Source organism: Allopusillimonas ginsengisoli (assembly GCF_004153455.1).
Lineage (GTDB): Bacteria > Pseudomonadota > Gammaproteobacteria > Burkholderiales > Burkholderiaceae_B > Allopusillimonas > Allopusillimonas ginsengisoli.
The window spans coordinates 1-455,858 of the sequence record NZ_SDQE01000001.1 but is presented as its reverse complement, the minus strand read 5'-3'; the positions used below and the strand labels follow the sequence as shown (position 1 = coordinate 455,858).

Here is a 455,858-nt window from a genome sequence, read left to right as displayed (position 1 = left end):
TGTATGTGGCCTACTCCCTGGTGCAGCAGTGGGGGCAAGGGGCCATGGGATTCTGGGCTGCCTTGCTGTGCGCCGCACTTGCCGTGGCTGTGCTCGGGGCTGTCGTCGAGATCCTGCTTCTGCGGCGTATCTACAGTGCGCCCGAGATGTTCCAGTTGCTGGCGACCTTTGCCTTGGTACTGGTCTTCAATGATATGGCGCTCTGGTTGTGGGGGCCGGACGACCTGCTTGGTCCCTTGGCGCCCGGCCTGGACGGCGCGGTGCAGGTGTTTGATCGCTACCTGCCTGTGTACGACCTGTTGTTGATCGGCCTGGGGCCGCTCATATTGCTGGTGCTTTGGCTGCTGCTGACCCGCTCTCGTTTGGGCATGCTGGTGCGTGCGGCCACGCAGGATCGACAAATGCTGGGGGCGCTGGGGGTGAACCAGGCCTGGCTGTTTACCGCAGTGTTCGCCTTTGGGGCGTTCTTGGCCGGGCTGGGCGGCGCCTTGCAGATTCCACGGCAGCCGGCAAGCCTGGGGCTGGATTTGAGCATCATCGGCGATGCGTTTGTGGTGGTCGTAGTGGGCGGCATGGGCTCCATTCCCGGCGCGTATCTTGCCGCGCTCATCATTGCCGAACTGAAGGCATTGTGTATCGCATTAGGGGTCGTGGAAATCGGCGGCTTGACCGTTGCCTTTCCCCGGCTGACCCTGGCGGTGGAGTTTATCTTCATGGCGCTGGTGCTGGTGTTCAGGCCCTGGGGGCTATGCGGCAAGCCTTTGTCCCTCTCTCGGCATATGGGCGCACCCGATCAGCCGCTGCGACCCGCCGGGATGCGGGCGGGAGTCCTGGCGGCGCTCGCGGCGCTTGCCGTGGCCGCTTTGCCGATGCTGGTCGATTATCTTCCCTATGCCGCTGTGCTGGCCCAGGATGTTCTGGTAGCCGTCGTGTTTGCCGTAAGTCTGCATGTCATGATGGGGTTGGGCGGCATGCCTTCGTTCGGCCACGCGGCGTATTTTGGGTTGGGGGCCTACGCGGCCGCCATGCTGTTCACCATGAGTGGCATTGGCATGCTGGGCGCCATCGTGGCCGGGCCACTGGTGGCAGGTGCGGCGGCCATGATGTTTGGCTGGTTGGGCGCGCGCCTGACCGGTGTTTATCTGGCCATGCTGACGCTGGCCTTTGCCCAGATCATCTGGTCTATTGTGTTTCAGTGGGATGACGTCACGGGCGGTTCCAATGGGATTTTCGGTGTCTGGCCGGACGACTGGCTTTCAGGCAATGCGTTCTATTACTTCACGCTGGTCATTGCCATCGTGGTCGTGCTGGGGGTGCGGCGCCTTGCGTTCTCGCCTTTTGGCATGGCTTTGCGCGCCACACGCGACTCGGCCCTGCGGGCGGACGCCATTGGGCTGAACGTGCGGCATATACAGTGGATGGCTTTCATTGTTGCCGGGCTGCTTGCGGGCCTGGCGGGAGCGCTGTACGCCTTTGCCAAGGGAGGTACATCGCCGGAGGTCATGACGGTCGGCAAATCGGTGGATGCATTGGTCATGGTGTTGCTTGGCGGCATCCAGGCGCTGGCAGGTCCGGTGGTCGGCGCTGTCGGCTTTACGGTGCTGCAGGATCTGTTCGTGGGAATCACCGAATACTGGCGGGCGCTGTTCGGCGTCGTGATTCTGCTGATAGTGCTGGTCTTTCCGCGGGGCATCGCTGGCTACGCAGGCGTCTGGCAGCGGCGGAGGCGCGCATGAGTCTATTGCAGGCCAGGCACTTGGTGCGCGATTTTGGCGGAAACCGCGCGGTTGACGGTGTCAGCTTCGACCTTGCGCCGGGCGAACTGCTGGCGCTCATCGGGCCCAATGGCGCGGGCAAGTCAACGGTGTTCAATATGCTGGGCGGGCAGTTGGGGGCGACATCCGGTTCGGTGACCCTGGATGGGCAGCCATTGCTGGGCCTGGCGTCGCACAGCATCGCACGCCTGGGCGTGGGGCGCAGCTTTCAGATTGCTGCCACATTTGCCTCGCTGACCGTGATGGAAAACGTTCAAATGGCGCTGCTCGCCAGCCGTCGCAAGGCTTGGTCTTTCTGGCGCACGGCTCGCCGGGCGTATCAGGACGAGGCAATGGATTTGCTGGAGCAGGTCGGCATGCGCGATCAGGCCGCGGCCCCCTGCAGCGAGCTGGCCTATGGCGACGTCAAGCGGGTAGAGCTGGCCATTAGCCTGGCAGGCGATCCGCGCGTGTTGCTGATGGACGAACCGACGGCGGGCATGGGCGCGACGGAGCGCAATGCCTTGATGGTCCTGATCAAGCGTTTGGTCGCAGAGCGCAATATGGCCGTACTGTTTACCGAACACAGCATGGATGTCGTGTTCGGCTATGCTGACCGTATTCTGGTGCTCGCGCGTGGGCAACTGATTGCAGAAGGGAATGCGGACGAGATACGCGAACATCCCGAGGTGCGCAAAGTCTATTTTGGCAGCGGCAAAACGTTTGGCCTGAAAGCGGCCAGCGGAGCGCGGCAGCACGAGGATGATACGGACGTGAGCGCAGAGCCAGAGCGGCCCGTGCTCCTGACCGTGCAGGCGCTGAACGCCTGGTATGGCGCCGCGCATATTCTGCGCGATGTCTCGCTGCAAGCGCGCCGCGGTGAAGTGGTGGCGCTTCTGGGGCGTAATGGCGCAGGAAAATCCACTACCTTCAAGGCCATCATGGGGCTGGCCGAGCGCCGTGCGGCCGCATTGGATTTCATGGGCCATGCGCTGGCGCATCGGCAGCCTTTCGAGATTGCGCGGTTGGGGCTGGGCTATGTGCCGGAAGATCGTCGCATTTTTACGGATCTTACAGTCACCGAAAATCTGATGGCGGGCCGGCAGGCTGTACGAACATGGCCTCAGAGCGCGGTGCCGGACGCGGGGCGCGAGGTGGGTGGCGAGACGCTGGGTTGGTCGCTGTCGCAGATTTTCGATGTGTTCCCACACCTGGCCAGCTTGCGCAATCGGCCAGCCGGCGCGATGAGTGGCGGTGAGCAACAGATGCTGGCTGTGGCGCGCACGCTGATGGGCAACCCCTTTTTGTTGCTGCTGGATGAACCGTCAGAGGGCGTGGCGCCGGTTGTGGTTGAACAAATGGCGGAGATGATCCTGGCTCTCAAGCAACGAGGTGTCAGTGTGCTGCTTTCCGAGCAGAATTTACACTTTGCCCAGTTGGTGGCCGATCGCGCCTATGTGCTGGAAAAGGGTGAGATCCGCTATCAGGGCAGCATGCGGGCACTGGCGGACGATGAAACCGTGCGCCGTGCCTACCTGGAGCTCTAACCCGCGCCTGCCGCGATGCTAGGCGGCCTCGCCCTCCAGCGCCTTGCCGTGGCGATATTGCTGCAGTAGTTCCGAGCGCCGGGCCTGCGCGGCCAGCACATTCTTGTCCTTCACATGACCGAAGCCCCGGATATCATCCGGCAGCGAGGCCAACTCCAGCGCAATGGCCAGATTCCGCTCTGACAGACTGCGACAGAACTCGTCGACCAGGGCGAAGTACTCCTGCATCAACTGCCGTTCCATGCGCCGCTCCGCCGTCCTGCCGAATACGTCCAGCGGCGTGCCGCGCAGGGCCTTCAGGCGCGCCAGCATGCCAAAGGCACGCATCATCCAGGGCCCGTAACTGCGCTTGACCAGTTCCCCTTTCTCATTCTTGCGTGCGAGCAGGGGCGGAGCCAGATGAAAGCGCAATGTGTAGTCCTTGCCCGGCTCACCCTCGAACTGCTCGCGCAGCTTGCGAGTGAACTCCGGATCGGTATACAGACGGGCTACTTCATACTCATCTTTATAGGCCATGAGTTTGGCCAGATTGTTGGCGACTGCGCGGGTGAGTCGTCCCGCCTGGCCAGACGTCAGGCTGGATTCCTTCTCGCGTATGCGTTGGATGGCATTCCGGTATTGGCGCGCATACGCCTTGTTCTGATAGTCGGCCAGGCGCTGGGCCTGGCGATCAATCAGGGTATCCAGTGCCTCGGGCATCGCGATGATACGGCGATGGGTATCGCCGCGGCTCGCTTCCTGCGCTTGAATGCTGGCGGAAGCGGGCAGCTCCGGCGCGACCGCGTCCGCGCCCAGGTGCGCGACGGCGCGGCCCCACTCGAAAGCGGCCAGGTTCTTGTCGACCATGACGCCATTCAGTTCAATGGCACGCAGCAGGCTTTCCTGCGAAAGCGGCACCCAGCCTTTTTGCCAGGCATAGCCCAGCAGCAAGGGGTTGGCGTAGATGGCATCGCCCAGCAGGTGTACAGCGAGGGCGTTGGCATCCAGAAAGGCGCAGCCTTCGCCCATCGCATCGGTCAGGCGTTGACTGGCTGCCTCTTGCGGAAAGCGCCACTTGGGGTTGTGGATGAGGTCGGCTGTCGGGATGGCCGCACTGTTGATCGCTGCCTGGGTACGCCCTTTGAGCACTTTGCCCAGCACATCGGCGGCAGAGGTCACGATGGCGTCGCAGCCAATGATGAGTTTGGCTTCGCCTGTGGCAATGCGTGTGGCGTGAAGATCAGAGGGGTGGGGCGCCAACTGCACATGGCTGAGCACTGCGCCGCCTTTTTGCGCCAGCCCTGCCATGTCCAGCACGGTGACTCCACGGTTTTCCAGATGGGCGGCCATGCCCAGCAGACCGCCTATGGTGACAACGCCGGTGCCGCCTATACCGGTAACCAGAATGCCATAGGTGCTGTCCAGATTCGGTATATGCGGCAAGGGCAGGTCGGTATTGAGGGCCTTGGGCGCGGAGGAATTCGCCTGGACCGTCGTGTCGTTCGCGGCGGCGTCGGCGCCCACAGGCTTTTTGACCTGCGCACCTTCGGCTGTGACAAAGCTTGGGCAAAAACCGTTGACACAGGAATAATCCTTGTTGCACGACGACTGGTTGATGCGCCGTTTGGTGCCCAGCGGCGTATCCAGCGGTTCCACCGACAGGCAGTTGGATTTCACCGAACAGTCGCCGCAGCCTTCACACACGGCATCGTTGATGAATACGCGGCGGGCAGGGTCTGGATAGGCGCCGCGCTTGCGTCGGCGGCGCTTCTCCGTGGCACATGTTTGGTCATACACCAGTACGGTGGTGCCTTCGATATCACGCAGTTCACGCTGTACGCGGTCAAGTTCGTCGCGATGGTAGACCGGCGCATTGCCAGCCAATGCAACGCCCTTGTATTTTTCGGGCTCATCCGTCACGACAACGACTTTGCGCGCGCCCTCGGCATGTACCTGGGCAATGACATCGGTTACTTTCAGGATGCCGTCCACCGGCTGCCCGCCAGTCATGGCGACGGCGTCGTTGTACAGGATCTTGTAGGTAATATTGGAGTTGGCGGCGATCGATGCGCGCACGGCGAGTATGCCGGAATGAAAGTAAGTGCCATCTCCCAGATTGGCGAAGATGTGGTTCTCGTCCGTGAAGTGGCGCTGGCCTATCCATGCTACACCTTCGCCGCCCATGTGGCTGAATGTTGCCGTGTCGCGATCCATCCAGATTGCCATATAGTGGCAGCCTATGCCTGCCAGGGCCCGCGAGCCCTCGGGGACACGGGTAGACGTGTTGTGCGGGCAGCCCGAACAGAACCATGGCTTGCGATCGGGCGCAGCCGTATGGTTGGTCGCTTCGCGTTCCTTGGCGTCGATGATGGCGATGCGCGTGGCAATGCGCGCACGCAGTTCGTCCGGCATGGCTACCCTTTCAAGGCGCCGCGCGATGGCCCGGGCAATGATGGCGGGTGAGAGCTCTCCGCGCGCAGGCAGTAACCATTGGCCGCGAGGAACTGACCATTCACCGCCGGCATTGTCTTTTTCGTCGAACTTGCCGTAGACGTGGGGGCGTACGTCGTCACGCCAGTTATAGAGTTCTTCCTTGAGCGCATATTCGAGAATCTGGCGTTTTTCTTCCACCACCAGAATTTCGTCCAGCCCTGTTGCAAACTCGCGCGCATCCTGGGCATTGAGCGGCCAGACGCAGCCGATTTTCATCAACCGTATACCCAACTGCGCACAGGCGGCTTCGTCCAGTCCCAGCTCGATCAACGCCTGCCGCGTGTCCAGATAGGCCTTGCCGGCTGTCATGATGCCCAGACGAGGCCTGGGCGAGTCGATCACAATGCGATTCAGCCTATTGGCCCGCGTATACGCCAAGGCTGCATACCATTTGTAGTCGATCAGGCGGGCCTCCTGATCCAGGGGCGGATCAGGCCAGCGAATGCTCAGCCCGCCAGGCGGCAAAGCGAAATCTTCGGGAATCACGATGCGAGCGCGGTCGGGATCGATATCTACCGAAGCCGTCGACTCGACGACCTCGGTGACGCATTTCATGGACACCCACAGCCCCGAATATCGGCTCATGGCCCAGCCGTGCAGGCCATAATCCAGGTATTCCTGTACGTTGGACGGATAAAGCACCGGTATCCCCGCCGAGACAAAGTCATGTTCGGACTGGTGCGCAACCGTCGAAGACTTGGCGCCGTGATCGTCGCCGGCCAGCACCAGCACGCCGCCGTGCAGGGAACTGCCGGCCGCGTTGGCATGCTTGAGGACATCCATGGAGCGGTCCACTCCCGGGCCCTTGCCGTACCACATGGCAAACACGCCATCGCGCGTCGCGTGCGGCGTCAGCGATACCTGCTGCGTGCCCCATATCGATGTTGCGGCCAAATCTTCGTTCAGGCCAGGCTGGAACACGATGTCGTTGTCGCTCAGGTGCTGCTTGGCTTTCCACAGCGCCAGGTCGAGCGCGCCCAGTGGAGAACCCCGGTAGCCGGAGATAAACCCCGCGGTGTTCAGGCCGGCTGCCTGGTCGCGCGCTTTTTGCAGCATGGGCAGCCGCACCAGCGCCTGTGTGCCGCTCATGTATGCGCGGCCTTTTTCCAGGGTGTATTTGTCGTCGAGGCTGACCTGGGCAAGTGCTGACAGCATCGCCGGATCGAGTGGGGCGTTCATGGCGGGTTGTCTCCATTCGTTCGTCGTTTGAATCCCGTTGGAATAGTGTAGGTGTTGTCTTTGATATCGTAAAATCAAATTTTCAGCTATCAGGTATAAAAAAAACCGTTGGCTGCTTCTCTTTCGGACGGAACGGGTTTTCCAGAGGATATCCATGAAAAGCGAAGTCACACTGCGGCAGTTCCGCTATTTCATTGCGGCTGCGACAACAGGGCGGTTTTCCTCCGCAGCCGTGCAGGAGCATGTATCGCAGTCGGCGGTAACCAGCGCGGTGCAGGCGCTGGAAGGCAAGCTCAAGGTGCGCCTGTTTGATCGCTTGCCACACGGCGTGGCACTGACGCCGGAAGGGCAGGTTTTTTTTCACCATGCACGCCATGTCATGGATTCAGTCAACGATGCGATGCGCCACGCCAGCCTGGTACCGCAGACGGCGCAGGGCACCATACGTATTGCCGCCACCTATACTGTTCTGGGCTACTTTCTGCCGGATCTCCTTAGCCGCTTCAAGCGCAGCTATCCGCAGGTGGAAATTGACCTTGTCGATATGGATCGCTGTGAGCTTGAGGTGTCACTTGAACAGGGCACTATCGACCTGGGCATAGGCTTGCTATCCAATATAGCGCCCGGCCGTCGCCATGGTCAGCATCTGCTGGTGCGTTCACGGCGACGGTTGTGGGCGGGGGCGGATCATCCACTGGCCAGCCAGCCTATTGTCAGCCTCGATGAAATCGCCCGGCATCCCTATATTCTGCTGACTGTAGACGACGCCGATGCCGCCGCGCTGCGGCACTGGGCGGGCCGAAAGGTTGATCTGAAGGTCGCAATGCGCACCAGCTCGCTTGAGGCGCTGCGCGGTCTGGTGGCGTATGGTTTTGGCGTGTCCATTCTTTCTGATCTCGTCTACCGGCCCTGGTCGCTGGAAGGCAAGAAAATTGTGGGTATCCCAATATCGGATGCGGTCGCTCCCATGGATGTCGGGCTATTGTGGCCTGCGCGGCGCGAGCCCACCGGCTTGCCGGACGCGTTCAGGCAATTCCTGGTGCAAGCCTGCGAAGGCTGGGGAGAAGGCGCCGCGACATCCGGCGCCTAGCAGGCGAGGGCGTGGCCGGGCAGCGGACACATGGCGCGCACCCTCGCGCGGCTGCGGTCAAGGAATCAAGGCCAGGCCAATACGGAACTGCGATCCCGTCTTGTGGTTATAGTTGAGCAGCGTATCGCCGTAGCCCTTGGTGTATTGCGCGTAAAGATAGCCATTCATGTTGATGAAGGTGCGGCGCAGCGGCCAGGCGGCCTCCACTTGTGTCGCGTAGCGGCTGCCGTCGCCATCGCGATACAGCCCGGTCAGCACCAGGCCGTTGTCCTGGGCCCAGCGCAGTTTCCAATCGACATGGCCATAGTAGTCCGCGTAATCGGGATTGTCGGCAACGCCGAAGTAGGTTTTGACTCTTGGCGAAAACGTCAGTGTGCTGCCGCCGCTCAAGCGGTAGTTGAACTCTGGCTGCACATAAAAGAAATTGAGCGAACGAGAGTCGTCTTTGGCCTTGCCGTTGGATTCATGCTCGATACCCGTCTGCAGGCCGGCAAACCATTGTTTGTCTTGGGATTGCCACAAGGCATCCTTGCGCCAGAACACGCTGGGCTTGAAGGATGTATCGACGAACGGGGAGGAGTCGGAGGACAAGTCCCACAACGCGGTTTGGGTATAGCCCAGGTAGAAGTTGTCGATAAAGTCGGGCCTGGAGGGATCTTGAGGGCGGAACAGGCGGTACTTCAGGCTGATCTGATAGCGGGCAAAGCGTCCGTCATGATTGCCCACCGCAAAATAAACGGGTTCGTAGGGCTGAAGCGAGTTGCGAAAATTCTCGAAGCCGGATGATGCTGTATTGACTGGCGCGGGTGTGGAGGCAGGCGCTGGGCCTGCGTGCAGTGGCGCACCGGCGGCAATGACGTCGCCGCTGGGCAGCGCCGGATCGGGTGCGCCGGTATCGCCAGCCTTGCCCGCGTCTACGACCGGGCCTATTGCCGGCGCCGCCGCCACCTGTCCCTGGCCCGGCTGGCTGGCATCCAGCGCCAGCAGTGTCGAGTCTCCCTCGACATTGACGGCCTGCAGGCCTTGCACTTCGCTCGGTACAGTGGCGCGCCAGCTGATCTGCACAAAATTGTTGACGGGCACGGTGAAGGGACCCTGCCCTTCGGCAAGATAGGCCATGCTGCGCGTGGCCTGGCCGTTTGGCCCGCGCCATTGGACGACAAGGGTCTTGGGCGCAGTCCAGTCCATGGCGGTATCTGTGTCATTGAAGAGCACTGCGGTAATTTTGATGATGTCACCCGGCGCGGCCTGGGTCTGAGAAAGCTTGTAGCTGATACCCGCATAGGTGGGGTCACAGGCCAGGAGCGAGCCGACAGCAAGTGCAACGCCGAGCGTCAGTCTGGCCGACAAGAGAGAGCAATGCATGAAGTTTGTGTGGTTGACGACAGTGAGAAGAAACTGTAACACTGGCTTTAAAAAAGGACGCTACGTATTGTAAAGAAATGCGCAAGTGGCGCGCGTAGGTTGTGATAAGCATTGCAAAGGGGGGCATTTGGCGTTGGGGCTGCATGTCAATATATAATCAAACGCTTTCTCGTCGCGGTAGCTCAACCGGATAGAGCACCGGCCTTCTAAGCCGGGGGTTACGGGTTCGATTCCTGTCCGCGACGCCATGTTTCTCTCGTAAAACAACTGAGTAAGCGCTTGAGCGGCACGCAATGTACTGGCTCTCAGAGTCCTTGCATCGTCCGTGACTGGGAACCAAAATTGTAATGATTATTTGAAGAGGTAGCGCCCCTTCGCATTCGCCTGGCCCCTCCATCGAGACCAATGGATAGGGAGGCCTGGGTATTTTAAGCCTTTCCACACGCGCTTCGAAACGCCGCGACGAGTTCGTGTGATTTAGCTTTATGACTACGCCATTGCAGTCTCTGTACCTGACGGAAGAATAATGGCAAAGTTGCAGGGAATCTATGCTTGTGGGCGTCATCGCAGGCGCCGCAACGTTGCTTGACCGCGTCGAGCAGTCGCCGCGCTATATGTACGGTACTTGTCTTTTGAACTATTGTCGTCGTACCAGTGGTGAGTTCCGAGTCTCTTAGATAGCGAAAGGCACATGAAGAAGATGTGATACCGCGATGATCATATCGTCGGGATCCTGCGTGAGACTGACAAGGACATCATCGTTGAGGTGGCCAGCGCCATGGGGTGAGCGAGGCGACGATTTACGCCTGGCGCAAGAAGTTCGACAGCAGGGAAACCGACGCAGTTAAATGACTCCATGACTCAATGGCTGGAGGTGGAGAACGTGCGGCTACGCTAGCTGTTGGTTGATCGTGACCTCGAAATCGATGTCATGACGGAGATCAACGCAAAACAGTAGTGAACGCGCAGCCCTGACTTGAGCATGCGCGATATGTCATTTCCCGTTCCGGTTTGTATCACACGCATGAAGATGCCCATGAAGGATGCCCCGGTAATTCAGCTGAGGCAACGCCTGTCAAGTCAGTACCCGCACTTTGGTTCGCGTCATATTCGTGTATTCCTAAGCCGTGAAGGTCTCCAGATCGGCCCAAAGCGCTGTTCACGCCTACGGCGTGAGGCAGGAGAGTACAAGTGCCTGCCAACTGGCAGAAACAGCGTGTGGTGCTATGACTTCGTGTACGAAGCCTGCGCCAATGGTCAGACACTGAAACGCCAGACGGCAGTAGGATCAGTGCGTCGTGCCTGTTCTTTGCAATGTCGAGCGCCACTAAAGCAATTGGTTTGTTACTCTGAGTTGAGTCATTCATCACCTGTCCTTCAGTGTTGTTAGTCGGTCTCGACAGTATTGACGAAAAGCGACTGACTTTTAAAGACTTACCCAGAAGGTACTATGGTCCGGAGTTCGTCAGTACCCAATTGTTGCAATGGGCAGTGAACGAGAAGCTGGAAACCATTCTGATTAAACCGTGCTAGCCCTGGCAAAACGGCACCAACGAAAGCTTCAACGGTAAGTTCCGGGATGAATGCCCGTCCATGGAATGATTCCGCAACCGCTTGAAAGCCAAAGTCATCATTGAAAACTGGTGTCGCCACTACAATGAGATCAGACCGCATTCCAGCCTGAATTACCTGACCCTACGGTCGTTCGTGGGAACATTGAACGAAGAACTAATAATCTAGGCCAGAATCTCTAGTTCTCATTAGTAGGAAATTCCCGCGCAGATCAGCCCCAATGTACCCAACAGAACTACATGATTGAACGGAACATCAGGACGTTGAAAGAGCAATGCGCGCACCGGCACCGTTTCGAATCCCAAAAACATGTCGGCCCCGTAATCGGTGCTTGGATGCGTTTCTTCAACCACTGACGATTGCACTAGGGCCCCTGCTTGCCTGTCTGATTAGGTTATTCATACAGACCATATTGTGAATAGAATAAACTACGCTAATTAGACGATGTTCTTCTTCGAACGGCCTCAGTGCTGGTCAAGATACTAGCGACATGAGGAGAATCAGGAGCATGGGCGTTTAAGGTTAAAATTAAAGTAGTCCTCGCGTCAAAAAAATATTTTGACACGGAATTATGATCCCGTTTACTTCTTTTGGTTGCACCAACCCGCTCTGACTCAAATCGCTTAACGGTACTCCAAAAGTAACTAACAATCTCATCCGGCGCCTGCTGCCGATGTGGGCCTGCCGTCGCAACTTGAACGTGTAGTTCCAAGCTCTCAACGACCCCTTCAAGCGATTCGATAATAAACCCCATTCCTATTAACTGAGACCCATCTTTAGTAATAAGGTCGACAGCAAGCATGGGCACATTGCACGATCGGTCCGTCAACATTGACTCAGACCTGATTGCATCGCTGTTTTCGCAAATGTCCGCTCGCACTATGAAATATTTTTTTTGTAGCATTCCATCGAGTCTTTTGCCCAATGGGATATTGAAGAAATCGCGCTCATTTATGGTGTCCTCTTGAGACGGTGTTTGGCTTCCAATATTGGAGTCATAATTTTTTAGGCGGGCTATACGAGCCCTATAAGTTTTTTCTAAACACGGTGCATCGTGGCATTTATCCCGTTCCATTCGAAGCCAGCGTCGCTGCTCTAACAGAACGTCATTTTTGGATCCCCGATATGCAGCAGCCTCATATTCCACAGCCATTGCTTCATCTAATGAAGACAACTCCTGATTCTGACAGATCATAATCTCTACGTCTGAGGCAGCGCGTGAACAATCAAAACTGGCTGCCATTGCCGGTCGAGAAAACGAAATACTATACGAAAATAACAGCATAGAGAGCGCTGTGGATAGCAGCTTCATAAAGTTATGCATATGAAATCCCATATAAATAAATCTGTAGCAATTGCGCAATCAAATAAATTTGTTGATTTGTTTCCGCCTCCGGCACATCATCCATAGCTGCCTGTTTCGAGAGTTGTGTCTTAGCCAGTTTCTAAACGCTGGCACCTGTTTGTCAAAAGCCGCCTCCAATCGCTTTACATGTTCGACGAGCCAAGCAATCATGCTTGGCTAACTTTCGAGGTTATGGCCGTTAAAGACAGTAGAACACTCAATAAAGGACTCCTTCTTGTTATCCATGCTGCGCCAAGATAATGGATCACCAAACAATGATTCAAGTTGCTCACGCCGCTCAAATAGATAGTTGAAGCGCACCTTATTGGCATCTATGGAGTGTGTTCCCAATGCAAAACTCGTTAGTATTTTGTCGTTATTAAAAATCATTGAATAATGGATGCGACTCGTGCGGGAGCCGGTATTTAGCAAATGTATAACATGTTCCACTGTAAGGAATAGATCATCACCGTCCTTGACTTGCCTGGTTCGAGAACACTTGACGTACACGCGATGCTTCAATAACTACAAAACGGTAGAGATCATGATGAGATCTTCCGCATCCTGGCCTCTGCTTGAGGATTTATCGAGGTGTTGTTGAAATAACTCAGCAATCTGCGGTTTTGACAGGGTTGAGCAATTAATGGCGTACTTTAAAGGTTGCCAAACGACATCCTTGCCTGAATCGTCGAGTTTTTCTTCAATAATGACAAGACTGTACTGACTCCGCAGAATATGCTCAGTGCTTGCGGCTAATGCAAATGCCTCGGTCGGGGTTTTCATAGCCAACCCCTGGTGTAGTCACTGGTGGTTGTGAAGGCGTATCCAGTCGCCAATGACACGACTGGCATGCTGTATGGAGTCGATGCGGTGCCGATGGGCATATTGCTCTTTAAGCGTTCTATCACTTGCTCGACCATGCCGTTTTGCTGCGACAGTGTGGCGTGATGAATTCCCCGCCAAGCCCATAACTACGCACCTGTGGCGTGTAGCTGCGAGATAAAAGCCAGTCCATTGTCCGACCCTTAGCAAGAACGGCGCGGGAACCCGGCCTAACGTACCGAATCGAGCGATCACCGCATGTTCGAGCGCACTGCTTGCGGTCGTTGCCTTGCGGCTGCGAGACAGGTTCCCGCCCGACAGTTCTCGGGCATGGCAATCGATCACCAGCGCTCACGTTGCCTATCCAGTACGGCCAGCCAAGATGCGGCACAGGTCGGTAGACCGCCGCTCGTTAAGTGCTGCCGCCGCCGAGGGCGTGGCGTGGATACAAGGCCTAAAGCCGATGGCTCGTTTCTTTACCTGCCAACCTTTGAGCTGGAAGATGCGCTGCAGGGTGTTTTTGCAGACCTGTTGATGCCTAGCCAATATCGGTAGTTCACCATGGAAGCTACAGCCTCTACTTATTCTGGAGACTATGGCATGGCTGATGTATTGGTAATCGGAGGGGGTAACTCTCAACACACCCGTAACCTGCACTGTATACGTGACAGCCCGCAGGACGTACTAGTCGACGCCTATTCCAAAGAAAAGCTTTGGCGGAACTTGCTTAAGGTAACAGGCGGCCTAACTAATGAAACACTCGCGTGACTCGCCATCAACGCGTCGTCCGTCTGTCGAGAGTGGATGCGCAAGTACGGCGTCAATTTTCAACCACCCCTATTTGGTGCTCAAAATGTCGCGCACGCTAATGCCTTCTTCATAAACGGTGGAAGGCACTTACTATTGCTTATTATCGCAACGCGGTATACAGGTACGCTATGACGCTCCTGTCGGCAGGATTGAAAATTGGTCTGGATGGTGTGCAATTGAGTGCTTATCAAGCCTGTGTAGAGGTTGGGTCTTCACTATTGATTATTAAGATAGTACATAGAAGTTTTGCTTGGCGAGGTAGGGTATGGACTAATCGTACCTAATATAACTGTTCGATTCCTTTCCGCGATACCATCATTTGCGCTAAGAGCTAAACTGGCTAGCTGCCACCATGTATTTTTGTAATCAATCCAAGAGCAATTGCTACTGAATCGTTTCGGATTGCACATTCCGGACGATCGATTTTTCAATCCGCTTCAGAACGCGAGAATTCGCTTGCGGGCGTCTTCGGCCACACCTACGCTCATGCCGTGTGTATAAACAGGAGCATGAGCATGAAGCAAAAACTTAATGTCGGTCGCGTCGCGGTCATTGCGTTGGTCGCTGTGGCGCTGGCCGGGTGCGCGGGGTATCAAAGCCGCAAGACCAACAACACCTTGATCGGCGCAGGGCTGGGCGGTGCCGCCGGAGCGGTGCTGTCGCATGGCGATCCTTTGACGACAGTAGGCGGCGCAGCCGCTGGCGGGCTGCTGGGCAACATTCTGACCGAAGACAAGCGCGATCGATCGCATCGTGGTCATCGCGGCCACAAGCGCGGGAGGCGTTAGATCGAAAACAACACGCCCCACTTGACGGTGGGGCGCTGAGCGACATAACAGAAAGCGGTTAGGCCGCCTGCGTCTGGGCGGCGCGTTCCACGTCCAGGCCCTGCTGCGAAAGATGGTTCAGGGAGGGCATGAGCGAGAGCAGGTGTTTGCTGTATTCATGCTGAGGATGAGAAAAAAATGATTCGGTGTCGGCAACTTCAAGTAGTTCGCCGTGCCGCATGATGCCGACGCGATCGCACATTTGGCGAATTACGGGCAAATCGTGGCTGATGAACAGTATCGTAAGATGCAGTTTCTCCTGTAAATCCTTGAGCAGATTCAGTATCTGTGCCTGGATGGAGACATCGAGTGCAGAGGTGGGTTCATCGCAGATCAGAAAGCGTGGCCGGGTGGCCAGGGCGCGGGCAATGCAGATACGCTGTCGTTGGCCGCCCGAGAATTCATGGGGGAAACGTTTGAGCGCTTGTTCCCCCAGGCCTACATAATCCAGCAAATCTCCCACTATGCTGCGGGTTTGCGCCTCATTGCGGGTCAGCTTATGAAAGCGTATGGGCTCGGCGACGATGTCGAATATCCGCATACGCGGATTCAAGGATGAATAAGGATCCTGAAACACCATCTGTATCTGCCGGCGAAACGCATTGAGCGCAGAAGGATCTTTGAGCGTCGTCAGATTGACGTCGTTGAAGAAGACTTCACCGCTGCTTGCCTTGTAAAGCCCGGCAATCAGGCGGGCAATGGTGGATTTTCCCGAACCCGACTCACCTACCAGGCCAAACACTTCGCCTTCATTGATCGAAAAGTTCACTTGCTTGACCGCATCCAGCATGCGGCGATTCTTGGCCAGCAGGGCATTTTTCAGGACGAATTGAATGCCCAGATTGCGCGTTTCCACCAACGGCGTATTCGCGCGCTTGCCAAAGTCTCGCTCCTGGCCGAGCCAGTGAGTGCTGATGTCAAACCCCTTCTTGGTGGGCGCGCGTGCGTCTTCGATGTAAGTCACCATCGGAAAGCGACGTAGCTTGACGTCGGAGCGGGGGACGGCGGAGATCAGGCTTTTTGTATAGGGATGGTCGGGGTTGCCAAGAATCTTTCGCGTGGGCCCCTGTTCGACGAGCTCGCCGCGGTAAAGCACGGCCACTCTGTCGGTAACTTCGGCAATCACGCCCATGTCATGGGTGATGATGATCATCCCGACCTGTCTTTCTTTGCAGAGCCTGCGCAGCAGATCAAGAATTTGCGCCTGTATGGATACGTCCAGCGCCGTGGTGGGTTCGTCCGCAATGATGACTTCGGGCTCGCAGCACAATGCCAGCGCAATGACGACGCGTTGGCGCATGCCGCCCGAAAACTGATGCGGGTAGTGATGCAGGCGCATGGCGGGTTCGGGTATGCCGACGCTTTCCAGCAGTTCGATGGCGCGTGCGCGTGCTTCGCTGGCTGACACATGCAGATGCACCTGCATTGTTTCGATCAACTGGGTCTCAATGGTTTGCAGAGGGTCGAGCGAGGTCAAGGGGTCTTGAAAGATCATGCCTATGCGCCGTCCACGCACTCGTCGAAACGCACTGTTGGACAGTTGGTCAATGCGGCTCCCATCCAGGCTGACGGAGCCACCCGTCATTTTTCCGGGCGGCTGAAGCAGCCCGATCACGGCATTGCCTATTGTGGATTTTCCAGCGCCTGATTCGCCCACAACGCCAAGCACTTCGCCTTTGTCGAGTGCGAGGCTGACGTCGTTGATTGCGACAAGATTGCCGTGTCGGCTGGAGAACTCAATGCGTAGTTGTTCAATATCCAGAAGTGCCATGCGCCTGTCTCAGTTTAGTTTAGGGTTTAGCGTGTCACGCAGCCAATCCCCGAGTAAGTTCACCGACAGAGCCAGCAGTATCAGGGCGATGCCAGGAAAAATCGTAATCCACCATTCGCCGGAAAAAAGATAACTGTTGCCGATGCGGATCAGTGTTCCCAGCGAAGGTGTTGTGGGTGGAATGCCCACGCCCAGGAAGGAAAGCGTAGCTTCGGTAATGATTGCCACAGCCAGATGGATGGTGGCGATGACCAGCACCGGCCCCATGACGTTGGGCAGTACATGGCGGCGCAGGACCAGGAACGGTTTCATGCCTATCAGGCGGGCGGCTTGTACATACTCTTTGTTGCGTTCGACCATCGTCGCGCCGCGTACGGTGCGTGCAAACTGCACCCAGCCCGAGATGCCAATGGAGAAGATCAGTACGTATAAGGACAGCGAGTCCTGAGCGTCACGCGGCAGCAGGCCGCGCGTAATGCCGTCTATGAGCAGCGCGATGAGTATCGCGGGAAACGACAATTGCACGTCTGCAATGCGCATGATGAAGGTATCAATGCGACCGCCCGCATAGCCGCTGATCAAACCCAGGGTTACGCCGATGGCCAGGGAAAGCAGCACCGACGCAAATCCCACCAGCAAAGAAATACGGGATCCGTAAAGGATTGCGGACAGCATGTCTCGGCCTTGATCATCGGTACCCAGGAGGAACTGACTGCTGCCTTCAGCCGTCCAGGCTGGCGGTGTGCTGGCGTCTAGCAGGTTCAATGAGGCCAGATCGAACGGGTCGTGCGGCGCAATGAATGGCGCGCCTGCTGCGCCAAGAAAAATAAGGAGGGCGATTACGGTGGAAATGATCGCGGTCGGTGAGCGACTGAAGCTGTAAAAGACATCGCTGGATAAGATGCGGGACAACGTGTTATCGGCCATGGTCTGAAACTACCTTCTAGTTATTTTGTACGCGCAGGCGGGGATCGACCGCAAAGTAAAGAAGATCCACGATAAGGTTGATGATGACAAAGAAGAGCGCGATCATCAGCAAGTAGGCGGCCATGACGGGGATGTCGACGACGCCTATCGACTGTATGAACAGCAGGCCCATGCCCGGCCACTGGAAGACGGTTTCAGTGATGATCGAAAATGCGATGATGGAACCCAGTTGCAGGCCTGTGATCGTGATCACCGGCACCAGCGTGTTCTTCAGGGCATGGCGGAAATTGATCATGCGTTCCGGCAAGCCGCGCGCCCGGGCAAACTTGATGAAGTCGGTCTGCATGACTTCGAGCATTTCGGCGCGCACCAGCCGCATGATCAAAGTCATCTGGAACAGCGCTAGCGTGAGTGCGGGCATGATGAGCGAAAGCCAGCCGCTTTTGGTAAAAAAACCCGAACTCCACCAGCCTATCTGGACGACCTCGCCGCGGCCAAAGGTGGGCAGCCATTGCAACAGCACCCCGAACACCAGAATCATCAGAATACCGGTCAGGAATGTTGGCAACGAAATGCCGATGAGCGAAATCGTCATGAACGCATGTGAAATGAGGCCACGACGCTTGAGTGCGGTGTAGACGCCCATGGGGATGCCCATCAGCAACGCAATGAATGCCGAGACGAACGAAAGCTCCAGTGTTGCGGGCATGCGGCTTTCTATCAGTTCGCTCACGGGCCGCCGCTGGCGGTAAGAGATGCCGAAGTCGCCCTGCACAGCATTTCTGATGAATCGTGCGTACTGCACGAGAAACGGGTCATCCAGGCCCAACTGTGTTTTCAGTTCGGCACGCTGCGCCAGCGTCGTATCCTGACCGACCATATTGCTGATGGGATCGCCCACGTATCTAAACAACGAAAAGGCGATGAAACTCACTGTCAGCATGACGAAGATCGATTGAAAAATTCGTCTTGCGATAAAACTCATCATAGGGAAAGCTCTTTAGTCTGAATGGGCGAGCGCAGCTTCCGGCACTCGATGGGGCGCCGAAACAACAGGGCTGGCGCCGGGGAGGCGCCAGGCTGTTGCGGCAGTTGGTTCAGGGCATCATGATGCCGCGTATATCCAGTACGCCATCGGCGCGCTGTTCGACTTCCACCCCTTTTCTTGCGCCCCAGGAAAGGGGTTGATCATGTATTGGCAAGAAGCCGTAATCGTCTCGAACCAGCGTAAAGGCTTCCTTGATCATGGCATTGCGCTTATCCTGGTCCGTTTCCACGCGGATTTTCCCGATGAGTGCATCGACCTTTTCATTGCAATAGCCGCCCCAGTTTTGCAGACCCAGCCCCGCTTTTTCGTCGCGGCACTGCACGACGCTGTCCAGCACGCGACCAGCGTCAACCGAACTCGGAGAAAAGCCCTGCATGTACAAGCTCGTTTGATTGCCTGACTGTGTTTGTGTTTTGGCGAAGAACTTTGATTTTGTCTGTGCCAATAAATCAACCTTGATGCCGATGCGTGCCAGCATGCTGGATACCGCCTGGCAGATCTTCTCGTCGTTCACGTAGCGATCGTTCGGGCAATCCATTTGCACAGAAAAACCGTTTGGATATCCTGCCTCGGCCATCAACTGTTTGGCTTTGGGAAGATCGACCTCGCGTGGTTCCCCGAATGACTCGTCATAGCCGTTAATGGAGGCGGCGATCAGTGTGCCGGTGGGCCGGGCTGCGCTCTGCATGATTTTTTTGTTGATGGCATCCACGTCAATGGTTCTTGCCATGGCTTCGCGCACACGTATGTCTTTGAATGGATTCTTTCCCTTTACATCCGAAAACAGGAGCTCGCTTCGATGCTGATCCATGCCAAAAATAATGGGCCGTGTTTCAGGGCGATGATAGATGCTGACATTGGGATACTCTTTGAGGTGCTTCCAGTCTTGCAGCGGCACTGGCAGGATAAGATCCATTTCGCCCGAGATCAGGGCGGCGGTACGCGTGGATTCCTGGGCAATGGGCTGGAACACAATCTCCGTGACGTTGGTGGCCAAATCCTTGTCCCAGTAACCATCGAAACGCTTGAATACGGTTTTGACATCGGGCTGGCGTTGAACGACCACAAAAGGACCTGTGCCGTTTTCGTGCAGGTTGGCGTAGTTGTTGGCGCCGCCTTTCACCCCGGATGCTTCAGTCGTGTGATGCTTTTCGGCCCAAGCCTTGCTCATGATGCGCATATCAATCCACTCGCGCGGCAGTACCGGATCAGGCTGGGGAGTGGTAACTTCCACTGTGTGGTCATCTATCTTTCGAACATCGGTCGCATACACGCCGAAGCTACGCATGTCCGACCCGGGAGACAAGCTGCGTTTCCACGAAAAGACCACATCATCGGCGGTAAAGGGAGTGCCGTCGTGAAACTTGACGCCCTGTCTAAGGTGGAAGACCCATTTTGTCGGTTCCGTGTTTTCCCATTTGACCGCCAGCCGCGGCATGAGCTTGAGGTCTTTGTCGAAGGTCACCAGTGATTCGTAGAACCAGTCCTGAGTTCCCATTGTGAACGTTTCATTGAGTGCCATCGGATCCAGCGACTGGATGTCACCCTGATATGACCAGCGCAGTGTCTTCGCCTGTACGGGAACAGCGGCCAGCGCGACGGCGCCGGCCAGCACACTGCATTTAACTAACGTAGCTATCATTTTGTCTCCACCCCTCGTTGGTGTTTTCGGCTTTAGTAGGAAATTCTCTTGCTATCCTACGTAGCTCAAAGGGGCGCTGTCGAATGCTATGTTTTTGCACTCGTATGCGTATCTTGCATGAAGACGTGCTGTGCTCAGTTACCATTGCCAGCAACGACGGGTTGAAGCCAATAGTCAGTGCCTTGCTATGCAAAAAGGGCATGTTGCGCTAAGCATATGGCATTATGCAAGACGAAGCCCGCCCCGTACGATATTGCACTCACTTATTACAACAGGACTGGTTTTTGATGGATATTTCCGCCTTGAACCATACTTGCCACGAAGGGCGATTTCTGGGGGTTTTGGGTGGCATGGGGCCAATGGCCGGCGCAAGTTTCATGGCTCGGCTGGTGGCCTTATCCAATGCAGATTGCGATCAGCAGCATCTGCCAGCCATCCTGTGGAGCGATCCACGCATTCCCGGCCGCTCAAAAGGGTATGCAAAGCTCGGACCAGATCCCTTACCCTGGATGATGCATGGCGTGAACCGTCTGGTCAGTATGGGCGCGGGCGCCATTGCCATTCCCTGCAACACCGCCCACTTGTGGTACGAGCAAATTTCCGCCGCTGTGCAAGTGCCTGTGTTGCATATCGTGCAAGCGGTGATCGACGATCTGCGTCGCCAGGGCATACATCAAGGATGCGTAGGTTTGATGGGTACGTCCGCAACGCTCAGGCTTGGCCTATATCAGCGGGCGCTCGAGAAGAATGGATACCGTTGGATGATGCCGACCGAAACAGAGATCGCGGATTATTGCAGCGCATCCATCACACTGGTGGGCGCCAACCGCATCGCGGAGGCGCTCAAGCCTGCCGCCGAGTGCGTTAGCATACTTAAAAGCCGTGGCGCCGATGTCGTGGTGCTGGGATGCACCGAATTGCCGCTGGCTCTGCCTCATCCGATACGGCCCGGCTTGGGCATACCTATTGTTGATTCAATCGACGCGCTGGCTCTGGCGGCCATGGATTGGTACTGATCACGCAGGCACCGAAGCATGTTGCAGCAAATGAATGCCTTACGTCTGGCCGGATCGATACCACCTCAACGCAGCGCGCGCCAGAGAATCGATGGAATCCGTCAGGACCACATCGAGGGCAGCGCGGTGATGATGCGGAAGGGCGAGCGGCAACTCGGTGCATCCCAGCACCACTGCGTTGACCTCCAGTCGGCGTAGGGCGGTGACACAGCATGTGGCCGGCTCCAGGGCGTCCGCAAAACGATTGTTCTTGACCAGCTTTATCGACGCCGCGCACGGCCCTTCGATGAGATGGTCGGGAAGCAGTACCGGTTCGTATCCGTGTGCCTGAAGCGCGTTCTGGTACAGGCCCAGCTTCAGCGTTGTCGCGGTGCCCAGCAGCCCGATGCGTCCTGTGGTTATTCCCTGGCTGCGCAGATCATCTACTACTGCCTGTACGATATGCAGGATAGGCACCTGCGTCGACGCGGCGAGCTGTTCGTACCAAAGGTGGGCGGTATTGCAGGGAATGACGAGCGCGGCTGCCCCGGCCCGTACCAGCTTGCTCACGCCGTTCTTCATCCAGGGCAGGGGGTCCGGTCCAGAGCCTGCGAAGCCGGCGGGACGGTCGGGCACGCGCGGGTCGTTCCACAGGATGGCAGGTACGTGCTGCTGATCGGATGGGCTGTCGGTGAGCGCAACCAGACGCTGCATGAAAACTGCCCCCGCCATAGGTCCCATGCCGCCCAGCACGCCCAGAAACCTGCCTTCGAATTGTGTATCGTTCATCAGTGAGAGATTATCTTGGAGAGAAACATCTGTGCGCGTTCGGATCGGGCCGGCAGGTTGCCGAAAAACTCCTCTTTGCTGCAATCTTCGACGATTTTGCCGGCATCCATGAAGATGATGCGGTCGGCAACTTTGCGCGCAAAGCCCATTTCGTGCGTGACCACCATCATGGTCATGCCTTCGCGCGCAAGATCTATCATCACATCCAGCACTTCGTTGACCATCTCAGGATCCAGTGCCGAGGTAGGCTCATCGAACAGCATTGCAATGGGATCCATGGCCAGCGCGCGCGCAATCGCCACGCGTTGCTGCTGTCCGCCGGACAACTGTCCGGGAAACTTGTCCTGATGCGCTTTGAGCCCCACGCGGTCCAGCAACGCCGACGCGCGCGAGGCGGCGTCGGCGGCAGGCCGTTTTAACACCTTTACCTGAGCCAACACCAGATTCTGCATGACGGACAGATGGGGAAACAGCTCAAAGCCCTGGAAAACCATGCCGATGCGGGCTCGCAATCGGGGAAGGTTGGTGCTTGACGCACCCACCGATATACCGTCGACCTTGATTTCCCCTTTCTGAAAGGGCTCCAGCCCATTCACGGTTTTGATCAGGGTGGACTTTCCGGAACCAGACGGGCCGCATACGACTACGACTTCTCCGCTGGCCACATTGGTCATGCAGTCGTCCAGGACCTGGGTTGATCCATACCACTTGCTGACTTGCTTGATTTCTATCACTTGGGTCTCCTGCTTTTATATAGGGTTGCTACGCCGCCATGGTGTTGCGGCGCTGGAGATACTTGACCAGCTGGGAGGCGGCATAGCTCATGACGAAATAGACGGCCGCCACGAAGATATACATCTCGACCAATCGGTTGTCTCGCTGGGCCACATTGATGCCGGCGCCGAGGAAGTCGGTCAGTGACAATACATAGACCAGCGACGTATCCTGGAACAGAACAATGGTCTGTGTCAGCAGTATGGGTGCCATATTGCGCAAGGCCTGCGGCAGCACAACATTGGCCATCATTTGCCAATAGTTCAGTCCCAGCGCATAACCGGCCGCCACTTGCCCGCGAGGGATCGATTGAATGCCTGCACGCATGATCTCGCAAAAATAGGCAGCCTCAAACAGCGTGAAGGTGATTAGTGCTGACGTGAAGCCACCCACATTCAATGGCCTGCCTTGGCCGGTGAGCCACCCGCCAATGTAGGGAACCAGAAAATAGAACCAGAAGATGACGAGGATAAGCGGCAGGGCGCGCAGAAAATTCACGTAGGCGCCGGCGGCCGACGCCAGCGGCTTGATGCCGGATAAACGGCACATGGCCAGCAGCGTGCCCAGAGTGAGCCCCATTGTTGTCGACAGAATGGTCAGCTTCAGCGTGAAAACCATGCCATCGCGAAACAGATACCCCAACGAGCGTTCGATGACATCAAAGTCAAAGCTATTCATGTTGTCACTACCTCTTTGAGTGCGCCGGTCTTCTTGGCGGCGAGGGAGGATCCGATGAAGCCAGGCACGGCGATACGCGCCTCGATGAGCAACATGCCTCGCAATACGACCAGATTGAGCAGCAGATAAAACAGCGTGGCGGCCGTGAACGCTTCAAATACCTGAAAGCTGAACTCCTGCATGGAGCGCGCCGCACCCACCAGTTCAAGCAGGCCTATGGTGAAGGCCACCGAGGTGTTCTTGATGAGGTTCAGGAGCTCGGAAATCAGCGGAGGCAGAATGATGCGAAACGACGTGGGCAACAGCACATATCGATAAACCTGATGCGGTTTCATGCCTAAGGCGGTTGCGGCCATGGATTGACCGCGCGGCAGGGATTCGATTCCTGCGCGAACCTGTTCGGCCACGCGCGACGAGGTATAAAAGCCCAGGCACAACACTGCCGGTACAAAAATTCCCCAGGGTGGGGCGATTTGTTTGATCGCGTCGCCCAATGCCGTTGGCAGTATTTCCGGTACAACGAAATACCATAGAAACATCTGAACGAGCAGCGGAATGTTGCGAAACAGCTCGACATATGCGGTGCCGACAATGCGGGCCCATTTCACGCGAGTGGTTCTGGCAACGCCGACCATCACGCCCATCGCCAGTGCCAGCATCCACGACAGTGCCGCTGTGGCAATGGTCCACGCCAAGCCTGAGAGCAGCGCCTGTAAGTAGGTTCCACCGGTTGGCGCCAGTTCAAAGAATATGGGCCAGTTCCAGTTGTAATTCATTGTTGTCTCCAGATGACGTAGCACCGGCTTGCGCACCCTGGGTGCCAGGCCGGCGCTACGTCATCGTGCGGTGAACCGGCATCCCCATCAAGGCGATGAGCTGCCGGTCAAGCGTGATAGAGGTATGCCGCGCCAGTTACTGATAGTCCGCTGGGTCGGGCGAATCGGTGGGGTTGGCGACTGCCCGGGCGAGTGCTTCGCTCATCGGCAAGTTAAGGTTGACGTTCTTAGGCGGGATAGGCATTTCGAACCATTTCTTGTACAGCGTGGCCAGCGTCCCGTCTTTCATCATGGCGGCTATCGAATCATCCACCACTTTCTTGAACTCGGGATCATTCTTTGGTTCCATGATGGCGTAGGGTTCCACGGTATAGGTGTCCTGGCTGATCATCCATTCGTCGGGTTGTCGTTCGGTGGCAACCAGACTGGCCAGAAGAATGTCGTCCATGAAAAACGCCACGGCGCGGCCGTTGGCTACGGTCAGCATGGCGGCGGGATGGTCTTTGGTCGGAATGATGCGCATTTTCCTGCCCTCGCTTTCATTGACGGCAGTCAACCACCTGATGTTGCTGGTACCGGCAGTGGAGACTACCGTTTTTCCATTCAGATCGTCCAGGCTGTTGATGTTCGACGACTTCTTCGCGGCGTATCGGGTTGCGGTGACAAATGTCGTTGGCGCAAAGCTCACCTGCTTCTGACGCTCCACCGTATTGGTGGCCGATCCGCAGACCAGGTCAACGGTGCCATTGGCAACCAGCGGGATGCGCGTGGAGGAGGTCACGGGCACGAGCTTGACGTTAAGCGTGTCCAGGCCAAGCTTCTGCTTGACGTCATCCACGACCTTGGCGCAAATGTCCATCGAGTAGCCTACGGGTGTTTGCTGATCATCCAGGTACGAGAAGGGGATGGATGCATCCCGATGGCCAATCGTAATCTCTCCAGTCGATTTGATTTTTTCCAGTCGCCCTTGTCCATAGGCGGTGCCCATTGCGGCAATAGTGGTTGCCAACAGTAGAATTTTCCAGATTTTCATTGTGTGTCTCCTCCGGGTGACGAACGCTGTGTCACCCAGGTAAAGGGATTCTGCTTGGTGAGAGGGCGGCGCGAGCGCGTGGCCCTGACAGTCGAATGTTTATGCAGCGTTGGATCCGCTGTTGGCAAATGCTGTCCGATACCCGAACAGGCCAACCGCGCCGCCGGTATGAATGAACACCACGTTTTCGCCTTTCTTGTAGTGCCCCGAGCGGATCAGGTCGATCAGCCCAGCCATACCCTTGCCCGAATAGACAGGGTCCAGCAGAATACCCTCGAGCTCAGCGGTAAGGCGTACTGCTTCGATCATGCCATCTGTTGGGATGCCATAGCCTTCGCCAACGTAATCCGAATTTGCGACGATGTCTGCGCGATCGATCGACGACACGGGCAGGCCCATGTAATCCACCGTAGCCTGAACCAGATTCCAGACATTCTCTTCCTGCTTCTGACGCGGCGCGCGCACGCTGACGCCGTAGACAGGAATGCCACTGTTGCTTGCGCGCAGGCCCACCACCAAACCGGCTTGCGTACCCGTGCTGCCGGTGGCGTGCACCACATGGTCTATGCGTACGCCGCTTTCAAATGATTGGGTAAGCAATTCCTGCGCGCAGGCGACGTAGCCGAGCGCGCCCACCGCCGTCGAGCCGCCGCCGGGAATCACGTAAGGCTTGTGGCCAGCCTGGCGTAGTTCCGCTGCCAGTGCTTCCGCGGCCTGCTGCATATTGGTGCCGGCCGGCAGGCGAGCAGCGATTTCACCGCCCATGAGCCCGTCAAGCATCACGTTGCCGGAGTGCGCATAGTCGTCTGTTGCGTTGGGAACGCGCTCCTCAAGCAGAATCTTGCATTTCATGCCCATTCGGGCGGCAGCGGCGACTGTTTGCCGTGCGTGATTCGACTGCACCGCGCCCTGGGTAATCAGGGTATCTGCGCCTTCTGCAATGGCCTGCGCCACCAGAAATTCAAGCTTGCGTGTCTTGTTTCCGCCTGTGGCCAGCCCCGTGCAATCATCACGCTTAATGTACAGGTTCGGGCCGTCAAGGTGCCGCGTCAGATTCGGCATGAATTCCAGGGGGGTTGGGAAATGGCCCAAACGTACGCGAGGGTACGCGGCAAGTTGAAGCATGGTTGACTCCTGTTTGTAAATGTTCCCCATCTTATAAATAGAGAAATCGTTTGCCCAATGCTATGTTTTTGGCGCAATATGTCGTTTTTGCATATCGTGAGGAGCGGCGGCATGAAGCAGCTATGGATAGAGGATTTTCTGGCGTTGGTGGAAACGGGTTCGTTTTCAAGTGCTGCCGCGTTGCGGCATGTAACGCAGCCAGCGTTTTCTCGCCGTATACAAATGCTGGAAAGGTGGTTGGACGTTGAACTTGTGGACCGACGCACCCAGCCGTTGCGCCTGACCACGGTGGCGCAGCGGCATGTGCCTGCCTTCCGGGTTCTTTTGCGCGATATGAGCCAGTTGCGCAGCCGTATGCAATCTGAGCATAGCGGTTCGGCGCGCATTGTATTCGCAACACAGCATTCGCTGACGATGTCGCGGCTTCCCTGTCTGCTTGAGCGTTTGATGCGGGGCCTGAATCGCAGCGTGAACTTCAGCGTGCGTTCCGAAAACCGGGATGAGTGTGTGGCGCTTTTCCTGCGCGGGGATGTCGATATGCTGTTGTGCATGGAAGAGGAGAACGATCCCTTGTACAAGTTGGTGCCGGAAACCTCACGCCTGGCGCTCGGGTGTGAGAAGCTGATTCCTTTGAGCGCGCCCGACGAGCATGGCCGCCCATTGCATGTGCCTGACGAAGATAGGCCATTGAACCTGCTGGCCTTTCCACCGGACAGCTTCCTGGGCCGCATCATGTACGAGCATGGCTTCATCACATTGCTTCAGCACTGCAACGTGGAGATCGTTCATGAGTCGGTTTTTCTGGCGGGTGTAAAGGAGATGCTGCTTGCTGGACTAGGCATGGCGTGGCTGCCGGAAAGTCTCGTCCAGCGGGAGTTAAGGTCAGGCGCGCTGCTTATGCTTGAACCCGTGGGCGACGTCCTGAAACCGCTGACGCTGCAACTGGGCTTGTATCGCAGTTCCCGGTCGCGCTATCCAGAAGCCGTGGAACGGATCTGGGCAATGCTGGGCGATTAGTTATCGCTTGCGACCGGGATGCTTGCTGGCCTGTTGAACAGTGGGTATCAGGCGCCGGTGTAAAAGCTTTCTATGTAGGCTTTCTCTTCATCCGTCATTGATGCCAGTTCTTGTCTGACCTGCGCCCGTGTTTTCGTTGAGGCAGCCTGGTCCTGTGGCCAAGAACCCGTCGCTTCACCCTGGCGCGACTCCCACGTTGGATCTGCCTTGGCTTCTTCAAGCTCTTGAAGGACCTGGGTGCGGCTCTTCATATTGGACCAGTCGTATACCTCGGTGCCGCCTTGTTCGGTATTGTCGGGGACCCAATAGGCAAAACTCGTGACGGGGGCGGTTGCCGCAAGTGCGAAAGTGGCGATAAGCATTTTGAAACGTACAGACATGAGAGATTCCTATGAAAATAGTTGTCACGCAGTGCAGTAGTGCTGCGTGATATCAGGGCCAGACGATCTGGCCAGGACTCCACTCTAGCGATCACGCGGTTACTGTCCGATGACGCCAGCGTGACAAATAAGACATGTATTTGTCGTCATCGAGCGGCTCAAGTTGCATGACAAATTTGTCACCGCAATGCCATGTCGATGACAGCGTTCAACCCCTAGGATGACGGCAGGATCAAGCTTGCCCATTCGATGGCTTTGTGCTGACCGCAGTCAATCAGCTTATCCCTACAGCACATCAAAGAAGCCTTGGGCATTCAATTTCCACCTTCTTACAGGAGTTGATATGACCTTGAGCGATCACTCGCCGACAACACATCATTTGCGTTTCACACTGACCTGTCTCGTCAGTGCGCTTGCCATGGGCCTGGGCGTAGCCAGTGTCAACGCGGCCGAGTCGAAGGATTTATTTCCGGAACCGGTATACGCGACACTGCAGACGGGCAACGCAGTTGAAAACGTGCAGGCGGGCCAGACCTGGGGTGAATATCCTGGCGCTCACTACGACGCCATCAGCCCTGATGGCCAGCGTATGCTGGTCAGCGCCAAGGATTTGCCGGAAGCCTACCTGCTGGATGTCAGCAGCGGAAAGAAACTCGCCACGTTCAATGTCGGAGAGACGCCGCAAGGCGTAGGCTTCAGCCCTGATGGCCGCTGGGGACTGGCCGTGAGCGCAGGCGCCGGCACGGTGGCTGTCATCGATATACATACGCAGAAAAAGGTCAAGTCCATCGCTGTCGGCAAGGTGCCGCACAATGTACGCTTCACTGCCGACAGCAAGCTCGTCTATGTCACGCTGCAGGGCGGCACAGGCGTTGCAGTCGTGGATATGACAGCAATGAAAAAGATTGATGAGATCGATGTGCCGGGCATCAAGGGCCCTCACAATCTGGATCTTTCCGCCGACGAAAGCACAATGTGGGTGCGCGACCTTGTGGGCAAGGTGGCGGCGGTCGACATCAAGACGCGTGAAGTGCTCGCGGTGATTCCCGTTGGCCTGAGTCATGGCGGCATCGATGTCATACCCGGTGGTCGTTATGTGGTGACTGGGGCAATTGCCGACCACGTCGTGGATGTGATCGATCCTGCCACGCTCAAGGTGGTCAAGCGGATCGATGTAGGCCAGGGACCGCATGGCGTTCGCGCAAGCCGCGACGGGCGCTGGATATACGTTGGCGTGACCGGTACGGACAAGATCGCCGTGATCGACGCCACCACGCTGGACGTCGTCAAACAGGTGCCAACGCAAGGCAAGCTGCCTTTCTGGCTCGCTGTGCAAGGCAACGACTAAGACGCTGCGCCGCTTTCCTGGAATCCCAAACGGGCAGGGCTCTCGCCCTGCTGCTATCAAGCCTTCTTATTGACGACATGAGGATCTCTCCATGACGAACACAACTTTTTCTTTGACTGCCCGCCGTAAAGCGCTGCAAAAGATAGCAGGTCTCGCCGGCGCCACAGCCGCGCTACCGCTGCTGTACTGGTCCGCGTCGGCGCGTGCGCAAGCAAACGATGCAGCCGGCAAGGCCAGCAAATCGGCGGTGCAATACCAGGATCATCCCAAGGGAAAGTCCGATTGCGCCAATTGCGCGAATTTCATTCCAGGAAAATCTGCCGATGCGGCGGGTGGCTGTACGGTGGTGGCAGGCGATATCAGTCCCAAAGGCTGGTGCCTGGCGTATGCGGGGAATGGCTGATAGGCAGATTGCAGCGTGTGCCAGGCGCTTCAGGCAAAACAATGACAACAGGATTGCATATGAAAGCAAGTTCCAGAACAGAGGTGTTCTGCGGCGCCGTCTGCGTGGTGGCCGCGGCGACCTTCCACGCCCCGGCGGGCGCACAAGAGGACGCTGTGAGCGAGCTCGCGCCTACAGTGGTGACCGGGCGCGCGCCGCTGACTGCGGACGGGCTTATTGATCTCGATACACCCATTGCCACGGGCAGCCGCCTCGGCTTGAGCGCACGCGAGACACCGGCCACGGTGACGGTCATCGACCGCAGCACCATTGAAGAGCGCGGCGCCCAGAATACCCAGGAGATATTGCGCTCGATTCCCGGTGTGACAGCACACGACGCGCCGGGCAGCGTTGGCGTAAGCTATCGTGGCTTTGCTGGCGGCTCCATCAGTCAGTTGTTCAACGGCATCAATGTTCAGTACTCCATCGCAGCGCGGCCGGTCGATAGCTGGATCTATGATCGGGTCGAAGCCATTGGCGGACCGTCCAGCTTTCTGTTTGGCGCGGGTGCCGTAGGTGGCACCATCAATTACGTGACCAAGCTTGCGGAACGCGGCGATTTCACCGAGGGGCGGTTGCGCCTGGGCAGCTATGGCTTGCGCGAAGCGTCGGTGGGCTTGAACCGTCACGTATGGGGCGACGGAACGGGTGGCAACAATCATTATTTTCGGATCGATGTGAATCATCGCGATGCGGACAGCTGGGTGGATGGCACCGATTCACGCGCCACACAGCTGGCCACCTCACTGCTCTCCGATCTGGGTGGCGGCGTGCGCCACACACTTGCCTATGAATATCAGCAAGAGGATGTGAAACGCCCCTATTGGGGTACGCCGCTGCTCAACCCTGTTGCGGGGCGCGCACGCATCGACGATGGCGTTCGATTCAAGAATTACAACAGCGAAGACGGCTACTACGGTCAGCGCGTACATTGGCTGCGCTCCATTACTGAATGGCAGGCATCTGATGCGCTGCAGCTCAGCAACACCTTCTATCTTTACAATGCGCGACGCGATTATCGCAACGTTGAAACCTACCGATACACTCAAGACAACTCCGCGGTGATACGGTCTGACGCACTATTGCAGCGACATGATCAGCGCTTGTACGGCAATCGCATTGAAGGCCAGTACAGCGGGTCGTTCTTGGGCCGGCGCAGCGATTGGTCCTTTGGCGCCGACTTCAGTATCAACAAGCAAACACGGTTTCCGACCAGCCTGTCTTCGGAAATAAGCACGGTCGATCCTTATGATTTCGATACGGAGTATTTTTATGATATCCCTGGCATGACACGGGGCTATCAGCCGGATCGCGACAACAAGGTCACTACGACAGCGCTGTATCTGGAAAATCGCACATTTCTTGTTCCTGATGTGCAGTTGGTGACGGCCTTGCGGCACGAGCGGATTCGCCTGGACCTGACCAATCGCCGCGAGGTGACCACCGCCAACCCCGCCTCGTATCGGCGCGACTACGCTCCCACTACGGGTCGCGTTGCACTGTTGTGGAACGTAACGCCCGACTTGAACGCCTATGTGCAATACGCGACCGCGGCCGATCCTCCGTCGGGCATCCTGTCCACGGCAAACTTCTCTGATGTGCGCAACAACAGCGAGCTCACGTCCGGCAGCCAGGCGGAGATCGGTGCCAAGCTGGATTTCTGGGAAGGCAAGGGTAATGCGACCCTGGCGTTCTATCACATCAAGCGCAAAAATATTGCCACGCAAGATCCAAACAATAGTGCCCTGACCGTGCAGGTGGGTGAGCAGTCATCGCGTGGCGTAGCGCTGGGCATCGGCCTACAGCCCACGCCATGGTTCTCCTTGCAAGGCAACCTATCCTATGTTGACGCGCAGTACGACGACTTTGTTCAGGGAGGCGTATCCCTGGCAGGCAAAACTCCGTCCAACACGCCTTCGGTCGTGGGCAATCTTTGGGCGTCGTACGCCTTTACGCCAGAGGTGCAGGGTAGCGTCGGCCTGCGCCATGTGGGGCGGGTGTTTGCCGACGCGGCCAACACAGTTTACTGGCCCAGCTATACCCTGGTGGATCTGGCGCTGGCCTGGCAGATCGATCCGCGCTTGCGCCTGGTCGGACGCGTGCGCAACCTCACCGACAAGGTGTACGCCGCCAACATCAATACGGGGCAGGCGTATCTGGGGGCGCCCAGAACGGTAGATCTGGCGCTGCAAATTCAATTCTGAGTACCTGATAATGGCGTTCAATGGCAAACGTTGGCTTTACCTGACGCATCGCTGGACGGGGATTGTGCTTTGTATTTTCCTGGCGATGTGGTTCCTCTCGGGTGTCGTGATGATGTATGTCGGCTACCCAAAGCTTACAGACCAGGAACGGCTTGAGCGGTTGCCGTCACTTTCCTCGACAGCGTCACTGCTCAGCCCCGCCCAGGCGTTGAGTCGCATAGGCATGGACGGGTCATTGCGTGAACTGACGCTAAGCGCGGCACGCGCGGGTGCGCCCGTCTATCAGGCTGTCTTCGCGGACGGCAGCCGGGTCGTGGTCGACGCGCAGCGCGGCGAACGCATCGCCAGCACGAGCAACGTAATCGCGCTGCGCAGCGCGCAGGCCTATGCGGGTTCACAGATCGAGCTGAGCGATGAGGGCGTTGTCGATGAGGATGCCTTCACGCATTCGCGCGCGCTTGACCGTCACCGGCCCTTGCATCGCATTATGCTTGACGACGCCGCAGGGACGAGACTGTACATCTCCAGTACAACCGGGGAGGTAGTTCGGGATGCGTCGCAGCAGGAACGAGGCTGGAACTATGTGGGTGCCTGGATACACTGGCTGTATCCCTTTCGCGGCACTTTCCTGGATCACCAATGGGCCAACATCGTGAACTGGCTGTCGATAGGAGGTCTGGCGTTGACTATCACCGGCGCGATCGTTGGGCTATTGCGATGGCGCTTTGCGCGGCCCTACCGCAGCGGGTCGCGCTCGCCTTATCCTGGCCGAATGATGCGCTGGCATCACAAGTTCGGCTTGCTGTTCGCAGCCATCACGTTGATGTGGCTGTTCAGTGGACTCATGTCCATGGTGCCGTGGGGATTTCTGCGCTCGACCGGGCCTGCTCCGAACGTCGCCGCAATGCACGGGCCGCCGCTTTCTGTGCAGCGGCTGACCGCTGCCCCGGCACTGTTTTTGAGCGATGCAACGAACGTACGCGAATTGCGCTGGAGCACAAGGCTCGGCCGTAGTGTGGTCATGATTCGCAACGCCGCCGGGTACACGCGCATGGCCGATGCCCTCAATGGCGAGGAGGTCCGTTTCGAACAGGCTGAGATCGCTCGCGCCGCCGCCGGTCTGTTTGATGCGCCGCTGTTGCGTACAGAGGTGCTGCAGCAATACGACTTCTACTACTATGACCGCGCACCGCACACCATGACGGGCGGGCATAATCGGCCGCTGCCTGTCATTCGGGCTCAGTTCGGCGATGATCAAAAGACTTGGGTGCATGTGGACGCAGCTACGGCAGAGATTCTGGGACATACAGATCGTCATGGCCGTCTGCGCCGGTGGCTGTTCCAGATGCTGCATAGCTGGGACTGGTTGCCTTTGCTGAACCGGCGGCCGCTTTGGGATGCGGTACTGCTGTGTCTGAGCGCCGGGGGACTCATGCTGAGCATTACGGGGGTCGTGGTCGGCTGCCGCCGGTTACGCCTGAAGAGCCGTGCCAAGTCTAAGCATTGATAAGCTGTTTGTTCCCGAGTGACTTCGTGGAGACGATAGGGGCGCAACTTGCACACTAGCTGCGGGAAAGCGCAGGGACTGTTGCATCTCCCCGAAAGGCGATTGCCTCGACTTCGATCAACCAGTCAGGCCGCGCGAGGGCCTGAACAACCAGAACGGTCGACGCAGGACGGTGGTTTTCCAAATACACCGCTCTGATTTCACTGACGGGCTTCAGTGCAGCTGGATCTGTGACGTAGGTGACGACCTTGCAGAGGTCCGCAATGCCCATGCCGGCTTCATGCAATAACGTCGTGATATTTTTCCACACGGCTTCAGTTTGGCCGGCCACCCCTTGGGCGAGCGCTCCATCGGGCTGAATGCCGACCTGGCCGGAGATGTGTAGCCAACAACCGTGCCCTTCAGTACGGACAGCTTGACTGTAGTGCCCCAACGGAGAAGCCATACTCTTCGGGTTTATTGCGATATTGCTCGCCATGCGTCTACTCCTTTAAGACGTTTCCGAGAAAATCAGGATACGGCGACGTGACTGTCTCGGCGAGAATCCCTCGCGCCCATGTAATAGCCGTCTCGCCGCTGCAGTATCTGCATGCCGCCAAAGTCCCATGTGCTCGTATCCTGTTCTGTAATGTGATGCCCCAGCGACCTCAAGCCTTCTACGCAGGTGTGGGAGAATCCAGGTTCCAGCGTAACCTTCAAGCCGCTCGCGATTTTGAAACGGGGGGCGTCGACGATTGCCTGGGGATTCTGGCCAAACGTCATCAGACGCACAACCAACTGGACATGACCTTGTGGCTGAAAGGCGCCACCTGTCGCACCGAATGCGACCTGCGCGTGTCCATCGTGCTGAAGAAAACCGGGCAGAATAGTATGGAAAGGCCTGTAGCCTGGCCCCAGGCGCGCCGGTGACGCTTTGTCCAGCAGGAACCCAGCCCCGCGATTCTGCAGCGCTATGCCTGTGCCTGGCACCACCACGCCGGAACCAAACCCCATATAGTTGGATTGAATAAGAGAAACCATCATGCCTGAGGCATCGCCAGCCGCCAGATACACCGTGCCAGCCAGTGCCGGAAGGCTATGCTGGAAATCCTGTGCGCGCTTGCTGTCTATCATTGAGGCAGCCAGGGCGATTCGCGCGGGATTCATGAGTTGTGCATGGCTTACCTGCATTTGTTCTGGATCGCCCAGGTAGCCCTGTACATGCGCGCAGGCGAGTTTGATGGCTTCGATTTGCAGATGAAGTGCCTGGAAGGAATCCGGTTGATAGCGTTCCAGTTCCAGGTGCTCAAGAACAGCCAGCGCGTACAGTGCAATGAGACCCTGGCCGTTGGGAGGCATCTCAAAGACCGTCGCGGATCTATAGCGTGTACTTAATAGTTCGGTCCATACTGCACGGTGCGACGCGAGATCGGAAAAGGTCAGATTAGCGTCGCATTGGGCTGCAAACGCCGCGATACGTTCCGCGGTGATGCCCGTGTAGAAGTCCCGGCCTTTGCTGCGCGCGATGCGATCCAGGGTGTCGGCCAGTTCGGTCTGCACAAAGCGCTGACCGAAGCTGGGCGCCTGTCCTCCGGGTAAAAAAGCAGCGCTGAAGTTAGGCTGATCCTTGAGATCATTGGTTTGCTCCATCCATTTGCGCGCAACGCCAGGCGAGACGAAAAACCCGTCGGCAGCATAGCGAATGGCCGGCGCCATGAGCTGCTCAAAGGGAAGCGTGCCATAGCGTTCCGACAATGCGCTCCATGCCGATACGGATCCGGGAACGGTAACGCTGTCCCATCCTCTTTCGGGCATGCAGCCATCGTACTTTTGCACCATTTGCTCAAGGCTCGCGGAACGCGGTGCACGGCCGGTGCCATTTAAGCCTTGCAGTGATTGCCCATCCCATATGGTAGCGAAGGCATCGCCCCCCACACCATTGTTGGTGGGTTCCACCACCGCGATGACGGCGGCTGCGGCGACTGCCGCGTCCACGGCATTGCCGCCGTATTCAAGCATTTGCAAGCCCGCCTGAGCGGCAAGGGGCTGCGAGGCGATCACCATGTTTTTGCCGATGACGGGCCTGAGCGTGGAGGCGTAGGGGAACTGCGGATCTCCAGTCTCGAACATCGTTCAGTTCTCCACAGCGATATCGCTTTCGTCCACTGCTGCTTTCCATTTGGCCGACTCCGCCTTCACGAACTCGCGGAAAGCCTCTGTACTGTCCATCTCAGGCTCTACCCCCAGTTGCTGCAGGCGATTCTGTATTTCGGGAAGTGACAGCGTGGTGTTGATTTCGCTGTTCAATCTGTCTGAAATGGCGTCGGGCAAATCAGCGGGACCGAACAGACCAAACCATGCCGTAACCTGGTAGTCTTCCAGCCCTTGTTCTGCCAGGGTTGGAAGTTCGGGAAAGAATTGGCTGCGTTTGCTATCTGTTGTTCCCAGAGCGATGACCGTTCCGGCCTTGATGTGGGGGGCAGCAGTCAACACCAGATCAAACATCATATCGACTTCGCCCGCAAGTAAAGCATTCATGGCAGGCGCGCTGCCGCGATAAGGTACATGCACCATTTGCGTATTGGCACGGCTGTTGAAAAGAGCGCCTGCCATGTGATTGGAGGTGCCCACGCCGGCGGAGCCGTACGTTAATGCATCGGGCTCCTTCTCCGCTAGCGCGATCAGTTCCTTCATCGACTTTACATTGAGGCCAGGCCGCACCAACAGCACAAAAGGCATGGAGGCGATGCGGGCAATGGCGGTGAAATCGGCAACAGGATCATAGCCAGCCCTTGTATTGACCGCCGGTGTCATGGCGTGCGAACTGACCGTGCCAAGCAGAAGGGTATATCCATCCGCCTGGGCGTTGACGATGCTTCGTGCGCCGACAATAGCGCCCCCGCCAGGCCGGTTTTCCACCACGATTGTTTGTTTCAGTTGGCCCTGCAGTTTTTCTCCGATCAGGCGGGCCAGTATGTCAGCCGAGCCGCCGGGCGGATACGGTACGACCATCCGCACCGGATGAGAGGGGTAGTTCGCCGCGGTCGCGGGCGTGTGCACGATACCCAATGCCAGTACAGCAAAAACGGCGCGCAAGCAGCTTTGAATCCACATCATGAGGATGCTCCTCGTTGACCGCTTTACCGTTTCGAGGGCGGGAAAGCAGTCACGCTATTTGGGAAGGAATGAGATGTTCAGTCGTACTGGCCGAACACTGACCTCAGTTGCTTACAGAACGATGGGCTGTTTATCATCGACCTCGGCAATGTGTGGGATTTCTATGCCGTACTTGCTCACGTCTTCGCGGATTTCATCCAGCGCGCGTTTGATGACATCGATTTCATCATCGGGATGCGTGGCCCCAAGACCATGTTGCGCTGCGAGTGCACGATTGCGTCCGGCTCGCCGTCGTTCATCTTCAGGAAGGTTGACGACGGCATACACGCCATTGAGCAGGCTGCCTTTGAGTTTCTTGGCGAACTGCTGCCCAAGAAGCAATTTCTCGGCAGAGGACAGCTCGCCGAAGAAGTGGCGCATGATGACGCGGCCGAATTGAATATGACGCGCTTCGTCGCGCAGAATCAGCTTGCAGGCTAGTTTGATTGAGTCAAACTGCGCATTCTCATAGCGTGCCTGCAGCAGCTCGCCGGACAACTGTTCGAACAGTGTGTTGACGGCCATGCCGCCAAAGAAAGACATGGTCTTTTCCTCATTTTCATTATGAAACTGAGGAATGATTGATTGAAAATAGTCCGCGCGGGGTGAGGGTTGGTAGCCGCCCAGCGCCTGGGCGATGTGGAACGAGGCCTCGTGGTGCCGCAACTCTTCGGCGATAAAGTTCACAACATGCTGCTTGATTTCAAACGGCAGATGACTGTAGATGGCATCGCGAAGCCGCTCCGCCCCATAGGGAATGGCGCCGTGTTCCATCCAGGCGCGCAGGCTCCACCACTCGGCGCCAGCGTCCCTGACATCGGCGGGCAGGTCGGCGTTCTCTATGTCTTGATAATCAATCGAGCGAGGGTCCCAGGCCAGATCCCTCGCCTGCGTACAGAGTGTCCAGATGTCGGGATAACTCAGTTCCGATTGAATGGGGTAGGGATTGGGAACGGGGGTAAGCTCTTCAAGCAATGAGGGCTGCATGATTGTCTCCTCTCTATGTTTGCATTACGTTTATCAGTTGCTCGCTTGTGGTGAGGAAAAGTATAGGTGGCGTTCTTTTATATTTCTAATACCATTTGTCTGGCCTTGTGATACTTTTCATGTTCGATTGGAAGATTGTCGGCAGCGGCGTTAAGCACGGCCAAGGAGCACTGCAGTGGTGGATATCAGGCAACTTCAGCAATTCATCATGGTTGCGACAGAGTTGAATTTTCGGCGGGCGGCCCAGCGGCTCCATATGTCGCAGCCGCCTTTGAGCGCGGCGATTCGCCGTTTAGAGCAGAGCATGGGTGTAAAACTGTTCGAGCGGACCCGTCAGTATGTGCGGCTGACGGCGGCGGGAGAGGTGTTCCTGACGGAGTCGCGCCGCACGCTCGCGCAGGCCAAGTTCGCAATGGAAGCGGCGCAAGGCATAGGCTCGGGCCTGTCCGGCGTGCTGAGGTTTTCGTTTGTGCCCAGCGCGGCGCTGGATGTACTGCCACAGCTCTTGCGCCGCTTCCAACAGGCCCACCCCGGGGTTCGTCTGGTGCTGACAGGCGCCAGCACGCAACAAGAGGTTGCCAGACTGCGCTCGGAGATCATCGATATTGCGATGATTGTGCCTCCCCTGGCAGACGCAAATGGCCTGGATATCACTGTATTGCGACGCGAAAAAATGGTGCTGGCGTTACCCGCGGGCCATGCTCTCGCCCAGGAACGGAAAATCAAACTGCCGATGCTGGCAGAAGAGTCTTTTATTTCGTTTTCTTATTCAGAAGGGAGTGGTTTTGCCGGGGCAGTACTGGCAGCGTGCCATGATGCAGGGTTTTCGCCACGGATAACCCAGGAGGCATCCCAGATGCAGACCATCCTTACCCTTGTTGCCAGTGATTTGGGTATTGCCCTGGTGCCGGCAGCGCTAAAGGCAATCCATATGCACAACGTTACTTATGTCGATATTGATGCGCCAAAGCGTTTGCTGGGCTACGAACTGGCGCTTGCCTATATAAAAGGCAGAAACAATGCGCTTGTTGATGCTTTCGTTAATGCAGCAAAAGAGGCTGCTTAGCTTTGCCTGCCCTGATGTTCCTGCAGGCTGTGCATAAAGCACGCGCAAAGCGCCTCCATTCCAATGCGATCATCCTCATCAAAACGTTCGGTCACGAAGCTGTCACAATCCCAGACGCCAAGCAGCGTGCCGTCGTCCTTGATCAGCGGCACGACAATTTCTGACTGCGAAGCGGCGTCGCAGGCGATGTGACCCGCAAAGGCATTGACGTCGGCAACGACCTGCGTTTGACGCGTTTGGGCAGCTGTTCCGCATACGCCCGAGCCCAGCGGGATGCGTACGCAGGCGGGCTTGCCTTGAAAGGGGCCCACGACCAGCTCTTTGCCATCAAAAAGATAGAACCCCGCCCAGTTCAGTTGCGGAAGACTGTTGAATACCAAGGCGCTGAAGTTGGCAGCGTTGGCGATCAGGTCATGTTCGTCGAGCAGCAGGCCCCGGGCCTGTTCAAGCAGGTCGGCGTAGTGCTGTTGTTTGTTGTCATAGTCCTGTGCTGTGATGTGGAACATCTGTGGATCCTGTTGCGGAGAGGGGGGGAAAGTCAATACCGATATTGTAGATTTTTATGTTCAAGCGCGTTTGTCCACGATACGTACTTTACGCAATCTGACGGGCGAGGCCTGGTCCCTGGCTTCCCAATGTGCAAGAATTCTAGCCATTGGCATGTCTGCCGAGTGGCGTCAGCGGCAGGATATGCTTTCGAGACCCTTGTTAGATTAGAGGTGTATCGGGTGATGTTTCGGAATTTCAGAAATGATTATGGTTGACGCTGAGTTGCTATGCTGGTTTCGGCATATCAGAAACAGCATAATCTGATATAGGCCTATCTATGTGTGCCTCCATTCAAAGATCCTCCGGGTCCAAACCCGCCGATATGCCCGCCCTCCATTCGGTTGCAGCGTTGCGGGACATTGGTTCCCGAATCCGTGCAGCCCGAAAAGCCCAGGGGCTCCGCATAGACGATGCCGCCAGCTTATGTGGCGTGTCGGTGGATTTGTTGTCCAGGCTAGAGAATGGCAAAGGCGGCATTGCTACGGACAAGGTTTTGCAGGTCGTCTCCAGTGTCGGGCTTGAGTTGTTTGTGGCCGTCAAAGGCCACACGGGTCTGCGTGCGTTGATACAGCAGGAGTTGATGAGATCGGTGGAATTGATGGATGGCTGACGCAGTCGCTTTGAAGGTGTGGACCGACACAGAGTGTGTTGCGACGATTACGCACGAACCAAGGCATGACGTGTGGCGTCTTGAATATTCCCAGGAATGGCGGGGCAAGTTTGACAACTTTGCGCTCTCTCCCAGCTTGCCTGTGCCAGACACGCGGGAGCCATCGCTTGTTTACGACGCGGGTGCAGTCAAACGTTTTCTGGAGAACCTGCTGCCAGAGGGCTCCGTGCTTGATGCGATTGCCGCATCTCAGTATATTTCCAGAAACTGTGTCTTTGGCCTGCTCTGCGCGATTGGCGCGGAGACGACCGGAGCGTTTAGATTTTTGCCGGTTGATGAACACGCTACGTCGCCAGCGGCGTGGCTTCCCAGACCGATCACGATGAGGGAACTGAGTGATCGCGTTGTTTCGCAGCAGACCAGGCCTTTGCTCGACTGGGATGGAAAGATCCACATGTCCATCGCCGGGACGCAACAAAAACTACCAGTTCATGTGCACGAAGGGGTAAATGGCGTAGGCGCCTATTTGTTCCTCCCGGAATATCCGCTCGCATCGACCCATATATTCAAACCGCAGCCCTCAGATCTTGAACATTTGGTTATTAACGAGCATTTTTGTATGTCATTGGCCAGGATGATGCAGTTGCCTGTAGCGGATGCTGGAGTTTTGCGCATTCCAGAATTGGTGCTGACCGTAAGGCGATTCGATCGCCAGCTTGCGTTTTCGGGAACGGATGGAACTTCTTGGAAACATATGTATGCCAACGATTATTTATGCCAAGTAAGTCGCCGGCATATTATCGACGCTTGTCAAGCCTGCGATTTCCCCCTCAGTATGAAGTATGAACGCAATTTCGGCAGAAGCCGTCATGTGGCACACATCAGGGAAGGGATGAGTCTGCCGCGCCTATTCAAAGTGGCCAGTCGGCATGCGGTGGCGCCAGCGGTAACCAAAAAGGCTTTGGTTCAGTGGGTATTGTTTCAATTGCTGATTGGAAATTATGAGGCCCACGGCAAGAATTTTTCTTTCTATATGACATCTGCAGGGCTGGCGCCAGCGCCTTGGTATGACCTGGTCAGTGTTGCGCAGTATCCGACGCGTTCTCACGAAATGGCGATGGCAATTGGCGATGCTTTCGTTATCAAAGACGTATCAGCTCTGGAACTTGCCAAGTTCGCCGCTCGGTGTGATATTGAGCCTGGCTTCCTTTCGCGTGAAGCCAGGCGACTGTGTGCCCTTGCCAGCAAGACGGCCCAGCCTTTGCTGGACGCCATGCCGTATTTGCCCGACGAGCGTGATTTCGCACAAGGCATTGTGGATCTCGTCCGACAGCAAGCGATCTGGCTAATGCGCTTGACCGAACGCATTTTTCAGGTGCCCGCTTAAAGCGCCTTACGACTTCCAGACGCTGTTTACCTAAGGATCGTCGCTGGAGAGGAGATCGTCATCGCAGATGGATCAATCCGTCGCGACTGGCGCATCCTTCTGCTGGCTCCATTCGCTCCAGGAACCTGGATAAAGCTTTGCACCATGCAGCCCCGCAATTTCCATGGCGAGCAGGTTATGGCAGGCGGTAACGCCCGAGCCGCACTGATTCACAATCGTCGCAGGATCGCGCCCGTCCAGCAGGGATGAGAACTCCGTGCGCAACTGCTCGGGCGTCTTGAACTTGCCGTCGGCATCCAGGTTTTGCATGAAAAATCGGTTGCGTGCGCCAGGGATGTGGCCCGCCTTGGCGTCCATGGTTTCGTTCTGTCCGCGAAAACGTTCGGCGTTGCGCGCGTCGATGAGCTGGTGTTGGCCCGTCTCCAGATTGGCGAGTACGGCGTTGTAATCTACGCTGGATTGCAAGGCCTCGCGCTGTGTGAAATCGCCTCGGGATACCGGCAGAGGTTCTCCCTTTTCGATATTCAGGCTTGCGGCTGTCCAGGCCGCAATGCCGCCGTCCAGTACCTGGCGGCGCCCATGGCCCATCCAGCCGAGCATCCACCACAGCCGGGCGGCATACATGCTATTGGCGTTGTCGTAGGCAATGATCAGGGTGTCGTTGTCTGCGCCGAGCTCGGCCATGCGGTTGGCAAAATCCTGCGCGGCGGGCAAGGGGTGCCGGCCATTATGGCCAGTGCGCGGCGCGCTAAGATCGTCTTCCAGATGGACGTAGACGGCGCCCGGAATATGCCCGGCTTCGTAGGCTTGGCGGCCAGCTTCAGGCTGGGCAAGGTCAAAGCTGCAGTCGCAGACAAGGATGTCCTTGCCGCGGCGTTCATCCAGCAGTTTGTTCAGGTCGGCGGGTTGTATCAGAATCTGTTCGCGCATGAGTTCCTCCTTGAGAATGCAGTGTAACGGAGTCCATGACAAGTTTCATTCCAGGGGAGAAGTTGGCGCAAGGGATAAAATCATTGGTTTTGGCGTCCAGAGGCAGGTAGAACGATGGTTGAGGAGGGCGGGTGCGTGCAAGGCGCGTCACGTGGTGCGGGCTGGGACGCGGGCGTGGTGCTTGTCCTGGATCTGGGTTCGACCTGGCTCAAAGGTGGCTTGTCAACGATTGACGGTCGCTTGTTGCATATCGAGCGGGTGGCTTCCCCGTTGCGGGCGTCAGAGCCGTTGAATGCCGAGGCTGTCTGGCTCGACGTACTCAATTTGCTGCTGCAGCTGCGGGCTCACGCTGCATCCGCGCGGATACTGGCGGTGTCGATGACTGGCGCGACGCGGTCTCATGTTTTTCTGGACCAGAATGGCCATCCGCTGGGGCGTGTAATGCTCTGGCATGACGCCAGCGGCGCGCAGCAAGGCGCGCGGGTGGCTCAGGCCTACGGGCTGCCTGGCGACATGCCGGGGTATGGGGCGTTTCATCCGCTGGCGCGAGCATTGCAGTTCGGGCACGATCATGCCGTTATGCCGCACAGGCTGGCGGAACTTAAAGACTGGCTCAACTACCGCTTGACCGGGCAATTGGTGACTGATTCCGTCGCCTTTGGTCGCCTTGACCCGGCTGCCGGCAACGGCATCACGCTTGCGCATGTGCTGGCCCGCCTTGGTCTGCCAGCATCGCTGATTCCCCCGCGGGCTTTGCCGGTGCGAATGCTGGGCGAGGCAACGCAGGAAGGCTTGAACGGCATTCCCGTGGCCGTGGGCAGTTTCGATACCTGGTCATCCTGCCTGGGGATGGGCGCCCTGCGGGACGGTGGCGTTTACGATATTTCCGGCACAACACAGGTGTTGGGCCTGTTCAGCCGGCAGCCTCGCTCCATCAAAGGCATGGTATCCATGCCGTGGACAGACACTTTGTGGCAAACGGGCGGTCCCTGCCAGACCGGAATGGGGACGCTGGCCTGGTTTGCACGGACATTCCTGGACAGTGATGAAGCAGGCCACACGCTGGTCGCAGCGCAGGCCTCGCGTGCTGTGGATCTGCCCTTGTGCCTGCCCTATCTGTCTGGCGAACGTATGCCGTTGTGGAGCGACAGTCTGTCGGCCAGTTTTCACGGGGTAAAATCGCATCACTCTCGCGCGGACATGGCGCAGGCGCTGGTCGAAGGATTGGCATTGGCGCACAGGTTTGCGCTGGATGCCATGCTGGCCCGCAAGCGCGACGTCACGCTGTATATGGGTGGCGGTGGGGCCCAGTTGCCGCAATGGGTGCAGCTGCGGGCCGATGCGTTTGATATGCCGGTGAAGGTCGGCAAGTCGACCGAATCCGCGCTCGTGGGCGCCGCCTTGGCGGCGGCGGTTGCGGCTGGCCTGTACGAGAGCATCGAGGCGGCACGGTGCGCGATTGACGCTGGCACTACCCGGATGTCCCCCCAGTCAGCGCGTGCCGCCTATTTTGAATCCAGAGCCCAGGCGTTTTCATTGATGTTGAGCAGAGATCCTTCCTTATCATGAGCACTGTAACGTTCCATGCGTGGTTGAGCCGATACGGCACCTGTATCGCCGGCCTGGCGCTCTTTGTGTTTTTTGCGCTGTGGGCGCCCAACTTTTTGTCCGTCCTCAATTTGTCGAATATCGTCAAGCAAATCAGCTTCATGGCGGTGTTGGGATTGGGGTTTTCGTTGGCGCTGTTGGTGTCGGAGCTGGATCTTTCCTTTGCCAATGTCTGTAGCCTATGCGCTGTGTGCGTGGGCTGGTTTATTCATGGCGGGCACGCGCCCGAGACTGCGGTGGCGGCGGGTCTGGCGGTGGGCTTGGGGGCCGGCGTGCTCAATGGCCTGCTCGTCACCATGCTGCGCATTCCTTCGCTGATTGCCACACTGGCGACAGCGTCGGTTGCGAATGGCCTGTCTTTCATGGTGACCGAAGGCGTTGCGTTTGTGGGCCAGTGGGACAGCCGCTTTTTATGGATAGGGCGGGGCACTCTGTTTGGCATGCCATCGCTTATCTTCTGGCTGTTGGTCGTCAATATCCTGGCCTGGTTTCTGCTCAAGCAGACGCGGCTGGGATTTCGCATGCTCGCGGTTGGCGAGGCGACCGAAGCGGCGCGTCTGGCTGGGGTGAACGTGAGGGCGATCAAGATTATCGGTCTGGCGCTCTCGGGGCTTGCGGCTGGCATTACCGCGGTGCTGATGACTTCCAGCCTGGCGTCGGCCGCGCCAAATTCCGCCGCCGATCTGATGCTGACGGCGATTGCGGCCGTTTTATTGGGCATGACCATGTTCGAACCCGGCCGCGCAAATGTGATGGGAACACTGGTCGGTGCCATGATTATTGGTATGTTGGGCAATGGCCTGGTGCTCATGGGCGTCGAGTACTATTTTCAGGATATTCTCCTGGGAGTCATTATTGTTGTGTCGGTGGCGCTTTCGTCCTCGGTACTTAAAAAAGCGGCTTTCTCGATCTAGCGGGTATCCAGCCGTGCCATTTAAGCCGTGCCATTTATTTAGATAACCACAGTTTCAAATTTGGGGGAGAGCGTCATGCGCAAATCACTTCTTCGTTGTGTCGCTATTGCGGCGCTGGCCTGGAGCTGCGCGAGTGCGGCCCAGGCCGCCAAGCTGGCCATCATTGGTTTTCAGATGTCGTCAGAGACTCACGCGCGGGTGGCTAACGCCGCGAAGGCCGCGGCTGAAGCCAAAGGATGGGATGTACAAGTGCTGAACAGCAAGGGTGATATGTCCACCCATATCAATCAGTTGGACAACCTGTTGCTGACGCAGCCCGACGGCATTATCATCGCGATGGGTAAGCCCTTGCAGGCTCAGGAGCAGTTTCGAAAGGCCAGGGAGGCAGGCATACCGCTCGTGACGGTCATGAGCGGCACCAGCCCCGATTCCCTTGCCGATATTGCTGTCAATGAGTATTCCGCAGGCGCGCAGGCTGCGCTATATCTGCTTGATCATCTCAATTATCAAGGCAATATCCTGACCCAGCGTTTCGAGGGCAATGTGGGCACGCGTATTCGCGGCAAGATATTGGATGTGGTGCTCAGCGAAAATCCCGCCGTCAAGCAAATTGGCAGCCACACCATGGCACGCACGGCATCATGGCGCGACGATGTGCAGGCTGGCATGAATGCCTTGCTGCTCAAGAATCAGGGCAAGGTGGACGGTATTTGGGCATCCTTTGACGCGCAGGCCTATATCATTGACGATATTTTGCGCCAGATGGGTGCCAAAAAAGGCAACCCGGTCCTGGTCAGCATAGACGGTGGCGCTGAAACCTACCGCCGTATTGCCGATCCTGAGTCGCTATTGATGGCAACCGTGATGATTCCGTTCGAGAAGATGGGTGCGGAGGCGGTGGATGTCGTGGACCGGATCGCGGTCAAGAAAGAAACCAGGGAATCGGTTGCGCCTGGCCCATACATTTACCTTGATGCCCAGCTGGTAGACGCTGGCAACGTCGCCGATTTTCTGAAGAACTGAGCGTGAACAAGATCCTTGAGCTGCGCCAGCTGGCCAAGCGATATGGGGCTGTGGAAGCCCTGCGCGGTGTCGATGTCGACGTGCACGAAGGCGAGGTGCTGGCGATTTGCGGCGACAACGGCGCGGGCAAAAGCACGCTGATCAAAGTGGTGTCCGGCGCGCATTCCATGAGTTCAGGGCAGATGCGGCTGTTTGGCCGTGAGGCGCGATGGTCTTCGCCGCACGATGCGCTGTCCAATGGAGTGGCCACCATTTACCAGGATCTCGCCCTGGCGCCGCGGCTCAGTATTTGGCAAAACGTGTTCCTGGGGGCGGAGTTGCGGCGCCGCGTGCTGCCTGGCTTGCATGTGCTCGACAAGCGCAGCATGCGTACCCAGACGTTATCCTATCTCCAGCGCTTGAACCAGGACATCGATGATGTCGACAGGCCTGTGTCGGATTTTTCCGGCGGCCAGCGGCAGGCGGTCGCCATTGCCCGGGCGCTGCGCTGGCAAGCCCGGATCGTGATCATGGATGAGCCTACTGCCGCGCTGGGCGTCAAGGAAACCGCCCGTGTGCTGGCATTGATTCAGCAATTGAAGAACGAAGGCGTTACGGTGTTACTGATCAGTCACAATATGGACGATGTGGTTCGGGTAGCCGACCGCGTGGTTATCCTGAAGGCCGGCAGCGTAGCAACGCAAGGCCCGGTCGAAGGCCTCCAGCCGGCAGCGCTCGCGCAGGCCATCATGACAGGGGAGTGGCCGGCCGGGCCGGTCGCCGCCGAGGGGAGTCTGAAATAATGCGATATTGCATATCCACGTACGTTACCGCCAGCGATGAATATCAGATTTCTCGATAGCCGGGTTCCTCGATATTTGCAGCTTGCCGAATTAATGCGGCAGCGCATTATCCGGGGCGACTGGCCCGAGGGGCACAGGCTTCCATCACTCGAGCAATTGCTCGCCGAATTCGGTGTCGCCCGCGTCACGGTGCGGCAAGCGATAGACATGCTTGCCCAGCAAGGACTGGTGTCAAGGCAGCAAGGGCGCGGCACATTCGTGACCAATCAGCCCCGTAATGACCGGTGGGTGAATGTCGTCACGACGCTGGAGGCGCTGGCCAATGTTTATCGCGATACACAGCCTACGATTGTCAATATCGATGAGTCCAGCCGTCTGCCGCCACTGCAGCCTGGCGAAGGGCTGGCCGCTGACAATTATGTATATATGCGCAGGGTCCATTCACGCCAGGAACGACCCTATTGCACCATCAATATTTATGTCGCAGAAGACATATTTCGCGAAAACCCGGAGCAGTTTCGCAACAGCACAGTCATTCCGTTGCTGATGGCCTCCGGAAAGATAGCGGACGCGCACCAGACGCTGACCATTGGAACGGCCGATATCGCGACTGCCCGCTATCTGGACCTTTCGATCAACGCGCCGGTGGCGGAGGTGAGACGGATATTCAAGGACGCGAACGGCGTAATTATTTATCTGGCCGAGGTTACCTATCGGGGGGACGCCATTCGTCTGGAAATGGACTTGAAGCCTTGACTCAGTGGCAGCGTCTCGCCACGGTTTCCCATTCTCCGGGCGTAGGAAGCACGCCGAGCCCAGGCTCGCTGCCAAGCTTTACCCGTCCTTGATCGGGATGTGAAAATGCGGGGCGGGAGAACGTACGCAAAGGGTTGGGGTTGGCATCTATCTCGAGAATCCCATTCGCGCCGGTGGCGGCAAGCAGGTGTGCAGAGGCCAGCAGCCCGATACCGCCTCCCAGGTAATGCGGGCAATATCGAAGCGACTTGGCCAGGATGCGGGCGATGACGGGCCAGTTGCCGGAGATTCCTCCCCATTTGGCTATATCGGGTTGAATCACACGCAATGCGCCAGACATGATCGCCTCGTCGAATGCTGGCGCGCCAATCAGGTTTTCGCCTGCGGCCAGGGGTATGTCTGTGCTGTGAGCCAGGTCTTTCCAGCAGGGCCAGCGAACATTGGCGCGTAATGGTTCTTCTATCCAGGCAATATCGCAACCCTCCAGCAATGCCGTCATGCGCATGGCGCGAGGGATATCCCACCCCTGATTCGCATCGAGCATCAGCGAGTGTTCCGATCCCAGCATGTCGCGTACGCACTCCACGTTGCGAAGGTCCTTGTCGTCATCAAAACCAACCTTGAGTTTGAAAGACGAATGGCCGGCCGAGAGCGCGCTGCGCACCGTTCCAACCGCGTCGTCGGGATTTATGCCGCTTGCATAGACGCCGATGTCGTCGCTGACACCGCCCAGGTATTTCCACAAGGGCAAACCGGCGCGCCGCGCGCTTAAATCCCATAATGCAATATCAATGCCCGAAACGGCCTGCGATAAAGGGCCTGGCTCACCGCACTGAAGTGCCAATACTTGAGTTTGCTCCATCATACGGCTGAAGGCGGAGGAAGGGCCAGAAAACGCGCGACCCACCAGTAAAGGGGCCAGTACGACGTCAATCAGCTGGGCCCGATATTCCGCGCCGCAGGCGGGAAAATTGCACCATGCCTCCCCCCAGCCTTCAACGCCGTCCGTATCGATGACTTGTACAAATACCGCCGGCCGATCATGCATCGTGCCGAACGATGTCTTGACGGGTTTCGTGATCGGCGCACGATATACATAAGTTTTGATGCTCGATATGGTCAGCGGGTCCTGGGGAAGCGGGGGGCGGTGGTGTGGAAGCAAAAGTGGCTCCATATCGTTATTGTCATAAGGGATGGTCTATAGTACGATAAGACTATAACTCTGACAAATACTCCTCAACCATTGGAGGGCGAGACACATGAAGCACTTATTGAGATATTTCGCCATAAGCCTCGCCGCAAGCGGCTTATTGGCAATGTCGCCTGCCTGGGCGGCCGGGTTCCCGAACAAGCCCTTGCGCATGGTGATTCCCTGGCCCGCGGGCGGCTTGGTCGATATCGTTGGGCGCGGTGTGGCTGAAAAAATGCAGCAGTCACTGGGCGTTCCCATTGTCGTAGAAAACAAGCCTGGTGCGGGCGGGGTGATTGGGGCGTCCGATGTGGCACGTGCGTCGCCTGATGGCTACACATTGCTGTTGACCACCAGCGCAATGAACATGAATGCGGCCATACGTTCAGAGCTCCCCTTCGATGTTGAAACGGCTTTTGACCCAGTTGCGGTTGCCGCCTACACATCGCTTATTCTGGTCACCAGCCCTCAGGGGCCAGCATCGGTGAAAATGCTCATAGAGCAGGCCAGGGCCAAGCCCGGTGAGCTCACTTATGCGTCTGCGGGCACTGGCACGCCCGGCCATTTTGCGGGTGAAATGCTTAAGGCCAGAGAGGGGCTCGACGTGGTTCACGTGCCATACAAGGGTGGCCCTCCCGCGATGATAGATCAGATCTCGGGGCGCGTGGATTATCACTTTGCCAATGCGGCTGTTGCCCTGCCACAGATAGCGGCGGGCAAGATCAAGGCTTTGGCGGTCGCCAGTGCACAGCGCATCCCTCAGCTGCCGGACGTGCCCACCATGGCGCAAGCGGGCATACAGGATTTTGACTTGGATCAGTGGATCGGCTATCTGGTGCCGGCGGGCGTTTCATCCGAGGTGCTCGGCAAGCTGAACGAGGCCATCGTCACCGCAGTGTCTGATGAAAAACTGCAGGCCTCACTTGTGACAAATGGCATGACGGCGGCTCAGCCAAGAACCGCCGCGCAATTCAAGGAATACCTGCACGACGATTACGCCAGATGGAAGACAATCGCGAAGCAGGCCAACATACAACTGGATTAACACATGCGCACCATATTCCTGCTTTTCGATTCACTTGTTCGCAATGCGCTCGAGTGCTATGGGGGGACATCTGTTTATACGCCCAATTTTCAGCGCTTTTCCGAGCGGTCTGTCACGTTCGACAATCACTTCGTGGGTAGTTTGCCGTGTATGCCGGCGCGGCGTGACATGCACACAGGGCGACTGAATTTTCTCCATCGCGGCTGGGGCCCTTTGGAACCCTTTGACCAGTCTTTTCCGGAATTGCTGCGCGACAAAGATGTATACACGCATCTGATTTCCGACCACTACCATTATTGGGAGGATGGCGGCTCCACGTACCACAATCGGTATAGGTCGTGGGAGTTCGTGCGCGGACAGGAGTGGGACAAATGGAAGGCCATGGTCGAGCCACCCCTGGATCGATTTCGTGCCATGTATCATCCCATGCAACATCCAGCCGACAAGCAGGATGGGAGGATTCAGGCCATGGTCAATCGGCATTTCATGCGTGATGAAAGCGAGTTTTGCTGTCCGCGCACATTTGCTGCGGGTTTTGAGTTCCTGGATCTGAACCGAGAAGCGGACAACTGGCTGCTGCATCTGGAGTGCTTTGATCCTCATGAACCGTTTTTTGCTCCGCCACGGTTTCGAGAGAAATATCCGACGGGCTATAACGGCCCGATCCTGGATTGGCCCCGCTACAAGCGGTTGGAGGAGGACGGCGCAGAGGTGCAGGAGCTGCGCGCCAATTACGCTGCCCTCCTCAGCATGTGCGACTTTTACCTGGGGCAGATGCTTGATTACCTCGACAGGCACGACATGTGGCGTGACACGGCCGTTATTCTGACGACAGACCATGGTTTTCTGTTGGCGGAGCACGACTGGTGGGGCAAAAACCGCATGCCCTTCTATAACGAAATCGCACATATCCCCTTGATGATTCACCATCCGGCGCATCGCAGCCAGGCGGGGAAGCGCCGCAAATCCCTGACGCAAACGATCGATATCATGCCCACGCTGCTGGCTTGTCACGGCGCGCCTGTTCCGGAAAGTGTCCAAGGCCATTCCTTGCTTCCATTGCTTGAAGAAGACAGCGCAGTGCGCGAAGCCGCCGTGTATGGCATGTTCGGGGCAGGCACCAATATTACCGACGGACGCCACACCTATTTTCGTTATCCGGAGGATATGACTCAACAGATGCTGTACGAGTACACATTGATGCCCATGCATTTAAAGAGCATGTTTCATGTGGACGAACTGCGCGCGGCACAGTTGGTGGAACCATTTGGTTTTTCGCAGGGGGTGCCTTTGCTCAAGGTGCCGGCGCGCCGGAACGTGAAGGGCCAGCCAGCTGGCCATCAAGGCCAGGGCGGTGGTTATGAGGACACCACAACGGTTCTCTATGATCTTGCAACCGATTACGAGCAGCAGCGACCTTTTCGCGACGAGGGCATAGAGGCCCGGCTGCTTGGATTGATGGCGCAGATCATGAGTGCCCACGAAGCGCCGGCCGAAGCGTTTTCCCGTTTGGCGATATCGGAACCGGATCGTGAGTGACGGTCGTTCGCAGGCAAGCATGGAGCGCGCAGGATGAATAAGGCCCCTAAAATTGAACATTATGATTACATCATTGTCGGCGCGGGATCGGCAGGGTGCGTCCTGGCCAACAGGCTGAGCGTCAATCCGGCTGTCCGCGTGTTGCTCCTGGAGGCCGGCGGGGCGCCGCGCAGCCTTTGGCTGAGGCTGCCTGTGGGGTATTTCCGTACGATTTATGACCCGCGCTTTTCGTGGCAGTTTCCCACCACCCCCCAGCCCGAAACGGCCAATCGCGAAATCATCTGGCCGCGAGGCCGTGGGCTGGGAGGATCCAGCGCGATTAATGGCTTGTTGTACATCCGCGGCCAGCATGCTGATTTCGATGATTGGGAGCAAGCGGGGGCGTATGGCTGGCGCTATCGCGATGTCTTGCCTTATTTCAAACGCTCAGAGCGTTATGAGGGAGGCGAGAGCGAATATCATGGCGGCAGTGGCGAGCTTGGAGTGTCGAACCTGCGAAACGACCATCCTTATTGCGAGGCCTGGTTGAATGCAGGAGCGCAGGCCGGCTTTGCATCAACAGGAGACTTCAATGGGGCAGACGATTCCGGCCTTGGCACGTATCAGCTGACGTTGCGGGGGCATTGGCGTTGCGACGCGGCAACTGCGTTTCTGAAGCCCGTGATGACGCGCAACAATCTCTTTGTGAAAACAGGGGCGCATGTTACGCGTGTGCTCTTCAATGGCGACGCGGCGACAGGCGTTGAGTGGCTTGCAGAGGGTGAACTGAAGAGCGCGCACGCAGATGCCGAGGTCATCATCGCGGCAGGGGCCGTACAGTCGCCCCAGATTCTGCAGCTTTCGGGCATAGGGCCTGCCGGATTGTTGAAGCAACATGATGTCCGGGTCAGAGTGGATGCCCCTGAAGTAGGAAAAAATCTGCAGGATCATTATCAGGCTCGCGTAATCGTCAAGCTCAAGAAAAAGATGTCGCTCAATGACGACGTGCGCAATCCCGTCAAGCTCATGGGCATGGGCGCGCAATGGCTTTTTCAGAAGCGGGGCCCGTTGACGGTCGGGGCAGGCCAGGTGGGCGGCCTGGTCTGCAGTGAGCATGCCAGGCAGGGGCGCCCCGATCTGCTGTTGAACGTGATGCCATTGTCGGTGGACAAACCGGGTGATCCCTTGCACGGTTTTTCGGGATTCTCAGCGTCGGCGGCGCAATGCCGGCCTGAGTCGTTGGGCGAAGTAAGAATTGCCTCCGCCGACCCACTGGTGGCGCCCGCGATTCTTCCCAATTATCTGCAGTCCGGACTGGATGTCGATGTGTTGGTGTCGGGGTTGAGGATCTTGCGCGACATCTACCAGCAGCCCGCATTCCGGGAATTGATCACGCCCGAGGAGTACCTGCCGGGCAGTCAGATTCGTAGCGGAACCGATCTGGCCACCTTCGCCCGCAGCAAAGGGGGCACGGTGTTTCATGCAGCGGGTACTTGCCGTATGGGCAGTGATCCACAGTCAGTCGTGGATGCTGAATTACGGGTTCGGGGAGCGAGAAGGCTGCGCGTGGTTGATGCCTCTGTCATGCCCCGTATTGTTTCCACCAACACAAACGCAGCATCAATCATGATAGGAGAGCGGGGCGCTGATCTCGTCTTGAACAGCTCCGCCTAGGTCTTCCCGTGCCTTTCCGGCAACAAAAAGGCAGCCAGCCCCAACAGCGGCAGGAAGGAGCACACCTTGTAGACAAACTCGATACTGGTTACATCCGCCAGGCTCCCGAGCGCTGCGGCGCCGATGCCGGCCATGCCGAAGGCCAGGCCAAAGAACAGGCCGGAAATCATGCCTGTCTTGCCCGGCACCAGCTCTTGCGCATACACCAGGATGGCCGAAAACGCAGAGGCAATGATCAGGCCGATCACGAATATCAGTGCAATCGTCCAGAATAGGTTGGCATAGGGAAGTGCCAGGGCGAAGGGGGCGGCGCCCACAATCGAACCCCAAATAACGCGCTTGCGGCCGATGCGATCACCCACTGGGCCGCCGACGACCGTCCCGACTGCTACGGCGAACAAGAACACGAACAGGCAGTACTGCGCGTTCTGAATGGATACACCGAAACGGTCGATGAGATAGAACGTCAGATAGCTGTTCAGGCCGGTCAGATAGAAATACTTGGAAAAAATCAGGACAAGCAGTATGCATAGCGCGCCGATGACCTGGGAGCGCGTCAGGCCGGTCTCCACGCGTGCGAGGCTGGCGCGCCCGCGCACGGTATTCAGGTTTGCGCCGTACCAACGGCTTACTCGCATCAGAATGAAGATGGCGGCCAATGCCGCAAGCGAAAACCAGGCGACGCTGCCTTGCCCGAACGGTACGATAATGAGCGCGGCCAACAAGGGCCCCAGAGAGGAGCCAATATTGCCGCCCACCTGGAAGATGGATTGCGCCAAGCCATGCTGGCCTGCCGAGGCCATGCGCGCCACGCGGGATGACTCAGGGTGAAACACCGAGGAACCCATGCCAATCAACGCGGCGGCGGCGACAATGCTGGGAAAGTTCCATGCTTGCGACAGCAGCAGCAGGCCGAGCAGCGTGAAACTCATGCCTATCGGCAGCGAGTACGGTTTGGGCCGCTTGTCGGTAAAGGCGCCGATCAGGGGCTGCAGCAGAGAAGATGAAAACTGAAAGGCAAGCGTGATGACGCCAATCTGGGCGAAGCTGAGCGAGAAATTGCCCTTGAGCACGGGATACAGCGCCAGCAGCACCGACTGCATCATGTCGTTGAGCAGATGCGAGACGCTGATGGCTCCGAGCACGCGGTAGGCGACGCCGGTGTCTTTGGCAGGCGCCGCACTGGTCGACGAGATGGATGCCGTAGGGGGGATTTCCTGCCCTGCAGGGGCGATGGGCGTATCCGCGCTGGTGTCGGGCGAGATCGCGGCGGTGGCTTGATTCATGATTCAGACGCTCGAAAAATGGCGTGGCAATGCAAAAACGAGGCCGACCATTCCGGTTCCGACCTTTGAATAACAAAATATAGGCGTGGGAGGGCTGTCTGTCATTAGAATAATAGACATTCATCAACGAATTTCGGCCAGCCTATGATGCTCAAAATTGATCTGCTCGAACAAACCGATCGGGATGTGGTGGTGGTGGAGTCCGAATACCCCGATGGTCACGTGGTGGCCAGCCATACCCACAAGCGGGTGCAGCTGCTGCACGCGATCAGCGGCATCATGCAGTTGGAAACGGGCCAGGGCACATGGATCGTGCCGCCAGGCTTTGCCTTGTGGATTCCCGCAGGCGTACGGCATCAACTGCGGACTTCGCGCGTCACAACTCGCAGTCTGTATTTCAGGGTGGATGCGCTGCGCCGCGTGCCGCAGGCCTGCCAGGTCATAGAGGTATCGCCTTTGCTGCGCGAGCTCATCGATGCGGCAGCCCAGGTGCCGGTGCTGTACGACATTGGGCAGCGCGATGGTGCACTGATGCATCTGTTGCTGCTCGAAGCTAGCCAGTCGCCTGCCGCGCCTTTTCATTTGCCGATGCCGCGCGATGGCGAGCTTGCCGCGATCTGCAATGCCTTTTTCAGGGCGCCGACGCAGTCGATTACGCCGGCGCAGTGGGCAAGCAGGCTGCATGTCAGCGAGCGCACGTTTTACCGGAGATTTGTGGCGGGCACGGGCCTGAACTTCATCGACTGGCGCAGTCGGGCTTGTGTGCTCGTTGCAATTTCGCGCCTGTCGCAAGGAGACAGTGTCACGAGCATTGCGATGGATATGGGCTATGAGCACCCGTCGGCATTTTCGGCGATGTTCAGAAAGGTGACGGGCAGGCCGCCCAGCGTTTACGCGCGGCGTGCTGCCGCCTGACCGCGCCTGCGTATTCCGCGTTTACGCTCTGCTACACCTGGAAAAGTTCGAAAGCACGCCCGTGTGGGCGGTATGTTACACATAAGGCAGGCAGATCAAACAAGCCGTGAACACGGTGCCTGCGCCCAGCCTGGGCGCGGCGCGCCACTGGAGTCAGGAGTGCATGCAGGTAAAACAGAAAGGATTCGGCGTGGCGATGGACACTGCGAGAGTAGTGGCCTGTTTCATGGTTGTACTGCTGCATGTGGCTGCATTGAACTTCCATGTATTCGACGAACAATGGTGGGCCAGTAATTTCTACGACTCACTGACTCGCAGTTGCGTGCCGCTTTTTCTGATGATTACCGGGGTACTGCTTCTGGGCAAGCAGGAGGCAATGCCGGTTTTTTTCAGGAAACGGTTCTTGCGTGTTTTACCGCCCCTGGTGTTCTGGTCACTGTTTTACATGATATGGAACACTTTGCAGGGTGAGCGCTACGGCGCCTGGTACGACTGGCTGGGTGAATTGCTCAATGGGCCTGTAACATTCCATCTCTGGTATCTCTACGCCATCGTCGGCATTTATCTGTTTGTGCCGTTTTTGCGCAAGATATGGAATGCCACTGGCCCTTCAGAGAAAAAAATCTATCTTGGGGTATGGGCCATGGTGTCGTGCTGGCCCACCATCAAGACGGTGCTGGGCATTGATGCCGATTTGCTTGAAGTATACGGAGTAGGCCCATTCTTTGGACTGGTCGGCTATTTGTTCCTGGGCGCCTATGTACATGAGCTTTATCTGCAGCAGGAGAACAAGCGTCAGTATGTCCTGGGCAACGCTGGCCTGTTCGCGGTGTTTTCGGCGCTGACAATGGTCGCTACCTATGCATATTCTTTACGTGCAGGCGAACCGGATCCCTTGTTCTATGATTATCTGTCTCCGTTTGTGCTGGCGTCGTCTGTGTGCGCGTTCAATATCCTGTACGGTCTGGGCTCCAAGAGTGGCGATTTTGCAGGGCCTTTGAAGCGGGCTTCAGCCTGTACGCTCGGCGTCTATTGCATCCACATTTTCATCTTGCAGCGTGTTGACGACGCGACCGATATCATGACGGGCGACAGCTCGCCGTGGTGGTCGATTCCGTTCATGGCGGTGTGCGTGTTTGCGCTGTCGATGGCGGCGATCATGGTGCTTCGCCGCTTCCGGCCGTTTACTTACGTGACCTGATCATACGGCGGCGTTACGGGTTTGGCTTGCATGCCCCGTTTATTCCCGGCTGGTCACCATGATGATCTTGGACACCAGTTCTGCCGTATTCTTGGCTGCCAGCTTTTTCATGAGCCTGCCGCGATGGACTTCGACTGTGCGGTGCGAGATGCCTAGCGCGGCTGCGGTTTCCTTGCATGTCAGGCCATTGACGATATAACCCGAGATTTCCTGCTCGCGCGGCGTGAGGTCGGCGGTTTTGGTCAGGTTGCGATGGATGCGTTCGAAACTCCATATCATGAGGTTGAATGGTTGTTGAGGCGTCAGCGTGATGCCGCGCGCCCTGGCCCAGAAGATTTCCTTGTTGCGATGCTGCATGAAGCGCTCGTCTTCGTAGCTATTCTTGTCTTGCAGTGCTTTAAGACAGCGCTCGCCGATTTCGTAGTAATCAGCGCTGCACGGATAGAGTTTGAGAATGAGTTCGCCGGTGAGCGCTTCGACGGTATAGCCGAACAGATTCGCGAAAGCATGATTGCAACGCAGAATCTTGCGATTCTGGGTGATGATCTGCGGCGCGGGCGATTCACGAAATGCAAGCGCTTCGAGTTCAGGATCGGACATGGCCTTGACGTGATCAGTCAAATGAGGATCAGCTGCGGTGTTTGCGGGCATGCTGGCGGGACGGCGGGGTTTGGGACAGCGATGGATTTTGCTACGTATACATGTACGTGCAGGCACGAATGGACCTACGTATGATATCCAGTCATTATTCAAAAAACAATCACCGGAGGGTGGACGATGCACGCGCAACCTGTTTCGGTCAGGCCCGGTGGCCATGCCGGAATCGGCCGGCCTGACGCCCTCAGCAGGCGTCCAGGCCTGTCTGGATGCTCATGAATATCGCCAATTGGCTGCATAGCCGTGCGCTGCTGGCGCCGGAGGCGCCCGCGCTGTGTTCCGGCACATCGCTCTGGGCGACGTATCGGCAGTTTGCGGTTAGAGCGAACGCGCTCGCTGCGCATTTGCAATCGGACTATCCGGAAGGCTGCCAGATAGCTGGCGTTGATACCGATGCGTTTCGCGCCCTGATGGCGAGGGCGAACGGCCTTGCCGCGCCCAGGCTCGTGGCGCCTATGTCGCATGGGGCGGGCCTGTACAATTTTGCCTTCGTGCTTTTTGGCGCGCGCCATGTGGTGCCGGTTTCGCGCGGTTTTGACAGTCGGGAGATTCTTGCGCTGGCCGAATCGAAGCGCTCGATACACTGGGTCCGCGCTTCGCGCAAATCTATGGCCAGGGCGAAAGCCCCATGACCATTACCGCCATGCGACCCGAGGCGATTGCCGATCGGCGCCAACCCCGTTGGCATGCGCGTATCGCTTCAGTGGGCAGGGCGCAGGCATGCGGCGCGCCCCATCCTGAGTGGGGTGAGCAGGTGCTGGCCAGTGTTGAGATCCTGTGGCGCACTCTCACCTCTGGGCTGACAGTGACTGCAATGTTTCACAGGCTGGCAAGCGCGCGCCCGAGATCAGCCTTGAGGTCGTCGATGTGTTCTACGCCGACAGACATTCGCACAAAATTAGGTTCTATGCCTGCCGTACTCATCTGCGCTTCGGTCATGGTGCTGGCCCACATGGCGGCGGTATGCACGACCAAGGTTTCGACACCGCCCAGGCTGACCGCATGCGTTGCCAGCTGAAGCGATGACACAAAGCGGCTGGTTGCTTCGAAACCACCTTTGAGCGAGTAGGCAATCACTGCGCCAAAACCCTTCATTTGACGAAGCGCCAGCGCATGTTGGGGATGGCTGGGCAGGCCGGGATAAAACACGTTTTCGATTTGTGGGTGTTGTTCCAGCCATTGTGCCAGCGCCAGCGCATTGGCATTGATGCGCTCCATGCGCAGGGATAGCGTGCGCAGGCCGCGCAGCAAAAGCCAGGCGTCCATCGGCGATAGAACCGAACCGAGCGTGATGTGCATGCTCCAGATTTTCTGGGCAAGTTCCTCGCTGCAACACACTGCGCCGGCGGTCAGGTCATGGTGTCCGCCGAAATATTTGGTGGCGCTGTGTACAACGATGTCGATGCCCAGCGTGTGCGGCCGTTGATTGAGCGGCGAGGCGAAGGTGTTGTCGGCCACTGTAATGATGCCGCGTGCCTTGGCCAGGTCGCCTATGGCCTGCAGGTCAGTGAGCGAGAGGGTGGGATTAACGGGAGTTTCCACCATGATCAATCGGGTGTTGGGTCGGATGGCTGCTGCGAATGCTTCGGTGTCGGTCTGGTCTACGATGGTCGATTCAATGCCGAACCTGGGCAGCACCTCTTCGAAGAGCTTGGAGGTGCTCATATAGTGCTTGCGCTGGGCAATGACATGGTCGCCTTTGGCAACCAGCGCCAGAATGGTGGTGCTGATGGCGCCCATGCCCGATGCCATGAGTAATGCGGTTTCGGTTTGCTCCAGCCCGGCGAGGATGGCTTCCACGTGCTTGTGAACGGGATTGCCATAGCGTGTATAAAAACCTGGGTGCCGAGGGGTGTTGGCCATGTCGGCAAACTGCTCGGCAGTGTCAGCGCGGTAGGTGGCGCTGTAGTGGATCGGCGGCACCACAGACCGGTCTATGGAGAGCGAGGCATCACCGTGCAATACAGTGGTTTCATCATGCCAGGACACTGAAGAGGGTTCGGGGGCGGCGACTTTCATTAGGACTCCATGGTAGGTTGAGGTGTTGCGCATCCAACAGCCTGCGCCGCTTCCGATAATACGCCGTATGCTGGCATACCCTATAGTCATCGCCATAATTATGAATTATGATGGCTGAAAATTACGCATCGCCTTGATGCAGGAAAGCGGTTCAAGCTGCTGTACATCGGGAGAGGGGCATGGCATCGCGTATCATCCAGCAAGTGTTGTATCAGCAGGTTGCCGATCAATTGCGCGCCATGATCCAGGCCGGCGAGCTGGAGGCCGGCGAATGGATAGACGAAGTTCGCCTTACCCGGGATCTCGGCATTTCACGTACACCGCTGCGCGAAGCCCTCAAGGTGCTGGTGGCCGAAGGCCTGTTGCGGCTGGAGCCCCGGCGCGGCTGTTTCGTCAATCAGCTCTCGGCGCGTGATCTCGATGAAATTTTCCCGCTCATGGCCATGCTCGAAGGGCGCTGTGCCTACGAAGCGGCCAGCAAGGTCACCGACGAAGACTTGCGCCGGCTCGAACCACTGCACCAACGCCTGAGCGAGCACGCTGCGTTGGGCGACATTGATCAATACTACGCCAGCAATGCGCTCATCCATGAGGCGGTTCAGGCGCTCGCGGACAACCGCTGGCTGTCTGACCTGATCGACAATCTGCGCAAGTTGCTCAGCCTCTCGCGGCATAAAAGCCTGGCGTGGCCGGGCCGTATCAGTGAATCCTGCGCGGAGCACCTGGCGATTTTCGCTGCGCTGAAGGCGCGCGATCCGGAGGGCGCAGAAGCCTTGACACGCAAGCACTTGTTGCGTCAGCTCGAAGCGTTGCATTGCCTCGCTGCCGAGGAAGCAGCCCAACTCACCGATCGAACGGCCCCTCTGGAAACAGGAGAAATAGATGGCATTGAAAGACAGTGACAAAGTGATCGCGACAACCCAGAGCAAGCCAATTGACGACAAACCTGAAGCGGTGCGGCCGAAAACCGCCGGCACGTCGGTTGTGTCCGTGGGCGCCGCAGCCCCTGCCATGGGCGAAGACAAGCCCGAGGATAAACTCGATAAGCCCGCGCAGGGCCTGATGGCTCGCCTGGGCCGCTGGCTGGAGCGGGATCACACACCCACCGCCAGCGAGGTGGCGCCGCTGTTCACGGCGCGCCTGACTGATGTGGCCGCCAATCGCTTGGCCAAGCAATGGAGCACCCGCTACGATGCCGCCGACGGCAAGGAACGGCGTACGCTGCTGGCGGTGCTGGCCCAGGCCAGCGGCAAGCTTGAGCCGCGCGGCGATCAAGGGCAGCGTCTATTCAAGCGCTTGTATGCGCAGGCAGAGAGCTTGCGCTTGCTGGTCGATTTGCGCGCCGATATGCTGCGCTGGCGCAATCAGGTGTCGGGGCTGAGCGTGATGGAGCGCGAGCTCGAGGGATTGCTGTCCAGCTGGTTTGATGTGGGCATGCTGGAATTGCGGCCCATCAACTGGGATTCGCCCGCATCGCTGCTCGAAAAACTCATTCAGTACGAAGCTGTCCATGAGATCCGTTCGTGGGAGGAGCTGAAGCATCGTGTCGCGGATGACCGTCGATGCTATGCGTTTTTTCATCCGCGCATGAGCGATGTGCCATTGATTTTTGTCGAGGTGGCTTTTGCCGCCCAAATGGCCGGCAACGTGCAGCTGCTGCTTGATCCGCATGTTCCGTCCGACAGCCCCGAGAAGGCGCGCTGGGCAATCTTCTATTCCATTTCCAATACACAGCCGGGGCTGCGTGGCATCAGTTTCGGGAATTTCCTGCTCAAGCGCGTGATCGATGCGCTGCTTGCCGAGTTGCCACGCTTGAAGTCATTCGCGACGCTCTCGCCTATCCCTGGTTTTGCTGACTGGCTGAGCAAGCAGGACGGCAAGGCCTTGCAGGATTTGCTGCACGATAAGGCCGACAAACAGGCAGCCGTCGATGATCCCGATGCCGGCAGCAAGTGGGTGCAGCGCTTGCAGGCGGCTGCCGCGGCGGGGCAGGGCGGCGACGGCGCGTTGCAGCGCACGGGGCTGCGGCTGGCGGTGCATTACTTGCGGAGCATGAAGGGGGGGCAGCCGTTGGATCCTGTCGCGCGGTTTCACCTGGGCAACGGTGCGCGCATTGAACGGGTCAATTGGGCGGCGGATTGCTCTGCCAAGGGCATGGCGCAATCCTGCGGCATCATGACCAATTATCTGTATGAGCTGGATCAGCTTGACGATAATCTGGCCCAGCTTGCCGAGGGCAAACCAAAAATGGGGCTGAACCTGCGATGGCGATGAATGAGTTGAACGAATCCCACATCGACAGCGCGCCGGGCGGTCACGTTAAGGTGGAGCAGCATGGCGCCATCGCGCTGGTCACATTGAGCCATCCGGGGCGGTTAAACGCCATCAGCGTGGCTATGTGGGCGTCGATCAGGCAAATCTTCACGGCACTGTCCGCGCAGGATGATCTGCGCTGCGTGGTATTGCGCGGCGACAACAAGCAGTTCGCCGCCGGCGCGGATATCAGCGAGTTTCCTCGCGAACGTGCAGACATGGCCGGCGTCTTGCGCTATCACACCGAGATACTGGCGCCGGCGTTGGTTGCCGTGGGCAACTGTCGACACCCGGTGCTGGCGCAGATAGAGGGCGTGTGCGTTGGCGGCGGGCTGGAGCTTGCCAGCCAATGCGATTTGCGTATTGCAGGTGAATCCGCTCGTTTTGGCGTGCCCATCAATCGCCTGGGCTTTCCCATGGCGCCGGACGAAATGCGCGGACTGCTGGCCCTGGCCGGGCGTGCCGTCACACTGGAGATTCTGCTTGAAGGGCGTGTGTTTGGCGCGGCAGAGGCCCAGGCAAAAGGCTTGTTGACCCGCATCGTGCCAGACAGCGATGTCGCGGCCGATGTGATGCGCGCGGCACGCCGTATAGAGCGCGGCGCGCCGCTGGCGGCCCGCATCAATAAATTGACGGCGGCGCGCTTGTGTGCGACGCCCGATCCTTTAACTGAAACCGAGCGCAAGGCCTTTTTCGGCTATGCCGAAAGCCGCGATCATCGCGAGGGGGTGGCGGCTTTTCTGGCGGGGCGCGTACCGGTATTTACGGGAGAATGACCTTGGAAGGCAATGCCAATCTGTATGCTCTGCTTTCATCGGGCTTTCCGGCGGATCGTTCGCAGATTGCGATCGAAACACCGGAGCGCAATTACAGTTGGACAGATATCGACGATATCAGCGCGCGCCTTGCTGCACTGCTGCAGGCGCTGGAATTGCCTGCGGGCGCGCGCGTGGCTGTGCAGGTGGAAAAATCGCCAGAAGCGCTTATGCTCTACCTGGCGACCCTGCGAGCGGGGCTGGTGTATTTGCCACTCAATACCGCTTATCGTGCGGCCGAAGTCGAGTATTTTCTGACGGATGCTGAGCCATCGCTGGTGGTGTGCGATAGCCGCAACCAGGATTGGATCAGTGCGCTCGCAAAGAAAACCGGCACGCCGCATGTCTATACGCTGGATGCGGATGGCAGCGGCAGCCTGCCGGTGGCAGCGGCAAGCCAGGAGGCAACCTTCGAAACAGTGCAGAACAGTCCTGATGATCTGGCGGCAATCCTGTACACCTCTGGCACCACAGGCCGGAGCAAGGGGGCCATGCTTTCGCATCGCAATCTGTCATCCAATGCCGAGGTATTGAAAGCGTATTGGGGCTGGCAGTCGGACGACGTGCTGCTGCACATGTTGCCTATTTTTCATGTACATGGCTTGTTTGTCGCTTCGCACGGCGCGTTGCTGGCAGGGGCCAAGATGATATGGCTGCCCAGGCTCAATGTGGAGCAGGCGCTGCGCTATCTGCCTCGCAGCACGATCATGATGGGTGTGCCTACCTACTATGTCCGCCTGCTGGCAGACCCGCGATTTACGCGCGAAGTGTGCGCGAACATGCGCTTGTTCATTTCAGGCTCGGCGCCGCTGCTTGCGGAAACCTTTAACGCGTTTCGGGAGCGTAGCGGTCATACGATACTGGAGCGTTATGGCATGAGCGAAACCGTCATGCTTACCTCCAACCCCTATCATCCCGCTGATGGCGAGCGTATCGGCGGCACGGTGGGCAAGCCGCTGCCCGGCGTTCAGGTGAGGGTGGTGGATGATCAGTTGTCGCCTGTCAATTCTGGCGAGATCGGCGCCGTACAGGTGCGCGGGCCAAATGTGTTTGCCGGCTATTGGCGCATGCCGGAGAAGACGCGCGAAGAGTTCACGGAAGACGGTTGGTTCAGAACGGGTGATGTAGGCCAATGGGGCGGCGGGTCGGTGCCAGCCGAGTATCTGACCATTGTCGGCCGCAGCAAAGACCTTATCATCACTGGGGGCTACAACGTTTATCCCAAGGAAATCGAGCTGGTCATCGACGCCATGCCGGGGGTGGATGAGTCGGCTGTGATTGGCGTGCCGCATCCGGATTTTGGTGAGGCGGTGGTGGCCGTTGTCGTGCCCCGCAAGGGCGAAACGCTGGATGCCGAGGCCATGCTGGCCAGCCTGAAGCAGGATCTGGCGAATTTCAAGGTACCCAAGCGTATCCATATCGCGGAGCAACTGGCCCGCAACACCATGGGCAAGGTTCAGAAGAACGTATTGAGGGAACAGTACAAAGACATATAGGCGCGCACACCGCGCAGGAGTACTGCCATAAGAAGGAGGCAGAATGCTGTAAGGCAGTTGCAGGTGAGTGGGCTGCCATTTTTATTTCTATAAAACGAGGAGACAAGCAATGCACAAGGTATTTCGATACGCGGCCCTGGCCGCGCTATGCGCCGCCGCGACCGGAACGGCACTTGCCGCCGATATGACTTTACGCGCATCACATCAGTTTCCTGGCGGGCAGGGTGATCCGCGCGACGAGATGGTGCAAATCATTGCCCGTGAAGTCGCTGCGGCCGATGTCGGGCTGAAAATCCAGGTGTTTCCGTCATCATCGCTCTACAAGGCCAATGAGCAGTGGGGCGCCATCACGCGCGGACAGTTGGATATGTCCGCGTTCCCGCTGGATTATGCTTCGGGCCGTGTTCCCCAGTTTTCGGCGACCCTCATGCCTGGGCTGGTCCGCAATTACGATCACGCGCAGCGCTTGAACGATTCTGAGTTTATGCAGGACATCAAGAAAATCGTCGAGGACAAAGGCGCGGTGGTGATTGCCGATGCGTGGTTGGCAGGCGGGTTTGCGTCCAAGAAAAATTGCATTACCAGCCCTGACACAATCAAGGGGCAGGTGATTCGCGCGGCGGGTCCGGCATTCGAGCAGATGCTGGCGGCAGCGGGCGCTTCAATATCGTCCATGCCCTCATCGGAAATCTACACGGCCATGCAGACCGGCGTACTGGATGCCACCAATACGTCCAATGACAGTTTTGTGTCGTATCGCATCTACGAGCAGGTCGAATGCCTGACGGCACCGGGCGAAAACGCACTGTGGTTCATGTACGAGCCTGTGATCATGTCCAAGAAAGTATTTGACAATCTGAAGCCTGAGCAACGGGACGCCATTCTGGCTGCCGCCAAAAAGGCTGAGGATTATTTTGTTGGCGAATCACGCAAGGGCGAGCAGAAAATGATAGATACCTTCACCAAGTCAGGAGTCAAGGTCGTTTCGATGTCGCAGGAAGACTATGACGCCTGGATGAAGGTTGCCGAGGCGTCGTCCTATAAGAACTTTGCCGAGAAGGTCAAGGGTGGCGATGAGCTGCTAAAGAAGGCATTGGCTGTGAAGTAAGCGTGCAGATAGCCTGCCGGTTTGCGCGCCGGCAGGCGATTTTTCTGTTCGCATAAGCCTGGCCGGCGCCATGCCGTGGTGCGCCGGTGTCTCGTCCAGAACAAGGATCATTACATGACCCGGACCTACGTTGATTTCATAGAGAGGCTGTCGCGCCTGTGCGGCGTGCTGTCGGCCTTGTTGCTGATTTTTGCCATGCTTGTCGTCTGCGAGATGATCGTCATACGCTATATCTTGCGAGCCGCCACGATCTGGCAGACCGAAGCCGTCGTGTTCAGTGCGACTGCCGCTATTTTCCTGGGAGCGCCGTACGTATTGATGACAAAAGGCCATGTCGGCGTGGATGTCATCCAGATGCTGGTCAAGCCGCGCACGCGACTGCGCATGGAGCGCACGGGTGCTTTGTTGGGCATGGTTTTCTGCATCACGATGGTGGTCGCCACCGCTATCCATCTATATGAGGCGCTGGAAGGCGGCTGGACAACACCCAGTGTTGCGGCCATTCCATTGTGGATGCCCTTGGCGCCGATGCTTGTGGGGCTGCTGTTGCTCAGCCTGCAGTACGTTGCTGAACTGATCAAACTGGCAGGAGAGCCCACATGACGCCAACGATCGCTGGTATTTTGCTCGTTTCAGGCCTGTGTCTGCTGCTGGGCACGGGCATGCCGATCGCGTTTGCCCTGGGGCTGGCCGCCATTGCCGGCTTGTTTCTGGATATGGGCTTCGATGTCATTTATGTCATCACCGAAACCATGTTCGCGGGCATTGCCAACCTGGCTTATGTCGCAATACCCATGTTTGTGTTGATGGGTGCGATTGTGGCCGGCACACCGGCGGGCGGCGATTTGTACAAGGCGCTGGATCGCTGGCTGTATAAGGTGCCAGGCGGGTTGGTGCTGTCCAATATTGGCGCCTGCGCGATTTTTTCGGGCATGACCGGATCAAGCCCAGCGACGTGTGCGGCCATCGGCAAGATGGGCATTCCCGAAATGGTCAAGCGCGGGTATCCGAATTCCGTGGCGACGGGTTCCATTGCTGCTGGCGGGACGCTGGGGATCCTGATTCCTCCTTCGGTCACGATGATTGTGTATGGCATCTCGACACAAACATCAATAGGCCGTCTTTTCCTTGCCGGGGTGGTGCCGGGCATTATGCTGACCGCCATGTTCATGGTCTGGGCTGTGTTCGACGCTCGCCGCAAAGGATTTCAGTTCCATGCAACCTCGTTGCACTACACGCTCAAACAGAAGCTGGCCACTTTGCCGCGCGTGCTGCCACTGATCTTTATCATCGTGGGAATGCTGTTTGTGCTGTATGGCGGCGTGGCGACGCCTTCGGAAGCGGCAGGCGCGGGGGCGCTGCTGACGTTGATTGTGGTCGTGGTCGTTTACCGTTTGTTCCGTATCCGCAACTTTACCGGGATATTTGGTTCCGCCATGCGCGAAAGCGTGATGATCATGATGATCATGGCGTCTGCGGAGCTCTTTGCCTTTGCGTTGTCGTCGCTGTACATCACGCAGTCGCTGGCCGCCACGATTGCCGCCATGGAAATCAATCGCTGGGCGCTGATGGGGCTGATCAATGTGTTTCTGTTGATCTCGGGCATGTTCCTGCCGCCTGTTGCCATTATCGTGATGTCTGCGCCGCTGCTGTTTCCCATCATTACCCAGGCGGGATTCGACCCCTACTGGTTTGCGGTGGTGCTGACCATCAACATGGAGATCGGCCTGATCACGCCGCCGGTGGGGCTGAACCTCTTTGTGCTCAATTCGATCGCGCCGGATATTCCCACCAAAGATATTCTCTGGGGCGCCTTACCCTATGTGCTGGTCATGATGCTGGCCATCCTGATTCTCTGCGTTTTTCCGGGGATTGTCACGGCCTTGCCGGAATGGTTTATGGGGCCGGCGATCTGATTCTGGCGGATCAAGGCTGGCCGGTGCGTATTCACAGATACGGACTGGCCAGCCAGATCACCCGGTTGCGCAGTCGTTTGCGAAACGGAATGGCCGCCAGCGTGTCGAGCGTCACGGCATGTGCGTCGGCGATTTGCGCATCGATCAGGCGTTCGATGTGGCCGGCGATCTCACGCCCATAGAGCTCCATGTCAAGCTCGAAATTCAGGCGCAGGCTGCGGGGATCAAGATTGGATGAGCCCACATAGGACCAGGCGCCATCGATGGTGATGAGTTTGGAGTGATTGAAGTTGCCCCGCGTGCGCCATACCCGGCAGTTGTTGCGGATGACTTGGTCGAGCTGGGCGGTCATTGCGTAGTTGACCAGGCGCAGATTATTGCGCCCTGGTATCACGATGTCCACGATGACGCCGCGTCTTGCCGCCGTGTTGATGGCGCCGAGCAACACTTGATCGGGCAGGAAGTAGGGCGATTGGATGCGAATATGCTTTTGCGCCACGGCAAAGGCGCCCAGCAGCATGTTGTGCGTGCCAACGATGTAGCGGTCCGGCCCCGATCGTATGCAGCGCGCAGGCATTCGGGGGCCGGGCGGCGGATTCCACTGATCGCACGACCACGATTCGTGTGGCAATTGCTCCTTGGTGGTGATCTCCCAGTCGTGGGCGAACACGGACATCAGTTGCAGTACGACAGGCCCCTCTACCTGGAAGTGGGTATCCATGGCGGTGTCGGCCCCCGCAACGGCCGAGACGAATCCGCCGCGGATATTCATGCCACCGGTAAACGCCGTGCAGCCATCGACCACCAAAATCTTTCGGTGGCTGCGCAGATTGGCATACGGCATGCGCATGCCCCAGGGATTGGTCATGAACAGCGCACACGGCACACCCAGGCGGCGCAGCCGGCGGATGATAGGCGGCCGTGAGTAGCGGGAACCCACGGCGTCGATGAGTACACGCACCTCTACGCCGCGCTCGTGCGCTCTGGCCAGTGCGTCAGCAATCTTCCGGCCTTCGCTGTCGTCGTCAAAGATATAGCTTTGCAATGCAATCGATCTGTCGGCATGGTCGATGCTTTCTATCATCGCAGGGTAGGTCTCGTCGCCTCCCTTGAGCAGGCGGATATGATTGCCGTCGCGCAGCGGAAAATGGCTGACACGGTCTCCCAGCACGCGCAGTGAATCGAATTGCGGCGCACACAGATCCCCGATATCCGCGACGGGCAAGGCTGGATTGCTGAAGTAGTCCTTGAGATTACGGTTCTGCTGCTCGGAGATATGCTCGTGTCGCACGCGATTGATGCCTGCGATCAAATAGAAGAAAGGCCCAAGCAGTGGAGACATGATGATGACACCCACCCAGGCAATGGCGGCCCGCACATCATTCTTGGTCATGGCTGCGTGCACGGCAGCCGTACTGCCGATGACCAGGCTTAGCAAAAACACCAGGTGCGGCCAGTACGCTTCGAACAGATACTGGAAGGTAACCCAACTCAAAACCATGACGTAGACTCTCGCGATGGTGCCGGGCCGTCAAGCCCGAACCGTCCTGCCCCGCAGTTGGAACAGGTCTGGGCAAAGTATATAGGGTTGCAAGCCAGGCATGCGGCATGCTGAGCATTGCCAAGCTGGCGAGATCCACAAAAAAGCCCTCGAGAGGAGGGCTGGTTTGCGGTGTTGCCACCTTGGCCTGTTTCCTGGTTAATGGGAAACCTGCAGAAATGCTGGGGTGACCGATGGGGCTCGAACCCACGACAACCGGAATCACAATCCGGGACTCTACCAACTGAGCTACGGTCACCATTGTGTACTTGCATGAACCCAAAAGTATATCACGTAGGGAAGCAGGCAAGCCGTCACAACTGAGAGCGGGATTCTAGCACGAAATCAGATTGATGACTGAGCTCGAAACCCGTTCCTCAGCAAAGCGGCGTTGCTGGATAAAACTGAAACTGATTGTGTCAGAGTGGAGATCAAAATCAGCCTTGTACCCGGGATAACCCTTGCTCATTCGCAGTTTGCCTTTACGCAGGTTTTGTGACGGATGGCAACGTTTAGGGTCTGGCAACCACAGGTGTTTCCTCTACGATGAAGTGTCCGCAATCGTCCAAAAGGAGTTGTTACCGTGAAGATTATGCACAAAACGCTTTTGATTACTGTTTTGTTGGCCGCCCCCCTGGCTGCTGCGCAGGCGCAAGGCGATGCGGCCAAGCACCGAGCCTGGATTGAAGCCCAGAAAATCGACGTTCAGCCGACGCTGACGGTAAAGGAAACCGAGATTCCGGCTGATTCCGGTGCTGCACAGACACAGCCAATGCCACCGTCGTACAACACGCCGGCAACCCAGGCCCCGTCGACCAATATGCCGGCGGCGCCTTCCACGCCCAGTCCGGATACTTATGCCACCCCGCCCGCGGGCGGCCAGCAGCAGCCCATGCCCAGCCATCCTGGCATGGGTGGAGGCACCGGCACTGGCATGCAATAAAGCAGGGTTCAGCGAGGCCTGAGAGGGCGCTCCCGATGTTTCGGGGGCGCCTGTTCATGCTGTCTGGAGATTTTCAAGCGGCGGGGCTGGCGGCCACGTCTAGAGCGACGTTGCGTTAAACGTGTCGCACTGGCCAGGCTCACCGGCTTCAAAACCCCGCTTGAACCAACGCACGCGCTGGGCGGAGCTCCCGTGGGTAAATGAGTCAGGCACGACATAACCCTGCGATTGTTTTTGCAGGCGGTCATCGCCGATGGCGGCCGCTGCATTCAGACCTTCTTCAATATCGCCATCCTCGAGCGTATTGCGCTGGGTGTTGGAATGTTGCGCCCAGACGCCAGCGAAGCAGTCCGCCTGCAGTTCGGTACGCACGGAGAGCTCGTTGGCACTTGCGCCATTGCGGCGCCGCGCCTGTTCGACCTGGTCGGTGATCCCCAGCAGATGCTGGACGTGGTGGGCGACCTCGTGAGCGATCACATAGGCCTGCGCGAAGTCGCCCGGCGAGTCGAGCTCTTGCGCCATTTGCTGGAAGAAGCTGACGTCCAGATACACCTTGCTGTCTCCGGGACAGTAAAACGGCCCCATGGCGGATTGGCCCATGCCGCAGGCCGTGGGTGTAGCACCGTTGAACAGAACCAGTTTGGGCGGCTGATATTGACCCCAGCCTTTCTTCTGGAAGAGGGTGTCCCAGGAATCCTCGGTATCCGCGAGCACGCGCGAGACAAAACGCGTTTCGGGCGTTTCGGGGAGGGCCTCGTCCGTCGTCGTGGTGTACGATTGCTCAGGGCCCGCTGCATTCTGGAGCACGATGTTAGGATCAATACCAAAATACATGGCGACAAGCGCAAGTACGATCGTTCCTATGCCTATTTTTCCGCGCCCGCCAAGGCGAACGCGCTGGCCGCGGCGGTCTTCTATATTGCGGCTTTCGCGAGAATTATCCAGACGCATGGCGGTTCCTTGAAGGCGTGGTCGTGACGCAGTACCGGCCATTCGATGGCCTAGTCCCAGCTGCGGGTTACATTGTATTGCCTGTGGCGATATTGAAACTTAAACTCACTCTCCTAGAGTGTTAGGATACGTTAAATGGCTCAACTATTCGTCGTTCATCCGGAAAACCCCCAGTCGCGCCTGCTCGCCCAAGCAGGCCAATTGTTGGCCAATGGCGGTCTGGTCGCCATGCCGACCGATTCCAGCTACGCGGTGGTTGCGCGGCTCGACGACGCGCAGGCCGCCCAGGCGCTGCGCCGACTGCGCGGCCTCGATGAGCGGCATCATCTCACGCTGCTGTGCCGCGACCTGGCCGAGATCAGCCATTTTGCCCGTGTCGACAACAAGCAATACCGGTTTCTCAAGATGGCCACGCCGGGGCCGTGGACGTTCATCCTCGAAGCCACGCGCGAGGTTCCTCGCCGGGTTTCCCATCCTTCCCGCAAGACCATAGGCATACGCGTGCCCGATCACCGCATTTCGCTTGCGCTGATCGAGGCGGCAGGCTCCCCGCTGATGTCCACCACGCTCATTCCCGAAGACGAAACCGACGCCATGAACGACGCCCAGGCGATTTTCGACCGTTATGGCAATCAGTTGGCTGCGGTGATCGATGGCGGGCCGTGCCTGTTGTCGCAAACGACTGTACTCGACCTCACCGGGCCCGCTCCCGAGGTCATCCGCCGGGGGCAGGGCGACCTGTCGGCGCTTGGCCTAGCCTGACCGCCGCGAGAACTTTTCCTCCTCCTACCTGCCATATCTCTACAGGCCGCCCTTTTTCCAGGCGGCTGCTTCCGGATTTTCATGGATTCGCTGATACAGACCATTACTGTTTATGCCTTGCCTGTGCTGTTTGGTATCACTTTGCACGAAGCGGCCCACGGCTACGTTGCACGAATGTTCGGCGACCCCACGGCGTGGCAGGCTGGGCGCATAACACTCAATCCGATCAGGCATATTGATCCCATCGGCACGATTGTCGTACCCCTGGTATTGCTGTTCAGCACCAAGCTGCTCGGCGGCGGCGGGCTGCTGTTCGGCTGGGCCAAGCCGGTACCCGTCGATTGGAGCCGTCTGCGCCGGCCCAAGCGCGATATGCTTTGGGTTGCGCTGGCCGGGCCGGCCTCCAATCTCGTCATGGCAGTCATCTGGGCGCTGGGCTTGCGGCTGCTGGCCGAAACCGGTGCCGCCCAGGGTGATTTCTGGGTGCAAATGACGATCGCGGGCATACAGGTGAACCTTATTCTCATGGCCCTCAATCTGGTGCCCTTGCCACCGCTCGATGGCGGCAGAATCGTGTTCAGCCTGTTGCCTTCGCGCATGGCATGGCAATACTCGCGTATCGAGCCTTATGGGCTGTTGATCGTCATCGTGCTGATGGTCACCGGCATACTCTGGACAGTTCTGCAACCTTTTCTTGCGTTCGGGCAGTCGATCGTAGGGTGGTTTTTATAAATTTCAGCCCCGAATCCGGTAAACTTGCAAGTTGATCCAGGATCAATCGGGCACGCGCCTTTCTTCATTACGCTATTACAGGCATACACTCACGCGTTGAGTTCAAGGAGATACTTCCTATCATGGCAACAAGCACGGATTCCCCAGCCACGGTGTTGGGCGGCAGCATGGTGGCAATCATCACACCCATGCATCCTGATGGCACGCTTGACTTCGACGCCTACCGAAAACTGATCGATTGGCATATCGCCGAAGGCACTGACGGGTTGGTCGTGGTCGGTACGTCGGGCGAATCCCCTACGGTCGATGTCGAAGAGCATGCCGAATTGATACGTGTGGCGGTGGAGCATTCCGCAGGCCGCATTCCGGTCATCGCCGGAACGGGTGGCAACTCCACGTCCGAGGCCATCGAGTTGTCGCGCCATGCCAAGAGCGTGGGTGCACAGGCCGGGCTGTCGGTCGTGCCTTACTACAACAAACCCACGCAAGAAGGCCTGTATCAGCATTTCCGCACCATCGCAGAAGCTGTCGATCTGCCTGTTGTGCTGTACAACGTGCCTGGCCGCACCGTCGCGGACATGTCCAACGACACCCTGCTGCGCCTGGCGCAGGTGCCAGGCATTGTCGGCGTCAAGGATGCCACCGCCGATATCGGCCGCGTCGCGCTGCTGTTGCGCGATGCGCCCAAGGATTTCCTGGTGTTCAGCGGCGACGACGCAACCGCCGTTGCGCTCATGTTGTTAGGCGGACACGGTAATATTTCCGTCACCGCCAACGTGGCGCCGCGCATCATGCACGATCTCTGTGTGGCTGCCATTACGGGCGACGGATTACGTGCGCGTGAACTCAACAAGCGCGTGGCCTTGCTCAATAAAGTGCTTTTCCTGGAAGCCAATCCCATCCCGGTCAAGTGGGCTGTTGCCGAAATGGGTCTGACCCAGCTTGGCTATCGTCTGCCCTTGACTCCCCTGCACGAACAATACCACTCTGTGGTACGAAGCGCGTTAAAAGAAGCGGGTCTGATCTAAATGATGAAATTGCGTATTACTACACGTGCTGGTGTGGCAGTGGGCCTTGGGGCCCTCCTGCTGACCGGCTGCTCCGCCGTCAACCAACTGACTGGTGCCGAAGAATCCGTCGACTACAAAAGCACGGTCCGTGGCGAACCGCTCAGCATTCCTCCCGATCTGACGCAAGCCAATCAGGATACGCGCTATCGCGCGCCCGAAGGCACGACAACGTTCAGCGAATATGCGAGCAGCCAACAGGCCCAACAAAATGCCAGTGCGCAGGACAGGGTTCTGCCTCAGGCCGAGGGCATAGAGGTTATGCGAGACGGCGACCTGCGCTGGCTGCAGATCGATCGTCCTGCCGAAGACGTCTATCCCAAAGTGGTTGAGTTCTGGGGCCAGCAGGGTTTTACACTGCGTTCGCAGGATGCCAAGGCCGGCATCATTCAAACAGACTGGGCCGAAAACCGTGCCAAAATCCCCGAGGGTTGGATACGGTCCGCCCTGGGCGCCATTCTTGATACGGTCTACGACAGCGGCGAACGCGAACGTTTCCGCACACGTCTTGAACGTGTCAACGGCAAGACCGAAGTCTATATCAGCCATGAGCACATGGAAGAAACCCAAACCCAGGATGGCAGCGGCTGGAAATGGGTTTACGGTAAAGAAGACCCGGGCCTGAATGCAGCCATGCTGGCACGCCTCATGGTCTATCTCGGCACCAATGTAGACCGCGCCCAGGAACTTGTCACCCAGGCGGAACAGGATCCTGATCAGGTTCAGATTGCCCAGCTGCAACAAGGCCAGGCAGCCGTGTCGCTCAACGAAGGTTTCGATCGCGCCTGGCGCCGTGTCGGCGTGGGCATTGATTCTGCGGGCTTCGAAGTGGCCGATCGCGATCGCTCCGCCGGTGATTATTACATTCGCTATCTCGATAGCGATACTGGCGAAAAGATCGAGCAGCAGAATATCTTCAGTCGCATGTTTGGGGGCAAGAACACTGCCGAAGCCGCGACCTACCGCATTCATGTGGCAGATCAGGGCGGCAGCTCGGTTGTCACGGTACTTGATGCCGCTGGCCAGCCTCAGGAAACCGATACCGCCAAGCGTATTCTGACGGTGCTCACCAAGCACATGAAGTAACGAACACCAGCGCAATGGCCCTCAGGGCGCCATTGCGCTGGCGATAGTGCTGGCCGATCAACGGGCGCTTAATCGGCGGGAACCAGGCTCCCGGCCTTGATGCTGGCGCCGAACCATTCCAGATCTGGCGCCAGGCCAGCCACTTCACCAACCAGCAGCAAAGAAGGCGAAGCGATGTGATTTGCCTGAGCGGATTGCGCCAGTGATTTCAAACGCCCCTGCAACACCCGCTGCTCCGGACGCGTGCCGTTTTCCACAATGACAAAAGGCGTTTCCCCGGATCGGCCATGCGTCATCAATTGCTCGGCCAGCCATTCGAGCTGGCTGACGGGCATATAAAAGGCCAGAGTCTGCTTTTCACGGGCCAGTGCGGACCAGTCTTCAAGCATGGCGCCCTCCCGGCAGTGAGCGGTGACCAGCGTGACGGATTGTGCATAATCGCGATGGGTCAGTGGCACGCCTGCATAAGCCGAGCAGGCCAATGCAGCGGTAATGCCCGGTACTACCTCGTAGGCAATGCCATGGGCGCGCAGAAACTGCAGTTCCTCGCCGCCGCGGCCAAAAATAAAGGCGTCTCCACCTTTCAGGCGGACCACCCTATGGCCCTGATTGGCATGCGCAAGCATCAAGGCGTGGATGCGTGCCTGGGTTGCATCATGATTTTCGCCCGGGCGTTTGCCCACGGCGATCTGAACGGCGTCGCGGCGCGCCAGCTCCAGGATATCTGGCGCAACCAGGCGATCATAAAGAATGACATCGGCCTCGTTCAGGGCTCGCAAAGCCTTGAGGGTCAGCAGCCCGGGGTCGCCAGGCCCTGCGCCGACCAGCAGCACCTTGCCTTGCGGTGCAGTCGTCTGACTGGCCAAGCCGTCTTCCAGCCATTTTTCGGCTTCGATAGGTTGTTGCCGCTTCAACGCGTCGGCCACCGGTCCGTCCAGCATCCAGTCGTAGAACTCCCTGCGTTGCCGCAGGTCAGGGCGAGCCTTGCGAATCGCAGGACGGTAACGGGCCGCCAATGCGCCGAGGGCGCCTATGCTGTGGTCGAACAGGCTTTCGATGCGTTCGCGCACCCGGCGTGCCAACACAGGCGCATGGCCCGCCGATGAAATGGCGATGGTCAAGGGAGAACGGTCGACAATGGAAGGGACTTGGAAAGAAGACAGTTCAGGGTCGTCCACCACATTGATGAGGAGACGGCGTTGCTCGGCAAGCTCGGCGATTTGCCGGTTCAGTGCGCGATCGTCAGTGGCGGCGATCACAAGCCAGACGCCATCCAGCCAGTTTTCCTCGAAAGTGCCGGGCAGATGTTGTATGCGGTGCTGCCTGGCGAGTTCTGCCAGCGTTTCAGTGAGCGCGGGCGCGCCGACCGTGATGTCGGCATCGGAGACCAGCAAACTTTTGATCTTGCGCTCGGCAACTGCACCGCCACCGATCACCAGCACGCGGCGTTGAGAGAGATTGGCAAACAGAGGGAATAATCTCATGGTAGTCCGGTGGAAGCGTCCGAGCCAGTGATCACGCCACCGTATCCAGCCGGATCGGAATCAAATTGGCACTTGGCGCAGGCAGTACATTGCTGCGTATGAGGTAGTCGCCGAACTTTTCGTCCGGTTCACGGTTTCTGGCATAGGCGCCGAATAGCTCATCCAGCGTTTGGAGTATGTCGGGTTCCGCGATGTTCTCGCGATACACGACGTTGAGCCGCTCACCGGTAAAGTTCGCGCCCAGGCGCAGGTCGTAACGGCCCAGGGCGCGGCCAATCAGCGCAATTTCGGCCAGGTAGGGCCGGGCGCAACCGTTGGGACAGCCCGAAATGCGCAACAGAATGGGCGCATCCAGCAGGCCATGGCTGTCCAGTATGGTCTCGAGCTTGCTGAGCAGCGCCGGTGCATATCGCTCGCTCTCGGCCATGGCCAGTCCGCAGGTCGGCAAGGCGACACAGGCAATGCTGTGACGGCGAATGCCGCTTTGCGCCTTGTAGCCATCCAGTCCAAATTGGGCAACCAGTTTGTCTATCTTTGCGCGATCCCGGGTTGCCACGTTGGAGATGACCAGATTCTGGTTACAGGTCATGCGGAACTCGCCTTTCAGGATTTTGGCGATTTCGCGTATGCCGGTCTGGAGCTTTTGATCGTCCTGATCCCACAGGCGGCCGGATTCAATGTACAGGCCCAAATGCCAGTTGCCATCTTCGCCCTGTTCCCAACCAAAGCGATCACCATTGCGTACAAAGGCATAGGGGCGGGCCGGCTCCAGCGTAAAACCGGCGCGCTCCTCGACCTTGTCCCTGAACCATTCCAGGCCATTATGATCAATGGTGTACTTGAGGCGAGCGTGCTGTCGCTCTGATCGGTTCCCGTAGTCGCGCTGTACCGTCACAACGGCTTCGGCCAACGCAATGGCTTGCTCCGGTGGCACAAAACCAATCAGGCTGCCCAGGCGCGCGTAAGTTGTATCATCGCCATGAGTGGCGCCCATGCCCCCACCGGTCGCCACGTTAAAGCCCAGCAGCTTGCCATGTTCGATGATGGCGATCAGGCCGAGATCCTGCGCAAATACGTCGATATCATTCGTTGGCGGTACTGCGATGCCAATCTTGAACTTGCGCGGCAGATAGGTATCGCCATAAATGGGCTCCTCTTCGGGCTCATCAGTGATTTTCTCGCCGTCCAGCCAGATCTCGTGATATGCGCGGGTACGGGGGATAAAGTGATCGGAGAGCTTCTTGGCCCACTCCCAGACGATGGCATGCTCGCTGGACAAATGAGGATTGACGGAGCATACGACCTGACGATTGATATCGCCACAGGCTGCGATGGTGGTGGCCATGGCGTTGTGGATGGCCTGCATGGTGGGCTTGAGATTGTGCTTGATAATGCCATGCCACTGAAACGTTTGGCGCGTGGTAATGCGCAAGCCACGCGACGCATAAGTGCGGGCGATATCGTCAAAGGCCAGCCATTGCTGGGGCTGCACCACGCCGCCAGGCAAGCGCGCGCGAATCATGAAGGCATAGGCGGGCTCAAGTTTCTGGCGGCGACGTTCGTCGCGGATGTCGCGATCATCCTGCTGATAGCTGCCATGAAACTTGAGCAGTTTGTTGTCGTCGTCGCTGATGGCGCCTGTCACCGGATCCGCCAGGCCTTCTGCAATGGTGCCGCGCAGGTGGCGGCTCTCGGCCTTGATGTGTTCGAGATGAGAAAGCGGTTTATCCGTGCCGGGAGCGTCGGCTGAGGGGGTTGTCATGCTGTCTTGATTCCTGATTGATGCATACGGTCGTAGAGGGTGGCGCGTCCGCGCCAAGCCCGGGACCACGGCTGAAAACCACATGGCAGGCCCGGGTTGTCGGGCCCGAACCTGCCATGTCGGCCTGAGTTCAATAAACGTCGCGGGCGTAGCGGCCTTGCGCGGCCAGTTCATCCAGCCATGCCCGTGCCTGGGCTTCATCCAGCCCGCCTTCCTGCTGGGCAATGTGTAGAAGCGCCTGGTGCACATCCTTGGCCATGTGGTTGGCGTCGCCGCACACATACACATGCGCGCCATCCTGGATCCAGGCATAGAGATCGCCTGCGCGCTCAAGCAATCTGTGCTGGACATACACTTTCTCGGACTGATCGCGCGAGAAGGCCAGATCCAGACGGTGCAGATCGCCGTCCTGCAGGGCGCGCTGCCATTCAGTCTGGTACAGAAAGTCTGTCGAGAAATGAGGGTTGCCAAAGAACAGCCAGTTGCGGCCGCTCGCCTGCGTGGCGGCGCGCTCTTGCACGAAGGCCCGGAAGGGGGCAATACCGGTGCCGGGACCGATCATGATGATATCGCGAGAGGTATCTTCGGGCAGGCGGAAGCGCGTGTTCTCTTCGATGAAGATGGGCAGCTTGTCGCCTTCGGCCAGGGTAGTGAGAAAATGCGATGCAACACCCCAGCGCTCCTCGCCTTCCTGCTCGTATCCTACGTGGGCCAGGGTCAAATGCACTTCTTCGTCGACGGCGGACTGGCTGGAGGCGATGGAGTACATGCGCGGCGCCAGCGGACGAAGCGCCTGCACGAATTCCTGCGGCGTCCAGCTTGCAGGCCAAGTGCGCAAGACGTCGATCAACTGACGGGTTTCCAGCAATTGGCGAAAGTCTGCAATACCGTCTGGCTGCAGCAGTGCTTTCAGCGTCTCGCTGCCTGCGCGGTCAGCGTGTGCGACCAGAAAAGGCCGCGTGATTTGGGTAAGCTCGCGGTGGCTGTGGAGCCACTCGCGCAGCGCGCGGGTGGTTCCATTGACTGTGACAGACGTTCCCCCATCCAGATCCAAGGTGTCCAGCACCCGGCTGACCAGCTCGTCCGACTGAGTAGGCCATACGCCCAGGGCATCGCCGGGTTGATAGCTGAGGGGACTGCCTTCCAGTGAGATTTCGAGATGGCGTATATCCTTGTCGCTGCCACGGCCCGTGATAGGTTGATTGAGCAGAAGTTCTGCCAGGAACGGTTGGTCGCGGGTGATGGCCGGTGTTTTCGGGCGCAACGCGGTAACGCTGGCAGTCGGCGCGACGCTCTGCTTGAGCTCTTTGCGGGCCTGCTCCAGGGCGGCGTCCTGCCACGGCGCGGCAACGGTATCGATATCAAGATCCGCGGTGCCTGCCTCTTGCAGCCGTTCGGCGCCCAGTTCCGCCAGCCGCGCATCGATGTGTTGAGAGATGCCGCAGAACAGGGGGTAACTGGAATCGCCCAGGCCGAGTACAGCATACTTGAGCTGAGGCAGCTTGGGCGCCCGCCGGCTGTTGAGGAACTCCACAAATGCAATGGAGTCGTCTGGCGGCTCTCCGTCGCCCTGCGTGCTCATCACGATATACAGCAGATCCTCGTCCTTGAGTTCGCGCGTAGCGTAGCGGTCGGCGCGCACCAGTCGCACCTGCAGGCCTTCACTGCTTACGCGCTCGGAAAGCGCTTCGGCGACGCGCTTGGCATTGCCGGTCTGGCTGCCATAGAGAATGGTAAGGCGTTTGGCCGTACTGGTTTCCGTGACGGCGCTGATGACCGGAGCCGGTGCTGGCGCGTATTGGCGGCCCTGGGCGACACCTGCAAAATACCCTGATAACCAACTGAGCGCGCTATTGTCCAGGCTGTCGGCAAGCTCAGTGATCAAAGGATGTTTGGATTCGGGCAGATAAGATGGGGCCAGCATGACGCACTCTCGCAAAGAAGGTATGTCACCATTCTAGAGAGCCAAGCGTCATGCGCGAACGAAGGGTTTTTTATTTCCATATTGCTTATAAGCTTATTTTTCGCCGGTTTGGCAGCAAAATGGAAATAAATCCCGTGCGGCTTGTCACATTTCGTGCGGATTTTTTGATTCAGGCGAAGGATCAGTCTTCAACATAATGCAGCCATCCGTCTTCCAGCCATTGCGCCAGCACACCCAGTTCAGCGTCGTTGAGCCGGCGGGCAAGAGCGGGTGTGCACAGCAGACGGCGCTCATCGGCCAGGCGACGCAAAACGGCGCTGGCTGCCACGCCCGCGACTTCGCCATTGACGAAGAGTTGCCGATTCCGATACATCATGCGTGTACAGCGGTCCAGCGCAAGCACGCCTGACGCAGGCAAGCCTTGGTCGAAAGAGGGTGCTTGGTCCGCAGGTTCAAAGTACGCGCTGGCGGGCGGCTCGGTCAGCCATATGCCAAGAAAGCGGGCAGCCAGTTGTTCGTTGAACCGTATCTTGTTGATCGCAGCAAGTGTGGCATCGACCAGGCGCTGCGGTAAAGCGGCCGGGGTTTCGGTGGCAGGTTCGCCGGCATCTTTATACGTAGCGGCCAGCGAAGGGCCGGGAATGACCGGGCTTGCATACAGGCCGCCGTTGTCGCCCAGATTGGCCATGACTTGATCATTGGCCGCTTCCAGCATGCCGCAGGCCAGCGCCGCCTGCGTGGGCGCCCGAAATCCGATGGATATTGTCATGCAGTCATCCAACGCAACCCCGTCGTGCGCGGCGTGTGGTGGCAGATACAGCATATCCCCGGGCTCAAGCACGTATTCTTCATCAGCCTGAAAATGGCGGAGAATCTTGAGTGGCAGGCCAGGCTCCAAAGACAAGTCTTTTTGCTGGCTGATGCGCCAGCGGCGGCGGCCATGGGCCTGCAGCAGGAATACGTCGTAGCTGTCGAAATGAGGGCCAACACCGCCGCCCGGAGAGGCAATGCTGATCATGGCATCATCCAGCCGAGCGTCAGCGATAAAGCGGAACTGTTGCATGAGCGCCGCCGTGCCGTCGTCATGTAGATCGACACTTTGCGCCAGCGCCGTCCAGTTCGGACGACGGGCGGCAGGGAGCCGGGCAAACGGCCCTGATTTCATGTTCCAGCCGTTCGCGTCGTGCCAGATCAGGCGCGATTCGACCTCCTCGCGTTTGACCAATTGACGTATGTCAGCAATCGACAGCGAAGGGATGAAACCAGGAATGGCCTGGCGAATCAGCAGCGGCCGCCGCTGCCAATAGCGTTGCATGAAGACACGTGGCGTGAGGCCGCCCAACAAGTCCAGGGGGTGATCAATATTCATTTGAGATAGTCTTGACGCAGTTGGTACAGCAGATCGAGTGCTGCGCGTGGTGTCAGTGAATCCGGATCCAGCTCGGCCAGTGTTTGCAGCAGGGCCTGCGCGTCGGCATCGTCTGAATGATGTCCGATGTCTGGGCCTGGAGCGGTGTGGCGTTGTTCTGCCTGCGCGCCGTCCAGATGCGCTGCCACCGGCAGGTTCGCGTCGGCCGTCGCAGATCTGGCAGATACGTCTGCGTCCTCCGCCGCGTCCGCCAGGGTCTCCGCTGACTGCGCGGCCGCCATCGTGAACAAATCCAGTTGCGGGGTAGGCGCTCCACTGGCTTCCAGACGCGCCAGTTCCCGGCTGGCATGGCGGATCACTGCCTGCGGGACGCCGGCGCGCTGCGCGACCTGAATGCCATAGCTGCGGCTGGCCGGGCCAGAGCGCACCTCATGCAGGAAAACGATGCCTGTTGCCGATTCGGCGGCAGCCAGATGCACATTGGCCGCCACCGGCGATTCGGTTGGCAGTCGCGTGATCTCGAAATAATGTGTGGCAAACAGCGTCAGCGCCTGGTTGTGCGACAGCAGCCGATGGGCAATGGCCCAGGCCAGGGCCAGGCCATCGTAGGTGGAGGTGCCTCGCCCGATCTCATCCATGAGCACCAGGCTGTTGGGTGTGCTGGCGGACAGAATGGCGGCCGCCTCGGTCATTTCCATCATGAATGTGGAACGCCCGCCGGCCAGGTCATCCGCGGCGCCGATACGCGTGAAGATACGATCTATCTTGCCGATTCGGGCTGAGCGCGCCGGCACAAAACTGCCCACGCGCGCCAGCAGCGCTATCAGCGCTACCTGACGCATATAGGTAGACTTGCCGCCCATGTTCGGCCCGGTGATCAACAGCATGCGGCGTTGCGGGCCCAGCTCGCAATCGTTGGGGGTGAACTGTTCGATACTGTGTTCCACGACGGGATGGCGTCCCGCTTCGATCTGGATTTCGCCATGCTCACCCAATTCGGGCGCAGACCAGTCGTTCAGGAAGGCGTGACTGGCCAATGCGGCAAGTGCATCAATCTCGGCCAGCGCTGCCGCGCATGCTGACAGCCCCTTGGCCTGTTCGCCCAGTAGGTCCAGCACTTGTTCGAACAGCCATTTTTCACGAGTGAGACTGCGATCCTTGGCGGACAAGACTTTGTCTTCCCAAGACTTGAGTTCTGGGGTGATATAGCGTTCGGCATTCTTCAGCGTCTGACGACGGCGATATTCGGCCGGAACCTTGTCGGCCTGAGCGCGAGACACTTCGATATAGAATCCGTGTACCCGGTTGTACTCCACCTTGAGCGTGCTGATCCCGGTGCGCTCGCGTTCCCGCGCTTCGAGTGCGATCAGAAATTCGCCGCTGTCGGTGGCCAATCGGCGCAGCTCGTCCAGCTCATCGTCGTACCCTGCGGCGATGACCCCGCCTTCGCGCACCAGCAGCGCAGGCTCGGGATCAATGGCATTGTGAAGCAGCTCGGCCAGCGATGGATCCAGCGCAATGCTTTGCGCAAAGGCCTGTACCCGAGGCTCCGCGCCAAAAGACGACAAGAGTGTTTGCGCGAGCTGTGGCAGCAGGGCCAGCGCTTCACGCAGGCTGGCCAGTTCGCGCGGACGCACAGAACGCATGGAAATGCGCGTGGCGATGCGTTCAATATCGGGATAGCGATCCAGCATGCGGCGCAGCGCATCGAGCGCAGGCTCTGCGTCCAGCGCTTCGCCTCCGGGCGGCGCAGACAGAAACGCCGCAATCACCCACTGGCGTGCCAGCGCCGGTGCGTTGTCGCGCAGAGGGTGGTGCAGCCAGCGTCTTAACAGGCGGCTGCCCATGGGTGTCTGGCAGTGATCCAGCGTCGAAAACAAGGTAGGGCTGGACTCGCCGGCAATGGTTTCGGTGAGCTCCAGGTTCTTGCGGGTAACGGGGTCCAGCACCAGGTATTCGCCAGACTGATCCACCCGGATCGCCTGTATATGAGAGAGTGACTGCGATTGCGTACGGCTGACATAACGCAGTAGCGCACCCGCCGCGCAGGTGGCAACAGGCAGGTCAGCCATGCCAAAGCTGGCCAGCGTATCCAGTTTGAAGTGGGTATGCAGCACATTGCGAGCGCTATCAATGTCAAAATGCCAGTCCGGTATGGCGCTGAGGGCCATACCGTCATGCCCGGCCAGCCTTGCGCTTTCTGCGTAGACGAGTTCGGCGGGATCCAGCCGGTGCAATTCTGTATCCAACATATCCGGCGTGCACTCACACACGCTGAATTCGCCGTTGGCCAGATTCATCCACGCCAGCCCCGTGCGCTCGGCGCGATTGACGCGCGCCGTCCACACCGCGGCAATCACCCGATCAGCCTTGGCTGGCAGCAGAGCGTCGTCGGTGAGCGTGCCAGGCGTCACGATGCGTACGATCTTGCGCTCCACTGGGCCCTTGGCGGTGGCTGGATCACCAATTTGCTCACAGATGGCAACCGATTCGCCCAGCGCCACCAGCCGCGCCAAATAGCCTTCCATCGAATGGAAGGGAACGCCCGCCATCGGAATGGGGGCGCCATTGGACGAGCCCCGTTTGGTCAAGGTGAGGTTGAGCAACCGCGCACCGCGCTCAGCATCTTCGTAGAACATCTCATAGAAGTCGCCCATGCGATAGAACAGCAGATGCGAGCCGGCCTCGGCTTTGAGGCGCAGGTATTGCTGCATCATGGGGGTGTGCGAAGATGAATCGGTTTTATTCATACAAATCAAATAGTTACTGTTTCTTCGCGGTTTTCTTGGGACAAATTTGGGACAATTTGACGCATGTTTTGCATGCTCTCCCAGATACGTTCCAGCTCGCTGGGAGACTCTGAATCTATCCAGCGCGCGTACACTTGCACGAGCATGGAGTAATCATTGTGGCCCATCTGATTGGCGATAAAGGCCAAGTTTCCGCGAGCCGTCAGATTCCAGCATGCGTAGGTGTGCCGCGTCTGATAGGGTGGGCGTGGGCGAATCTCCGCCCGTCGGACCAGGTTGCTCCATTTGGTATTCCAGGCGCTGGGCACAAAGAATTCGTTGACTTCCTTCCTGCGTGCTTGAGTTTTGGGCGACAGGAGAACGCGCACGCGGTCGGTACGCGATTCATGGCGGTTTAGCCAGACTTGCAGATCAGCGGGCTTGCGATGTTTGGCGTCCTCGATAAGCACCCGCAGTGCCTCACGGGCGGGCGGGAACAGCAAGACGGTGCGTTCCTTGTTTGTCTTGGGAACCTTGAACGTCATGGATTGGGTCACTGACCGGCGTACCGTAATCTTGCTCAGGTCGGTGGCCACGTCCTCCAAAGCCAATGCCAGCAGTTCGCCGGGGCGTAGTCCGGTATAGACCGCCAACGTGACTGCCGCCCGGTCAATCGGGTGTATGCAGCCTTTATCAATGAGCAACTGATACTCCTCGAAGCTCAACGGGTCGGGGTCTTTGTGGCTTTTGGTGAAGCGGGTGCAATGCTTGGCCAGATCCTTGCAGTATCCGTTGTCTTCGCACCAGTACAGGAAGCCGGAGAAGGTTGCGAGGTAGTGGTTGACGGTAGAGACCGCGCGGGTGGCGATCAGATCGACTCGCAACTGCTGGATGTCGGCGGGCTTGAGCGCGTCGACTTGGCGGTCGCGGCCGATCGTCTCCAGGCAGACGTTTAGCGCGTTCTCGTAGCGTGACTGTGTTTCCGGTGTGATGTCGACCGCCTTGAGCGGCTTGTAGCGGTCGCACAGGTCGACCAGGCGCTTGCTGGTTTGGGCAGTGCTTTCCGCTGGGCGCGTGTGCGGAAACATTTCTGCTTCGTTGTAGGTGCCGGTGCGCAACGCATACAGAGCCGCACTGCGCAGACGCGCGGCGTGCTTGAGGTTTGCTTTGGTGGGGTCAAGTCCAAGCGTATGCCGATGGCGCACGCCCTGGTGCATGAAGTCCACGCGGATCGATTTGCCGTGTATCCAGATGCCGGGGAAGCCGGTCTTCGCTACTGCTTCGACTGCCATCACGATGCTCCTGCTGCTTATGCTTACTCCGCCTTCGTTTGCTCGTTCAAGGGCCATTGGCCGGTCTTGAGCATGAAAAGCTCGAAAAGACCGGGAGGCATGGAACGGTCGCCCGCCTCCCAACGCTGCCATGCGCGCAGCGATACCCGCACAATTTGCGCGGCTTCCGTTTGAGTAAGGCCAGCTACGATGCGGGCATCACGAATGGTGGCGACCGGCGGGCTTTGCTGCTTCGTCGATTCAGACATAGACAAGAATGGTGGAAACCTGCGCGTTTGCAGCTAATCCCCGAATTATATACGACCATTGGTCGTATTGCAAGAATTGCCATTCCCAACAGGTGACGGATGCTTATGCCTTCTAAACGTCACTCAGAAGGATCTGGCGTGCGCTGTGCTTTCCACCCATCGTTCGAACTCTGCAAGGTTCAAAAAGATACGGCCATCCGGCGCTTTGCGCCAGATGCGACCTTCCAGCCAAATTCCGCCTTTAACCTTGTGGCGCACCGCGTTCTCGCTGTAGCCAGTGACTTCGGCAAACCGCTTGACGAGTACCCATCGGCTTGGATTGCTCACGGCGTTCTCCCTGTGTTGTCGGTGCCACAATGCAACCGAACCAGCATGGGGAAATTGTTGCCGGGGTTTGTTATTGGGGAAACTTGTGTGGGCGTAGTTGAGCGTAGGCGGGTGTGTGGGGTGGCCTCGGGGTATGTCGTCTCACCGATAGGCCTGGAGCCAGGAGCAGTCGCGTTCGCGGGGATGCGCCCGCCCGTGCTTCAAGTCATGGTTATCCGGCATGACACCTTCGGTCCGTCTGGTTGAGTCGGGTCTGCGCGTTACGTTTGCTAAAAACAAACAGTGTGTGCAGATTTTTTCATGGTTCGGATTCAAATGATTGAAAATATTCAGCGATAATTTTTAAAGACATGAAATGCCCTTCAGCAAAGCTTAAAAATTTTCGACAAATATGCTCCCAAAGGGCGTGGTGCGTCCCTGTTCTGAAGAGCATGTACTTCATAACCTTTGCTAGTCGAAGTTCCGTGTAGCCCTTGCCAAATGAGAGATATAGGCTGAGTCCGTGATTAAATACATGATCGGTGAAAATCTGCCAAGGTGTGTAGCGTGGCCATAGAGTTCTGAGATCTCCGCCAAAGGTATAGCGACTGGACAGATGAACAAAAATCAAATGGAGCAACAGCTCGGATTCCCCTTCATCTGAAAAAATTTGGCGACCGTGATTTTTTATCAGTTGGAACAGAATGAAACTAGCCAACGGATTTGGTGTTTGTGCTAGCGAATGGAGATTTTGGGCAGTGAATGCCAGTGGAAGGGCGCCAACAGAGTAAAGTAAAAAGCCGTGTCGCAGACTCTCAAAGTCGAACTCTTCTTTTGACACAGCCCGAAGAACTATAGCGGCTACATTTGCCGTAGGACTCTTGTTGGCGTGGTGTAAAGCAGAAAAAGCCCCATCCATACAAAACCAAGGAATGTTATTGGCCATGGAAAGCTGAATGGCATCGTAGACGGTAGCGTCTATCCCTTCCTTGATTGAAAAAACCTCAAGATTTGCATCATGAGCCATCGGATAGGCTACAGATGAATTGTCCAGCACTAATTGCAGCGTCTCTACTATGTGTGCGCTATTTTCGCGAATATCCGATGCCGTGGTTCGAACAAGTCTTCCACTATCCGTCACACCTAAGAGCATGAACTTTTCATCGGAGATCTCATTGATGAACTGTGTCAGCTTCTCTTTGGTGGCTGCGGATAAAATAAATGAAATGCCAGCATCTAGTACTGCGCGGACTAGGTTTGTAGTTGCTAAGTAGCCAATGCCGTAAGCGTCAAGCACAATGGCATTAGGGCTAGCCTCACCTTGATTCCATAGGGGTGATTTGGGAATCCGGACGTCAGGCCAGCAATTCAAAGCGCTTTTAAAAGCATCGTTTGGATAGAGCGCATGACCACGAATATATAACGGTAAGGCATCAACCTCTTCCAGTTGCTTGCGACGCTCAGCATCTGAATTTTGGCCGAGTTTTTTCTCTAAATAGGGTACTAACTCAGCAGGGTCAGATGGCATCTGCATCATGACGAAGCAATCGCTGCCATCGTTGTGGATATGTCGCAGTCTTAATGCAAGACGTAAACACCCCACGTAAGGGGGCAGGCGGTCTATCACCCTGTAAGTAGCCATTCCCAAATTGGCGCTTTCGCCTTTCGGCAGATCTTGCAGCAGCCTCCCCAAGTGGCTGGAGGACCTCAATGTGTATTCACCGGAGTTTTGGTCGTCCTCAACGATCAGCCGAGTCTGAATATTTCCTTCCTGCTCATACTCAATGGCAACTGCGCACTGCTCTAATGTAGCCGAGACATCTAAGTCTAAGTCGGTCATGAGGCCTGTGCCAAAGTGGAAATTTACCAAGTCGACGGCTCGGTCTCTGGGGGATTGGATGAACCAATCCACCCACAGCGGCTCTACGCGTTTGAAGTTCCCGGCTCGGGTAAGAAACCCAAGAATGGCCATGACCTCGGGAATCGGAGATTGCAGCACAGCATCAGGTATCCTCTGATGAAAAAGCTGTTGCTCGGCTAAACTCTGATGGCGCGCTCGAAGGTGGCAGCCCTGATACCATGCATATGCCATATCAGGTGCATACTCGACCATGAGATCACTAAATTTCAGTGCAGATGTGATATCCCCCATTCGCTCGGCTTTCATCGCACTGAGGTTTAAGATCATTACAGACTTTTCTGCATCTTTGATTTTGTCGATCACCTTCTCGAATGTTTCGTACTGCTCCGCTTCAAGTAAGCATCTCAGATAGGCTACGACGAACTGAGACGGCCATAACGTGTCATCGGGTATGAGACGGGAGGTGAACTCGATTGCCTTATTAGGTAGTTTGCTGGCGGATAGCTTTTCTGCCAATTCAAATACCACTTCCGGCATCAAGGTCGTTATGTCGTTCCCCCATCGCGAAATGAAACGATCCGCGTGCTGGGCCAATTCCTGTCTCTGCCGTGCACTATGGTTATCTTCATCGTGCTTAAGGGCGTGGACTAACAGTCGAACGTAAGCTTCCTCCATTTCAGAGGCGTCATTTAGTATATGCTCACGACCCACCCATTCTTCGAGCTCGGGTGGTGTTGCCAGTCGAAGGAAGGGCATTATGTCGCTGATTGGGTGACTATTCGCTGCAAGGAACTGGTTGCACCAGGCAGTGCGCTTTTGAGGATTTTCAGTTGCCGCTTTCAGCTCCCTCTGTGATTCGTTCAGCGCGGTCTCGTCACCTAAAGCAGCCTTGCACATCGCAATAGAAGCAGATCGAGTGGGATCAAGATTCGGAAGGTGCTTTTTCAGCGTTTTGAATAAGCTGAGTGGTGCGTAGCCCTGATAAGCGTTGAAAATGGAGCAGGCCAGTTCCTGGACGCGTATATCGGTGCCTTCCGATTGCTCGAATAGCTGAGCAGTGTGGTCAGCCAGATCGTCCAGCCCTTCCTTCACTGCGGGCCGGTTCAACCAAAAGTGACATTTAGCAAGATCAGGGTTGAACTTCATGCCTGTTGCGATGGTAAGAAGCACCTTGGAGTTGTAGGAGGGAAACCACGTATCCAAGTGCTTGGCCATTCGCAGCATCAGATCTGTTAGTTGCAGTCGGGCGGCACCCTCAACGATCCCAGTCAGTTCTGCCTCTGTGGGGTTTCCTTTTCCCGCTGCCTCCAGGTACTCCTTGTCTGCGTACAAACGTAGATACGTCTCTTGGGAGTACGGTCCGGGAGGCGATTTTCCTTCAAAAAGGTCTCTCGCCGCCTGTTCGCGATCAGTACCACTTGACAACTTCAGGAGCGCCGCTAAGCACATGTCCTTAACCACATGATTGCTTGCGGTCGAGATGATCTTCGCAACGGTTTTCCAGGCGTCATCGTGATCTTGAGCTTCAACCAGTCCGCTATAGATTGAAATGACCTCTACCAAGGCGGCAGCTTCAGGGTCTCGCTGGGCCATGGCTTTGAGCATGACCATCTGGGTTTTGGCCGTAGCATTATCCTTTTTTCGAAGGCTTTCGAGCACCAAATCCATTGGAGGAATCAGATCAGCCGGAGCCAGCGATTTGATCTGGACCATGATCTTATCGCCAGCCACGTTATCACCAACACCGGTGTGGCTCTGCTCAATTGTGCTCACGTATGCGGTTCCTGATTATTGATCACTGGGTGATTTTGTTGCCTGCTACATTGTCGCCACTGCCGTTGTGAGTTTGAGTGACGGTATTGATTGTGGATGGCGTAGCTATGGCAGCCTTTGCGTTGATTTCTTGAAGTAGGGTGAGTAATTGCGAGGAATTTTCTAGGCGGCGATTAATGGCTAGCTCACTTAACTCGTCGTTGATATTGAGTTTCGCAAGTTCGGTGGCCAAAGCATCAGCAACCACCTCGTCTTTAATCCAGCTACCTAAACGACTCTTTAGAATATCGCCGCTTAATTGAGCGCCGCGTTTCAATACGTCGTAAATCGTGCTTGCGATGACTCCGGTAGTAATGAAATCCATTCTAGATATTCCTTTGGTGTGAGAAAGGTGGTTTTTACGGCAGCTATCTGGGGAACATGGTGTAGGCTACAGCCGAACGAATGACTGGATGGCAATATGTGCCCGACCAGCATTGCCACTTCTTGTCGTCTCTTGCCACGAAAGGCAGTGGCGCCCCTCAAGAATGTATCAAAAATGAACAGGGCGGTGTTGTCGCTGTTGAAGTTCATCACCTAATCAAACCATAGCGTCTGCGCTTCGCGCACCACGCTGCTCCAGGTTCGCTCCCGCTCATCCCTGACGGGACTGCCTATCGCCAGCCTTCCACATCCCTGACGCCTACGGCCCGGCTTCCCCGCTTCGGGCCTGCGCGCTTCGCTTGCCTGCGGGCGACACCAAAGACCTGGCCGTTGCCTGCTCAACCATCTTTCCTGACTTCATCACCTTGTCCGCGACTGTAGCCCGTGGCCGCGTGCCGTCAAGGCGCGCCAGGCCGTGTCCTCGGCTGCGCCTGCGGGCCGCACCCTCCTGACGCTTCTTTCCTTGACGGCCCCCGTTCGTGGGCTCCTGACCGTCGCGGGCGACGAACTCAGGAAAGACGGTGGCAACGAGGCCAACCGGGTTCTTCGTGCCGACCGCACAACAACAGCTCAAAAGCGTTGGGCTTCCGAATCTTGGAATCCGGTGTGCGGTGAACAGCAAACCCTTTCTTTGTCAGGAGAAATCCCATGCTTGCATCCCGCTTCGCTCCCCATTCCCCCGTGCTTCGCAGCGACCGCCCACTATCGGACGATCAGATCAGGGCGGTGGTGCCGTCCATCTATGCCGATGCTCCACACGAAAGCCGTTCAGAACGCTACAGCTACATCCCCACGGCGGCAGTGCTGACGGAGCTACGGAAAGAAGGTTTTGAACCCTTCATGGTGACGCAGACCCGGGTACGTAACGAAGACCGGCGCGAACACACCAAACACATGATTCGCCTGCGCCATGCCAATCAGGTGAATGACAGCATTGCCAATGAAATCATTCTTTTGAACTCGCACGATGGCACGAGCAGCTATCAGATGCTGGCGGGCGCGTTCAGATTTGTTTGCGCCAATGGGCTGGTGTGCGGCGACACCGTCGCCGATGTTCGCATCCCGCATAAAGGCGACATTACCGGGCAGGTCATCGAAGGTGCTTATGAAGTGCTAGACGGTTTCGAGCGGGTACAGGAATCCCGCGAAGCCATGCAGGCGATCACGCTGGACGCGGGAGAAGCCGAGGTTCTCGCACGCGCAGCACTGGCCCTGAAGTACGACGACCCCGACAAACCTGCACCTATCACCGAAAGCCAGATTCTGATGCCGCGCCGGTATGACGACCGCCGCCCCGATCTGTGGATGACCTTCAACCGCCTGCAAGAAAACCTCACCAAAGGCGGTTTGCGTGGCCGCAGCGCCAACGGTCGCCGCCAAAGCACCCGAGCGGTGCAGGGCATTGATTCCGACATTCGCCTGAACCGTTCCCTGTGGCTGTTGGCCGAGGGTATGCGCCAGTTGAAAGCCTGATTCCCCTACGCGGCAGGGGCAGGCAGCCACCCTTGCCGCGCTTTTCATGGCTGCAATGCAAAACCTCAAGGAGTGTTCACCATGAACGCGATCAACCACACCGAAGCCCAAGCTATCGACACCGCTACGCCCGAAGCCGCCGCCCCGGCGCAAAACCTGATTCTCGTACCGCTGTCGCAGCTTCGCGTTTCAAAGCGCAACGTGCGCAAGTCCAAGACCGCAGGCCAGTCGATTGATGCGCTGGCGGAAAGCATCGCCCGCGTGGGGCTGCTGCAAAACCTCACCGTCATCGCCGCCGTCAATGGCGAGCATTACGAGGTCGTGGCCGGTGGCCGCAGGCTGGCGGCGCTCAAGCTGCTGGCGAAAAAGCGCCGCATCGCCAAGGATTGGGAGGTTCCATGCCTGCTGGTGCCGGACGCCAGCGCCCGCACCGTGAGCCTGACCGAAAACGTGCAGCGTGAGGCCATGCACCCGGCAGACCAGTTTGAAGCGTTTGCGGCACTGGTCAAGGAAGGCCGACCCATTGAAGACATTGCGGCGGATTTCAGCGTCACCCCGCTGGTGGTGCAGCGCCGCTTGAAACTGGCGAACGTCTCGCCGCGCCTGCTGGCCGATTACCGCGCCGATGCCGTGAACCTTGATCAGTTGATGGCCCTTGCCATCACAGACGATCATGCGGCACAAGACGCCGCGTTTTATGACGCGCCCGAATGGCAGCGCAGCCCCCATGCCTTGCGTGATCGGTTGACCGAGCGAGAAATTGACGCAGGCCATGCGCTGGTGCGCTTCGTCGGACTGGACGCCTACGAAGCCGCAGGCGGCGGCATTCGTCGTGATTTGTTCGCGCAGGACGATAGTGGCGTGTATGTCACCGACGCGGCACTGTTGGAAACGCTGGTGCGCCAAAAGCTGGACGACCACGCGGCCACAGTGAAGGCGGAGGGGTGGGCTTGGGTGGATGCCACGCCCTTTGCCACCTATGCCGACCTGCAAGCCTTCCAGCGAGCCCCACGTGAGCGGCGCAATCCCACCAAGCGGGAGGCCGAGCGCATGGAGCGGTTGGAAACCAAGATGCAGGCCACTGGTGCAGCGATTGATGCGGCATTGAGCGATGATGACGAGGAAAAAGCCGATGCCTTGCAGGAGCAGGGCGACAGCTTGGGCGAACAATTGCAGGCGCTGGAAGATCGCTTGCTGGATTACGCCCCGAACGTGAAAGCCGCCGCAGGGGCCATTGTTACCCTTGATCGGCAAGGGGAAATTGTGGTGTATCGCGGTCTGATGCGTGAAGCCGAAGCGAAGGCGCTGCGCACTTTGGAGCGGCTGCGCCAAGGCTTCGGCGGTGAGGATGACGTTAACGGCGAAGGCGAGGATGACGAACAGCCCAAGGCCGCTTCCATGACCGACCGGCTGGCGCAGCGCTTGAGCGCCCACCGCACCGCTGCGCTGCAAATCGAACTGGCCCGGAATCCACAAGCTGCCCTGGCCGCTGTGGTGCATGGCATGGTGCAGACGGTTTTGCAGCGTGATCGCTATCATCGCGACGGCTTGCCACTGGAAATACGCTTGACCGTGCAAGACCGGCTGGAAAGCATGGCCCCGGACTGGCCGGAATCTCCCGCCGCCGTGGCGCTGGCAGAATTGCAAAAGGTCTTGAGCGAAGGCTTGCCGCAGGACAGCGCCGACCTGTTCACCGTCTTGCTGGCAACGCCGCAAGATGCACTGGTGCGGCTGCTGGCAGTATGCGCGGCGGCAACGGTGGACATCATCACCCCCCGCGCTACCGCACAGCAACCGGGTGCGGAGCTCGCGCAGGCCGTGGGGCTGGACATGGCGGCATGGTGGCAGCCGACCGCCGAAGGCTACTTCAAGCACATTTCCAAGGCCGTGATTCTGGATGCCGTGGGCGAGTTCGCGCCTGATCAGGTGTCGCGGCTGGCGAAGCTGAAAAAGGCCGATATTGCCAGCGAAGCCGAACGGCTGGTGGCCGGTATGGGATGGATGCCCGCCATCTTCCGGGTGGCAGCCTCGCAGGACATGGCGGCAGACGAAGATGGTGAAACCGTCGAGGATGCCGATACGCTGAATGATGCGGTGAATGCCGTCGCCGCATAACCCTGACGAGCAACCAGCGCCCCGGTTTCAGCCGGGGCGCTGGCGGTTCATGGGTTTATTTCGCACCGTCCACAATGTCTCCCCGTCATTGTGGACGGTGGGCAAAATCCGGACGCGGCATCGCCGCGCCCGGTGATAACAGCCAAAGCGAAAAGCCAAATCAGCCGTTCGCCGCCCACCGGGCCAGCGGCGACCGGAGCCTATGACACAAGCGCGCCTGGGGGCGGGCGGCCATCGCTGCGCTGGACAAATAGCAGCCCATCCAGGCGCAAGGCACGGAATGACAAGGGCTGTCATAAAGTCTTCATCTCTTATGCACAGGCTTGCTCACAGAATCTGTGGATAAATCCGTGCGTGTCGGCGCACGCGCCGCCGGGCTGTCGGGCAGCGCCACATGCCGGCTTTGCCGTCACGGCCATTCGGCTTCCATCCCTCACGCCTTCGCGTCGGGGGGCGCTGCGCACTGCGCGTGCACGTTGCGCGACCCGCAACGATTAAAGTCTGGCTGCGTTGCACGCAGAGGATTCCAACGCAAAACCCAGTGACACGGTGGGGGCTGTTTTACTCCCGGTCATTGTGTCATGTCGTTCTTATTTTCAAGGGCGGCGCGTCGCCGTGGGCGCCGCTTGCGGCCGCTGGCCGTCTTTGACCCTTGAAACCTGCGCTGCGCCATGCCTTCGGGTTCCGGGCAATCCCGCCCTGAACACTGGAGAGCATCATGAACAACACCATCGCCGCACTGAGCTATGACAACATGGACGAGACATACGCTCTGTATGTACGCAGTCCCAGCGGCCGCTACAAGCTGGCCAGCGACGAGCAGATTCTGGCGGCGGGCCGCACGGCTGCGGAAAGCCTGGTTTCCCAATCGTCGCCGGTCGATCAGCCGACCAAGGTGAAGCAGTTTTTTCAGGCCAAGCTGGCCGGGCTGGGACACGAATGCGCCGCCTTCCTGTATCTAGACTCACGTTTCAAGCCGATTCGCTATATCGAGCAGGGGTCGGGCACGTTGAGTCAGGCCAGCGTCTATCCCCGCGAGATCGTTAAGACGGCGCTGCGTCTGAACGCAGCCGCGCTCATCATGGCGCATAACCATCCGTCGGGTTCAACCGAGCCAAGCATGGCGGATCTGAACCTGACCAAACATCTGAAAAACGCGCTGGCGATGGTAGACGTACGGCTTCTCGATCATGTCCTCGTGACGGCGGCAAGCACAACCTCACTGGCAGAGCGGGGGCAACTGTAAAGCTCCGACAACAGCACAGGGCGCGTTATACCCTGTGCTGTTGTCAGATAGGCAGCCTCAAGTGCTTTCGGTTTTTATATGGCGCCCCGCCAAACGGCGGCGCGGGTCACGCTACGCCTGGGCTTGCTGGCGCAGGTTGCACGCAAGCGTGCCGTCCTCGATGCTGGCGGTTGTTTGTCTGGACATCAGGAGGGGCGGTTCACCGACACGCTGCCCGGTCTGGCTTATGGAGCTTCCACACCGCGTTTTCGACGACAGCGCCGCCACTTGCGGCGGGTGCGTTTTCACCCCACATTGGGAGCCTGGTTCTTGCCCGCATCAGGGCGCTTGCCGGTCAAGCCTGTATGCGGAGAAACCGAGTTCGCCACCTCTCTTTGCAGGACGGTCGGCCTGTACGTCCTTGTCTTGTCGTGAATCCTGGCGGGGGACGGCAAGCCTTCGGGCTTATTGGTCGCAACCGTCCAGCACAAACAATTTCCCCGCCGCCGCGGGCGGCTTCCTCGCGGGACAAATTCTTTGTGCTTCCCGGCCCTTCACGTTGTTACGGCCGCTGGCGCGGTGCGGCCCGCCCACCCCCGCCGACCGGATCACAACAAGGACGCACTGGCGCGACCTTGAATTCCTGAAAGGAGAATCATCATGGCTAACATCGGCACCTTCACCGCAGACAAAGATGGCTACACCGGCACCCTGCGCACCCTGACGCTCAATGTCAAGGTCAAGCTGGTTGCCAACGACAAGGGCGAAAACGACAAAGCCCCCGACTTCCGCTTGCAGGCGGCGAGTCATGACATCGGCGCGGCGTGGAAGAAAACCAGCGAGGCCGGGCGGGAATACCTGTCCGTCACCCTGGACGACCCCACGTTCCCGGCCACGGTCTATGCCCGCCTGATCGAAGGCGAGGACGGCACGCATGATCTGCTGTGGTCGCGCAGCAAGCCGCAGGCGGCTTAAACCACCGCGCCCCGCCTTTCGGCGGGGCGCCTGTTCACCTAACAGCCCATGGCGGCACAGCCGCCCCAGACCTTTATTCTGAGACCTTGCCTTGGGCAAGCTGGGCTTCTGTCCGGGTCATGAGCACGGCCGTGCTGCATTCCAGCGCGCCGGCGATCTTGAAGATAATCGCCAGGGTGGGCGTGTGTTCGCCGCGCTCGATCTTGCCCAGATGGGAGCGTTCAACATTGGCGAGGTTCGCCAGCATTTCCTGGGCGATGCCGCGTTCCGTGCGCAGCGCACGCACCGCTGTACCGAAGGCGTGCGCCAGTTCGGCATCATAGGTAGTGGCGCCGGGTGGCCGGCCGCGCTGGATGGGACGCTTTTGCATAGACACAAGCGTCGTTTGGCGGCACAATTAAAACCACGTTATCTTTAACTCATTCATCCAGATTTCAGCTTTTTCTTGTGTAATGACGCAAACCCGTCAAGGTGGATTCCTTTTAAAGCGCAGATGCGCAAGCGTGCTTTTCAGGGCTTGCGCACAATCGGCATTACGATTGCCCGCTTTTACGGATTCGAGACAAACCGCTTTCGGGTCTTCGCACAAATGCACAAAGGCAGATCAGCGGTTTTACGTTTTGGCAGAGCACACGTGAACCTTTCACTCATCACCGACGACGAACGCGCACAACTGCTCGCTCACGGGCAGGCCCGCGCTGCGGGCCAGCGTATCGACCCGCCGCCGGTCGTGCGGCTTTTCACGCCGGACGCGCATGCGACCTGGCTGCTGACCGCACTCGATCCGGCTGATGGCGACACGGCGTATGGGCTGATCGACCTGGGGATAGGCATGCCGGCGCTGGGCACTGTGCAGCTTTCCGCCTTGGCCTCCATCGTCGGCCCACGCAAGCAGCCCGTGATGCGCGACCGCTATTTCCAGGCGGTGCGCCCGCTCTCGGAATACGTGCGCCTGGCGCAAGAAAACGGTTCGATCACGGATTAACAGGCAGTCGCAATACGAGCCGCGCAGCCCATCTCATCCAGGCGCATTGTGACTATTTCAGTCATGTTCAAGACCGTGACGGTCTGAATCATGAGTCTTGCATGAATACGCGACGGCCCAGACTTAAATAGTCATGATCTTCTGCGCGAAATGCGGCAGGGTCATGGATGCTGCTTGCTGATTCTTCAGCGGTGCCATCATCGCATTCTGATCACTGGTGCAATGGTTAAGACGCAATCGGACTTGATGTTTTTAGTTTCATTTTATGCGATTGGTAGTTAAATCTTAACGTATTGAAACTGGCTTGTGTTTATTGGCTCGTGTTTATTTTCCGATGGTGCTGCCCCGCTGAGTCAAAGGGGGTTGCGTCATGGCCGATTCGCTCGCCAAGCACTGGCATCCGGTTGCCGCGTATCTCTACATCCTGCACTTGGATGGCCCGGCGCTGGCCTGGGAATATCTGCGCCGCCATCCTGATTACCGGCAAGATTGGCTGCGCCATTCCCAGCAGCCGGAAGCCGCGCAGCCCACGGCGCAGCGCTGGGGCTTGCGCCTGCTGGAAGACCCCGCCCTGGATGCGCGTGACGCACATCCGATCTGGTTCCCTAATTCTCATGGCGTTCATCTTTACCCGGACGCCGACCCCATGCCGGGTGCCACGCTATTCACGCTCTGGCGCATCCCCGGTGACAAATCCCTGATTCACGACGGTGTACGCCTGGTGCTGCGGGTGCGTTGGCCGGGTAGCTGCCTGCGGCTGGCGGTGGCCCCTGGCCTGGCAGACGGCATGGCCTACGTCTATGCCGTGCGCGCCGGCGCCGATCTTCTTGCGCACGCGCAAGCGCTCACGCTGGAAATGAACAATCTGGCTCTGGTCAACGACGCCGTTCCCATTGCCGTGGTGCGGCCCCGGCCCGCCTTGTCGGCCTTGCAGGAACTGCACACCTTGCAAGCGCTCGACGCGACCCTGGCGGGTGCGTCCTTGCGCGACATCGCCGAAGGGCTGTTTGGCTCCAAGGCGGTGGCCCGCGACTGGCATGCCGATGGCGCTATGCGCGCTCGCATGCGCCGCCTGGTTCGGCGAGGCGATGCGCTGATGCGCGGCGGCTACCGCCGCCTGGCACAGTTGCCCGAGCCTGTACAGGGACGATCTTCATCCCCTGCAAAACGTCCCTGAGCAAGTCGCCCGGCTTTGTTGAGACTGTCTCCATCCGGCAGCACTGGCGCCGCCGGCTCTACCGACCGATGGAGGTTCATCTCATGCGACCCGCTCCCTTACGGCCCGCCGCCGCACCCATTGCCACGCCCGCGCAGCCCCAACGCTACTTGACCAACGACGAAGCCGCCCAGTACCTGCGCCTGTCGCCGCGCACGCTGGAAAAGCAGCGCGTGATCGGCGGCGGGCCGACGTTTCGTAAATTCGGCCGGCGCGTCATGTATGCGGTGGCCGATCTGGACGCCTGGGCCGATGCGCGCAGCTACGAGGCGACATCCGACCCGGAATACGCCGAGCGCCATGAGGGTGATTATCGTGACGGTCGCTGAGCGTTCGGGTGCGGGCGGCCATCGCCATGTCCAGTCCTTCGCAGTCATCACGGCTGCGACCCCCGCCGCAGCGCGAACAACTGGCGTTGTTCCGCGCACTACCGGGCGAGGACATGGCGCCGCGCGATGCTCAGGATTTGATGGCCTATCCCTTCTTCTCGTTGGCGAAGTCGCGGCGCGTTGCGCCCATCGACTTTCACAGCGGGAACGTCACCATCCGCGTGGAGGGTACACAGGAACACGGTATTGCCACGATCTGGGATGCCGACATTCTGATCTGGGCCGCCAGTCAGATCGTGCAAGCCCGCGATGCGGGCATCCGCAGCTCACGGTTGATGCAGGTGCGTCCCTACGAGATCCTGCGCTTCATTGGGCGCGGTACGTCCTTGCGCGACTACCAGCGCCTGAAAGCCGCCCTCGACCGGCTGCAATCGACCAGCGTGGCCACATCCATCCGCGAAACCACGGGGCGGCGGCTGCACCGCTTCTCGTGGATCAACGAATGGAAGGAGCTGGCCGATGCCGATGGCAAGCCGCTGGGCATCGAACTGATTTTGCCGGACTGGTTCTATGCCGGGGTGATGGATGCGGCCCTGGTGCTGACCATCGACCCGGCATACTTCCGCCTGACGGGCGGCATCGAACGCTGGCTGTACCGCCTGGTGCGCAAGCACGGCGGCAAGCAGCCGGACGGCTGGCAATTCGACTTCCGGCACCTGTACCGCAAATCGGGCAGCGTAGCGCGCTTCTACGACTTTGCCGCCGACTTGCGCGCCTTGGTTGCGCGCCAATCGCTGCCGGGCTACGTCCTGGGCATCGAACTCGTACCGGAGGACAAAACCGAACTGCTCACGTTCCGGCCCGTGCCGCCCACGGCACGGGGATAAATCTGTGGGTAAGTTGTGAATATCCTGTGGATAGTGTCGTGCTATCAGGCAACGGAACACTCGTGCTATCAGGCAACACATCCTCGTGCTATCAGGCAACAAAAATGGCCGCAACCCGGCGCCATTGCTGGCTTTGCGCGCCCCTTAACTTACCTAACTTAACTACTCTAACTTTTAATAGAGAAGCGCCATATCGGTGGGCAGCTTCCAAAAACCAACAATCGGGACGGTCTGAACAGCAAAATCAGCCGAAGCACCATGCCCGTCTGGCAAGGCAAAAACAGACAGGCATTCCAGGTGGGAGGGCTGCGCCATGATTATTGCCTTGCTCAACCAGAAAGGGGGCGCCGGCAAGACCACACTCGCCACCCACATCGCTGGAGAACTCGCGCTGCGCGGTCAGCAGGTCATCCTGCTGGACGCCGACCCGCAGGGTTCCTCACTGGACTGGACGCAGCGCAGAAGTCAGCAAGGTTTGCCAAGGCTGTTCAGCGCCGTGGGCCTTGCTCGCGAAACACTGCATCAGGAAGCGCCGGAGCTGGCCAGACGGGCCGATCATGTCGTGATCGACGGGCCGCCACGCATCGCCGCCCTGGCGCGCTCCGCGCTGCTGGCGGCCGACTACGTGCTGATTCCCGTTCAGCCCAGCCCTTACGACTTATGGGCCAGCGCCGAGATGGTGGCGCTGATTCGCGAGGCCCAGGTGTTCCGGCCCGCCTTGCAAGCGGCCTTTGTCATCAATCGACGGGTCAGCACCACCGTCATTGGGCGCGAAGCGCGCCAGGCGCTGGCCGATCTGCTGCTGCCGACGCTGCGCGCCGAGGTCCGGCAAAGAATCATCTTTGCCGACAGCGTGGCCGCCGGGCGGCTGGCACGCGAGACAGCGCCCGACAGCGCGGCGGCGCGTGAAATCACGGCCCTGGTCGATGAACTGCTGCGGTGGCCGACATGAGAGCGAGGCTGCCACCGAACAGCAAACGCCCGGCCAAGCGCGTCGGAATAGGTATGCGTCCGCCCGTGAATCCACACGCCGAGGCGTGGATTCGCCAGGGCGACGCCGGCGCACTGAACAAGGGCGACTGCTACACCGCCCGCCTGACGCTGGACATCACCCCCGCGCTGCGCGCACGCATCAAGGTGTCGGCCTTCACGCAAGGCGTGACCGTGGCCGACCTGCTGCGCGGTCTGCTGGAGCGCGAGTTTCCAGAACATCGCAAAGAGGACACGCCATGAATACATCCGCTTCGCCTGCTTTTGGCGCGGCGACGGCGGCATCGCTGCCGCTATCCGCCACGCTTGCCAACCAAGCCAACAGCGTGCCGCTGACGCGGGTGGCGCTCGCCACGATCGAACCGCATTTCAATCTCTATCTGCGTTTTGGCGAACCGGCACATATGATCCGGCTGGATCGCTGGCGGCGCTGGGCGGTGTTTATGCCGGGCGTGATGTTCTGCCGCGTCCGCTGGCAGGCCAACGATTACGGCACGGTACGCTGGCAGCTCATGGTAATGCAGGCTTGCACACCGTTGGACGCGGCGCAGCGCATTCCCGGCGTGCAGCCCGGTGCGCGTTTGCTGCTGAACGTCGAAGGTAATCATCCAGTTCGTTCTGTGCTGGAGCGCATTGACGCCATCGAGGCGCTGGGCATCGTGCCCGCCGCTACATCGCCAGCGTACTGGCGCACGCTGGGCAACCGTTTGGCGGCCCGCCTGGCGTTGCCCGAATACACCATTGAGCGGCACACTGCCTGGCTGGCTGGGAGGGCGCTGTCATGACCCCCGATTCCACCACCGCCCGCACACCCGAAGTCGCGCCGTTTCCTCGCTCACGCGTGCGCGCTCGCATCGTCCTGGCGGGCTTCGCCGCCGTTGGCCTCGCGGCGCTCGCCTGGGCGACGTTCGTGCAGCCGCTACCGCGCCTGATCTACAACCCGTCCAGCAGCGTTCCGGCCGGCTGGTATCGCGTCAAACCATTCCAACATCAGTCCGGTTCGCTGCCCCGTCGGCTGGAAGTGGGCAGTATTGTTCTGACTCGATTGCCTGCTGACGCCGCCGTACTGGCCGCGCAGCGCGGCTACCTGCCCGCACATATCCCGCTGCTCAAACGTGTGGGCGCCGTCGCGCCGCAGCACGTCTGCATTATCGACGGTCAGGTGCGTATCGACGGCGTGCCGGTGGCCGCCGCACTGCCTGCCGACCGGCTAGGCCGGCCGCTGCCCTTCTGGCCGCATTGCCGACCACTCCTTGAGAGCGAACTGTTCCTGCTGAGCGCCACACATCCGGCGTCGTTCGACAGCCGTTATTTCGGCCCGGTCAGCGCATCCGGCGTGATTGGCGTCGCGCATCCGATCTGGCTGGAGACACATCCATGATGGCCGCCGATTCGCTGCACGTTGCCGTGCATCTCATCGTGCCATCGGGCATGCTGTTCCGGCTGCTGCCGCCGTGTCGTCGCGCGTGCAGCACGGGCGCATTCGCGCCGCGCCTCGCGCAACATCCGGCGCAGCCGTCCAACGAGCAGGCGTCTTGCCTCGAACGCGCCCGGCCTGCGGCCATTGGCGCGTTCGCCGGCGGGCTGGCTGTCGGCAGCACAGCGCTGCCGGACCGCCGACGCCCGGAGCGAAAGCGACAGGCAAAGGCGGAAGGCAAGACAAAAGGGGGCGGCACACAGCCGCCCGCAAAGCCAGTCTGCACGTGGGGGTGGCGCGGCACGACGCGGCGTTGCCGTCGTGCCGCTGGGGGCGCGAGGCTCGCGCCAAGAGAGGGCTTGCCGCGTGCTTCACACGACCGGCTACGCCGCAGCTTCAGTCAGAACTTACAGAAAGCGTAGCCATGAGCGACCGCCGCGATGATGATTTCCGGGTGCGCCCCAGCGCCCCGAAGAACCGGGGCAAGGGTCAAGGCCAAGGTTTTATTTCCAAGGTGCTCAAGCAGACCGGCAAGGCCAGCGGGGGCAAGTCCTCGATGCGTCATTCCGCAGCCGGTAGCCGTGGCGCACGCACCGGTCAGCGTCCCGGCGCACGCCTGGGTCGCGGCCATACGGCGGCGCGCTTCGCAGGCGCCAATCTCACGCCATTCTCGCGGCGCGTGACCATTAAGACGCTGCTGGTCAATCAGCAACGTGCCAGCCCACAGTCGCTTGCCAAGCACCTGCGCTACGTCGAGCGTGACGGCGCGGGCCGCAATGGCGAGCCAGGCCAAGCCTATGGGCCACAGACGGACGTCGGCGATCTGGATGCCTTCAAGGAACGCTGCGCAGACGACCGGCATCATTTCCGCTTCATTGTCTCGCCCGAAGATGGCGCGGAGCTGGGTGACCTGCGCACCTACACCCGGCATCTGGTGAACCGCATGGAAGCCGACCTGGGCACGCGCCTGGATTGGGTGGCGGTGGATCACTGGAATACCGACAACCCGCACACCCACCTGATCGTGCGCGGGCGCGACGAGACCGGTCAAGACCTCATCATTGCGGGCGACTATATCGCCCAGGGCTTGCGTCATCGCGCTTCTGAGCTGGCGACCGAATGGCTGGGGCCGCGCACCGAGCTGGAAATCCAGCAGGCCATGCAGCGCGAAGTGGAGCAGGAACGGTGGACGAGCCTGGATCGCACCCTGCAACGTGAGATCGGAGAGGATGGACGGGTGCAGATCCAACGCTTCAATGAGCCGACATTGCAACGCCAGCGCCTGTTGCTGATCGGTCGCCTGCAACGCTTGCAGCGCCTAGGGCTGGCCGATGAAATACAGCCCGGCACCTGGGCCATGCACACCGACGCTGAAAAAATCTTGCGCGCCCTGAGCGAGCGGGGCGACATTATCCGCACCATGCAGCGGGCCATGAGCGGAAAACAACGCGAACTTGCCGTATTCGAGCCGGGCCAAGATGATGATGGAGGTGGACGCGTCATCGTTGGGCGCGTGGCGGCCAAGGGGCTGGATGATGAGCTGCGCGACCGGGGCTATCTGGTGATCGACGGCGTGGACGGCAAGGCCCATTACGTTGCACTCAATGCTCGCGACGAACCGGCCAACTATCCAACCGGCGCGGTGGTGGAAGTGAAGGGTTCCGCCGACATTCGAGCGGCTGACCGCAACATCGTGGAACTGGCAAGCGACGGTTTGTATCGTATCGATCACCACCTTGCTATTGAGCAAGGTCGCGCCAAAGCTGGTCGCGACCCGCAGGAAGTCGTCGCGGCGCATGTTCGCCGGCTGGAAGCCCTGCGCCGCGCCGGAATTGTGGAGCGCGTGGCTGATGGACTATGGAAAGTACCGCGTGACCTCCCCGAACGTGGCCGCCAGTATGACGCGCAGCGGCAGGGAGGTGTGGCGGTGGAACTGAAATCACCCCTTCCCATCGAGCGGCAAACTCGCGTGATTGGGGCCACCTGGCTTGATCACCAGTTGATTGGCCGCGGCAAGGGGCTGGAGGATATGGGTTTTGGTGGCGAGGCCAAACAAGCCATGCAGCAGCGCGCCGACTTCCTCGAAGAGCAAGGACTGGCCCAGCGGCGCGGGCAGCGCGTGATCCTGGCGGGCAATCTGCTGAGCACGCTGCGCAATCGGGAACTGGCGCGGGCTGCCAAGGACATTGCCGCCGAAACCGGTCTGGAGCATCGGCCCGTGGCTGATGGGCAGCGCGTGGCCGGTATCTACCGACGCTCAATCATGCTCGTCAGCGGGCGTTACGCGATGCTTGATGACGGCATGGGGTTCAGTCTGGTGCCGTGGCGACCGGTGATCGAGCAGCGGCTGGGCCAGCAGATCGCCGCAACAGTGCATGGCGGTGGGGTGTCGTGGGAGATTGGGCGACAGCGCAGCCCTTCCGTTTGAAATTTTACTTTGTGATTAGTCATCCGCCTCAGTGATTAACCACTCCCTGAATGCCGCTAGTGTGGGTAGATTGGCGCACTCGGGTCGGTAAACGATGTAATAAGAGGCATTCAACGCTAAGCTGATGTCTGGGAATAGCCTCACGAGGCGCCCGCTCGACAGATCGTCGCGGGCCATGATGCTGCGTGCGAGCGCGATGCCATGCCCCTCAATAGCTGTCTGCAGCACGGCTGCAGAGTTATTGAGGGGCATGCCGCGATGGATCGTCGCTGTGTCGCTAACGCCGGCTTTCTTCATCCATTCCTCCCAGGTCGGGAAGCCCGCATGGCCGGCCATCGTCAAGTCATGGATCAGCGTTTCGCGAATTAGATTACTTGGCTTGCGTAGTTGCCTGAACTGATGCAGCAGCTCAGGGGAGCATACGGGAAAAGCTTCTTCATCCATGAGCTTGTCGGCCTTCAGGCCTGGCCAGTCCCCCATGCCGTAGCGCACACCGATATCGATGCGCTGGGCTGCGAAGTCTACCGATTTGTGGTTGGTGTCCAAGCGTACATCGATGTCCGGACAAGCTGTCTGGAATCGATCTACCGAGATGAAGTGCAGTCCCCGGGCTTATATGCGAGAAACCGATTAGCTGGTTTGAAGGCGATTTCCAAGCGAGTTCGAAGTATGCTGATGGGTTATGGAGAGGCGGCACCAGCACTTCGTCGAGCCATATCAATGCCATTTAGTACCGCCTGGGCCGCTTCCGAACCGGCCGGGAACTGTTCTAGTAATTGTTGCCAATAGCCAATGGCCGCCTGATATTCGCCGCGCTCGAATGCAGCCCTTCCCGCCAAGGTGAGGGCGAATGGTTCGTCCGGGTCGAGGGTAAGGGCGCGGTCAAGTAGTCGCGTCGCTTCTTGGGTAAATCCGCTTGCGCTGCTGCGTGCGATCACTTCGGCATATTCCGCCAGGGAAAGCGGGTCCGCCTCGATGATGGGAGCAGCTTTGGAAAAAGCTTGGGCTGCATCTGCATATCTTCCAAAGTATCGATAAGAGCGGCCCAACATCAGCCAGCCCTCGGGATCGTCCGGATTTTCTTTCAGGCGCGCCTCTAGAGATTCCACCATCTTCTGCACATCAGCCTGAGTCATTGTGGCAGCACTGGGAGCTGGGGCGGGCCGCGTTGCGGCCGGGCTGCCAAGGTATGCGTACACCAGCAGGGCGGCCACAGGCAAGACGATGCCCACTACCGCGGCTGCTCGTCGGCTGTTATGCGCACCGGTAGCGGGAGCCGAGCCAGGTATCGCCTCATCCAGCGCGCGGCGCTGCAACTCTTGCTTGGCCACGGAAAAATCGTGCTCGGATAGTGTACGGTTTGCGACGTCTCCTTCCAATTCAGCCAATTGATCGCGCAAAACTGTTGCGTTGACCGAGTGATGCCCGATCTCATCACCTTGGCCTGGGCCGCGCCAAAGGGCGCGGCCGAGCCACAATGCCACCGTTGCGCAAAGCAACGACACAATGCCAGCGAAGAGCAAGCTCATGATGAATTACCTTTTGAATGAGTTTCGCTGGTGCTGCGCTGTAAAAGGGCGTCAGCCATGCGTTGTTCGTCATCGTCAAGCGGGTCAGGCGCGGCGTTTCTATTTCGGCGCCGCAGTGTCATGGCGAGCACCAGGAGCCCGCCCACCATCAGCAGCATGGGTCCGAGCCACAGAAAGAGCGTGGTAGCTTTCAATGGCGGCCGATAGAGTATGAAGTCGCCATACCGCGCCACCAGGAAATCCTGAATCTGAGCTTCTGACCGTCCCGCCTTGATCTGATTACGAATCAGCTCCCGTATGTCCCTCGCAAAGTCAGCGCGCGAGGCGGCAATTGATTCGTTCTGGCACACTAGGCAGCGCAACTCGGTGGCGATATCCAGCATTCGCGCCTCAATCGCGCTGCCGTTGCTCCAGACGGGATGGCAAACCGATGCGCAAAGCAGCAACAGCCATATGCGCTTCATTTTTGCAGCTCTCGAACCAGGGGCAGGATGGTGTCGCGAGCATCGCCGAAGCTGACCGCGCCGATATGCTTGTAGCGGATGACACCCTGTTTATCGATGATATATGTTTCCGGCACGCCATAAACACCATAGTCGATACCGACGACGCCTTCGGGATCTGTGATCACTGCTTCATAGGCATCGCCATGGCGCTGTAGCCAGGCGATTGCATCATCAGCCATATCCTTGTAATTCAGACCGACAATCGACAATCCGTGGGTGGTCGACAAATCGGTAATGACGGGGTGCTCTTCAAGGCAGGGCGGGCACCACGAGGCCCAGACATTCAGCAGCCACACCTTGCCGTCCATGGATTGCGGCGAGAATGTTTCGTCCGGGGCTGCCAACTTGGGCAAGCTAAAGACGGGTGCCGGTTTGCCGATAAGCGGAGAAGGCACTTCACTGGGCTTCAACGTCAAGCCGATAGCCAATAGGCCTATCAGTAACAGCAGTCCGGCCAAAGGCCAAAAAAAACGATTCATGCGTCAACTCCATGGGCAGCCGTGTCTGTTTGGCGCCGGCGGCGTTTAAGCCGGTAGCGTCGATCGCTGATGGCCAACAGCCCGCCAAGTGCCATCAAGATACAGCCGATCCAGATCCAATCGACAAACGGCTTGAAGTAGACCCGCACGCTCCACGATCCACCGCCCAGAGGTTCCCCCAAGGAGACGTACACGTGCCGCAGGCCGTTGGCGTCAATGGCCGCTTCCGTCATCGGCATGTCCGATGAAAAGTAATCGCGTTTCTCGGGATGGAGTGTGCGCAGCGCTTTGCCGTTCTTTGAGAGCAGCACGTCGCCAATTTCCGCCTCGTAGTTGGGGCCTGTTGCCTTGGTGACCCCGCGGAACGTCAAGTCATAGCTTCCCGCCTGCACCGTAGCGCCGGGTTCCATGCGTAGGTCTTGTTCGGTTTCATACCCCATGACTAGCGTGACGCCCGTGACAAACACGGCAATGCCAAAATGAGCCAGATGCATTCCCAGCCAGCTGCGCGGCTGTTTCAGCGGGCCACTGCGGGTGGCGCGCACACGTTGCATCACGCCGATGGCCACCGACGCCGCGATCCAGGCCGCTAGGCCCAGTCCCAGCGCTATCAGCACAGACCATCGCCCCAGCAAGAGCGGGGCACCGATGCCGACGATCAGCGCTATCCATGCGGGATGCAGAAGCTGCTTTGTCAAGGCCGCGATTTTCGCCGATTTCCAGTTGGCTGCGGGCCCTATGGCCATAAGCAGCAGGGCGGGAATCATCAGCGGCACGAAGATGGCATTGAAGTACGGGGGACCGACCGAAATCTTGCCTAGGTCGAAGCCGTCGAGCAGCAGCGGATACAGGGTTCCGAGGGTTACGGCGCCGGCCGCTGCAGCCAGCAGCACATTGTTCACCAGCAAGAGAGTCTCGCGCGACACCAATGAGAATTGGCCGCCTGTGCTTACTTTGGGGGCGCGCAGAGCAAAGAGCACTAATGATGCTCCCACCACAACAGCAAAAAGAATGAGCAGGAACACGCCTCTTCGGGGATCGGTGGCAAAGGCGTGCACGGACGTCAGCACACCCGAACGCACCAGAAAGGCCCCCAGCAGGGAAAATGAGAACGTACAGATGGCAAGGAGCACTGTCCAGTTCTTGAAGCTGCCGCGTTTTTCCGTCACGGCCAAGGAGTGAATCAGGGCAGTGCCGACAAGCCAGGGGATGAAGGACGAGTTTTCCACGGGATCCCAGAACCACCATCCGCCCCATCCGAGTTCGTAATAGGCCCACCAGCTACCCAGGGCGATGCCCAGTGTCAGAAACAACCAGGCAGCCGTAGCCCAGGGCCGGGACCATCGCGCCCAGGCAGAATCCAATTTTCCGGCCAGTAAGGCGGCCACGGCAAATGCGAAAGCCACCGAGAACCCGACATACCCCATATACAGTAAAGGTGGATGAAGTATCAGGCCGATATCCTGCAGTAGCGGATTCAAGTCCATCCCCTCCATGACGGGAGGCATCAGCCGCTCGAACGGATTGGAAGTTGCCAGTACAAACAGCAGAAATCCGACGGTGACCAAGCCCAGCACGCCCAGTACGCGCGCCACCATAGCCTCCGGCAGTTGTCTTGAAAAAAAGCTTACGGCAAACGCCCATCCGGTTTGCATCAGCAGCCACAACAGCAGCGACCCTTCGTGTCCACCCCACGTCGCGGCGATTCGATAGAACCAGGGAAGTTGAGAGTTGGAGTTCTGCGCCACGTAGAGAACTGAAAAGTCGTTGGCGAAGAACGACCCGCCAAGCGCGATAAAGCTGATGGACACCAAAAGAAACTGAGCGCGTGCGGCGGGACGCGCGAGGGCGATCCAGGCGGCATTGCCACGCGCGGCGCCCGCAAGGGCCAGGCTGGCCTGCGCTAGCGCCACGAACAGCGCGAGTATTAGGGAGAAATGTCCGATCTCGGGAAGCATGGCGATCATGGCCTCCCTGCATTGGTGGCTTTCTCGGCTTCGTTCAAGGCGTGCTGAGCTTCGGGAGGCATGTAGTTTTCATCATGCTTTGCCAGTACCTCCTGGGCCAGGAACCGGCCGCCAAGCTCAAGCCTGCCTTGCACCACTACGCCCTTGCCTTCGCTGAAGAGGTCAGGGAGTATGCCCGTGTAGCTGACGGGTACCGTCTTGGCGTTGTCGGTCACGACGAACTGCACGGTTAGGCCGTCACGCCGTACGCTGCCCGCTTGCACGATCCCCCCGACGCGGAAGAGGCGTTCCTGGGGAGCTTCGCCCGCATTGACCTGCGTAGGCGTAAAGAAGAACACAAGATTATTCTGGAATGCATTGAGGACGAGCGCCGTCGCAATGGCGATGGCGGCCAGCCCGCCTCCAATGAGCAAGCTGCGTTGATGGCGCTTCTTCATTGGACTGCCTTTTTTTGCATGCGCTGCTCGCGAACTGCTTGCAGCAGCGCTGATCTACGGCGCCGTCCAAGAAGCATCTGTTCGGCGCACACAGCGATGATGGACATTCCCATGGCGCCCCATACGTATGCACCATAGCCGCCCATGGCCAGGAATTCAGTTGGACTTGACCATGTCATTCTTGCATCTCCTTCAATTCGTTCAGCCACCCGGCATGGCGCTCGCGCTCCAGAATGATGCAGCGCATACGTCTTAGTGCGGTGGCGATGGTGTACGCCCATGCGGCCAGGGCCATGAGCAGCATGCCGGCCAGCATGATCGTTGCCATGGACGGAGCGCGTGTCAGCGAGACCGAGGCCCCCTGATGCAGGGTGCTCCACCACTGGACCGAGAAATAGATAATCGGAATGTTCACCACGCCGACAAGAGCCAGCACGGCAGCGGCCTTGTCGCCGCGTCGAGGGTCGTCCACGGCCGACTGGAGCGCAATGAAGGCCATGTACAAGAAGAACAGAATCAGTTCTGAGGTCAGGCGCGCATCCCACACCCACCAGGCTCCCCACATGGGCTTGCCCCACAAGGCGCCGGTCCATAGGGAGAGAAAGGTGAACATGGCGCCGGTGGGGGCCAGGGCCGATGCCATCATGGCCGACAGGCGGCTGTTGAGAACCAGCCCCACTGCGGCCCAGAAAGCCATCACCAAATAGATGAACATCGACATCCATGAGGCGGGCACATGCACGAAGATAATGCGGTATCCCTCGCCTTGCTGGGCGTCGGTGGGCGCCATGAAGAAACCTGCGTATAACCCCGCCGCAGTCAACAGGACGGAGGCTGCGCCAAACCACGGGATCAGGCGCCCAGCAAGCGGATAAAACGTTCTTGGCGATGCGTATTTGAACCAGTTGATCATCTGTTTTTCATTACTCCAGCGCAATCTTCAGCGCGGCAGCCGTCGCCCAAGGAGCAAAAAACGCGGCCAGCACCAACATCGCTCCCAGCAGCGAAATATTCGCGCCTGTGCGTGCCCCGCCGGTGGCGACGTCAACAGCGGCCGTGCCAAAAATCAACACCGGTACGTAAAGCGGCAAAATCAGCAGTGTCAGCAGCACGCTGTTGCTGCGCAAGCCCAATGTCAGGCTGGCTCCAATCGCTCCAAGCAGGCTCAGCACCGGGGTGCCGAGCAATAACGAGGCTGTCAGCGCGTATAGAGATGAAGGCGGCAAGTCGAATTGCAGTGCCAAAAATGGCGCCAGCAATGTCAGCGGCAGGCCGGTCAATAGCCAGTACGCGACGACTTTGCCCAATATCAGTACGCCCAACGGAGCGGGGGACAGGAGCAGTTGCTCCAGGGTCCCGTCCAGATAATCCCGTTCAAACAGGCGATTCAACGAGATCAAGGTGGCCAGCAATGCGGCAATCCAGAGAATGCCGGGTGCAATCTGTCTGAGTATGTCTCGTTCAGCGCCAACGCCCAATGGAATCAAGCTGACCACGATGACAAAGAACGAAAGCGAAGTCAGGACTTCGGACTTGCAACGCATGGCGACTTTTAAATCATGTTTGATCACTCCATGGAAAGAAGCCAGCCCCAGGGGCGCACTCATGTGCTTATCCGCATGTGATGTGATACGTCGCATGCTTCAGTTTCATCTCATGATGCGTCGTGACAGCGGCTATTCCGCCACGGCACAGGTGCCGGTCTATCGTTTCCGTCACCCATTGGGCGGCTTTGCTGTCCAAGGCGGCCAGAGGTTCGTCCAATACCCACAAAGGGCGTTTTTGCAGTACTAATCTAGCCAAGCTCACTCGACGCTTCTGTCCTTCAGACAAGAGCCGCGTCGGCAGATTTTCCTTGCCTTGCAATCCGACCTGATGCAATGCCGTGTGTATCGCACTTACGCTGGACGGTTCATTCGCCAGGGTCAAGGCAAACTGCAGGTTTTCCTCTGCATCTAGCTCTTCCTTCAGTCCTGGGAGGTGGCCTGCGTAAATGAGCTGACATCGGTATTCTTCATCCAGAGAGTCGATCTTGCGCCCGTGCCAGTACAGTGCGCCAGCAGCGGGGGCTGCCAGCCCCACAAGTGTGCGTAGCAGACTCGTTTTTCCACTACCGTTGTCGCCATGAATCACCAGACACTCTCCGGCCTTGAGATGAAAACTCAGGCCGTTGAACAAGCTGCGATCACCGCGTACACATTCTAGGTTGAGAGCTTTGAACAACTTCACCTCAATTTATGGGATTACTCCCAATCGGTAAAAGCGCAGGTTGCATGTGTTGATTCACTCACACTGCTCAGCGCATTCGTATGGGTAATGACCCGTTCGATTGGGCCAATCATTACACACGATACGCCAACCCGATTAAGTCAATATTAAAGGCGCAGTGGCCGTATGTAACTCCGGTTTCAACCTTTGGGTCGCGCTGATGAACAACTCCGGTCCCTCCAAGCGGTGAGCATCGCCTAGTCAATTATGGACTTCTGTAGTAGTCATCAACTGACCACCTTGCTCTAAGCAGTAATGACCACGAGCCTAAGATTGGTACGTGCAGCATGGATGGCGGCGGCCCATCCCGCAGGATCTGAACCGAGGATAATGAGTGAGCGGTGCGTGCTCACTCGATCAATCCAAGTGTTGCTTGACGAAATTGTTCAATTGCGTTTTTCCAATCGCTCCTGCCGTTCGATCCGCGAGTGAGCCGTTCTTGAATGCTAGGACTGCCGGTATGTTCTGAACCCCCGAAGCGATGTGTCAATGCCAGCGCATGATCAACGTTGATCTCACCGAAGTGGGCGTCTTTGGCCATGTCATTGGAGGTTTGCTTGACCGGGGGCGACATGGCCCGGCACGGTCCACACCATTTAGCCCAGAAGCGCACAACGTGCACGCCGGATAGGCCTATGGTGGTGTCAAAACTCTCGGAGGTTAGTTCTCTGATTATGATTAAGTTTCCGGGCGAGAGGGATGAAAGATTTGGCGGTGCTGCTTAATGAGCAGCAGCCAAGCCGTCGGACTGAAATGGACGAGCAGAATTGCCGAGGACCGTCATGCTGCTTAGAAGCATGGCGACGGCGGCCGCACCGGGGGTAACGCCGATATGCAAGAACAACGCAACGATTGCAACGTTGTAGATGATCGAGAAAAAGAGGTTTTGACGGATTCGCCGCATGATGTGGCGGGCCATTTGACGTGCCAGGACCACTTGGCTCATGCCGCCTCGCGTGATCACCACGCCTGAGGCCGTGACGGCGATGGCATTTGCACCAGTGACGGCCACACCGCAGCCGGCCGCAGCAAGGACCAGCGTGTCGTTGATGCCGTCGCCGACAAAAACAGTGTCATGCCCATGTTTCTGAAGGATTGCGACTTTGTCGTCCGGCTTGCTGGCTGCGTGAACGTGCTTCGGCGCAAAGCCAAGTTTTTCACCCACCCAGTTTGCCGCCATGGCGTGATCGCCCGTTACCAGCAGAGTTCGACAGCCTTCTTTACGCAGGAAGTTCAAGGACTTCAGCGAATCGGCCCGGATATTGTCTTGCAGTTCGATTTTGCCTTCCCATCGTCCGTTACGAGAAATGTGCGCTGTGGCGCTTGGTGCTGGGCCTGTTGCGGGATCAGCGGCTGCTTCCTCCTTCTCGGTGCAGCGCACGCCCTGCCGCTCCAGCCACTTGACGGCTCCGATCAGCCATGTCGCCCCATCGGGCGCGATATAACGTACGCCGGCCGGATGCCGCTCCACAAGGGGCGTCAGCGGCAGATCTTCGATTCCACGAGAACGAGCATGCTGGACGATGGCGTTGGCCACAGGATGGGCAACGCCTGTTTCCGCGTTCGCGACGACTCGTAGGAGATCGTCGGGCGCCAGGTGCTCGCTTGTCATGCGCGCCACTGTCAATTGCCCCGTCGTGAGCGTTCCCGTCTTGTCAAACGCAAATGTGCGGCCTCGCGCCAGGGCTTCGACACTGGCGGGATCCCTGAACAGGATGCCGGCGCGCGAAGCGCGAGCACTGCCTGCCGAGAATGCCAGCGGCAGGGCAAGCCCGACGGCGCAGGGGCAAGCCGCGACGAGTACCGAGAGCGAGGCTAGTAATGCGTGGTCGACGGCCATACCCATCCATAGGTGGCGCATGAGCGCAAGCAGCGATATCGCGCCAGCCACTGGAAGTAGCCATCGGGCAAATTGTTCGGCGAGTTTCGACATCGAGGACTTCGCGCCGAACAGCTCATGCATGCGCAGACCCAGTTTATCGGCATATCTTTCGCCTTGAGATTTTTCCACCCGCAGCACTAACGGGGCCTGCAGATTCACCATGCCGGCATGCAGGTACTCGCCGGCGCTGCGCTCCAGCGGCAGAGATTCTCCCGTCAGCAAAGACGTGTCTACCTGCGACGCGCCCTTTTCTATGAGCCCGTCGACAGGTATGCGTTCGCCAGCGAGCACGTAAACTAGTGAGCCCGTCTGGACCGACTCCAGCGCAACGATTTTTTTATTTCCGTCAGGCTGGATGATGCGTGCCGTTTCCGGCATGAGCTGGCGCAGGGCGTCGATCGCTACCATGCTGTGCTTGCGTGCCTGGATCTCGATCAGCCGCCCCACCAACAGGAATGTGATAAGCATCGTGGCGGCATCGACGTATACGGCGGGCGAATTTCGAGTGAGGTTCCATAGCGACAGCAATAAGGAGCCCCAGACGCCCAGCGATATGAGGGCATCCATGCCGGGAACTCCGGCTCGCACTGTTTTCCAGCCCGCCCGATAAAAATCGAGGCCACTGTATAGAACCACCGGCAGGCTGAAAATGGTTGCGGTCCAGCCTACCAGCAAGGCATCGATACCGGCCACGGCCTCGATGCCAAAGTAAAGCATCCAGGATCCCAGCATGCTCCACATGCCGAAGAAGGCGGCAACGATCAACTGCAGCCGTATCCGCGATGCTTGTTTTTCCAGGGATAGGTTCACCTCGTTGTCGTCCAGCAGCGGCGACATTTCGTAGCCTAGGCCCTGCACCCGATCAAAAAGCTTTTGAAAATCGAAGCGCGCCGGTTCCCACCGAACTAAGGCGGAGCCGGAGGTGAAATTTACGTTGCTCTCCAGCACTCCCGGCGCTTTATCGATGACGCGCTGCACCGCCATGGCGCAACTGGCGCAGAACATGCCGCGCACGGAAAAAATCATGCGTCCGGCGGGGCGCAGCGACTCTAGGTCCAATGTGTTGGCTGCGGCGGCCGTTGTCGTCGACTGCATGGCGTGATCAGTCCTCTTGTTCCGTACCCCCGCCGACGACCTTCCCGTTGACTGCCTTGCCGTAGAAGCTTTCCTCCCCATCATGGAATTCGACGCGCGCCTCTTCGAGGGTGCCGGTCTGACGGGGATCCTTGGGGCGTTCATGGCTGTCGACGAAAGCTGCAACGTCCCAAGCTTCCTGGTCGGTCAGCGAGAATGGCTTGCCCAGCGGCATGTTGGCCTTGATGAAGCCGGCGGCCGTATCGATACGCGCCATGCCCGCGCCCCAGTTGTAGGAGTTCGGGCCCCAGAGCGGGGGAAACACCACACCGCTGTCGGGATCTCGCTGGCCCTGGCCATCCGCGCCATGGCACAGGGCGCAGTTCTGCGCGTAGACTGTCTGTCCGCGCATCACGTCGTAGTCTTCTTCGGGTTTCTTGAGCTTGGGATAGCCTGAGCCAGGTAACTTTTCTCCCGTGGACGCACCATCGGCCATCCAATAGAAGTAGGTTGTCAAGTCGCGGTAGATATCGCTCCCGGCTGGTGGAGGCTGGCCCGATGGTGAGCCCTGTGCATTCATTGAGTACGTGAAACAGCCCTTGATGCGGTCCTCGATGGTACTGATTGACTTTGTCTTGCTTCGGTACGCTGGATAACGCACATAGGCGCCCCACATGGGAGCTGAATTTTCTCGGCGTCCGGCATCAAGGTGGCAATTGACGCAAGCGAGCGTATTGCCGACGTGCTCGGACACCATGGTCGACGTTTCCATGAAGATGGCGCGGCCTCGCTTGACGGCATCGCCGTAGGGACTGTCAGGAATACTGTTTTCCGATGGAGGTGAGTAATAGCCATCGGCACCGACTGGCATGCCGGCTGTGGGCGCAGCCCTGTCTGCTTGGTGTGTCTTGCGGTCGGACTCCATGGCTTCACGTGTGTAGACCTGGCTGCCGATCTGGGTAATGCCGCCTTTCTCGGAAGTGAAAGAGAACGACATCAGGCCGCTGTCATGAATCAGGTAGCCGGCGCCGAACAACAGGATGCCCAGTCCCGCGCTCCAGGCTAACCGCCGGGCGCCTGACATCCGCTTGCGTATGCCCGGCTCCGGCCGGTTAGAGGAATGGTTTTGTGTCATCTTGGCTCTCTATGCTTACTTGACAGTGTCGTCGCGGTCTCCCGGCAAGGACGCCGCATAATTGGATACCGCATACAGATCCTGGTAGGACAGTCGGCTCGCGATGTCGTCCATTAAGGATTGCGGTGAGTTGTGCCGGTGACCACCTTTCCAGGCGGCCAACTGGCCGAACAAGTATTCGGGCTGTTGCGCAGCCAGGGGCGGGAAGGAGACACCCACGCCTTGTCCCTGGTCTCCGTGGCAACTGACGCATGCAGGCACGTCCAGTTTCCAGTCACCTTTTTCGAACAGCAGGCGGCCTCTCTCCATGTCGGCATCGGAGTGCGGCAGCATCAACTGGGGGACGGGCAGGTTCGCATAGTAGGCCGTCACTTCCGCAATATCGTGAGCCGATAGTTCGCGCGCCACGTAGTGCATGGATTCGTTAATGCGCTCGTCGGAAGCGAAGTCGCGCAGCTGCTTGGCCAGGTATTCCTTTGAAAGGCCGGCAAGACGGGGGGTGTTGCCGGCACCCTCGCCCTGATCGCCATGGCAGGATGCGCAGCTCCACACGCTACCTCGGCCGGCATGGACCAGCTCGGGTGCATCCTGCGTCGCGATGGGAGTAGGCACTGCGGGCGTCACCGGCGCGACCGGGCCACTGGCGACCGTATCGGGCGAGCCGGAGTCCGTCCATGGAGCCAGGTCGCTTAGATAGATGCCGACGCCGGCCAGCGCCAAGGCGATGAGCACCGCCAGCAGGAAAATGGGAATCGGGCGGGGCGGCTCCCAAGGTTCGAATGTGGGATCGATGTCGTCGACACGGGGCGTTGTCGAGTGGTGATTAGTTTTCATGGCGTTCCTAACCCGCATGCCCGTCTGCCGCTGTTTCCGGACGGTGGTCATATCCGCGGTCCCTCTTCTGCAATTCCTCGTGGCTGGCCGGATAGGTGCGATCCAGGCTGAGCAGGTATTCGACGAGATCCAGCGCTTCTTTGCGAGCCACGACCACCCGGCCGCCCGGCGGCTGGAACTGGGCGGGCAGGCGCACCACGACGTCGTCCTGCGCAGCTTCATCCTTCACGTCGAACATATAGGGATATGAAGGCATGATGCTCCAATCGAAGATGGCGCGCGGCTGGTACAGGTGCGTCAGATGCCAATCGCGGCTTTTCAGGCGGGCGCCGACGTTGAGCAGGTCGGGGCCGGTACGCATGGTGCCCAGCAGGTGGGGCGTGTCGTAGAAATAGTCTCCCGGCGTCGAGGCGCGGCCCCAGCCGCGGGCGCCGTCGAATAGCGTTTGGCCTGTGGAGCGGGGCTGCTGGCTGTGGCAGTAGATACAACCGTTGGCGACGTACTGCTGGCGTCCGAACAACTGCTGCTCGGTGTAGGGCTGGAGCTGCGCCGGCGGCTGCGATGTGCGAAGCTGCCAGGCGGGCAGAATCACCAGCATCAGTGTGGCGAGCAGCAAGACGCCAATTGCGCCAATGAGAAGTGGCAAAAGTTTGTTCATGACGCTTTCACAGGAGCGAACGTATCGACGGAATTGGTGCTCGATTCTTTTTTCAGCAGCAGCAAGGCGAAATGTGCGGCAAAGACGAAGTGGCCCAAGGTCATCAACGTGCCGCCGATGGATCGGCCTTCAAGATAAGGAATCATCGATCGGGTGATTTCGGCAAAGCTCGATCCCGGATCCATCAACCCCATGCCTTGCAGGACGCCAGCGATGGTCAGGGAGACGAAGTAGATCGTGAATCCGACCACCACCAGCCAAAAATGCGTTTGCACCAGTTTCGGGTAGGGCCAGCGCCGGCCAACGATGTGCGGCATCATGTAATAGAGAGTGCCAAACAGCACAAGCGAAACGAAGCCATAGGCGCCCAGGTGTGCGTGCCCGACGGTGTAATGGGTGAAGTGAGTGATCGAGTTGACCGAACGTATTGCCTCGATTGAGCCCTGAAAGGAAGAGAGGGTGTACATCAGCGCGCCGATCCATACGAACCGGAGCGACATTGACTGCTTGAACGCCCACATGTTGGTGGCGACAGTGACGTGCTGGTTGATCGCAACGGCGATTACCGGGACAAACATCATGATGCTATGGACAACAGACAGCGTCACCGCCCAGGTCGGGATCGGTCCGCCCATCAGGTGGTGGATGCCGACCTGGCTGTAGAACAACGCCAGGCTCCAAAAACCGAGGAGCGAGACGTTGTATGAATACACCGGTTTGCCGATGATCTTGGGAATAATGTAGTAGGCCATGCCAACGCCCATGGGCGTCAGCCACAATCCCAGCACGTTATGGGCGAACCACCAATTCACTGTCGCCTGCTGAGCGCCCACGTGCAGGCCGGGTATGTTCGCCACCAGGAACAAGAAGGGAAACCACACCATGCCGGCTAAGAAATACCAGCCAGACACATAGATGTGACGTGATTTCCGCCGTGCAGCAGTCTCAATCGCAGGCCAGGCAAGGAAGAAACCGCCCAATGCAAGCACCAAGTCGATTTGCCATGGGAATTCCAGCCACTCAATGCCATCGGACCAGCCGTTAGCGACGGCGATGGTCCCACCCAGAACACCCAGCGTCCAAAGAAAGGCCCCAAGATAGGCCATATTGGGCCGTCGAAGGGGCGTGTGGAAGATTCGTGGCAACAGCCATAAAGCCACGCCGATGCCTGTGACCGAAAGCCAGCCATAGGCAACGATATTCAGATGTAGTGTGCGTGCACGGCCAAAAGTGATCTGCGCAACATCCGCGAGCCAATCTGGCCAGTGCAGCTTCAAGGATGCAATGACGCCGAATGTTGAGCCTATCAGTAGCCAGAGAATGCCAGCCGTGATCAGAACCAGAACTGGGCCCTTCCCGGCGCGATCGATGCCAGCGCGCAATACGTCGAAGTGATGTGATTCGTCCTCGTTCTGTTTACCAAAAGAGGAGCTGTCGTCGGGATGGCCGAGCTCTCCTTCCATGAAAATCGTGGAAGCCTCGGCTTTACCCACGAATATCAACTTATTGGCAACAGCCCAGACGAGAATGCCCAGCGCCACCAATGAAGCGACAAAGCTTGTCGCTAGCAAGGTTCCCAGTATAGGTGTCATAGCATACGTGTCCGCTTCCATAGGGGCTGCATCCGGTAGAGTCGTATCCGGTGCTGCCTCAGGAGATACGTGGCAATCCAGATTAAATACAGCCAAATTGGAGACACAATAAGTTGCCAGAATTAAGGCAGCATTAAGAGGTGATGCGAGGGTGAGCAAAGCTTGAAAGACTGTTAAGATTTTTGCTTGATTGAGAGTTCAGAAGGTTTCCGGCGCTTGTACGCAAGGATAATGAAATGCATATTTTGCTCGTAGAAGATGATCTCCTCGTCGCGAGCGGTATTGTGGCGGGACTGAGATTGCATGGCTTGACGATCGACCACGTGAGCACGGCTAACTTGGCGGATGCTGCATTGGCGACGTCATACTTTGATGTATGCATCCTTGATCTTGGGCTGCCAGACGAAGATGGAATGGCATTGCTGCGCCGTTGGCGCGAAGAAGGTCGTGATCTTCCCGTTCTCGTATTGACGGCACGTGACGCGCTCAGCCATCGTGTGGAGGGACTACTTGGAGGGGCTGATGATTACCTGGTCAAACCTTTCGAGTTGGATGAGTTGCAGGCACGGTTGCACGTACTGACGCGCCGGGTCGCGGGCCGCAACACCGACTGCATGAATCACGGGGAACTGAAGTTCTGTTCGTCGACAGGCCGAGTATGGCTAGCCGATGAGCCGGTAGCGCTGGCACGTCGCGAGTTGTCATTATTGCGCGCCTTGCTGCAGAATCCCCAGGCCATCCTTAGTACAGAGCAGCTTTGCGATAGCGTCTATGGTTATGAGCAGAACGTGGAAAGCAATGCGATCAACGTACATATTTATCATTTGCGCCGCAAGCTCGGAAATAATATTGTCGAAACAGTGCGTGGACTCGGTTATAGGCTTGGTTCAGCCGAGAAGGTAGTGGGAACATGAGTCTGCGCTTGCGCCTTTTGCTGTATATCGGTATTTCGCTGACTGCGCTTTGGACTTTGGTGGCGACCTGGATGTTCATTGACGCCCGTCAGTCGTTAGGCCAGGCATTGGACAACCGTCTGGCGGCGTCCGCACGAATGGTTGCCGGGCTGGTTTCCCAATTTCCCGAACCTCAAGATATTGCCGCAATGGGTGATAAGCCATTGGACGTCGTCGCCCGAGATGGGGTGGCGTGCGAAGTAAGCCTCGTGCGCGGTGAAGTCGTGATTGAAACCGTGGCACGTACGGCAGGCAGTCCGGAACTGATGCATGCTGATCCAGGCTTCAGTACCTATATATACGGTAATAAGCGATGGCGTACCTATGTACTGCGGCAGGGCGACGTTCAGATCGCTACCGCCGACAGCATCGACGTCAGAGAGGCATTGGTCAAAGAGTTGATCCTTTCGGCAGGGGTGCCGTTCGTTGTCGCTTTGTTTGGCACCCTGATCGTGCTGTGGTTGGGCATTACCCGTGGACTGGCGCCCGTGGAGCGTATTCGTAGCCTTCTGGCACGGCGCCGGCCCGGCGACGATAGTCCATTGCCTGAGGTGAAGGCCCCTGTAGAGTTACAGCCGCTCCTGCATACGATCGAGCAACTTTTGGAGAGACTACAGGACGCAATCGTGCGAGAGCGCCGATTCACCGATAGCGCGGCGCACGAATTGCGTACTCCCCTTACCGGTGTGAAAACACACATTCAAGTGGCGAAGCTTGCGTTGCAACGGCGAGATGAAAAAGCCACCATGGAAGCAGCCCTCACCAGCGCAGACCAAGGGGTACAGCAGCTGCAGAATATCCTTCAGCGTTTGCTTGATCTGGCGCGGTTAGAAGGCCATTCTGTCGCGAAGGAGGTTAGCGATCCGATTGAGGCTGCATCCATTGCAATTGAGGCATTGAAGCCAATGTACGGTGATTCTATAGGTAGGATATCGGTGCAAGGGGCTGACAACTCGCGACCGGTACGCGCCGCCCGACCACTTCTAGTTGGGGCAATTCAAAACCTAATTGATAATGCAATACGCTACGCGCCCACCGACACTCCCATTACGATTCGCTTGGAGCCGCAAAGCAATGGCACCATGCACATTAGTGTGCTGGACGAAGGCGCTGGCCTGAATGCGCAAGAGCGGGCTCAAGCAGTTAATCGGTTTTGGCGTGGAGACCCAAAAATACCCGGCTACGGACTAGGCCTATCTATTGTGAACGCGATTGCACGTCGACATGCGGGCGCATTTGAGCTTCTGGAACGGGATGGCGGCGGGCTGGAAGCACGACTTACGCTTCCAGTAGCGGGCGATACTACGCTTTCTTGAGTTTTCTGCGAAGCCTTAAGCTTCCCTTAATCCTGCAGGTGCATGATTCACCTAAGTTTACCTGCAGGAGTTCAGCTTGTCTGTCTATCGGATTGCCCGTGCGGCTCTCGTACTGTTTTGTTTTGCCGTTGGAAGTGCCTGGGCAGGCAATGGTCTGTTTTCGTCGGCCACGGAGCCCGAATTTCTTGAAGCCTCAGACGTATTCAAGGTAGAGGAGGTGAGGCAGCAAGGCGGAGAGTATATAGTCGAAGGGCAGATTGCCGACGGCTATTATGTCTACCGCCACTCGTTGAAGCTGGTCGACGACAACGAGAATGCTGTTGATCTGGCTCTCCCTGCTGGAACGCCCCGGCATGACGAGTTTTTTGGCGATACCGTCATCTACACCGGCGATACGGCCCGTCTGCGCTTCCCGGCGGCTGTAACCGGCCCACTGACACTGCATTGGCAAGGCTGTGCAGAAGACGGTATCTGCTATCCACCGCAGACGATGCATATCAGCGCGCCAGCAGCGACAGCGGTAGCTGACGGTCAGGCTGTCGAGCAACCGCCTCAGGCATCGGAACCTGAATCAGTCTCGGAGCGCGGGCCTGATTCGGCCGGCATGCCTTCGGGCGCCAGTGTTGGCGAGGATCAGGCGGCTGCTCAGCGACTTGCTGCGCTGGGGCCTATTGCCGGCACGCTGCTGTTTTTCGGATTCGGCCTATTGTTGGCTTTTACGCCCTGCACTTTGCCGATGATTCCCATCGTTTCCACCATGGTCGTTGGTAGCCAGGCCAAGCCGCGTCGGGCTTTCGTTTTGTCGTCGTCATACGTCCTGGCGATGGCGGGTACCTACGCTGCAGTGGGGGTGGCGGCTGGACTGGTGGGTGCCAATTTACAAGCCACGCTGCAGTCGCCTTGGTTGCTCAGCGCCTTCGCGGCGCTCTTTCTCATTCTGGCCAGTTCGCTATTCGGTCTGTTCGAGTTGCGCTTGCCATCCGCTGTGACGAATCGCCTCCAGGCAGCGGGGCCTGCTCGTTCGGGGGGGAGTATCACCGGTGCGGCGGTGTTGGGTTTTCTGTCGGCGCTTTTGGTTGGTCCGTGCATGACGGCTCCCTTGGCGGGTGCGCTGTTGTACATCGGGCAGACGGGCAGTGCGATCCAAGGGGGGCTGGCTTTGTTTGCGCTGGGTTTGGGTATGGGCCTGCCATTGTTGGCCATTGCTGTGTTCGGCGCCCGTGTGCTGCCCAAGCCCGGTGCGTGGATGGATCGGGTGCGCGTCGCCTTCGGCTATGTCATGGTTGGCATGGCAGTGATGATGCTGACGCGTTTTCTGACCGGAACGACGAGTCTGTTGCTCTGGGGGGCCTGGATGCTGCTGGTGGCGGTGGGGCTCGTCGCTTGGGCGCAAGCCGTTACGAATAGGCAGCGGTTGGCGTGGAGCTTGCGTTCGGCGGCGGCGTTCGTCGGTCTGTGGTCTGTCCTGATGCTCGTGGGCGCCGCTTCAGGGGGTGACGCCGCCTTGCAGCCCCTGGCGCATCTGCGCGGCGCGCCCGCTGCGGCCACGCCAACCGCCGAGGTCAGTTATATCCAGGCGAAATCGGTGGCCGACGTGGATGCTCGCCTGGCGGAAGGCGCCGCGCGCGGCCAGTGGACCTTGATTGATTTCTACGCCGACTGGTGCGTCAGCTGCCATGTAATCGAGCGCAATGTATTCGGCGATCCCGCGGTTGCGGCGCAGCTGGCGCGTATGCAGGTCGTGCGGCCAGACGTGACGCGTAATGACGCTACAGATAAGGAACTGCTCAAACACTGGGGCGTCATGGGGCCGCCCACGCTCATACTGGTGGGGCCGGATGGTACGGAACGGCGGGATCTGCGTGTGGTGGGTGAGATCGGTGCGCGCGAGTTTCAGGACCGCCTGGACGCGGCGGGGGTGTCATGAGCGGCATTGGTCCATTTCCTATACAGGTCGTCACGGTTATTGCCGCCGTACTGCTGGCTTGGCTGACAGCACGAATTGTCGGTCGGAGGACGCCTGATGTGTCTTACAAAGCCGCCGGATCAATGATTCTTGACGCCGTGTTTTGGGGGCTCTTGACGGCACGCTTGGCATACATTGCGCAGTGGTGGGAGGAGTACTCGGCCACACCCAGATCCATGATCGCCATCGGCGATGGTGGATTTGTCTGGTGGGTTGGCGTGCTGGTGGTCGTTGCTTACATCTGGCGGCGAACCCGGTCCGCTCAGATCTTGCGCGTCCCCGTGATGGCGGGCGTCATGGTCGGCGTCGCCGCATGGGCCCTCGCGGGCGGGGTGCTCGCTTTATTGCTGCGCGCCGCGCCGCCTTTGCCGGACCTGCAACTGGCGACGCTGGACGAACATCCCGTTTCGCTGAGCGAGTATGCGGGGCGCCCCATCGTGCTCAATCTTTGGGCGAGCTGGTGTCCGCCATGCCGACGCGAGATGCCGGTGTTTGAACAGGCTCAGACCGATTTTCCGGATGTGGCCTTCGTGTTGGTCAACCAAGGGGAAAGCGCGCAGCAGGCGCAGGCTTTTCTTGAAAGTGAGGGTTTGAGCTTGACGGATGTTTTACTTGACCCCGCTTCCGAGGCCATGCGCACAATGAACTCGCGTGGCTTGCCCACCACCTTGTTTTTCGATGCGCAAGGCCGTCAGGTGGACATGCATTTGGGCGAGATCACCATGCCCAGCCTCAAGGACAAGATGCTGCGTCGTTTTGACCTATCCTCCGGCTCGGGAGCCGAAAAATGATAACCAAGCTTACACCGGCTTTACGCCTGCTCATTCTTGTTGTCGTCACCCTCATGCTGATGGCGGGCTGCAATCAGGCAGACAACGCAGAAAACTCCTCAACAGCACTGGGATTGGAAGCTGACAAGCTGGCGCAGCAGGCCGCGCTGTCTTTGCCGGACTTGCAGTTAATGACGCTGGAGGAGCGTCCCGCCCACTTGAGTTCGTATGTGGGAGTGCCGGTCGTGCTCAATCTTTGGGCGACCTGGTGCCCACCATGCCGGCGCGAGATGCCGGTGCTCGAGCAGGCCCAGGCGGCATTTCCCGATGTAGCCTTCGTCTTGATCAATCAGGGGGAAAGCGCGCAACAGGCTAAAGCGTTTCTTCGTAGCGAAGGTCTGAATTTGAAGGATGTTCTGCTCGATCCATCGTCCAAGGCGATGCAGGAAATGCGGACGGGTGGCTTGCCCACTACCTTCCTTTTCGATGCACAAGGACGCATGGTGGACTTGCATTTAGGCGAGATCACGATGAGTGATCTCAAAGACAAGATATCACGCCATTTTTGACCATTCATTTAACCCAGTACGGATAAGGAACGACTATGTTTGCACCGCGGGTGCTTTTCGCTTTCATGACTGCGGCGCCTCTCATTCTGATGCCCAGCGGAGGCCTGGCCCAAGTCACGGATAAACCGCCAGTTATCGACGCGTTGGAAGACCAAGGTGTCATCTTCAAGCAGGAGTTCGAGGCCGGTAAAGGCGTGCGCGCCTTCGCCGGTGTTCTCGGCGACAGCCCCGTCGCGGTCTACGTCCTGGCCGATGGTAATGCCGTTGCGGGCACGCGCCTGAATGCCAAGGGCGAACCGATTGACCAAGCGACACTGCAGAGCCTGGTTGCCAAGCCAATCAGCGACCAGGCGTGGGCGCAGCTGGAGTCGGCCACGTGGGTGCTGGATGGCAAGGCAGACGCGCCGCGTATCGTCTATGCCTTCACCGATGCAAATTGTCCCTATTGCCATTTGTTCTGGGAGGCCGCGCGTCCGTGGGTTGATGCCGGAAAGGTCCAGTTGCGCCACCTGTTAGTCGGCGTCATCAAAGAGGACAGCCCGGCCAAAGCGGCGGCGATTCTTGGCGCAGCCGATCCTTCAGCCGCGTTGCGAGAGAATGAAGTCAAGTTCGACCAGGGCGGTATTACGCCCGCCAAGAGCGTACCGGACGATGTACAGCGGACGCTCGAAGATAATCAGATGCTCATGCTTTCGATGGGATTTCGAGGAACCCCTGGCATCATCGTTCAGGACGATAAAGGGTTGATCCAGAAGTACAACGGCATGCCGCAACAGGGCGCGTTGACCGAAGTGTTGGGTCCGCGCTGATGGATCATCTGAGTACAGACGTACGGAATTATGTGTCAAGGCAGGGGGCATGATGCTTAGTGGCGGGCTGCTTGGGCTTGTAATCGGCGCTGTCTTAGGACTCACTGGGGCTGGAGGCGGTATCTTTGCCGTACCGGCACTGGTGTTTGGCCTGGGTATGGATATGCGTGCGGCTGCTCCTATGGCACTCATGGCCGTTGGTTCCGCAGCGATGCTTGGTGCATTGCAAGGGCTGCGCCAAGGCCTTGTTCGGTACAAAGCCGCGATTGTCTTGGCGACAGCGGGTACCATTACTGCGCCACTCGGCATCAGGCTGGCTCACTGGCTTCCTTCCCGGTGGCTGAACTTGATCTTTGTCGCCGTCATGCTTGTGGTCGCCTACCGCATGTTCATGTCTTCACGCGGTGTTCAAAACGATGGCGAGTTGCCCCTGATGCAATCTGGGATTTGCAAAGTATCCAAGGAGACCGGACGCTTCATCTGGAACCCACGCACCGTCACAACGCTGGGCGGTATCGGAGTGGTCTCGGGCCTTTTTACCGGCATGTTGGGCATCGGCGGTGGATTCATCATCGTCCCCGCGCTGGGGTACTTCAGCGAACTTCGCATGCACAGCATCGTCGCAACATCTCTGTTGGTGATTGCACTGCTATCTGTAGTCACCGTCTTCATTGCGTCAGAACAAGGTCTTTCACTTACTGCTGCAACTTGGGCATTCTCGGCCGCCGCACTCGCAGGCATGGCGGGCGCTCGCTTGCTGGTGCCGAAGATTTCCTCAATGGTATTACAGCGAATTTTTGCCATCGCCTGCGTTGTGGTGGCGGCCATGATGCTCACGCGCAATATCGGCTAACGGTTCTTAGACAGGCGCGCTGTTGCGAACATGCTTCAACGCCCATTTCTTTAATTATGGATAAAGGGAGTTCAATGCCCAACCGGAAAATCGATGTCGCCATTATTGGCGCAGGCACTGCGGGAATCACAGCATTCCATGCGATAAAAGCTGCAGGCAAGCAAGTGGCTCTCATTGATCGAGGGCCACTGGGCACGACGTGTGCCCGCGTCGGATGTATGCCGTCGAAAGCTGCGTTGCATGCGGGTATGCGCTGGAAGACCGTAAAGCAATTGCCAGATGGCGCTGTGCTCTTCCCGCGAGGACGACAAGCTTTGTGGAAGCATGCTCGCGAGACACGGGACATGTTGGCCAACGGGGCAGCGGAGCGTACGCGCAATGCGGCAAAAGATAGTCTGATTCTGGCCGAAGCAAGCTTCATTGAACCTGGCGTCTTGCAGATAGGATCGGAGTGTCTCGAAGCCGATGCCTTTATTGTCGCTACCGGTTCTAGCCCTGTTGTGCCCAAAGCACTTGAAAGTGTTGCGACTAGAATCCTGACAACCGATACCCTTTTCGACCAGGAGTCTCTGCCGAAACGATTGGGAATTCTTGGCATGGGAGCGGTTGGCCTTGAGCTGGGTTTGGCGCTCGCTCGTCTAGACGTAGAAGTAATAGGAGCCGATCAGCGCCATACTATCGGTGGTATTCAAGATCCCATGGTTCAGGAGCGGGCCATTTCAGCATTCATAAGCGAGCTGCCGATGTGGCTGGGAGACTCGGTGGAAATCCACCTGGCGGGCGAAGGGGTACTCATGCGTACGAGTGAGCATAGTGCCGTTGTGGACCGCCTTCTGGTCGTCACAGGACGGGCTCCCAATACTGCTGCACTGAATCTGTCGGTTGCGGGAATTTCGCTGGATGATCAAGGTAGGCCATCTATTGACCCCGTTACCATGCAGGCCTCAGATGTGCCGATTTTCTTTGCCGGCGACGTGCAACCCGACCGAGCTTTGATGCACGAGGCAGCGGATGAAGGACTAATGGCGGCGCAGGCCGCATTGTCCTACTTGCGCGATGAGCAGCGGCCAAGTACTTCACGCCGAGTGCCGATGTCGATCTTGTTTACGGACCCGGATGTTTGCACTGTAGGGGTGTCCTACGATGCCGCGATGCAGCAGGGCGCGATCATAGGGTTGGCCGAAGGCAGTGGCAATGGTCGCTCCAAGATACTGGGTGCACAAGATAACCTGCTGCGAGTTTATGCCGAGCCGGATACGGGCATTTTGCTTGGCGCCAGCATGCTGCTGACTCGAGGTGAACATATAGCGCACCTGCTCGCATGGGCGATTCAGGCGAAGCAAACCGTCAATGAGCTACTGACCATGCCGTACTACCATCCCTCCATCGAGGAGATGTTGCAGAGCGCTTTGAAATCGGCGTCCCAGCAAATCGGTACTTAAAGTGACCCACATTCATAGGAGCCGCTTATGACTGTCCATGCCCGTTCGATTTCTAGCTTTATTCTAGGATTAGTTTTTGCAATCCATATATAGCGTGGCCCTCGAGCCGCCACTGCTCGATTTAATGTCCTAATTATGATGAACAGTATGCAGCAAGATAATGAACTGAAAGTTGTGTTTCACGCACCGACGTCTGAGGCGCTTCAGCGGGCGCGCAGCAACGCGATGAACTTGAGACGGGAGGATCCTGGAGCAGATGTGTGTATCGTCATTAATGCTGAGGCGGTTGCCGAAGCCTTGGATGAGGCGCATCCAGATGCGGATGAGTTCACATGGGTGTGTCCGAATACTCTTGCTCGAATCAATAGGGAGAATCGACAGCCGCTTCGCTTACTGGATAGAGCCGCAGTCCTTGAGCTTGTTCGCCTACAACAAAGCGGTTGGGCATACATTCGGTCGTAATAGCTTGTCCATCTGGCATAGCGTGTTCCCAAGCATAAAGTCAGCCTCTTTCCCGGTCGGGTATTTGCGTTCCGCTACGGTGTTGACCCTGTCTGGTGGCGTACACGCAATGACATTCGCGATAGGCCCGCTGCCTTCCTGGTCGTTGGCGATTGTACAGATCGCATCTTTGGCGGTGCTTGTGCGTGTCGTTGGCGATGCCAAGTCGCTTAAACAAGCTGCCATACGAGGTTGGTGGTTCGGCGCGGTGAGCTTCGGAGTCGGTTTGTACTGGCTCTTTATTAGCATGAATCACTATGGAGGTCTTTCCGCTACGCTGGCTGCTGCTGGTGTAATTGCGTTATCGGCCTTTCTGGCTTTATTTACCGGTATAGCATGTGCAATTTTTTCTTGGCTGCGGCCACCGTCTTTACGCACAGCGCCCCTAATGGGTGCTTTGGCTTGGTCGGGAGCATGGGCAAGTATGGAGTGGCTGCGCGCTGTGGCCTTTTCCGGGTTCCCATGGCTGAATATCGGCTACGCTCATGTTGATAGCCCGCTGGCAGGATGGGCGACAGTCCTGGGCGTGCATGGTACCGCGCTGTCAGCTGCGTTCGTAGCGGCTGCACTGGCCGCTCTTTGTTCGTCTCCTACTTCTTTGCGCCGGCCTGCCATTTTCACGCTGTCTGCGCTGGTAGTCGTCGTCGGCGTGGGCGAGCTTTTGACTCATGTCGAATGGGCTTCGGCCGAAGGTAAGCCATTGAATATTCGGCTAGTTCAAGGAAATATTAAGCAGTCTCAGAAGTTTGATCCGGCATTGCTTGAACTGGGCATTGCCAGGCACTTGCAGCTTGCGACGAAACCGCCTCTTCCTGACGAACCAGTTCCCGATCTAATCGTGCTGCCTGAGACCGTACTACCAGTATTCCAGGACCAGCTCGAAGCCCATGTCTGGAAAGCGTGGCGCGACGTTGCCGAGCGCCAGCACAGTACGATTGCTATGGGGGCGCCTCTTCGAATCGCACAAACGAACGGAGAGTTTCGGTATACCAATAGTGCAATTGGTTTTGACGCTAGTACGCCGGTGCAGCAGTTGATAGAAGGCACGATGCCGCAGCGATATGATAAGCGCCACTTGGTACCATGGGGCGAATATGTACCACCGGGCTTTGAGTGGTTCGTGCAGATGCTCGACATACCCATGGGCGAGTTCGACCGCGGTCCTATCCGACAGACTCCGTTCACGGTAGGCGAGCAGCAACTGGCCTTCAACATTTGCTATGAGGACGTTTTCGGGCCGGAAATTCTACCGGCGTTACTCGCGAGCTCCGGCAGCGACGAAGGTGCGAGCGTTATCGTCAACATAAGCAATCTCGGCTGGTTCGGTGATACGTGGGCACTTCGCCAGCATCTACAAATCGGCCGGTTGCGCAGCATTGAGACTGCTCGACCTATGGTGACTTCCACCAACACCGGCATTACGGCATCTATTGATCCGCATGGCCGTGTTCTGGCCGCATTGCCCCCACACCGCTCTGGCGTGCTGCCGGTCACGGTGCAAGGTATGACGGGCCTAACCCCGTATACCCGCTTCGGCGATAGCCCCGTGCTGATGTTGGTAGCGGTATTTCTGGTGATTGCTGTCCGATGTCGTTATAGCCGTCGCTTGTCGAGCATGTGGCACTCGAATGCGCTGCAGTCCAGCAGCGGAAGTAACGGAGGCATTTGAGAAACCGGTCATCGATGGTGGGGAAAACACCTCTAACGAGCTACGGCATTTGCTAAGTGCTCGTGGGATCAGGTCAAGCTAATTAATGGAGAGTGCGGTGGAACTGCGTCATCTGCGTTGCTTTCTAGCGGTTGCTGAAGAGCTCCATTTTGCACGCGCCGCGGAGCGGCTCCACATCGAGCAGTCACCCCTGTCGCGCGCTATCAAAGAACTAGAAGATGAGTTGGGTGTTGTGTTATTCGCTCGAACTACACGAAGCACTCGACTGACCCGGGCGGGCCTGCTGTTCTTGGAGCATGCACAACGAGTCTTCGTCTCCTTAGAGCAAGCCAGAGACAGTGTCAAAGCGGCGGCCAATGGCTTCTACGGTCAATTGCGCTTCGCGTTATCCGATGGCATTACTCCATTACGCTTACCGGCCTTGTTAGCGCTCTGCCGCCAGGAGGAGCCTCAAGTTGAAATCCGCCTATTCGAGGTGCCTGTGTCGCAGCAGCTCAAAGGGCTGCAAGAAGACTTGTACGATGTGGGGCTTGCACAATCCAATGAGGTTGGAGATGGCATAGTTGCCGAACCGGTATGGAGCGACCCGCTGATGGTAGCCGTGCCGGCGAGACATCCGTTGCTGAGTTATAAGCGAATTCCTTTGAGTGAAGTCCTGCGGTATCCACTTGTGCTGTGTGATCCTTTGGCATGTGAAGGGTTCTCCCGTCAAATAGACCGGGTGTTGCGGCAGGCCGAAGTAGAGCCTCTAATCGCAGAGCGAGTTGCATCTTACGACCTGATGATGGCATTGGTGTCGGCGGGTTTTGCACTTAGCCTAGCTAGCGCCCCACATATTGCTGCAAGCCGGGAGCCAGGTATAGTGGCACGGCCGCTAGCGGGCCGCCCGCCGATGTTGATGACGTACCTGCTGCGTCGGGATGATGATGTTTCTGATGAGTTGTCCCGCTTTATCAAGCGCGTGCAGGCTATTGACATACTCCGTCAGTTCAAGCCGATGTAATCTGAAGTCGACTCTAAGGAGCAGATAGAGCCATGAAACGAGTCACCCTTATTCTTCTGGTAGCCACACTAAGCGGTTGCGGCCAATCAGAAATACCCGAACAGAAACCGGATGTCGCGACTGTAGAGGAGTTGGCTGCCGACCCGACGACGTTAAAAGAGCTACGCGAGCAGTGCAAAACAGATCGTACCAATATGGGAGATCTACTGTGTGACCGGGTGGCTCAAGCAACGCGCCAGCGCTTCTACGGTGACGGCACTGTACCTTACACCCCATCGGATACGCCACCCAAGTTCTGATTTGTCGGCATTTTCTGACAAATCCCGTTTTTCTTTGCCAACACGCCGCAGCGCGCCCACGCCTGCGGCTTTTTTCTTGTATTCGCTCCTATATGAATTGATGCTTTTTTCGTCAGCATTGTCCCGATAAGAGTCTTTGACCTGCACTGGCCCGGCACCGATCCTCATATGGCAGGCACACCCACGTGCCGCCTTTTTGAGGAATCAGCGCAGGAGACATCGGAGGCCAGGCTATGCAAGGGACGAACGTGCTGTTCGGGCAGATCGCCGTCGTATTCGGCATCGTGATCGCCGGAGTGTGGAGTGCCACACAATGGACAGCCGCCGCCCTGGGCTATCAGCTACGCCTGGGTTCGCCCTGGTTCGATGTCTACGGCACGCCGATCTATCTCCCTTGGAAACTGTTCGAGTGGTGGTTCTTCTTCGACGCCTATGCCTCCGAGGTTTTCAATATCGGTGGTCTGATCGCGGGCGGCAGCGGCCTGATTGCCGTGGTGGTTGCCATCGGCATGTCGATCTGGCGCTCGCGCCAGGCACGGATGGTCACCACCTACGGTTCAGCTCGCTGGGCCGAGACGAGCGACATCCGTGAAGCCGGACTGACCCAACCCGTTGGCGTTTTCCTCGGTCAGCACGAGGGGCAGTACCTGCGCCACGAAGGACCGGAGCATGTGCTGGCCTTCGCGCCCACGCGCTCGGGCAAAGGCGTGGGCCTGGTGGTGCCCACCTTACTCGCCTGGCCGGCGTCGGCCGTCATTCACGACATCAAGGGCGAGAACTGGCAGATCACGGCCGGGTGGCGCGCGCGCTTCTCGCACTGCCTGTTGTTCAACCCCACAGATAGCCAATCCGCAGGGTACAACCCGCTGCTGGAAGTACGGCGCGGCGCGCATGAAGTGCGCGATGTGCAGAATATCGCGGACATCTTGGTCGATCCCGAAGGTGCGCTGGAGCGCCGCAACCATTGGGAGAAAACCAGTCATGCGCTGCTGGTGGGCGCCATCCTGCATGTGCTCTATGCGGGCGAAGACAAGACGCTACGCGGCGTGGCGAACTTTCTGTCCGACCCGGCCTGCCCGTTCGAGCTGACCTTGCATCGGATGATGACGACCCCGCACCTGGGCACGGATGGGGATGAAGGCAGACCGCATCCGGTGGTGGCCTCCGCCGCGCGTGAAGTGCTCAACAAGTCGGATAACGAACGCTCGGGCGTGCTGTCCACCGCGATGTCGTTCCTCGGCCTGTACCGCGACCCCACGGTGGCCGAAGTCACTTCACGCTGCGACTGGCGCATTGCCGACCTGATCGCTGCCGACCATCCCGTGTCGCTCTATCTGGTGGTGCCGCCGTCCGACATCAGCCGCACCAAGCCGCTGATTCGCCTGATTCTCAATCAGATCGGGCGGCGGCTGACGGAATCGCTGGACGGTTCCGACGGCATCGCTCGCCGCCACAAGCTGCTGCTGATGCTCGATGAGTTCCCGGCCCTGGGCCGCCTGGACTTCTTCGAGACGGCGCTGGCCTTCATGGCCGGTTACGGCATCCGCAGCTTCCTGATCTCGCAGTCGCTCAACCAGATCGACAAGGCTTACGGCCAGAACCATTCCATTCTGGATAACTGCCATGTGCGCGTGACCTTCGCCACGAACGACGAGCGTACCGCCAAGCGGATTTCCGAAACTTTGGGTACGGCCACCGAACTGCGCGCCCAGCGTAACTATGCGGGCCACCGGCTCGCACCCTGGTTGGGGCACCTGATGGTGTCGCGCCAGGAAACAGCGCGGCCGCTATTGACCCCCGGCGAAGTCATGCAGCTTCCTCCCGATGAGGCGGTGGTGATGGTTTCCAGCGTGGCGCCGATCAAGGCTAAGAAGCTGCGCTACTACCTGGATGCCAATTTCAAGCATCGCGTGCTGGCGCCGCCGGTACTTGCCGCCGGGCGCTATGCGGATGCACCGCCGGCCCGTCCCGATGATTGGAGCGGTCTGTCGATTCCGGCTGTTCCCGTTGCGCCCGCCTCGGCGGGTGGCGATGGCATGGCGGGCGTGGCCGATGACGGCGGCCCGCGCCATCGGCCCGAGCTAGACGAAGCCGCCACCTACAGCCCGCAGCCAGAGTACCCCGCCAGCGACCTGGCGCTGCTCGATGACGACGATCTGGCGCCTGTTCTTCCCAGCCAGCTTGATCCGGCCATGCAGCGCGTGGCGCGGCTGGCTGTCCTCGACCCTGATGACGGAATCCAGTTATGAGCCGATATCGCCTGAATCTCTTCATCCACCCTGAACACGCCAAGCGCCTGGACGAGCTGGCCGCCAAGAAAGGGGTGTCCAAATCGTCCATCGTCGCCGCCGCCTTGGCTTCGTGGCTCTCGCCCGATGCCGGCGACCAGCGCGAAGCGGCGATGGCCAAGCGCCTGGATCGCCTGTCACGCCAGTTCGAGCGCTTGGAGCGTGACCAGAATATCCAGATCGAAACGCTGGCGCTGTTCGTGCGCTACTACCTGACGGTCAGCACGCCGGTGCCCGAAGCCCATCAGGATGCGGCCCGTGCGCAGGGCAAGGCGCGCTTTGAGCAATTCGTCGAACAGCTTGGCCGCCACCTGCTGCGCGGTCGCAGCCTGGTGCGCGACGTGGTGGATGAGTTGCACCCCGAGCCGATACGTATGGACGACGCGCCAGCGCATTTCGAAGCGCAGGAGCGTGTCTCATGACTATCGCGCCGCAGTCCTTGCATGAACCTCGTTCGTCCGCGTCCACATCGCTGGACCGCCGCATCCAGATGCTGCGCACAGCAATGGGGCCGCTGATCGCCGCCGCGCTGGAAGACCCGGACGTGGTGGAAATCATGCTCAACCCCGACCGCAGCCTGTGGATGGATCGGCTCTCTACGGGCCGCACGCCGTTGGGCGTCGAGCTGTCCGAAGCCGATGGCGAGCGCATCATCCGGCTGGTCGCGACGCACGTTGGCGCGGAAGTGCATCGCGGCCAGCCGCTCTTGAGCGCTGAACTGCCCGAAACAGGCGAGCGCTTCGAGGGCATCTTGCCGCCCGCCGCACCCGGCCCGGCTTTTGCGCTACGCAAGCGGGCGGTGAGCATCCTCAGCCTGGATCGCTATGTGGCCGACGGCATCGTCACCGCTGATCAGGCCGGGTTTCTGCGGCTTGCGGTACGTGAGCGGCAGAACATCCTGATCGCCGGCGGCACCAGCACCGGCAAGACCACGCTTGCCAACGCCTTGTTGGCCGAGATCGCCGCCACGGGCGACCGCGTACTGGTGCTGGAAGACACCATTGAACTGCAATGCGCGGCCCGTGACCACGTGCCACTGCGCACCCGCGCCGGGGTCGTGTCGATGCAGGAGCTGGTGCGCGCCACCATGCGTCTGCGCCCCGACCGCGTGGTGGTTGGCGAAGTGCGCGGCGGCGAAGCCCTGGATCTCATCAAGGTCTGGGGCACCGGCCATCCCGGCGGTATCGCCACCATCCATGCTGGCTCCGCCTTGGGTGCGCTGCTGCGCCTGGAGCAACTGATTCTGGAAGTCGCGGTGAACCCGCCGCGTGCGCTCATCGCCGAGGCGGTCAACGTCGTGATCCACATCGCCGGACGGGGCCGTAAGCGCCGCGTCGAAAGCATTGCCCGTGTCATGGGTTTCGATGCGGCGGGCTATCGCCTGGGGGATGCGCTGGAGACGCCGCTTTCTGCACCGTCACCTATTTCCGATGCCGCACCCGCTGCGGCGATCTTCCCATCCCCTGATTCCGTTGGAGAACTGCCATGACGCCTGCTGATGTATTTCGTATTTCCGTGATTCCGCTTTCTACTATGAACCGCCTGCGTCTGCTTGTCCGGCCTGCCGCGCAAGGGTTGCTGCTGGCCATGATGTTGATGCTCCTGGCCGGCGCAGCACACGCCGCTGGTTCCTCCATGCCCTGGGAAGGGCCGCTGCAATCCATTCTGGAGTCCATTCAAGGGCCGGTGGCGCGCATTGTGGCGGTCATCATCATTATCGCCACGGGGCTGGCGCTCGCCTTTGGTGACACCAGCGGAGGCTTTCGCAAACTGATTCAAATTGTCTTTGGTCTGTCCATCGCGTTCGCCGCATCTTCGTTCTTCCTGTCGTTCTTTTCGTTCTCGGGCGGGGCCGTCGTATGAGTGTCGACACCAAAGGCGCATCGAGCTTCGCGTCCGGCTTTGAAATTCCGCTGCATCGCTCGCTGACCGAACCCATCCTGCTGGGCGGCGCACCGCGCACCGTGGCCATTGCCAACGGCACGCTGGCGGCTGCCGTGGGGCTGGGTCTGCAATTGTGGATACCGGGCGTCGTGCTGTGGATCGTCGGCCACTCTCTGGCGGTCTGGGGCGCGCGGCTGGACCCGCAGTTCATGCAGGTGTTCGCGCGCCACATTAAGCACAAATCGTTGCTGGACGTATAAGAGGATACCGTCATGCTGAACCTTGCCGAATATCGCCAGCGTCCCGCCTTGCTGGCAGACTGGCTGCCCTGGGCCGGATTGGTTGCGCCGGGCATCGTGCTGAATAAGGATGGTTCCTTTCAGCGCACGACTCGTTTTCGCGGACCTGATCTGGATAGCGCGACCCAAAGCGAGCTGATCGCCACGACGGCGCGCTTGAACAATGCACTACGGCGCCTGGGGTCGGGCTGGGCGCTTTTCATTGAGGCAGAGCGCCGCCCGGCGGCGGGCTACCCCCATTCGGACTTTCCTGAAGCCCTGTCCTGGCTGGTCGATCAGGAGCGCCGCGCCGCCTTCGAAGAGGCTGGGAATCACTTCGAGAGTGCCTATTACTTGACGTTCGTGTTCCTCCCACCCGAGGAGTCTCGCGCCCGCGCAGCGGGGCTGCTCTATGAGAACCGTCCCGCCGAAGGCGTGGACTGGCGTGAGCGGCTGGCCGCATTCGTAGCGGAAACGGATCGCGTCTTTGATCTACTTGATAGCGTGATGCCAGAAATCGGCTGGCTGGATGACAGCCAGACGCTCGCGTACCTGCATTCCACCATCTCGACACGGCGTTACGGCATCGGTGTGCCGGAAGTGCCGTTCCATCTGGATGCGCTGCTGAGCGATTGCGCACTGGTGGGTGGGCTGGCACCGACACTGGGCGACGCACATCTGCGCGTGGTATCGGTGCGGGGCTTCCCGACGTCCACCTGGCCGGGCATTTTGGATGACCTTAACCGGCTTGGTTTTGCCTATCGCTGGAGTACGCGCTTCATCTGTATGGACAAAGCCGAGGCGGAAAAGGAGCTGCGCCGCCTACGTCGTCAGTGGTTCGCCAAGCGCAAAAATGTCGTGGCGCTGCTGCGGGAAACGATTTTCCAGCAGGAGTCGCCTCTGGTCGATACCGATGCCAGCAACAAGGCCGCCGATGCAGATGCTGCCTTGCAGGAGTTGGGCAGTGATCAAGTCGCCTTTGGCTACGTCACCACTACCGTGACGATGCTGGATGCCGAACCCGCTGCGGCCGATGAAAAGCTGCGCATGATTGAACGCGTCATCCAGGGCCGGGGTTTTGTGACGATTCCTGAGACGCTGAATGCTGTGGATGCCTGGCTCTCGTCCATCCCCGGCAACGCCTACGCAAATGTACGGCAACCGATTGTGTCTACATTGAATCTGGCGCACATGATGCCGGTATCAGCAGTGTGGGCTGGACCGGAGAAAAACAACCATCTGGACGGCCCCCCGCTGATTATCACGCGCACCGAAGGCGCCACACCATTCCGGCTGGTGACGCATATCGGCGACGTGGGCCACACCCTGGTCGCAGGACCGACCGGCATGGGCAAGTCGGTGCTGCTGGCCGTCCTGGCCAAGCAGTTTCGCCGCTATCGCGGTTCACGTATTTTCGCCTTCGACATGGGCCGTTCAATGCGCGCCACCATCTTGGGCCTGGGCGGGGAGCACTATGACCTTGGCAATGATGGTGAGATTGCCTTTCAGCCGTTGGCGCGCATTGACCACGACGGCTACCGCACTTGGGCCGCAGAATGGATCGAAGGTCGCTTGCTGCACGAAGGCATGGCCGTCAGCCCCGACGATAAAGTCGCCATCTGGTCGGCGCTGGGGAGCCTCGCAGGTGCGCCGGTGGAGCAGCGCACGTTGACGGGTTTTTCCGTGCTGCTGCAATCGAACACATTGCGCCAAGCGCTTGCGCCCTATGTCCTGGGCGGCTCACACGGCAAGCTGCTGGATGCCGACCATGACCGGCTGGGCATGGCCGACGTGCAGGGCTTCGAGATGGAAGAATTGATGCACAGTCCGGCCGCCGTGCAGGCGGTGCTGCGCTATCTGTTTGCCAGGTTTGATGAACGCTTCGATGGTGCTCCCACCCTCCTGATTCTAGATGAAGCATGGTTGTTTCTCGATGAACCGTCCTTTGCCGCTCGTATCCGGCAGTGGTTGAAGACCCTGCGCAAAAAGAATGTCAGCGTCATCTTTGCCACGCAAAGCTTGGCTGATATCAAGGATTCGAGCATCGCGCCAGCCATCATCGAAAGCTGCTCCAGCCGCATCTTCCTGCCCAATCCACAGGCGACCGAACCGCAGATTCGCACGATCTACGAAGGCTTTGGCCTGAATAGCCGACAGATCGAGATTGTCGCCACCGCCCAACCCAAGCGCGACTACTACTACCAATCGCGTCTGGGCAATCGTCTGTTCGACCTTGACCTGGGACCGGCGACGCTGGCCTTTGCGGGGGTGTCCACCCCGCAAGACCAGCGCGACATCGACCGAATCCTGCTAGACGCTGGGGTCCCCGGCTTTGCGGGCGCTTGGCTGCGCCATCGCGGTCTGGGCTGGGCTGCCGATCTGCTGCCCGATTTTCCCGGTCTCTCGCCCGTTCCCGAGCTTTCCCCTTCATCCCTGGAGAACCTGCCATGAAAACCCGCGCGCTATCCGTATCGCTTGCCGTCGTGCTTTCGATGTCGTTACTCGCTGTTTCGCCCGCCTGGGCCTGGAAAACGGTCTTTGATCCGTCCAACTATACGCAAAATACGCTGACTGCCGTCCGCACGTTGGAGCAGATCAATAACCAGATTAGCCAGCTTCAGAACGAGGCGCAGATGTTGATGAATCAGGCACGTAATCTGGCGAGCCTGGATTTCAACGTCGTGAACCGTCTGCGTACCGCGCTGGCCGCCACCGACCGTTTGATCGGCCAGGCGCAGGGGCTCAGTTACGAGGTGGCGCACATGGATCAGGAATTCGCCCGCCTGTATCCCGACCAGTACGCCGCAACTGTCAGCGGCGACAGTATGGCTCAGGATGCGCGGGCGCGCTGGCAGAACACGCTTAATGGCTTGTACACGGCCATGCGGGTGCAGGCGCAAGCCTCGCAGAACCTGCGCGACGATGAAAGCGCGCTGGCAGATCTGGTGAACCAAAGCCAGTCGGCGCAAGGCGCGTTGCAGGCCATGCAGGCGACCAACCAGCTTCTGGCTTTACAGGCCAAACAGAGCATTCAGGCGCAGCAGCTTCAGATTACCCAGGATCGGGCTGCCGCCTTGGAGCTGGCCCAGCAAGCCGCCGTGACCGAGCGCGCCCGTGAAGTACGGCGGCGCTTCCAGGGCAGCGGCACGCCATACACGCCACAGGCCGTGACCTTCTACGGCAACTGACCGGAGCGCTTGAGCCATGAACGACGTGGCGGTGATCGACCGTTTTCTCGCTACCTTTGCGCAGTACATCGACTCGGGGTTCGGGCTGCTGCAAGGCGACGTGGCGTTTCTCACCGCCACCCTAGTTGTCATCGACATGACGCTGGCCGGCCTGTATTGGGCAATGGGTCACGCCAGCGGCCAGGGCGATGACGTGATCGCCAAGCTGCTGCGCAAGGTGCTTTACGTCGGCGCCTTTGCCTACATTATCGGCAATTTCAACGCGCTGGCTGGGATCCTGTTCCGCTCGTTCGCGGGATTGGGGCTGATGGCCTCGGGCTCGTCGTTGAGCATGGGTAACTTTCTGCAGCCAGGGCGGCTGGCCAAGACCGGCATTGATGCCGCCGCGCCGATTCTGGAGCAAATCGGCGACATGGCGGGCTTTCCCCAAGTATTCGCCAACATCGACCCCATCGTGGTGCTGTTCCTGGCCTGGATGGTGGTGGTGCTGAGCTTCTTCGTGCTCGCCATCCAGCTTTTTGTGACGTTGATCGAGTTTAAGCTGACCACGCTTGCCGGCTTTGTGCTGGTGCCGTTTGCCCTCTGGAACAAAACCTCGTTCCTTGCTGAGAAGGTACTGGGCAATGTGGTGTCTTCAGGGGTAAAGGTGCTGGTGCTGGCCGTGATCGTCGGCATTGGCAGCGGCTTGTTTGCCGAGTTCCAGGTGCATCCCGATGAGCCGTCCATCGACTATGCGCTGGTCATCATGCTGGCCTCGCTCTCTTTGCTGGCGCTAGGAATATTCGGGCCGGGCATCGCTACGGGGCTTGTCTCCGGCGGGCCGCAGTTGGGCGCGGGCTCCATGGCCGGTGCCGCCGTGGGTGCTGTCGGGACTGCGGTTGCCATCGGTGCGGCCGCCACAGGGGTGGGTGGTGCGGTGGCGGCAGGCGCGCGCATGGTCCCGGGTGCCGTCCGCATGACATCCGGCGCAGCGCGCTCCATCGGTTCAAGTGTGGGCAGCATCCGGTCGGCCTCTCAGACAGGTCCTACAGCGGGTAGCGGCCTTAAAGGAGCGGCGGGGGTGACTTCCGCTTCTGGCGCCGGGATAGGTGCGTCCGGTGTTGCGTCATCTGAACCAGCCGGCACCGCACAACCGGCCTGGGCCAAGCGCCTGCACCGCAGACAACAACTGACGCAAGCCGCCACGACTGCCGCCCATGCTCTACGCGGTGGGGATGGCGGCGGCACGGGCCAAGGTCCGAGCCTTCGTGATGCCGATTCATAAGGAGAACAACCATGCGTTTCAAACGACCGCAGGTGCGCTATGCCGAGACACCGCAACCTGCAACCCCATATCAATCCGCCGCCCAGGTCTGGGATGACCGGATCGGTTCGGCTCGCGTACAGGCCAAAAACTGGCGGCTTATGGCCTTCGGCTGCCTGCTGCTCGCGCTATTCATGGCCGGTGGCCTGGTGTGGCGCTCGATGCAGTCCACGATCGTTCCCTATGTAGTGGAGGTCGATAGCCTGGGGAATACGCGGGCGGTCGGCAAAGCTACAGAACCCTACAGCCCGAAGGAGGCTGAGATCGTTACGCATCTTGAACGCTTCATCAAGCTTGTTCGCTCGCTTTCTATTGACCCCGTGGTCGTGAGGGAAAGCTGGCTTGAGGCCTACCGCTACACGACGGATCGCGGTGCCGCCGTGCTGAACGAATATGCACGGCAGAACAGTCCTTTCGCAAAAGTGGGTAAGGAGTCCACAACTGTGGAGGTCTATAGCGTGGTTCGAGCCAGCGACATGACCTTCAACATTCGCTGGATTGAACGGCACTACGCCAACGGCGCTCTTGCGTCCACGCAGCGCTGGTCTGCCGTCATCACGCTTGTCCATAAGGCGCCGAAAACAGAGGGCGAACTGAGAAAGAATTCCTTGGGCCTGTATGTCCATGGATTGTCCTGGAGTCGAGATTTGAACGTGTCGGAAGGAGCACAGCCATGATTAATGTTGTCCGCATGTGGGTTGCCCCCTTAACCCTGATCATCCTCGCTGGGTGCGCTACGCACGGCAAGCCACCACCAGCCATTTCGCTCGATGAGCCGGTAGCCGCCGAGCTGCTGCCCGAACCACCCAGCCCGGTCGAAGTGATTGCCGTGCCCGAACCGCTGGCGCTGCCGGCGCAACTGAAACCCTTGCCGGACACGGATGCGGGCAAGTCCACGCCCGAACCCACCGATGAAACCGTCCGGGTGTCCCGCGCCAATGCCGAAGCGCGGATTGCGCCCACACGCGAAGGTTATGTCAATGCCATTCAGGTCTGGCCCTATAGCGATGGGGCGCTTTATCAGGTCTATACCGGCGTGGGCCGCGTAACGGTGATTGCGCTGCAGCCCGGCGAGGAGCTGGTGACGGTGGCAGCCGGCGACACCGTGCGCTGGATCGTGGGCGACACGTCCAGCGGCAGCGGCGCGGACTTGCGCGTGAATGTGCTGGTCAAGCCTATCCGCTCAGGCCTGAAAACGAACCTCGTCATTACCACCAATCGCCGAACCTATCTGCTGGAACTGACGTCCACCGAAAAGACATGGATGGCGTCGGTGTCTTGGGAGTACCCGAAGGATCGGATGCTAGCCTTGCACCGCCAGAACCGGGCCGCGCAGGCTGGCGCGTCCGTCGATACCGGGCTGGCGCTGGAGAGCCTGCGCTTTCGGTATGCAGTCAGCGGCAGCAATCCGCCCTGGAAGCCGCTGCGCGCCTTTGATGACGGACAGAAGGTCTATATCCAGTTTCCTGCAGGGATTGCTCAAGGGGAGCTGCCACCGCTCTTTGTGATCGGTGCTGAGGGCGACGGTCAACTGGTCAACTATCGCTTCCGTTCGCCGTACTACATCGTGGATCGACTCTTTGGCGCAGCCGAACTGCGCCTGGGTGGTGATCGAGGCGACGTGGTGCGCATAGAGCGTACCGATGGCGTGGCGCGGAGGAACTGAGTATGAGCGAGGAACACAGATCCGAACAAGCCACGCCACAGGCGACGGATAAGGTGGCCCCCGAAACCGTGGCGCTGCGCGCACGGCCACGGCCCGTCACGCGACTAAACCGTCGCATGCTCGCCCTCCTGGTGGCAGGGCTGTCGGCGGCGGCCTTGGGTGCCACCATCTGGTCACTGCAACCGCAGCGGCGCGGCGCGGGCGAGCACACCGAGCTGTACAACGTCGACCGGGTGTCCAAGTCGGAAGGGTTGGACATCTTGCCCGCTGACTATTCCATGCTGTCGGCCCCGGACGTGCCGTCCGATGTGCCGGAGCTCGGGCCGCCCCTGCCGGGCGATCTGGGGCCGGCCATCGTGAATAGTCAGCAGCCGGCGGTTGCCACCTATGCGCCGCCGGGGGTTGACGCGCAAGCTGCCGAACGCGAAGCGCGGCGTAAGGAAGCAGAAGCAGCAGCCGCTTCACCTGTATTCTTCCGCACCGGCCAGCCCACGGTAACGGCTGCGCAGGCGATGCCTGTCGCGCCCGGAATGGATGATTCCTTAGCTGCGTTCGACCCGTTGGCCGCAGGGCCAGCCTCGACGGAGGCGCAACCTACCGATCCCACTGCGGCACAGAACCGGCAAGACCAGAAAGAAGCCTTCCTGCAATCCGGTTCTACGCAAACCCGTAATTCTGGGGATTTGCAAATGCCGGCCTCGCCGTATCAGGTTATGGCGGGGACTGTAATCGCCGCTGCGCTGGTTACGGGCATCAAGTCTGACCTTCCGGGGGATGTGATCGGCACCGTGACTGAACCCGTCTATGATTCCGCGACCGGCAAGCACCTGTTGATTCCCCAAGGTTCGCGCATCCTGGGGCGCTACAACAGCCAAGTCAGCTATGGGCAAAGCCGGGTGCAGGTCGTATGGCATCGGGTCATCCTGCCTGATACGGCCTCATTGACGCTGGATAACCTAGTTGGTGCCGACCCGACCGGGTTCGCCGGCCTGGAAGACGATGTGGACTGGCATTGGAATCGCATCATAGGCGGTGCCGTGCTGACGACGCTCTTGGGCGTCGGAGCCGAGTTGGCCGCGCCGGAAAACCGGCAGGACGGCAACCGCGTCATCATCGCCGGACGCGACAGCGCCCAGGACAACATCAATCAGGTCGGCCAAGAGATGACCCGGCGCAACATGAACATCCAGCCGACACTGACTATCCGTGCAGGAATGCCGGTGCGCATCATCGTCAACCGCGACCTGGTGCTGCGACCGTACCAGCCGCTTTTCTTCAACAAGGGAGCGTCACACAATGACCACCACCCGAAAACTGCGGCTGGGACCGCTTCCCAAGACTGAAACTGTCAAGGTAACCTTCGTATGTCCGGCCAGCCTGAAAGCCGATCTCGACCGCTATGCAGCGTTACACACGCAGACTTACGGGAAAACCGTGAGTACAGTGACGTTGATCCCGCACATGCTGGAGGCGTTCATAGCGGGAGATCGTGGGTTTAGAAGAGGTGGCGAATGGAGCAGCAGGGAGAAAAATGGCTGATTTGATGCCTTTTGCGAGTGCAGTGCGCCAGTCACATAGAAACGTCGGAAAGCCAGGAGCGTGGTGATAAGATGCCTGGAGGCAGACGTATCTAGCCTAGCCGGCCACAGCCTTACGATTCCATGGCATACGCATCAACAGGCGGGCCATCCCGCAGAATCCAGATACACCAGCAAACACCAGGCCAGCGCCGATGGTTGCCGACAGCGCATGAAACCAGGGCGAGACTGTGGCGCCCAGCACAGCGCCCAACAGGACCAGCGAGCCTGCCGTAATCTGCACCTGGCGCTGCAACTCCATCGGCTGGGAAGTATCTGTCACCACGGGCAGCCCGGCCTTCTTCCAGGCATCGAGTCCCCCGTCCAGTACATAAGCCTCGCAGGCCGCACATGCGCTGAGTGTCTGAGCATTGATACGTGTGCGATTGCCGGAACGGCAGTGAAAGATGAGGCCCGCCGTGGCGTCGAGCGGTGCTGAGCTTTTCAGATCTTCCATGGGGACGTGGCGTGCGGCGGCGATGTGCTCGCGAGCATATTCGTTCGCTGCACGGATGTCGATCAGGATTGCGCCGTGATTCATAAGGTCTCGGGCTGCTTGGGGGGAAATAGGCTTTAAAGACATGAAAATTGACTCCGGACAGTCGGGTTCAGGGGCAGAAAATAGCCTTGAGTGTGGCAATGAGGGTGGCCACGTTTGGGTTGTCGATCCGATAATGCAGCGTTTGTGCCTCTCGGCGGAACGTCACTAGGCCCTCTTCGCGCATCTTGGCCAGATGCTGGGACAGCGCGGATTGGCTCAAGGGTACGTATTCATGCAGCGCACCTACCGTCATTTCCCCATGCTCGATCAGTAAACAGAGGGTCAACAGGCGGTGCTCATTGCCGACGGTTCGTAACATGGCAGCCGCCTGCTTCGCTCCGTCTTGTAGGAACTGCTTGTCTTTCATAGTCACAATCACAATTTATTTCGTATTTTTCTAATTTAGCATAAACTAATATATATTCAAGACTCCGTACCCCTGGATGGACAAGTTATGTTTCCTGCCGCTGACATTCAGTCCTTCTTCGATGAAGCCACCAATACGGTGAGCTATCTAGTTTCTGACCCATCCACCCGCCAAGCCGCCATCATTGATCCGGTGCTGGATTACGACCACCGCAGCGGCAAGGCTTCCACCACCTCTGCTGATCGCATGCTGGCCGCCGTCCATGCGCGTGAACTGCAGATTGCATGGATTCTTGAAACCCATGCGCATGCGGATCACCTGAGCGCAGCGCCTTACCTCAAAACTCGTACAGGTGCGCCTGTCGCTATCGGTGAGCATATTCGCGACGTACAGCGGATTTTCCGTCCAGTGTTTAACCTGGACGATGTTTTCTGCGACGGCAGCGAGTTCGACCGGCTGTTTCGCGATGGCGAAACCTTCCACATCGGTGCGCTGACCGTAGAGGTTATGCATACGCCAGGCCATACGCCCGCCTGCGTGTCGTACCGTATCGGTGACGCTGTGTTCGTGGGGGACACCTTGTTCATGCCTGATTACGGCACGGCTCGCGCTGACTTTCCAGGCGGTAGCGCATATATGCTGTACCTGTCGATTCGTCGGCTTCTGGCGTTGCCGCCAAAAACGCGTCTGTTCATGTGCCACGACTACAAGGCTCCGGGGCGCACCGAGTATGCGTGGGAATCGACCGTTGCCGAGCAGTGCCAGAGCAATGTGCATGTGCGCGATGGCGTGGGCGCCGAGGCATTCACCGAGATGCGCCAGTCTCGCGATGCCACACTTCCGGCTCCCACGCTGCTGCTGCCTTCCATTCAGGTCAACATCCGTGCGGGCCGCTTGCCGGAGTCTGAATCCAACGGCGTGCGCTACCTCAAGATCCCCGTCAGTTTGGCCGAGGCATAGGCCGGTTTGCTGCATCGGATGTGATCGAGTGAGGTAGAAAAGTGACGAGCGTGCGCGGGCACATGTAGCATAAGTCAGCGGCACTGCTATTGCAGACCTGACTTCGCCAACGGAGCAAGCTCGACCTTGACGTTAAGCTCCAATGCGTGGAGGTGCCAGTGATGTAGTCCTTCGCAACTGCTTGGGTGACCGTTTTAAGTCCAAATGCGGTCAGCCCGTCCATGACTGAGCTCGCTGCAAGGCAGACATCGCCCACAGAAACTAGAGCGATAGCAGCGGCTCGCAACATGAACATCCAACCTACGTTGACCACCCGCTCAGGGTTGCCAGTGCACATCATCGTCAACCGTGATCTGGTGCTGAGGCCTTACCAACCGCTTTTCTTCAACAAGGGGGTGTTCACAATGAGCGCGACTAAAAAAACAGCGGCTTGGGCCGCTGCCGAAGACCGAAACTGTTAAGTTAACCTTCCCGTGTCTGACTGGCCTGAAGGCCGATCTAGACCGCTACGCAGAGCTGCACGCACAAACCTATGGGGAATCGGTCGATGCCGTGACACTGATTCCACACATGCTGGAAGCGTTCATGGCGGGGACCGGGGGTTCACGAAGGGCGGAGGACGTCGTGTTGTGTTTGCATCAGAGGCATTGCCGCGAACGGCTTGGCCCCAGTTTCTGTCGGCCTTTCCGGCGTTTGCGTGAGGAGGGCTGGTTGGGTTAGAATAGTCTCAACACACCCGCCACACGTCCTATCTTCGGGTAGGGTTCTGCTAACGCAGACGTGCAAAAGGCGGGTTTTTTGCGCCCATATTACGCCCATGGCAATAAATCGCATTCCATTTAGCAAACCAGCGTCCTCGCCGGAGCAGCTTCTCCAGAAGCTGGAGCGGCAGGGGTTGGTCGTGGATGATTTTAAGCGTGGGCAAGCGCGTAATTACATGCGTTTCGTGGGCGGATATCGTCTCAAAGGGTACTGGCATCATCTGGTCGATCCAGTCACGAAAAACTTTCCCGCTGGATATCGGTTCGAACAGATTGTCAGCCGCTGCGAGTTTGATAGAGAGCTGCGAGCCCTGACCATGGCTGCCGTCGAGCGCCTGGAAATTGCGGTGCGGGTCGTGATGGCAAACCATCTGAGTCTGAAGCATTCTCCGCATTGGTTCCTGGATGGTAACTTGTTCAGGCAAGGGCGGCGGCAGGGCGCAGCTGAGCTTGTGGCGAAGATCGAGGCCGAGGTAGATCGAGCCCGCGACAAGACATTTGTGAAGCATTATTTCTCGCGGTACAGCGAACCGCATCTTCCGCCCAGTTGGTCAGTATGCGAGTGCGTAACCTTTGGGCTTTGGTCCAGAACCTATCAGTTGCTGAAGAATCCCGATGATCGCAAAGCAATCAGTCGGCGCTTCAATGTGGATGCGACTGAAGTATTTGAATCGTGGATTCATACTCTGACAGTTGTACGGAACATGGTGGCTCATAGCGGGCAACTGCTTCGCGTGACGCTTGGCGTTGCTCCCAGAGATTATCGTAAGGCAGACATTCGGTTTTCCGATTCAAAATCGTTCTATGCCGTGGCAACGGTTATCAATTACCTATTGCGACAAATAGGCCTACCGCTGGAATGGTCAGAACAGTTGAAAGCCCTGTTTGCCAAATACCCAGAGGTGCATTTGGCAGAAATAGGCTTCCCGATAGATTGGGGAAATCGACCAGGCTGGCTGTAATTAGCATCGGATTTTTCCGTTCAATAATTCTCCACTATGCGACGGATATGAGAAGCAGGCATTCCATACGGCAGGGCAATACAGCGTACCTCAGCGAAGCGCTGCAAAGTATGCCTGCATACCCTTGAATATGCTCCACGTTGATGACCAAATTCTTGGGACAAATTTGGGACAATTCAGTCGCTAAATCATGCCAATCGATGCCCATATCAAGCCAGAGACAAGTAAGGCGTAGTTTTATTAACTAATTGATTATAAAAGATAATTTCGCCTTTCTGTCCCCGACAGCAACTGCTCCTCCTCCACCATGGGAGTGTGTGCTGACACATCAACCTTTGGAAATGCAGGCCTTTCGGGCACTATGCCCCTTGTTTGCTGACTCTGCTCGGATTTTAATGGCTCGGTGTTTTGCATTCGTTATGCTATCTACGTCTATCTAAATCTATCTACACTGGTGATTCTGGCGTAGGTTTTTTCAGCAGGTTTTGTAAACCTACACCGGGACTGGGATGCAATTCGACGCGATAGCAGCCAAACTGCTGCAGCCAAAACAACACATTAACATTGATGGCCCCGGGGCTCCGGTTGTTAGCTTTCGAAACCAGGCGCACCTGGGCGTACAAATATAAAAGCCCGACGGATGGCCGGATGCGTCAAATCAAGATCGGGCATTGGCCTATCATGTCTCTTCCTGCTGCTATTGTCGCTTGGGAGTCCTTACGTACGCAACCTGATGCTGGTGAGGATCCCGCGATGGAGGCACGTACCGAACAAGCCGAAGTGGCCGTGCAGAAACAAGCGGCCAAGCAACGCAAGGGGGCGGGCGTGCGGGCGGCTCGCCAAGTCTGCAATTGTTACCTGGATGGCCATATCGACCCCAACCGGGCGCCGAAAGGTGCGAAAGAGATTCGACGCACGTTCGACACGGTGCTCGGCGGTGTAGCAGAAATGGATGTCGTTGAGGTTACTCGGTCGATCGCGTTCGGTGTGATCCAAAGCTTCGTCGACAAGCCTGTCCAGGCGGGAATTCTTCGGCGCGAATTGGGTGCGGCCTGGGATTATACGTTGGAAGCTGGCCCGCTGCCCGTAGACACGCCAAATTGGTGGCAGTTGATTCTGCGCGACAAATTGAGGTCGAGGGGGAATGACCCTGCCTCGCTTCCACGTATACCAAGTTATGCTGCTTTCAACATGGCTTCAGCAGTAACTGGGGCCTGAAACCCGTTCGAGGAATGCAGGCGTCGTCGGTTATAAAAGCCTTCTATCCAATCCACGATATCGAGCCGAGCTTGCTGGCGATCACGATAATGGACCCGATAAAGCCTCTCCACTTTCAACGTTTTAAAGAAACTAGCCATTGGCGCATTATCCCAAGCATTGGCCTTGCGGCTCATAGACATCACGAAGCCATACTGCGATACCAGCTTCTGATGCATATGGCTGGCATACTGACTGCCGCGATCCGTGTGCAGGATCAGGCCCTTTGCCGGCTTTCGTTGCCAATGGGCAGACTTCAGGGCTTAGCAGACAAGCGCGGCATCAATCCTCTCAGACATCGACCAGCCGACTATCCGACGAGTGGCAAGATCAAGTACAGCGGCCAAATACAGCCATCCCTGACCGGTGGCCACATACGTAATGTCCGCTACCCACGCCTGATTCGGATGCCAGCCATCGACGCGTCTTTAGAGCACATTTTGAGCAAGCGGCAGTTTGTGGTCCGAATCGGTTGTGACCCGGTAAGGGCGTCTGTAGACCGGATTCAAACCCTGGCGCAACAGACTGCGGCGTACCCGCTCGCTGCCAAAACGCAAGCCTTGCTGGCGCAGCGCCTGTATGATTCTGGGCCTGCCACAGCTGCCTTTGCTCTCAAGATGAATCACTGCGATTCGAGCATCGAGCGACGCGTTTTCTCTAGCTCGAGAACTCCGGGGCCGCGTTCGCCATTGGCAGTAACCGGAACGAGATACCGACAAAAGGCGACACAAACTGCTAACTGCGTAATGGCCGCGGTTTTGTTCGATCCAGGCATACTTCATCGCGAAGCCTTGGCGAAGTATGGCGTCGCTTTTTTTTAAAATTTCAACATCCAATTTGGCCTCTGCCAGCTCCTTTCTCAGTCGGCTGTTCTCGGCCTCCAGCTCTGAGACGAGGCGTTTAGACAGGCCAGGTAGAGCATCGACGTCACAGACTCTTCCTTGCGCGCCTGACGAGCCCAGTTGCCCACCGTGGCCGTAGGCACACCCAGTCTTCGGGCTGCTTCATTAACACCAACGGACTCCAGCAAGCGAACCGCTTCAACCTTGAACTCCTCGGTGTACTCCCTCTTGCCGATATTTTTCTCTTTCATCATCGCTCTGCGTACAGTAAGAATTCAAGCAATTCCTGCTGTACGTGAAACCGGAACAAGGTCACATCTTTGTTACGTCGCTTATTCGAGCTTTGCGTCGTAACAATCCTGTTTCTCTGTTGGCATTCAGCCGAATAATTCTTGGAAACTTTAAAAATCAAAAGGAAATTGACATGAAATACTATCTTGTATACAATAATGTATAACACGCTAGCAAAGGAGGCTGGAGATGGGTTTGAAAACCGGTGAACAGTACAAAGAGAGTCTTAGGGACGGGCGGAATGTTTATATTTCGGGAGAAAGGGTGTCTGACGTAACGACACACCCTGCTTTTCGTTCGATGGTTGAAAATATCGCACGTCTATACGATATGCATTTTGATGCCGAAATAGGTCAGCACCTAACCACAACATCGAATGGAGAACGTGTCAGTCGATTTCATAAATTCCCGGAGACTAGAGAAGACTTGGAGCATGTGAGGTTGGGAACTCTAGCTGCTTTAAGTGAAATCGGAGGGACTCTGGATAGGTTTGGAGATGAAACTGCGTCGGCCTTATTCACGCTTCATGACAATAAAGACATACTGCAGCAACATGATGCTCGTTACGCCGCCGCCGTCGATCATTGGTTAGGACGACTGCAGAGCACTCAAGAGTTTATGACCAGCGCCAATACAGACCCAAAGGGCGACAGAAGTAAACAACCCTTTGAGCAGGACGACTTGGATATGCATGTTCGGGTAGTTGAAGAGAATGATGATGGAATTGTGATCCGAGGTGCAAAATTTGAAACGGGAGCATCGTACGCTAACGTTGCGTTTGTCAAACCCACGGTAGGCAGTTGGGGTGACAAAAATAAAGATTTCGCAGTGGCATGCGTTGTTCCGTTAAATCATCCAAACATTACTCATATCTGTCGCAGGTCGATGGCCTCTGGAACAACATCGTTCGACCGGCCGTTAACTTATCATGCTGATGAGATTGACACACTGATTGTCATGGATAACGTATTTGTTCCTTGGCAAGATGTATTTTTCTCTCGAAATCCCGTGGTTGCCCAAGAATTGCGGGCCCATCTGCACCGATTTGGCGCGTACAGTTATTTAATTAGAGCTCTCTCAAAAGCTGATTTGCTTGTTGGCGCAGCATTGATGGTTACCGGCCATTCAAAACTGTCAAATATTCCCAGCATTCAAGAGAAGTTGTCGCAGCTGATGCTTTATCGCCAAACAATATATGGTCATGTCATCAGTGCAGAAGCAGATTGCTACGTCGGAAAAAACGGTGTCATGTATCCAGGTCAAACACAGATTTATGCTGGGCGCATGTATGCAGCACTAAATTATCATCACGCAATACATACCTTGAGAGACTTAGCGGGGGGAAGCGCTGTTCTCGTTCCCGACCGTGCAAGTTTAGAAAGCTCTGAAACTGGTGGAGTAGTTAAAAAATATTTTCGAGTCGGGAGCGTCGAAGCTGAGGATCGGTTACGCGTACTTAATCTAGTAGCCGATCTAACTTCTTCATCTTATGCTGGCCAAAAAGCAGTCTATCAAATGTTTGCGGAAAGTCCTCCGCACGTTCAGGCTGCAACATTATTTAGATCATATGATCAGTCAACCTCAATAGCTCGTGCAAAGCGAATATTGGAGCGTGCAGATGAGCTAGATCGGATTTTGGGCTGATGTAATTATAAATATTCGATCTATAAGCTAAATTTAATAAATTGGAGGTATTTATGAAGTTGATTAAGGTTGGCGAAAAAGCAAAGGAATTTTTTGAAAAAAATTTAGAAGACTACCTACAGATTTGGGAAAAAGTAGTCAACATTGACAGTGGAAGTTATGACGTTGAAGGGGTCAAAGCTGTCGGAAGTGTGTTCGCCGAAGAATTGAAGAAACGAGGCTTTGATGTGAGAGCGGAGCAAACCGATCCACAATTCGCACCTCATTTGATCGCGGAACGCCATCGGCCTGACGGCAACAAGGGCACCGTTGTATTGATTGGCCATTGCGATACGGTGTGGCCTAAAGGAACAGTGAAGGACTGGCCATTCTCGATAAAGGAAGGCATGGTTACTGGGCCGGGGTCGGGCGACATGAAAGGCCCCAACGTTATGGGGCTGGCTGCGCTCGACGCTATAGATGCTTTGAACATCAAAGGCCCTGAACATGTGAAGTTTCTGCTGATCTCAGACGAAGAAGTTGGTAGTCCCTCCAGCCGAGCATTGATCGAGCGGGAGGTGAGATCAGTTGATTGTGCATTATGTTTGGAACCAGCACGAAAAAATGGGTATTTAGTTACTAGTCGCCGAGGACTTGCTACATACATTGTTGATATCGCTGGGGTGACGGCACATGCTGGCTATGACTTCGGGGCCAGCGCTGTAGTGGAGATGGCCCATAAGATCATCGCTTATGAAAACCTCACTGCTTCGGATTTCAGCTGTCGAGTGTCGGTTGGTGTTGCAAAAGGTGGAGTGGCAAAACAAGTGGTGCCGGAGTCAGCAGTTATGCATGTAGACGTCCGAGCTCATACCATGGAGTTATTGGAGGAAGTATGTCGGAAAGTACAGGAAATTTCGGCAAAAACTTATGTTTCAGGGACGAAAACGGCTTGGCGAGGAGGAATTACACGGCCAATTTTTCCGCGCTCCAAGGGGGTGCAAGAATTGTTTCGCCGCGCCAAGGTTGTTGCTGATCATTTGAAGGTATCAAATTTTGGTGAAATGAGTACGCCTGGGGGATCGGATGGAAGTTTTGCGGCCGCATTAGGAGTTCCTACGCTAGATGGGCTCGGGCCCGTTGGAATTGACATCTGCAGTAAAAGAGAGGTGGTACCGCTACATAGTTTTTCAGAACGCGGCGCGATACTTACTGCACTTTTAGCTGAAAACGATTTAGTGAATATACCTAAAGGAACAGAGGAATGACTTTTTCTATTGTGGGTCTATGTAAAGAATCTAATCAAATTGGCATCTGCACTGTCAGTGCAAGCATTTCTCATGGAGGCCATTGCCCATTTCTCTCCTCAACCGTGGGGGCTGTAATCACGCAGGCCAGAACTAATTCTTTTCATGGTCATCATATTTTACAGTTGATGGAAAAAGGTATTCCACCAAAGGATGCGTTGGAAGCCTCGCTGCGGTGTGACAGTAATCGTGAATATAGACAGGTTGGTGCGCTCAATTGGAATGGAGAGGGCGCAGCATTTACTGGCACGTCGACACGAGACTGGAAGGGGCACGTAATTGGAAATGACTTCGTTGCATGTGGAAATTTAGTTATAGGTAAACAGGTAGTTGACGCGATTGGGGAAGCCTTCAGCAGATCTAAAAATATATCTTTAGCCCAACGTTTGATGGGGGCGATCGAGGCAGGACAATTAGCAGGAGGAGAGTTGGGAGGCCCGCATTCTGCAACTCTATTACTGGATACTAATAAACGTAATCCCATGTGGCCCGTAAGTGTCGATCTAAGAATAGACTGGGCCGAAAATGCAATAACTGCACTACGCCAAGCATATCAGGAATGGGTTGCACACGTTGGTCGTCTTAAAAATGAACCGATAACAAAGTTTTATCCCTTGACTACAGAAATAGGGATGGATGGGGCTCTTATTTATTAACAGAGTATAAATAAAATAGAGGTGCTCAATGAACGAACATTTGAAAATAGAATTTCGGGAAGCGATGAGCCGATTAGCGGGCGGAGTGGCCGTAGCTACAACGTTTATAGAGGGGCGTCCTTGGGGAGTTACGATGACTTCCTGCTGTTCCCTTTCGATGGATCCGCCGATGATATTGATTTGTGTTGCAAAGCATAATTATGCAACACAGTTTTTTATTAAATGCTCTACATTCGGCGTGAATTTTCTTGCGGACTCTCAAACTGATGTTGCAGAGTTTGCATCGAGAAAAGGAAACGCAAAATTTATGGAAAATCATAACGCCGGAGAGCCAAAAGCACTTCGTTTGAAAAACGCAGTAGCGTTTGTTGAGTGTACGTTAGATAGCGCAATCTCCGCAGGAGACCATTATATAGTTATTGGCCGCGTAGAGGAGGTCGGTCTTGGGGAGGCAGCAAAACCGTTGGTATATTACTCAAGAGATTTTTATAGTGTAGCAATTTGCACAATGTAGCAATACTGGTTCAAGGGTTTAGAACGAATATGCAAGAGCGCAAATTAATAAATACTTGCCAGCATTGAAGGCTGTTCGACGGTTAGTGGATAAGGTTTTAAATGCAGGCTTTTTCTAATTTATAAAGAATTTGTGCGTAGGGTGACAGAATAGTTGAATAAAGAATAGCATAATATGCGTTCAGCAACTATAACGGAGAGAGACAGATATGAATCACGTTGTCGGCGGGATGGCAAACTTAAATCGCTCGGCGCTCCAACTTCGAAATATCAAAAAAACATATCGTGAGCAGCCGGCAGTACGCAATCTAAATTTAGATATAAAAGAGGGAGAGTTATTCACCCTATTAGGGCCTAGTGGATGTGGTAAAAGCACCATACTACGTATGATAGCGGGTCTTGTAGAGCCTACCAGTGGTGAGATATGGATCAACGGTACCCGGGTGGACACGTTGAAAACCAACATGCGTAACGTGGCCATGCTATTCCAAAGTATCGCGCTGTTTCCTCATATGTCCGTATCCGAAAATGTAGCCTACGGATTGAAAGTGAGAGGGGTAAATAAATCAGAGATTGCCATGCGCGTTAAGGAAATGCTTTCTTTAGTATCTCTTCTGGAATATCAAGACCGTTACCCCATTGAGCTTAGCGGAGGTCAACAACAGCGTGTGGCTTTAGCACGTGCCCTGATCACCCGGCCGCAAGTATTACTATTGGATGAGCCGTTTAGCGCACTTGATCGTCAGTTGCGAGATTCATTACGGATTGCTTTTAGAAAAATACAACTTGAGTTGAAGGTTACAACCATCTTTGTTACGCACGATCAAGATGAAGCGTTACTCCTATCCGATCGCCTACTTGTAATGTCCGAGGGAGAGGTGGAGGATCTCGGAGAACCCACACGTGTTTATGATCGCCCCAGGACAGTATTTACTGCGAATTTTCTTGGAAATTGCAATATTCTAAAAGGACGAGTTATTGGAATTGGGCCAAATGATATTCAAGTAAGCTTAGGGCGGGATTGGAAAGTTTCAATATTTTGTGCAAATGGTCATACTCTTTCGGCTGTGGGGGAGGTAGCTCTAGGTATTCGGCAGGAGCTAATTGAGGTAATGAATGATGAATATGAAGGAGAATATGCCTTTTCGGGAAAGATAGTGATGACCGGTAATAGCGGTTCTCGATTGTATTACGAGATAGATGTGCCGAATGTTGGCATTCTATATACTAATACCCCGCGAAATGGAGAGCCTCATAATATAAATTCGCTCGTTAAACTGCGTATTGATCCGGCCAACATTATGCTTTTACAGGAATAAAATAAATGAGGTATCGGCAAAGAAATCTTAAAATTCTGGGCCTTCTTGTCCCTGCTATTGTGGTGATGGCTGCATATTTCATACCATTACTATCGTTTCTGTGTAGCAGTCTATGGGATTCACAAGTAACCGGCCGGCAGCAATCTCTAACTCTCGATAATTATATACGACTTCTAACGGATTCATACTATTTACAAGTGCTTTTTCGAACGCTATGGGTAGCATTAGTTCTTACAATAATCTCTCTAGTTCTTTCATATCCGGTGGCGTTGATCTACAACAGAGCGAATTCACCTTATATTAGAAAAATATTGTTATTGGCCTTGATCGTACCGTTTCTATCAGGGGTCGTGACACTAGCATATGCCTGGTTAATCTTGCTTGGAAATAATGGGCCAATTAATTATATATTAGTTATGTTGGGGCTAACTAACGCACCTTTACAGATGGTTTTCAATTGGACTGGTGTTTATGTAAGTCTGCTCCACTTCCTAGTGCCCTTTACCGCGCTTACGCTTATAAGCGGGTTTCGGGCTGCATCGAAGGTATACGAAGATGCTGCGTTTACTTTAGGAGCGAGCGTAACACAAGTGCTTCGTCAAATTACTTTGCCTCTTACGGTGCCAGCTATTATCTCATCCGCTTCATTAACATATGCGTTGGCTGTTAGTGCTTTTGTTTTTCCATTGTTGTTAGGTGGTGGAAAAGTCATGATGATGTCAAACATGATCTATGATCAGGTCCTCTCAACTTTTGATTTTCCATTCGCTGCAGCTATTTCTACGGTGTTTTTAATGGGAACGTTATTAACTATGGCTTTTTTTATATTTCTGGAGCGTTTTGTTCGGCATTTATTGAAAATAGGAGGTTGAGTAAATGGATAATAAGTGGATTTTTAGCATAACAATATTTGTCTGCTGTTTTCTCTTGACTCCTGTTTTTTTTATAATATTCTACTCATTTGTTTCAAGTGTATATTTTTCATGGCCGGCCGAATGGCCATCTTTAAAGTGGTATGTACGTTTGTATGAGAATGACGGATTCAGACAAGCGTTTCGTACCAGTATCACTATGACTGCCATAGTTACGCCGGTATCTTTATTGTTAGCAATTCCAACCAGCATTGCGTTAACAAGATTCAATTTTTTTGGCCGGGATACTATCAATAATTTATTAATGTCACCGCTACTCGTTCCTGGTGTGGTTACGGGCGTGGTTATATTGAGCTTCGGATCCGCGAGAGGCCTAACTGGCGGTTATTTCCTTCTAGTTGTCGGTATGGTTATTTTCACTTTTCCTTTTGCATTGCGTGCATTGATATCGACTTTTAGATCAATTAATTCTGATATAGAGGAGTGTGCCAGAACCTTAGGAGCTAGTGAATGGCAAATATTTTCATCAGTGACACTGCAGCAGCTTAAACCCGGTCTTTTGGCAGGTAGCATATTTGTGTTTACTCAGGCATTTGATAATTTTGCTATTACTGCCTTTTTGGCGGGGGCTGGGCATACGACTATTCCTGTGGAGACATTTCAATATATAAGAGACTTCGATGACCCAACGGTTGCTGCGCTATCCGGCGTACTTATCCTCATGACCGTGATATTAACTTATTTTATTGAAAAAACGCTTGGAATAGACAAATTTCTACGCCTTGATGGGTGAAATTATTATGGTTTTAAGATTTTCATAAAAAATTATGGAGGAACAAATGGCTAGAGTTTATAAATTTATAATTGGAGTCATCGCTGGTGTAGGAATCGGAGTTGGGTGTTTGAATAGTAATTCGTTTGCCAGTTCTCCTAGCGATGTGAAGGAAATCAGCGTTTTATTATGGGGCACTACGTGGACAATATTGGGGGAAAGTTTGGCGAAAGAATTTGAAAAAGAGACTGGTATCAAAGTTCGACCGGTTACTCAAGCCTCTTCCGGAGAAGGACTCATAAAGTTGCGTTTTATGAAGGATAAGCCGTTGGTTGATGTTTGGTTTACCACTAAATCTGTAGCTGAGCGGGCTTCCAGCGACACACAACTATTTGCTGATATTCCAGTAGCTTCTATGCAAAATCTTGACAATCTTATGGATGGGGCGCTTCGCCGTAAGTATGTTGGCCTTTATTACTATCCGTTGCTAGTTCTTTGGAGAGAAGATCTTCTTAAGGAAGATATTACATCATGGGAAGACCTGTGGACGCGCAACGATCTGAAAGGAAAGGTTGGCATCCCAGATATGAACATGTTTCAGGCACAATTTCTGTTGGTTGCCAACCGACTTGGCGATGGACAGGAGCCGGATATTATGAATGGTTTTCAGCGAATTAGAGAGCTGAAGCCGCAGATTGGTCTGATTTATGGGTCTGACTCCCAGGCTCGACAGGCTGTGGCCAGTGGTCAAATCGCTGCTTTGGTTACTAATTCAAAACGTGTGAAGGAGCTTCGGGAAGCCGGTTTTTCTATTGGCGCAGTCAGTCCCGCGCCTTCGCCAGTTGGTATGGATGTGATGATGATTATTAATGGGCCCAAACAGGAGGCTGCGGCGAAATTTGTTGATTTTCTCATGAGGGAGTCGAGCCAAAAGATAGTTGCCGAGCGCCTTTTCATGGGGCCGGTGAACAATGCGGTGCATCCCGCTCAAGAGCTTGCCGAAATTCTGCCACAAGCAGCGGATACGGTAGAGTTTGACGATGCCATGATAAACAGCAATATTGGAAAATGGATGGAACAGTTCAATAAGACGGTTAATTGATGACTCGCACTCTTTACTTGTGTTGGATGTGATGAAATATGCGAATTGGGGAGCCGGCTCATAGCAGTCAGAGCCGGTCACTTCTACTTATGGTTGAAATACTTGTCAGTGACGTGTATTGAGTTTGATGTGGTAGTTAAAGATCAAAGTCATTAATGAGTTTAAGCGTCTCCGGAGTTAATACTATGCAAGGCTTCCTGCATCACACCGAAACTGCGACGGAAGTAGCAGGCCGCGTTGGGGAAAAGCTAATTAAGAGAGATGCTTCGGTGCATGCATTTCGTGATTTTGACCTGGGACGTTTACTGGCTGGTGCAAAGGAGCTTGATCGACGACCGCATAGCCTGCGAGGCCCTTTGCATGGACTGATTATTGCAGTCAAAGAGGTTTTTGATGTGGAGCAGCTCCGGTGTACTTGGGGGTTGTCCGCGTTGCATGGCCGAGTGCCGACTGAAGATGCGAATATTGTCATCAAATTGAAACAGCTCGGCGCTTTAGTTGCTGGCACTACGATATCAACGGAGCTCGCTATTGCGCGTGCGGGACCCACGCGGAACCCTTTGAACTTTGAATTGACGCCTGGGGGCTCCTCCAGCGGTTCCGCAGCGGCAGTTGCGGCCGGGATAGTTCCCATCGCTATAGGCTCACAAACGATAGGGTCTATAGTGAGGCCCGCTGCTTTTTGCGGTGTGATCGGCTTTAAACCTACCCGACAGTTGCTTAATACTGGTGGCATGATGTCTTTGGCTCCGCCTTTGGATCATGTGGGGTTAATCGGTTCAAACATTCGAGATTTGCATTTCGTTGTTCACTATCTGGCGGATATACCCTACATTCCGCTGCCAGAAAATAACTCACGCGTATCAAAGGTATTGCTGACAACACCGGATACGCGATATCCGCTCGAGCCGGCGATGGCGGTCGCCTTGCAATCCTTCGTGCAACGTTTAACCCATATGTCAATTTGCGTTTCCCAACTTCGTCTTCCTTTAACCTTCTCGGCAGCGTTTCTTCTAGCTCAAACTATTGTTGCCTATAACATAGCTCGATCTCATTGCGACCTGTTGGAACGGCATAAAGATAGTGTTAGTTGCCAGCTACTTAGTTTGCTCAAGCGTGGACAGCAAATATCTGATATTGAATATCAAATGGCGGTAGAGAAATGCGAGGCCGTAACGCGCGAGATTGGGAGGCAGATGGACGATGAGACTATTATCGTATCGCCAGCGACAGATGGACTAATTCCCCAATGGCATCGCGATCATACAGGTTCACCACTGTATCAGGCTCTTTGGACAATTACTGGAATGCCTGTCATATCAATGCCCATCAGTAGAACGAAGGGATTGCCTCTATCCGTGCAGCTAATAGCCGCTCAGCATTGCGATCCTATCTTGCTGACTTTTGCTAATCGGATCGAAGCAATAGTTCGAGCCTGAATCTGAACTGTTGGATACCCTATTAGTTGTCTACGCATGCAGCACATGGTGCCAGCGCTACCGGCCCGGCACTGCAATCGAAGACAACGCTGCGCAGTGTTGCTTTTTAACAAGCTGAGGCTTTGCGCTAAAAATTTAATAAAAGTCGGGTATGATTCTCGGATCTTCTGATATCGACGTTGTGGCGGACATTCATGCATTGATAGTTAGACTGTTGATAGGGGATGGTCTCGGTCTTGGCTGATGAAGACGACGACAGCTTTGCTCATGAAGTCACTACATGCTAAGTGTGAATTTTCTGAAATGAGTAGAGACCGACAATAATGTGGTCGTAAGGCGTAATGATACGCTTACAACTAGGTTCAAATTAAAATGCAACGAGTGGGTAAGGGATACAGTAACGAATGTTGAGTGATGACAAAATTGGCCCGGAGCAACCGCTGGATCAGCGTGTCTACCGCTATATTTTATGGCAGCTATTAAATGGGAAAATATTTCCTGGGATGCGCTTGAATGAGCAGGAATATAGTGATTTATGTAAAGTTAGTAGGTCTCCGGTTAGAAGTGCAATAAAACAATTGGCGCAAGAAGGGCTTGTAGATACTCAAGTGAGTAAAGGAGCAATGATCCGCCGATTAAGTATTAATGAAGCGGAAGCTGTTTTCAGTTTTCGTGCGGAATTGGCTAAGCTTGCGGCTGAGTGGTGTGTTAGGAATATTACTGATATTGATATATTGGAGTTATCCACGTTAATAGAGGAAGAGAAACAATATGCAGACAAGGAAGACTTGGTTAATATTTTGAAAGTGTCTCGGGCATTTCATCTCAAAATAGCGGACGTGGCAAATAATTCGTGGCTGAAGAAATCATTGAGTGAATTATTGATTCATTCATCGATATTACATCTGTATTATGGCCCCACTATGAAATACCCAGCAAGATCCCCCATGGAGCATCAAGCTTTACTTGAATTACTTTCGGCTAGAGAGGGTGAGCAAGCAGGGGAACTGGCTCGCGAACAAGTTCTTGATCTCGGCAGGAGATATATTAAAACAAAATATTAATTGCCTCAAAAATTTAGTTTGGAAATGTTCTGCCATCGCAGATAAGCCTGTGATCTAGTTGGAATGGCAAGCCTCATAATCATAGCTTCGAAGGCAAGTTCCAAAACGAATGCGTGTCCATGGCATAGTTCTGTTACCGCCGGGAGGCGAGGATAATCTTTGGCACCGCCACTCCAATGAGATTCGAATACATTCCAGTCTGAATCACCTGACTTCACGGCAGTTCGTAGCACCCCTCGATAAAGAATTAATTCCCGCCAGAGTCTCAAATTTTTACTGGTAGGAAGTTCCCAGACGGGTCATTGGCTCTAAGCCAAGCCATCCGAATGAACTTCTTTGTTTGGAAAAACTTATACTAGCGACGCACAACAAAGAAAAAAAGATGATTTCTGGCCTGCGCTTCAACAGTTGGATACCTCTTCAGCTCATCGAGGGGCGCGGTGCATTCGGAGGGGCTTGTTATGGCTGTCGGGGGTGATGCTTTGCCGTCGCGGATGCGATCTGCGAATCGGTTTTGTCGGGGCGTGCGCTACGCCTCGGCTGGATTGCTGGTGTGATCATGAACACAGCTTCTTTTCGCATACGCGCGATGGATCGCACCGCGCTTCAGATCGGTATTGACTGGGCTGCAGCCGAGGGTTGGAACCCAGGCCTCCATGATGCCGTGTGTTTCCATGCGGCCGATCCGGAAGGTTTTCTGGTCGGATTGCTTGGCGATGAGCCGGTGGGCATGATCTCGGCAGTTCGTTACGGCGCGCACTTCGGTTTTGTCGGGCTTTATATCGTGCGACCGCGATATCGGGGCAAGGGTTTTGGCAGTGCGCTCTGGCAGGCTTGCATGCGACGCCTGGACCGATGTTCGATCGGCCTGGATGGTGTGGTTGCGCAGCAGGCCAATTACCAAAAGAGTGGTTTTGTCTTGGCTCATAATAATGTGCGGTATCAGGGCGCCGTCGGTGCGTCACGCAGCGCCTTTCCTGATGAGGATATCGTCTCCCTCGAGCGCATTCCATTTGCGGCGTTGCTGCACTATGACGCGGCCTGTTTTCCGGGGCCGCGCGGAAAGTTTTTGTGCCAATGGATTGCCCAGCCAGGCAGCCGCGCCTTTGGGTTTTTGCAGCAAGGGGTGCTCGCTGGATACGGCGTGCTCAGGCCTTGCCGAGACGGCTTCAAAATAGGACCTCTCTTTGCTGATCGGCGGGCGGTCGCGAGCCGGCTGTTGCGCGCTTTGATGGCAGACTTGCCGGCGGGCGCCCAGTTGCAGCTGGATGTGCCCGAGCCTAACCAAGAGGCTGTGGCGTTGGCCCAGGAATACCAAATGAAGCCGGTGTTCGAAACCGCGCGCATGTATAAGGGTACTCCGCCTGCATTGACCATTGGGCGGGTATTCGGGATTTCGACGTTTGAGCTGGGATGATGGCGCAGTCGATGCGGTTTTTCACTGGCTGAGGCTCGCGCAAGTTTCGATATTGAATGGCGGAGCGGTGAAGTCAGGACAATACGTTTACTTGATCGCCCACCTCGGGCTCCCTGAAGCGTGGTTTGCGCATGGCTTCGAGCGCCAGGGCGATCGTCTTCACGATATGCACGCGCGCCGCACGCTTGTCGTCGGACTGTACGGTATGCCAAGGCGCATGTTCGGTGCTGGTGCGGGTCAGCATATCGTGTCGCGCTGCCTGATAGGCCTTCCACTTGGCTCGGTTGCGCCAGTCGTCCGGCGTAATTTTGAATGTCTTGAAAGGTGATGCTTCGCGCTCGCGAAAACGGCGAAGCTGCTCCTCTTTGGACACGTCCAGCCAGAATTTCAGCAACAGGGTACCGTTGGCCGCCAATTGCAGTTCGAAGTCGTTGATTTCGTCATAGGCGCGGCGCACGGCCGGCGGTGGTGTCAGTCTTTCGACGCGCTCCACCAACACCCGACCGTACCAGGAGCGGTCGAAGATGGCGATCTTGCCATGCGCCGGCAATTTGCGCCAGAAACGCCATAGATAGGGACGAGAGGCCTCATAGGCCGAAGGCGCGGAAATGGGGTGAATGTCAAAGTTGCGAACGTCCAGTGCGGCAGTGACGCGCCGGATACTGCCGCCTTTGCCTGCGGCATCCAGGCCTTCGAATGCCAGCACCAGTGATTTGTGCGAGAAGCTTTTGTCGCGCACAGCATGTGCGAGCCTGGATTGCCAGTGCAGGAGCTCATCGTCGTACGATGATTTTCTCAGGGCAGGCGTCTTTGGCGGTCGGGCGGGCAGCGGCAGAAGGGTGGCGGGCAAGGGTTCATCCGCCTGGACGCGGCGCGCGGTACCGCGCTTCAGTGCGGACAGGATTGCCTGAGCCGCGCAGAGTGTGCGCATGTCCTCGTTTGCACTGGGAATGACGATCCATGGCGCATGGCTGCGATGCGTTTGACTGATGGTCAACTCGCCGGCGTTGCGCAGACGGTCGAACTTCTTGCGGACCTTCAGATCGGCATGGCTGACACGCCAGGCCGTTTCGGGATCCTTTAGCATTCGATTTGCGCGCTCTTTCTGGGCCTGGCGCGACAGATGAAACCATAGCTTGACGACCTGCACGCCCTCTGCGGCGAGCATGGCTTCGAAACGGTTGATCACGCGCGCATACATGGCCATCTTGGCCGGATCCGGTTTTTTGCGTGCTGCCTCCGTCAATAAAGTGCCGTACCACGAACCGAACACCACGCCGGTTTGACCCTTGCGGGGCAAGTCGCGCCAGTAGCGCCACATGGCGGGGCGCATCGCTTCCTGATGGGTGAGATCGCCATAGGCCAAGGTATGGATATGGCGAGGGTCCAGCCAGGTGTTGAGCAGGTTGATGGTCGAGCCTTTACCGGCGCCGTCGATGCCTGCAAGCACAATCAGCAGTGTCTGGTCAGCCGCCTGCAATCGTCGATATTGTTCTTGCAGCAATTCAACACGCAAGGTTGCTTCCTGCTCCCTGGCGTCGTCATGGGACATCATGGGGTCGGTTTCTGCATACTGGAACATGAGCGCCTGCCTCTGGAAAGTATCAGATAAGACCTGATTGTCGCATTGATGACGTGGACGACAACTTTGATCCGGTTCGTGGCAGGCCTCGACCTTCAGGCGGGGGGGGGATGTCAAAAGCCAGCGTCAACCGCCCCCTCGTAAACGCTCAATCAATCGCCTGTCTCGCTTGGTGGGCCGACCATCGGTGAGATCGCGGGCAGGTTCAGGCGCCAGCCTGCGCGCTTCCGCTGCCTGCTCTCTTGCGGCAATGCTTTCGGACGTTTCGGCATAAAGTTGTTGGGCAATGTGCGCCGGGCCGCGTACGGCGCTGATGGCCTTGACAATGACTGTGGTGGTCGTATCGCCGCGGCGTACTGCAATTGTGTCGCCTGGCTTGACCTCTCGCGATGCCTTGACCAATTGCTGGTTGACCTGCACCCGGCCCTTGCCAATTTCTTGGGCGCATAGGCTGCGGGTCTTGAAAAACCGGGCGGCCCACAGCCATTTATCGAGACGTATTTGTTCATGCATGCATGTGATTATGCCTCGCGTTGAGCCCGGCAGCCAGTATTAGGCGCCGGCTCAACAGTCACGCCTGCTGAGGCTGTTCGCCCACTTGGACCGCAGGGGTGCGGCGCGATAGCCACCAAAGAGGAAGCAAGCCCAGCATCACGACTGCCACACCCGCCCAGGGCGTCAGCCCGATATCGCCGCGAGCCACCATTACACCGCCCAGGCTTTCGCCCAAGGCGATGCCCAGATTGAAGGCCGAAATATTCAGGGCCGAGGCGAAGTCCTGGGCGCGGGGCGTATAGCGCTCGGCTGTGGCGAGCATGCCGGTCTGAAAGCCAGGCGACATGCCGAAGGCGATCGCTCCCCATGCAAAGAGCAGCGCAATGACCGGTATGCGGTAGGGCAGCAGGAAAGCCAGCGCGGCCAGCACGATGGCCAGCAGCACAAACATGCGGGCCAGCGCAATCTGCCAACCCAGGCTTGCTGTGACGCGTCCACCCGCCAGGTTGCCAATCAGCGTCGCTACACCAAATACCATGAGCAGGGCGCTGGCAGTCGTCGGGGTAAAGCCGGTGATATTGATCAGAATCGGCGTGATATAGGCAAAGGATGCGAAGCTCGCGCCGAAACCCATGGCAGTGATGGCCATCATGGCAAGAATAGCAGGATGGACGAGGGCGGAGAGTTGTGTGGACAGCTTCCCGGATTCAGGTGTTGAGACGCTGGGTAGCCAATACGCCGTTGCCAGCCAGGCGAGTGCGGCCAGAACGACGACTGCATAAAATGGCAGGCGCCAGCCATAGCTATTGCCCAGCATGCTGCCCAGCGGCACGCCGATTACCATTGCGAGCGTCAGCCCAGCGAACATCGCGGCGATGGCTTTGCTCGCCTGACCCTTGGGTGCGAGACTCGCTGCAACCGTCGCGCCAATGGCAAAAAAGCTGCCATGCATGATTGCGGTGACAATTCGGCCTAGCAACAGGCTATTAAAATTTGTCGATAGCGCCGACAGCAGGTTGCCGAGCAGGAATATTGCCACGAGCGTCAGCAGTACGGGCTTGCGTGGAAAGCGCGCTAGCGCCAGTACGGTGACTGGCGTCCCCACGGCAAGCGCAAGTGCGTATAAGCCGACCAGGCTGCCGGCGCGCGCCAGCGATACGCCCAGGTCGTGGGAGATCGCCGGCAATACGCCCACCACAATGAACTCCGCGACGCCGATGGCGAAGGCGGTAACGGCAAGCGCCCAGACACCTGTGTGTACGGATAGCCGTCCAGCCGCGGCACTGTTTTCGTATTTATTCATGATGTGCTCCCTGTTTGACGGAATGGCTGGGTGCCAGCACGGTCTCCAAAGGCACTGAGTCCGCCATGGCGCGGTTGCCTTTATCGCCGGGGTGTAGATGGTCCCCGGAGTCAAAGGCTGTCTGGAGACGGTTCGGATGAAGGGGATCGCGCAGTTGTCGGTCGAAATCAACGACGGCGTCAAAGACGCCGCTATGCCGTATCCAGCGGTTGAGCTGTTGACGCAAGGCGTTCTTGTCCGCGTTGTAATAGTTATTGAGCGGCGTGTTGGGCAGCGCCCCTTCAAACGGTGTCAGCGTGGCGCCGATAAGTTTTATGCCTTTTCGGTGGGCTTGTTCGGCCAACTGGCGATATCCGGCGGTCAGCTCGCTCAGCGTGGGCCTTGCATGATGCGGGGCGAACAGGGTGCCGGGCCAACTGATGTCGTTGATTCCAAGCAGTACGATCACGCTGCTGACACCGGGCAGGCTCAGGGCATCGCGCTCGAAACGAGCCACACCATTGACGCCCATGCCGTCCCTGAGCAAGCGTGCGCCGGATATGCCGGCGTTGACGACCGCCACGCCTTGCGGTGCCAGCCGCTTGGCCAGAAAGTCCGGCCATCGCGTATCGGCATCGAGGCTGGCCATATTGCCGTCTGTGATTGAATCGCCAATGATGGCCACTGCCTGGGCCGACGCAGTGGCTTCGACTTCAATGCCAGTCAGCAGCACACGCGCGGTGATGGTGTTGGCGGTATCGATGGCCTGGGCGGTGGTCTGGTTGCCCGGTGCTATCCAGGCAGTTTGCCGGCCATCCCAATGGAATGTTGTCAGTGGTGTTGTGTTGTCTGAATGAATACTGATGGCAAGGCGGGTCAGATCGGGGGTGGACAACGCGACCGGATCGCTCACCAAGGGTGCGCCTGGCGGGATGGTGGCATGGGCTTTGCCGCCAAACATCACTGTTTGCAGACTGTCGGGCTGAATCGCCGAACCGCCATCGCTTAGCGCGACGGTAACTGCATCAATGTTGAGTGGCAGATTGCCGTAAGCATTGGAGAACACCAGGCGAAGGCGGCGCCCGCCCAGGCTGATGCGGGCGATTTGACGCACGGTCTGGTTTTCCAGCGAAGGAGGAATCCCCGTGGGAAAAGCGAAGTCGGGCGTCCATACAGGTTGCGGGCTGGCTGTCCAGCTTGCAACCCAGTGTGTAGCGTGCGCCTGAGCGCCATCTGTGTTTGCTCTGGCAGAGGCACCGGTGGCCATCAGCAGGACAACGGATAAGAAACAAGCGTGCCGAAAGAACAGCACGTACGCCGCGGTAAGTTTCATGATTTGTGAATTCATAGTTGATTTACAAATAAATTATGAATTCAAAGCGGATCATGTACTAGACTATCCTGTGTTCAAACACTTATGAATTGAAGTCACAATGGCAAGACAGGAAATCAATCGTTCGCGAGAAATCGAAGTCTTTGTTCGGGTCATTGAGCTGGGCGGGTTTTCGGCAGCGGCGCGCGCCTGTGGTATGACGCCGTCGGCCGTCAGCAAGCTGGTCGCCAGGCTGGAGCAACGGTTGGGCATTCGGCTGGTCAACCGGTCCACACGGCAGTTGCAACTCACTCCCGAAGGCTGTGTGTTTTACGAGCGGGGCACCCGCATTCTGGCAGACCTGGACGAAGCGGAACGCTGCGCCAGCAAAAGCGTGCCGCGTGGCCGCCTGCGCGTGAACGCCAACGTGCCGTTTGGGCATCATTTCCTGTTGCCCCTGGTACCTGCATTTCTCGCTCAGTATCCCGATGTGGAACTGGATATCGTGCTCACTGACGAAGTGGTCGATATTCTCGAGCAACGAACCGATGTCGCGGTACGGGCCGGCCCGCTCAAGAGTTCCAGTCTGATGGCGCGAAAACTTGGCGAGACCCGTAAAAAGTTGCTTGCTTCGCCAGAATATCTGGCACGCCATGGCACTCCGGAGACGCTTGAAGACTTGCAGCGCCATAATCTGTTGAGCACCAATTACGTGCGCGCCCAGCGAGGCTGGCCGATGCGCAGCGAACAAGGCACCACCATTATTCCTGTGACCGGCAATGCGCAGGTCAGCGATGGCGAGGCCTTGCGTGGCCTAACGCTTTCTGGCCTGGGCATCGCCCGGCTGACCGCCTTTCACACTCGCGACGATATTGCAGCTGGTCGCTTGGTGGAAATACTGCCGCATCTGAACCCCGGTGATACCGAAGAAGTCCATGCAGTGTTCGTCGGGCACGGAGGTTATCTGCCACTGCGGGTTCGTGCGTTCCTGGACTTTCTCGTAGCGCACGTACATATCGATAAAGACTGAGTCACTCAGGCAAGGTATTGAGGCAGCCCGGTTCGGCATAGAATTGACACGAACCGATACCCAGGTCGCAGACAAGCATGCCGGGGCCGCCATGAGACAATGATTCTGCTGATGCAAGGCCCCGATTACAGAGGAACACCCATGACTCAACCTACAACACCGTTCACCCCCATCTTGCGGCATCTGCGCTTGTCGGCTTTGCCTCTGGCAATCATGGCGGCATTGGCTGGCGTGCCTGGCTCGGCCCTGGGGGCCACCAGCGGCAGGATACAGGCCATTACGCTTTCCTCGGGCGGGTTGGCGGAGATCTCGCGCAGTGCACAGGTAAGCGGGGGCGAATCCTTGCAGATACCTGTTCCGCTGGAGCAGGTCGACGATATCCTCAAGAGTCTGGTCGTGCGTGATCCGGCTGGCGCAGTGGGCGGGATTAACCTTGAAGGCCTGTCTCCGGTCGAGGAAACCTTCCGCCGCCTGCCGTTCTCGCCGGAGCAAATGTCGTCGTTGCCGGCGCTGGCGCAGGCGCTTCAGGGTGTGCCGGCGCGCGCAACCTCGGGCGGGCGCAGCATTGAAGGCATCATCCTGGGGGTCGCCTCCGAATCGGCCGAACAGCATGAACGCGGCGAGCCGGCGCCTCCCGCTCATGTGCTGTCGGTATTGGCCGATGGCGGGCAGATCAAGACGCTCGCACTGGGTAGCGATGCGGTGCTCGACATTCTGGACGATACGCTCAGCGCCAAGATACGCGATGCAGCGGCTGTCAGTGGTCGTGGTCGCACAGACCAGATGCGCAACGTTACCGTGACGCTGGCAGGTGAAGGAGAGCGTGCCGTGGGGCTGTCCTATGTGGTGCCTGCGCCGGTCTGGAAGACGGCTTATCGGCTCGTTACAGGCGACAAAGGGCAGGCGCGCTTGCAGGCCTGGGCGATTGTCGAAAATGCCACAGGCGAAGACTGGCAGGATGTCGACGTCACTTTGTCGTCTGGCGCACCTGTCACCTTGTCTCAACAGTTGCTCAAGCGATATTGGCACACACGCCCCGAAGTACCTGTCATGGCGCAAACCGCAGCGCCACCGCGTCCTGATGGAGAATCCGCCGTTGCGCAATCCCGGCAGAAACTAGAGCGTATGCGCGCGATGCCGGCGCACAGGCCCGCGCCCCTTGCCGCGGCGGGCAGTGCAGGCTTTATGGCCGACCAGGCCTACTCGGAAGTTTCGCCTCCGGCAAACGAAGCGCTGGCCACCGAAGGCCAAACCAGCGCAACCTACGCGTTTCCAAAACCCGTGAATCTGGCCGCCGGACAAATCTTTTCCGCGCCTTTTATCGACACGCAGGTTGAAGCGGAGCGAGTGTCCGTGTTCCGGCCAGGCAGTGGCACCCATCCCGTGGCCGCCCTTTATCTCAAGAACGACACCCAGGCCAGCCTGCCACCCGGCATTTTGACGGTGTACGACAATCAAGAAGGCTATGTTGGCGATGCGCAATTGCTCGTGGTTCCCAAAGGCGAAAGCCGAATGGCCAGCTTCGCCAGCGACAACAAGGTAACCATACGCAGCGAGCAAACCCCGAAAGAAATCATCAGCCAGGTCGCGGTTGCGGATGGCGTACTCAAGCTGACACAGATTGCCCGCCTGGATACCACCTATTCCATCACGGGAGCTGCCGATGCGCCGCGTACCGTTATCATCGAACATCCCCGCAGGGAAGGCTGGCGCTTTACCTCGGATGCCCTCGATAGCAGCACCGTTTCCAGCTATCGTTTGCGCGCCGCGCTTGCCGAAGGCGAGCAGGCTGACATCAAGGCGGCGGAGGAGCAAACTCGCAACGAAACATTTGCCTTGGTCGACGCCGACCAGGAAGACCTGTTGTACTGGTCTGGCGTCGCAGCCGATGCCAACACAGCATCACAGCTTGAGCAGCTCGCCCAGCTGCGCGCGGGCCTGGCCCAGTCGCAAGGGGCGCTCGACACACTGGCCAATGAGCGTGAGCGCGCCTCGCAGAACCAGGCCCGCATTCGTGACAATCTGACTTCTGTTCCCGAGCAGAGCGAGCTGGCGCAACGCTACCTGTCTGCCCTGGGCAAAGAAGAGGACAACATCGCCGAGCTGGACGTCAAGATAGCCCAGGCGAGGGCGGCGCTGGATAAGCAGCGTAAAGAAATGGCGGCATTCATCAAAAACATGAGTTAGCGTGGTGCGTTGCCGGGCTGTCACGCCTTATGGCTAAACCGGCGGGCCCAACTCAACCCTTTGCCGGCGCCTGGCCTTCGGGCCAGTAGTAATCGTCGTTATAAATGCGTCCGCCGAAAATAGCGGTACCGATGCGCACCTCGGTGGAACCCTCTTCGATGGCGATTTCGTAGTCGCCGCTCATCCCCATGGACAAACGCTCCATTTCAATGCCCTCGATCGCCTCTTCGCGCATGCGATCACGCAGTTCACGCAGTGTGCGAAAGCAGGCGCGCACGGCGGTCTGATCGGGCAAATTGATGGCCAGCGTCATCAGGCCTTTGATGCGCAGCGTAGGCATGTCGCGGGCAACCTGGCGCAGAAATTGAGGCAGATCTTCAGGCGCCATGCCATATTTGGTAGGCTCGGTCGAGGTCTTGATCTGGACCAGGGCATCGATGGCGCGGCCTTCCTGTTGCAGCCGGCGATCCAGCGCAATCGCCAGGTCAATGCGGTCGAGCGATTGAATCTCCGATGCCAGGCGGGCGATATCCTTGGCTTTGTTCGTTTGCAGATGACCAATCATGACCCAGTCGATGTTGCAGTCCGCCAGCGGTTCATATTTGCTGCGAATCTCCTGCGCCTTGTTCTCGCCCAGACGATGCACGCCGGCTGCCACAGCTTCGCGGATGGCATCTTCGCCAAAGGTTTTGCTGACGGGCAGCAGTGAAACCGAGCCGGCCGTTCGGCCACTGCGTTGCGCGGCGGTGTCTATGCGTTGTCGAATCAGTTGCAGGCGGGTGGCGATGGAGTCCATATTGCAGAGCGTCCAGAATAGTGAAGGCTTGGAATTGGGTAGCGTTGGATAGCGGTGGCGTTCCTACAGCGCGTCTTTCAGTTGCGCCATGATTTCGAAGGACCGCAGTCGGGCCGCATGATCGTACATATTGCAGGTGATCATGAGTTCATCGGCGCCGGTGCGGGCGATAAACGCGCGCACTTGCTCTTGTACGACGGGTGGCGAGCCGATGGCGGAACAGGCCAGTACATGATCAAGCAGGTCTTGCGCAGCGGGGCCCAGTTGTTCCAGATAGCCTTGGCGTGGTGGCGGTAGCTTGCCGGGGCGGCCGCTACGAAGATTCACAAATGATTGTTGCCACGAGGTCGCAAGATAATGCGCCTGCTCATCGCTATCCGCCGCAAATACATTGAAGCCCAGCATCACATAGGGTTTTTTCATGCGAACCGAGGGCTGGAAGGTGTTACGGTACACCTCGATGGCCTGCATCATCTGCTGCGGAGCAAAGTGTGACGCAAACGCGTAAGGCAGGCCATACGCGGCAGCCAACTGCGCGCCGAACAGGCTGGAACCGAGTATCCAGATCGGCACGTGCAGCCCTTTTCCTGGAACCGCAGTCACTTGCTGGCGAGGTGTTTCAGACATGAAATCCATCAGCTCCAGCACGTCCTGCGGAAACTCATTGGGGTCTGATGACAGGCTGCGGCGCAGCGCGCGGGCGGTCGCCTGATCCGAGCCGGGGGCACGGCCCAGGCCAAGGTCTATCCGCCCAGGATACAGGGACTCTAGCGTGCCGAACTGTTCGGCAATGACCAGGGGTGAATGATTTGGCAGCATGATTCCGCCGGCACCCACACGGATGTGGCGCGTGCCCGCCGCGACGTGGGAAATCAGTATCGACGTCGCTGCACTCGCTATACCGGGCATGCCGTGATGTTCGGCCATCCAGTATCGGTTGTAGTCCCATTTCTCGGCATGTTGCGCCAGATCCAGTGTATTGCGAAATGAGTCGGCAGCGGTGCCGTTTTCGGTGATGGGGCAAAGGTCAAGTATCGAGAAGGACGTCATGTTTGAGTTGTTGGCTTGCGGCGCTGCCTGCCGGCGTGCGCGGATAGTCTGTGCCTGCTACGGAACGCCCGTCCGGCTGCCTACACGCGCCCCGACGACCATCTCCGTAATCCAGTGTACCAGTATGGAAGTATAGGCCTGCTGCGCGGTTTTCTCCGAAAGCGCATGGTCTGCGTCGTCGACCACGCGGTGCGTCAGCGAATGCGAGTTTCGGAAAGCCGCGCGGTAGCTCATGATGGTGGCATGGGGAACCAGATGGTCATGCTGTGATTCGACAATCAACACATCCCCGGTAAACTCAGCGCAGGCTGCGAGGGCGCGATTTTCTTCCGGAGTAACCGGCGCCCCGCGATACAGGGCCAGGTCCTCGCGGTTGAGCTGGCGCTTAGGCGTGTCCCATTGATCGTCGCGGTACAACGAAGGCACACGCAATGAAAGCCACTTAACCGGGCGCAGGGTGGTCAGAATCGTGGAAAGGTAGGCCCCATAGCTGGTGCCGACTACGGCGATGGCACTGGTATCGATCGCGGGGTGTTGGGCCAGTTTGTCGTAGGCGCACACGATGTCGTGCAGATTTTCAGCGCGCGTGACCGTCTTTTGACGATCGGAGCCTCTTTCGTGGCCGCGCAAGTCGAAGGTCAGGCATACGCAACCCAGACCCGCGATGCCGCGCGCGCGATCCAGGTCGCGCTGCTGGCTGCCGCCCCAGCCGTGAACGAAGAGTACGCCGGGCACCTTGGATTCCGGCGCCAGGAACGTGCCCGCCAAGCGCTCATCTTCAATCACCAGTTCAATCTGTGTGCTGCGTGTTCCCATAAGTTATGCCATCGAGGGTGCCTTGTCGCCATTATCGGCAGGGCGTCGGCCGAGGGCAGCGTGTGCATGAATACCTGGCCTGCGATAGGGGCGGACTGTCACATATTTGCATATCGGACCGATTTCGCTGTCTGTGCCTTGATAGAGCAGTTGCGCATCTGGCGGCTGAGAAACCTCATCGCCAAACAGTTCCACCGTGGATGCGTAGACGGCCTCTTGCAAGGGGTTCTCGCGAAGGGACTCGATAGCGGCGATCTCCGCCGCGCTGGCGCCGCCGGTGCGCCAGGATTGTTCCAGGACGCCACTGCTTTGGGATCCGGCGTGATTGCGGCCGCGTGCAATATCGTAATTGCGGCGCGAAGCCAGCAGGCCTGGGTAGCAGGCGGTGGCCGCGCTGTCATACATGCGTGCCTTGGCGATGGCATCGCGACTGTTCTCATCCAGAGGCAGTGCCAGCAAGCGGTCGAAATCGCCGCGCACGACGAGCAGGCAAGATCCGCCATAGACCAGTTCTCCCTGGTTGTCCGGGGTCAGCGACTGCGTGCCAACATAAGTGATCAGATGCTCGCCCACGCGCACTCTGCCCACGCTGAACGTTTCCACGTCCTGCAGATTTTCTTCGAGCACCAACCCGTATTCCGCAAGATGTTCAGTGTCAAATCGCGCCAGGGCGTCGAGCATGGCGGATGCGTTTGCGATAACGGTTTGGCCGCGCCCGGCGGTGGCGAGCACGGGTTTGATCCGTACAGGTCCGTATTGCAGCATTTGCATCGCTGCGCGCTGTGCATCGTGGATGGAGAACGCCGTGAAACCCTGCAGTACAGCGTGCCTGGTCTGTCTTCCGAATTCGTGTGACCAACCTGAGGGAGCGGCTGCATCCGCATCGAAGACGGGGTGTGTGATGGCCTTGGTGGGGAGAAATGCATGCGGGGCGGCGCCGCCGAAGAGATCTGTTTCATCGCGCAGGCCCAGCCTGAGCGCGTGATCCGTACCGATAATCGTATCAGTGGGCAGCAGGTACACCCGACCCGCGTGCTGCGTGGCTGTTTGGTGATGACCGCCAAATTCCATGTCCAGTATTCCCGCCAGGCGGCGTGCCAGTTCGGCATGAACGGCGCTTTCGTGATCCGATTCCCGGCGGCGTGTGGAGTAGATCAGGACCGTCCCCGCGGTGCCCTGATTACGTTTTTGGGCAAGGCTCATTTTTATGCTCCTGCAACCGGTTCACTGTCGCAGCCTATGATACCGTGCGCCGGGCCGTTGGCATACCGCCCGCGGCCCGGCCCTTGCCCCATGCTGATGGGGGCGTGCTGGCGGGCTTGCTTATTTCGCGACTTCCACCTTTGGCAGCGCTTTGAGCTGATCCTTGGTGTAGCCAGGTAAAACCAGCTTGTCTTCGGTCTGGGTGATCTTGTCGTAGGGAATCGCCACATCCCGCGCGCCTACGCCCAGAAATCCGCCCGCGCCAACGATGAAATACGCAGCCTGTCCTTCTGACGACAGTACGACATCACTGATATCGCCGATTTTTTCGTCATTTTCGTTGAACACCGCCTTGCCCATGATGTTGTCTTTGACGCTCCAGCCCGAAATGGCCTCGGTTTGCTCTTCGGGCGCGGCGGGTGCAGCCTCTCCGCCAGGCATGGGCGCGGCGGCGCCAGGCGCGGCGGGCGCCCCTGTATCGGGAGCGGGCGCTGGCGCTGTGTCTGGTGCTGGGGCCGTGCCGGCTGCTGCAGGATCATTCGGCGCCGGTGCGCTCGTGGCGCCGGATGCGTCCCCCGCCGCGGCATCCGGCTGCGTCTGTGCATATAACACTGGTGCAAATATCATGGGTAACGAGCACGAGGCAACCGCGATTAATTTTTTCATTACTCTCTCCTGATGAATGACATGATGTCACCGGGAAAGTAGCAAGTACTGTGCCGCGCAGGCGATATGCATGGCGCGCCAGCACGGAATCGTCACGGCGAGCGGCAAAGCGGTGGCTGCCAGTTTGTGCGGCGCGGCGCAGCAAACCACAGAAGACGTTGACAGACACCTGACAGGCAGGCACGCTAGTTGCTGAGGTCAGTCTAACCCGGCGCGTCTTGCCGGATTCACTTGAAGCAGGGGGTTTCACATGAGAACGACTAAGCGATGCGCGACGATAGCGGTAATGGTTGTATTGATGTCCAGCTTGGCGGCCTGTAGCGGCATGTCACGCCAGGGCAAGAACACAGCCATAGGTGCGGGCGCCGGCGCGGTAGGCGGTGCTGTGCTGACAGGTGGTAGCGCACTCGGTACTGTAGGTGGCGCTGCGGTGGGTGGCGTTATCGGCCACGAAGTGAGTAAATAATACACACTAGTACACACAGGCTAGTATTTCACCTGCACGCGTCCTGGATCGAATGTTTTAACAAGAAAGCGGCAAGATGCCGATAATTCCAGAAGAGGAGTACCTATGCTTTATACCCTGGCCATCATACTGATAGTTCTTTGGCTGCTTGGTCTGGTGAGCTCGTACACCATAGGCGGGTTTATCCATATATTGATTGTTGTCGCGATTGTGCTGGTGCTGGTCCGTCTGATCAGCGGCCGCTCACCGTGATTTTAGGGCGGGAGCAGGGGTCGTGGGCCATGCTCCCGCCTATCCTGGACGATTATTGCCCCAGGACGACAAGCCATTGATGTGATTCGGTAATTTGCGGTAGTTCCCATTTTATCCGACCACTTGTCCACAGATGCGGGGGATAACCTGGCGCGTCGCTGTGTTTGACGTGTCGCTATGGGCTTGCTGGCTTGCGTACAATCTCTGTCAGTGTTTTTTTTGACGGATAATCATGCAAGACTATTTCGCCAGTGTTTCCGCGCTCATGCCATCCATAGAGCTGCTTGCTTTCAATTTGGCCGTCACCATCCTCATACTCGGTGTGGGGTGGTGGCTGTCATCTTTTGTAGGTCGCACCTTGCGCAAGGTGGCGGCGCGTTCCCCGCGGGTCGATCCCACCATTGTTCCCATGGTCTATACCGTCACGATATGGGCCATACGCGTGTTTGTCATCGTGGCCGTGCTCGCGCGCCTGGGCGTGCAGACCGCCAGCATTATCACCGTGCTTGGCGCGGCCGGGCTGGCGATTGGCCTGGCGCTTCAGGGTACGCTCCAAAACATTGCTGCAGGCATCATGTTGCTGATGCTGCGCCCCTTGCGGGCCGGTGAATATATTTCCGTGGTCGGAAAAGGCGATGGCACGGTTGCCGAAGTCGGGCTTTTTCTGACCCGTCTTATACAGTTCGATGGGGTGCATATCACCTTGCCCAACAGTGCCATATGGGGCAATCCCATCATCAACTACAGCCGCAACGCTACCCGGCGGCTTGATGTCGAAGTGGCCGTGCGTTACGACGACGATCTCGAGCTGGCATTGCGCGAGCTGGGCACGCTGGTCAATGAGCACGCCGATGTGCTGCCCGAGCCGGCGCCGCAGGTGATGGTCACGCAGTACAAAGAAAGCACCGCCATGGTCAATATGCGTGTGTGGGTATCTGCCGGAAAATACTGGGATGTGCGCTTCGACCTGTATCGTAACGGGGTACAAACGCTTGCCCGGGCGGGGCTCAAGTTGCCATTGCCGGTGCGCGAAATTCACACGCCGTCTCAGCCTGGCGCGGCCTTGGCAGGCGAAGCGCAACCTACGCAAGCAACGGACTCACCGGCTGAGAACGGCGGCACGGCCTAGCGTGCCCAGGCCTGCCGGAGGATAGGGGGCTTCACGCGGTACGATCCACCAGGCCTTTGAGTTCTGCTTGTATAAGGGCGGCGATTTCACGCTGCCGGGTTGCCGGCATGCGTTCGGTAATCGCCGTCACGCTAATGGCCAGAAACGGCTGGCCCTTGCCATCGGATAGCGCGCAGCCTACGCCCAGGGCGCCGCGAACCGCGTAGTTGCCGACGACTGAATACCCGCGCGAGCGGGTATTTTTGACTAATTGCCGCATTTGATGCGTGCCCATCCCGCCGTAGAGTTCCAGTTGGCCACTGTTTTTCGCAATGATATCGTCAATCGTTGCGTCGTCCAGGCGTGCCAGCAGCGCCATGCCGCCTGAGCCAACACCGAGCGGCTGACGCTTGCCCGCATAAGTGGCAAGGATCTGCACCGGGTAGCCGCCGATTTCACGCCAAAGGCTCAGGGACTCGTGACCATCGCGTACCACCAGGAAAACGGCATCGCCGGTTGCTGCAGCCAGCCTGCACATGGCGGGTCGGGCCAACTGGATGCGGGGATCCTGTTCGGCTTCGGCCGCCGCCGACAAGGGCTGGCAGGCGGCATAGCGTTTGGTGCCCACAATATTACGGACAAATCCGCTTTCTGTCAGTGCGGCAATAAGGCGGTAGATGGTAGGCCGCTGGAGCCCCGTGACACGCGCCAAAGAAGTGATATTCATCCCATCACCAGGGTTTTCCTGGAGCGCACGCAGCACAATTAGCCCGCGCCTGAGCGTGCGCGGTCCGGGATCACCCTGATTAGCTTCAAAATTGTCCACTGTGCGTACGTATCAGTTTGTAGTGTTCAAAATTTATCAGAAAATTCATCACGTGATTATATAACCGTCCGAACTACGGACGCTGGCCTCATAAGGGCAATAACAGGAGGAACTCGCAATGCTAATGAAGTTCAAACTCAACCCCCACGTTCAGATGTTGGCTGCATGCACAATAGCGGCTACTGCAATGATGGTGTCTTCGCCAGCGGCGGCCGCCTACCCGGACAAGCCTATCCGCATGATTGTCGGCTTTTCCGCCGGCGGCACCACTGATGTCGTGGCGCGGATTGTCGGAAAGGAAATGGGTGATGCCTTGGGTCAGCCTGTTGTGGTGGAGAACAGGCCTGGTGCGGGCAGCAATATCGCCGCTGGCGCAGTGGCGCGCGCCAATCCTGACGGCTATACGCTTTACATGATGGCGGTGACCAACACCATTAATCAAACGCTCTACAAGAACCTGGATTTCAACATCGTGGATGACTTCAGTCCTGTGGCGCTGGCTGTGCGCGTGCCTAACGTGCTGGTCGTCAATCCTAATGTGCCCGTCAAGAGTGTCAAGGAACTGGTCGACTATGCCAAGTCCAATCCGGGCAAGCTCAATTTTGCGTCATCTGGCAGCGGTACATCCATCCACATGGCCGGGGAGCTCTTCAAGCAGCTGGCAGACATCGACGTAACCCATATTCCTTACAAGGGCAGTTCACCCGCCACGACAGACCTGATCGGCGGGCAGGTTGACTACATGTTCGACAACATGCCTTCATCCTGGCCTCATGTCGAGGCGGGCAAGCTGCGTGCGTTGGCGGTTACGACAGCGGATCGCTCCAAAACAGCCCCTGATCTGCCCACCATGCAGGAATCCGGTTTTCCCGAGTTCGATGTTTCGTCCTGGTTTGGTGTGATCGCGCCCAAAGGCACACCTGATGAGGTCATAGAAAAACTCAACAAAGCCATGCGCGACGCGTTAGCCAAGCCGGACGTGCAATCCAGGCTGGAAGACCTGGGGGCTGTGCCCGCCGATACTACGCCCGCGCAATTCGGCGACTTCATCAAGTCTGAAGTCGATAGTTGGGCCAAGGTCGTCACGGCCTCTGGTGCAACGGTAGACTGATAGGGCAAAAAACGGGCAGGACGGGATTATTTGCCCGCCTTGCCCGCCGCCTTGATCATTGCCGTGCACAAGCCGCGCATCATATCGACTTCGTCATGGGTCAATGCGTTGCGTGCGAACATATGCCGCATACGCGGCATGAGTTTTTTGGGGTGCTCTGGATCCAGAAAGCCCACGTCGGTGATGGCTTGCTCCCAATGCGCCATGAAGGCGTGGATTTTCTCATTGGTGGCTGGCTCGTGTCCCGTATCGGGTCGCCCTTCTGTCGAGGGCATGAGCGGGATCTGCGCGGCAGTGGCCAGTGCATAGCGCAACTCCCATGCCGCCAGCTGTAACGCCTGCGCCACATTCAAGGAACTATATTCAGGGTTGGCAGGGATATGGCAAATGCGCTGGCATAGCGCGATGTCCTCGTTGGTGAGCCCGGACCGCTCCGTGCCGAGCACGACGGCGACGCGGGCGTCGTTTGAATGCTGCAGGTGCTCGCGAGTGATCTCTGCCGCCACGCGAATGTCGCAGGCCGGGGGGCCGAGCAGGCGGGCGCGCGCTGTCAATGCAAAGGCCAGCGTGACCGGCGCCAGCGCGGCCTCGAGCGTAGGAAAAATCCGGATTGAGGCCAGCACATCGGTTGCGCCGCTTGCCAGCGACTGCGCCTCGGGTTGTTCCAGCACGTCGGCAAAACGGGGGGCGACCAGGCACAAATCGTGAAATCCCATGGTTTTGATGGCGCGCGCCGCAGCACCCACGTTACCGGGGTGGCTGGGGTGCACCATGATGAAGCGTACTTGCTCGAAAGCCGCGGCAATGGGGGGTGTGGGGCGTGTTTCGGAGGGAATGGTCGGAGTCATTTAAAATAGGCGGTTTACAGTGTCGCGAATGGCCCTCCCAGGCCGTTCCGGCATTACAGTTCTTGCTAAATACGGAAATCTATGCACCCGATGCTCAATACCGCCATCAAGGCGGCTCGCCGTGCCGGCGCCATTATCAATCGCGCCAGTCTCGATCTCGAACGCGTGCAGGTGGCGCGTAAGGGGCCCAAGGATTATGTCACGGAAGTGGATCACGCTGCAGAAGAAGCCATTATCGATATCTTGCGTACCGCCTATCCGGATCACGGTTTTCTGGGCGAAGAGTCGGGCACGCATCTGGCCGCCGGCCAGGCAGAGGGTGGACAGCCCGAATTTCAGTGGATTATCGATCCGCTCGACGGCACGACCAATTTCATTCATGGCGTGCCCATTTATGCGGTTTCCATTGCACTGGCACAACGTGGCCAGGTGACCCAGGCCGTGATTTTTGATCCGGCTCGCAATGAATTGTTTACGGCCAGTCGCGGCGGCGGCGCGTTTCTCAATGATCGCCGTGTCAGGGTGTCCGCACGCCTGCGCTATCACGAGGCGCTGCTGGGGGCGCATCTGCCCCGCTCGGTGTCGGGCAGCACAGGCAGCCGGTTCGAAAAACTGATGTCCGAGTGTGGCGCTGCCCGGCGGCTCGGATCCACCGTGCTGGACCTTGCCTACGTCGCCACTGGCCGGCTGGACGGCTTCTGCGGGTACAACCTCAAGCCTTGGGACATGGCAGCGGGGGGCTTGCTGGTGCTCGAGGCAGGTGGTCTGATCTCCGACTTTTCGGGTGAGCAGGGCTGGATGCAAAGCGGCAGCCTGTTGGCCGCCACGCCCAAGATTTTCCCGCAGATGTTGAGCCATCTGCAAAGCTGATGGCTGCTGAGGGAGCGATTTGATGGAATGGGTGCTCGACCCGTCGGCGTGGGTGGGCTTGCTGACCCTGGTGATTCTCGAAATCGTCCTGGGGATCGATAACCTTATCTTTATCGCCATCCTGGTCGACAAGCTGCCTCCCGCTCAGCGCGATCGTGCCCGTGTTGTCGGCCTGTCGCTGGCGCTGCTGATGCGTCTTGGCTTGCTGTCGGTCATGTCATGGCTGATCAAGCTGACTGCACCGCTGTTTTCCATAGGTACGCTGTCGTTTTCCGGCCGCGATGTCATTCTTATCGTGGGCGGGTTTTTCCTGCTGCTCAAAGGCACGCTGGAATTGCATGAGCGGGTCGAGGGGCGAACCCAACATGCGTCCAACTCGCGCATACATGCCGGATTCTGGGTCATTGTGACGCAGATCGTGATTCTGGACGCGGTGTTTTCGCTGGATGCTGTCATCACCGCCGTTGGCATGGTCGATCACCTTGCCATCATGATGATGGCGGTGATCATCGCTATCGGGCTGATGCTGGTTGCCTCCAAACCGCTTACGCGTTTCGTCAATGCGCATCCTACTGTCGTCATCCTGTGCCTGGGTTTTCTGCTGACCATCGGCTTTTCGCTGGTGGCCGAGGGCTTTGGCTTTCCGGTGCCCAAGGGCTATCTGTATGCGGCGATCACCTTTTCAGTGCTGATCGAAGTTCTCAACCAGATGGCGCGCCGCAATTTGCGCAAGCTCGACGCCCGCCGTCCGTTGCGGGAGCGAACAGCGGAAGGGGTGCTGCGCATGTTGGGCAAACGTTCCGCCGGCGGGGCGCCAGCCGAAGAAGAGGCTGTGATTGCCCCGGTACAGGTGTTTGAAGACGAAGAGCGCTATATGGTGAGCGGTGTGCTGACGCTGGCCGACCGCTCCATCCACTCCATCATGACACCGCGCACCGACGTGTCCTGGATAGATCTTGACGATCCTCCCGACGCGCAGCGCGCCCAGATCGTCAAGTCTCCCCATAGCTTCTTTCCGGTCTGTCGCGGTTCGCTCGACGAAGTGGTCGGCATAGGGCGTGCCAAGGAAATGATTGCGGACCTTATCTCTTCCGGCGCCATTCGGCTGAACCGCTTGCGTGAGCCCATCGTCGTGCACGAATCGATCGGTGTGCTGCGTCTAATGGACACGCTCAAGCGCTCACGGGGCCAACTGGTATTGGTGGCAGACGAATTTGGCGAAATCGAAGGCGTGGTCACGCCTATCGATGTATTCGAGGCCATTGCAGGCGAATTTCCGGACGAAGACGAAACGCCGGACATCATCGCCGAAGGCGAAGACCGGTGGCGGGCAGACGGCGCGGCCGACCTGCACCACCTGGAATTGCTGCTCAATACAGACGGGCTGGTGAACGACGATGAAGAGTATTCGACACTGGCGGGCTATCTTCTGGAACGCCTTGGGCATCTTCCCAAACCGGGCGAATGTTGCGAAATGAAGCATAACCGGGATGTTTTCCGGTTTACAGTGTTGCGGCTTGATGGCCGACGCATCGCAACGGTACAGATCGAGCGTATGCAAACGCAAAACGAAGAACTGGACAACGAAAAAGTATGACGGAATCAGTGTGGTTTATGTTGAAGGCCCTGTTTTTGGGTTTTGTCGAAGGGTTCACCGAATTTATTCCAGTATCCAGCACAGCGCATTTGCTGCTAATCGGAGACTGGATTGATTTTTCCTCCGGCAACGACAAGGTGTTCGAAGTCGTCATTCAGTTTGGTTCCATTCTGGCTGTGATGTGGATTTTCCGCGCGCGGCTCTGGCAATTGATTGGCGGCACATTGCGAGGCGAGCGCAGCGAAGTGCTTTTCGCGCGCAATTTGCTGATCGCCTTTTTGCCGGCGGCGGTTATTGGCGCCCTGACAATCAAATACATCAAGGCCATGTTCCACAATCCTGCCATTTTTGTTGTCACGCTGGTTGTTGGCGGGATAATCATGTTGTGGGTGGAGCGCAAGCCGCAGTATGCCAAGCACACTGCCGATGCGCCGTTGCCTGCCAATACTGACGATAGCGTTGCCAGCCTGAACGCCAGGTCGCGTACGCTCGAGGAAATTACCTGGCGGCAGGCGCTGGTTGTAGGGTTTGCGCAGTGTCTGGCCATGGTGCCGGGCACTTCGCGCTCGGGCGCCACCATTATCAGTGGAATGATCGCTGGCATACAGCGCAAAACCGCAACGGAGTTTTCGTTTTTCCTGGCCATGCCCACCATGCTGGCCGCCACGGTATACGACCTGTATCGCAACGCGGGCGCTCTGAACGAAACGCAATCGATTGCGATTGTAGTGGGGTTTGCGGCTGCCTTTGTGAGTGCGCTGATTGTGGTGCGTGCGGTGCTGCGTTTTGTGTCCCGCCGTACCTATCGCCCATTTGCGTGGTATCGCATAGGCCTGGGCATGGTTGTGGCGCTCTGGCTGTTAAATCGCTGATAACACTGGGCAGTGCCTCTTGCATTTGGCCCGCGAGCGGCCTTGCGAGCCGCCCCATATCAGGTCAAGGAATGCAGTTGAGGGCCAGCGCTGTCTATGGACAGCCAGCCGCCGCGCGGCGTCGTGGCATGGTCATATTCCCAGTCCGGCAGCACAATGCGCGAGCAAGGGCGGTCTGATACCACGACGGTGTGGATCGCCGGCCTATGGGTATGGCCATGCACCATAATCTGGGCGCCGCTGCGCTCAAATGCCAAGGCAATGGCATCAGGGCTGACATCCATGATATTGGCCGACTTGTATTGATTGGAGGCCTTGCTGCGGGCGCGGGCATAATCCGCGATCCAACGGCGCGCGCTCAGGCTCAGCGCCAGAAAAACCGACTGTATTGCCGGCCGGCGAACTAGGCGGCGAAAGCGCTGGTATCCGGCATCATCCGTGCAGTATTCGTCGCCGTGCGACAGCAGGACTGGTCCGGCGGCCGTTTCAAGAATCACCGCATCGGGCAGCACCCGTGCACCGACCGCCTTCGCGAAATCAGGGCCCAGCAAAAAATCGCGATTGCCGCGTCCCAGCCACAACGGAATGCGGGACGACACATGCCTGAGCTTTTCCATTGTGGTGGACAGCCAGGCGGGAGGCGCCTTCCGCGCGAGATCATCGCCTATCCAGGCATCGAAAATATCGCCGCATAAGATCAAGGCATCTGCCCTGGCGCATGCGTCGTCCAGAAACTGGTGAAAAGCGCTGGCGGTAGCCGGTACGTCTGGCCCCAAGTGGATGTCCGAGGCGATCCATAGCGTGCCGGGCAACGCCAGGCGGTCGAACCTATTCGACAATCGTCGCCTTTTCGATGACGACATCTTCGGCTGGAACGTCTTGATGAAAGCCCTTGCTGCCAGTCTTGACGCCTTTTATCTTGTCGACGACTTCGGTGCCTTCCACCACTTTGCCGAATACGGCATAGCCCCAGCCATTGGGCGTGGGCGACGTGAAGTTGAGAAAGTCGTTATCGGCGACATTAATGAAGAACTGCGCAGTGGCCGAATGCGGGTCAGACGTACGGGCCATGGCCAGTGTATAGCGGTCGTTCTTCAGACCGTTGTTTGCTTCGTTCTCGATGGGCGCGTGCGTTTGCTTCTGTTTCATGCCGGCCTCGAACCCGCCGCCCTGGATCATGAAGTTATGAATGACGCGATGGAAAATGGTGCCGTCGTAAAAGCCTTCTTTGACATAGGTAAGAAAATTCTCAACGGACTTTGGCGCTTTTTCGGCGTCGAGTTCGATCAGAATGTCCCCTTGGCTGGTATGCAGGCTGACGCGAGGAGAGGTGCTCATAGATGTACCTTGGTTGGAGGTTGAGGAGGCTGCCTGCGCAGCGCCACCCAGGCTCATGGCCAGCGAGGCTGCACAAACAAGGCTGAAAGTGCGCAGGGGCAAAGCAAGTGCGCGAAAGGAAAAATTCAGTGAAGTCATGGTTGTGTCGTGGGAGAAAGGGACGGGGCTCAGGCGACTAGCGTTTGAGTATCTGGGCGGTGCTGCCTGCCCGGGCCTTGGCGCCGCCAGCGCCAAGCGCCGCAGCCCGGGAAAACGATTGCTCGGCCAGCATGAGTTGGACTTCGCCAAGGTTCTGCCGGGCGATGGCGTAATCGGGGGCGGCGGCCAGTGCCATATTCAGCGCGTCGTGCGCCATGTCCAGCTTGCCCTGGCTTACATACTCCGATGCCAGATTGTTCCAGGGTTCGGGCAGCTCGGGATAGAGCGTGGTCATGTTCCGGTACACGCTGATGGCTTCGTTGTGCCGGCCCAGCGCTGACAGCGCCCGCCCGTGCAGGAACATCAATTGAACATCGGTGCCGATTTCGCCGGCATCGGCCAACTGGATCTCTCGCTTTTCGATGATGTCGAGGGCCGCCTGGTTGTTACCGCTATCCAGCATTCGGCTGATGCGGTTCGTGATTTCGGAGGCGGTCAGGGGGATGCTGGTATCAATGTTGGGCGTCAGGGCTTCGAGCAGGCGAGCCAGGCCCTTCCAGCCGCCTTCTGCCTTTGGCGGGTCGGCAAAGAGCTTGCGCTCGTCGGGCTCGATATGCCTGACCGTGGCTGCCATGCCGCCCGCTTCGGCATCGAACGTCAGGCTGTCTGGACCTGCGTCGATCGAAGCGTTAAGATCGACATGCGGCACCAAACCGGGGACGGGGGTTTGGGCCAGCGCCATCCGCATCGGCAGCAGGGCTAACGCCAGTGTAATTGTTAGAACATGACAAGAAATTCGTACCACAGGATGTGCGCCTATCTGTAAGTAGGTAGAGGGCTTGCTATACTTATCGACCGCCATTTTAGCCTTGCCTGCTGTCTCGTATCGAGTTTACAGCATGCATTCCTTTTGCTGTGCCGGGTCGCCTGGCTTTTACTGACATCTTTTGATCGCGCATGCTGCACATTTATAACACCCTTTCCCGTAATAAAGAGCCGCTTCAGACCGTGGAACCGGGCAAGGTGCGCATGTATGTGTGCGGCATGACCGTCTACGACTTCTGTCATTTGGGTCACGCGCGCATGCTTGTCAGCTTCGATGTTGTCCAGCGGTGGCTCCGTATCAGTGGATATCAAGTGCGGTACGTTCGCAATATCACCGATATCGACGACAAAATCATCCGCAAGGCAGTGCAGACGCAACGCCGGTTGCAAGAAGTTACTTCTTTCTACATTGATGCCATGCACGCAGACGAGCGCGCCCTGGGCGTCCAGGCGCCTGATTTCGAGCCACGCGCGACAGAGCATGTGGGCGAAATGCTGAACATTATCGCCAAGCTCGAAGAAAAAGGGCTGGCCTACCAGTCTGATGATGGCGACGTCAACTACGCCGTGCGAGGCTTTGATGGCTACGGAAAACTGAGCGGCCGGTCGCTTGATGATCTGCGCGCGGGCGAGCGCGTCGCGGTATCGTCCAGCAAGCACGATCCCCTGGATTTCGTGCTCTGGAAAGCGGCCAAGGATGACGAGCCGCCAGAGTCCAAATGGGAGTCCTCCTATGGCGTGGGCCGCCCTGGCTGGCATATCGAGTGCTCTGCCATGAGCAAGGCGTTATTGGGCCTGCCGCTCGATATCCATGGAGGAGGGCCGGATCTCAAGTTCCCGCACCACGAAAACGAAATCGCCCAGACCGAAGGCGCGTTCGGCGGAACGCTGGCTTCGATCTGGATGCACTGCGGGCCGCTCATGGTCGATGCCGACAAAATGTCCAAGTCGCTGGGGAATTTCCGCACGATACGAGGCACGGTCGCCGTAGAAGCCAGCCCGGACGACGCGCAGGCTGACTATCAGGCCAACCCGCGCGAAGCCGAAATGCTGCGCTTCTTCATTGTGCGCAATCACTATCGCAGCCCACAGAACTACACGCCCGACAACCTGCTCGATGCCCAGAACGCGCTCGACAGGCTTTACCAGGCCTTGCAGAACGTGCCGCCGGCGCAAGTCGACATCGACTGGTCGCATCCGCAGGCACAGGCATTTCGCGCCGCGATGGACGACGACTTCAATACCTCTGGCGCGATTGCCGTGCTGTTCGAACTGGCATCCGAGGCCAACCGTGATCGGTCGGCATCGGCAGCGGGGTTGCTGCGCGCGCTCGGCGCTATCCTGGGTTTGCTGCAAATGGAGCCTGCTGTCTATCTGCAGTCTCCCAGCCGTTATCAACGTGGCGGCGCGGCTGCCGCATCGTTATCTTCCGAGCAGATCGAGGCACTGGTCGCCGAGCGCGCCGCGGCCAAGCAGTCGCGTGATTTCGGCCGCGCAGACAGCATTCGCGATACCTTGCAGGCCCAGGGCATCGAGCTCGAAGACAAGCCGGGTGGTGTCACCCAGTGGCGTCGGGCCTGAGGCGAGGGAGCGTAATGTCAGAGAGTCTTGCCATCGATCAAGAAAAGCCTGGATTCTGGGATGAAGCGTCCGCTCAGCTCATGGGCCGCGACCGCATTCTCAAGAAACTCATTCCCCACCACCGCACCGAGTGGCTGGCGCCCTCGGGTACCGCTTTCGTGACGCTGGCGCGCGCCATCGTGGGCCAGCAGATCTCCAACAAGTCAGCTGATGCCATGTGGGCGCGTTTTACCGAGGCGTGCGGCCGCACGCCCACCCCGCGCTGCGTCATCCGCCTGGCCGAGACCGACATCCGGCTGTCTGGCCTGTCCAAGCGCAAGGCCGAATACATTCTCGATCTTGCCATCCATTTTGCCGAAAAAAAGGTCAAGCCCACCGCCTGGCGGGCCATGGACGACGAGGCAGTCATTGCCGAACTGTGCGCTATCCGGGGCATAGGCCGCTGGACAGCCGAGATGTTTCTTATTTTCAATTTGCAGCGCCCGGATGTCCTTCCGCTGGACGATCTGAGTCTGCTCAAGGCAATTTCGCTACACTATTTCAGTGGCGAGCCGGTTTCGCGTTTCGAAGCGCGAGAGGTTGCACAGGCCTGGGCGCCGTGGCGAACTGTCGCCACGTGGTACCTCTGGCGCAGCCTGGATCCGGCTTGTGTGCGCTATTGACAACGCATTGCCTTAATCAGGAACCCAAGCTCTTATGCGTAATACCTATCTGGAATTTGAACAGCCACTGGCTGAGCTCGAGAACAAAATTGAGGAGTTGCGGTTCGTCCAGACCGATTCCGCCGTCGACATCTCGGAAGAGGTCGGGCGCTTGCAGCAGAAGAACCAGGCACTGGCAAAAAGCATCTACGCCAAGCTGACGCCATGGCAAACGGCACTTGTGGCGCGTCATCCGCAGCGCCCCTATACGCTCGATTACCTGCGCGAACTGTTCACGGATTTTCATGAGCTGCACGGCGACCGCATGTATGCGGACGATCAGTCCATCGTTGGCGGCCTGGCCCGATTCAATGGCATGCCCTGCATGGTCATCGGCCATCAAAAAGGCAGGGACACCAAGGAAAGGGCCATGCGCAATTTCGGCATGCCACGCCCCGAAGGCTATCGCAAGGCCTTGCGTTTGATGCGCCTGGCCGAAAAATTTCAGTTGCCTATTTTCACCTTTGTCGACACCCCGGGTGCCTACCCCGGCATTGGCGCCGAAGAGCGGGGGCAGTCCGAAGCCATTGGTCACAATCTGTACGCAATGGCCGAAATCAAGGTTCCCATCATCGTCACCATCATTGGCGAAGGCGGCTCGGGCGGCGCACTGGCCATTGCCGTCGGCGATGTGGTCATGATGCTGCAGTATTCCACCTATGCCGTTATTTCTCCCGAGGGTTGTGCATCCATACTCTGGCGCTCAGCAGACAAGGCTTCCGTTGCGGCTGAGGCGCTGGCAGTCACGGCACCACGCCTGAAGGAACTCGGGCTGATCGACCGCATCGTCAACGAACCCGTCGGCGGCGCCCATCGCGACCCAGCCATGATGGCTCGCCAGTTGGGGCGCGCGCTGTCCGATTCATTGCGCCAGTTGTCGGGCATGTCGTCCGAGCAATTGCTGGAACACCGCCTGCAGCGCCTGATGTCCTACGGTCGCTTCCAGGAAGTGCACTAATCTGCTGCCACTGAGGCGCAGATGCTCGCCCCCTCGTTCTGGCAGCAGTTTGGAGCGCCTGCCCTATTGCAGGCCATCGGGAAGGCGCTCCATGCCTTGCCGCAATCGCCTCGCCGCCTGGCGGTGGCTCTCAGCGGGGGGGCCGACTCCGCCATGCTGGCCGTACATGCGGCATTGTTGGCCCGTCAGCGGGGGCTTGAACTGCATTGCTTTCACGTGCATCACGGCCTGCAGGATCACGCCGATGCCTGGCAAGATCACGCACACCAGCTCGCCCGTTTGCTTCAACTGCCTTGCCACACGCGTTGTGTACGCATTGAGGCGAGCATGCGAGACGGCATGGAGTCAGCGGCGCGCGATGCCCGTTACGAAGCCTTTGCCGCACTGGCAGCTCAAGCTGGCCTGACGCACATACTGCTCGCCCATCATCGGGATGATCAGGCAGAAACTGTGCTATTGCGCTTGTTGCGCGGTGCAGGCCCCGCTGGGCTGGCCGCGATGGCCCCGCTGTCCTGGCGTGGCGATATTGGCTACATACGACCGTGGCTGGACATAGACCGTGCACAGATTCTGCGGGCAGCACAGGATTTTTCGCTGTTGAGCGGGTGGGCGCCTGTGCAGGATCCCACCAATGCAGATGATCGCTACACCCGCGCGGCGGTGCGGGAGCGCCTGGCGCCGCAATTGAATGAACGCTGGTCAGGCTGGCAGGGCATCTTGGCCCGCCACGCCCGGCAGAGCGCCCAGACGCGAGAGGTCCTGGACGAAGTCGCACAGAATGATTTCCTCAGTCTTGCCCCGGCGGCTAATCACAGCAGCTTTTCGCTGGCGGCCTGGCGCGGCCTGTCGGCCGGTCGGCAAGCGCTGGTGCTGCGCTACTGGCTGAGCCAATCCGGCCTTCGCATGCCCACCGATGCCCGACTGCAGGACTTGATGCGCCAGATGCGCGGCCTGCACGCGCTGGGGCATGACCGCAGCATGCGCGTCAAGCACGGAAGGGTCTGGATCGTGTGTGTGCGCGGCCGGGTGTCTATCGAAGCTGGGAACAGGCATTGTGAAACGCGTTAAAATAGTCCGTTTTGCCCATCTGCCTCATGGTTTTGACGGCATGTGCAGCGCGGATAGGTGATGTTTGTATCACGTAAAACCATTAACGCAGAGTAGACGATGTCCCTGATTGTTCATAAATATGGCGGCACCTCCATGGGCTCCATCGAGCGCATCAAGAATGTTGCGCGGCGAGTGGCCAAGTGGCATGCGGCCGGACACCAAGTAGTGGTGGTTCCGTCGGCCATGTCGGGTGAAACCAACCGCCTGCTGGGCCTGGCCAAAGAAATCACGCCGCAGCCCGATTCCCGGGAGCTCGACATGTTGGCCGCTACCGGCGAACAGGCAAGCAGCGCGCTTCTGGCCATGGCGCTTATGTCGCAGGGCGTTGCCGCCCGCAGCTATACCGGTTGGCAAGTGCCTGTCCGCACAGACTCCTCCTATACCAGGGCACGCATCCGCTCCATCGACGATGCCCGCATCCGGGCGGATCTCGACTCCGGGCGCGTTGTCATTGTCACCGGTTTCCAGGGCATCGATGACGACGGACATATCACGACACTGGGGCGGGGCGGTTCGGACACTTCCGCAGTCGCGGTTGCAGCCGCGATGAAGGCAGATGAATGCCTTATCTTTACCGATGTCGATGGCGTGTACACCACAGACCCGCGCGTCGTGCCGGAAGCCCGTCGCCTCAACGTCGTTTCGTTCGAAGAAATGCTTGAGATGGCTTCATTGGGCTCCAAGGTATTGCAGATACGCTCTGTCGAATTCGCCGGCAAATACCATGTGCCTGTGCGTGTGCTCTCATCCCTGACAGACCCCCTGATTCCGCTCGAAGAAGAAATGATTTCGGGCACCCTGATTACTTTCGAGGAAGACAAGAAAATGGAAGCAGCCGTTGTTTCGGGCATTGCCTTCAGTCGCGACGAAGCCAAGCTAACCCTGCTGGCGGTACCCGATACGCCGGGCGTGGCTTACTCTATTCTGGGCCCTGTTGCGGCCGCCAATATCGATATCGACACCATTGTGCAGAATCAGTCTGTACGCGGCACCACCGACTTCTCTTTCACCGTCAATCGCAATGATTTCGCCCGCACGCTTGAGCTGCTCCAGAATCAGGTCGGCCCTGCTGTCGGTGCCGCCGAGATCGTGCCGGACGACAAAGTCTGCAAGGTATCTATCGTAGGGATTGGGATGCGCAGCCACGTTGGCGTTGCCAGCCTGATGTTCCGCACACTGTCGGAAGAGGGCATCAACATCCAGATGATCAGCACCAGCGAAATCAAGACATCCGTCATTATTGACGACAAGTACATGGAGCTGGCCGTGCGCGCGCTGCACAAGGCATTTGGCCTGGACCAGGAACAGCCCCCCGCACATATCTAAACCGGTACCTCAGCCAAGTGAGTTTGTTTGGTTCAAACACCAAAAACTCATGCTAGAATACCGGACTTATCTGGAGACGTGGCCGAGTGGTTGAAGGTACTCCCCTGCTAAGGGAGCATACGGCTTATACCCGTATCGAGGGTTCGAATCCCTCCGTCTCCGCCATTAATGCCCATCGCTGCTTAACCGTAGCGAACCCAGCCCGCCAACAATCGTGTAAGAACATGGTTTTGGCGGGTTTTCTTTGCATCAATATCTAACGCGACACAACCGTATAGAACGGTACAGCACACAGCGCGCGTAGGCATATGGTCGGATTTAAGGTCACCCACTTTGCGGCGCTTGAATGTGGTCTGATCCGTACCTGTGTCCGGATAGGACTGCCCCCTGTCCCGATATCGGAATTCCGGCATCGGGGATTTTTGCTTTACGCGAGCGAAACAAGTAGCTTTTCCCCGAGGGCGGAAAGTGCATCTTCCACCATTTCTATCTTTGAGGAATGGCCGAGATCCAGCAGTCTATCGACTTGTGGGGGGTGAATTTCAAGTATGCGGGCAAGGTCTGCTTTGCGCACCCCTTGAGACACCATAGCGTCAGAAAGCAGCAATTTTGCGGTGGCCGACGCTTTGAGCGTAATTCCATCGCCACCAGCGTAGCGCATTTCTGGAATAGGGCGCCGTGCATCGATATATAGCTGTAGCGCGGCCTCTAACCCTTCGGCGGCCTGCTCTGGAGCGTCTTGCGCAGACTCGGCGACAGCAGCTGCCTCGGGAATATCTGGAAATTGAATGAGGAAAGTGTTGTTGTCATCTGGAGTCAAGGTGTAGTGATATATAAACATGATGTCCTCGTGATAGGGGATGCTCTACGGCGAGAGTAGGGACACGCTTTCGAGCTTCCTGCGATTTACTTCAGCCCTAGGTCTTTGCCCAGCCTCGCAACTCTTATTGCAAATAAACGAGTGTGCCGGGGTAAGTTTTACGTAAAACCTAATATATACAAGGGGTTGCGCAGCCGGACTTGAGCGGAGCAGGGCTGGGCAGACTCCGTCTCCGCCAGAACAAGAATCGCCGGGGCTCTTAGAGTCCCGGCGATTCTTTTTGGCCTTTGATTTCAATTTCAGTGGGCTTACGGTCTGTATTCGTTCCAGCGCTTGCCTGTCGGTTTCAAAGCAGGCCTAACGCCATAGGCTCTGTCCACGCGCGGATGTGCCGCTGACCTGCCTTACCTGCTTGTCAGAAGGGATGCAATATTTTCTCTGCCCTGCGGGCATAATAGGCAAAAGTCGCGTCAGTGCGGCGAGGGGTATTGACCCACCGCTGGGCCTCGTGGCCAAGCTCTGGCGCAATCGGCTGTATGGTGCCGGCCGCCATGGCCATGAGCTGCAAGCGCGCCGCACGTTCGAACATCACGCCGATGACACACGCTTCTTCAACACTGGCTCCCGCCACCAACAGCCCGTGATGCGCCAGCAGAATGGCTTTCTTGTCTGCCAGCGCCGTAGAGATGAGTTCACCTTCTTCGTTGCCCACGGGTATGCCGGGCCATTTTTCAAGAAAGGCGCATTGGCCATACAGAACGCAGGTGTCCATGTGCGCTATTTCAAGAGGCACTTCAAGCATCGAAAGGGCAGAGACATGGGGGGCATGGGAATGAACAATGCACTGCACGTCAGGCCGTGAACGATATAGCCAGGAATGAAACCGATTGGCGGGGTTCGCCATGCCTTCCCCCTGCAGCACGTTCAGGTCTTCATCAATCAACAACATGTTCTCAGTGGTGATTTCGTCGAATCCCAAGCCAAGACGTTGCGTCCAATAGGTACCGGGTTGCTCCGCCCTGGCAGTGATCTGGCCGGACAGGCCTGAATCGTGTCCGAAAGCGAACAAGGTTCTGCACGTCTGCGCGACCGCGTCGCGCGTGGACATTTTTTCAGCCCGCAGGCTGGTTTCCATGTTCTTGAGGGCGGAATTGACAATCTCAGACTTGCCAAGCCGCATGGTATCTACTGCCATTGTTTGCTCCTGTTGCGTTTCAAAATTGCGATTAGTGTTTAGCCTGTGTCTGCAGCTTGGCCATGATTTCCTCCCATTTGTCATACTCGGCGGACACGGCAGACCGGAATTCTTCAGGGGTCGAGCTTTCTGTTGCCGTTCCCTGTTCCGACAATAAGGTGATGTAGTGCTGGTTCTTCAACGCTTTTTGGGTGGCCTGATTGAGCTTGTCAACCACAGATTTCGGCAGGCCGGCCGGCCCTATCAATCCGGAGATTGAGGCAGAAAGTATATCGGGATACCCCAGTTCAGCAGTGGAGGGGAGATCAGGGGCACCATCTATCCGCTTTGAATTTGCGAGCGCCAGCGCACGCAGTTTTCCAGCTTGTACGAACGGCATGACGACAGGGGTGGCTTCGAACGTCATCTCTACCTGATGGCCAACAACGCTTGTCACCGACTCTGCGCCACTTTTGAACGGTACGTGCAGAAACTTGACGCCGGTGGATTCCTGCATAATCGTCATACCCTGATATGGGGAACTGCCAATACCCGCGGTACCAAAACTGATGCTCTCCGGTTTGCCTAGGGTCAGTTCAATCAATTCCTTCAATGATTTTGCTTTGACCGCGGGATTCACGACGATCACATGAGGGGTCGATGCCACCGTGGAGATATAGGTGAAGTCGTTGAGGCTATCGAAAGTTACCCCGGCACCGGTATGTGGATTGACAGCGAGAACGCCGATCGAGGTGAACATCAGGGTATGACCATCTGGCTTCGAGTGTTTCAGGCGTTCGGCTGCGATGTTGCCGCCTGCGCCTGGCCGATTGTCAACGATGATCGTTTCGCCTAACTGCTCTTCAAGCACCTTGGCGGTTGCTCTGGCCACAAGGTCTGTAATGCCCCCGGCTCCGAACGGAACAATCAGTGTAATGGGGCTGGATGGATAAGCAGCGAGCGCCGATGACGACCAGAGAGTACATATTGCAGCTGAGCGGGCCAATATGCGCAGCCATTGCTTGAGTATCTTCATTGGGTTTGTCTCCTGGGGATGGATTTTCTCGATACTTGCGTGAACAGTATGACACTGATGTGTCATATAGGCAATAGAATATGCTCAATGAGGGAAATGGGTGTCATTTAAGAGGGGGAGGGAATACTGTGGGCAAATCCGATGCTCTACAATGGGGAGCAAAGGATGACAACTATTTATGAGTGATTCAGTACAGACACACCTCTCACCGTCTGAGGGTCGGCCAGTCAAAGCGGCAGATAGAAGAGGCAGTAAAGTGCATGAAAATAATCTTCTCGGCGAACGGCTGTCTTCGTTTCGCAAGCTAAATGGGCTCAGCCTCGAGCAGGTGGCGGCGCGTGCGGACATCAGCAAAAGCTACCTCTCCAAGCTCGAGCGCGGCTTGTCGTCTCCTACCATTGGCACATTGCTGAAACTCGGACAGGCGCTGGGCCGAAGCGCTGAACAACTGATCGGGGAAACCGCCGAGGATGACGATATTGTTTTGGTGAAAGCGCAGGATCGTGTGCCCTTTACGCGCTCGAACGAAAGAGAGGGGTATGTATACGAGGCCATTGCGGCAACCCGAACCAGAAAAGCCATGGCACCCTTCATCATGTCGCCGCCTTCAATAGTCGACGAGAAAACGGAGCTGGCCGGGCATGCTGGCGAAGAATTGATTTTTCTGGTGTCCGGCGTTATGGAAGTGATATTTGCGGAACGTGTGGTTCGCCTTGAAGCTGGCGATTCGCTTTATTTCAATGCGTCAATTCCGCATAGGTCCAGATCGCTTGGCAAACGGCCTGCAAAGGCGCTGGTCGTTGTCAGTATTCCTGATTTAGCATTGACTGATGGATCGACTGCAGTAAAAACATCGGGCTAGGGCGGAGATCACAGAAACGTGTTCGCCTCTTGGCGGACGCAATGTTGTCAAATTTTCACGGCGGCGCCCAGTTGACGCTCGGCACATATTCTCCACCGGGGCACGCTGTTTGCTTGCCACTGCACGTAAGCCCGAATCTTTCAGCCCGGGCAATCAGGAGATGCGCCATGAGTGATCGCAGGCAGAAACCGAACAGCAAAGCCAAAGCGCCGGAGCAGGGTAGCGCATCGCGCCACGGGTCGGCAGAGCGGCCGACGCACGCTGACAAATATGATGAATCCTACAGCCATCCCCGGCAGCCGCAAGGCGACGACGCCGAAGTTGATCAGCGCAACTATGGACGAGGCAATCAGTTTGGGCGGGCGGGGGATTATGGTCAGGCGCATGAAGAGAATGACAAACGACGTGTGGCGCCAGAAAAACCAGGGGCAGAAAAGCCAGACACGAAAAAGCCAGACACAAAATAATCAGATACCAAAAAACAAAGTGACTGAAAGTGGCTACTCAGTCCGCCAGAAAGCCATGTGCCCGTTTGATAGGTGGCGGAATTTGTTTTTTGAATAACTTCTTGTTTTTCAGCGGTAATACTCTTGTTTTCCAGTGGCGGTACCTATGGCCAGGAAAGTTGGCAGCTTGTTTTTTTCCACCATTCATCGAATGGCCCGGATGCAGCGCCGGGCGCTCAAGCTTGTCAGTGTTACGACACCCAAGCAGCGCAAGCCTGCCAAACGCAAAGCCGTTAAGCAGGCATCAAATACCAAACCTAAAGCACCAGCTGCGACGCCTTCACAGCCCACTGGAAAAGGCATCTGGCAAGACTTGCTCTACGCCACGCCTGCCTCCGGCACGGAACTGTTGGGCCGAATGGCCTATTCGCTATACCGGCCTGCTAAGCAACCCGTAGCCAAGATGCCATTGATCGTCATGTTGCATGGGTGCCAGCAATCTCCCTACGAAATGGCCCTGGGTTCGCGCATGAATCAGTTGGCCGACAAGAAGGGGTTTGTCATCGTCTATCCACAACAGGCCAGGCGGGTGCAGGCGATGAGGTGCTGGCGCTGGTTTCAGCCTGACGCCGAGCACGGTTTGGCGGAAGCGGATGCCATCGCCAGCCTGGCAACCTCTATCGTGCGCAGGTATCGCCTGGACGCAACCCGTGTTTATGTCGCTGGCCTGTCAGCCGGCGCAAGCATGGCGGGCTTGGTTGTCTTGCGGCACCCTCATGTTTTTGCGGCGACGGCCATGCATTCGGGGGCAGTTCTTGGATACGCGCACGATGCCACAACGGGGTTGCGTACAATGCGCAAGGCAAGCCCGGTAGATCCCGTCGAACTGATAAACCCGTTGGCGCATGGCACAGCACCGTCCGGCAGGCCGTTGCTGATTTTGCATGGCAAGCGCGATCACCTCGTGTCGATGCAAAATGCCGGGCAGCTTGCCGCCCAGTTTGCGCACCTGAACGCAGCATCAGCGTCCAGGGAGCGAGTGCTTGCACAAGGAACGCATCGCGAATACGTCAGGCAAGACTTTCTGAATGGAAACAGCATCATGGTGCGCCTGTGTTTGCTGAAAGAAGTGGGTCATGCGTGGAGCGGCGGCAACAGCAAGCTCAAGTTCAGCAGCAAAGACGGGCCCAGCGCGTCAGTGTTGTTATGGCAGTTCTTTTCTATGCACAGCCGCTGATATTGCGCGGCCTTGTTGCAGTGTATCGACGCGCTTTAACCCGGAATGCCTGGGCGGTGTCGCTGTTTTCCTTTGGGGGCTGAGGATGCGGCCTGGGCCGGGCGGCTGGCGCAAGCAAGCGATGACGGGTGTTTCAGCTTTTTTCCCCAGCCCGTGCGTTGGCCAGTATGTCAATCAGCGTTGGCACTGTCGCATCAGGCGATCGCGCGTGCACGCCAAACTCGAATGACGCCCGCACTGCCTGCGCGGTGACGTGCGAAGCGCCCATTTCTTCCGCCATCGTGGTGTAGTAAGTCATATCCTTGACCGCATTGGCCAGCGAAAACCGCATGCCCGATTCATCTTTGCCGGTGATATAAGGCTTGAGACGATCCAGCACCACGCCACCTCCACCGCCTGTGGCGAGTATGTCCACCATCGTGTCAGGATTGATGCCGGCTTTTTGTGCGCAGGCGGCCGCTTCCGCCAGCACGGCCGAAAATCCCAGTGACACGAAATTGTGGATCAGCTTCATTTGGTGGCCTGCGCCCACCGGGCCAGCGTGCACAATGCTTTCCGCAAAACAGCGCAGCAGCGGGCTAACCGTTTCCAGTATCTGGGCGTCACCACCCACAATGAGATTCAATCGACCTTGTGCCGCTTCTTTGGGCGTGCGTGTCATGGGCGCGTCGATATATCGCCCGCCGGCGGCTTCTATCGACTGTGCAACCTTCAGTGTGGAAGACGGCAGCGCCGTTGAGCAATCGACGATCAGCAGGCCAGGATGCATGCCTTCGAGCAGGCCGCCGGCATCGCCAGCCACCGCTTCTACCTGTGGGCTGCCGGTCAGGCACAGGATGACCACGTCGGATGCCTGGGCCACGGCGGCGGGTGAACTGACAACGTTCGCGCCCGCAGCCAGCAGATCGTTGATGGGCTGGTTGCCAGCATGTTCAAGAATAATCAGGCGGTGGCCATGCCGTGCAATATTGGACGCGATGCCATGGCCCATCAGGCCCACGCCTATCATGCCGACTGTCAGTTTTTGTTGCGTCATTTGGGGCAATTTCCTTTTAGATTGCGACGCTGCGCTAGAGATTATTTTTGCAGCTTCGATATTGTGCACCGAAGCGTTCTGCCCGTTTCTGTACGCCAGCGGCCACGCGTTTCAGCCAGGGCTTGCGGTCGTAGCTGCGCTGTCGGTAGCCCGTCCAGCCTTCGTGGTAATTCAGATATTGGCCGTAGGCATCCCATTTGGAGGTGCCATTCAGGCGCTGTGCCTTGTCCATATACCAGCCCATGAAATCCAGCGCATCGCTGAAGTTATCGCGGCTGGCAAACCAGCCGCCCGCTTCGCGCTGGTAATCAGCCCAGGTTTCGTCTTTGGCCTGTGCGTAGCCATAGGCAGAACTGACGCGGCCCCAGGGAATAAACCCAAGCAGGTAGCGGCGTGGTGGCAGAGCGTCGTGCCGGAAACTGGATTCCTGATAAACGACCGCCAACGTAACCTGCGGCGGCACGCCCCATTTGCGCTGTGTTTTGGCGGCTGCCTTATGCCACCCTGATTTTTCCCGGAAAATTTCACAGATGTTTTCTGGATTACTCGGCGGGGTTGTCGCGCAACCAGCCATCAGAAAAACGGCCGCAGCGCCGGTGGCAATACGCAGCCAGGGGTGCGAGAGGCCGGTGGACGGGGCATTGCGCGGGGAGCGGACGGCTGAATTCGGCGCCTTTGACGGGAACAACTGCTGCCTGCCTGGCCAGCATGGGTATGGGTCGGCACAGTGCCGCAGTGGGGGGAGAGTCATCCGGACGTTGCAACGTGTAAACATTTAACCCTTGATGATACTGCCTGTATTATTCGACGCAAGCGTAGAAAAATGTACAATCAAACAATAATCATTATCAATCGTACTCTCATAATTCTGCCCATCCATGACCACGCCCAAACCCACCGGGAAAAAATCCAGATCCAAGCTTTGGTTTCTGGTACATAGCTGGCTTGCGCTTCCCATTTGGGTGTTCGTATTCTTCGTCTGCCTCACAGGTTCCATCGCCACGATCAGCCAGGAAATCCTCTGGCTGGCCAATCCCGCCGTTCGCGCGAATCCGCCGTCAGATAACGCGCCGCTCCTTGGCTACGACGCCATCCTCGCCAAGGTATCGCAAGAGCACCCCGGCGCCGTGGTTCGCTCCATTTCCAGGCCCGTAAAGTCTCAGTTCGCGCTCACCGTGCGAGTCAGCTATCCAGATGCACGGTCAGCGGCGCTTTATGTCAATCCCTATACCGGCCATATACAGGGAGAAGAATCGGGTTTTGATTTTCGCCAGTTCGTTCGCGCACTTCACGGGTGGCTGTTGATGCCGTTCAATAGCGGCTTCAGTATAGGTTGGTATCTGGTTTCGCTGCTCGCCATTCCCATGTTGGGGTCGCTCGTTACCGGGCTGGTGGTCTACAAGCGGTTCTGGCGCGGGTTCTTAAAACCCAGGCTGCGCGTGGGGCAGGGCGCCCGCATCTTCTGGGGCGATTTTCACCGTCTTGCCGGCATTTGGTCCATTCCATTTATCGCTATTATCGCCATCACATCCATCTGGTTTCTCACGAGGGCGATTCTGTTCGATTTCCACATTTCCTTCTCCACCGAAGGTGTGCCGCCGGTGGTCGCGCGGGCAGATGTCCCAGACATCAGGCCAGGTGAGCCTAAGCCGATCATCAGCCTCGATCGCGCTGCCGAGATCGCTCACGAAACCTTCCCCGATCTCAAGCCCTCTTTCGTGAGCCTTCCAGGCAATGCTTTCAGCCACTACGAGGTGGGGGGGCGTGGCAGCTATCCTCTGCTGTTCGAAACGCTCAGCATCAATCCTTATACCGGTGCGGTCGAAAACACTCGCCGGGTGTCCGACCGCTCAGGACTTGAACTGTTCACAGAATCCATGCGGCCACTGCATACCGGCGATTTCGCCGGCCTATGGCTCAAGCTGGTCTATTTCTTTTTCGGCGTGTTGCTCACCATGATGGTGTTTTCCGGAATGATGATATGGACCAAACGCACCATCAAAGAAACCGCTGCCGCAATCCGCGGGCCATCCCGCAGCGCGCGGGCGCGCCATTCTCCGCCTTCAGTTCATGCCCAGCCTGTCGCGGCGGATACCCTGCGCCTGGAGGGCCGTCATGAGTAAGACCATGCTCGATCAACGCCCGCATCCCGCCGCCCGCCGTTCCGCGGCAACGCGCGTGCAGGCTCCTGTCCCACGGTGGAAGCGATGGCGGTTTCACCTCAGTGCCCTGGCGCTGGTGCTGCCTGTCGTATTCATGCCTCGTTATTTCCAGGACCAAGCGTTATTCCAGGGGACGCTCGGGCTTGGGCAGCGCATTATCGGAGAGCAGCAGGTTGGTCCATGGACGCTGCGCCTGGCGGAAATGCGCGTTGAGCCGCCCCAGCTGGATGGTCCCGCCGGCTACATGAAAACTTTCTCGCTTGCGCTGTGCGACGACTGCATTGAGGAAATCCGGGCGGTCTACCTGCGTGTGGGCAAACCACGCAACCTACGTACGGCCGGCGCGCTGTTTTTTGGCAGCCCGTATCGGCAAACAGCCAGTGTTCCTATTCCCAATCGCACGACCGCCGACTCCATGCTCTGGCTGACCGCCGAGGGCTGGGATGGCTCCGTGCACCATACCAGTCTACCGCTCGAAACCGCCTCGCCCGCAACGGTTGCGTGGCTACGCAAAGGAGGTCGCTAAATGTTCATCCAGTCTACAGCGCGGGTTATTGCCGTTTGCCGGCCGCTGGCGCTGGCCAGCCTGCTGTGCTTTGCACCGCTTGCTGCCGCCCACAACCCCATGGCCAGCTGCGAGCAAGTAGCTGACGATACCATCCAGTGCAAAGGCGGGTTCTCCGACGGCAGCGGCGCGCCTGGCGTTACCCTGGACGTCATTTCCTACGACGAGGAAATCCTGGTGCCCGGCAAGCTGGATCAGAACTCCAGCATCAAGTTTCCGCGCCCGGACAAGGATTTTTACGTACTGTTCGACGCAGGGCCAGGCCATATTGTCGAGATCGATCATACTGAAATCTCCCCATGACGACACAGGTGATCAGGCCTGCTGGCGCAGGACACGAAACGCTATTGATAGGTTTGCTCTGCGCGTGCATTCTGGGCTTGGCAGGCTTGTTCATCGCATGGCGCGCAGCGCCTGAGGTTGCAAGTACGCTGGCGGCGCATCAGATCGATGCGCGCAGGTCGCTCAGCCCGGCCGAGCAGGGCATCTTCGCCGATTTGCGCGTGGCATTGTCCGAAATTCTTGACGCGGGCGGCGCAACGCTTCCGACCATTTCTCAGCTCCAGGCGCTCTACCTTCCCCCTTTCACACAGGATGCCAGTGCACTCAGGCGTGGTGCTCATCAATGGCACAGGGTCCATGACGGCGTCAACGTCGCCTATGTGGGGCTCAGCACGAGCCTGCAGGAAGCGGGCTCCATGCTGCTGCTTGTGCCGGAAAAGGGGGCTCAACTGCCCGATGCTCATCATCATGCCGCAGGCCAGGGCGCGAGCGATACCGGCGAACCCGACATCTGGCTAAGCCGTGCAGAGGCAACGCTTCCCGCAAGCCTGGAGCAGCCTGCGTTGATACGCGCAGGCTGGCAACAGCTGGTTGCGCAATTCGATGCCAGCGTCACCCGTGAGAAACGCCAGCCGTGAACCGCATACCCTTTGACGCTTCGCCGCCTTCGGGCATTCATGACAGCAAGGCCTACATGTCTTTACCCTCGTATCTTCGTTCCCTATTTGTATCCCGCCTGCGGCGCGGCGCGCTGGTCTGGCTTGCCGGTCTGCTTTGTGTGCTGGCCTATCCGTCGATGGCGCACGCCGAGCGTCTGCGCATCGGCGTAACACTGCACCCTTACTATAGTTATGTTGCCAATATTGTTGGCGACAAGGCCGATGTCGTTCCGTTGATTCCCGCGGGGTTCAACCCGCATGCCTACGAGCCTCGCGCCGAGGACATCAGGCGCATCGGCGAGCTGGATGTGGTTGTGGTCAATGGTATCGGACACGATGACTTTGCCGATCGCATGATTGCCGCCAGCGACAAACCCGACATCCCCATCATCGAAGCCAATGCGCAAGTGCCCCTGCTGGGCGCCACAGGCGCTGCGTCACGCGGTGCCGGTGACGACGGCAAGGTCGTCAACCCTCATACCTTTCTGTCGGTCACTGCGTCTATCGCGCAGGTCAACACGATAGCCAGAGCGCTGGCCGGACTTGATCCCGATCATGCCGATACCTACCGTAGCAATGCGCGCAACTATGGCCGTAAGCTGCGCAAGCTGCGAGCGGACGCCCTTGCGGGGCTGGCGCAGGCGCCCGCCGCCGACCTGCGTGTCGCCACCATTCACGGTGCTTACGACTATCTTCTGCGCGAATTCGGTCTGGAAGTCACTGCGGTCGTCGAGCCGGCTCACGGCATCGAGCCCAGCCCTGCCCAGCTCAAAACCACTATCGATCAGCTTCGTCAGTTGGACGTCAAGGTTATTTTCTCCGAAATGGATTTTCCGTCCACCTATGTGGACACCATCCAGCGCGAAACGGGCGTTCGGCTCTATCCGCTGACGCACATCTCTTACGGCGATTACACCAAAGAGAAATTCGAACGCGAAACCGCCCGCAATCTGGATACCGTCGTGCGTGCGATCCAGGACGCCGGCGCATGACCGGGCCTTCAATCGCGCTGCAGGACGTCAACCTCAGGTTGGGGCGCAGCGTCATCTTGCACGATGTCTCGTTTTCGGTGACAGCCGGTACTGTTCATGTGCTGGCGGGGCCAAATGGCGGGGGCAAGAGTTCGCTGATCAAGACCCTGTTGGGGCAAATGCCGCATTCAGGCAGCGTGAAGCTCGAATGGCCTGGCCAGCCAGGCGTTATCGGATATGTCCCTCAAGCATTGGAATTTGATCGCAGCTTGCCGCTGACCGTCGACGATTTCATGGCTGCGATGACGCAGCGGCGTCCCGCTTTTCTCGGATTATCCAAACGCCATCGCGATGCGATTGATCAGGCGCTATCGCAGGTGGGCATGCAGGGCAAGCGCTCGCGACGCATGGGCGCGCTGTCCGGTGGCGAGCGCCAGCGTGTCATGTTGGCCCAGGCCCTGGTGCCGGCGCCCTCATTGCTGGTTCTGGACGAACCCATGTCAGCCCTGGACGAAGCGGGCGCGCAGATTTTTGAGCGCTTGCTGGCCAATTGGCGTTCAGTGGGCATCACCGTTTTCTGGGTTGAGCATGATCTGGCCGCCGTGACGCGGTTGGCAGATCATGTCACTGGATTGAACCGCAGCGTTCTGTTCGATGGCCCACCCAAACGCGTACTCACTGCCGATCGTTTACTGGAACTATTCTCGACCCGGCCGCTGAACGCCAAGCCGCGGGAAGAACATCCAGCGGTCGCGGCGGAGGCGGCATGATGTCAACGATGGTGGATACGCTCAGAATCACCATACAGGCATGGGCCAACGCAGGCCATTTGCCGGCTTCACTGAGCTATGGCTTTGTGGTCAATGCATTGCTGGCCGGTTTGTTGATTGGCCCGGTATTGGGAGGGCTGGGTACGCTGGTGGTCGTCAAGCGGTTTGCATTTTTTTCAGAAGCCGTCGGGCATTCCGCGCTCACGGGCGTTGCCCTGGGCATCTTGTTGGGCGAACCCTATACCGGGCCTTATGGCAGCCTGTTCGGCTATTGCCTCTTGTTCGGCATTTTGCTCAACTACCTGCGCAACCGTACGGGGCTGGCCCCGGATACGCTGATAGGCGTTTTTCTTTCAGTATCGCTGGCGCTGGGGGCAAGCGTGTTGTTGATGCTTTCCGGGCGCATCAACGTTCACATTCTCGAAAACGTGCTGTTTGGTTCCGTGTTGACCGTCAACAGCCAGGACATCTCGGTGCTGGCCGTCGTGGCAATCGCGACAGCCGCGTTGGCCTTGCCCTTCTACAATAAGCTCATGCTGGCCAGTTTCAATCCGCAGTTGGCGGTAGTACGTAAAGTGCCGGCCAAAGCGCTGGATTATCTGTTTGTCATATTGGTCACGGTGGTCACCGTCGCATCGGTCAAGGTGATAGGCGCCATTCTTGTCGGTGCGTTGCTGGTGATTCCTGCTGCCTGCGCCAAGCTGCTCAGCACGTCGTTGCGCAGTTTTTTCTGGCTGTCGGTGGTCATCGCAACCGTCAGTACACTGGCAGGGATTTTGCTGCCCATCGAGCTGGATTTTCCCGTGCCTTCCGGTGCGGCCATCATTCTTGTGGCTGGCGCTGTCTTCATGCTGGCAGCTCTGGCGCGCAGCCTGGTACCGACTCTCAGAGGGAATCCTTCATGATGCCATTACATGCCCGTGCGCTTGGGGCGCTGGCTTGCGCAATTGTTTTCGTATTGACACCAGCACCAACACTGGCGGCCGAATCCGCAGCCGCACTACCTGTAGTGAAACAGGCGGCGCAGACGCAGGTGTTGGCAGGCCATCCCGTGGCATTTGCATTAACGAAGGCATTGACGGCCGACACTTCAGTGAGCGTTGTCCAGGCTGCGCCTGCGCGGCTACCCGCGACACGGCACGCTTCCTATTATGCGGGACGCGGTGCCCAAGCGCTGGCCCGTCTGGCCCTTGGTGCGGACGCCGTCATTGGCCTGCGTTCGATCTGGCCCGATGATGTGCTGTATCCGCTTTCCCGCCAATCGAATATTCGTATCGTAGAGATCGACGCAGCACGTCCTGTAGACCGGGCCTTGCCCGGCATCGCCTTGCAGCCAAACAGTGACGCGTCGTCCTACCCGTGGCTCAGCCCCGTCAACCTGGGTCGCATGGCGGACATTATCGCTGCGGATCTCGGACGCCTCGCGCCCGATGCACAGGCGGCATTGCAGTCCAATCTCGCCAGGATCAAACATGGCCTGGTCGAGGCTTCGGCCGCTGCGGAAGCCTCGCTCGCCGCGGTAGACAATGTGACGGTTGTTTCGCTGTCGGATCGCCTGGATTATCTCATTGCAAGCCTCAATCTGGATCTGGCGCAACGCGAGATACGTTCCGATGCCGAGTGGACCGAAGACGCCATCGGCCAACTGACCGCTGATCTCAAGGCCAATGATGTTGCGGTCGTGCTGCATCACCGAGAACCGCCGGCGGCCTTGCGAGATGCGATCGACGCCAATGGTGTGCGAGTACTGGTGCTGGATACCGACGGCGCGGATCCCGTGTCTCAATTGCACGAGACGCTCCAGACCCTGGTTAAGGCCTTTGAGGCGCATTCCCAAAAGACATAAAAGGCCGGGTGGCTTGCGTGTACCGGGGGTTGCCCGGTTCAGCGGAATATCCGCCCACAAGCCAGTTACATTGGCATGTACTAGGCCTTCTGGCCGTTCCATCCCTATAATGGCGGTTTTCATGCCGTGCCCATGTCTTCGTCAAACGCCCGTCCTCCTCATCCGCCCGCCAACACCGTCGAAACCGAACTGGTTGCGGTGCTGGTTGCCGTCAGCCAGGGCCAGCCCCGGGTCCTGACACGCGGAGGAAACCATGTCCTGCCGGCAGGCCCGTTTGAATCGTCACACCGTTCCCTGCAAGCCGGATTGAGAGCATGGGTCGAAGCGCAAACACATCATCCCTTGGGATATGTAGAGCAACTCTACACCTTTGCTGACCGTGATCGCGCCAATCGGGCAGGGCAGCGCATCATATCTGTCAGCTATCTCGGGCTGACGCGCGAAGGTCAGCCAGCCGGCGCAAGCGAGCCAGCCAGCGCGTCTCGGCCCGTATCGTCGGTTAGTCAGGGTGATGAGGTCAGGTGGCAAGACTGGTATCGATACTTTCCCTGGGAAGATTGGCGCGCCGGATGCCCTGCCATTGTGCCTGGCTTAATCGTGCCAATGCTGCGACGTTGGGCCCGACAGGGTGAAGACCTTGCCATCCGTCGTGCGCGCCGACAGCGCGTGGAAGATACCTTCGGCAGTGACGACAGCGTTTGGAACGAAGAGCTTGTTTTGCAGCGATATGAATTGCTGTTCGAGGCAGGCCTGGTGCCTGAAGCCCAGCAGCGTGGCAGGGTGTCTCCAGCCCCGTCTCCATTGGCTCCCTCGCGCAAGGGGCGTGCCCCTGCGGCGGAGCAGGGCGTTGTGGCGGGCGATGCCATGTTGCATGATCATCGCCGTATTCTGGCCACCGCGATGGCTCGGCTGCGCGCAAAGATACGATACCGCCCGGTTGTCTTCGAGCTTATGCCACCCGAGTTCACCTTGTTGCAATTGCAGCAGGCATTCGAGGCGGTTGCCGGCCGATGTCTGCACAAACAGAATTTTCGCAGATTTATCGAGCAGCAAGCCTTGGTAGAGGAAACCGGAGCCATGGCAAGAGGCACAGCCGGTCGGCCTGCCAAGCTGTTCCAGTTCCGAGGGGATATTGTGCGCGAGCGCGCCATTGCCGGCAGCAAGCTACCTCTGGCGCGATAACCGAACATCTCCCTTCCCGCATCAGCTTGACGCTGGATTATGCTCACTGTTAGCATAACTTCAGGCCATACCTGTAGGGGGTGGCCTGGTTCCCGATAGACTACTTTTAAAATACTCAAAATGAGCATAACAATCCCCCGGCAGTCCGGCCAAGGCGAGAACGCCAGCCTCACCCCTATTCCGCCGTTGCCCACCATCATGCTGGAGCCACTGGTGCGCGCCGCCTTGCTGGAAGACCTCGGCCGCGCCGGCGACCTCACCTCGGATGCAATCATTCCAGCCGATGCCAGCGCCCGTACACGGCTTGTCGCGCGCCAACACGGCGTGTTGGCAGGGCTGGATCTTGCCAGGCTGGCATTTCGCACCATGGATCCCGACGTCAAACTGAATATCAGGCTCGAGGATGGCGTTCGGCTTGCGCCTGGGGACGAAATCGCGAGCATCGAAGGCAATGCGCGAGCCATGCTGAGTGCGGAACGCGTCGCGCTGAATTTTCTTTGTCACCTCAGTGGCGTTGCATCGGCCACCGCAACGATCGCTGATGCGATACGCCCCTTTGGTACCCGTGTCAGCTGCACACGCAAGACGGCGCCGGGGCTGCGCGCCGTGCAGAAATATGCGGTACGTGTCGGCGGTGGGAGCAACCATCGCTACGGATTGGATGACGCGGTGCTGATCAAGGACAATCACATCGCCGTGGCCGGGAGTGTGACAGAGGCCGTCAAGCGGGCACGTGCATTTATCGGGCACATGGTGCGCATACAGGTCGAGGTCGATACGCTGGCTCAGCTTGAAGAGGCGATGCAGACAGGTGTAGAGGCCGTGCTGCTCGACAATATGGCGCCGGATATGTTGCGCGTAGCCGTAAGCATGGTGGACGGGCGGGCGATTACCGAGGCATCGGGGCGCATCACCGCAGAAACAGCGCCAGCGATCGCCCAGACAGGCGTTAATCTGATTGCCGTGGGGTGGATCACGCATAGCGCGTCCGTGCTGGATATCGGGCTTGATGCTGAGCCTTAGGGCGCGATCTTGGTCTGTGGGCAAGCTCAAGGGTGCGTGCGCCGCGTTATGATGCGCATAATGTGGTACCTATGCCGAAAAACCGCACAGATGCCACGAACAAAATCATCCCGCACGCAGTAAGGCGGCAACGGAGACGCTCTATGTTCAAAGTCTATGCCATCAACGGCATCACCCCGGTGATTCATCCTTCGGCTTTTGTTCACGCCACGGCTGTACTGATTGGTGATGTGATTGTCGGACCAGGTGTATATATTGGCCCCTTGGCCAGCCTGAGAGGCGATTTTGGGCGTATTGTTTTGCGCCAGGGCAGCAATGTTCAGGACTGTTGTGTAATACACGGCGTCAGCGAAAACGACACCGTCGTGGAAGAAGACGGACACATAGGCCACGGCGCCATTCTCCATGGTTGCAGGATCGGGCTGAACAGTATGGTTGGCATGAATGCGGTGGTCATGGATCAGGCGGATGTCGGCGATGCAAGCATTGTCGGCGCTATGGCATTTGTGAAGTCAGGGATGATCATTCCACCGCGCAGCCTGGTGATGGGATCGCCGGCACGTGTGATGCGTGAACTGGACGACGAATCCATCGCCCGGAAATCCTTTGGCACGCAGCAGTACAAAGACTTGGCCATACGCTCGCTGCAAACGATGCAGGCTGTTGAGCCTTTGTCGCAGCAGGAAGAAGGGCGGCAGCACATTGCAGAGGTGCTGGCTCGCAACACCGCCGACTAACGTCGATGCACAGGGCGTTGCGTTGACATGGGGCATCGTGCCTTGCGATTGGCCCCCGCCTGTGGTGCATCAATCGAATATATCGCCATTAACCAGAATGGACCGATCTATATGATGGATATCGGTATGCCCGCAGAAGGCCATCGATATATCCAGCTCATTGGCTATCATTTGAAGACAGCGCCGCACACCTGCTTCTCCCATCGCGCCCAGCGAATAAAGAAAGGCTCGGCCTATCATGGTGCCTCTGGCGCCCAGTGCGATGGCCCTGAGCACATCTTGTCCTGATCGGATGCCACCGTCCATCCAGACTTCAATCTCTTTGCCCACAGCGTGCACAATGCCGGGCAAGGCAGAAATAGAGGAGGGCGCGCCGTCCAGTTGACGCCCGCCATGGTTGGAGACGATCAGCGCATCGGCGCCGCATTCCACGGCGAGCCGGGCATCCTGTGCATCCATGATGCCTTTCAGAATGATTTTGCCGCCCCAGCGATTCTTGATCCATGCCAGATCATTCCAGTTGAGTGTTGTGTCGAACTGTTCCGCTGTCCAGGTGGAGAGGGAGCCTAGATCGTCCACCCCTTTTGCGTGACCGACGATATTGCCGAACGTGCGGCGCTTGGTGCCCAGCATCTGCATGCACCATTGGGGCTTGGTGGCCAGATTGATGAGGTTGGCCAGTGTGGGCTTGGGCGGGGTAGACAGGCCGTTCTTGAGATCTTTGTGGCGTTGGCCGAGTACCTGCAGATCGAGGGTTATGACCAGCGCGGAGCAGCGGGCCGCCTTGGCGCGATCAATGAGCTGCCCGATGAAGTCCCGGTCGCGCATGACGTAAAGCTGGAACCAAAACGGCTTGGACGTGTGTGCAGCAATATCCTCGATGGAGCACACGCTCATGGTGGATAGCGTAAAAGGGATGCCAAAGGCTTCGGCGGCTCTGGCGCCGAGAATTTCGCCGTCGGCGCGCTGCATGCCAGTAAGGCCGGTGGGGGCGATCGCCACAGGCATCGCGACATCCTGACCTATCATGGACGACCGCAGGCTGCGCTTTTCGATATTGACGGCAACGCGCTGGCGGAATTTGAGTTTCTGCAGATCGCTTTCATTGGCCCGATAAGTGCTTTCCGTCCAGGAGCCCGAGTCCGCATAATCGTAAAACATCCGGGGTACGCGGCGTTGGGCAAGCACGCGAAAATCCTCGACGCAAGTCATGTGGGATGGGGTGGGCAAAGCAGACTCCTGATCGCGGTGGGAACGAATTATTTTAATGATAAACGAGGGTCAGGCTAGCCGAAGTTCTCCGACTTCGTTGGCATAGACAAGCAGCGCCCGGCCACCGTTCCACCAGAGCACGCGTGCGAGTTTTGCGTGACGGGCAATTTCCAGCGCTTGCACGGGATCACTCTCGATGAAATGCGTATGGCAGCGTGACAGTATCGCATCAGCTTTGTGGCGGGGCGTGTCTTCGACGCCATAGTGCGATTCGTTGCGCATAATCAGCGGGCCATGAAAGCCATGCCTGGCCAGCCAGACGCGGGTGCGTTCGCGGTCCTGCTCGGGTCGTCCGGTGATGATGGTGACCGAAGCAAGATCCAGTTGCGGCAATATTTCGCTGGGCAGCAGTAAGTCGCGCTGCGCTAAGGTTTCATGCAAGGCCTGGGCGTATTGCTCTTCGGGTAAATCCATCAGCAACACCCCATCCAGGTCTATGGCCCACGACGCATAGTCGTACTCGGGCTTGTCCGGTTGGTTATCCGTGGCGTCGAAGGCGGCGGTGATGGACGTGCGTTCCCAGGGAAACCAGGCACGAAAGCCGGACGGCACTTCCACGCCGAAGTCTGGCTGGATACGGGATTCGGCATCGTAAGCCAGGGCGAATACCTGCACCTGATGGCCAAGCCCGCGCAGAAAATCCACACTGTCGAGCAGGGTGGTGCCACGTCCGGCGATATCTTCGACCAAGAGGATGCGACAGGCTTTTGGGGGTTGCGTGGTGGTGTACCAGGAAACGCGCCGATCCTTACGCGAATACGCAAGCGCATGCATTGGAAGGCTGAGCGCAGAGGAGGCCATCAGCGCCGGTATCAGGCCGCCGCGGGCGATGGCGATGATCGCGTCGAAGCCTGCTGCGTGCCAGCGCGGCACAAAGCCGGACACAATGGATTCGATACGGTCGTAGTCGTAGCAGAGCGCTTGGAGAGTCATGCGCAGAATTATCTCTGTTACCAGCGTGCTTTACAACTCGTGACATGATGTCGGCTTGAACCCGCCGACCTCGCCACTACAATGCCCCACATCCTTGCTCATACTCCCCCTGGCGTGATGACTCAACAACCTGCCAATTACCAAGCGGAAGTGGATGGCCTGCGCGCCATCGCGGTCGTCTGCGTGCTGTTGTTCCATGTTGGATTTGCCTGGATCAGCGGCGGTTTTGTCGGGGTAGACATTTTCTTTGTCATTTCCGGCTACCTCATTACCGGCATTTTGCTGCGAGATTGCAATGCAGGGCGGTTCGCCTTTCTGTCTTTCATGGAAAGGCGCATTGCCCGGCTCTACCCGGCCTTGGTCGTAACATTGCTTGGGGTCCTGGCGCTCGGTTTCCTGGTGTTTGCGGCCGTTCACTATCGGGCACTGGCCGAGTCGACTGTCGCGTCGTTCTTTTCGGTTTCCAATTTTCTGTTCTGGCAAAGCGCCGGATACTTCGATCAGTCGTCCGAACTGAACCCATTGCTTCATACCTGGTCGCTAGGCGTTGAGCAGCAGTTTTATCTGATCTGGCCGCTCATTATCTGGCTGGCTTATCGCGCCAGGCCGGCGGCAGTCCCGTATGTCCTTGGTGCGGTGGGCCTGGTATCTCTCGTGGCGTCGCAGTGGATGGCTGGCGTGGATCCCACCGCCAATTACTATCTGATGCCTTTTCGCGTGTTCGAATTTGCAGCCGGCGGGCTTATCCCCTGGCTGGAGCGCTATCGTCCTCACGCCAACGCGGGTCTCGAGGGCATGATGGCCATCGGCCTTGCATTAATCCTGTACGGCGCGCTGCGATTTGATGCCTCGACCGTATTTCCAGGAGTCAATGCCCTGTTTCCCGCAGTTGGGGCAATGCTGTGCATCGCCGGGGGGCGTGCCAAATATCTGGGTGCTCTATTGCGCAATCGATTGGTGGTCGCCACCGGCCTGATTTCCTATTCTCTTTATTTGGTGCATTGGCCGCTCATCGTATTCTATAAATACTATATCTATCGTCCCCTGGAGATCGGCGACCGCCTTGTGTTGCTAAGCCTGTCTTTTTTACTGGCCGCCCCTTTGTATAGCTATGTGGAAAATCGTTTCCGGCGTGGTCGCCTGGGGGCAAATCCTATGCGCAATGCGGCGAAATGTGCGGCCTGGGGATTGCTTTGCGTTGTGCCTGCGCTAGTTGTGGTGAAGGGGAACGGCTTGCCTTTCCGGGAAAACGACGCATACCGCCAACGATTGGCGCACGCCAAGGATTTTCACGAGCGCGAATATGGAGGCGAAGGTTATGAATTTGGTCATTACGAGATCGGCGATCACGCTGCCGCGCAACCATCTGCACTGATATTGGGTGACAGCTTGGCCCGCCAGTATGCGGGTGCGCTCGACCATTTCCTGAATACGGAAGGCCAGAAGTGGCAAACCTCCTTGCGCGATGCCTGTTATTTTCGGCCTGGATACACGGCATTGCTGGCGGGTAAGCCACGCGAGGTGTGTGTGGAACGCATGGGTGATGTGCTCGATTTCGTGGCGCAACCCGGGCGCGCCCCGCTGGTTATGTCGCTGAATTGGCCCGGCTATCGAAAAATCGTCGCTAAAGAAGATGGCACGTCGCTGCAATTCAATGACGAAGAGTACATGGCGTTTGTCCTGGACACCCTACGGGATCTTCTGAACAAGGCAGAGGGCCGTACACTGTTCTTGATCGGCACCGCACCGGGGGCGGGTTCTTCACAGGGCACGGCTGCCTGCCTGCAACGGCCGGACTATCTCCCCATGATTTGCCTCAAGCGGCTGGAAATCGAGGCAGAGCAGGGTAATGGCTATGACGTGAATGCAGCCATTGCGCAGTTCGCAGCAAAGCGTGACGATCTGGTGTTCCTGAATCCTTACGATGCCCTGTGCGATCAGGGGCGGTGCATTACCCTGAAAGGCGGCAATCTCATTTACTCCGACGGCAACCATTTATCCAAATTTGGTGCAAAGCTGGTGGTTGAACACTTCGCCGACAGGCTTCGCAGCCTGCAGTGAGAACAGCAGGGAGGGCGCGGATGGCCCCCGCACGCTCGCTAACCGCTCGTGGTGTTCCGTTGTACGCCCAGCTTGGCCAGCGTCGCCGCCATATCTTCGGCAGACGTGGCCGGATTGACATCTTTGTCGATTTTGAGCACCCGGCCGTCTTTGCCGATATAAATGGTGTGTCGCTTGGCAAAGCCCAGCACATGCAGCACACCGTAAGCCTTGGCCACTGATTTGTCTTCGTCGCTCAGCAAGGGAAAGTCCGCGCCGGTTTCCTCAGAGAAGCCCTTGTTGTCTTCCAGCGGATCGACACTGGCCATAAAGTAGGTGACATCGAACTCCCGGATAAGATGCCCATTTTCCGCCAGTGACTTGCATTCAATGGTGCAGCCACGTGTTCGGGCCTTGGGAAACCAGGCCAGCACAACAGCCTGTTTGCCGTGGTAATCCGAAAGCCGGTAGGTGGTGCCATCTGAACCAGGCAGTTCGAAATCCGGAGCCTGATCGCCGACTTCAAGCGCGCTGGCAGGCGCGGCAAATATTGCCAGCCACGCACCCAGCACCAGTGGTTTTAGGTACTTGAGCATGGGATCCTCCTTTTTTTGCACCTTAGGTGCGTACCAACTTAAAACAGAATAACAGCTTCTGGCCATATCCTGAATGGAGAGACACTTCGCGCGTTGATCAGCGGCAGAAGCGCGGTCGATCTGCCCTCACGGACAGCTCGTTTGGTGTGAGAGCGAACAGGGTTGTTGAAACTAAGTCGATGAAAGTTTCATCAGGATAATCCCGGCCACAATTAAGGAGGCGGCAATGAGTCGCATTGCGCCAGCCGGTTCATTGAGAACCATGATGCCGACCAAAAAGGCGCCTACGGCGCCAATGCCAGTCCAGATTGTGTAAGCGGTGCCTAGTGGAAGCGTTCGCATGGAAGCGGAGAGCAGAGCGAAACTTGCAATCATTGCAACAAGTGTAATGACAGTTGGCCCCAGGCGCGTAAAGCCAGCGGATTGCTTCATGTAGAACGCCCAGACGACCTCCAGCACCCCTGCCACTATCAAGAATATCCAGGCCATGAAGAGCCCTCCTAAAAAAGATCGGGCCGTCCCGGATGTTCATTTTCGCAAGAAAGGTCGTCCTTTCCGATTGAGATTATAAACGTTCATCGGCGGTAGCTGGCTGAATCACTCCGTTGGCACTTTTCATGCATTGCGTTAGAAATATTATGCTTCCTGTGTTCATAATAAAACGGCATATGTCTTAAAGAAAAATGCATTCGACGGTAATTTAAGTGATATGTATGATCAGAATGAATTTATTCATTTTCTATCAAAAAGGAGTCAACTCCTTTGAAAATAATCGGCGCCCAGGTGAGTGGTGTTTAGCTGCACAGAGACTATAAAGCGGCGAGGCCGCCTTGTCCCTAAGCTTGATGAATCCGCTGAAAGCTGCACGCCCTGTAGTGCAATTACTTCTTGGCAATTCAATGCTAATCAGGAGATTCGAATGAAGTTCTTCATGGCAAATAAACGAACGACATGGCTAGCCGCTCTGGTACTTGGTATGGGCCTGGGATGTGGCGTTCAAGCCAAGACTTTGCACTGGGCGTACCAGGGAGATGTCAACTCGCTGGATCCCATGTCGCTGAACGAGACATTTACGAAAGGATTTCAAGACGCGTTCTACGAGGCGTTGGTTGCGTATAACAAGGACCTTGAACTTGTTCCTGCGTTGGCAGTCAGGTGGGAAAATCCTGAACCTACCAAATGGATATTCTATTTGCGCGAAGGCGTCAAATTCCACGATGGCAGCCCCTTTGCGGCTGATGACGTGGTGTTTTCCTGGAAGCGCAGCCTGACAGCAGGTTCGGATTTTAAGTCGTTCGGTGGGCTGGCCTCTGAGGTCAAGAAGATCGATGACTACACCGTTGAGGTGACAACGCCCCAGCCTAATCCCATTTTGCCGCGCTACTGGGTGCACCTGTATATGATGAGCAAATCATGGGCGGAAAAAAATCACGCCACAGAGGCAGCCAGTGTAAAAGGCGGAGCCAGTAGCTACACCAATTTGCACGAGAACGGTACGGGCCCGTTCAAGGTGGTTGAGCGTCATCCGGATGTCAAAACAACCTTGAAACGTTTCGATGGCTACTGGAACAAGGATATTCCCACAAACCTCACGGAAATTGTGTTCCAGCCTATTACCCAGGAATCCACCCGCGTTGCGGCCCTTATTTCAGGTGAGTTGGATCTGGCGATGCCCATTCCGGTGCAGGATTGGTCACGCCTGGAAAAAGAGCCCGACATCCAGATGCTTAAAACGCCGGAAATTAGGGCTATTTTTATCGGCATGGACCAGCACCGCGACGAGCTGTTGTTCTCCGATGTCAAAGGAAAAAATCCGTTCAAGGATAAGCGCGTTCGCGAGGCAATCATACGCACGGTTGACACCAACGTGATCAACAAAAAAATAATGCGCAGCACGGCTCAACCATTGGGCACGCTGATCGCCGGATCAATTAACGGCTATGACGAATCTTTCGGCCAGCCTTATAAAACCGATTTTCCCAGAGCAAAGAAGCTGATGGCTGACGCTGGCTACCCCAATGGTTTTTCAGTGCAGATGGACTGCCCGAATGATCGCTATGTGAATGATGAAAAAATTTGCCAAGCCGTAGCAAGCATGTTGGCGCGCATTGGAATCAAAATCGATTTGCTTGCACAAACCAAGTCAAAGTATTTTGCAAAGGTTTTGCCGCAAGGTGGAAACAATACCAGCATGTACCTTTTGGGATGGGCGCCCGCAACCGTAGATGCCGAAAAAACGCTGATTGACCTTGTTGCATGCCGGAACGCCGCAACGGCAGCAGGGCAGTTCAATCTGGGCGGCTATTGCAACAAAGACATTGATGCTTTGATTGCAAAAATCGGTGTCGAAACGGATCAAGAAAAACGCAATGTCGCGATCAACACCGCCTTTACCCTGTTGCGCAAGGACTATGGCTATCTGCCGCTGCACCAGCAGCCGCTGTCATGGGGAGTAAAAAAGGACATTAGCGTCGAACAACGCGCTGACGACGTGCTGGATATGCGCACGGTAATCATGCCATAAAGCAATAGAGGAAAAAATATGTACGCAAAGAATATTATTGACTCAATCAAGTTATTTCATGATGAGTTAACCTCCATACGCCAAGACATTCATGCTCACCCCGAGCTGGGGTTTGAAGAGACTCGCACATCTGATCTTGTCGCAAAAAGCTTGAGTGCTTTGGGTTATGTGGTGCATCGAAATATTGGCAAAACGGGGGTGGTGGGGGTCCTGGAAGGTAAGCGCAATTCCAGTGGCCGCTGTATAGGCCTGCGTGCTGATATGGACGCTTTGCCGATTCTTGAAACCGGCAAACTCGACTACTCCTCGACGAACCATGGCGTCATGCACGCATGCGGTCACGACGGCCATACTACGGTGCTGCTGGGTGCAGCACGTTATCTGGCTGAAACACGCAATTTTGATGGCAAGCTGGTGCTTGTCTTCCAACCGGCTGAAGAAGGTCGCGGCGGGGCACAGGCCATGCTCGATGACGGCTTATTCGAGCGATTTCCGTGTGATGCCATTTACGGGCTGCATAACTGGCCTAGCCTGCCTGCGGGAGTCATTGGCGTGTGCCCGGGGCCTGCAATGGCAGCTGCAGATAGTTTCGAGATTCACGTTCAAGGGCGGGGTGGCCATGGCGCCCGGCCCAATGATACTAACGATCCTGTCGTGATCGTCGGGCAACTTATCGCAGCAATGCAAACCATTGTTTCGCGCAACCTGCCCGCGCTGGACTCGGCAGTAGTGACGATTGCGGCGGTCCAGGCTGGCAGCCTGCCAGCCATGAACGTAATACCTAAAGATGCCTATCTCACGGGCACTGTGCGGACATTCAGCCGTGCGGTGCAAGAGCAAGTCATCCGCCGCATGGAAGAAGTGACGGCGGGCATTGCGGCGGCATTCAACGCCAACATCGAACTCAAATACCATCGCTTGTTTCCAGCGACAGTCAATAATCTGGAGCATGCCGCGTTCGTGACGAGTGTGGCCACCGAATTGCTTGGTGCGGAAAATGTCGTGCCAAACCTGGCCCCCACCATGGGCTCAGAAGATTTTTCACTTATGCTTGAAAAGTGTCCGGGCACATATTTCCGTCTGGGTCAGGGTGGCGCTGAATCCGGATGCTTATTGCATACGGCAGGATTCAATTTTAATGATGCCGTCATCCCTGTTGGGAGCGCGATGTTTTGCGGTCTGGTAGAGCGTAGCATGCCTTTGTTGGACAACACATCACGGTAGCGAGCCTGGCGTAGCTGGCGTCGTCGATGCGAGGTGTAATAGTCATTGCGTGCGCACTTCAGATAGTAATTGCTCCAGTGCGGCGCCTACATTAAGGATATGACGATCCCGCAATTTCGATCCAGCGACCATCAAACCCACCGGCGCGCTGTCGTACGGATGGCAGGGAATGGACAGTGCACAGCCGTCGAGGAAATTAATCAGCGTGGGGTTGCGCAGAATTAATGCGTTTGCTTTGAAATAAGCAGTGTCATTGGTTGCCAGGGCTTTAATTGGCGGCGCGATGATGGGTACGGTTGGCATCAGCAAGGCATCAAAGTGCTTGATACGCTGTTCCACTGCGCCAATCCACTGCAATCGTGTGTGCTGCAGTTGATCAAAATCTGCTGCGCTGATTTCTTTCCCGCGCAAGATTCGAGAGGAAACACGAGGGTCATACTGGTTTGCACGCTCGATCAATAGCTCCCGATGCCAGGCCCACGCTTCCGCACAGACTATGCCTCCTTTGCTGTTGATAGAAGCCAATTCCTCAAATTCCGGAATATCGATCAATTCTACTTGCGCGCCAGCGCGCCGGATCAGATCAATAGTATCTTCGAAAATCTTACGCACATGCGTGTCGGCCTCGTCCAGCACGACGGATGATGGAATAGCAAAGCGTAACCGGGACAGCTTGGGCGCTATCGGCGCTTCATATGCCTGGCCAGCCAGAATAGCGTCTAGGATCGCGCAGCAATTTACCGACACGCCCAACGGGCCAATGGAGTCAAGGCTCAAAGATAAAGGAAGGGCGCCTGGCGAGGGAATTCGTCTGGCGGTGGGCTTGAATCCAGTCAAGCCGCAAAAGGCGGAAGGGATCCGAACGGAACCTCCGGTATCGGTACCGATCGCGGCAACACACATGCCGTCGGCAACCGAGACCCCGGCCCCGGAGGAAGATCCGCCGGGAATGCGTTCCGAGGCGCGGTCCCACGGGCTGCTGGGTGTGCCGTAATGAGGGTTCAGGCCTAATCCGGAAAACGCGAATTCAGTCATGTTGGTGCGGCCGATTATGACAGCGCCAGCGTCGATCAGGCGCTGCACAATAACCGCGTTCTGCTTGGCCTTTGGCGCGGTTCTCAGGACAACTGAACCAGCCAGTGTGGTTTCGCCGGCGACATCGAACAAATCCTTGATGGAAACAGGAAGGCCGTCAATGGGGGAACGTGACCGGCCTGCAGCACGTAACGTATCGGATGCCTTTGCCGCAGCGCGTGACTGTATAGCATAGGTTTTCGTGAAAACCGATTGGCTATCCGAAGCTTCGATGCGCTCCAACGCCGTCTCAGTTAATTCAGCCGATGTTATCTGGCCTTTTATCAGTGACTGATTGAGCTCAATAATGGTGGGCAGTTTTGCCATTCGACCGTGTTCCTTACGCTATTTCGGGCAGTACTCGGAGTGTATAGCTATGCTGCAGGGAGCGCTGGCGTTTGGGATCGACAAGCTCCATCGAAAAAACCCGCGAAGGGCCTATTCCGCCTATTGCACTCACAGTTCCGCAGCTCATGCCGCTGTGCGCGGGCGGCATGAAGCACAAGCTGAAGCAGTCCGACGCTTGGATGCGAAAGCACGGGCTGCGCTTTCCCATACGCCGTATACACTGTAAGCATGATGTCCATGTCTGCATTCTTCCTGCTGATCTGCACGGCCCGAATCATGCTGACGCGTCTACGCCAAGCAAATAAAATCGGCTCTGCCAACACAGTGGCCGAGCGGGGGGCGTGTAATGTCTAAAACCGATCAAGCCAGCCTGACGTCTTGCCAAGTCCAGAGCTTCATTGACGACGGTTTCGTGAGAATCGAAAGCGCCTTCAGCACTGACCTTGCCCAACAATGCCGGGATGAACTTTGGATCGATCTGGGGCTGTCACCAGACAAGCCCCAACACTGGACTCAACCAGTTCTCCGAGTGGGGTGGAAGTACTCAACGCCCTTCATTAGCGCTGCCAACACGCCACAACTACACCGAGCTTATGATCAGCTTTCTGGGAAGGGTCGCTGGCTTGCCCCCAAAGGCCTGGGAACCTTTCCGATCCGCTTTCCGTCATCTGAATCTTCTGGCGATGATGGCTGGCATGTGGATATGAGTTTCGGTGATACTCATCCGGATTTCATGGAATGGCGCGCCAATGTGAAAAGCAGTGGACGCGCATTGCTGATGCTCTTTCTGTTATCGGATGTAGGCCCCGACGATGCGCCCACAAAGATTCGGAAAGGCTCGCATTCCATCGTTGCGCGAGAGTTGCTGCCCTATGGCGATGCGGGTGCAACGCTCAGGCAGCTCTCTGCCAACGGTTACGCTTCTACAGTAGATTGCGAGGTTGAGCTAGCGACTGGAGCGGCTGGCACCGTCTATCTCTGCCACCCGTTTCTTGTTCATGCCGCGCAACCTCATCGAGGAGAACGGCCGCGCTTCATGGCACAACCACCATTGTTGCCGAAGGGTGAATTCGATCCGACGCTGCCGCCATCGCCGGTGCAACTGGCTATTCGCCAGGCTTGTGAGCTAAGGTTCTAGATTGGACAGCACCTGCGTGCCACCGGACTCTCGGGCCTGGCCTGCCCGCAGATGCTGGGCATTGATGAACGCTTCTTTAGTCGCAAAACCGTCAACAAAAGCGCGGGGATTGGCGCATGAGAACTGCTAGGTATTTGATATATACCCCGTATCGAGAGTTCACCATGGTTCAGATTGCTAAAATTTTTATGGACGCCGCCAAGCAGTCAGGCTGCCTCAAGACTTTCGTTTTGATGAAAGCGAAGTCTACGTAAGACGCGATCCTGCAACGGGCGATGTTATTTGTCACGTCGTCCCGATTCTTGGACTGACTTTTTCGCCCTTGATAAGACCACTGACGTACCCGCAGACTTTATGACGAAAGCAGGCCACAATCAATTGGAATCATCGAACGACCAGTTTTCCAGATCAGATGGCGAGAGTTAAATCCGACTATAAAAACGTACCTGCTTGATACGAACATTGCCAGTCATATCATTAAAGGTGATCAGTCTATCGTGCGTGAGCGATTGGTGCAGGTGCCTATGCATTCCATTTTTATCTTTGCAGCGGCCGAAGCACAGTTGTTGTAAGGGGTGGCTAAACGGCGGATTTGGGATGGTGGTTCCGCAGGGCATCGCATACGTCACTCAGCGTGTGCCCGAGCTGGTCGAGAGTTTCGGCTCGACTACCGGGCAGCCAATGCGACCGCTTAGTCGAGTCATTTCGCCGCAGTAACCGCGTTTATACGAAGGAGCACACACACCACTGATTACTCAGGCGATCAGCACGTTGATGGCTGTTAGCGCTGGTGTAATACTGATCCACCGGAGGTGCGGACAAAACCGTGGTTTACTGTGGGAGTAGTCGCGAATTGCATCCCGAACTTGATAAGACGATTGTCGGCAGCAGTTCTCCCAACGTTGGTCGTTCCAGCGCCAAGAAACAGCAGGCAGTCGTGGCGCTGAGCACACGCACGAGCTCAGCGAAGGTGGTGGGGAGCGCTGCCGGTGTGACGCGCGAGACGTTGTATAACTGGCATCATCAGCTACTTAACCACGCCCCTCTTAAGCCTATGAAAAAAAAGAGAGAAGAGGCCCCCATGGATCAACAGCGCGAGGCACTGCTCGAGTAGCTGGCCGGTTTGGAAGGTCGGATAGAGAATGGCGCTGGTTGTTCAATTGGTCCGTTCAGGATGCTAGTCGAGGTGTGTAGGTGCGGTGACGCTAGCGTATTGCGTATTAGCAGCCGCTAGCAATCAAAAACAACTTCCAGTTAGATCGCCCACTGGACGATGGTGGCGCCCGCTGCGCGGGCCAGTATTCGCAATCAGGGCATACTGGGTCGTCGTTCCCATTGCCGTGAGCTCGCCGCCCAAAACGCCGACTGTACCGCCATCCGTTGCCGCTGCCCTGGCTTTCTCGGCATAAACGGCTTCCTCCCCACTAGGCGGGACCCCTCCATATATTCCACGGTCCCGTTCATCAGCCCCGGCCTGCGGTTCAGCACGGCAAGGCGACGAATTCACGGCAACGGCGGCAACTCCGCAGGAAACGTATGACTGCGGACGCCGAAAACCTACTACCAGGCTCGGAATCTTCGTAAGCACACGATTAACACCGTATAGCATTTCGTGCTGATTGTCCGAAGAATTTATCCCACCGAGCAATCTCAGTTTTGTGTCTTTAAAATGATATGTAGGCATACATTCGATGGAACCGAGCGACGGTATTGTGCTGTGCAAATGTCAGCATCGTCCGATTGAGCTTAAACGTGATGAGAATCAAGATAGCGATATTGCATCGGAGGATTGCTCCTGAAACAAGGCCGCAAATTCCTGCCTGGTTACTGTCCGGCAATGCGTGACGCTTATAAAATCTGCCAAAGCATGTGCAGACTGACGATGGTCATGACAATCTTGAAGCCCAGCCTGAACGTTTTCTCGGGCAGATTATCCAGAGTGCGTGTGCCGACCCAGGTTCCGGCCAAGCCGCTGGCGATCATCGCCGCCAGCAGCGGCGCCCACTCCGCATAGGCAAAGCCCAGCATACCGAAGACGAGAATCTTCAGGCCATGTTGAATCACCATACAGACTGCGTGCGTGGCTACCAGCGGTTGCCTGATCAGACCTGTACTGGCTAGTAGCGCGGCGACCAACGGGCCGGTGGAGCCGACCAGCATGGTGAAGAAGCTTGATACTGCGCCGCCCACTACGAAATAGATCTTTCCGTGCTGCTGGATGTCGGTCTTGGGCTTTTTGCGGTAGACCGACCATAGGATGAACAGTGCTAAGCTGGCTTTGGCCCATTTTTCCGGGATGTTGACGACTAGCGAACCGCCTATCGCGATGCCAGCCAGACTGCCCAATGTGAACCAGACTAGCAGTGGAGCGACTATGTAGCTGCGTTGAATCATCACTCTCCCTGCGTTGGAGCCCATCTGCACGACTCCGTGCACTGGCAGCACGCTTGTCACCGGCAAGCCCAGGCCCAGCACTGCCAACATCGCGACACCCCCGCCCAATCCCATTGACGCGGTGAACGCTGAAGTGACGAAGCTGAGAGCGATCAGAGTTATGGCGAAGAAAGACGTGATCTCGGTTGGGATAAATGACATGATGCTCTCGAATGAACTGTTGGCTGTGCCATAGTTATTTCGTTAATGATGGATATCACTTGACGACATTTCCACAGCGCTTAGATTTTTACACCGTGTCTTTATTTTCGCCTAGCAGGAAGATCGATAAATTACTGATTTGTTTTCATAACTGAACTGATTCAGCGCTGATAGACGCGTTCGTGCACCACCATTATGATCAGGTGATGGGGCGTAAGCCCAGGCAGTCACTCATATATTCGGCCTAAAAGGAGCTGCAACGGTGGACGATCTGGAAGCATGGAAGAAGCTCGCGCGCGAACATCGCGGCGTGACTCAGGAACTGGCTGCTTTCATCGCTGGGATCAAACCTGGTGATATTTCGGGAAAGACCCGTACGATTCTGGATGATGCCCTGGTCGATGCGCTGGGCTGTGGCCTATATGGGCTGACGACACCTTGGGGCCGTATTATGGCCGAATTCGTATGTGAACAGCAGGGCCGGCCCGAGGCAGCCCTTTGGGGAAATGACGTTCGCGTCAGTGCTGTGAATACAGTGCTGGCCGGTGGCACGGCCATCCATAGCTTTGATTTTGACGATCACAGCCGCGCGAAAATTCATCCGGGCGCCCTGGTCGTGCCTGTGGTTCTGGCTCTAGCCGAGCGCGAGCGTATTGACGGCGAACTGATGCTGGCGGCCATGGCGGCCGGCTACGAGACCATGAACCGTGTCAGTCAGGCGTTCAATCCGAGCCGGGCGCGCATGCGTGGCTGGCACCTGACAGGCACGGCAGGCACGTTCGCTGCAGCGGCTGCAGCCTGCGCCATGTTGAAGCTCGATGCTGAAACGACAGCCAGCGCATTGGGCCTGGCTGGCACACAATCCGCCGGCACTTGGGCCTTCACGGCAGACGGTGGCATGAGCAAGCGCATTCACCCAGGCCGTTCGGCACAGGCTGGACTGATGGCCGCACTGCTGGCTCAACGTGGCTTTATCGGACCGCACTATATCCTGGAAGCGGAGGACGGCGGGCTGATGTTTGGCATGTCTGATACCCCTCGTCCGGGACTATTGGTCGAAAAATTGGGCGAGCGCTGGCATGCCGACGAAACCTGTTTCAAACCCTACGCATGCTGCGGCAGCAACCACGCCTGTGTCGATGCCGTGCTGGATCTGATGCGTGAGAATGATCTGAGGCCCTCCGACGTCGAGCGTGTGATTGCTGGTGTCGCCAGCGTGGTCAATACACAGACGGGATTTGAATATTGCGCGGACTCAGTGTTGAATGCCCAGATGAGCCTGCGATACAACATTGCCGTCGCAATGTTCGATGGACAGGCGTATCTGGAACAGTTTACGCCGCAGCGCATTGTCGAGCCCCAGGTTGTGGCATTGTCTCGACGTATTGAAATTGAGATTGATCCGGAGATTGACCGTGCTTATCCTGAAATTTACGGGGGCAAGGTCACATTGCACACAAGGCATGGGAAGACGCTGAGCAAGAAAGTCGATTATTCGCGAGGGATGCCGGAGAACCCGATGTCCGCCAGCGAGATCGACAGCAAGTTTATGTCTCTCGCGTCCGCCGCCGTGGGAGGCGAATCGGCTGGCAGCATACTAAATGCTGCGCGTGGCCTGTTTCGCTCCGGTTCGGCAGAACCTTTGGCCAATCTGCTTGCGCAAGCAAAAGTGTGTGACGCAGTCGCTACGGTATGATTTTGTCCCAGTCGGGGTTGCCGGAAATCTCTTGTACGAGAAAGTTGACGAACGCCCGTACCTTCGGTGAAAGATTTCGGCTAGGCAGATACACTGCATATACAGGCGGGCCTTCTCCAACATAATCGGTCAGGATGGGGCGCAGGCGCCCATTGCGTATAGCATCGGCCGCAGTGAAGTTGCTGATCATGGCAATTCCCAACCCGGACGAGGCCGCCTCCAGTAATGATTCCGCGTTATTGACATTGAGCTGGCCAGATACCGTCTTGGGGCAGGGAACACCGTTCTTGCTGAAAGGCCATTCACGGTAGCGGCCAGTGTGCATCAACACATAAGCCATGCAATGGTGACCATCCAGCTCTTCAGGCGTGAGCGGTTCGCCGTGCGTGGCCAAGTAATGTGGTGATGCGCAGGCCATGAAACGCAGATTGCACAGCTTGCGGGCGATTAGCCTGGCGTCAGCGGGTTCCCCGATCTGCACGGCGGCATCTATGCCCTCATAGGCTAAATCTACGGTGCGGTCGCTCAATTCGGCATCCAGTACGAGGTTTGGATGCTGCTTCAAAAAACGCGGCAGCATCGGCATGATGACTCGCCGCCCGAAGCCCACGGGCAGGTGCACATGGAGCCGGCCGTGCAGGCTGGAGGTCGCCGTACCAAGCAGATTCTCGGCATCCTCTATCTGCGAGAGGATTTGCAAGCAATGTTCGAAGAAGCTGGCGCCGTCGTTTGTCAGGCCCACCGATCGTGTTGTCCGGTGCAGCAGTCGTACGCCCAGCTCCTGCTCAAGGCGTGTTATGGCCTTGCTGACAGCTGACGAGGTGAGCCCCAGACGCTTGGCCGCCTGAGTAAAGCTACGCGTTTCTGCCACGCGAACAAATACGCGCAGCGAATTGAGATTCTCCACACCTCATCTCCCGTCTTGCTGTGAGTTTTTAGTGAAATTAATTCAGCAGTATTTTGAATTCTTGCTCATTGATCCACTTTTATAGCGTAATTAGACTATCAGTATCAATCAATGCCTGCAAGAAGAGGCGCTGTGATTTGTGTTGCGAATCTGGAGACAAAAGCTGTGCGTATATCCCAAATCAAGATATCCAACCGGTTCTCGAGTAAGGCCCAAGCCCTGCTTGCCACTGCCTTGCTTTGCCTGGGCACCGGGGCAGTGGCGGCCGCCGAGTCTGCAGCGTCATTTCCCGACCACCCGGTAAAGCTGATTGTGCCATTTCCGCCTGGCGGCGGTACCGACATTCTGTCCCGCCCGCTGGCGCAGCGACTGGGCGAGTACTGGGGTCAGCCAGTAGTGGTCGAGAACCGCAGCGGTGCGGGCGGCAACATAGGCGCGGCGGCGACGGCGCGGTCCGCGCCAGATGGCTACACACTGCTCTTCACGCCCGTCATTACGCTGGCGGCCAACCAGGCTCTGTACAAGTCCGCCGGTTACGACACGGTGCGTGATTTCACTGCGATCACCATGCTGGTCAGCACGCCAAACATTCTCGCGGTACCTGCATCCTTTCCCGTGAAAACAGTCGCGGAACTCGTAGACTATGCGCGGGCCAACCCCGGTAAATTGAACTTCGCTTCGTCTGGAAACGGCGCGCCGCCGCATCTGGCAATGGAGATCTTGCAGCGGATGGCCGATGTCAAGATGACGCATGTTCCTTACAAGGGCGCTGGCCCCGCAGTCACAGATCTGATCGCAGGTAGAGTACAGGCAATGATGGTAAACGCCCCAGTAGCACTGCCACATATGAAGTCGGGCCAATTGCGCGGCCTGGCCACAACCAGCGCAAAACGTCCTTCCTCGGTGGCTGATCTGCCCACGCTCGAAGAAAGTGGATTCAAGGGTTACGAGGCAGATACATGGTATGGCTTGTTCACGCCGGCGGGCACCTCCGAGGCCATCGTAGACAAGATTAATGCCGATGTGGTCAGAGCCTTGAATTCGCCGGATATCAAGAAGCTCTATGCGGATCAGGGTGCCGAAGTCGTCGGTGACAGCCCTGAGTCGGCATCCGCCAGGGTAAGCGCTGATGTGATCAAGTGGCGCGATGTCATCAACGACTTGAACCTGAGAATGGATTGACGATGAGCGCGATCCAGACGCCGCTCATCGAAACCGGTGAGCCATCTCTGGCAGTCGTCCTGGGCCGCTTTGCAGTGGGTGTACGGGCGGAGTGTTTGCCAATGGAGGTAAAGCAGGCTGCGTCTTTGCGGATGCTGGATACACTGGCGGCCGCCGCTAGCGGCGTGCTGCAATCCACAGAGCGAGGCTTGCTGGCCTTGCTCCCAGGCGACGGCCCGGTCTCCATATGGGGGGCTGGCGTTCGCCGCAGCCTGCGCGATGCAGCCATCATCAACAGCGCAGTATCTCATTCCACATATTTCGAGGATGGTTGCCGCTATACCGGCGGCCATCCGTCGTCGGCATTGATCCCGGCGGCGTTTGCCCTGGCTTACGTACGCAAGGCGCGCGGAGCAGATCTGGTCAGGGCCATTGCTGTGGGCTACGAGGTATTCCTGCGCCTGGGTCGCGCCATCTATCCATCCACAGTGCAGCGCGGCTTTCAAAGTACGGCGATCCTGGCCGCGCCTGCCACGGCTGCCGCGGCAGCGGTACTTCTGCACCTCACCGCAGAGCAGGCCGCGCATGCTATTGCTATCGCATGCAGCCATGGCGCGGGGCTGAAGGAGGCGCTGAAAAATGCGGGAAGCCAGCCCTTGCAGGTAGGCCGCAGCAGCGAAGGGGGGCTGTTGTCAGCCCTTTACGCTGCCCAGGGCGCGGTGGGTTCGCTGGGGATTATTGAGCGCGGCTTCTTCAAGGCATTTTCTGAACATGCCCAGGCAGATGTTGTTGCTGGCGAACTAGGGCAACAGTGGAGTATCGCAAAAACCTACCTGAAGATGCACGGTGGTTGCCGCGGCAATCACGCACCGGTTGACGCCGCGGCAACCTTAATGCGCAAGCATGGTGTACTTCCGGCTGACATCGAGTGTATGGATGTGCAGGTAGACACAGTGACGTTGGCTGCTGCGGTGGCGGAGCCAGTCAATGCGGATCAGGCGAAGTTCTCCATCGCATTTTCCATAGCCGTCAAGTTGCTGATGGGCGATGCAATGCCAGAACGTTACACCGACGCAGTGTTGGCCGATCCCAGAGTGCGTGCATTGATGTCTCGCATTCAGGTGGGTGCGAACCCTGGCCTGGATGAAGGATATCCCGATCGGCGGGGTGCCGTAATCCGCGTGCGCGCAACCGATGGGCGGGAAATGGAGCATTACATTGAGCGAGCCTTGGGTGAGCCTGAGCAACCATTCAGGCAGGCCGATATAGAGCACAAATTCGACCTGACCGCAGGCCGTCTGTACGGCACAAACGCCGCTGAGATCAAGGATCAGGCGATGTCCCTGGCGTCGCTGCCCGATGTAATCGAACTGAATGAACTACTGCGAGCCAGTTACCCCTGATAAAGAGACAGATGAACGCTATGACATTGCCTGACTATGAGGTCTACGCCATTCGCTACGCCATGCGAGACGCCAGGCGCGCCAACCACTTCATAGGTGGTGACCCGCATGATGCGCCCATGCCCATGGATTACTACGTGTGGCTCGTGCGTGGGAAGGACAAGGACATTGTGGTTGACACCGGGTTTGGCGCCGAAGTGGCCAGAAAGCGCGGCCGCACGCTTCTGCGTCATCCATCGGAGGGGCTCAAGCTGCTTGGTGTGGATGTGACCACGGTCGAGGATGTCATCATTACCCATCTGCATTACGACCACGTTGGCACATTCGACAGCTTTGGGCTCGCACGCTTCCATTTGCAGGATGACGAAATGTCCTATGCCACGGGCCGCCACATGTGTCATCGCCAGTTCAATCATGGCTATGAAGTCGAAGAGGTGATAGGCATGGTGCGGCTGATCTACAAGGATCGGGTGAAATTCCACAAGGGCTGCGCCGAGCTGGCCCCGGGCTTGAGCATTCATCGCATCGGAGGCCATACGCATGGCCTGCAGTGCGTACGCGTCCATACAAAGCGTGGCTGGGTCGTGCTGGCGTCGGACAGCAGCCATTACTACGAGCATTTCGAAAAAAAGCGTGCCTTCACCACTGTATTTCATGTGGGCGAGTTGATAGATGGATACAGCAAGCTCCAGATGCTGGCCGACAGCCCGAAGCACATCATACCGGGACATGATCCGCTGGTGATGCAACGGTATCCGGCGGCGTCGGCCCAGCTCGACGGGATTGCAGTTCGTCTGGATGAAGATCCCAACTATTAATCACTGTGCCCCTTCGGCACATTTCAAGTTTGCAGAGACACTCCCATGACCAGCTCACAATCACCGCTTCTGGAAAACGCCACCCGGGACCTAGCGTGCTTCGCAGCTGAGCTTCGCTATGAAGATATTCCCGCGGAGGTTGTAGAGCGTATGAAGACAAGCCTGCTGGACAGCATTGGCTGCTGCCTGTACGGAGCCACCTTGCCGTGGACACAGCGCTTGCAGGACATGGTCGAGGCCGAGCAGGCCGCGCCTATGGCGGGTTTGTGGGGCAGCGGTAAGAAGACCTCCATTGCCAACGCAGTGCTGGTCAATAGCACAGCCGGGCATGCGTTCGAGCTGGATGATATTCACAAGGAATCCATTGTGCATGCCGGCTCGATCGCCGTTCCGGTGGCGCTGGCCTACGCTGAGCACGATGCCAACTGGACTGGCCAGGATCTGATTGCTTCGCTGGTGGCAGGCTACGAGGTCGGGACGCGTGTAGGTAATGCCGCCACAATGAGTCTATTCTACCGGGGCTTTCACCCGCAGGGGACCTCCGGCACCTTCGTAGCGGTGGCGTCGGCCGGCAAGGCCCTGGGTCTTGATGCGGACCGTATGCAACACGCCTTGGGCATTGCCGGATCGCAGGCTGGTGGCCTGATGGCGGCGCAGGAAGGCGCCATGGTCAAGCGCTTTCACGCCGGCCGCGCGGCGCAAAGCGGCGTGTACTCTGCAGAGCTTGCCAAGCGTGATTTCACAGGCATTCCCGATGTGCTGGAGGCGCGTTACGGCGGTTATCTTACCGCTTATTCAGACAAACCCAATGCTGCGCGCCTGACAGATGGCTTGAGTACAACTTGGGAAACAGCCAAGGTGGGCTACAAGCCGCACGCCAGCGTCACCAGCATACATTCCGCACTGGATGCGCTGAAGCACATTATGCGGGCCCAGGCGCTGAAAGCGGATGACATCGCTTTAATCAGGGTAGGTGTCAGCCATATGACCTATGTGCACTGCGCGTGGGAGTATAAGGCACAGGGCGTTACTGCCGCGCAGATGAATCTGTACTACGGCCTGGCGGTAATCGCGCACGATGGCGAGGCCTTCGTGGATCAGTACGACGAAAAGCGTTTGGCCGACCCTGCCTTGCTCGACCTGATAAAGCGCACGAAGGCATATGAAGATGCGGAGATCGAGGCCATGGGCCCTCCGTTTCGTCATGCCGCCACGGTAACGGTGAAGACTCGCGATGGTCGAGAATTCACGCATCGCATCCTGAACAGGCGCGGAAGCCCCGAAAATCCGATCTCGGCGGACGATGTGGAATACAAATTCCGCAATGTGGTCCGTTCTTGCCTGCCGCCCCAAAAGATAGAGCTCTTGGTCGAACTCTGCAAGCGTCTGGACACGCTTTCCAACCTGGAGGAACTGGTTTCCATCTTGAGCGCACCTCGCGCCTGAATCTTTTTTATGGCATTTCACCGAACTACCATGACAAAAACCATAGCTGAACAACTCGCTTCTCATTTTGTACGTTTCAATTACGATGAGGTCGCGCCAGCCACCCGCACTGCGGTCAAGCGTTTATTGCTGGATTACCTGGGCGTGGGTGTGGCTGGCAGCCAGACCGGTAGCGGCAAGATCGCGCGTGAATTCGCTGTTTCCGTGGGCGGCCACGAGCAGGCCACCCTGCTGGGCGACGGGCGGCGCGTGCCAGCCATGCAGGCAGCACTGGCCAATGCAATTTCTTCTCACAGCGTCGAGCTGGACGATATCGATGTGCTGGCGCTGTTTCACTTCAGTCCGCCCGTTTATTCCGCGGCGCTGGCGACCGCCGAGCAAAAGGGTAGGGATGGTCGCGCGCTGGTCGCAGCGTTGGCGGCGGGGTGCGAGATGATGGAGCGGCTGAGCAAGGCGGCCAACAATTCGCTGCGCAATCGCGCCTACCATACGACGCCCACGTGCGGCATATTCGGCGCCACTGTTGCATCAGGCATTCTGCTGAACAACAGTGAAGAGCAGATAGTTTCTTCGCTTGGCCTGGCAGGTGCCCAGTCCGGCGGACTGATGGAAATGTATGGGCCGTCCATGCAGAAGCGATTCAATCCGGGTCCAGCCTCGCGCAGTGGGGTAACCGCAGCGGCCATGGCCAACCTTGGTTTTACGGGCGCTGCGACGATTTTTGAAGGGGAGCGCGGCTGGTTGAAAGCCTTCACCGACAGTAATGACCCCGCGCAGTTGACGCTTGATCTGGACACGCCTTATCAACTGGACATCGAATTCAAACCATACTCTTGCGCGCGCCCCATCCACAATGCCATCGATTGTGCGCTTGAGATCCGCAAGGAACATGCACCTGATCTGAACCGGATCAAGTGCATGACTATGGCCCGTCACCCTGATTGGGCCTTGTATCACCAGAATGCAGAGCCGCAAACCTATCATGAGGCGCAGATGAGCCTGCCGTACTCCGTAGCGGTTGCCTTCACCGACGGTCAGGCGCTTTTCCCGCAGTACAACAACGCACGCTTGAAAGAGCCCATGCTGCTCAAGCTCTCGAAAATGCTCAAGATCAGCTTGGACGATACGCTGCCGCGCGGCGTGTCATGCAGGCTGACAATCGAGATGGACGATGGCGCCAAGTATGTATCACAGATTGATTACCCGAAGGGGTCAGTCCAGAATTCCATGTCCGACGCAGAGCTGCGGGCCAAGTTCGACAGCCTGACCATCCCGGTGATTGGCGCTTCTCGTTCGGCTGAGGCAGCTGAGATGATCTTGGGCATCGAGCAGTGCAAGGATATCAGCCAACTGATGCGTTTGCTGTCTCCAGAAAAGGCCTGAGATAGCGATGGCCCAGACCGTAGAACAAACGTCCATGTATGAAGTGTACGCGCTTAAATATGCGACACGCTCCGCGCAACGTTCCGCGAATTTTGTGGGCGGGGATCCGCACGACGGCCCTATGCCGCTGGATTACTACGTCTGGGTCATCCGCAACCGGGATCGCCTGATTCTGGTGGATACGGGGTTTTTCCAGGACATGGCAGACAAACGTCATCGCAGCTTATTGCGGACGCCTGTCCAGGCGCTGGAATTGATCGGCATCCAGGCGGCCGACGTGAACAACATAGTGATCACTCATATGCATAACGACCACGTTGGTACATTTGATGCTTGGCCCAATGCGCGTTTTCACCTGCAGGATGCGGAACTGGACTACGCGACCGGTCGGCATATGGCCTGCGCTATACATAGTCGGGCATACGAGCCCGACCATGTGGCAGGCCTCATTCGGCTGGCATATAAGAACCGGATTGTGTTTCACGATGGCGACGGTGAGATCGCTGATGGCATAAGTGTGCACCGCGTGGGCGGCCACACCGCGGGGATGCAGGTGGTGCGGGTACGTACGGCGCGCGGGTGGGTGGTACTGGCGTCCGACGCGAGTCATTTCTATGAGCACATTCAGACGCGGCGCAGTTTTTCGCTGGTGTTCCATATCGGAGATATGTTCCAAGGCTATGCACGTCTTGAGGCTCTGGCCCAAACGACAGATCACATCATCCCAGGCCATGATCCGCTGGTGATGGAGAAGTATCCACCCTTGCGACAGGATCTGGCTGGAATTGTAGCCAGGCTGGACATACCACCGATAACGAAGTAAGCGCCCGCGTCCGAGCGGGCATCATCCATAGAGTATGAGGAGAAGAGACATGAAGAAGATAATTCTGGCCTTCTGTTTGGCACTGGGAATGCCCTTGATCGCCCACGCTGATTTTCCGGATCGTGCTTTGAAAATCATAGTGCCTTTCCCCCCAGGCAGCGGCACTGATACTGTGGCGAGGGAACTGGCGGAGGAGATGTCCAAGGATCTGCGCCAGCCTATCGTCATCGACAACAAGCCTGGGGCACAGGGCATCATTGGTGTCAAGGCGGCGGTGAGTTCGGCCCCCGACGGCTATACCCTGGTCATGCTGGGTGTAACCACCGGAGCCAGCAACGTTACTTTATTCAAGAACCTCCCCTACGACCCCATCCGCGATCTGACGCCCATTGGCATGATTGCCGATTCGCCCATTGTACTTGTGTCCGCGCCCCAGTTCGGGCCGAACAATGTCAAAGAGTTGTTTGAACTTGGGCGCAAGGAGCCGGGCAAGCTCACCTATGGCTACGGTTCGGGCAGCGCGCAGATCGCGGCTGCAAAACTGGTGGATATGGGAGGAATCAAGCCGGTACCTGTTGCTTACAAGGGGTCGCCCCAGGCTCTGGTGGATGTCATGTCCAGGCAGGTTGATTTCATGTTTGTAGACCTGTCGCTGGCCATTCCCCAGATCCAGGGCGGGAAACTGAAGGCCCTGGGGGTCACGACACCGAAGCGTTTCTCATTGGTTCCTGATATCCCTTCTATCAATGAATCTGGCGCGCCCGGTTATGAGCTTGCCGTCTGGTTTGGCATGGGCGGTCCAGCCGGCATACCAAAACCGGTTGTGGATCGCATTTCGCAGTCGCTCAACGCAGCGCTTTCCAGTAAGAGCCTGCAAGAGAAATATGCGACACATGGATTGCAGGTCAAGACGTCCACACCCGTAGAGTTCGGGAAGTTCCTTGAGCGGGAGATCAAGACCTGGGGCGATGATATCCGCAAGGCTGGAATACCCCCCCAAGGCTGATGCGCCTGTTTAGTGATAAGGAAGAAATAAGACATGACACAGAAGCCGTCGGTGGCGGTGATAGGCCTGGGCCAGATGGGTTCAGCCATGGCGCTACGCCTGAATGAAAGTGAATTCGATGTCATCGGTTGGGACATTGATCCCGCTGTGCGTGAACAGCTTGCTTTTCAAGGCGTGCCAGTTGGCGCAAGTCTGGCCGATGCGCTCAAGGGCCGGCTCTGTATTCTCAGTAGCCTGCCGAATGGCCTCCTGGTCAAAGAGTGCTGGCTAGGCAGGGGAGGGCTGGTCGAGCTGGCGGATCAAGGGACGACACTCATTGATCTGAGCACAATAGAGCCGTCAGTGATGCGGAGGGCCGCAGCCCATGCATATGAACGGGGGTTGAAGGTTCTGGATTGCCCGGTCAGCGGGGGGCCGGTAGAGGCTCGTGCGGGAAAGCTGGTCTTGATCGTAGGTGGTGAAGCCGGTGTTATTGAGCAGACGCTTCCACTGTTGAATGCCTTGGGTTCGACGATTCGCCATACGGGCGATGTCGGAACGGCTAAAGTTGTCAAAATCATCAATAACACCATGGCAATGGGCAATCTGGCGGTCGCCTGCGAGGCTTTTGCCTTGGGTGAGGCCTGCGGCGTGGATACGGCGGTCTTGTTCGACGTTTTGTCTGAAAGCGGCGGCCGATCAATGACATTCACGAAACGGTTTCCGCCAGCACTCAAAGGCGATTTTGAGGCGCGTTTTAAATTGTCGTTAGCAGAGAAGGACCTGGGGCTGGGTCTGGCGATGGCGCAGGATATGGGTATACCCGCTCCGGCAGCCACGCTGGTCCGGGGAATATTCAGCCAAGCGCTGGCGGAAGGGTACGGAGGAAAGGACGCCGTCGCCTTACTTGCCATCTCGCGGGACAGAATCCGGAAGGCTCTGAGAAAGTGAGGAAAACATCAAGGGATGAGTGAAATGAGCAAGTATGCAGTCGTTACAGGTGCTGCTTCGGGCATAGGCGCGGATTGCCGTCGGGATCTGCTTGGGCGAGCTTATACCGTCTTCGGCCTGGACAGAGACATAGAGCAACTGAAGAGGGCAGAGCAAAGTACGAGGGATGTTCCGGGGAAATTTATTCCCATCGCTTGTGATGCCTCAAGCAGCGCCTCCGTAAAAGAGGCTTTTGAACAGATAAAAGCCGCTACGAACAGGCTGGATGCGCTTGTGTGCTCTGCAGGCGTATTCCGGACCGGCGCCTTGATGGATCTTTCAGAGGCTGATTACGACAGCTTGTTCGATATCAACACCAAAGGATGCTGGTTGACCGCCAGGGCGGCCTATCCCCTGCTCAAGGTAGCAGCCACGCAGGAGGCGCCGGCGCGTATGGTCTTTGTGGCTTCTGCGGCCGCGCTGCGGCCCAAGACCGGCGGGGGCGCCTATGCCGCATCCAAAGTCGCACTGACGTACATCACGCGGGTGCTGGCCGTCGAACTGGCGAATGAGTCGATTCTCGTGAACGCTGTGGCACCGGCAACAGTGGATACGCCACTGGTTCAGAAATTGGTGGCCGATGCCGCCACCAGTGGTTATCAAGTGTCTGGTGTGTCGCCATTGGGGCGGGTGGCTCAGCCAGCTGATGTCACGGCAGTGATCCGCTTCTTGCTGGGCGATGATTCCCGCTATATGACGGGAGCGATCCTTCCTGTGGACGGCGGTTCGGTTGCAGCCATGCTTTCCAAATGAACAGAAGCGGATTTGTGTGGGGAGGAGACTCATGAGTCAGAAGTTGGGGTTTATCGGCGTCGGCGTGATGGGCGAGCCCATATGCCGCCATTTAGCGGAAAAAAGCGGCGCGACGGTTATTGCCTGTGATCGAGATAGTGAGCCTTTGCGCAGGCTCGAGCAAGTAAGCGTGCAGTCGGCGAGCATGGCGGAGATCGCCAGCGACGCTCAAATCATTTTCATGTCTTTGCCTTCAGGAGAGGTCGTCGAGCGCGTCGTTTTCGGTGAGGACGGACTGTTGCGGAAGTTGCGGGCGGGACAGACGCTAGTCGATCTGAGCACATCCCCGCATGCAACCGCCATTCGCCTGGCAACGAGCCTCAATGACATCGGCGTGCAGTTCTCTGATGCGCCAGTCATGAGAACGCGCGCAGCCGCCCAGGCGGGGACCCTCGCAGTTCCCGTGGGTGCCGACGACCGGACATTTACCTTGATTGAGCCATTGATCAGGTGTTTCGCCACAGACGTCATGCATGCCGGCCCCGTCGGTTGTGGCCAGGTCGTGAAGATCCTGAACAATATGGTGGTTTACGAAACCGTGCTGGCCTTGGCTGAGGCGCGGGCAGTTGCCGTCCGCATCGGTATGGACCCCGAGAAGCTTTTCACTGCCTTTGCCACGGGTTCGGCAGACAGTTTTGCATTGCGTAATCAGGGGTTCAAGGCGATCTTGCCGCAGCAGTTTCCGGAAAAGGCTTTTCCGGTCACCTATGCACGTAAGGACCTGCTTTATGCGGTAGGTCTTGCGGAGCAGGTCGGCGTCGATGCGACGGGTGCAAAGAATTTGGTGGCCAGTTTCGACAAGGCCATTAACGCTGGCTACGGAGACATGTATGCGCCAGCGATCAGCCTTGTTTTCGAGAGCATGACAGGGAAAGGAAGCTGAAGTGTCGGTGTATTTGAAGATCAATCACAACATTAATGGAGGATGATCAAAGGCAGCTTGTGCAGGAAGATTTTTACAAGCTGACAGGAGATCAGACAAAAAAGCTATGAAAATCCACACCCCGAAGACCTCACGTCGCAATATGTTCAAGACACTGCTTGCCTGCACGCTGGCGGTCACTGCAATCCCCGCCATCGCGGCAGCGGATACCTATCCTTCCAGGCCCATTGCCATGGTGGTCGGTTTTCCGCCGGGCGGCTCAAATGACATCGTGGCGCGCATCATTGCGCCCGAACTTGAGAAAATCCTGGGTGTTCCGGTGGTGGTGGAGAACAAGCCGGGCGCCAATGCCACGATAGGTACCGAGTATGTTGCGCGATCCAAGCCGGATGGATACACCATCACCTTAGGTAGCGTGAGCCCCTTGCTACTCAGCTACTATGCATACCCAAACTTGCCGTATGATCCCTTCGTCGATCTGACCGGCATTACGACGGTTGCCTCCACTCCCGAACTATTGGCAATAAATCCTGACGTACCCGCAAAGAATCTTGCTGAATTGGTGGCGCTTTCGAAGAAGCAAGACGTAACGCTTGCTTCAGCGGGCGCTGGCGGTTTGCCGCATCTGGCGATCGAGCTTTTAAAGAAGGAATCGAAGGGCCGGATCGTTCACATTCCCTATAAAGGAGCCAGCCCAGGCATGACCGATGCAGTTGGCGGACACGTTAGTGGCATCATTGTCGATTTGCCAGCTTTGCAAAAGCTTGTGGTGAGCGGTCGGCTGCGCCCCATCGCTGTTACTGACACCAAGCGTTCTCCGGCCATGCCCGACGTGCCAACCACAGTCGAAAGCGGCTTGCCCTCGGTCATCGCGTTTAACTGGTTTGCCATAATGGGACCCAAAGGGATGCCCATGGACATACGAGAGAAGTTGCATCAGGCGCTACTCAAGGTAATGAACAGTCCTGAAACCCAGGATAAACTTGAAAAGCTAGGCATTGGCCCCTTTACGCAGGAATCCCCTGTTGCGTTCGATGCATTCATGAAGGCGGAAGGTGAGCGCTGGAGCAAGTTGATTGAAGATGCCGGCGTCAAGGCGGGTAATTGATTCCTTAGTCATCTGGCGGTATTCAATACAGGAGTTTTTGATGGGAAAATCGACAAAGCTAATTCTGCGTGAGAAGGTAGCGCGCCGTAATGGCTTGATCGTGGCCGGCGCTTTTAACGCGATGAGCGCCAGGGTTGTAGCGGACCAGGGGTTCGAGGCCGTTTACCTAACGGGTGCCGGGCTGACCAATATGCATTATGGTGCGCCCGATCTGGGCATCATCGGCCTGCGCGACGTTGCTGACGCTACAATGCGTATCCGTGAGGCGGTGGAAGATCTACCACTGATTGTCGATATTGACACCGGCTTCGGCAATGCGGTCAATGCTTGGCATACTGTGCGCGCACTTGAGCGCGCAGGCGCAGACGCCGTCCAGATTGAAGATCAGATGTTCCCGAAGAGATGTGGCCACTTCGCGGGCAAGGCAGTGGCGCCATTGCCGCAAATGCTGGACAAGATCCGCGCGGCCACTGATGCGCGGGAAGACCCCAATTTCCAGATCATCGCGCGCACAGATGCGCGGGCAGTGGAGGGTTTTGAAGGCGCGATCGAGCGGGCGCAGAAGTTTGCCGAAGCAGGTGCCGACATCCTTTTCGTCGAAGCAATGACTTCTGTTGAGGAGATTCGCCGGATCCCGGAATTGCTCAAGGAGCCTCTGTTGATCAACATCGTGGTAGGCGGCAAGACGCCCGCCATGACGGCGCAGGAGCTGGGCGATATGGGCTACAGCCTTGTGCTCTATGCCAACGCGGCGCTGCAGGGTGCCGTGCTGGGCATGCAGAAGGCCCTGTCCACGCTCAAACGGGAAGGCAAGCTGGATGAAGACCCCGCACTACTGGCGCCGTTTAACGAACGTCAGCGGCTGGTCAACAAACCGCTGTACGACGAGTTGGAGCAGCGCTACGCCGAACGCTGACCAGCAGGCGGCGAGCAGGAGGAAGGGTAATCCCCCATAAAACTGCAGATATAAAAAAGCAAAGACGGACATCCTCATTCCCGCAAGCGGGGGGATGTCCGTCTTTGATGCTGTGGGGCAACTGGGCAACAAGATGCCCGATGCAGGAAGGTAGCGAAGCCTAGGGGTGAGCCATTATTGCATCCTGATCACGTGACGTTGTTCTAATGCCGTCTGGATCCGTTTGCAGCTATAACGGCTATGGTGCTCAAGAAAAATAGCCCTGACTTAGTCAGCCAGAGCCTCGTTCTCCAGTGAACGGTTACTTCTGGGCCGCTGAAGGTAATCAGCGAACTCAGAGCGTGAAATGTTGAGCATCCGACTGCCTATCTTTGATAGTGAGTTTCCCGCGATACCGTCTGAGAAACTTACATCTCAAAAATGGAGAAGAGCCGTACATTTTTGAGTAGTGGACCTAAAGCCTTAAAAACCAGAAAGGGTCTACAGACGAAAATCTGTAGACCCTTGATAATACTGGCGCGGCTGGCAGGATTCGAACCCACGACCCCTTGGTTCGTAGCCAAGTACTCTATCCAACTGAGCTACAGCCGCTGCAAAAGAGGCGTAACTATAACACGTTTTTTTTGTCGTGTCTTGCCGCCTTTATCTTTTTGAGATGAACGGATTTCCCGCAATATAAAAACGCAGCAGTTTGTCCGCCCATTCACCGGCATAGTCTACACCAATCCTCGGGCGCGCCACGATATCGAAGGGCTGATCGGTGGCAGGGGATTGAGCAATGAACAGTGTCGAATCGCATAGATCGGCACCATAATGCTGCAGATTTATGCCCATGGCCTTGCACAGTCTGCCAGGCCCCCGGGTGGTAGAGCCGATGCCCGCGATGGGTTCCAGGGCGCGCAACAGTACTGCGGTGCCTATGCCCTCCGGCTCTGTGACGACATTCATGCAGTGATGCATGCCGTAGATCAGGTAAACATAGGTATGGCCCGGAGGGCCGAACATGGCGCGGGTACGTGGTGTGAGCCCTTTGGACGTATGAGCGGCGAGATCTGTTGGCCCCAGGTAGGCTTCGACTTCGACGATGCGTCCAATGCGGGTTTCTTCCGGTACGCGATGGACCAACAGCTTGCCCAGCAACGCGTGTGCGACCTCAATAGTATTGCGATCATAGAAGCTGCGGGGTAGGGGATGCAGGGAGGCAACATCAGGTGGCGCATGCGAGGACAAGTCCGTTGTGCTTCTGTGTTTTTGGGGCGCACGCCTGGGGTTCCGGGCTGAGCAGGATGAGGCTGTGACGGTTTTGGGGGGCACCGGTTCGACATCGATCTGTTTCATATCTATATGATCTCACGCGCGCGCGTTCTGGTGCTATGTTGGGCGGAGCTTGCTGCGCGATCGGCAGCGTAAGAGTGTGACGCGGGCCAAGAAGCGCAGTCGTGCGAGTGCTGTCGGGGCGCATTGAAGCCTTTGGCGACTGTTCTGCTGAGATTACCGATGGCGACCAATGTTTTGCCGGCCCGCTGGCAGTAAGTATGGAGGCATATCTGGAAGCGCTGTTCTGCGGCACCCTGTTTCGAAGACACTTTGCCACAGGTTTCAGTGATCAGCCCCAAACGCGGCAAAAACTCGAGCCCGTTGTACAGCTATGCGCCAATCTTGCGGGTGGCAAGGAATATCAGAATCTCTGGGCGCGGATACTGGGGCTAGGGCCCGCCCGGATTGCCTGAACACCCGGCCCGAGCCGTCCGTTGGACGGCTGACGCGACCTGCTGTCGCCGTTGCCCATCGTGCGCTCGCGCCGCTTGCTGTGCCTGCCCCGGCTTGGGGGGCTGATCCCTTCTCTGACGCCGAAATCGGACAATTTATGAACCCCTAACAGCGGTATTGACGTCCAATATTTTTCTCTATACCATATTCCGCTAGATTTTCAGGTTCGTTGATTAGTTCAATCCAGTACCGGGGGTTTTTGGCTCTTGTGTGCTTTTTTGCATCAATCTCTACCTTGACAGTCTGTTCCAGGCGGGCATGTCGTCCGTCTAATTTCAAGGATTGCAAAAATGCAGACAGAAACCGGTATCGTCAAATGGTTCAACAACGAAAAGGGCTACGGCTTTATCAAGCCGGATAACGGCGGCAAAGATTTGTTCGCCCACCACAGCGACATCATGGGCACGGGCTTCAAGTCGCTCGAAGAAAACCAGCGCGTTTCCTTCGTGTCGGCCGAAGGCCAAAAGGGTCCTCAAGCCAAGTCCATCCAGGCGCTTTAATTTGTTGCTGGGGAACCACTAATCGCTGCTAACGCGGCGGTGGTTGCACCCTTGTTATCAAAAGCCTGAGGCAATATGCCTGAAAGCCGAATCCTGCATTATGCGGATTCGGCTTTTTTTATATTCTGCAACACTCAGACGGTGATCTCGTCCAGTCGAGTCAGCCAGCGATGTTTGTCCGCATCCGGTAAAAATGAGGCCACGATGCTGTTTCGCGCCAACTGCATCAATTCTTCCCGTTCAAGCTCGAGCGCCTGGGCACAGGCAGCATAGTTCTGCGCAATATAGCCGCCAAAATAGGCCGGGTCGTCCGAATTTACCGTAACCAGCACGCCTTGGCGCAACATGCGCGCCAGATTGTGTTCATTCAACGTTGGCACGACACAAAGCTTCAGGTTGGACAGCGGGCAGACCGTAAGAGGCACCTGCTCGTCTATCAGGCGCTGCATAAGGGCCGGATCCTGCTCGCTGTTGACGCCATGGTCAATGCGTTCCGCCTTGAGCACGTCCAGCGCGTTGCGCACATAATCGGCGGGGCCTTCTTCACCGGCATGGGCGACCAGGCGCAGTCCGAGTTCGCATGCACGGGCATAAACACGGGCGAATTTTTCTGGCGGGTTTCCGCGCTCGGCAGAATCAAGCCCAATGCCTACCCACAAGTCTGCATAGTGCTCCCGCAGGGGCAACGCCTGCGTCAGCGTGTGCTGCGCGTCTTCTTCGGACAGATGCCGCAAAAAACTCAGCAACAAATAACTGGTAATGCCCAGTTCTTCCCTGGCCTCGCGCAAGGCTCGGGCAATTCCCGCAAAAACAGTGGCCATGCCCACCCCGCGCGCCGTGTGCGTTTGAGGATCAAACATGATCTCGGTATGGACGACCCCGTCTTCGTGCGCGCGTCGCATATACGCCATCGTCATATCGTAGAAATCGCTTTCGGTGAGCAGAACGCTGGCACCCGCATAGTACAGATCCAGAAAGGACTGCAGATCGTCAAAGCGGTAGGCGGCACGCAGCGCCTCCACGGAGCAATAGGGCAGCGCAATGCCATTGCGGCGCGCCAGCTCGAACATGAGCTCCGGCTCAAGCGTGCCTTCGATATGCAGATGCAGTTCGGCCTTGGGCAGGCTGCGAATGAAGGGCAAGTGATGGTCAGCTGTCATGGCTCTGAATAGTGTTTGGCAAGGATGTGGGCGTAGGCGCTTTCGATATCATTGCATAAGGCGCTCCGGGCGCTGGGGGCGTCTCCTGCTTCGAGTGCATCGAGCATGTTCGCATGGTGCCTGACGGCTGTTTTTTCTTTGATGCGCTCCGAACCTGCGCGCAGATCGTAGTTCAGGATGGGCCCTATTCTAAGCCACAGACTCTCAATAATCTTGTCCAGCATGGGCATGCCGGCCGCCGCGTACAAGGAAAAGTGCAATGCCTTGTTCAGTTGCACGACATCGGCCATATTGTTCTCCGGGGCGTCCATTTCCTGAGCAAGCCTGGCGTTGGTGGCGCGCAGGGTATCCAACAACGCCGCCGTCATCCGCCCCGTTGCCTGTTCCACCGCGTAACCCTCTATCTGCAGCCGAATCTGCGTGATTTCGTGAAACTGCGCCGCGGAGAGCATGGGTACGCGCACGGACCGGTTGGGGGCGACTTCCAGCGCCTGATCGGCGACAAGCTGATAGACAGCCTCGCGCACGGGCATCACGCTCACGCCAAGCGCCTCGGCAGTGGATCGCAGGGACAATTGCTCGCCAGGCATGAGCTGGCCCGTCAGCAATAACTCCTTGATCTGCGCCAGGATATTTGCGCCTAGCGTTTCGCGACGCGGCGTCGGATTCAATAAGCCATTCATGTTGGATATTTAAGGGTAATTACTATCTGTGATCTGTGATCTCAGTTGTTCTAGTATAGCGTTTCAGGAGCCGATTTCATGTGCAATGCAGTGTAAATCAGGAGACAAGGATGACTGAAAAGAAAAACGCCTCACTCATGCCGGGGCGGCGCCGGTTGTTGCAGAGTTCGGCGGCGGTGGCGGTGGGATTGGCGATGCCTGCTTTTGTGCGCGCGCAATCCGATGCGATACGTATTGGCCATTTGACACCCAGAACAGGCTTTCTGGGGCCCATGGGTGAATATGCCGTGCTGGGTGCAACGCTGGCGGTGGAGGAGGTGAACGCGGCGGGTGGCGCGCTTGGACGCAAGTTCGAACTGCTGTCCGAAGACAGCGTCAATCCACAAACGGCTTCGACGAAAGCCCAGCGTATGGTGGAACGCGACGGCGTGCACAGTCTGGTGGGCGAAATCAGTTCTGCTTCGGGGCTGGCCATTTCTCAGGTGGCGCAGCGTGCCCGAAAATTGTTCATGCAGACCGGTTGCAACTCGGATGAATTGCGGGGCGCCAACTGCAGCCGCTACATGTTTCATCTGGAGGCATGCAACACCATGTATGTGCGCACCATCGGGCAAGCACTGTTGCGCGATGGCATGGTAAAGGACAAGAAGTGGATGGCCTTTACAGCCGATTACGCGTTTGGCCACGATTTATTCAAGCGGACCAAGCATTTCATGGATGAGAATGGCGCGATCTTTGTGTCCAACGATATGTTGCCCACTGATGCGACTGAGTTCAGCGCGTCCTTGCTGAAAGTACGTCAGCAAGCGCCAGATCTGGTCATGAGCAATCTGGCGGGCAATCAGACCACCAATTTCACCAAGCAGTACAACGAGTTTGGCATCGATATTCCGTTTGCCGGCGCGGACATGAATATGACCAGTATTTGGGGCGCGGGCAAGAATGGTTTCAGCGGTACTTGGCCGATCATCTGGACACATCAGGTGCAGGCGGCTTCCGCTCAGGATTTTGTTGCCCGTTTTCAAAAGCGCTTTGGCAAGTTGCCGGAAAATCAGGCAGTCAATGATTATCTGGCGATCAAGATGTTGGCCCTGGCGATGAATGAAGCAAAAACGGACGATACCGACAAGTTGATTGCCTATTTCGAGGGCGGGAAGAAATTTGAGGTATTGCGCGGGCGCGAAGGCTATTTCAGGCCATGGGACCATCAGTTGCTGTACGAAATGTATACCGTGCAGCCCGTTCAGGACATGAAGAGCGCGGACCAGTTCGATTTCATGCAGACCAGTGATCCGGTCCCGGCTGCATCAGAAAGCCTGGAGGTTCTGGCTCCCACCCAGCAAGAAAACATGTGCACTTTTGCATGATCGCGTGAGCGCAGGCGCTGATATAAGGCGCCGCTTGGCGGGGCGCGATGCCGTCCTGCTCCTACGCCTGGAGATGTGGCTTTGGCGACAGAATTGATTTTTATTGTCCAGCAGGTTGTGAATGGGCTGCTGCTGGGATCCTATTATCTATTGATTGCGCTTGGCCTTTCCATTATTTTCAGCCTCGGCGGCATCGTCAATCTGGCCCATGGTGCCTTTTACGCCATTGGTGCCTATCTCATTGTTTTTCTCAGTGATCGCATCGGATACGGCTTCGCCTTCGTGGCGTCGCCGATACTGGTTGCGATCGTCGGAATGGTTATCGAGCGCCTATTCTTTCGGCGGTTTTACCGGGCTGACCCAACACTGAGCCTTTTGTTCACCTTTGCGCTATCCATGGTGATAGAGCAGGTGCTGCGCATGGTTTTCGGCTCGTCGCCTCTGCCTTTTTCGGTACCCGCTTTCGCGCACGGCATGGTGATTGTGGGGAACTTCTTTTATCCCGTTTACCGCATCGGCATGCTCGCGGTGGCGCTGCTTGCCGTGGCCGGTACCTGGGTGTTGCTGAACAAAACCGCCTTTGGCAAGATCGTCAAGGCGGGGATCAATGATCCGGACATGGTGCGGGCACTGGGTATTTCGCTCAATCCCGTGATGACTGCGGTATGCGGCTTGGGCATAGGGCTGGCGGGGCTGTCAGGTGTTTTGCTGGCGCCCATTACCGGCGTGCAACCCGCCATGGGGCAGGAAATCCTGACGGCGGCCTTCGTAGTGGTGGTTATTGGCGGTCTTGGCAGTTTCTGGGGGGTGGTGCTGGCGGCCGTGCTGGTGGGCGTGATACGGGGCTTGACCTCTTATTTTTATCCGCCTGCGTCAGAAGCATCGTTGTACCTGCTGATGCTGATTATCCTCATTGTACGTCCGCGTGGTTTGCTGGGCGAACGATTCGAGCGTCTGGAGTAGGCCCCATGTCCAAGCTAGAACTGAAAACATTGCTTCTGGTGGCGTTGGGGCTGCTTCTGTTGCCGTTGGCCATGAGCTGGGGTGGTCTTACCTATAGCACTGCGGTGGAGTGTATTGTGTTGGCGCTGGCGGGCCTGGCGCTCAATATTCTACTGGGGTATACCGGTTTGGTGTCTTTTGGCCATGGCGCCTGGTTCGGTATCGGTGCCTATGCCGTGGGTATTCTCCAACTGCGCTACTTTCCGGGCAGTGCGATTATTCCGTTGATACTGGCGGTAGCGCTCGTGGCGATTGTTGCGCTATTGGTGGGGCTGTTGATTCTACGGCGCCGTGGCGTGTATTTCTCCCTGCTGACGTTGGCGTTTGGCGCCTTGTGTTTTGCAGTGGCCTATCGCTGGACAGCCTTGACCGGTGGCGAAAATGGCTTGGGTGGCATAGAGCGGAATGCGGTACTGGGCATAAGCCTGGACGCTTCATTGGCGTTCTATATATTTGTGGCCATCATTGCCCTTGTCGTGGTGGCTTTTCTGCTGCGTCTAACGCTCTCGCCCTTTGGCGCCATTCTGACAGCCATCCGCGAAAACGAAGTTCGCACGCGCTTTATCGGGTTTGACGTGGATGCCTACAAATTGCTGGCCTTTGTGCTGTCGGCGGCGATTACCGGATTGGCGGGCGGGCTGTCAGTGTTGAGCCACCGCATAGCATCCGCTGAGACCATGTCGCTTGCGTTTTCCGGAGAACTGCTGGCGATCGCCTTGATTGGCGGTATGCGCAGTTTTTCGGGGCCGATATTCGGCGCCGTCTTTTATATTCTGTTTCGCGAATACCTTTCAATGTACACCTCGGACTGGTTGCTTTATTTCGGTCTGGTGTTCATTTTCTTCATCTTGGTGACGCCCTCGGGGCTGACTGGTCTGGCAACAAGGCTGCGGCACATGGTCGTGCCCGAAAAGACGCGTGGCGCGGCCATGGGGCAGCGCGTAACCGCCACCGATCCGAATTTCTTCCCTTCCTTTCTGGCGCACCAGGCACCCGCCACTTTGCGTTGCGTCAGTGTGAACAAGGCTTTCGGCGGTATCGTGGCAGTCAAGGATGTGGATCTCGAGGTCGCTGGGAAAGGCGTGCATGCCTTGATTGGACCGAACGGCGCTGGCAAGACCTCGCTGTTCAATCTGATCTCCGGTATGTTCCCCGCAGACGACGGAAACCTGATCCTGGATGCAACATCGTTGAACGGCTTGGGTGCGGACGATATCTGCGCACATGGCCTGGCGAGGTCTTTTCAGATCACAAACCTGTTCAAGGGACTGTCAGTTCGCCAGAACCTTTGTCTTTCTGTGCTCAGCCGCGACCCGGGACGGTTTTCCATCTGGAAGCGGCTGGAAGCGATGCAGGGCACGCAGGCGCAGACGGACGAACTGGTGAAATACCTGGGCGTTCAGGGTATGGAGGGGGCGCTGGCGGAAGATCTGTCCTACGGCGGTCAGCGCGTTGTCGATATGGGGCTTGCACTCGGGGCGGCGCCGCGCATTTTGCTGCTGGATGAGCCGCTTGCCGGGCTTGCCGCGGCGGAGCGGGATCGCATCGGTGCCTTGATTCGGCGTCTGGGCGATCGTATCGGCGTGCTCCTGGTTGAACACGATGTGGATCGCGTGTTTGCCATGGCCGACAAGATTACGGTCATGAATCAGGGCCGAGTATTGGTCGAAGGGGATGCTGCGTCAGTACGATCGGACGCACAGGTGCGTGAGATCTATATCGGGTCAGGCAGCGATGCGTTGGCTGCCAGTGTGACGCAGGGCACGCTGGGCAGCGAGCTCGCCTTGTCTGTCAGCGGGCTCGATGCCTTCTATGGCAAGAGCCATATTCTTTCGGATATTTCCTTCGATGCTCGCAAGGGAGAAGTCGTCGCGGTATTGGGGCGCAACGGAGCGGGTAAATCGACCTTGCTCAAAAGCCTGTTGGGCCTGGCTCGCCTGGGATCGGGACAGATATCCATTGCCGGCAAACGTATGGATGCGCCGGTGCCGGAGGTCATGGCGCGGCTGGGCATTGCCTTTGTTCCGCAAGGCCGACGCCTGTTTGCGGGCCTGACCGTCAAGGATAATCTGATGCTGGGCCGGCTCAAGCGTTCAGGGCAGGGAAGCAATGGCTGGACAGATGAAGAGATTTTCGCTGTCTTTCCACGCCTGAAAGAGCGATACGAGGTTGATGCCGCCTTGTTGTCGGGTGGTGAGCAGCAGATGGTGGCGATCGCGCGCGCATTGGCTGGACATGTCGAGGTACTGCTGCTGGATGAGCCTTTCGAGGGCCTTTCTCCCGCCATGACCGAAGAGGTTTTCAATGCGATTCTTGAGATCAAGAATCGCTTGACGATCTTGATCGTGGACCATAATCTCGACTTGGCATTGGCGCTGGCTGACACCGCGCTGGTACTCGATCGTGGCAAGGTGACGCACCATGGTGCAGCACATGATCTGTTGATCAATCTGGAATTCCGCAAACAAAAATTATGGATATGAAACGAGGCAACTATGTTTGAAGATGCAAGCATGCAGGACACCAAGGTATTGATCACGGCTGGCGCAAGCGGTCTGGGGCTTGAGATGGCCCGGGTTTTTGTGGCTGCGGGATCCGATGTTTTTATTTGCGATGTGGACGAACGGGCGCTGGAAGCCGCCCGTGGCGAGCTGCCGAAAATCCACACGATGCTGGCGGACGTGTCGAACGAAGACAGCGTGGCTGCCTTGTTTCAGCAGGTCGAAAAAGAGTTCGGCGGGCTTGACGTTTTGATCAATAATGCGGGCATTGCTGGCCCGACAGGGTTTGTCGAAACGCTCAGCCGCGCCGATTGGGACAGAACGCTGGCAGTCAATATCACGGGCCAGTTTCTGTGCGCGCGGCTTGCCGTGCCTTTGCTGCGCAAGTCACGCGGTGGCGTCATGATCAATCTTTCCTCTGCCGCTGGCCATTTGGGTTTTGCCGGACGCTCCGCCTACTCGGCATCAAAATGGGCGGTTGTAGGCTTTACCAAGACACTTGCGATAGAACTGGGGCGTGATGGCATCCGTGTTAATGCCATTTTGCCCGGCGCGGTTGAAGGGCCACGCATTCGGGCAGTCATCGCTGCCAAGGCGAAAACCTTGGGTAAGTCGGTTGAGGATGTCGCCACGTCATACGAACAGCAGGCTTCGCTGGGGCGCATGGTTTCGGCGCGTGATATCGCGAACATGGCATTGTTTGCCGCCAGCCCTGCCGCCGGCAGCGTGAGCGGGCAGGCGCTGGTGGTGGATGGCCATACCCAGCAGTTGGTATAGCGGTCAGGGTGCGCATTATCTTCCGTGTATTCCGTTGGTGCATGGCGTATTCATGCCGACGCCGTGCGGAGACAGCGCATGTGAATTCAGCATAAGGAGGCCGGCGGCCATGAACGTAGCGGTTATCGGGGCAGGGTTGATAGGGCAGGCATGGGCGATTGTGTTTGCGCGTGGCGGGTGCGAGGTCAAGCTGTGGGATGGGGATCCTGATGCGCTCGTCCGAGCGCACGCGTTGATAGGTCAGCTCGTCAATGTGTTGCATGAGCGAGGTTTGCTGGCGGATGCACCGGCCGTCATGGCGCGCATTCGGGTGGCGGACGACCTGGCCTTGGCGCTTGATGGCGCGGAGTATGTGCAGGAAAATCTGCCCGAAAAACTGGAGATCAAACAGGATATCTTCGCGCGCATGGATCAGCTCGCGGATGGCGGTACAGTGCTCGCCAGTTCGACGTCCAGTATTCCGGCATCGTTGTTCAGCGCATCGTTGCAAGGCCGTGAGCGCTGCCTGGTTGCCCATCCCGTGAATCCTCCTTATCTGGTGCCTGTCGTGGAGCTTTGCGGCGCCCCGTGGACCAGTCAGCGCACAGTGGATCATGCGCGCCACCTGATGCAGGCAGTCGGGCAAAAACCCGTTACGGTTAATCGCGAGCTTGAGGGCTTTGTGTTGAACCGTCTGCAGGGTGCGTTGCTGCGCGAAGCTTTTCGGCTTGTGGGCCAAGGTTATGTCAGCGTGGAAGATCTTGACGTGACCGTGAAGGATGGCCTCGGCTTGCGCTGGGCCTTCATGGGGCCGTTTGAGACCATAGATCTCAATGCGCCGGATGGCCTTCAGGATTACTGCGCGCGTTATGGCGGCATGTTTCAGTCTATTGCCACAGAACAGGCATCCACGGAAGCGTGGGATGACGGCCTGGTCGCACAATTGCACGCCCAGCGGCGTGACGTGCTGCCACGCGAAGCGCTGCTCGACCGCAGGCTGTGGCGTGATGAGCGCCTGATGGCGCTGTTGCTGCACAAACAGCAGCAGGATACCGCAGGGCCCTCCTGAGAAATCCAGTCGGGCTGGGAGCGGTTTAGGCACAGACGCTGCCTTGAGCGGAGCTGTTGCGAAGCAACGAACACTTATCGACCAAAAAATTACCAAGACAATCGAGGGCAATCATGGCCAGCAAGAAAAAAGTCATCATCACCTGCGCCGTTACCGGCGGTATTCATACACCCAGCATGTCGCCGCATTTGCCGGTCACTGCCGAAGAAATCGCCGAGGCCGGCATTGCCGCTGCGCAGGCGGGCGCGGCCATTCTGCATTTGCATGCGCGCGATCCCAAGGACGGCAGGCCTACGCAAGACCCTGAAGTCTTCAAGCCTTTCCTGCAGAAGATCAAGGCGTCAACCGATGCCGTCATCAATATCACGACGGGTGGCAGCCCGCACATGACGGTCCAGGAACGCATACAGCCCGCCATGACCTTCAAGCCGGAGCTTGCTTCGCTGAACATGGGGTCCATGAATTTCGGCCTGTTTCCCATGCTGGAACGTTTCAAGACCTTCGAGCATGACTGGGAAAGACAACATCTGGAAAACAGCCGGGATTTGATCTTCAGAAACACTTACAAGGATATCGAAACCATTTTGCGCCAGGGCACGGATAACGGCACGCGGTTCGAGTTCGAATGCTACGACATCAGTCATCTCTATAACCTGGCGCATTTCATGGACCGCGGGCTGGTACAAAGCCCGCCATTCATTCAGTCTGTGTTCGGCATTCTTGGCGGCATCGGGCCCAACCCCGAAGATCTCATGCACATGCGCCGCACGGCAGACAGGCTATTTGGCGACAACTATCAATGGTCCATCCTGGGCGCCGGTCGCAGTCAGATTTCCCTGGCGACGATGGGTGCAGCGATGGGCTCGAACGTGCGGGTCGGGCTCGAAGACTCCCTTTGGATCGGGCCTGGACAGTTGGCATCGTCCAATGCGGAGCAAGTCAGCCGCATCCGGATTGTGCTCGAGGCGCTCAACCTGGAGGTCGCGACGCCTGATGAGGCGCGTGCCACGCTGCAGCTCAAGGGTGGCGACAAGGTGGATTTCTGATGGCTATGTTCGATTTAACCGGCCAGGTTGCCCTGGTGACGGGATCTTCGCGAGGCATAGGCTACGCGGCCGCACAGGCGCTGGGCCGGCAGGGCGCGACGGTGATTCTCAATGGCAGGCAGCGCGCAACGCTCGAAGCAGCCGCAGCGCGCTTAAAGGAGGAGAGGGTCAGCGCGCATGTGCTTCCCTTCGATATTGCCGATCCTGAAGCCGCCGCCGCGGCTGTGACGCAGGCCCGGGCTGAACTGGGACGCATCGATATCTTTTTTTCCAATGCTGGCGTTCAGCATCGCGAACCCTTGCTGTCCTACCAGCAGCAGGATTTCGACCGCGTAGTGTTTGCCAACCTGACCTCCCAGTGGGCACTGGCGCGTGAGGTCGCGCGTGGCATGTCGGAGCACGGCTACGGTCGCATTATTTTTACCGGGTCTATCACGGCATTGAGAGGCCGTCGCGATATCACCGCTTACACCGCTGCCAAGGCGGCCATTCATGGCCTCGTGCGACAGTGGGCGGTCGAGCTGGCCGAGGCGGGCGTCACGGTGAATGCAGTCGCACCGGGTTATATCAAGACTGAGCTCACCAGCAGGCTTTGGAACGATGAGGCCTTCAATCAATGGCTGTTCGATCGCGTTCCGCAAAAGCGCTGGGGCGATCCCCAAGACATTGCCTCGGCGGTTGTTTTTCTGGCGGCACGCGAAGCGCAGTTCATGACAGGCCAGGTCATGGTTGTTGACGGTGGCATGTCGTCCAGCATGTAGCGCACGGGCAGGATAGGATTTATTCCTGCACGAGTGTATCCAGATAGGCCGCGGCGCCAAGCAGCGTGGGCTGTTTGCTGTTGATGACGAAGACCGGGATGGCCGCCAGGTAATCCCGGAATCGGCCTTTGTCCTCGAAGCGCTGTCGAAAGGGCGACTGGCCGAAGTAATCACCCAGTTTCTTGATGATGCCGCCGCCGATGTAGATGCCGCCACGCGCACCCAGGGTGACCGCCAGGTCACTGGCGGCCGTACCCAATATGGCGCAAAAGGTATCCAGCGCCAGGCGGCAGGTTTTGTCGCTGCGGGCTATGGCATGACGGCTGATCTGCGCAGGGGAATAATCCTGTGCCGTGATGCCCTGGTCATGGCACAGACAGGTGTAAATGAAAGACAGCCCGGGGCCTGACACTAGCCTTTCCATGGAGACATGGCCGAACTGCTGGCGTGCTTCGCGCCATAGCATGGATTCCAGTTCGTCCGAGGGCGCAAAGCTGACATGTCCGCCCTCGGCAGCCAGTGGGGTCCAGGGCCCGTGGCGTGACGGTATCAGGGCGGACACGCCCAGTCCGGTACCGGGGCCAAGCAAGCCCATTGGCGCGTCACGCACGCAAGATCCGCCGCCAACTTGTATTAGTTCATTACCCTGCAGATGCGGGAGCGCCATCGCGAGCACAGTAAAATCGTTAAGTACATGCAGGTGCGACAGATGCAGCGATTGCCGCAAGCCTTCAATGGAAAACGCCCAGGGCGAGTTGGTCATTTTGACGTGATCACCGAGGATAGGGTTGGCGATGCCTATCACCGCGTACTTGATTTGCGGATTCCCATGCGCATCCAGGTAATGGCGGATCGCGTCTTCCATGGTTGGGTAGTCAGCGCTGTTCAGAACGTCGATCTGATCAATGTCACGGACGGAAGAGCAGAGGGCAAAGCGCGCATGCGTTCCACCGATATCAGCGATCAGATGGCGTTCGTGCTTAGGCGTGCCAATAGACATCGAGCGGGACTCCGGTCTGGTTGACGATATAGCTGATCGGCAGCGCGGGGTTGGTTCCCTGCGCGGCGCGGTTCAGCACATGCCGTTTGTCTGCGCCGGATATGGCGAGTATCAGATGTTCGGCCGAGAGGATAGCGTTCAGCGTCATGCTGATGCGTTCATGGGGAGCCTGCAGAGGCGTGACATGCAGGTATCGGCTTTCGGTATCGGGTGCGAGACACTCGGTCAGTTGGAGCGCACCCGGAAACAGCGACGCTGTGTGACCATCGTCTCCCATGCCCAACAGCGCCAGCGTAATGCGGTCGGTTTGCTGATTGGCTTGCCTGACACTGGCCTTGATGTCGTCTGGATGCGACACCAGCCCGGTAAATTGCGCCGCCGCTGCCTTGTTGTGCAGCAGGTGTGTGCGAACCAGCCTTTCGTTGCTGTCGGGGTGTTCGACGGGTACGAATCTATCGTCTACGAGTGTGATACGGACGGCTTCCCAGGGCAGGCTGGCCTGGCTCAAGGCTTTGAATATCGGAATGGGCGAGCGCCCGCCCGATACGGCAAGCCCCGCGCGACCGTGTATGTCCACCGCGCGTGTCAGCGTGGCGGCAATTTTACCGACCAGTGCCTGAACGTATTCAGCGCCGGCGGCAAACTCGTGCCAGGATATGTGCATGGTTCATGCCTCCTCGTGCCAGCTTACGCCTGTGCGCGACAGAAGGCCACTGGAGGCGGCAGGCCCCCAGCTGCCGGCGGTATAGAGCTTGGGTGCGATGGCGTGGCGGCCCCAGCACGCCAGGATGGGCTCCACCCATGTCCAGGCCTGTGCCTGTTCGTCGCGCCGCATGAACAGGGCAAGGCGGCCATTGATCACGTCGAGCAAGAGGCGTTCGTAGGCATCCGACCTGCGCGATTTGAACATGGTGTGGAAGTCCAGATTCAAATAGGTGGATTGCAGATCCATGGTGTCTCCAGGCTTTTTGGCCAGGAAATACAGGCGTACGCTTTCTTTGGGTTGCAGGCTGATGACCAGGCGGTTGGCTGATGACACGCCAACTGGCATGGGAAAGAGCGCGTGCGGCACCTTGCGGAAATTGATGACGATCTCGGCCACGCGCTCCTGCATCCGTTTGCCGGTACGCAGGAAAAAAGGAACGCCGGCCCAACGCCAGCCCGAGACTTCGGCCTGCAGTGCCACAAAGGTTTCGGTGTTGCTGGCTGGGTCTACATTGGGTTCTTCGCGATAGCCCGGCACCGGCTTGCCGTTAATGGCCCCGCTGCGGTACTGGCCGCGTACGGCTTTGGTCAGGACGTCCTCCGCGGTGAAGGGCTTGAGCGATTTGAGCACCTTGAGTTTTTCATCGCGCACAGCGTCTTCCGTCAGGCTGGAGGGCGGCTCCATGGCCACGATGCACAGCAGTTGCAGCAAGTGGCTTTGCAGCATGTCGCGCAGCGCACCGGTGCGCTCATAGAATTCGCCACGTTCCTCCACGCCCAGGTCTTCGGCAATCGTGATCTGCACGTTGTCTATCCATTCGCGTCGCCATAGAGGTTCGAACAGGGTATTGCCAAAGCGGATGGCCAATAGGTTCTGGACCGACTCTTTGCCCAGGTAGTGGTCGATGCGATAGATCTGGTTTTCGCTGAAGCACTGGCCCACGGCTTCGTTGATGGCATTGGACGATTGCAGGTCGTGGCCCAACGGTTTTTCGAGCACGACGCGGCTGTTGGAATGGTTGAGCCCGGCAGCGGACAGGTGTTGGCAGATGGTGATGAACAGGTGCGGCGCGGTGGCCAGGTAACAGACCAGCACACGGTCTGCCGAGGTGCCGAGCGATTGCGCCAGCTGGTGATAGTCGTCTATGTTGTCGGCGTCGAGCTTGGCGAAATCCACGCGCTCAAGAAAATCAGCCCAGGCAGTATCACTGAACCGGCTGCCCAGGCGGGGCTGTACGCGTGATTCGAGCAGGGCAAGATAGCCGTCGCGGCCAAGTGGTGTGCGGCCCAGTGCAATAATGCGACCGCCTGGATGCAAGGCGCCTGCAAGATGCGCATCATAGAGCGCTGGAATCAACTTGCGCAGCGCAAGATCACCTGTGCCGCCGAAAAAGACAATGTCGAACGCGGGGGTCGTAGCCATGGGTTCCTTGTCGCAGTTCACGCCGGTTCGGCGTTTGGCCGAAGGCCGTCTGGGTTTCCTGATTGTAATGATCGCGTGGCGCGGCCCACAAGCACGGGGTTGACCGTGCTTTCAGGGTAAGCCCGCATGGGAATGCTGGATTGCACGATGCCATAATGTAATCGATTACATTTACGGACAGCATACATCAGGGCACGCCATGGTGAAAGAGCGAACGCGTGCCGACAAGCGGCCCGCAAAAAAGGCCGCGCCGCGTGGCAAGGCGCCAGCAGGCTCAGCCTGTCGTCAGTCGGTGGATGCCGGCCGCGAGCGCAAGGTGTCGATTGCCCAGGTTGCGGTGCATGCCGGCGTATCGGTCGCGACCGTTTCGCGGGTGCTCAATGGCAGCGACGCGGTGCGCGAGCCTACCCGCTCACGCGTTGCGGACTCCATTGTCGCCCTGGGCTACCGGGTCAATCAGCTTGCCCGCAGCCTGCGCACGGATGAAAGCCGGCTGCTGCTGACCATGGTGCCCGATATTGGTAATCCCTTTTATGCCCAGATCGTGCAGGGGATCAACGAGGCAGTACAGGCCAGAGGCTACGACATGCTGCTTTGCGAAACTGGAGGACGTGTTGACCATGAAAAGCGTTTTCTCGAGCTGCTGCACACTCGACGTGTGGATGGGGCTATCTGCCTGGATCCAGATACCGTGCAGCAGGCGCAGCAAAGCGAGGCTCAGCGTTTTCCCTGGGTGGCCTGTTGTGAGTTCGATGCGCATGCGCCCGTGGCGTATGTGGGGATCGACAATCGCGCGGCCGCGCGCGAGGCAGTGCAATATCTTGTGAGCAGAGGTCATTCCCGAATCGCGTTTGTGAATTCAGATATGCGTTTCATGTATGCGCGTGAGCGCCAGAACGGTTACGAAGATGCGCTGCGGCAGGCTGGCATTGCAGCCAGGCCTGATTACAGTCAAAGCGTTAACGGCCTGGACTTTGATGCGGGCCAGCGCGCAGTGGCACGGCTGCTTGCGCTTGATCTCAGGCCCACCGCAGTCTTCGCCGTCTCGGACACGCTGGCCATCGGTATCATGCGCGGTCTGCGGGACGCAGGGCTTGCCGTGCCGACGGATATGGCGGTGATGGGTTTCGATGATATTTCACTGGCCAGCCAAGTGTCGCCTACGCTCAGCACGGTGGCGCAACCGATGCGTCAGCTAGGCCTGCGCGCCGCAGAACTGCTGTTGCGCCAGCTGGATGATCCGCAAGCGCGGGTAAAGGGGATACGGTTGCCACACCGGTTGATGCGCAGGGAGAGTGCCTGATGAGCTTATCCGTTCAGTTCGACGCAATCAGCAAAGATTTTGGCGCGGTGCGTGTCTTGCGCAATGTCAGTTTTTCCATGAAGCCTGGGCGCGTGCATGGGTTGCTGGGTGAAAACGGGGCAGGCAAGTCGACGCTGATGAAGATCCTGTGCGGTTATGAACAGCCTACCGAAGGTGGCGTGCAGATAGACGGGCAGCTTCGCACATTTGCGTCGTCGCGCGATGCAGAGCAGTTGGGGATTGTGCTCATCCATCAGGAGATCAACCTGGCAGATGACCTGACCATCGCCGAGAATATTTTTCTCGGGCGAGAATACCGCCGCGGGCTGTTTCTGGACAATATTCGCATGCGGTCGGAAACCCTCGATCTGCTTGAGCAGGTCGGGCTGCACGCGAGTCCGGACATGCTGGTCGGACGACTGATTGTGGCGGAAAAGCAGTTGGTCGAAATTGCCAAGGCGCTTGCCAAGAATGCGCGCCTGCTGGTCATGGATGAACCTACCGCAACGTTGACGCCCTCGGAAACAGAACGGCTTTTCGGGTTGATAGAACAGTTGCGCCGCAAAGGCTGCACCATTATTTATATTTCACACAAACTGGATGAGGTCGAGCGGATTACTGACGACATCCTGGTGATGCGCGATGGCCGTTATGTTACCGGCTGCCCAACGTCCCAGGTTTCGCGGCGTGAAATGGCCAATCTCATGGTGGGCCGGGAACTCGAGGATCTGTTTCCTTCCAAAACCCCGCTGCCTGTGAACGGCGCGCCATTGCTGCAGGCGCAGGGCGTTACGGTACCCGGATGGGCGAGCGACATCAGTTTTTCGGTAAGGCCGGGAGAAATATTCGGGTTCGCGGGCCTGGTGGGAGCAGGGCGCACCGAGCTGTTCGAGGGCATACTCGGCTTGCGCGAACGTTCGGCAGGCCAGATTTTTATTGATGGCCAGGTACAGCAGCTGCGCAGTCCACGCGACGCCGCCCGTCATGGGCTTACCTATTTAAGTGAAGATCGAAAGGGAAAAGGCATCGTGCTGGCGTTTGGCATGCGGCAGAACCTGACATTGATGGCGCTGGAGCGCTATGCCCAGCCTTTGCTTGATTTCAATGCCGAGCGCAGCGCAATGCGCAAGGCCATCAACGACTTTGGCATCCGTGCAGGCAATCCGGATATGCCCGCTTCGGCGTTGTCGGGCGGCAATCAGCAAAAGCTGGCGCTGGCCAAGGTCTTGCATCCCGGCCCGCGCATCGTCGTGCTCGACGAACCCACGCGCGGCGTGGACGTCGGCGCCAAGCGCGATATCTATTTTCTTATTCACGACTTGGCCGCCCGAGGATTGGCCGTCATCGTGATTTCATCCGAGCTGATCGAACTCATCGGACTATGCCACCGCGTGGCGGTAATGCGGGCAGGCCGTTTGCAAGCCGTGCTCGAAAACGATCAACTGCATGAAAAGGAGCTGATTGCGCATGCAACCGGAACACATCAGCAAGCCTGAGCCGGAAGCGGATCCGGCGAGCCGCCGCAACGGGCGGCAGACGACGCAGACACAGCCTGGATGGTTCGGGCGACTGCACGGCATGGGGCCGATCGTGGGGTTGGTGTTGTTGTGCATTGCCGGCACATTGCTCAACAGCAGTTTTGCCGAGGTCGACAACATCATGAACGTGCTGACCCGGACAGCCTTCATCGGCATCATTTCGGTCGGCATGTGCTTTGTCATCATCTCGGGCGGTATCGATCTTTCCGTGGGCTCCATGGCTGCCTTGATTGCGGGCAGCATGATCATGATCATGAATAGCCTGTCCACCACGTATGGCATGGCCGAGGCACCCATCATGGTGATTGTGTTGGGCATGGTGTTCGCCGTGGTGCTGGGCGGCTTGCTGGGCCTGGCGCATGGCTTGTTGATCACACGTGGCCGTATCGAACCTTTTATCGTCACACTGGGTACGCTCGGTATTTTTCGCGCTTATCTCACTTATCTTTCCAACGGCGGCGCCATCACGCTGGACATGGGGATTTCCGATGCCTACAGCCCCGTGTATTACGGCAGCCTGCTTGGCGTGCCTATTCCTGTATGGGTGTTCCTGGTCATTGCTCTGCTTGGCGGCCTGCTGCTCAATCGCACGACTTTCGGGCGTTATGTGCAGGCAATTGGGTCGAACGAGCAGGTAGCACGCTATGCCGCGGTCAACGTTGATCGGACCAAGACAATGACCTATGTGTTGCTTGGCATATGCGTCGGCATTGCAACGGTATTGTATGTACCCCGACTGGGCTCAGCCAGCCCGACCACCGGATTGTTATGGGAGCTGGAGGCCATCGCCGCCGTCATTGTGGGCGGCACCGCGCTCAAGGGTGGCTCAGGCACCATGACAGGCACCGTCGTGGGCGCCATCCTGCTTTCAGTCATTGGAAATATTCTTAATCTTACCAGCATCATCAGTGTCTATCTGAACGCTGCAGTACAGGGGTTTGTCATCATTATTGTGGCATTCCTGCAGCGGCGGCGTTCCTGACAACCCGTGTCTCGCCGGACGGTCTGGCCGGCGGTATGCCTCATCCCTATGGAGACAAATCATGAAGCACACTTTAAAGAAATTGGCCGCCGGCATGTCGGCGCTGGCGATCCTGGGGCTGTCCGGCGCAGCGATGGCCCAGGAGAAGGTCACGCTGGGCGTCTCGATTCCGGCGGCCACGCATAGCTTCACCGCTGGTGTGGTGTGGTGGTCCGAGCAGGCCAAGGCTGAGCTTGAGAAAGCGCATCCCGATCTCAAGGTGATCGTCAAGACGTCCAGCGGCGCACCCGAGCAGGCCAATCAACTGCAGGATTTGCTCACGGTGAACAAGATCAATGCGCTGGTGATTATGCCGTTCGAATCGGCCTCGCTCACCCAGCCCGTGGCGCAGTTGAAGAGAAAGGGCGTCTATGTCACCGTGGTGGATCGCGGCCTGACCGATACGAGCGCGCAAGACGCCTATGTATCTGGCGACAACACGGCCTTTGGCAAGCTGGCCGCCGAATATCTGGTGAAAACACTGGATGGCAAGGGCGAGATCGTTGCACTGCGGGGTATCGCCACCACGCTGGACAATGAGCGCATGGACGCATTCAAGTCAGTGATCGACAAGTATCCGGATATCAAGTTGCTGGACGCCCGTTATGGCAACTGGAACCGGGATGATGCCTTCAAGGTCATGCAGGATTACCTGACACGTTTCAAGCATATCGATGCGGTCTGGGCCGCCGACGACGACATGGCGGTCGGTGTGCTCCAGGCCATCAAGCAATCCGGCCGCACGGACATCAAGGAAGTCTTTGGTGGGGCCGGTGCGAAAGGCATGGTCAAGACCATACTCGATGGCAGCAACCCCTTGATTCAGGCCGATGTATCCTACTCGCCCAAGTTTATCTATGACGCCATCAAAATGACTGCCGAGGCGCGTTTGAAAGGTGAAAAACTGCCTGAGAACACGATCATTCCATCAGTGTTGATCACCAAGGAAAACGCCAAGGAGTTTTACTTTCCTGACTCGCCGTTCTAAAGCGTGACATGGAGACAGCATGAAAACCATTCAAGGGCCTGCAATCTTCCTGGCTCAGTTCGTGGGTAATCGAGCGCCCTTTGACAGCCTGGCCGGATTGGCGGGTTGGGTGGCGGAAATGGGCTATCGGGGCGTCCAGATCCCTACCAACAATCCCGATCTGTTCGATCTGGAGCAGGCTGCGCAAAGCCAGGCCTATTGCGATGATGTTCGAGGCATGTTGGCGGACCATGGCCTGGCGATAACCGAGTTATCCACGCATTTACAAGGCCAGTTGCTGGCAGTGCATCCAGCCTATGATGCCTTGTTCGATGGCTTTGCCGCAGCATCGGTGCGGGGCGACCCTCAGGCGCGACAGCGCTGGGCGCACGAACAGCTTTTGCTGGCGGCCCGTGCATCGCGGCGGCTGGGCTTATCGGCGCATGCAACCTTTTCCGGCGCGCTGGCCTGGCCCTATCTTTATCCCTGGCCCCAGCGGCCGGCCGGGCTGGTCGAGCAAGCCTTCGCCGAGCTGGGGCGCCGCTGGACGCCCATTCTCAATGCCTTCGACGACGCTGGCGTGGACATAGGCTTTGAGCTGCATCCGGGCGAAGACCTGCACGATGGCACGACCTTTGAACGTTTTCTGGAAGTTGTCGGCCAGCATCCGCGCGCAAATATTCTCTATGACCCCAGCCACTTCGTGCTGCAGCAACTCGATTATCTGCAGTTCCTGGATTTTTATCACGAGCGCGTCAAGTGCTTTCATGTCAAGGATGCGGAGTTCAATCCTACCGGCAGGCAGGGCGTCTATGGCGGTTATGCCGGCTGGGCAGAGCGGGCGGGCCGCTTTCGTTCGCTGGGGGATGGCCAGGTGGATTTCAAGGGGATTTTTTCGAGGATGGCGCAGTATGATTTCGAGGGCTGGGCGGTGCTGGAGTGGGAGTGCTGTCTCAAACACCCCGAGCAAGGCGCGGCGCAAGGCGCGCCGTTTATTGCAGACCATATTATCCGCGTTGCCGATCATGCCTTTGATGATTTCGCGGCCAGTGCCTTGTCGTCCGATCAGCACAATGCGCTGCTCGGCATCGAAAACGGTGCGTCTCGCAAGCAAGGAGGGTGAATGCGCAGGAGATTGAAGCTTGGGATGGTGGGCGGCGGTCAGGGGGCGTTTATCGGCGCGGTGCATCGCATGGCTGCGCGCCTGGACGACCGCTATGATCTGGTTGCGGGCGCGCTCTCGAGCAATCCGGACAAGGCAGCGGCCAGCGCAGCCCAGGCGGGTATCGCGCCAGAACGCAGTTATCGCGACTGGCGCGATATGGCCCGCCGGGAAGGTGAGTTGCGCCGCACCGCGCAGGGCGGCATAGACGTCGTCGCCATTGTCACACCCAATCACTTGCATGCGCCGGTGGTCCGGGCATTTCTGGCCGAAGGCATACATGTCATTTGCGATAAACCCTTGACGGTGTCCCTTTCCGAAGCCCTGGCGCTCGAAGCACTTGCCAGTCAAACCGGCGTCGTGTGCATGTTGACGCATACCTATACTGGCTATCCCATGGTGCGTCACGCGCGCGAGCTTGTGTCGCAGGGCGCCATCGGCGAACTCCGTCTGCTGCAGGTTGAGTATTCGCAAGACTGGTGGGCGGGCGGTCCGGCGCTGACCGGCGAAGGCGCATGGCGTGAGGATCCGTCCATCGCCGGCCCCGCCGGCACCTTGGGCGATGTGGGAATTCATGCTTACCAACTCGCAGCTTATGTTTGCGGCGTCGAGCCCGCGCAGATTGCGGCAGAGTTGCATACCTTCGGACCGGGCCGCGTCCTGGACGACCATGTGCAAGTCATGATGCGCTATGCGAACGGCGCGCGCGGTACGCTGTGGGCCAGTCAAGTGGCGACCGGCTGCGAGAATGCCTTGACGCTGCGCATCTACGGCAGCAAGGCGCAATTGCGTTTTGAGCAAGAGGAGCCCAACGTACTTTGGCTCACGCCCCAGGGAGGCGCCGCCCAGCGCCTGACACGCGGCCGGGTACAGAGCGAGGCGGCTTCGCGTGCCACCCGAATTCCCGCCGGACATCCCGAAGGCTATATCGAAGCGTTTGCCCAGCTGTATCGCGATGCGGCGGACCGCATCGAAGGCAATGAGGATGGCGTGGCCGTATTGCCTGATTTTCGCGATGGCGTTTCGGGCCATCGATTTATTCAGGCTGTTCTGGAAAGCCATCGCGGCAACAGCGCATGGGTGGCGCTGGAGACAGTAAGGCCAGCCGACTGACACGTATTCGACAGGTGCGCGTTCGGTGACGTCCCGCACCTGAACATTCGGAAGATGAGAACCGGCGCTGGCGTTTCGGCCATGCGATGTTGTCTGGACCGGCGTCCGCGCGCCTGGAACAAGGCCTTACAATGGCTCTCCTGTTCATGAGGCCGGGCTGTTGCCTCTCTGACTCGTTACACACAATGAAAAAGTCTACAGTTCGCAGCACCATTGCCGACGTGGCGCGACATGCGGGCGTTTCCAAGGCCACCGTTTCCCGTTTTCTGAATCATCGCGAAACCTTGCTCTCGCCGCAGATCGCTGCGCGAGTCGAAGCGGCTGTGACCGAACTGGGGTATGTGCCCAGCCCCATGGCGCAAGCGCTCAAGCGCGGACGCTCTCGGCTGGTGGGTTTGGTGGTTGCCGACATTGCCAACCCTTATTCGGTCGCCGTGCTGCGGGGCGCCGAGCATGCCTGTCGCCAGGCAGGCTATCTGGTGATGCTGTTCAATCTTGGCAACGAAAGCGAGCGTGAAAGCGCCGGTCTGCGCGCGCTGTCGTCCTATAAGGTCGAAGGCTTTATCCTGAATACCATGGGCCACGATGCCGGGGCGCTGCTTGAAACCGCGACGCAGGGACGCCCCGTGGTGCTGGTTGACCGTCTTCACCGCGGCCTGGATGTGGACTTCATCTCGCTGGATAACCAGCAGGCGATACAGCAATGTATCGAGCATGTGCTGGCATTGGGATACCGCGACCTGTTGCTGGTAACCGAGCCCCTGGGTATTGTCAGTTCCCGCCTCGAACGCGCACGGGCGTTCGAGGCGTTTGTTGCCAGTAGCGAGTCATCAGTGTCGGGCCAGTGTTTCGAGAGCGCGATTGATGACGATGCCGGCCTGGTCGAGGCCCTGAAGGCATTGCGCCTGCGTGCCGCGGGCAGGCCGCCAGCCGTTGTTTCCGCCAATGCCGTCATTACCCTTCAGGTGGTCGCCGCCGTTGCTCAGCTTGGCTGGCAATTGGGCAAGGACATTGGGCTTATCGGCATTGACGATACACCCTGGGCGCCTTACATCGGGCCCGGGATCAGCGCGGTCGCCCAGCCGACCGACCAGCTCGGGCATCTGGCCGCGCGCTGTCTGCTTCAGCGTATCGGCGGGCTCGACACGCCGGCCAGGAATCTTCTGCTGCCGGGATCGCTCAAGCCCAGGGGCTCGACCATCCCTTAAAACGCGGTGATACAATCCTCTTTTTTGACATCTCGTTCTGAAACCGGTTTCAGTGACGCGAGGGCGGGACACAGAGTATGCTGAACAAGTCCATGCCGGTTGCGCCGGTCATCTTTCGGATAAGAACAACGTGAACTACGATTTTCAGTTCGGTCCCGTTTTCGACGCGTGGCCTTTGCTGCTACATGGCACCTGGATGACGATTCAGTTGTCGTTTCTGGCCATGCTGTTTGGCCTGATCGTGGCTGTTTTTTGCGCTTGGGGCAAAACGGCAGGGCCCGCGCCATTGCGTTGGCTCATCAAAGTCTACATCGAAGTTATCCGAAACACTCCCTTTCTGGTCCAGCTGTTTTTCTTCTTTTTTGCACTGCCAGCAGCCGGCGTGCGCTGGTCGCCCTATACCGCGGCGTTGGTCGCCATGGTCGTCAATCTGGGCGCCTACGCTACCGAGATCGTGCGGGCCGGCATCGAGTCCATCCCCAAAGGACAGGTCGAAGCAGGGCAGGCGCTGAATCTTTCCCGCATCGAAATCTTTCGCTTCGTGGTGCTCAAGCCTGCGCTGCGCGCCATTTATCCAGCGCTCACCAGCCAGTTCATTCTCCTGATGCTGGCGTCCAGCGTGGTCTCGGTTATTTCTGCTGATGACCTAACCTCGGTCGCCGCCAATCTGCAGTCCGAAACCTTTCGCAGTTTTGAAATCTACATTGTCGTCACCGGCATTTATCTGGCGCTCACATTGGCCTTTTCATATGTTTTCCGGACGATCTTCCAATTGGCGCTTAATTACCCGGACCGTCGATAATGCGAACTTTCGGCACCTCCGATTTCTGGTTCATTCTCGAAGCCGCACAATGGACCGTGCTTCTTTCCCTCATGGCCTTTGCCGGTGGGGGTGTTGTCGGTCTGCTGGTTGCGCTGGGACGCACGTCCAGCAACAAGCTGGCGCTCACGGTCTCCACTGGATTTATCCAGATTTTTCGCGGCACGCCGCTGCTGCTGCAGTTGTTTCTTGTTTTCTTTGGTGCGCCGGTCATCGGCCTGGAAATCAACCCATGGCTGGCAGCGGCCTTGGCATTGACGCTGAATAGCGGCTCCTTTCTGGGCGAAATCTGGCGTGGCTGTATCCAGGCGATACCGCGCGGACAATGGGAAGCCGCCGAAGCGCTTGGGCTTTCTTACCGCAACAAAATGCGCGATGTCGTCCTGCCGCAAGCGATGAAGATCGCCGTGCCGCCCACGGTGGGTTATCTGGTACAGATCGTCAAAGGTACATCGCTGGCGGCCATCATCGGCTTTACCGAACTGACGCGTGCCGGGCAGATCATCAATAACGCTACCTTCCAGCCCATGCTGGTGTTTTCGGTGGTGGCAGTCATTTACTTTTTCTTGTGTTGGCCATTGTCGCTGTTGGCTGCCTATCTGGAGCGACGGCTGGCGGTATCTCTCGCAAGATAACGGTCCATTCAGGAGAGCGCTGCAGCGCTTTCCGGGTTTTTTTCTATCTACGGAGACAAAGCTATGTTCTCGAAACTTACTCTGCGCAAGTTGTTGGCCAGTACACTGTTCACCGGCTGCGCGGCGCTCGCGCTTGGCGCCGCGGCCCCCGCTGCGGCGGAAACCATAGATCAGATCAAGGAAAAAGGCGAACTGACGATAGGCATGCTGGTGGATTTCCCGCCCTATGGCATTCTCAATACTGAGAACAAGCCTGATGGCTATGATGCCGATGTTGCTCGCCAGTTGGCCAAGGACCTGGGTGTCAAACTCAATATTGTGCCGGTCACCGGGCCCAACCGAATTCCTTTTTTGCTGACCAACAAAGTGGATATGCTGGTCGCCTCGCTGGCCATTACGCCCGAGCGAGCCAAGCAGGTACAGTTTTCCCATCCGTATTCCGCCGCGCAGATCGTTGTTTTCGGCGCCAAGGACGACAAAATTTCCAAGCCTGAAGATCTCTCGGGTTTGCGCATAGGTGTGGCGCGTGCCAGCACGCAGGACATCGCGGTCACCAAGATAGCGCCCAAGGACGCCAATATCCGTCGTTTCGATGACGATGCGTCCGCCATGCAGGCCTTGCTGTCCGGCCAGGTTGATGCCATCGGCTGCTCAACCACCGTCGCAGGCCAGATCAACGAGCGGGCGCCCAACCGCTATCAGCCTAAGTTCGTGTTGCTGCAGCAAGAAATGGCAGTCGCAATTCGCCCGGGCGAAGCCAATACGCTCAAGGCGATCAACGAGCTTATCGACAAGAACATCGAAAACGGCGAGTTCAACAAGCTCTATGAAAAATGGCTGGGCACGCCGTTGCCTGAGCTCGGCAAATCCTGATCTACGGGGCTGACCTGCATGACCGACACTCCTATTGCCACTGAAAGCACGGGACAGGCCAGGCCTGCCACCGACGGTACCATCATCGACATCAAGGGTCTGAACAAATGGTATGGTCAGTTCCATGTGCTGACTGATATCGACCTGAGCGTTTCTGCCGGAGAGCGCATTGTGATTTGCGGGCCTTCGGGCTCCGGCAAGTCGACCTTGATACGCTGCATCAATGGGCTGGAAACCATACAGCAGGGCAGTATCGTGGTCGAAGGCATTGATCTCTCAGCGAGTTCGCGCAATATCGATGCGGTGCGCCAGGAAGTTGGAATGGTCTTCCAGCAGTTCAACCTGTTCCCGCATATGACGGTATTGCGCAACTGTATGCTGGCGCCCATGCGGTCGCGCGGGATAGGCAAGGCTGAAGCGGAGGCATTGGCCATGAAGTACCTGAACCGGGTGCGCATCGGCGACCAGGCGCTCAAGTACCCAAGCCAGTTGTCTGGCGGGCAGCAACAGCGCGTGGCGATTGCCCGCGCGCTATGCATGACGCCCAAGATTATGCTGTTCGATGAGCCCACTTCCGCGTTGGATCCCGAAATGGTCAAGGAAGTGCTCGACACCATGATCGGTTTGGCCGAAGACGGCATGACGATGCTGTGTGTCACCCATGAAATGGGTTTTGCGCGCAGCGTGGCGGATCGCGTCATTTTCATGTCCGACGGGCAGATCATCGAGCAAGCGCCACCTGCGGAATTCTTCAGCAACCCCAGGCAGGACAAGACGCGAAGTTTCCTGGGTCAGATCCTGAATCATTGATGGTTGCCGGAGGGTGTAGTGAGTAAAGCACTGGATGTGGTGACATTTGGCGAGGCGATGCTGCTGCTGGTCGCTGATCGGCCCGGGCCCATCGAAGACGCGCAGATGTTCTACAAGCGTACGGCGGGGGCGGAAACCAATGTGGCCATTGGGTTGTCCCGGCTGGGCTTGAAGGTAGGCTGGGCCAGCAGGCTGGGCGACGACACGATGGGCCGCTCGTTGCTGGCGACCATGCGCGCCGAAGGCATAGACTGCTCCCATGTGGTGAGCGACCCCGCACAGCGTACCGGCTTTCAATTCAAGGGCCGTGTTACTGATGGCAGCGACCCACCTGTGGAATACCACCGCAAAGGCTCAGCCGCCAGTCTGATGCAGGTAGACGATATCGATGAGCCCTGGTTGTGCGCGGCCCGCCATTTGCACGCGACAGGTGTTTTTCCCGCCGTGTCGGCCAATTGCTACGAGGTTTCACGGCGCACGATGGCCTTGATGCGAGCGGCCGGCAAGACCATTTCTTTCGATCCCAACTTGAGGCCCACACTCTGGGCCTCCACGGCGCACATGCGCGAGCGCATCAATGTGCTGGCGGCAATGGCAGATTGGATATTTCCAGGCCTTGAAGAAGGGCGGCTGCTCACAGGGCGCGATAGCCCCGAAGACATTGCCGCGTTTTTTCGCGACCAGGGGGCAACGCTGGTGGTGATCAAGCTGGGCGCCGATGGTGCGTATTACGATAATGGCGTGGAGCAAGGCTATGTGGCCAGCGTGCCCGTGGACAAGGTGATCGATACCGTGGGGGCCGGAGACGGTTTTGCGGCTGGGGTGATCAGTGCCGTACTCGAAGGCCTGCCGCTGGTGCGCGCAGTGCAGCGCGGTGCCTGGATAGGCGCGCGTGCTGTGCAGGTGCTCGGCGATACCGAAGGCCTGCCGACCCGGCAGGAGCTTGAGCAGATGGGTGACCAATCAACGATTTAAGGTAGCGCTATGGAACGCAAGCATGTAGTGGTATATCGGGATTTACCCCCTGGTGAGCTCGAACGCCTCCAGGCAGAGCACGATGTCACCTGCGCAGATCCACGCAAACCTGCGCAAATGCAAGCTTTTCTTGACGCGCTGCCTTCCGCGCATGGGCTGATCGGATCCAGCTACAGTATCGACGATGCGCTGCTGGACAGGGCGCCCAGCCTGGAAGTGATTTCCAGCATTTCGGTCGGCATAGATCAGTTTCCGCTCGCGTCGCTGGGCCGCCGTCATATCATGCTGTGCCATACTCCAGGCGTGCTGACGGAATCTGTTGCGGATTTTCTTTTTGCCCTGGTACTGGGTAGCAGTCGCCGTCTTGTCGAATTGGGCCGCTACGTCCAGCAAGGGCGCTGGAAAAAAAACCTGGGCAACGACATGTTCGGCTGGGATGTTTATGGCAAAACGCTGGGCATACTGGGTTATGGCCGGATTGGGCAAGCCCTTGCACGCCGCGCCGCGCTCGGATTCAACATGCCGGTTCTATACCATACCCGTCGCCCAGTGGACAGTGGCTTGCCTCAAGGCCGGGCGCGTGCCGCAACATTGCAGGAAGTACTGCGGCAGTCGGATTTCGTTGTGATTGTCATGCCGCTTACGCCTGAAACGCGGGGAATGATCGGGCCCGATGAATTTGCTCAGATGAAGCCGCAAGCCATTCTGATCAACGGTGCCCGCGGGCCCATTGTGCAAGAGCAGGCATTGCTGGATGCGCTGGATCGAAACCAGATACGTGGCGCTGGGCTGGACGTGTTCGATGTGGAGCCCCTGCCGCAGGATTCGCCGTTGCGGGATCATCCCAGGGTAACGGCCACGCCGCACGCGGGTTCTGCCACACATGAAACCCGTGCGGCCATGGCCCGCATGGCGGTAGACAATATATTGCTTGCGCTGCGCGGCAAGCCACCCCTGGCGGCCTACCCGCTGCCGACCTGAATCTTGCCTCAGGCTGCAGATGTTTTATGGCACGGCCAGCAGGGTGCAGGCTTCTCTGGCCAGGGTGGTGATGGCATCCCATTGCCTGCCTGCCACGGCGGCATCCGGCGTAAGCCACGAACCCCCCACGCATTGCACATTTGGCAATGCCATATATTGAGCCGCATTCGCTGCATTGATGCCACCTGTGGGGCAAAAGACGATATCGGGCAGCGGGCCATACAGCGCCTTGAGCAGCGCCTGGCCGCCGACCGCTTCGGCCGGAAACAACTTTTGCACGGCAAAACCCTGATCCGCGGCGAACATGGATTCGGAGGCCGTGGCGACACCCGGCAGAAAAGGAATACCCGCATGGCTTGCGAATTTGGCCAGATCGGGCGTGAGCCCCGGGCTGACGCCGAACTTTGCGCCGGCCTTCATGGCAGCCTCGAGTTGGTCGGGGGTGCGGACGGTGCCGACGCCCACCAACGCTTCCGGCACGGCAGCACTGATGGCCTGGATGGCCTGCAGCGCAACGTCGGAGCGCAAGGTGATTTCAAGGCTGCGTATGCCGCCGGTTACCAGCGCCCGAGCCAGATCCACAGCAGTGTCGATATCCTTGATGACAATCACCGGCATGACCGGGCTTTGCTGAAGTAATTTAAGTGCGTTCATGGCGATATTGTATTCCGAGGCTAGCGCGATTCAGTCAAGATATGTCAGGTTGCCGCGTTGCCCCTTGAGCAGCGGCGCGTTCAGCTGAACGGATTGTTTCAGGAAATCCCATAATGCCATCACGCGTGTGGACTGGCGGAAGTCTTCATGGCAGTACATCCAGAAACTGCGGGTAATGGCGATTTCGTCTTCAAGCACCACCTGCAGCCGGGGATCCTGCGCGGCCATGAAGCAGGGCAGGATGGCCAGCGATCTCGCCTGCAGCACTGCGTGATATTGTGCAATCACGCTGGTGCTGCGGAAGATGACGCGTGTATTGGGCACGATGTCTTCCAGATAGCGCAAGCGGTCACTGAACAGCAATTCTTCAACATAACCAATGAAGGCGTGATGGACCAGGTCGTCCTTGGATTCGATGTGAGCCGCCTGCGCCAGATAATCTCGGTGCGCATACAGTTTGAGCGAATAATCCATGAGCTTGGTGCACAGATACGGCCCCCGCTGGGGGCGTTCCAGCGAAATCGCGATGTCGGCCTCGCGCTTTGAAAGGCTGATGAAACGAGGCACCGGCATGATGTCAAGCGTGATGGCAGGGTAACGGTGCTGGAAATCAATCATGAGCGGGGCCAGCACGTAACTGCCGAATCCTTCGGTTGAACCTACGCGCAGGTGGCCGGACAATGTCTGTGACTGGCCGGAGATTGCCTCGCGTGCGTTGATCAATGTGCCTTCGATCTGTTCGGCGTGAGTAAACAGGCGGGCGCCGTCTTCTGTGAGCGTAAAGCCCGAGGCCTTGGACTTGTTGAACAGCATGGTGTCCAGCTCGCGCTCCAGCGCCTGGATACGGCGTGACACCGTGGTATGACGCACCCCAAGCCGCAAGGCGGCCGCGCTGACACGCTGTGTACGCGCCACTTCCAGAAAATACCGCAAGCCGTCCCAGTCGAGCATTGTGTCTGTTGTGCAAAATTGAGCATTGAATGTGCAAATATTTTGATGGAAATATGTTTTTTACACAACTACACTGCCTGAAGCGGAGCGTAGCACGCCGCATCGCATCAAGCACACCCCCCAAGTACATCAATAAGTACATATACATAATGGAGACGCCAATGAAGAGATTCACCTTGTCATTGCTGGCCGGCCTGTGCATGGGCCTTGGCGCGGCGGCGACCGCAGCGGACGCGCCGCCGGTCAAGATAGGCATTCTTACCGACATGTCAGGCACCTATGCATCAATGGGTGGGGTGGGCTCGGTCGCGGCGGCCAAGCTTGCCATCGAGGATTGCCTCAAAGCAGATTGCAAAGGCATGACGATAGATTTGGTGTCTGCGGACAACCAGAACAAGGCGGACGTCGGCGCGGCAAAAGCGCGTGAGTGGTTCGACCGTGACGGCGTTACCGCGATTGCCGATCTGACCAACTCTGCCGTCGCCCTGGCCGTGCAGGGCATTGCCAAGGAAAAGGACAAAGTCGTCATGTTCTCCGGCCCCGCCACAACGGGGCTGACCAATGACAACTGCTCGCCAGTCGGGTTTCACTGGATGTTCGACGTCTATTCCCAGTCGGTTGGGGGTGTGAAAGCCATGGTGGACAAGGGTGGCAAGTCCTGGTTCTTCATTACGGTTGACTACGCCTTTGGCCATTCCCTGGAAAAAGGTGCCGCGAATATGGTCAAGGAGCTGGGCGGCAACGTTGTAGGCGCGGTCCGGCATCCCCTGAACGTACCTGATTTCGCTTCCTACTTATTGCAGGCTCAGAGTTCTGGCGCTCAGGTTGTCGCCCTGGCCAACGGCGGCGCCGACGTGGTCAACGCCATCAAGCAGGCACGTGAGTTTGGCATTGTAGAAGGCGGACAGCGGCTCGCTTCGCTCTTGATTTTTCTTTCGGATTTGCGCGCTCTAGGATTGGATAATGCCCAGGGCTTGACCTACGTGGATGGTTTTTACTGGGACTTTGACGACCAGACCCGTGCGTGGTCCGATCGCTTTGCCCAGGCCTTTGACGGACTTAAACCGACCATGACTCAGGCCGGCGTTTATTCCAGTGTGCTGCATTATCTGAAGGCGGTGGCTGCGAGCGGATCGGTAGAAGGGCACGCCGTGGCAGAGAAAATGCGCGGGATTCCCATCGAGGATCCGATTATGCGCAATGCGTCGATCCGGCCCGATGGGCGCGTGATTCACGATATGTATTTGTATGAGGTTAAGAAGCCCGGCGAGTCCACGGGGGAATGGGATCTGTCTAAGCTGGTGGCAACCATTCCGGCCGCCGATGCGTTCCAGCCTCTGTCGGAGTCCACTTGCCCGCTGGTCAAGAAAAGCTGAGCCAGATTTAACGAAGGACATCTGTTCCATACCTATTTATTCAGGAGACATTCATGAGTGCAGTACCTCGAATCCCACTATTGATTGGTGGTGAGCTGGTTCAGTCAAAGTCCACGGAGTGGAGGGATGTGCTCAATCCTGCCACTCAAGAAGTGGTGGCCCAGGTACCCTTTGCGACCAAGGAAGAACTGGACATGGCGGTGGCCAATTCCAAGGAAGCTTTCAAGACGTGGCGCAATACCAGCCAGGCCAATCGCACGCGCGTCATGCTCAATCTTCAGAAGCTGGTGCGCGACAACACTGCCGCCATCGCCAAATCCATCTCGCTGGAGCATGGCAAGACGCTGCCCGATGCCGAAGGCGAGGTGGGGCGCGGCCTGGAAGTCATTGAACATGCTTGCGCCATGGCATCGCTGCAGTTGGGCGAATATGCCGAAAATGCGGCCACAGGCATTGACGTGTACACGCTGATCCAGCCTCTGGGTGTATGCGCAGGCATTACCGCTTTTAACTTTCCCATCATGCTGCCGTGCTTTATGTTCCCCATGGCCATCACGGCAGGCAATACCTTCATACTTAAACCGTCCGAGCAGGATCCGAGCTCGTCGCTGATGCTGGCACAGTTGGCACTGGAGGCTGGCCTGCCTCCCGGTGTGCTGAATGTTGTACATGGCGGCCCGGAAATTGCCAACGGCATTTGCGATCATCCCGACATCAAGGCAGTATCGTTTATTGGCTCCACCCATGTGGGAACAGAGATTTACCGTCGTTCCTCCAAGGCCGGCAAGCGCTGCCAGGCAATGATGGGCGCAAAGAACCATTGCGTCATTCTGCCGGACGCTGATCGCGAAGTCGCGCTCAATCAATTGGTGGGGGCTGCATTTGGCGCTGCAGGACAGCGCTGCATGGCGACGTCGGTTGCCGTAATGGTGGGCGAGGCGCGCGACTGGCTGCCTGATTTCATCGAGCGCGCCAAGAAGCTGAAAGTCAGCATCGGTTCGGATCGCGATGCGGATCTTGGCCCGCTGGTTTCGCCTGCCGCGCTCGAGCGGGTAGAGGACCTGATCCAAAAAGGCGTGGATGAAGGGGCGGAACTGCTGCTGGACGGCCGCAAGCTGACCGTTAAAGGGTACGAAAAAGGCAACTTTGTCGGGCCCACAGTCTTTAGTGGCGTGAAGGCGGATATGACGATCTACCGTGAAGAGGTTTTTGGGCCTGTGCTCGCGGTAGTTTGCGTGGATACGCTTGAAGAGGCTGTGGAGTTCATCAACCAGAATCCCAATGGGAACGGCGTTGCCGTGTTTACTCAGGACGGCGGCGCTGCGCGCTACTTCCAGCACAACATCGACGTGGGCCAGATCGGCATCAATATTCCGATTCCTGTCCCGGTGGCCTGGTTCAGCTTCACGGGATCCCGCGCGTCCAAACTGGGCGATCTTGGCCCGAATGGCAAGCAGGCGGTGTATTTCTGGACACAAACCAAAACAGTTACAGCGCGCTGGTCGGCCCATGCCGCGGGCGTCAATACCACGATCTCGATGAAGTAAGCGCCCGTTTGGCTTCCCTGTGCCGCGAAACACGGGGAGCCTGCCTGGTTCCGCAAGACCCCTGGTACCGCCAGGCGCGGCAGGGGGTAAAGTCTGTGCCTATGAGCGTGGCGTAAACTAATTACTAAAAACAATATAAACCATCTTCTTTATTACATATAATGGCCCTTTTCAGGGCCGTTTTTCTAATGAAAATGGTTCGCCAATCAGGCCTCGTTTATGAATCTACAGCAATTCCGTTTTGTCCGCGAAACCATACGGCGCAACTTCAATCTTACAGAGGCCGCACGGGCGCTGTTCACTTCGCAGCCGGGTGTCTCCAAAGCCATCATCGAGTTCGAGGACGAACTGGGCATCAAGATCTTCGAGCGCCACGGCAAGCGGATCAAGGGGCTGACCAAGCCGGGGCAGTCGGTGGCGCAAGTCATCGATCGCATCATGCGCGAAGTGGATAATCTCAAGAAAGTCAGCGACGAATTTGCCCGGCGCGACGAGGGTGGCCTGGTGATTGCCTGCACGCACGCACAGGCTCGCTATATTCTGCCAAAAGTCATCCCAGCCTTTCGCAAGCGTTTTCCCAAGGTCAGGCTGTCGCTGGCCGAGGGCAATCCGCCGCATCTGGCCCGGCTGGTGCTGCACGAGCACGCCGATGTGGCCATTGCCACCGAAACCCTCGCTGGAACGCCAGGGCTGGCCGCCTTGCCCGTTTATTCGTGGGAGCACGTAGTGGTGGTGCGCCCTGATCATCCCCTGGCCGAGCTTACGTCCAAGCAGGCTCGCAGCCTTTCGCTCGAACAACTGGCGGAGTATGCCATTGTTACCTATGATCACGCCTTTTCCGGCCGTCGGGCGATCGATGAGCGTTTTGCCGAGCACGGCATAACACCGGACATCGTATTGGAAGCCATTGATGCAGACGTCATCAAAACCTATGTCGATGTTGGGCTGGGCATAGGCATCATCGCAGGCATGGCTTTCGACCCGCGCCGCGACAAGGGCCTTGTAGGCCTGCCTGTCGGGCATTTGTTCGGCACCCATGTCACGCGTGTCGCCGTCAAGTCTGGTGTCTTTCTGCGTGATTACGTTTATGTACTGCTCGAAATGCTGGCGCCGGAGCTAACCCGCGAAGTTGTCCAGGAAGCCATCGACGCCACGCAGCAAACCGGGCAGCAAAACGCCTTGCCAGAAAAATAAACTTTTACACGGTCAGCCCGTTGACAATAAAAATAAGAATGATTATCGTTACGGAACCTTCTTGTTCCGGAGCATCTTCATGTCTCAACTTGTCAGCGCAGTGGTTGTCGGGGCCGACCGCCTGGGCAATATCCCCGAACTTCTGAAAGGCCACAACATCGCCATACGCCACCACATCAGTGGTCGCGATCCCGCCCACCAGAAAAAAACCTTGCAGCTTCCCTCTGGTACCGAGCTGCTCATCCTCCTCACCGATTTTCTCGGTCACAACGTCATGAAAACCTTTCGTGCCGCTGCCCAGCGCGCCGGCATACGTGTGCTGGCCTGCAGGCGCTCGGTTTGCGCCATGAAGCAGGCACTGAATCAGTGCGGCTACTGTGAAGCATGTCCAGCCACCAGCAAATCCGAACAGCCTGTCAATTTTGTCCAGCAAGCAGGGCGTCAGTCCGGCGCAAAAGCAAGGCTTCATTAATCTGCTGCCATGTCTGTACCTCGCCGCTGAGCCCGGCCTGTTCAAAGCAAAACACCCCAAAGCCCTATGGCGCTTGGGGTGTTTATTTTTACCGATGTAGCTTCCAGGCAGGCGTTGGCCTGTCATTCATCGAATCTAGTTCGTGGCAGTCAATTGCGATTTGCCGTGGGTATTCGTATTGGCTGCCAGGCGGCGTGCGCCGTTGTAGCGCTTTTTCCAGTAAGACACATCCATATTTTCGATTCGTACCACAGAGCCTGTGCGCGGTGCATGTACGAATTTCTTGTCGCCCAGATAAATGCCTACATGTGAAAAGCGCCGGCCACGGGTGTTGAAGAACACCAGGTCTCCTCGCTTGAGCTCATTGCGCTTGACTGCAACCCCCTGATGCGCCAACGCCGACGATTGGCGGGGCAGTTTCAGGCCGAGGGATTTTTCGGCAGCATAGATAACCAGGCCGCTGCAGTCGAAACCCGTGTTGGGGGTTTCGCCACCGAACCGGTACTTAGTGCCCAGCACGCTAAGCGCGGTAGCCACCATCGTTTTTTTGTTGTTGTTCTTGGGTTGGGAAATCGGGTATTCGGACTCGCGGGATGACAGGTATGCGCCAAGTGGATCCGACTGTGTGTGTGCGAGGTAGTTGTTGCGCTGAACGCGGTTGGGAGAGTAGGAGGACTCTGCGTACTGCTCATTTTGAGTCGTTGCGCACCCTGCCAGAGCAAGAGAGGACACCAGCAGGAGGGCTTTTGCGCCACGAGACAGAAATTTAAAATTAATGTACGGGGATAGGCGGCTTAGTCGATGTGGCGGCATGGGCTTTTTTGTTGAGCTTGCGTAAAACCGCCCAGCGAGATAAACGAATTTGCAGAGTTTTGGCAGCAAAAGCTAGCAATGCTACTGCAAAATCACGCTAAATAGGCATGGCTTTACGCAAATTGAACTTTGGAATCCCGCAAGTTTAACGAAAGGCTTCGCCAAGGTAAAGGATTTTGGGCAGGATTTACGCTTTACTAGGGGGAAACGTCGGGCTAGTCTATAGGCCCGATCGTGGGTATCCCTGCCGTAGCGGGGGAGCACAACTGTTACATTTCACAGGATCTAGCATGAAAACCAAACCAGTTTTGAGCATTACCGATGTAAAAGCCATTCTCTCGGCTGCAGAAGCGCACGCCACCGCCAATAAATGGGCCGTGTCAATTTCCGTTGTAGATGATGGTGGGCATCTCCTGGGCATGGTGCGTCTGGATGGCGCTGCGCCGATCTCCGCGCAGATTTCGCCCGCCAAGGCTCGCACGGCCGCGCTCGGCCGCCGCGAATCAAAGGGGTACGAGGATACAATCAACCAGGGCCGTACAGCGTTTCTTTCGGCCCCCGGCATGCAAGGGATGCTCGAGGGCGGGGTGCCCATCATTGTGCAAGAACAAGTCATTGGCGCGGTCGGCGTGTCGGGCGTTAAGTCTTCCGATGATGTTGCCATTGCGCAGGCCGGTATTGCAGCACTTCAAGCCTGAGCCCGGCCTACATGCCAAGCAGCCAACGCAGTCCCAAACAAAGCATGAACTCCTGTTCTTCGCGCGGTATAAGCGCCGAAAACCACTCATCTGGTCCATATCCTGATGATTCCGTGGCCGGGTGCCCGAGTGGCGCCGAGGAACCGCCATCCGACCCGCGTGATGGGCTGTTCAGGCAGGCGCTGAACCCCGGGGTCACCCGGCGGGAGGTCTGGAGCTGGGCAATGTATGACTTTGCCAATTCCGGGTATACCACCGTGGTGCTCACCACGGTGTTCAGTGCCTATTTTGTGGGTGTGGTGGCAGAAGGCAAAGCCTGGGGCACGCTGGCGTTTACCGCGTCGCTGTCGCTTTCTTATCTGTTGGTCATGGTGACGATGCCCGCGCTGGGTGCGCGTGCCGATGCGCGCGCCGGCAAGCGCCGTCTCCTGTTTACCAGTACCGTCGGCTGTGTTGTGATGACCGCGCTGCTGTCCTTCACCGGACCCGGCGATATAGTCTGGGGCCTGCTGATCATCGCGCTGTCCAATTATTGCTATTGCGTCGGCGAATCCATTGTTGCGGCGTTCCTGCCTGAAATTGCCCGTCCTCAGGCGCTGGGGCGGGTGTCCGGATGGGGCTGGAGCTTTGGCTATTTTGGCGGGATGCTCGCTCTGGGTTTGTCACTGGTGCTCGTGTTCAAGGCCGATGCCATCGGACAGCCAGCAAGCGAGTATGTGCCGCAAGTGTTGTTGCTGACCGCGGCGATTTTTGCCATTGCCGCCATCCCCGCCTTTCTTTATTTGCGCGAGCGTACGCCACCGAGTAATAAGCCGCCAGAAAGCCTGTTCTCCAGGCTGGCGAACGCTTGGCGGGACACGCGGGACAACTTTCCTGATTTCCGCCTGCTGCTTTTCTGTGGCGCCTGTTATCAGGCCGGAATTTCGGTGGTCATTACCTTGTCGTCGGTGTATGCCACGCAGGCCATGGGCTTTTCCATGGCGCAGACCATGCTGCTGGTCTTTACGGTCAATATCGCCGCTGCGGCGGGCGCTTTTCTGTTTGGTTACGCCCAGGACAAAATTGGCCACAAGCCAGCCCTCACCATCACCCTGGTAGGCTGGATCATCATGATCCTGCTGGCCTTTGTCGCGGTGCAGGCCTGGCTGTTCTGGGTCGCCGCAACCGTTGCGGGACTCTGTATGGGCACCAGCCAGAGCGCCGGACGGGCCATGGTGGGCGCTTTGGCGCCCCGACAGCGGCTGGCTGAGTTCTACGCCTTATGGACATTCGCGATACAGTTGGCGGCGGTTGTCGGGCCTTTGTGCTACGGCGTGGTAACGCTGATCAGCGGCGGCAATCACCGCGCGGCGCTGCTTTTTACCGGACTGTTTTTCGTCGCCGGTCTGTTTATGCTCGCGCGCATGAATTTTGAGCGAGGCGTAAAGGTACGCGATATTATGTCTTGTTAACTGCCGTGCTTCGCCTCAGCCATCCCTAAAAACTTGCCGCATTGCCGGCCGGTTTGTCAGCGTGAAGTAAGCCTTGTGGGCTACGGTGGATCGATAATTCGAACAGAATCAGTAAAGGAGCCTAGTATCATGTCGACCGAAATCGAATCCGTCCTCATTGAAAACCGTGTTTTTCCGCCGTTCCCCAACTTGGTGGAAGGGGCGGCAATCTCGGGTATGGACAATTATCAGGCAATGTGCGACGAGGCGCGCCGTAATCCGGACGCGTTTTGGGAACGACTGGCACGCGAAAATCTGGTGTGGGACAAAGCATTTACACAAGTGCTGGATACCAGCGAAGCGCCGTTTTATCGGTGGTTTGGCGACGGTGAAATGAACGTCTCGGCCAATTGCCTGGACAAACATCTGAACACACCTGTTGCAGACAAGACCGCTATTATTTTTGAATCGGACGATGGCAAGGTTACGAGCGTTACTTACAAGGAACTGCACGCTCGCGTGTGTCAGTTTGCCAATGGCCTGAAGGCCCTGGGCTATAGCGCTGGTGAACGTGCCATTATCTATCTGCCCATGTCGATCGAGGCGGTCGTTGCCATGCAGGCTTGCGCGCGACTCGGCATTATCCACTCAGTCGTGTTTGGCGGATTTTCCTCCAAGAGTTTGCACGAGCGTACTGTCGACGTCGGTGCTTCGCTGGTCATCACTGCGGATGCGCAAATGCGCGGTGGCAAAAGCATTCCGCTCAAGGCCGCCGTCGACGATGCGCTGGCGATGGGCGGCTGCGGCGCGGTACGCAATGTCATCGTGTATCAGCGTGTGGGCGGTCAACTGGACTGGAACAACGGGCGTGATCTCTGGATGCATGATGTATCGGCTGGCCAGCCGGATACCTGCCCGGCTGCTTCGTTGAATGCGGAACATCCCCTCTTCATTCTGTATACCTCTGGTTCCACGGGCAAGCCCAAGGGCGTACAGCATGCCTGCGGCGGTTTTCTGCTGTGGTCGCTGCTAACCACCAAATGGACGTTCGATGCCAAGGACGACGACGTATTCTGGTGTACCGCGGATGTGGGCTGGGTCACGGGCCATACCTATGTTGCCTACGGCCCGCTGGCGGCGGGGCTGACGCAGATTGTCTTCGAGGGCGTGCCCACCTACCCCGATGTCGGACGGTTCTGGGAGATGATTCAGCGCCACAAGGTTTCTATCTTCTACACCGCGCCTACCGCGATCCGCTCCCTGACCAAGGCGGCAGAATCCACGCCTAAGTATCATCCGCGCGAGTACGATCTGAGCAGCCTGCGTATCATCGGATCGGTGGGCGAGCCCATCAATCCTGAAGCCTGGATGTGGTATTACAAGAATGTCGGAGGGGAGCGCTGTCCGGTGCTCGATACATGGTGGCAGACGGAAACAGGCGCGCACATGATTACGCCGTTGCCAGGTGTTACGCCGCTCAAGCCTGGCTCGTGCACATTGCCCTTGCCTGGCATAGAGGCCGCAATTGTGGATGAGGCTGGCGAGGATGTTGAGCGAGGCAAGGGCGGTTTTCTGGTGATGAAGCGGCCTTGGCCAGGCATGATTCGTACGATTTGGGGTGATCCTGAACGTTTCAAGCAAAGTTATTTCCCGCCGGAGCTCAAGGGCTACTACCTGGCAGGCGACGGTGCGCAGCGTGACAGCGATGGTTATTTCTGGATCATGGGCCGGATTGACGACGTGCTCAATGTGTCTGGACACCGTTTGGGCACGATGGAGGTCGAGTCCGCGCTCGTGGCGCACGAACTGGTCGCCGAGGCTGCTGTCGTGGGCCGGCCAGACGATACCACGGGGGAGGCCGTGGTCGCTTTCGTGGTGCTGAATCGAACCTTGCCAGAAGGAGATGAGGCGGATCAGATTGCGGCGCAATTGCGTAGCTGGGTGGCCAAGGAAATCGGGCCTATCGCCAAGCCGCGGGATATCCGTTTTGGCGAGAATCTACCCAAGACGCGTTCTGGCAAGATTATGCGGCGCCTGCTGCGCGTTGTGGCCAAAGGCGAGCGCATTACCCAGGATGTATCTACGTTGGAGAACCCTGCGATCCTGGATCAGCTGTCTCAGGCGCGCTAGGCACTTACGGCGTCGCTTGTCGAAACGCTCAGGCGAGGTATATACCAAGAGGAGTATAGTTCTTTCCTTGGCCTCGTCGGCCAGGCAGCAGGGTTCAGCCTGCTGCCTGGCTTTTATGTTTTATGGAGCAGGGATTGAAAGCTGGCGAGATAGATCGTGGCGCAATGTTGTTGATGATGCTCACCGTCGTGCTGTGGGCGTTCAGCTGGATCGAGATGAAGCGACTGTCCACCCTGATTGGCGCGTTCGATCTGGTCATGGTTCGGTACATGATCGCGTTTGTTGTATTGCTGGGGCTCATGTTGGTCTCGGGCCGAAAGCCCAAGCTGCCCCCCCTTTGGCTCACGCTCGGCGTTGCCGTATTTCAGACAACAGCGTTTCAGTGTCTTTGCCAGCTTGCGCTCATCTCGGGTGGCGCGGGGCATGTTGTGATGCTGGCCTACACCATGCCTTTCTGGGTGGTCGTGTTTGCCTGGCTATTGTTGGGTGATCGCCCGACACGCCTGCATGTGGTGGGCTTCTTGTTCGCGGGTCTCGGGCTGGTTGGCATCATTGCGCCCTGGAAGGGCCTGGGTTCGATGTCCGGATCGCTGCTGGCATTGACGGGCGGCATATCCTGGGGATTGGGTGCCGTGCTGGCCAAGATGATGTTCAAACGCCATTCGCCTGATGTTCTTAATGTCGCTGTCTGGCAAATGCTGCTGGGCGCGATCCTGACCTGGCCGTTTACCCTGATTTTTCCGCAGACTCCGATTGTGTGGGGCGCTGAGCTGTATTGGGGTTTGGCCTATATGGGTATTTTGGCCTCGGCCGTGGGCTGGTGGTTGTGGCTATCCGTGGTGCAGCGCGTGAGCGCAACGGTTGCGGGTATGTCCAGCCTGGGCGTGCCTGTACTGGCTGTGGTGTTCGCCTGGCTGATTCTGGGCGAGCGCGCCACAAACTGGGAGTTGGCCGGTATCGTTATGATTATGGCTGGCTTGGTGATCGTCACCTTGGCTGGCGCGCATAAAGCTTCTGGTGCGCGGTCTTAAATCCCGGTGCGCGGATGTTATGTTTTTGTAGCTCAACAATCGACTCTCAAATGCAGTGAGCGTCAGCACATTCACCCGGTGGGCCTGAGCGAGGATGCTTCCGCGACCTGATGATGCATGAAAGCATCCTCGCCCTTGGCTGATCGCGAGGATGACACCCCGTCATGCTGTTCCCGCAGAAATGAATAAGGCCTATAGATCAATGATCCATAGGCCCTGGTTCTATTCTGTTCTGGTGCCGACGACGAGACTCGAACTCGTACAGCTTTCGCCACTACCCCCTCAAGATAGCGTGTCTACCAATTCCACCACGTCGGCATGAAAGACCGCAATTCTAGCATGAAAATTGAGGTGCTTGCCAGTACCGACGGCTACTGGGCAGGGGTCGGTTTTTCTGCGGGTTCAGTCGTTGATTGCGCGGGCTCGGTGGGTTGTTCCGACGGCGCGGTGTCGGCGGATGGGTTGGCCGAGTCGGATGCTGGCGGTGTGGTGTGCTCGGCAGCTGGCGCAGCTTGATCCGATGCGGACGGCACCGCATTGGTGTCCGGTTGAGCAGGCGCTGGCGCGGAGGGAACTGCTGTGCCTTGCGTTGAACCCGGAGCAACAGGGACCGCGGCGCCCGTACCGGGAACTGCCGGCGTTTCGTAGCCTTGCATCACGCCTTCTACAGCCTTGTCCCGGGAGGCAGGGTGATGCGATACCCATGCCAGACCGCCCGTGGATGCGAAAAATATAATGGCAGCCCACTTTGTGGTGCGCGACAGGAAGTTGGCGGCGCCAGTGGCTCCGAATACGCTGCCCGCTGAGCCGCCTCCGAACGAGGAGCCCATATCCGCGCCCTTGCCCTGTTGCAGCAGGACCAGCGCGATGATGCTCAGTGACGATATGACCTGTATCGCCAGAAGTGCAGATGACAACCAATGCATGTAGAAACTCCGAGGCCTAGGCGGCCGCTATACGTAAAAAGTCTTGAGCCTTGAGCGAGGCGCCGCCCACCAGGGCGCCGTCGATATCTGGCATGGCGAACAGGTTTGCAGCGTTGTCTGGCTTGACACTGCCGCCGTAAAGAATGCGAACCTGCGATGCGCCGATGCTTTCCAGCCGCTTGCGGACAAACGCATGTACCTCTTGCGCCTGTTCCGGTGTAGCGCTCAAGCCCGTACCAATGGCCCACACCGGTTCGTAGGCAAAAACCATGCGATTGACCTGCTGAGCGCCCAGTGCGATCAACGGCGCCAGTTGGCGGGCGATGACGTCAGACGTGTGGCCTGATTCTTGTTCGGACTGGGTTTCACCCACGCACACGACGGGCGTGAGGCCAGCGCTCAGCGCGGCGACGGCCTTGTCGGCAACCAGCTTGTCGGTTTCGCCGTGCATGGCGCGGCGCTCCGAGTGGCCGACCAGCGACCAGGTGCAGGCAAAATCCGCCAGCATGGATGCAGAGACTTCGCCGGTGTAAGCGCCTTGCGCGTGGGGGCTGACATCCTGCGCACCCCAGGTGATGCCGCTTCCCTGCAGCGAGGCGCTGGCTTGGCCTATATAGGGAAAAGGAGCACAAATGGCAATATCGCACGCGCCGACGGAGGCGGCGCCCGCACGCAGTTCTTCGAGCAATGTTGCGTTAGAAGCCTGGTTTCCGTGCATCTTCCAGTTGCCTATGACCAGGCGTTTACGTCTTTGTAAGGTGTCCATCTGGGCCAGAATCAAATATTGGGTTAACCCGGCATTGTAGCGTGTTAGGGCCTGCTACGTATAGATGAGCCAGACGCGGCTCCGACAAAAAACCGTTTTTGTCCGGGCAGCCAGCCGGTCGGTCAATTGTCTGGCTGCCTGAACGTGCGCCTTGCTCTACGCTGTCAGAACAATTTTGCCGACCTGCTCTCCCGCGTCCATCATGGCATGCGCGTCTGCCGCCTGGCTTAGGGGGAAGGTCGCATGGATGATGGGACGAATCCTGCCTGCCTCCAGCAGCGGCCACACACGCGCCTGCAGCGCGCGGGCGATCTGTTGTTTGAACTGGACGGGGCGAGGCCGCAAGGTGGAACCGGTTACTGTGAGACGGCGACGCATGAGCTGGCTGCAATCGATGGTGGCCTTGGCGCCTCCAAGCAGGGCGATGATCACAATGCGCCCGTCATCCGCCAGGCAAGACAGGTCGCGATTGATGTACTCGCCTGCGACCATATCCAGAATGACATCGACGCCCCGTCCGTCTGTTGCCTTCTTGATTTCCTCGACAAAATCCTGGCTGCGGTAGTTAATCCCCTGGACGGCGCCCAGCCCTTCCACAGCCTTTGCACGCTCATCACTGCCTGCCGTGGCGTAGACCTTGTGTCCGAGCGCGGTTGCCAGTTGAATTGCCGTGGTGCCGATGCCGCTCGCACCGCCGTGAACCAGAAGCGTCTCGCCTTCAGTCAGTTGGCCGCGGTCAAAGACATTGCTCCACACGGTGAAGTAGGTTTCCGGCAAGGCTGCCGCTTCGACATCGCTCAGTCCCGCAGGAACAGGCAGACATTGCGCGGCAGGAGCCGTGCAGTATTCGGCATAGCCGCCACCTGCCAGCAGTGCGCACACCTTGTCGCCCACGGCCAGGCCCGTATCGCCTGTATCTCCGCCGACGATCTCACCTGCGACCTCCAGGCCAGGCAGATCCGACGCGCCGGGTGGGGGAGGGTAAGCGCCTTTGCGCTGAAATACGTCCGGACGGTTAATGCCGGCCGCCGATACTTTGATCAGGACTTCGCCCGCCTTGGGTTCAGGCATGGGGCGTTCTACGAGTTTCAATACTTCAGGACCACCTGGCGTTGAGATTTCCACTGCTTTCATGAGGCTTCCTTATGCAAAGTCAAAACGAACAGATTGATGGCTCTATTATCACCCGCCCAAAAAAAGCCAGCATGCGCTAAACTCTCGTCCTTCTACCGGATTCGCAAATCAGGATAAAATCCCGGTTTGCGATTAACAACGTTATACGTTGCTGCAATCCAAGGTAAGGAAGCGTGCCAGAGTGGTTGAATGGACTGGTCTTGAAAACCAGCGACGGGGCAACCCGTCCGTGAGTTCGAATCTCACCGCTTCCGCCACCATACCCTCGCACCCATGGCGGAATTGGTAGACGCAAGAGACTTAAAATCTCTCGATCATTGATCGTGCCGGTTCGATTCCGGCTGGGTGCACCAGTGTTTATGCGGATTTCAATACATTTGGGCTTGCAGGCTCTTGGAGAGAACGATGACTGCTTACGCTGTGGCTGTGATCCGGGAAACGCGATTCAACGATGAAGTCGTCGAATACCTGAAGCGCATTGACGACACGCTGGTCCCATATGCTGGCAAGTATATCGTTCATGGCGGCCCCTATCAGCCGCTTGAGGGTTCCTGGACGGGGGATTTGGTCGTCATTGCGTTTCCATCGATGGAAAAGGCGCAGGCCTGGTATCGCTCTGATGCGTATGCCTCCATTCGCGCTCTGCGCTGCAACAATACCGAAGGCGATCTACTGTTGGTCGAGGGCGTGGCAGATGGCCACAAGGCAATCGACATCCTCGGGTGATCTTTCCCGGCGCGCTCCATGCATCAATCCTGTCAGTAGTGCGCCGGCGCGTGTTCAGACCGGCCGTGCACCGCGTTGCGCCAGAACAGCGCCAGATCCGGCCCGCCTCAGGTATTTATAGCTATATCGCAGCATAATCAAACCCAGTCCAAATACGGGTATCGCCACAACGGAAAGCACGACGAATATCAGGCCCGCCATTCGGTTTGCATAGTGATAATGCATGCTGCCGGCGGATTGAATGCCGACCAGCTGCCCGTCCAATATAAACAGCACGGATTCGTCAGGGCTGTGCAATGCTCTGGTCAAATACTTGATCAGGCGCTTTGGAACCGTCAGGTCGAGGATAGCCTGTTGTCCAACCTCTACAACCGAATAGGTGACCGATTTTCTTTTGACATTGGTGTAGCCCAGCATGGCTACAACGCCTCGTACTATCTTCATATGACGCGCCCTGAGTGGTTTTCGGCACAAGATGGCTGAGCAAAAGCAGAAACTGATACCGCGGGTCAAAACGCGATATAGCATGCAGTTTGTTACATAACAGCGCCAAATATACCCATTTCAGTCACATTTTGTACGATTTCTCTTCTTGTTAGTGGCTAAATAGCGACAGAACTGTATGTAAACGGCACGATGCGTCCTTTTGTAGGCCGCGATGATTCAAAGGTCGTCCTCGTCTACATCGATTTCAGTGTCCGCAAACATTTCGCGCAGTGTGCGCGGCCGGTCTTCGTGCGGAAGATAGGCGGAAATCTCGATCTGGTCATCCGCGCGGCGGCCTTCTGGGGAGAGATAAAACGCGGTCATCCTGCGTTGGCTGGCTTGGCGGGCATGAAGGTTAAGGGGTTTCACATCGCTCTCGTTTCAGGGGGGTATAAATACCGTGGCAGCAGGGCAGTGCCACGGTGTCTGTGCTGGCGGACAGGCGCGCGTTACTTCAGCACGCGCACGCGGTCGACTTCGATCTCGGGTGGTCGCGTCCGCCCAGTGTCAACTTCGCCAACGATTTCTATGTTCGTGTTTTCATCAATGCGTTCTTTGGGGAAGTCGTCGTCATCGATTTCTGCCACGATCTCGCCTGTGCCATCGGAAAAGATGTACTTTTCCTTGCCCGTCTTGCGCAACAGTTTGCCCTGCAGGACCACATTCTGGTCGTCTTTTGGGTTGGCCAGAATCGAGGCCACATCCAGCTTCGACGCTTCAGCCGTGGGGCCTGCATAACCACTGTTTGCGTCGCCTGAAGGCCCAGTGTACTGGGCTGCTGCAGGGGCGGCCACGGCCATGGCGCAAGCGGCCAGCAGTGTGGGAAGAAAATACCTGGAAGTCATACGCTTACCTCGTTGTTTGCCCGGCCAAGGGCGGATTCATGTGCAGTGAGGGTGGTCTCGTGCATGGCAGGCTGGCCATGCGGGCGCCAGGGCGCCAAAATGTGTTTAAGCCAATACAAGCAACCTGCATGCCTGTCAGGGCGCACTGGGCATGAAGGTAGGATGCCAGCGGCCGATGGGCAGCGCCTGCTCGACTGCGTGGGCGAAAGCCAGCAAGGCACGCTCCTGACGATAGCGGCCAATAATCTGGATGCCGATGGGGAGTCCATCGGCTGTCAGACTGCAAGGCATGGACAGCGCAGGGTGTCCCGTGACCGAAATTCGCGAACATGAGCGCATCCAGCAAATATAGTCTGACATCGCGACGCCGGCAATCTGCCGAGGGTATTCCTGGTCCACCGGGAAGGGCGCCACCTGCGAGACGGGCGCGACCAGAAAATCATAGTCCTGCAACAGTGCTTGCATGCGGGTGAACATTCTACCGTGCGCGCGCGAGGCATCGGCCACCTGAGCGCCGGTAAGCGAGAGCCCCAGATCGATGTTCCAACGTACGGTTTCTTTGACACTTTCTCGTTGTTGCGCATTGAGATGGCCATAGTTGGTGGCAAAGGCCAGCGCGCGAAACGTTTCGAATGCCAGATCCGCGCCTTCAAAATCCGGCTCCTTTTCGTCTACGACGCAACCCAGGGCTTGCAGCGCGGCAATACCCTCTTGCAACGCAGCCCGCACCTCAGGCGCAAAGGGCAGGCCACCCAGCGTTGGACTGAGCGCAATACGGTGGCCTCGGGGATAATCGTGGGCCAGAGGAAAGAACGTGCCGGGCTGGCTGTCGAGTGCCAGCGGGTCCTCTGGACAACTGCCCGAAAGGACATCAAGCAGCAAGGCGACATCTGCCACGCAGCGCCCCATGGGGCCCCCGGTTGTGAGCAAGTTGAAAGGGTGGTTGCCCGGCGCCATCGGAACCCGTCCGAGGGAGGGGCGCAGGCCTACCACGTTGCAGAAACTGGCGGGGTTGCGCAGCGAGCCGCCCATGTCCGAGCCGTCTGCGAGAGCGACCATGCCCGAAGCCAGCGCCGCTGCCGCGCCCCCGCTGCTGCCACCTGCTGAGACATCCAGACGATAGGGGTTGCGGGTGATGCCGAACACGTCATTGAAGGTATGCGAGCCGGCGCCGAATTCCGGCATATTGGATTTCCCCACGATGATCGCGCCTGCTGCGCGTTGGCGGGCGACCACTGCGCTGTCTTCGGCGGGAATGAAATCCTTGTGCAGCCGCGAGCCGAACGTGGTACGCAGCCCTTTGGTCAGATAAGAATCCTTGTGGGCAACTGGCAGGCCAAAAAGCGGGCCTGGCTGCTCGCCGCGCGCCAGCCTGATGTCGGCGGCGTTGGCTGCCTCCAGGGCGCGGTCAAGATCCAGGCTGACTAAGGCGTTGATCTTGCCGTTTACTTGCTCGATGCGGTCGGCGTGCGCCTGCATGACTTCACGCACGCTCAGGGTGCGCCGTTTGATGGCTTGTGCAAGCTCGACCGCATTCCAGTAGTAGATGTCGTTCATTGAATCCTTGTAGCATAGAGAGACCGCAATTTGGACCTTGCTAGGGCTTGTCCGGCGTCTTGTAGCCCAGTGATTTCATACCGCTGGCAAGAGTTCGGGCCGACGATGCGTAGTCATCCCAAGGGTCGTTGCCCGTATCCAGTCGCTCATGGATATTGCGTATATGCCAGTGGGCAGAACTGGAGATTTTTTCGACCTCGGCCCAGCGTATGGGGACCGAAACGCCCATGCCTGGGCGACCCCGCAAAGACCATGCAGACACTGTTGTTGCACCAAAGCCGTTGCGCAAGTAATCGATGAATAGCTTTCCGACGCGATTGCGTGGCCCGCTCTTGGCGGAAAATCGCCGGGGCAGCGTCTTGGCCATATGTTGCACCACCGCCTGAGAGAAGCCCTTGACCGTTTCCCAGTCATAGCGCCGCTGTATGGGCACAACCACATGAAGTCCTTTTCCGCCGCTGGTCTTGACAAACGAGACGAGCTCCAACTGTTCCAGAAACGCCCGCAGCACCAATGCGGCTTCCTGTATGGCCGGCCACTCCACGCCTTTGCCGGGATCCAGATCAAAGATCAGGCGGTCGGGCTTGCCGATATTGGTTTTGACGGCATTCCACGTGTGTAATTCGAGCACATTCATTTGCGCGGCTGACAGCAGGCCCTGGGGCGAAGCAATTTCGAGCAGCGGCTCATGTCCCGGATCCAGGCGGGCTGGCAAAGCGCGTACACCTGTCATCCCCGATGCATCCATATGTTTTTGAAAGAACATTTGCCCGCGCACCCCTTCAGGGGCGCGCACGAGCGACACCGGACGGTGCTTCAGGTGCGGCAGCATCAGCGACCCGATCAGCGCGTAATAGCGAACCACTTCTATCTTGGTGACACCGGTCGTTTCGTCCACGATACGCTCCGGGTGCGTGATCTTGAGCTTGCCGAGCAGACTATGCGGCTGGCTGCCGCTCTGCTTGCTGGACACTGACATGCTGGTCTCCCTGACAATGGCTTTGGCCGGTTTATCCGACCTTAACCCATGAAACACGGAATGTCGTATGCGGCCGTCGCGTGTCCACTGTGCAAAAGACACTTCGGCCAAGAGTGCTGGCTTGACCCAATGCGCCTTGCGGTAGCTGCCCGTACTGCCTGAAAACGGTGAATCCGGGCTTGCCAGGGCGTTTAGTTGCTGACGGATCGCGCGCAGGCTGTCGGTATCGAAGCCTGTTCCTACATTGCCAGCATAGCGCAACCTGCCAAGTTCGTCGTGAACGCCTAGCAGCAGGGAACCTATTCCCTCGCGCGTGCCCTGTGGACCGGTGAAGCCGCCGATCACGAATTCCTGCCTGAGACTGCATTTGAGCTTGATCCAGTCCAGGGTACGGCGTGACTGGTAGGTTGCTGTCTTTTTCTTGCCGATAATTCCTTCCAGCCCCATACGGCATGCCGATGCGTAGATGTCCCGGGCCGGTACGTCAAAGGCAGCGCTGAAGCGCACTGTATTTGTTGCTGCGCTGCGTGATTGCAGTACGGCCTCAAGCTGCTGTCGGCGTTCCAGCAGGGAAAGCTGGCGCAGATCCTTGCCGTCGAAATAGGGCAGGTCAAACAGGTAATAAATGACTGCATCGCTGGCCGCTTTGTCAAAAGCGGCCTGTAGCGCCTGGAAATCTGGCAGTCCCTGACTGTCCGGCACGATGATCTCACCGTCGTACCATCCATCCGGCAGCTTCATGCCCGCCAACGCGCGGCAAAGGTCGTTCAGCTTGCCTGTCCAGTCGTTGCCGTTGCGGGTATACAGCCTTGCACTGCCCTTGTGCATGCGGGCGAGTAGGCGGTAGCCATCAAACTTGACTTCATACAGCCAGTTTTCGGAATCGGAGGGCGGCTTGTCGACCAGCGTGGCCAACTGAGGCTTAAGTTTGGCCGGCAGTGCGGCCCGGGGTGTTCCGCGCTTGGAAGGTGTCGCTGAGGTGTGACGGCCGTTTCCGGCGGACGGCGCTGGCGCGAACTGGGCAACGCTGTCGGGCTGTTCATCCACGATGCTGAACTCCCGCTTGGACCGGGCGTGGTCGTCTTTTTCCTTGATCAGCAGCCAAGGATCTGTTTTTCCGGATTTTCCACGCATGCGCACCAGTGCCCAGGTGCCCTGGAGCTTGTGGCCATGCAGCTCAAACACGAGCTTGCCCGCGCGATATCCAGCCCGTGGATTTCCATGGGCCGTCCAGGTGCCTTTATCCCAGATGATTACCTTGCCCGCGCCATATTGCCCGGCGGGAATCTCACCCTCGAACTCGTTATAGGAAACGGGATGGTCTTCGACATGAACCGCCATGCGCTTGTCGGTGGGATCGAGGCTGGGGCCCTTGGGTATCGCCCAACTTTTCATCGTTCCATCGATTTCCAGCCGAAAATCGTAATGCAGCCGCCGTGCCCAATGCTTTTGAATGACAAACATGGGATTGCCCGAACTCGTGCTGCCGCCTTCCGCAGGCTCTGACGTAATCTCGAAATTCCGTTTGGCTTTGTAGCGGGCCAGTGGGTCGGCTTTTGCCATGCAAGCATCCTAGGCAGTCTTGCTGCGGGTGGTCGGCGCTTTCTTGGTCGTTTTTTTTGTGCTGCTTTTGGTATTGCGCCTGCTCTGGCCCAGGCTGCGCTGCAGCAATTCGGTCAGGTCAAGAATCTTGGCGCTGCCCATCGCTGGCTCGTCTTCCTCTGGCTTGGAAACAGACTCCGTATCGCCGGCTTTGATTTTCTCTTTCACCAGTTTCAGAATTTGTTCCTTGAATGAATCAGTGAACTGTTCAGGCTGCCAGGGGCCGCTCATGTCCTTGACCAACTGCTCGCCCATCTTCATTTCCTTTGTGGTCAGACCCGTCGATTTCAGGCCTTCGGCCGGCAGGTTCAACTCATCCCAGGGGCGGATCTCGTCGTCCCAGCGAAGCAGATTGAGAATCAGCGCCGGCCCGCAAGGCATGAGCACCGCGAGGTGCTGCTTGGTCTGGATCACCACTTTCGCAATACCGACTTTGCCGGTCTTGCGCAGCACTTCACGCAGCAATGCGTAGACCTTGTTGCCTTTCCCGATGGGAGACGTGTAGTAGGGACGCTCCAGGTAAACAAAGGGTATATCGCTCACCGAGACAAACGTTTCGATTTCCACCGTTTGCGTTGTCTTGGGATAAGCGGCCGCGATTTCTTCGGGTGGCAGTACGACATATTCTCCTTCCGCATATTGAATGCCTTTGACGATATTGTCGCGGTCAATCTCTTTGCCCGTTTTCTTGTTGACGCGCTTGTAGCCCACCGGATCCATGGTGCGCTTGTCCAGCCAGTCGAAGTCCAGCCCCTCGTCTGCTGTGGCCGAATGAAGTGCAATAGGAATGTGCACCAGCCCAAAAGAAATGGCTCCTTTCCACAAGGCACGCGTGCTGCTTTTTGCCATGGCGCTCACCCTCTTTGCGTAATGCGGCAGGGCCAGCAAGCAGTATGCCTGGGTGAATGTGTATCAAATTGGGAATCGCCTTCGTCGATAAATACTCAATTACCCTAGTGCCGTGTGAAAGAGATAATGAAAATCGTTTACACTTACTGCCGGCTGAATTGGCCTTTTTTTTATACAGCAATGCCGTGTGTATCAGTTATCTGCGGCAGCTTGGGCAGGCGGGCCATTTGTCCGGCGCAGCCCGGGCCACATGACCTCACATGCATGTTGCGTGGGGCGAGCATTTATCGGGGGATAATGAATGCGTAAACTTTTAGCGGCTGGCAGCCTGGCAGCACTGTTGAGTGCCAATGTCTGGGCCGTCGAGCCTAAATCCGTCGTAACGGGTTATGCAGATCTGGCGCTTGCTCAGTACGAAGACGCACTGAGCACTGCGCGCCAGCTTCAGCAGGCTGTCGGCGAATTGCTGGCCAAGCCTTCCGCACAAACGCTGGCCGCGGCGCGTTCAGCCTGGCTCGCCTCGCGCGTGCCCTATCAGCAGACCGAAGCCTATCGCTTCGGCAACCCTATCGTCGATGACTGGGAGGGCAGGGTCAATGCCTGGCCGCTGGATGAGGGCATGATCGATTACGTCGATGCCTCTTACGGTACAGAATCCGATGTCAACGCTTATTATGTTGTGAACGTGATCGCCAATCCCAAGCTGAGTGTTGGGGGCAAAGACGTCGACGCGACGCGTATTACATCCGAGTTGCTGCGTGAGGTGCTGCATGAAGCCGATGGCAACGAGGCCAACGTGGCCACGGGTTACCACGCTGTCGAATTCCTGCTGTGGGGCCAAGACCTCAATGGTAGCGGCCCGGCGCCCGAAGGGCGCACCGGTACGCCACAGGAGCGTCACGCCGGCGACAGGCCACATACGGACTTCGATATCAACAACTGCACGGGCGGCAATTGCGATCGTCGGGCCGAATATCTGCAGGTCGTCACCGACATGCTTGTCGAGGATCTCCAGGAAATGGTCGACCACTGGAAGCCCGATGGCGAGGCACGCCAGTCTGTGCAAGAGGATCCCAGGGCAGGCTTGATTGCAATGCTCACTGGATTGGGCAGCCTTTCATACGGCGAGCTGGCCGGAGAACGCATCAAGCTTGGGCTTATGCTGCACGATCCCGAAGAAGAGCACGACTGCTTTTCCGATAACACGCACAACTCGCATTATTACAACCAGGTCGGCATGATGAATGTCTATCTCGGCGAGTATAAGCGTGTGGATGGTTCCAGCGTCCAGGGCGACAGCCTGTCGGCACTCGTCCAGAAAGCCGACCCGGCGCTCGACAAAGAAATGCGTGCGCGCATGGATGACACGCTCAACGCCATGCAGGCCATGAAAACCCGTGCCGAAACGATCGAAACCTATGATCAGATGATCGGTCAGGGCAATGCCGAAGGCAATGCGGTGGTACAGGCCGTGATCGATGCCCTCGTTGCCCAGACGCGCAGTATCGAGCGCGTCATTGCCAAACTTGATCTGGGGACAGTAGAGCTCGAAGGTTCGGACAGCCTGGATAATCCCAACGCCGTTTTCCAGTAGTGATGCAATGAAGCCAAATGCTGGTCTGGCCGTGCTCAGTCTTGTTCTGGGCGCGGTCTTCGTTTCTACCGCGCTATCCCAATCGGAGCCCGCGGCCCGGGCTGCCGAATTATCCGGGGCGGGGGCCCCGGGCAGCGGCCCGGCTCCTGCCACGGAGCGCGGACCGGCAAGCGAGCGACTGGCAGCGTCTGACGCTGCGCCGGGGCGGGCCGATCTGTCGCCAGAGGATCGCGCCCGAGTGGTTGCCGTTACCGAGCCCACCCAGGATTTTTCGACTGCTGAGCCTTACGAAGTCATGCAAGGCGGCGCGGGCACGGTATCCAAGCTGGTCAATCGTGATATTTTTTCGCACCCGGCTGCCAATCTTGATTTTGAAGGCCGGCAGGCCTTTATGGTTGGCAATGGCCTGTTTCGCAAAGACTGGGTGTCTTCTCCCTCGTCAACACAGGCCTCTGATGGCCTGGGTCCGCTCTTCAATGCGCGGTCCTGTCAGGCCTGTCACGTGAAAGATGGCCGCGGTACTGTTCCGGGTTTCGATCCCGAGGCACAAGCCGACGCTGTGGCGTTGCTGGTTCGCCTTTCGCTGCCCGAGAGCGACGCTGACGCCCGCCGCCGCCTGGGGCAGGGCGAGGTCGTCACATTGCCAGATCCTGTTTATGGGCATCAATTGCAGCCATTCGCAGTGCCGGGCATGGTCGCCGAGGGTCAGGTTCGCATCGACTACACCGAGGTGCCTGTTGCGTTGAACGGCGGCGAAACCGCCGTGTTGATGGCGCCTGCTTACTCCGTAGAAAACCTCGGGTATGGGCCGCTTCATCCTGATACACGGCTCTCGCCACGTTTGGCGCCGCCCATGCTTGGGCTTGGCCTGCTGGAGGCCATCCACGAAGACGACATTCTCGCGAATGCCGCGCGCGATCCCGGAGACGGGGTATCGGGCCGGCCCAACTGGTTGAAGGATCCCGTCACCGGCGAGCGGGTGCTGGGCCGCTTCAACTGGAAGGCGGGGCAGCCTACGGTGGAAAGGCAGTCCGCCAACGCTTTTTCAGGTGACATGGGTTTGTCCAGCCCTTTGTTCCCGGATCACAATGGCGATTGCACCCAGGCCCAGACCGCTTGCGCAGATATGCCGCACGGCGCCCAGGCGCATCTGGGTGCGCACGAAGTGCCCGGCCGGCTTATGGACTTTGTTACCACCTATTCGCTCAATCTGGCTCTGCCGCAACGCCGCGAGGTCGACGATGCGCGTGTGCTTGCCGGCAAGCAATTGTTCTATGCGTCAAACTGCATCGCCTGCCATGTTCCCAAGTATGTCACGCGCCGCGATGCGGACAGGCCCGAACATCGTTTTCAGCTGATCTGGCCCTATACAGACTTGCTGTTGCACGACATGGGGCCTGGGCTGGCTGATGGCCAGGATGAGGGCGATGCCAGCGGGCGAGAGTGGCGTACGCCGCCGCTGTGGGGCATAGGGCTGACCCATACTGTCAATCCCAATGCCACCTGGTTGCACGATGGCCGCGCCCGCAGCCTGCTGGAAGCCATACTTTGGCATGGCGGCGAAGCCCAGGCGGCACGCGACCGTGTTGTTGCCATGACGCCAGAACAGCGGGCGGACCTGATCCGATTCCTGGAATCTTTGTAAGCGGCGCAAGGCGGGCAATGTTTAGCTTCTGGCGCCCTGACATCGTTCGCCAGGGTGCTTCGCCAAAACCATGAAGATTGCTGCATGGCAATCAGGAAGCCACGCCATGTAGAACACGTAGAACGTTTGGTATTGAATACAAAGGATGCTTAATCCATGAAACCCGCTTTCTGGCGATATTTTTCGATTGCCGCAGCGTTGACTGTCATGCCCAACGCTGCGCTTGCAGGCGAACTGTCTGATGCGCTAGGCGCCAATCTTGTCCGAGGGTATATCGCGCCTGCTACCGCGCAATTTCAGCAGGCGGCCTCGGAAATGGAGGCCGGGCTGGCGCAATTCTGTACTGCCAGCACAGCAGATTCGTCCGCTGGCGCTGTCGCAGCGCGTGACGCAGGCAAACCAGGCCGCGTCGCCCAAGAAAAACCTGGAAAAGCGGGTCTGTCGGGCAGCGTTCCGGTTACAGGCGCGCAGTCCGATCTGGGCGATGCAGATGCGCTCGATCACAGGTTTGCGGCATTGGTTCGCGCTTGGGCGGGCATAGAGTTTCTACGTTTTGGCCCTTTGATTGAGGACAACCGCTTTGAGCGGATCTTCTTCTGGCCCGATCCTCGCGGCATTATGTTGCGACAGATTCAGGCCTTGCTTGCGCAGACCGCCACCGTCAGTCCCGACCCGAGTGCAACGGGCGCCTCCACTGCGCATCACGCACGCAACCAGGACAGCTCCGGGGTCGGCGCGACGGCAGGGCTTGATGCCCAGACGCTGGCCACGCATAGCGTCGCGGTTCAGGGGTTGCCCGCGCTTGAATATATGTTGTACCGGGACAAGGGCTTGCTCAAGGCAGATGCGCCGCAAGAGCCAAGCTTTGCAGCGAATTGCGCCTATGCCCTCGCCATTGCTGGAAATCTGTCCAATATAGGAAAAGATATTGCAATGGCCTGGCGCGACCAGGGCGTGCAGACGCACCAGGAAAAAAACGCGGGCCTACCTTCGTCAGTGGCGCATGCAGGCCAGTATGCGGAATATTTTTCTCACCCCGCGTCCACAAACCCGGTATACCGCAGTACGCAGGAAATCGCCGCTGAAGCCATCAAGGCCATTTCCACGGGGCTGCAGTTTGCCAGGGATATCAAGATCCTGCCTATGCTGGGCAAAGACGCAGACGCCGCCAACGAAAAGAAGGCACCTTTCTGGCGCAGTGGCCTGTTTGCGCAGGCAATGGCTGCTTCAGCGAACGGATTAAGCCATTTTCTGGGCGCGGGGCAATGGCAGTATGGGCAGGATGAAGCCTGGATAGGGCAGAGCCTCGAGAGCGAGCTGGACCGTGCGCACAGCCTCTTTGAGGCCATGTCGCGTGACCTGGCGCGCCAGGTGCGCGAGGCTGACGGCTATCGCCAACTGACGCTGGCAGCGCTGCTATTGCAAAACAGCAAAAACATTGTGGACCAAAACATGGCACCGGCTTTTGGCGCGAGGATAGGATTCAATGCACTCGATGGAGATTGATCGCCGTCGCTTCATGGCTCTTGTAGCCGCCTGCGGCGCCGCAGCGGTGTGCCCGTCCGCCCGGGCGGGGACTCCCCCGGCGCCAGGGCAGGGAGTGGCCGGCATGCGTCATGGCGGCTTGCAGGATAGTGGTGCAGTGGCAACCCAGGCGTCTGAATCCGTTGGCGATGTGCTGTATCTGGCGGCCCGTAAACAGGCCAGTCGCTACGAGGCCGCACTGTTTGATGAGCGCGGCCATGCGCATCTTGTTGTACCCATGCCCGCAAGAGGCCACAGCTTTGCCATTGACGCGCCGCGTTCACGAGCAGTGGTGTTTGGTCGCCAACCTGGCTTTTTTGCCATTGCATTTCATTTTGAAGACCAGACGCAACCTCAGCCATTGCCGATGACGCCGGAAAGGCATTTCTTTGGGCATGGCGTTTTTTCGCCGGATGGCAAGCTGCTGATTGCCACAGAAAACGATTATGAAGGCGGGCGAGGCGTGCTGGGGGTTTACGATGCCAGCGAAGGCGGCGGCTACCGGCGCATTGGCGAGTTCCCGACGGGGGGGATCGGTCCGCACGAAGTTATCCTGATGCCAGATGGCCATACGCTGTGCGTGGCCAATGGCGGTATCCTGACGCATCCCGACTATGGCAAGCTTGCGCTGAACGCGCATGACATGGATCCTTCCGTCGCTTATATTGACATCCGCACGGGGGATCTCATCGAGCAGGTCAGCCTGGCGCCAGCACTCCACAAGCTCTCCATACGCCATATGGTGCTTGATGGCGCCGGTGCTGTCTGGTTCGGCTGCCAGCACACCGGCCCCGCGCAGGAGCGTCCGCCACTGGTAGGACGCCACCGTCGCGGCGAAGCGCTGGCAATGTACAGTGGGCCGGATTCGGTTTTGCATGGCATGAAGAACTACGTAGGCTCGCTGGCCTGCGACGCTACCGGCACCCGGATCGCCACCTCCAGCCCCGTGGGTGGGTGTGTGGTGGTGTGGGATGCGGCAAGCGGGGATTGCCTGGGCAGCACGCCCGTTTTTGATGGCTGCGGCGTCGCCCCCCGGCAATCCAGTGGTTTTCTTGTCAGTAGCGGACAAGGACAGCTGGCTGGACTGCGTACAGGAGAGCCGCTGCAACCGCTGTTGGCGCCCGAGGCTGGATTGGCTTGGGATAACCATATGCGCAAGATCTAGCCATATGCGCAAGATCTAGCGACTGTTATAGAACACCTGCGGTGATGAGGGCTGCGGCAAAGGCTGTTACGATGGCGACAGGCGCTGCGGGAGGCATGATTTCACACGCCCCGCATCGTCCCCGTCGGTACTCCGCGCTGCATAAAGAGAGGGCTGGCGCGCCTGGCTGGGCCCGGGTCGCACTCAAGGAGCCAGAGAACGTAAATCCTTGAAAATTCAGACCGTTTACGGGTTTTTGGGCCTGCCCATAAACTTTCAATAAAAACAATAGACTGCGGCCTTTACTTAAAAAACAACTCAGGAAAATCGCAGGCCTTGAATGTGGCGTAATCGCCACGGAAAAATACGGGTAACTACCTATGATTTTCGCCTGAAAACCTGGTTTTGTTGTTTTAAGCCAACGCGCATGACGAAAAACAGAGGTTTTACCAACACGGCAATAGCCATGCGGCCCGAATTTTGATGCAATAGCAGCAACTTCCCATCGCGGAGTTAGAAAGGGCAGCAGCACAGTTAGGTAGTCGCTGCTCTAGTTACTCAAATCTACGGAGATTTCTTACATGAAAAAGACTCTGCTCGCTGCTGCTCTTATCGCTGGTTTCGCTGGCGTTGCTCAAGCAGAAACGTCGGTTACCCTGTACGGTATCCTGGACGGTGGTATCGGTTATCAAAAAGTTGACGGCAAAGTCGACGGCGTAGACTACGAAGCCAAGAAACTCGGCGGCATTAACGGTGTTCAGTCCGGCAACCGTTGGGGCCTTAAGGGTTCCGAAGATCTGGGTGATGGCCTGCGCGCTATTTTCCAACTGGAAAGCGGCTTTGACCTTGGTACTGCCAACAGCGCTCAAGGTGGCCGTCTGTTCGGTCGTCAAGCCACGCTGGGCCTGGCTGGCGATGCTTGGGGTGAACTGACTGGTGGTCGTCAAACCAACATCGGCTCCAAATACCTGCCCGGTATCGTTGATCCGTTCGGTGGTGGTTTCGGCCAAGCCAACGTTGGTACGTCGTTCAGCGCTGCTAACACCATGCGTTGGGATAACACGGTCATGTACCAAACCCCCAATTTCTCGGGCTTCCAGTTTGGCGTTGGCTACTCGTTCAACGTTAACGGTGGCGAAGGCTGGGATGTTGACTTCGCTGGTCAACCCAACCCCAAGGATTCCAACGGCAAGGGTATTACTGCCGGTCTGCGCTATGCTAACGGCCCCATCGGTGTCGTAGCTACGTATGATCAAATCAAGATCAACGAAGACGATTCCAACTTCAAGCAGTGGTCGCTTGGTGGTGCGTACGACTTCGAAGTCGTCAAGGCATCGCTGGCTTTCGGCCAAACGCGTGACGGCTGGTTCCAGGGCACTAACTTCGGTCCTGACCTGGGTACCGGCACCTTCATCGGCGCTGAAGGCCTGAAGGTTAACTCCTACCTGGTTGGCCTGAGCGCTCCTGTCGGCAACGGCAAGATCCTGGCTTCCTGGCAAATGGCTGATCCTACCAGCACACCTGACGGTTTCGTCGGCGATCTGGATTCCCAGCAAGTCTACAGCTTGGGCTACACCTACAACCTGTCCAAGCGCACCAACGTGTACGCAATCGGTTCGTATGCCAAGCACGCTCTGTTCCAAGACGACCTGGACTCCACCCTGGTTGGTGTTGGTCTGCGTCACCAGTTCTAATCGGTACGCATAGCACGTCTATGCACCGAGACAACCCGGCCTGCCGGGTTGTCCAGAACAGCAGCAAAAAAATAGCCACCCTTCGGGGTGGCTATTTTTATTACAACAGGGATTTGCCGTAATCAAGAACCTGGTCGCAGACTTTTTCGGTAAGCTGTTTTTTAAGCCCGTCTCCGCTCAGATCGACTTGTTGGTCGCTGTCACCGCCCAGGATACCTGCCACACCCTGCTGGTAGCCAGGATCGGACTGCGCTGACTGAGTGCCACCGAGTTGGTTTAACAGCTTGTCTTTGACGCCTTCCGCATCGCTCCCAAGATAATTATTCTTTGCGCAGTAGCTGAGTACCCCCGTCAGGTTGCCGGTGCCCACCGAACCCAGCGAGGGGATCGATAGTCCGCCAGCACTCCCCAAGCCGCCCAACAGCCCGCCAGAGGCAGGTTCGGACGCCGATTGGTTGCTGCCCAGTGCTCCCTTGACTGAATCGAGCAGTTGGGCCTGCGAGGCGCCCGCAAGGCCAATCAAGACGGTTGCAGAAAAATAGGCGATGCGGCGTGTCGTGGTTTGCTTCATTGAGGCTCCGATACAAGTGTTGAAAAGATCAGACGGGACAAGTATAGGCGGGACTCAAGTAACAATCGTTTTCAGGAAGGCCTGATGATTTTTCCGGAAGAAGGCAAAGGCCAATTGATGGGATGGGACTGCATGACAAATGACACCTCGCGTACCAGCGGCAGGAAGCCATGGAACAGGGCCTGCTCGGAATAGCTGCCATTTTGTTTGCCCAGTGTTTGCAATATGCTTTTCACGCCGGGCACGAGCGGTGGCAGTGGAAAGCGTAGACGCAGTGTCAGCATGTTTGCTTCATAGATTGTTTGGTTGGAGACGGGGCCCAGGCCATCGGCCCAGCCATTGCGCTGATAGCGTGCATGCTGTTCGGCAAGATAATGGTTGTTAATGATATCGAAACGGACGTCCGGCCTGGCGCGCAGCCGGCGGTCGCCAAAATCCAGAAAGGCGCCGGGGGTTGGCGACAGGATTTCGATGTGCCAGGAAATCGCTCCGGAGGCGCCTGGCAATCTGCGCTTTGAGCCGGGGTTTAGCGCGTTAAGGCTCTGCTCGAATGCGGATTGGATGATGTCTGGGTGGCCATGGGCCACAATGGCCGCACGCCCTGCCTGCTGCAGCGCGACGCTGAGCATATGATTGGTGGAAAACCAGCGTGCGGTTTCAAATGCGGCAAGGCCCAGGAAAAAAATAGGTATCGCAACAATCGTGAATTCTGCGATACCCGTACCCGACTGACTATCGGGTTTGTGGCTGGGCGTAGGCGGCGTTGCGCGAACAGCATTGGCGATGTGCGTGGGCCCGGTCGTGATGGACGGGACCGCAAGCAAGGGAGGAGTGGACGCAGCGGGTGGACGACGCATGCAACGAGTGTGCCGCCAATCGTTTTATGCGTCGATTGTGGACAATACGGCAGATCGCATTGTCCACGGACGGCGTCAATGCAAGGACTGGTCGGAATCGTGTACCGCACCGGTTCGGTCGACAAACAGTCCTGTGCAATCTATGGCGTCGAATTCATACGGCTTGCCACAGAAGTTGCATGTGATATGAACTTGACCATGCTCTTTGAGGATGTCGTCGATTTCTTGCTGGCCCAGTGAGCGCAGCATTTCTGCGACCCGTTCGCGTGTGCAGGGGCAGTGCCAGCGCACGGGCTGGGGTTCAAAGGCGGCAAGCTCCTCTTGCCAAAACAGGCGGTGTATGACTGTATCGGTGTCAAGCTGCAGCAGCTCCTCCGGTTTGATGGTGGCCGCCAACTGGGTAATCCGAGCCCAGGTTTCGTCTGGCGAGCTTTCGGCATCGGTATGCCCCCCGTGATCCGGCAAGCGCTGTAGCAGCAATCCTGCGCTATGTGTGCTGTCGGAAGCCAGCCACAGGCGGGTGTCCAGCTGTTCGGAATCGCGCATATAGCTTTGCAGGGCGCTCGCCACGGTGTCGCCTTCGATCGGTACGACGCCCTGATAGGGAGAGGTGCCGGGCGCGCGGTTGGCTGCATCCAGGACAACAATAAATCTGCCCTGGCCATTGGCGTTCAACAAGGATTGCAGCGTACCCTCTGAAGGGATCTCCTGCCCGTCGCGCAGGGTGGCAGTAGCGCGTAGGCTGAGGTCGGCGTTGCATTCGACCACAATTAAGGCAATCGGCCCGTCGCCTTGCAACTGCAGAACCAGGGAGCCGTCGAACTTGATGTTGGAGGCCAGTAGCACGGCTGCGGACACAAGCTCGCCCAACAAGCGTTGCACACAGTCAGGGAAATGCTGGTGGGCCAGGCCTGTTTGCCAGGATTCGGTCAGGCGCGTGGCCTGAATACGCGCACTGTTGTCGCGTGTCAGGTATTTTTTGAATAAATCGCTCATCGGGCGATTTTAGCGCATCGACCGTCACGCAATGGGCAGAGGTCCGGCGTCGGCAGGTCGCCGATGCGCTTCTCCTGTGTCCCGCGCGAAAATAGATATCAATGCGTCCGCTTCCAAGCGCCGATTGTTGAGCCCGGCGTCTGGACGTTGCCTGGGGCGGGCTATCTGTCGCCGCGATGGGTTCGTTGTTGTTCGCGTGCCCGCAGGACGCTGCGCCGCAATTTTCCGCTGCTGGTCATCGGCAGACTGTCGACGAACTCGATTTCTCGAGGTGTCTGGTAGGCAGCGAGGCGATGCCGCACATATTCCTGAAGCTCTGCCTGGAGCAGGCTGGCGTCGTGCAGGCGTGCGTTGGGCGCCAGGACAACATACGCCTTGACCAGCGCCCCCCGGGTTGCATCGGGTTTAGGTACGACGGCAGCGCCTTCTACCGCGGTATGCGCCATCAGGCAATCCTCGATCTCGCCAGGGCCGATCCGATAGCCCGAGCTTTTGAATACATCGTCGCTGCGGCCCGCATGCCAGTAATAGCCTTCCGGGTCCACCGAAGCTAGGTCGCCAGTCATGTACCAATCGCCATTGAATCTGGCCTGGGTGGCGTCGTCGTTCTGCCAGTACCGCAAGAACAGGGAGGGATCCGGGTGCCCATGAATATCCTGCCGGTTAACGGCGATTTCGCCGACTGTGCCAGCCCGGCAGGGCTTGCCTCGGGAATCCAGCACCGCCACGCGATGGCCAGGGTAAGGTTTGCCCATGCTGCCCGCACGCGCAGACCACTTGCGATAGCTGTTGCCGATGACGTGGCTGGTTTCGGCCTGACCATACATTTCGTTCAAGGAAATGCCCAGTGTTCTCTGGCACCAATCGAAGGCGGCCGTGCCGACAGGCTCTCCCGCGCTGGCTATGGCTCGCAATGCCAACGGCGTGGACATTTCCAGCGAAGGGTAGTCCTGCATCATTTTGTGCAGCATTGTCGGCGGAACAAACATATTGCTGATGCGATAGCGTGCCAGTATTTCAAATGACCTTGCCGATGAAAAATGCCCCAGCGTGCCCACGATCGCCTGACCGAAATAAAGCGTGGGCAGCAGCGCGTTCATCAGGCCGCTGCTCCAAGACCAGTCTGCCGGCGTCCAGAATACATCGCCTTTTTGAGGAAACCAGTTCTGCGAAGCCACGAAGCCGGGTAGGGCGCCTATAAGCGAGGCGTGGGAGAGCACCACACCCTTGGGCGCGCCCGTGGCGCCGGAGGTATAAAGCAGCAGGGCGGGGCTGTTGGATCGGGTGGCAAGCTCTTTGAAAACACCAGGCTGGCGGGCAAGCAGCGTGCGCCAGGTGATCACGGCGTCGTGGTCGAAGTCGATGGAGATGATTTGCGACAGTGCGGGGCAGCGAGCCTGCGCCTGGACGACATCGGGGCCGGAGCGATCATCGATGATCGCGACCCGTGACCCGGCATCCTGCAGCCGGGTTGCCAGACTATCAACACCCAAAACCGGTGACAGAGGCAGGGCAATGGCGCCAACGCTGAATATGGCGATGTAGGCCGCTACGGCTTCGGGCCGTTGCCCCAGCACCACAGCCACGCGGTCGCCAGGAAGCACGCCCATTTTGATGAAACCGTTGGCGAGCTTACGCGCGGTATCGGCTAGCCGGGTATAGGTCCAGACCTCACGCCTGCCGGCCTCGTCCTCGTGGTAAATGGCAATACGCCGCCCTTCAAGCGTGTTTTCCGCCCAGCGATACGCGCACGCTTGTGCGATATTGAATTGCGAGGGAATTAACCACTGGAAAGACTGGTAAAGCTCCGGATATTGATCGTTCATTATCGTATGGTTTCAACGGGCCTCGGTTGGGCGCTACCAAGTTACCCGAAGCATGAACGACAAGCAGATTCTGTGCAATCCCTATGGTTCAGAAAGAGAATGACACTAGGGTTTATACGGGTGCCGACGGGCGCCGCTGCACACTGACCAGTCGGGTGCCCAGGACACGATCGTGCAGGAACTGACCGTCCCGATCGAACCAGGCCCAGATGAACCCTGCAAAAGGCGCGAAGACAATAAAAAGATCGGTTGAACTGTAACCCGTGAACTGGGATAGCCGCAGGACGGCGAGCGCCGCAAGTAGAGGCATGATCCAGGCCAGGACGTAGCGCAAAAACAGTTTGGTCATCGAGGGTTGACCGCCTTTGATATCCATCAGACGGATATGCCAGGTTTTCATGGGCAGTGTTTGGCCTTTTAGCCGCCAGCAGGTAATGAAATAGATGCCGATGGCCACAAACACGACAGCTTGCCGGGCATGTCGCAGCATCATGCCGCTACGGCTTTGTGTAAGCGTGTCGAAGAGATAGCTGGCCAGAAAGATAACGCCGAACAGCAGAACGCCTTCGTACATCATGCAGGCAAAGCGCCGGCGACGGCTGACGAGTGACAAGGGGGATTCAGAATTTTGTTGCATTGCAAGAGAGCGTCAAGAGAGTGACCGCTATTATGCTGCAAATCGTCCAGTCAACAAAAAGCCGCCAATGCGTGTGGCGGCTTCCAATGGTTGGTTGCTGAAGCAACCGCTGATGAATCAGCTTATACCGAGTGGGCGGTGCGAGCCGACGGGACAGCAGCAGCCTTGCGTGCACCGGACAGCTTGCCGAACATTTTCTTTAGGGAAACCAGCGGCTTGAAGCGGAATTGATCTTCAATGGCTTGCATCATGAGCTGGCGTTCGAGCTCGTCGGTAAGACGGATATCTTGGTTTGCTTTGAACATTTGCTTTGCCTTTTGCACAATATTGAACGTTTCGTTCAGGGTTAACCCGAATTATAGGGGTAAACCCTTGTGCAGGCAAGTCGTTTATCGTGCGGTGCAGCATCTGTTGTTTGAACCAGACGAAATCATGGCTTTTTGCGATAGCTGGCTTGAACCATTTCAAAACTGAACAGTCTGCAGTCCAGTGCGCCGTTATGCAGAGGATAACGGCGCTGGGGCTTCAAGCGCATATGGCGTGGCAGGTCGTGATCACTCGAAATCACATTGACGCGCCAGCCACTGTAGTGCTGTTTGAGATTTTGCGCCCAGTCCGCCCAGAGCGCGGTGTCTTCGGGAAGACGTTCGCCGTAGGGTGGGTTGGTGACCAGCCATCCCTGCGCGGCTGGGGGCAGCGCGGTACGGGCATCGCCTTTCTCGAAACGTATCGTGTCTGGCGTCAGCCAGGCGCGTTCCAGGTTGGCTTTTGCCGCTTCGATGGCGCGTGAGTCCAGGTCGTAGCCCACCAAGGGGCTGTCCAGACGCGTGGCAATGTGAGCACGTGCTTCATCTTTGATATCGCGCCAGTGGCGCGCATCGTGATTGCGCAGGCGCTCGAAGCCAAAGGGGCGCCAGATGCCGGCGGGAACGCCAAGCGCTATCCAGGCCGCTTCAATAAGAATGGTGCCGCTGCCGCAAAACGGGTCAATCAAGGCGCAGGCGGGATCCCAGCCCGACAGCGCCAGCAGGCCGGCCGCCAGATTCTCCCGCAAGGGTGCCTCGCCTTTGTCCAGGCGCCATCCGCGCTTGAAAAGCGATTCGCCGGAAGTGTCCAGATAGAGTGTTGCACTGTCTTCATTCAGGAAAAGATGGACGCGCGCATCCGGGCGTACCGTATCAATGTCCGGTCGCGCGCCTTCCTGTTCCCGCAGACGGTCACAGATGCCGTCCTTGGCGCGCAGGTTGCAATATTGCAGGCTCTGCATGGGGCTGCGGATCGCCGATGTATCGACCCGCAAGCTTTGTTCAGCCCCAAACCAGCGCTCCCACGGTGTGGCGCGGGCCAGCGCCAGTATGTCGTCTTCATGATCAACGGCCGCATGGGCTACCTGGACCAGAATACGCGTCGCCAGGCGCGAGTAAAGATTGGCTCGCAAAATGCCTGTCCAGTCTGTGCTGAAGCGGCAGCCGGCGCGGGACTCTTGCGTGTCTTCAAAGCCAAGTGCCAGCAGTTCCGCAGCCAATGCCTCTTCCAGTCCGCGCGGGCAAGGAGCGAATATCGGAAAAACTTCATTCTGGCGCACATGGCTGGCGCGCGGCCGCCGCTGGGCAGAGGTGCGTACCGAGACGCGCTGCGATGCATGGGGGTCGTCGCGATCGTGGCGGGGCCGGCGGGCAGACGGTTTTGGCTGCCCGCTGTCGCGTGCCCGGCTGGCTGGCCTGTCATCAGGTCGTTGGGGCGCGGGCGCTGCCGTTTGTCCTTTCTTTTCCTGGATGATCTCTCGCTGGGCCACTTGGCGGGCGCGTGCGCCGGCTCGCTTGCGGCGCTCGGCTGGCTGCGCCTCGGGGGTGGCAGCAGGTTTCTTCTTGAGCGTGAGCGTTTTGCCGGTTTTGGTGTCGGTCATAGTCAGAGGGAATCAGAAAGCAGGATCGCGCAACAGGCTGGCGCTGGCAAAGATGGGCGCCATGGTGGGCCGTTGCTGCAATTTAGAAAGGCCGTACGACCACCAGAATGAGGACAATCAGCAGCAGGATGACCGGGATTTCATTGAACCACCGGAAGAAGCGATGCCCGTACCGGTTGACGCCTTGCTCGAAGGCCTTGAGCATGCGGCCACAGGCCAGGTGATAAATCACCAGCAGGAGAACAAAGGAGAGCTTCGCGTGCATCCAGCCCTGGTCATGCCCGAGGCCATATCCCAAAAACAGCCACAAACCAGATGCGATGGCCAGCACAGCCAGTGGCGCCATAAAGCGATACAGGCGCCGGGCCATGCGCAGCAGCCAGCCGGTGACAGCGGGATCTTGTGCCTGCGCTAAATTGACATAAATACGCGGCAAATAGAACAGCCCCGCGAACCAGGATATGACAAACAGAATGTGAAAAGCCTTGATCCAGAGCATGCCTTATCCCTGGCCGCGCAATTGGCCGTTGCCCGACAGTATCCACTTGAGGGTGGTCAGGCCTTCCAGGCCAACGGGCCCGCGCGCATGCAGTCGATTGGTGGAAATGCCGATTTCGGCACCCAGACCGTACTCAAATCCGTCCGCAAAACAGGTAGGTAAATTGACGTAGACGGAGCTGGAGTCGACTTCGAGTTGAAACCGGGTGGCAGCCTCCAGGTTTTCGGTGACGATGGATTCGGTGTGTTCTGAGCTATAGCGGGCAATGTGGTCGATGGCCTGGTCCAGGCTATCGACGATACGGATGGCCAGGATAGGCGCCAGAAACTCGGTTTCCCAGTCGGGTTCGGTGGCAGGAAGGGCTTGCGGCAGGATCGCGCAAGTGCGCTCACAGCCGCGCAGCTCGACGCCTTTGTCTGCCAGCGTGGCGCCCAGGCGGGGCAGCAGGCTTGCGGCTACGTGCGCATGGACAAGCAGGGTTTCCATGGCGCCACAGATGCCATAGCGATACGTTTTGGCATTGACGGCGATATCGTGCGCCTTGTCGAGGTCTGCGTACTGGTCGACGTAAAGGTGGCAATTGCCATCCAGATGCTTGAGCAGAGGCACTTTGGCTTCGGCCGACAGTCGCGCGATCAGGCCTTTGCCGCCGCGGGGGACGATGACATCGATATAGTCGGTGAGGGTGATCATTTCTCCCACGGCAGCACGGTCCGTCGTGCCCACGACTTGGACAGCATGGGCGGGCAGCCCCGCATCGGCGAGGCCCTGGCTGATGATGGTGCCCAGTGCAACATTGGAGTGAAAGGCTTCGCTGCCTCCGCGCAGAATGGTGGCATTGCCTGATTTCAGGCAAAGCGCTGCGGCGTCTATGGTGACATTGGGGCGAGATTCATAAATGATGCCGATCACGCCAAGCGGTACACGCATTTGCGCAACCCGCATGCCATTAGGCCGCAAGCCGGAGGCGGTGGTACTGCCTACCGGATCAGGCATGTCTGCAATCTGCAACAAGCCCGTGGCCATGGTATCGAGTGCTTTGTCGGACAGTGTGAGGCGATCGAGCAGGGCCGCTTCCAGGCCGTTTTCACGGGCAGCAAGCAGATCGCGAGCGTTCTCGGCCTGCAGATACTGGCGTTGCGACTGCAGGCGCTGCGCCATGGAACGCAGGGCATTCGCTTTGGCATGGCCGGACGCATTGCGCATCAGGCGCGCAGCCTGCCGCGCCTGGCGGCCGAGCGCGGCCATGGTGGCGGCTGCGCCGTTGGCGTCTTGTACAGGCGTGTCGGCGCTGAGGACAGTGGAGGATGTCATGGTTGGATACCGTACACAATTATTGGATGTCAAACTGAATTATCTCAGTATTTTCAAGGGTTCGCCGAAGACGACTGATGGAGCGGGCCCGTGCTGCTGTATCAGCGGCGGGGCATGGGCCTGGCGGACGCGATGCGCAAGGCCAGGCGCTTGAGCTCCTCCCAGGGGTCGTCCAGCCGGCCTGTTGTTTTCAGGCCCTTGATGAGGCGGTCGACATCATGTGCGTGCTGAACGGCGGCCGGCCAGGTGCGTGGTGGAACGCGGCCAAGTGTTTGGCGCAGCAGTTGCTCGCGCTGCCCGAAAACCCGCTGGCGGCGCATTTCGGCGCCCAGGTCCTGGCCTGCCGCCTGCGCGGCCGCGAGCCGCGCCAATACGCGTACCTCTTCGCCCACGGCCCAAAGCACGAGCGGCAACGCCTCGCCTTCCGCGCGCAAGCCCTCCAGAATGGTGACTGCCCGTGCCGCATTGCCGGCCAGCATGGCATCCCGCAAGCCGAAGACGTCGTACCGGGCGACATTGAGTACGGCACGCTCCACGTCTTGCGCACTGATGGCGCCAGGTGGGTAAAGCAGGCCAAGCTTCTGGATTTCCTGATGGGCGGCAAGCAAATTGCCTTCGACCTTATCCGCCATCCACTCCAGTGATTCGCGGTCAAGCTGCTGGTTCTGGCGTGCAAGCCGTTGCGCGATCCAGCGCGGTAGCTGGTTGCGATCAATGCTTGCGATATCGACGCTGGTGGCCGCGCCGACAAGCCCTTGCGCCCACTTGGCATTGCGGGTGGCCTTGTCCAGCCGGGGCAGGTTGATCAGCACAATGGTGTCCGAGAGCGCGCCGTTGCTGACCATGTCGGCCAGCTTGAGCAGGGTTTCGGCGCCAGTCTTGCCAGGCTTGCCGGAGGGAATCGCGAGATCTACCAGGCGTTTGTCGCCGAAGAGCGATACGTTTTGCGTGGCGCCAATGACACTGAACCAGTCGCCGCGTGCATCCAGGGTAAGGCTGATACGCTCGCCATAACCCGATTTGGATGCAGCAGCCCTTAATGCGTCGCTGGCTTCGATGGCGAGTAGTGGCTCGTCTCCCGAGACGACGTACAGGGCATCCAGGCTCGCCGGCGTGCCCGCCAGCTTGCCAATGAGTGTATCTGCATCAATGCGGCGGCCCATAACCGCCTACAATCCTGATCCAGGCCCGATCGATGGTTCGCTCCAGGGCGTTGGAGACTCGGGCTCCATGGCGGGTAGGTCGGGCGCCGGCGCTTCGTCCATGGGAAGCGCATCAGGGTTGCTAAAGGCTTCGGTCACGTCTGGCGCCGACAAGTGCCTGACAATACGGTCGACCAGCGAGGCACGCATTTGCTGGAACACGGTTGCGATTTCACCCTGCTTGGCCTGAACCACCGATGGGTCGTAAGGAACCTCGCGCGTGACGAGCAGTGTGGTGGGGGGCAGGACCAGACGCCCCTGGGCATCGGTGAGCTGGAAGGTGAAGACGAGGTTCAGTTCATATTCCTCGACACGGCCTTCTGCGTCGAGCGAAAGCTCGCGCAGGGACTGATGATTCGCCAGCTGCGTAAGCCGCGCCTGCGCTGATGCCGCAGTGTCGACAAATCGTGTGTTCGGCGAACTGGCGACGATCGCGCGTCGCAGGCTCGCCCCAAACTCGGAATTCTGCGAAATATTGGTGTAGAGCGTGTCGAATGGCAGCGGCGCCACCCCTTTGAGCCTGAATCCGCAGGCCGCGATCAAGGCGCATACGCAGACGCAAGCCAGCGCGCGCAGCACATGCCGCGGAGACAGGAAACGGGAGTAGGCGCTGATGCTGGTCATAGCTGATTTTAGCCGACGATGTTGACCAGTTTACCCGGCACGACAATGACGCGCTTGGCTGGCCGGCCTTCAAGGTGGCGAAGGGCCGCCTCATGACCTGCCGCAGCCTGTTCAATCTGCTCTCGTGTCGACTCGCTGGGAATGGTGAGAGAGCCACGAAGCTTGCCGTTGACCTGCAACACGAGCTGGATTTCGTCCGCGATCAGAGCCTGGGCGTCGACTTGCGGCCAGGACGCATCCAGCAAATCGCCATCTGCTTGCACATAGCCCAGGTCGCGCCACAATTGCCAGGTGATGTGTGGCACCACGGGATAGAGCACGCGCAGCAGGATGGAGGTGGTTTCCGCCAGGGCGCGTGCATCTGCGGGCGTTGCGGCCAGCTTGGCGGATTCGAGCGCATTGAGCATTTTCATGCAGGTCGATACTACCGTGTTGTACTGGATGCGCTGATAGTCGTAATCGGCCATCTTGAGCAGCCCGTGGATGTCGCGGCGCAGTGTTCGAGCTGCATCGCTGGCGTCCTGCCAGGCAGCGCCGGTGGTCTGGCCTTGCTTGATCGTGTCGAGATGGCTGTGGCAGAAGGCCCAAAGCCGGCGCAGGTAGCGGTTGGCGCCTTCCACGCCCGAATCGGACCATTCCAGTGTTTGCTCGGGTGGGCTGGCGAACATCACGAACAGGCGGGCAGTATCGGCGCCCATGGCATCGATCAAGGATTGAGGATCGACGCCATTGTTCTTGGACTTGGACATGGTGCCGATGCCGCCATATTCGACGGCGGAACCGTCCGATATACGCTTGGCTCCCGTAATCGTACCCTTGGCGTCGTAGGTGTTTTCGACCTCTTCGGGCCAGAAGTATTCCACGCCGCCCTGGGCATTCTTGCGCGAATAGATGTGGTTCAGCACCATGCCCTGGCACAGCAGGCGCGTGAACGGCTCATCAAAGCTGACCATACCCAGGTCACGCATTACGCGTGTCCAGAACCGGGCGTAGAGCAGATGCAACACGGCGTGCTCGATGCCGCCGATGTACTGATCCATCGGCATCCAGTAGTCGTTGCGCTGGTCGACCATGGCCTGGTTGTTGCCGGGCGAGGTGTAGCGCATGAAATACCACGACGAATCCACGAAGGTATCCATGGTGTCGGTTTCGCGGCGGGCGTCTTTACCACATTGGGGGCATTTGCAGGCCAGGAAGGCTTCGTTCTTGGCCAAGGGATTGCCGCTGCCATCGGGGATCAGGTCGTCGGGCAGCACAACGGGCAGATCGGCTTCGGGGACGGGCACAGGGCCGCAGTCCGGGCAATGAATGATGGGGATGGGGGTGCCCCAGTAGCGTTGGCGTGAAATACCCCAGTCACGCAGGCGCCAGGTGGTTTGTTTTTCGCCCAGGCCCAATGCGGCCAGGTCGGCCGCTACGGCGTCGACGGCCTGCGCAATGGCAAGCCCGTCGTATTTGCCGGAATTGACCGTATGGCCGCGCTGCTTGTCGCCATACCAGTCTTGCCACTGCTCGGTGGAGTACGACATGCCTTCGACCGCAATCACGTCTACGATGGGCAGGCCGTATTTGCGCGCAAAGGCGAAGTCGCGTTCGTCGTGTCCTGGCACGCCCATGACGGCGCCATCGCCATAGCTCATGAGTACGTAGTTGCCGACCCATACATCGACGGGCTTGCCGGTGAGGGGATGGGTGACGGACAGGCCGGTGGGCATCCCTTCTTTTTCGCGAGTGGCCAGTTCGGCTTCTGTGGTGCCGCCTTGCTTGCAGGCTTCGATGAAAGCCGCCAGTTCAGGTTTGCCCTGAGCCGCATGCGTGGCCAGGGGATGCTCAGGGGCGACGGCACAGAAGGTGACGCCCATGATGGTATCGGCACGTGTCGTGAAGACATACATGCGGCCATCCTGGATCAACTGGCCCGCATCGTCGCGGATATCATGAGTAAAGGCGAATCGCACGCCCTCGCTCTTGCCTATCCAGTTTTCCTGCATCAGGCGCACGCGCTCGGGCCAGCCGGGCAAGCCGTTCTTGACCTGATCGAGCAGCTCGTCGGTGTAATCGGTAATGCGCAGGTAGTAGCCGGGGATTTCTCGTTTTTCCACCAGCGCGCCGGAGCGCCAGCCGCGACCGTCGATAACCTGCTCGTTGGCAAGCACGGTATTGTCGACCGGATCCCAGTTGACGACCTGGGTCTTGCGGTAAGCGATGCCTTTCTCCAGCATCTTGAGGAACAGCCACTGGTTCCATTTATAGTATTCGGGGTCGCAGGCGCACATTTCGCGCGACCAGTCTATGGCCAGGCCCATCGACTTCATCTGCTTCTTCATGTAGGCGATGTTGTCGTAGGTCCATTTGGCGGGTGGCACCTGGGATTTGATGGCTGCGTTCTCAGCCGGCATGCCGAAGGCATCCCAGCCCATGGGCATGAGCACGTTGTAGCCGCGCATGCGCAACTGCCGCGCCATCATGTCGTTGATGGTGTAGTTGCGCACGTGCCCCATGTGAAGTTTGCCGCTGGGATAGGGCAGCATCGAGCAGGCGTAGAACTTGGGCTTGAGCGAGCCGTCTGGGTTCTTGGCATATTCGGTGACACGGTAGGCGTCGCGGGCCTCCCAGTCTTGGTGAGCGGCGTTTTCGACGTTGTTGGGGCTGTAGCGTTCCTGCATGGCGGCGAGGCTTTGATGGTAGTCAAGGGTGTTTATGGTAACCCGACATTATAGGCTGCTTGGGTGGTGTGTTGGTTGAGGGCTGTTTTGCAAGGGTTTGGGCCCCGAACGGCTAAGCGAAATGGTTTGCTGCAGTTGCCGGGCAGAGCGCCAAAAAAGAAAAACCCTGCTACAGGAGCAGGGTTTTCTGGAATCCAGGCAAATCAAGCAAACTTACTTGAGCTTGATTTCCTTGTAGTCAACGTGCTTGCGAGCAACGGGATCAAATTTCTTGATCAGCATCTTTTCGGGCATGTTGCGCTTGTTTTTGGTCGTTGTGTAGAAATGACCAGTGCCAGCGGTGGATTCGAGTTTGATTTTCTCGCGAATACCTTTTGCCATGTTGGGCTCCTTAGTTTGCTAGCGGGCGCTTAGGCCAGCTCGCCACGGGCACGCATATCGGCCAGGACGGATTCGATGCCATTTTTGTCGATGGTGCGAAGGGCGTTGGCAGAAACGCGCAGACGAACCCAGCGGTTTTCGCTTTCGACCCAGAACCGGCGCGATTGCAGGTTGGGAAGGAAACGGCGCTTGGTTTTGTTGTTAGCGTGCGAAACATTGTTGCCCACCATTGGGCCTTTGCCGGTAACTTGGCATACGCGTGCCATGGTAATACCCCTTGTAATTTGCCTGAAATGCCGGGCCTGTTGGCTTGCCACAACGAAGTGACGATGCCTGCCTTTGATTGCACACCGTTTTTGCACCATGCCCGCAAAGTACGCGTGTTGGGACGTTGGCCTTTGACCGGATGTGTAGCGCACCAAAAGAAAGTGCAATGAAAGGCAGCCAAAACAGGCCTGCTAATCTGTAAAGCCTAGCATTCTAATATGAAAAGCGGCTTGTAATCAAGCTGCCTTGAGGGCTATGCGGCCAAACAACCACGATGCGCAGGCACAAAGAGCCAGTATAGCTGTTAGCGGCAACGGGGTGGGGGATTGCCAGGCACTGACGGCCAGGCCCGCCGCGGCACCGCATAGCATTTGCAATGTGCCCATCAGGGCAGAGGCAACGCCCAGGCGATTACCCTGTTCTGATAACGCCAGCGCCGCCGCGTTCGGGTTAACAAAGCCCTGGCTGGCCATGAATCCTATCAGGCAGAGCATCAGCAGTGGAAGCGTGATGGCGCCCGCTAGCGTAAGCGCCAGGCCTGCCAGTGTCATGATGACCAGTGTGATCTGGGCGGTACGCAGCAGCGTTTCGGGCGTATGGCGGGAGAGCAGGCGCGCGCTGATCTGTGCCGCAATGATCAGCGCGGCCGCATTCACGCCAAAAAGCAGTCCGAAGAATTTCGGATCAACACCCAGAATGTCGATAAATACTCGGGGGGATCCGGCGATGTACGCGAACATGCCCGCGGACCCCATGCCGCCGGCCAGGGAGTAACAGAGAAATTGCTTGTGGCGCATCAGGGCGATGTAGTTCTTCCTGATGGTGGAAAGCCGCAGCGGCACAACGCGTTCGGGGGACAGTGTTTCGCGCATGGTGAGCGCCACGGCAATGAAGAGGGCGCCGGAGCTGGCCGCCATGATGGCAAAAATGCCACGCCAGTTGCCAAATAGCAACACCTGCCCACCCAGCAGCGGCGCCAGAATGGGCGTGACCCCCATTACCAGCATGAGGATGGACAGCGCCTTGGAGGCATCCCGCGTGTCGAAGTTGTCCCGGATGACGGCGCGGGGAATGACGATGCCGGCGGCGCCGCCGAAGGCCTGGGCAACCCGCCAGAAGGTGAGTTGATCGATGTTGGCGCTCAGGCAGCAGCCCAGGGCGGCCACGGTATAGATCGCCAGCCCGAACATCAGGGGCGGCTTGCGGCCATAGCGGTCAGCCATCGGGCCGTAGAACAGCTGGGCCAGCGCCAGGCCGAGCAGGTAGCCGGCCAGCGTGCGCTCGACTTGGCCCTGTGTGGTGGCCAGCCCCGCCACGATCGCCGGAAACGCCGGCAGGTACATATCGATGGCGAGTGGACCGAGGGCGGTCAGCAGCCCCATCAGGATCAGCCAGCGCGGTATGGTGGTCAGTGAGTTTGCAGCAGGGGGCATGAGGAAAACAACAGCCGGATCCGGGGCAGGAAGCGTTCCAGTTGAAAACAGAGGCAGCCTGGCGCGATCCTGACGGGAAAGAGTTGGGGCGGGATGATGAGGCCGCGTATCGCGGCCAGAACAAATCTTAGCACGCGAAGCCTTGTTTCATTCCTGCTGTATATGTGGCACTATTTTCTACGTTGCGATTCTTGTAGAGGAGTTGGCCTTGAGTCCGGTTTTGTCAGCTGTCGAATCTAAGTTATCGTCATTGCCGTTGCCAGTTCAACTGGTCTTGCCCGATGGGCAAACGGCTGGGTCGTCGAATCCAGATGTTCGTCTCACCATCAAAGATAAGTCTACGCTGGCCCATCTGGTAGCGGGGCAGGTGGGCGTGCTCGGCGAGGATTACGTAGAAGGGAAATTCGATGTCGATGGCTCCATGCGCGATCTCATGCGCGTGGCCGCCGCCATCTTGCCGGGCTCACCGATCGATGCCGCGCGCGTTGGGCGTCTTACCGAACTGATTCGCCGCCTGGTGTCGGTCTGGCGCCATTCCATCGAACGTGACGCGCGCCAGATCCAGTTCCATTATGATTTGTCAGACGATTTCTACGCGCTTTGGCTGGATCCCCTAAGGGTGTATTCCTGCGCTTACTTTCGCTCACCCGACATGACGCTGGCGCAGGCGCAAGAGGCCAAGCTCGATCATATCTGTCGCAAGCTTCGCCTGAAAGAGGGCGAGCGTTTTCTCGATGTGGGCGCAGGCTGGGGAGGGCTGTTGATGTGGGCTGCGGAGCATTATGGCGTGGATGCCACGGGCATCACGCTGTCCCGCAACCAGCACGCGCATGTCAATCGCCTGATAGAAGAAAAAGGCCTGTCTGGCCGCGTGCGCATGGAGCTGCGGGATTATCGCGAGCTCGACGAAAGCAAGCCTTACGATAAGGTGGCATCGGTCGGCATGTTCGAACACGTGGGGCGTGCCCAGCTGGACGGATATTTTGCGAAATTGCATCGGCTGGTGCGCCAGGGCGGTCTGGTGCTCAACCATGGCATCACGGCCGGCGGCATCGACAATACCGAGCTGGGTGCTGGCATGGGTGAGTTCATCGAAAAATATATTTTCCCGGGTGGCGAGCTGACACACATCAGTCATGTCCTGGGCCATCTGGCGTCCGGTGGGCTTGAAGGGCTGGATATCGAAAACCTGCGCCCGCACTATGCACGCACCCTTTGGGCATGGAGCGACACCCTCGAGGCCCGGCTTCCCGAGGCGCGTCGGATTCTGTCGGGCGAAGAAGGCGAGCGCGCATTACGCGCCTACCGCATGTATCTGGCAGGGTGCGCCATGGGATTCGAGCATGGCTGGATCGCGTTGCATCAGGTGCTTGCGCAGCCCATCTCGGCGGGGCGCGCCGACGAGCTGGACGAGCCCGCGGATCAGGCCTATCCTTGGCGCCGCGATTATATTTACGGTTGACTGCGCAGCGCGCCGTCAGGCTCGTCAGAGGCCTCTGGATTGCCCGCGAACAGGCCGCGCAGTCAGCGGATCCACCGGCCTGGATTTTACAATTGCAGGCATTTGCTCATAAAATGCCGCAAACCCTAGTAGTTTTATTCAATTCTGGCGTATGGTGGGCTGGCATGTTCCAGCCTCATTACCTGTCAACAAGTACTCCGTACTTTCCACGCTAGTGCTGGTATGTATCGGCGGTGTTCCGTCTTCCGCACACCTCCCCTTAGTCCTGGCGCAATGGTTGTTCCTGTGCCCACGCGTCCATCTAACCCAAGGAGGCAGAGCCATGTCTTTTAACGTGTCCTTCACGTCCCGCGCGCTTGCAACTAGCGCTGTGTCGCCATTTCGGCGGCTTTACGTTTCCCTCGGCCTGATTGCCGCCATGTCCGCGCTGGCCATGGCGCCTGGGGCCGCCGGCGCGGCCGATGGCCCGCAATGCGAACTCGATCGCGATGTTCGCTTCGGCGGCATGAACTGGGAATCCAACCTTGTGTTGGTCGAGGTTGAGCGCTTCATTGCCGACAAAGGCTATGGCTGCGATTCTGAAGTCTTGCCTACCGAAACCTTGCCCGCGCTCGCGGCCCTGGAGCGCGGCGATCTGGATGTCAATACCGAAATCTGGCTGAACAGCGTGGCCGAGCCGTGGGCCCAGGCCGAGGCCAGCGGCAAGGTCAAGCGCATTGGCGATATCTATATGGGCGGCGAGGCCTGGTTTATTCCCCGCTATACGGCGGAGCGCCTGCCTGATCTCAAAAAGGCTGCAGACCTGCCCAAGTTCAAGGATGAGTTCACCGATCCTGAAGAGCCTTCCAAAGGCCGCTTCTACGGTTGTCCTGCGGGCTGGGGGTGCGAGGTGGTGAGCGGCAATCTGTACAAGGCCCTGGGACTGGAGGATTCGTTTACGCTGTTTTCTCCCGGTACCGGCGCAACTCAGAAGGCCGCGCTCACCGCTGCCTACAAGCGTAAGGAAAACATCGTTTTCTACTATTGGTATCCAACGCCACTGGTTGGCTCGATGGACTTGGTCAAGCTCGAATTGCCTGCCTACGACAAGGAAAAGCATACTTGCCTGACCGATCCAAACTGCGCCAATCCAGAGCCCAGCGATTATCCGGAAAATCCGGTGTTCACCGCGGTTTCCACCAAGTTCTCGCAAGAGGCGCCCAAGCTCACGGAATTCCTTTCCAAAGTGGCGGTGCCGTTGCCGGTGATGGATGAAGCCATGGCGTATATGGAAGAGAACGAAGCCGAGCCTGTGGATGTCGCAGAGTGGTTCCTGAAGAACAAGACGGATGTCTGGCAGGCATGGCTGCCCGCTGATGTGGCCGACCGCGTTAAAGCGGCGCTGTAGCGATCGGGATCATGAGCCCCGCCGCCAGGCGGGGCAGCCGGCATGCAGCCGGCCCACTGAACAGGCGGTGCACCATGTGGCGCACCGCCTTTACTGGTTCTATGGAGTGGATATATGTTTCCCGAGATAATTGCCCCGCGCGCCCTGAGGGCGCCCATCGATGATTTCGTCGGTAATATCGTCGCGCAGTATTCCGATCTGCTGCGAGCCCTGACCCAGCCATTGCTGGATGTACTCATCTGGATGGATCAGATTACACGCCATTCGCCCTGGTGGGCGGTAATACTGGCCATCATGGCGCTGGCCTGGTTTGCCAGCCGCCGCGTGTTGTTTACGATTGCCATGGGCGCCATGCTGTGCCTGATTGGCTTCATCGGCTTGTGGGATGCCGCAATGCAGACGTTGTCCCTGATGATAGTCGCCGTGATCATTTCTGTGGCCATAGGCATTCCGGTCGGCATCATGATGGCCAGTTTCAAATGGCTGCGCGCCGTCATGCTGCCCATCCTGGATGTCATGCAGACGATGCCCAGCTTTGTGTATCTGATTCCAGTCGTGATGCTGTTCAATCTGGGCAAGATCGCGGCCATCATTGCCACCATTATCTATGCGGTGCCGCCGGTCATACGCCTGACCGACCTGGGCATAAGGCTGGTGGATTCCGAAGTGCTGGAGGCTTCTCGCGCGTTCGGCGCCAATCGCAGCAAACAGCTGTTCGGGGTGCAATTGCCTTTGGCCATGCCCAACATCATGGCAGGCATCAACCAGACCACCATGATGGCGCTGGCCATGGTGGTCATTGCGTCGATGATCGGGGTGCGCGGCCTGGGCTACGAAGTACTTCAGGGTATCAACCGGTTGCAGGTCGGGCGCGGCGTTCTGGCTGGTCTGGGCATCGTCATTATTGCCATTATTTTCGACCGCATCACCCAGGAATTCGGGCGACGTCAGCGCAAGGGAGCCTGATATGAGCAAGATCGAAGTACGCAATATTTTTAAGATTTTCGGGCCGCATCCCGAGCGATGGCTGGATCAGGCTCGTCAAGGCATTTCCAAGGAAGACCTGCTGGCCAAGAGCGGGCACACGCTGGGGCTGCGCAATATCAGTCTGTCCATCGAAGAGGGAAGCATTTTCGTCATCATGGGTCTGTCCGGATCGGGAAAATCCACCCTTATCCGCCATTTCAACCGGTTGATCGAGCCGAGTGGCGGTCAGATCCTGGTGGACGATATTGATGTTATGTCTCTGGGAAAAACGGCGCTTGAGAAATTCCGGCAACAGAAGATGAGCATGGTGTTCCAGCGCTTCGGTCTGTTTCCGCATCGCTCGGTGATTGAAAATGCTGCATATGGTTTGCGGGTCCAGGGCATGGGCAAGGCCGAGCGCCGCGAACGTGCCCAGCACTGGCTGGAGCAAGTGGGCCTGGCCGGCTTTGAGCACCAGTATCCGCATCAATTGTCGGGCGGCATGCAGCAACGGGTCGGGCTGGCGCGCGCCTTGGCAACAGATGCGGAAATCCTGCTCATGGACGAGGCTTTCTCGGCACTGGATCCGCTTATCCGCCGCGAAATGCAGGACCAGTTGCTGCAGTTGCAGGCCAGGCTGAACAAGACAATCGTGTTTATTACACATGATCTGGATGAGGCGCTGCGCTTGGGCAACCGCATTGCCATTCTCAAGGATGGCGAGCTGATTCAGGAAGGTACGCCAGAGGATATTCTGCTGGCCCCTGCCGATGACTATGTACAGTCTTTCTTGCAGGACGTGAATCGTGGCAAGGTGCTCAACGCAGCGCACGCCGTTAACGAGCCCTCATTGACCCTCACCATGCGGTCGCGCCCTTCGCACGCGCTGGAGCGCATGGCTGCGCTGAATTTCAGCTACGCCGCCGTGCTGGACGGCAAGCGCCTGGCAGGCGTGTTGACGCGCGATGCATGTGAGCACGCAGTCAGGCAGGGCGCCCGCGACGTTGCGGCGTTTGTGGAGGATATGGCGTCCGTGCCGGCCACTGCGGGGCTGGACGAAGTGCTGAGTCGCATGTTGCGCAGTCCCGAACCATTGGCGGTTACGGGCGACGATGATGAGTTTCTTGGATTATTGTCGCGCAGCAAGGTTGTGGAGCTGGTCACACCGGCGCTGGAAGTCGCCGAGCCTTCTCTGTCTGAAGAGGGTGACGCTCCGGGAAGGGCAGCCTGACGCCCGGAACGCCGCACTGCACGGAAAGAAGGGTGGAGGCTGAGGCGTATGCGTTTGTCCTGCGGTGCTAGCGCCGGCTGTGACGAACAATATGCCGGTACCAGCCAAACAGGAGTAAGGCCGAAAAGCCCAGTCCTGTCATGGCCATCAGCCACATGGTGCCTGCTCCCGTGGGAGCGCCCGGCGCTATGTGTTGCAGGACAGGCGCCAGCGCGCCCGCGCCGGGCCCAAAACCCAGCCACCAGCCCCCGATCAGCCCGAGCCCGGTGAGCGCCACAATTTGCAGGATAAGTGGCACTACCGCAACCTTGTAGGCGCGCAACAGGTAAGAGTTGATGCACTGCATGGCATCGCAAAGATGAAACCAGGGCAGGATCTGCAGCAGGGCCGCCGCAACCAGTGCGACTTGCACTTCGTCTGTATACATCTTGAGAATGAGGCCCTTGCCTGATACTAGTGCAATCGCTGTCAGGATGGCGCCGGTGAGGACAATCAGCAGGCCCGCCCGGCCCGTGGCCTGCGCGCGTGCCATATCGCGCGCTCCAATGGCTTGCGCCGTCAGCGAAGCCGATGCCACCCCCACCGCCATCGGCATCATGTAGCAAAGCGCTGCCAGGTTGGCCATGATTTGGTGCCCGCCCGTAACGAACATGCCTTCGCGCGCCACCAGAAGCGCCATGAACGTGAATGCGCACACTTCGATCAGATAAGAACCGCCCATGGGCAGTCCGAGGCGCAGCAGTTCTTTTTGTGCCCGCCAGTCAGGCCGACCCACGCGAGGTTGGAAGCGCTGGAAATAGGTATCGTGATGGATGGCCCAGAGCCCGGCAGACAGCATGAGCCATGCCACGATGGCCGTTGAGAGGCCCGCGCCCATTGCGCCCAGCGCGGGCATGCCCAGCTTGCCGAAAATGAATATCCAGTTCAGCGTGAATTTGACCGCGACGCTGGCCAGGTTGATGTGCATGACGGTTCTGGGGCGGGATACCGCCGATCCCATCGCATAAATCGTGCGAAACAACAGCATGGCTGGCAGGGCGACAACCAGCGCCCGCAGGTACCAGGCAATGCTGTTGCGCACCTGGGGTTCGACGTCGCCCGAAAAAGCCAGCCACATGTCCGGAAACAGCATGGCAGCGCCGCCCACTATGGACAGTGCGCCCGCGAGCCAGACGCCCTGGCCCCAGGCTTTGCCCACATCCGTGAGCCGCCCTGCGCCGAACAGTTGTCCAATAATGGGGATCAGTGCATGGATGACGCCCATCAGGCCCACAAAGACGGTGATGTAGATGGAGCCCGAAAGCGCCATGGCTTGCAAATCTGCCGCGCTGGCGTGGCCAGACATGGCGGTATCCATGACGCCGAACACAATACTGGCCCAAGAGCTGACCAGGACAGGCCAAGCCTGTCGGAGCGTTTCCTGGATGTGATGCGACAGGGGCTGCGCGCCCTTGGCTTTTGTCACGGTTCGCGCAGGCGCAGCAGGCGGAAGACTTCGTGCCGGTCCGCGCCGCGCTTGCCGATCCAGAGCACAGTACCTGTGTCTGAATAGGCGGCGGAACCGTCTTTCAGGCTATCTGGGTTGGTTTGCTGAAGCACGAGTGCGCAGTGCGAGTCGTAACTGAAGTTGATGTTATTGAACACCAGGAAGGAGGCGCGCTGTCCTGCTCCCAGGCCATGGGCGCGTACACATTCTCCCGGCGGCAGGTTTTCTTGCAGCACGTGCGCCAGCTGGCCCGAAACCGTGCGATAGCTACGAACATAATCCAGTGCCGGCATCCAGAGGGTTACCAGCAGCAGCCAGGTGACGATAAGCCCGCCGGCCGACAGCACTGTCCCGCGCCACAGGCCCGCAGGCTTGCTGTGCAGTCGCCAGCGTACCAGCGCCAGCCAGGCCAGCGTGCCAAACAAGGCGATGATGACCGCAGGCCAGGAAATATAGACATCATAGCCGCGCGTCTGGCGGGCAATGTTGTGGGATATTTTTTCCGGCCATCCGGTTTGCAGTGCGATCCACCCCAGCCAGACGGTGGCGGAGGTGAGTGTGTAGCACATGACTGCAAACCAATCGAGCGAATTGACGAAGCCGCGCCGGAGCGTGGGCAGGGCGAACGCCGCCAGCACAGCAGCCGGAATGGCCATCAGGCTGTATTCAGGCTCGAACGCATCGACCAGAAACATCATGGTAACCAGCGGCCACAGGGCGAACATGAGTGGGATGCGTATATGCGGAGCACTCAGCCATCCGCGCCACTGCCAGATGGCCACCAGAGCGAGCGGCCAGGTTGGCCACAAAAACCAGGGCAGATCGCGAAAGATACTGAGTACTTCGTGGTAATCCGGCCAGGTAAAGGAACTGGTATTCCAGACTATCCAGGATTGGGTCCAGTAGGTGCCTAGTTGTCGGGCCGGTATCCACCACAGCAGTATCAAGGCTGTACACAAGGTGGCGGTGACGATCAGCCATTTTTTCTCGCGCCAGAGTGGGCTGCGCGGCGTAAATATGCAGGGAATGGCCAGCATGATGGGAAGCGCGCCTATCCAGCCCCGTGTGAGAAAGGCGGCCGCCAGCGCCAGCCCGAGTGTCGTAGCGCCTGACGCGGGGTGGTCGAGCATGCGGGCGACGGAGTAAAAGGCCAGTGCCTGGAAGGCAATAATGGCCGGCACTTCTGAGGTTTCGTGCATACGCCACACAATGCCGACCGTGGCGACGATCAACAACAGCGCAGCGTCTGCAATCATGCGGCCATAATTCTGCACTGTTGGCTCGCCGCCAAAAGGCAGGGCCAGGGGCTGAGGCTCGGGGCGCCGGCCCAGCAGATAGCTGCCATACCAGACGGATGCCGTCATCAGGCCGAACCACAGAAAATTTGGCAGGCGCGACGCGATGATGGCGGCATCCAGCGTATCGCCGGTAAAGAGCTTGAAGAACGGGCCAAACGCCCAGATGCACAGCGCGCCCACCCAGGTACTCAGCGGCCCATCCTGGGCGTGCGCAAACGTACCTATCTGGGGCAGCAACCAAGTGACACCGCCTTCATGCAGTGTTGTCAGCATGGCCGCCAGGCCAACGACGTCGTCTGTTTTCCATGGATCCCGAAAAAACAGGCCAGCCAGAATATAAATAAGGCCAACCCCTAGAAGCGCCAGGCGTGGCAGTTTCACCGTTGCAGTGGCGGTGAGACGGGCGGGAGTCGATACGGAATCGCTAAGAGACACTGGACGGGCGCCAAGAGTGAAGGACTAGGGTGTATCTTAAATGAAAAAGGCAGCCCTAAGGCTGCCTTTTATGCACAGGCTGATACGTGCAGCGGTATCAGGCCTTGCGAACCGTGCCAGCAGTGCGCGCGAAGCGGGCGCGGAATTTTTCAACGCGGCCGGTTTCGACGATGCGCGTTTGTGCGCCCGTATAGAAAGGGTGCGATTCGGACGTGACGTCGCATTTGAACAAGGGGTAGGTTTTGCCGTCCAGTTCGACAGTTTCGCGGCTGGTAAGCGTAGAGCGAGAAATAAACTTGCTGCCGGTCTGCTGATCCAGGAACACCACTTCGCGGTATTCGGGGTGCACGCCTTCTTTCATGATTAAGTCCTGTGGGTGATTTTCGGGTCGCCAGCCGGATCAGTATCCGGCAACGTATCCAAGGTAACTGATAATTCTAGCTGATTACAGATCGGTGCGCAATTTCCAGAGCTCAGGAAACAGCACAATGTCCAGCATTTTACGCAGATAAGAAACCCCGGAGGTGCCTCCTGTGCCTCGCTTGAAGCCGATGATGCGTTCGACGGTCGTGACGTGGCGGAAACGCCACAGTCGGAAGGCATCCTCCAGATCGGTCAGTTTTTCACCTAATTGATAGAGGTCCCAATACTTGTCGGATTGCTGGTACACCGCAAGCCATGCCTGCTGCACAGCGTCGCTGGCCACATAAGGCTGTGTCCAGTCGCGGTCAAGATATTCGGCGGGCATGGCCAGGCCCTGCCGTTGCAGTGCCCTGAGCGCCTCATCGTAGAGTGACGGGGTTTCGTAGGCCTTGCGCACTTGCGCATAAATATCATCGCGGTGTGAATGCGGCTTGAGCATGGCTGCGTTCTTGTTGCCCAGCGCAAACTCGATCTGTCGATACTGATAGCTCTGGAAGCCGCTGGACTGGGCGAGGTAAGGGCGCAGGGCGGAGTACTCCGGCGGCGTCATCGTGGCCAGCACATCCCATGCATGCACCAATTGTTCCATGATCTTGCTGACCCGCGCGAGCTTCTTGAAACAGGGCTGCAGGCGGTCGGCAGCCAGATCGCCGGTGGCGGCGCAGAGCTCATGCAGCATCAGTTTCATCCACAACTCACTGGTTTGATGCTGAATGATGAACAGCATTTCGTTGTGCTCCGGCGATAGCGGGTGCTGTGCATTGAGCAGCTCGTCCAGGTGAAGATAATCGCCATAGCTCATGTCGCGTGAAAAATCGAGCTGTGCTTTTTCTTGCTGAACGATATGCGCGCCAGCGGCCGCGGGGCAGGAAGCACTGGAAGAGTGGGGCTTGTTTGGCATGGTGTGAGCAGGTTGATGGTTTCGGTAAGTACGACCAGGTCAGTCTGGCAACTGGCGCAGTATTGCGCGAACCGGGCTGGCATCGGCCTCGGCCAGCGCCAGCGGCAAGGCGATCAGTTCATAATCGCCGGCTGGTACGTTGTCCAGTACAAGGTTTTCCAGGACACGCATGCCATGGCGCCGTATCGCCTGATGGCTGTCCAGGGTTTTGCTGGTGGCTGGGTCGATGCTTGGCGTGTCCAGCCCGATAAGTGTCACACCGCGTTGAGCCAGCAGTTCAATGGTGGCGGGCGCAAAAGCGGAAAAGTCGTTGGTCCAGGCATCGACGCTGGCATGCTTGCGCGTACGCACCAGAATACGCGGCGGCGCAGCCTCCAGGAAGGGCAGCAGGTGCGCTGGTTCGATCAACGGGCTGGCGCTGAGCGCGTGGATGATACGACATGGACCCAAGAAGGGTTCCAGAGACAGGGCGCCAACCGCAGCGCCATCACGGCTGTAGTGCAAGGGCGCGTCGGCATGCGCACCAACGTGCGGCGAGAGCGTGATCGCGCTGACATTGACGGGGCATTGCTCATCCAGCGTTGCCGTCCAGGTTTGCGAGTAGGCGGTATCGCCCGGAAAAACGGGCGATTTTGCTGAAACCTGCGGAGAAATGTCCCATAGTTGTCGCTGCATGACGTTAGCCTTTGCCGGGAATATGCGTGATGTGATCCCCGCTGTTCATGGTGCTTTATATTTTAAGCCTATAACAAAATGACTGTCTGCTTTTCAACATTGTCCCTGTTCGGCGAGCGAAACGGCGGTGGTGCCGGCCACGATAAGGTGATCAACCAAACGTATGTCCACCATCGCAAGTGCCTGTTTGAGATGGCGGGTGAGGCTGATGTCTGCTTCACTGGCCCTGGCGGTCCCAGACGGGTGGTTATGGGCAAGAATGACTGCCGCCGCATGATGCGCCAGGCCCGCCTTGACGATCTCGCGAGGATAGACTGGGGCCTGGGTCAGGGTGCCGCGCGCAACTTCTTCTGCAGCGATCAGCTGTAGTTGATTATCCAGGTACAACGCGATGCAGTGTTCGATAGTGAGGTGGCCGAGTCGGGCGACGCAGTATTGTTTTACTCGCTGCGGATGATCCAGCGTCCGGCCGACGGCCAGGGCCTCTTCCAGGGCGCGGCGGTTCAGCTCGCTGATGGCGAGGATCTCGCAGGTTTTCGCGATGCCCAGGCCTTGGATGGATAGCAGTGCCTGGGGAGAGGCATTGAGCAGGCCGCGCAGGCCACCGAACTGGCTGACCAGCTTTTGCCCGAGCGCAATTGCGTCGCATCCCGATGTGCCTGTGCGCAGGATAATGGCCAGCAGCTCTGCGTCTGTCAGTATCTGCGGGCCATGGGCCAGCAGCCGTTCGCGTGGCCGCTCCGGCTGGAAGTGGGTACCCGCGGCCTGGAATGGTGCTGTGGGAATGCTGCGCGGCCTTGGTCGGGACGCCGGCTTGCGGTCGTTTTTTTGGCTGGATTGCGGTGTCGGGATGTGAAGTGGCATAAGAGGCTCTAAAATAGAGGAGATTGCAATCTTCTACGGTGACAGATTTTGACGACCTCTTCCGATCCAGCGCAGGCAATTGTCCGCCCTGATTCCTATCTCACCCTGCACTACCGCATCCAACTGGTGTCGGGTCCGGCTGCTGGCGAGGTGTTCGCCGATACATTCGGCGGCAATCCCGCAACCCTGCAGATGGGGGCAGGCCAATGGGCGCCTGGGATGGAAGAAGCCTTGCTGGGTCAGCCGGAGGGCGCCCGGTTTTCCGTGGATCTGCCTGCCGCCCAGGCTTATGGCGAACGCAATCCCGACCTTGTGCAGCGCGTATCGCGCGCCGTGCTCGATGAGCATGCCGCGGCCGATTCGGGCTTTACGCCAGGCGACATGGTAGAGTTCACAGCGCCGAACGGCGGGCGCTACTCGGGTGTGCTCAAGCAGCTCGACGAGCAGTCCGCCCTGTTCGATTTCAATCACCCCCTGGCGGGGGCGGATCTTCGCATCGAAGTATCCTTGTTGGGAGTCATGTAATGCCGAATCGCATTGTGGATCCTGCGGCGCCGGAAGTCGTGCTGGCGCAGCCCAGAGGCTTTTGTGCTGGCGTGGATCGTGCCATCGACATTGTCGAGCGTGCTTTGGAACTCTTTGGCGCGCCTATCTATGTGCGCCACGAAATTGTCCATAACCGCTATGTTGTGCAGGATTTGCGTGACAAGGGCGCCATTTTCATCGACGAACTGGACGAAGCGCCCAAAGGGGCGATTGTTGTCTTCTCCGCCCATGGCGTTTCCCGCATTGTGCGCGAAGAAGCCGAGCGCATGGGCCTCAAGGTCTTTGATGCAACGTGTCCGCTGGTGACCAAGGTCCACATGGAAGTCTCGCGCATGCGAGCCGCGGGGCGCGAGATCATCATGATCGGCCATCGTGGGCACCCGGAGGTCGAGGGCACCTTGGGTCAATCTGAAGGCGGCATGTATCTGGTTGAAACGCCTGAAGATGTGGCAGCGTTGCAAGTCGCTGATCCCGAGAATCTGGCGTTCGTCACCCAGACGACGCTGTCCGTGGATGATGCAGGCATTGTGGCGCAAGCGCTGCGTGAGCGCTTTCCAAATATTGTCGAGCCCAAGAAGAGCGACATCTGCTATGCCACGCAGAATCGGCAGGATGCGGTCAAGATCATGGCCCCGGGCTGTGACCTGGTGCTGGTCGTGGGAAGCCCCAACAGTTCGAATTCAAACCGATTGCGCGAAGTGGCCGAACGCAAGGGTGCGCAGGCGCATCTGGTAGATAACGCAGACCAGATCGATCCTGCCTGGCTCCAGGGGGCACGACGAGTCGGCGTGACAGCGGGTGCCTCGGCGCCGGAGATCCTGGTCCAGCAAGTGATCGACCGCCTTAAGACGCTGGGTGCGGTATCAGTGCGTACCCTGGAGGGCACCCCCGAAGGGATAGCCTTCCCCCTGCCGCGTGAGTTGTCGCGAAAACTCAAGGAAACGACATGAAGCTGTATAGTTATTTTCGCAGCTCGGCTGCTTATCGCGTTCGTATTGCGCTCAACCTCAAAGGGCTGTCCTATGAAACGATTCCGGTGCATTTGCTCAAGGAAGGCGGGCAGCAGTTTTCGGATAGCTACCGTGCGGTGAATCCCTCGCAACTGGTTCCCACGCTGGTCGATAACGATGTAACGGTTGGGCAGTCCATTGCTATCCTGGAATACCTCGAAGAAACTCATCCTCAGCCGCCCTTGCTGCCTACGGACGCCGCAGGCAGGGCACGCGTGCGCGCCATTGCGCAGAATATTGCCTGTGACATTCATCCGCTGAACAATTTGCGGGTCCTCAAATACCTCAAGCATGAACTCGGGCAGGATGACGACGCTCGTAATGGCTGGTACAAGCACTGGATCGCTGTGGGCTTGGGTGCTGTCGAGGCACTGCTGGCCGATCACCCCGATACCGGACGTTTCTGCCATGGAGACCAACCCGGCTACGCCGACGCCTGCCTGGTTCCGCAACTGTTCAATGCGCGTCGCATGGGCTGCGACACCAGTGCTTTTCCGACCATCATGCGCATCGACGCGGCCTGCACCGAGCTGGATGCCTTTTGTGATGCGGCGCCTGGCAGCCAACCGGATAGCGAAGGATAGCGAAGACGCCAGCGAGTCAGCGCTTCGCGCCTGCCCATTTGCGGATGTGTGGAAAGCGGTCAAAGCCCCAGAACGGTTCATTGTCAATAATAATGAACGGCGAGCCGAATACGCCGCGCTCAATAGCTTGAGACACTTCGGACTTGAGTAAATTCTTGATGTGCTCGTCAGCCATGCCGGCTGCGACCGCGTCAGGATCGTGGCCGCACTCTTTGGCGATGCTCAGCACGGTGTGGTTATCGCTGATATCCCGCCCGTCAGCGAAATAGGCACGGTACAGATGGTGTATCAATTCGACCGCACGCTGTGGGTCATGCTGTTGCACATATAGCGTGGCACGCGCAGCGCCAACGGTGGCAATAGGGAATGTGTCCGGAAACTGATAAGGAATGTCGAACAGCGCTGCAGTGCGTTCGAAATCATGGCGCGCATACTTGCCCTTGAGCGGAATGTCGGTCAGCGGCGCGGAACCCATGGCCTTGAACATGGGACCGAGCAAAATAGGGTGCCAGTTTACGGTGCGGCCAATATCGCGTGCCAGCGCGTCGATTTGCGTGCTGGCGAAATACCCGTAAGGAGAAGAGAACTCAAAATAAAAGTCGAGCGCCTGTGACATAAGCTTTCCTGATTGTCGGGGTGAAGCCTGTATCGTAGAAAGGTTTTAGAGTTGGCGCAATTGGGCGATAATGAACTGTTATATCAATCGAATTGGGGAAGCAGTGAAGAAATCTACCGGGGCAATAGGCGTCATCGTTATCCTTGGAATCGCTTACGTCGGATCCACTTGGTACGTAGGAAAACGTACCCAAGAAGTCGTTCAGGATGCGGTCGAGCAGGCCAATGCGAGAGTGGTGGAGATGCTGGGCGACGAAGCTGCGCGCAGTGGCGCCCAGCTCGCAATCATTGACTACCAGCGCGGGCTGTTTTCCTCAAACGTGGTGTACAGCCTTAATGCCAAGGATGCCAAGGGCGAGCCTTTCGAAATTCGCTTGCAAGACCACGTCCAGCATGGCCCGTTTCCGTTGGGCGCGCTCAAGGCGGGCCGCCTTCAGCCCTTGCTCGCCCATAGCGATACCACGCTGGTCGCCACGCCCACGACTCAGGCTTGGGTAGATAGCCAGAATGGTGCGTCGCCGTTGACGGCCAGTACCGATATTGATTTCTCGGGCAACGGCCGCTCCATCTGGGCGTTCCAGCCGGCCACTTTCGAAGGCAAGGACAACATACGTTTCGATTTCAGCGGCGGCACATTGTCGATGGATTTCAGCAATGACTTCAAAGATAACAGCGCCAAGGGCCAGTTTGATTCGCTCATTGCCACCGACACCCCGTCGGGCGGGAGTGTACAGATCAAGGGGATTGAAGCCAGCGGCACCAGCCGTACCGATGCCCAGGACACCGTCACGTCCGAAAGCCAGGCAACGATCGCCTCTGTCCTGATAGACAGTGGCGAGGCGGAGCGTCAGGCTGATGAGTCGTTCACGCTCGAGAATGTAGTTGCTCATCTGAACAGCACTCAGGCCGGGCCCATGCTGGATGGCACGTTGCGCTACGATTTTGGCCGGGTCCTGGTTGGCAAGACAGACATGGGCAGTATCACGCTGGGTGGCAAGCTGAGCCAGCTGGATGTCAAGGCGCTGGTTGCCCTGGGCAACGAATACGATGCCATTGCCGCCGCACACGGTGCGGAGCAGGATGAAGACTTTCGCTTGACACAGGAAGATCAGGCGGCGCTTCAGGCCAAGGCGATGACGGTGCTGGCTTCCAGTCCCAAAATCGAGTTCGACCCGGTTGTCTGGAAGAACGCCAAGGGCGAGAGCCGTGCGAGCCTGCATCTGAACCTTGCCGCTCCTTCAGGCGACGGTGCGCAGTCCGCAGGGATGCTGGTGCCTGAATACATCAACAAGCTTGCGCTTTCCCTGAATGTGTCGCGCGCCATGCTCATAGAAATGTTCGGGCAGTTGCAACAGGATCAGGGCGAGCGCCAGCAGCTTGAACAGATGGGGGGCTTGCTGTACGACCAGTATGTATCGCGTCTGGGGCAGGCGGAGCTGGTCAAGGTGGATAGCGACCAAGCCAGCACGGATATTCTCTATGAAGACAATGGCGTGGTTGTCAACGGCAAGGCAATGTCAGTGCAGGATTTCATGATGAGAGCCATGACCCTGTTGATGTAGTCGCCGCATTATTTTCGCGCGCAACAGCACACAGGGCCGGCAAACACTGTTTGCCGGCCCTGTGTGCTTGAAACTCGTTTAACGCCCAGCGTAGCGGCCGCGCGGTTTTATTGAACCATTTGCTGCACGCGCTCCACCAGTTTGGGATCTTGCTGCAGCGCCTGGTTGATACCATTGAACTGGTCAACCGTCATGCCTTCCTTGTGTACGGCATCGACCATCTTGGCATCGGCCTCTTCAAACACTTGCTTTTTGCCCGCATCGTCTTTGGCTGCCTCAAGCTTGGGCGTGTATTCCTGCGAGATCATCGCCACTTTCTGCGACGCGTTCACGAACTGTTTCAGCTGGACGTCTGAGTAGTTGGCTGCGGGAGCGGCTGCCTGAGGTGCTGCTGCGGGTGCCGCAGACTGTTGGGCCATGGCGGCCCCGCTGACCAGACCGGCCGCGAGCAGGCAGCCCGAAATAACGTTGCTGATTCGTTTATGCATGCAATCTCCTTTCAACTGCGATGTAGGAAGTCTCATGATGACAACCCTGGTGAGGATTACAAGTGCATTGCGTTGTGAGACATGTCGAGGGGAAACCCTGGGTAACTGAGCAGGCCGATTTTTGCCCCTCAGTCAGAATTCGGCATGAATATTACGTTTGGATAAGAAGCCCCCTTCTTTTACCCAGGGTTGTGCACAGGTAATGTGGACAACTTGTCCGCAGTGTCAGGCGAGCTGGTTACATAAACTGGTTTCATAAATGGGACAATCTTTCCCATTTATACTAGCTTATCCTTGTAAATGAGGCTATTTATAATTCTGTTCATCTACTATATATCTGGCCGTCGGATGCCGGGCCACGGCAAAGCGCCGTGAGCGCCGTATGCCGCGGCTTTCAGGAGAGAAACGATGACAGCAGCCCCTCTTCGTACGCTACAGGCCGAGCTCGTCGAGCATCCGCGCAGCGTAGAACGCCAGGTGAGCGGGATGGCAACGTCCGATGGCGCCGGCGTACAGCTCACGCGTGTACTGACCAACGACCTGCAGTTGCGTCTTGATCCTTATCTGATGCTGGATAATTTCGCCAGCGATAATCCGGACGACTACATTGCGGGGTTTCCGGATCATCCCCATCGCGGATTCGAGACGGTGACTTACATGATTGACGGTCGCATGCGTCACCGCGACAGTGCAGGGCATGAGGGCTTGCTGCAAAATGGCGGCGTGCAGTGGATGACGGCTGGCCGAGGCTTAGTTCACTCCGAATTGCCCGAGCAGGAGCACGGACGTATGGAGGGGTTCCAGCTCTGGCTCAATTTGCCTGCGCGCGACAAGATGACAGCTCCGGGCTACCGCGACATTCAAAGCGAAGAGATTCCCGAGGTTCAACCAGGCGAAGGTATACGGATACGGGTGATTGCCGGCAGCAGCCATGGCGTGGCTGGCGCGGTACAGCGTCCAGTGACAGAGCCGCTGTATCTTGATGTGGCATTCGATGCAGCGGGGTCGCTTGCGCAGTCGGTGCCTCAGGGGTTCAACGGGTTTGTTTTTGTCTATCGCGGGCAGGTGTCGATAGGCGACGAGCTTGTCGAGTCCGGCCGGATGGCTATCCTGGCCAACGATGGCGATGGAGTTGTCTTGACGGCAGGTGGGCTCGCGCGCGCGTTGCTGATTGCAGGCAAGCCATTGCGCGAGCCCATTGCCCAGCACGGCCCCTTTGTCATGAATACCCGTCAGGAGCTGTTGCAGGCTTTCGAGGATTACCAGGCCGGGAAGTTTCACGCTCAGGCCTGAGGGGGATGCGCGTCGAAGAAGGCTCTCCAGCTCATCCAGGATGGCCTCCGTCTCTGAAATGTGGCATGGTTACGCAGTGTCCGGAATGCGGCGCTTGAACTAGACAGAGGTTAATCATGGCCACAGATCATGCCTTCATACGCGCGGTAGACCAGCGCAGTGTCAGTGCGCGTGCCGCGGGCGCCCTGCATTCCAGCAGGGCGAACTCGATTCAGCTTTTGGATCGCGGCTTGCGCTTTACGCTGCGGTGGGTGCCCTCCGGATCAGAAAAAGATGCCAAATCCGCTGTCTTGCCGGGCGGGCCTCGAGACCCCAACTTCAATCCTTTTCTCTCGCCCGATCCCATGCTGACAGTCGGCACGCTGGGCGACGATCACAATGTGGTGCTCAACAAGTTTCCGGTGTGTGATCGTCATCTGGTGTTGGCCCGTAAACAATTTGAGGAGCAGCGCACACCGTTGGCGTTGACGGATTTTGTAGCCCTGGCCCGCATCATGGCAGAAGCAGGCGGACTGGGGTTCTACAATGGCGGCGAAGCCGCGGGCGCGAGCCAGCGGCATAAGCATGTTCAATGGACACCCGGTGAACCAGGCAATCCAGGGCTGGCCTATCTGGTTGATGCGCTTCCTGTCGACCAGCCAGATCAATACGACTGTCGGCATCCTGGCTTGCCATTCCGGCACCTGTTCGTACGTGCCCACTGCGGGCGCAATACAGATCCGGATTCGGCGGCGGCAAGCATGTTCAATGCCTTTCTGCGCGCTTGCGAGGTTCTGGAGCTCAAGCCCGACAGCGAAGGCTTGCTGCCTCCCTGCAATATGCTGGCGCAGGATGGTTGGCTACTGATGGTGCCGCGCCAGCGCGAGCGCGTATGCGATGTGTCAGTCAACTCGTTGTCGTATGGGGGCGCGTTGTACATTACTCATCCGGACAAACTCGACGCGGTGCGCAGCAAGGGTCCGCTGGCGGTTCTGGCGGAAGCCGGGTTTCCCTCTGAATCCTGATGGCAAAAAAATGGAGCGGTAAGCGTGAAAGATGATTCTTTACAGGCCAGGCAGATGGAAATTCCTGTCTTTGACGAGCAAGGCCGCCCGTTGACCACAGGCGATGCGCCGTCGGCGCCAGCCGCCCAGAATGCCTTTCAGGGTAATCTGGTCAGCCACGTGGCGTCATTGCCGCCAGCGTGGCAAGATGCCTTTGCCGACAGTCCCGTTCGCGCTGCCCTGGAGGGGCTGGATGCCGTTCTCGACAAACGGCTTGCCCAGGGCGTACAGATATTTCCGTTGCGTCCCTTGCGGGCCCTGGTCGAAACCGCGCCCCAGGACGTGCAGGTCGTGATCATCGGGCAGGATCCCTACCATGGCCCCAACCAGGCACAGGGGCTCGCGTTTTCAGTACCAGACGCCTGCCGTACACCGCCCAGCCTGCGCAATATGTTCAGCGAACTGGCCCAGGAGTATCCGGACGAATTTCAGCCTCAGCGCAATAGTCTTGTACGCTGGGCACGCCAAGGCGTACTTTTGCTCAATACCAGCTTGACAGTCGAGGCGCATCAGGCAGGCTCGCATGCCAAACGGGGCTGGGAAACCATTACTGACGCCATTCTCCAGCATGTGTTGCGCCAGCCTCGCCCCAAGGTCTTGCTGCTGTGGGGGGCGCATGCGCAATCCAAGCAGGCCTTGCTTGATACCCGGCCGCCGGAGGGCCCGGTACATGTGTTGTGTGCCAATCATCCGTCGCCTTTGTCAGCTACCCGCCCGCCACGGCCATTCATGGGCTGCGGTCATTTTCGTGCCGCGAACGCCTGGCTGCAGTCGCAGGGAGAGCGCGGTATAGACTGGCTCAACAACCAGGCGATGACGGCATCCTCAACCTGAGTAGCCGCCTGCGCGCCCCCGATGCACTCGCTCCTTGATCAGATCTTCCTCCAGCATCAAGCCGGCTCGCCGGATAATGCGATCCAGCATCGTACCGAAAGCATGTAGTTCCTGACTGCTCAGGTCCTGAAATATCAAGTCGTTCAGGTCGGCAACAATAGGCATTATCTCTTCGTACAGTTGCATGCCCGCGCTGCTTGCGGACACCTGAACTGTTCTTGCATCGGGTTGGCCGCGCGTGCGTTCGAGCAATTTTTTCTGGCAAAGCGTACTGATGGCTCGCGACGTTCGGGCCGCATCCAGTGCGGCGGCATGGGCCAGATCGGTGGACGTCAGCGCGCCATGTTGGGCAACGATGGCAAGAATGCGCCATTCGCGTCGGGTGATATTGAAACGGCCCTCGCACAGGCGCGTAAAAATGGGATTGCCGGCAGACCACGCCCTGTACAGACGAAACATCATCATGTCGTGCAACGTAGGCGAATGGCTTGCCTTGGGGTCCCGATGCGGGGCAGAAAATGACATGATGGCGCTGGCTCCGTGTTGGGGAATACCCTTGTATTGAGAATGATTGATTAGATCAAGTATTGGTACGCTTGCTAATCTGCCCCCAAACGTAAAACAGATCAAGTCCGAGGAGATGGAATATGTTCCAGACTGCCATGAAAAAAGTCGTATTGTCCTGTGCTTTGTGTGTATTGCCAGTCGTGGGGTGGGCGCAGGCCGAATCACCGAGGTTGACTGAACCATTGACGGTGGTTGTCGGTTACGCGCCGGGCGGTGCGTCGGATCGGGCGGCACGTATTGTTGCCGAGGGGCTGGAGAAACAACTGGGCGTACCCGTTGTCGTCGAAAACAAGACCGGGGCTGGCGGCCGCATTGCGGCTCAGTATGTGAAGGCGGCAGATTCGAAAAAGAATGTGCTGATTCTGGGCAATCCCGCGGTCATGGTCGTTGCGCCGCTTGTTTATAAAAACCTCGATTACGATCCGATCAAGGATTTCCAGCCAGTGTCTATGGTGACTGAGTACGGATTCGGCGTGGCGGTCTCGGCCGACAGCGACATCAAGGACATCGAGGATCTGGTGGCCTGGGCTAAAGCGAACCCGGACAAGTTCAATGTAGCCGTACCCGCTACCGGCAGCCTGCCGCATTTCTTTGGCTTGATGCTGGCAGATGCCATAGGCACCAAGGCGGAGATCGTTGGCTATCGTGGCTCCGCCCCGGTGCTGACCGACTTGATTGGCGGCGTCATACCAGTGGCCATTGATACGCTGGATGTCCTTACGCGGCAGCACGCCGGACAGCGCATTCGGATACTGGCTACGTCGGGCAAGGACAGAGAAGTGGATCTGCCGGATGTACCAACATTCGACGAGTCGGGTATAGATCTGGAGGCCTCGGGGTGGAATGCGTTTTTTGCCTCGGCAGCCATGCCGGCCGAAAAGATACAGATGCTGGGCGAGGCAATCAAGACGGTGACGGCCGATCCAAAAGTTCAGGAAACCTTGTTGCAGAATACGCTTATTCCGGTATCCGCCGATGCGAATGAAACGGCAACGCTGATTGCTGATTTTCGCAAGCAATGGGAGCCCGTAGTCCGTGATTCCGGATTTGTCGTGACACAGTGAATGGCTGAAAGAGAAGAGCACAAAATATCATGAGCGAGCGCCGCAACGTCCTTTTCATTATGGCTGACCAACTGCGTGCCGATCATTTGGCCTGCTATGGACACCCTCATATCCGTACGCCCAATATTGATGCGTTGGCGCGGCGGGGCGTGCGGTTTGACCGGGCCTTCGTGAACTCGGGCGTGTGCGGGCCTTCCCGCATGAGTTACTACACCGGCCGTTATCCCTCCACGCATGGCGCGACCTGGAATCGCGTGCCGCTGTCGGTCGGCGAAGTCACCATGGGCGAATACTTGCGCAGCCATGGACGCAAGCTGGTGCTGGCGGGTAAAACCCATGTCATGCCCGATCATGCCGGGTTGCAGCGCCTGGCGCTGGATGGCGGCAGCGAGCTTGGGCGTTTGCTGAGCAGCGGCGGCTTTGAGGAAATCGATCGATACGACGGCCATCATGAGCCGGGGGACGAGAGCGGGTATCCTGGTTACCTGCGAAAGCACGGTTATGTATCGGATGATCCATGGACAGACTTTGTGATTTCGGCGCGCGGGCCCGATGGTAAGCCAGTGAGCGGATGGCACATGCGCAACGCATGTTATCCCTCGTTGGTGGATGAGCAACATTCCGAAACCGCGTACATGACCAATCAGGCGCTCGGTTTCATGCAGCGCATGGGCGACGAGCCCTGGGTGATGCACTTGAGCTATGTCAAGCCGCACTGGCCGTACATTGCGCCGGCGCCCTACCATGAGATGTATAGCCCCGAGCAATGCCTGCCCGTGATTCGCAATGAGGCCGAACGAAACAATGCACATCCTGTATTGGCCGCCTATCGGCAACAGGAAGAAAGCATCAGTTTTTCCAGCGATGCGTGCGTACGCACCGTTCGTCCCGCATATCAGGGTTTGATCACGCAACTGGATGATCATCTTGGCCGTCTGTTCGATTACATGGAGCGTAGCGGCTTGATGGCCAATACGTTGATCATTTTCACCGCTGACCATGGTGATTTTCTGGGTGATCACTGGCTGGGCGAAAAAGAGCTGTTCTACGATACCGTGCAGCGCGTGCCCTTGATCGTGATGGATCCGTCGGCCGAGGCCGACGAGTCACGCGGCGCCGTCAATGCGCAGTTGGTGGAGTCGGTCGACATTCTGCCCACTCTGCTCGAATGGTTGGGGCTGCCGCTGGCCACCCATCGTCTCGAAGGTCGCAGCCTGCTGCCCTTGTTGAACGGGCAAGCCATACCTTGGCGAGATTGTGTTTTCTCAGAGCTGGACTACAGCTATCGCCTTGCGCGCCTGGACACGGGCAAAACCCCGCAGAACGCGCGCGCCTGGTCGGTGCGCACCGAGCGCTGGCGTTATGTGTACTGGCTGGATGAGCCCGAGCAGCTCTATGATTTGCAGGCAGATCCGGACCAGTTTCAGGATTTGGGCCGCGACCCTGAATATGGCGAGGTGCGCGCCGCGTGCCGGGCCCGCCTGCTCGACTGGTTTACACGTCTGAAACGCCGCAGTACGGTGACAGACGAGGCGGTCGAGAAAGGCACCAACGCCTACAAGAAGGCAGGGGTGTACTTCGGGCAGTGGTAAGTCTGGCCCCGGATATACTGTACTGTGCCCGCGGGGGTGGCATCATCCCCGAGAAGGCGCGACAGGCGGGGCTTGATGAAAATACTGCACACATCTGATTGGCATATAGGCCGTACGCTGTACGGGCGCAAACGCTACGAAGAATTCGACGCATTTCTTCGCTGGCTTGCTGACACCATCGAACAAGAGAAGGTCGATGCGCTGCTGGTCGCCGGTGATATCTTCGATACCAGCACGCCCAGCAATCGCGCGCAAGCACTCTACTACCAGTTTCTCTGCCGGGTCGCGCAGTCCTGTTGCAGACATGTGGTCGTGATCGCGGGTAACCACGATTCGCCATCTTTTCTGGATGCGCCGCGGGAACTGCTCAAGTCGATGAATGTGCACGTGGTGGGCAGCGCATCAGACTGCCCTGACGACGAGGTGATCGTGCTGCGGGACCCGCAAGGCGAGCCCGAACTGATTGTGTGCGCCGTGCCTTATCTGCGAGATCGCGACATTCGAACAGCTGAAGCGGGCGAAAGCGTCGAAGACAAAGAGCGCAAGCTGCTGGAAGGCATACGCAGGCACTACGCGCAAGTGGCTGCACAGGCGGAGGCTAAGCGGCAGCGCCTGGACCGCCGCTTGCCCGTGGTAGGCATGGGCCATCTTTTTACCGCGGGCGGGAAAACACTGGAGGGCGATGGCGTGCGCGAACTGTATGTTGGTTCACTGGCGCATGTTGCGGCAAACATGTTTCCCGATAGCTTTGATTATCTTGCGCTAGGGCATCTGCATGTGCCGCAGAAAGTGGGTGGGTCAGACACCATACGTTATTGCGGATCGCCGCTGGCCATGGGTTTTGGCGAGGCCGCGCAGGCCAAAAGCGTGTGTTTGGTCAGCTTGAGCGCAGACAGTGCCGCTGGCGCTGGTCACGATATCGCCGGATCGGATGACAGGCAGGTCATCTCGCCTTCCGGGCATGTTGAATCGAGGCATGGCCGGCCTGCCGTCGAGGTTGCACTACTGGATGTTCCTGTATTCCAGCCGCTGGCGCGAATAAAAGGGGACTGGGCTGACATCGCTGCTGCCTTGCAGGTATTGGGAGCGGAACAGTCTATGGCCTGGGTCGAGATCGTCTACGAAGGCGCGGACCTCGCTACAGACCTGCGCAAGCAGCTGGATACAGCCGTAGCGGGCACTCAGATAGAGATATTGCGGGTGCGTAATAACCGCGTCATGGAACGTGTTCTGGAATCCCTGCATGAAGATGAAACGCTCGATGACCTGGCGCCCGATGAAGTTTTTGAACGATGCCTGGCCGCCCACAAGGTACCGCTGGCACAGCAACTCGCGCTGAGAGACAGTTATCGTGAAGTCGTGATATCAGTGCTTGAAGAAGACACGCGAGCGGAGTAGGCGGCAGACAGATGCGTATACTGCAAGTACGATTCAAGAACCTGAATTCACTGGTCGGTGAATGGGAGATTGACTTCACTCACCCTGATTACGTGTCGGGCGGTATCTTTGCCATCACTGGCCCCACAGGTGCGGGCAAGTCGACAATCCTCGATGCGATTTGCCTGGCGCTGCACGGGCGCACGCCGCGCTTGAGCAAAGTCACGCAGAGCGACAATGAAATCATGTCGCGCCAGACCTCCGAGTGTTTTGCGGAAGTGACGTTTGAAACGACACTGGGGCGCTATCGCTGTCACTGGAGCCAGCATCGCGCGCGCAAGCGGGCTGATGGGGCATTGCAACAGCCACGGCACGAAATCGCCGACGCAGATTCCGGGCAGATTGTCGAAAACAAAATCAGGGCAGTAGCCGGTGTAATAGAAAAGACGACCGGCATGGATTTCGATCGGTTTACCCGCTCCATGCTGCTTGCTCAGGGCGGGTTCGCTGCTTTTCTGCAGGCGTCGCCTGATGAGCGCGCACCCATTCTTGAGCAAATCACGGGTACAGAGATCTACAGCCTGATCTCCATGCGCGTACATGAACGGCGGGCCGAAGCGCAGCGCAAACAAGAGGTGCTGTTGGCGGAGCTGGCCGGCATGCAGCTTCTTGATGCCGGACAGGAAGCCGCGTTACAGGCCAGCCTGCAAGAGAAGTCGGGCCACCATGCCACGCTTCAGACGGAGATCGAAAAGCAGACCGGGGCTGTGGACTGGCTGAATAATATCGAAAAGATCGAGCAGACACTGGCGAGCATCGATCAACAGCAGCAGGCCGTGAAAATGCGCATGGCAAGCTTCGCGCCAGCGAGGGACAAGCTTGCCCGCGCGCTCAGTGCCCTGGAACTCGAGGCGGATCATTCGAGATTGGCGCTATTGCGCCAGGAACAGGAAGCGGACAGGCGTAGCCTGGAAGAGGGTGGCAGGCGTATGCCGGCTTTGAAGCAGGCCTGCGATGAGACGGCAACGAGGCTGATGGCCGCCGCACAGGCCGTGGACTTGCGGCGTGCGGAGTATGACAGTGCCCAGCCCTTGTTGCGTCAGGTGCGTGAGCTCGATCTGCTTATACGCGAGAAAACGCAGCCGCTGGCGACGGCTGATAAGGTGATTGCGGTGGAATCCGAAAGCCTGTCGGCGCTCATGCGGAAGCAGGGCGATGATACGACAGCGCTGTCAGGCAAGAAGCGGTCTCTGGATGCGGAACGCGCCTGGCAGGAAGCAAATCAGGTAGATGAAGCGCTGGTGACACAGCTTGCCGGCATAGAAGGACAGTTGAGTGCATTGCAGGCTATCCAACAGCAATGCAAGGCAAAGCAGGATCAACTGAAGGTCGCCTCGGCGCACGCATCGGCCTGCGAACAGACCTATAGGCGGCAGCAGCAACGGTATCAGCAATGCGAGTCCGATTTCGCCCGGCACCAACGATTGTTGCAGGAGGCACAGCAGGCTCAGCACACTGTTTTGCAAGGTGTCGATCTGGTGACACTGCGCAAGCGGCTGGCCGAATTTCAACAGCGTACCGATATCCTCGACAAGGCAGGCGCTGCGCTGCGCCACCTCGATGAAATATCGACTGGACTGGTTCAATGCGATGCACAGATACGCCTGCTGAATGAGGCCATCCAGCAGGCGTCCGGCGAAGCCGAAGCCGCACACGCCAATCAACAGCAGCTTGAGAACGAAGAGCGACTCTTGCAGACCCAACTGGATTTGTTGTTGCGTATCGCATCGCTGGAAGATGCCCGACAGCACTTGCACGATGGCGAGCCGTGTCCTTTATGTGGCGCGCGTGAGCATCCGTACGCCGATAGAATCGCACCATTGCCTGATGAGACCCGTCAACAACTCGCCCAGACCCGCGAGGCGCTCCGGGCGGCACGCGCCGCACTTACCGCAGCAACAATACGTTTGACCGAGCTACGCAAAGACATGCAGCAGGCGCGCGCCAAACATCAGGCCGATACAGCGCGTATTACGCATGAAACAGCCGAGCTGAAACGCTGGCAAGACGCGTGGCGGGCGCTTGAGCACGATAAAGACGCTTCGGCCGATGGAATTACGATGGATGGGCTCGCTCAGTTGCTTGAAGATGCCAAGAACGCCGCCGCGGCGGTACAGAAACAAGTACACGAAGCGGAGCGTCTTGAGCAGGGCATGGCGGGCCTGCGCACTGCTGCCGAACAGGCGCGCGAGACATTGGCAAAGGCGGGCAGCGAGCGACAGGAAGCCAGGTTTCAGCAAGAGAGCGCCGCGCAACAACGCGATCGCCTGCAACAGGACGCTGCGAGTATCGATGCGCAGAGAGAGGACATGCTTGAGGCGCTGCGTACGGTGCTGGGTCCGTTTGGCTGGGCGAGGCTGGCGCAGGATGAGCTGGCTGATGTGCAGGGCAAGCTGGCAGATCGACGATCCACATGGTTGGCGAGACAGCAACTTCGTTTATTGCTTGAGCGGGATATCGCCTTGCTTGACGCTCGCATTCAGCAGCAGGCCCATCAAATCCAGCGCCTTGAGCAAGAACAGGCTACACGTCGTACACAGCGCGCCGAGTTGGCGCAACAGCGTGATGCGCTGGTGCAGTCTCGCCAGACGCTGTTTGGTGAGCAACGCCCAGAAAGCGAAGAAGGCCGCCTGGCAGAAGCATTGCGCCTCGCTGTGCAGCGCCATGAGCAGGCACGCACTGCTCACGAAGCCGGCGAACGTACGATGCACGCTTTTCAGGCCAAACTACAGGAGCTTGAATCGACGCTTGCAGCGAGGTCATCGCGCATTGCCCTGGAAACGCCGGCATTTCTCTTGCGCCTGACGTCGTCTGGCTTTCAGGACGAAGCGCAATTCAACGCTGCCCGCCTTCCAGAAGCAGAGCGCCGCAGCCTGGAGCAACAGGCCGGCCGGTTGGACAGCGAACATGCCGCGCTTGCTACAAGGGCGCAAGACAGCCAGACACTTCTTGTGCAAGTGCGACAGCTGCAGCTGACCGACAGACCCCGGGATGAACTGCTGGGCAAGGCCGAACAGCTGCGTGCTGCGCAGCAAGCGTTAACGCTGGAAATCGCGGGTTTGCACAACCGGCTCGAAGACAACCGCAGGCTGCGGCAAACTCAGCAGGAGCGCATCGGGACTCTTGAGGCGCAGCAGCGCGAATGTGCGCGCTGGAATCAGTTGCACGAACTCATCGGCTCTGCGGACGGCAAGAAGTTTCGCAATTTCGCCCAAGGTCTGACCTTCGAAATGATGGTGGCCCATGCAAACAGACAATTGCAGGAAATGACCGATCGCTACCTGCTTGTGCGCGATGAGACACATCCACTGGATCTCAATGTGATGGACAACTACCAGGCGGGCGAAGTTCGTTCCACCATCAATCTGTCCGGCGGTGAGAGCTTTATCGTCAGTCTGGCGCTTGCGCTGGGTCTGTCTCATATGGCCAGCCGAAACGTGCGTGTCGATTCGCTATTCCTGGATGAAGGCTTTGGTACGCTGGATGAAGATGCGCTGGATACAGCATTGACAACGCTTTCCAGTCTGCAACAGGCGGGCAAGCTGATCGGCGTGATTTCTCACGTTGCCGCGCTCAAGGAGCGTATCGGGACACAGATACAGGTCAGCCCGCAAAATGGCGGGCGCAGCGCAATTTCGGGCCCGGGCTGCCGGCGGGTAGCTGCTTGAGTCTCTTCAAAGGTTAGCTTACCGTGCTCGACTGGGTCGTGCGTGAGAATTACCCGCCCATCGGCAGCGGTGCTGTGTCATGGCCGCTACCGTTGCGTGCAGACTAGGTCGAGTCGTAGGGAGCGATCAGCGCTTTAATGTCTCGAACCTTGGAGTAATCGGCAATGTATCTGCGGCCATTGGCCGAGGCCAGCGTGATAAACCCGACAAAGAATTGAGCGCAATTTTCTGCTTTGTAGATTTGCAGATCACATTCGTTCGCGGCATTGAGCATGGCCATGATAGCGTCGGCATCTGTGCTGTGTGCAAGCGCGTCCCTCCTGCCATCGAACAGTGTAACGTTGTAGCCCGTAGCCAAGGCTGATACCACCAACTTGCGTGCATCGATAGACGCACCAGTAAAGTAATGTGGTGAGTAGCTATCCATTCCTTCCCCGCTTGTCATTTGGTAGGCCAAGCCTATTGCCCGGGCAACTGTTCAGGCATAACTTTTGTATGGCGCCTCAGCTTAGCCGTATTTATCTGAATCTTATATGCTTATTACATAAAGTTATTGACGTATGTCAACCCTTTCTTGTTTTTATTAAGTTCCTTGTATGCGGCAACCGCGTCGGAAATCACCAGGGCATGGGATCCGGCTGTGCTTTCAGATGTTGAGCTTGACCAAGCTTTAAAGTTTAATTGTCAACTAATATCAAGTTTGCAACTAATTATTCTCATGACCCTCTAATATCCGACCACATGCATACACACAGAGGCAGGTCGCGATGTACGGTTTTTTTATTGGATTGGCGGTTGGCTTCGGGCTGGCGGAAGTAGCATGCCAGTATTTGGCCAACTACAGCATAATCCATGGAATATGGAATTCGCTCACGCGGCAGAGATAAGGCAGGCGGTGGTTTCTACAAGAGTCTGTTATAAAAAGGGGTGTAGCAAACTCTGTAGGTATAGGAAATATGTCCGTTCAAATGTTGGGCCGATGCGCCTCATTGCTGTTTCTTGTCGCAGCCATTTCCGCGTGCTCGTCGGCTGGAGGAGGGAGTTCGAATCGCAGTATCCAGTGCCAGATGAGCCCCAGCAGTTGCATGCATGAGGGATCGTATGAGCCGGGAGAGGAAGAGTTCGCAGAGCAGGAAGCGAAGGACCTGAACCGGGCCGCATCCAAAAAGTTGCGCCGTTCTGGCTGGTGGTGATTCAGAAATAGTGCTGGTGCCGATGAAAGGAGTCGAACCCTCGACCTTCTCATTACGAATGCGAAGCTTGAAGTTGTGCCTCCAAAAGGAACGCTACCAAAGAACTTTCTCTAACTCGTGTATTGAAAGGGGTGGGCTTTACCACTGAAAAAAATATGACCAGAAACGAGACGAGGACGACGAGCAAGGCCTCGAGGTGATGATGATAGCCGAATATTCAGGGTGCGTGGTGACGCCGTTGCAGCGTGCGTGGACTCAAGCCGATGACGTCGCAGGCTCGGGCCTGATGCGCTCCGTAACCAGTTTCTGACACTATGGTACGGCACGTTGAGCTCTGCATTCCGTTGGCGCTTACCCTGCTACCGCTTCGGAAGACTCATGATCTACTTGGATAGGCTTGAATGAAAGCTGCAAGCCCAGTACATGGGCAACCTTTACAACTGTTGAAAGGCTAGGATTCCCCTCTCCCGAAAGCGCCTTGTCCAGCCCTTGACGACTCATGCCCACGTCGCGGGCAAGCTGGCTAAGGTTGCGGGCACGGGCCACGTCGCCTAGTGCCGCCGCAATGAGTGCTGGTTCGCCTTCTTCCACCACAGCGTCAAGATAGGCGGCTATGTCTTCCTCGGTCGTGAGGTAGTCAACCGTGTCATATCGACTGAATTTAATGTCCATCGTTGTTACTCCTTCCATTGCGCTGCAATGGTCTTGGCCAGGGCTATGTCTTTGCTCTGGCTTCCCTTATCGCCACCACATAGCAGCACCACCACTACGGGGCCGCGCTGCATGTAGTACACGCGGTATCCGGGGCCATAGTCGATTCGTATTTCAGATATCCCTTCGCCCACTGGCTTCACATCGCCAGGGTTCCCCAAGCTTAATCTACGGATGCGGGTTTCTATCTTTGCGCGAGCCCTGCGGTCGCGTAAGTCGATCAACCAGCGGTCAAACAGGTTGGTCTTGATCAGCTCAATCATGTGTCAACTATAGTTGCTATTTGGTTGTATGTCAACTATAGTTGCTATATTGTTCTTCGTTGCCACGTTATGACGACCAGTTCTTGCCAAGGGCTGGCTAGCGTGTGCTTATGCGGTTGGAACGGAGTAGAGCCACCGTGTCTAGTGAATGCGGATCCCCCCGATAATGAGGTAGAGTCCTTAATAACGCAAAACAACGCATTACACCTTACAGTGTGATGCGTTGTTTTGATTGGATATTCTGGTGCCGATGAAAGGAGTCGAACCCTCGACCTTCTCATTACGAATGAGCTGCTCTACCAACTGAGCTACATCGGCCTTGATGAACCCGCATTGCATTGGGTCTTTGATCAAGGCCGCTATTATACATATTTTTGACGGCAGACAGCGCTAGCCGGCCGGCTCCTCAATATTGGCCTTTTCGATGACGTCATGCCATTTCTGGATTTCGGCGCTGATCGTCTTGCCGGCTTGCTCGGGGTTCTCATAGCCGACAACAACGCCTTGCGCTAAGAGTGAATCCTGTATGGACTTGTCCTGCAGGCTATTTTCCACCGCTTCCGCCAGTACATTGATGCGCTCCGGCGGGGTGCCTGCCGGCGCGAGGACGCCGAACATCGAACTCACTTCGAAATTGTCCAGGCCCGCTTCCTTGGCGGTGGGCACATCGGGCAGGGTAGGCGCGCGGGCGGCCGACGTCACGGCCAGTGCGTTGAGCGCGCCAGATTTAATGAATGACTGCGCGGCGGGCACGGTTTCTATCATGCTGTTGACCTGTCCGCCCACTAGATCGGTCATGGCTGGCCCGCTGCCTCGATAAGGCACCGAAATGAAATCCACATCCGCCGTGATGCCGAACAGAGCGCTGGCCATTTGCTGAGGAGAGCCATTGCCTGCCGAGGCCATGGAATACTTGCCAGGGCTCTTCTTGGCGGCGGCGATCAGGGCCGAAAGCGAATCGGCCTGAACGGATGGATGCGTGACAAAAACCAGCGGCACTCTGCCCACGATCGCGACCGGTGAGAAATCCTTGTTCAAATCATACGTGGCATTCTTTGCATAAAGATTCTGGTAGATCGAGTGACTGGTCAGCGCGCCCAGCAAAATGGTGTAGCCATCCGGTTTTGACTTGGCTACATCGGCCGCGCCAATACTGCCCGATGCGCCGCTCTTGTTTTCGACAACAACCGTTGTATTCAGCCGCTCGGCAAGCGCCTGGCCAACGACTCGGCCTATGACGTCCGTGGCGCCGCCTGGAGGATAGGGCACCAGCAGCTTGATGGGTTGTTCAGGGTACTGCGCCTGGGCAATCGGCCCCACAAGGGCGGCGCCGGTGAGCAGGCACGTAAAGGCAATTCTGCAGGACAGCGCGGTTTTGCTTAATAGCATGAGTTTGGTCTCCTTGGGTGTTGTACGTTGGCATCGGGCAAGGCGCTGGTGTGGGATTGAGGTGCTTGCTAACGCCGGATCAATGATTAATAATATTATTAATAATCTAAAAGGCAATGTATCAAAATGGCGTCCAAAACACAACGGCCACCCGGCAGCGAGGCCATGAACGGGCTTGGCAAAGGCCTGACCAATTACGGCGATACGGATTTCTCGCTGTTTCTGCGCAAGGCTTTTATCAAAGGCGCCGGCTATACAGACGACGCCCTGAACCGGCCGGTCATCGGTATTGTGAATACCGGCAGTGCCTACAATCCATGTCACGGCAATGCGCCGCAGTTGATCGAGGCCGTCAAGCGCGGCGTATTGATGGCTGGCGGTTTGCCTATGGACTTTCCAACCATATCCATACACGAAAGCTTTTCGCACCCCACCAGCATGTACTTGCGCAACTTGATGTCCATGGACACCGAAGAGATGGTGCGGGCACAGCCCATGGATGGTGTGGTGCTGATCGGCGGCTGCGACAAAACCGTGCCGGCTCAATTGATGGGCGCCGCGTCGGCGGGTGTTCCGGCAATCCAGTTGGTGACGGGTTCTATGCTCACCGGGTCTCACCGCGGTGTTCGTGTCGGCGCCTGTACGGATTGCAGGCGGTATTGGGGCGATTATCGCGCCAGCCAAATCGATGATCAGGAAATTAGCGACGTCAACAATCAACTGGTGGCCAGCGTAGGCACTTGTTCGGTCATGGGAACGGCCAGCACCATGGCATGCCTCACCGAGGCATTGGGCATGATGGTATTCGGGGGCGCGACGCCGCCCGCCGTGACGGCTGATCGCGCGCGCGTTGCAGAGCAAACAGGTGCAACCGCGGTGCAGATGGCACGCACAGGCCTCACGCCCGACCGCATCATGACCGAAAAGGCATTCGAGAATGCCTTGCGTGTACTGCTTGCCATCGGCGGCTCGACCAATGGCATTATTCATCTCACGGCCATTGCCGGCCGCTTGGGATTCAAGGTCGATCTGGCGCGCGTGGATGCCTTCAGCCGCCAAACACCCGTCTTGATCGATCTGAAGCCATCAGGTCAACATTACATGGAAGATTTTCACAAGGCAGGCGGTATGCCGACGCTATTGCGCGAATTGCGGCCATTGTTGCACTTGGACGCGCTGACGGTCTCTGGCCGCTCACTGGGTGACGAACTCGACGGTAAGCACGTCAGCTTCCCACAGCAGGTCATTCGACCCTTGAGCGCGCCTTTATATCCGCAAGGTGGAATCGCCGTACTCCAGGGGAATCTGGCGCCGGATTTTGCCATTATCAAGCAGTCTGCAGCGCATCCCGACTTGATGGAGCACGAAGGCAGGGCGGTCGTTTTCGAGAGCGCCGAAGACATGGCGCGGCGTCTGGACAGTGACGACCTGGATGTCCAGGCAGAGGATGTGTTGGTGCTCAAGAACATTGGTCCCACCGGGGCGCCAGGCATGCCCGAAGCCGGCTATATCCCCATTCCCAAGAAGTTGGCGCGGCAAGGCGTGAAAGACATGGTTCGGATTTCCGATGGTCGCATGAGCGGCACTGCGGCGGGCACGATTGTGTTGCACATTGCCCCCGAGGCCGCCATCGGCGGCCCGTTGGCGGTGGTGCGCACAGGCGATCGGATCAAATTGAGTGTCAGGGAGCGCCGTCTGCAAGTGATGCTGTCGGATGATGAAATCCAGCGCAGAAAAGCTGAGCTTGACATCGTGCGGCCAACGGCAGAACGCGGCTATCAAAAACTGTATCTGGATTCTGTGACACAAGCCGGCGAGGGTGTGGATTTTGATTTTCTGATGCCGCAAGCCCGCAATGGCACCATCCCTGAAAAATCTGACATCAAGCCATGACTGCATCTGCAACCTTATCTGTCGATGCCGCGCTTTCACTGGTGGTCAGTGAAATCGAAGAGGATATTGTTCTGGGATTTCTGCATCCCAGGGAGAGGCTGGTCGAAGACGACTTGATGAGGCGTTTCAAGGTAAAACGGCACGTCATCCGCGCGGCATTGAACGAGCTTGTGAAACTGGGCATCGTAGAGCGTCGCAAGAATATCGGCGCAGTGGTGCGGTCGTATGATTATGCGGAGCTCGAGGATCTCTACGATATGCGGGATCTGCTGGAAGGCGAAGCCGCCCGCCGCATGGCTTGCCCCGCCGCACCGGAAGATGTTGCGCGCCTCAGGGCGCTGCAGGCTGCGCATGATCAGGCCGTGATAGACAATAACCCGCGTCTGATTTTCAAGACCAATATGGCCTTTCATGCAGCGTTGTTCGACCTGTGTCCGAACAGGGTGATGGTGGCGGCGATTCGGTATCATTTCACCCAGACCCATGCCGTTCGTTCCGCGTCTGCGCGTTCCGCCGCTGCGCAGGCGCGTTCGCGTCACGAACATCGCGCCATTATCGATGCGCTCGAGCAAGGGCGCCGCGAAGCACTCGTCACACTATGTCGCGAGCACATCCGACCGGCGCGAGACGAATATCTGGCCATCAATCAGCATCATTTCAAGCGCGACCTGCCTGACCGCAAAACCGCCTCCTGAACGCGTTGCCGCCAGCCGCCATCAGTTTCTCAATCGTTTATCTTCTGAATTCATCTTTCTTATGACACAACACACTATTCTGGGCGCACCATCCACTTGCCATGCCGTTATCGTGGGGGGAGGGACCATGGGCGCGGACGTGGCCGTGGTACTGCTGCGCGCGCATTGCCATGTATATGTTCTTGAAACACGGATCGAGGCACATGAGGCGATACGTGAAAAGATTGCCGGAAACCTCGAGATGCTGGGTAAGGGCGGCAACATCAGCTTGCTGCAAGTGGTTCAGGCCGCAGACGATATAGACTGGCGCGACATCGATTTGATGATCGAATGTATCCCTGAGCAATTGGCGCTCAAGCGTGAGCTGTTCGCTGCGCTCGCTGACAAGGCGCCTGCGCATGCGCTGCTGGCCAGCAACAGTTCCAGCTTTCCGATCAGCCAGATCGCCGAAGGCCTGCCTACGCGAAACCGCATGATAGGCCTGCATTTCTTCATGCCGGCGCATATTGTGCCGCTGGTTGAGGTGGTGCTGGGGCCGGATACTGATCCGGCTCGGGCGCAGGGGCTGGCGGATTTCATGCGTCGCTGCGGCTCGGTGCCCATTGTCGTGCGCAAGGATGTGCCCGGGTTTGTCGGCAATCGTCTTCAGCATGCCTTGGCGCGGGAGGCGTTTTCCATGATAGAGCAGGGCATTGTGACGCCAGAAGACATCGATAACGCCGTGCGTTTTGGTTTTGGCTTCCGTTATCTGGCGGCGGGCCCAGTCATGCAGAAGGAGCATGCCGGGCTGGACGTTCACGCAGCAGCTGCGGCAACCATTTATCCGTCATTGTCCAACATTGCCGAGCCGCCTCCTGTGTTGGCAGACAAACCTCGACTAGGCACAATCGGCATGAAGTCCGGTCAGGGATTTTACGCCTGGACACCCGCCACGATTGCGGCAGAACGTAGACGCTATGACGAGGCGTTGCGTGCCGGCCTGAAGATTCTTGCGTCAGACCTGCCACCCATCGAGCCCTGATCTGGCGGTTCGCCGTAACTGGCAGCGTTCGCATCTAGTACTATGGAGTTTTGCGACTTCAGGCCTATCACACCGTTTGGGAGCTGTTATGAAAACATTGGCCATACTGTTGCTCGTTGCGGCATTGCTGCCGTATTTCGCCGTGATTGCCGCCAAGGCCGGCGGCAAGGGCTTTGACAACAATGCCCCGCGGGAATGGCTGGCAAAGCAGGAAGGCTGGCGATCGCGGGCCAATGCGGCTCAGTCCAACCTTTTGGAGGGCCTGCCTTTCTTTTATGCAGCGGTGCTGTTTGCCTTGTACGCGCAGGTGGAACCCGCCGCACTGACTACGCTGGTGGCGGCCTGGATCGCTGTGCGTATCGCCTATATCGCTATCTATATTGCAGATTATGGTGTGCTGCGGTCGCTGGTATGGGGCCTGGCGCTTGCCATCAATATTGCGATTCTGTTCAAGGCGGTGTAAGGGCCAGCCCAGAGGCTGGCCCTGTCTCCATTGCGTCAGGCTTCTGTGTTCATCTTGATGGCAGAGGGGAACAAATCCCAGCAGGCGATGAACAACGCGGCAAACAACGGGCCGATGACAAAGCCGTTCAGTCCGAATACCGCCAGGCCGCCCAGGGTTGAAATCAGGATCACGTAGTCGGGGATTTTCGTGTCCTTGCCTACCAGCAGCGGACGCAGAATATTATCGACCAGCCCGATCACAAGCACGCCGAACAATACCAGCACGACACCCTGCCAGATTGCGCCGGTAACCAGAAAGTAAACTGCAACAGGCAGCCAGATCAGTGCCGCGCCGACTGCTGGCAGCAATGACAGGAACGCCATCAGCACGCCCCACAGTAGTGCACCCTGAATGCCGAGAAACCAGAACATCAGCCCGCCAAGCGCTCCCTGGGTGATGGCGACAAGGATATTGCCCTTGACGGTGGCGCGCACGACGGTGGTGAACTTGCGGAACAAATGCTGCTGATGGTCATCGCTGAGGGGAATCAGCTGCTTGCTGTTGCGGGCGAGATTGACGCCATCGCGCAGCAGGAAAAAAAGCAGATAAAGCATGATGCCCAGGCTGACCAGGAATTGAAATGTATTCTGCCCGATATTGACCGCCTGTGAGGCGACGACCTGGCCCGCCTTCAGCGCGCCCTGCGCCAGTTTTTCTCGCAGGCTGAATATATCGTTTATCCCCAGTCGGCCCAGCATATCGTGCACCCACGGAGGGAAAATCCCCACGATCTGGTTGAAGTAATTGCCGAAGTTGATTTCGCCTTTGTCCATGCGCTGGTATATGGCGGCACCTTCCTGCAGCAACGATGTCGTGATCACGATCAGGGGAAGAATAACGATCAGGATCACGATCAGCAGCGTCAGCAGCGCAGCGAGATTGCGGCGGCCCCGGAGTTTTTCCAGCAGGCGCCGGTGCAGCGGATGAAAGACCGTTGCCAGGATGGCTCCCCAGAATATCGCGCCATAGTAGGGCAGCAACACCCAGATAAACGCGATACTGACAAGCGCGAGCAGCAGCAGGAAAGAGCGAAAGTATAAATTTGAGTGGTTCATCCTGCATTCCAGAAGTGAGAGAGCCTGGTCGGGTAATTCTATGCGAAACGCCTCGGCTCTGCTCGGCAGGCTGTAACGGTATATGTAGATACCCCATGCTATACTCGCACCGTCTTTTGGGGAGTAGTCTGCTTCCGCCCGGAAGCGCTTGCGTCAACATTCTCGGCATGTTTGCTTTATGCCGTGGCGCCGGCAGCCAACATGTGGCCTGACGAGACCATAGACATGCCAGCGTTATGTGTTCGGGCGCGCTTGGCATGTCTTGGTAACGTGCCCGGCCAGGAACATTTTGCACCATGGATCTCCCCTCCATTCTTCTGATTGCGCTGGCCATGTCAGCCGACGCCTTTGCCGCAGCTGTCGGCAAAGGCGTAGCTTTGCACAAACCACGCATCGCCGAGGCGCTCAAAACGGGATTGATTTTTGGCGTGATCGAGGCGCTCACCCCGTTGATAGGCTGGGCGCTGGGGTCGGTTGCAGCGCCGTATGTGCGCAGTTGGGATCACTGGATCGCTTTCGTGCTGTTGTGCGGGCTGGGCATCGCCATGATTGTCGCGGCCTGTAAACCCGAAGACGCTGCGCCGCCACCTAAAAGCAGGCACTCGTTCTGGGTGCTGGCCATGACAGGCTTTGCAACAAGTATTGATGCCATGGCAATCGGCGTTAGTCTGGCCTTTCTGGAGGTAAATATTCTGGAGGTGGCCGCCATCATCGGCCTGACTACCATGGTCATGGTAACGCTTGGGGTGATGTTGGGTCGCGTGCTGGGGAGAATGGCAGGCCGCAGGGCGGGTGTCATCGGCGGTGTGATCCTGATTGGTATCGGGGTGGCAATTCTGATTGAACATCTTTCTGTTCCCGGGTGAGCGGTCGGTCTTTCCGCACAGTTGTCGGGGCGAGACTCGCCCACCAGCACGGTGCCTAGGCTTTGGGCAAAATGCGTTCGGGCCTACTTGCACGACAGAAAAAATTTATGCTATAGTTTCGCTTCTCTGGTCCCCGATAGCTCAGTCGGTAGAGCGACGGACTGTTAATCCGCAGGTCACTGGTTCGAACCCAGTTCGGGGAGCCAAGATTCAAAAGCCGGAAAGCCTTATATATCAAGGGTTTCCGGCTTTTTCCCTACAAAATCCTTTTCTGAAACTTAGACGAATTTCGGGGTTTAAGTGGCAAAAAAGGTGGCAGATCGCATGGCTCGATTGTCGACCTAAGGAGTGCTCCCGGAAGTTTTAATTAACTTCATTCCCCAGGCCGGGGAAAGGGACTCTTATGTCTATTTATCGCATCGCCAGCGGCGGCTGGAAACTCGACTTTCGCACATCTGAAATCCGCACGAGCGGCGACAAGCCGCTCCGCGTCACTCGCGTCTTTAATACAAAAACACAAGCTTTGCACGCTCAAGCTGAGCTAAAAAAACAAGTCGAAGCCGCAAAACTAAACAATCTCGGCATCTTCAACCCGCAAGCCACAATCGGGCAGCTCATTGAAAAATGGTGGCAGGAATGCGAAGAAACAAAAGTGCCGGAAAGCCGCAAAAAAATAAGCAAAATCTACGCGAAGACTGATGACCATCGCGAAAAAAGTCGCAAAAATGCATGGGTCAAGAGCAGCATCGGACAAACAAAACTAATAGATTTGAGAGTCAGTAAACTTGAACGATGGATCAACACCAGACGCGACGATGACGTATCAGAATCAACGATTCGAAACGATCTCTCTATCTTGAGCAGACTCTTTCGATACATGAAAAAAAAGTGGCGCTATCAGATCGACAATATTGTTGACATAGCGTTGCAAGAAGTCGGGCACTCAAATAAGAGAGATAGACGCCTGACACCGGCCGAGCATCGAAAAATACTATCTATATTTGAGCAGCTAGAGCAAGCTCAAAAATACGCTCACACGCGCAAAGCGGCTGATCCGAACTATCGAATAATCATTCCAGCAACCGGCGGGAACAAGATCGATTTAATGCCGCATCAAAGCCTGCTGTACGCACGCGCAGCGTATGCAGCAGCCATCGAATGCGCCATGCGGCGCGGCAAATTATTTGAAATCTGCTGGAGCTGGATCAGCTGGAGCAGCACTGGCGACGAGTCAGTGATTGTTGTGCCGGATCAGCGTCAAGGCCCGGAAAATAAAGCCGTTCCGGCACTTGTGCCTATGTCGCCGACGCTGCACAAGATCTTGATAGAGCTGCGCGGGCCGCAGCGCATCGGCGCGGCGCTTGACGAGCCGATTTTCGGCTCTCTACTGCCCGATCATGCATACAGACTCTTGAAAACTATCTGCGAAAAACTAGAGATACCGGACTTTCGCTGGCACGATTTGCGACATGAAGCATGCAGCCGGCTGGCGGATCGAGGCTGGACAACTCAGCAAATTCAAAGAGTGAGCGGACACAAAACACTACAAAGTCTCGAACGATATACGCACGTTGACATTAGCGTCGTACATCAACTTTATAAGCGTGACGCTACTCGAGCAAAGCAGGAGCAGCAGACAGAAACAATGACCGGCACGCATAATTAAAATAATGCGCTTTCCCAATTGAATGAATTAGCCCTGTTTTTCAGGGCTATTTTTTTATTTAGCGCATTCAAATTGATTTTGATTGTATTTAATACATCCGTATTTCAAAACAGGGGTTTTTTGAAATAACTTTTTTTAAAGAATGCTTCGATCTGGCTTTGATAATTTCAAATGATAATAGAAAATAAAAACACAAAATAAATTCTACGGTGAATCAAATGAAAATAATCAACAACAAAGAATGCGCTGAGCTTCTCGGCATGCAAGCATGCACACTATCAAATTTGCGTTACAAGATAAAACGAAAATTAGTACCGCCGAACCGGTTGCCCCCGTGCATAAGTATAAACAACAGCAGGCCTCGCTACATTCTCGCAGAAGTCGAAAAATGGGCGTACGAGAACATGTCTTCACTACAACCCTGCATCGAAAGAACAGAAAGAACAAAACGCCCCGTTGGCCGGCCACGTCGCGATCTGCCGAAAATATTCAATATGTGATGCGCGCCGGAGCTAATCATGAAAACGAAGCTAATCGAAAGCCACCTGCCCAGCTCACCCTTTGCATTTGCATATGCATCGCCTGAGAGCGTTGCGAATGAGTCTGATGTAGTTCAAGACAAGCATCAAATAATCAAAGACCTACTAGCTGAAACAGGCACAAAAACGATCAAAAAAGACAATACTATCAATCGAAACATTAACAATCTGATCACTCAAGAGCAACGTGCATACAAAAAAAACACAGAATCGCTGCGACGAGCCAGATTATTCGCAATTTTCGAAAGCGGCAGGACAGAAGAGACTAAATTCTCCGAGTCTTTATACGTGAGCGAAACTGACGCAAATACATTTTTCTTGAACGCCCAGGGCGGCAGCAAAACGAACTGGAAAACAACGGGCGAAACAAAAAAATCAAAATCAACAACCTGGCAAAGCCCAGGCGCCGCCTGTCTCATTCTAACAACTGAGCAAGCGGCTCGATGGGTCGCAGACCGAAAGCTTCGTGTCCTTGAACAAAATATGTTTATTCAAGACGCCGACGCAACATTTTTCGCATAAAAAAAACCCCTGCTTGGCGGCAGGGGTTCTAGGAGCATTCAGCTTTTGACCTGGCTGACATTCAATGAAAAGAGACTTTCATGACTGTAATTGAATCGTACACGAACACTCACGCTGATGCAAGAAAATTTCATGCGCGCATAGATAATGCAAAAAAATTACAACAAAAAAACTGTCAGACATTAAGCATTGAACCGCCAGCCGGCTTCCACAGCTGGGGCGAGTATTCGATCAAAACCGGCAAACTTTCCGGAGCTCGTAATGCGCCGCTTGAGTCCGAAGATTTTTTCGGCGACGTTAAAAAAGCAGTCGAAACACGACGCGCGAGGCTGCGCGAAGCAGCACTTTCAGAATGTCGAGTAGATCACCTGCCGGCTGATTACGTAGAGCCCGCAACGCACTTAATCGACCAGGCCATCAACAAAATTCTGGGCGTCGGAGAACCAGCAACCGAACTTGAATCAACAAAAACAAAGCTCAAACAAGTTTTTCTAGCAGATCAATACACAACGTACGCACACAGCAAAAATCGAATCGATAAAGCTGTTTACGAAGCACATAAAAAGCTTCCGCTTTCTCTTGATTCTGACTACTTTGATGTTCGTGAATACGCAACAGAACAAGCCGACAAATTCTCACTACACTACATCAAATTTAAAAAACTGAGATCTGCCGGGCAACTTGAGCTAGCAAACGAATACGCTAACCAAAAAAAATCAATTCTAGCGTCTAAGCTTGGCTGGGCGCCCGCAAAAGATGTTGATCACGACGGAATGTTTTTGCGCGCTCAACAATCGAAATTCTGGCTGCGACGTATCAACAAGAAGCTAACAATGTCTAACATCCAAGCAGCCCGAATTCTCGGTACTGTCGGGCTGGGGCACATGGAATATGACCCGACAAAAACACGTTCTCAATATCTTCCGTTTCACGTTGTTCAACGTGCGCATGAGCAAATAAAAATGACAAAGGACTGGCTGAGCACAACAATCATCAGGTCCGGCGCAGACTCAAAGACGCTTGATGAAATAACTAAAGTCCAACAACTTCATCAACTAAAAGAGCGTGAGCTGCGCACGCGTGCGCAATGTGAGCTTGCGCACAAAAGAGGTCTGATCGGTTTCTTGATGACTATTACACTCCCATCACGCTTTCACTCAATGAAAACGGTCGGAAATGGGCGTAAAAAATGGAGTGTTGCAAACAAGAATTTTGATCCGACATTGACACCCATTGACGGCGCGAAATGGAAGCAAAAACGATGGGTGCTTTTTCGTGCAAATCTAGCAAAATTACTCAAAAAAAATGGATACGATAAAAGTCACTGGGACTTTTTTTCTGCAACAGAAGGGCACACTGACGCAACACCGCATTGGCACTCTGTACTCTATGTCCCAGCAGACTTATATGATCAAGTGCGCAAGCTCATTTTCTCAATTTTTTTGTATGAGCGCGACGGAAATATAATGCTCACAGACGAAGAACTTGAAGCCGGCGCAAAAAAGCATAGAGTAGATCTTCAACCGTTTAAAAAAGAAAACGGGGCGATTCGATATGTAATGAAGATGTTAAGATACCCGCTCAAAAACATTGGCGGCGATGAAGACAAGCCGTCCGCTGAAGCACTTTTTGCTCGCAAAATCGGCGTGCGATCGTTTAATACTAGCAAGCAGTCGATCGGAAACTGGCGCTGGCTTCGGGCATGCAAAGACCCAGATTTTCTACCCGCTGAGCTCCAACCGGCATGGTATTTTGCCCATGGACTCGATCCCGAAACTGACAAAATCGAGCCGTATCCGAAAACACAATTCGGCCAAATCGATGACTCAACCCCGCGAAAATATTTTGATCACAAATCATGCTGTGTTGAACACATGATCAATTATTTGACTAGTGTCGGCATAGAGTACAAGCCGCTTTATTTTCAGTCCGACTTCTTCGATGTTCAATACAAAACACTTGCCGATTATGCGGACGAAAACGGCGAAATCACTCGCGAATCATATGATCAGTACACATTAGACAGAATGATCACAGCAGGCTCATTCAGCAACACAAGCAAGTTCGACAACGATGCTGACAATGATCAAAACTCTGACATTGATGATCAAGATGAAGAATTATTAGAGCCATCCATCAAACGAAAAAAACGCAAACTTAATCAGTTTAATGAGCCCGCAAAACCCGGGAAGCATCAAATGTTGTACCGAGTCGATCAAGCCGGAACGGTTCATATCGGGCGCGACAAAAGAATGAGATTTTGGGAGAGAGACGAGAATGCGAGTGCTGAATTAAGAGCGTCCAAGCTCGCTTCAAAAAGAGCCCAAAAAGAGAAAGAAATCGAAGAGAAAAAGCAAAAATCCACCATCGAGTTACAGTTATTGATACATGGCCGAGGGGCCGCTTCGCGTCCCGAAAGCCGCACCAACACTGGGTTTAAACAGATCACACTTGAAGAACGACTTCGACTCAATGAAGCTCACACCGCGTCGCTCTCAATCATGAGCATCGAGCAAATCAAATCGACACACAAACATTCGATTTCGCCCGCTTTTCACCACCCGCCTGGATGAAATTGACCGGTTTCTTAGATTAACCGTTCAGTCAAAATTTCAAAAATTAGTGTAGCGCCGGCCCGGCGCGGGTCTAGCACAGCCCGCGCCCACCCGCTTGCGCCCGTCTGCCCGTTTCCGGCTGGACATAAATAGTTTTTATATAAATAATAAGAATATCAATTAGATTTATATAGTCCATTTCACAGGAAACAACACCATGAATCTGACCGAAAAACTTGCAAAACTTCAACAGAAGCAAAAGCAACTTGAAGTGCAAATTAAAGAACGACAAGCGGCGCGAAACTCAGCAGTAGCGCGGGTATTGGCCGTTATTGTCACGAAAAATCCTCGCGCTTTAACCAGCCTTCTAACTGATCAATTTATCAGCCAACTAAGTAAACGTGACCAAATTTTGATCAAGGAGTGGGCAGCAGAATTCGGTCACAAACCCACCCCTAAACTGATCAATTCACAATCTACAGCACCCGCCGGTACAGCGGGCTTTTCTGGTTAATACGCAGGCGGTGTTGTCGTTGCCACGACAACAGCCTGCTTTTCCCGGCCCCTGGCCCGAAAAAGACGGTCGCTTCGCTCCCTTTTCAAAACACACCCAGCTTAGTTAATCATCAAGGATGAAAAATCATGGCTTTCGTTAAAACTCAAAACTCTGGTCAAGCCCCGCAAATTTTCTCGTCAATAACGAAGAAAAAGGGTGCATCAAAATCCGGCAGCGCAGTCCCTATTTTGCCGCCTCCAACGAACTTGCCGGAGGAAGAATTTGAAGATCAATTTCAAGTTGTTGTCCGCAAAAAATCTCAAACCATCAACGAACAAGCAAAAAAAACGGGCGCTTTGCCGGCCAGTGACATGCAAAATTTGCGCTCATTGACGCTCGTTCAAGCCCAGTCCGAAGCCTTCAAAAATTTGCGAAACCAGGGAACTGATGTTGATCAAATTGAAATTTATCAGAACGATCAGCTAGTTTCGTCATGCAAATTTGATGAAGAAGCCGGAAGATGGGGCGAGTGGACGAAGCACGGGCCGCACACTGATTATGAGCCCGATAAGCAACACGACGAAAAACACAAAATTCTCGAAAGCGACTTGAGAAAAGAAAATGAAGGCCGGCGAAATATTCAGATCTTGAAAGAATCAAAGCCGCCCAAAACGATCATTCAACGCAGCATCTTTGGCCGCGAAAAGGTTCTCAATAATCCCGATTTTGAAAAATGGAGAGCGGATCTAAATCAAGTCAGAACGCAAATTCAACGAGCGAATGAAGACGCACAAACTCAAGAAAGTCGGATCGACATGGACATGAATCCGCCCGCGCACAACAGCAAAACCGGGGCACATCACACCGAAAAAAAGTTCGGAAACGCGCCCCTGCATGCTGACCGTCCGAGAATGAAATAGGGAAACAAAGATGAACAAGCTCAATGACTTCATAAAGTTTTGCATCGGCGCAGCATCGATAGCATCTCCTTATTTTTACAAACCGATCTATTTTGAGCATCTATATCAAACACTGATCACGCAAATCGGAACGAACGTTGACGACATAACACTGACAATTTTCATCTTTTTTTGCATGTACTTGCCCTGGCACTTCTCAAACACATCGAAACGAGCGCCCGCTGAATCTGAACCTGAAGCAACCTTAGAAAACAAAAAAGTAGGTGAACAATATGCCGGCAAAGAGTGGTGAAAAAAACAGGCGCGGCGGGCGGCCAAAATCGGACATGCCGCGAGACAAATTTTTGAAAGTTCGGCTATCGGCTAATGAACTAAAAACACTGGACCATCGTTTAACTCAGTCCGGATACACGCGCAGCGAGGCCGTTCGCTTGCTCGTTTTGCATGAACGATTGCCGGAGAAGATTCACGCTGGCCTGGACGTTTCCGCGTCGCAGGCTTACGTGAAATTACAACCACTTCAGTCGAATTTGAACCAGATCGCAGCCCATCTTAATCGAGTAAAACCGCTCGAAATGAGTCGATCCGATCTTGAAACTATCTACAAAAATACACGCGTCTGCGAATCACTTTTGCGCAAATTGCGAGCCGAAATTTTAACGAAGAGTGCCTGAATCATGATCATAAAAAGTGTCGGCGGCAAACGTAAATCAGGCGTGAGCGCAGCGACAGCGGCGCAAAATCGTATCGTGCACACCGTCAATTATTGTTCGCAACTCAAACACGGCGAACACTTAACGCCGCTCGACAGCAACTTAGCCGGCACAGATTTGGACGGCATCAAAAATGAGCTGGAGGCCTGGAAGACTTTGAACAAAAACATCACAGACCCGGTTCGGCACATCGTGTTTTCACCCGAAACCGCCGACCGAGTTTTGACAGATGACGAATGGCGACAAGCAATCGAAATCTATCGTAATGAGCGAAGCCTAGGCGACGCACCATACATTTGTTTTCGGCACACAGACGGACACTCATCCAGACACACACATCACTTACATATGATGTTTCTCCGCATAAAAAGTGATGGAAAATCTGTACCAGACAGCTGGGACTCTAGCGTGCATCGCCGCGCCAGCCGTCAAATTGAATCGCGGCTCGGTCTTCAAGTTAATGCCGGGGCCGCAGAAAAATCAAAATTTAATGGGTCGAACAGGCATCACCAGCGTGACCGATCAGCTGAGCGAAATCGGTTCACAGAAGCACAATCTGTTGTGAATTCTGATCGAGTCGCTGACTGTGTCAACAAAAGCAAAAACGTCCGCGAGCTGCGCGAAAATCTGCGCCACGCCGGCATCGAAATGCGACTCAGGCACCGTGACGGCGCACCCTATGCCTGGTCTCTGCGCAACATCGACGGCCCCAAAGAGTGGACTTCTGGATCAAAACTTACGAAAAGCAACACGTTGGGATGGGCAAAAGTTGCTGCCCAACTTGAACAAAATCGGATCAGCAATTTCAAAGCGAAACAGATCAAGGCTGGCAATAAACATGGTCCGGCGCGACTCCGAAACTTTATCAGGCCGCACGCCAGCAACACGCAACGAACGCCGCCAGGTCTAGCAGAAACGACCGATCAGGCTATGGCCGAAGCATCAAATATTCTGAATCGATTCGCATCCGCGACACGCGCAAGTACACAGAAAAAGATTCCTGGAATTTCAGGAATCCGTTCGCCAGCCTTGCCGCGCCAGCCCGTGCCCACCGCAACAATTCAACGACAAAAAGGCTGATGAAAATGAATCAATACGACGACTTTTTGCACGAAGCACCGCCGTTTCAATCAATCCTGGCGTGGGGCTACTTGAAAGCTCTGGACGAAGAAAATCAAGTCATCTGGCTTAGTGTTGGGCGCGTGAAAGCTTTCACGACGAACCTGTTAGCAAGAGAAGTGACAGTAATCACAGACAGTAATGAAAAGTTTGCAGTTGCGCGTGTTCCAAACATCGGCTCACAAACAGAACATGAGCAACTTCTAAATAAAGAACTCATTTCGATTTTTAAGCTGCTCAACCCTGAATCAGAAGAACAAGGAGACCGCCGTGGCTAAGTTAATCAACAGAAACGGAATCGATATCGAATCAATGTCAGCGCCGCTAACAGAAGCACAGTCGCTTGAAAAAATGTACTCGCGACAGCAAAAGAACAGACTGATCAACGTACATACAGCCCGAAAAGTTTATCGTGCTGAGCTCGACAAACAGCGTCCGACCGGCGCCGCTGGCCGACATTTTGATCTACTGATTGAGCTGCGCGCAAACCTGCCAAAAGACTTTAAAAATAGATCGCTAACTGCGCTCGCACAAGCTTATGACGGCTGGGTGATGCACAACAGACAACAACACAAAGAATATCAAATCGAACGACGCAACATGCCGGCAGACGAACAAATCGATGGATGGAACGGATGGCCAGCACCGGACCAGCTCACTTTTAATGAATTCAAACAAACAAATCCGACACCCCAAGAAGCTACCGAGTTCACAAAAAACGTGATGCAAATCGTTTATGCGTGGCTTTTTCCGGTCAAAACATCCGCCCGAAAAACATCATACTGGATACAGGCACGGGCCGCTCTTATGAGCGACGATGAAGTACGTCAATACTGTAAAACTCACCGAATCGAAGATCGAGACGACTCAGCAACTGCAAAGCTCGCTCTATCAATCACCGAGATGCGACATTTTGACAAGATTAATCGTGAAACTTTTCTGAAAAATAAAAGTTACTTGCCCGCAGATTACGTTGCGACGCCGCCGGCAGGGTACGAATCCTGGGCACAATTTAAACAAGAAACCGACGCTATTGTCGCCACGCACGCTGAACGTCAAGCGGCATGGCGCCAGGCCTGGGACAAAGAGCAGGCGCAGGAACTTGATGATCAGGTTTCAACCGACGATGACACGCCCGCGCAGGTTGAGACTGAAAACGATGTTGAGCCCGACAACAACTTTGCAGATCTGATTGACCCGCTCACGCTTCTCATAGAAGAAGACAACTAAAAAACAGCATGTACGCAACTTGCGAGAACGTTATGAACTCAAAAAAACGAATCAATTTTAATACCGCAATCATCTTGCTCTGCATCTTGCTTGCCGCAACTTTTCTAACATTCTCAGCAAAGATTCACGCCCAAACAATTGCTGATTTAAACTCAATCAACTTAGATACGATTCAAGATGCAGCTCTCGGCCCACCTGCAGACACAAGCATAAAAGCCCTCGACGGCGTTTTCGGCCACGACTTCGCAACAAGTCCATTCAAAGCTTTTGGGCCTGCTACAACCTTGCTTGGCTCACTTTTCTTTGTTCTAAATGCCTGTCTATTCACAATCGGCGTGTTTTTGAGCGGCTGGCACATGGTCGTTGCTGTCGTAAATTCAGCCAATGACGGCGAAGTCATGGGGCGCGGAAAAGGCGGAGCACTAGCCTGGTCACCCATCAAAATCGGCGTTGGGATTTTTGGGATGGTGCCGGCCTTTTCTGGTTTCTCACTCGCCCAGGCAGTCATGATGTTCGCAACAATTTTGAGTATCGGCATCGCAAATTTGATGACCGAAAAAGCCACTTCTTACATTCTAGCCGGCCAGAATATCATCCCAAACTCGTCCTTCATGGACACCGACGAAACGCTAACTGGAGAAATGCAATCGCTCACACGAGGACTTTTTCTTTCAAATATTTGCGTCCTTTTGAACAATAAAGAAATTGATTTCACGGGCAAGGGCTTGCTCGACAATCAAAAAATTCAGTTCAAACATTTTCAATCTAAAACGCAAGAAGGATACGACTTTGGGCATTGCGGCAAGATCACTCTTGAGCGCCGCGAAAGCGGAGACGAGCGCAACGGCGACACATTTTCAAGCATGTTTGCAAGTCGAATCGCAGCTGTAAATTACGACGGAATCGCACAAGCGGCGCAAGACTCAGCAGCACGACAACTCATTGCAGTTCAACGAGCAACAAGTCAAGAAGCACAAAGATGGGTGCAGCTTTCGACAACCCCCGGCAGCCAATTTGCGCCGATCAACGAAATTTTAAGAACGAAAGAAACACTCGACCAGATCACAAAACAAGCTCGAATTGATTTGAATACTCAGCTGATGGACACGACAAAGGGCAAGATTAGTGCCATCGACCCGATTCTAAAAGAGAACATTGATCGGGCGGGCTGGAGCTCTATTGGAGCATACCAAAACCTCATTTTCGAAGTCGGAGCGGCAGTCAATGATGCGCAACACGCCTGGAAATTCTCATATCAGATGGGCCCAAAAATCGAGCGTATCAAAGATATGACTGCCGACGAAGCGGCCCAGGGCGGCACACTCATCGGCGGACTTCATAAGTATTTGATAGCCACCGATCTTACAAAACCGACATCCAAAAATCTTGAAGCTGCGTGGTGCCCTGGCGCTCTCGAAACAGAGCTCGGAAATTGCTCGCTCGGTCAAAACGTCATCAAGTTTTTGGCTACAAAATTGCTCGCGGATACGGGCGGCGCAGGCGTAGTGAACCCAGTTTATTTTGCTGCAGAATTCGGCGACTATATGATGAATGCCGGCATGGCCGGCATCGCCGGCGCCAACGCTGACGTTATCGGCGACATGATTCCGGCAAAAAACCCGGCAACTCTCGCTGCAAAAATCGCGATTGCAAAAACGTCTGATCTAATGTCAACGCCGATTGTTCAAACGATCAGCTGGACACTATTCGGCTTCGGATCGTTCTTGGGCGTCTATGTGCCGCTCGTACCGTTTATTATCTGGGCCGGGGCATTCATGAACTGGTTTTTGCGTATTTTTTCAGCCGTGGCCATGGCCTCGATCTGGTCATTCAATCACATCAACGGAAATCCCGACAACTTCGCAGACGGCACAACGGCACGCGGATACAAACACTTAACGAGCATTCTGCTCACGCCAGGCCTGATGGTGATCGGATTTTTCGCGGGCGGGGCAGCGCTCGCGTATATCGGCACGTGGATGTTTCAAACAATTTTTGCAGCTATATCATCGGCGCAAGGCTCATCTTCAACAGGACCTGTTGTCATCACTATTTTGTTGATTGTTATTTCAGTTTTGATGGTCGGCATCATCACAACAACTTTCGATTACATGCTCAATCGGATGCCCAACCAGGTCACTGGCTGGCTGGGTGATCGGGCTGAAGATTTTCACAATCACATGTTCGGCGCAGCCGCTGTCGGCGCGGGTGTGCGCGGGATTAACGGCGGCGGCGGACAGCAAAAATCGGGCAACAGCGACGCGCTCGCAAGCGCCGGAAAGTTTGCATCAAAAGCAATCACTAAAGCTTAATTTTTGACTATTTTCTGGAGAGAAAATCATGGGAATTCTTAAATTTATCGGCGGCGCTTTTGTAAGTCCATACGTTCGTGTTGGGCGTCAACTTGGCGAAACAAGCAAAGTCACGTATCAAAATTTGACGCAAGTTTTGAACGTTAAAACTCAACTTAAAGACCATCCGAATAAAGATCTTAAAGATCCGACTCTACTCAAAGCACGAAGAATTAAGGACTCAAAAGAACGGTTTGAGTTCGTGTTTCAGCAAAAGAACTGGACAGAAAAAGAGCTCGCACGGCATCTGAACAACATCAAAAAAGCGCAGGCAATCTACATGTTTTTCACAATTGCCGCATTGCTTTTTACTGGTTTTGCGCTTCCCAAAATGCTGCCTTCATTCTTTTTCACAGTGTTCATGAGCATCATATTCATGCTCACTATTTCAGTTTTTGCAGCGCACTGGATTCAATCGGCACTACGCAAAACACAGATCCAGAATCGCGAACTTATGAGCTTCAACGAGTTCATAGAACGAGCAGATTTCTGGAAAAAATTATTTAATCCGTGCGCATGAACATGAACCCGATAATGTGACTCTAAATCAAGTGAATGAGCGACTACAACCCGGTGTTCATAAAACTACGTTTTACAAAACTTCCGGGTATTCCGCCGCTCATTCACTTGATTTTATCGAGACACATCAGGCATCATATTCAAAAACGCAGGAGAAATAAAAATGGCATTTTTTCAATCGCTTTGGATTCTTTATTCACTTCTTTTCGCCGGCATCGTAGCGAAGATGGGCTGGGAAATGACCGGAACGCCGCTTGCTACATTGGCTTGTTTAATCATCATTCCAACAGCCGGATACTATCTCACACGAAAAATGAGCTTGCGCGTAACTCGTTACCTGCTTTTGCCCGCAGGCACAATTGCAGCGTGTTTAATCGTGCTGCTGCCATCGTACATCTTTTAGTTTTTTGTTAACCGCCCGCGCAACGCGCCACAGGCGGCCATCGTGCCGCCTGTTTTTTTTCACATCAAACCCGAAGCTCCCCACACCCGCGCCGATGGGCGCGGAATCCGGTCAGGGCGAAAAGCAAAAGCCAAAAGCCCTGCGCGGCCTACGGCCTTGCTGCGCCTGACGGCGCATGGTTTCTCACTACAAAAAAAGGCCGGATCTATCAAATAGACAGATCCGGCCCGCATCGTAAATAACAACCCCGCCGGGGCCTTGCCTCGGCGCCCCGACCGGCTCCTTTTACAACCCACCATCGCTTCAAAAAGCTTTTGATTCGATTGTCGTTACTAAGTAACTCTACTATTATTTATGTTACTTAGTAACTATCGAGAAAAATCATGAGACTTTTTATCGCCGAGAAACCCAGCGTAGCCCGCGCCATTGCTGCCGCGCTCGGCACCACAAAACGAGCTGACGGCTACATACAATGCGGGCCGGACGCTATTATTACGTGGTGCTTCGGACACATGCTCGAACAAGCAGAACCTGAGGCCTACCTGCCGGACGATGTGCCGACAGGCAGGGGCGGTAAAAAAATCTGGCGTGTCGAAGACTTGCCGATCATCCCAAAAAATTGGATCTTGCAACCGAAGCCTGACGCAAAAAAGCAGCTTGCGATTATTAAAAAGCTACTCGCCGAGGCCGGCCAGATCGTTAATGCCGGCGATCCGGACAGAGAAGGTCAATTATTAGTAGATGAAGTGATCGAACACTTCAAATGCTCAAAGCCAGTATTGCGGTACTGGGCAAGCGCCCAGGATGCAGCCAGCGTTAAAAAGGCTTTGGCCGACTTGCGCCCGAATGCCGAGTACAAAGGCTGGTCAGCAGCCGCCCAGGGCCGCGCCCGCGCTGATTGGCTCATTGGCATGAACCTGACCCGAGCTTTCACGCTCAGCGCCGCCAGGGGCGGGCAGCGGGCACTACTAACAGTTGGCCGCGTCCAAACGCCCACGCTGGCCCTTGTCGTTAATCGCGACATTGAAATCGAGCAATTCAGACCAAAACCATATTTCACAATTCAAGCCGCCATCCAGGCGCAAGCCGGCACCTTTACCGCGAGCTGGAAACCCCAAGACGGACAGCAAGGCCTGGACCCCGAGGGCCGGCTAATCGACCCGGCCATTGCTGACAGTATTGTTAATGCTTGCCAGGGCCAGCCAGGGCGCGTCATCGCGTACAAACAGGAACCCAAGACCCAGGGCCAGCCGCGCACATTTTCGCTTGCCGATATTACTGTTGCCGCTAGCAGCAAGTGGGGCTACAGCGCCGCGCAGAGCTTGGAAATTTGCCAAACGCTGTACGAGAAAAAACTAACAAGCTACCCACGCACGGATTGCGCCTATTTGCCCGAGTCGCAGCACGCGGAGGCACCAGGCGTATTAGCGGCCATTAAGGCCAATCATGGCGATCTTGCTCCGCTTGTCGGGCAGGCGGACCCAAGTATTAAGTCAGTAACGTGGAACGACAGCAAAATTAGCGCCCATCACGGCATTGTGCCAACAATGCATAAGGCCGATATATCTGGACTGAACGAAGCGGAGCGCCGTTTCTACGATCTAATTTGCCGTGCCTACCTTGCACAATTTTTCTCGCCGCATCAGTACATGTCCACGACCGTTAATGTGGACATTGCCGGCCATCACTTCGGCGCTACAGGCCGCGTCGTAACTGCCCCAGGCTGGAAAGCAGTCTATACAGTGGATGACGACAAAGAAGATGGCGTAGAAGCCGCCCAGGCCCTACCGGCCATGAAGCAAGGCGATCAGATCAGGTGCCGCGAGGCGCAGCGCCGAGATCTAAAAACCAAGCCGCTAGGCCGTTTTACCGAAGGCTCATTGATAAAAGCGATGGAAAATATCGCCAGTTTTGCCACCGATCCAGCGCATAAGAAGATATTAAAAGAGGGTGATGGTATTGGCACCAGCGCCACCAGGGCGAGCATCATTTCTGAGCTGAAGAATCGCGGCTTCCTTGAACCAAAGGGCAAGCAGGTCGTGAGTACGGAGCTGGGCAGATCAATGATCGAAAACCTGCCAGAGCTTGTAAAATCGCCGGGAATGACGGCAATTTTCGAGAAAGTACTTAGCCAGATTCAAGCCGAAAAAACGCCGCTCGATACGTTTGTTCAAGCGCAAATTCAATTCGTCAAACAACAAGTTCAGGCCGCGAATGCAGCCGCTATCACGATCAAAGGAGCTCCGGCTAATGCCCCGAAAAACAAGCCCGCAGGCAGCAAAAACCGGCGCACAACGGCAGCGTGAGTATCGTCAGCGACACGCAGCGGGCCGGCTGAACATTGTTATTGATCCAGCCGCTCGCCAGCGACTCGATCAACTTGCAAAAAGCTTGGGCATGACTCTGCGCGAAACGCTCGAAACAATGATAAACAGCCCCAAAAAAATCGGTAGTGAAGCGGCGAAAAGTGGCAAAAAAAGTGGCAAAAAAAATGGCGCAATTACTCAAGTTAAGTGATTTTAATGATCACTAATGTTTAGTAATTCATTGATTTTTAAGAAATTCGCCCCATGATACAATACGTATCCGGGCTGTTAATCCGCAGGTCACTGGTTCGAACCCAGTTCGGGGAGCCAAGAATAGTTAGTTAAAACAAGCCCTTGCGTTAAATCGTAGGGGCTTATTTTTTTATGTATGAGACGATATATGAGACACGTCGCATATACAGTACTTTTATGCCAGCTTGCGAGCGGGTTTTTTTGTGCTACAAATACTGTTTATATACACAGTATTTAATTGCCATCATGACAACTCCCCGTTGCTTTAACTGTGTCCATTTCGCGGGCCGTGGCGAAGGTACCTGGTACTGCATTCAAGGCAATTCATCCCATGCAGTGGCTACACCTGAGCGTGGCTGTGCATTTTGGACCCACAATCCAAGGGCGGATGAAGGCATACAGACGGAGTCGGACTGGATCAGGGCCTATGGCCTGCCGGTGGGTCGGTATTCAGATAACGAGAAGCCCTGGCCACCACCGATGGCGCCCACCGAAATCCGCGCTGCGTGGAACAAGCATAAGATTGCCGAAGTTCGGATGCTGGCCTGGGAGATTGCGCGCCTACGTGATGTGATCGAACGTGCTGCAGCAGCGCTGCTTGATGTGGCCCATATGTCTATGCCTGACTATCCGCGTGCTTGCCTGGAGCGGTTGGCCGAAATCCTGAAACGAAAAGGACTGGATTAGTAAGACACATCAATGTGCAGCCGAACGGATGCATGGCCAAGGTAGACTCAGTGCTGATATCTTTGAATATGCCTCTCTCTGGTTTTCGATAGTAAGATAGCGCCAACTCAATTGCTTAACACCTAATACTGTGAGTCAAATCAAGTCTTCTCTGGGGCAGCTTCGAATTCGATCGCTTATATTGCTCGAAGTCCTATTAGAGTGTGGATCCTTGCATGCTGCTGCCGAGCGACTGCATCTGACTCAGCCCGCGTTAAGCAGCATGCTTCGAGAAATAGAACGAGCCTTCGGCGGACAGCTATTTGATCGGAGTTCGAAAGGCATGCAGCCTAACGTCATCGGAGCTGCTGTGATTGAGCGAGCCCGCTTAATTGTGAACGAACTAAAAAATGCTGAGCAGGAAGCGCAACTCTTACGTGAAGGAAAGACTGAACTTCGGCTTGGTGTCACGCCGATGATGATGTTAGACGCAGTACCCCGCGCATTGCAACAGTTTGCAGATAGACACCCTGATACACGAGTATTTATCAATGAAGGAAGCGTGCCAACACTCTGCAGCGCATTGAGATCAGGCTCTGTCGACATTGTGCTCAGTCGCCCAGACCCCCTGTTTTCGAGCGCCCCCGGATTGGACCTTCAACCATTGTTTAACGAAGACCCATGCGTCATGGCATGCCCTTCACATCCTCTACTCTCCAAGAAGCGGGTACGGTGGGAGGATCTTGTCCACGAAAAGTGGATTCTACCGCCACTCCAAACATTCACATGGCAAAATTTTGCGCAGGCCTTCATCATTAGAGGACTGCTCCCGCCTGAAGCACATTACGAATGTGCGTCCTTTCACTCAAGCGTTCGTCTCGCCAGCCGGACATCTGCACTCATGGTCGCGCCCATGAGTGTCGGGGCGCACTACGAAAGCCTTCGCTTGGTCAAGCGGCTTGACCTCAGCTTTCCAGGGGTGCTTGCTCCTATATCACTTATTCAGCGGTCAGAACGCCCCAATGTTCCAGTCGTCAATGATTTCATAGAAACACTTCTGACTATATTTAATTGAATAGGGGTGGTATTCTGCCTGCCCACGGATTTGCCATTTCGAGTTGCGCGGAAACTTGTAGTAAAGTAGCTTCATCAGCGAATCTAGCCACCAATTGAACACCTATCGGCAAACCCTCTTTGTTGATGGTCCAGGGCAGTGAAGCTGCAGGGTTGCCGGCGGCATTGAAGAACTGAGAGTAGCCAATACTTTCCGCCGAGGCTGCTGCCACGGCGCTGACATCTGTCGAACTCATGCTCATGACTCCTAATTGGAACGGTGGGCTGGGCGTCGCAGGAGTCAAAATCAGATCATAATCAGCCATAAAGCTTGCTACACGCTGCCCTATGCTGTGAACAATTTTCAGCGCACGTAAATACTCTACACCGGAAAATCCTCCGGCCTTTATCAGGCGGTTCCAAGTAAGAGGCTCCAGATCATCCGGTCGTAACTCTCTTCCCAACATTGCCGCTCTGTCTTCGAGCACGCGTCGCAGATAGGTCGCCACCAATATGGTGGGCCCTTCACGCCAGGACGGTATACCAGCCTCAAGATGCGCATCTACGACATCATGGCCCAGTGATCGCAATTGGTCAGCAGCGGCTAGCGCTGCACTTGTGCATTCATCATGCACGGGAACATCTATAAAAGGTCGTGTTACCAATGCTACACGCAGTTTCCTCGGTGTTATTGAAACCTCCTGCAGGTATGGGCGAGCCTTGGGAGGCGCCGCATAAGGAGCGCCCAGCTCATAACCATCACTCGCGTCGAGTATTGCCGCCGAGTCACGTACGGTACGAGTAATGACATGAGCTACGGACAGCCCGCCTCGTGGCATACACTCACCAGGACCTGAGGGAGTCCTACCGCGGGTTGGCTTCAGCCCAAAGACCCCACAATGTGCGCTTGGAACACGTATCGAGCCACCGCCGTCGCCTCCATGTGCAACGGGGACCATGCCGCTCGCAACAGCTGCTGCTGCACCTCCACTAGATCCTCCCGTAGAGCGGGAAAGATCCCAAGGGTTATGCGCGGGACCGTAAAGTGCAGGCTCAGTAGACGATGAAAGCTCTAGCTCTGGCACATTGGTTTTCCCAAAAATGACGAATCCTGCTCGCTTATATCTTGCAACCAGCTCACCGTCCTCATTGGCAACGTTATCAGCAAGAAACTGACAACCCACCTGCGTAACTGTTCCAGCCAAACTAGACATCGTGTCTTTCAGCAGCAATGGAACACCATGAAAAGGGCCAGTGGGAAGGCCCTGCTCAATAGCCGTGCGCGCTGAATCATATAGCTTCTGTACTACGGCATTTAGCTCAGCGTTGGTATCTTCCACTCTGCGAATGGCGGTCTCCAGCAGATCGAGTGCTGAAACCTGCTTGGTCCTGACCAGATCCGCAAGCCCGATCGCATCGTACTTACGATATTCTTCAAACTTCATGCAGTGCTCTCCTTGAGTGAAACACACTATTAATCTAAATCCGCCCCTGCCGCGCTCACAATTTCAGTGTAGATGCGGTTAGTATCGGCTATTACTTTTCCGAAGGTTTCCGCAGAGCCACCCACGAGTTTCACTCCAATTTCCTGTGCGCTTTCTTGAGCCGATGGTCGACTTAGCGCGGTGTTAGCCGCCCTGTTCAGCTTTTCGATAATCTCAGGTGCCGTTCCTTGTTTGACCATCAATCCAAAATAGCCAAAGATTCGCAACCCCGTGAATCCTTGTTCGTCTGCAGTTGGAACTGATGGAAAACTCGGACTGCGACTATTTTCAAGAATAGCGATCGCACGCAACTTTCCGCTTTGAATATGAGGTTTCAATTCCGTAATACCTCCGAACATAATAGGCACATTTCCAGACACAACATCAATTACTGCTTGCCCTGCGCCTTTGTATGGGACATGCTGAAGCGAAGCCCCCGACATGTTCTTGAATTGAACCAATGCCATATGAGTATTTGTTCCTCTACCCGCGGTTGCCACCATATACTTTTCAGGATCTGACCGAGTAGCAGAAACTAGCTCCTTCAAATTATGAATATCAACCGCGCTATTCACCGCAACAATGCCCTCACCTCGTCCCAACTGGATCACCGGATCAAAATCATGCGGAAAGTTGAACGGAAGATCGTTTCGCATTGCTGCGTTGATGCTTAAAGCTGCCGGAGTCAAGAGCAGCGTGTACCCGTCTGCTGGTGCTCGCGCCACAGCAGACGTACCAATAATCGCACTTGCACCTGGCCGATTCTCGACAACAAACGACTGTCCTATCTCCGATTGCATTCCATCAGCGGCTAGGCGGGCCAGAAAGTCCGTGGGCCCGCCAGGCGGGTAGGGAACGACAATCTTGATTGGGCGCTCTGGCCACGCCGCCAGGACACCTCCTGATACAAGAGCCATCGACGCCAAAATCCCTAGCAATAACTTCTTCACCGCTTTCTCCTTTCCGTATGCATACATCGCAGTTTTTAGTATGAGCTGTTTGATACTGAAAGGCAGTATAGGAGGCGGTGACTCCGTCTTATTAATTATTAGTCTCTATTATGCAATAAGAAAATTCGTAGCTAATCATGACCCCTCCCTACCTGTGTGCTTATTTCGATAAGGAACACTTATCAACCAATAGATTAAATTGAATATAAGTTGCGCATGTTGCCCCATATGATCTATCGAAAATATTGCTTCTTTCGATTGGGGAACTATGTTGAACGCGCTTGAAGGAATTCGTGTTATTGATCTTTCACATGTCATTGCCGGCCCGACCACTTCTCATTATCTGCGCCTTCTCGGTGCAGACGTCGTGAAAATCGAGCATCCTTCCCGTGGCGACGCACTACGATACAGCGGCCGGCAGGTGGAAAAAGAAATTTCGGAAGCGTTCGCTGCAATCAACGCAGGAAAGCAATCGCTTGCTGTTGACCTTAGGCATCCGCGCATTAAGCAGTTTATTCTCGACCGAGCGGAGCAGGCAGATGTGTTTATCGAAAATTTCCGACCCGGCGCAATGAAACGTCTGGGACTGGATTACTCCGCAGTCACAGCCGTAAATCCAAACATTGTGTATGCGTCTATCTCCGGTTTCGGACAAGAGGGCGAATGGAGATCTCGTGGAGCGTATGACCACATCGTCCAAGCAGCCACGGGAATGATGATGTGCAACGGAAGCGAGTCTGATCCGCCGATGAAGGTAGGCTTCCCCCTCGTTGACACAGCCACTGGAATGCTGGGTGGACAAGCGATATTAGCCGCGCTACTCCGACGCCTACGTACGGGGAAAGGTGCTTACCTCGATATTTCAATGGCACAGGCCGCAGTTCAATTGATGTTAACTCAAATGGCGCGAGCTTATTCCCGGCAACAAGATATGCCTCGTGTAGGCAACACCGGATTTACGGGAAGCCCCGGTTCCACGGTTTTCGAATGTATTAATGGATGGCTTGCGGTCGCTGCCAATACGCCCGTCCAGTTTCGTACGCTCTGCGAGCTATTGGCTGTGCCTCAACTACCCTTCGACCCAAATTTAATTTTGCAGGACGAAAATCAGAATCGCGGGTTTGTTAAGGCAATCGATCCCGCGAAAGTGAAAGCCGCCTTATCTGCAAAGTTCTCAGAACGGAATGCCGACGATCTGGAGGCACTTCTAAACCAAACGGGCGTACCCGCAAGCAAGGTGCGAACGCCTCTCGAATTCTTGAACGATGTGGTCAAGACGAACAAGATCACACTGGGAATGCAGGAAGTAGATTATACCGACGGCACCCTATGCGGTTTTCCGCCAGGGTTCACCACCCCATTCGAAGTCGAACCGTCAGAAGTAGCGTATGGCCGAGCGCCCGACCTGGGCGGAGACTCGGCCGACAAGCTCTTGCGATCTGGTTTTTCGGTGGAAGAGCTGATTGAACTGGAAACAGCTGGCGCGATACGGACAGTTGCAGAGAAAAAAACAGGGGCTCCCTAAGCCTCAGCACCACCACACAAACATAAAGATAACGCGGCCAAGCACGTCATTGGTGGGATCACTTGTTCCACAGCATTCAGATATGAGTAGCCTCTCAGGCGCTGCATCTGCATGGAAGAAGCCCTCCGAGCGTTTGCAACAAATCGCCACGGAACTTTTCTGACTCTCTTGCAGGAGGAGCCATCGTCCCAAGCTGCGCGAATAAAAAATCACTGGCTTCCACATACCCAGGCATATGAATTCAGCTGGAACTGTGGGTGCGTTAATTATCTAAAAATTAAAAGGAGAACTTTTAACATGAAAAAAACTTTACTCTCTGCTGTGTTGGCCATCGGCCCCGTAAGCGCTGCACTGGCAGGTACATCAGTTAACTTGTATGGCATCGTAGACGGCGGCCTCGCTTACCAGAAGGTAAGTGGCACCTGGGATAACGCCGACTATGATGCAAAAAAAACAGGAATGGTGAGCGGAGGCCAGTCTGGGAGTCGGTGGGGACTGAAGGGAGAGGAAGACTTAGGTGATGGAATAAAGGCGCTATTTCAACTCGAAAGCGGTTTCGACCTCATTACCGGGCGCAGCGGACAAGCGGATAGGCTATTCGGTCGTCAAGCCACTGTTGGCCTGTCGAGTAACACATGGGGCAAGTTGGAATTTGGTCGGCAATCGAACATTGCATCCAAGTTTGGAAATCCGGTCGCAGACCCCTTTGACGCCGCCTTCCAGCAGGCAGCGGCAGGCACGTCTTTCAGCGCAATGAACACGCCTCGTTACGATAATATGATTATGTACCAAAGCAACAGTATTTCGGGGTTCCAAGTTGGAGTTGGATACTCCTTTTCAATCAATGGAGCACAACGCTGGGACATTAACAATGATAAAACTGACGACGGAAAGGTTCTTACTGCTGGCGCAAAATACAGCAGTGATTCCTTTTCGGCGTTTACCTCTTACGACCAGATCAGGTTTGAAGCTTCTGACATGGATTTCAAGTCATGGTCCGTCGGCGCCGCTTACGACTTTAAGATAGCCAAACTGTCGTTGGCGTATGGACAAACTAAAGATGGTTGGTTCGCAGGCCGCAATTTCGGCACACTGAGCACAGGTAGCTTTGTTTCGGCTGACGGTTTGAACGTGAATTCTTATCTTGTAGGCCTAACTGCGCCATTGGGGAACGGATTGCTTAGGGCTTCGTGGCAAATGGCAGACCCCAGGCGAGGGGCTCAGGCAAGCGTAAGCAAAGCGCTTATTGGCGATGACCTTGATAGCCTGAACGTCTATTCGCTGGGCTACACGTATAACTTTTCCAAGCGTACGAATCTATATGCATATGGATCCTATGCCGAAAATGCGCTTTTTCAGAAAGGCCTTAATTCCACATTGCTCAGTATGGGCGTGCGCCATCGCTTTTAAATTGTACGTGTGCCGTTTCGCGGCACGCTGCGGGGACGTGGCCTTATCGGCTACTCTTGCAGTTTCTTTGTACGCACGACAGTGTCGCTTTGCCTGTGGATGATTACGATGCTGCTGTTGATGACTCCGCTGCTATTGCGTCTATCTTAGAGATTTTGCAGGTGGTAGGGCGAAGCAGCCTAAGTGCTTCTGCGTATATGCAGATCCTGTCGCTAGGACAGCGAAGTCTGGCGTATCTATGGACGTGTTGTGTGGAGGAAGGATTGATGGGCGATAGAGAAACCCTTGAACTGGCGGCGAAGGCGGCGGGATATGTCAACTTCCAGCATTGTGAGATTAGCGGCAGAGAGCCGGCTCTTTATGTGCAGGATCACGGCATCGGGTTCCGGATGGCCGTAAGGTCTCCGGGTTTTAGCGGATTACCAAGACTATCACTAGGAACATGAGTATGCAGATGCACAATCCCCCCCATCCGGGCAGCATCCTGAAAGAGGATGTTCTTCCTGCGCTTGGCTTGACGGTGACTCAGGCTGCCGAGCAACTTGGCGTGTCGCGCGTTCAGTTTTCGCGTTTTATCAATGGTCGCTCGGGCGTGACGCCTGAACTGGCTATATGCCTGTCTAAGTGGATTGCAGCACCAACGGCGATCATGTGGATGCAAATGCAGGCCGATTACGAGCTATGGCATGCTGAACATTCGGCGCGCAAGTTTAATGTTGAGCCCGCGCACGCAGTGCCGACCTGAGCAGACAACAAAAAACCGCCCGAGCAGGGCAGCAGAGAAACTTCCATCTGGGGAAGCGACTGAGGTGATGTCCGGCCACCATGCCCATGACGATTGGCATAGGGATGTGATCCTCGCATTAGATTGAGGCTTCATTCTGGGTGAATGCCAGTTGTGCTGCGATGCCCGCGAAAGCGGCCGCAAATCCGCGGCGCATCCAGGTCTGAACGGTAGCGCTGGACAAGACATGCTGGCGTACCGCAGCAGCAAACGCTCCATAGATGGCAAAGACCACGAAAGTCATCGCCATGAACACCAGGCTTAGCTCCATCATCCGGTACACGGGCACCTCTTCGTTCGCGCTGACGAATTGAGGCAGGAAGGCGAAGAAGAAGAGGGAGAGTTTAGGATTCAGAAAATTGATGAGGATCGCCGAGACAATCACCTGCCTGGCGCTCTTGCCCTTCGCCGTAGCATTCAGGTTCAACATGCCGCGATCACGAAACATAGTCCATGCCATGTAGAGCAGATAAGCGACGCCCAGGTACTTGAGGATCTGGAAAGCTACCGCGCTGGTGTGAAGCAACGCCGCGAGCCCGCTGATCGCGGCCAGCATGTGGGGGACGATACCGAGTGTGCAGCCGAAGGCAGCCAGAAGGCTGACGCGTGAGCCCTTTGAAAGCCCGGCTGCCACGGTATAGATCGCGCCCGTCCCCGGCGACGCCACAATCACTAACGCGGTGAGGAAAAATTCGAATGTCATCGCAGCTCCATGGTTTTGACGAGGCAGGCGGGCCAGATGGTTCTTAGTGCTTCGTCAAGCCGCGATATGAGCTTGGCCACATCGCTTTCGGCTGTTTCGTGCAGGGCTTCTGCGACGATCAGCGCGCGATCGGTGCTGGAACGGATGGCGGATAAGCCGCTCTGGCGGTTTGTCCATCGACGCGCATGCGCACGGCCGGCCTCATCTGCGAAAATGATTTCTCCGGGGTCGGGATGCTCGGTTTCTCCCGAGAAGGTTTCGTAGACTTCATCACCATACGCGAGCCTCACGGTCAACGCGCCTGTGATCGTGCTCGTATCGAACACCGCAATGGGAATGGCAGAAGCAAGCGATGCCGCATTGCAAAGGTCGATCAGCGGATGCAGTGCTGGCAGCGCCCCTTCCTTGCGATAGCGCCGCAGCAGAGCTTCGGAGGCGCAGCGGTACCGCGTTGGCTTGATCCCCATGGCGGAGAAAGTGCGACGCCATGCCTGAATCTCGGCAAATTCTGTTTCGCTGCCGCCGGCAAGGCGCTGATCGACGATGCGCTTGAATCTTGAGATTTCGGGAGTGGCGTCCGCGTTGGCATCGATACCTTCCAGGAGAAGAGCACCGGAGCGAAGCTGCGGAAAGCGGGATCGGATGTCGGATGCGTAGAAGAATGGGAATGGCATGTTAGTGGCTCGCTCATACTTTGAACCACTATGCACGATGCACTTTCGTCCCGTCTTGAACGAAATTGCAGATCAGTCAGTTCATCGCTGCGGCGTATAGTCCTGGTGACATACCGTAGGTGCGGACGAAAAGCCGGGTCATGTGGCTCTGGTCCGCGAAACCGGACGCCAGTGCCGCATCGGCAAGAGCCACCCCTGCGGCAATCAGTCTGCGCGCTTTCTGGAGCCTGCGCTGCATCAGGTAGGCGTGTGGCGTCATGCCCGTGACCTTCGAGAAGCCCCGGACGAGTTGAAACTGGCTGATGCCACTGATCGCGGCCAGTTCATGCAGTGAAATCGGTGGCGATGGGTCGTCGTCGATGCGAGTGCGGGCCAGTTCGATGCCTTTGGGTGCTCCGTGTACCTGCCTTCGATGGTCCGTGTCGATCAGCCGAGCCAAGAGCAGCAGAAGATTCTCGTGCGCTTCGAGCTCGCTGTACCCACCTTGCGGATCGGTGACGGCACGAAAAAGCGAGACGAAACGGGCCGCGGACACCGGATCGCACATCGCTGGGTGCGCAAGCTCTGCATTGCCGGTGGCACCTCCCGTCAAGTCTTCGATCGCGTCGGCCAGCGTCGCTGGATCAAAGTACAGCATCTGCCATTCGCGGCCACTCTCGCCAAGTGGCGTGCCGTCATGGACTTCTCCAGGATTGACGGTAATGATGTCTCCTGCCTTCGCCTCGACAGTTCCGCGTCCGCTCAAGGATTTCTGCGCACCGCGCAGGATGACGCCCATGCCGTATTGGTCATGCGTGTGGCGACCGAATGCATGAGCGGTGTCGGCGGCTACCGCCTCCACGCCCTTCATTTCGCATCGAGCTATCCTGAACTGTCCCTTTGCCATGACCCAAGATTACATCGAAGTGACCAACAGGGCGATCTGTCCTGCATTGTTGCCGCAGTTCCTTGAGCCGTTCGGGGTTGGTAGCCAGATCTTCTGCCGCGGGGACGTTTGAGGACCTGCATGGCACAGTCCGCCTGGCGCTTCGAGCGCGCCAGCCGCCGGGCCGCTTCCTCGGTGGGTCAGTGAATTCCCGACCGCGCCAAGGCGCGAATGTGCTCCCTCCTTTCGATGTCGATCACATCAGACTCAATATTTGCTGCGTTGCACAAAATGTTTTATTATGACCATGAGCTATTTAATTATTACAAAAAGGAATAAGTAAATATGCGAGTGACCAAAATAGATCTGTATGTGACAAAAGCAGGCCATGTGGCATTCTTGACGTCCTGTGAGACGCATCCGGCATATGGAATGATGTTTCGGGGCCATGTCTACGAGCGCAAGGAGCACAGAGCAATCAAGCGAGAACTTGCTTGGTCAGAATGCGGGGAATGCCTCACCAGCAAGGACGAGCGCGATAACCTTGTGTGGAGAGCATAGCGGCGCCTTAACTTGTTTGAGACGGGAACGCCACTTGCTTTGCGGTTTAAAACCGAAATCCGAGGTGTGGTCAATGTCAGCACTAGCAAGTATTTGGCAAACTGTTGTGAGCGAGTTTTCTGACATCGCGGACATCAGCGAAGCGACGATCATTGTCCTTCGCTTGACGCTTGCTGTCGTGCTGGGCGCTGCGATCGGCTATGAGCGTGAGCGTCAAGGAAAAGACGCCGGCTTGCGCACCCATATGCTTGTGTCGCTTGGCGCTGCCCTGTTTGTGTTAGTTCCCGTTGCCAGCGGCATGCAGGCAGCGGAAGTAAGTCGTGTAATGCAAGGCATCATCGCAGGGATCGGCTTTCTTGGCGCCGGTGCGATCCTGAAACAGGAAAAGAATCAGGAAGTAAAAGGCCTGACGACTGCGGCAAGCATATGGGTTGCCGCCGCTGTCGGCATTTCGGCGGGCTATGGCCGCGAAGCGACGGCGGTGGCAAGTACCTTGGTGGCCTTATTTGTGCTTTCGGTGCTTGGGCGGATAGATAAAAAATAACACCTCGTCAACAGCTACCTTACTGGTCGTTGCGGGACTCTTTGCTTTTGCTTTTATCGTCGGCGTCTTTAATTGGCGACGTCAGGCCCAGCTCGGCGCGAGGGTCCTTTTCCCGCTCGGTTCGTTTGTCGTCTTTGATGTCGATGGGCGTACTGGTCTGGCCTGGCTCGGGTTTTGCCTGTGTCATAACATGCTCCTTGTGGTGTGGAGCTTCTGTACAGCAACTAGCGCGCCCGAACATTCAAGATTAAACCCGCCGAAGCGGGTGGGGTGGGGCATCGGCGCAAAGCGAGCATGACCTGGCTTAAAAAGCGTTGCCCGTCAGAAGGTGCCGAAGATTCGTCCACGGAACCCTGGGCAGGCGAGTTCATTGCGTTTTCGTGATCTGTCATTGAATTGTCCCTAGGGTTATTCACAGGTTCTGGGGATAAGTTGAAGGCGGCGACCACGGTGAACTGCATCGCCGCGAAATAACGCTTTTCCCTCATGACAGATCAGCCTTCCGGGAGTGAAATTAGGTAAAAGTACTTATTCGGCGTAGGATGGTTCTCTGATCCACCCTCAAGGAACACGTATGTCTGCACTGACCGATACCGAATATAGGGGCAACTGGATACGGCTAACCAAGCAAGAGGATCGAGGTTTATATCTTGCAGGCATTCAAATAACAGACGACGCGCCGACGTCGACAGCCAGACGATGGGACAAATTGGCTCCCGAAATCGAAATCCATTTTGATTTTGAATCGGCTTCTGAAGATGCGCTGATACAAGCCAAAACCTACATTGATGGGGAACTGACGACTGCAATACCGGTAGCGCAGATCCCGTGACATCATGTGCGTCATGCTACGCGAACGCAGCGTGGCGGCGCTCACTAACTTAACTGAACAGGTACATCATGAATATGAACGACGCCACACTGCGCGAGCATCCGCTATCGGCCTCCTTGCAAGCAGCTTCAACGGCCAAAGGAGTGCACGACAAGCAGCTGCCGCAACGCCTGAAAAGTAGCAAGCGTTGAAGCGCTATCGATACGCAAACGCGCAAGGCGAAAGGAACTACAAGCTTTTCGTACCGAAGCGATATGGCGATCAGCCTCTGCCTTTGATAATAATGTTGCATGGTTGCAAACAGGATGCAGCGGATTTTGCCCTCGGTACAGGGATGAATGTGCTGGCCGAACAGAACGACTGCCTTGTGGCTTATCCAATTCAGCCGCGCCGTGCGAGTCGCGGGAAATGCTGGAATTGGTACCAGCCCCAACATCAGCAGCGTGATTTTGGCGAGCCCGCTATCATCGCAGGAATTACGCTGGAAATCATTGCCAACTTCAACGTCGATGCGGCCCGCGTGTACGTGGCGGGGCTATCGGCTGGGGGCGCAATGGCAGCGGTCATGGTTCACACTTACCCGGACATATACGCTGCTGCCGGTGTTCATTCCGGTTTACCCTATCAACGTGCATCCGGCGTGTTGTCCGCGCTGGGCGCCATGAAGATTGGCATCGGTGCGCCGCGGGGGCTGTCAGCCATTTCCACACATGCTCCTAAGCGTCCTATGATCGTTTTTCATGGAGATTTGGATATGACTGTTCATCCCTCGAACGGTTGGGAGCTTCTCCACGAGTTTGAAGACATGAATGCTACAGTGTCGGAAGAGACTGTAGACCAGGCTGACGGGCGTCGATCAACGCTCAGGACAATACAGTCGTCCGATGGGATCGATGCGGAGCACTGGGTCGTGCACGGCGCGCCGCACGCCTGGGCGGGTGGAAATGAAAGCGGTTCATACACGGACGGTAGCGGTCCGGATGCCAGTGCCGAGATGTTGCGCTTCTTTCTTGCTCACACCTTAGAACCCACGCTTGCGTGAATCCGCGGGGCGAACGTGAGCCACCGAGCGCTTGTGCAATCTCGGGGCTCATCGGTACGAGGATAACAACCGTAGCCCTGTTCGCCGTGCGAACTCCTCGTAGCTGAGCGGCGGCCCGGGCCGTGTGTCAGCGCTGTTTGCTTGCCAGTGCGCCCAGGCGCGGCCGGTGGTGGCATCGTAAACAAGCTTGTACAGATGCGTGGGCACCGCTACCCGTCCCGGTCCAATCGTCTTTGGCCCGGATGCATACACCGGTCCGGTAAAAACATAAACATCCCCTTTGGCGCGCATCACATACTTTCGCGTGTCGTTCTCGATGCGGTTCCAGGCGCCGGCGTTGTGAGTCTGATTCTGCGGCACCATGTTGGCCAAGGAGAAGCTTTGGGCCATTGCCTCGGGGTTGTGCATGTCACCGGCCGGTGCCATGTGTCCACGCGAATAGCCAGAGCCGCGGTAATCAGCCAACTCGGCGCGTTCGCTGGAAGGCAGGCGCGCCTCTGTATAAAACCTGTCTGTGCGCTGTACGCTGCGGGTCCGGGTCAATATTTGGCGGTTCAGGCGTTGGGCGACAAATACAGGCGTTTTGGTCTTGCCGCTGTGCAGAATGGCAAAAGACGAAAAGCACAGCTCACGCAGGGCTGGGCCGGGCGGAATGAGGGGAGGCTTCCCGTCAGGAAAAAACTGTGGACAGTCGACGAACCGCGTCTGTACCCGAGCGCCGCTGTCCACCACCCGTGGCGCTGCCTGCTCCTGGCGGGGTAGATCCAGCCGGGAGAGTATGAGGTCCAGCGAAAATTGATCGCGTAATTGCGGATTCAGCGCGTAGCTGACGATACTGAACGTCGCGACGGCCGAGACAGTCAATGCGCTGAGGAACCGCCTGAGGCGACTGACTTGTTTCCTAGCTTTGGATCTCGATGTGCGTTTTTTTGGGTTGAGTCTTTTTTTTCTCATGCGCCGTCATTGTAGGCCACGAGCAATGAGCTATTGCGGCTCACCAACAACCGCCTGCGCCCTGCGAACAGCCTCAACGCAGAAGCCGTTACTGTCCGGATGATCAACATACTCACCTAACCGCGACTGCACCTTCTCGCGCAACTCCGGGGCTGACTCAAATATGGTCGCGCAGAGCGCACAAATCAACAGATGGTGCGCTGCAATATCGACAGATAATTCTTGCATCGCTTGCAACGTTTCCATCGCGAATTCTTCATTTGCATTCATGCCCCGCTCCTTTCGGAAAACTATGCTAACCGGAACTTTCGAGGCTACTCCTCTGAAGCGGGGTTTCCATTGCGCTGCGTCACTTCCGCTGCTGTGAGTGAACACAAGGTGGCAGCGGATAGCGCGGCGAACGCCCTATGAACTGCATAGCTCATAGGGCGTTTCTGTTAAGCCGCCCCTTCCAGCGACTCAGGAGTATCCCAAGTTGCCGCAAGTCGGCATGGACGAGAAAGTATCGGCCTATTTAGGGTTGACCGGGTCCTGCTGCCGGGAGGGCTGATCCTTTTTATCTGAACCTCTATCGCGGTCTGTTCCTGGCTGCACAGGCAGGTTCGTGTCTGGCGGGCTCTGCTGATCTCGCCCCGGCTGTTGTTGATTCGGTGTGCCAGGCTGTGCTGGCGGGACGTTGGGCTTCTGATTCTCTTGCATGGCTTGTCCTTTCAATTTTCAATGATGTGGCGACAACGACTTACTGGTTGTATTTTGTTTTGGCGGAAGCGATGCATTGGTCTTTTGCATCGCCCGACAAAGCATCGCATTTTTCCTTCGCGACATCGTAGTTGGCGTCACGTTTTTCCTCCGTGGCTTCCTGCTTGGCTTCGGCTGTTTCCTTGCCTGCTTTGGCGTTAGCCTTGGCAGAATCGCGCTTGGCGTCGGCTTCCTTTTCGCAGACATCGCGGTCATTGCCTTTAAGCGCTTTGCAATGTTTCATGTCGGCATCGTGGCGCGCGCTGATTTGGTCAGGTGTCATGACCTGGTTGTCGGCCTGAGCGGCAACAGGAAAAAACACCGTGGCAGCCAACGCCATTGCACAAGCATACGCGGCTTTCTTTGTTGTGTTCATAAACGCTCCTAGAAACACAGTTTTATAGTGCAGCCGTCAAGAAGAAAAATTCTGGATTCGGGCTGTGGATTCAATGTACCGGCGACGAGTCCTGCAGACTAGAATCATCGGGACTAGTACTGGCAGTGCGATTGCACTGTTTTAACGAGGCATGCCTGGGTATAAGCGTACCGGTAGGCCGGAAAGGGCACACCCTGGGGGAAGGCGCTTCGGCTGAATGGCGGCTTGCATCAGGCGGGTACTGGCGTTTTCTGAAGCTGGTCCTTGCGTTCCGTGAGCGCCGTCGAAATGTCACGTAAATCGACCTTCTGGGCGATTACCTTGGGGAACAGCTCATCCTCTTCTTCGGTGACGTGATGCGCGACATACTCGCTCAGCACGGTGACCTTGGCCTCGTAGAGATCATCCTTCATGCTCATGGACTCGATCTGTGCGATGAGTTCCTTTGCGCCGGCATGCTCAACCAACGCCTCATTCAGAAGGTCGTGAAATACCTCGGGGTTTTGTTGACGCAGAAAGGGATAGAAGAGTTCCTCTTCCAGCACTGCATGCACCGTAAGATTGGTACAGGCTTCTTGAGCGATCTGTTCCTTCTTGGCCGCTGTTTTTTCTGCCTCAAACTGTTTGAAAAGCGTCTTCACTTTCTTATGGTCATCGAGCAACATACTCAATACTTCTTTCTGAGCAACAGGTATTTGTGACTTGTTCATGGCATCATCTCCGTTAGGCGTGGGTCTTCCAGGCGCTACCTCGCAATTCTTGTGCCCAGGCTGCGCTGTGCGGATTGCGCGCTAAAATTACCAGTTCTGCCCCTCGTGCTCGTGAACAAAAAGACATCCGTGTAAAGGGCAATCAAGGAAGCGGGTGCAATGCTATTTGTAAAAGAGGAAACTACATAATGAGTGCTGGGCACCTTCGGGGGCTGGCCGAACTGTCGCCAGCAAATTTCGGCATGGTCATGGCGACCGGGATTGTTTCGCTGGCGGCCGAGTACTGGCGTTTCGCTATTATTTCCGACACGCTTTTTTACCTGAACAATGTCTTGTATGGCGTGCTCTGTGTCTTGACGCTATGGCGCTTGCTGACATATCCACGCCTTTTTTTCGTCGATATGTTCAGCCATTTGCAAGGTCCAGGTTTTTTCACCTTTGTCGCGGCAACCAATGTGCTGGGCGCGCAGTATGTCACCATGGCGGGCCAATATCAGGTGGGGGTGGTCTTGTGGGTCATCGGTGTGGTGGCATGGCTGCTGCTTGCATATGCTATTTTCACGGTACTTACCGTCAAAAAAGAAAAGCCCACCCTGGATAAGGGAATCAACGGCGCCTGGCTGCTGGCCGTGGTGGCTACCCAATCCATCGCGGTGCTCAGTACGTTGCTGGCGGCGCACGCCGGGCAGGTTCACAGACTCGAGCTGAACTTCATCGCCCTGTCCATGTGGCTTTGGGGCGGCATGCTCTATATCTGGATGATGTCCCTGATCTTTTATCGCTATACGTTTTTTCGCCTGTCGCCAAGCGACCTCACGCCGCCGTACTGGATAAACATGGGCGCCATGGCGATATCGACACTTGCCGGAACACTGTTAATCCAGAATGCGCCTCAAGCCCCGTATCTGGAATCCCTGCTGCCTTTTCTCAAAGGCTTCACGATCTTTTATTGGGCGACGGCGACATGGTGGATTCCCATGCTGCTGGTGCTGGGCGTCTGGCGCCATGTCTGCAAGCGGTTTCCACTAAAATACGATCCCCTGTATTGGGGCGCCGTGTTTCCGCTGGGCATGTACACCGTTTGCACGTATCAAATGGGCCTGGCCATGGATTTCACATTTTTGCATCTGATACCCCCATTGTTTTTCGCCGCCGCGGTGCTTGCCTGGCTTGCAACATTTTTTGGTTTGCTGGGTCGCGTCCTGGCGTGGTTTCGCGGGGCGAACATGGCATGACCCCGAGCCCGGTTTTTATTGTTTGATCTTCCCATGAATAGCAAAGCGCTCGTATTGTTTTCCGGAGGGCAGGACTCCACGACCTGTCTGGCCTGGGCTCTGCATCGTTATGAGTATGTGGAAACCGTTGGTTTCGACTATGGCCAGCGTCATGCGGTCGAATTGACCTGCCGCCAGGAGGTGATCGCGCAGATGCGCGTACAGTTTCCAGGCTGGGCTGCCAGGCTGGGCCAGGATCACATGCTGGATCTTTCGATATTGGGCCAGATCAGCGACACTGCGCTCACGCAGCAAAAAGAAATAGAATTTCGCGACAGCGGGCTGCCCAATACCTTTGTTCCTGGTCGAAACCTTCTGTTCCTGACGCTGTCAGCCACACTGGCCTATCGGCGCGGCCTCCAGGTGTTGGTGGGCGGCATGTGCGAAACAGACTACTCCGGCTATCCCGATTGTCGGGATAACACGCTCAAGGCGACACAGGTAGCGCTGAGCCTGGGACTTGATTGTCCGATGGTTGTCGAAACGCCCCTGATGTGGTTGGACAAGCATGCCACCTGGACAATGGCGCATGGTCTGGGCGGCGATACGCTGGTCGACCTGATCGTCGAGCATACGCATACCTGTTACCTGGGCGACCGGTCGCGGCGGCATGCCTGGGGATATGGCTGTGGCCACTGTCCGGCTTGTGAACTCAGACGTAATGGCCATCAACACTTTATCAGCGGAAGCTGACTAGTCGAGCAGGTCCTTCATGTCGTCCGCATGCTCTTCTTCGACCGCCATGATGTCGATCAACAAGTGTTTGGTGGTTGGGTCAGTGTCGCCAATGCGTTCAATCATCTGGCGATAAGATTCGATCGCGACGCGTTCTGCAACCAGATTGGCCCGGATCATGGCCTTGATATCGCTGCTGTCGTCGTATTCTGCATGACTGCGTTCAGCAAGTGAGGACGGATTGAAATCGGGCTCGCCGTTCAGCTGAACAATGCGCTCCGCAATCCGGTCGGCGTGATCCGCCTCCTGTTGGGCGTGTTCCAGGAACTCTGCCTTGATGGGCTCGTTGACCAGGCCGGCTGCCGTGTAGTAGTGGCGCTTATAGCGCATCACACAGACAAGCTCGGTGGCAAGGGCAGCATTCAGCATGTCGATGATTTCCTTGCGGTTTCCCTTGTAGCCGGAGGACACGGCGCCGCCGTCCAGGTTTCGTGCCGCCTGACGAATGGCGGCCACATCTATGGGGCCATGTTGAGTATGCTGGTCGTCGCTGTTTGCGTTGCTCATGGTTATCCTTCTGGTACGTTAAAACATAAAGAGCGGAACGAGCGCCTCGGCACACTTTCCGCCACCTCATTTGCGAGTCAGCAAACAGCGTGCCTGTGCATGATCAAGGTGCCATCAATGTGCGCCAGCCGCAGCACCTCCCGCGCTGACATTGGTTTTTGGGCGGGCAATCCAGATCAGGGCAATCAGAAACAGGAACAGCACGCCCGAGGCGTAGAAAATATCCAGCGCGGATAGCGTGTAGGCCTGCTGGTTGATCAGACCGTTGATGAGAGAGGCGGATTGCTGGTGTGTCATGCCCTTGAGCTGCAGCCCGTTCATGACGGCGTCGAACGCTGGTTCGCCGGGGCGGGCAATCTCCGTCAGTTGTGCATGATGCAGGCTTGCGCGGTTGTCCCACAACGTAGTGGTGATGGAGGTTCCAAAGGCGCCGAAAAGCAGGCGGACAAAGTTGGAGAGCCCGGCGGCGGCCGGTATGCGATGCGGATCCAGGCCCGATAGCGTGAGCGTGGTGAGGGGGATGAAGAAGGTTGCCATGGCTGCACCCTGGATGAAGGTGGGCAGCATAATGGTGTACAAATCAACATCCGTATTGAAATCCGCCCGCATGAAGCTGATCAGCGAAAAAACCAGAAAAGCAAATGTGGCAATGATGCGTGGATCGTGTTTGGCAAGCAGCTTGCCAACCAGCGGCGAGATGAGGATGGCCAGTATGCCGACAGGCGCCGAGGCGATGCCTGCGTAAGTGGCGGTATAGCCCAGTGTATTTTGCATCCACAAGGGCAACAGCACCACTGTCCCGAAGAAGACACCGTAGCCGACGGAGATGGTGATTACGCCTGCGGTGAAATTTCGGAATTTGAACAGCGTAAGGTCTACCACGGGATGTTCGGCGGTTAATTCCCATATGACGAAAAAAACGAAGGCCATGACGGCAGTGATGGCCATGATGACAATCTGGGTGCTCGCGAACCAGTCCAGTTCTTTGCCTTTGTCCAGCATGAGTTGAAGCGCACCAACCCAGACGATAAGCAGGCCGAGCCCGATGGTGTCGATGGGCAGCTTGGTGCGCGCAGAGTCGCGCTCCTTATAGAGCTGCCATGATGCCCAGCCCGCCAGAAGCCCCACTGGCACATTGATATAAAAGATCCAGGGCCAGCTGTAATTGTCGGAGATCCATCCGCCCAGCAGTGGCCCGGCGACAGGGCCAACCAGAATGGTCATGGACCACAGGGCAAGCGCCATCCCTGCCTTTTCCTTGGGGTAGGAGCTGAGCATCAACGATTGCGACAGCGGGATCATGGGTCCGGCAACCGCACCCTGGAGTACACGAAACGCCACCAGTGATTCCAGCGACCAGGCAAAGCCGCAAAGCCAGGATGAAATAACGAACAGCAGTACCGAGAGTACGAACAGGCGTACTTGTCCGAAGCGCTGAGTCAGCCATCCTGTCAGCGGAACCGTAATAGCATTGGCTACCGCAAACGAGGTAATGACCCAGGTGCCCTGGGTGGCACTCACGCCCAGATCGCCAGCAATGGTGGGAATGGAGACATTGGCAATGGACGAGTCCAGCACATTCATGAACACTGCGGCGGACAGCGCAATCGTGCCGTAGGTGCGGGCGCGTCCCTCCAATGGTTGGTGAACGACGGCCGCCCGGCGCGGGGGCGAGGCTACAGGCTTTTCGGTGTCCGGCATAATCAGGAACCTGTGTTTTGCTGGATAATCTTGGCGATCATGGCATTGGCCTGGCGCTTGTCTTGTGAGAAGACCGTGGTGCTCAGGCCGTTGGCGTCAACCACCGCCTGCGCTTGCCTGATATCTTCTTCGCTGGGGTCGGACAGATCGACTTCTGCTTTCATGGACAACCCAACACGCAAGGGATGTTCGGCCAGCTCCTTGGGGTCGAGCGCAATGCGGACAGGAACGCGCTGAACCACCTTGATCCAGTTGCCGCTGGCGTTCTGTGCCGGCAATAACGAAAAGGCCGCGCCGGTTCCGGCTGCCAAGCCTTGAACCCAGCCGTGGTAGGTCACGTTGCTGCCATAGATATCTGCAACCAGCGTGGCGCGCTGGCCGGGCTTCATGCGCTGCAGCTGGCCTTCCTTGAAATTGGCCTCCACCCACAGTTGATTCAAGGGGATAATCGTCATCAAGGGCGTGCCGGGGGCCACGTGCTGCCCCACTTGTACCGAGCGCTGCGCGATCATGCCATCCACGGGGGCAAGTATGCGTGTGCGACTTGCGGCAAGCCAGGCCTGGCGCAGCCTGTCTGCTGCCTGCTGTACATCGGGGTGATCGGTGACAGTCGTGTTGGCGGTGAGGGCGCGATTGGTCTCCAGCTTCGCGCGAGAAACGGCCAGCGCGGCCTCGGCCTGGGCAAGGCCAGATTGGGCCGATTTCACGGCCGTCTGCGCGTGCAGGATTTCCTCGCCACTGACACCGCCTGAGTGCGCCAGGGTCTGGCGGCGTTTCAGGTCGCTGCGTGCTTTGGCGAGATCGGCTTTGGCGCGCTCGATATCTGCTTGCCGCACGCTGATGTCCGCTTCCAGGGCTTTGTTCTGCACGAATATGGTTTGAGTCTGGCGCAGCGATTGGGCCAGCGCTGCCTGAGCCTGCTGCAAAGCGATATCTGCATCGCTTGCATCGAGCGTAACCAATTGCTCGCCGCGTTTGACGCGATCGATGTCATCCGCCCCAATGGCAATGACCGTACCCGGTATTTGCGATGTGACCTGGACCAGATTGCCGTGCACATAGGCATTGTCTGTTTCTTCGAAGTGGGATGCAAAGAGCAGCCACCACACGCCATAGATAATGCCAAGGGCGATAAAGCTGAGCGTGGCGATGATCAGCAGCGATTTCCGCCTGGACGCCGGTTGTTTGTCTTTACTCATGTATGTTTCTCTTGGATCAGTGTGTCGTCGTTGCGGCGCCATAACCGCCACCCAGTGCCGTGGCTAGCTGCGCATCCAGCGCGAATGCGCGGGCTCTCAGGTCAGTGTCCAGAAGCGCCTGCTTCTGGACTTCGTTTTGCGCCAGCAGCACTTGTATGAAGTTGCCCAGGCCCGACTTGTACCGGTCTACTGCAATTTCATAAGCTGACTTGATGGCTTCCAGGCTTGCCGCCTGGTCTATGGCCTGTTGCTTGAGCGCCTGGATGCCGGCACTGGCATCGGCCACTTCGCGAACCGCCGTCAAGAGCGTCTGGTTGTAGTCTGCGACGGCTATATCGCGTTCCGCTTTGCGTGTATCCAACTGGGCGTTAAGTGCGCCGCCATTGAAAATAGGCAGGGAGACGGCCGGGCCGATGCCGTAGGTTTTGCTGGCGCCTTCGAGCAGATTGTCCAGCCCCAAGGACATAAAGCCGGCGAAGGCAGCCAGATTCACATTGGGATAGAACTCCGCCTTGGCTGCCGATACCTGGCTGGTGGCTGCTGCGGCGCGATCACGGGCCGCGACAATATCAGGACGCCTGGCAAGCAGTTCCAATGGGATGTTGCCCGGTGTCATTGAAGGCATGCTGGTGAGCGCAACCTGGCTGATGTGGTCGCCACGTTGCGGGCCCGATCCCAGCAGGGCAGATAATTGATTACGCAAAAGCTTGGCGTTGGTGGCGGCCTGGCTCAGTTGCACCCGAGCCGCCGAAACGGCGGAATCAGCCTGTTTGACTTCGATTTGCGTGTCCAGCCCGGCTTTCAGTCGTTGACGGGTAATATCCAGCATATTTTCCTGCTGCTTCACGATCTCGCCCAGAACGGTTTGCTGGGCCAGGGCGCCTTGCAGCTTGTAGTAGCTTTGGATAACCGCGCTCACCAGTGTATTGCGGGCCATTTGCAGGTCGGCCATGGCTGCGCGCTGACTGGAAACCGCAGCAGCGTAGCGCGAACGATTGCGGCCCCACAGGTCCAGATCGAAGCCTAAGTTAAGGCGCAGATCGGCGTCTGTCATCATCGAACCGCCGTAGGGAGGAGGGTAGATGTAGTTGCCGGAGAATCGCTGCCGCGTGGCTTTGAAGTTGGCATCCGCCTGAGGCAGTTGGACTGCGCGTGCCCCGCCTACGGCAGCGTTGGCCATGGCGAGCCTTGCCTGCGCCGCATCCATGGATGGGCTGCCCAACAGCGCCTGGTCTATCAGTTGGGTCAGTTGGGAATCGTTGTAGCGATGCCACCATTGTGCTGTTGGCCATGGTGCGTCGCTGTGCTGCAACCCGACCTGAGCGGCTCCCAACTGCGGCACCTTGGACTCACCGGGATCAATCACGGCGCAGCCAGACAAGGCCGCGACGAGCAATAAGGGAATGAAGGCTTTCATGTGTTTCTGAGAAAGAGTGGCGGCAGTCTGTTTGCTGACAACAAGCTGAATATAGTTGCCTAGTAAGTAACTGCCTAGGCAGTGATTATATAGAACCAGAATCAGTCATGGCAAGCAAGGTGCCCGCTGATTTTTATGCAATAAGAATGAATCCGGCTGGTAAGCGCGATCAGGCGCGGCTGGCGTCGTCTTCGACGGACTGGTCGCCATTGACCAGCATGCGCTGGATCAGGCCAATGAGGGTGTTGATTTCATCGACGCTGAAATCGTCCAGGTGGGTATTCAGGGTGGCGGCAACGGCTGGGAGAATGTGGTCCGCGACATCGTTTCCGGCGTCCGTCAACGCTACGCGTACCACGCGCCGGTCTTCCGGGCAGCGATGCCGAGTAATGAATTTCTTGGCTTCCAGTCTGTCCAGCGCACGCGTCATGGCGCCTGTGTCGATAAACGTGCGGCGCGACAATTCCGCCGGGGTGTTGATGTTCAGAAAGCGGATAAGCGCAAGGGGACGCCACTGCATGGCGGTCAGCCCCAGCGGTGCCAGTTTTTGCTCCATCATGCGGTTGAGCGAGGATTGAAGCTGCTTGATGAGGTGGCCGAGGTTGACATCCGGGGCCAATGATGCCGACGTGGCCTTATAAAAGGATTGCGCGCGCCGCCGCTGTGCGTCGGCCTTTGCGGTGGACTTGGCAGGAGTGGGTGCAGCGGCTTTCTTCATGACAGAAGAGTTTACCTCCGCTGTTATTGCCTAAGCAAATACTGTTTATGCAAACACTGGAGAGTCAACAGGCTGCGAAGCGCGGTGTTGCCGGCCGCCGGGCAGAAAGATCGGATCGGCGAGCCGCTTTTAACTGACGCCGCTGGCCTTTGCGGCGACCTTTTCAAGTAGCTGTTCGATTTCTTCGCGATGGATGTCATGGGTAACAAAGCCGGATGCATTTTCAGGCATGGCCAGCCGCTCTGGGCTGGCTAGCGTGCGGCGGATGTCCTCGAGCCCTCCTGCCCAATGAGCGTTCATGGTTGACATGCCAAATTGATAATCTTTGTAGTGTCTTTCGTAGGGTTGGTTGCGATAGATCAGATGAATGACGTTGTATCGCTTGTTGCAGGCCAGGTCCTGGGCCATCTTGCAGTAAGGATCCGTGTCCCGGACATCGGCAGGAATGTGCTGCAAGAGGCGCTCAAGAATGTGGCGCAGGTATTGCGTCCAGCGTACCTCGTCCGTGATGAGGCGGGTGCGGCTTGAATACCGGATGTCCTTGATGCGGTCGGATACTTCGCTCATATTGGTGGGCAGTTTGCCTCGCGCACTCCATAAGTCCACCTGAAACACCAGTGTGTCGCGCAGGGGCCGGGAATCCAGGACTTGCGTCAGAGGCGTATTGGAGACCAGGCCGCCGTCCCAATAGTATTCGCCGTCAATTTCAACGGCGGCAAATGCCGGCGGCAACGCGCCCGATGCCATGAAGTGCTCCGCGCGCAGCCTGGTGGATTGATTGTCGAAATAAACAAGGTTGCCTGAGCGGACATTGACTGCACCGACCGAGACGTGCAGTCCTCCTTCGTTGATGCGATCAAAGTCACAAAGAGACTCGAGCGTGGACTTGAGTGCGCCGGTGTCGTAATAGCTGGTCGCCGCGGCTTGGCCGTGCAACATGCTCGAGGGCGGCGGAAAACGCGGCTTGAAGAAACCCTGCTGGCCCATCATGAGCGCATTGCCGGCGTGCATGGCGCTCAGCGCCTGGCGCGACAGGTCGTTCATATCGAAGATGGTGCGTTCGACGAAAGGCGGCAGGCCGATACCGCCGTTGGGCTCGCAAATGGTCTCCCAGAACTGGCGCAGGCGCGCTACACGGTTTTCCGGCGCGTTGCCGGCAATGATGGCGGTATTGAGCGCGCCAATGGAAATGCCGGCCAGGTAGTCAGGCGTCAGCCCCGCTTCGTGCAAACCTTCGAACACCCCGGCCTGATAAGCCCCCAGCGCGCCGCCCCCCTGCAACACCAGGGCGACGGTTTCGTAAGGAGGCAACCCTGTACTTGCGGACTGTGTTGCGTCGGGAATGGGTTGCCTGGGTTCTGGGCCCGCCGCCGCTTCGGTAGCAGCCTTGGTCGGCGGGTTCTTGGCGCCAGGCGCCAGGGCTTTTTTCACCGAGGGTCTGGGCACAGCCTTTTTTGCGGCAGCGGTCTGCTTGCCTGCTGTGGCGCGCAGCCGCTGCGTACTGGGCTGTTTGCGCGAAGCGGCGACGACGCGACGTTCTGAACGCTCAGCCGTCGAAGTGGCCTGTGTGAAAAGCTCAAGTTGGCGTTTCATGACTTTTTATCCAAGGAGTTTGCGCTGGCATCATCCGTAGTATAGAGACCTGCGTTGCACGCTGTATTGTTCTCGCCGCCAGCCAACAGGCTTTGCATGAATGCCTCAATAAGCGCGCCACGGTATCGCGACTTGTGCAGTACCAGCGAAAGACGCCGCCGCAAATCCAGGAAGGGTGTGTCCAGGATGGTCAGCCGCCCGGCCGCCACGGAGTCGACGGCTGCGGCCTGCGGCAGACAGGCGATGCCCAGTCCGGCAATCACAGCCTGTTTGATCGCCTCTACCTGGCCAAGCTCCAGCAGAATGGTGCCTGAAGGCAATGCGGAGAGCGCCTGTTCGACTTGATTGCGCATGGCGGAGCCGCTTTCTCTCAGTATCCACTGCGCTCCCTCGAAGTGTTTGGGCTTGAGCTTGGCTTTTTGCGCCAACGCGTGAGTGGGTGCCGAGCAGACGACGAGTTCATCCTCGCGCCACGGGAAAGACTCAAGTTGTGGGTGATTAATGGGGCCCTCGGTACAGCCCACATCGATGCGGTGCTCCACCAGCCCCGAGGCGATGGCTGACGTGTTCTCCACACTGACTCTGAGCGACACCTGGGGGTGCCGCGACACGAAGGGGCCGAGCAGGTCGCCGACCAGATAGTTACCGACGGTGTTGCTGGCCCCGATCCGTAATTCACCCGTCAGTATCTGGTCCGTGCCCTGGCTGTGGCGCAGCAGTTCGTGCAGGCGTTCGATCACTTCCTGAGCCATGGGCAGGGCCTCTTTGCCTCGAGGGCTCAGGTGCAGCCGGCCACGCTCGCGATCAAACAGCTGGCCATTGAGCTGCCGCTCCAGTTCTGCCAGAGCCATGCTGACGGCTGGCTGCGTGACGAACAGACGTTCAGCCGCAGCCCGCACGCTGCCGGTGCTGGCGATGGCCACGAATACTTCCAGTTGTCTGACGCTGATTCCAATCATCAATATATTTTATGCAACAAATAAAGATTAGTGAATTTATTTATAGGATAGAGATTCGTAAAATTACTTCAAGTAATTTACTAAATATATATAGGCGCAACACCATGACCGGGTCCGGAACAGCTACACAATCATCCCTACGCACACATAAACGTGGCAGCAAGACGCGCAGCCGCCATGATGCGGCACCGCGCTCTCCCTCCCTGCTGTACGGCTTGGCACTGGCCGTTGTCGTGGGTATCCTGGCCATGGTGCTGGGCAAGTGGATGCCTCTGATCGGCGGGCCGGTGTTCGGTATTCTGTTGGGGATGGCGCTCAGGAACACGATTGGCGTCGGGCCGGTATTCAAGCCCGGGCTGCAATTCGCCTCCAAACAGGTGCTGCAATGGTCGATTATCGCACTGGGGTTTGGGTTGAGCATACAGCAGGTTGCCCGTACCGGGCTGGAGTCCTTGTGGGTAACACTGATCACCATTACCGCGGCCTTTGTTTCTGCCTGGCTGCTGGGCCGTTGGCTGGGCATAGGCTCCCGCCTGAAAACCCTGATTGGTGTGGGCACGGCAATCTGTGGCGGATCAGCGATCGCCGCTATCACTCCCATCATCAAGCCTGATGATCACGAAACAGCCTTCGCTATTTCCACAATCTTTATATTCAATATCGTGGCCGTGCTGCTATTCCCCGCGCTGGGCCATCTGCTGAACATGTCGGATGCTGGCTTTGGCCTGTGGGCGGGTACCGCCATCAATGACACGTCGTCGGTCGTGGCGGCTGGGTACAGCTACAGCCAGGCGGCTGGCGACGCGGCGACGATTGTCAAACTGACCCGCGCCACGCTGATCATTCCAATCTGTCTGGTCCTGGCGATAGTGGTTGCCTGGCGCGAGAAAAAGCAAGGCAGCCAGGGCTTCAGCCTGGCGCGCATTTTTCCCTGGTTCATCTTGTGGTTCCTCGTGGCATCGGCCCTGCGCTCGACGGGCCTGATCCCCGAAAGCCTGAACAGCAGCCTGCATCTGCTGGCCCAGTTCCTGATAGTGGTCGCGCTGACAGCCATCGGTCTGTCATCAGACCTGCGCCGGATGGCGACTGCCGGCATCCGCCCAATCATGCTGGGCTTGGGCGTATGGGTTTCGGTGGCGGTCAGCAGCCTGATCGTTCAGTACCTGATGGGGTCGTGGTAACCGGCAATCTGAATCAGGAAAACCAGGACATCGGGTTGTGGTTCAAGGCAATGCCGATGATATAAACAAAGATGGCTACGGCCACGACAGCGGCAATGGCGCGTGTTTTGGGCGTCTTGCCGCGTTTTATTGCGACCGTGCCAACACCGATATAGAGCAGCACCCCGACGATCTTGGCGAGTATCCAGGGCTGTTCGGGTCCGATAACGGCCGCCAGCATGATTCCCGCAACCAGCAGCACGGTATCGATGATGTGAGGCACGATTTTTATCGTACGTGCCTGCAGCCTGGTGGAACAGGTTACCGACCAGTAGGCACGGACCACAAAAAGAAGAATGCTCAGGCCGGCGGCCGTCATATGGATATGTTTGATCAGTGAGTAGTTCATGCCTGAAAGATAAATGTGAAATGCGGGCAAGCCGCCCGAATCGGGCGAATCGGCGATAGTGTACGACGCGCATGGCAAAACACGCTGTCATGGGATGATACATGGCCTTGTGCCGAATGCGCAGTCGCAGCGATAATGGTTCCCGCCTTCATCAACTTTCATAACCTTGAGAGAGACTATGCCGTACGTCACAATTTCCACCAGCCAACATTTTCCGGCTGAGCAAAAAAAACAATTACTGCAGCGCGCCAGCGATGCCGTGGTCGAAAGCATTGGCGCGCCGCTGGCCGCCGTTCGCGTCATGCTGCACGATCTGCCTGAAACGCATTACCTGAACGGCGGGCAATTCGGCACGGATGCCGTGATGTTTGTGGTCGAACTCATCGAAGGGCGCACCGAAGCCCAAAAAGCGGCGCTGATTGCGGCACTGAGCCGTGTCGGCAACGAAATCACCGGTTTGTCCGAAGAAGAAGTTCGCGTACGCCTGATCGATTTCCCCAAGACTGACATGGGTATGGCCGGTGGAATAAGCGCCAAGGCAATGGGGCGCTGATCGCGCCTTTTGCCGAGCTACCCGCAAGTATGAGGGGGCCGCGGCCGCCACCCGGCCGCGTGCAAGAGTACACGCGATAAAACAGGATGCAAGATGGCCAAGCACGACATCGAAGACAGCAGGCAGGCGCTCGGTCTGGATCAGGCGCAGGCGCTCGTCGATTTCTGGAAACAGGCAGGCCCCAAGGCTTGGTTTGCGAAAAACGATGCATTTGATGCAGCGTTCAGAGACCGTTTCATGACCCATCACTGGCTTGCCGCCCGGGCTGGCCTGGATGGCTGGGTTGATAACCCGATTGGCGCGCTTGCGCTTGTATTGCTGCTGGATCAGTTTCCGCGCAATGCGTTTCGGGGCACGCCCCATATGTTTGCCACCGACGGTCTGGCGCGCGTGCATGCCAGAGCGGCCATAGGCGCAGGGCACATTCAGAACATCGATTCAGCGCTCGTGCTGTTCTTTTGTGTTCCTTTTATACACTCCGAAGAACTGGTCGATCAGCGCTACGGTGTCGAGCTGTATCGCCGCTACGCGTCCGACAACCTCAGCTTCGCACTGGATCACTGCGCCATTATTGATCGCTTCGGGCGCTTTCCGCATCGCAATCCGCTGATGGGACGAAACAGCACCCCAGATGAAATCCGTTTTCTCGAAGAGGGTGGGTTCGCAGGCTAGCTGCCTGAAGAATCACGCCAGGGCGGCCTCGCGCCCCCCTGTTAGCCCAGATGCGAGGACGGAGGCGGTTTTTCCTTGGCCGGCATCTTGACCAGGCCATGGATGATGCCGCAATCCTCGATGGCCTGTGGGTTGGCGCATTGTCGTCGCAGCCCGGCCAACTGCGTTTTCAGCCGCCTCAGCTCTGCAATCCGCAGATCGACATGGCTGATGTGCTCGTCCAGCAAGGCATTGACGGGCTCGCAGTTGTCTTGCGGATGATCCACAAAAGCCAGTAGGGCGCGTATTTCGTCATGCGTCATGTCCAGATTGCGGCAGTTGCGGATGAACCGCAGTCGTTCCACATGTCGTGCGTCGTAATGCCGATAATTGCCTTCCGAGCGGGGCGGTTCCGGCAGCAGACCTTCCTTTTCATAAAAACGTATGGTTTCGGTGCCGCATTTGGCAGCGCGTGCAAGTTCGCCAATTCTCATGGCTGTCGTCCCTAAAGTGCTGAGCGCATAAGGAGATTCAAACTATGCTTGCGCTCAAATCAATCCTTATAGCTACTATAAGGTGCCTGTCCTGGCGCCGCAAGCGATCGATAATTCTGAATGTTTCTCTTGACATGGCAGAGCGTCTGCCCTTACATTCCGTCCATCAAGGGGAGTAGCTTTCCTCCGTTGCATCGTCATTACGGCCGCCTGTTTGGTATGCAGGCTCCCGGTGCACGGGCGGCACGCATGTGCTGCAAGCAAGACCTTGCCATGAAGGGCAAGGTGCGCACTCCTGCAATGGCAGCGGCCTGTGTCCTTCCGGACCTGGCCTTTTTTTTTCAGGCAACGGATGCACGCTTGCATTGCGGGCATCCACGCAGCCAGGTCCGAATTTCCAACTAACTCGAATTTTGGTATGAGGATAGAAAATGCTTGAGTTTTTGCAGACGATGAGCTGGGCTGCGGTCTTTCAGATTATATTGATTGATATTCTGCTGGGCGGTGATAATGCGGTCGTGATTGCGCTGGCCTGTCGCAATCTGGAGCCCAAAAAACGCATGCAGGGTATTTTGTGGGGAACCGCCGGGGCAATCGGTTTACGCGTCGCCCTGATTGCCTTTGCGCTAACGCTGCTGAGCGTTCCCTTCCTGAAGATTGTCGGGGCGGTTCTTCTGCTGTGGATTGGCATCAAGCTGCTCATTCCTGAAGAAGATGCACACGACAAGATCAGCGGTGGTTCGTCGGTATGGGCAGCAGTCAAGACCATTATCATCGCCGATTTCGTAATGAGCCTGGACAACGTCATCGCCATCGCTGGCGCCGCCCAGAATGCGGATCCCGCCCATCAAATGGGTTTGGTCATTTTCGGTTTGGTCGTGAGCGTGCCTATCATCGTCTGGGGCAGCACATTGGTCCTTAAACTCATTGATCGCTTCCCCATGGCCGTCATGTTTGGTGCAGGCTTGCTGGGCTGGATTGCCGGTGGAATGCTCGTGACCGATGTCTACCTCGTTCAGAAAATGGGTGAACCCTCCACCATGTTCAAACTGACCGCCGAGGCCGTGGGCGTGATTATCGTGGTTGGTCTGGGCACCTTGATCGCACGCCGCAAGCGCGACAAAACGGCGGCAGCGTGATATCCCTGTGATCGCCGCCTGATTCACTTCTGCCAGGCAAAAAGCACCAGCTCCTTGCGGACTGGTGCTTTTTTTGAGGATGGCGCAGACTGCTTGACCTTGTAGCAACTACAGGGTGTCTACTGTGACCGTGAACACAGTATTGCAGGAACGACCCTATGTCCGGACTTGAGTCCACGATTGCGCCTGAACAGGGCGGCACAAATGCCGCCCACGATCACGCTCATGATCATTGCTGTGCGTCCCACGCCAACGTTCATTCGATTCGGCGCGGGGGCGGAGAGGGCGATCACGGTCATGACGATTGCTGCCATGCTCATGGCCACGCGCATCCGCGCAATGAGGGCGCGGGCGATCATCGCCATGGTCAGGCGCACGGGCGCGGTCATGAGGCGCTGAACTTCGCCTGCTGCGAAACGCATGACGATGACGGGCAAGGGGCAGCGGGCCACGTGCATGGCGCTGCTCGGGACGCATGGTGGCCGTTGGCTCTGGCCGGCGTGATAGCCATCGGCGCCGAGGCGACTGGGTGGGTGGGCGGCCCGGGCTGGCTGTCGCTGTTGCTGGCTGTGGCGGCCATTGGGCTAAGCGGTGTGGGGGTATATCGTCGAGGCCTGGCTTCCTTGTTTCGGGCCGATCTGAACATCAATGCCCTGATGAGCATTGCCGTGACGGGTGCCGTGTTGCTTGGGCACTGGCCGGAAGCCGCCATGGTCATGGTGTTGTTTGCCATCGCCGAAACGCTGGAAGAAAAATCTTTGGACCGAGCCCGAAATGCGATCGCCCGTCTGATGGATGTGGCGCCGCAGACCGTGTTCATGAGTGATGGACAAGGCGGCTGGATCGAAACGGCGGCGTCCCTGGTCACGCCTGGAGCGCGGCTACGCGTCAGGCCTGGCGAGCGCATTGGGCTGGACGGCATCGTCATCGCCGGCCGCTCCGCGGTCGATCAGGCGCCCATTACCGGAGAGAGCATTCCGGTCGACAAGCAAGCGAGCGATCCGGTGTACGCGGGAACCATCAACGGCATGGCCGAGATGCAGTATCGGGTGACGGCCGCGTTTCAGGACACCACGCTCGCGCGCATTATCAATGCTGTTCAGGAAGCCCAGGCCAGCAAAGCGCCCATGCAGCGGTTTGTTGATCGCTTTGCGCGTGTCTACACGCCTATCGTTTGCCTTGTTGCCTTAGCCATCGCGGTATTGCCGCCGCTGTTGTTGGCAGGTGCAACCTGGGGGGATTGGGTCTACAAGGCCTTGGTGCTGCTGGTGATCGCCTGCCCGTGCGCGTTGGTGATATCGACGCCTGTGGCCGTGGTCAGCGGCCTGGCGGCAGCCGCGCGCCACGGTATTTTGATCAAGGGCGGAATATACCTTGAGCAAGGCCGCAAGTTGCGTTGGGTGATCCTGGACAAAACCGGTACCCTCACCACCGGTCGGCCCAGCTTGACGGACGTTGTGCCGCTGGATGCTGCCGCCGACACGGAGCACACCCGCTCCATAGCGCTCAGCCTTGGCAAGCGATCTGATCATCCTGTGTCGCTGGCGATCGCCTCGCTCCAAGTAGATGAAACCGTGTTGACGATCCGCGAGCAAAACGTGGAAGGCTTTCAGGCAATCCAGGGCGCGGGTGTGCAGGGCCGCATCAATGGGGTGGCGTACAGCCTGGGCAGCCCCAGGTGGCTGAGTGCTGCGCTGGACGACGCCGGTCGGCGGGCTGTCCAGACACTGCAGGCGCGGGGCCGCAGCGTTGCAGTCCTGGCGGCTGACGGCACGGCAAAGGCACTGTTTGGCGTCGCGGATTATGCCAGGCCTTCAAGTCGAGAAGCCGTGAACATGCTGCATCGATTGGGCCTGCGCACCGTCATGGCGTCGGGAGACAACACAGCGGTCGCCAGGGAGATCGCCAGCGAAGTTGGCATTGACGAGATTCATGCAGAGTTATTGCCGGAAGACAAGTTGGCCGTGCTGAAACGATATGCCGCAAACGGGGCGGTTGGCATGGTCGGCGATGGCATCAACGATGCGCCCGCGCTGGCACGTGCCGATATCGGCTTTGCCATGGGAGCCATGGGAACGGATACGGCCATCGAAACAGCCGATGTGGCCCTCATGGATGATGATTTGGGCAAAATTCCCAAATTTATCCAGTTGTCGCGTGCGACGCATGCGGTGCTGATGCAGAACATCAGTGCTGCCCTCGGAATAAAACTGTTTTTTCTTGCCCTGGCACTGGTCGGTTTGGGAACCATGTGGATGGCGGTATTCGCCGATGTGGGTGCAAGCCTGCTGGTCGTGGCAAACAGCCTCAGGCTACTGCGCAAATAGATAAGGCAATGCCATGGCATTGCCTTGAGCGGGTGCTGCGGGCGCGCCAGGCGCGTAGCCTGGCTGCGCGCCGCTGCCGGTTATCGGCGTGAATTACCTACCAGCAATGCCGTGACGATGGCGGCCAGGCCCAGCGCCAGGCCTGCGGTGCGCCACGGATGCTCGCGGACATATTCTTCGGTTTGGTCGTAGCCGCGGTGGACGGCCTGGCTGGCGCTTTCTCTCCAGTCATCCATGTTGTCGCGCGCTGCATCAAGCTGCTGCCTGAGCCGCGTGCGCGCCCGCTCGACTTCTGCGCCGGTATAAGAGGCGGTTGAGTGCAGCAGGTCTTCCGAGCTCGCAATGAGCTTCTGGACATCCCGGCTCATGCGCCGGCGATGCTTGCGAGGGGCGTGAGATTCACTGAATAGTGTAAGCATTCGGGCTCCTTGTTGTGGCGAGTGTTTCTGTGCCCAAGGTATCAGCAAATGCTGTGCCCAGGTGTTAGGGAGGAAAATATCAGTGAAGGTATCATTTGATTATAATATGACCCACATGTAATTCGACTGTATAGCACTTTATGATCGCCTTCCTCGAAGCAAAGCGCGCAGGCTTGCTGGCACGCGCTAACTGGCCGGCCAACCTGCTTGCGGGTGTGATTGTCGGGGTGGTTGCATTGCCGCTGGCCATGGCATTTGCCATTGCGTCAGGCGTCAAGCCCGAACAGGGCATCTACACGGCTATCGTGGCGGGGATTGTCGTGTCGCTTTTCGGCGGCAGCAGGGTGCAGATCGCAGGCCCTACTGGCGCCTTTATCGTGATTCTGTCCGGCGTCGTGGCGGAACATGGTGTAGATGGCCTGCAGATTGCGTCGCTGATGGCAGGCATCATTCTTCTTCTGCTGGGCGTGGCTCGCATGGGCGGCGTAATCAGGTTCATTCCGCTTCCTGTCATCACTGGCTTCACGGCTGGCATCGGAATTATTATTTGGGTCGGGCAATGGCAGGCGTTCTTTGGCTTGCCGCAGGTTGCCGGCCAGCATTTCCATCAAAAATTCTGGGGCCTGCTGCAGGCCTTTCCTCAGTTGGATTGGCCAACAACGGCAGTGGGGATCATGTCTCTGATGTTGGTCATCTATACCACGCGCTTGCCTCGCATGGCCCGGGTTCCGGGGCCGCTGGTCGCGCTTGTAACGATGACTGTCGTGCAGGCCGTCGTCGGATTCGACAGCGTGGCAACCATAGGCACCATGTTTGGCGAGATTCCGCGCGGGCTGCCGGCGCTGCAAGTCCCCCAAATCACGCTGACCCGGCTCGTGGAGCTCATCGGGCCGGCATTTGCCATTGCCATGCTTGGCGCCATCGAGTCGCTGCTTTCCGCGATTGTGGCCGATGGCATGGCCGGCACGCGTCACAACTCAAATCAGGAGCTCATCGGGCAAGGTATAGCCAATGTGCTCACGCCACTGTTTGGCGGCATTGCCGCCACGGGTGCGATTGCGCGTACCGCCACCAATATCCGTAACGGGGGTAATAGCCCAATCGCCGGGATCATCCACGCGCTTACCTTGGTGCTGGTACTGGTGGCGCTGGCGCCGCTTGCCGCCAATATCCCCTTGGCCACGCTGGCGGCAATTCTGTTTGTGGTGGCGTGGAATATGAGCCAGGTGCGGCATGTGGTCCGCATGATACGCACGGCGCCGCGCGCCGACGTTGCCATTCTGATCGTCACGCTCAGCCTTACCGTATTTACCGATCTGGTCGTGGCGGTCAACATTGGGGTAGTGCTTGCCATGCTTCATTTCATGCGCCGCATGGCCGAAAGCGTGGTCGTCCGTCAGGAGGACCACAGCGTGTTGGGCCAGGAACTCGGATTGGACAATACCGAGCGCTGGCCGGAAGACGTGCTTGTATATTCTGTCGAAGGGCCGTTCTTCTTTGCCGCAGCCGATGCTTTTCAGCGAGCGCTGGCCAACACCCACACCGATCCTCGTACGGTCATCATTCGGCTGGCCCATGTGCCCTTCATGGATGCAACCGGCCTGGAGGCGCTGGATTCCGTCGTTGCCGCACTGCAGGCGCGGAGCGTGCGCGTTCTGGTGGTCGAGGCCAACCCGCGCGTTTATGGCAAGTTGCGCAAAATGGGTTTGCTGAACCGGCTGGAGCGAGACTGTGCAAGATCCACCCTGGCCGATGCATTGATGCGTCTTCGGGAGCAATCTTAATGCGCAGCCAATCGGCAGCGCATTTGCCCCGACCTGGCACCGTCATGTCGTCGACTTCCCCTCGTCCATGGGCGCCCCCGGTTTGCCAAGCGTTCAATCCATGATGATTATCAGGTAAAGGTTGCACCCGTACATCCGCGGGGTCACGGCGGGCCGTCGCGCCAGCGGGCAGGGTTGCGAGGCCCTCAAGCGTAGTTTCAGATATTCGCCCCGCCATCAACGAGCAGGCTGCTGCCCGTAATATGTTGGGCAGCGTCGGAGGCAAGGTAAACCGCCATGGCAGCGATGTCATCGGGTGAGTTATATACGGGGATGGCTCTCAATTGGCGTTGATGGTCGGCGTGAGGCCCGTCCGCGGGGTTCATGTCAGTATCCGTTGAACCAGGTTGAATGATGTTTACGGTAATGCCCCGATGTCCAAGGTCTCGCGCCGCGGCCTTGGTCAACCCCCACACGGCGGCCTTGCTCATCGTATACAGCGTTAATCCTGCTTGTGGAACACGCTCGGCCAGATTGCTGCCTATATTGATGATGCGCCCTTTGTCCTGAATGATCTTCGCGGCGTCGCGCATGGCCATGAACACCGCGCGCGTGTTGATATTCATTACATGCTCATAGTCCTCCAGGGTACAGTCATTCAGGGATTTCACCTCGAAAACCCCGGCATTGTTGACCAGAACATCGAGCTGGCCGAATTGTTGTGTTGCCCGCGCAATCGCTGCGCTGATCTCGCTGGGATTGGCGCTATCGGCCTGTATGGCCAAAGCACCCGCGCCGGCCGCTTCGAGTTCGGTGACAAGCTGTTGCGCCGCCTCGCCAGATCTTGCATACGTGAACGCAACATTGGCGCCCGCCTGGGCAAATTGGCGCACGATCGCAGCGCCGATGCCGCGACTTCCACCCGTGACGACGGCGGTTTTTCCAGAGAGAGCAGTCATATAATTTCCATTTAATGTAGTGATCGTTATAAAATAGTAAAATCAATCCGGTTATCTCGTCAAGAAGTTTTTATAGTGTTCGCTAAATAAATTGGATCATCATGGCTGAAAGAGGGCGTCCAAGGAATTTTGACCGCACGGCAGCCTTGCGCGTGGCGATGGAAATGTTCTGGGAGCATGGCTATGAGGGCACGTCCATCGCAGACCTCACCAGCGCAATGGGCATTACCCCCCCCAGTCTGTATAACGCGTTCGGCAATAAGGAGCAGTTATTCCGGGAGGCGGTGGAATTCTATGTTGCCCGCGATGGTGGCACTACCGCGCGCGCGCTGCGCGAAGGCGCAACCGCGTACAAGGCAATCGAAGCGATGCTGCAGGCGGCAGGCTCGGCCGCCCAGGGGCCGGATCGGCCGCGTGGCTGTCTGGTCGTGTTGGGCGCCGCCAATTGTGCCCAGCAGAATAAAAAGGTCGACGAATTTCTGCAGGGCTACCGGCAAGGCACGCGAGAAGCGATTTTCCATCGCATACGGCAAGGACAATCGGCCAACGAATTGGCGCCGGATGCGGACGCGGGCGCCCTGGCGGATTTTTACGCGACGGTGCTCAATGGCCTGGCCGTCCTGACACGAGACGGCGCTTCACGTACAAGTGTTCAGGCGATCGTGCGTCAGGCAATGGCAGCCTGGCCGGCCAGCGCCTGAGTTTCTCGAGAGGCAAAAAAAGTACCTTATCCTGCCTTGGTTGAAACTTTCGGGTTGCTGACTGGTTCGGCGCGTGTGTAACTTACGCCGTGCTCGGCCAGGTAATTGCGTATCAATTGTCGGACCACCTGCGAAGGGGTAATGTCCTGACTGGCGCACAGGCGCTCAAAGGCTTTTTTCTTGTTGGGGTCGATGAGCACAGTGAGTCGTGCTGTCTTGCTTTCCATGGCTGAATGATCTGCTGGATGGTGGATCCAGACTTCTCGTTATGATAATGCTATTGTAATTCAATTCAAATGAAAGGCGGACATCTTTTCAGGCGCGCGTCAGACTGCCTGCGGGATGTGTGTTGAATCCACGCTGCGGGCAAGAGACGCCTTGAGCGCATCCAGAAAATCACCCGGTGAACACTCGGGTAGCGTACATAGATCGAACAGGGAGGCCGCCCGATCGGGCTTGTAGCGTTTGTCGCTCCCCAGCATCTGCTCAAAACGGTTCGCCTGTGTGGTCACCGCCTGAATATCAACGCAGGCCAGAATCAGCGCGTGCACCAGAACAACCTGGGTATGCGCCTGTTCATTGTCGGGGGTGGGCAGACGTCGCCATACTTGGGCTGTACCCGCGACCTTTCGGAGATTCTCGCCCCTGCCTATCGCCAGGTTGTAGCGCCCATCACAGAATGAACCCTCGACGGCAGCGGGATGGCAGGAAATACCAAAGGGCGTCAGCGCCCGGCTGATCATTTGGCAGATCAGCAGATAGGCATGATCCGACGCATCCAGCGGCTTTCCCTCTGCCTTGTAGGCGAGGCTCAGGTTGATGATGCCAGGCCCCTGCGGGACGATGCCCCCTCCCGAAAGCCTGACGGCAACAGGCCACCCGCTCGCGGCAAACTGGGCGCAGGCTTCGGGAAAATTGCCAAAACGCCGATAGGTGCGCGGTACCACCAAACTCTGGGCCGATTCCCAGATACAGGCGACGGGCCCCTGTCGGCTGGCCAGCTCAATGAGGGGCTCGTCGGAGCGCGGATCCTGCGGATTCGCGGCCTGGCTGGCGACCAGTCTGAACATCATGACGTGCTGGCGTCTTAAACCTGGCGGGGGGAAAACTCTTCTTCTGTCATGAACAGATAGCGAATGGCGTCAATGAATCCCAGCACCACCGCCAACGGGGCGAACAGGTAAAGAATCAGCAGATAAATAATGCCCCAGCCTGTCTGGCCCAGGTAAAAGCGGTGCGCGCCCAGCCACCCCAGGAAGATGGCAAGCACAATGGCAATCTTGCGCTGGCTGTTGGGCTTGCGCATCTCATTTCCCTTGCTTTTGATGATCCAGTAGCAGATTGGGATAGTCAGCAGCAGGGCGATGAGCACCTTGACACTGTGCGTCGAGACGTATTGCACTAACGCGTAATACAGGTCCGAGAAATTATGGATGACCACGCCGGCAAGATGCGATATCCACTGGAAGGCCTCGATGGCTATGGTTTCGCCGAAGGTCAGTGCAACCAGAATGACGATGAAGATGGCAACGGCCAGTACGATTTTCTGCAACATGATGAGGGCGAAGCCTCCGGTACGCATAAAAGAGATAGTTTAATGAGTATTCGCCGCTAGCGCTGTCCCAGGCGCCAAAGCGAGGTGGTTTCCAAGCGCCTTGCGGCATAAAGCGGGTCTGATGTGTCCAGTGGCTTGGCGTGGCGCGGACGCGTATCCAGTCGGTCAATGACGCGTAATCCCGCGTCGGATATCGCTTGGGGTAAAAAGTCCGGGGCACGCAGACCCAGGTGCTCGGCCAGGTCGGACATGATGAGCCAACCTTCGCCCTCGTTGTCCAGGTGAGCGCCCAAGCCGTGCAGAAAGCCGAGCAGCATGCGACTGTCGGGATCATAGATCGCGTTTTCGATTGCCGTCGTTGGCCTGGCCGGCAGCCAGGGAGGGTTGCAGACGATCAATGGGCTGGTGCCCGCAGGAAAGAGATCCGCCTTGCGTAGTTCGACAATCTGCTCGAAGCCAAGCCGTTCGATGTTGCGGCGCGCGCAATCCAGCGCCCGATCATCCAGGTCCGTGGCCACAATTGCCTGCACCCCGCGCTGCGCCAGCACTGCGGCGAGCACGCCGCTGCCCGTGCCGATGTCGAAGGCCAGACGGGTGGAGGGTAGCGGCGCCTGCTGGACCAGATCCAAATATTCGCCCCGATTTGGCGAGAATACGCCATAGCTGACATGGATCCGACCTGGCAAGCCGGGAACGGCCACGCCTTTTCTGAGCCATTCATAAGCGCCGATATAGCCTTGCAAGGCTCGCAGCGGGAGCAATAAGGGCCCCGCGACCGGGCCTATCGCGGCTTCGCATGCCTGGCCAACGTCGGGTGCGCGCCGAAGATCGAGCGACAAGGTTGTGTCATGCTGTGCCGACGGGGTGTCCACCAGCTCTATCAGCAGGCGGTTAAGAATTTGCGCGCGCTGGGATTGCCGCAGGCGGTGCTGGTTGAATATATCGGCTGCCGACAGGGATGCGCTGCGTACATCGGCGGTGTTGCGTGGGGTACGCTTTGCTTTGTGAGCATCGTTGCGCCGGGCGTCGATACGCCGCGCCATCGCCTGCAGCAGTTGTCGGCCATTATGAAAATCGCCCCGCCAGAGTATGGCTGTGCCCTGGCTGGCCAGGCGATAGGCCGCATCGGCATTCAGTGTATCGTCGCCAATAAGAATGCGTCGCGGCGCCGGGCCATACTGCGCTGCCAGCCAGCCCGCCTGGCGTTTCTGCTCGTTTTCTGTCCAGCAAGCCAAAGCAAGGTTTGGACTCATTCGGCGCACGCTTGACGCACGGCGTGCTCCCAGCGCTCCATGAGGCCCTTGGCCTGTGCTGAGGGCAATTGCGGGTCAAAGCGCCGCTCCACCTTCCAGTGAGAAGCAAGCTCCTCCTTGTCCTTATAGATTCCGCTGGTCAACCCTGCCAGATATGCGGCGCCCAGTGCAGTGGTTTCAACCATGGTGGGGCGCAACACCGGGATGCCCAGCAGATCGGCCTGGAACTGCATGAGCAGATCATTCACGCATGCGCCGCCATCTACGCGCAGCTCGGTCAGGGGGGCGCCGCCGGATGCCACGGCATCGCGGCTCATGGCTTGCAGCAGGGCTGCGCTTTGGTAGGCAATGCTTTCCAGCGACGCGCGAGCAATATGGGCCATGGTGGAGCCACGGGTCAAGCCGGTGATCGTGCCGCGTACATCTGGCTTCCAATAGGGCGCGCCCAGGCCAGTGAACGCCGGAACGACCATGACGCCTCCCGCATCAGGCACGGATTGGGCCAGTGCCTCGATTTCACTGCTCTTGTGAAAGGCGCCCAGTCCGTCGCGCAGCCATTGCACCACGGCGCCGGCCACGAATACGCTGCCTTCCATGGCATATTCGGTTTGTTCGCTGACCTGAGCGGCGCTGGTTGTGACCAGCCCATTCTGCGATACCTGGAACTTGCTGCCCGTGTGCATCAGCATGAAGCAACCCGTGCCATAGGTGTTCTTGGCCATGCCCTCGCTGAAGCAGGCCTGCCCGAACAGTGCGCTTTGCTGATCGCCCGCCACACCGCAGATCGGGATGGCATGCCCAAGCAGCGAAGTATCAATGGCGCCGAATTCCGCCCCGGAGGGCAGCACTCTGGGCATCAGTGACGGATCAATATCCAGCATCTGCATCAGATCAGGATCCCACTGGTTGTCATGCACGTTGAAAAGCATGGTGCGCGAGGCATTGCTGACATCCGTGACATGCTGCTGTCCTTTGGTCAGTTGCCAGATGAGCCAGCTGTCCACCGTTCCGAACGCCAGTTCGCCGTTGCGGGCCAGCGTGCGCGCCTGCGGCACATTGTCCAGTATCCATTTCAACTTGGTGGCCGAAAAGTAGGCGTCGACACGCAGGCCGGTCTTTTGCAGGATTGCGTCGCCAAACCCCTGTTCGCGCAAGGCGGCGCAGGTGGCTTCGGCACGGCGATCCTGCCACACAATAGCGTTGTAAATAGGCTGCCCCGTCTTGCGGTTCCAGACCAGGGTCGTTTCGCGCTGGTTGGTGATGCCCGCAGCGTGAATGTCCGACGGCTTCAGGCCGGCTTTGTCGATGGCTTCCCGGGCAGTATCCAGCTGCGTTTGCCAGATTTCCGCAGGATCGTGTTCCACCCAGCCTGGCTGCGGATAAATCTGGGTGAACTCTTTCTGGGCCAGCCCAATAATGTGGCCTGCTTTGTCGAAGACGATGCTGCGTGTGCTGGATGTACCCTGATCGAGAGCGAGAATGTAAGTCATGGCTGAGTGGAAAGCTGAAGAGTTGACTGGCAGTTTACGAGGTGGACAATGCCGTCACAAGCGCCCCGCGATTTCCAGGCTAACCTGCGCCTGGGCGAGCAGGTCGGTAAATGGCGTCGGGGGTTTTTCGTCGGTAAACAGTCGGTCTATCTGCGACAGACTGGCGACCTGAACCATGGCCTGCCGATTGAACTTGCTGGCGTCAGTGGCGAGCCAGACCTCGCGCGCATGCGCCATGATGGCCTGCGTCACCTTGACTTCCCGGTAGTCGTAGTCGCGCAGCGACCCATCCTCTTCGATGCCCGAAATGCCGATCAACGCGATATCCACCTTGAACTGACGGATAAAGTCTACGGTCGCTTCGCCAATGATGCCATTGTCGCGGGGGCGCACGACCCCGCCTGCCACAATGACCTCGCACCGGTCATTGCGGCTGAGAATGGCCGCCACATTGATGTTGTTCGTGATGACGCGAAGCCCCGAATGGTTCATGAGGGCCTTGGCAATGGCTTCGGTTGTCGTGCCTATATTGATCAGCAGCGAACAATCGTTGGGCACCGCGCGCGCCACAGCCTGGGCAATGCGGGTTTTGCCTTCGGCATGCAGATTCTCGCGCTGGTGATAGGCAATATTTTCGATCGTGGAATTGGGCAGGCTGGTACCGCCATGAAAACGTGCCAGCAGACCTGCCTCGGACAGGCGCCGCACATCGCGCCTGACAGTCTGCACCGTGACTTCCAGATACTGTGCAAGGTCTTCCAGGGAACTCGTGCCGCGCGCGTGCACGTGCTGCAGTAAACGGATTTGACGGGGGTTGGGGTTCATGAGCAAAGATGTTCCATAGTGATGTGAAACTTTACATCGAAAGAAAACGAATCGATCTTAGGGTTTTCTATGACGGAAATCTGCGTCAAAACGAAAGATAATGAGCGAATTAGAACAAATCAGAAAAGAACCGAGGGAAAATCATGCGGTTGGCGCTTGAAGAGATAACCCGGAAAGAAGGGCGGAACACTTGGCTGTATAACACCTCCCTCGAGCTTGCTCCTGGCGCGGTGACTGTGCTGCTGGGCGCCACGCAGGCGGGCAAGACCAGCCTCATGCGCATCATGGCCGGGCTGGACCGGCCGAGTTCGGGTCGCGTGCTTGTCGATGACAAGGATGTGACCGGCATGCCGGTACGTCAGCGCAATGTTGCCATGGTGTATCAGCAGTTCATCAACTACCCCTCCATGACGGTCGCGCAGAATATCGCTTCGCCGCTGCGTTTGCGCGGTGAACGCAACACGCAAGAGCGAGTACGCCAGCTCGCTCAGCGCCTGCATATCGACATGTTTCTTGACCGGCTGCCGGAAGAGTTGTCGGGCGGGCAGCAGCAGCGCGTTGCGCTGGCGCGGGCGCTGGCCAAAAATGCGCCGCTCATGCTGCTTGACGAACCGTTGGTGAATCTGGATTACAAATTGCGCGAAGAGTTGCGTGAAGAGCTTGGGCAGGTATTTGCCAGTGGCGACTCAACCATTGTGTACGCCACCACGGAGCCGACAGAAGCCTTGCTGCTGGGGGGGTACACGGCCGTGGTTGATAAAGGCAAGGTTTTGCAATATGGCCCTGCGCTGGATGTGTTTCAGCATCCGCAAACCCTGAAGGTCGCGAGGGCGTACAGCGATCCCCCCATGAATTTCTTTACTGCGCCACGCGTATCCGGCGGCGTGCAGCTGCCGCGATCCGGCCTGTTGCCACTGACGATGGACGATAGTCTGGGGGCGCCCGGGAAAGTCACAGTCGGCCTGCGGGCGGTTTCCTTGCGGTTGCAGCGTCGTGAAGGGGACATCAGCCTGGATGGCCGTGTACTGCTGGGGGAAATTTCCGGTTCCGATACCTTTCTGCATCTCAGGACAGAAATTGGAGACCTGGTCGCACAGCTTCCGGGCGTTCACAACCTGGAGATCGGAGGCCAGCTACCTCTGTATTTTTCGCCCGCAGCATGTTTTGTCTTTGACGACGCCGGCGATCTTATCCTTGCGCCGCGAACAGGAGCATAAACATGGCCCGTATTGATCTGGATCTGGCGCATGCCTACAGGCCCAATCCTCAGCGTGAAGAGGATTACGCGTTGCTGCCGCTCAAGATGACTTTTGAAGATGGCGGCGCATATGCCTTGCTAGGCCCATCAGGTTGCGGCAAGACCACCATGCTCAACATTATTTCCGGCTTGATCGAGCCATCGCAAGGCACGGTTAGTTTCGATGGCATAGACAAGACTGCCGCCACCCCGCAGGAACGCAACATCGCACAAGTGTTTCAGTTTCCCGTGATCTACGACACCATGACGGTAGGCGAGAATCTTGCGTTTCCGTTGCGCAATCGCAAGATGCCTTCCGAACGGATCAAGGAGCGGGTTGGGCAGATTGCCGAAATGCTGGAGCTCAGCCATCAGCTGGATCATCGCGCTGCGCATTTGTCTGCCGACGCCAAGCAAAAAATATCGCTGGGACGCGGCCTGGTCAGGCCGGATGTTTCCGCCATTCTGTTCGATGAGCCGCTTACCGTGATCGATCCCCAGCTCAAGTGGCAGCTGCGCCGCAAGCTCAAGCAGATACATAGAGAGCTCAAGCTCACGCTCATTTATGTCACGCATGACCAGGTCGAAGCGCTGACTTTTGCTGAACAAATCATGGTCATGTCGCGTGGCCGGGTGGTGCAAATGGGAACACCGGCCGAGCTTTTCGAGCGGCCCGCCCATACCTTTGTTGGACATTTCATCGGCTCGCCAGGCATGAATCTGCTGCCCGCACAGGGCAGTGCGGACGGTCTGGTGGTGGCGGGGCAGAACGTTGCGGTGCCCCAGGGCATGTCCTTGCCAACGGGTGATCTGAAGCTCGGCATACGGCCTGAGTACACCCGGCTCGCACCGGTCGGCCAAGCCGGCGTGATGCCAGCGCAGGTCGAAAAGGTGCAGAACATAGGCGCGTGCTGGCTGCTGACAGCACGCATTGGCGAGCATACCCTCAGGGCCAGGCTCGATCTGGATCAGCAGCCCCCGGTTGTTGGAAGCGCTGCGGGCCTTGCGCTGATTGGCCCTCATACCTGCTTCTACCGTCATGAGGAACTGGTGCCATGAGTACTGCCTGCGTCATCTTCTGCGACCGCCACACAAGGAGGGCGGCACAATGAGTCAATCCATAAAGCCGGTCAATCAGAAGGCATGGTGGCTTATTCTTCCGGTCTGCCTGTGCGTGGCTTTTTCAGCCGTCATTCCCTTGATGACTGTGGTGAATTATTCCGTTCAGGATGTGATCTCGCCCACAAGGTCGGTATTTGTAGGCACAGAGTGGTTTGCTGCCGTCATGCGCGACGAAGAACTGCATGCGGCGCTATTGCGACAACTGGGCTTTTCGCTATCAGTACTCGCTATCGAGATTCCCCTGGGCATCCTGTTGGCGCTGTCCATGCCCGCCACAGGCTGGCGCGCGTCTGCCGTGCTGGTGCTGGTAGCGCTGTCGCTGCTTATTCCGTGGAACGTGGTGGGTACGATATGGCAGATTTTTGGCCGTACGGATATCGGACTTATGGGGCGCACACTGCACCTTTTGGGTATCGACTACAGCTATGCGGCTAACCCCACTCAGGCGTGGCTCACTGTGTTGTTGATGGATGTCTGGCACTGGACGCCGCTGGTCGCGCTGCTGGCTTACGCGGGGTTGCGCTCCATTCCCGATGCCTACTATCAGGCGGCCAGCATTGATGGCGCCAGCCGTTTAGCCGTGTTCCGCTACATACAGTTGCCCAAGATGCGTGGCGTGCTAATGATTGCCGTGCTGTTGCGTTTCATGGATAGCTTCATGATCTATACCGAACCCTTTGTCCTGACCGGTGGTGGGCCTGGCGATGCCACGACCTTTCTTAGCCAATATCTGACCCAGAAGGCGGTTGGCCAGTTCGACCTTGGGCCCGCCGCGGCATTTTCACTGATTTACTTCCTGATCATTCTGCTGTTCTGCTTCATCCTTTACAACTGGATGTTGCGCGTAGGCACTCAGGACAGGAGTTCGAGCGATGAGTAGACGCAAACCTCTCAGGATACGCACACTATTTCTGCTGCTCTATCTGCTGTTCGCCATGCTGCCCATCTATTGGATGGTCAACATGAGCTTCAAGACCAACGCCGGCATCCTGTCCAGCTTTTCCTTGTTGCCCCAGAACTTCACCTGGGCGAACTACGTCACGATCTTTACCGACCCTTCCTGGTACAACGGTTATATCAACAGCTTGATTTACGTGGCGCTCAATACCGTCATTTCACTGACGGTGGCGTTGCCTGCCGCCTATGCCTTCTCCCGGTATCAGTTTCTGGGCGACAAGCATGTCTTCTTTTGGCTGCTTACCAACCGCATGACGCCGCCCGCGGTATTTTTGCTTCCCTTTTTCCAGCTGTACAGCACGCTCGGCATGATGGATACCTATTGGGCGGTTGCGCTTGCTCACCTGGTATTCAATGTGCCGCTGGCGGTATGGATACTCGAAGGCTTTATGAGCGGAATACCGCGCGAGATCGACGAAACGGCGTACATAGACGGCTACAGCTTTCCGCGTTTCTTTCTCACTGTCTTTTTGCCGCTGATCAAGGCAGGCGTCGGTGTCGCGGCATTCTTCTGCTTTATGTTCAGCTGGGTAGAACTCTTGCTGGCGCGAACACTGACCAGCGTCAATGCCAAGCCCATTGTCGCAACGATGACACGAACCGTGTCGGCCTCCGGCATGGACTGGGCCACGCTTGCGGCGGCGGGCACGCTCACCATTATTCCGGGCGCCATTGTGATCTGGTTTGTGCGCCACTATATCGCCAAGGGTTTTGCGATGGGGCGTGTATGAGCAACCCCCTCTTTGAATCACAACTCAGGAGCTCTCCATGTTCGGCTGGATGATGTGGACTCTGCCTACTGCAGTGTTCTTTATTTGCATTGCATTGATGTTGGTGGCAATGACGCTGTGGGAGCTGCGCTCTCCCACGGCCTTGCGCAAAGGGTTTCTGCCGATTTCCACCACGCGCGGCGATCGCTTGTTCATCGGCCTGTTGATCGCAGCGTATATCAACCTGACGTTTCTCGGCATGGGCGAGCATTTCATGGACTGGCTGAGCCTGGACGACGAGCCGAGTGTCTGGATCAGTTTTATTTTTTCGTTGCTGGTATTGGGATTGGTCATCCGAAAAGGCTGAAGAATGAATATCGCTGTGCGTTCCGGTCATCCCCCCGGCACGACGTTGAGCCAGAAGACGGGGAATTGTTCTACCGAGGAGAAAGCAATGTTATTTCGTCATACCGCGCTGGCCTTTGCCATCACGTGCGCGTTATCCGGCCATGCCTTCGCGGGCGAAGCCGAGGCAAAAAAATGGATAGACAATGAGTTCCAGCCATCCACGCTCAGCAAGGATGAACAGATGGCAGAGATGCAATGGTTCATCGATGCAGCGAAAAAGCTCAAGGAACAAGGCGTCAACGAGATCTCGGTTGTGTCGGAAACCATCACCACGCACGAATACGAGTCCAAGACCCTTGCCAAGGCTTTCGCTGAAATCACCGGCATTACCGTTCATCACGACCTGATACAGGAAGGGGATGTCGTCGAAAAGCTGCAGACATCCATGCAGTCAGGCAAATCCATCTACGATGGCTGGATCTCGGACTCCGACCTGATCGGCACGCACTACCGCTATGGCGAAATGCTGTCACTCACCGACTATATGAATGGGGAGGGCAAAGAGTGGACCAATCCCGGGCTGGACATCGATGATTTCATCGGACGGTCTTTTACCACCGCGCCGGATGGCAAGCTGTATCAACTGCCGGATCAGCAGTTCGCCAATCTGTACTGGTTCCGCGCAGACCTGTTCAATCGTGATGATCTCAAGCAACAATTCAAGGAAAAGTACGGCTATGAACTGGGCGTACCCGTAAACTGGACGGCCTACGAGGACATTGCGAACTTCTTTACCAATGATGTAAAGACCATAGATGGCAAACCCATTTACGGTCACATGGACTACGGGAAAAAAGATCCTTCCTTGGGCTGGCGTTTCACGGATGCCTGGCTGTCGATGGCAGGCACCGCCGACAAGGGCACGCCAAACGGCATGCCTGTTGATGAGTGGGGCATACGTGTCGCGGACGACAAATGCACGCCGGTGGGCGCTTCCGTGGAGCGTGGCGGTGCCACCAACTCGCCTGCAGCCGTCTATGCATTGACCAAGTACATCGACTGGATGAAAAAGTACGCGCCCAAAGAGGCTCAGGGCATGACCTTCAGCGAGTCCGGCCCCGTGCCGGCGCAAGGCCATATCGCCCAGCAGATTTTCTGGTATACCGCCTTCACGGCCGACATGACCAAGAAGGGTTTGCCCGTTGTCAACGACGACGGCACGCCCAAATGGCGCATGGCGCCGGCGCCGCATGGCCCGTACTGGAAAGATGGCATGCAGAATGGCTATCAGGATGTTGGGTCATGGAGCTTTTTCAAGGACCATGATCCCAAGAAAATTGCGGCGGCCTGGCTTTATGCGCAGTTCGTAACCGCCAAAACCACCTCGCTCAAAAAATCGATCGAGGGTCTGACCTTCATCCGCGACAGCGATATCCACAGCGACTACTTCACCGAGAATGCCGACAAGTACGGCGGTTTGATCGAGTTCTATCGCAGCCCTGCGCGGGTTGCATGGACACCTACCGGCACCAACGTTCCTGATTATCCCAAGCTGGCGCAGCTGTGGTGGAAAAACGTCGCAACGGCGATCACAGGCGAAAAAACGCCACAGCAAGCCATGGATAATCTTGCCGACGAAATGGACAAGATCATGGCACGCCTTGAGCGCGCCGGCATGAGCCACTGCGCACCCAAGCTGAACAAAAAGAGCGATCCATCCAAGTGGCTGAGCGATACCCAGGCGCCATGGAAAAAGCTCGATAACGAAAGCCCCAAAGGTGAAACCGTGGCCTACGATGCACTGCTGACCGCCTGGAAGGAAGGGCGCGTCCGGTAATCGGTCTGGACGAGGACGCAGGGCGGGCCTGCGCATTTGCATGGCCCGCAGCTGCCGCCTTGAGTATGCGGCCCTTCGCCGTTACATCGGGGCATCCTCCGTGTTTTACACTTATGGCTGCTGTAATTTTTGGTCTTTATTGTTTATGACAACACCTTCATCCCCGCAAGCACCCGACAGGGCCGGCTTGTTGTCGGCATTGGCCGAACTTGGCCAGGTTGATCTGGCGATCATAGGCGGGGGCGCTACCGGCCTGGGCGTGGCACTGGACGCCGCGCTGCGGGGGCTTTCCGTTGTTCTGCTTGAATCCTGCGATTTTGCCAAAGGCACCTCGTCACGCGCTACCAAGCTCGTGCATGGTGGGGTTCGCTATCTCGCGCAAGGCAATATTTCGTTGGTGCGCGAAGCGCTGCACGAGCGCTCCACATTGCTGCATAACGCCCCGCATCTGGCGCGTCCGCTGCCTTTCGTGATGCCTAGCTACAAATGCTGGGAGGCGCCGTTTTACGGCGTTGGACTCAAGGTATACGATGCGCTGGCTGGTAGCGCGGGCCTGGGCGCTACAGAGTTTCTCAACGCTGCCCGCACACGCGCCTGCATTCCCGGCGTCAGGGAGCAGAACCTCAAAGGCGGCGTCAAGTACTGGGATGGTCAGTTTGATGATGCGCGGCTGGCCCTCGCGCTGGCCCGCACCGCAGCTGCTCAGGGTGCGCTGCTTGTTAATTACTGTCCCGTCAAAGGTCTGCTGCACGAAAACGGCAAAGTCGCTGGGCTGCAATGCGAAGATGCGGAAACCGGCCAGGCCTACGAGGTCAAGGCTCGTTGCGTTGTCAATGCGACAGGCGTCTGGGTAGACGAAATTCGTGCCAAGGATGGCGAGGCCACAGGCCGGGCCACGACTGCGATGGTCGCGCCCAGCCAGGGCGTGCACTTGGTGGTCGACAGTGAGTTTTTCCCGGGAGATCACGCGCTTCTTGTGCCCAAGACCGAAGACGGTCGTGTGTTGTTCGCCGTTCCGTGGCTGGGCAAAGTCATACTGGGCACGACCGATACCCCGCGTCACGATCTGTCACGGGAACCCACGCCATTTGCGGACGAGGTCAAGTTCATTCTCGGCGAGGCGGGCAAGTATCTGCGACGCGCCCCAGCGCGCGACGATGTCAGAAGCGTCTGGGTTGGTTTGCGTCCCCTGGTTCGCCCTACGGGCGATGAAGGCATGACCAAGAAATTGAGCCGCGAGCATACCGTGCTGGTCAGCCCTAGCGGGCTGGTCACCGTCACGGGTGGTAAATGGACGACTTATCGGGCCATGGCGGAAGACGTGCTTGAACGGTGTGTCCAGGATGGCCTGCTGGCGCCACTGCCTCGATCCAGAACAGCGGATTTCCCGCTGGTGGGCGCCCAGCAGGGCGCCACCAGCCGCGTTTCCATCAGCGCGGCGCCGGGCCTGAACGCCTACGGTTCGGAAGCCGCCATGGTGCAAGCGCTGCCCGGTGCAGACATCGACCTGGCGCCGGGGCTGACCGAAGCCATGGTGCGCTTTGGCGCCCGTTACGAATATGCGCGCAATGTCGAGGACATTCTCGCCCGCCGGTCGCGCATTCTGTTTCTTGATGCGCGCCTGGCTGCAGCGCTGGCCCCTCGATGTGCTGAGATCCTGCGCGAAGAACTGGGTGGGCACGAGCCCGAGCTCGAGCGTTTTCAAGCCCTGGCGGAACAATATCAGCATTTGCCGGCCTGATCTGCGCGCTATTGCATGAACAGCGTGCCGGCTGCTTCAAAATGCCGGGCAAAGTAGGGATTATCCAGAGAGTCGACTCGTACGCGGCCACCCGAAGAGGGCGCATTCACGAATTGCCCGTTCCCTATGTAAATGCCCATATGGGAATAGGGCCGATTCAGCGTGTTGAAAAACACAAAATCGCCCGCTTTGAGTTGGCGCCGCGACACCGGGCGGCTCATTTTCGCAATACTGGCCGTGTGATGTGGCAAGCGCCGCTGCACGGCGTCATCAAAGACATACGCCACCAGCCCGCTGCAGTCGAACCCCTGATTGGGCCCGTTGCCGCCATATCGGTAAGGCGTGTCGACAAGACCCAACGCAGTCAGCACGACATTGCCGCGCTGTGCAGGATCAACCGAAACGGCCTGGAAATTCGCGCCCTGACTGCCTGTGCGTGAAGAAGGTCCAGCACACGCCGCCAATACCATTAGCAAAGCGCCCAGAACAATCCAGCTTCCTATCTTAATGCGACGAAAAGTTTCAAGTTGTTGTTTTTGCATCACAAATCGCCCGAATTTTTCTGTCAATTTGGCCTAAAAAAAATAGTTCGATGATGATTGTCATGTTACTTTATATCAATATTTGCTAGTATTTTTACTTAGGTTTTTACAGACACAGACTTCTGCGACTGCTCGGGATTGCTATTCAGGCTTGCATCGCAAGCTGAATTACAAACAATATTGTCACCACTCAAGATGGGATCATGTCGTTTTCATTGCCTCTGCTTGTCCTTGTTGTAACAAAACGTTTTTTTTAATGTGTTTTTGATTCAAGGCGGCGCTCGCCGCCATGCGACCTTTTTTGTTTTTGCGGGGAACAAATGCCTGTATCGGACAATACACTGTTAAACGATATCCAAGAAGTCAACCTGTCTTATCTCATGCTTGCACAGCGCTTGCTTCACGAGAATTTCGCGGCCGGCGCTTTTCGGCTCGGATTTGGACTGGATGTGGGAAAAATCGTCATGAATCTTTCTCCCGCACAGGTGGTCAAGCTTTCGGCTTCAAACTCGCTGCTCTGCCAGTTCCGGCTCAACGACTACGATTTACTGTCTACATTGACCCAAGACGTCCTGGGTGGCATCTTGCAGCAGGCACACTCCACAATACTGCTTGCTCAGCGAGGTTCCGTCGAAATGGCCGGCGAGCGCGCGTAGTCAGGATGGCAAACAAAAGCGTAACTCGCGAGGCCGAAGACATCGTGCGGGCATCCAGTATGGTACGCCTGGGCGCCCGCCTGCAGGTGCTTCAGGCGGAAACCGCGCTCAGCTATGATCGCCTGGCCCGGTTGTACAAAGAAATCCGCGGCTGCTCACCTCCCAAGGGAATGCTTCCGTTCTCGGTAGACTGGTTCATGACCTGGCTCCCCAATATTCACGCCAGCCTGTTCTACAGCATCTATCACTATCTGGAAACCAATTTCCCTCTCGCCAAGGCTGATGTCCTGGTTGAGGCATATCGGCTCTATCTTGAGCAGTCCTCGGTGGGTCGCCCTGAAGGCGCCGATGAGCAGCCACTGTTGAGCTTTACCAGGGCATGGATGCTGATTCGCTTCTTTGACAGCAACATGTTGCAACTGTCTCGTTGCGTCCGTTGCGGTGGCGATTTTGTGGCGCACGCCTACGATCCGCAGGCGGATTTCGTTTGCGCCATCTGCAAGCCCCCGCCGCGTGCCGGCAAGTGCCGGGCTCGCGCGGCGAACCCGGCGGCCCCGCACGCGCAACAGTCCTTGCTCACGGCCAGCCCGCGCGCCGCGAACGCCAGATCGCGCAATTCCTGAGGGCATCGGACAGCGTCGCGAAGTGAACTGACGCCATAAAGTTGAGCACCTTTCCAGCCTTTCGGGCGCAGTTTCTGGCCCGCTTCGGTTTCCTGGACAGTCGCCAAGGCTAGTGCCAGGCGTTTCAGGCACCTCCGACCTTGGGTTGGGGGGGCTGTATTTCCGGTCGATATCACTGGCTTGCAGCGATCGCAGCGTTGTCAAAACAGCACGTGGATCTGGCCCTGAAAAGCCCTGTTGTCAGTGCATTTCGGTCAACCGAATGCGCGGATCATTGACACACCTATCTGTTCAAGGTTTAACGGTGTTTATTCTGATTGGTTTTTTGATTGTTTTTCTCTCCGTATTCGGTGGGTTTGTTGCGTTGGGTGGCCACTTGGGCGCCTTGTATCAGCCATTTGAGTTTGTGCTGATTGGGGGCGCGGCGCTGGGTGCCTACCTGGCCGCCAGCAACGGCAAATCAGTCAAAATGCTGTTGCGAGCCATACCGCTTGCCGTCGCCAAGAATCCATACGGCAAGGATCTGTACATGGAGCTGATGGCTCTGCTGTATGTGCTGCTGAACAAAGCGCGACGCGATGGCCTCATGTCCATCGAAAGCGATTTCGAAGACCCCGCCTCCAGTCCGATATTTGCCGAATATCCGCGCATCCTCAATGATGAGGGCTTGATGGACTTCATCGCAGACTACTTGCGGCTGATGATAAGTGGGAACATGAGCGCATACGAAATCGAGACCCTGATGGATCAGGATCTGGAGACGCAGCGCCACGAGAAGCACGTTCCCGTTGATGCATTGCGAGCCGTGGCCGACGCATTGCCCGCCTTCGGCATTGTGGCCGCGGTGCTGGGCGTCATCAAGGCGCTGGCCTCAGTCGATGCTCCTCCCGTCGTGTTGGCCGACCTGATATCCAAAGCCATGGTGGGCACATTCCTGGGAATCCTGATGGCCTACGGCTTTGTCGGACCGCTGGCAAGCACCATAGAGCGCCGTTCGGGGACCTTCCTCAAGGTGCTCGAATGTATCAAGGTGACTATGCTCGCAAGCATGAGCGGCTATCCTCCTCAACTGGCCGTGGAGTTTGGACGCAAGGTGTTGTATTCCCATGTGCGCCCCTCTTTCATGGAGCTTGAGGCGCACGTCCGGCAAGCTCGCGGCACAAACAAAACGGCGCAGTAGAAAGGCATGAGCAAATCCCAGCCGCGTGTTGTTATACGCAGAAAACGACCATGCGCCGAAGCCGCCCACGGCGGAAGTTGGAAAATCGCCTATGCCGATCTCATGACCGCCATGATGGCCTTTTTCCTTGTTATGTGGCTGCTCTCCATGGTTCCCCGGAACGAATTGGGTGCAATCGCTGAGTATTTTCGTATGCCTTTGATGACAGCAATTACGGGCGGCCCCCGGATGGGCGATGCGCGTAACATGATTCCTGGTGGAGAACCCAGCGTGATTCCCAACACACAGCCCTTGCCGGGAAACGGCGCAGGCGATGCTCAGGAACTCGACATGGATCAGCGCGATACCTTGAGTCTTGAAAATCTAAAATCCGACCTCGAAAGCCTGATTCAGACCGATCCCATATTGCGGCAGTTCCGCCCGCAACTCTTGTTGGACATGACGCCTGACGGGTTACGAGTGCAGATTATCGACAGGCAAAACAGGCCTATGTTTGCGACAGGCAGCGCTCAGGTTCAGCCTTACATGCAAGACATTCTTCAGCAGCTTGGTCCCATGTTCAACGGCCTGCCCAACAGTATCAGCATCTCGGGCCATACAGATTCTCTGCGGTATGCGACTGGCGAGCGAGAGTACAGCAATTGGGAGCTGTCCGCTGATCGGGCCAATGCCGCGCGCAAAGAGCTGGTGAATGGTGGAATGGACGAGGCCAAGATCAAGCGTGTTGTTGGTCTTTCTTCGTCCGTGAGCCTGGTCAAAGAGAATCCTGCAGCGGCTGTTAATCGTCGAATCAGCATTGTCGTTCTCAATCGGCAGGCCGAGCGGCGTATAGACCAGCAGCATGAATCACGCGCATCTGGTGCCAGGGTTGATGAGCATCTGAGTTCGATGCAGCAAGATTCTACGTCCGCTTCGAGCGCCAAGCCCTAGGCGCATGGGTACAGGCATGAGCGCAGATGGGGATGACGACCAGCTCTCCGAAGCCTTCTTCGAAGAAGTTGAGGAGTTGCTGGCGACGATTGAGCAGCAGCTGCTAAGCCTTGATACCAGCAATCCCGACGTTGATCAGTTTCAAGCGATATTTCGCGCAGCCCACTCCATAAAAGGGGGGGCGGCTATGGTCGGGGCGTGTGGAATCCTGGCGGAGACCAGCCATTCCCTGGAAAACGTGGTCGCCCTGCTCAGCAGTGGCAAAATGCCTTTGCAAACCTGGATGCTGGATCTTCTGCTGGAAACGAAGGACGTGCTGGAGGGCCAGGTCATTTCCTATCGCAATGGGCAAGAGCCTGATGTTCAGGCTAGCCGACGAATCTGCGCCCGGTTGCAAGCAGCTGCGGCAGCAGCCCCTTGCCATGGGGATGCTACGCCAGACGCCTCGGTGGTTGCGGGCATGCCAAGCCCTATGCGTGAGCCGGCAGCGACGGCTGCGCGCGCTTCCGTATTTTGCGTTAGGGTATCACGGGTCACTGACAACGATGTCGGGGCATTGCTCGCCGAGCTGTCATTGCTGGGCAGCATAGTACATCAGGAACAGTCAGCCGGCGAACTGGACGTTTGGCTCGACACAAGTGCCTCGGCTGCCGACATCGCTGCCGTATGCGGCTTCACCGTTAAAGCGGATCAAGTCCGGGTGTTCAATGAAAATCCGCTTGGCTGCAACAATCTTACGAGCTCTGCGTTTTCGGCCAACACAGCCGGACTCAGCTCAGCCATTGACGCGCCGTCAAAATCTTCGCCGCCCGTTTCCAGCGAACAGCCGCAGACCCCCTTGGGCCGCAGTATCCGGCTGGGTGTTGAAAAGTTAGACCAAGTCATTGATCTGGTCGATGAACTTATCATGACGCAGGCGATGGCCGTGAACGCATCGTCTGCACTTGATCCGGCCGATCATCCCCGTCTGTTCCGGGCGATCCAACGGTTCGAGCGCAATGCGCTCGACCTGAAATCAGCAATGATGCTCATGCGTGCAATGCCGATGGATGCCGTGTTCGGCCGCCTGGCGCGAATCGCGCGGGACAGTGCCGCAAAGCTGGGCAAGAAGGTCAGGCTAGCTATCCAAGGCCGAGAAGTCGAGCTGGACAGAAGCCTGATAGAGCGCATCATCGACCCGCTTACGCATATTGTGCGCAATAGCGTGGATCATGGCATAGAAACACCCGAAAAGCGCCGGGCAGCGGGAAAGAGCTCTCACGGAAACCTGACGCTTTCGGCAGCGCCTCATGGCGCCCACCTTGTCATTGAAGTGTCGGATGATGGCGCCGGGTTGCAACGAGACCGCATTTTACGCAAGGCGTTGTCGTTGGGGCTGCCTGTCACCAACAGTACACCAGACAATGAATTGTGGCCGCTCATTCTTTTGCCAGGTTTCTCCACCGCCAATCAGGTTACCGAAATCTCGGGACGAGGCGTTGGCATGGACGTGGTCAGGCACAACATCCACGCTATAGGCGGGCAGATACAGCTGTTCTCGCGGGCGGGGCAAGGCACAACTACACGGATTACGCTGCCGCTGACGCGGGCCACGCGGGATGGCAGGCCTGTACAGGCCGCACCCGGGTGAGCTTAAAAGCTTCGAGACTAATTCGCGCAGCGCCCGTCACGCCAAAGAGCACGGTCCGCACGCGGAGGGCGGCAACGCCATCGGCCAAACCGGATGAAGGGCGGGGAAGCAAGTATTAACCGGAGAGCATAAGTGGTACAGAAAACGATGAAAATCCTGGTGGTCGACGATTTTCCGACCATGCGCAGGATCATCAAGAACCTGTTGAAGGATCTGGGGTTCGAGAACGTGGACGAAGCCGAGGACGGTGCGCAGGGTCTGGAGAAGCTGCGGAACGGCAGCTTTGAGCTCGTAGTCTCGGACTGGAACATGCCGCACATGAATGGGTTGGACATGCTCAAGCACATTCGGGCGGAACCGGCGCTGAGCGCACTTCCAGTGCTCATGGTGACGGCCGAAGCAAAAAAGGAAAACATCATCGCGGCAGCCCAGGCCGGAGCCGATGGCTATGTGGTCAAGCCCTTTACAGCGGCGACGCTGGAGGAAAAACTGAGCAGGATTTTCGAGAAGCTTGCGGCGAAGAAAACATCATGAATAGCAAAGACACTTTCCTGGTCTCAGACAACGATGCCTCCGGAAACCCCGACCTCATACACCGCATTGCCTTGGTAACCCGTACGCTCAGGCAAAGCATGCGTGAACTGGGGTTGGACACGGCGATCAAGGATGCGGCGCACGCCATTCCCGATGCACGCGATAGGCTGCACTACGTTGCGAGCATGACAGAGCAGGCCGCAAATCGCGTCCTGAACGCGGCGGAGCGCACCATGCCGCTGCAAGATCAACTCAGGCGCGATGCCGAAGGCCTGGCGATGCGCTGGCAAAACTGGTTCGAAACGCCCTTGGATATACCGGAGGCCCGTCTGATTGTCGACGACACATGTACGCTGTTGGCCGACGTGCCAGGCAAGGTCCAGGAAACACAGGATTTGCTGAGAGAAATCATCCTGGCGCAGGACTTTCAGGATCTGACTGGTCAAGTCATCACGAAGATGCTAGGCGTGATGGCCACCCTGGAAACCGAACTCGTCCAAGTACTGATAGATAGCGTACCCCAGGAACGGCGCGATGAAGCATTTTCTCGCTTGAATGGTCCCGGGCGCGGTCACGAGCAAAAAAAGGATATCGTCACTGGCCAGGATCAGGTGGATGAGTTGCTGGCTAGTCTAGGGCTGTAAGGCGTGGCGGAAGACAGTGATCTGGAAAAGACCGAGCCGGCTTCACCACAGCGCCTGCAGAAAGCGCGCGAAGCGGGGCAAGTAGCCCGCTCGCGTGAATTGAGTACATTTTTCCTGTTGTCGATAGGACTGGCGGGGCTTTGGTTGGGCGGGGAACGCATGTACCGCTGTTTGTCACGCATCATGCATGCGGGACTGTGGTTTGTACCCGAAGCTGCCCGGGATGAAAGCCTGATGCGCTTTCAGGCTGAAAAGTCTGCGTTGGATGCTTACTGGTCTTTGGCGCCTTTCCTTTTCGCCCTGACCTTGACAGCACTTCTGGCACCGGCGGCATTGGGCGGAATTGTGCTTTCCATGCGCGCGCTGCAGCCCAAGTTCGAGCGCTTGAATCCGATGAAGGGCATTCGCCGCATGTTCTCCGCTCAAATGCTGATCGAGCTGATCAAGACGTTGGCCAAGGTGTTCTTGATAGGCATGATGAGCGTATGGGTGATTAGTCATTATCTGACGCAGATGTTAGGGCTCACGTATGTGCCACAGGCTAGAGCCATGGCGATGGGAACAGGGCTTGTGGCTTTGTGTTGCGCGCTTATTGTCGCAACTTTGATCTTGGTAGCGCTCATCGATGTGCCGTGGCAGCTTTTCAGCCATCAGAAAAAGCTACGCATGTCGCTCAAGGATGTCAGGCAGGAAAACAAGGAAAACGATGGCGATCCCCAGGTCAAGGCACGCATACGTCAGCAGCAGCGTGCCATGGCTCGCCGCAGGATGATGGCCGATGTGCCTCGTGCAGATGTCATTGTTACCAATCCGACGCATTATGCCGTCGCGCTGGCTTACCGCGAGGAGGACGGCGGCGCCCCGCGTGTCGTCGCCAAGGGAGTAGGCCTGGTGGCCGCCCGGGTCCGCCAGCTTGGCGAACAACATCGCATACCCATCCTGAGCGCGCCGCCATTGGCCCGCGCGCTTTATCACAATGTCGATATTGGCCAGGAAATCCCAACGGCGCTGTACTCGGCGGCCGCAGAGGTCTTGGCTTGGGCGTTCCAGTTGCGCAACTGGCAGCGTGGCAAAGGTTATAAGCCTCGCCTGCCCGAGTCGCTGCCAGTTCCCACGACGCTTGACCCCGCTCAGCCAGGCAGTCCGGCATCGCGGGCAACAAATGTTTCATATCAAGGTGATGGCGCATGAATGCGATACGCTCACTGCTCGGAGATAGCGTTGGCGCTTCATACGCCAGGCTCATGGTAGGTCCCATACTGATTGTCATGGTATTGGCCATGATGATTCTTCCGTTGCCGCCGTTCTTTCTGGATCTGCTTTTTACTTTCAATATTTCGCTGTCAATCATGATATTGCTGGTGGCGATGTTCACGAAAAAACCGCTGGACTTTGCGGCTTTCCCGGCGGTGCTTTTGTTTGCCACCTTGTTGCGCCTTGCCTTGAATGTCGCCTCGACCCGGGTTGTGCTGCTGCACGGACATAAGGGCGCGGATGCCGCCGGTCAGGTGATCGAGGCCTTTGGGCATTTTCTGGTTGGCGGCAATTTTGCCGTGGGTGTTGTCGTATTTCTGATTCTTGTCATCATCAATTTCGTTGTGATTACCAAAGGTGCCGGACGCATTGCTGAAGTGGGCGCTCGCTTTACGCTTGACGCCATGCCCGGCAAGCAAATGGCCATTGATGCTGACCTGAACGCCGGTCTCGTCAATGAGGATGAGGCGCGCCGCCGCCGCACCGAGGTGGCCCAGGAAGCTGAGTTCTATGGTTCGATGGATGGCGCCAGCAAGTTTGTGCGGGGCGATGCGATTGCCGGGTTGCTGATAATGGCCATCAACGTGGCGGGCGGTCTGGTTATCGGAATGGCCCAGCACGACTTGGGCCTGGGCGACGCCGCTAGGATGTATACACTACTGACGATAGGCGATGGCCTGGTCGCGCAGATTCCAGCGTTGATCATTTCCACTGCAGCGGGTGTGATCGTCTCCCGCGTAGCAACGGATCAGGACGTTGGCCAGCAAATGGCAAGTCAACTGTTCTCCAACCCGCACGTACTGTTTATTACGTCCGGCTTGATGGGGGCGCTGGGGTTGATTCCCGGTATGCCTCATGCCGCTTTTCTTCTGTTGGCGGCGCTGCTGGCCGGGGCAGGGTGGTGGCGGCATGTGCGTGCCCTGAAAGAGACGGCGCAACCGGCCAACAAGAAATCGCAGCAAAAGGAAGGTGTAGAGCCTGCCGCGGAGGAGGCCAGCTGGAATGATGTGTCATTGGTCGATCCTTTGGGGCTCGAGGTAGGCTACCGATTGATTCCACTCGTGGATCACACGCAAAATGGCGACTTGCTGCACCGTATCCGCAGCCTGCGCAAGAAGTTCGCGCAAGAGGTGGGCTTTCTGCCGCCGGTAGTCCATATTCGCGATAATCTCGAACTGCGTCCTGATGACTATCGCATACTTTTGTCTGGGGTTGAGGTGGGTAGAGGCGCTGCGTCCATGGGTCAATGGCTTGCGATTGATCCTGGCGGCATTGCCATGGCGTTGCCCGGGGACAAAACGATAGACCCCGCGTTTGGTCTTCCCGCCACGTGGATCGACGTAACGCTATGTGAACAGGCGCAGGTCGCTGGTTATACCGTTGTCGATGCCAGCACCGTCATCGCCACGCATCTGAATCACCTCATGCACAGATATAGCGCGCGACTGCTCGGGCGCCAGGAGGTGCAGCAATTGGTTGATCATATTGGGCGCCAGGCGCCGAAACTCATCGATGAGCTGGTTCCCAAGACGATTACACTACCTCAGCTGCAGAAACTGCTCAGGGGATTGCTTGAGGAAGGCGTTTATATTCGCGACCTGCGCGGCATTATTGATACGGTCTCCGAGCATGCGCCACGCCTGGCCGCTTTGGATCCGGCGGGGGTTGGCCCGGACGCCGCCGAGTTGCTGGCGTTGACACGAATAGCATTAGGACGAGCGATCACACAGCATTTATTCCCCGGCGGGGCCGAAATGCAGGTTATTGGATTGGACAGCCGACTGGAGCAAGTACTGACGCAGGCCCTCACGACGAGCGGCGCGTTGGAGCCGGGCCTGGCGGAGAAACTATTGCAGGAAGCCGAGCGGGCAGTGACCCATCAGGATGCAAATGGTGATCCAACTGTACTGGTGACATCGCCGTCGCTGAGGGCCTCTTTGTCAAGATTCCTGCGTCACCATTTTCCGCAAATGACGGTGCTTTCCAGCGCGGAAATTCCAGAAGAACGGGTATTGAAGTTCGGTGTCGTTATCGGTGCAAGTGCAGACACAGGGAGCGGCACAGGTTGAGTATTCGGCCTGCCCTTGGGGAAGGGTAGGTATATACAAGCTGGGCCGCGCGCACCTGAAGTCGAAGCATCTCAGGCGGCTCGAAAGTTAGCATGCTTGCCGGTACTGCCGCTGAGGTTGCGTCCGCGGGCATCATAGAGCCCGTCGTGACCGCAAAGGCGAGACAACTGGTTCAAGGCTTCATGGTGGTGCGACCAACATGCAGCGATGGTTGCGCCATTGCTGGTGTTAAGATGCTTGGCGCGTTTGGCGAACTCTAAAAGAAGATCGCAAGGCTCGCTGATGAATCGATGCTTTGCTGCCGCTTGGGCCAAGCCGTCGAGCCCGGCACTGAATCCGCATTGAGCGAGCAGTGCCTGTCGTTTGGCATCCGTGGCAACGAGTTGGTCGATATGGTGATTTTTTTCAACCGTTATTTTCTGAAGCTTATCGATATCCGGTGGCCCTGCCAGCAATAGTTCCTCTTGTTCAAGCATCTCGATGAACTGCGCCAAGAGGCGGTTCTCTTCGCATATCGTGGCATAGAGAAGATCGGCGGCGTCCATGATTAACCGAGCAGCTCGCGGGCGTTTGCAAGCAGGCCATCAGCGATGCGCCTTGTGTCGATATCCAGCCGGCCGGCGATCATGGCCTCGCGAAATGCCTGAACACGCGCCGCATCGAGGTCGCTGCCTGTATTCTGCCCGCTGGACAAATGTCTTGCAGCGGAACTTAGCTGGACGGGCTTTTGATCTGGCAGCAGTGCAGGCGTGGCAGAGGCCGCATCTTGAGACCGCTGAGCGGCATATCGGTTTGGCGTTAGCGGGGACAGCAGACAAGGCGCGATCTTCAACATGATTCTCCGTAGTCGGTGAGCGGGACAACTGGTCGTTCGGAGCTGGTTACGGCACGCATTGAAAATAGTTTAGTGGTTACATAGGCACATGTACAGTATGGCCGTTCAGGACCACACCCGTGATGATTTTTCCCCCGCTCGTTCGAATCTTTATTTCGGCACCGGGCTTTCCATTCTGCAAAGCCTGTGCTTGGCTGGTGGCGACGAAACCCCGGCCGTAGATTTGTGTGCGCACGGTTTGGCCACGGCGAATCATATTGGGAGTGCGCAGAGTTCGTCTGCTTACAGGCACCCCTGCCGCAATGCGCTGCATTGCAAAATGACCGAGCGCCTGCGCCTCATCAAGCACGACATCTTTGGGCAGGCTGAGCAGATCCCCTCTGCGTGTTGCCAGAAGGTCATGCGTGATGACGTCGCCTGGCCGGATCACCTGCTTCGCCACATAGTAGTATCCGTACCGCCGGATGGTTGCAGGTACAAAAGTCGTCCACGCCTGGGCGCCTGTACAGCGAACGCCTACGGTCATGCGTGCGCGCAGATGCTGGTGACGTGGCAGGTAGGGCTGAATACGGTCACATGCCGGAAGCTGGCTTACCCGCGGCGCCTGTACTGATACTTCAATATTGTCGGGCGATACGCCAGCCAGGTTACGTATGAAGCTTTCGACGGCGTTGGCGACCATTACCGGATCCTGGCCTAACCGCGGCGAATCGGGCGATGCCGCAAGCGCCGGCGCCAGGAAGGCAGCCAGATTCAGAAGATAGAGAGCGGAGAACCGAAGCATGAAGGCATTCTATTTTCGGCATTGCGATGGCAATGCCGAAACTGGCTATCTATTGATGCCTTGTTTTCTGATTTATGCATTGCTCGCCCCATCTACCATGCTGACATTCAATAGACCTCATTCAACATCCAAGGCAAAAAATGATAGACCGGCTAGGCGAAGAGCTTGGCTTCTACAGGCAGGCGCTCAGTTTGCGTCACTATCGCCAGGAAGTCCTGGCGGCCAATATTGCCAATGCAGATACACCCAACTACAAGGCGCGTGATTTTGATTTCCCGTCAACGCTCAAGAAGGCACTGTCCGACGCATCGTTGCGTCTATCCGATACGCAGCTGACCCTGACTTCCGCACGCCATATTCCCGCAAAGGCATCCACGCTCGGTCCCGAGCATTTGCTGTACCGTCAACCACTGCAGCCCAGCATGGATGGCAACACGGTCGATATGGATACGGAACGTTTGCGTTTTGCTGATAACGCTTTGCACTATCAGGCGGATCTTGCGGCGATTTCCGCGCGTATCAGAACAATGATGACTGCCTTGCAGCAATAGGCGTCATCCGTTGCAGGAAATATGTATGTCTTCGATGAGTATTTTTCAGATTGCAGGTTCAGCGCTCACGGCGCAATCCCAGCGCATGAACGTATCGGCCAGCAATATGGCGAATGCCAACAGCGCGGCGGGGCCCGACGGGCTGCCTTATCGGGCGCGGCAGGTGGTGTTCAAGATGATGCCGTTAACGGCTGGCGGGCGTCTGGGGGTCGTGGGTGGAGTCAAGGTTGCCGCAGTGTATGAGAGCGGCGCGCCCGCTCGCCTGGTTTACGAACCCTCGAGCCCGCTGGCGAATGATGCAGGTTATGTCGCCATGCCCAATGTTGATCCGATCGCTGAAACTGTCAATATGATTTCTGCGTCGCGATCCTATCAGGCAAATGTTGAGGTCATCAATACTGCAAAGAATCTGGTGATGCGAACCCTGGCCATGGGGCAATAGCCATGCATGCGTCAAACACAGAAACAGAAGATACATCGGCATGACAGATATTCGCGCAGCCGGCATGTCTGCGGGCGCCGCACTGGCTGTCCGCAATGCCGGCACTAAGCAGTTGGCGGGCGATGCTCAAGACAGGTTTCTGGCACTGTTGATTACGCAGTTGCAGAATCAGGATCCCTTGAACCCGATGGACAATGCCCAGATTACTTCCCAGATGGCTCAACTATCGACGGTTCACGGGATCGGCCAGCTCAACGATACCCTGTTGTCCCTCGCCGGCCAGATCGATATGTCTCAGTCTATGCAGGCGGCGGGCCTGATCGGCAAAGGAGTGCTTGTTCCAGGATCCAAAGTGGCGCTGGGTGGGCAGGGCGCCTCGCGGCAGGCCACGCCTTTTGGCGTTGATGTCGTCTCGGCAGCAGAGCAGTTGGTGGTGACCATTCATGATGGCGCGGGATCGGTCGTGCGCAAGCTGGAGTTCGGGCCGCAGCCTGAAGGGGTGATGTCGCTGCAGTGGGATGGGAAAGCGGATGGGGGCGTGGATTTGCCGGATGGCGCCTACGCCATACAGGCCACCGCGTCAGGCAAAGACGGCGCGTCGGTTCCGGTTGTGCCGCTGACCTATGGCATGGTCTCCAGCGTTGGCCAGTCGTCTGGCGGCATGCGGATAGACCTGGGCCTGGCCGGCACGCATGCCCTTCTGGATGTCAGAAAAATTATGTAGCAGGTTTGCAGCAGGACAAGGTTTGGGCTTTTCGTTAGCAGTATCCGGTTAAAGAGCGCGATCACCCAGGCAACTTAATTTCTAATTTCAAAAGAGGTAGATCATGGGTTTCGGGCAAGGGCTGAGCGGGTTGAGCGCAGCTTCGCAATCGCTGGATGTCATTGGCAACAATATTGCCAACGCCGCCACGGTTGGCTTTAAATCGGGTTCGGCTACGTTTGCCGACGTATATGCCAGTTCACGCGTTGGGCTGGGCACGCAAGTGGCAAGCATCAATCAACGCTTTACGGTGGGCATGGTCGCAAATACGGGCAACCAGTTTGATATGGCCATTGATGGCGCCAAGGGCATGTTCCGTATGGTTGACACAAGTGGCAGCGTGCTCTACACCCGCAACGGTCAGTTTCTTGCCGACAAGAACCACTATGTCGTCAATGCGCAAGGGCACAGATTGACGGGTTACATGGATGGCGACACGACACCCCAACCCATACGCGTACCGTCGGGAAATATCGCGCCTTCCGCCACGAGTACTGTCACATCGGTCGTGAATGTCGATGCGAACGCGGTTGTGATTCCGGCCGACACCGTTTTCTCTCCGCAGAATGCCAATAGCTATACTCACGCCTTCCCCGTGAATGTCTACGATAGCCTGGGCAATGCGCATCAGCTGACTCAGTACTTTGTGAAGCGAACAGGTGTCGCCGGCACGGCAAGCAATTGGCAGGTTTATTACCGTCTGAATGGCAATCCGCTTCCCGAACCACGCAACGACGCCAATCCTGTTGGGCTCGTCTTCGATGCCGGCGGTCGCATGACAGTGCCGGCGGCGCCCGTCCCAATGACGGTAGCAGGCATAGGTGGAACCGACTCACCCGCACTGCCGCTTGTTTTTTCGATTGATTACGGAGGGTCTACTCAGTTCGGCGGAGACTTCACCTATAACTTTACCCAGAACGGCTATTCGACCGGCGAGTATGCCAGCATGTCGATTGCGGGCGATGGCACTATCGTAGCCAGCTATACAAACGGGAAAACCCAGGCGCTGGGCTCGCTGGTGTTGGCCGACTTCGCCAATCTACAGGGCCTGAAGCCTGTGGGTGGCAATGCCTGGGTGGAAACCGCTGATTCGGGTCAGGCCATATTGGGCGTGCCGGGCTCAAATGGCATGGCCAGGATAAAGGGCCAGGCTGTCGAAGAGTCCAATGTTGATATGAGCCAGGAACTGGTCAGCATGATCATTGCGCAGCGAACCTACCAGGCCAATGCGCAGACGATCAAGACGCAGGATCAGGTCATGCAGACGCTTATATCAATGCGCTAGCGCGAGAAATCATGGACCGAATGATCTATACCGCAGCGTCTGGGGCGGCCCGTATTCTTGAGCAACAGGCCGTTATCAGCCACAACCTGGCCAACATAGGTACCACGGGGTTTCGCGAGCAGATTTCGCTCTACCGGTCCGTTCCGGTAATAGGTTCGGCTGGCCTGCCCACGCGCGTGTCCACGGTGATGTCGACGCCCGGCAGCAGTTACGCGAAAGGTTCTCTCGTCGAGACTGGCAGAACACTGGACGCAGCCATTGCCGGCGAAGGCTGGTTCAGCGTGCAAACGCCGGCCGGAGAAGCTTATACCCGTTCCGGGGAATTTGCCGTAAACGCTCAAGGCGTGCTGGTAACACAGCAGGGGTGGCCCGTGCTGTCCGAAGACGGCGCCTGGGTGTCGATTCCTGAAGGCGGTGCTGTGGCGTTTTCTGGTGATGGGCAGGTGTTCATACAGGGGCCAGCTGGGAGAGATGCCCAGCAACTTGCGCGACTGAAGCTGGTGAATCCTTCGCTTGCTGACATGCAGCGAAGCGGAGACGGCACATTTCGTTTGGCCGGTGGCGCAAACGCGCCCTACGACCCGCAGGTTCGCATTCTTGGGGGGGTTCTCGAAAAAAGCAATGTCAACGCCGCTTCGGCTTTGGTCGGCATGATCAGCAATGCGCGGCATTTTGAAATGCAGATGAAAGTCATACAGGATGCCGGCGCGAATGCGGAACGTGCCAACGCCATACTCTCGGTAGGTTGAATCGTCTGATAACACGGGCGCCGCGTTGCGTCGCGCCAGAAGGAAAACAATGATACGTTCTCTATGGATAGCCAAGACGGGCCTGGAATCGCAGCAGACCAACATGGATGTGATCTCCAATAATCTTGCAAATGTGAATACAACTGGATTCAAACGCAGCCGTGCAGTTTTTGAAGACCTTATGTACCAGACCTTGCGCCAACCAGGAGCACAGGTAGGCCCGGCAGGGCAGTTGCCGTCCGGGCTGCAGATTGGTACGGGTGCGCGCACAGTAGCCACACAGCGCATCCATACTCAGGGAAATCTGAAAGACACGGGAAACAGTCTGGATATTGCCATACAGGGGCGTGGCTTTCTGCAAGTCGAAATGCCCGACGGAAGCTTTGCCTACACGCGTGACGGCAGCTTGCAGGTTGATCAGAGTGGCCAGTTGGTAACCGCGGGCGGTTATCCGATCCAGCCTCCAGTGAGTATTCCTGATAATGCGCTGTCCGTCACGATTGCACGCGACGGTCTTGTGTCCGTAACTCAGGCGGGCGCGGCAGGTACAAATGTAGAGGTTGGCCAGATACAGCTTGCCACGTTTGTCAATCCTACCGGCTTGCAGAGCGCGGGCGAAAATCTGTACGTGGAAACAGACGCGTCGGGCGCCGCCAACCTTGCGCAGCCCGGGCTCGACGGCGCCGGCCTTGTACTCCAGCAATATAACGAAACATCCAATGTCAATGTGGCAGAAGAACTGGTGAATATGATTACGACGCAACGCGCTTACGAGATGAACAGCAAAGTAGTGCAAACGTCCGATCAGATGCTTGCCCGGCTGACGCAGCTTTGATGCGATCTGATCAATTCTCCTGCCGGCTGTCCTGCCTGTGGCTTGCCTTATTGTCAGGGTGTGCGCTAGTACCGCCCGAGCCGGTGGTAACCGGGCCCTTGACGGCGCGCCCGCCAGATGCCCCGATTTCCGTTGCACAGCCCAATGGTGCCATCTATCAGCCCACCGTGTTCGGCAATCATCCCCTGTTTGAAGACCGTCGTCCACGCGCCGTTGGCGATATCGTCACTGTCATTATTCAGGAGCAAACAAATGCCGCCAAGAATGTGCAGACTACCACCGCCAGGAAAGGCAGCGCAGGGTTTGGCGTTAAAACCTCCCCGGGCATACTCCCCCGCGAGATCGGTGCGAGCCAATCATTCGATCTGAACGGTGAAAACGAGTCGTCCGGAAAAGGGGCCAGCCGTGCCGACAATATGTTTTCGGGGTCTGTGACAACCACAGTAGTTGGCGTGCTGCCCAATGGCAATCTGCAGATCGCCGGTGACAAACAGATGGCCATCAATCGTGGCAGCGAACATATACGGTTTTCGGGCGTTGTGGATCCGCGCTCCATCACCGCATCCAACACCGTTCTGTCGACCCAGGTGGCCGATGCGCGCATAGAGCTTCGCAGTCATGGAACCATGGATGAAGTCCAGAACATGGGGTGGCTGCAGCGGTTTTTCCTGAATATCGCCCCGTTTTAGTCGAACGTGTTTCCTTCTCACGCAGGACGTGTCCTTGATTTATATGCATACGCTCAAATGAGATCTCCCTCTGCATCCCTGTTCTCCGACCTCGATCTTGCATCGGGCGGCGTCAGACACGTCAAGCCGGGACGCTTCCGCCGGACACAGCGCTTCGGGGTACGCCTTGTCCTGTCCTTCGCCACTGTTCTGGGCCTGCTCCTGGCTGCGAATGCGTTCGCTGAACGCATCAAGGACATAGCGACCATTCAGGGCTTACGCGAGAATCCCCTGATCGGCTATGGATTGGTCGTGGGCCTGGATGGCAGCGGCGATCAGATGCGGCAAGCGCCATTCACGCAACAAAGCCTTACCAACATGCTTTCACAGCTGGGCGTGACCCTTCCCCAGGGAAGTAATATGCAAGTCAAGAACGTAGCGGCTGTGGTGGTGACGGCCACGCTTCCTGCCTTGGCTGCGCCGGGACAAAGCATAGACGTCGTCGTGTCGTCCATGGGGAACGCGAAAAGCCTGCGCGGGGGAACGCTGTTGATGACGCCGCTCAAGGGCGCCAATGGTCAGGTCTATGCGATTGCTCAGGGCAATCTGCTTGTCGGCGGCGCAGGCGCGCAGGCGGGCGGGGCGAGTGTGCAGGTCAACCAGCTCAATGGTGGGATTATTCCGAATGGGGCGATCGTCGAACGGGATGTCCCTACCGTGTATATGCGCGATGGCGTTATCAGCCTGGAACTGAACAATATCGATTTCGCCGCGACGCAAAACGTACTGGCGGCATTGAACAGCCACTTTGGCCCCGGAACGGCGCATGCGCTTAACGGGCGCGTCATTCAACTGCAAGGTCCACCGGACCCTGCCCGGCAGGCCGCGTTCCTGTCGCAGGTCGAAAACCTGAAGGTAGCACTTCCACCGGCCAGGGCCAAAGTCGTCATCAACGCCCGGACTGGCTCTGTGGTGATGAACCGTACCGTGACAATAGAAGAGGCGGCGATCGCCTACGGAAATCTTTCCGTGGTCATCAGCCGCGATCCCGAGGTCAGTCAGCCCGAAACACCCTTCGCGGGTGGGCAGACTGTCGTTTCGGACACTGCTCGAGTGGAGATGCGTACAGATGGCGGCAGTTTGCAGCGTGTGCACACGAGTACCAATCTCTCTGATGTCATCAAGGCATTGAACGCTTTGGGTGCTACCCCGCAGGATCTGCTTTCAATACTACAGAATCTCAAAAGCGCAGGTGCCCTGCGCGCCGATCTGGAAGTCATCTAGGAGCGAGAATGTCCTTTGTTCGATACATACCGCGCCCTGTTGAAGGGCTTGGAACTTCGCTGGATTTCAATGGCCTTGCATCCTTGCGGCAGAAGCTCAGAACGGACACTGAACCCAAGGCAGCGCAGCAACAAGTGGCGCAGCAGTTCGAAGCTTTGTTCATTCAGTTGATGCTCAAGCAGGCCAGGCAAGCGAGTGTTGCAACGCCCCTATTGGATGGGGAGCCGGTGAGGATGGCGCAGGCTTTGAACGATGAGCAGACTGCGCTTGGCCTGGCAAACCCTGGTCTGGGATTGGCTCAAGCGCTCTTTGAGCAACTGCGCGCAACGGCCTCGCCAACCGGCGTGGCAAAGGCTGTGAGGAACATACCCGGGCATGTCAGGGCGTTTATTGACAAGCTTGCTGATTCGGCCAGCTTGGTTGCCCGGCATAGCGGTATACCCGAAAAATTGATACTTAGCCAGGCCGCCCTGGAGTCGGGGTGGGGTCGGCGGGAGATCAGGCATGAGGATGGCTCAGGCAGCTTTAATCTCTTTGGCATCAAAGCTGGCGCGGGCTGGTCCGGAAAAGTGGCGAATGTTGTCACCACGGAATACGTGGACGGCAAGCCTCAAAAATTGATTCAGGCTTTTCGTGCCTATGGTTCCTATATGGAATCATTCTCCGACTATGCTCGCCTGATAACTCAAAGCGCTCGTTATCGCGGCGTTACCCAGACGGACTGCGCGCAAGAGGCTGCGCGTCGGATACAGGATGCGGGCTACGCCACCGACCCCGAGTATGCAAATAAACTGATTTCCATCATGTCGTATTTTGATGCGGATCATTGAGATGTTTGGGCACCGTTGGCTGGGCACCTCGGGCTAGCTTCACTTGCTTGAGCATTAAATCTTTCGCGCATGGTGACGTTAACACGATCGTTAACGTCACCATGCGCGATGGATCGTACTGCCGTCGCATTCAGTGGAAATTTTTATGAATCTAGCCAATCTTGGTCTTTCGGGGCTTAATGCCGCGCAAAGTCGTCTGCAGGCGTCGGGCCACAATATCAATAACGCCGCCACGCAGGGTTACAGCCGGCAGTCTGTGCTGGTTTCCAGTGCGGGTGGGGCGACAGGCTCCGCAGGCAATGTTGGCCGTGGGGTGCAGGTTGTTACGGTTCAGCGCGCTTATGATGAGTTTCTTGCTCGCAAGCTGGACAGTGCCCAGACCACCAGTGCTTCCATTGCGGCCTACGGTGCAGAAATCTCGCAGATCAATAATCTGCTCGCCGATCATACTGTCGGCATCGCCCCGGCATTGCAGAAGTTCTTTGCGAGTGTGCAGGCGGTGGCATCAGCTCCGGCGGACAGCGCTGCGCGCCAGGAGCTGTTGGGCCGTGCGTCAGGCCTGGTTGGCCAAATCAACGATACCAACGAATTTCTCGATAGCCAGCGCGATAACATCAATACGCAAATTTCCACCATCGTCACGCAGGTAAACAACTATGCCGAACGCGTACGCGATTTGAACACGCAGATTATCACCGCGCGCGCCACCGCGATCGGCCATGAACCGAACGATCTGCTTGATCAGCGTGATCGCTTGGTATCTGAGCTTGGGCAGCTCATTGGTGTAAAGGTGGTCGATCAGGACGGTCAATTCAGTCTCGCGGTAGGTAACGGGCAGCTGTTGCTGGGCGGCAATAAGGTGTTCCCTTTGAACACCAGGCCGTCGCCGTCTGACCCCGCGCGTGTCGCAGTTGCCTATTCGGTGCAGGGGCCTGATGGCGCAATGCTGCTGGCCGATTTGCCGGAAGATCGTATCAAAGGTGGGACGCTGGGAGGCTTGCTGCAGTATCGGAACGAAACGCTGGGTCAGTTGCAGAATCAGCTTGGCCGCATGGCGGTGGGGCTTTCGCAGGCTTTCAATGAAATACACCGAACCGGGATGGATTTGACGGGCGCGGAAGGCAAGGACTTTTTCGTACTGGGCGGCGTTGCAGGAATGCCGCACGCCGTAAACGCCGGTTCGGGCAGTGTAACGGCGAGCTACTTCGACGTGGGCGCGTTGAGCGGGCAGGACTACCGCGTAGAGCATAGAGAGGGCGGTTACGTCGTAACCAGCATCCCAGCGGGCGTTGTAACCCAACTTAGCGCGGATCAGACCAATATCGATGGCATCAGCTTTGCGTTTGGGGATGGCGAGGCCGCGGTGGGAGATAGCTGGCTTGTACAACCCACGCGGTCAGCGGGCGCAACGCTGGCGCTGGCCATCACGGATCCAGCCTCGATCGCCGCGGCCGCGTCCAATACAGGCACCGCCAATGGCGATACCGCCCTTGCGCTTGCACAGCTGCAGACGGCCAAGATCTTCGACAATGGCACCGTGAGCCTGAACGAAGCGTTCTCGCAGATTGTGAACAGAGTGGGGGTGCTGACGCAACAAAACAGCACGCAGGCCAAGGCTCAGGCGGCATTGATTCAGCAAAGTTTTGCGACCCAGCAGTCGGTGTCTGGCGTGAACCTAAACGAAGAGTACATCAATATACAGCGGCACATGGAGCAATTTCAGGCGGCCGCTCGCCTTATCTCTGTGAGCAATGCATTATTCGACACGTTGTTGAGTTTGCGCAGCTAACGATGAGTGGCTCATATTTTTACATCTGAATTTCGAGACTGCAATTATGCGCGTTAGTTCCAACCAGTTCTACCAAACCGGCCTGCATGCCATCAATAGCCAGCAGTCCGAACTTATGCATCTATATAAGCAGCTTGGGAGTACCAAACGGCTCATTACCCCGGCGGACGATCCGCTTGCGGCTGCGCAGGCCATCAATATCAGCCAGTCTCAATCGCTCAATCAGCGCCTTGCGGAAAATCGTGATATTGCCAGGCGCAGCCTGGGCACCGCGGAAAATACCCTGTTGTCGATGACGCTGCTATTGCAGGAAATCAAGACCCGGCTGATAGAAGCGGGCAATGGCACCCTGTCTGATCACGACCGTGCCGCACTGGGGAATGTACTCTTGGGGGCGCGCGATAATCTGCTCGGCCTGGCCAATGCTACGGATGGCAACGGCCAGTACCTGTTCTCAGGTTCTCGTGGAGAAGTGGCCGCATATCAGGAGGAAGCCGGGCGTATTGTCTATTGCGGCGATCAGCTGCAACGCACGGTACAGGCCGACCCCACACGGCGCATTGCAGGTAGTGACATAGGCAGCGATATTCTGGAGCGAGCAGTACCCGGTTCAAATGCTTACCTGACGCGGGCCACGGTCGATAACATCGGCACCGGGCGCATTGGCGCGCCTGTGATCACCGATCCGAGGGCAGCACAGGCAGGGCACTATTTCACGATTACGTTCACGGATGAGATCACCTATAACGTAACGGTTACTGATGGGTTGGGGGAAACCGTCGAAACACGCGAAAACCAGCGTTACATCCCCGACAAAGAGAACACCATCGTCCTGTCTTCGGGGGTACGGGTTATGGTGTGCGGATCGCCCGCAAGCGAAGATACTTTCTTTGCAGAGCCTCTCAATGGCGAGGCAACGCGTTTGAATATCTTCGACACGCTCGACAGTGTCATTGCCGCGCTTCGCAGCCCGATGGAAGGGAACGATCATGCCAAAGCATGTTTCAGTAACGTTCTGGCAAGTGCGACGCAACGGATAGGCAGCCACTACGACAATGTGCTCACGGTACGCGCATCGGTAGGCGCACGCATGAATGAGCTTGATGCACTGGACGATAGCGGCAGCCTACGGGATCTTGGCTACGCAATGCATCTCTCCAATCTCGAAGGTCTGGACTACTACCGTGCTTCAACGCAACTGCAGTTGCGACTATCTGCCCTGGAAGCTGCCTCGCTTGCTTTCAGAAAAATTCAGTCCACCAGCCTGTTCAACTTGGTTGCGAACTAGCTCAATGGCGAAGCGCTGTGGCAACACGGCGGCTTGGCTGGCATGTCATGCGGTTGCTTACAGGCCGGATAACCCTTGCGCCAGCCGTGCCATTTCGCTGTAGCCTTTGTCGAACAGATTGGAGAGAAAAGACGTGGTCTGAGGCAACACAATCGTCAGCAACGTCAATCCTGCCATCAGGCTGATTGGAAATCCAACAGAAAACACGGACAGTTGTTGGGCGGTTCGATTGAGGATGCCCAGCGAAAGATTGATCGTAAGAAGCACAATAATCAGGGGTAGGGCGAGCATTACGCCGGAAACCATCACCTGGCCGCTCCATTCAAGCAGCACGCCCCATCCGTTGATGTCCAGTTTTCCTGGCTGCACTGGCAAAGTATGAAAGCTGTGTATCAGGCACGTCAGCATATAAAGATGGCCATCGAGCACAAGAAAAAGCAATATGGCGATCACATTGAAAAAACGTGAGAGCACAGCCGTGTTGGCACCCGTTGCCGGATCAAATAGCGAAGCGAAAGAAAGCCCCATCTGAAGTCCTACGATTTCTCCGCCGGCCTGTACCGCGGCGAACACGATGCGCATGACCAGGCCCAAGGCAATACCAATCAGAACCTGTTGGCAAGTCAGCCACAGGGCGGTGAAGGAGCCCGTAGGCAACGAGGGCATAGGCGCAAGTGTGGGCGCCACGGCGACTGTGGCGGTTGCGGCCAAACCAATCTTGACGCGCATGGGAATGGAGGACTCGCCCAACGCGGGGGCTACGGTGACCAGAGCGAGAATACGAAAAAATGGCCAGAGAAAGGCGTTCATCCAGTCATACAGCAGGCCAATGTCAAACGTGACCATACTTATACCGATGCGATCACGAAGCCATTTCCGGGATCTGCGCGAGCAGCGCCTGGATGTAATCCACCATGGTGCCTACGAGCCAGGGGCCGAGCAGTGCCAGGGTTGCACCGACAGCCAGCAGTTTGGGAATGAAGGACAAGGTCATTTCGTTGACCTGAGTGGCTGCCTGGAAAATGCTGACGATGAGCCCGACAACCAGTGTTGCAAGCAAGGCGGGCGCGGCCATGATAAGCACCACTTTCATGGCTTGGTAGGTCATGGTCATGACTGTTTCAGTATTCATAATAAGCTCACTGATGAAAACTTTGAGCCAGCGCGCCCAGGAGCAGATTCCACCCATCGGCCAGTACGAACAGCATGAGCTTGAAGGGCAGCGAGATTGTCACCGGAGGAACCATCATCATCCCCAGGGCCATGAGAACACTGGCGACGACCAGATCGATGATGAGAAACGGAATGAAGATGGTGAACCCGATCTGAAAAGCTGTCTTCAACTCGCTGGTGATGAAGGATGGCACCAGTATCCTAAGTGGTACGTCTTTTGGCGTGTGGATATCTGATGTGCCGGACATCTGGGCAAACATGGCCAGATCGCTCTCCCGTGTCTGACGCAGCATGAACTCCCGCAGCGGCGCGGCGCCACGATCCAGGGCTTGTTCAAAGACAATAGTCCCTTCACTTAGTGGCTTGTACGCTTCGGCGTAGATTCTGTCGAGGACCGGCGACATGGCAAAAAGTGTCAAGAACAGGGCGATTCCTATCAGCACGGTGTTTGGTGGCGACGCGCCTGTGCCAAGCGCATTGCGAAGCAGGCTCAGCACGATGATGATGCGAGTAAAGCCTGTCATCATCAGCAGCATTGCCGGGAGAAAGGACAACATGGTCAGCATGACCAATGTCTGTATGCTGAGTGACCATGTCTGGACGCTGCCGTCGGGCGTGGAGGAGGTCAGGGCTGGCAAGGCCAACTGAGCCTGACCAATTGCGGGTGTCCACAGGGCCAATAAGGTCACTGCGGGGAGCAGGGTTCGGAGCCGACACATTTAAGGCTGCTCCTGCGCATGCATGCCGTGGCGATCAAGTGATTTTTTATCCCCGCTGCCAACACAATGGTCGGCGGTCATGCTGTCGACGCGAGCCCTAGGCTGTGGCAGAACTTGCAGCAGCGACATGGATTGCGGCGTGACGCCCAGGATGAGCCGAACCCCGCTTACATCTACGACGATGACGGAATGTCTGGGATCGACGCTTCGGGTGTCAAGAATTTTGATCGTATTTGCCGAGTGGGGAAGATGCCGGTCAAACTTGCGTATCAGCCAGGCGGCAAGGTAGATCATGGCCACCACAAGGGCTAGACTACCTGCAAGCTTCAGAACGGAGTAGGCATCCATGAACTTACCGTCGACCGTTCAGACGGTTGATCCGGTCCGCTGGTGTAATGATGTCGGTGATGCGTATTCCATATTTTTCATCCACTACCACCACCTCGCCCTGAGCAATGAGGTACCCGTTCACGAAAATATCCATGGGTTCGCCAGCAAGCCCGTCCAGCTCTACGACGGAGCCCTGCCCAAGCTGCAGAATATTCTTGATGGTCAGTCGGGTGCGGCCAAGTTCCACTGAAAGCTGTACTGGAATATCCCCAATCATGTCGATATCCGTGCTGCCCAAGGCATCGCTGTGAATGAGGGGTTTAAAGATGTTGTCCTCCGCAGATTGCGCTTCTGTTTGGTGCGCTGCAGTCTGCGCATCCTGAGCGCTGGTGTTGTCGTTGCCTGTCACCGCAGCACCTTTTGGCGAGGTGGTCGGGTTGCCTTGCTCGGCAAAGGCCGCAGCCCATTCAGCGTCGTGATTGTCTGCCTTGACATCCTGGGCCGCGGGGGCGAAAGCGCTGCTGTCCGGTCGAGTTTTTTTAGAAGATGAGGTCATTTTTTCAGGAAATTTCGGTTTCGGACATCGTGAACATACGTTTCACGCGCAGGGCATAGCGTCCATGGACGATGCCGTAGTCGCATTCCATGACGGGCACACCACCGGCGCTGGCAATTATTGTGGGCTGAACATCGACAGGCATGACATCGCCAACTTTGAGCGTCATGAGCCGGGCAATGTTGGTTTGCACCTTGCCGAGCTCTGCGATCAGATCAATATCGGCACTGCGAACCTGGCGCGTTAGTTGCTGTGTCCATCGTTGGTCGATGTCGCGCGTGCTTAGCTCTTGGAAGGGCTGCGTCAGCAGATCGCGTACGGGTTCTATCATTGAATAGGGCAGGCATATGTTCAGATTTCCGCCAGACGCGCCCAGTTCGATATTGAATGATGTTGCGACCACGATTTCGTTGCCGCTGGTGATACTGGCGAACTTGGTATGCATCTCCGATCGTATGTATTCGAACTCTATCGGATAAACCTGCGCCCAGGCCGACGCATAGCTTTCCAGCGTCAGATTGAGCAGACGCCGGATGATGCGCTGCTCTGTTGTCGTGAAGTCTCGACCTTCCACGCGGATGTTGTAGCGTCCGTGCCCGCCGAACATGCTGTCGATCACCAGAAAGACCAGTTTGGGATCGTAAGTGAACAGCGAAATACCGCGCAGCGGTTTCATGCTGACCATGTTCAGGTTACTGGGTACTGGCAGGTTCCGTTCAAAGTCGGAATACTTCTGGATGCGGATATTGCCGACTGTGATATCAGCGTTACGCCGCATGAACGACAGCAGCGTTGCGCGTAGGCTGCGTGCAAACCGCTCGTTGATGAGCTCGAGCGTTTGCATGCGATGCCGGACCACGCGGTCTGGCGAGCCAAGGTCATAAGATCGGATTCCGCTGCTACTGACGGTTTCTGGGGTTTGACTTTGGCTTTCGCCCGTAATGCCGGCCAGAAGTGCATCGACTTCCTCCTGCGACAGCAGGCTTTGGTAGGACATTACTGAACCACGAAGGCGGTGAACAATACATCGCCAATGTTTGGGCCCTCCGGTTCTGGCGTGTATGGCTGAGCAAGTTCGCTGCGAAGAATATCAACAAGCGCGGCGCGCCCTTCGCTGGTTTGAACATCATGAACGTTTTGCTGGGCCAGCAGTCTGAGTGCTCGGTCTCTTACTTCAGGCATATAGGCGTTTATGATGCTGGCCGATTGTTGATCACCGACACGTAAGGTAATGGCTGCGTACAGGACGCGGTTTTTATAATCGCCGGGCAGGGTTACGGTGAATGGATCCAGCGGCACGAATATAGGATCAGGTGCGGGTGCCGCTGGCGCGTAGCCACCACGCGTCGATAACTCCGCGTTCGCCGGACTCAGGCCGGCGTATTTCTGAAAGGCCAATGTAGCTCCCGAGCTGGCTACAGCAATGAAAGCGATGAGCATGGCGAGCTTTGCAGCCGTGATAGTATTGTTTGACGATTTCTGAGACATGGCTGGTTGGCGTGAATGTACAGGGTTGTTAAGGCCTGGTTATCGAATGTCGAGGTGAAAGAAAAAAGAAGTTCAATGCCTCATTGTGAGGTAGGGAAAAGGGCAGGGTCCAAGGGAAAAGCGCTTTTTATGCGCGATAGCTTTCACCTTTGCGCACGATTGGTTCAGGCATAGATGTCTATCTGCGTATCCAGGCTTCTTGAGCGACCGGCGTCGGACGGTGAAGCCATGGCGACCGTCTGAGTGCTTTCTTTCGCATGCTCTCTGGCACCATCAGACGCACTTTCTTCCGTGAATGCTCGGCCTGTGTGATGCGAGTCGTTGACGCTGGCCTGCCCCAATGAGATGCCCGCCTGCGCCAAAAGCTGATGAAGTTGAGGCAAAGCGTTCTCTACCGCGTGCCGAACCGAGGCCTGCGTGCAGAAGAATGCGGCCTGTGCGGTATTGTCAATAACGCTGAGCGAGACATGCAGGGGGCCAAGTTCGGGAGGATCGAGTCGCAGCTCCACCGTCTGTTGCCCGTGTTCAGTGCTTCGCACGATATTCAGAAAGTGTTTGCTGAACGCGCTCGGCCAATGGGTATCACTGATAGGCGTATTGATGGTGAACTCTGTGGCGGAGTAAGCGTTGTTGTGCGAACCAATGTTCGATTTCATGCCGCTGGCTGTCAGGTAGGGCATCTCCAATATCGCGTTTCCAAGCTCGCGCGATTCTGTAAATATTTTCCCTGACTCGGATGCGATAGCACGGGCCGGTTGACGCTCAATGGCTGTGTACAGATTTGACTCGGCTTGCTTAATGGTGGCGGACAGGCTAAGCGCGGCGGGAGGAGGTGTATTGCGCAAAGCTTGGATCGTGCGTTCCGAATCCGGGTTCTTGTCCATTGCCTGCAAACGCAGCGATTCGCGCATGCCAACAAGAGGAGTAGAAGTATGAGTTTTATTGGCGCTGTTCTTCGTCTTCCCTGAATAATCGGTTGGCCCGGACGCGGTGAAGGCAACGGCGTGGGTTGGTGTCGACGATGCATGGACCAACATACGAGTCTGCGGCGGCAATTGTGCGAACGTCGGGGAGGCGTGGTGGGTAGATGTATCTCCACCTGGATCGACGACTTGCGCGGCCGTTTCAAGGGCGAACGACACGGCTTGCTGCGTGTCGCTCGGTAGTGCCCGGACGGGAACCCGGGTGCACCCCTGATCGATATCGTCGTCGAAACCCGTTGATGTAGTGTGCGCGTGCAGTGTGTGGATGGCGTTAGTCTGCGCCTGATTTTCTGGTTGCAAGTCTGGCTGGGCGGAACCATCGGAGATGCCTTGTCTTGGTGGAGGAGACGAAGCCATCGCGCATAGAGTGGCCTGTTGAGCCAGGATGTCAGAGAAGTCCGCGCTGTCTTCTTCCTTGAGGCGATCTTCAGAATGGCCAGCCAATGCGCGGCGGCTGGCTGTCGCGGGCAACAGGTCTGAAGCATGAATATTCATTTATCTATCCCTGTTCAATAGAAAAGCGATCTTCGCCGATGATGCATACCTATGGACGTTTCATCATTCAGGCGTCGTTCGGCGCGGTCGTCATCGTGTCGTTGTTGACGCAGCTTTCTTGCATGAAGCGCTTGGTAAGCCCTAAGCCTGCCCTGCAGTTCGAACCAACGGTTATATGCTGCAGACAGATATTCGTTCATTCGTGCCAACACTGTATTCTGATTGGCGATCACCGTGTCCAAAGACGTGATAAACCGCTGAACGTTCTGGTAGTTCGAGACGGACAACCCTATGCCGAAATGCTTTGCGAGGTTATATCGGTAGTCTTCTTGATAGCTTTTCAGTGTGTCCAGTTGACGCTGGGCAATGCGCCTTTCCTGTTGGATCCGGCGTAGTTCTTGCCCGGCGAGATCAACGTGTGTCTGAGCGAGTTCTGTCAAGGTATTGAAGGATTGGCTTCGACTCATTGGTGAATATCTCCAGGTACTGGCGAGCTGCCGCCAAGCAGGTTATGCAGGCTTTCCACTGCCTCCTGGTAGCTGGTTCTGGCAGTTGTGTTCTGCCTGAGATAAGTCTCCAAGTCAGTGTATCTGGCTATGGCCTGGTCTAAGAAGGGATCATTGCCTGATGCGTATGCGCCTACCGCAATCAAATCCTTGTTGCGCTGATAACATGAAATGAGTCTCTTGAAGTACTGCGCTTGTGCGAGCTGCTCTGGCGGAACGATGGCCGTCATGACGCGAGAGATGGAGGCTTCTATGTCGATCGCAGGGTAGTGGCCTGCTTCGGCCAAGCTGCGAGATAATACGATATGGCCATCCAGTATGGATCGCGCAGCGTCTGCGATGGGATCTTGCTGGTCATCGCCCTCCGTCAAGACGGTGTAGAAGGCGGTGATTGAGCCAGGCGGCAGGCCCGCTGTGCTGGCGCCGTTGCCGGCGCGCTCGATCAACGCGGGAATGCGGGCAAACACAGAGGGCGGGTAGCCCTTGGTCGCGGGAGGTTCTCCTATGGCCAGCGCAACCTCTCGCTGAGCCATTGCATAGCGAGTGAGTGAGTCCATAATGAGTAGCACATGGTGGCCTTGATCACGAAAATACTCGGCCAGTCGTGTTGCGTAGGTGGCGGCCTGCAGTCTGAGCAGTGGCGATACGCTGGCTGGGGCGACGACCACCACGGCTCGGCTCAGGCCTGCCGGGCCGAGGTTATGGTCGATAAACTCTTTGACTTCCCGGCTACGCTCCCCGATCAGGCCGACGACAATGACATCTGCCTGCGTATAACGTGCCAGCATGCCTAGCAGCACGCTTTTTCCCACGCCTGAGCCGGCGAACAGACCCAGCCGTTGGCCTCGACCGATCGTAAGCAGACCGTTGATTGCGCAAACACCGACGTCAAGAACGGTGTCAATTGGCTGTCGGTCAAATGGATTGAGCCGGGGAGCAATCAGTGAAGACGTTTCTAAGCCGATTAGATCGCCCAATCCGTCCAGTGGATTTCCGGCGCCATCCACGACGCGCCCGAGCAACGCATCGCCAACCGGCAGACGACGTGGTTGGGCTGTGAGGTTGCCCGGACAACTTACCTGATTGCCTTCGTGATTTGAACCCGCAGAGGAAGCCCCGGGAACAACAGGCGCGCCTGGCGTCAGACCCGAGATGTCGCCTTGCGGCATAAGGAATAGCGTTTGTCCATGAAACCCCACCACGTCCGCTTCGGTCCAGTGATTCCCGTCTGCCGACATGTCGATGCGGCAGGCAGCGCCTACGGCGAGGCGAAGCCCAGTGGCTTCGAGGACCAGGCCAGTTGCACGCGTAATCCTGCCCTGCCGGGCCCAGGTATCAACCGATTGCACCAAGCGCGCGTGTTTGTTCAGCAGATTGCGCCAGCGCGAGCCAGCGTTGTCAACATGATGTTTGGCTGCGTCGGCGCTATGGCGTTGATGGCCGCGCGAGAAGGCGTCAGTCGCCATACTGTGAGCTTCCGGGGGAGGGACGAGGGCGGCCAAGAGAACCCAGGATACGTTCCCAACGCGTGGGTAGTGTGGCGTCTATATCGCCGACTGCTGAGCAAGCAGCGCAGCCGCCCCTTTCTATCGAACTGTCCGCTACCAACCGCCAGGGGCAACTGCTCTGGATGGTTTCTATCTGATCCCGCACAAGTTGCAGGTCGTCTGGATGCATACGGAGCGTCAGCAGAACGTGATTGCCTTGATAATCTGCCAGTACATCGCGCACAAGCTCAAGTATGGCTTCGGACTGCGCCGCCAGACTGTTTTTCACGAGTCTCCTGGCAATACATACTGCCAGGTTGACCAGCGCTTCGCCGACAGAAGATTCGAGCTGTTCAAGTGACGCAGCGCAAGCGTCAGCCAGTGTCGTCAAACGCTCTATCTCTGCGTGAATTTTGGCATATCCCTCATGACGGCCTGCGGTGGATCCCTCTTCGTACCCATTGTCATATCCGCTGGCTCGGCCATCAGCCATGCCTTCGGCAAAGCCCTGCGCATAGCCTTGAGCATGTCCCAAAGCATAGGCCTCTTCGCGGAGGTGGTCGGAGTTGATGCCTGTCGTTTCACCGCGACTGCACTCAATGAGGGGGCATTGCTCGGCATCGGTCACATGAGTGGAACCAGCATGGCTTTCGCAAAGAGGTTCCGGCGGGGTGCCGACTGCCTTGTGCGCCAAGAGTTCATCGGGTTTCCAAGGTTGCCATGGCAGCGGATTCGTCTGCCCAGGAGCGCAATCAGACGTACTCATCAGTGGCCAACCCACTCAGATTGAATGCGCCTGACTCAGCCAGCCGGCGAGCGACCTGCACTATACGTTTTTGCTCCTCCTCGACTTTAGACATACGGACCGGTCCCTGTGCCTCGAGGTCTTCTCGCAGCATGTCGGCCCCTCGCTTGGACATATTGCGAAAGATTTTCTCGCGTAGCTCTATGGGGGCGCCCTTCAAAGCAATGGTCAGGTCGGCACTGTCGACTTCCTTGAGTATGAGCTGAATAGCTGAATCCTCGACGCTGATAAGGTTCTCGAACACAAACATTTCTTCGATAATGCGCTGTGCTACATCCGCGTCGAGATCGCGCAGGCTCGCAATAAGCGCGTCCTCGTCCGCCGCACTCATAAAGTTCAGTATTTCAGCCGCAGTCCGCACGCCACCCATTTTGCTCCGTTTTGCACCTTGACCCGACAGCACACTGTTCAGCACTTCGGTCAGCTCATTGAGCGCGGCAGGCTGTACGCCGCCAAATGTGGCAATGCGCAGTATTACATCATTGCGCAATCTCTCGTTCAATGAGACTAGTACGGCAGAGGCGCGTTCGCGTTCGAGATGAACAAGTATCGTGGCGATAATCTGAGGATGTTCATCGCTGATGAGCTCGGCAACGCTGGTGGCGTCCAGTGTGTTCAGAGCGTCGATGCCATTGTTCCCGTCGGCGGCTTCGAGAATGTCCTCTATCAGACCGGCTGCGCGGTCGCTGCCTAACGCTTTGTTCAGTACCGAACGAATGTATTCTTCGGAGCCCAGAGAGACGGAGAGGAACTGGTCTGCTTCCTGACGGAACTCCTCCAGAACAACATCGACATCGGCCCGCGTGATATGTCTTAGACCGGCCATGGCGCCACCGATTCGTTGCACATCGCGCGCTGATAAATACTTGAACACTTCGGCGGCCGCATCCTCTCCGAGTGACATCATCAAGATCGCACAGCGCTCCAGCCCTTGATCAACCGTTTTCATGTTTGTTCTCCATCCAGGAACGCAATACCATGGCGACAGCGCGAGGATCCTTAACGGCCATATCACGCGCGGTGTTCAGGTTTTCTTCATGGCGGCTCAGCTCCCGTGCCAGTCGTTCTGCGGCCTCCTGCTTGTCAGCGGCGCTTTCTGGCTCAGCGCTTTTCTCTTCTTCTTCCTGTGCCTTGATACTGGCGCTGATCACATTTTCCATCAACGGTTGACCGATTTTCTGCCAAAGCAGGTAAACGGCCAGCAAAACGAGCAGATACTTGGCGGCACCCAGCGCATGATCAATATAGGTGGGGTTTTTCCACAGCGGCAATGATTCCGGAACCGTTTCGTTGAACTGGCTATTGACCACGCTGAGAGTGTCTCCGCGCTCGGCCGAATAGCCCATGGCGTGTTTGACGAGTTGATTCAGCTTGGCAAGGTCTTCGGCAGGAAGGGGTTCAGGACCGTCTTCTGTGCTGCGGTAATTGACGACCACAGCAACCGACAGCCGCCGCAGCGTACCCAGCGGGCTTTTTACGTGCCTGACGGTGCGGTCAAGCTCATAGTTGATCGTGGCGTCACTGTTTGTCGAATCAATGCCCTGTTCTGTGCCGCTGGTCAGTGCCGGCAACCTGTTATCGGTTCCCGGTGGCGTAAGCAACGTTGTTGCGGTGGAAGAGGCCGGAGGAATCTCAATTGGCGCGATAGCATTGGGTGGTGGTTGATTGCTCAGGGCGCCAGGCACGCCCTGAGGCGGTACGGCGTTGCGCTGCAAGGATTTGCTGGTTTGCTTACTGCGGATGGCAGCCTGATCCGGGGCCTGGTTCGGACGGTAGGTTTCTGAGGTTTGCTCATGCTGCGAAAAGTCCATATCGGCGCTGACCTGCGCGCGTACGTTTCCTGGGCCTACCAGCGGATTCAGCAATGTAAGAATGCGTTGTACCGTGCGTTGCTCAATGTCATTGGCCAGCTTTTGACGTGTCGCGTCGGCGGATGCCTCGCTATCGGGCAAGGTCAGAAGACGCCCATTCTGATCCACGATGGATACTTCGCTGGCCGGCAGGCGGGGAACGCTGGATGACACCAACCAGGCGATCGCATTGACCTGGGATTCAGTCAGGCTTCGGCCTGGATACAGTGTGACCAATACCGATGCCGAGGGAGTTTGCCGTTCGCGGACAAACAGTGACTCTCGTGGAATGGCGAGATGAACGCGCGCTGACTGGATGGCATGTAATGCCTGTATGGTGTTGGCTAGTTCGCCTTCAAGCGCACGTTGATAGGTGAGCTGCTCGGCAAATTGACTGGATCCAAGCCTAGCCTTGTCGAGTAACTCAAACCCCGCTTCCCCGCTGCGCGGCAGCCCCTGTTGGGCAAGATGCAGGCGCGCTTCGTGTACCTTGTCGGCCGGGACAAGTATTGCCTGTCCGGTATCCGACAACTGATAGGGAATATTCATTTGCGTGAGCGCGGTCACGATTGTGCCGCCATCGCGATCGGACAGATTGGAAAAAAGAACTCGATAGGCGGGAGAGCGACTCCACATGACGAGCGCGATCGCGATCGCCAGCGCCGCTGATCCAAGCAGCATTTGTATCGGGCGCGGCCAGTGCAGTGGCTTGCCCAGGAGCGGAAATCGTGCCGTTACCCACGTTGTTGGATTCATGCCCGTCCTCGGGCGCGGAATTTGGGTGGCTGGCGAGAGAAGGAAAGAAGGGGAGGGATGGAAGATATAGACATGCGGGGGACGAGGTAAATGAGTCCGAGATTATTGTCGTTCGGTACGACGCAGCATGCGTTGAACAGTGCTTGTTTTGAGGCCCATTTAGCTCTAATGGCTAGTGCGACCTTGAATGGTGGAACAGGCAGGTATTTTCCCGCCACAATGCGCGCTCATCGACGAATGCGGGCCGCTACATTACCCGTTGCATATTTTATGGTCGATAACGTTATGTCACTGAGTCAACTTTCTTTCATGGAACCCAGGCTGACCGATATGCGCAACGCAGTACGGCAACTGACGCTGCCTTCCGTGACCGCAAGCCATGATGTTCAAGGGGAGGGCGGATTCGCCGCCGAGCTGACGCGTTCGCTAGCCCGTGTTTCGGCCATGCAAAATAGCTCCGCTGCGCAGGCACGTGCATTTGAACTTGGTGTTCCCGGTGTTGCATTAAATGATGTCATGCTGGATATGCAGATTGCCGGATTAGCCTTCAGTACAACAGTGCAGGTGCGCAATCGTCTTGTTGCGGCGTATCAGGAAATCGCCAGTATGCCGGTTTAAAGCTGCTTGCGTCTGGTGCTTACGTGCACAAAATAGTCCAGCGCTTTGGCTGTGTTGCTGCCTTGAGCATGTTCGTAATTGGCTAGGCTGGAACACCTGAAGGGAGATTGTAATCATAAAGGCGTAGCACGCCGATAGTAGGCAGCCAACATGCTTTGCCCTTGCTTCAGCCGTCCGATCTGTTTTCCGAGGCGAGCAAGTTCGGGCGCAACGAGTATACGTATGTTCGCATCATTCTCGAGAATTCGCGTAATCAGGTCGCGACGGGCAATCCGGTCTTTATCGCTGAGCCCCTTGTGCTGACGCAGGTGTTCCACTGACTGGGTGTATAGCTCAAACAGGGCGAGGACTTGCACCCAGTCACCCGCGCGGGCTGCGTCGAGCATGCGGCGCGATATTTCCTCTACCGCGCGATAATGGCTGATCAGCGAATCAATCATATGCAGTCCCATTCTGTTGCGCGGCAAGTAATCATTCGGATGCAGGCGTGTTTGATATACCCGCCGCCACCTTCCAGGCCTCGCCGATATTTCTGAGGAGCCGTTCCGCCAGCTCCAGTTTTTGCATGTCTGCGTGAAGATTTGCGAGCATCAGGTTTTGAATGGCCAGATCGTAGACGGTGACCAGTTTGGTGGCCAGGTCTCCACCGACCTTGTGATCCAGGCTGGATTTCAAGCCTGACTCTATGATATCTATCGCTTTTGAGATTGCCAGCCCCCGGTCGGAAATGTTGCCGTTACGCAGGTGCAGGCGAGCCCGTTGTATGGCGGCCAGAGCGCCATCGAACAACAAGGCAATGAGCTGTTGCGGGTTGGCGCCCAACACCTGGGTTTCCAGACCTATCCGGGAGTAAGTGAGCGTTGCTTGCCGTATCCTGGCGCTTGCGTGATGCAGCATGGTTCTCTTCATTTCTGTTTGGCGGAACGTTCCAACATGGAGAGCTGCTGGGTTAGATAATTGCTCAGAGAGTTCATTTGCGCCACCATGGCATCCAGTTGCACAAATTGCTTGCGGTAGGTTTCCATTTTTGCATCTATGCGGGCCGAGACGGCCTCGAACTGTTTGTTCAGTGCCTTGAGCGTGGTAGTCATTGTGGCGTTGATGCGCTCAAGTTCACCGCCAGGCTCGAGGTAGAGATCCGCGATGCTGGAAATCCGGCTTCCGAAACCATTTTCGCCGGTGAGCAGTGATTTTACCTGGGACAAGTTGTCCTTTATTGCCTTGTCGAGCCGGGTGTCATCAATGGCGAGCGTGCCGTCGGGCTTGCTTGTAATACCGAGCTCGGGCAACGTAAGTGTGGTGGCGCCGTTAACAGAAGTGTGAAGGCCTTGGCGTAGTCTTTCGGGAAGTCGACGGGCCAGGCCATCACCCGTGAGCGGACCGCCTTGTTGCTTATCCGCGTTGTAGGCTGTAAGCGACTTGATAACACCTTGCAGATTGTTATACGCGCCCACAAATGACCTGATGGCAGCGTGAGCCGCAGCATCGTCTCGAGCCAGGGTGAGCATGTGGGGTTCACCCGTAGCGGTTGTGCTCGAAAGCGTCAGGGTGACGCCTTCTATTGCATTGTGCAGGGTGTTGCTGCTGCTTTCCAGCTGTATTCCGTTGATGTCCAACCTGGCTTGTTGGGCGGCTGTCTCGGCGAGGTTTCCCGCAGATCCTTTTTCGAAGGCGAGCAGTGTCTGCAAGGCTGTTGCATCTGTATTGGTGTCCACAGCCGCGATTGTGATGGATTAGACTTCATTGTCTGTTCCGGAATCCGCTGTAGTAAGCAGCAAGCGATGCGGCGAATTGCTTCCGTCATTGATGAGCGTGGCGTTAAGACCAGCCCCTGTATAGCCATTGATTGCCTTGACGATGCCATCCAGGCTTGTCTCTGATTGGCTGAGGGTAATGGTTCTGGGTTCTCCAGTTGCGAACGCGAAGGTGATGCTCACGCTTCCGTTTGCCAGCCTGGCTTCGCGATCCGCCTGCCCTGTGCTCGCCAGTGTCTGGTGCGTTGCCAGTTGCTGGATGCTTATGGCGTACTTGCCAGCGATGGCTGCTGTGGATGCCTTTGCGGTCACTGCATTGCTTTGCGAGTTAACCGCAAGAGCGCCGAATGTTGCCGGAGCCGCTAACGCCTGGGCGGCCGAGCGTAGGGACTGAACCGCGCCTTTTATTGAATCGTAAGCCCCGAGTTTTTTATGCGTGGAGGCTGCCCTGCTCTCTATCAGTGACAATGGCCTGTTTTCGGCCTTTCGCAGATCACTTAGCAGCGCATCGAGTGGCAGGCCCGAGCCTACGCCAATGGAAGAAATGGCCATGTATAACTCCGTGTGTGATGGGATGGGCAACTGGCGTCAGGCGGCGCCTTGCAGCGGTTGTTCCTGATGCTGCTTTTACGGCATGCGCCCAGCAAACTTTATCCAGGACACGCGATAAAGCCGGAATAGCATCAACAATTATCTGCTGATCACCCAAGCGCCTTGCTGACTGCGGCTCGACAATGCATTTTCTTTTCCTTGTCAGCAATGTGCGCGTATGCCCAATACCGAAGATCGCCTTCTTGGCCAGTACGCTTCTCTGGTCCGACGGCTGGCGTTGCAGTTGGCGGCCAGGCTGCCTTCCAATATCGAGCTTGATGACCTTATTCAGGCAGGTATGATGGGTCTGCTTGACGCGATTCGTCGCTATCAGCACGTGCAAGAAGCGCAGTTTGAAACTTATGCGGTTACCCGGATACGTGGTGCGATGCTCGATGAGCTTCGCCGGCTTGATTGGCTGCCGCGCTCCGCACGAGGCAAGGCGCGATTGATAGAGCAGGCTATGGTTAGCCTAAGCCAGAGGTTGCTCAGAAGGGCGAGCGAAGCTGAGATTGCCGCCGAGTTGGGCATTACGCAGGCGACCTACCGGCAACTGTTGGATGACGCATGTGGTGTTCAGGTGATTCACTACGAAGACATGGCATTTGATGGCTCGGAGAATGGTATGGAATGCGCCTTGGCTGGCGAGTTTGTACAGTCGGCGCAACGGCGGAACAATCCTTTGAATCAAGTGATCTCGCGGGATTTGCACCGGGCAATTGCCGACGCGGTTGAAGCCTTGCCTGAACGGGAGCGGCAATTGCTTTCTCTTTTGGTCGAGCGCGAGCTTAACCAGAATGAAGTTGCGGTAGTGATGGGAATCAGCGAAGGGCGCGTCTCTCAGCTGCGAACGCAAGCCATTGTGCGGATACGCGCGGCGCTGGCCGCGCTGGCACAGGAAGACGGCTGGAGCCATTTGGAATTGAAGATTTTTTGCTCAGAAGTTTCTTAAACGGCGCGGCCCGCCTGATTTCAGTGGGCCGCGCCGTCTGTGGCGGTGTTTGCGTATTAGCGCAGCAGCGACAGAACAGTCTGAGGAACTTGGTTGGCTTGTGCAAGTACGGAAGTACCAGCTTGTTGCAGGATCTGAGCGCGCGTCATGTTCGATACCTCGACGGCGTAGTCTGCATCTTCGATGCGCGAACGTGCGGCGGACAGGTTGGTAACCGTGTTGTTCAAGTTGGCAATCGTGGACTCGAATCGGTTTTGTACTGCACCCAGTTCACCGCGCAGTTCATCCACGCGTGACAGCGCAACATCAATCGTTTGCAAAGCCTGAGTGGTGCGGCCTTCGCGCAGATCCGTCAGATTAAGGGTCGCGACGTCGATAGTGAAGTTGGCTTCGCCCTCGGTGCTAAGGTCGGCATTGGAAGGATCCAGGGCCAGATACAGATCTTTGGTCACACCTGCCTCGACCTTGATGCCATTGTTCGCCAGGTTGGTGATTTCCTGCGCATCAGAGGTGGTGATGGAGAACTTTGCGAACCAGTTGCCAGCGCCGTCCACTTGGGTTTCAGTGGTTACCGACACGTTGTCTGCGACAACGCCCAAGCGAGCTGCCAATGCGCCTTGCATTGTATTGGCGCCACCACCTGCAGCTGCCGCAGCAACGGGCACTGCCGCCGCAGCACCCGACGCTGCCACTCCAGATGCTCCTTGTACTCCCGCTGCTTCGGGGCCTGCGGCAGCAGCGGCTGGCCCGGGAGGGGCGGCGGGCGGCGTAGCGGCAGCCGCAGGGGCGGCGCCTCCCGCGGAGATGGAGCTCGCCGCGACTTTGGTGGTTGTGCCGAATGCTTTCTGAAAGTCTGCAGCCGCGGCATTTGCACTGGTCGCGCCGTCCGTGCGCTTCAAGGGGCCCGTTACATTGAATGTAGACAATCCGAGCGACTGTGCATCTATCGTCCGAAGGTTGATCTCGATGGTTTCATGGTCATTGGATCCCACCTGAATTGACAGTTTTCCGGCGTCTTGGCCCAGCACGTTTACACCGTTGAATTGTGTTTGTGCCGACACGCGGTTGATTTCGTCGAGGCGTTGGCCGATTTCATTCTGGATGGATTTAAGGTCGGATGCGGAGTTGGTGCCATTGGCCGCCTGAACCGACAGGTCGCGAATGCGCTGCAGGTTGTTGTTGATTTCGCTAAGCGCTCCTTCGGTGGTTTGCGCGATGGAGATGCCGTCGTTGGCGTTGCGGGTTGCTTGCGTGAGGCCTTTGATATTGGCCGTGAAGCGATTGGCAATGGCCTGGCCGGCAGCATCGTCTTTGGCGCTGTTGATTCGCAGGCCCGAAGAAAGGCGTTCAATTGCGTTGCCCAAGGCGGATTGTGATTTCAGCAGATTGCCTTGAGCAACCAGGGAAAGCGAGTTGGTGTTGATAACAGACATGTTTTAACTCCTGAAGGAACGATGTATGGCGATACATATTCGCCTGTGTTCAGGGGAAACAGCCTATATTCCAACGCCGATCGTGCCGCGTGAGGCAGCTGTTCGGTAAGGAACGGCTGCTGTTTCCCCTGTTCATCGGGGTTTACGGTCTGCACGGCAGGAACTTTAGTACGTTCTGGCTAAAGGAGGGGGCAGGGCGTTGAAGCAGGCATGCCGCGAAGGCCGAAGCCTTGGCGGCATGCCATCCTCGTCTATCAATAAAGCACTTTTGGCAGCCAGAGGCCGATAGCGGGAAACAGATATAGCAGCACGATCGCTATGATTTGTATGCCCATAAAGGGCAGCATGCCCGCGAAAATCTGGTTCAGCGTTACGTGCGGTGGCGCGACGCCTTTCAGATAGAAGGCTGACATGGCTACGGGTGGCGACAGGAAGGCTGTCTGCAGGTTAAGCGCGACCAGCAGTCCGAAGAACAGCGGGTCGATCTGATAGTGCGCCAGCAGAGGCAGGAAGATAGGCATGAAGATCACAATGATCTCTGTCCATTCCAGAGGCCAGCCCAGCAGGAAAATAACAATCTGCGCCAGTATCATGAACTGCACTGGGGTCAGATCCATGCCCAGCACCCAATTATTGATGATCTCCTGACCACCAAGCAGTGCGAAGGCTGCCGAAAAGATACTGGATCCCACAAACAGCCAACACACCATGGCGCTGGTCTTGGCAGCCAGGTACACCGATTCTTTCAGCATGGGCATGTTGAGCCGTCGGTAGGCCAATGCGAGCAGCAGGCCGCCGAAAGATCCCATGGCAGCGGCTTCGGAGGGCGTTGCAAAACCGAAGACGATGCTGCCGAGTACGGCCAATATCAGGATGGCCAGCGGAAAGAAGGAACTCAGCAGCATCTTGAATATTTCAAGATGCGCGAAGCTGAGCGTGGCGTAGTAGATGAGCAGTATGATGACGCCGATCGCCAGCGTAATCCAGAATCCAGCAGGCGCCGAGGGAGATGGGATTGCATCCTCCGCTTCCTGGCTTGCTTCGGCAGCATCCTCTGTGGCAGATGAGGCTGGGGCTTCGGCGCCTTCGGGTTCCTGCAGCCCCGTACTGGACGGTTCCTGCAGACCACCATCACTTTCGGGTTCTTGCAGGCCCATGTACCCGTCAGGTTCCTGGAGCCCGCTATATGTTCCCTCATAGCTGCTGCCCAGCCCCATCGGCATCAAGCCTGACTGCTGTTCCGGCGCGGATTGCGTCACAATCTTATAGCTCATACCCATGGCGGCCGCAAAGACCAGCGCGGGTAGCAGCGCAATGACCATATGACGGAATAATATCCCCGTCGGCACATTGACGTTGCGGCGGCCCTTCATGGCCATGATCATGCCTGGCAGTGCCCGCTTGCTCAGCGTGTCGCGTATGGTCTGGGCAAACTCGGGTAGTGTGACTCGCCGTTCTTCTTCAGTCAGCGGGGGGGCTGACTTGGGGCTCACCTTGGCGACGATCATGACATACACCACATACAGCGTGGCCAGCATGATCCCAGGGAAGAACGCGCCCGCATAGAGTTTGACGACCGACACACCCGCCACCGCGCCATATACGATGAGCAGAACCGAGGGGGGAATCATGATGCCCAGACATCCGCCGGCAGTGATGGATCCTGCCGTGAGTCTGATACTGTAGCCCGCCTTGAGCATGGCGGGCATCGCCAGCAAGCCCATCAGGGTGACGACGGCACCGACAATGCCTGTGGCCGTCGCAAAGACGGCGCAGGTAATGATGGTGGCGACAGCCAGAGAACCGGGAACTCTCGCCATAGCCAGGTGCAGGCTGTGAAACAGTTTTTCGATCAGATTGGCGCGTTCAACCAGATAGCCCATGAAAATGAACAAAGGCACGGCAATCAATACATCGTTGGTCATGACTGCGTAGGTACGCAGCACCATGAGATCGAGCGTCTGTTCAATCGCGATCTCGGGACCCATGCCTCGATAGGCCAGATAGGTGAACATGACTCCCATGCCCATCAGCGTGAACGCCGTTGGGAATCCAAGCATGATGGTGACGACGATTAGCGCCAGCATCAACAGCCCGAGGTGACCATTGGTGATATCGGCGGGTGCCGGCATCAGGATGAACAGTGCAATGACGATGGCAATCAATATGGAAAGCCCAAACCAGACCTCTTTCCTCATGACGGGCTCCCCTTTTCTTTTGTGTCTTCGGTGACAATCTCATCGAGCTTCTCGATGTCTTCCGACTTGACGTTGACCATATCCATAAGCTTGTCGACGTCGACTTCTTCCACGTCTTTTTCGCGGCTTGGCCATGCGCCGAGCTTGAGGCAACGGATGCAGTAGACAACTTCTACGAATCCTTGCAACAGCAACGTAACGCCCGCAAAGGGAATGATGAACTTGAAGGGATAGATGGGCGGTCCATCGGCCGTGATCGTGGAATGCTCATTGATCATGTAGGATTCCAGCGCATAGTTGTAGCCGGCCCATGCCAGTGCGATGACGCCTGGGAAAAAGAAAAGGATGTATAGCGTGAGATCCAGTCCGGCCTGAAGGCGTGGCGGGAAAAAACCATACAGCACATCTCCGCGGACGTGGCCATTCTTGGATAGTGTATAAGCGCCGGCCATCATGAACAGCGTGCCGTACATCATGTTCATGGCGTCGAACGCCCAGGAATGCGGCGAAGCAAACGCGTATCTTGAAAACACTTCGTAGGTGACGAAGAGAGTAAGCGCCAGAACAAACCAGCCGAACAACTGGCCGATCCAGGTATTGACCCGGTCTATGGTGAGCAATATTGATTGCATGGTAGATTGCACCCTGCCTGAGAGAAAAGAAATCTCCGAGGCACTATAGCGGGTTGCTATAGTGCCTGAAGACAGCGCCGGGGTGGCGCGCCGTTAGACGGCTCAAGGGTGGATCAGCTCTGTGCCGGGCGTTTTTTGGCGAAATAATGGTTATAAGCCATTCGCCGGTTATTGTTGGTATCCATATCCCAAGACACAGCTCTTGCTGCAAAGGCGCGCTGCGACTCTTCGATTTCCTTGAACAAGGCGTTGGTTTCACCCTTCTTGGCAACAATGGTGTCCCAGGTGGTGAGTTGCTCTTGCAAAATGGCATCTGGCGTCTTGTAGAATTTCACGCCATCTTCCTGTTGCAGCTTGATGTAGTCCTGAGAGTAGCGATCAACTGCTTTCCACGACATATCCGCCGAGGCGGCTTCGACTGCATTGGCAATGATGGCTTTCATCTTGTCCGGGAGCGCGTTGTACTTGTCCTTGTTAAAGATGATCTCGAAGGTTTCCGAGCACTGATGGAAACTCTGCAGCATGCAGACCTTGGAGACGTCCGGGAAACCCAGCAGACGATCCGATGTGGCGTTATTGAATTCCGCGCCATCTAGCAGGCCTCGATCCAGCGCGGGAACGATTTCTCCACCAGGCAAGGCATTGACCGCGGCGCCCATGGCGGTGAACAGGTCAATGGCCAGGCCATTGGTACGGAATTTGAGGCCTTTCAGGTCGGCTGTTTTTGTAACCGGTTTCTTGAACCAGCCAAAAGCCTGGGTTGGCATGGGGCCGGTCAGGAACGACTCGACGTTGCCGCCGATTTCCTGATAGAGCTTGACGAGCAGTTCCTTGCCGCCACCATATTTGTGCCAGGCCAGAACCATATTGGCATCCATGCCAAATGCCGGGCCGGACGAATATAGCGCCAGGGCGTTCTGTTTGCCGTAGTTGTATCCCAGAACACCGTGGCCACCGTCAAGTGTGCCCTTGGATACTGCGTCCAGCAGTGCAAATGCCGGAACCACCGCTCCAGCTGGCAACACTTCGATTTTGAGTTCGCCGCCGGTCATATCATTGATCTTCTGGGCGAAATCAAGCGCGTATTCGTGAAAGATGTCCACCGTGGGCCAAGTGCTCTGGAACCTGAAGTTGGTGGTTCCCTGTGCTTTGACGATGGAAGGAAAACCCATGGACATTGCCGCCGCGGTTCCGGCGGCTGCGCCGCCTAGAAATCGGCGGCGCGCCGTCGGGGTTTGATTGGACGAGCCGTCCTTGCTTGACCTGCTGTTCATTGTTTTGTCTCCTGGCTTTTACTAGCTTTAGTATGGTGTGACCCAACGTTTATGATGTCTCGACTGCGGATACTTTTATAGGCGATGGACGACGCATAGTCAACAATTTGTAAGACAGTTAAAACCCTTATACCAGGATTGAAAACCTGCAGTTCTCCTATGGGCGGTCAGTATTTGTGGGAATATTTAAACCGGTTTTAAGAATGTTTGAACCGGTTTTAACAGTGCTGATGAGCGCTGTCTCGATGCAGGCGTTAGCGCATTGCAGGTGACGGGCCACAATGTGCTTGCACGAGCAATGCGAATGCAGGATCGGGATATTTGCGCGTCAGCTCAGCAGGTTGCGTTTCACTTTGTGCAGATGCAGATCGAACGCTTGCTGCGCGGCCGCCGCATCGCGAGACTGCAGCGCTTCGAAAATGGCTTTGTGCTCCGTTTCGCGTTCGGCCCGCCGCTCACGTGTTGCGTTGCGACGTTTGAGAGCCCCCCATTCCGCGATATTGCGGGCTGCGGTAACCATTTGGTAGATTGCGATAACTAGGCTGTTGTGGGTTGCGTTGGCAATAGCCTGGTGAAAGCGGCCATCCCAGGCCTCGAAATCATCCAGCGTTTTTGCCTTTTCGGCGCCTTCCATGGCAATGCGTATCTCTTCCAGATCGGCGCCATTGGCATGTGCCACCACCAGTAAAGGCAATTGTGGTTCGATCAGCAGGCGCGCTTCCATGATTTCCTGGGGGCTAGCGTCCCGGGCTTGATTCGATGACGAAATGGCAGTTGATGGACCTGCAATGTACGTACCGCTGCCCACGATGCGCACAATTCGCCCTCGGCCTTCAATGCGGCCCAGTGCAGCCCGGATAGCGCCACGTGTCACGCCATAGCGCTCTGCGAGCGCCCGTTCTGTAGGCAGACGATCGCCTGGACCATATTCCTTGCTGTCGATGAGCGCAGTGAGCGCGTCTTCCAGGGCAGCCGGTGACATCGCTGCACGGGATGCTTTGGTCATCGTGTGGAGGGACGTTGCCATCTCTTTCATACAAACAAATCCATGTATTGGTTAACCAATATCGTGAAATATACACCAATACGCCGAAATATTACATTAAAGGTTGACCAAAGTACCGAATTGCTGGCACCATGGGCGCACTTTGCCTGTTTAAATGGGCGCGGGGGAATGTCCCCATTTCTATATCTCTTTTATGAACGCCATTCTTTTCATTGAGTTGTTGATCATCGGCCTGGGTAGTGGGTTCCTGGCTGGCCTTCTGGGTATAGGCGGAGGCATGATCATGGTGCCCATCCTGACTTTTCTGTTGTCGGGGCAGGGTGTCGAGGGTGGCTTGGCGGTCAAAATGGCTATCGCCACATCCATGGCGGTGATCGTGTTTACGTCTATCTCAAGTGTGCGGGCGCATCACAAGCGCGGGGCCGTTCGCTGGGATATCGTGGCAAAACTGGCGCCGGGCATCATTGTCGGCAGTTTGGTGGGCAGTATCGGTGTGTTTTCGCTGCTCAAGGGCGCCTATCTGGCGATCTTTTTTGGTGTGTTTGTGGCGTTTTCCGCGACACAAATGTTTCTGAACAAGAAGCCACCCGCCAGCCGCGAGATGCCTGGCACATTTGGGCAGCTTATCGCGGGTGCAGTCATCGGCATGATTTCCGGCTTGGTCGGCGCGGGGGGCGGTTTTATCAGTGTTCCTTTCATGACCTGGTGCAATGTCGCTATTCACACTGCCGTTGCAACCAGTGCAGGGTTGGGCTTTCCCATTGCCCTGAGCAATGTGCTCGGCTATGTGGTGTCAGGCACCGCCGTGCAGGGGCTGCCGCCAGGATCATTTGGTTATATATGGCTGCCCGCCTTGGCCTTGATTGCAGGCAGCAGCGTTGTTACCGCACCCTTGGGTGCAAAGGCTGCACACAGCCTGCCCGTGCCAATGCTGAAACGGGTCTTTGCAACCATGCTGTATCTTCTGGCGATCTATATGCTCTGGAAAGGATTGGCCGGATAATCAGCGGGTTCAGCAGTTCGGGCAGAGCAGTGATTGGCGGCTTGTTTTTTACGCCGTCAGCGCATGGCGCATCGTGACATGCTCGATGCCTGCGTCCATATATGTACCCCCTTCGGCCACAAAACCGTGTCGGGCATAGAACCCTCTGGCGTGGGTTTGCGCCGACAGTACGACTTCCATATGACGGCGGCGTCGCGCCTCGTCTACCAGGGCGTCGAGCAATTTGGATCCTACTCCGCTGCCGCGGTAGTCGGCTTTGACAGCGATACGACCGATATGAGCGTTGGGCAGCAAGCGACCGGTACCGATGGCCTGGCCTTGTTCGTTATAGGCGACAGCGTGAACGCAGCGCTCATCTTCGGCATCCAGCTCCAGTTCAGGCGGAACGTTCTGTTCTTCGATGAAGACTTCTTGCCTGATTGCCATGGCATCGCGTTGGCAGGCTTTCCAGTCGCCGACAATGATCTTGACTGAGTGATTCACGAATTTCTCCTTGTTGTTCAATCGGCTTTGCCGACCAATAACCCAGCTGGCCGCATGCAGTCTGCGTTGAACAGCTTGTACCACTAACAGAGATTTATCATGCGAGTGCCCCGTGAGCAGGACGCCATGGGTGGGTGGCGCGGGAGCCTACTGAGGCGATCCGGGCGCGCAGGCTTCTCTCTTGCAGCGACCCTGCCGAATTTTACTCGCCTGGTTGCCTGGCGGGTGCAACATAGGGCAACAAGCGCGACAGTATGCGTCTGACATTTGGGGCTGTACTTGGCCAAAAAAATTATGCTATATTAGCGCTCTTTGGCGCATTAGCTCAGCCGGTTAGAGCGACGGAATCATAATCCGCAGGTCCCCTGTTCGAATCAGGGATGCGCCACCAAGGATTCTTAAGCAGTATCAAATACTTACGCCAGCCTTTAATCAGGCTGGCGGTTTTGTTTGGCTCTACCCCATAATTGAACTGACCCCCAAAAGTTGGACACCAATCCAACCTTCGGGGTGTTTTTTATGACCTGCCCCCGGAAATTGGACGGTTTAAAACTGGAGAGGGGCTGCCTCTTAGGGTTTCACTGACCACTTTTGGACGAACTCGCTTGGGGTCAGATGGCCGAGCGAGCCGTGGGGACGATAATGGTTGTAGTCGTGCTGCCAAGTCTTCATCTTTTCTCGCAGGTCGTACAGCGTGACGAATTCATGCACGTTAAGGAATTTGTCACGCAGCCGACCATTGAATGACTCGATTAAGCCATTATCGGTTGGTTTGCCGGGTCGCGTGTAATCGAGTTTTACGCCGCGCCGGTATGCCCAGTCGTCTAAGGCGCGCGATGTGAACTCCGTCCCGTTATCTACAGTGATGGA

General features: G+C 57.2%; 437 protein-coding genes, 11 tRNA genes and 9 pseudogenes (1 of these 457 running past the window's edge). 264 read left to right on the top strand and 193 right to left on the bottom strand.

What is annotated here, in order from left to right:
- The 3 genes and pseudogenes from ERE07_RS02300 to ERE07_RS22220 all read left to right on the top strand — a co-directional run.
- Window positions 1–1,736: the 3' portion of an ABC transporter permease gene (locus ERE07_RS02300; protein ID WP_130007187.1), read on the top strand. It extends 145 nt beyond the left edge of the window; only the last 1,736 of its 1,881 coding nucleotides appear in the window; the start codon falls outside the window, past its left edge; its stop codon occupies window positions 1,734–1,736.
- Window positions 1,733–2,503: pseudogene (locus ERE07_RS22225) on the top strand (ABC transporter ATP-binding protein); the annotation flags it as partial. The gene ERE07_RS02300 and the pseudogene ERE07_RS22225, both read left to right, overlap by 4 nt.
- A 24-nt stretch (window positions 2,504–2,527) precedes the next feature.
- The gene (locus ERE07_RS22220) at window positions 2,528–3,301 is read left to right on the top strand and encodes an ABC transporter ATP-binding protein (RefSeq protein ID WP_342366235.1); all 774 of its coding nucleotides are present in this window, start codon (window positions 2,528–2,530) and stop codon (window positions 3,299–3,301) included.
- An 18-nt stretch (window positions 3,302–3,319) separates the two neighbouring features.
- On the opposite strand, the gene ERE07_RS02290 is transcribed toward ERE07_RS22220, so the two are convergent.
- Window positions 3,320–6,952 (bottom strand): indolepyruvate ferredoxin oxidoreductase family protein, encoded by a 3,633-nt coding sequence (locus tag ERE07_RS02290; RefSeq protein WP_130007185.1) that lies wholly within the window; start codon window positions 6,950–6,952, stop codon window positions 3,320–3,322.
- 154 nt (window positions 6,953–7,106) lie between these two features.
- Between ERE07_RS02290 and ERE07_RS02285 the strand changes: the two genes are divergently transcribed.
- Window positions 7,107–8,042 carry a LysR family transcriptional regulator gene (locus ERE07_RS02285; RefSeq protein WP_130007184.1) on the top strand — a complete coding sequence of 312 codons (936 nt, stop codon included), beginning with the start codon at window positions 7,107–7,109 and terminating at the stop codon, window positions 8,040–8,042.
- A 57-nt stretch (window positions 8,043–8,099) separates the two neighbouring features.
- Here ERE07_RS02285 and ERE07_RS02280 read toward each other — a convergent pair whose 3' ends face one another.
- Window positions 8,100–9,407: a phospholipase A gene (locus tag ERE07_RS02280; RefSeq protein WP_130007183.1), complete on the bottom strand. Its 1,308-nt coding sequence runs from the start codon at window positions 9,405–9,407 to the stop codon at window positions 8,100–8,102.
- A 171-nt stretch (window positions 9,408–9,578) separates the two neighbouring features.
- On the opposite strand from ERE07_RS02280, the gene ERE07_RS02275 reads away from it, so the two are divergent.
- The 3 genes and pseudogenes from ERE07_RS02275 to ERE07_RS02265 all read left to right on the top strand — a co-directional run.
- Window positions 9,579–9,655: transfer RNA gene (locus ERE07_RS02275), tRNA-Arg, on the top strand.
- A 1,297-nt stretch (window positions 9,656–10,952) separates the two neighbouring features.
- Window positions 10,953–11,147: pseudogene (locus tag ERE07_RS21930) on the top strand (integrase core domain-containing protein); the annotation flags it as partial.
- Window positions 11,148–11,200: 53 nt separating this feature from the next.
- Window positions 11,201–11,335: pseudogene (locus ERE07_RS02265) on the top strand (integrase core domain-containing protein); the annotation flags it as partial.
- A 77-nt stretch (window positions 11,336–11,412) separates the two neighbouring features.
- Here the strand turns inward: ERE07_RS02265 and ERE07_RS02260 are convergent.
- The 3 genes from ERE07_RS02260 to ERE07_RS02250 all read right to left on the bottom strand — a co-directional run bounded on the left by ERE07_RS02260 (window position 11,413) and on the right by ERE07_RS02250 (window position 13,107).
- Entirely contained in the window at window positions 11,413–12,291 is an 879-nt protein-coding gene (locus ERE07_RS02260) for a lysozyme inhibitor LprI family protein (protein ID WP_130007181.1), read from the bottom strand.
- A gap of 210 nt (window positions 12,292–12,501) precedes the next feature.
- A complete protein-coding gene (locus tag ERE07_RS22305) occupies window positions 12,502–12,774 on the bottom strand; it encodes a DUF4268 domain-containing protein (protein ID WP_425330942.1) in 273 nt (90 codons plus the stop codon).
- Window positions 12,775–12,849: 75 nt separating this feature from the next.
- Window positions 12,850–13,107, bottom strand: coding sequence for a hypothetical protein (locus ERE07_RS02250; RefSeq protein WP_130007179.1), 258 nt, complete (start codon window positions 13,105–13,107; stop codon window positions 12,850–12,852).
- A 663-nt stretch (window positions 13,108–13,770) separates the two neighbouring features.
- On the opposite strand from ERE07_RS02250, the pseudogene ERE07_RS21925 reads away from it, so the two are divergent.
- Together ERE07_RS21925 and ERE07_RS02240 are read left to right on the top strand one after the other, a co-directional pair.
- Window positions 13,771–14,110 (top strand): annotated as a pseudogene (locus tag ERE07_RS21925) (FAD-dependent tricarballylate dehydrogenase TcuA); the annotation flags it as partial.
- 361 nt (window positions 14,111–14,471) lie between these two features.
- Window positions 14,472–14,744: a glycine zipper 2TM domain-containing protein gene (locus ERE07_RS02240; RefSeq protein ID WP_130007178.1), complete on the top strand. Its 273-nt coding sequence runs from the start codon at window positions 14,472–14,474 to the stop codon at window positions 14,742–14,744.
- 58 nt (window positions 14,745–14,802) lie between these two features.
- On the opposite strand, the gene ERE07_RS02235 is transcribed toward ERE07_RS02240, so the two are convergent.
- The 4 genes from ERE07_RS02235 to ERE07_RS02220 all read right to left on the bottom strand — a co-directional run bounded on the left by ERE07_RS02235 (window position 14,803) and on the right by ERE07_RS02220 (window position 20,171).
- A complete protein-coding gene (locus ERE07_RS02235; protein ID WP_130007177.1) occupies window positions 14,803–16,554 on the bottom strand; it encodes a dipeptide ABC transporter ATP-binding protein in 1,752 nt (583 codons plus the stop codon).
- A gap of 9 nt (window positions 16,555–16,563) precedes the next feature.
- The gene (locus ERE07_RS02230) at window positions 16,564–17,481 is read right to left on the bottom strand and encodes an ABC transporter permease (protein ID WP_130007176.1); all 918 of its coding nucleotides are present in this window, start codon (window positions 17,479–17,481) and stop codon (window positions 16,564–16,566) included.
- Between the two features lie 16 nt (window positions 17,482–17,497).
- Window positions 17,498–18,469 carry an ABC transporter permease gene (locus tag ERE07_RS02225; RefSeq protein WP_130007175.1) on the bottom strand — a complete coding sequence of 324 codons (972 nt, stop codon included), beginning with the start codon at window positions 18,467–18,469 and terminating at the stop codon, window positions 17,498–17,500.
- A 109-nt stretch (window positions 18,470–18,578) separates the two neighbouring features.
- On the bottom strand, window positions 18,579–20,171 hold the full coding sequence (locus ERE07_RS02220; RefSeq protein WP_130007174.1) for an ABC transporter substrate-binding protein: 1,593 nt from the start codon (window positions 20,169–20,171) through the stop codon (window positions 18,579–18,581).
- A 287-nt stretch (window positions 20,172–20,458) separates the two neighbouring features.
- On the opposite strand from ERE07_RS02220, the gene cuyB (ERE07_RS02215) reads away from it, so the two are divergent.
- Window positions 20,459–21,187: a cysteate racemase gene (gene cuyB / locus ERE07_RS02215; protein WP_130007173.1), complete on the top strand. Its 729-nt coding sequence runs from the start codon at window positions 20,459–20,461 to the stop codon at window positions 21,185–21,187.
- Between the two features lie 39 nt (window positions 21,188–21,226).
- Here cuyB (ERE07_RS02215) and cuyB (ERE07_RS02210) read toward each other — a convergent pair whose 3' ends face one another.
- From cuyB (ERE07_RS02210) to cuyA, 6 genes are all read right to left on the bottom strand, one after another.
- Entirely contained in the window at window positions 21,227–21,955 is a 729-nt protein-coding gene (gene cuyB / locus ERE07_RS02210; RefSeq protein WP_130007172.1) for a cysteate racemase, read from the bottom strand.
- On the bottom strand, window positions 21,955–22,689 hold the full coding sequence (locus tag ERE07_RS02205; RefSeq protein ID WP_130007171.1) for an amino acid ABC transporter ATP-binding protein: 735 nt from the start codon (window positions 22,687–22,689) through the stop codon (window positions 21,955–21,957). The genes cuyB (ERE07_RS02210) and ERE07_RS02205 overlap by 1 nt, the downstream gene beginning before the upstream one ends.
- 28 nt (window positions 22,690–22,717) lie before the next feature.
- Window positions 22,718–23,407 carry an amino acid ABC transporter permease gene (locus tag ERE07_RS02200; protein ID WP_130007170.1) on the bottom strand — a complete coding sequence of 230 codons (690 nt, stop codon included), beginning with the start codon at window positions 23,405–23,407 and terminating at the stop codon, window positions 22,718–22,720.
- Window positions 23,404–24,183 (bottom strand): amino acid ABC transporter permease, encoded by a 780-nt coding sequence (locus ERE07_RS02195; protein ID WP_130007169.1) that lies wholly within the window; start codon window positions 24,181–24,183, stop codon window positions 23,404–23,406. The genes ERE07_RS02200 and ERE07_RS02195 overlap by 4 nt, the downstream gene beginning before the upstream one ends.
- 136 nt (window positions 24,184–24,319) lie before the next feature.
- The gene (locus ERE07_RS02190; protein WP_130007168.1) at window positions 24,320–25,216 is read right to left on the bottom strand and encodes an amino acid ABC transporter substrate-binding protein; all 897 of its coding nucleotides are present in this window, start codon (window positions 25,214–25,216) and stop codon (window positions 24,320–24,322) included.
- Between the two features lie 99 nt (window positions 25,217–25,315).
- Window positions 25,316–26,341: a D-cysteate sulfo-lyase gene (gene cuyA, locus ERE07_RS02185; RefSeq protein WP_130007167.1), complete on the bottom strand. Its 1,026-nt coding sequence runs from the start codon at window positions 26,339–26,341 to the stop codon at window positions 25,316–25,318.
- Window positions 26,342–26,452: 111 nt separating this feature from the next.
- On the opposite strand from cuyA, the gene ERE07_RS02180 reads away from it, so the two are divergent.
- A complete protein-coding gene (locus tag ERE07_RS02180; RefSeq protein WP_130007166.1) occupies window positions 26,453–27,358 on the top strand; it encodes a LysR family transcriptional regulator in 906 nt (301 codons plus the stop codon).
- A 47-nt stretch (window positions 27,359–27,405) separates the two neighbouring features.
- On the opposite strand, the gene ERE07_RS02175 is transcribed toward ERE07_RS02180, so the two are convergent.
- On the bottom strand, window positions 27,406–27,738 hold the full coding sequence (locus tag ERE07_RS02175) for a DUF4148 domain-containing protein (protein WP_130007165.1): 333 nt from the start codon (window positions 27,736–27,738) through the stop codon (window positions 27,406–27,408).
- Window positions 27,739–28,081: 343 nt separating this feature from the next.
- Here ERE07_RS02175 and ERE07_RS02170 point away from each other — a divergent pair, with 343 nt between their 5' ends.
- The 4 genes from ERE07_RS02170 to ERE07_RS02155 all read left to right on the top strand — a co-directional run bounded on the left by ERE07_RS02170 (window position 28,082) and on the right by ERE07_RS02155 (window position 33,239).
- Window positions 28,082–29,086 carry a cytochrome D1 domain-containing protein gene (locus ERE07_RS02170; RefSeq protein WP_209021062.1) on the top strand — a complete coding sequence of 335 codons (1,005 nt, stop codon included), beginning with the start codon at window positions 28,082–28,084 and terminating at the stop codon, window positions 29,084–29,086.
- A gap of 91 nt (window positions 29,087–29,177) precedes the next feature.
- Complete coding sequence (locus tag ERE07_RS02165; RefSeq protein ID WP_130007164.1) at window positions 29,178–29,489, top strand: high-potential iron-sulfur protein; 312 nt, start codon at window positions 29,178–29,180, stop codon at window positions 29,487–29,489.
- 59 nt (window positions 29,490–29,548) lie between these two features.
- Window positions 29,549–31,732, top strand: coding sequence for a TonB-dependent receptor (locus ERE07_RS02160; RefSeq protein ID WP_209021061.1), 2,184 nt, complete (start codon window positions 29,549–29,551; stop codon window positions 31,730–31,732).
- A 10-nt stretch (window positions 31,733–31,742) separates the two neighbouring features.
- Entirely contained in the window at window positions 31,743–33,239 is a 1,497-nt protein-coding gene (locus ERE07_RS02155) for a PepSY-associated TM helix domain-containing protein (protein WP_130007162.1), read from the top strand.
- 55 nt (window positions 33,240–33,294) lie between these two features.
- On the opposite strand, the gene ERE07_RS02150 is transcribed toward ERE07_RS02155, so the two are convergent.
- The 4 genes from ERE07_RS02150 to ERE07_RS02135 form a co-directional block, all read right to left on the bottom strand.
- Window positions 33,295–33,717, bottom strand: coding sequence for a RidA family protein (locus ERE07_RS02150; protein ID WP_130007161.1), 423 nt, complete (start codon window positions 33,715–33,717; stop codon window positions 33,295–33,297).
- Between the two features lie 32 nt (window positions 33,718–33,749).
- The gene (locus tag ERE07_RS02145; protein ID WP_130007160.1) at window positions 33,750–35,348 is read right to left on the bottom strand and encodes a gamma-glutamyltransferase family protein; all 1,599 of its coding nucleotides are present in this window, start codon (window positions 35,346–35,348) and stop codon (window positions 33,750–33,752) included.
- Window positions 35,349–35,351: 3 nt separating this feature from the next.
- Entirely contained in the window at window positions 35,352–36,335 is a 984-nt protein-coding gene (locus tag ERE07_RS02140; RefSeq protein WP_130007159.1) for a Bug family tripartite tricarboxylate transporter substrate binding protein, read from the bottom strand.
- A 111-nt stretch (window positions 36,336–36,446) separates the two neighbouring features.
- Entirely contained in the window at window positions 36,447–37,361 is a 915-nt protein-coding gene (locus tag ERE07_RS02135; RefSeq protein ID WP_130007158.1) for a hypothetical protein, read from the bottom strand.
- A 175-nt stretch (window positions 37,362–37,536) separates the two neighbouring features.
- Between ERE07_RS02135 and ERE07_RS02130 the strand changes: the two genes are divergently transcribed.
- Complete coding sequence (locus ERE07_RS02130; protein ID WP_130007157.1) at window positions 37,537–38,427, top strand: LysR family transcriptional regulator; 891 nt, start codon at window positions 37,537–37,539, stop codon at window positions 38,425–38,427.
- On the opposite strand, the gene ERE07_RS02125 is transcribed toward ERE07_RS02130, so the two are convergent.
- Window positions 38,424–38,933 carry a GAF domain-containing protein gene (locus tag ERE07_RS02125; protein ID WP_130007156.1) on the bottom strand — a complete coding sequence of 170 codons (510 nt, stop codon included), beginning with the start codon at window positions 38,931–38,933 and terminating at the stop codon, window positions 38,424–38,426. The two genes, ERE07_RS02130 and ERE07_RS02125, sit on opposite strands and share 4 nt — an antisense overlap.
- A 365-nt stretch (window positions 38,934–39,298) precedes the next feature.
- On the opposite strand from ERE07_RS02125, the gene ERE07_RS02120 reads away from it, so the two are divergent.
- Both ERE07_RS02120 and ERE07_RS02115 read left to right on the top strand, forming a co-directional pair.
- Window positions 39,299–39,586, top strand: coding sequence for a helix-turn-helix domain-containing protein (locus tag ERE07_RS02120; RefSeq protein ID WP_245153357.1), 288 nt, complete (start codon window positions 39,299–39,301; stop codon window positions 39,584–39,586).
- Window positions 39,579–40,973 carry a HipA domain-containing protein gene (locus ERE07_RS02115; RefSeq protein WP_130007154.1) on the top strand — a complete coding sequence of 465 codons (1,395 nt, stop codon included), beginning with the start codon at window positions 39,579–39,581 and terminating at the stop codon, window positions 40,971–40,973. Before ERE07_RS02120 ends, ERE07_RS02115 begins: the two co-directional genes overlap by 8 nt.
- A gap of 72 nt (window positions 40,974–41,045) precedes the next feature.
- Here ERE07_RS02115 and ERE07_RS02110 read toward each other — a convergent pair whose 3' ends face one another.
- A complete protein-coding gene (locus ERE07_RS02110; RefSeq protein ID WP_130007153.1) occupies window positions 41,046–41,903 on the bottom strand; it encodes a sulfurtransferase in 858 nt (285 codons plus the stop codon).
- 135 nt (window positions 41,904–42,038) lie between these two features.
- Here ERE07_RS02110 and ERE07_RS02105 point away from each other — a divergent pair, with 135 nt between their 5' ends.
- The 5 genes from ERE07_RS02105 to ERE07_RS02085 all read left to right on the top strand — a co-directional run bounded on the left by ERE07_RS02105 (window position 42,039) and on the right by ERE07_RS02085 (window position 46,986).
- Entirely contained in the window at window positions 42,039–43,472 is a 1,434-nt protein-coding gene (locus tag ERE07_RS02105) for a xylulokinase (protein ID WP_167670702.1), read from the top strand.
- Window positions 43,469–44,425, top strand: a complete 957-nt coding sequence (locus ERE07_RS02100; protein ID WP_130007151.1) for an ABC transporter permease — start codon at window positions 43,469–43,471, stop codon at window positions 44,423–44,425. The genes ERE07_RS02105 and ERE07_RS02100 overlap by 4 nt, the downstream gene beginning before the upstream one ends.
- 75 nt (window positions 44,426–44,500) lie before the next feature.
- Window positions 44,501–45,448, top strand: a complete 948-nt coding sequence (locus tag ERE07_RS02095) for a sugar ABC transporter substrate-binding protein (RefSeq protein WP_130007150.1) — start codon at window positions 44,501–44,503, stop codon at window positions 45,446–45,448.
- A gap of 2 nt (window positions 45,449–45,450) precedes the next feature.
- Window positions 45,451–46,230 carry an ATP-binding cassette domain-containing protein gene (locus ERE07_RS02090; RefSeq protein ID WP_130007149.1) on the top strand — a complete coding sequence of 260 codons (780 nt, stop codon included), beginning with the start codon at window positions 45,451–45,453 and terminating at the stop codon, window positions 46,228–46,230.
- Window positions 46,231–46,266: 36 nt separating this feature from the next.
- The gene (locus ERE07_RS02085; RefSeq protein ID WP_130007148.1) at window positions 46,267–46,986 is read left to right on the top strand and encodes a GntR family transcriptional regulator; all 720 of its coding nucleotides are present in this window, start codon (window positions 46,267–46,269) and stop codon (window positions 46,984–46,986) included.
- A 1-nt stretch (window position 46,987) separates the two neighbouring features.
- Here ERE07_RS02085 and ERE07_RS02080 read toward each other — a convergent pair whose 3' ends face one another.
- Window positions 46,988–48,148 (bottom strand): mandelate racemase/muconate lactonizing enzyme family protein, encoded by a 1,161-nt coding sequence (locus ERE07_RS02080; protein ID WP_245153355.1) that lies wholly within the window; start codon window positions 48,146–48,148, stop codon window positions 46,988–46,990.
- Between the two features lie 97 nt (window positions 48,149–48,245).
- Here ERE07_RS02080 and ERE07_RS02075 point away from each other — a divergent pair, with 97 nt between their 5' ends.
- From ERE07_RS02075 to ERE07_RS02065, 3 genes are read left to right on the top strand one after another with little or no spacing between them, the layout of a single operon-like run.
- Complete coding sequence (locus ERE07_RS02075) at window positions 48,246–49,220, top strand: Bug family tripartite tricarboxylate transporter substrate binding protein (RefSeq protein ID WP_130007146.1); 975 nt, start codon at window positions 48,246–48,248, stop codon at window positions 49,218–49,220.
- Between the two features lie 3 nt (window positions 49,221–49,223).
- Entirely contained in the window at window positions 49,224–50,759 is a 1,536-nt protein-coding gene (locus tag ERE07_RS02070; protein ID WP_130007145.1) for a sulfatase, read from the top strand.
- A gap of 33 nt (window positions 50,760–50,792) precedes the next feature.
- Window positions 50,793–52,412, top strand: a complete 1,620-nt coding sequence (locus tag ERE07_RS02065) for a GMC family oxidoreductase (protein WP_130007144.1) — start codon at window positions 50,793–50,795, stop codon at window positions 52,410–52,412.
- Here the strand turns inward: ERE07_RS02065 and ERE07_RS02060 are convergent.
- Entirely contained in the window at window positions 52,409–53,698 is a 1,290-nt protein-coding gene (locus ERE07_RS02060; protein ID WP_130007143.1) for an MFS transporter, read from the bottom strand. The genes ERE07_RS02065 and ERE07_RS02060 overlap by 4 nt on opposite strands.
- A 144-nt stretch (window positions 53,699–53,842) precedes the next feature.
- Here ERE07_RS02060 and ERE07_RS02055 point away from each other — a divergent pair, with 144 nt between their 5' ends.
- Together ERE07_RS02055 and ERE07_RS02050 are read left to right on the top strand one after the other, a co-directional pair.
- Window positions 53,843–54,613, top strand: coding sequence for an AraC family transcriptional regulator (locus ERE07_RS02055; protein ID WP_130007142.1), 771 nt, complete (start codon window positions 53,843–53,845; stop codon window positions 54,611–54,613).
- 106 nt (window positions 54,614–54,719) lie between these two features.
- Window positions 54,720–55,814 (top strand): acyltransferase, encoded by a 1,095-nt coding sequence (locus ERE07_RS02050; protein WP_167670701.1) that lies wholly within the window; start codon window positions 54,720–54,722, stop codon window positions 55,812–55,814.
- Between the two features lie 39 nt (window positions 55,815–55,853).
- On the opposite strand, the gene ERE07_RS02045 is transcribed toward ERE07_RS02050, so the two are convergent.
- Window positions 55,854–56,465, bottom strand: coding sequence for a LuxR C-terminal-related transcriptional regulator (locus ERE07_RS02045; RefSeq protein WP_245153354.1), 612 nt, complete (start codon window positions 56,463–56,465; stop codon window positions 55,854–55,856).
- A gap of 455 nt (window positions 56,466–56,920) precedes the next feature.
- Here ERE07_RS02045 and ERE07_RS22300 point away from each other — a divergent pair.
- Window positions 56,921–57,195: pseudogene (locus ERE07_RS22300) on the top strand (long-chain fatty acid--CoA ligase); the annotation flags it as partial.
- Between the two features lie 95 nt (window positions 57,196–57,290).
- Here the strand turns inward: ERE07_RS22300 and ERE07_RS02035 are convergent.
- Window positions 57,291–58,490 (bottom strand): trans-sulfuration enzyme family protein, encoded by a 1,200-nt coding sequence (locus ERE07_RS02035; protein WP_130007139.1) that lies wholly within the window; start codon window positions 58,488–58,490, stop codon window positions 57,291–57,293.
- Between the two features lie 179 nt (window positions 58,491–58,669).
- Here ERE07_RS02035 and ERE07_RS02030 point away from each other — a divergent pair, with 179 nt between their 5' ends.
- From ERE07_RS02030 to ERE07_RS02000, 7 genes are all read left to right on the top strand, one after another.
- Window positions 58,670–59,392, top strand: coding sequence for a GntR family transcriptional regulator (locus tag ERE07_RS02030; protein WP_130007138.1), 723 nt, complete (start codon window positions 58,670–58,672; stop codon window positions 59,390–59,392).
- 109 nt (window positions 59,393–59,501) lie between these two features.
- Window positions 59,502–60,764: a malonyl-CoA decarboxylase domain-containing protein gene (locus ERE07_RS02025; RefSeq protein ID WP_130007671.1), complete on the top strand. Its 1,263-nt coding sequence runs from the start codon at window positions 59,502–59,504 to the stop codon at window positions 60,762–60,764.
- Window positions 60,761–61,579, top strand: coding sequence for an enoyl-CoA hydratase/isomerase family protein (locus ERE07_RS02020; protein WP_130007137.1), 819 nt, complete (start codon window positions 60,761–60,763; stop codon window positions 61,577–61,579). The genes ERE07_RS02025 and ERE07_RS02020 overlap by 4 nt, the downstream gene beginning before the upstream one ends.
- On the top strand, window positions 61,576–63,114 hold the full coding sequence (locus tag ERE07_RS02015; RefSeq protein ID WP_130007136.1) for a malonate--CoA ligase: 1,539 nt from the start codon (window positions 61,576–61,578) through the stop codon (window positions 63,112–63,114). Before ERE07_RS02020 ends, ERE07_RS02015 begins: the two co-directional genes overlap by 4 nt.
- A gap of 109 nt (window positions 63,115–63,223) precedes the next feature.
- Window positions 63,224–64,222 (top strand): TRAP transporter substrate-binding protein, encoded by a 999-nt coding sequence (locus ERE07_RS02010; RefSeq protein ID WP_130007135.1) that lies wholly within the window; start codon window positions 63,224–63,226, stop codon window positions 64,220–64,222.
- A 114-nt stretch (window positions 64,223–64,336) separates the two neighbouring features.
- Window positions 64,337–64,825: a TRAP transporter small permease subunit gene (locus ERE07_RS02005; RefSeq protein ID WP_130007134.1), complete on the top strand. Its 489-nt coding sequence runs from the start codon at window positions 64,337–64,339 to the stop codon at window positions 64,823–64,825.
- On the top strand, window positions 64,822–66,138 hold the full coding sequence (locus ERE07_RS02000; RefSeq protein ID WP_130007133.1) for a TRAP transporter large permease: 1,317 nt from the start codon (window positions 64,822–64,824) through the stop codon (window positions 66,136–66,138). The genes ERE07_RS02005 and ERE07_RS02000 overlap by 4 nt, the downstream gene beginning before the upstream one ends.
- 31 nt (window positions 66,139–66,169) lie before the next feature.
- On the opposite strand, the gene ERE07_RS01995 is transcribed toward ERE07_RS02000, so the two are convergent.
- Window positions 66,170–67,639, bottom strand: coding sequence for a phospholipase D-like domain-containing protein (locus ERE07_RS01995; protein ID WP_130007132.1), 1,470 nt, complete (start codon window positions 67,637–67,639; stop codon window positions 66,170–66,172).
- A 222-nt stretch (window positions 67,640–67,861) separates the two neighbouring features.
- Window positions 67,862–67,937, bottom strand: a tRNA-His gene (locus ERE07_RS01990).
- Between the two features lie 324 nt (window positions 67,938–68,261).
- Between ERE07_RS01990 and ERE07_RS01985 the strand changes: the two genes are divergently transcribed.
- Complete coding sequence (locus tag ERE07_RS01985; RefSeq protein WP_130007131.1) at window positions 68,262–68,621, top strand: hypothetical protein; 360 nt, start codon at window positions 68,262–68,264, stop codon at window positions 68,619–68,621.
- Window positions 68,622–68,720: 99 nt separating this feature from the next.
- Here ERE07_RS01985 and ypfJ read toward each other — a convergent pair whose 3' ends face one another.
- Window positions 68,721–69,572 carry a KPN_02809 family neutral zinc metallopeptidase gene (gene ypfJ / locus ERE07_RS01980; protein WP_130007130.1) on the bottom strand — a complete coding sequence of 284 codons (852 nt, stop codon included), beginning with the start codon at window positions 69,570–69,572 and terminating at the stop codon, window positions 68,721–68,723.
- A gap of 135 nt (window positions 69,573–69,707) precedes the next feature.
- Between ypfJ and ERE07_RS01975 the strand changes: the two genes are divergently transcribed.
- From ERE07_RS01975 to bamC, 4 genes are all read left to right on the top strand, one after another.
- The gene (locus ERE07_RS01975) at window positions 69,708–70,334 is read left to right on the top strand and encodes an L-threonylcarbamoyladenylate synthase (protein ID WP_130007129.1); all 627 of its coding nucleotides are present in this window, start codon (window positions 69,708–69,710) and stop codon (window positions 70,332–70,334) included.
- 81 nt (window positions 70,335–70,415) lie between these two features.
- Window positions 70,416–71,066 carry a site-2 protease family protein gene (locus ERE07_RS01970; RefSeq protein ID WP_130007128.1) on the top strand — a complete coding sequence of 217 codons (651 nt, stop codon included), beginning with the start codon at window positions 70,416–70,418 and terminating at the stop codon, window positions 71,064–71,066.
- Between the two features lie 122 nt (window positions 71,067–71,188).
- Window positions 71,189–72,094: a 4-hydroxy-tetrahydrodipicolinate synthase gene (gene dapA, locus ERE07_RS01965; RefSeq protein WP_130007127.1), complete on the top strand. Its 906-nt coding sequence runs from the start codon at window positions 71,189–71,191 to the stop codon at window positions 72,092–72,094.
- A 3-nt stretch (window positions 72,095–72,097) separates the two neighbouring features.
- On the top strand, window positions 72,098–73,219 hold the full coding sequence (gene bamC / locus ERE07_RS01960) for an outer membrane protein assembly factor BamC (RefSeq protein ID WP_167670726.1): 1,122 nt from the start codon (window positions 72,098–72,100) through the stop codon (window positions 73,217–73,219).
- Window positions 73,220–73,287: 68 nt separating this feature from the next.
- On the opposite strand, the gene cysG is transcribed toward bamC, so the two are convergent.
- The 10 genes from cysG to gapS6a form a co-directional block, all read right to left on the bottom strand.
- Complete coding sequence (cysG, locus tag ERE07_RS01955; RefSeq protein WP_130007125.1) at window positions 73,288–74,703, bottom strand: siroheme synthase CysG; 1,416 nt, start codon at window positions 74,701–74,703, stop codon at window positions 73,288–73,290.
- A 31-nt stretch (window positions 74,704–74,734) separates the two neighbouring features.
- The gene (gene cysI, locus ERE07_RS01950; RefSeq protein WP_130007124.1) at window positions 74,735–76,465 is read right to left on the bottom strand and encodes an assimilatory sulfite reductase (NADPH) hemoprotein subunit; all 1,731 of its coding nucleotides are present in this window, start codon (window positions 76,463–76,465) and stop codon (window positions 74,735–74,737) included.
- A gap of 130 nt (window positions 76,466–76,595) precedes the next feature.
- Entirely contained in the window at window positions 76,596–78,389 is a 1,794-nt protein-coding gene (locus ERE07_RS01945; RefSeq protein ID WP_130007123.1) for an assimilatory sulfite reductase (NADPH) flavoprotein subunit, read from the bottom strand.
- Between the two features lie 181 nt (window positions 78,390–78,570).
- On the bottom strand, window positions 78,571–79,758 hold the full coding sequence (locus ERE07_RS01940; RefSeq protein WP_130007122.1) for a cupin domain-containing protein: 1,188 nt from the start codon (window positions 79,756–79,758) through the stop codon (window positions 78,571–78,573).
- Window positions 79,755–82,508 carry a DNA mismatch repair protein MutS gene (mutS, locus tag ERE07_RS01935; RefSeq protein ID WP_130007121.1) on the bottom strand — a complete coding sequence of 918 codons (2,754 nt, stop codon included), beginning with the start codon at window positions 82,506–82,508 and terminating at the stop codon, window positions 79,755–79,757. Before mutS ends, ERE07_RS01940 begins: the two co-directional genes overlap by 4 nt.
- 5 nt (window positions 82,509–82,513) lie before the next feature.
- Window positions 82,514–83,779 (bottom strand): tyrosine-type recombinase/integrase, encoded by a 1,266-nt coding sequence (locus tag ERE07_RS01930; RefSeq protein ID WP_118994193.1) that lies wholly within the window; start codon window positions 83,777–83,779, stop codon window positions 82,514–82,516.
- Window positions 83,780–83,802: 23 nt separating this feature from the next.
- Window positions 83,803–84,027, bottom strand: coding sequence for a helix-turn-helix domain-containing protein (locus tag ERE07_RS01925; protein ID WP_118994194.1), 225 nt, complete (start codon window positions 84,025–84,027; stop codon window positions 83,803–83,805).
- A gap of 123 nt (window positions 84,028–84,150) precedes the next feature.
- A complete protein-coding gene (locus ERE07_RS01920) occupies window positions 84,151–84,354 on the bottom strand; it encodes an excisionase (RefSeq protein ID WP_118994195.1) in 204 nt (67 codons plus the stop codon).
- Window positions 84,355–84,652: 298 nt separating this feature from the next.
- A complete protein-coding gene (gapS6b, locus tag ERE07_RS01915) occupies window positions 84,653–87,967 on the bottom strand; it encodes a GapS6b family protein (RefSeq protein ID WP_130007120.1) in 3,315 nt (1,104 codons plus the stop codon).
- Window positions 87,968–87,989: 22 nt separating this feature from the next.
- A complete protein-coding gene (gene gapS6a, locus ERE07_RS01910) occupies window positions 87,990–88,331 on the bottom strand; it encodes a GapS6a family protein (protein WP_118994197.1) in 342 nt (113 codons plus the stop codon).
- A 707-nt stretch (window positions 88,332–89,038) separates the two neighbouring features.
- On the opposite strand from gapS6a, the gene ERE07_RS01905 reads away from it, so the two are divergent.
- The 5 genes from ERE07_RS01905 to ERE07_RS01885 all read left to right on the top strand — a co-directional run bounded on the left by ERE07_RS01905 (window position 89,039) and on the right by ERE07_RS01885 (window position 94,178).
- Window positions 89,039–89,863 (top strand): DUF932 domain-containing protein, encoded by an 825-nt coding sequence (locus ERE07_RS01905; RefSeq protein WP_118994198.1) that lies wholly within the window; start codon window positions 89,039–89,041, stop codon window positions 89,861–89,863.
- An 81-nt stretch (window positions 89,864–89,944) separates the two neighbouring features.
- Window positions 89,945–91,978, top strand: coding sequence for a ParB/RepB/Spo0J family partition protein (locus tag ERE07_RS01900; RefSeq protein WP_118994199.1), 2,034 nt, complete (start codon window positions 89,945–89,947; stop codon window positions 91,976–91,978).
- Between the two features lie 718 nt (window positions 91,979–92,696).
- Complete coding sequence (locus ERE07_RS01895) at window positions 92,697–93,224, top strand: JAB domain-containing protein (RefSeq protein WP_164878371.1); 528 nt, start codon at window positions 92,697–92,699, stop codon at window positions 93,222–93,224.
- Between the two features lie 78 nt (window positions 93,225–93,302).
- Window positions 93,303–93,638 (top strand): hypothetical protein, encoded by a 336-nt coding sequence (locus tag ERE07_RS01890; RefSeq protein WP_128354956.1) that lies wholly within the window; start codon window positions 93,303–93,305, stop codon window positions 93,636–93,638.
- 225 nt (window positions 93,639–93,863) lie between these two features.
- Entirely contained in the window at window positions 93,864–94,178 is a 315-nt protein-coding gene (locus ERE07_RS01885; RefSeq protein WP_118994201.1) for a DUF736 domain-containing protein, read from the top strand.
- A gap of 73 nt (window positions 94,179–94,251) precedes the next feature.
- On the opposite strand, the gene ERE07_RS01880 is transcribed toward ERE07_RS01885, so the two are convergent.
- On the bottom strand, window positions 94,252–94,548 hold the full coding sequence (locus ERE07_RS01880; protein WP_118994202.1) for a helix-turn-helix domain-containing protein: 297 nt from the start codon (window positions 94,546–94,548) through the stop codon (window positions 94,252–94,254).
- A gap of 264 nt (window positions 94,549–94,812) precedes the next feature.
- Between ERE07_RS01880 and ERE07_RS01875 the strand changes: the two genes are divergently transcribed.
- The 4 genes from ERE07_RS01875 to ERE07_RS01860 all read left to right on the top strand — a co-directional run bounded on the left by ERE07_RS01875 (window position 94,813) and on the right by ERE07_RS01860 (window position 97,595).
- The gene (locus tag ERE07_RS01875; protein WP_118994203.1) at window positions 94,813–95,163 is read left to right on the top strand and encodes a DUF2958 domain-containing protein; all 351 of its coding nucleotides are present in this window, start codon (window positions 94,813–94,815) and stop codon (window positions 95,161–95,163) included.
- A gap of 370 nt (window positions 95,164–95,533) precedes the next feature.
- Complete coding sequence (locus ERE07_RS01870; protein WP_118994204.1) at window positions 95,534–96,340, top strand: DUF2285 domain-containing protein; 807 nt, start codon at window positions 95,534–95,536, stop codon at window positions 96,338–96,340.
- A gap of 83 nt (window positions 96,341–96,423) precedes the next feature.
- Window positions 96,424–96,708 (top strand): helix-turn-helix transcriptional regulator, encoded by a 285-nt coding sequence (locus ERE07_RS01865; RefSeq protein WP_118994205.1) that lies wholly within the window; start codon window positions 96,424–96,426, stop codon window positions 96,706–96,708.
- 26 nt (window positions 96,709–96,734) lie between these two features.
- Window positions 96,735–97,595, top strand: coding sequence for a replication initiator protein A (locus ERE07_RS01860; protein WP_118994356.1), 861 nt, complete (start codon window positions 96,735–96,737; stop codon window positions 97,593–97,595).
- Between the two features lie 174 nt (window positions 97,596–97,769).
- On the opposite strand, the gene ERE07_RS21590 is transcribed toward ERE07_RS01860, so the two are convergent.
- Window positions 97,770–97,910 (bottom strand): hypothetical protein, encoded by a 141-nt coding sequence (locus ERE07_RS21590; RefSeq protein ID WP_164878370.1) that lies wholly within the window; start codon window positions 97,908–97,910, stop codon window positions 97,770–97,772.
- On the opposite strand from ERE07_RS21590, the gene parA reads away from it, so the two are divergent.
- From parA to ERE07_RS01825, 5 genes are all read left to right on the top strand, one after another.
- Complete coding sequence (gene parA, locus ERE07_RS01850) at window positions 97,909–98,547, top strand: ParA family partition ATPase (RefSeq protein WP_118994206.1); 639 nt, start codon at window positions 97,909–97,911, stop codon at window positions 98,545–98,547. The two genes, ERE07_RS21590 and parA, sit on opposite strands and share 2 nt — an antisense overlap.
- Window positions 98,544–98,828 carry a chromosome partitioning protein ParB gene (locus ERE07_RS01845; RefSeq protein WP_118994357.1) on the top strand — a complete coding sequence of 95 codons (285 nt, stop codon included), beginning with the start codon at window positions 98,544–98,546 and terminating at the stop codon, window positions 98,826–98,828. The genes parA and ERE07_RS01845 overlap by 4 nt, the downstream gene beginning before the upstream one ends.
- The gene (locus ERE07_RS01840) at window positions 98,825–99,370 is read left to right on the top strand and encodes a DUF2840 domain-containing protein (RefSeq protein ID WP_118994207.1); all 546 of its coding nucleotides are present in this window, start codon (window positions 98,825–98,827) and stop codon (window positions 99,368–99,370) included. Before ERE07_RS01845 ends, ERE07_RS01840 begins: the two co-directional genes overlap by 4 nt.
- Window positions 99,367–99,966, top strand: a complete 600-nt coding sequence (locus ERE07_RS01835; protein ID WP_118994208.1) for a S26 family signal peptidase — start codon at window positions 99,367–99,369, stop codon at window positions 99,964–99,966. The genes ERE07_RS01840 and ERE07_RS01835 overlap by 4 nt, the downstream gene beginning before the upstream one ends.
- A gap of 460 nt (window positions 99,967–100,426) precedes the next feature.
- Entirely contained in the window at window positions 100,427–102,430 is a 2,004-nt protein-coding gene (locus ERE07_RS01825; protein ID WP_130007119.1) for a relaxase/mobilization nuclease and DUF3363 domain-containing protein, read from the top strand.
- 15 nt (window positions 102,431–102,445) lie between these two features.
- On the opposite strand, the pseudogene ERE07_RS01820 reads toward ERE07_RS01825, so the two are convergent.
- The 16 genes and pseudogenes from ERE07_RS01820 to ERE07_RS01740 form a co-directional block, all read right to left on the bottom strand.
- Window positions 102,446–103,018: pseudogene (locus ERE07_RS01820) on the bottom strand (LysR substrate-binding domain-containing protein); the annotation flags it as partial.
- Between the two features lie 92 nt (window positions 103,019–103,110).
- Window positions 103,111–103,959: a c-type cytochrome biogenesis protein CcmI gene (gene ccmI / locus ERE07_RS01815; RefSeq protein ID WP_118994212.1), complete on the bottom strand. Its 849-nt coding sequence runs from the start codon at window positions 103,957–103,959 to the stop codon at window positions 103,111–103,113.
- The gene (locus ERE07_RS01810) at window positions 103,956–104,423 is read right to left on the bottom strand and encodes a cytochrome c-type biogenesis protein (RefSeq protein WP_118994213.1); all 468 of its coding nucleotides are present in this window, start codon (window positions 104,421–104,423) and stop codon (window positions 103,956–103,958) included. Before ERE07_RS01810 ends, ccmI begins: the two co-directional genes overlap by 4 nt.
- Window positions 104,420–104,944 (bottom strand): DsbE family thiol:disulfide interchange protein, encoded by a 525-nt coding sequence (locus ERE07_RS01805; RefSeq protein WP_118994214.1) that lies wholly within the window; start codon window positions 104,942–104,944, stop codon window positions 104,420–104,422. Before ERE07_RS01805 ends, ERE07_RS01810 begins: the two co-directional genes overlap by 4 nt.
- Complete coding sequence (locus ERE07_RS01800; RefSeq protein WP_118994358.1) at window positions 104,941–106,902, bottom strand: heme lyase CcmF/NrfE family subunit; 1,962 nt, start codon at window positions 106,900–106,902, stop codon at window positions 104,941–104,943. The genes ERE07_RS01805 and ERE07_RS01800 overlap by 4 nt, the downstream gene beginning before the upstream one ends.
- A gap of 5 nt (window positions 106,903–106,907) precedes the next feature.
- On the bottom strand, window positions 106,908–107,348 hold the full coding sequence (gene ccmE / locus ERE07_RS01795; RefSeq protein ID WP_118994215.1) for a cytochrome c maturation protein CcmE: 441 nt from the start codon (window positions 107,346–107,348) through the stop codon (window positions 106,908–106,910).
- On the bottom strand, window positions 107,345–107,527 hold the full coding sequence (locus ERE07_RS01790) for a heme exporter protein CcmD (protein ID WP_118994216.1): 183 nt from the start codon (window positions 107,525–107,527) through the stop codon (window positions 107,345–107,347). The genes ccmE and ERE07_RS01790 overlap by 4 nt, the downstream gene beginning before the upstream one ends.
- Window positions 107,524–108,261 carry a heme ABC transporter permease CcmC gene (gene ccmC / locus ERE07_RS01785; protein WP_118994217.1) on the bottom strand — a complete coding sequence of 246 codons (738 nt, stop codon included), beginning with the start codon at window positions 108,259–108,261 and terminating at the stop codon, window positions 107,524–107,526. Before ccmC ends, ERE07_RS01790 begins: the two co-directional genes overlap by 4 nt.
- Window positions 108,262–108,271: 10 nt before the next feature.
- Window positions 108,272–108,955 carry a heme exporter protein CcmB gene (gene ccmB, locus ERE07_RS01780; RefSeq protein WP_118994218.1) on the bottom strand — a complete coding sequence of 228 codons (684 nt, stop codon included), beginning with the start codon at window positions 108,953–108,955 and terminating at the stop codon, window positions 108,272–108,274.
- A 4-nt stretch (window positions 108,956–108,959) separates the two neighbouring features.
- Window positions 108,960–109,577: a cytochrome c biogenesis heme-transporting ATPase CcmA gene (gene ccmA / locus ERE07_RS01775; protein ID WP_228255687.1), complete on the bottom strand. Its 618-nt coding sequence runs from the start codon at window positions 109,575–109,577 to the stop codon at window positions 108,960–108,962.
- Between the two features lie 388 nt (window positions 109,578–109,965).
- Entirely contained in the window at window positions 109,966–110,289 is a 324-nt protein-coding gene (locus tag ERE07_RS01765; protein ID WP_228255844.1) for a thioredoxin family protein, read from the bottom strand.
- A 48-nt stretch (window positions 110,290–110,337) separates the two neighbouring features.
- Window positions 110,338–112,593: a heavy metal translocating P-type ATPase gene (locus ERE07_RS01760; protein WP_164878369.1), complete on the bottom strand. Its 2,256-nt coding sequence runs from the start codon at window positions 112,591–112,593 to the stop codon at window positions 110,338–110,340.
- A gap of 7 nt (window positions 112,594–112,600) precedes the next feature.
- Window positions 112,601–113,707: a c-type cytochrome gene (locus tag ERE07_RS01755; RefSeq protein WP_228255686.1), complete on the bottom strand. Its 1,107-nt coding sequence runs from the start codon at window positions 113,705–113,707 to the stop codon at window positions 112,601–112,603.
- Between the two features lie 15 nt (window positions 113,708–113,722).
- Window positions 113,723–114,541 (bottom strand): c-type cytochrome, encoded by an 819-nt coding sequence (locus ERE07_RS01750; RefSeq protein WP_118994222.1) that lies wholly within the window; start codon window positions 114,539–114,541, stop codon window positions 113,723–113,725.
- 7 nt (window positions 114,542–114,548) lie between these two features.
- A complete protein-coding gene (locus tag ERE07_RS01745) occupies window positions 114,549–115,199 on the bottom strand; it encodes a cbb3-type cytochrome c oxidase subunit II (protein ID WP_118994223.1) in 651 nt (216 codons plus the stop codon).
- Complete coding sequence (locus tag ERE07_RS01740; protein ID WP_425330941.1) at window positions 115,196–116,812, bottom strand: cbb3-type cytochrome c oxidase subunit I; 1,617 nt, start codon at window positions 116,810–116,812, stop codon at window positions 115,196–115,198. Before ERE07_RS01740 ends, ERE07_RS01745 begins: the two co-directional genes overlap by 4 nt.
- A gap of 215 nt (window positions 116,813–117,027) precedes the next feature.
- Here ERE07_RS01740 and ERE07_RS01735 point away from each other — a divergent pair, with 215 nt between their 5' ends.
- The 23 genes from ERE07_RS01735 to ERE07_RS01620 all read left to right on the top strand — a co-directional run bounded on the left by ERE07_RS01735 (window position 117,028) and on the right by ERE07_RS01620 (window position 141,087).
- Window positions 117,028–117,705: a response regulator gene (locus ERE07_RS01735; RefSeq protein ID WP_118994224.1), complete on the top strand. Its 678-nt coding sequence runs from the start codon at window positions 117,028–117,030 to the stop codon at window positions 117,703–117,705.
- Window positions 117,706–117,713: 8 nt separating this feature from the next.
- Window positions 117,714–119,060, top strand: coding sequence for a sensor histidine kinase (locus ERE07_RS01730; RefSeq protein ID WP_245153352.1), 1,347 nt, complete (start codon window positions 117,714–117,716; stop codon window positions 119,058–119,060).
- A gap of 76 nt (window positions 119,061–119,136) precedes the next feature.
- The gene (gene dsbD, locus ERE07_RS01725; protein ID WP_228255685.1) at window positions 119,137–120,987 is read left to right on the top strand and encodes a protein-disulfide reductase DsbD; all 1,851 of its coding nucleotides are present in this window, start codon (window positions 119,137–119,139) and stop codon (window positions 120,985–120,987) included.
- A complete protein-coding gene (locus tag ERE07_RS01720) occupies window positions 120,984–121,817 on the top strand; it encodes a TlpA disulfide reductase family protein (protein WP_118994227.1) in 834 nt (277 codons plus the stop codon). Before dsbD ends, ERE07_RS01720 begins: the two co-directional genes overlap by 4 nt.
- Window positions 121,814–122,365 (top strand): TlpA family protein disulfide reductase, encoded by a 552-nt coding sequence (locus ERE07_RS01715; protein WP_118994228.1) that lies wholly within the window; start codon window positions 121,814–121,816, stop codon window positions 122,363–122,365. The genes ERE07_RS01720 and ERE07_RS01715 overlap by 4 nt, the downstream gene beginning before the upstream one ends.
- 35 nt (window positions 122,366–122,400) lie before the next feature.
- Window positions 122,401–123,174: a thiol:disulfide interchange protein DsbG gene (dsbG, locus tag ERE07_RS01710; protein ID WP_118994229.1), complete on the top strand. Its 774-nt coding sequence runs from the start codon at window positions 122,401–122,403 to the stop codon at window positions 123,172–123,174.
- A 49-nt stretch (window positions 123,175–123,223) separates the two neighbouring features.
- Entirely contained in the window at window positions 123,224–124,027 is an 804-nt protein-coding gene (locus ERE07_RS01705) for a sulfite exporter TauE/SafE family protein (protein WP_118994230.1), read from the top strand.
- A gap of 74 nt (window positions 124,028–124,101) precedes the next feature.
- Window positions 124,102–125,469 carry a dihydrolipoyl dehydrogenase gene (locus ERE07_RS01700; RefSeq protein WP_128354954.1) on the top strand — a complete coding sequence of 456 codons (1,368 nt, stop codon included), beginning with the start codon at window positions 124,102–124,104 and terminating at the stop codon, window positions 125,467–125,469.
- Between the two features lie 571 nt (window positions 125,470–126,040).
- Complete coding sequence (gene lnt / locus ERE07_RS01690) at window positions 126,041–127,639, top strand: apolipoprotein N-acyltransferase (protein WP_118994232.1); 1,599 nt, start codon at window positions 126,041–126,043, stop codon at window positions 127,637–127,639.
- A 97-nt stretch (window positions 127,640–127,736) separates the two neighbouring features.
- Window positions 127,737–128,642, top strand: coding sequence for a LysR family transcriptional regulator (locus ERE07_RS01685; RefSeq protein WP_118994233.1), 906 nt, complete (start codon window positions 127,737–127,739; stop codon window positions 128,640–128,642).
- Between the two features lie 32 nt (window positions 128,643–128,674).
- A complete protein-coding gene (locus ERE07_RS01680) occupies window positions 128,675–128,941 on the top strand; it encodes an EexN family lipoprotein (protein ID WP_118994234.1) in 267 nt (88 codons plus the stop codon).
- A 233-nt stretch (window positions 128,942–129,174) separates the two neighbouring features.
- Window positions 129,175–131,190: a conjugal transfer protein TraG gene (locus ERE07_RS01675; protein WP_118994235.1), complete on the top strand. Its 2,016-nt coding sequence runs from the start codon at window positions 129,175–129,177 to the stop codon at window positions 131,188–131,190.
- Window positions 131,187–131,651: a ribbon-helix-helix protein, CopG family gene (locus tag ERE07_RS01670; protein WP_118994236.1), complete on the top strand. Its 465-nt coding sequence runs from the start codon at window positions 131,187–131,189 to the stop codon at window positions 131,649–131,651. Before ERE07_RS01675 ends, ERE07_RS01670 begins: the two co-directional genes overlap by 4 nt.
- Complete coding sequence (trbB, locus tag ERE07_RS01665; protein WP_118994237.1) at window positions 131,648–132,718, top strand: P-type conjugative transfer ATPase TrbB; 1,071 nt, start codon at window positions 131,648–131,650, stop codon at window positions 132,716–132,718. Before ERE07_RS01670 ends, trbB begins: the two co-directional genes overlap by 4 nt.
- The gene (locus ERE07_RS01660; RefSeq protein ID WP_118994238.1) at window positions 132,715–133,092 is read left to right on the top strand and encodes a TrbC/VirB2 family type IV secretion system protein; all 378 of its coding nucleotides are present in this window, start codon (window positions 132,715–132,717) and stop codon (window positions 133,090–133,092) included. Before trbB ends, ERE07_RS01660 begins: the two co-directional genes overlap by 4 nt.
- Window positions 133,089–133,373, top strand: coding sequence for a VirB3 family type IV secretion system protein (locus tag ERE07_RS01655; RefSeq protein ID WP_118994239.1), 285 nt, complete (start codon window positions 133,089–133,091; stop codon window positions 133,371–133,373). The genes ERE07_RS01660 and ERE07_RS01655 overlap by 4 nt, the downstream gene beginning before the upstream one ends.
- A 12-nt stretch (window positions 133,374–133,385) precedes the next feature.
- Window positions 133,386–135,842 (top strand): conjugal transfer protein TrbE, encoded by a 2,457-nt coding sequence (gene trbE, locus ERE07_RS01650; RefSeq protein ID WP_118994240.1) that lies wholly within the window; start codon window positions 133,386–133,388, stop codon window positions 135,840–135,842.
- A complete protein-coding gene (gene trbJ, locus ERE07_RS01645; protein ID WP_118994241.1) occupies window positions 135,839–136,579 on the top strand; it encodes a P-type conjugative transfer protein TrbJ in 741 nt (246 codons plus the stop codon). Before trbE ends, trbJ begins: the two co-directional genes overlap by 4 nt.
- Window positions 136,580–136,595: 16 nt before the next feature.
- Window positions 136,596–137,843 carry a P-type conjugative transfer protein TrbL gene (gene trbL / locus ERE07_RS01640; protein WP_118994242.1) on the top strand — a complete coding sequence of 416 codons (1,248 nt, stop codon included), beginning with the start codon at window positions 136,596–136,598 and terminating at the stop codon, window positions 137,841–137,843.
- A gap of 11 nt (window positions 137,844–137,854) precedes the next feature.
- Window positions 137,855–138,559 (top strand): conjugal transfer protein TrbF, encoded by a 705-nt coding sequence (gene trbF / locus ERE07_RS01635; protein ID WP_130007118.1) that lies wholly within the window; start codon window positions 137,855–137,857, stop codon window positions 138,557–138,559.
- Window positions 138,556–139,548, top strand: a complete 993-nt coding sequence (trbG, locus tag ERE07_RS01630; RefSeq protein WP_118994244.1) for a P-type conjugative transfer protein TrbG — start codon at window positions 138,556–138,558, stop codon at window positions 139,546–139,548. The genes trbF and trbG overlap by 4 nt, the downstream gene beginning before the upstream one ends.
- Before the next feature lie 2 nt (window positions 139,549–139,550).
- Window positions 139,551–140,891, top strand: a complete 1,341-nt coding sequence (locus ERE07_RS01625) for a TraB/TrbI/VirB10 family type IV secretion system protein (protein ID WP_118994245.1) — start codon at window positions 139,551–139,553, stop codon at window positions 140,889–140,891.
- Window positions 140,845–141,087 (top strand): DUF2274 domain-containing protein, encoded by a 243-nt coding sequence (locus tag ERE07_RS01620; RefSeq protein ID WP_118994246.1) that lies wholly within the window; start codon window positions 140,845–140,847, stop codon window positions 141,085–141,087. Before ERE07_RS01625 ends, ERE07_RS01620 begins: the two co-directional genes overlap by 47 nt.
- A 96-nt stretch (window positions 141,088–141,183) precedes the next feature.
- On the opposite strand, the gene ERE07_RS01615 is transcribed toward ERE07_RS01620, so the two are convergent.
- Window positions 141,184–141,708: a rhodanese family protein gene (locus tag ERE07_RS01615; RefSeq protein ID WP_118994247.1), complete on the bottom strand. Its 525-nt coding sequence runs from the start codon at window positions 141,706–141,708 to the stop codon at window positions 141,184–141,186.
- 25 nt (window positions 141,709–141,733) lie between these two features.
- Window positions 141,734–142,033: an ArsR/SmtB family transcription factor gene (locus ERE07_RS01610; protein WP_228255684.1), complete on the bottom strand. Its 300-nt coding sequence runs from the start codon at window positions 142,031–142,033 to the stop codon at window positions 141,734–141,736.
- A gap of 87 nt (window positions 142,034–142,120) precedes the next feature.
- Between ERE07_RS01610 and ERE07_RS01605 the strand changes: the two genes are divergently transcribed.
- The 5 genes and pseudogenes from ERE07_RS01605 to ERE07_RS01585 all read left to right on the top strand — a co-directional run bounded on the left by ERE07_RS01605 (window position 142,121) and on the right by ERE07_RS01585 (window position 145,934).
- On the top strand, window positions 142,121–142,993 hold the full coding sequence (locus ERE07_RS01605; protein WP_118994249.1) for an MBL fold metallo-hydrolase: 873 nt from the start codon (window positions 142,121–142,123) through the stop codon (window positions 142,991–142,993).
- Window positions 142,994–143,274: 281 nt separating this feature from the next.
- Window positions 143,275–143,454: pseudogene (locus ERE07_RS21915) on the top strand (hypothetical protein); the annotation flags it as partial.
- On the top strand, window positions 143,432–143,713 hold the full coding sequence (locus tag ERE07_RS22295) for a DUF2274 domain-containing protein (protein WP_118994250.1): 282 nt from the start codon (window positions 143,432–143,434) through the stop codon (window positions 143,711–143,713). The pseudogene ERE07_RS21915 and the gene ERE07_RS22295, both read left to right, overlap by 23 nt.
- A 181-nt stretch (window positions 143,714–143,894) precedes the next feature.
- Entirely contained in the window at window positions 143,895–144,716 is an 822-nt protein-coding gene (locus tag ERE07_RS01590; RefSeq protein WP_164878368.1) for an Abi family protein, read from the top strand.
- Window positions 144,717–145,283: 567 nt separating this feature from the next.
- Window positions 145,284–145,934, top strand: a complete 651-nt coding sequence (locus tag ERE07_RS01585; RefSeq protein ID WP_342366231.1) for an integrase arm-type DNA-binding domain-containing protein — start codon at window positions 145,284–145,286, stop codon at window positions 145,932–145,934.
- Here the strand turns inward: ERE07_RS01585 and ERE07_RS01580 are convergent.
- Window positions 145,892–147,069 (bottom strand): annotated as a pseudogene (locus ERE07_RS01580) (IS3 family transposase). The gene ERE07_RS01585 and the pseudogene ERE07_RS01580 sit on opposite strands and share 43 nt — an antisense overlap.
- A 226-nt stretch (window positions 147,070–147,295) precedes the next feature.
- On the opposite strand from ERE07_RS01580, the gene ERE07_RS01575 reads away from it, so the two are divergent.
- The 11 genes from ERE07_RS01575 (at window position 147,296) to ERE07_RS01525 (ending at window position 159,190) form a co-directional block, all read left to right on the top strand.
- Entirely contained in the window at window positions 147,296–148,750 is a 1,455-nt protein-coding gene (locus ERE07_RS01575; protein WP_130007116.1) for a 4-hydroxyphenylacetate 3-hydroxylase family protein, read from the top strand.
- 53 nt (window positions 148,751–148,803) lie between these two features.
- Entirely contained in the window at window positions 148,804–149,997 is a 1,194-nt protein-coding gene (locus ERE07_RS01570; protein WP_130007115.1) for a M20 family metallopeptidase, read from the top strand.
- Window positions 149,994–150,692, top strand: coding sequence for a DUF1028 domain-containing protein (locus ERE07_RS01565; protein WP_130007114.1), 699 nt, complete (start codon window positions 149,994–149,996; stop codon window positions 150,690–150,692). The genes ERE07_RS01570 and ERE07_RS01565 overlap by 4 nt, the downstream gene beginning before the upstream one ends.
- A gap of 28 nt (window positions 150,693–150,720) precedes the next feature.
- Window positions 150,721–151,206 (top strand): flavin reductase family protein, encoded by a 486-nt coding sequence (locus ERE07_RS01560; protein WP_130007113.1) that lies wholly within the window; start codon window positions 150,721–150,723, stop codon window positions 151,204–151,206.
- Window positions 151,207–151,414: 208 nt separating this feature from the next.
- A complete protein-coding gene (locus ERE07_RS01555; RefSeq protein ID WP_130007112.1) occupies window positions 151,415–152,524 on the top strand; it encodes an ABC transporter ATP-binding protein in 1,110 nt (369 codons plus the stop codon).
- 350 nt (window positions 152,525–152,874) lie between these two features.
- Window positions 152,875–153,396 carry an ABC transporter permease subunit gene (locus ERE07_RS22215; RefSeq protein WP_167670700.1) on the top strand — a complete coding sequence of 174 codons (522 nt, stop codon included), beginning with the start codon at window positions 152,875–152,877 and terminating at the stop codon, window positions 153,394–153,396.
- Window positions 153,397–153,400: 4 nt separating this feature from the next.
- Window positions 153,401–154,189 (top strand): ABC transporter permease, encoded by a 789-nt coding sequence (locus ERE07_RS01545; RefSeq protein WP_130007110.1) that lies wholly within the window; start codon window positions 153,401–153,403, stop codon window positions 154,187–154,189.
- A gap of 46 nt (window positions 154,190–154,235) precedes the next feature.
- Window positions 154,236–155,270, top strand: a complete 1,035-nt coding sequence (locus ERE07_RS01540; RefSeq protein WP_167670699.1) for an ABC transporter substrate-binding protein — start codon at window positions 154,236–154,238, stop codon at window positions 155,268–155,270.
- A 185-nt stretch (window positions 155,271–155,455) separates the two neighbouring features.
- On the top strand, window positions 155,456–156,709 hold the full coding sequence (locus ERE07_RS01535; protein ID WP_167670698.1) for an amidase: 1,254 nt from the start codon (window positions 155,456–155,458) through the stop codon (window positions 156,707–156,709).
- Between the two features lie 404 nt (window positions 156,710–157,113).
- Complete coding sequence (locus ERE07_RS01530) at window positions 157,114–157,773, top strand: GntR family transcriptional regulator (RefSeq protein ID WP_130007107.1); 660 nt, start codon at window positions 157,114–157,116, stop codon at window positions 157,771–157,773.
- Window positions 157,774–158,332: 559 nt separating this feature from the next.
- Complete coding sequence (locus tag ERE07_RS01525; protein ID WP_130007106.1) at window positions 158,333–159,190, top strand: GNAT family N-acetyltransferase; 858 nt, start codon at window positions 158,333–158,335, stop codon at window positions 159,188–159,190.
- Between the two features lie 73 nt (window positions 159,191–159,263).
- Here ERE07_RS01525 and pap read toward each other — a convergent pair whose 3' ends face one another.
- From pap to ERE07_RS01505, 4 genes are all read right to left on the bottom strand, one after another.
- Window positions 159,264–160,772: a polyphosphate:AMP phosphotransferase gene (gene pap / locus ERE07_RS01520; RefSeq protein WP_130007105.1), complete on the bottom strand. Its 1,509-nt coding sequence runs from the start codon at window positions 160,770–160,772 to the stop codon at window positions 159,264–159,266.
- Between the two features lie 126 nt (window positions 160,773–160,898).
- A complete protein-coding gene (locus ERE07_RS01515) occupies window positions 160,899–161,285 on the bottom strand; it encodes an RNA-binding S4 domain-containing protein (RefSeq protein ID WP_130007104.1) in 387 nt (128 codons plus the stop codon).
- A gap of 58 nt (window positions 161,286–161,343) precedes the next feature.
- Window positions 161,344–162,570, bottom strand: a complete 1,227-nt coding sequence (locus tag ERE07_RS01510; RefSeq protein WP_130007103.1) for an MFS transporter — start codon at window positions 162,568–162,570, stop codon at window positions 161,344–161,346.
- Window positions 162,563–163,882 (bottom strand): SGNH/GDSL hydrolase family protein, encoded by a 1,320-nt coding sequence (locus ERE07_RS01505; protein ID WP_130007102.1) that lies wholly within the window; start codon window positions 163,880–163,882, stop codon window positions 162,563–162,565. Before ERE07_RS01505 ends, ERE07_RS01510 begins: the two co-directional genes overlap by 8 nt.
- A 100-nt stretch (window positions 163,883–163,982) precedes the next feature.
- Here ERE07_RS01505 and ERE07_RS01500 point away from each other — a divergent pair, with 100 nt between their 5' ends.
- Entirely contained in the window at window positions 163,983–164,891 is a 909-nt protein-coding gene (locus ERE07_RS01500) for a LysR family transcriptional regulator (RefSeq protein WP_130007101.1), read from the top strand.
- A gap of 141 nt (window positions 164,892–165,032) precedes the next feature.
- The gene (locus ERE07_RS01495) at window positions 165,033–167,078 is read left to right on the top strand and encodes a DUF4139 domain-containing protein (protein ID WP_167670697.1); all 2,046 of its coding nucleotides are present in this window, start codon (window positions 165,033–165,035) and stop codon (window positions 167,076–167,078) included.
- Between the two features lie 52 nt (window positions 167,079–167,130).
- On the opposite strand, the gene ERE07_RS01490 is transcribed toward ERE07_RS01495, so the two are convergent.
- The 5 genes from ERE07_RS01490 to ERE07_RS01470 all read right to left on the bottom strand — a co-directional run bounded on the left by ERE07_RS01490 (window position 167,131) and on the right by ERE07_RS01470 (window position 171,609).
- Window positions 167,131–167,874 (bottom strand): YggS family pyridoxal phosphate-dependent enzyme, encoded by a 744-nt coding sequence (locus ERE07_RS01490; RefSeq protein ID WP_130007099.1) that lies wholly within the window; start codon window positions 167,872–167,874, stop codon window positions 167,131–167,133.
- Window positions 167,875–167,937: 63 nt separating this feature from the next.
- The gene (locus ERE07_RS01485) at window positions 167,938–168,924 is read right to left on the bottom strand and encodes an LLM class flavin-dependent oxidoreductase (protein ID WP_130007098.1); all 987 of its coding nucleotides are present in this window, start codon (window positions 168,922–168,924) and stop codon (window positions 167,938–167,940) included.
- Window positions 168,925–168,981: 57 nt separating this feature from the next.
- The gene (locus ERE07_RS01480) at window positions 168,982–169,740 is read right to left on the bottom strand and encodes an alpha/beta hydrolase family protein (RefSeq protein ID WP_130007097.1); all 759 of its coding nucleotides are present in this window, start codon (window positions 169,738–169,740) and stop codon (window positions 168,982–168,984) included.
- A 3-nt stretch (window positions 169,741–169,743) separates the two neighbouring features.
- On the bottom strand, window positions 169,744–170,943 hold the full coding sequence (locus ERE07_RS01475) for a DUF3182 family protein (RefSeq protein ID WP_130007096.1): 1,200 nt from the start codon (window positions 170,941–170,943) through the stop codon (window positions 169,744–169,746).
- Window positions 170,944–171,063: 120 nt separating this feature from the next.
- On the bottom strand, window positions 171,064–171,609 hold the full coding sequence (locus tag ERE07_RS01470) for a PRC-barrel domain-containing protein (RefSeq protein WP_130007095.1): 546 nt from the start codon (window positions 171,607–171,609) through the stop codon (window positions 171,064–171,066).
- Window positions 171,610–171,895: 286 nt separating this feature from the next.
- Here ERE07_RS01470 and ERE07_RS01465 point away from each other — a divergent pair, with 286 nt between their 5' ends.
- The 3 genes from ERE07_RS01465 to ERE07_RS01455 all read left to right on the top strand — a co-directional run bounded on the left by ERE07_RS01465 (window position 171,896) and on the right by ERE07_RS01455 (window position 173,456).
- Entirely contained in the window at window positions 171,896–172,075 is a 180-nt protein-coding gene (locus tag ERE07_RS01465) for a glycine zipper 2TM domain-containing protein (protein WP_425330952.1), read from the top strand.
- A gap of 105 nt (window positions 172,076–172,180) precedes the next feature.
- Complete coding sequence (locus ERE07_RS01460; protein WP_130007093.1) at window positions 172,181–172,327, top strand: lmo0937 family membrane protein; 147 nt, start codon at window positions 172,181–172,183, stop codon at window positions 172,325–172,327.
- A gap of 232 nt (window positions 172,328–172,559) precedes the next feature.
- Window positions 172,560–173,456, top strand: coding sequence for a mechanosensitive ion channel family protein (locus ERE07_RS01455; RefSeq protein ID WP_130007092.1), 897 nt, complete (start codon window positions 172,560–172,562; stop codon window positions 173,454–173,456).
- A 31-nt stretch (window positions 173,457–173,487) separates the two neighbouring features.
- On the opposite strand, the gene ERE07_RS01450 is transcribed toward ERE07_RS01455, so the two are convergent.
- Window positions 173,488–174,261 carry an IclR family transcriptional regulator gene (locus ERE07_RS01450; protein ID WP_280634346.1) on the bottom strand — a complete coding sequence of 258 codons (774 nt, stop codon included), beginning with the start codon at window positions 174,259–174,261 and terminating at the stop codon, window positions 173,488–173,490.
- A 154-nt stretch (window positions 174,262–174,415) separates the two neighbouring features.
- Between ERE07_RS01450 and ERE07_RS01445 the strand changes: the two genes are divergently transcribed.
- Window positions 174,416–175,372: a Bug family tripartite tricarboxylate transporter substrate binding protein gene (locus ERE07_RS01445; RefSeq protein ID WP_245153434.1), complete on the top strand. Its 957-nt coding sequence runs from the start codon at window positions 174,416–174,418 to the stop codon at window positions 175,370–175,372.
- Window positions 175,373–175,398: 26 nt separating this feature from the next.
- Here the strand turns inward: ERE07_RS01445 and ERE07_RS01440 are convergent, their stop codons facing one another.
- Window positions 175,399–176,178 (bottom strand): RNA methyltransferase, encoded by a 780-nt coding sequence (locus ERE07_RS01440; protein WP_280634355.1) that lies wholly within the window; start codon window positions 176,176–176,178, stop codon window positions 175,399–175,401.
- 123 nt (window positions 176,179–176,301) lie between these two features.
- On the opposite strand from ERE07_RS01440, the gene ERE07_RS01435 reads away from it, so the two are divergent.
- The 3 genes from ERE07_RS01435 to ERE07_RS01425 are packed head-to-tail and all read left to right on the top strand — an operon-like array spanning window position 176,302 to window position 179,559.
- Window positions 176,302–177,090: an inositol monophosphatase family protein gene (locus ERE07_RS01435; protein ID WP_130007089.1), complete on the top strand. Its 789-nt coding sequence runs from the start codon at window positions 176,302–176,304 to the stop codon at window positions 177,088–177,090.
- 22 nt (window positions 177,091–177,112) lie between these two features.
- Window positions 177,113–178,687 (top strand): TerC family protein, encoded by a 1,575-nt coding sequence (locus ERE07_RS01430; RefSeq protein WP_130007088.1) that lies wholly within the window; start codon window positions 177,113–177,115, stop codon window positions 178,685–178,687.
- Entirely contained in the window at window positions 178,684–179,559 is an 876-nt protein-coding gene (locus ERE07_RS01425) for an undecaprenyl-diphosphate phosphatase (protein WP_130007087.1), read from the top strand. The genes ERE07_RS01430 and ERE07_RS01425 overlap by 4 nt, the downstream gene beginning before the upstream one ends.
- 59 nt (window positions 179,560–179,618) lie before the next feature.
- Here the strand turns inward: ERE07_RS01425 and ERE07_RS01420 are convergent, their stop codons facing one another.
- The 3 genes from ERE07_RS01420 to ERE07_RS01410 form a co-directional block, all read right to left on the bottom strand.
- Window positions 179,619–180,398, bottom strand: coding sequence for a UDP-2,3-diacylglucosamine diphosphatase (locus tag ERE07_RS01420; protein WP_245153350.1), 780 nt, complete (start codon window positions 180,396–180,398; stop codon window positions 179,619–179,621).
- On the bottom strand, window positions 180,388–180,897 hold the full coding sequence (locus tag ERE07_RS01415) for a peptidylprolyl isomerase (protein ID WP_209021084.1): 510 nt from the start codon (window positions 180,895–180,897) through the stop codon (window positions 180,388–180,390). The genes ERE07_RS01420 and ERE07_RS01415 overlap by 11 nt, the downstream gene beginning before the upstream one ends.
- Before the next feature lie 175 nt (window positions 180,898–181,072).
- Window positions 181,073–181,897: a tetratricopeptide repeat protein gene (locus tag ERE07_RS01410; RefSeq protein WP_130007084.1), complete on the bottom strand. Its 825-nt coding sequence runs from the start codon at window positions 181,895–181,897 to the stop codon at window positions 181,073–181,075.
- A gap of 95 nt (window positions 181,898–181,992) precedes the next feature.
- Between ERE07_RS01410 and cysS the strand changes: the two genes are divergently transcribed.
- From cysS to ERE07_RS01380, 6 genes are all read left to right on the top strand, one after another.
- Window positions 181,993–183,441, top strand: a complete 1,449-nt coding sequence (gene cysS / locus ERE07_RS01405; RefSeq protein ID WP_130007083.1) for a cysteine--tRNA ligase — start codon at window positions 181,993–181,995, stop codon at window positions 183,439–183,441.
- Window positions 183,442–183,455: 14 nt separating this feature from the next.
- Window positions 183,456–184,103: a DNA-3-methyladenine glycosylase family protein gene (locus tag ERE07_RS01400; RefSeq protein ID WP_130007082.1), complete on the top strand. Its 648-nt coding sequence runs from the start codon at window positions 183,456–183,458 to the stop codon at window positions 184,101–184,103.
- A gap of 34 nt (window positions 184,104–184,137) precedes the next feature.
- A complete protein-coding gene (locus tag ERE07_RS01395) occupies window positions 184,138–185,100 on the top strand; it encodes an acetyl-CoA carboxylase carboxyltransferase subunit alpha (protein ID WP_130007081.1) in 963 nt (320 codons plus the stop codon).
- A 21-nt stretch (window positions 185,101–185,121) separates the two neighbouring features.
- Window positions 185,122–186,168 carry a tRNA lysidine(34) synthetase TilS gene (gene tilS, locus ERE07_RS01390; RefSeq protein WP_130007080.1) on the top strand — a complete coding sequence of 349 codons (1,047 nt, stop codon included), beginning with the start codon at window positions 185,122–185,124 and terminating at the stop codon, window positions 186,166–186,168.
- Between the two features lie 99 nt (window positions 186,169–186,267).
- The gene (locus tag ERE07_RS01385; protein WP_130007079.1) at window positions 186,268–187,536 is read left to right on the top strand and encodes an aspartate kinase; all 1,269 of its coding nucleotides are present in this window, start codon (window positions 186,268–186,270) and stop codon (window positions 187,534–187,536) included.
- A gap of 72 nt (window positions 187,537–187,608) precedes the next feature.
- Window positions 187,609–187,701: transfer RNA gene (locus ERE07_RS01380), tRNA-Ser, on the top strand.
- A 262-nt stretch (window positions 187,702–187,963) separates the two neighbouring features.
- On the opposite strand, the gene ERE07_RS01375 is transcribed toward ERE07_RS01380, so the two are convergent.
- The 3 genes from ERE07_RS01375 to ERE07_RS01365 form a co-directional block, all read right to left on the bottom strand.
- A complete protein-coding gene (locus ERE07_RS01375) occupies window positions 187,964–188,377 on the bottom strand; it encodes a type II toxin-antitoxin system HicB family antitoxin (protein ID WP_130007078.1) in 414 nt (137 codons plus the stop codon).
- Between the two features lie 394 nt (window positions 188,378–188,771).
- Window positions 188,772–189,551 carry an aldolase gene (locus ERE07_RS01370; RefSeq protein ID WP_209021060.1) on the bottom strand — a complete coding sequence of 260 codons (780 nt, stop codon included), beginning with the start codon at window positions 189,549–189,551 and terminating at the stop codon, window positions 188,772–188,774.
- Between the two features lie 31 nt (window positions 189,552–189,582).
- A complete protein-coding gene (locus tag ERE07_RS01365; protein ID WP_130007077.1) occupies window positions 189,583–190,566 on the bottom strand; it encodes a Bug family tripartite tricarboxylate transporter substrate binding protein in 984 nt (327 codons plus the stop codon).
- 256 nt (window positions 190,567–190,822) lie between these two features.
- Between ERE07_RS01365 and ERE07_RS01360 the strand changes: the two genes are divergently transcribed.
- From ERE07_RS01360 to ERE07_RS01350, 3 genes are all read left to right on the top strand, one after another.
- Complete coding sequence (locus ERE07_RS01360; protein ID WP_245153349.1) at window positions 190,823–191,428, top strand: helix-turn-helix domain-containing protein; 606 nt, start codon at window positions 190,823–190,825, stop codon at window positions 191,426–191,428.
- A gap of 167 nt (window positions 191,429–191,595) precedes the next feature.
- The gene (locus tag ERE07_RS01355) at window positions 191,596–191,895 is read left to right on the top strand and encodes a hypothetical protein (RefSeq protein ID WP_130007075.1); all 300 of its coding nucleotides are present in this window, start codon (window positions 191,596–191,598) and stop codon (window positions 191,893–191,895) included.
- 145 nt (window positions 191,896–192,040) lie between these two features.
- Window positions 192,041–193,111, top strand: coding sequence for an extracellular catalytic domain type 1 short-chain-length polyhydroxyalkanoate depolymerase (locus ERE07_RS01350; RefSeq protein ID WP_130007074.1), 1,071 nt, complete (start codon window positions 192,041–192,043; stop codon window positions 193,109–193,111).
- A gap of 133 nt (window positions 193,112–193,244) precedes the next feature.
- Here the strand turns inward: ERE07_RS01350 and ERE07_RS01345 are convergent, their stop codons facing one another.
- Both ERE07_RS01345 and ERE07_RS01340 read right to left on the bottom strand, forming a co-directional pair.
- Complete coding sequence (locus ERE07_RS01345; protein ID WP_130007073.1) at window positions 193,245–194,147, bottom strand: NAD(P)-dependent oxidoreductase; 903 nt, start codon at window positions 194,145–194,147, stop codon at window positions 193,245–193,247.
- 34 nt (window positions 194,148–194,181) lie between these two features.
- Entirely contained in the window at window positions 194,182–194,898 is a 717-nt protein-coding gene (locus tag ERE07_RS01340; RefSeq protein WP_280634345.1) for a transglycosylase SLT domain-containing protein, read from the bottom strand.
- Between the two features lie 127 nt (window positions 194,899–195,025).
- Here ERE07_RS01340 and ERE07_RS01335 point away from each other — a divergent pair, with 127 nt between their 5' ends.
- The 11 genes from ERE07_RS01335 to ERE07_RS01285 all read left to right on the top strand — a co-directional run bounded on the left by ERE07_RS01335 (window position 195,026) and on the right by ERE07_RS01285 (window position 204,344).
- Complete coding sequence (locus ERE07_RS01335) at window positions 195,026–196,270, top strand: PepSY-associated TM helix domain-containing protein (protein WP_130007072.1); 1,245 nt, start codon at window positions 195,026–195,028, stop codon at window positions 196,268–196,270.
- Window positions 196,263–196,835, top strand: a complete 573-nt coding sequence (locus ERE07_RS01330; RefSeq protein WP_245153348.1) for a thiamine pyrophosphate-binding protein — start codon at window positions 196,263–196,265, stop codon at window positions 196,833–196,835. The genes ERE07_RS01335 and ERE07_RS01330 overlap by 8 nt, the downstream gene beginning before the upstream one ends.
- Window positions 196,836–197,177 carry a hypothetical protein gene (locus ERE07_RS01325; RefSeq protein ID WP_130007071.1) on the top strand — a complete coding sequence of 114 codons (342 nt, stop codon included), beginning with the start codon at window positions 196,836–196,838 and terminating at the stop codon, window positions 197,175–197,177.
- Window positions 197,174–197,794: a DUF6162 family protein gene (locus ERE07_RS01320; protein ID WP_130007070.1), complete on the top strand. Its 621-nt coding sequence runs from the start codon at window positions 197,174–197,176 to the stop codon at window positions 197,792–197,794. The genes ERE07_RS01325 and ERE07_RS01320 overlap by 4 nt, the downstream gene beginning before the upstream one ends.
- Window positions 197,791–198,807: a metal ABC transporter substrate-binding protein gene (locus ERE07_RS01315; protein WP_245153347.1), complete on the top strand. Its 1,017-nt coding sequence runs from the start codon at window positions 197,791–197,793 to the stop codon at window positions 198,805–198,807. The genes ERE07_RS01320 and ERE07_RS01315 overlap by 4 nt, the downstream gene beginning before the upstream one ends.
- Window positions 198,804–199,556, top strand: coding sequence for a metal ABC transporter ATP-binding protein (locus ERE07_RS01310; RefSeq protein ID WP_130007069.1), 753 nt, complete (start codon window positions 198,804–198,806; stop codon window positions 199,554–199,556). The genes ERE07_RS01315 and ERE07_RS01310 overlap by 4 nt, the downstream gene beginning before the upstream one ends.
- Window positions 199,553–200,461, top strand: coding sequence for a metal ABC transporter permease (locus ERE07_RS01305; protein WP_245153346.1), 909 nt, complete (start codon window positions 199,553–199,555; stop codon window positions 200,459–200,461). The genes ERE07_RS01310 and ERE07_RS01305 overlap by 4 nt, the downstream gene beginning before the upstream one ends.
- Window positions 200,458–201,402, top strand: coding sequence for a metal ABC transporter solute-binding protein, Zn/Mn family (locus tag ERE07_RS01300; RefSeq protein WP_209021059.1), 945 nt, complete (start codon window positions 200,458–200,460; stop codon window positions 201,400–201,402). The genes ERE07_RS01305 and ERE07_RS01300 overlap by 4 nt, the downstream gene beginning before the upstream one ends.
- A 132-nt stretch (window positions 201,403–201,534) precedes the next feature.
- Entirely contained in the window at window positions 201,535–202,584 is a 1,050-nt protein-coding gene (locus tag ERE07_RS01295; protein WP_130007068.1) for an NUDIX hydrolase, read from the top strand.
- 198 nt (window positions 202,585–202,782) lie between these two features.
- The gene (gene nadC / locus ERE07_RS01290; protein ID WP_245153432.1) at window positions 202,783–203,607 is read left to right on the top strand and encodes a carboxylating nicotinate-nucleotide diphosphorylase; all 825 of its coding nucleotides are present in this window, start codon (window positions 202,783–202,785) and stop codon (window positions 203,605–203,607) included.
- A 143-nt stretch (window positions 203,608–203,750) separates the two neighbouring features.
- Window positions 203,751–204,344: a phenylacetic acid degradation protein PaaY gene (locus ERE07_RS01285; RefSeq protein ID WP_130007066.1), complete on the top strand. Its 594-nt coding sequence runs from the start codon at window positions 203,751–203,753 to the stop codon at window positions 204,342–204,344.
- 69 nt (window positions 204,345–204,413) lie between these two features.
- Here the strand turns inward: ERE07_RS01285 and ERE07_RS01280 are convergent, their stop codons facing one another.
- Together ERE07_RS01280 and ERE07_RS01275 are read right to left on the bottom strand one after the other, a co-directional pair.
- Window positions 204,414–205,556 carry an alpha-hydroxy acid oxidase gene (locus tag ERE07_RS01280; RefSeq protein ID WP_130007664.1) on the bottom strand — a complete coding sequence of 381 codons (1,143 nt, stop codon included), beginning with the start codon at window positions 205,554–205,556 and terminating at the stop codon, window positions 204,414–204,416.
- 69 nt (window positions 205,557–205,625) lie between these two features.
- Window positions 205,626–206,549 (bottom strand): phosphoribosyltransferase, encoded by a 924-nt coding sequence (locus tag ERE07_RS01275; RefSeq protein WP_130007065.1) that lies wholly within the window; start codon window positions 206,547–206,549, stop codon window positions 205,626–205,628.
- A 117-nt stretch (window positions 206,550–206,666) separates the two neighbouring features.
- On the opposite strand from ERE07_RS01275, the gene ERE07_RS01270 reads away from it, so the two are divergent.
- A complete protein-coding gene (locus ERE07_RS01270; protein ID WP_167670696.1) occupies window positions 206,667–208,610 on the top strand; it encodes an acyltransferase family protein in 1,944 nt (647 codons plus the stop codon).
- Between the two features lie 38 nt (window positions 208,611–208,648).
- Here ERE07_RS01270 and ERE07_RS01265 read toward each other — a convergent pair whose 3' ends face one another.
- Both ERE07_RS01265 and ERE07_RS01260 read right to left on the bottom strand, forming a co-directional pair.
- On the bottom strand, window positions 208,649–209,185 hold the full coding sequence (locus ERE07_RS01265; protein ID WP_130007063.1) for a peroxiredoxin: 537 nt from the start codon (window positions 209,183–209,185) through the stop codon (window positions 208,649–208,651).
- Between the two features lie 171 nt (window positions 209,186–209,356).
- A complete protein-coding gene (locus ERE07_RS01260) occupies window positions 209,357–209,674 on the bottom strand; it encodes a DMT family transporter (RefSeq protein ID WP_130007062.1) in 318 nt (105 codons plus the stop codon).
- Between the two features lie 430 nt (window positions 209,675–210,104).
- Between ERE07_RS01260 and ERE07_RS01255 the strand changes: the two genes are divergently transcribed.
- Window positions 210,105–211,709 (top strand): ABC transporter substrate-binding protein, encoded by a 1,605-nt coding sequence (locus ERE07_RS01255; RefSeq protein WP_425330940.1) that lies wholly within the window; start codon window positions 210,105–210,107, stop codon window positions 211,707–211,709.
- A gap of 18 nt (window positions 211,710–211,727) precedes the next feature.
- Entirely contained in the window at window positions 211,728–212,933 is a 1,206-nt protein-coding gene (locus ERE07_RS01250) for a M20 aminoacylase family protein (RefSeq protein WP_130007061.1), read from the top strand.
- A 42-nt stretch (window positions 212,934–212,975) separates the two neighbouring features.
- Here the strand turns inward: ERE07_RS01250 and ERE07_RS01245 are convergent, their stop codons facing one another.
- Together ERE07_RS01245 and ERE07_RS21905 are read right to left on the bottom strand one after the other, a co-directional pair.
- Entirely contained in the window at window positions 212,976–214,334 is a 1,359-nt protein-coding gene (locus tag ERE07_RS01245; protein WP_130007060.1) for an amidase, read from the bottom strand.
- Window positions 214,335–214,347: 13 nt separating this feature from the next.
- Window positions 214,348–214,497, bottom strand: a pseudogene (locus ERE07_RS21905) (DUF2848 family protein); the annotation flags it as partial.
- 204 nt (window positions 214,498–214,701) lie between these two features.
- On the opposite strand from ERE07_RS21905, the gene ERE07_RS01235 reads away from it, so the two are divergent.
- Window positions 214,702–215,493 (top strand): phytanoyl-CoA dioxygenase family protein, encoded by a 792-nt coding sequence (locus ERE07_RS01235; protein ID WP_130007058.1) that lies wholly within the window; start codon window positions 214,702–214,704, stop codon window positions 215,491–215,493.
- 853 nt (window positions 215,494–216,346) lie between these two features.
- Window positions 216,347–216,607: a hypothetical protein gene (locus tag ERE07_RS01225; RefSeq protein ID WP_130007057.1), complete on the top strand. Its 261-nt coding sequence runs from the start codon at window positions 216,347–216,349 to the stop codon at window positions 216,605–216,607.
- 734 nt (window positions 216,608–217,341) lie between these two features.
- Here ERE07_RS01225 and ERE07_RS01220 read toward each other — a convergent pair.
- Window positions 217,342–218,088: a sulfite exporter TauE/SafE family protein gene (locus ERE07_RS01220; protein ID WP_130007056.1), complete on the bottom strand. Its 747-nt coding sequence runs from the start codon at window positions 218,086–218,088 to the stop codon at window positions 217,342–217,344.
- Window positions 218,089–218,350: 262 nt separating this feature from the next.
- Between ERE07_RS01220 and ERE07_RS01215 the strand changes: the two genes are divergently transcribed.
- Window positions 218,351–219,784 (top strand): MmgE/PrpD family protein, encoded by a 1,434-nt coding sequence (locus ERE07_RS01215; RefSeq protein WP_167670695.1) that lies wholly within the window; start codon window positions 218,351–218,353, stop codon window positions 219,782–219,784.
- Here ERE07_RS01215 and ERE07_RS01210 read toward each other — a convergent pair.
- A complete protein-coding gene (locus ERE07_RS01210; protein WP_130007054.1) occupies window positions 219,774–220,691 on the bottom strand; it encodes a LysR family transcriptional regulator in 918 nt (305 codons plus the stop codon). The genes ERE07_RS01215 and ERE07_RS01210 overlap by 11 nt on opposite strands.
- A 165-nt stretch (window positions 220,692–220,856) precedes the next feature.
- On the opposite strand from ERE07_RS01210, the gene ERE07_RS01205 reads away from it, so the two are divergent.
- From ERE07_RS01205 to ERE07_RS01150, 12 genes are all read left to right on the top strand, one after another.
- Window positions 220,857–221,873 carry a Bug family tripartite tricarboxylate transporter substrate binding protein gene (locus tag ERE07_RS01205; protein ID WP_167670694.1) on the top strand — a complete coding sequence of 339 codons (1,017 nt, stop codon included), beginning with the start codon at window positions 220,857–220,859 and terminating at the stop codon, window positions 221,871–221,873.
- Window positions 221,874–221,875: 2 nt separating this feature from the next.
- Window positions 221,876–223,255 (top strand): MmgE/PrpD family protein, encoded by a 1,380-nt coding sequence (locus ERE07_RS01200; RefSeq protein ID WP_130007052.1) that lies wholly within the window; start codon window positions 221,876–221,878, stop codon window positions 223,253–223,255.
- Window positions 223,256–223,275: 20 nt separating this feature from the next.
- Window positions 223,276–224,073, top strand: coding sequence for an N-acyl homoserine lactonase family protein (locus tag ERE07_RS01195; protein WP_130007662.1), 798 nt, complete (start codon window positions 223,276–223,278; stop codon window positions 224,071–224,073).
- A 45-nt stretch (window positions 224,074–224,118) separates the two neighbouring features.
- The gene (locus ERE07_RS01190) at window positions 224,119–225,519 is read left to right on the top strand and encodes an MmgE/PrpD family protein (protein WP_130007051.1); all 1,401 of its coding nucleotides are present in this window, start codon (window positions 224,119–224,121) and stop codon (window positions 225,517–225,519) included.
- 30 nt (window positions 225,520–225,549) lie between these two features.
- Window positions 225,550–226,902 carry an MmgE/PrpD family protein gene (locus ERE07_RS01185; RefSeq protein ID WP_167670693.1) on the top strand — a complete coding sequence of 451 codons (1,353 nt, stop codon included), beginning with the start codon at window positions 225,550–225,552 and terminating at the stop codon, window positions 226,900–226,902.
- A 7-nt stretch (window positions 226,903–226,909) separates the two neighbouring features.
- Window positions 226,910–227,725, top strand: coding sequence for an N-acyl homoserine lactonase family protein (locus ERE07_RS01180; RefSeq protein ID WP_209021058.1), 816 nt, complete (start codon window positions 226,910–226,912; stop codon window positions 227,723–227,725).
- A gap of 49 nt (window positions 227,726–227,774) precedes the next feature.
- Window positions 227,775–228,731, top strand: coding sequence for a Bug family tripartite tricarboxylate transporter substrate binding protein (locus ERE07_RS01175; RefSeq protein WP_130007049.1), 957 nt, complete (start codon window positions 227,775–227,777; stop codon window positions 228,729–228,731).
- 33 nt (window positions 228,732–228,764) lie between these two features.
- Window positions 228,765–229,661, top strand: coding sequence for an NAD(P)-dependent oxidoreductase (locus ERE07_RS01170; RefSeq protein WP_130007048.1), 897 nt, complete (start codon window positions 228,765–228,767; stop codon window positions 229,659–229,661).
- A gap of 24 nt (window positions 229,662–229,685) precedes the next feature.
- The gene (locus ERE07_RS01165) at window positions 229,686–230,453 is read left to right on the top strand and encodes an SDR family NAD(P)-dependent oxidoreductase (protein ID WP_167670692.1); all 768 of its coding nucleotides are present in this window, start codon (window positions 229,686–229,688) and stop codon (window positions 230,451–230,453) included.
- A 16-nt stretch (window positions 230,454–230,469) separates the two neighbouring features.
- Window positions 230,470–231,375, top strand: coding sequence for an NAD(P)-dependent oxidoreductase (locus tag ERE07_RS01160; protein WP_130007046.1), 906 nt, complete (start codon window positions 230,470–230,472; stop codon window positions 231,373–231,375).
- A 106-nt stretch (window positions 231,376–231,481) separates the two neighbouring features.
- On the top strand, window positions 231,482–232,483 hold the full coding sequence (locus tag ERE07_RS01155; protein WP_130007045.1) for a Bug family tripartite tricarboxylate transporter substrate binding protein: 1,002 nt from the start codon (window positions 231,482–231,484) through the stop codon (window positions 232,481–232,483).
- 40 nt (window positions 232,484–232,523) lie between these two features.
- Window positions 232,524–233,399 carry an isocitrate lyase/PEP mutase family protein gene (locus ERE07_RS01150; protein ID WP_130007044.1) on the top strand — a complete coding sequence of 292 codons (876 nt, stop codon included), beginning with the start codon at window positions 232,524–232,526 and terminating at the stop codon, window positions 233,397–233,399.
- Between the two features lie 514 nt (window positions 233,400–233,913).
- On the opposite strand, the gene ERE07_RS01145 is transcribed toward ERE07_RS01150, so the two are convergent.
- Together ERE07_RS01145 and ERE07_RS01140 are read right to left on the bottom strand one after the other, a co-directional pair.
- Window positions 233,914–233,990, bottom strand: a tRNA-Arg gene (locus tag ERE07_RS01145).
- Between the two features lie 51 nt (window positions 233,991–234,041).
- Window positions 234,042–234,737 (bottom strand): DNA-3-methyladenine glycosylase, encoded by a 696-nt coding sequence (locus ERE07_RS01140; RefSeq protein WP_209021057.1) that lies wholly within the window; start codon window positions 234,735–234,737, stop codon window positions 234,042–234,044.
- Window positions 234,738–234,838: 101 nt separating this feature from the next.
- On the opposite strand from ERE07_RS01140, the gene ERE07_RS01135 reads away from it, so the two are divergent.
- Together ERE07_RS01135 and ERE07_RS01130 are read left to right on the top strand one after the other, a co-directional pair.
- A complete protein-coding gene (locus ERE07_RS01135) occupies window positions 234,839–235,129 on the top strand; it encodes a hypothetical protein (RefSeq protein ID WP_130007043.1) in 291 nt (96 codons plus the stop codon).
- A 330-nt stretch (window positions 235,130–235,459) separates the two neighbouring features.
- Window positions 235,460–235,669 (top strand): cold-shock protein, encoded by a 210-nt coding sequence (locus tag ERE07_RS01130; protein WP_130007042.1) that lies wholly within the window; start codon window positions 235,460–235,462, stop codon window positions 235,667–235,669.
- Window positions 235,670–235,803: 134 nt separating this feature from the next.
- On the opposite strand, the gene ERE07_RS01125 is transcribed toward ERE07_RS01130, so the two are convergent.
- A complete protein-coding gene (locus ERE07_RS01125; RefSeq protein ID WP_130007041.1) occupies window positions 235,804–236,829 on the bottom strand; it encodes an adenosine deaminase in 1,026 nt (341 codons plus the stop codon).
- Window positions 236,826–237,512 (bottom strand): GntR family transcriptional regulator, encoded by a 687-nt coding sequence (locus ERE07_RS01120; RefSeq protein WP_130007040.1) that lies wholly within the window; start codon window positions 237,510–237,512, stop codon window positions 236,826–236,828. Before ERE07_RS01120 ends, ERE07_RS01125 begins: the two co-directional genes overlap by 4 nt.
- Before the next feature lie 110 nt (window positions 237,513–237,622).
- On the opposite strand from ERE07_RS01120, the gene ERE07_RS01115 reads away from it, so the two are divergent.
- From ERE07_RS01115 to ERE07_RS01085, 7 genes are all read left to right on the top strand, one after another.
- On the top strand, window positions 237,623–238,879 hold the full coding sequence (locus tag ERE07_RS01115) for an ABC transporter substrate-binding protein (RefSeq protein WP_130007039.1): 1,257 nt from the start codon (window positions 237,623–237,625) through the stop codon (window positions 238,877–238,879).
- An 81-nt stretch (window positions 238,880–238,960) separates the two neighbouring features.
- Window positions 238,961–239,842: a branched-chain amino acid ABC transporter permease gene (locus ERE07_RS01110; protein WP_130007038.1), complete on the top strand. Its 882-nt coding sequence runs from the start codon at window positions 238,961–238,963 to the stop codon at window positions 239,840–239,842.
- Window positions 239,843–239,847: 5 nt separating this feature from the next.
- Window positions 239,848–242,364: a branched-chain amino acid ABC transporter ATP-binding protein/permease gene (locus tag ERE07_RS01105; RefSeq protein ID WP_130007037.1), complete on the top strand. Its 2,517-nt coding sequence runs from the start codon at window positions 239,848–239,850 to the stop codon at window positions 242,362–242,364.
- Between the two features lie 12 nt (window positions 242,365–242,376).
- Window positions 242,377–243,159 (top strand): SDR family oxidoreductase, encoded by a 783-nt coding sequence (locus ERE07_RS01100; RefSeq protein WP_130007036.1) that lies wholly within the window; start codon window positions 242,377–242,379, stop codon window positions 243,157–243,159.
- A gap of 109 nt (window positions 243,160–243,268) precedes the next feature.
- Window positions 243,269–244,207: a 3-hydroxyacyl-CoA dehydrogenase gene (locus tag ERE07_RS01095; protein WP_130007035.1), complete on the top strand. Its 939-nt coding sequence runs from the start codon at window positions 243,269–243,271 to the stop codon at window positions 244,205–244,207.
- A 113-nt stretch (window positions 244,208–244,320) separates the two neighbouring features.
- A complete protein-coding gene (gene kce, locus ERE07_RS01090; RefSeq protein ID WP_130007034.1) occupies window positions 244,321–245,253 on the top strand; it encodes a 3,5-dioxohexanoate:acetyl-CoA acetone transferase in 933 nt (310 codons plus the stop codon).
- Between the two features lie 5 nt (window positions 245,254–245,258).
- Complete coding sequence (locus tag ERE07_RS01085; protein ID WP_130007659.1) at window positions 245,259–246,014, top strand: SDR family NAD(P)-dependent oxidoreductase; 756 nt, start codon at window positions 245,259–245,261, stop codon at window positions 246,012–246,014.
- Between the two features lie 19 nt (window positions 246,015–246,033).
- Here the strand turns inward: ERE07_RS01085 and ERE07_RS01080 are convergent, their stop codons facing one another.
- Genes ERE07_RS01080 through zwf form a run of 3 tightly spaced genes read right to left on the bottom strand, consistent with a single transcriptional unit; the run spans window position 246,034 to window position 249,142 of the window.
- Entirely contained in the window at window positions 246,034–247,014 is a 981-nt protein-coding gene (locus ERE07_RS01080; protein WP_130007033.1) for a glucokinase, read from the bottom strand.
- On the bottom strand, window positions 246,995–247,678 hold the full coding sequence (pgl, locus tag ERE07_RS01075; protein WP_130007032.1) for a 6-phosphogluconolactonase: 684 nt from the start codon (window positions 247,676–247,678) through the stop codon (window positions 246,995–246,997). The genes ERE07_RS01080 and pgl overlap by 20 nt, the downstream gene beginning before the upstream one ends.
- A gap of 3 nt (window positions 247,679–247,681) precedes the next feature.
- Window positions 247,682–249,142 carry a glucose-6-phosphate dehydrogenase gene (zwf, locus tag ERE07_RS01070; protein WP_130007031.1) on the bottom strand — a complete coding sequence of 487 codons (1,461 nt, stop codon included), beginning with the start codon at window positions 249,140–249,142 and terminating at the stop codon, window positions 247,682–247,684.
- Between the two features lie 199 nt (window positions 249,143–249,341).
- Between zwf and ERE07_RS01065 the strand changes: the two genes are divergently transcribed.
- The 13 genes from ERE07_RS01065 (at window position 249,342) to ERE07_RS01005 (ending at window position 262,548) form a co-directional block, all read left to right on the top strand.
- Window positions 249,342–250,445, top strand: coding sequence for a LacI family DNA-binding transcriptional regulator (locus tag ERE07_RS01065; protein ID WP_130007030.1), 1,104 nt, complete (start codon window positions 249,342–249,344; stop codon window positions 250,443–250,445).
- A complete protein-coding gene (locus ERE07_RS01060) occupies window positions 250,445–251,941 on the top strand; it encodes a sugar ABC transporter ATP-binding protein (protein ID WP_130007029.1) in 1,497 nt (498 codons plus the stop codon). The genes ERE07_RS01065 and ERE07_RS01060 overlap by 1 nt, the downstream gene beginning before the upstream one ends.
- Window positions 251,913–252,965: an ABC transporter permease gene (locus ERE07_RS01055; protein WP_130007028.1), complete on the top strand. Its 1,053-nt coding sequence runs from the start codon at window positions 251,913–251,915 to the stop codon at window positions 252,963–252,965. The genes ERE07_RS01060 and ERE07_RS01055 overlap by 29 nt, the downstream gene beginning before the upstream one ends.
- A 61-nt stretch (window positions 252,966–253,026) precedes the next feature.
- Window positions 253,027–253,992, top strand: a complete 966-nt coding sequence (locus ERE07_RS01050; RefSeq protein WP_130007027.1) for a substrate-binding domain-containing protein — start codon at window positions 253,027–253,029, stop codon at window positions 253,990–253,992.
- Between the two features lie 19 nt (window positions 253,993–254,011).
- Window positions 254,012–255,094, top strand: a complete 1,083-nt coding sequence (locus tag ERE07_RS01045; protein WP_130007026.1) for a sugar phosphate isomerase/epimerase family protein — start codon at window positions 254,012–254,014, stop codon at window positions 255,092–255,094.
- On the top strand, window positions 255,095–256,246 hold the full coding sequence (locus tag ERE07_RS01040) for a Gfo/Idh/MocA family protein (protein WP_245153344.1): 1,152 nt from the start codon (window positions 255,095–255,097) through the stop codon (window positions 256,244–256,246).
- Between the two features lie 185 nt (window positions 256,247–256,431).
- Entirely contained in the window at window positions 256,432–257,454 is a 1,023-nt protein-coding gene (locus tag ERE07_RS01035; protein WP_130007025.1) for a LacI family DNA-binding transcriptional regulator, read from the top strand.
- Between the two features lie 130 nt (window positions 257,455–257,584).
- Window positions 257,585–258,256: an amino acid ABC transporter permease gene (locus ERE07_RS01030; protein ID WP_130007024.1), complete on the top strand. Its 672-nt coding sequence runs from the start codon at window positions 257,585–257,587 to the stop codon at window positions 258,254–258,256.
- Complete coding sequence (locus ERE07_RS01025) at window positions 258,256–258,909, top strand: amino acid ABC transporter permease (protein ID WP_130007023.1); 654 nt, start codon at window positions 258,256–258,258, stop codon at window positions 258,907–258,909. Before ERE07_RS01030 ends, ERE07_RS01025 begins: the two co-directional genes overlap by 1 nt.
- A gap of 63 nt (window positions 258,910–258,972) precedes the next feature.
- The gene (locus ERE07_RS01020) at window positions 258,973–259,782 is read left to right on the top strand and encodes a transporter substrate-binding domain-containing protein (RefSeq protein ID WP_130007022.1); all 810 of its coding nucleotides are present in this window, start codon (window positions 258,973–258,975) and stop codon (window positions 259,780–259,782) included.
- Between the two features lie 18 nt (window positions 259,783–259,800).
- Window positions 259,801–260,592 (top strand): amino acid ABC transporter ATP-binding protein, encoded by a 792-nt coding sequence (locus ERE07_RS01015; RefSeq protein WP_130007021.1) that lies wholly within the window; start codon window positions 259,801–259,803, stop codon window positions 260,590–260,592.
- An 18-nt stretch (window positions 260,593–260,610) separates the two neighbouring features.
- Window positions 260,611–261,567, top strand: coding sequence for a sugar kinase (locus ERE07_RS01010; RefSeq protein WP_130007020.1), 957 nt, complete (start codon window positions 260,611–260,613; stop codon window positions 261,565–261,567).
- 9 nt (window positions 261,568–261,576) lie between these two features.
- The gene (locus tag ERE07_RS01005) at window positions 261,577–262,548 is read left to right on the top strand and encodes a 2-hydroxyacid dehydrogenase (protein WP_130007019.1); all 972 of its coding nucleotides are present in this window, start codon (window positions 261,577–261,579) and stop codon (window positions 262,546–262,548) included.
- A gap of 24 nt (window positions 262,549–262,572) precedes the next feature.
- Here the strand turns inward: ERE07_RS01005 and eda are convergent, their stop codons facing one another.
- Window positions 262,573–263,202 (bottom strand): bifunctional 4-hydroxy-2-oxoglutarate aldolase/2-dehydro-3-deoxy-phosphogluconate aldolase, encoded by a 630-nt coding sequence (eda, locus tag ERE07_RS01000; RefSeq protein WP_130007018.1) that lies wholly within the window; start codon window positions 263,200–263,202, stop codon window positions 262,573–262,575.
- 30 nt (window positions 263,203–263,232) lie between these two features.
- Window positions 263,233–264,153, bottom strand: coding sequence for a LysR family transcriptional regulator (locus ERE07_RS00995; RefSeq protein WP_130007017.1), 921 nt, complete (start codon window positions 264,151–264,153; stop codon window positions 263,233–263,235).
- 161 nt (window positions 264,154–264,314) lie between these two features.
- On the opposite strand from ERE07_RS00995, the gene ERE07_RS00990 reads away from it, so the two are divergent.
- The 4 genes from ERE07_RS00990 to ERE07_RS00975 all read left to right on the top strand — a co-directional run bounded on the left by ERE07_RS00990 (window position 264,315) and on the right by ERE07_RS00975 (window position 268,742).
- The gene (locus ERE07_RS00990) at window positions 264,315–265,529 is read left to right on the top strand and encodes an ABC transporter substrate-binding protein (RefSeq protein WP_130007016.1); all 1,215 of its coding nucleotides are present in this window, start codon (window positions 264,315–264,317) and stop codon (window positions 265,527–265,529) included.
- A 53-nt stretch (window positions 265,530–265,582) separates the two neighbouring features.
- Window positions 265,583–267,076 (top strand): CoA-acylating methylmalonate-semialdehyde dehydrogenase, encoded by a 1,494-nt coding sequence (locus tag ERE07_RS00985; RefSeq protein ID WP_130007015.1) that lies wholly within the window; start codon window positions 265,583–265,585, stop codon window positions 267,074–267,076.
- A gap of 219 nt (window positions 267,077–267,295) precedes the next feature.
- Entirely contained in the window at window positions 267,296–268,270 is a 975-nt protein-coding gene (locus ERE07_RS00980; protein WP_130007014.1) for a CysB family HTH-type transcriptional regulator, read from the top strand.
- Between the two features lie 79 nt (window positions 268,271–268,349).
- The gene (locus tag ERE07_RS00975) at window positions 268,350–268,742 is read left to right on the top strand and encodes a DUF2325 domain-containing protein (protein WP_130007013.1); all 393 of its coding nucleotides are present in this window, start codon (window positions 268,350–268,352) and stop codon (window positions 268,740–268,742) included.
- A gap of 135 nt (window positions 268,743–268,877) precedes the next feature.
- On the opposite strand, the gene ERE07_RS00970 is transcribed toward ERE07_RS00975, so the two are convergent.
- Entirely contained in the window at window positions 268,878–269,477 is a 600-nt protein-coding gene (locus ERE07_RS00970; protein WP_245153428.1) for a C40 family peptidase, read from the bottom strand.
- Between the two features lie 368 nt (window positions 269,478–269,845).
- Between ERE07_RS00970 and ERE07_RS00965 the strand changes: the two genes are divergently transcribed.
- The 4 genes from ERE07_RS00965 (at window position 269,846) to ERE07_RS00950 (ending at window position 274,844) form a co-directional block, all read left to right on the top strand.
- Window positions 269,846–270,253, top strand: coding sequence for a GlcG/HbpS family heme-binding protein (locus tag ERE07_RS00965; protein WP_130007011.1), 408 nt, complete (start codon window positions 269,846–269,848; stop codon window positions 270,251–270,253).
- A gap of 44 nt (window positions 270,254–270,297) precedes the next feature.
- The gene (locus ERE07_RS00960) at window positions 270,298–271,704 is read left to right on the top strand and encodes an MFS transporter (protein ID WP_130007010.1); all 1,407 of its coding nucleotides are present in this window, start codon (window positions 270,298–270,300) and stop codon (window positions 271,702–271,704) included.
- A 129-nt stretch (window positions 271,705–271,833) separates the two neighbouring features.
- Complete coding sequence (gene acs / locus ERE07_RS00955; protein ID WP_130007009.1) at window positions 271,834–273,813, top strand: acetate--CoA ligase; 1,980 nt, start codon at window positions 271,834–271,836, stop codon at window positions 273,811–273,813.
- Between the two features lie 134 nt (window positions 273,814–273,947).
- Window positions 273,948–274,844, top strand: coding sequence for a DMT family transporter (locus ERE07_RS00950; RefSeq protein ID WP_130007008.1), 897 nt, complete (start codon window positions 273,948–273,950; stop codon window positions 274,842–274,844).
- A 233-nt stretch (window positions 274,845–275,077) separates the two neighbouring features.
- Here ERE07_RS00950 and ERE07_RS00945 read toward each other — a convergent pair.
- From ERE07_RS00945 to ERE07_RS00930, 4 genes are all read right to left on the bottom strand, one after another.
- Window positions 275,078–275,162 (bottom strand) — tRNA-Leu (locus ERE07_RS00945).
- A 53-nt stretch (window positions 275,163–275,215) separates the two neighbouring features.
- Window positions 275,216–275,770 carry a preprotein translocase subunit SecG gene (gene secG, locus ERE07_RS00940; protein WP_130007007.1) on the bottom strand — a complete coding sequence of 185 codons (555 nt, stop codon included), beginning with the start codon at window positions 275,768–275,770 and terminating at the stop codon, window positions 275,216–275,218.
- A 16-nt stretch (window positions 275,771–275,786) separates the two neighbouring features.
- Window positions 275,787–276,536: a triose-phosphate isomerase gene (gene tpiA, locus ERE07_RS00935; protein ID WP_130007006.1), complete on the bottom strand. Its 750-nt coding sequence runs from the start codon at window positions 276,534–276,536 to the stop codon at window positions 275,787–275,789.
- A 156-nt stretch (window positions 276,537–276,692) separates the two neighbouring features.
- Window positions 276,693–277,670, bottom strand: a complete 978-nt coding sequence (locus ERE07_RS00930; protein WP_130007005.1) for an NAD(P)H-quinone oxidoreductase — start codon at window positions 277,668–277,670, stop codon at window positions 276,693–276,695.
- Between the two features lie 167 nt (window positions 277,671–277,837).
- Between ERE07_RS00930 and ERE07_RS00925 the strand changes: the two genes are divergently transcribed.
- From ERE07_RS00925 to ERE07_RS00915, 3 genes are all read left to right on the top strand, one after another.
- Window positions 277,838–277,927, top strand: a tRNA-Ser gene (locus ERE07_RS00925).
- A 10-nt stretch (window positions 277,928–277,937) separates the two neighbouring features.
- Window positions 277,938–278,023: transfer RNA gene (locus ERE07_RS00920), tRNA-Leu, on the top strand.
- Between the two features lie 52 nt (window positions 278,024–278,075).
- The gene (locus ERE07_RS00915; RefSeq protein ID WP_130007004.1) at window positions 278,076–278,396 is read left to right on the top strand and encodes a DUF1330 domain-containing protein; all 321 of its coding nucleotides are present in this window, start codon (window positions 278,076–278,078) and stop codon (window positions 278,394–278,396) included.
- A gap of 54 nt (window positions 278,397–278,450) precedes the next feature.
- On the opposite strand, the gene ERE07_RS00910 is transcribed toward ERE07_RS00915, so the two are convergent.
- The 6 genes from ERE07_RS00910 to ku form a co-directional block, all read right to left on the bottom strand.
- A complete protein-coding gene (locus ERE07_RS00910; RefSeq protein ID WP_130007003.1) occupies window positions 278,451–278,840 on the bottom strand; it encodes a hypothetical protein in 390 nt (129 codons plus the stop codon).
- Window positions 278,841–279,059: 219 nt separating this feature from the next.
- Entirely contained in the window at window positions 279,060–279,251 is a 192-nt protein-coding gene (locus tag ERE07_RS00905; protein ID WP_130007002.1) for a hypothetical protein, read from the bottom strand.
- Window positions 279,252–279,331: 80 nt separating this feature from the next.
- A complete protein-coding gene (locus ERE07_RS00900) occupies window positions 279,332–279,727 on the bottom strand; it encodes a YgiW/YdeI family stress tolerance OB fold protein (RefSeq protein ID WP_130007001.1) in 396 nt (131 codons plus the stop codon).
- 135 nt (window positions 279,728–279,862) lie between these two features.
- Window positions 279,863–281,284 (bottom strand): amidase, encoded by a 1,422-nt coding sequence (locus ERE07_RS00895; protein ID WP_130007000.1) that lies wholly within the window; start codon window positions 281,282–281,284, stop codon window positions 279,863–279,865.
- Window positions 281,285–281,324: 40 nt separating this feature from the next.
- Entirely contained in the window at window positions 281,325–283,826 is a 2,502-nt protein-coding gene (gene ligD, locus ERE07_RS00890; protein WP_130006999.1) for a DNA ligase D, read from the bottom strand.
- Window positions 283,827–283,835: 9 nt separating this feature from the next.
- Window positions 283,836–284,714, bottom strand: coding sequence for a non-homologous end joining protein Ku (gene ku / locus ERE07_RS00885; protein ID WP_130006998.1), 879 nt, complete (start codon window positions 284,712–284,714; stop codon window positions 283,836–283,838).
- 301 nt (window positions 284,715–285,015) lie between these two features.
- Here ku and ERE07_RS00880 point away from each other — a divergent pair, with 301 nt between their 5' ends.
- The 4 genes from ERE07_RS00880 to ERE07_RS00865 all read left to right on the top strand — a co-directional run bounded on the left by ERE07_RS00880 (window position 285,016) and on the right by ERE07_RS00865 (window position 290,642).
- Window positions 285,016–286,308 carry an imelysin family protein gene (locus ERE07_RS00880; RefSeq protein WP_130006997.1) on the top strand — a complete coding sequence of 431 codons (1,293 nt, stop codon included), beginning with the start codon at window positions 285,016–285,018 and terminating at the stop codon, window positions 286,306–286,308.
- Window positions 286,309–286,546: 238 nt separating this feature from the next.
- Window positions 286,547–287,953 carry a di-heme oxidoreductase family protein gene (locus ERE07_RS00875; RefSeq protein ID WP_425330951.1) on the top strand — a complete coding sequence of 469 codons (1,407 nt, stop codon included), beginning with the start codon at window positions 286,547–286,549 and terminating at the stop codon, window positions 287,951–287,953.
- Window positions 287,954–288,109: 156 nt separating this feature from the next.
- A complete protein-coding gene (locus ERE07_RS00870) occupies window positions 288,110–289,459 on the top strand; it encodes an imelysin family protein (protein WP_130006995.1) in 1,350 nt (449 codons plus the stop codon).
- Window positions 289,449–290,642 (top strand): DUF1513 domain-containing protein, encoded by a 1,194-nt coding sequence (locus tag ERE07_RS00865; RefSeq protein ID WP_425330950.1) that lies wholly within the window; start codon window positions 289,449–289,451, stop codon window positions 290,640–290,642. Before ERE07_RS00870 ends, ERE07_RS00865 begins: the two co-directional genes overlap by 11 nt.
- Window positions 290,643–290,667: 25 nt before the next feature.
- On the opposite strand, the gene ERE07_RS00860 is transcribed toward ERE07_RS00865, so the two are convergent.
- Window positions 290,668–291,153 (bottom strand): hypothetical protein, encoded by a 486-nt coding sequence (locus ERE07_RS00860; protein WP_130006993.1) that lies wholly within the window; start codon window positions 291,151–291,153, stop codon window positions 290,668–290,670.
- A gap of 49 nt (window positions 291,154–291,202) precedes the next feature.
- Between ERE07_RS00860 and ERE07_RS00855 the strand changes: the two genes are divergently transcribed.
- Window positions 291,203–292,315: a porin gene (locus tag ERE07_RS00855; protein ID WP_130006992.1), complete on the top strand. Its 1,113-nt coding sequence runs from the start codon at window positions 291,203–291,205 to the stop codon at window positions 292,313–292,315.
- A 100-nt stretch (window positions 292,316–292,415) separates the two neighbouring features.
- Here the strand turns inward: ERE07_RS00855 and ERE07_RS00850 are convergent, their stop codons facing one another.
- From ERE07_RS00850 to ERE07_RS00780, 15 genes are all read right to left on the bottom strand, one after another.
- The gene (locus tag ERE07_RS00850; protein ID WP_130006991.1) at window positions 292,416–292,886 is read right to left on the bottom strand and encodes a DUF2501 domain-containing protein; all 471 of its coding nucleotides are present in this window, start codon (window positions 292,884–292,886) and stop codon (window positions 292,416–292,418) included.
- A gap of 71 nt (window positions 292,887–292,957) precedes the next feature.
- Window positions 292,958–293,743: a TadE/TadG family type IV pilus assembly protein gene (locus ERE07_RS00845; RefSeq protein ID WP_130006990.1), complete on the bottom strand. Its 786-nt coding sequence runs from the start codon at window positions 293,741–293,743 to the stop codon at window positions 292,958–292,960.
- Window positions 293,744–293,818: 75 nt separating this feature from the next.
- Entirely contained in the window at window positions 293,819–294,739 is a 921-nt protein-coding gene (hslO, locus tag ERE07_RS00840) for an Hsp33 family molecular chaperone HslO (RefSeq protein ID WP_130006989.1), read from the bottom strand.
- Window positions 294,740–294,900: 161 nt separating this feature from the next.
- Entirely contained in the window at window positions 294,901–296,565 is a 1,665-nt protein-coding gene (locus ERE07_RS00835; RefSeq protein ID WP_130006988.1) for an acetate--CoA ligase, read from the bottom strand.
- Window positions 296,566–296,677: 112 nt separating this feature from the next.
- Window positions 296,678–297,202 carry an RDD family protein gene (locus ERE07_RS00830; RefSeq protein WP_130006987.1) on the bottom strand — a complete coding sequence of 175 codons (525 nt, stop codon included), beginning with the start codon at window positions 297,200–297,202 and terminating at the stop codon, window positions 296,678–296,680.
- 122 nt (window positions 297,203–297,324) lie between these two features.
- A complete protein-coding gene (locus ERE07_RS00825) occupies window positions 297,325–297,507 on the bottom strand; it encodes a hypothetical protein (protein WP_130006986.1) in 183 nt (60 codons plus the stop codon).
- A 125-nt stretch (window positions 297,508–297,632) separates the two neighbouring features.
- A complete protein-coding gene (locus ERE07_RS00820; protein WP_130006985.1) occupies window positions 297,633–299,108 on the bottom strand; it encodes a THUMP domain-containing class I SAM-dependent RNA methyltransferase in 1,476 nt (491 codons plus the stop codon).
- A gap of 82 nt (window positions 299,109–299,190) precedes the next feature.
- Window positions 299,191–299,607: a CopD family protein gene (locus ERE07_RS00815; protein WP_130006984.1), complete on the bottom strand. Its 417-nt coding sequence runs from the start codon at window positions 299,605–299,607 to the stop codon at window positions 299,191–299,193.
- Between the two features lie 3 nt (window positions 299,608–299,610).
- The gene (locus tag ERE07_RS00810) at window positions 299,611–300,921 is read right to left on the bottom strand and encodes a glutamate-5-semialdehyde dehydrogenase (protein WP_280634343.1); all 1,311 of its coding nucleotides are present in this window, start codon (window positions 300,919–300,921) and stop codon (window positions 299,611–299,613) included.
- Window positions 300,922–301,022: 101 nt separating this feature from the next.
- Complete coding sequence (holA, locus tag ERE07_RS00805) at window positions 301,023–302,084, bottom strand: DNA polymerase III subunit delta (protein ID WP_130006983.1); 1,062 nt, start codon at window positions 302,082–302,084, stop codon at window positions 301,023–301,025.
- 6 nt (window positions 302,085–302,090) lie between these two features.
- Entirely contained in the window at window positions 302,091–302,747 is a 657-nt protein-coding gene (locus tag ERE07_RS00800; protein ID WP_130006982.1) for an LPS-assembly lipoprotein LptE, read from the bottom strand.
- 8 nt (window positions 302,748–302,755) lie between these two features.
- Window positions 302,756–305,413: a leucine--tRNA ligase gene (leuS, locus tag ERE07_RS00795; protein WP_130006981.1), complete on the bottom strand. Its 2,658-nt coding sequence runs from the start codon at window positions 305,411–305,413 to the stop codon at window positions 302,756–302,758.
- Window positions 305,414–305,626: 213 nt separating this feature from the next.
- Window positions 305,627–305,794: a 50S ribosomal protein L33 gene (gene rpmG, locus ERE07_RS00790; protein ID WP_094827438.1), complete on the bottom strand. Its 168-nt coding sequence runs from the start codon at window positions 305,792–305,794 to the stop codon at window positions 305,627–305,629.
- A 29-nt stretch (window positions 305,795–305,823) separates the two neighbouring features.
- Window positions 305,824–306,060, bottom strand: coding sequence for a 50S ribosomal protein L28 (gene rpmB, locus ERE07_RS00785; protein ID WP_130006980.1), 237 nt, complete (start codon window positions 306,058–306,060; stop codon window positions 305,824–305,826).
- Between the two features lie 237 nt (window positions 306,061–306,297).
- Window positions 306,298–307,494, bottom strand: coding sequence for a Bcr/CflA family multidrug efflux MFS transporter (locus tag ERE07_RS00780; protein ID WP_130006979.1), 1,197 nt, complete (start codon window positions 307,492–307,494; stop codon window positions 306,298–306,300).
- Window positions 307,495–307,702: 208 nt separating this feature from the next.
- Here ERE07_RS00780 and ERE07_RS00775 point away from each other — a divergent pair, with 208 nt between their 5' ends.
- From ERE07_RS00775 to ERE07_RS00760, 4 genes are all read left to right on the top strand, one after another.
- Entirely contained in the window at window positions 307,703–308,956 is a 1,254-nt protein-coding gene (locus ERE07_RS00775) for a class I SAM-dependent methyltransferase (RefSeq protein ID WP_130006978.1), read from the top strand.
- Between the two features lie 418 nt (window positions 308,957–309,374).
- The gene (locus ERE07_RS00770; RefSeq protein ID WP_167670724.1) at window positions 309,375–310,343 is read left to right on the top strand and encodes an ABC transporter substrate-binding protein; all 969 of its coding nucleotides are present in this window, start codon (window positions 309,375–309,377) and stop codon (window positions 310,341–310,343) included.
- A gap of 114 nt (window positions 310,344–310,457) precedes the next feature.
- Window positions 310,458–311,309, top strand: a complete 852-nt coding sequence (locus ERE07_RS00765) for an ABC transporter permease (protein ID WP_130006976.1) — start codon at window positions 310,458–310,460, stop codon at window positions 311,307–311,309.
- Window position 311,310: 1 nt separating this feature from the next.
- Complete coding sequence (locus ERE07_RS00760) at window positions 311,311–312,540, top strand: quaternary amine ABC transporter ATP-binding protein (protein WP_130006975.1); 1,230 nt, start codon at window positions 311,311–311,313, stop codon at window positions 312,538–312,540.
- A gap of 67 nt (window positions 312,541–312,607) precedes the next feature.
- Here ERE07_RS00760 and ERE07_RS00755 read toward each other — a convergent pair whose 3' ends face one another.
- The 6 genes from ERE07_RS00755 to radC all read right to left on the bottom strand — a co-directional run bounded on the left by ERE07_RS00755 (window position 312,608) and on the right by radC (window position 318,622).
- Entirely contained in the window at window positions 312,608–314,005 is a 1,398-nt protein-coding gene (locus ERE07_RS00755) for an MATE family efflux transporter (RefSeq protein WP_245153343.1), read from the bottom strand.
- The gene (locus tag ERE07_RS00750; protein ID WP_130006974.1) at window positions 314,002–315,759 is read right to left on the bottom strand and encodes an ArnT family glycosyltransferase; all 1,758 of its coding nucleotides are present in this window, start codon (window positions 315,757–315,759) and stop codon (window positions 314,002–314,004) included. The genes ERE07_RS00755 and ERE07_RS00750 overlap by 4 nt, the downstream gene beginning before the upstream one ends.
- Window positions 315,760–315,856: 97 nt before the next feature.
- Window positions 315,857–316,120 carry a type B 50S ribosomal protein L31 gene (locus ERE07_RS00745; protein WP_130006973.1) on the bottom strand — a complete coding sequence of 88 codons (264 nt, stop codon included), beginning with the start codon at window positions 316,118–316,120 and terminating at the stop codon, window positions 315,857–315,859.
- Between the two features lie 84 nt (window positions 316,121–316,204).
- Entirely contained in the window at window positions 316,205–317,083 is an 879-nt protein-coding gene (gene kynA, locus ERE07_RS00740) for a tryptophan 2,3-dioxygenase (RefSeq protein WP_130006972.1), read from the bottom strand.
- A 39-nt stretch (window positions 317,084–317,122) separates the two neighbouring features.
- Entirely contained in the window at window positions 317,123–317,758 is a 636-nt protein-coding gene (kynB, locus tag ERE07_RS00735; protein WP_130006971.1) for an arylformamidase, read from the bottom strand.
- Window positions 317,759–317,851: 93 nt separating this feature from the next.
- Window positions 317,852–318,622, bottom strand: coding sequence for a RadC family protein (gene radC / locus ERE07_RS00730; RefSeq protein WP_130006970.1), 771 nt, complete (start codon window positions 318,620–318,622; stop codon window positions 317,852–317,854).
- Window positions 318,623–318,670: 48 nt separating this feature from the next.
- Here radC and ERE07_RS00725 point away from each other — a divergent pair, with 48 nt between their 5' ends.
- The 3 genes from ERE07_RS00725 to maiA are packed head-to-tail and all read left to right on the top strand — an operon-like array spanning window position 318,671 to window position 320,762.
- On the top strand, window positions 318,671–319,147 hold the full coding sequence (locus ERE07_RS00725; protein ID WP_130006969.1) for an FKBP-type peptidyl-prolyl cis-trans isomerase: 477 nt from the start codon (window positions 318,671–318,673) through the stop codon (window positions 319,145–319,147).
- Window positions 319,147–320,118, top strand: a complete 972-nt coding sequence (gene ispH / locus ERE07_RS00720; protein ID WP_130006968.1) for a 4-hydroxy-3-methylbut-2-enyl diphosphate reductase — start codon at window positions 319,147–319,149, stop codon at window positions 320,116–320,118. Before ERE07_RS00725 ends, ispH begins: the two co-directional genes overlap by 1 nt.
- Window positions 320,115–320,762, top strand: a complete 648-nt coding sequence (gene maiA, locus ERE07_RS00715; protein ID WP_130006967.1) for a maleylacetoacetate isomerase — start codon at window positions 320,115–320,117, stop codon at window positions 320,760–320,762. Before ispH ends, maiA begins: the two co-directional genes overlap by 4 nt.
- Window positions 320,763–320,778: 16 nt before the next feature.
- On the opposite strand, the gene ERE07_RS00710 is transcribed toward maiA, so the two are convergent.
- Window positions 320,779–321,378, bottom strand: coding sequence for a 2-hydroxychromene-2-carboxylate isomerase (locus tag ERE07_RS00710; protein WP_130006966.1), 600 nt, complete (start codon window positions 321,376–321,378; stop codon window positions 320,779–320,781).
- 103 nt (window positions 321,379–321,481) lie between these two features.
- Here ERE07_RS00710 and ERE07_RS00705 point away from each other — a divergent pair, with 103 nt between their 5' ends.
- Window positions 321,482–322,939 carry a YdgA family protein gene (locus tag ERE07_RS00705; protein ID WP_167670690.1) on the top strand — a complete coding sequence of 486 codons (1,458 nt, stop codon included), beginning with the start codon at window positions 321,482–321,484 and terminating at the stop codon, window positions 322,937–322,939.
- Between the two features lie 107 nt (window positions 322,940–323,046).
- On the opposite strand, the gene ERE07_RS00700 is transcribed toward ERE07_RS00705, so the two are convergent.
- On the bottom strand, window positions 323,047–323,427 hold the full coding sequence (locus ERE07_RS00700) for a DUF4168 domain-containing protein (RefSeq protein ID WP_130006964.1): 381 nt from the start codon (window positions 323,425–323,427) through the stop codon (window positions 323,047–323,049).
- A 408-nt stretch (window positions 323,428–323,835) separates the two neighbouring features.
- On the opposite strand from ERE07_RS00700, the gene ERE07_RS00695 reads away from it, so the two are divergent.
- The 3 genes from ERE07_RS00695 to ERE07_RS00685 all read left to right on the top strand — a co-directional run bounded on the left by ERE07_RS00695 (window position 323,836) and on the right by ERE07_RS00685 (window position 326,597).
- Entirely contained in the window at window positions 323,836–324,720 is an 885-nt protein-coding gene (locus tag ERE07_RS00695) for a pirin family protein (RefSeq protein WP_130006963.1), read from the top strand.
- Window positions 324,721–324,836: 116 nt separating this feature from the next.
- The gene (locus ERE07_RS00690) at window positions 324,837–325,724 is read left to right on the top strand and encodes an ATP adenylyltransferase family protein (protein WP_130006962.1); all 888 of its coding nucleotides are present in this window, start codon (window positions 324,837–324,839) and stop codon (window positions 325,722–325,724) included.
- Window positions 325,725–325,778: 54 nt separating this feature from the next.
- The gene (locus tag ERE07_RS00685) at window positions 325,779–326,597 is read left to right on the top strand and encodes a uracil-DNA glycosylase (protein ID WP_130007655.1); all 819 of its coding nucleotides are present in this window, start codon (window positions 325,779–325,781) and stop codon (window positions 326,595–326,597) included.
- Here the strand turns inward: ERE07_RS00685 and ERE07_RS00680 are convergent.
- On the bottom strand, window positions 326,589–327,122 hold the full coding sequence (locus ERE07_RS00680) for a MarR family winged helix-turn-helix transcriptional regulator (RefSeq protein ID WP_130006961.1): 534 nt from the start codon (window positions 327,120–327,122) through the stop codon (window positions 326,589–326,591). The two genes, ERE07_RS00685 and ERE07_RS00680, sit on opposite strands and share 9 nt — an antisense overlap.
- Before the next feature lie 137 nt (window positions 327,123–327,259).
- On the opposite strand from ERE07_RS00680, the gene ERE07_RS00675 reads away from it, so the two are divergent.
- The 4 genes from ERE07_RS00675 to ERE07_RS00660 all read left to right on the top strand — a co-directional run bounded on the left by ERE07_RS00675 (window position 327,260) and on the right by ERE07_RS00660 (window position 334,925).
- On the top strand, window positions 327,260–328,228 hold the full coding sequence (locus ERE07_RS00675) for a tripartite tricarboxylate transporter substrate-binding protein (RefSeq protein ID WP_130007654.1): 969 nt from the start codon (window positions 327,260–327,262) through the stop codon (window positions 328,226–328,228).
- A 29-nt stretch (window positions 328,229–328,257) separates the two neighbouring features.
- Window positions 328,258–329,820, top strand: coding sequence for a sulfatase-like hydrolase/transferase (locus ERE07_RS00670; protein WP_130006960.1), 1,563 nt, complete (start codon window positions 328,258–328,260; stop codon window positions 329,818–329,820).
- Window positions 329,821–329,895: 75 nt separating this feature from the next.
- On the top strand, window positions 329,896–331,218 hold the full coding sequence (locus ERE07_RS00665; RefSeq protein WP_130006959.1) for an exonuclease SbcCD subunit D C-terminal domain-containing protein: 1,323 nt from the start codon (window positions 329,896–329,898) through the stop codon (window positions 331,216–331,218).
- A gap of 11 nt (window positions 331,219–331,229) precedes the next feature.
- Window positions 331,230–334,925, top strand: a complete 3,696-nt coding sequence (locus ERE07_RS00660) for an AAA family ATPase (protein ID WP_130006958.1) — start codon at window positions 331,230–331,232, stop codon at window positions 334,923–334,925.
- 103 nt (window positions 334,926–335,028) lie between these two features.
- Here ERE07_RS00660 and ERE07_RS00655 read toward each other — a convergent pair whose 3' ends face one another.
- The 5 genes from ERE07_RS00655 to ERE07_RS00630 form a co-directional block, all read right to left on the bottom strand.
- The gene (locus ERE07_RS00655; RefSeq protein WP_130006957.1) at window positions 335,029–335,352 is read right to left on the bottom strand and encodes a hypothetical protein; all 324 of its coding nucleotides are present in this window, start codon (window positions 335,350–335,352) and stop codon (window positions 335,029–335,031) included.
- Window positions 335,353–336,469: 1,117 nt separating this feature from the next.
- Complete coding sequence (locus ERE07_RS00645) at window positions 336,470–336,790, bottom strand: addiction module antidote protein (RefSeq protein ID WP_130006955.1); 321 nt, start codon at window positions 336,788–336,790, stop codon at window positions 336,470–336,472.
- A gap of 5 nt (window positions 336,791–336,795) precedes the next feature.
- Window positions 336,796–337,092 carry a type II toxin-antitoxin system RelE/ParE family toxin gene (locus ERE07_RS00640; protein WP_130006954.1) on the bottom strand — a complete coding sequence of 99 codons (297 nt, stop codon included), beginning with the start codon at window positions 337,090–337,092 and terminating at the stop codon, window positions 336,796–336,798.
- A gap of 242 nt (window positions 337,093–337,334) precedes the next feature.
- Window positions 337,335–337,410 (bottom strand) — tRNA-Thr (locus ERE07_RS00635).
- 72 nt (window positions 337,411–337,482) lie between these two features.
- Window positions 337,483–338,481: a Bug family tripartite tricarboxylate transporter substrate binding protein gene (locus ERE07_RS00630; protein ID WP_130006953.1), complete on the bottom strand. Its 999-nt coding sequence runs from the start codon at window positions 338,479–338,481 to the stop codon at window positions 337,483–337,485.
- A 126-nt stretch (window positions 338,482–338,607) separates the two neighbouring features.
- Between ERE07_RS00630 and ERE07_RS00625 the strand changes: the two genes are divergently transcribed.
- The 4 genes from ERE07_RS00625 (at window position 338,608) to ERE07_RS00610 (ending at window position 342,553) form a co-directional block, all read left to right on the top strand.
- Window positions 338,608–340,374, top strand: coding sequence for an IlvD/Edd family dehydratase (locus tag ERE07_RS00625; protein ID WP_167670689.1), 1,767 nt, complete (start codon window positions 338,608–338,610; stop codon window positions 340,372–340,374).
- Window positions 340,371–341,069 carry a GntR family transcriptional regulator gene (locus ERE07_RS00620; protein ID WP_130006952.1) on the top strand — a complete coding sequence of 233 codons (699 nt, stop codon included), beginning with the start codon at window positions 340,371–340,373 and terminating at the stop codon, window positions 341,067–341,069. The genes ERE07_RS00625 and ERE07_RS00620 overlap by 4 nt, the downstream gene beginning before the upstream one ends.
- Window positions 341,070–341,130: 61 nt before the next feature.
- Complete coding sequence (locus ERE07_RS00615) at window positions 341,131–342,090, top strand: 3-hydroxyacyl-CoA dehydrogenase family protein (RefSeq protein ID WP_130006951.1); 960 nt, start codon at window positions 341,131–341,133, stop codon at window positions 342,088–342,090.
- Between the two features lie 88 nt (window positions 342,091–342,178).
- On the top strand, window positions 342,179–342,553 hold the full coding sequence (locus ERE07_RS00610) for an MAPEG family protein (protein WP_130006950.1): 375 nt from the start codon (window positions 342,179–342,181) through the stop codon (window positions 342,551–342,553).
- A 35-nt stretch (window positions 342,554–342,588) separates the two neighbouring features.
- On the opposite strand, the gene ERE07_RS00605 is transcribed toward ERE07_RS00610, so the two are convergent.
- On the bottom strand, window positions 342,589–343,650 hold the full coding sequence (locus ERE07_RS00605; RefSeq protein WP_130006949.1) for an AI-2E family transporter: 1,062 nt from the start codon (window positions 343,648–343,650) through the stop codon (window positions 342,589–342,591).
- A 296-nt stretch (window positions 343,651–343,946) separates the two neighbouring features.
- On the opposite strand from ERE07_RS00605, the gene mntP reads away from it, so the two are divergent.
- The 20 genes from mntP (at window position 343,947) to ERE07_RS00510 (ending at window position 361,848) form a co-directional block, all read left to right on the top strand.
- Window positions 343,947–344,516 carry a manganese efflux pump MntP gene (gene mntP, locus ERE07_RS00600; protein WP_130006948.1) on the top strand — a complete coding sequence of 190 codons (570 nt, stop codon included), beginning with the start codon at window positions 343,947–343,949 and terminating at the stop codon, window positions 344,514–344,516.
- A gap of 130 nt (window positions 344,517–344,646) precedes the next feature.
- Window positions 344,647–344,722 (top strand) — tRNA-Asn (locus tag ERE07_RS00595).
- Between the two features lie 197 nt (window positions 344,723–344,919).
- Window positions 344,920–346,182, top strand: coding sequence for a tyrosine-type recombinase/integrase (locus ERE07_RS00590; protein ID WP_130006947.1), 1,263 nt, complete (start codon window positions 344,920–344,922; stop codon window positions 346,180–346,182).
- Between the two features lie 518 nt (window positions 346,183–346,700).
- Complete coding sequence (locus ERE07_RS00585) at window positions 346,701–347,243, top strand: hypothetical protein (protein ID WP_130006946.1); 543 nt, start codon at window positions 346,701–346,703, stop codon at window positions 347,241–347,243.
- 80 nt (window positions 347,244–347,323) lie between these two features.
- Entirely contained in the window at window positions 347,324–349,816 is a 2,493-nt protein-coding gene (locus tag ERE07_RS00580; RefSeq protein WP_130006945.1) for a replication endonuclease, read from the top strand.
- A 199-nt stretch (window positions 349,817–350,015) separates the two neighbouring features.
- Window positions 350,016–350,312 (top strand): hypothetical protein, encoded by a 297-nt coding sequence (locus tag ERE07_RS00575; protein ID WP_130006944.1) that lies wholly within the window; start codon window positions 350,016–350,018, stop codon window positions 350,310–350,312.
- A gap of 128 nt (window positions 350,313–350,440) precedes the next feature.
- Window positions 350,441–351,214: a hypothetical protein gene (locus ERE07_RS00570; protein ID WP_130006943.1), complete on the top strand. Its 774-nt coding sequence runs from the start codon at window positions 350,441–350,443 to the stop codon at window positions 351,212–351,214.
- 10 nt (window positions 351,215–351,224) lie between these two features.
- On the top strand, window positions 351,225–351,506 hold the full coding sequence (locus ERE07_RS00565; RefSeq protein ID WP_130006942.1) for a hypothetical protein: 282 nt from the start codon (window positions 351,225–351,227) through the stop codon (window positions 351,504–351,506).
- Entirely contained in the window at window positions 351,487–351,888 is a 402-nt protein-coding gene (locus ERE07_RS00560; RefSeq protein ID WP_130006941.1) for a hypothetical protein, read from the top strand. Before ERE07_RS00565 ends, ERE07_RS00560 begins: the two co-directional genes overlap by 20 nt.
- A gap of 3 nt (window positions 351,889–351,891) precedes the next feature.
- A complete protein-coding gene (locus ERE07_RS00555) occupies window positions 351,892–353,007 on the top strand; it encodes a relaxase/mobilization nuclease domain-containing protein (protein ID WP_130006940.1) in 1,116 nt (371 codons plus the stop codon).
- A 5-nt stretch (window positions 353,008–353,012) separates the two neighbouring features.
- Window positions 353,013–353,324, top strand: coding sequence for a hypothetical protein (locus ERE07_RS00550; RefSeq protein ID WP_130006939.1), 312 nt, complete (start codon window positions 353,013–353,015; stop codon window positions 353,322–353,324).
- Complete coding sequence (locus ERE07_RS00545) at window positions 353,317–354,276, top strand: hypothetical protein (RefSeq protein ID WP_130006938.1); 960 nt, start codon at window positions 353,317–353,319, stop codon at window positions 354,274–354,276. The genes ERE07_RS00550 and ERE07_RS00545 overlap by 8 nt, the downstream gene beginning before the upstream one ends.
- 32 nt (window positions 354,277–354,308) lie before the next feature.
- Window positions 354,309–356,588: a DotA/TraY family protein gene (locus ERE07_RS00540; protein ID WP_167670688.1), complete on the top strand. Its 2,280-nt coding sequence runs from the start codon at window positions 354,309–354,311 to the stop codon at window positions 356,586–356,588.
- Window positions 356,589–356,616: 28 nt separating this feature from the next.
- Window positions 356,617–357,147, top strand: coding sequence for a hypothetical protein (locus ERE07_RS00535; protein ID WP_130006936.1), 531 nt, complete (start codon window positions 356,617–356,619; stop codon window positions 357,145–357,147).
- Window positions 357,148–357,309: 162 nt separating this feature from the next.
- Window positions 357,310–357,549, top strand: coding sequence for a hypothetical protein (locus tag ERE07_RS00530; protein ID WP_130006935.1), 240 nt, complete (start codon window positions 357,310–357,312; stop codon window positions 357,547–357,549).
- Between the two features lie 383 nt (window positions 357,550–357,932).
- A complete protein-coding gene (locus tag ERE07_RS00525) occupies window positions 357,933–359,855 on the top strand; it encodes a DNA topoisomerase III (protein WP_130006934.1) in 1,923 nt (640 codons plus the stop codon).
- Window positions 359,800–360,066 carry a hypothetical protein gene (locus tag ERE07_RS00520; RefSeq protein WP_130006933.1) on the top strand — a complete coding sequence of 89 codons (267 nt, stop codon included), beginning with the start codon at window positions 359,800–359,802 and terminating at the stop codon, window positions 360,064–360,066. Before ERE07_RS00525 ends, ERE07_RS00520 begins: the two co-directional genes overlap by 56 nt.
- 50 nt (window positions 360,067–360,116) lie before the next feature.
- Window positions 360,117–360,185 (top strand) — tRNA-Asn (locus ERE07_RS21580).
- 168 nt (window positions 360,186–360,353) lie between these two features.
- Window positions 360,354–360,794, top strand: a complete 441-nt coding sequence (locus ERE07_RS00515) for a hypothetical protein (RefSeq protein ID WP_130006932.1) — start codon at window positions 360,354–360,356, stop codon at window positions 360,792–360,794.
- Window positions 360,795–360,924: 130 nt separating this feature from the next.
- Window positions 360,925–361,848 (top strand): LysR family transcriptional regulator, encoded by a 924-nt coding sequence (locus tag ERE07_RS00510; protein WP_130006931.1) that lies wholly within the window; start codon window positions 360,925–360,927, stop codon window positions 361,846–361,848.
- On the opposite strand, the gene ERE07_RS00505 is transcribed toward ERE07_RS00510, so the two are convergent.
- Window positions 361,841–363,271: an amidase gene (locus ERE07_RS00505; RefSeq protein WP_130006930.1), complete on the bottom strand. Its 1,431-nt coding sequence runs from the start codon at window positions 363,269–363,271 to the stop codon at window positions 361,841–361,843. The two genes, ERE07_RS00510 and ERE07_RS00505, sit on opposite strands and share 8 nt — an antisense overlap.
- Before the next feature lie 29 nt (window positions 363,272–363,300).
- Window positions 363,301–364,260: a Bug family tripartite tricarboxylate transporter substrate binding protein gene (locus tag ERE07_RS00500; RefSeq protein WP_167670687.1), complete on the bottom strand. Its 960-nt coding sequence runs from the start codon at window positions 364,258–364,260 to the stop codon at window positions 363,301–363,303.
- 268 nt (window positions 364,261–364,528) lie between these two features.
- On the opposite strand from ERE07_RS00500, the gene ERE07_RS00495 reads away from it, so the two are divergent.
- From ERE07_RS00495 to ERE07_RS00485, 3 genes are all read left to right on the top strand, one after another.
- The gene (locus tag ERE07_RS00495) at window positions 364,529–365,785 is read left to right on the top strand and encodes a CaiB/BaiF CoA transferase family protein (protein WP_130006928.1); all 1,257 of its coding nucleotides are present in this window, start codon (window positions 364,529–364,531) and stop codon (window positions 365,783–365,785) included.
- Window positions 365,786–366,082: 297 nt separating this feature from the next.
- Window positions 366,083–367,195, top strand: a complete 1,113-nt coding sequence (locus ERE07_RS00490) for a porin (RefSeq protein ID WP_130006927.1) — start codon at window positions 366,083–366,085, stop codon at window positions 367,193–367,195.
- Window positions 367,196–367,649: 454 nt separating this feature from the next.
- A complete protein-coding gene (locus tag ERE07_RS00485; RefSeq protein WP_342366230.1) occupies window positions 367,650–367,940 on the top strand; it encodes a HigA family addiction module antitoxin in 291 nt (96 codons plus the stop codon).
- A 118-nt stretch (window positions 367,941–368,058) separates the two neighbouring features.
- On the opposite strand, the gene ERE07_RS00480 is transcribed toward ERE07_RS00485, so the two are convergent.
- The 3 genes from ERE07_RS00480 to ERE07_RS00470 form a co-directional block, all read right to left on the bottom strand.
- Complete coding sequence (locus ERE07_RS00480; protein ID WP_130006925.1) at window positions 368,059–368,682, bottom strand: LysE family translocator; 624 nt, start codon at window positions 368,680–368,682, stop codon at window positions 368,059–368,061.
- Window positions 368,679–369,356, bottom strand: a complete 678-nt coding sequence (locus ERE07_RS00475) for a B3/B4 domain-containing protein (RefSeq protein WP_130006924.1) — start codon at window positions 369,354–369,356, stop codon at window positions 368,679–368,681. Before ERE07_RS00475 ends, ERE07_RS00480 begins: the two co-directional genes overlap by 4 nt.
- Before the next feature lie 76 nt (window positions 369,357–369,432).
- Window positions 369,433–370,242 carry an AraC family transcriptional regulator gene (locus ERE07_RS00470; protein WP_130006923.1) on the bottom strand — a complete coding sequence of 270 codons (810 nt, stop codon included), beginning with the start codon at window positions 370,240–370,242 and terminating at the stop codon, window positions 369,433–369,435.
- A gap of 613 nt (window positions 370,243–370,855) precedes the next feature.
- Here ERE07_RS00470 and ERE07_RS00460 point away from each other — a divergent pair.
- On the top strand, window positions 370,856–371,326 hold the full coding sequence (locus ERE07_RS00460) for an MgtC/SapB family protein (RefSeq protein ID WP_130006922.1): 471 nt from the start codon (window positions 370,856–370,858) through the stop codon (window positions 371,324–371,326).
- Between the two features lie 19 nt (window positions 371,327–371,345).
- Here ERE07_RS00460 and ERE07_RS21575 read toward each other — a convergent pair whose 3' ends face one another.
- Window positions 371,346–371,513 (bottom strand): hypothetical protein, encoded by a 168-nt coding sequence (locus ERE07_RS21575; protein WP_167670686.1) that lies wholly within the window; start codon window positions 371,511–371,513, stop codon window positions 371,346–371,348.
- A 387-nt stretch (window positions 371,514–371,900) separates the two neighbouring features.
- On the opposite strand from ERE07_RS21575, the gene ERE07_RS00455 reads away from it, so the two are divergent.
- Complete coding sequence (locus ERE07_RS00455; protein ID WP_130006921.1) at window positions 371,901–372,158, top strand: hypothetical protein; 258 nt, start codon at window positions 371,901–371,903, stop codon at window positions 372,156–372,158.
- 187 nt (window positions 372,159–372,345) lie between these two features.
- Window positions 372,346–373,200 carry an extracellular catalytic domain type 1 short-chain-length polyhydroxyalkanoate depolymerase gene (locus ERE07_RS00450; protein WP_130006920.1) on the top strand — a complete coding sequence of 285 codons (855 nt, stop codon included), beginning with the start codon at window positions 372,346–372,348 and terminating at the stop codon, window positions 373,198–373,200.
- Between the two features lie 48 nt (window positions 373,201–373,248).
- Here the strand turns inward: ERE07_RS00450 and ERE07_RS00445 are convergent, their stop codons facing one another.
- The 4 genes from ERE07_RS00445 to ERE07_RS00430 all read right to left on the bottom strand — a co-directional run bounded on the left by ERE07_RS00445 (window position 373,249) and on the right by ERE07_RS00430 (window position 375,978).
- Window positions 373,249–374,154, bottom strand: coding sequence for a DNA/RNA non-specific endonuclease (locus tag ERE07_RS00445; RefSeq protein WP_130006919.1), 906 nt, complete (start codon window positions 374,152–374,154; stop codon window positions 373,249–373,251).
- Between the two features lie 30 nt (window positions 374,155–374,184).
- Window positions 374,185–374,424, bottom strand: coding sequence for a hypothetical protein (locus ERE07_RS00440; protein WP_130006918.1), 240 nt, complete (start codon window positions 374,422–374,424; stop codon window positions 374,185–374,187).
- Between the two features lie 469 nt (window positions 374,425–374,893).
- Window positions 374,894–375,268, bottom strand: coding sequence for a hypothetical protein (locus tag ERE07_RS00435; RefSeq protein WP_130006917.1), 375 nt, complete (start codon window positions 375,266–375,268; stop codon window positions 374,894–374,896).
- Between the two features lie 230 nt (window positions 375,269–375,498).
- Window positions 375,499–375,978 carry a hemerythrin domain-containing protein gene (locus tag ERE07_RS00430; RefSeq protein WP_130006916.1) on the bottom strand — a complete coding sequence of 160 codons (480 nt, stop codon included), beginning with the start codon at window positions 375,976–375,978 and terminating at the stop codon, window positions 375,499–375,501.
- A gap of 188 nt (window positions 375,979–376,166) precedes the next feature.
- On the opposite strand from ERE07_RS00430, the gene ERE07_RS00425 reads away from it, so the two are divergent.
- Window positions 376,167–377,213, top strand: coding sequence for a tellurite resistance/C4-dicarboxylate transporter family protein (locus tag ERE07_RS00425; RefSeq protein ID WP_130006915.1), 1,047 nt, complete (start codon window positions 376,167–376,169; stop codon window positions 377,211–377,213).
- A 33-nt stretch (window positions 377,214–377,246) separates the two neighbouring features.
- Window positions 377,247–377,945, top strand: coding sequence for a 7-cyano-7-deazaguanine synthase QueC (queC, locus tag ERE07_RS00420; RefSeq protein ID WP_130006914.1), 699 nt, complete (start codon window positions 377,247–377,249; stop codon window positions 377,943–377,945).
- On the opposite strand, the gene ERE07_RS00415 is transcribed toward queC, so the two are convergent.
- The 7 genes from ERE07_RS00415 to ERE07_RS00385 all read right to left on the bottom strand — a co-directional run bounded on the left by ERE07_RS00415 (window position 377,946) and on the right by ERE07_RS00385 (window position 386,081).
- Window positions 377,946–378,494: a ferritin-like domain-containing protein gene (locus ERE07_RS00415; protein WP_130006913.1), complete on the bottom strand. Its 549-nt coding sequence runs from the start codon at window positions 378,492–378,494 to the stop codon at window positions 377,946–377,948.
- 114 nt (window positions 378,495–378,608) lie between these two features.
- Window positions 378,609–380,195 carry a DHA2 family efflux MFS transporter permease subunit gene (locus ERE07_RS00410; protein WP_130006912.1) on the bottom strand — a complete coding sequence of 529 codons (1,587 nt, stop codon included), beginning with the start codon at window positions 380,193–380,195 and terminating at the stop codon, window positions 378,609–378,611.
- A gap of 2 nt (window positions 380,196–380,197) precedes the next feature.
- On the bottom strand, window positions 380,198–381,394 hold the full coding sequence (locus tag ERE07_RS00405) for an HlyD/EmrA/EmrK family protein (protein ID WP_130006911.1): 1,197 nt from the start codon (window positions 381,392–381,394) through the stop codon (window positions 380,198–380,200).
- A gap of 16 nt (window positions 381,395–381,410) precedes the next feature.
- On the bottom strand, window positions 381,411–382,811 hold the full coding sequence (locus tag ERE07_RS00400; RefSeq protein WP_130006910.1) for an efflux transporter outer membrane subunit: 1,401 nt from the start codon (window positions 382,809–382,811) through the stop codon (window positions 381,411–381,413).
- Between the two features lie 169 nt (window positions 382,812–382,980).
- The gene (locus tag ERE07_RS00395) at window positions 382,981–383,529 is read right to left on the bottom strand and encodes a MarR family winged helix-turn-helix transcriptional regulator (RefSeq protein WP_130006909.1); all 549 of its coding nucleotides are present in this window, start codon (window positions 383,527–383,529) and stop codon (window positions 382,981–382,983) included.
- 129 nt (window positions 383,530–383,658) lie between these two features.
- The gene (locus ERE07_RS00390; protein ID WP_130006908.1) at window positions 383,659–385,122 is read right to left on the bottom strand and encodes a DUF3734 domain-containing protein; all 1,464 of its coding nucleotides are present in this window, start codon (window positions 385,120–385,122) and stop codon (window positions 383,659–383,661) included.
- On the bottom strand, window positions 385,119–386,081 hold the full coding sequence (locus tag ERE07_RS00385) for a LysR substrate-binding domain-containing protein (protein WP_130006907.1): 963 nt from the start codon (window positions 386,079–386,081) through the stop codon (window positions 385,119–385,121). Before ERE07_RS00385 ends, ERE07_RS00390 begins: the two co-directional genes overlap by 4 nt.
- A 104-nt stretch (window positions 386,082–386,185) precedes the next feature.
- On the opposite strand from ERE07_RS00385, the gene ERE07_RS00380 reads away from it, so the two are divergent.
- Window positions 386,186–387,262: a YeiH family protein gene (locus tag ERE07_RS00380; RefSeq protein WP_130006906.1), complete on the top strand. Its 1,077-nt coding sequence runs from the start codon at window positions 386,186–386,188 to the stop codon at window positions 387,260–387,262.
- Window positions 387,263–387,275: 13 nt separating this feature from the next.
- On the opposite strand, the gene ERE07_RS00375 is transcribed toward ERE07_RS00380, so the two are convergent.
- Complete coding sequence (locus ERE07_RS00375) at window positions 387,276–387,650, bottom strand: SirB2 family protein (protein WP_130006905.1); 375 nt, start codon at window positions 387,648–387,650, stop codon at window positions 387,276–387,278.
- Between the two features lie 178 nt (window positions 387,651–387,828).
- Here ERE07_RS00375 and ERE07_RS00370 point away from each other — a divergent pair, with 178 nt between their 5' ends.
- Together ERE07_RS00370 and ERE07_RS00365 are read left to right on the top strand one after the other, a co-directional pair.
- The gene (locus ERE07_RS00370) at window positions 387,829–388,203 is read left to right on the top strand and encodes a tautomerase family protein (protein WP_130006904.1); all 375 of its coding nucleotides are present in this window, start codon (window positions 387,829–387,831) and stop codon (window positions 388,201–388,203) included.
- Window positions 388,204–388,296: 93 nt separating this feature from the next.
- On the top strand, window positions 388,297–388,875 hold the full coding sequence (locus ERE07_RS00365) for a DUF924 family protein (RefSeq protein WP_130006903.1): 579 nt from the start codon (window positions 388,297–388,299) through the stop codon (window positions 388,873–388,875).
- Window positions 388,876–388,916: 41 nt separating this feature from the next.
- On the opposite strand, the gene cadR is transcribed toward ERE07_RS00365, so the two are convergent.
- Window positions 388,917–389,348: a Cd(II)/Pb(II)-responsive transcriptional regulator gene (gene cadR / locus ERE07_RS00360; RefSeq protein WP_130006902.1), complete on the bottom strand. Its 432-nt coding sequence runs from the start codon at window positions 389,346–389,348 to the stop codon at window positions 388,917–388,919.
- A 431-nt stretch (window positions 389,349–389,779) separates the two neighbouring features.
- Between cadR and ERE07_RS00355 the strand changes: the two genes are divergently transcribed.
- Window positions 389,780–390,487: a TerC family protein gene (locus tag ERE07_RS00355; RefSeq protein WP_130006901.1), complete on the top strand. Its 708-nt coding sequence runs from the start codon at window positions 389,780–389,782 to the stop codon at window positions 390,485–390,487.
- Between the two features lie 158 nt (window positions 390,488–390,645).
- On the top strand, window positions 390,646–392,814 hold the full coding sequence (locus ERE07_RS00350; protein WP_130006900.1) for a heavy metal translocating P-type ATPase: 2,169 nt from the start codon (window positions 390,646–390,648) through the stop codon (window positions 392,812–392,814).
- An 80-nt stretch (window positions 392,815–392,894) separates the two neighbouring features.
- Here the strand turns inward: ERE07_RS00350 and ERE07_RS00345 are convergent, their stop codons facing one another.
- Window positions 392,895–393,233: an ElaB/YgaM/YqjD family protein gene (locus ERE07_RS00345; protein ID WP_130006899.1), complete on the bottom strand. Its 339-nt coding sequence runs from the start codon at window positions 393,231–393,233 to the stop codon at window positions 392,895–392,897.
- Window positions 393,234–393,373: 140 nt separating this feature from the next.
- On the opposite strand from ERE07_RS00345, the gene ERE07_RS00340 reads away from it, so the two are divergent.
- Entirely contained in the window at window positions 393,374–395,017 is a 1,644-nt protein-coding gene (locus ERE07_RS00340; RefSeq protein WP_130006898.1) for a SulP family inorganic anion transporter, read from the top strand.
- A 197-nt stretch (window positions 395,018–395,214) separates the two neighbouring features.
- Here ERE07_RS00340 and ERE07_RS00335 read toward each other — a convergent pair whose 3' ends face one another.
- The gene (locus ERE07_RS00335) at window positions 395,215–395,955 is read right to left on the bottom strand and encodes an SDR family NAD(P)-dependent oxidoreductase (RefSeq protein WP_130006897.1); all 741 of its coding nucleotides are present in this window, start codon (window positions 395,953–395,955) and stop codon (window positions 395,215–395,217) included.
- A 101-nt stretch (window positions 395,956–396,056) separates the two neighbouring features.
- Between ERE07_RS00335 and ERE07_RS00330 the strand changes: the two genes are divergently transcribed.
- Window positions 396,057–396,656 carry a TetR/AcrR family transcriptional regulator gene (locus ERE07_RS00330; protein WP_130006896.1) on the top strand — a complete coding sequence of 200 codons (600 nt, stop codon included), beginning with the start codon at window positions 396,057–396,059 and terminating at the stop codon, window positions 396,654–396,656.
- A gap of 26 nt (window positions 396,657–396,682) precedes the next feature.
- On the opposite strand, the gene ERE07_RS00325 is transcribed toward ERE07_RS00330, so the two are convergent.
- The 6 genes from ERE07_RS00325 to ERE07_RS00300 form a co-directional block, all read right to left on the bottom strand.
- On the bottom strand, window positions 396,683–396,883 hold the full coding sequence (locus ERE07_RS00325; protein WP_130006895.1) for a ribbon-helix-helix protein, CopG family: 201 nt from the start codon (window positions 396,881–396,883) through the stop codon (window positions 396,683–396,685).
- 99 nt (window positions 396,884–396,982) lie between these two features.
- The gene (locus ERE07_RS00320) at window positions 396,983–397,729 is read right to left on the bottom strand and encodes a lipoyl protein ligase domain-containing protein (protein WP_130006893.1); all 747 of its coding nucleotides are present in this window, start codon (window positions 397,727–397,729) and stop codon (window positions 396,983–396,985) included.
- Between the two features lie 14 nt (window positions 397,730–397,743).
- On the bottom strand, window positions 397,744–398,211 hold the full coding sequence (locus tag ERE07_RS00315) for a TM2 domain-containing protein (protein WP_130006891.1): 468 nt from the start codon (window positions 398,209–398,211) through the stop codon (window positions 397,744–397,746).
- A 56-nt stretch (window positions 398,212–398,267) separates the two neighbouring features.
- A complete protein-coding gene (locus ERE07_RS00310) occupies window positions 398,268–399,464 on the bottom strand; it encodes a N5-glutamine methyltransferase family protein (RefSeq protein ID WP_130006889.1) in 1,197 nt (398 codons plus the stop codon).
- Window positions 399,461–400,954: a glycerol kinase GlpK gene (gene glpK, locus ERE07_RS00305; RefSeq protein ID WP_130006887.1), complete on the bottom strand. Its 1,494-nt coding sequence runs from the start codon at window positions 400,952–400,954 to the stop codon at window positions 399,461–399,463. The genes ERE07_RS00310 and glpK overlap by 4 nt, the downstream gene beginning before the upstream one ends.
- 54 nt (window positions 400,955–401,008) lie before the next feature.
- The gene (locus ERE07_RS00300; protein WP_130006885.1) at window positions 401,009–401,779 is read right to left on the bottom strand and encodes a DeoR/GlpR family DNA-binding transcription regulator; all 771 of its coding nucleotides are present in this window, start codon (window positions 401,777–401,779) and stop codon (window positions 401,009–401,011) included.
- Between the two features lie 143 nt (window positions 401,780–401,922).
- On the opposite strand from ERE07_RS00300, the gene ERE07_RS00295 reads away from it, so the two are divergent.
- From ERE07_RS00295 to ERE07_RS00265, 7 genes are all read left to right on the top strand, one after another.
- Entirely contained in the window at window positions 401,923–402,996 is a 1,074-nt protein-coding gene (locus ERE07_RS00295) for an ABC transporter ATP-binding protein (protein WP_130006884.1), read from the top strand.
- Window positions 402,997–402,998: 2 nt separating this feature from the next.
- Entirely contained in the window at window positions 402,999–404,075 is a 1,077-nt protein-coding gene (locus ERE07_RS00290; protein ID WP_130006882.1) for an ABC transporter ATP-binding protein, read from the top strand.
- A gap of 49 nt (window positions 404,076–404,124) precedes the next feature.
- On the top strand, window positions 404,125–405,018 hold the full coding sequence (locus ERE07_RS00285; protein ID WP_130006880.1) for a carbohydrate ABC transporter permease: 894 nt from the start codon (window positions 404,125–404,127) through the stop codon (window positions 405,016–405,018).
- The gene (locus tag ERE07_RS00280) at window positions 405,011–405,826 is read left to right on the top strand and encodes a carbohydrate ABC transporter permease (RefSeq protein ID WP_130006879.1); all 816 of its coding nucleotides are present in this window, start codon (window positions 405,011–405,013) and stop codon (window positions 405,824–405,826) included. The genes ERE07_RS00285 and ERE07_RS00280 overlap by 8 nt, the downstream gene beginning before the upstream one ends.
- 37 nt (window positions 405,827–405,863) lie before the next feature.
- Complete coding sequence (locus tag ERE07_RS00275; RefSeq protein WP_130006877.1) at window positions 405,864–406,172, top strand: DUF2160 domain-containing protein; 309 nt, start codon at window positions 405,864–405,866, stop codon at window positions 406,170–406,172.
- Window positions 406,173–406,259: 87 nt separating this feature from the next.
- Window positions 406,260–407,990 carry an ABC transporter substrate-binding protein gene (locus tag ERE07_RS00270; protein ID WP_130006876.1) on the top strand — a complete coding sequence of 577 codons (1,731 nt, stop codon included), beginning with the start codon at window positions 406,260–406,262 and terminating at the stop codon, window positions 407,988–407,990.
- A gap of 145 nt (window positions 407,991–408,135) precedes the next feature.
- Entirely contained in the window at window positions 408,136–409,731 is a 1,596-nt protein-coding gene (locus tag ERE07_RS00265; RefSeq protein WP_130006875.1) for a glycerol-3-phosphate dehydrogenase/oxidase, read from the top strand.
- Window positions 409,732–409,739: 8 nt separating this feature from the next.
- On the opposite strand, the gene ERE07_RS00260 is transcribed toward ERE07_RS00265, so the two are convergent.
- Window positions 409,740–410,273 carry a C40 family peptidase gene (locus ERE07_RS00260; RefSeq protein WP_130006874.1) on the bottom strand — a complete coding sequence of 178 codons (534 nt, stop codon included), beginning with the start codon at window positions 410,271–410,273 and terminating at the stop codon, window positions 409,740–409,742.
- Window positions 410,274–410,593: 320 nt separating this feature from the next.
- On the opposite strand from ERE07_RS00260, the gene flhD reads away from it, so the two are divergent.
- From flhD to flhA, 9 genes are all read left to right on the top strand, one after another.
- A complete protein-coding gene (flhD, locus tag ERE07_RS00255; RefSeq protein ID WP_130006873.1) occupies window positions 410,594–410,929 on the top strand; it encodes a flagellar transcriptional regulator FlhD in 336 nt (111 codons plus the stop codon).
- 5 nt (window positions 410,930–410,934) lie between these two features.
- Window positions 410,935–411,552 carry a flagellar transcriptional regulator FlhC gene (gene flhC, locus ERE07_RS00250; RefSeq protein WP_130006872.1) on the top strand — a complete coding sequence of 206 codons (618 nt, stop codon included), beginning with the start codon at window positions 410,935–410,937 and terminating at the stop codon, window positions 411,550–411,552.
- A 304-nt stretch (window positions 411,553–411,856) separates the two neighbouring features.
- Window positions 411,857–412,732, top strand: coding sequence for a flagellar motor stator protein MotA (gene motA, locus ERE07_RS00245; RefSeq protein WP_130006871.1), 876 nt, complete (start codon window positions 411,857–411,859; stop codon window positions 412,730–412,732).
- A 6-nt stretch (window positions 412,733–412,738) separates the two neighbouring features.
- Window positions 412,739–413,662 carry a flagellar motor protein MotB gene (motB, locus tag ERE07_RS00240; RefSeq protein ID WP_130006869.1) on the top strand — a complete coding sequence of 308 codons (924 nt, stop codon included), beginning with the start codon at window positions 412,739–412,741 and terminating at the stop codon, window positions 413,660–413,662.
- A 16-nt stretch (window positions 413,663–413,678) separates the two neighbouring features.
- Window positions 413,679–415,292, top strand: a complete 1,614-nt coding sequence (locus ERE07_RS00235) for an ATP-binding protein (RefSeq protein ID WP_167670685.1) — start codon at window positions 413,679–413,681, stop codon at window positions 415,290–415,292.
- Between the two features lie 132 nt (window positions 415,293–415,424).
- The gene (gene cheY, locus ERE07_RS00230; protein WP_130006865.1) at window positions 415,425–415,826 is read left to right on the top strand and encodes a chemotaxis response regulator CheY; all 402 of its coding nucleotides are present in this window, start codon (window positions 415,425–415,427) and stop codon (window positions 415,824–415,826) included.
- Entirely contained in the window at window positions 415,823–416,470 is a 648-nt protein-coding gene (gene cheZ / locus ERE07_RS00225) for a protein phosphatase CheZ (protein ID WP_130006863.1), read from the top strand. The genes cheY and cheZ overlap by 4 nt, the downstream gene beginning before the upstream one ends.
- A gap of 3 nt (window positions 416,471–416,473) precedes the next feature.
- Window positions 416,474–417,661, top strand: a complete 1,188-nt coding sequence (gene flhB / locus ERE07_RS00220) for a flagellar biosynthesis protein FlhB (protein ID WP_130006861.1) — start codon at window positions 416,474–416,476, stop codon at window positions 417,659–417,661.
- A complete protein-coding gene (flhA, locus tag ERE07_RS00215) occupies window positions 417,658–419,793 on the top strand; it encodes a flagellar biosynthesis protein FlhA (protein WP_130006859.1) in 2,136 nt (711 codons plus the stop codon). Before flhB ends, flhA begins: the two co-directional genes overlap by 4 nt.
- A 71-nt stretch (window positions 419,794–419,864) precedes the next feature.
- Here the strand turns inward: flhA and flgN are convergent, their stop codons facing one another.
- The 3 genes from flgN to flgA all read right to left on the bottom strand — a co-directional run bounded on the left by flgN (window position 419,865) and on the right by flgA (window position 421,412).
- Window positions 419,865–420,338, bottom strand: coding sequence for a flagellar protein FlgN (flgN, locus tag ERE07_RS00210; RefSeq protein WP_130006857.1), 474 nt, complete (start codon window positions 420,336–420,338; stop codon window positions 419,865–419,867).
- A 2-nt stretch (window positions 420,339–420,340) separates the two neighbouring features.
- On the bottom strand, window positions 420,341–420,628 hold the full coding sequence (flgM, locus tag ERE07_RS00205) for a flagellar biosynthesis anti-sigma factor FlgM (protein ID WP_130006856.1): 288 nt from the start codon (window positions 420,626–420,628) through the stop codon (window positions 420,341–420,343).
- A gap of 76 nt (window positions 420,629–420,704) precedes the next feature.
- Complete coding sequence (flgA, locus tag ERE07_RS00200; protein ID WP_130006854.1) at window positions 420,705–421,412, bottom strand: flagellar basal body P-ring formation chaperone FlgA; 708 nt, start codon at window positions 421,410–421,412, stop codon at window positions 420,705–420,707.
- A 140-nt stretch (window positions 421,413–421,552) separates the two neighbouring features.
- On the opposite strand from flgA, the gene flgB reads away from it, so the two are divergent.
- The 11 genes from flgB (at window position 421,553) to flgL (ending at window position 431,896) form a co-directional block, all read left to right on the top strand.
- Window positions 421,553–421,963, top strand: a complete 411-nt coding sequence (flgB, locus tag ERE07_RS00195) for a flagellar basal body rod protein FlgB (protein WP_130006852.1) — start codon at window positions 421,553–421,555, stop codon at window positions 421,961–421,963.
- 25 nt (window positions 421,964–421,988) lie between these two features.
- A complete protein-coding gene (gene flgC, locus ERE07_RS00190; RefSeq protein WP_130006850.1) occupies window positions 421,989–422,405 on the top strand; it encodes a flagellar basal body rod protein FlgC in 417 nt (138 codons plus the stop codon).
- A 40-nt stretch (window positions 422,406–422,445) separates the two neighbouring features.
- Complete coding sequence (locus ERE07_RS00185) at window positions 422,446–423,129, top strand: flagellar hook capping FlgD N-terminal domain-containing protein (protein WP_130006848.1); 684 nt, start codon at window positions 422,446–422,448, stop codon at window positions 423,127–423,129.
- 103 nt (window positions 423,130–423,232) lie between these two features.
- On the top strand, window positions 423,233–424,453 hold the full coding sequence (flgE, locus tag ERE07_RS00180; protein ID WP_130006846.1) for a flagellar hook protein FlgE: 1,221 nt from the start codon (window positions 423,233–423,235) through the stop codon (window positions 424,451–424,453).
- 11 nt (window positions 424,454–424,464) lie between these two features.
- Window positions 424,465–425,202: a flagellar basal body rod protein FlgF gene (locus tag ERE07_RS00175; protein ID WP_130006844.1), complete on the top strand. Its 738-nt coding sequence runs from the start codon at window positions 424,465–424,467 to the stop codon at window positions 425,200–425,202.
- 49 nt (window positions 425,203–425,251) lie between these two features.
- On the top strand, window positions 425,252–426,037 hold the full coding sequence (flgG, locus tag ERE07_RS00170; protein ID WP_130006842.1) for a flagellar basal-body rod protein FlgG: 786 nt from the start codon (window positions 425,252–425,254) through the stop codon (window positions 426,035–426,037).
- Window positions 426,037–426,726 carry a flagellar basal body L-ring protein FlgH gene (locus ERE07_RS00165; protein ID WP_130006840.1) on the top strand — a complete coding sequence of 230 codons (690 nt, stop codon included), beginning with the start codon at window positions 426,037–426,039 and terminating at the stop codon, window positions 426,724–426,726. Before flgG ends, ERE07_RS00165 begins: the two co-directional genes overlap by 1 nt.
- 57 nt (window positions 426,727–426,783) lie before the next feature.
- Window positions 426,784–427,989, top strand: a complete 1,206-nt coding sequence (locus ERE07_RS00160) for a flagellar basal body P-ring protein FlgI (protein WP_130006838.1) — start codon at window positions 426,784–426,786, stop codon at window positions 427,987–427,989.
- An 8-nt stretch (window positions 427,990–427,997) separates the two neighbouring features.
- Window positions 427,998–428,819 (top strand): flagellar assembly peptidoglycan hydrolase FlgJ, encoded by an 822-nt coding sequence (gene flgJ, locus ERE07_RS00155; protein ID WP_130006836.1) that lies wholly within the window; start codon window positions 427,998–428,000, stop codon window positions 428,817–428,819.
- 145 nt (window positions 428,820–428,964) lie between these two features.
- Window positions 428,965–430,608 carry a flagellar hook-associated protein FlgK gene (flgK, locus tag ERE07_RS00150; protein WP_130006834.1) on the top strand — a complete coding sequence of 548 codons (1,644 nt, stop codon included), beginning with the start codon at window positions 428,965–428,967 and terminating at the stop codon, window positions 430,606–430,608.
- Between the two features lie 46 nt (window positions 430,609–430,654).
- Window positions 430,655–431,896: a flagellar hook-associated protein FlgL gene (gene flgL / locus ERE07_RS00145; protein WP_130006832.1), complete on the top strand. Its 1,242-nt coding sequence runs from the start codon at window positions 430,655–430,657 to the stop codon at window positions 431,894–431,896.
- A gap of 57 nt (window positions 431,897–431,953) precedes the next feature.
- Here the strand turns inward: flgL and fliR are convergent, their stop codons facing one another.
- The 13 genes from fliR to fliF all read right to left on the bottom strand — a co-directional run bounded on the left by fliR (window position 431,954) and on the right by fliF (window position 443,044).
- Window positions 431,954–432,742, bottom strand: a complete 789-nt coding sequence (gene fliR / locus ERE07_RS00140; protein ID WP_130006830.1) for a flagellar biosynthetic protein FliR — start codon at window positions 432,740–432,742, stop codon at window positions 431,954–431,956.
- A 16-nt stretch (window positions 432,743–432,758) separates the two neighbouring features.
- Window positions 432,759–433,028 (bottom strand): flagellar biosynthesis protein FliQ, encoded by a 270-nt coding sequence (fliQ, locus tag ERE07_RS00135; protein WP_130006828.1) that lies wholly within the window; start codon window positions 433,026–433,028, stop codon window positions 432,759–432,761.
- Between the two features lie 7 nt (window positions 433,029–433,035).
- A complete protein-coding gene (fliP, locus tag ERE07_RS00130; RefSeq protein ID WP_130006826.1) occupies window positions 433,036–433,788 on the bottom strand; it encodes a flagellar type III secretion system pore protein FliP in 753 nt (250 codons plus the stop codon).
- Window positions 433,789–434,136, bottom strand: coding sequence for a flagellar biosynthetic protein FliO (gene fliO, locus ERE07_RS00125; RefSeq protein WP_130006824.1), 348 nt, complete (start codon window positions 434,134–434,136; stop codon window positions 433,789–433,791). It lies immediately after the preceding gene.
- Window positions 434,137–434,140: 4 nt separating this feature from the next.
- On the bottom strand, window positions 434,141–434,674 hold the full coding sequence (fliN, locus tag ERE07_RS00120; protein WP_130006822.1) for a flagellar motor switch protein FliN: 534 nt from the start codon (window positions 434,672–434,674) through the stop codon (window positions 434,141–434,143).
- A 4-nt stretch (window positions 434,675–434,678) separates the two neighbouring features.
- Window positions 434,679–435,671 carry a flagellar motor switch protein FliM gene (gene fliM, locus ERE07_RS00115; RefSeq protein ID WP_130006820.1) on the bottom strand — a complete coding sequence of 331 codons (993 nt, stop codon included), beginning with the start codon at window positions 435,669–435,671 and terminating at the stop codon, window positions 434,679–434,681.
- Window positions 435,671–436,114: a flagellar basal body-associated FliL family protein gene (locus ERE07_RS00110; RefSeq protein ID WP_245153338.1), complete on the bottom strand. Its 444-nt coding sequence runs from the start codon at window positions 436,112–436,114 to the stop codon at window positions 435,671–435,673. Before ERE07_RS00110 ends, fliM begins: the two co-directional genes overlap by 1 nt.
- 212 nt (window positions 436,115–436,326) lie before the next feature.
- Complete coding sequence (locus ERE07_RS00105; RefSeq protein WP_245153337.1) at window positions 436,327–437,640, bottom strand: flagellar hook-length control protein FliK; 1,314 nt, start codon at window positions 437,638–437,640, stop codon at window positions 436,327–436,329.
- Window positions 437,641–437,654: 14 nt separating this feature from the next.
- Window positions 437,655–438,107: a flagellar export protein FliJ gene (gene fliJ / locus ERE07_RS00100; RefSeq protein ID WP_130006816.1), complete on the bottom strand. Its 453-nt coding sequence runs from the start codon at window positions 438,105–438,107 to the stop codon at window positions 437,655–437,657.
- A complete protein-coding gene (locus tag ERE07_RS00095; protein ID WP_130006814.1) occupies window positions 438,104–439,612 on the bottom strand; it encodes a FliI/YscN family ATPase in 1,509 nt (502 codons plus the stop codon). Before ERE07_RS00095 ends, fliJ begins: the two co-directional genes overlap by 4 nt.
- Window positions 439,602–440,399: a flagellar assembly protein FliH gene (locus ERE07_RS00090; protein ID WP_130006812.1), complete on the bottom strand. Its 798-nt coding sequence runs from the start codon at window positions 440,397–440,399 to the stop codon at window positions 439,602–439,604. The genes ERE07_RS00095 and ERE07_RS00090 overlap by 11 nt, the downstream gene beginning before the upstream one ends.
- Window positions 440,386–441,387, bottom strand: coding sequence for a flagellar motor switch protein FliG (gene fliG / locus ERE07_RS00085; RefSeq protein ID WP_130006810.1), 1,002 nt, complete (start codon window positions 441,385–441,387; stop codon window positions 440,386–440,388). Before fliG ends, ERE07_RS00090 begins: the two co-directional genes overlap by 14 nt.
- On the bottom strand, window positions 441,374–443,044 hold the full coding sequence (gene fliF, locus ERE07_RS00080; RefSeq protein ID WP_130006808.1) for a flagellar basal-body MS-ring/collar protein FliF: 1,671 nt from the start codon (window positions 443,042–443,044) through the stop codon (window positions 441,374–441,376). Before fliF ends, fliG begins: the two co-directional genes overlap by 14 nt.
- 285 nt (window positions 443,045–443,329) lie before the next feature.
- Between fliF and fliE the strand changes: the two genes are divergently transcribed.
- Entirely contained in the window at window positions 443,330–443,662 is a 333-nt protein-coding gene (gene fliE / locus ERE07_RS00075; protein ID WP_130007651.1) for a flagellar hook-basal body complex protein FliE, read from the top strand.
- A gap of 113 nt (window positions 443,663–443,775) precedes the next feature.
- Here fliE and ERE07_RS00070 read toward each other — a convergent pair whose 3' ends face one another.
- From ERE07_RS00070 to fliD (ERE07_RS00055), 4 genes are read right to left on the bottom strand one after another with little or no spacing between them, the layout of a single operon-like run.
- Window positions 443,776–444,102 (bottom strand): flagellar protein FliT, encoded by a 327-nt coding sequence (locus tag ERE07_RS00070; RefSeq protein WP_167670684.1) that lies wholly within the window; start codon window positions 444,100–444,102, stop codon window positions 443,776–443,778.
- A gap of 31 nt (window positions 444,103–444,133) precedes the next feature.
- Window positions 444,134–444,559 carry a flagellar export chaperone FliS gene (gene fliS, locus ERE07_RS00065; protein WP_130006804.1) on the bottom strand — a complete coding sequence of 142 codons (426 nt, stop codon included), beginning with the start codon at window positions 444,557–444,559 and terminating at the stop codon, window positions 444,134–444,136.
- A gap of 8 nt (window positions 444,560–444,567) precedes the next feature.
- Complete coding sequence (fliD, locus tag ERE07_RS00060; protein WP_167670683.1) at window positions 444,568–445,377, bottom strand: flagellar filament capping protein FliD; 810 nt, start codon at window positions 445,375–445,377, stop codon at window positions 444,568–444,570.
- Between the two features lie 18 nt (window positions 445,378–445,395).
- Entirely contained in the window at window positions 445,396–445,968 is a 573-nt protein-coding gene (gene fliD / locus ERE07_RS00055) for a flagellar filament capping protein FliD (RefSeq protein WP_130006801.1), read from the bottom strand.
- A 217-nt stretch (window positions 445,969–446,185) separates the two neighbouring features.
- On the opposite strand from fliD (ERE07_RS00055), the gene fliA reads away from it, so the two are divergent.
- Window positions 446,186–446,959 (top strand): RNA polymerase sigma factor FliA, encoded by a 774-nt coding sequence (gene fliA / locus ERE07_RS00050; protein WP_130006799.1) that lies wholly within the window; start codon window positions 446,186–446,188, stop codon window positions 446,957–446,959.
- Between the two features lie 56 nt (window positions 446,960–447,015).
- On the opposite strand, the gene ERE07_RS00045 is transcribed toward fliA, so the two are convergent.
- The 5 genes from ERE07_RS00045 to ERE07_RS00025 all read right to left on the bottom strand — a co-directional run bounded on the left by ERE07_RS00045 (window position 447,016) and on the right by ERE07_RS00025 (window position 453,532).
- A complete protein-coding gene (locus tag ERE07_RS00045) occupies window positions 447,016–448,392 on the bottom strand; it encodes a flagellin N-terminal helical domain-containing protein (protein WP_130006797.1) in 1,377 nt (458 codons plus the stop codon).
- 254 nt (window positions 448,393–448,646) lie between these two features.
- Complete coding sequence (locus ERE07_RS00040; RefSeq protein WP_130006795.1) at window positions 448,647–450,590, bottom strand: TRAP transporter large permease; 1,944 nt, start codon at window positions 450,588–450,590, stop codon at window positions 448,647–448,649.
- Complete coding sequence (locus ERE07_RS00035; RefSeq protein ID WP_130006793.1) at window positions 450,587–451,222, bottom strand: TRAP transporter small permease subunit; 636 nt, start codon at window positions 451,220–451,222, stop codon at window positions 450,587–450,589. The genes ERE07_RS00040 and ERE07_RS00035 overlap by 4 nt, the downstream gene beginning before the upstream one ends.
- 113 nt (window positions 451,223–451,335) lie before the next feature.
- Window positions 451,336–452,496: a TRAP transporter substrate-binding protein gene (locus ERE07_RS00030; RefSeq protein WP_130006791.1), complete on the bottom strand. Its 1,161-nt coding sequence runs from the start codon at window positions 452,494–452,496 to the stop codon at window positions 451,336–451,338.
- Window positions 452,497–452,824: 328 nt separating this feature from the next.
- Window positions 452,825–453,532: a FadR/GntR family transcriptional regulator gene (locus ERE07_RS00025; RefSeq protein WP_130006789.1), complete on the bottom strand. Its 708-nt coding sequence runs from the start codon at window positions 453,530–453,532 to the stop codon at window positions 452,825–452,827.
- 163 nt (window positions 453,533–453,695) lie between these two features.
- Between ERE07_RS00025 and ERE07_RS00020 the strand changes: the two genes are divergently transcribed.
- Entirely contained in the window at window positions 453,696–454,505 is an 810-nt protein-coding gene (locus ERE07_RS00020; protein WP_130006787.1) for a sulfite exporter TauE/SafE family protein, read from the top strand.
- Window positions 454,506–454,553: 48 nt separating this feature from the next.
- Here ERE07_RS00020 and ERE07_RS00015 read toward each other — a convergent pair whose 3' ends face one another.
- Window positions 454,554–454,988 (bottom strand): GNAT family N-acetyltransferase, encoded by a 435-nt coding sequence (locus ERE07_RS00015; RefSeq protein ID WP_245153336.1) that lies wholly within the window; start codon window positions 454,986–454,988, stop codon window positions 454,554–454,556.
- A 314-nt stretch (window positions 454,989–455,302) separates the two neighbouring features.
- On the opposite strand from ERE07_RS00015, the gene ERE07_RS00010 reads away from it, so the two are divergent.
- Window positions 455,303–455,379: transfer RNA gene (locus ERE07_RS00010), tRNA-Met, on the top strand.
- Between the two features lie 179 nt (window positions 455,380–455,558).
- On the opposite strand, the gene ERE07_RS00005 is transcribed toward ERE07_RS00010, so the two are convergent.
- On the bottom strand, window positions 455,559–455,858 hold a 300-nt coding region (locus tag ERE07_RS00005; protein ID WP_130006785.1), incomplete at its 5' end, for an integrase core domain-containing protein.

Bases quoted from the DNA above. Each gene is read 5' to 3' on its own strand.
- ERE07_RS01890 (WP_128354956.1), top strand. From the start codon at position 93,303: ATGGCGCCCCGCCAAACGGCGGCGCGGGTCACGCTACGCCTGGGCTTG.
- ERE07_RS01525 (WP_130007106.1), top strand. From the start codon at position 158,333: ATGAACACAGCTTCTTTTCGCATACGCGCGATGGATCGCACCGCGCTT.
- ERE07_RS01340 (WP_280634345.1), bottom strand. From the start codon at position 194,898: ATGACTCTCCCCCCACTGCGGCACTGTGCCGACCCATACCCATGCTGG.
- mutS (WP_130007121.1), bottom strand. From the start codon at position 82,508: ATGAATAAAACCGATTCATCTTCGCACACCCCCATGATGCAGCAATAC.
- ERE07_RS01810 (WP_118994213.1), bottom strand. From the start codon at position 104,423: ATGAAGCGCATATGGCTGTTGCTGCTTTGCGCATCGGTTTGCCATCCC.
- ERE07_RS01190 (WP_130007051.1), top strand. From the start codon at position 224,119: ATGACCAGCTCACAATCACCGCTTCTGGAAAACGCCACCCGGGACCTA.
- ERE07_RS01835 (WP_118994208.1), top strand. From the start codon at position 99,367: ATGACCCCCGATTCCACCACCGCCCGCACACCCGAAGTCGCGCCGTTT.
- cuyA (WP_130007167.1), bottom strand. From the start codon at position 26,341: ATGCTTCAACTTGCCGCGTACCCTCGCGTACGTTTGGGCCATTTCCCA.
- ERE07_RS01220 (WP_130007056.1), bottom strand. From the start codon at position 218,088: ATGTCATTTATCCCAACCGAGATCACGTCTTTCTTCGCCATAACTCTG.
- ERE07_RS00300 (WP_130006885.1), bottom strand. From the start codon at position 401,779: ATGAACCCCAACCCCCGTCAAATCCGTTTACTGCAGCACGTGCACGCG.
- ERE07_RS00780 (WP_130006979.1), bottom strand. From the start codon at position 307,494: ATGCCCCCTGCTGCAAACTCACTGACCACCATACCGCGCTGGCTGATC.
- ERE07_RS01470 (WP_130007095.1), bottom strand. From the start codon at position 171,609: ATGAAAAAATTAATCGCGGTTGCCTCGTGCTCGTTACCCATGATATTT.
- flgC (WP_130006850.1), top strand. From the start codon at position 421,989: ATGTCTTCGATGAGTATTTTTCAGATTGCAGGTTCAGCGCTCACGGCG.
- ERE07_RS00425 (WP_130006915.1), top strand. From the start codon at position 376,167: ATGAGTGCTGGGCACCTTCGGGGGCTGGCCGAACTGTCGCCAGCAAAT.
- ERE07_RS01925 (WP_118994194.1), bottom strand. From the start codon at position 84,027: ATGTCTGAATCGACGAAGCAGCAAAGCCCGCCGGTCGCCACCATTCGT.
- ERE07_RS00995 (WP_130007017.1), bottom strand. From the start codon at position 264,153: ATGCTCGACTGGGACGGCTTGCGGTATTTTCTGGAAGTGGCGCGTACA.
- ERE07_RS01060 (WP_130007029.1), top strand. From the start codon at position 250,445: ATGAGCTTATCCGTTCAGTTCGACGCAATCAGCAAAGATTTTGGCGCG.
- ERE07_RS00310 (WP_130006889.1), bottom strand. From the start codon at position 399,464: ATGAGTCCAAACCTTGCTTTGGCTTGCTGGACAGAAAACGAGCAGAAA.
- ERE07_RS01490 (WP_130007099.1), bottom strand. From the start codon at position 167,874: ATGGACTCCATCGCCACCCGCCTGCAACTGATTCGACAACGCATAGAC.
- ERE07_RS01445 (WP_245153434.1), top strand. From the start codon at position 174,416: ATGTTGGCTGCATGCACAATAGCGGCTACTGCAATGATGGTGTCTTCG.
- ERE07_RS02150 (WP_130007161.1), bottom strand. From the start codon at position 33,717: ATGGCGAGCAATATCGCAATAAACCCGAAGAGTATGGCTTCTCCGTTG.
- ERE07_RS00640 (WP_130006954.1), bottom strand. From the start codon at position 337,092: ATGATTGAGCTGATCAAGACCAACCTGTTTGACCGCTGGTTGATCGAC.
- ERE07_RS00165 (WP_130006840.1), top strand. From the start codon at position 426,037: ATGCGATCTGATCAATTCTCCTGCCGGCTGTCCTGCCTGTGGCTTGCC.
- ERE07_RS01005 (WP_130007019.1), top strand. From the start codon at position 261,577: ATGGAACGCAAGCATGTAGTGGTATATCGGGATTTACCCCCTGGTGAG.
- ERE07_RS00745 (WP_130006973.1), bottom strand. From the start codon at position 316,120: ATGAAAGAAGGCGTGCACCCCGAATACCGCGAAGTGGTGTTCCTGGAT.
- ERE07_RS00410 (WP_130006912.1), bottom strand. From the start codon at position 380,195: ATGCCGGACACCGAAAAGCCTGTAGCCTCGCCCCCGCGCCGGGCGGCC.
- ERE07_RS01555 (WP_130007112.1), top strand. From the start codon at position 151,415: ATGAATCACGTTGTCGGCGGGATGGCAAACTTAAATCGCTCGGCGCTC.
- ERE07_RS00040 (WP_130006795.1), bottom strand. From the start codon at position 450,590: ATGAGGAAAGAGGTCTGGTTTGGGCTTTCCATATTGATTGCCATCGTC.
- ERE07_RS00825 (WP_130006986.1), bottom strand. From the start codon at position 297,507: ATGTTCAAAGCAAACCAAGATATCCGTCTTACCGACGAGCTCGAACGC.
- ERE07_RS02060 (WP_130007143.1), bottom strand. From the start codon at position 53,698: ATGAATCAAGCCACCGCCGCGATCTCGCCCGACACCAGCGCGGATACG.
- ERE07_RS00090 (WP_130006812.1), bottom strand. From the start codon at position 440,399: ATGAGTACGTCTGATTGCGCTCCTGGGCAGACGAATCCGCTGCCATGG.
- ERE07_RS00580 (WP_130006945.1), top strand. From the start codon at position 347,324: ATGACTGTAATTGAATCGTACACGAACACTCACGCTGATGCAAGAAAA.
- ERE07_RS01025 (WP_130007023.1), top strand. From the start codon at position 258,256: ATGCGAACTTTCGGCACCTCCGATTTCTGGTTCATTCTCGAAGCCGCA.
- ERE07_RS01735 (WP_118994224.1), top strand. From the start codon at position 117,028: ATGCATATTTTGCTCGTAGAAGATGATCTCCTCGTCGCGAGCGGTATT.
- ERE07_RS00710 (WP_130006966.1), bottom strand. From the start codon at position 321,378: ATGTCACAGGCGCTCGACTTTTATTTTGAGTTCTCTTCTCCTTACGGG.
- fliM (WP_130006820.1), bottom strand. From the start codon at position 435,671: ATGTCCTACCAAAGCCTGCTGTCGCAGGAGGAAGTCGATGCACTTCTG.
- ERE07_RS00620 (WP_130006952.1), top strand. From the start codon at position 340,371: ATGACTGCATCTGCAACCTTATCTGTCGATGCCGCGCTTTCACTGGTG.
- ERE07_RS00665 (WP_130006959.1), top strand. From the start codon at position 329,896: ATGAAAATACTGCACACATCTGATTGGCATATAGGCCGTACGCTGTAC.
- ERE07_RS01435 (WP_130007089.1), top strand. From the start codon at position 176,302: ATGCACCCGATGCTCAATACCGCCATCAAGGCGGCTCGCCGTGCCGGC.
- ERE07_RS01265 (WP_130007063.1), bottom strand. From the start codon at position 209,185: ATGCTCAAGTACCTAAAACCACTGGTGCTGGGTGCGTGGCTGGCAATA.
- ERE07_RS00865 (WP_425330950.1), top strand. From the start codon at position 289,449: ATGGAGATTGATCGCCGTCGCTTCATGGCTCTTGTAGCCGCCTGCGGC.
- ERE07_RS01415 (WP_209021084.1), bottom strand. From the start codon at position 180,897: ATGAGCACCTCTCCTCGCGTCAGCCTGCATACCAGCCAAGGGGACATT.
- ERE07_RS00375 (WP_130006905.1), bottom strand. From the start codon at position 387,650: ATGAACTACTCACTGATCAAACATATCCATATGACGGCCGCCGGCCTG.
- ERE07_RS01325 (WP_130007071.1), top strand. From the start codon at position 196,836: ATGTTCATCCAGTCTACAGCGCGGGTTATTGCCGTTTGCCGGCCGCTG.
- trbJ (WP_118994241.1), top strand. From the start codon at position 135,839: ATGAAAACCCGCGCGCTATCCGTATCGCTTGCCGTCGTGCTTTCGATG.
- ERE07_RS00430 (WP_130006916.1), bottom strand. From the start codon at position 375,978: ATGAACAAGTCACAAATACCTGTTGCTCAGAAAGAAGTATTGAGTATG.
- ERE07_RS02280 (WP_130007183.1), bottom strand. From the start codon at position 9,407: ATGCATTGCTCTCTCTTGTCGGCCAGACTGACGCTCGGCGTTGCACTT.
- ERE07_RS00470 (WP_130006923.1), bottom strand. From the start codon at position 370,242: ATGGCAAAGGGACAGTTCAGGATAGCTCGATGCGAAATGAAGGGCGTG.
- ERE07_RS01465 (WP_425330952.1), top strand. From the start codon at position 171,896: ATGGTTGTATTGATGTCCAGCTTGGCGGCCTGTAGCGGCATGTCACGC.
- ERE07_RS00930 (WP_130007005.1), bottom strand. From the start codon at position 277,670: ATGAAAGCAGTGGAAATCTCAACGCCAGGTGGTCCTGAAGTATTGAAA.
- eda (WP_130007018.1), bottom strand. From the start codon at position 263,202: ATGAACGCACTTAAATTACTTCAGCAAAGCCCGGTCATGCCGGTGATT.
- cysG (WP_130007125.1), bottom strand. From the start codon at position 74,703: ATGAGATTATTCCCTCTGTTTGCCAATCTCTCTCAACGCCGCGTGCTG.
- ERE07_RS00110 (WP_245153338.1), bottom strand. From the start codon at position 436,114: ATGCTCATCGCTTTCATTGCTGTAGCCAGCTCGGGAGCTACATTGGCC.
- ERE07_RS01800 (WP_118994358.1), bottom strand. From the start codon at position 106,902: ATGCTTCCCGAGATCGGACATTTCTCCCTAATACTCGCGCTGTTCGTG.
- ERE07_RS01560 (WP_130007113.1), top strand. From the start codon at position 150,721: ATGAACGAACATTTGAAAATAGAATTTCGGGAAGCGATGAGCCGATTA.
- ERE07_RS01270 (WP_167670696.1), top strand. From the start codon at position 206,667: ATGACTCAACAACCTGCCAATTACCAAGCGGAAGTGGATGGCCTGCGC.
- ERE07_RS01565 (WP_130007114.1), top strand. From the start codon at position 149,994: ATGACTTTTTCTATTGTGGGTCTATGTAAAGAATCTAATCAAATTGGC.
- ERE07_RS01505 (WP_130007102.1), bottom strand. From the start codon at position 163,882: ATGAAACTTACCGCGGCGTACGTGCTGTTCTTTCGGCACGCTTGTTTC.
- ERE07_RS02000 (WP_130007133.1), top strand. From the start codon at position 64,822: ATGACGCCAACGATCGCTGGTATTTTGCTCGTTTCAGGCCTGTGTCTG.
- ERE07_RS01430 (WP_130007088.1), top strand. From the start codon at position 177,113: ATGGAATGGGTGCTCGACCCGTCGGCGTGGGTGGGCTTGCTGACCCTG.
- ERE07_RS02110 (WP_130007153.1), bottom strand. From the start codon at position 41,903: ATGCGCGAACAGATTCTGATACAACCCGCCGACCTGAACAAACTGCTG.
- ERE07_RS00030 (WP_130006791.1), bottom strand. From the start codon at position 452,496: ATGAACAGCAGGTCAAGCAAGGACGGCTCGTCCAATCAAACCCCGACG.
- flgM (WP_130006856.1), bottom strand. From the start codon at position 420,628: ATGTTGAAGATCGCGCCTTGTCTGCTGTCCCCGCTAACGCCAAACCGA.
- ERE07_RS00690 (WP_130006962.1), top strand. From the start codon at position 324,837: ATGGCCACAGATCATGCCTTCATACGCGCGGTAGACCAGCGCAGTGTC.
- ERE07_RS00590 (WP_130006947.1), top strand. From the start codon at position 344,920: ATGTCTATTTATCGCATCGCCAGCGGCGGCTGGAAACTCGACTTTCGC.
- ERE07_RS01275 (WP_130007065.1), bottom strand. From the start codon at position 206,549: ATGACTCTCCAAGCGCTCTGCTACGACTACGACCGTATCGAATCCATT.
- ERE07_RS00380 (WP_130006906.1), top strand. From the start codon at position 386,186: ATGACCGGGTCCGGAACAGCTACACAATCATCCCTACGCACACATAAA.
- ERE07_RS01365 (WP_130007077.1), bottom strand. From the start codon at position 190,566: ATGAAGATACTCAAGCAATGGCTGCGCATATTGGCCCGCTCAGCTGCA.
- ERE07_RS00810 (WP_280634343.1), bottom strand. From the start codon at position 300,921: ATGACATCCTCCACTGTCCTCAGCGCCGACACGCCTGTACAAGACGCC.
- ERE07_RS00535 (WP_130006936.1), top strand. From the start codon at position 356,617: ATGGGAATTCTTAAATTTATCGGCGGCGCTTTTGTAAGTCCATACGTT.
- ERE07_RS02220 (WP_130007174.1), bottom strand. From the start codon at position 20,171: ATGATAGCTACGTTAGTTAAATGCAGTGTGCTGGCCGGCGCCGTCGCG.
- ku (WP_130006998.1), bottom strand. From the start codon at position 284,714: ATGGCAAAAAGCAGCACGCGTGCCTTGTGGAAAGGAGCCATTTCTTTT.
- ERE07_RS00405 (WP_130006911.1), bottom strand. From the start codon at position 381,394: ATGAGTAAAGACAAACAACCGGCGTCCAGGCGGAAATCGCTGCTGATC.
- ERE07_RS00400 (WP_130006910.1), bottom strand. From the start codon at position 382,811: ATGAAAGCCTTCATTCCCTTATTGCTCGTCGCGGCCTTGTCTGGCTGC.
- ERE07_RS02065 (WP_130007144.1), top strand. From the start codon at position 50,793: ATGAATAAGGCCCCTAAAATTGAACATTATGATTACATCATTGTCGGC.
- ERE07_RS00800 (WP_130006982.1), bottom strand. From the start codon at position 302,747: ATGACCAGCATCAGCGCCTACTCCCGTTTCCTGTCTCCGCGGCATGTG.
- ERE07_RS00870 (WP_130006995.1), top strand. From the start codon at position 288,110: ATGAAACCCGCTTTCTGGCGATATTTTTCGATTGCCGCAGCGTTGACT.
- ERE07_RS00845 (WP_130006990.1), bottom strand. From the start codon at position 293,743: ATGCGTCGTCCACCCGCTGCGTCCACTCCTCCCTTGCTTGCGGTCCCG.
- ERE07_RS01195 (WP_130007662.1), top strand. From the start codon at position 223,276: ATGACATTGCCTGACTATGAGGTCTACGCCATTCGCTACGCCATGCGA.
- ERE07_RS02035 (WP_130007139.1), bottom strand. From the start codon at position 58,490: ATGAAAGTCGCCGCCCCCGAACCCTCTTCAGTGTCCTGGCATGATGAA.
- ERE07_RS02175 (WP_130007165.1), bottom strand. From the start codon at position 27,738: ATGTCTGTACGTTTCAAAATGCTTATCGCCACTTTCGCACTTGCGGCA.
- ERE07_RS00575 (WP_130006944.1), top strand. From the start codon at position 350,016: ATGAATCTGACCGAAAAACTTGCAAAACTTCAACAGAAGCAAAAGCAA.
- ERE07_RS01185 (WP_167670693.1), top strand. From the start codon at position 225,550: ATGACAAAAACCATAGCTGAACAACTCGCTTCTCATTTTGTACGTTTC.
- ERE07_RS01345 (WP_130007073.1), bottom strand. From the start codon at position 194,147: ATGACGCAACAAAAACTGACAGTCGGCATGATAGGCGTGGGCCTGATG.
- ERE07_RS01140 (WP_209021057.1), bottom strand. From the start codon at position 234,737: ATGAAACAGATCGATGTCGAACCGGTGCCCCCCAAAACCGTCACAGCC.
- ERE07_RS00670 (WP_130006960.1), top strand. From the start codon at position 328,258: ATGAGCGAGCGCCGCAACGTCCTTTTCATTATGGCTGACCAACTGCGT.
- ERE07_RS02170 (WP_209021062.1), top strand. From the start codon at position 28,082: ATGACCTTGAGCGATCACTCGCCGACAACACATCATTTGCGTTTCACA.
- ERE07_RS01475 (WP_130007096.1), bottom strand. From the start codon at position 170,943: ATGAGCCTTGCCCAAAAACGTAATCAGGGCACCGCGGGGACGGTCCTG.
- ERE07_RS01895 (WP_164878371.1), top strand. From the start codon at position 92,697: ATGAACAACACCATCGCCGCACTGAGCTATGACAACATGGACGAGACA.
- ERE07_RS01250 (WP_130007061.1), top strand. From the start codon at position 211,728: ATGTACGCAAAGAATATTATTGACTCAATCAAGTTATTTCATGATGAG.
- dapA (WP_130007127.1), top strand. From the start codon at position 71,189: ATGGCAACAAGCACGGATTCCCCAGCCACGGTGTTGGGCGGCAGCATG.
- fliS (WP_130006804.1), bottom strand. From the start codon at position 444,559: ATGCTGCATCACGCAAGCGCCAGGATACGGCAAGCAACGCTCACTTAC.
- tpiA (WP_130007006.1), bottom strand. From the start codon at position 276,536: ATGGACACCTTACAAAGACGTAAACGCCTGGTCATAGGCAACTGGAAG.
- ERE07_RS00675 (WP_130007654.1), top strand. From the start codon at position 327,260: ATGAAAAAAGTCGTATTGTCCTGTGCTTTGTGTGTATTGCCAGTCGTG.
- ispH (WP_130006968.1), top strand. From the start codon at position 319,147: ATGCCGAATCGCATTGTGGATCCTGCGGCGCCGGAAGTCGTGCTGGCG.
- ERE07_RS00760 (WP_130006975.1), top strand. From the start codon at position 311,311: ATGAGCAAGATCGAAGTACGCAATATTTTTAAGATTTTCGGGCCGCAT.
- ERE07_RS00530 (WP_130006935.1), top strand. From the start codon at position 357,310: ATGGCATTTTTTCAATCGCTTTGGATTCTTTATTCACTTCTTTTCGCC.
- ERE07_RS01120 (WP_130007040.1), bottom strand. From the start codon at position 237,512: ATGAATGGCTTATTGAATCCGACGCCGCGTCGCGAAACGCTAGGCGCA.
- cuyB (WP_130007173.1), top strand. From the start codon at position 20,459: ATGGATATTTCCGCCTTGAACCATACTTGCCACGAAGGGCGATTTCTG.
- ERE07_RS00660 (WP_130006958.1), top strand. From the start codon at position 331,230: ATGCGTATACTGCAAGTACGATTCAAGAACCTGAATTCACTGGTCGGT.
- ERE07_RS00625 (WP_167670689.1), top strand. From the start codon at position 338,608: ATGGCGTCCAAAACACAACGGCCACCCGGCAGCGAGGCCATGAACGGG.
- ccmE (WP_118994215.1), bottom strand. From the start codon at position 107,348: ATGAAGAAGCGCCATCAACGCAGCTTGCTCATTGGAGGCGGGCTGGCC.
- cheZ (WP_130006863.1), top strand. From the start codon at position 415,823: ATGAATAGCAAAGACACTTTCCTGGTCTCAGACAACGATGCCTCCGGA.
- ERE07_RS00585 (WP_130006946.1), top strand. From the start codon at position 346,701: ATGAAAACGAAGCTAATCGAAAGCCACCTGCCCAGCTCACCCTTTGCA.
- ERE07_RS00275 (WP_130006877.1), top strand. From the start codon at position 405,864: ATGTTCGGCTGGATGATGTGGACTCTGCCTACTGCAGTGTTCTTTATT.
- trbL (WP_118994242.1), top strand. From the start codon at position 136,596: ATGAACGACGTGGCGGTGATCGACCGTTTTCTCGCTACCTTTGCGCAG.
- ERE07_RS01700 (WP_128354954.1), top strand. From the start codon at position 124,102: ATGCCCAACCGGAAAATCGATGTCGCCATTATTGGCGCAGGCACTGCG.
- ERE07_RS01930 (WP_118994193.1), bottom strand. From the start codon at position 83,779: ATGGCAGTCGAAGCAGTAGCGAAGACCGGCTTCCCCGGCATCTGGATA.
- ERE07_RS01310 (WP_130007069.1), top strand. From the start codon at position 198,804: ATGACCGGGCCTTCAATCGCGCTGCAGGACGTCAACCTCAGGTTGGGG.
- flgK (WP_130006834.1), top strand. From the start codon at position 428,965: ATGAATCTAGCCAATCTTGGTCTTTCGGGGCTTAATGCCGCGCAAAGT.
- ERE07_RS02285 (WP_130007184.1), top strand. From the start codon at position 7,107: ATGAAAAGCGAAGTCACACTGCGGCAGTTCCGCTATTTCATTGCGGCT.
- ERE07_RS01675 (WP_118994235.1), top strand. From the start codon at position 129,175: ATGCAAGGGACGAACGTGCTGTTCGGGCAGATCGCCGTCGTATTCGGC.
- ERE07_RS00820 (WP_130006985.1), bottom strand. From the start codon at position 299,108: ATGACCGACACCAAAACCGGCAAAACGCTCACGCTCAAGAAGAAACCT.
- ERE07_RS01035 (WP_130007025.1), top strand. From the start codon at position 256,432: ATGAAAAAGTCTACAGTTCGCAGCACCATTGCCGACGTGGCGCGACAT.
- ERE07_RS01905 (WP_118994198.1), top strand. From the start codon at position 89,039: ATGCTTGCATCCCGCTTCGCTCCCCATTCCCCCGTGCTTCGCAGCGAC.
- fliP (WP_130006826.1), bottom strand. From the start codon at position 433,788: ATGTGTCGGCTCCGAACCCTGCTCCCCGCAGTGACCTTATTGGCCCTG.
- ERE07_RS01040 (WP_245153344.1), top strand. From the start codon at position 255,095: ATGCGCAGGAGATTGAAGCTTGGGATGGTGGGCGGCGGTCAGGGGGCG.
- mntP (WP_130006948.1), top strand. From the start codon at position 343,947: ATGGATCTCCCCTCCATTCTTCTGATTGCGCTGGCCATGTCAGCCGAC.
- ERE07_RS00390 (WP_130006908.1), bottom strand. From the start codon at position 385,122: ATGAAACGCCAACTTGAGCTTTTCACACAGGCCACTTCGACGGCTGAG.
- ERE07_RS00335 (WP_130006897.1), bottom strand. From the start codon at position 395,955: ATGACTGCTCTCTCTGGAAAAACCGCCGTCGTCACGGGTGGAAGTCGC.
- ERE07_RS00290 (WP_130006882.1), top strand. From the start codon at position 402,999: ATGGCCCGTATTGATCTGGATCTGGCGCATGCCTACAGGCCCAATCCT.
- ERE07_RS00895 (WP_130007000.1), bottom strand. From the start codon at position 281,284: ATGAACGACATCTACTACTGGAATGCGGTCGAGCTTGCACAAGCCATC.
- ERE07_RS00610 (WP_130006950.1), top strand. From the start codon at position 342,179: ATGAAAACATTGGCCATACTGTTGCTCGTTGCGGCATTGCTGCCGTAT.
- ERE07_RS01970 (WP_130007128.1), top strand. From the start codon at position 70,416: ATGGATTCGCTGATACAGACCATTACTGTTTATGCCTTGCCTGTGCTG.
- ERE07_RS00680 (WP_130006961.1), bottom strand. From the start codon at position 327,122: ATGTCATTTTCTGCCCCGCATCGGGACCCCAAGGCAAGCCATTCGCCT.
- ERE07_RS00355 (WP_130006901.1), top strand. From the start codon at position 389,780: ATGCTTGAGTTTTTGCAGACGATGAGCTGGGCTGCGGTCTTTCAGATT.
- glpK (WP_130006887.1), bottom strand. From the start codon at position 400,954: ATGACTTACATTCTCGCTCTCGATCAGGGTACATCCAGCACACGCAGC.
- ERE07_RS00265 (WP_130006875.1), top strand. From the start codon at position 408,136: ATGACAACACCTTCATCCCCGCAAGCACCCGACAGGGCCGGCTTGTTG.
- ERE07_RS02095 (WP_130007150.1), top strand. From the start codon at position 44,501: ATGCGCAAATCACTTCTTCGTTGTGTCGCTATTGCGGCGCTGGCCTGG.
- ERE07_RS01510 (WP_130007103.1), bottom strand. From the start codon at position 162,570: ATGAATAAATACGAAAACAGTGCCGCGGCTGGACGGCTATCCGTACAC.
- ERE07_RS01660 (WP_118994238.1), top strand. From the start codon at position 132,715: ATGACGCCTGCTGATGTATTTCGTATTTCCGTGATTCCGCTTTCTACT.
- ERE07_RS00270 (WP_130006876.1), top strand. From the start codon at position 406,260: ATGTTATTTCGTCATACCGCGCTGGCCTTTGCCATCACGTGCGCGTTA.
- ERE07_RS00765 (WP_130006976.1), top strand. From the start codon at position 310,458: ATGTTTCCCGAGATAATTGCCCCGCGCGCCCTGAGGGCGCCCATCGAT.
- ERE07_RS00105 (WP_245153337.1), bottom strand. From the start codon at position 437,640: ATGAATATTCATGCTTCAGACCTGTTGCCCGCGACAGCCAGCCGCCGC.
- ERE07_RS02070 (WP_130007145.1), top strand. From the start codon at position 49,224: ATGCGCACCATATTCCTGCTTTTCGATTCACTTGTTCGCAATGCGCTC.
- kce (WP_130007034.1), top strand. From the start codon at position 244,321: ATGGCCAGCAAGAAAAAAGTCATCATCACCTGCGCCGTTACCGGCGGT.
- ERE07_RS00385 (WP_130006907.1), bottom strand. From the start codon at position 386,081: ATGATTGGAATCAGCGTCAGACAACTGGAAGTATTCGTGGCCATCGCC.
- ERE07_RS01755 (WP_228255686.1), bottom strand. From the start codon at position 113,707: ATGACACAAAACCATTCCTCTAACCGGCCGGAGCCGGGCATACGCAAG.
- ERE07_RS01540 (WP_167670699.1), top strand. From the start codon at position 154,236: ATGGCTAGAGTTTATAAATTTATAATTGGAGTCATCGCTGGTGTAGGA.
- ERE07_RS00980 (WP_130007014.1), top strand. From the start codon at position 267,296: ATGAATCTACAGCAATTCCGTTTTGTCCGCGAAACCATACGGCGCAAC.
- cysI (WP_130007124.1), bottom strand. From the start codon at position 76,465: ATGACAACCCCCTCAGCCGACGCTCCCGGCACGGATAAACCGCTTTCT.
- ERE07_RS01080 (WP_130007033.1), bottom strand. From the start codon at position 247,014: ATGTCTATTGGCACGCCTAAGCACGAACGCCATCTGATCGCTGATATC.
- ERE07_RS00915 (WP_130007004.1), top strand. From the start codon at position 278,076: ATGACTGCTTACGCTGTGGCTGTGATCCGGGAAACGCGATTCAACGAT.
- ERE07_RS02030 (WP_130007138.1), top strand. From the start codon at position 58,670: ATGGCATCGCGTATCATCCAGCAAGTGTTGTATCAGCAGGTTGCCGAT.
- fliQ (WP_130006828.1), bottom strand. From the start codon at position 433,028: ATGAATACTGAAACAGTCATGACCATGACCTACCAAGCCATGAAAGTG.
- ERE07_RS00990 (WP_130007016.1), top strand. From the start codon at position 264,315: ATGAAGAGATTCACCTTGTCATTGCTGGCCGGCCTGTGCATGGGCCTT.
- ERE07_RS02240 (WP_130007178.1), top strand. From the start codon at position 14,472: ATGAAGCAAAAACTTAATGTCGGTCGCGTCGCGGTCATTGCGTTGGTC.
- ERE07_RS01655 (WP_118994239.1), top strand. From the start codon at position 133,089: ATGAGTGTCGACACCAAAGGCGCATCGAGCTTCGCGTCCGGCTTTGAA.
- ERE07_RS01705 (WP_118994230.1), top strand. From the start codon at position 123,224: ATGATGCTTAGTGGCGGGCTGCTTGGGCTTGTAATCGGCGCTGTCTTA.
- fliR (WP_130006830.1), bottom strand. From the start codon at position 432,742: ATGGTCACGTTTGACATTGGCCTGCTGTATGACTGGATGAACGCCTTT.
- ERE07_RS01295 (WP_130007068.1), top strand. From the start codon at position 201,535: ATGTCTTCGTCAAACGCCCGTCCTCCTCATCCGCCCGCCAACACCGTC.
- ERE07_RS00325 (WP_130006895.1), bottom strand. From the start codon at position 396,883: ATGGAAAGCAAGACAGCACGACTCACTGTGCTCATCGACCCCAACAAG.
- ERE07_RS01805 (WP_118994214.1), bottom strand. From the start codon at position 104,944: ATGAATCGTTTTTTTTGGCCTTTGGCCGGACTGCTGTTACTGATAGGC.
- ERE07_RS01870 (WP_118994204.1), top strand. From the start codon at position 95,534: ATGGCCGATTCGCTCGCCAAGCACTGGCATCCGGTTGCCGCGTATCTC.
- ERE07_RS02145 (WP_130007160.1), bottom strand. From the start codon at position 35,348: ATGTTCGAGACTGGAGATCCGCAGTTCCCCTACGCCTCCACGCTCAGG.
- ERE07_RS00900 (WP_130007001.1), bottom strand. From the start codon at position 279,727: ATGACTTCCAGGTATTTTCTTCCCACACTGCTGGCCGCTTGCGCCATG.
- ERE07_RS02085 (WP_130007148.1), top strand. From the start codon at position 46,267: ATGAATATCAGATTTCTCGATAGCCGGGTTCCTCGATATTTGCAGCTT.
- ERE07_RS00540 (WP_167670688.1), top strand. From the start codon at position 354,309: ATGAACTCAAAAAAACGAATCAATTTTAATACCGCAATCATCTTGCTC.
- ERE07_RS02290 (WP_130007185.1), bottom strand. From the start codon at position 6,952: ATGAACGCCCCACTCGATCCGGCGATGCTGTCAGCACTTGCCCAGGTC.
- ERE07_RS01575 (WP_130007116.1), top strand. From the start codon at position 147,296: ATGGGTTTGAAAACCGGTGAACAGTACAAAGAGAGTCTTAGGGACGGG.
- fliO (WP_130006824.1), bottom strand. From the start codon at position 434,136: ATGGATGCCTACTCCGTTCTGAAGCTTGCAGGTAGTCTAGCCCTTGTG.
- zwf (WP_130007031.1), bottom strand. From the start codon at position 249,142: ATGGCTACGACCCCCGCGTTCGACATTGTCTTTTTCGGCGGCACAGGT.
- ERE07_RS01150 (WP_130007044.1), top strand. From the start codon at position 232,524: ATGGGAAAATCGACAAAGCTAATTCTGCGTGAGAAGGTAGCGCGCCGT.
- ERE07_RS00345 (WP_130006899.1), bottom strand. From the start codon at position 393,233: ATGCTTACACTATTCAGTGAATCTCACGCCCCTCGCAAGCATCGCCGG.
- ERE07_RS00815 (WP_130006984.1), bottom strand. From the start codon at position 299,607: ATGCTCTGGATCAAGGCTTTTCACATTCTGTTTGTCATATCCTGGTTC.
- flgB (WP_130006852.1), top strand. From the start codon at position 421,553: ATGATAGACCGGCTAGGCGAAGAGCTTGGCTTCTACAGGCAGGCGCTC.
- flhD (WP_130006873.1), top strand. From the start codon at position 410,594: ATGCCTGTATCGGACAATACACTGTTAAACGATATCCAAGAAGTCAAC.
- bamC (WP_167670726.1), top strand. From the start codon at position 72,098: ATGAAATTGCGTATTACTACACGTGCTGGTGTGGCAGTGGGCCTTGGG.
- acs (WP_130007009.1), top strand. From the start codon at position 271,834: ATGTCGACCGAAATCGAATCCGTCCTCATTGAAAACCGTGTTTTTCCG.
- ERE07_RS02075 (WP_130007146.1), top strand. From the start codon at position 48,246: ATGAAGCACTTATTGAGATATTTCGCCATAAGCCTCGCCGCAAGCGGC.
- ERE07_RS00020 (WP_130006787.1), top strand. From the start codon at position 453,696: ATGAACGCCATTCTTTTCATTGAGTTGTTGATCATCGGCCTGGGTAGT.
- ERE07_RS00445 (WP_130006919.1), bottom strand. From the start codon at position 374,154: ATGAGAAAAAAAAGACTCAACCCAAAAAAACGCACATCGAGATCCAAA.
- ERE07_RS01155 (WP_130007045.1), top strand. From the start codon at position 231,482: ATGAAAATCCACACCCCGAAGACCTCACGTCGCAATATGTTCAAGACA.
- ERE07_RS01130 (WP_130007042.1), top strand. From the start codon at position 235,460: ATGCAGACAGAAACCGGTATCGTCAAATGGTTCAACAACGAAAAGGGC.
- ERE07_RS01280 (WP_130007664.1), bottom strand. From the start codon at position 205,556: ATGACTTGCGTCGAGGATTTTCGCGTGCTTGCCCAACGCCGCGTACCC.
- ERE07_RS00160 (WP_130006838.1), top strand. From the start codon at position 426,784: ATGAGATCTCCCTCTGCATCCCTGTTCTCCGACCTCGATCTTGCATCG.
- ERE07_RS00550 (WP_130006939.1), top strand. From the start codon at position 353,013: ATGAATCAATACGACGACTTTTTGCACGAAGCACCGCCGTTTCAATCA.
- ERE07_RS01255 (WP_425330940.1), top strand. From the start codon at position 210,105: ATGAAGTTCTTCATGGCAAATAAACGAACGACATGGCTAGCCGCTCTG.
- holA (WP_130006983.1), bottom strand. From the start codon at position 302,084: ATGGGCCGCCGCATTGATGCAGATACACTCATTGGCAAGCTGGCGGGC.
- ERE07_RS01455 (WP_130007092.1), top strand. From the start codon at position 172,560: ATGCAAGACTATTTCGCCAGTGTTTCCGCGCTCATGCCATCCATAGAG.
- ERE07_RS02250 (WP_130007179.1), bottom strand. From the start codon at position 13,107: ATGAAAACCCCGACCGAGGCATTTGCATTAGCCGCAAGCACTGAGCAT.
- ERE07_RS02100 (WP_130007151.1), top strand. From the start codon at position 43,469: ATGAGCACTGTAACGTTCCATGCGTGGTTGAGCCGATACGGCACCTGT.
- lnt (WP_118994232.1), top strand. From the start codon at position 126,041: ATGACATTCGCGATAGGCCCGCTGCCTTCCTGGTCGTTGGCGATTGTA.
- ERE07_RS00975 (WP_130007013.1), top strand. From the start codon at position 268,350: ATGTCTCAACTTGTCAGCGCAGTGGTTGTCGGGGCCGACCGCCTGGGC.
- ERE07_RS00515 (WP_130006932.1), top strand. From the start codon at position 360,354: ATGACAACTCCCCGTTGCTTTAACTGTGTCCATTTCGCGGGCCGTGGC.
- ERE07_RS02230 (WP_130007176.1), bottom strand. From the start codon at position 17,481: ATGGCCGATAACACGTTGTCCCGCATCTTATCCAGCGATGTCTTTTAC.
- ERE07_RS01235 (WP_130007058.1), top strand. From the start codon at position 214,702: ATGTCTAAAACCGATCAAGCCAGCCTGACGTCTTGCCAAGTCCAGAGC.
- ERE07_RS01880 (WP_118994202.1), bottom strand. From the start codon at position 94,548: ATGCAAAAGCGTCCCATCCAGCGCGGCCGGCCACCCGGCGCCACTACC.
- ERE07_RS01350 (WP_130007074.1), top strand. From the start codon at position 192,041: ATGGCCAGGAAAGTTGGCAGCTTGTTTTTTTCCACCATTCATCGAATG.
- ERE07_RS01745 (WP_118994223.1), bottom strand. From the start codon at position 115,199: ATGAACAAACTTTTGCCACTTCTCATTGGCGCAATTGGCGTCTTGCTG.
- ERE07_RS01670 (WP_118994236.1), top strand. From the start codon at position 131,187: ATGAGCCGATATCGCCTGAATCTCTTCATCCACCCTGAACACGCCAAG.
- ERE07_RS02260 (WP_130007181.1), bottom strand. From the start codon at position 12,291: ATGAAGCTGCTATCCACAGCGCTCTCTATGCTGTTATTTTCGTATAGT.
- flhA (WP_130006859.1), top strand. From the start codon at position 417,658: ATGAATGCGATACGCTCACTGCTCGGAGATAGCGTTGGCGCTTCATAC.
- ERE07_RS00555 (WP_130006940.1), top strand. From the start codon at position 351,892: ATGATCATAAAAAGTGTCGGCGGCAAACGTAAATCAGGCGTGAGCGCA.
- ERE07_RS00850 (WP_130006991.1), bottom strand. From the start codon at position 292,886: ATGAAGCAAACCACGACACGCCGCATCGCCTATTTTTCTGCAACCGTC.
- ERE07_RS00415 (WP_130006913.1), bottom strand. From the start codon at position 378,494: ATGAGCAACGCAAACAGCGACGACCAGCATACTCAACATGGCCCCATA.
- ERE07_RS00520 (WP_130006933.1), top strand. From the start codon at position 359,800: ATGCCCCGAAAAACAAGCCCGCAGGCAGCAAAAACCGGCGCACAACGG.
- ERE07_RS00560 (WP_130006941.1), top strand. From the start codon at position 351,487: ATGCCGGCAAAGAGTGGTGAAAAAAACAGGCGCGGCGGGCGGCCAAAA.
- ERE07_RS01625 (WP_118994245.1), top strand. From the start codon at position 139,551: ATGAGCGAGGAACACAGATCCGAACAAGCCACGCCACAGGCGACGGAT.
- ERE07_RS21590 (WP_164878370.1), bottom strand. From the start codon at position 97,910: ATGGCGCAGCCCTCCCACCTGGAATGCCTGTCTGTTTTTGCCTTGCCA.
- ERE07_RS01840 (WP_118994207.1), top strand. From the start codon at position 98,825: ATGAATACATCCGCTTCGCCTGCTTTTGGCGCGGCGACGGCGGCATCG.
- ERE07_RS00570 (WP_130006943.1), top strand. From the start codon at position 350,441: ATGGCTTTCGTTAAAACTCAAAACTCTGGTCAAGCCCCGCAAATTTTC.
- ccmC (WP_118994217.1), bottom strand. From the start codon at position 108,261: ATGATCAACTGGTTCAAATACGCATCGCCAAGAACGTTTTATCCGCTT.
- ERE07_RS02225 (WP_130007175.1), bottom strand. From the start codon at position 18,469: ATGATGAGTTTTATCGCAAGACGAATTTTTCAATCGATCTTCGTCATG.
- ERE07_RS01400 (WP_130007082.1), top strand. From the start codon at position 183,456: ATGTCAGAGAGTCTTGCCATCGATCAAGAAAAGCCTGGATTCTGGGAT.
- ERE07_RS01715 (WP_118994228.1), top strand. From the start codon at position 121,814: ATGATAACCAAGCTTACACCGGCTTTACGCCTGCTCATTCTTGTTGTC.
- fliF (WP_130006808.1), bottom strand. From the start codon at position 443,044: ATGAATCCAACAACGTGGGTAACGGCACGATTTCCGCTCCTGGGCAAG.
- ERE07_RS01615 (WP_118994247.1), bottom strand. From the start codon at position 141,708: ATGTCTTTAAAGCCTATTTCCCCCCAAGCAGCCCGAGACCTTATGAAT.
- ERE07_RS02190 (WP_130007168.1), bottom strand. From the start codon at position 25,216: ATGAAAATCTGGAAAATTCTACTGTTGGCAACCACTATTGCCGCAATG.
- ERE07_RS01845 (WP_118994357.1), top strand. From the start codon at position 98,544: ATGAGAGCGAGGCTGCCACCGAACAGCAAACGCCCGGCCAAGCGCGTC.
- ERE07_RS00315 (WP_130006891.1), bottom strand. From the start codon at position 398,211: ATGTTGCAGAAAATCGTACTGGCCGTTGCCATCTTCATCGTCATTCTG.
- ERE07_RS01245 (WP_130007060.1), bottom strand. From the start codon at position 214,334: ATGGCAAAACTGCCCACCATTATTGAGCTCAATCAGTCACTGATAAAA.
- ERE07_RS00985 (WP_130007015.1), top strand. From the start codon at position 265,583: ATGAGTGCAGTACCTCGAATCCCACTATTGATTGGTGGTGAGCTGGTT.
- ERE07_RS02180 (WP_130007166.1), top strand. From the start codon at position 26,453: ATGAAGCAGCTATGGATAGAGGATTTTCTGGCGTTGGTGGAAACGGGT.
- ERE07_RS01015 (WP_130007021.1), top strand. From the start codon at position 259,801: ATGACCGACACTCCTATTGCCACTGAAAGCACGGGACAGGCCAGGCCT.
- ERE07_RS01410 (WP_130007084.1), bottom strand. From the start codon at position 181,897: ATGGCGGTCGATAAGTATAGCAAGCCCTCTACCTACTTACAGATAGGC.
- flgA (WP_130006854.1), bottom strand. From the start codon at position 421,412: ATGCTTCGGTTCTCCGCTCTCTATCTTCTGAATCTGGCTGCCTTCCTG.
- ERE07_RS01515 (WP_130007104.1), bottom strand. From the start codon at position 161,285: ATGCATGAACAAATACGTCTCGATAAATGGCTGTGGGCCGCCCGGTTT.
- ERE07_RS00435 (WP_130006917.1), bottom strand. From the start codon at position 375,268: ATGAACACAACAAAGAAAGCCGCGTATGCTTGTGCAATGGCGTTGGCT.
- ERE07_RS01085 (WP_130007659.1), top strand. From the start codon at position 245,259: ATGTTCGATTTAACCGGCCAGGTTGCCCTGGTGACGGGATCTTCGCGA.
- ERE07_RS00685 (WP_130007655.1), top strand. From the start codon at position 325,779: ATGGAAATTCCTGTCTTTGACGAGCAAGGCCGCCCGTTGACCACAGGC.
- ERE07_RS00505 (WP_130006930.1), bottom strand. From the start codon at position 363,271: ATGAAGTTTGAAGAATATCGTAAGTACGATGCGATCGGGCTTGCGGAT.
- queC (WP_130006914.1), top strand. From the start codon at position 377,247: ATGAATAGCAAAGCGCTCGTATTGTTTTCCGGAGGGCAGGACTCCACG.
- ERE07_RS00855 (WP_130006992.1), top strand. From the start codon at position 291,203: ATGAAAAAGACTCTGCTCGCTGCTGCTCTTATCGCTGGTTTCGCTGGC.
- ERE07_RS01300 (WP_209021059.1), top strand. From the start codon at position 200,458: ATGATGCCATTACATGCCCGTGCGCTTGGGGCGCTGGCTTGCGCAATT.
- fliA (WP_130006799.1), top strand. From the start codon at position 446,186: ATGCCCAATACCGAAGATCGCCTTCTTGGCCAGTACGCTTCTCTGGTC.
- rpmB (WP_130006980.1), bottom strand. From the start codon at position 306,060: ATGGCACGCGTATGCCAAGTTACCGGCAAAGGCCCAATGGTGGGCAAC.
- ERE07_RS02010 (WP_130007135.1), top strand. From the start codon at position 63,224: ATGCACAAGGTATTTCGATACGCGGCCCTGGCCGCGCTATGCGCCGCC.
- ERE07_RS01975 (WP_130007129.1), top strand. From the start codon at position 69,708: ATGGCTCAACTATTCGTCGTTCATCCGGAAAACCCCCAGTCGCGCCTG.
- ERE07_RS01320 (WP_130007070.1), top strand. From the start codon at position 197,174: ATGACGACACAGGTGATCAGGCCTGCTGGCGCAGGACACGAAACGCTA.
- pgl (WP_130007032.1), bottom strand. From the start codon at position 247,678: ATGCACATATCCTGGCACGAGTTTGCCGCCGGCGCTGAATACGTTCAG.
- ERE07_RS02025 (WP_130007671.1), top strand. From the start codon at position 59,502: ATGGGCGAAGACAAGCCCGAGGATAAACTCGATAAGCCCGCGCAGGGC.
- ERE07_RS01165 (WP_167670692.1), top strand. From the start codon at position 229,686: ATGAGCAAGTATGCAGTCGTTACAGGTGCTGCTTCGGGCATAGGCGCG.
- ERE07_RS00645 (WP_130006955.1), bottom strand. From the start codon at position 336,790: ATGGACATTAAATTCAGTCGATATGACACGGTTGACTACCTCACGACC.
- ERE07_RS01610 (WP_228255684.1), bottom strand. From the start codon at position 142,033: ATGAAAGACAAGCAGTTCCTACAAGACGGAGCGAAGCAGGCGGCTGCC.
- secG (WP_130007007.1), bottom strand. From the start codon at position 275,770: ATGCATTGGTTGTCATCTGCACTTCTGGCGATACAGGTCATATCGTCA.
- trbE (WP_118994240.1), top strand. From the start codon at position 133,386: ATGCTGAACCTTGCCGAATATCGCCAGCGTCCCGCCTTGCTGGCAGAC.
- ERE07_RS01535 (WP_167670698.1), top strand. From the start codon at position 155,456: ATGCAAGGCTTCCTGCATCACACCGAAACTGCGACGGAAGTAGCAGGC.
- ERE07_RS00095 (WP_130006814.1), bottom strand. From the start codon at position 439,612: ATGGCGACTGACGCCTTCTCGCGCGGCCATCAACGCCATAGCGCCGAC.
- kynB (WP_130006971.1), bottom strand. From the start codon at position 317,758: ATGCAGCGACAACTATGGGACATTTCTCCGCAGGTTTCAGCAAAATCG.
- ERE07_RS00615 (WP_130006951.1), top strand. From the start codon at position 341,131: ATGACACAACACACTATTCTGGGCGCACCATCCACTTGCCATGCCGTT.
- ERE07_RS01020 (WP_130007022.1), top strand. From the start codon at position 258,973: ATGTTCTCGAAACTTACTCTGCGCAAGTTGTTGGCCAGTACACTGTTC.
- ERE07_RS01750 (WP_118994222.1), bottom strand. From the start codon at position 114,541: ATGAAAACTAATCACCACTCGACAACGCCCCGTGTCGACGACATCGAT.
- ERE07_RS00835 (WP_130006988.1), bottom strand. From the start codon at position 296,565: ATGAACGATCAATATCCGGAGCTTTACCAGTCTTTCCAGTGGTTAATT.
- ERE07_RS01680 (WP_118994234.1), top strand. From the start codon at position 128,675: ATGAAACGAGTCACCCTTATTCTTCTGGTAGCCACACTAAGCGGTTGC.
- ERE07_RS02165 (WP_130007164.1), top strand. From the start codon at position 29,178: ATGACGAACACAACTTTTTCTTTGACTGCCCGCCGTAAAGCGCTGCAA.
- flgG (WP_130006842.1), top strand. From the start codon at position 425,252: ATGATACGTTCTCTATGGATAGCCAAGACGGGCCTGGAATCGCAGCAG.
- ERE07_RS00490 (WP_130006927.1), top strand. From the start codon at position 366,083: ATGAAAAAAACTTTACTCTCTGCTGTGTTGGCCATCGGCCCCGTAAGC.
- ERE07_RS01760 (WP_164878369.1), bottom strand. From the start codon at position 112,593: ATGCAGTCGACGACAACGGCCGCCGCAGCCAACACATTGGACCTAGAG.
- ERE07_RS00605 (WP_130006949.1), bottom strand. From the start codon at position 343,650: ATGAACCACTCAAATTTATACTTTCGCTCTTTCCTGCTGCTGCTCGCG.
- ERE07_RS01370 (WP_209021060.1), bottom strand. From the start codon at position 189,551: ATGGCAGTAGATACCATGCGGCTTGGCAAGTCTGAGATTGTCAATTCC.
- ERE07_RS01460 (WP_130007093.1), top strand. From the start codon at position 172,181: ATGCTTTATACCCTGGCCATCATACTGATAGTTCTTTGGCTGCTTGGT.
- ERE07_RS01500 (WP_130007101.1), top strand. From the start codon at position 163,983: ATGGCAAGACAGGAAATCAATCGTTCGCGAGAAATCGAAGTCTTTGTT.
- ERE07_RS01180 (WP_209021058.1), top strand. From the start codon at position 226,910: ATGGCCCAGACCGTAGAACAAACGTCCATGTATGAAGTGTACGCGCTT.
- ERE07_RS01115 (WP_130007039.1), top strand. From the start codon at position 237,623: ATGACTGAAAAGAAAAACGCCTCACTCATGCCGGGGCGGCGCCGGTTG.
- ERE07_RS01095 (WP_130007035.1), top strand. From the start codon at position 243,269: ATGAACGTAGCGGTTATCGGGGCAGGGTTGATAGGGCAGGCATGGGCG.
- ERE07_RS02155 (WP_130007162.1), top strand. From the start codon at position 31,743: ATGGCGTTCAATGGCAAACGTTGGCTTTACCTGACGCATCGCTGGACG.
- ERE07_RS00330 (WP_130006896.1), top strand. From the start codon at position 396,057: ATGGCTGAAAGAGGGCGTCCAAGGAATTTTGACCGCACGGCAGCCTTG.
- ERE07_RS02045 (WP_245153354.1), bottom strand. From the start codon at position 56,465: ATGCCCGCAAACACCGCAGCTGATCCTCATTTGACTGATCACGTCAAG.
- ERE07_RS02235 (WP_130007177.1), bottom strand. From the start codon at position 16,554: ATGGCACTTCTGGATATTGAACAACTACGCATTGAGTTCTCCAGCCGA.
- ERE07_RS01100 (WP_130007036.1), top strand. From the start codon at position 242,377: ATGTTTGAAGATGCAAGCATGCAGGACACCAAGGTATTGATCACGGCT.
- ERE07_RS01620 (WP_118994246.1), top strand. From the start codon at position 140,845: ATGACCACCACCCGAAAACTGCGGCTGGGACCGCTTCCCAAGACTGAA.
- ERE07_RS01335 (WP_130007072.1), top strand. From the start codon at position 195,026: ATGACCACGCCCAAACCCACCGGGAAAAAATCCAGATCCAAGCTTTGG.
- ERE07_RS01885 (WP_118994201.1), top strand. From the start codon at position 93,864: ATGGCTAACATCGGCACCTTCACCGCAGACAAAGATGGCTACACCGGC.
- ypfJ (WP_130007130.1), bottom strand. From the start codon at position 69,572: ATGCGTCTGGATAATTCTCGCGAAAGCCGCAATATAGAAGACCGCCGC.
- ERE07_RS01395 (WP_130007081.1), top strand. From the start codon at position 184,138: ATGCGTAATACCTATCTGGAATTTGAACAGCCACTGGCTGAGCTCGAG.
- ERE07_RS00295 (WP_130006884.1), top strand. From the start codon at position 401,923: ATGCGGTTGGCGCTTGAAGAGATAACCCGGAAAGAAGGGCGGAACACT.
- ERE07_RS00175 (WP_130006844.1), top strand. From the start codon at position 424,465: ATGGACCGAATGATCTATACCGCAGCGTCTGGGGCGGCCCGTATTCTT.
- trbB (WP_118994237.1), top strand. From the start codon at position 131,648: ATGACTATCGCGCCGCAGTCCTTGCATGAACCTCGTTCGTCCGCGTCC.
- rpmG (WP_094827438.1), bottom strand. From the start codon at position 305,794: ATGGCAAAAGGTATTCGCGAGAAAATCAAACTCGAATCCACCGCTGGC.
- parA (WP_118994206.1), top strand. From the start codon at position 97,909: ATGATTATTGCCTTGCTCAACCAGAAAGGGGGCGCCGGCAAGACCACA.
- ERE07_RS01740 (WP_425330941.1), bottom strand. From the start codon at position 116,812: ATGGAAGCGGACACGTATGCTATGACACCTATACTGGGAACCTTGCTA.
- trbF (WP_130007118.1), top strand. From the start codon at position 137,855: ATGCGTTTCAAACGACCGCAGGTGCGCTATGCCGAGACACCGCAACCT.
- ERE07_RS00340 (WP_130006898.1), top strand. From the start codon at position 393,374: ATGATCGCCTTCCTCGAAGCAAAGCGCGCAGGCTTGCTGGCACGCGCT.
- ERE07_RS01900 (WP_118994199.1), top strand. From the start codon at position 89,945: ATGAACGCGATCAACCACACCGAAGCCCAAGCTATCGACACCGCTACG.
- ERE07_RS02005 (WP_130007134.1), top strand. From the start codon at position 64,337: ATGACCCGGACCTACGTTGATTTCATAGAGAGGCTGTCGCGCCTGTGC.
- ERE07_RS00025 (WP_130006789.1), bottom strand. From the start codon at position 453,532: ATGAAAGAGATGGCAACGTCCCTCCACACGATGACCAAAGCATCCCGT.
- ERE07_RS01050 (WP_130007027.1), top strand. From the start codon at position 253,027: ATGAAGCACACTTTAAAGAAATTGGCCGCCGGCATGTCGGCGCTGGCG.
- trbG (WP_118994244.1), top strand. From the start codon at position 138,556: ATGATTAATGTTGTCCGCATGTGGGTTGCCCCCTTAACCCTGATCATC.
- ERE07_RS01200 (WP_130007052.1), top strand. From the start codon at position 221,876: ATGAGCGCGATCCAGACGCCGCTCATCGAAACCGGTGAGCCATCTCTG.
- ERE07_RS00370 (WP_130006904.1), top strand. From the start codon at position 387,829: ATGCCGTACGTCACAATTTCCACCAGCCAACATTTTCCGGCTGAGCAA.
- ERE07_RS00485 (WP_342366230.1), top strand. From the start codon at position 367,650: ATGCACAATCCCCCCCATCCGGGCAGCATCCTGAAAGAGGATGTTCTT.
- ERE07_RS01865 (WP_118994205.1), top strand. From the start codon at position 96,424: ATGCGACCCGCTCCCTTACGGCCCGCCGCCGCACCCATTGCCACGCCC.
- ERE07_RS01825 (WP_130007119.1), top strand. From the start codon at position 100,427: ATGAGCGACCGCCGCGATGATGATTTCCGGGTGCGCCCCAGCGCCCCG.
- ERE07_RS02055 (WP_130007142.1), top strand. From the start codon at position 53,843: ATGATGCTCAAAATTGATCTGCTCGAACAAACCGATCGGGATGTGGTG.
- ccmI (WP_118994212.1), bottom strand. From the start codon at position 103,959: ATGAGCTTGCTCTTCGCTGGCATTGTGTCGTTGCTTTGCGCAACGGTG.
- ERE07_RS00285 (WP_130006880.1), top strand. From the start codon at position 404,125: ATGAGTCAATCCATAAAGCCGGTCAATCAGAAGGCATGGTGGCTTATT.
- ERE07_RS01285 (WP_130007066.1), top strand. From the start codon at position 203,751: ATGTTCAAAGTCTATGCCATCAACGGCATCACCCCGGTGATTCATCCT.
- ERE07_RS01125 (WP_130007041.1), bottom strand. From the start codon at position 236,829: ATGACAGCTGACCATCACTTGCCCTTCATTCGCAGCCTGCCCAAGGCC.
- ERE07_RS00700 (WP_130006964.1), bottom strand. From the start codon at position 323,427: ATGCATAAACGAATCAGCAACGTTATTTCGGGCTGCCTGCTCGCGGCC.
- ERE07_RS01995 (WP_130007132.1), bottom strand. From the start codon at position 67,639: ATGGTTTTGAGTTGGGTTACCTTCCAGTATCTGTTCGAAGCGTACTGG.
- ERE07_RS02125 (WP_130007156.1), bottom strand. From the start codon at position 38,933: ATGTTCCACATCACAGCACAGGACTATGACAACAAACAACAGCACTAC.
- ERE07_RS00460 (WP_130006922.1), top strand. From the start codon at position 370,856: ATGTCAGCACTAGCAAGTATTTGGCAAACTGTTGTGAGCGAGTTTTCT.
- ERE07_RS00395 (WP_130006909.1), bottom strand. From the start codon at position 383,529: ATGAAGAAAGCCGCTGCACCCACTCCTGCCAAGTCCACCGCAAAGGCC.
- ERE07_RS00035 (WP_130006793.1), bottom strand. From the start codon at position 451,222: ATGCAATCAATATTGCTCACCATAGACCGGGTCAATACCTGGATCGGC.
- motB (WP_130006869.1), top strand. From the start codon at position 412,739: ATGAGCAAATCCCAGCCGCGTGTTGTTATACGCAGAAAACGACCATGC.
- ERE07_RS00280 (WP_130006879.1), top strand. From the start codon at position 405,011: ATGAGTAGACGCAAACCTCTCAGGATACGCACACTATTTCTGCTGCTC.
- ERE07_RS00045 (WP_130006797.1), bottom strand. From the start codon at position 448,392: ATGTCTGTTATCAACACCAACTCGCTTTCCCTGGTTGCTCAAGGCAAT.
- ERE07_RS01585 (WP_342366231.1), top strand. From the start codon at position 145,284: ATGGCCCCGGGGCTCCGGTTGTTAGCTTTCGAAACCAGGCGCACCTGG.
- ERE07_RS01065 (WP_130007030.1), top strand. From the start codon at position 249,342: ATGGTGAAAGAGCGAACGCGTGCCGACAAGCGGCCCGCAAAAAAGGCC.
- ligD (WP_130006999.1), bottom strand. From the start codon at position 283,826: ATGGCAAAAGCCGACCCACTGGCCCGCTACAAAGCCAAACGGAATTTC.
- ERE07_RS00770 (WP_167670724.1), top strand. From the start codon at position 309,375: ATGTCCGCGCTGGCCATGGCGCCTGGGGCCGCCGGCGCGGCCGATGGC.
- ERE07_RS00185 (WP_130006848.1), top strand. From the start codon at position 422,446: ATGACAGATATTCGCGCAGCCGGCATGTCTGCGGGCGCCGCACTGGCT.
- cuyB (WP_130007172.1), bottom strand. From the start codon at position 21,955: ATGAACGATACACAATTCGAAGGCAGGTTTCTGGGCGTGCTGGGCGGC.
- ERE07_RS00475 (WP_130006924.1), bottom strand. From the start codon at position 369,356: ATGCCATTCCCATTCTTCTACGCATCCGACATCCGATCCCGCTTTCCG.
- ERE07_RS01530 (WP_130007107.1), top strand. From the start codon at position 157,114: ATGTTGAGTGATGACAAAATTGGCCCGGAGCAACCGCTGGATCAGCGT.
- ERE07_RS00480 (WP_130006925.1), bottom strand. From the start codon at position 368,682: ATGACATTCGAATTTTTCCTCACCGCGTTAGTGATTGTGGCGTCGCCG.
- ERE07_RS00695 (WP_130006963.1), top strand. From the start codon at position 323,836: ATGACAGCAGCCCCTCTTCGTACGCTACAGGCCGAGCTCGTCGAGCAT.
- ERE07_RS00320 (WP_130006893.1), bottom strand. From the start codon at position 397,729: ATGATGTTCAGACTGGTCGCCAGCCAGGCCGCGAATCCGCAGGATCCG.
- flgE (WP_130006846.1), top strand. From the start codon at position 423,233: ATGGGTTTCGGGCAAGGGCTGAGCGGGTTGAGCGCAGCTTCGCAATCG.
- ERE07_RS01945 (WP_130007123.1), bottom strand. From the start codon at position 78,389: ATGCTGGCCCCATCTTATCTGCCCGAATCCAAACATCCTTTGATCACT.
- ERE07_RS02135 (WP_130007158.1), bottom strand. From the start codon at position 37,361: ATGCAGCCCTCATTGCTTGAAGAGCTTACCCCCGTTCCCAATCCCTAC.
- flgL (WP_130006832.1), top strand. From the start codon at position 430,655: ATGCGCGTTAGTTCCAACCAGTTCTACCAAACCGGCCTGCATGCCATC.
- ERE07_RS02200 (WP_130007170.1), bottom strand. From the start codon at position 23,407: ATGAATAGCTTTGACTTTGATGTCATCGAACGCTCGTTGGGGTATCTG.
- flhC (WP_130006872.1), top strand. From the start codon at position 410,935: ATGGCAAACAAAAGCGTAACTCGCGAGGCCGAAGACATCGTGCGGGCA.
- ERE07_RS00455 (WP_130006921.1), top strand. From the start codon at position 371,901: ATGTCTGCACTGACCGATACCGAATATAGGGGCAACTGGATACGGCTA.
- ccmB (WP_118994218.1), bottom strand. From the start codon at position 108,955: ATGAGTGCGCCCCTGGGGCTGGCTTCTTTCCATGGAGTGATCAAACAT.
- ERE07_RS01485 (WP_130007098.1), bottom strand. From the start codon at position 168,924: ATGACGTCCTTCTCGATACTTGACCTTTGCCCCATCACCGAAAACGGC.
- ERE07_RS01790 (WP_118994216.1), bottom strand. From the start codon at position 107,527: ATGACATGGTCAAGTCCAACTGAATTCCTGGCCATGGGCGGCTATGGT.
- ERE07_RS01605 (WP_118994249.1), top strand. From the start codon at position 142,121: ATGTTTCCTGCCGCTGACATTCAGTCCTTCTTCGATGAAGCCACCAAT.
- maiA (WP_130006967.1), top strand. From the start codon at position 320,115: ATGAAGCTGTATAGTTATTTTCGCAGCTCGGCTGCTTATCGCGTTCGT.
- ERE07_RS01480 (WP_130007097.1), bottom strand. From the start codon at position 169,740: ATGGGAACACGCAGCACACAGATTGAACTGGTGATTGAAGATGAGCGC.
- ERE07_RS00495 (WP_130006928.1), top strand. From the start codon at position 364,529: ATGTTGAACGCGCTTGAAGGAATTCGTGTTATTGATCTTTCACATGTC.
- ERE07_RS01425 (WP_130007087.1), top strand. From the start codon at position 178,684: ATGACGGAATCAGTGTGGTTTATGTTGAAGGCCCTGTTTTTGGGTTTT.
- ERE07_RS00910 (WP_130007003.1), bottom strand. From the start codon at position 278,840: ATGAAGATAGTACGAGGCGTTGTAGCCATGCTGGGCTACACCAATGTC.
- hslO (WP_130006989.1), bottom strand. From the start codon at position 294,739: ATGAGCGATTTATTCAAAAAATACCTGACACGCGACAACAGTGCGCGT.
- ERE07_RS01495 (WP_167670697.1), top strand. From the start codon at position 165,033: ATGACTCAACCTACAACACCGTTCACCCCCATCTTGCGGCATCTGCGC.
- ERE07_RS01305 (WP_245153346.1), top strand. From the start codon at position 199,553: ATGATGTCAACGATGGTGGATACGCTCAGAATCACCATACAGGCATGG.
- ERE07_RS01175 (WP_130007049.1), top strand. From the start codon at position 227,775: ATGAAGAAGATAATTCTGGCCTTCTGTTTGGCACTGGGAATGCCCTTG.
- ERE07_RS01170 (WP_130007048.1), top strand. From the start codon at position 228,765: ATGACACAGAAGCCGTCGGTGGCGGTGATAGGCCTGGGCCAGATGGGT.
- fliD (WP_130006801.1), bottom strand. From the start codon at position 445,968: ATGGCCATTTCTTCCATTGGCGTAGGCTCGGGCCTGCCACTCGATGCG.
- ERE07_RS00880 (WP_130006997.1), top strand. From the start codon at position 285,016: ATGCGTAAACTTTTAGCGGCTGGCAGCCTGGCAGCACTGTTGAGTGCC.
- ERE07_RS00350 (WP_130006900.1), top strand. From the start codon at position 390,646: ATGTCCGGACTTGAGTCCACGATTGCGCCTGAACAGGGCGGCACAAAT.
- ERE07_RS01260 (WP_130007062.1), bottom strand. From the start codon at position 209,674: ATGGCCTGGATATTCTTGATAGTGGCAGGGGTGCTGGAGGTCGTCTGG.
- ERE07_RS02195 (WP_130007169.1), bottom strand. From the start codon at position 24,183: ATGAATTACAACTGGAACTGGCCCATATTCTTTGAACTGGCGCCAACC.
- ERE07_RS00830 (WP_130006987.1), bottom strand. From the start codon at position 297,202: ATGCAACAAAATTCTGAATCCCCCTTGTCACTCGTCAGCCGTCGCCGG.
- ERE07_RS02160 (WP_209021061.1), top strand. From the start codon at position 29,549: ATGAAAGCAAGTTCCAGAACAGAGGTGTTCTGCGGCGCCGTCTGCGTG.
- fliN (WP_130006822.1), bottom strand. From the start codon at position 434,674: ATGACCTCATCTTCTAAAAAAACTCGACCGGACAGCAGCGCTTTCGCC.
- ERE07_RS01355 (WP_130007075.1), top strand. From the start codon at position 191,596: ATGAGTGATCGCAGGCAGAAACCGAACAGCAAAGCCAAAGCGCCGGAG.
- ERE07_RS00565 (WP_130006942.1), top strand. From the start codon at position 351,225: ATGAACAAGCTCAATGACTTCATAAAGTTTTGCATCGGCGCAGCATCG.
- ERE07_RS02140 (WP_130007159.1), bottom strand. From the start codon at position 36,335: ATGATGTGGATTCAAAGCTGCTTGCGCGCCGTTTTTGCTGTACTGGCA.
- ERE07_RS01385 (WP_130007079.1), top strand. From the start codon at position 186,268: ATGTCCCTGATTGTTCATAAATATGGCGGCACCTCCATGGGCTCCATC.
- ERE07_RS00440 (WP_130006918.1), bottom strand. From the start codon at position 374,424: ATGAATGCAAATGAAGAATTCGCGATGGAAACGTTGCAAGCGATGCAA.
- pap (WP_130007105.1), bottom strand. From the start codon at position 160,772: ATGTTCCAGTATGCAGAAACCGACCCCATGATGTCCCATGACGACGCC.
- ERE07_RS00630 (WP_130006953.1), bottom strand. From the start codon at position 338,481: ATGCTATTAAGCAAAACCGCGCTGTCCTGCAGAATTGCCTTTACGTGC.
- leuS (WP_130006981.1), bottom strand. From the start codon at position 305,413: ATGCAGGAACGCTACAGCCCCAACAACGTCGAAAACGCCGCTCACCAA.
- ERE07_RS02120 (WP_245153357.1), top strand. From the start codon at position 39,299: ATGCCCGCCCTCCATTCGGTTGCAGCGTTGCGGGACATTGGTTCCCGA.
- fliE (WP_130007651.1), top strand. From the start codon at position 443,330: ATGTCACTGAGTCAACTTTCTTTCATGGAACCCAGGCTGACCGATATG.
- cysS (WP_130007083.1), top strand. From the start codon at position 181,993: ATGCTGCACATTTATAACACCCTTTCCCGTAATAAAGAGCCGCTTCAG.
- fliG (WP_130006810.1), bottom strand. From the start codon at position 441,387: ATGAAAACGGTTGATCAAGGGCTGGAGCGCTGTGCGATCTTGATGATG.
- kynA (WP_130006972.1), bottom strand. From the start codon at position 317,083: ATGCCAAACAAGCCCCACTCTTCCAGTGCTTCCTGCCCCGCGGCCGCT.
- fliJ (WP_130006816.1), bottom strand. From the start codon at position 438,107: ATGAGTCGAAGCCAATCCTTCAATACCTTGACAGAACTCGCTCAGACA.
- ERE07_RS02020 (WP_130007137.1), top strand. From the start codon at position 60,761: ATGAATGAGTTGAACGAATCCCACATCGACAGCGCGCCGGGCGGTCAC.
- ERE07_RS00070 (WP_167670684.1), bottom strand. From the start codon at position 444,102: ATGATTGATTCGCTGATCAGCCATTATCGCGCGGTAGAGGAAATATCG.
- ERE07_RS00965 (WP_130007011.1), top strand. From the start codon at position 269,846: ATGAAAACCAAACCAGTTTTGAGCATTACCGATGTAAAAGCCATTCTC.
- ERE07_RS00525 (WP_130006934.1), top strand. From the start codon at position 357,933: ATGAGACTTTTTATCGCCGAGAAACCCAGCGTAGCCCGCGCCATTGCT.
- ERE07_RS01570 (WP_130007115.1), top strand. From the start codon at position 148,804: ATGAAGTTGATTAAGGTTGGCGAAAAAGCAAAGGAATTTTTTGAAAAA.
- dsbG (WP_118994229.1), top strand. From the start codon at position 122,401: ATGTTTGCACCGCGGGTGCTTTTCGCTTTCATGACTGCGGCGCCTCTC.
- ERE07_RS01330 (WP_245153348.1), top strand. From the start codon at position 196,263: ATGAGTAAGACCATGCTCGATCAACGCCCGCATCCCGCCGCCCGCCGT.
- cadR (WP_130006902.1), bottom strand. From the start codon at position 389,348: ATGAGAATTGGCGAACTTGCACGCGCTGCCAAATGCGGCACCGAAACC.
- ERE07_RS00365 (WP_130006903.1), top strand. From the start codon at position 388,297: ATGGCCAAGCACGACATCGAAGACAGCAGGCAGGCGCTCGGTCTGGAT.
- ERE07_RS00235 (WP_167670685.1), top strand. From the start codon at position 413,679: ATGAGCGCAGATGGGGATGACGACCAGCTCTCCGAAGCCTTCTTCGAA.
- ERE07_RS00655 (WP_130006957.1), bottom strand. From the start codon at position 335,352: ATGGATAGCTACTCACCACATTACTTTACTGGTGCGTCTATCGATGCA.
- gapS6a (WP_118994197.1), bottom strand. From the start codon at position 88,331: ATGGATTTCATTACTACCGGAGTCATCGCAAGCACGATTTACGACGTA.
- ERE07_RS02115 (WP_130007154.1), top strand. From the start codon at position 39,579: ATGGCTGACGCAGTCGCTTTGAAGGTGTGGACCGACACAGAGTGTGTT.
- ERE07_RS01045 (WP_130007026.1), top strand. From the start codon at position 254,012: ATGAAAACCATTCAAGGGCCTGCAATCTTCCTGGCTCAGTTCGTGGGT.
- ERE07_RS00960 (WP_130007010.1), top strand. From the start codon at position 270,298: ATGAACTCCTGTTCTTCGCGCGGTATAAGCGCCGAAAACCACTCATCT.
- ERE07_RS01055 (WP_130007028.1), top strand. From the start codon at position 251,913: ATGCAACCGGAACACATCAGCAAGCCTGAGCCGGAAGCGGATCCGGCG.
- ERE07_RS21575 (WP_167670686.1), bottom strand. From the start codon at position 371,513: ATGACACAGGCAAAACCCGAGCCAGGCCAGACCAGTACGCCCATCGAC.
- flgN (WP_130006857.1), bottom strand. From the start codon at position 420,338: ATGGACGCCGCCGATCTTCTCTATGCCACGATATGCGAAGAGAACCGC.
- ERE07_RS01860 (WP_118994356.1), top strand. From the start codon at position 96,735: ATGTCCAGTCCTTCGCAGTCATCACGGCTGCGACCCCCGCCGCAGCGC.
- radC (WP_130006970.1), bottom strand. From the start codon at position 318,622: ATGCCACTTCACATCCCGACACCGCAATCCAGCCAAAAAAACGACCGC.
- ERE07_RS01940 (WP_130007122.1), bottom strand. From the start codon at position 79,758: ATGAATATTGATCACCCCCTGGACTTGTTGGGCGGCCTCACGCCACGT.
- ERE07_RS01105 (WP_130007037.1), top strand. From the start codon at position 239,848: ATGTCCAAGCTAGAACTGAAAACATTGCTTCTGGTGGCGTTGGGGCTG.
- ERE07_RS01545 (WP_130007110.1), top strand. From the start codon at position 153,401: ATGGATAATAAGTGGATTTTTAGCATAACAATATTTGTCTGCTGTTTT.
- tilS (WP_130007080.1), top strand. From the start codon at position 185,122: ATGCTCGCCCCCTCGTTCTGGCAGCAGTTTGGAGCGCCTGCCCTATTG.
- ERE07_RS02015 (WP_130007136.1), top strand. From the start codon at position 61,576: ATGACCTTGGAAGGCAATGCCAATCTGTATGCTCTGCTTTCATCGGGC.
- flgJ (WP_130006836.1), top strand. From the start codon at position 427,998: ATGTCCTTTGTTCGATACATACCGCGCCCTGTTGAAGGGCTTGGAACT.
- ERE07_RS01375 (WP_130007078.1), bottom strand. From the start codon at position 188,377: ATGTTTATATATCACTACACCTTGACTCCAGATGACAACAACACTTTC.
- ERE07_RS01720 (WP_118994227.1), top strand. From the start codon at position 120,984: ATGAGCGGCATTGGTCCATTTCCTATACAGGTCGTCACGGTTATTGCC.
- ERE07_RS00260 (WP_130006874.1), bottom strand. From the start codon at position 410,273: ATGCAAAAACAACAACTTGAAACTTTTCGTCGCATTAAGATAGGAAGC.
- nadC (WP_245153432.1), top strand. From the start codon at position 202,783: ATGCTGGAGCCACTGGTGCGCGCCGCCTTGCTGGAAGACCTCGGCCGC.